Raw genomic sequence first — 461373 nt, 5'->3', positions numbered from 1 at the left:
CGCACCGGCCTGGTCTCGGACCTCGTGGCCGCGAAGGTCAGCGGGAACTGACCTCGCGGCCCGGCAGGTCACCGCAGGTCAGCCTCAAGCCGACCGGTTCACTGGCAGCTGACCGCCGTGGGCTTGACCACGTACACGATGCGGTGAGCTACGTCCGGAGGCGGGCCGTCCAGCTTCATGCCGTACCGCTGCGCGAGCTGCGCGAAGAACTCGCCGGACGAGTCGTCGTCGATCCGCACCACCTCGCCGGGGACTGTCCTAAAGATTGTGTATGCCCCGGTGTGACCCGGATGGCATGAGACGTGGTCTCTGCCGGGAAGGATCTCTGGGCTGGTCAAACTGGTCCTGGAAGGCGCCCTGGAGGCCGAGATGACCGAGCATCTCGGCTACGAGAAAGGCGATGCGGCCGGCGCGGGATCAGGTAACTCCCGCAACGGCACCTCCCGTAAGACGGTGCTGACCGACGTGGGGCCGGTCACTCACGGACGGTGGCCGACGGTTACCGGGAACAGCTCATTGGAGACGAAGAGTGCGCTCGTTACCTTTCGTCAGCGCGGGCGCGGATCCCTTCATTCGAACAGTATCCGGTTCCGTCTCGCTTCAGGCATAGCAGCCCCAGCAGTCGACCGAAATCATCGACCACCGCCAGCCGACGTCGCGCCTCGAATCTCATCGCTGTTGCAGCAGCATCAAGTGGGTACGACGCCCGCACCGTTCTGCCGACGAGAGTTCCGAAATCCGTGACGGCCGCGGAATCGGAGGCGGCTTCGGGGATGTCCGGTCGCTCGATCGTCGTTATGAGCCGTCCGTCCGAGTTGACGACCAGGGCCATATGGACGTGATCGTCGCTGAAAAGAGCTCGGAGGTCGTCCACCCTGGAGAGCGGTCCCAAGGTCTTGGGACAGGTGACCATGACATCCGCAACACGATTCCGCACAGCGGATCCATAGGTCATGAATCTGCCCGTGCCGCTGCTCATTACAGGTACCTGTCTTTCATCTTCGATTCCTCACCTCACGGTATTGGCGCCGTCAGCGCGGGCGCGGAAACCGTCGGCGGAGAGCAGGACCACGTATGATCATCCGCCGCTGATCGGTGGCAGCACGGCGATCTCGTCGCCGGCCTCGCATGGGGCGCCGTGCATCTCGTCGTACAGCATCTCCCCATTGAGCCACACCCGTGAGTTCGCCAGCACGTGGGCGAACCCGCCGCCGTAGCGTCGGCGTGCCTCGTCGAGCACCTCGCCGAGCGTGCTGCCGGGAATCACGTCGCGCGCTCGGCCTGCCGCTTCCCGCGCGGCGGCGAACAACAGCATTGTGGGCATGAGCCAATCTCCCCTTCGTTCCAGGTCACCCGCCGATGTAAGACATCTCCACCCGATCGCCGCGTGATGGTGTGCGGCGTCCGCGCAACTCCGAATAGCGGTCCTCCCGGGCGCCCCAGAGTGCGCGGATGGCGGAGCGCAGTTCCTCGTCGGAGGCGCCCGCTCGCAGCAACGCCCGCAGGTCGGTCCCGCCGGAGGAGAACAGGCAGGTGTGCACCTTCCCTTCGGCGGACAGCCGGGCTCGCGTGCAGTCCCCGCAGAACGGCCGCGTCACCGAGCCGATGACACCGATCTCCCCGGCGCCGTCCCGGAAGCGGTAGCGGGTGGCCACCTCGCCGACGTCGGTCGCACCGAGCGGTTCGAGCGGGTAACGGTCGTCGATCAGGCGCACGATCTCGGCGGCGGGCAGCACCTCGCCGAGCTGCCACTCGTTCGTGGCTCCTACGTCCATATACTCGATGAAGCGCAGGATGTGGCCGCTGCCCCGGAATCGCTCGACCATCGGCAGCACGCACCCGTCGTTGACTCCTCGCTTCACCACCATGTTCACCTTGACGGGGGTGAGGCCGGCGCGTGTGGCGGCGTCGATCCCGTCGAGGACCCGGCGCACCGGAACCGCGGTGTCGGCGAGTGCCCGGAACACGGCGTCGTCGAGCGCGTCCAGGCTCACCGTCACCCGGCGCAGCCCGGCCTCCGCGAGGCGTTTCGCGAATGCCGGCAGCAGCAGCCCGTTGGTCGTCATCGCGAGATCGAGCCCGGGTACCGCGGCGAGCAGCGCCACGAGGTCCACGACGCCGCGTCGCAGCAGCGGCTCGCCCCCGGTGAGCCGGATCTTGCGCACGCCGAGGGAGGCGAACACCCGTGCCAGGCGCGCGATCTCGTCGAAGGTCAGCAGGTCGGCGGGGTCGAGGTAATGGTGCCCCGGGCCGAAATGCTCGCGCGGCATGCAGTACCGGCATCGGAGGTTGCACCGGTCGGTGATGGAGATCCGCAGGTCGCGAAGGTGACGGTACCGGCGGTCGGCGACGGGCGTCATCATCATGCCGCCGGTTCCGGGTTCCGGGCGAGGCACCAGCGGTGCGCCGCGGCGGTGACGTCGTCGATCTGGTTCCCGGTCGCCACCCAGCCGCTCGTGCCGTCCCCGCCGTATTCGCGTTTCCATACCGGAAGGGAGTCCTTGAGGACGTCGATGCAGAAGCGGGCCACGGTGAACGCCTCGCCGCGGTGGGGTGCGGAGACCACGACCAGGACGCTCGCCTCGGTGACCGGCACCGGCCCGATGCGGTGGAACAACGCCACACGCCCGAGGGCGGGCCACCGGTCCCGGGCGGCTTGGGCGATCTGGCGGAGTCGCGGCTCCACGTGCCGGTCGAACGCCTCGTAGTCGATCCCGACGATCCCGGTGTGGTGCCCCGCGAGGTCGTCGTTGTTGTCGCGCACCGTGCCGGTGAAGGTGACGACCGCGCCGCAGTGCGGCACGGTCGCCCACTCGATCGCCTCGGCGACCGGGACGCGGTCCCGGGTCAGGGCCACTCGGACGTCCTCGACCGATTCTTCCGGACAGCGGATCTGATCATTCACGACGGCTATCACGATGCGTTCCCTCGGGTTCTGGATCGGCACTGGCGTTCATCTTCACCGGTCTCGGCCACCCGCACAGGACTCCGCGCGACAGGCTTTTGACCAGCGGCGACGGGAACGCGTAGGTGAAGCGGGATTTTCCGGCTGTTTACATTGCGACAACGATCCGCCTATGGACAGGGCCGAGTATTTCGCCGAGGAGGATTCCTCCGACGCCGGGTGGACACAGAACACGATCGAGGTAGGGCCATGACAGCGGCGGGGTCGAACGAGGAGAACACCAGCAGACGTGAGGTCTGGCGGGACCTGCTTCGGGACCATTTCGTCAGCCTCGACGTGGACGTCGAACGGGACTGCGGCATGTTCGACGGTGCCGTACGCAGCGACTTCCTCGGCCACCTCCGGGTATCGGGGGTTCGCTCGGTGGACCAGGACATCATCCGCACAAAGGAACTGCTGCGGCGCGACCGCGATCGCTACCTCCAGGTCTGCCTGGTCCGCCGGGGTGAGGCGCGTGCCGCGCAGGACGGGCACGACGCGACGCTTCGGCCCGGCGACTTCGTCATCTACGAGACAGAACGGCCCTTCCACTGGTGGCTTCGTTCGGGCGTCTCCTCCCCCTACTGGGACTGCGCCGTCTTCACCTGGCCCCGCGACACGATCCAGCTCAGCGACAGCGAGTCGGCCTCGCTCACCTGCCGGGCTCTGGACGGCGGCAGCGGCATCACCGGGGTGCTGAGCAGGATGCTGACCGACCTGCTCGTCGCGAAACCGACCGTCAGCGAGGGCGGCGCCGTCCGGATCGCCGATGAGATCGGCGACCTGGTGGCGACCATCGCGACCGAGGCACATGGGCCCGGCGCCGGCATCGACCGGCACGCAGGCCTGCTGCGGCGGATCGACACCTACATCGAAGAGCATCTCGGCGATCCGGAACTGTCCCCGGAACGCGTCGCGCAGGCGCACTTCGTGTCAACGCGCCAGCTCCAGCGGATGTTCGCCCGCCGGGGACAGACGGTGTCCCAAGTGATCCGGCGCCAGCGACTGGAGCGGTGCCGACGTGACCTGCTGACCCGCCGGGGAGGCGAAGCCAAACTCACCGAGATCTGCGTCCGCTGGGGGTTCACCGATCTCGCCGTGTTCAGCCGGGCGTTCCGCGAGGTCTACGGCACGTCGCCCACCGCCTACCGCGCTCATGCCCGGGCGTAAGGGCTGTCACTGGCCAGCTGCGCCATCGCTGGAGTGCCCCGGCACCGTGCCCAGCGCGGGATCGATCATGGGGACGAGGTTGTTCACCGCGAGTGCGGCCTCGCCGAAACCGACTGAGATCAGCGCGACCTTGGCGTCGTAGTCGGCGATGTCGCCTGCGGCGTACACGCGCGGCCGGCTCGTGCGCATGCTCCGGTCGACCGCGATGTGCCGCCCCCGCATCTCAAGCCCCCACCTGGCGAGCGGGCCGAGGTTCGCGGCGAAGCCGAGCGCGGCCACCACCGCGTCCGCCCGCAGGCTCTCGGTCGCCCCGGTCTCGAGGTCGCGCAACTCCACCTGTTCGACGCGGGTGTCGCCGCTGATCCGGTGCACCTCGTGCGGAGTGTACAGCCGCACGGACGAGGCGCGCAGCAGCCGGACGCTGTGCTCGTGCGCGCGGAACCGGGGCCGGCGGTGGACGAGCGAGACCGTGCGGGCGAGCGGTTCGAGCGCCAGCGCCCAGTCCACCGCTGAGTCCCCGCCACCGACGACCACCACATCGGCGCCGGTGAGTTCGGCCGGCTTCGGTACGAAGTAGCGCAGGCCACGGTTCTCGTACTCGGAGCCTGTAGGCAGCGGGCGCGGCGTGAAGCTGCCGATCCCGCCGGTGACCAGCACTGCTTTCGCCGTTACCACCGTGCCCCGGTGGGTGGTGACGGCGATGCCGCCCGCCGTGTCCTCAAGGGTCTGCGCGGTGTGCCCGAGCAGGTACCGGGGCTTCGCCTGCGACGCCTGCTCGACCAGGGCGTCGACGAGGTCCTGCGCCTTCACGGCGGGGAATCCGGCGACGTCGTAGACCTTCTTCTCGGGATACAGCGCCGCCATCTGGCCACCGGGCCGGCCGAGAGCGTCGATGACCGTGACCGACATGCCCCGGAACCCGGCGTAGTAGGCCGCGTAGAGACCAACCGGCCCGGCGCCGACGATCAGCAGGTCGCTGTCGTACGCGTCGCCGGCGTACGTGTCCGCACCGGAACCGGTCTTGTGCTCAGCCCTCACCGGTGCCACGCCTTTCCCGCAGCAGGGGGTGGTCCACGCCGACCGGGCCGCGCGAGGACGCACCACCGGCCGCATCCTCGTGCTCTTCGAAGAACTCGACAGCGGCCGCGGTGAACGGGGCCAGGTCCACGGGGATCCGGTGTTCCCAGTGGATCGCGTCGCTCGGGCAGGCGGGCATGCACTTCCCGCAGTCGACGCATTCGTCGGGGTGGATGTACATCATCCGGTCCCCCTGGTAGATGCAGTCCACCGGGCATTCCTCGACGCAGGCCTGGTCGAGGATGTCCACGCAGGCGTCGGTCACGACGTAAGCCATGGGTCAGGCCTTCTCTATCTGGACGAGTGTGTCGGAGAACGTGGGCGCGTTGCCCAGGTCGGCGAAGGCGGTGGGATTCAGGGACGCCATCGTGGACAGCGACTTCGTGTGCATGCGCCAGCCGCCGTACGCCGACACGGCGACGCCCGCCAGGACGGACTTGTCCGCCTTCGCCTTCACCACGAACGAGCCGCGGTCGTTGAACACCCGCACGTCGTCGCCGGTGGCGATGCCGCGCTCGGCGGCGTCGTCGGGGTGGATGAGGACGGTGGGCTCCCCTTGCACGCGCCGGTGCAGCGGCAGGTTGGCGCTGCTGGAGTTCAGGTAGGCGTGCGCCTTCGGGGTGATGAGGCTGAGCGGGTGCCGTTCGGCCAGTTCGGGATTGGTGCGCGCCGACTCGCGAGGCGGTACGTAGTGCGGCAGCGGATCGACCGGGGTGCCCGGCTGGTGGTCGTTGGAGCCCTGCCGGAACAGCGGCACCACGAAGTTCCCGACGGCTTCCGCGATGGAGGACTTGAGCTCCACCTTGCCGGACGGGGTGGGGAAGTCGCCCTCCGCGTACGGTGCGTACTGGTCGGCGGGCGGCACGCTCAGCCGCTGCCAGCCCTTCTCCTTCAGCGACTCGACGGTGATGCCCTGCATGGCGGGCGCCGACCAGTCGAACGCCTCGGCGATCATCTCGTCGTCCGTACGCCGGAACACCGGCTCGGTGAAGCCCATCCGTGCCGCCAGCCGCCGGAACATCTCCGTGTTGGGCACCGCTTCGCCGAGCGGCTCGATCGAGCGGTGGTTGTAAGTGACGTAGAGGTGGCCCCAGGAGAACATGATGTCGTCCTGCTCCAGCTGGGTGGTGGCGGGCAGCACGATGTCGGCGAACTGGGCAGTGTCGGTCATGAACTGCTCACTGACGACGGTGAACAGGTCCTCCCGCATCAGGCCCTCGATCAGCTTGTCCTGATCGGGGCAGACGACCACGGGGTTGGAGTTGTAGACCATCAGCGACTTGATCGGCGGGTCCAGTTCGAGGCCACCCGTGAGCGCCTGCCCCAGCAGATACTGGTTCACGATCCGCTTGCCGGGCTGGAGCATGTCCGGACGCATCATCGCGCCCCAGTTGACCGGGAACGCCCACAACGGCAGCTGCAGAATCCCGCCACCGGGGTTGCGCCACGCACCGACCAGCGCGGGCAGACAGGCCAGCGTCCGCACCGCTTGGCCACCGCCGGCATGCCGCTCCACCGCCACCCCGATACGGATCACCGACGGCTGCGCGGAGGCGTAGCCACGGGCGAGCCGGCGGATGTCCTCGGCGGGGATCCCGGTCTCCTCCGCTGCCCATTCGGGGGTGTACTGCTGCACCCGGTCGACCAGTTCCCCGTAACCCACCGTGTAGCGGGCGATGTAGTCGTCGTCGGTCAGGCCCTCGTTGATGATCACGTGCATCATCGCCAGCGCCAGCGCGCCGTCGGTGCCCGGCCGGATCGGGATGTGCCAGTCTGCGGCCCTCGCGGTACGGGTCTTCACCGGGTCCACCACGACCACGGTGGCGCCCCGCTTACGGGCTTCGGCGATGAACGGCCACAGGTGCAGGTTGGTGCTCATCACGTTGCAGGCCCAGATCAGGATGAACTTCGAGTGGACCAGGCTCTCCGGATCCACTCCGGCGCAGTCGCCGATCGTCATCGTGTAGGCCGTGCACGCACCGGAGTCGCAGTAGGTGCGCTCGGCGACAGTGGCGCCAAGCCTGGCGAAGAACGGATCGCCGACGTTGAGCCCATTCAGGATTCCCTGAGTGCCCAGGTAGCTGCACGGCATGATGGCCTCGGGCCCGAACTCCGCGGAGATCGCCCGGAACCGGTCCGCGATCTCGCCCAGCGCCTGATCCCAGGTGATCCGCTCGAACCGACCGCTGCCCTTCGGCCCCGTACGCCGCATCGGGTACAGCACACGGTCCGGGCTGTACACCCGGTCCAGGTAGTTGTCGACCTTCACACACAAGCCACCGCGAGTGTACGGATGCTCCCGGTCACCGGTCACGCTCACGGCCTTGCCGTCCGTGACGGTGATCCTCATCGCGCAGGTATCGGGGCAGTCGTGCGGACACGCACCCCGCACCTCGACAGTACCGGTCGCTGCTGTTGCGCTCATCTGTCTTCCCCTCGGATCGCGTCTGTCTCGATCGTCGAAGTTCCGGCAGCCGGCGGGTAGGCAACAGGCGACAGGCTCTTGACCAAGCGCGACAGACCCGGGTCACGCGTCTGTGCGCCGACGGTCCGTCCGCGGGCGGCGTCGCCACGCCTGGCCCGGGCCGTGGTTCCCGAGGTGTCCAGTCACCGGCCTGACGAAACCGAGACCGTCCTCGTCGCCTTCGTCGCGCCCCCGTCGTTCCCGGCCGCGGCCACGACGAGAGTGGCGGGGTGCCGCATCGTAAGGGCCTCGATCGCGGCCTCGATGGCGATCGGCCCGGTTGTCTCGTCGCTTGAGCAGACAAGGGACAGGTTGACCAGATCCGGCGCGTCCTGGGCGTCCGCAAGGCGGAAGAGTGCCTCGGCGACGGAGAAATCAGTGCCTACGCCGTCGCTGTCCAGCACCTTGATCGCCTGCACATGGCAGGAGGGAGCGATTTGCCGGACGATACCGGCCACGAAGGTTCCGTGTCCCGCAGCTTCGTCGAGGAATCCGTCAGGGGCGGGAACGGCGTCCAGCAGGTCGCAGTTGCCGTCCGCCGTGTGGTCGACCTCAATACCGTCGAGCCATCCGTGCGACGCTCCGACCGATTCGGGAGCAATGCCCGTGTCGATCACGGCCACCCGTACACCGGCGCCCCGAGGGTCATCGACCGGCCGGTCGCCGGGCATGGCTGTCGTGGGGAGCGCCAGGCCCAGCCCGCTCCCGCCCTTGCCGACGGCGGCGACTGCGGTGACGTAGTTGGGGGCGGCGCTGACGCCCAGGCCACGGAGCGCATCGCAGGCACCGAGGATCTCGGCCATACCTGCCGTCGGGCGCATCAGCCGGACGACCGACCCCGCGGTCCCGATGTGGGTGAACCCGCGCCTGCGCAGGAGGCGGGCAGCCTCCTCACGGCCCTCTCCGGCGACCAGCAGTTCGCCTGCGGCGGCAAGCCCGTTCGTGTCGGGGTCTGTCCGGTGGAGTGCCACGCGTGTGGCGCTGCGACCGGACTCGTCCGCGAACAGCGCGCGCCGAGCGAGCAGGCCGCCCACAACATGCTCTCGAAGGCCGAGTTTGCCGGTGACAGACTCCAGTTCGCCCGCTTGGCGAGCGCCCGCGGCCGCGTCACATCGCAGGTGCACCAGCTGGGGCGCACGCGACAAGGCATTCATCATGACTGTTTCCCTTCATGTTGACGTGCACTGGGTAAAGCTCTGATCGGCCCGGCCGGTCACGGCCCATGGATGCGCAGGACGGCGGCCACAGCGTTCGGCCGACGTGGGCCGCGAAGGCGGGGCGGATCCACCAGCCCGCGACCGTTCCGCGTTGCGCATCGGGCCATGCCCACCATGCGACAAGGACCTTGCCGCAACCTTGCCAAGACCTGGGTCCACTGGTCGGGCGGCCGTTCGAACGGACCCGCACGCGGCCGCGGGGACGGCATGGAGTGGGAACGCCTGCTTCGTTGAGGACAGCCGAGGCGACACCGTATGTCCGCGGCCATGGGCAATCTCGTGTTGATCACGGGGCGGCAAGATCTTCGCCCTCAGCCCAAGTGGCGGTGGAGGAAGTCCGCAGTCGCCTGGCCCGCCTGTCCGACAAAGGGGCTGACGTCATACAGGTCGATGTGCTGCTCGCAGTCGAGCCAGGAGATCTCCTTGTGCCCGGCAGCCCGCTGATACATCGCTCTCGCAAGCTCCGGAGAACAGTAGTCGTCCACCTTTCCGTGCACGACCAGCAAGGGAGTGGCACCGAGCAATTCGGCCGCGCTCAGCGCGTCGAAGGTCATCAACGAGTACAGCGAGCCCCGGGTGACCTGGTTCCTCCAGTGCGGCGAGGCCCCACGCTCGGTGCCGTAATACGCGTACGGCTCCTGTCCCGGCATCGCCGCCTCCCCGCCCCTCGGTGCCACGGCGGGCAGTGGTTCGTAGTATCGGTCCAGGAACGTGCTCAGGGCGGAGCGGTAGGCGTCGATGCCCATTTTTCCGGCGAACCACGCCGGGCTGTTGTACGCTCCGGCGATTCCGGCCACTGCCCGCACCCGGGGATCCATGGCTGCCACCCTGACCGCGTAGCCGGCGCCCAGGCAGATTCCGACCAGGGCGATCCGGTCTCCGGCCACCTCCGTACGGTCGGCCAGTACCCGTACGGCGCCTCGCAGATCCGCCAGTTTGCCCTGGCTGTCCTCGTGGCCGTGGCGGCCCGGGCTTTCTCCGAATCCTCGGTGGTCGAAGGCCAGGGTCGCGAAGCCGGACCGAGTGAGCAGCTGCGCATAGAGGCCGGTGACCTGCTCCTTCACTCCGGTGAACGGTCCGGTGAGAGCTACCGCGGGAAACGGTCCCGGCCCGTCCGGCAGCCGCAGGTCGCCGACCAGCTCCAGACCGTCCCCAAGCCCGTCCGCGGTGAAGGTGATCCGCTCCAGGGATGTCATGGTCCGGCCTTCTCTGCCAGTTCCCGGGCGACCGCGTCGGCGCCGAGCCCGACCATCCAGGGCAACGCCGCCTGTGGCAGGAAAGCCGCCATCACCGCGGTGAGTTCGGTCTTCTGCTCGTCTGTCAGGGAGGGACGGCCGTCGGATATACGGAGCACTGCCTCGCGGTACATCAGCAGGTATTGGCGCTGGGCGGACAGCAGCCTTGTGTCGGCGGGGGAGCCGTGTCCGGGGTAGAGCGGCACCCCGGCCAGCTCCCGCTCCAGCCGGTCGAGCAGCGCCAGCCACAGCCCCGTATGGCCATCGGCGGTGTATGAGTGCATCAGATCGCCGAAAGCGAGGTCGCCGATGAAGGCGGCGCGCTTGGTTCCGGACTCGACCATCAGGTAGGAGTCGGCGTGGCTCTCTCCCGCACCCAGCTCGTGGAGGGTGACCCGCAGCCCGCCGAGTTCCACGGAGCAGCCGTCGCCCAGTGTCCGTTCCGGAACCCGGTAGCGGTCCGGCCATTCCTGGCCGTACACCGGCTGCCACTGCTCCCGCTTGGGTTCCGCGATTTCCGCGATGGTCTTGGCAACGGCGGTGGCCGCGTAGACGGGAACGTCGTCGCCGACCACATACGGCAGACCGTTGAAGTGGTCGGGATGGGCATGGGTGACGAATGCGGCGAGAACCGGGCCGCGCAGCGCGGCGGCGCGTTTGCCAATGGCCCGGGCGTCGGAAACCCGCAGCCCGGAGTCGATCAGTACGACACCGTCCGGAGTCTGCAGCACATAGGCGTTGGCAAAGATTCCGGACTCGTCCGCGGTGTACGTGTGAATGGCAGGATCGGTCATGACTCGAAGCTAGAACCGCATGAGATCCCGGGAAAGAAGGCACTTGGAAGTGCCTTTCCGTGGAAGGAGCCGTCACCGTCATGGCCCTGGTCATTCCCGATGTGCTCGAACCCACCTGCCTGACGAGGCAGGCCCTGGAGCGTCTTGGCAGCAAGTGGCGCGTTCTGCTGATCTACGCTCTGCTCGCCGGGCCGCAGCGACACGCCCAGCTGCGTCGGCGGCTGCCCGGTATCACTCAGAAAATGCTGACCGAGACACTGCGCGGTATGGCCGAGGACGGGCTGGTGGAGCGACGAGTCCTCAAGCAGGACCCACCTGCGCACGTGGAGTACGCCCTCACCGAGCTCGGCAAGACACTCCAGGAGCCTCTGGCCGCCATTTGCGACTGGGCCACAGCCCAGACCGGCTCATCACCACCGCCCGCGTGACACCGGCCGGCATCTCGCAAGCCGACCTTCTTCGTGTCGCTGCAGTGGCTACTTCCGCGCCCCGGCAATGCCCAGGTCGGCAGAACTCACGGGCATCGCGGTAGATCGTCGCGTGCACATCGATCTGGGGGCATCGGCGCCCTCACCACGAGCGAGCACACGGGCGCCAACCGCAAGATCCCAAACAGTGTCAGATCTCGGCGACATCGCTCACCGTCACCATCGCAGTCAGCGACGATCAGCTTGCCGGCGGAAGCCATGGCTCAGGCCCGCGAAGGCGTCGACCTCGCTGATCAGGGTACGACGGGCGAGTCGGCGATCCGGCGGTACTCCGCCTCGGCCAATGCCGCCAGACCGTGGGCACCGCGCGTCCCGCACAGGGACTGTGCCTGTGCGAGCTGGGCCAGGGCTTCGGTCCTGTGCTCGGGCGACACGGCCAGCGCGATACCGGCCTTGATGCGCGCGATTGCTTCGTAGAGCGGCATACGGCAGGCGCTGAACACCTCAGCGGCCTCCTGTGCAAACCGCGCCGCAACTGCGGTGTCCTGCCGGGCGAAATGGAGCTCTGCGCGGGAGAGCGCGATGAAGGCCCGCTGGTGGTGCGGTCCGTCAGGACCGTCCGCTACCGCCGCCCGGTCTGCCCATGAGCCGGCGGCGGCGAGATCGTCCTTGGCCAGCTCCGCGCTGGTCAGCAGCCCGAACCACAGAGTGCGCATTGAAGCTTCGAACCTGACCAGGTCAGGGCCGCCGCCTGCGCGGGTGACCGTGCGGACGCAGCCGTCCGGGTCACCGTTGAAGAGCATGGCCTGACCGAGAATCCCGAGCGCCACCGACCTGACCGGTGCGGGCTCGGAATCATCGACTGTGTGCAGGGAGATCATCAGCTTCTCGAAGATGGAACTGGCTGTTGCGTAGTCTCCTTGCCACAGACGAGTCGCGCCAAGCACGGCGGAGGCAAACCAGGATGCCTCTTCGCTGCCGACGAAAGAAGCGGCTTCCAGCGCCTCCTCAGCGCATCTGCTCGCGTCGTCCAAGCGTCCGAGGAGCAGGTTGGCGTGCGCAGATGCGGCGAACAGGTCGCTCAGCAACAGGCTGTTGCCAGTACGGCGGGACAATTCGAGTCCCTGGTCCAGATGCTGAAGGGCCGAGTCGTAGCGACCCTGCCTGCGCGGCGATGCGGAGGTCACCGTGTCCGGGATCGCCCCCGCCGCCCGCGTCGACCGCACCTTCCTCTATTGCCACCGTGACTTGCTCGAACGCGTCCACGCCGCGGCAACGACCCCTGTCATGCTGGGGAGAACGCGGCCGTGAGCGGTTGTGGCCAGGGTTTGCGGTTGACCGTTGACCACTTCCTCAGTTGGTTGCTGACCGCCCGGAAGGGATGGAGGTCAGGCGAGCGACGCCCGTCGCAGCCTCAAGTTCTTCTCTCAGCTGCCGGTTCTCCAAGGTGATCCGCTGGATGTGGCAGGCGGCAGTGTCGCCATCGTGACATAGGTGCGGACCAGGAGGACTTCGGTGGCCTGAAACGCCACGTCTTGCCTCGCCGCACTCGCTGGCGATGACTCTTTTTCAGGTCACGCGCTGTCGGCGGGCAGCGCCGGGTAGTCGGTGTAGCCGCGGTGGTCGCCGCCGTAAAAGGTAGCCGCGTCGGGGGTGTTGTAGGGGCCGTCGGCTGCGAGGCGGGCGGGCAGGTCCGGGTTGGCCAGGAACAGCGCGCCGAAGGCGATGATGTCCGCGGTGCCGTCCTCGATGTGGGCGAGAGCGCCGGGGCCGGTGGTCTCGGGGTGGGTGAAGGGGTTGAGGATGAACGCCGTCGGCCAGTCCTTGCGCAGCCGGGCGGTCAGGACGCGGTCCGGGCTCTCGACCAGGTGCAGGTAGGCGAGGTCCAGCCGGGCGAGACCGGCGATCAGGGTGGCGTAGGTCTCCAGCACGTCCGCCGGGTCGGTCTCGGCGATGTCGTTGTAGGGGTTGCCGGGAGAGATACGGAAGCCGGTCCGGTGGCCGCCGATCGCCTCCGCGACGGCCGTGGCGACCTCGATACCGAAGCGGACCCGGTCCGCGGCGCCACCTCCCCAGTTGTCGGTGCGCAGATTGGTGTTGGGGGCGAGGAACTGGTGGATCAGGTAGCCGTTCGCCCCGTGGATCTCCACGCCGTCGAAACCGGCGGCGATCGCGTTGCGCGCGGCGTCGGCGTAGTCGGCGATCGTCTGGGTGATGTCGTCCTGGTCCAGTTCCTTCGGCGTGACGTAGTCCTGGGGGCCCTGGTAGGTGAACACCTGGCCCGCCGCCGCGACGGAGGAGGGGGCGACGGGGATGAGTCCCTCGGGCAGCAGGCTGGGGTGGCTGATCCGGCCGGTGTGCATCAGCTGCGCGAAGATCGTGCCGCCCTGGGCATGGACGGCGTCGGTCACCTTCCGCCAGGCGTCGACCTGTTGGGCGGAGTGCAGGCCCGGAGTGTTGGTGTAGCCCTGGCCGCCCACCGACGGCTGTATGCCCTCGGTGATGATCAGGCCGGCGCTCGCACGCTGGGCGTAATAGGTCGCCATCAGCTCCGTCGCCGTGGCTGCGGGAGCGTCGGCGCGGCTGCGGGTCATCGGCGCCATCGCGATGCGGTTGGTCAGCGTCTTGCCGCCCAGGTCGATCGGGTCGAACGCGGTAGTCATGGCAGCTTCCTTCGAAGAATGGGTCGGGTGAAAGAGACAGGCGGCAGCATGGGCCTGGCGGGTGTCAGGGAACCGGGACCTCAGCAGTCCTCATTTCGGCTGGGCAGAGGCACTTTCTGCGTAGCCGATCACCAGTCGGGCAGCCTGCTTCGGGAGAGCGCGGGCCTAGGTGTATTGATCACGAGCGTTGTTGACACGTGTCGTGCTTGATCAAAGGTGAAGACCTCCGGTGTGGTGGAGCTGTCTAGGACCGCACCACACCGGAGGTCTTCGTGTCCCACCGTAATGCCCGGCTGACCGTTCACGGCAGGCGACTGCTGGTCGAGCGTGTCACCTCGGGCCGGCCCGTCGCCCACGTGGCCGCTGAGATGGGTGTCTCCCGCGCCACCGCCCACAAATGGGTCCGCCGGTGGCGGGCCGAGGGCGAGCCGGGCCTGCACGACCGGCCCAGCAGTCCCCGCACGACCCCGCACCGCACCCCGGCCGCGACCGAGCAGGACGTCTGCCGTCTGCGCCGCGAGCGCAAGCTCGGCCCGGCCCGCATCGGCCCGATCCTGGGCCTGCCCGCCTCGACCGTGCACCGCATCCTGACCCGCCACGGCCTGCACCGCCTGGCCTTCCTGGACCGCCCCACCGGCCAGGTCATCCGCCGCTACGAACGCGACCGCCCCGGCGAGCTCATCCACGTGGACGTGAAGAAACTCGGACGGATCCCCGACGGCGGCGGCCACAAAACACTCGGCCGCCAGGCCTCCCGCGCCACCAAGACCGGCGTCGGCTTCGACTACGTCCACTCCGCCGTCGACGACCACACCCGCCTGGCCTACAGCGAGATCCACCCCGACGAGAAAGCCGCCACCTGCGCCGACTTCCTCCGCCGGGCCGCCGCCTTCTTCACCACCTGCGGCATCCACCGCATCGAACGCGTGCTGACCGACAACGCCTGGTCCTACCGCAAAAGCACCCAATGGAAGCAGGCCCTCACCGACCTGGACGCGACCGGCAAACTCACCCGCGCCTACCGGCCCCAGACCAACGGCAAAGTCGAACGCTTCAACCGCACCCTGCTCGACGAATGGGCCTACCTACAGCCCTACACCAGCAACGACCAGCGCACAGCCGCCCTGACAGACTTCCTCCACAGCTACAACCACCATCGCAGCCACACCGCACTCAAAGGCCAGCCCCCGATCAGCCGCGTCAACAACCCTGCGGGTCAATACACCTAGGGCCTGTCCGGTCGATCTTGCCCGGGTCCGCGACGGCCTTGAGGTGGCTGAACGTCTCGAGGGAATACCGGCCGTGGTACCGGCCCATGCCGCTTTCGCCGACGCCACCGAAAGGCAGGCCGGGCATGAGCAGTTGCATCACCGGCTGGCCCCAGGCGACGCCGCCGGAGGAAGTCTCGTTCACGAGGCGCGACTTGGTGACCTCGGACGTGGTGAAGGCGTAGAGGGCGAGTGGCTTGTCGCGTTCGTTGATGAAGGCGATGGCGGCATCGAGGTCTTCGACTTCGACTACGGGGAGGATCGGACCGAAGATCTCCTCCTGCATGACCGGCGATGCAAAGTCGACATCGGTGAGCACGGTCGGTGCGATGAACAGGTCGTCGCGGTCGTGCTGGCCTCCCACCGCCGCCCGGCCGGAGTCCAGCAGGCGAGTGAGCCGGTCGAAGTGCCGCTCGTTGATGATCCGGCCGAAGTCGGCTGAGGTCTGCGGGGTGGAGCCGAACTGGGCGTCGACCGCCGCGCGGAGGGCGGGGACCAGTGCGGCGGCGGTGGCAGGATCGGCCAGAACGTAGTCGGGGGCTATGCACTGCTGCCCCGCGTTGCCGAACTTGGCGCCGACCAGCCGCTTGGCGGTCTCGTCCACGTCGGTGTCGGGTGCCACGAAGACCGGTGACTTGCCTCCGAGTTCGAGCGTGACGGGGGTGAGGTTCTTGGCGGCTGCGGCCATGACGATCCGGCCGACGGTGCCATTGCCGGTGTAGAAGATCTGGTCGAAACGCTGTGCCAGGAGGGCCGTGGTCTCCTCGGCGCCCCCTTCGACGACGGTGAGCACGTCGGCGTCGAAGTACTGTCGCAGGAGGCGTGAAGCCACTGCCGATGTGTGCACCGAGATCTCGCTCGGTTTGGCCACCACGGTGTTTCCGGCGGCCAGGGCGCCGATGACGGGGTCGATGAGAAGGTGCAGCGGGAAATTCCAGGGAGCGATCACCAGGACGACCCCGAGCGGGTCGTACGTGGTGTATGCCGTTGTCGTGGGACCGAAGTGGGCGGGAACCTCCACCGGGCGAGGCTGAAGCCAGCTCTCGAGATTCGCCAGCGTCTCGTCGATGTCGGCGACGGTGAAGTCGATCTCCTGCATCTTGGCCTCGGTGGCGTTCTTCCTCAGATCCGCCCAGAGCGCTTCGAGCAGCTCCTGCTCGTTTTCAACCAGCAGTGCCCGCAGCCGCTGCAGCTGGTTGACGCGCCAGTCCAGTCCGCGGGTGACGCCGGTGTTGAACGTCGCACGAAGGCGGCCGACCACCTCCGCGGCCGTTTCGCTCTGGCGCGTCCTCGACTCATTGGCTGTTGTTGCGGTCATGGGGGTGTACTCCGTTCTTGATGCACGCCACGCCGTCAAAGGCGTTGGCCTGCCGTGGTACCGGTGATGTGTTAGGTGACGGATGACGGCTTGTGCTTCAACGACCCCTGGAATCCGCCTCATCCGCCGGGGCCCTCACTCGCGCGACCGGTCTCAGATGGTTGCGGTGTCGATCACGAACCGGTACCGCACGTCACTCGCCAGCACCCGCTCGTATGCCTCGTTGATCTCGGAGGCGGCGATCCGCTCGATCTCCGCGCCGATCGCGTGCTCGGCGCAGAAGTCCAGCATCTCCTGCGTCTCGGGGATGCCGCCGATCATCGAACCGGCGAGGATCTTGTTGCCACCGATGAGGGAGAACGGATGGAAGGCGACGGGCTCCTCCGGGACGCCCACGTTCACCAGGGCGCCGCCCGTCCGGAGCAGACTGAGGTACGCGCCGAAGCCCAGTGGCGCCGACACCGTGGAGACGATCAGGTCGAAGGAGCCCGCGAGCTCCTCGAACGTCTTCGGGTCACTGGTCGCGTAATAGTGGTCGGCGCCCAGCTTCAGGCCGTCGTCCTTCTTGCGCAGCGACTGGGAGAGGACAGTGACCTCCGCGCCGAGCGCGTGCGCGATCTTGACGCCCACGTGGCCGAGACCGCCCAGACCGACCACAGCGACCTTCTTGCCGGGGCCCGCGCCCCACTGCTTGAGCGGCGCGTACGTGGTGATGCCCGCGCACAGCAGCGGCGCGGCGACGTCCAGGGACAGCCCGTCGGGGATACGGACGACGAAGTTCTCGTCGACGACGACGTGCGTGGCGTAGCCGCCGTAGGTGGGCTCTCCGTCACGACCGATGCCGTTGTACGTCTGGACAGCCCCCCGTACACAGTGCTGTTCCTGGCCGGCCTTGCAGTTGTCGCACTCGCGGCAGGAGTCGACCAGGCAGCCGACGCCCACGCGGTCGCCGGCCTTGTACTTGGTCACCCCGGGGCCGACCTCGGAGACGACGCCCGCGATCTCGTGGCCCGGGACCATCGGGAAGATCGCCTCACCCCAGCCCTCGCGGACCTGGTGGATGTCCGAGTGGCAGATGCCCGCGAACTTGATGTCGATCAGCACATCGAACTCGCGGACCGCGCGGCGCTCGATGGTGGTGCGCTCCAAGGGAGCCTTGGCGGCGGGGGCAGCGTACGCAGCAACAGTGGTCATGCCGATGGTTCTCCCAGCTGAGGTTCCCTGCCCGGCTGCCTTCCGGCCGGGCACAGTGGCCAGCGTCCCGGACGGGCCGGCATCCACCCAGGCCACGGCTCTGTGTACGTCCGCTGTGCCTACCACTGGCTGGGTCAGGCTGGTGTGCGTCCGACCGTGGATACTCGAGGCATGGACGAATACCCCGAACCGGTGCACGAGCCCGCCGCCAGCGCGCTGGACCCGCGTGCCGAGCTCAGCGAGTTCCTGCGCACCCGGCGGGCCCGGCTGAAGCCGGAGGACGTGGGGCTGCGGGGCTTCGGCCGGCACCGGCGGGTGCCGGGGCTGCGCCGCGAGGAGCTGGCGCAGCTGGCCGGGGTGTCCGTGGCGTACTACACGCGGCTGGAACAGGGCAACGGGCGGAACGTGTCGGCAGAGGTCCTCGACGCCATCGCCCGCGCGCTCAGGCTGAGCGACGCCGAGCACGCCCACCTCACGCACCTGGCGAAGCCGAAGCAGCAGAAGAGGAAGCCGGCCGTCCGCGCCCCGCAGGTGCGGGGCCCCCTGCGGACGCTGCTGGACACCATGGACGGCGTCCCGGCGATCCTCGTGGGGCGGCGCTCGGACATCCTCGCCTGGAACAGGATGGCCGCGGCGGTCTTCGGCGACTGGGCCGAGCTGCCCACGCAGGAACAGAACTGGGCACGGCTGGTGTTCCTGAGGCCTGAGTACCGCGACCTGTTCGTGGACTGGGAGCACAAAGCGAACGACGTCGTCTCTCAGCTGCGCATGGACGCCGGCTCCCATCCGGAGGACCCCCGGCTGTCCGCTCTGGTGGGCGAACTCTCCGTGAAGAGCGAGGAGTTCCGGCGGCTGTGGGCCACCCACGACGTCAAGGAGAAGTGCCACGGCATCCAGCGCCTGCACCACCCGCTCGTCGGCGAACTCGACCTCCGCCTCGAGTCGTTCCACCAGGCCGACGACCACGAACAGATGCTGGTGACGTACCACGCCGAGCCCAACTCCCCGTCCGCGGAGGCACTACGACTGCTGGCCAGCTGGGGCACCGACGCGACAAGGGCGGGAGCCGGGATGCCGCCGGCACGCACGGCTTGATGAACTTCCCTTGATCATCAGTGGTTGGCTGCGCGCCACGCCCAGCGTCCTTTCGCACGCCAGACGCCTCCGGGGGCGGTGTCAGCACTCCGAGCCGCTTGCCGGTGCGGTAGTTGATCCCGACGATCCGGCACGCTTCGTAGCCGGTCAGGCCCTGGTCCATGAGCCGGAAGTATTCCTCCCGCTCACGGACCAGCTGCCTACGGCCTTGGGCCACCGTCCGCACCCTGCGGATCTCGAACTCCATCGCACCCCTTGAACTGGGGTGTTGCGACGACTCCTGGAACCCAAAGGCCTACCGGACGGGGCCATAACACGGCCGGACCATTCCGCGGCCCGCGCCAACTTGCGGTTACCGCGTTGCGGTGGCCAGTGCCGCGCGGATGGCGTCCTCACCGACCGGCTGGCCCTTCTCGTTCGAGTACGGCCCGTAGGGGGTCCCCCACACCGGCGTGCCCGTCGCCTGCCGCCAGGTATCGGCCAGCGGTCCCGCGTCCACGACGCTGTACCCGATGGATTCGATGAATTCGGTCACCGCCGCCTTCGCCGGCGCGGAGTCCCCGGCGATCGGCAGGTACGAGCGGTCGGCCGCCCCCGCCGGGCGGGCGAGTGACAGCAGGTGCTTGAAGAAGATGTTGTTGAACGCTTTCACGAGCATGGCGTCCGGGATGTACCGCAGAAGCAGCTCGCTTGAGGTGAGCGACTTGCTGTCGAGCTCGGGGATATGCCCGTCACGCTCGGGGCCGTAGTTGCACGTGTCGATGACCGTCTTCCCGGCCAGTGGTACGGCGGGCAAGTTGGGGAAGGCCTTGACCGGCACCGTGACCACGACGATGTCACCGGCCGCCGCGGCCTCCCCGCTCGTCGCCGCGGACGCCCGCGGCCCCAGTTCCGCGGCCGTGTCCGCGAGCGTTTCGGGACCGCGCGAGTTGCTGAGCACGACCTGGTGCCCGGCCTCGATGGCGAGCCGCGCGATGGTACTGCCGATGTATCCGCTCCCGATGAATCCCACAGTCGTCATATTCTCAGCGCCCCTCCAGAAGAGCCGAACCCTTGCCACTTGCCGTACTCGTTGCGATTCGGGTCCCTGCCATCAGCTGGCGGAGAAGTAATGGCCGTTGTCCAAATCGGCGAGCAAGCTGGGCTGAGCGGGTTCCCAGCCGAGGGTCCGGCGGGTGATGAGGTTGGACGCCGGGTAGTTCTGCGTGACTATGTTCGCGAGGAACCCGAAGTATCCCGGCACCATCAGTACGTCCGCGGGAACGCTTACGGCGGGCAGGCCCAGACGGCTGCCAATGGCCTCGGCGATCTCGCGGAGCGGGATGGCCCCGTCCCCAACCGCGTGCCAGTATTTGCCGGCCGGCCCCTTGTCCAGTGCCAAGCGGAACAAGGAGGCGACATCGCGGACGTGCACGGCGTTCCACAGGTTCGCGCCGTCTCCGGGGTAGCCGACGAAACCCTTCTCCTTCGCGAGCGCGATCAGCTGCACGAGGAAGCCGGCACGATCGGTCGTGCTGTGCGCGATGTTGGCAATCCGCACGACCGAAGACCGCACTCCCCGCTCGGCGAGGCCGACTACGGCAGTTTCCACGACGTTACGAACCCGCAGAGTGCCTTTGTACTCCTCGCCGCTGGGAAGGGCCGGGTCCTCCTCGGTGGCCGGCCGGCCCAGGTTCCCTGGCGAGCCTATGCTCCCCGCCGCGACCAGCGGCTTTCCGGTTCCCGCCAGTGCCTCGCCGTACGCGAGCATGATCGGGAGCTCCGCGGCGGCCACGGCGTCGATCCCGCCGGAGGGAAGCAGGTCCTGCCTGTGCGCGACGTGGATGACGCCGTCGGAGTCCGCGGCCGCCTCCTTGAGCCCGTCGAGATCCTCGAGGTCGCCGCGACGCACCTTCGCACCGAGCGCGGACACCGCCGCCGCGGCCGTGTCCGACCGGGCCAGGCCGGTGACCTCATGTCCGGCGGTGATGAGCTCGGGGATGATGTACGAACCGGAATGGCCGGTCCCGCCAGTGACGAAAACGCGCATGCTACTGCTCCTTGTGAGAGTAGGTGGAGGGGCTGTTCTCCTCGTGCCGTAGATCGACTGGCGTGATGTGGCGCGAGAAGTGGTGGTGCGGGTGTGCGCTCAGCTGAGAATGGTGATGCCGAGCGAGAAGTTGGTGTGCTTGACGGAGTGGGTGATGAGGCCCAGCTCCAGCAGGCCGACGTTCTCCAGTGCCCGCGCCATTGGCAGCTCCCCGGTGTCCATCGGGCGCAGCCCGAGGCTCTCGATGAACGCCGACACGCGTGCCTTTGCCTGCGCGTCGTCGCCGGCGATGAACACGTCCAATGGGCGACCCTCGGCTGGGCCGGCCGCCAGAACATGTGAGAACAGGGTGTTGAACGCCTTGACGACATGCGCGTCGGCGGGGGCGGCCTTGGCGATCTCCTGCGCGCCGGAACTGCCGTCGGGGGTGACGAAGCCCTGAAAATCGGGGGAGACGGGGTTGGTGATGTCGATGGCGCCCTGTTCGCCGACTGCTCGGCCCCGGGGGCTCAGCCGGTAAATTCGTTGACGCCGAGGGCGAAGTCCCAGTGGCCGACCCCGTTGCCGGCGAGGCCCACCGTGACCACGCCCACTCCTTCCAGCCAGTGCGCCATTTTCAGGCCGCCGACGTCCAGCGGGCGCAGCCCGAGGCTCTCGATGAATGCCGCCACGCCCTCTTTGGCCTGCGCATTGTCGCCAGCGATGAAGACGTTGGGCCTGCCCTTCTCCAGGACATTACGGAAGATGGTGTTGAACGCCTTCACCACGCTGGCGCTGGCCGGGGCCACCTTGGCGACTTCCTGCGCGATCGAGGTCTCCTCGCTGTGGGCCAGTCCGTCGAACGTGGCGTTGAAGGGGTTGCTGATGTCGACGATGACCTTGCCCGCGAGGGCGTCTCCGTACTCGGCGACGACCGGAACGACACCGTCGTACAACAGGGCCGTGATGACGATGTCCCCGGCCGGGACGGCGCCCCACTTGCCCGTCTTCGCGCCGCCGCCCAGAGCCTTGGCCAGGTCATCGGCCTTGGACTGATCGCGTCCCATGACCTCGACGGTGTTGCCGCCCGCCACCGCGAGCGTGCCGATGGTACGGGCCATGTTCCCCGTACCGATGAGGGTGATGCTGCTCATGAGGTGTGCTCTCTTCCTGTTCTCGAAGTGTCGCTCTGTCTCGTACGTGCCGGGTCAGGCGCAGGGCATCGGCCGCGACGTTTCTGTGGTTCAGATGGCGGTGGTGCCGCCGTCGGTGACCAGTTCCAGGCCGTTGACGTAGCTGGAGTCGTCGGAGGCGAGGAACAGGGCCACGGTGGCGATTTCTTCGGGGCGGCCCATCTTTCCGCGGGGGATGAGGGATTCGAATGCGGCCTTGGTTGCCTCGTCGAACAGTTCTTCCTGTTTGGCGGTGGCGACCTGGCCGGGGGTCAGGACGTTGACCCGGATCTTGCGGTCGCGCAGTTCGTTGAGCCAGACGCGGGCCCAGGCCTGCTGGACGGCTTTGCTTCCCGCGTAGAGGCTCCAGCCGGGGAAGGCGCCGAGGGAGGCATTGGATCCGGTCATGAAGATCGAGCCGTTGTCGTTGATCAGCGGCAGTGCCTTCTGCACGGTGAACAGGGTGCCGCGGGCATTGAGCCAGAAGGCGCGGTGGAACTGTTCCTCGGTGATCTCGCCGAGGACGGCGGGTTCGCCCATCCCGGCGCTGGCCCACAGCACGTCGATCGAGCCCTTTTCCCGCTTGACGGTGTCGTACAAGCGGTCCAGGTCGTCCAGTTCGGCCGCGTCACCCTGGACGGCGGTGACGTTGCGGCCGATCAGCTTGACGGCGTCGTCCAGTGCTTCCTGCCGCCGGGCCTGGATGAAGACGTGCGCCCCTTCCTCGACGAACAGTTTGGCGCCGGCCAGTGCCATGCCGGTGGATCCGCCGGTGATCACCGCTACCTTGCCGTCGAGCTTTCCCACGATCACTCCGTTGAATTGATGGGCATCCGAAACCGTGTGCCCATTCTGGGCCTGGTCCCTGCTGTCAAGTTCCGATGTCGAATTCTTGTGCCGAATTCGCTTCGGTCCCAATAGGTACCTATTCAGGTTGCCATTGGCCTGAGTGGGTGTCCAAGACTTCTTTTAGCCGTGGTGATACCCTGAAGGCATCACCGGACCGGGAGGCGCCATGGATCTGGACCTGCGCAAATTGCGTTACTTCGCCGCCGTGGCCGACCAGTTGCACTTCGGCCGCGCCGCCGATGAGCTGCATATCGCGCAGCCGGTGCTCAGCCGGCAGATCCGCGCGCTCGAGCAGGATCTCGGCGCCTCGTTGTTCACCAGGGATCGCCACGGCGTAGCGCTGACCGACGCGGGCCGACAACTGCTGGCCGACACCGGTCCGCTGCTCGCCTCCGCGCACGCGGTCCGCCGCCGGGTGTCCGTGGCAGCCCGTGGCAGCCGGCGGCTGATGGTCGGTTTCCGGGCCGGCATCCCGGTCATCCCGGCGGCGCGGGCGTTCGAGGCCCGGCACCCGGACGTGGTCGTGGACGTGCAGCGGATCGAAGGGGACGACCAGGCCCCGATGCTGCTCGACGGCCGCATCGACGTCGGCTATGTGCGGCTGCCCATCGACGAGACCGGCCTGCGCGTCACCCCGCTGTACACCGAGCCGCGGGTGGCGGTGCTGCCCGCCGGCCACCGGTTGGCCGGCAAGGACGAGGTCACCGAGGCCGACCTGGCCGGCGAACCGCTGGTCTGGCATGCCGACCCGAGCACGCAGCCCACCAGGCGCCCGCACCCCAACGCCGGGTACCTGGTGCGCGGGGTGGACGAGACGCTCGAGCATGTCGCGGCCGGCCGGGGCATCTCGTTCCTGGCCCGTTCGGCGGCCGTGTTCTACTCACATCCGGATGTCATCTATGTGCCCATCCCGGATCTGGCGCCCGACCAGGTGTGCCTCGCGGTGGCGGCATCGCGCACCTCGCCAGTGGTCGATGACTTCATCACCGCGGCTCAGGCGACGGCCGAGATCACGGCAGAATGCGGGAACTATGAAATGTGGCAGCTTGGCAGCGATGCCGTTCCAAAGCACGGTTGAGCAGTCCGCCTGACAACAGCAGGGCCAAAGGGGGCACACGCCCACAGCAATGGCGAAGGCATTGAGCTCGGGGACGGAGGCGATGTTGGCGCACAGTGAGAATCGACATTCTCGCGGCCGCTTCCGGAATGATGAAAATCATGATCTCGTTGAAGTCGTCAAAGGCATTGTCGATCAATTCGGGCGAGACACTTCCACTTGCGGCGGTGGCCGTCGCCAGTCCGGGGGCGGCGGGACTGGCTCGCGATCGGGGGCGATCAGAGGGACGCGGTGGCCCTCGCGCCGAAGGTCCTGGCGGAGGTCGGCCCGGCCTATCCGCCCCTCGGGGAGACCCGGTTAATCAACGGCCTCGCCGCGCAACTGCCGAACCGGGAGGCCGACCACCACTACCTCTGGTGGAGACCGACTCCCGGCCCGGGACGGTGTCCGGGGAGGTCGAGTGGCTGGACGCCGACCCGGCGCTGCGGGTGGGCCCGCTGTTCGACCGCTTCTTTCCCGGCTCCTACGCCAAGCCGGGGGCGAGTGCTCATCGGTGGGCGGGAGTTGCCGCCGAGTCGGACGGCGAGCCACTCGCCGTGGCCGCCGACGCGTGGTCCGCGCGCGGCTGCGGATACCTGGCGGGCGTCGTCACCCACCCCGAGGCCCGCTCGGCCACACCATCCCCGAGCGGGCCGACCAGATCCGCAACCGAACCGACAGTCCGGCCCGTGGACCGCACCAGCTCCACCGCGTCCCGCTTGAACTCCTCCGAATACCGAGCAGCACCCACCTGGACACCTCCTCCTCGGACCCCACGATCCGATCTTCAAGAGATGTCCACAAACGGGGGCAAACCCCAGCGACAGAATCACCCCGGACCGTGACAGCACGGGTCACCCGCCGCCCGACGGCTTACCTCTTCGAAGTCGCGAGCAGCGGAGTGCCCTACCGAAGGATCCGGCGACCGAATCCACAGCCGACCGGTCGATATAGTCGATCATGTATACTGATACACTCCAGCAGGTACATCAGGAGGTGGGGAACATGAGCCGAACCGTCATCGACCTCGACGACGAAGCACTCGAAGCAGCCGCCAGGGAACTCGGCACCACCACCAAACGCGACACCATCAACACCGCACTACGTGAGATCGTCGACCGCAACCGCCGCCTGCGAGCCCTGCACGAACTGCAGGACTTGGCAGAAGACGGCGCACTGGACGTGGAACTCCTCCTCGATAAGCGCAACTACCGAGGCAGGCCCGCCCTGTGAGTGTCGCCGACTACCTCATCGACACTTCCGCTCTGGCGCGCGTCCTCCTGCGCCAGGCCACCGAGGACTGGGAACGGCGCATCGGCGCCGGCCTCGTCGCCCTGTGCGATCTGACCGAGCTGGAACTGCTCTACTCCGCCCGCTCCGCCAAGGACCGCAAGACCGTCCAGGAGCGTCTCGCCCAGTTCGCCTGGTGCCCCATGCCGGAGGGCGTCTACCGCCGCGCCCGCGTCGTTCAGGAACAGCTCACCGCCAAGGGCGAGCACCGCAGCGCCGGACCCGTCGACCTCCTCTTGGCCGCAGGCGCCGAAGAATCGGGCCTGGCCCTGCTGCACTTCGACCGCGACTTCGAAACAATCGCCCGCACCACCGGCCAGCCCGTCCGGATGATCGACCTCAAATAGAGGCACCCTCACCACAGTCCGTAGCCGCTGAGGTACAGCACGGGGGAGCGGCCAGGGGCGAAGGCGACCCACAGGCCCTCGCCCACGGCGGCGGACCTCGACCACCGGCCAGGGCCTGGCCGTCCCCCTGCTCGACATCCACAACAACGTCGACGAGATCGTGCCCGCCGAGCACGGGAGTGTCTTCCGCACCCGTATCAAGGCCGCGGTGACAGCGCGCTGCTCCGGCCGGCGTACGTCAACCGCGCCGGGCGGTCGTTGGGGTGCGACCACGACCACCGCCACGCCACGGGCCTGCGCCAAGGCCCTGCACCTCGACGGCGGAGCCACCTTCATCGACGACAAGCCCGGCCAGGTGGTCGGCGTGAGTGAGGGCATCGCCCGCTAGCGCCGGACCGACTGCCGCCGGATACTTCGGACGCTCGCCGGTGTCCAAGGCGACCTGCGGAACGCACTCGGGCTTCCAGTACAGGTCGATGTGGCTGGCACCGTCGAGGATGAAGAGCTCCTTCGGCTCCTTCGCCCTCCCGATGGCGTCCTGGCTCATGTAAAGCGTGCCGGCCTCGGAGCCGGCGATCAGCGGGAAGCTCCTCATGCACGCCTTGATGCGCCTCGCCGCGCGACTCGACCTGGTCCCCCAGCCTCAGGCGGCCCTGGAGCGCGCTGGGATCTACCAGCAGGTGGTGGAAGTGGACGGCTACCGCGCTATATCGCCTGGCCAGGTCAGCCCGGCCAAACAGGCTCATGAAAGGGCGAGGCTAGCCGGGAGCCGGCCCGCACTCGTCTGCGTTCGCGGCTACCGTGGGCTCCCCAGGCTGGGGCCTTGCCTGAGCGGGCAGGGAAAGGGGCCAGGCCGGTGCATCGGAGGTGTAGGCCTCGGCGTCGAATCGGCTCAGCCGGCGCACGAGCCGCCCGGTGGACCACGGCCAGGCGAAGATGTTCCGCCCGGTGGAGGTGAAGTAGTAGCTGGTGCAGCCGCCCGCGTTGTAGACCGTGGTCGCGAGCGCCTCCTGAACGGCGGTGTTGTGCGCGGCCTGTGCGGCCGACCGAACGTCCAGGGCACGGTGGCCGCTTCGGTCGAGGTGGGCCAAGGCGGCGATGAGGTACGTCAGCTGCGCTTCCAGGACCTTGATCGCGGAGGTGGAGCCGCCGAGCAGGTTGGGCCCCAATAGCAGGAAGAGGTTGGGGAAGCCGCTCGCGGTGGTGCCTAGGTACGCCTGCGGTTCACCGCCCCAGGCTTCGTCGAGTGTCCGGCCGTCCGTGCCGTACAGGGTCTTGGACAGCGGCAGCTCACCGACGCGAAAGCCCGTGGCCTCGATGAGCACGTCGGTCTCGACGGTGGTGCCGTCGGCGCCGACGACCTCGTTGCCGCGTACGGCGGTCACAGCGGTGGGATGCAGTCGGACGTGCGGCTGAGACAGGGCCCGGTAGAAGGTGCTGGACGTCAGAAGGCGCTTGCAGCCCAACTGGTGATCCGGTGTCAGTTGCCGGCGTAGCTGCCGGTCGCGGACCGCGAGCTGCAGGTGAGCGCGGGCGCCCGCCTCGAGGAGGCGGGCGGCCCGAGGGTGGCGGAAGGCGTAGCCAAATCCCTCCTGCAGGGCGTACTGACCGGCGCGCAGAGCGCCGCGCGCACCGGGTACGCGGTCCAGAAGCCCGTTGAACGCCGCCGGTACCGGCACATCGGGCTTGGGCAGCACCCACTGGGCGGTGCGCTGGAAGAGGTTTACGGCCGAAGTCTGGGCTTCGATAGCCGGGACGATCTGGACGGCGGAGGCTCCGCTCCCCACCACGGTCACCCGCCGCCCGGCCAAGTCGACGCTGTGGTCCCACCGGGCGGTATGGAACGTGGGACCGTTGAAGTCCTCGATCCCGGGGACCTCCAGGCGGCGCGGGACGTGCCACGGGCCGGTCGCCAGGACCAGTACCGCCGCACTGTAGGGCCCGTCGCTGGTCTCCAGCAGCCAGCGGCCGGCCGCCCCGTCCCACCGGGCCCCGAGCACCTGCACACGGCAGCGCAGCATGTCATCGAGCCGGTACCGCTCGGCTGTCGCCCGCAGATAGGCCAGGATCTCCCGCTGCCCGGCGAAAACCCTGCTCCAGGCGGCATCCGGGGTGAAGGAGTAGCTGTAGAGCGTAGAAGGCACATCACAGGCACATCCCGGGTAGGTGTTCTCCCTCCAGGTGCCGCCGAGTTGCGTTCCCTTCTCCAGAACGAGCACATCGTTGAATCCGGCTTCGCGAAGCCGGACGGCGGCGCCGATCCCGGAGAACCCCGCTCCGACGACCACGGCCCGCACGGCCCTGACAGTCCGCGCACTCTGGGCCGGGATCACAGCAACGCCCCAGCCGGGCGGCCGGCGCGGAGACCACGGCCCGCGCGCTGTTCTCGCGGAGCCGTTCGGCGGGCGGCGGATCCCGAAGCGAACCCCGCCGCACAGGCTGGCTTGGTTACCCGTCGTGCGGCCCCTGCCATGGCCCGCCCGCCTGGGACGTACAGCCATGGCGAGGTGTCTCGGTCCGGCTCGGTCACAGCGGTCAACGGCAGACCTGCCTGCATCAGTGCCTTCTTTCCCTTGTTCCGGGTAGGTGTCGCCGGTCAGCCGGCCACCCGTGGCGACCGCCGGGTCACCCGGACACCCGTCCACGACGACCACCAGCCCGCCGTGTGGTCGTTCCGCATTGCGTCATCCGCATCCACCCCGCTTCAGCCGAATCCGGCGTGAACGCCTCTTGGATGCAGTTCACGGAAATTGATCGGGGGCTTGAACCCGGGACGCACGGGACCACGGGACGTTCCACCGACGCCACGCACTGCATGATCCCGAACTGCTCACGCCCGCAGCGCACGTAACACTGGCGCCGGATGACGGTGAAGAAACCTCACATGCTGGGGATTTGTTCAGTCCCGGCTGCCTAGAGCATCACTCAAACGAAGCACGAGGCAGGCAGCGCAGGCCAGTCCCGTTGGTGACGTCGGCCCGGGCACGGTTTCGGTCTTTCGACTGGCTCCGGGGAAACGGGCCGGTCCGTATTTCACCTCTGTCCCGTCTCCGTGGCTCACTGACAAATCTCGGTAGGATCTCCTGATCATGGACGTGGTCGCGGACTTGCACGAGCACCACCGGTCCCCCCTGACCCACCTCGGTGAGCTGGGCGCCTCGCCGAGTGTCGGCGGCCGCCGACTTCGAAAGGCGGTGACGGTGACCCATACCGATGAGCTCGGGGCCGTGCCCCGGAGCCGTCAGATGCTGAGCAAGGTTCCCGAAGTCACGCTGTACTTCTGGATCATCAAGACGGGTCTGGCCGTTGCGGGTGCGGGCCTCGGACAGCAGGCTCTCGCAGATCCGCTGCATCCCGGCGGCCGATGCGGCGATGGCCTCATGGGAGGTGCGCTGCTGGGCCGGGGTGCGGGGACGGGCGGTCAGCCAGTCGGTCTCGGCGGTGATGCGGGCCAGTGGGGTGCGCAGTTCGTGGGAGAGCTCGGCGGACTGCTGCTGTTCGTGCCGCAGGACGGCGGCCAGCCGGTCGAGGAGTTCGTCGAGACTGGCGGCGAGCGAGGCCAGCTCGGCGGGGCGGGAGGCGGGGCCGAAGCGTTCGGCCGCCCCGCGCTCGCTCCAGCGGGAGGCCTGGGCGCTCATCTCGGCGACCGGCCGCAGGGCCCGGCCGACGAGCGTACGGGTGACCAGATATATGCCGCCGAGCAGCAGCAGGCCGAGGCCGACGGACCCGGCCAGGGCGGTGTCGGCGGTGCTGCGGTAGGGGTCGAGGCCGACGGAGGCGACGACGGTGCCGACCTGTCTGCCGCCGTACCGGATGGGCAGGGCATACAGCCGCGAGGCGTACGGCTCGCCGGTCCGGGCGAAGGCGCGGCCATGTCCGGCGAGCCTGTCCGCGGCGGAGTGGGCTTCGCCGGGGGCGGTGGTTCCTTCGACCAACCGGCGGCCCTGGTAGATCCAGACGCCGATGTCCAGAGCACGGTCGTCGGCCGGCTCATGGACGACGAGGGCGCCGTCCGGGCGGGCCTCCACGGTGGCCGCCACTGCCGAGGCCCGGGTGCGCAGCAGGCCGTCGGCCTGCTGGCGCAGTTTCACCGCGAGCGCCAGGTTGAAGGCCGCAGTCAGGACCACGACCCCAAAAGCGGTGGTGACCAGGGCGAGCAGCGCGAGCCGGCCGCGCAGGGTGACGGCTCGGAGGAGGCGGGGGAAGCGCGGGAGGTGCCGTTTCATGCGAAGCGGTAGCCCACGCCTCGTACGGTGTCGATGCCGCGCGGGCTGTCCGCGTCGCGCAGCTTGCGCCGCAGCCGGGCCAGGTACTGGTCGAGGGTGTTGTCGCTGACCTGGGCGCCCTCCGGCCAGCCCGCCCGCAGCAGCGCCCGGCGCCGCACCACCGCGCCAGGGGCGGCCATCAGGCAGGCCAGCAGCCGGAACTCGGTGGGCGTCAGCGCGACGGGCACGCCGCGGACCTCCAGGTGGTGCCGGACGGGATCCAGCCGCAGCTCCTCGATCTCGACGGACGGCTCCCGCCCGGCACGGCGCAGGGCCGCACGCACCCGGGCCGCGAGTTCGGCCAGGTGGAAGGGCTTGGCCAGATAGTCGTCGCCGCCGGCGGAGAACCCGGAGAGCCGGTCGGTGATGTTGTCGCGGGCGGTGAGGAAGACCACCGGGGCGTCGATGCCGCAGGCGCGCATCGCCTGGCACACGTCCCGCCCGTCGGAGTCGGGCAGTCCGATGTCCAGGACGACCGCGTCCACCCGGTCGCGCACCGCGCGCAGGGCGCCCGCGCCGTCGGCGGCGGTGAGCACGTCGAAGTGCTCCTCGCGCAGGCCGCGCGCGAGGACGTCGCGGAGTCCGTGGTCGTCCTCGACGACCAGGACGCGGTGGTTGGTCACCCGGCCAGTATCACCGGGTCCACGCGCGGCCCCACACCGTCCGGCCCGGGTGTTCAGGCTGCGTACAGGTTCCGTCCCGGACACTGCCGCCTGCGTTGAAAGGAACGGCAAAGCTGTGGTGAGAGAGGTCAACATGGGGCAAAAACGCCTGGGACGGACGGTGGATCCCGTGCCAGGGTTGCCGACCATGGCGACAGATCAACTCGGGTACGAGAGCCCCTCGGGCAGCGTCCGGCACGCGATGAGCAAGGTGCCGGAGGTCACGGTCTACTTCTGGATCATCAAGGTGCTCACCACGGGCATGGGCGAGACCGCCTCCGACTGGCTGGCCCATCTGCTCGGCCCGGTCCCGGCCGTCGGCCTCGGCGGGCTCGCTCTAGCGGCCTCGCTGGCCGTCCAGCTGTCCGCCCGCCGGTACGTGGCCTGGATCTACTGGACCGCCGTCGTCATGGTCAGCGTCTTCGGCACCATGGCCGCCGACATCCTGCACGTCGGGCTGGGCGTTCCGTACCTGATCTCCACCCCGTTCTTCCTGCTGGCCCTCGGCGTGGTCTTCGCCCTCTGGTACGGATGCGAGAAGACGCTGTCCATCCACAGCATCCACACCACTCGCCGCGAGGTCTTCTACTGGGCCACCGTGCTCGCGACCTTCGCGCTGGGCACCGCGGCCGGGGACCTGACCGCCACCACACTGGGCCTGGGCTATCTCGGCTCGGGCCTCATGTTCGCCGTGGCCATCGCCGTACCGGCGGTTGCCCATCGACGGTTCGGGCTGGGCGCGATCGCGGCCTTCTGGTCCGCGTACGTCGTGACCCGGCCACTGGGCGCGTCGTTCGCCGACTGGATGGCGGTCTCCTCCGACCGCAGGGGCCTGGCATGGGGGCTCGGGCCGGTCACCCTGTACTGGACGATCGCGATCCTGGCCTTCGTCGGCTACCTCGCCGCGACCCGCAAGGACGTCGCGTAGGGACCTCGGCATCCCGGCCCTGCCGGCCCGGTCACAGCACTAGGCGTCCTCCCGGCCCCTGTCCGGCCCCTGGATCTTGGTGTCGAGCCTCAGGACAGCCATCCCGGACGGCCGGCAACAGCCTTGATCCCCTACTCCGCCGCAGGTCAGAGGGGTTGGAGCTCCCTGGAGTGCCGCCGGACTCCAAAGTCATGAGCAGCGGATTCAGTCCGTTCAGGCGAAGTTGACGATCCGACACCTCACGAGGAACGTTTCCGCAGGTCAGGGCCCTGCCGGAGTGGGGCGGGTGGGACTCGAACCCACGACCGACGGATTATGAGTCCTTTGAGGATCTTGGCGGCCGTGGCCGATCATTGCCGATTCACACCGTTCTTGCAGGTCAGACGTGCTGATCTGTGTCAGCCCTGTGCAGTGCTTGTTGGTCTGTTCCTGACCTTGTGGCCCCTCAATGGCCCCTGGGGGTCGATGAGTTAGACGGCTTCTACAGCAACAGCCGCGTCCGCCCAGTCCAGCCAAGGGGATAGAACCCCCGCACAGGGGATTCCCCTTCCACCGCGCAGAGGCTCCGCACCCAGTACGGGCGGAGCCTCTGCTCCCGACGCCGCCAATCGCCGTACGAAACCGGCGAGCGCGCCGTCCAGTTCCCGTACGTCGTTCGCGCTCGCCCCCTTCTGGGGGCCGTAGACGGCGGCCGTGCCCGCCGGCCCGAGCGGCGGGTTGTCCACGTCGGCGGCGAGGACGAGGTCGACTCCCGCGAAAGCGGCGTGGGCCTCGGCGAGGTGGACCGTGCGGAGAGCGGCGAGTCCTGCGCCGCCCGGACCGATCGGTGTGCCGCCCTCCCGGGCAAGCATCGCACCGAGGGACTGCAGCAGGCCGGCGCCGCCGTCGGTGGTGGCGACCCCGCCCAGCGCGAGGACCATCGCGTCCGCCCCGCCCGTCACCGCGAGCACGGCGAGGAGTCGAGCACCGCGAGACAGCTCCAGTTCCAGGTCAGTTGTTACCCGCATCCGGCGCCGCATCAGCGGCCGGACCGGCGCGGAGCATGGCCCTGTAGAGGGCGTCATGCTCGGGTGAGGCGGGCAGGGTGCCGCGGGCGGGGGCCTCGAAGGACTGGATGAACAGGGCGACGACTCGGCGCCAGGCGTCGGGGGCGGCGTCGCCGGTGGCGTTGACGACACCGGCGTTGGCCATGTGCAGCAGCACCAGGTCCGAGGAGTCGAAGTCCTCGCGCAGCCGGCCCGTCGCCTTGGCCCGGCCGGTGAGCTCCACCATGCCCTCGTAGGCCTCGTTGCGGCGCCGCTCCAGGGCCTTGGCCGTGGGGAAGGTCGTGATGAGGACGTCGGCGAAGCCGCTGTCGGCGGCCTGCATCGCGCAGGCGGTCTCGATGTAGCCGACGAACCCGTTCCAGGGGTCGGGGTCCTCCAGGGCGACGGCGACGGCATCGGCGTAGGCGTCCATGCGGTCGATGAAGACGGCGTCGACCAGCTCCTCCTTCGTGGGGAAGCGGCGGAACATGGTGGCGATCCCCACCCCCGCCTCACGGGCCACAGAGGCCATCGAGGCACCCAGACCGTCACGCGCGAACACCTTGCGCGCGGCGACGGTGATCCGCTCCCGGTTGCGCTCGGCGTCGCTGCGCAGGGGCTGGGCGGCGGGGCCGTCGGGATGCTGGGCGGCAGGGGTCATACCGGGGAGTCTAGCAATCGGATTGCCCTATCCATTTTTGGTGGTACGGTGACAGCGGTAAACCGGAGCGGCCTATCCGGATCTTGATATGGATAGATCTATCCGGATGACTTTCTTCCTTCGACCAGCTTTTGGAAAGGATCGCTGTGACCAGCATCGCCATCGTTGGAGCCGGCCCCCAGCTGGGCCTGGCCATCGCCCGTACCTTCGGCTCCCAGGGCTTCGACGTCGCCCTGATCTCCCGTAACCGCGAGAAGCTCGACGGTCTTGTCGGCAAGCTCGCTGCCGACGGCATCGCCGCCGCCGCGTTCCCCGCGGACGTGCTCGACCGCGACGCGCTCGCCCAGGCGCTCAAGGACGCCGCCGCGCGGTTCGGCGGGATCGACGTCCTGGAGTACTCCCCGGTGGGGTCGTTCGGTGTCACAAAGCTGACCGCTCCGGCCGAGACCGAGCCGTCTCATGTGGAGTTCGAGATGAACTTCCAGCTCTACGGAGCCATCGCTGCCACCAAGGCGGTACTGCCGGCGATGCAGGAGACCGGCGCGGGCACCCTGCTCTACACCACCGGCGCCGGCTCGATCTGGCCCGACCCGCGGGTCGCCAACGTCAACGGCGCCGCCGCGGCGCTGCGCAACTGGGCGATGAACCTGCACAAGGAGCTGGACGGTACCGGCATCCAGGCCGCCCACGTCGGCATCGACTCGTCGATCGGCGTCTCCGTCATCCCCGGCGTCGAGGCGGCCAAGCCCGAGCAGATCGCCCCCCTCTACTGGGACCTGCACACCACCAAGCGCGACGAGGCCGAGCTCGTCTTCCGCCTCGACGCCGAGGGCTTCCCACGCGCCTGACACCGCGCCGGCTCCGCTGACTCGGCCCCTCGCCGGACCCCGATCGCGTCGCGGCGCCCCAGCGCCGCGACGCGACTCTGAACCCAGCTCCACGGGGAAGGCCCGTACACCAAGCGTCGGCCGCCTATCGCGGCCAGGACAAGACGGCCGAGAAGGATGCGTTCGTCATCGCCGACCAGGCACGCATGCGCCAGACCTTGGTCACCTGCGGCCTGGCGACGAGATAGCCGTCGACCTGCGCACCCTGCCCGCCCGCCGCCTCGACCTGGTCAACGACCGGACCCGTCAGACCACTCAGATCGGTTCGCACCCGCAGACCGTCCAGCCGGCCGGCGCCGCGAGGCTTCAGTTACTCGGCCAGGTGCTGAGTGCCTGGTCGGCGACGCGGTGCATGTCTTCTCGGCTGGCACCGCCGGCGGCCTGTACGGCGAGGCCCTGCCCGACGGTGTTCACATAGCGGGCGAGGGTTTCCGGGTCGGCGGTGAGTGGCAGGTCACCCTCGGCCTGGGCTTGTTCGAACCGTTTCCGCAGGGCGGCCACTCCGGCCTCGCGGCGTTCGGCCAGGTCGCGGCGGACCGGTTCGCTTTCCGGGCCGGCGGCCAGCGCGGACTGCACCAGCAGGCAGCCGCGCGGGCAGCCGGTCGCGGTGTGGGCGTCCACGGCTCCGTGCAGCATCGCCTCGGCCACCTGCCGGGCGGTAGGCAGCTCAAGAGCCGGGGCCACAAAGGCTCCCGGGCCCTGCACATAGCGGTCGACGGCCTTGCGGAACAGCTCCTCCTTGTTGCCGAAGGCTGCGTAGATGCTGCGCCGGTTGATCCCCATGGCCTCGGTCAGCGCGGCGAGCGAGGCACCCTCGTAACCCTCGGCCCAGAACACCCGCATCGCCACCTCCAGCGCCTCGTCGGTGTCGAAGGACCGGGGCCGTCCCGTGCTGGGCATCGAAGCCTCCTTGAGAAAAGTTCGCCGCCACGGAAGGAATCCCGTGGTTGCTCAGGTTAGTGTCATCATGGATATAGTAACCGAGCGGTTCGGTTCGTAAGTGGAGTGCTGAAGAAATCGGAGACCCCTATGGGCACCCAGCTCGCCCCCGGCACCACCCGGTCCGGCGTACGGCCCCTCGACGGCAAGACCGCCCTGGTCACGGGCGGGTCCCGGGGCATCGGTGCCGGGATCGTGCGCCGTCTGACCGCCGACGGCGCCCAGGTCGCCTTCACCTACGCCAGCGCCAAGGGCCAGGCCGACGCCGTGGCCGAGGCGACGGGCGCCCTGGCCGTGCAGGCGGACAACGCGGACCACGAAGCCGTCAGGGCCGCGGTCAGCCGCACCACGGAGCATTTCGGCGGACTGGACATCCTCGTCAACAACGCCGGCGTCTCCCACGCCGCGCCGATCGAGGACTTCCCGCTGGAGGAGTTCGACCGCTTGATCGCGGTCAACGTCCGGGGCGTGTTCAGCGCCGTGCAGGCCGCCGCTCCCCACCTCGGCCCGGGTGGTCGCATCATCACCATCGGCAGCGTCATCGTCGACCGCGTCCCCTTCCCCGGCGCAACCGTCTACGCCCTGACCAAGGCCGCCGTCGCCGGTCTCACCCGGGGCCTGGCCCGCGAACTCGGTCCGCACGGCATCACCGTCAACAACGTGCAGCCCGGCCCCACCGCTACGGACATGACCCCTGACTCCGGCCCCTACGCGGAATCCCTGAAGCAGCTCATGCCGCTCGACCACTTCGCCGAGCCCGCCGACATCGCCAGCGCCGTCGCCTATCTCGCCGGCCCCGAAGCCCACTTCATCACCGGCACCAGCTGGAACGTCGACGGCGGCATCGCTGTCTGACCGCCCACCTCAGGCGACCGCAATCCACCTGAACATCCCAGTGCTCGCGCTCGGCGCAGAGGTCTCGACCGGCACAGGCCGCCGGCCTCCAGCCGCACCGCCGCGCGCGACGACACCCACCTATGACAAAGGACGTGCCACCAGCATGAACGCTTCCACCAAAGCCTCCACGACCGCCGCAACCGTCGAGTCGGAAGAGCCGCTCAGCCCCGGCTACGACGCGGCGACCAAGGACGACGCCGAGTTCAACAAGCACTTCCGGCACGGCTTCACCACCATCGACGACGTGCAGATGCACTACGTCATCGGCGGCGACGGCCCGCAGGTCATGGTGCTGCTGCACGGCTGGCCGCAGAGCTGGTACGAGTACCGCCAGATCATGCCCTCGCTGCTGCCCGGCCGCACCGTCATCGCCATCGACCTGCCGGGCCTGGGCGACTCGACCGGGAACCCGTCCTCCAGGACCAAGGCGGTCCTGGCCACCTACGTCCACAAGCTGCTCGACCGCCTCGGCCACCGCGAGAACGTACACATCGTCGCCCACGACTTCGGCGTCAGCGTCGCCTACCCACTGGCTGCCCAGTACCGCGAGCAGGTGGCGGGGCTCTTCCTCATGGACTACGGCCTGGTCGGCAAGAACCTGAAGTTCGCCACCATCGAATCGATGTTCTGGCACTTCTCCTTCAACAAGCAGAATCCGCTCGCCGAGGAACTGGTCACCGGCCGGGTCGAGACCTTCCTCACCCACTTCTTCCAGGGCATGAAGACCGCCGGCGAGAACGTGTCCGACGACGAACTGGCCGAGTTCGTCCGGCTGTTCTCCCGCCCCCAGGTCCTGCACGCCGGCTTCGAGCTCTACCGGACCGAGACCCAGGACGAGGCCGACAACACCAAACTCCAGGAAACCCCGCTGACCATCCCGGTCCGCATGATCACCCAGGCCGGCCTCGCCGACATGGTCCTGCCGCCCCTCCAGGACGCCGCCCCCCACGCCACCTCCGCCGACGTCCCCGGCGCCGGACACTTCCTCCTCCACGAAGCACCCGACCGCGTCCTGGCCGAAATCAACGCCTTCTACCCCAACCCCACCCAGTGACCAACCTCGAAAGCCGGCACACCGAGGAGAGAGGAAAGCCCCTGATGAACAGCCAACCCACTTCCGCCCGCGATGTCCCTACTCGCGTATTCGCCGCCTTCGACGCGGGCGATATCGCTGCGCTGGACACCCTGGTCTCGCCTGATCTCATCGACCACAACCTGCCCCCAGGGGCTCCGTCGGCGATCGAGGGGATGAAGGGCATGGTCGCTGCCATGCGCGATGGGTTCACCAACGCTCACCACGAGGTCGTCTACCAGGCCGAGACAGACGACGGCTGGGTCGTCTCCCAGTGGGTGATCACAGCGACCCACACCGGCCCTTGGTTCGGACTGCCCGCGACCGGCCGTGACGTGACCTGCTCCGGCATCGATCTCGCGCGCGTGGTCGACGGCCGGATCGTCGAGATCCGGCACGTCGAGGAACTGCTGCAACTGCAGATGCAGATGCAGCTCACCGACTGAGGCAGCAGCAAAGATGCACCAACGCGGCGTGAGCTGACCAGACAAGGGCCCCCGGCGAAGAGTCGAAGTTGATCGCCCCATAGACCCTTCGCCGGAGGTTCTCATGGCTCACGCTGCCGCACCGTCGGCTCCTGAAGGCCGTCTGACGACATACCAGAGGCGCTCGCTCCATCGACATGGTGCAGAGAAGGATCAAGGCGTGGTCCCGGACACCAACACCGGCAAGAAGCTCGAGGTCCCGGTCAAGCGCATCCTGCAGGGCACAGAGATCGAGCAGGTCGCCGACCGCGGCTCGATCGACGATCCGTCCGCACTCCAGCGGTTCGCCGGGTACCGCGCCGAGCGCGCCCGCAAAGGCCGGGTGGCCGAGGCCCGGCGCTGAGCCCCAGCCATAAAGAGCTGGACCCAAGTATCAGGACGCATGGCCGCGGCGCGCGGCCAAGAGAACCGAGGAGAGAGATGTCGGGCAAAGAACCGGATCCCATGGACTTCAGCGTGGTGAGCACCTTGCTGGCGGCGATCGAGAAGGGCGACATGGACGAGGTGCGCCGCTGCTTCGCGCCCGGCGCGCTCACCTGGCACAACTTCGACGAGATCGAGCAGGACGTCCATGCCATGGCTGCGATGCTCGGTCACCTCTGTGCCCTCTCGACGAGCCGGGCCTATGAAGACCGACGCATCACGACAGTCGGCTCGCAGGCGTTCCTGCAGTACACGCTGACCGCGGTGCTCCACTCCGGAGGCCGGTTCCGGATGCCGGCAATGATGCGGCTGGAGATCGACTCCGACGGGCTCGTGGCACGGATCGAGGAGTACTTCGACTCGCGCGTGCTCGACAGCCTCACCGAAGTCTCGTGACGGCCTCCGCGTTCGGCGAGAAAGCAGAGCGTGCTCCCCGGGGGCCAGAACCTCGCCCGCCTCGCCACCGTCACGCCGAAAGGACGGCCCCACGTCGTTCCCGTCATTGTCGGATTCGACGCCGACTCCGACACCCTGCCGACCATCGAGGCGGGCGCAGGTTAACTACTCAAGGACGCCCCGCGCGACGAGCTCTTCACGGCCGTCCGCGCGGCGGCCGACGGCCGCACCGTTAGCGCAGGACCGCGATCCACGGCCCATGACAGAACTGACTCACCGTCTGCGATGTCCTCACACAGGCATGATCGGCTCATGGTTCGCCGAGGGCCATGTCCACGGCGAGGGGATGCCTGTTCGCAGTGGCAGCCGGATCAGGCCTCCTGCGCGAGCCCCGCTGGCTCACCGGGCGAACAACTTCGGAAATAGGCCGCCGGCGACCCCGCAGGGCCGTTTCCTCTTCGGGCGGTTTCCTTGTCCCCACCCTGCGAACCAGACGTACCGGCAGCCGCGCCGCCCTCTCCGTTGGTTCGGCATTCGACGAATCGCCCCGGAGACACCGTCGGCCTGAACACGGCTGCGCCCTCCCGGCCCCTGTACGGCCCCTGGGGCCTGGCATCGGCCCTGAGGGCAGCCGCCCAGAACGCGAGCGACACCCGCGATCATCTACTCAGCCGCAGGTCAGACGGGTTGGAGCTCCCCTGAGCACCGCCCGACTCCGAACCCACGCGCAGCGGATTCACTCCGTTCAGGCAAAGTTGACGATCCGACACCCAAAAATGAACGTTTCCGCAGGTCACGACCCTGCAAAGGTGGGGCGGGTGGGACTCGAACCCACGACCGACGGATTATGAGTCCTTTGACGATCGTCCGCGATCTTCCCGATCCTTCCTTATCTTTCCCGTTTCTGCAGGTCAGATCCGGTCTTCTATCTTGGTCAGTCCTACTCTTTCCTGATCCCTCCCGGTCCTTCCGGCCACTTGCGGGCCACCGGGGCCACCAACGGGCCACCTTGGCCATTGAATGGCCGTCGATCGGGACGAGCGACGAGCGACGGGGTCACCCCGGAGCGTGACAGCGCAGGTCATCGCCGTCCAGCGGTCTACCTTTTCGAGTCGCGCACAGCGGAGTGCCTTACCGGCGTAAGGCGGTTCCGCCCTGCCCCGCCCACTCCTGGGGCCTTCCGCTGATGCCTCGACCACCCATTCGGACTAATCACGCTCAAAGTCAGGCCGCGTGCTCCGTATGCGTGATATCCCCAGAACTCCCATTACGCGTAGGTCCGTTCTTGCTGACGACACCCGCTGCTCTCGCAACCGCGAGCCGTGAGCGATTCGTCACTGAGTGCGCGAGGTGGGGGCAGGCGGGCCCGGTTGCCGGGCCAAGGGGAAACGGGGCGGGGATGGAACGTAAGCATCTGCTGTACGTGCTGCCGGGGATCGGCGGCAGCGTGCTTGAGCGGCCGGCAGCGGGCAAGAAGCCTGCGAAGACGGTGTGGGACGCGGGGTTCGGCGATATCGCCGGCCTGCTGTCTCGGCCGGGACGGCTGGCGGTGGACGAGCCGCTGAGGGCGACGGGGCTGATCCGCTCGAAGCGGCTGCTGCCCGGCTGGACCGTGGTGCCGGGCTACGAACGCCAGTGGAAGAACCTGCAGGTCCTGCCCGGCGTAACCATGGACATGGGGCATCCCGACCACCGCAACCTGGATGCGAACGTGGTGTTGTTCCCCTACGACTTCCGCCTTGGAGTCGAACATGCCGCCAAGCTCTTGGCAGCCGATGTCCACGAACGACTCAAAGACTGCAGCGAGGCCGAGCAGGCGGGCCGGGTGGTCGTGCTGGCCCATTCGATGGGCGGCCTGGTCGCCCGGTACTGGCTCGGTCCGATGGAGGGCTGGCCGCTGTGCCGGGCCCTGATCACCCTGGGCACCCCGCACCGCGGCGCCCCCAAAGCCCTGCAACTGCTGACCAACGGTGTTCGTGTGGCGGGGATCCGGCTGGACGGAGCGAGCAACCTGCTGCGGCAGTGGCCGTCGGTGGCGGAACTGCTCCCCCGCTACCCAGCGATCTGGGACACCACCACGGACACCGCCCGCTACCCCCACGAACTCCCTCTGCCCGGACTGGGCACCTCGGCGGAGGCGGGCTTCGCGATGCACCAGGAGATCGAAAAAGGCTGGCGGGACATGCCCCGTACAGGAGCAGAGCCGCAGGTGGTACCGCGACTGGGCTGGAGCCACGGCACCGCGGGCTCGGCGATCTGGGACGGCAAGAAGCTGAACGTGAACAAGAGCCTGCCCACATGGCTGGACCTCGAGGGCTGGGAGAACGATCACGGGGACGGCACAGTCCCCGCATTCTCAGCCGTGCCGGTGGAGATGAGCGGACACGACACCTCAGGCTGGCGTGACCGCGACCGGCACGGGCCGATCGTCTCCGCCGACTGGGTCCCCGGCCTGGCACAGGCCTACGAAACCAAGAAGACATCGCTGGCCGCCCGCGGCGACGAACGGCAAGCAGCCCTCGGCCTGGACCTGGACGAACTCCACAGCACAGGCGCACCGGTCCCGCTGCGTGTGCACCTGCGGGGCGACAACCTGCCCGAGGACCTCTCCTCAGCTCCGGCTTCGCTCGCACTGTGGGCGACCATGCGCACGGACGAGAGCTCGGATGCGCCGGTGGCGGAAGTCCGGCTGGACTGGGATGAGACCACAAGCAGCTACGTCACCGAACTCCCCGGCCAACTGCCGGGACTGTACGACATCGAGGTGGCAGTGCAGGCCGTGCCGGGCATCGGTGAACTGGACGCCTCCGACACGGTGGCGGTGGTGGCCCCATGAGCACCTGGCCCCGCTGGTCACTGGACGGCGAGCCCGCCGCGCTCGCCAAGTACGTCCTGCCCGACGAAGTCGCCGCACTGGTGCACCTGCCCGGCCCACCGGCCAACAGCCGCATCGCCCAGACCCAGGCCATCTACGAAGCACTAGCCGCACAAGGAATCACCTACTCCCACGAGCCTCCCTCCGACGAACCGGACCGCCAGGTCATCCGCGATCCCGGCGAAGTCCTGTGGTGCCCCAAGCACGCCACCTGCCTGGACCTCGCCCTCATCATGGCCGGAGCCTGCCTCCACGCCGGCCTGCACCCGATCGTCTTCATCCTCGACCCACCCGAGCCCGACCGCGCCGCCCACGCCCTGCTAGGAGTATGGATCGGCAACCCACGCCCCGGTGGCCCCCAGACGCCAGATGCGGACGTATGGGACACCGCGCCAGAAGGCTGGCTGAACCTCATCCAGCAGGACGTGGACACACCCCCACGGCCGCTGCTGCTGCTCGACCCCGTCGGCATCGCCCACCCACTGCCCAACTCCCCCATCCGCGGTGCCCACGCCCCATTTGCCGAAGCTGTACGCGCGGGCGCCAGATACGCCTCCGGCTGGACTTGGCGCCTGGCCGTCGACATCGGCCGCACCTGGCGCAAGCAGGACACCCACACCCCGGCCGACCGCCCCGAGGACAACCCGCTACGCCCGCCGTATGTGGAACTGGACCCGAACGTCCACCGGCCCCTGCAGGTACTGCGCGCCGAACACGCGGTCGTGCCCTTCCAAGCCCGCGACGAACTGACCATCCTCACCCACTGGTGCCGCACCATCGCCGCCGGGCCCTACACCGGCGTCACCGTCATCCACGGCGCCGGCGGGGCGGGCAAGACCCGCCTCGCCCTGGAACTCGCCCACCAACTGGCCACCCGCGAGGGCTGGTACACCGGCTACCTACGCGAACACGCCACCGGACGGGGCTGGCTGGGCACCGTCATCTCCCCCACCCTCATCGTCCTCGACTACGCCGACGCCCGCACCGCCGACGCCGAGGAACTCCTGGCCATCCTCAAACGCCGCACCGAACGCGGCGCCGCACCCGCCGTCGTCATCATGACCGCACGCGCCATCAACGGCCAATGGCTCACCAACCTCCGCAAAGCCTGGAACCGCGACGGACACCTCTGCCGCGAAAGCACCCCCCTGCACCTGCCACCCGACCACCCCGCCGGCGCCACCATCTTCCGCCGCGCCGCCCAGGCCTTCCACCACGGCCCCGACGACGAACTCGACCTCCAAGCCGCCGACCGCGCCGCACCCACCGACTGGACCACCCTCGATTACATCCTGCTGGCCCTGCTCGCCGCCCGCAGCCCCGACCGACTCCCCACCACACGCGAAGACCTCTACGAAGAAGTCCTCACCCACGAACGCACCTACTGGGCCCAAACCCACAGAAGAATCGCGGGCCTCCCCAAAGACGCGGACGCTCCCCTGGACGTCCTCAACCGTGCCGTAGCCAGCCTCACCCTGCGCGCACCCACCACACGCACAGAAATCCTTGCCGCACTGCGCACCGTGGACGAACTCCGCGACGACGCCCAATGGCGCGAGACCATCCGCACCACCCTGACCACCTGCCTGCAACCCGGCCCCGGCGAACCCCTCGTCCTACGCCCCGACCCCATCGCCGACCACCTCACCCTCCACGAACTCCACGACGACGAGAACCTGCTCGCCGGTATCCTGAACGGCCTCGACGACGAACCTCTCCTGGCCGCCCTGCGCCAGCTCAACCGCGCCGCCACAGCCCAGCCCGCCACCGCCACACACATGCTGACGGACTGGGTCACCGCCAGCACAAACCGGTGGCACCTCGTCCTCCGCATCGCCGCGGAACAAGGCGGCACCGCGCTGGCCGCCCTCGGACAGCTCATCAACAACGCCCCTGCAGTGCCCTGGCTAGACGATCTCTCCGATGCCATCCCCTTCACCGCGCTCGGCCTGCCCGAACTCGGCCTGCAAACCGACCTTCGACGCCTGTCGCTCCTGCGGGCCGATGACACCACCCAACCCGCCACACTCGCGGACCAGCTCCAACGCATCAGCCGCCGCCAATCCGCCACCGGGGACCGGCAGGCAGCCCTGACCTCCATCACCGAAGCCGTCGACCACTACCGCACCCTGGCCCAAGCCAGCCCCGCCGCCTACCTCCCCGACCTCGCCGGCGCCCTGAACAACCTCTCCAATCGACAGAGCGAGACCGGGGACCACCAGGCAGCCCTGACCTCCATCACCGAAGCCGTCGAGATCCTCCGCCCCCTGGCCCAAGCCAGCCCAGCCGCCTACCTCCCCGACCTCGCCACCTCCCTGAACAACCTCTCCAACCGACAGAGCGAGACCGGGGACCACCAGACAGCCCTGACCTCCATCACCGAAGCCGTCGAGATCCGCCGCGCACTGGCCCAAGCCAGCCCCGCCGCCTACCTCCCCAACCTCGCCGGCGCCCTGAACAACCTCTCCGCATGCCAGAGCGAGACCGGGGACCGGCAGGCAGCCCTGACCTCCATCACCGAAGCCGTCGACCACTACCGCGCACTGGCCCAGACCAGCCCTGCCGCCTACCTCCCCAACCTCGCCATGTCCCTGAACAACCTCTCCAACCGACAGAGCGAGACCGGGGACCACCAGGCAGCCCTGACCTCCATCACCGAAGCCGTCGACCACTACCGCGCACTGGCCCAGGCCAACCAGGCCGCCTACCTCCCCGACCTCGCCGCCTCCCTGAACAACCTCTCCCTCTGGCAGAGCGAGACCGGGGACCACCAGGCAGCCCTGACCTCCATCACCGAAGCCGTCGAGATCCGCCGCGCACTGGCCCAAGCCAGCCCAGCCGCCTACCTCCCCGACCTCGCCACCTCCCTGAACAACCTCTCCCTCTGGCAGGGCAAGACCGGGGACCGGCAGGCAGCCCTGACCTCCATCACCGAAGCCGTCGACCACTACCGCACCCTGGCCCAAGCCAGCCCCGCCGCCTACCTCCCCGACCTCGCCACCTCCCTGAACAACCTCTCCGCATGCCAGAGCGAGACCGGGGACCGGCAGGCAGCCCTGACCTCCATCACCGAAGCCGTCGAGATCCGCCGCGCACTGGCCCAAGCCAGCCCCGCCGCCTACCTCCCCGACCTCGCCGGCGCCCTGAACAACCTCTCCGTCTTCCAGGACGAGACCGGGGACCGGCAGGCAGCCCTGACCTCCATCACCGAAGCCGTCGAGATCCGCCGCGCACTGGCCCAAGCCAGCCCCGCCGCCTACCTCCCCGACCTCGCCGCCTCCCTGAACAACCTCTCCCTCTGGCAGGGCAAGACCGGGGACCGGCAGGCAGCCCTGACCTCCATCACCGAAGCCGTCGAGATCCGCCGCGCACTGGCCCAAGCCAGCCCAGCCGCCTACCTCCCCGACCTCGCTGGCGCCCTGAACAACCTCTCCGCATGCCAAAGCAACACCGGGGACCGGCAGGCAGCCCTGACCTCCATCACCGAAGCCGTCGACCACTACCGCACCCTGGCCCAAGCCAGCCCCGCCGCCTACCTCCCCAACCTCGCCACCTCCCTGAACAACCTCTCCAACCGACAGAGCGAGACCGGGGACCACCAGGCAGCCCTGACCTCCATCACCGAAGCCGTCGACCACTACCGCACCCTGGCCCAAGCCAGCCCCGCCGCCTACCTCCCCAACCTCGCCACCTCCCTGAACAACCTCTCCGCATGCCAAAGCAACACCGGGGACCACCAGGCAGCCCTGACCTCCATCACCGAAGCCGTCGACCACTACCGCGCACTGGCCCAAGCCAGCCCAGCCGCCTACCTCCCCGACCTCGCCGGCGCCCTGAACAACCTCTCCGCATGCCAGAGCGAGACCGGGGACCGGCAGGCAGCCCTGACCTCCATCACCGAAGCCGTCGAGATCCTCCGCCCCCTGGCCCAAGCCAGCCCAGCCGCCTACCTCCCCGACCTCGCCATGTCCCTGAACAACCTCTCCAACCGACAGAGCGAGACCGGGGACCACCAGGCAGCCCTGACCTCCATCACCGAAGCCGTCGAGATCCTCCGCCCCCTGGCCCAAGCCAGCCCAGCCGCCTACCTCCCCGACCTCGCCACCTCCCTGAACAACCTCTCCAACCGACAGAGCGAGACCGGGGACCACCAGACAGCCCTGACCTCCATCACCGAAGCCGTCGAGATCCGCCGCGCACTGGCCCAAGCCAGCCCCGCCGCCTACCTCCCCAACCTCGCCGGCGCCCTGAACAACCTCTCCGCATGCCAGAGCGAGACCGGGGACCGGCAGGCAGCCCTGACCTCCATCACCGAAGCCGTCGACCACTACCGCGCACTGGCCCAGACCAGCCCTGCCGCCTACCTCCCCAACCTCGCCATGTCCCTGAACAACCTCTCCAACCGACAGAGCGAGACCGGGGACCACCAGGCAGCCCTGACCTCCATCACCGAAGCCGTCGACCACTACCGCGCACTGGCCCAGGCCAACCAGGCCGCCTACCTCCCCGACCTCGCCGCCTCCCTGAACAACCTCTCCCTCTGGCAGAGCGAGACCGGGGACCACCAGGCAGCCCTGACCTCCATCACCGAAGCCGTCGAGATCCGCCGCGCACTGGCCCAAGCCAGCCCAGCCGCCTACCTCCCCGACCTCGCCACCTCCCTGAACAACCTCTCCCTCTGGCAGGGCAAGACCGGGGACCGGCAGGCAGCCCTGACCTCCATCACCGAAGCCGTCGACCACTACCGCACCCTGGCCCAAGCCAGCCCCGCCGCCTACCTCCCCGACCTCGCCACCTCCCTGAACAACCTCTCCGCATGCCAGAGCGAGACCGGGGACCGGCAGGCAGCCCTGACCTCCATCACCGAAGCCGTCGAGATCCGCCGCGCACTGGCCCAAGCCAGCCCCGCCGCCTACCTCCCCGACCTCGCCGGCGCCCTGAACAACCTCTCCGTCTTCCAGGACGAGACCGGGGACCGGCAGGCAGCCCTGACCTCCATCACCGAAGCCGTCGAGATCCGCCGCGCACTGGCCCAAGCCAGCCCCGCCGCCTACCTCCCCGACCTCGCCGCCTCCCTGAACAACCTCTCCCTCTGGCAGGGCAAGACCGGGGACCGGCAGGCAGCCCTGACCTCCATCACCGAAGCCGTCGAGATCCGCCGCGCACTGGCCCAAGCCAGCCCAGCCGCCTACCTCCCCGACCTCGCTGGCGCCCTGAACAACCTCTCCGCATGCCAAAGCAACACCGGGGACCGGCAGGCAGCCCTGACCTCCATCACCGAAGCCGTCGACCACTACCGCACCCTGGCCCAAGCCAGCCCCGCCGCCTACCTCCCCAACCTCGCCACCTCCCTGAACAACCTCTCCAACCGACAGAGCGAGACCGGGGACCACCAGGCAGCCCTGACCTCCATCACCGAAGCCGTCGACCACTACCGCACCCTGGCCCAAGCCAGCCCCGCCGCCTACCTCCCCAACCTCGCCACCTCCCTGAACAACCTCTCCGCATGCCAAAGCAACACCGGGGACCACCAGGCAGCCCTGACCTCCATCACCGAAGCCGTCGACCACTACCGCGCACTGGCCCAAGCCAGCCCAGCCGCCTACCTCCCCGACCTCGCCGGCGCCCTGAACAACCTCTCCGCATGCCAGAGCGAGACCGGGGACCGGCAGGCAGCCCTGACCTCCATCACCGAAGCCGTCGAGATCCTCCGCCCCCTGGCCCAAGCCAGCCCAGCCGCCTACCTCCCCGACCTCGCCATGTCCCTGAACAACCTCTCCAACCGACAGAGCGAGACCGGGGACCACCAGGCAGCCCTGACCTCCATCACCGAAGCCGTCGAGATCCTCCGCCCCCTGGCCCAAGCCAGCCCAGCCGCCTACCTCCCCGACCTCGCCACCTCCCTGAACAACCTCTCCAACCGACAGAGCGAGACCGGGGACCACCAGACAGCCCTGACCTCCATCACCGAAGCCGTCGACCACTACCGCACCCTGGCCCAAGCCAGCCCCGCCGCCTACCTCCCCAACCTCGCCACCTCCCTGAACAACCTCTCCAACCAGCAGAGCGAGATCGGGGTCGCCTCTGCCGCCTGGGATGAGGCCATCACTGACCTGGGACTCAACTCGCTTACCCAAGCGGAACTCCGCGCCCACTACGCTAGGTACCTCGCCACACACGCTCACGTCGGTCCTGCCGTCGAGCAACTCGTCCATGCTGCTTTGGCCTGTGCTGACGGCGACCCATCGCCCCTGAGACGGGCCCGGCAACAGGTCCGGGGCACCGCAACGAGCCTCGGCATCCAAGATCCACGGCTGCCTGACTGGGCCGTCGACCCCCTGCCCGACGACGTCCTGGCACTTCTCAACCAGTGGGCCCAAGCCGCCGATTGGCTAAGCACGGAAGCATTCCTCCACGCGCATGAAGACCGGCTCCGGCAAGCGGACTTCCGCCATCAACTGCAACTGGCAGCAGCTCTCTTCCCCGAGACCCCGGCCATCGACGACCTCACCGACTTCCTCAGCCAGGTCGACGCCGAGGGCCTTGACACCGTCCTGGACCGTGGACGGCGCGACCACGAAGTACGTCAACTGTTCCACGAGTGGATCGCAACTCCCACCTGGGCGGACTCCAAGCACTTCCTCAATACGCATAGCGGCGAGCTGCGCACGCCCGAAGTCCAGGCACTGCTCACCGGGACAGACGCGCCCACCGCGCGCCTGCATCTCGCCATCCTGCAGCTCACCGGCACGCTCTCCTTCGACCAGGTCTACGAGATCGTCACCGACCGAGACGTCGCGACCGAGCAGGCCTTCACCGCCGTCGACCACGCAGACGTCCCGCTCCTGCATCGCATCCTGAACGCCCACCCGGCCCTGCTCACCGGCATCACCGGGGCGTTCTTCGCCACGGTGTACGCCGTGGCCCGCGGCGATGCCGAGCAGGCCCGCCAACTCGCCCACGCCATCGCCGAGCATGGCACGGACACCCAGCGTCACGCCTACGCAATCCGGCTCCGCGCCCTTGCCCAGCTCGCCCCCGCGCTCCGCGACGCAAGAGAACTTGCCGATCTCATCCACCCCGAAAAGAACCCCTGATCAGCCACGGGGCCGGAGTCGGAACAGCAATGCCAGCGGCTGTCAGGCATCGCAAGACGAGCCTTCGGCAACCGCGGAATCACACTCGTACGCCCACCAGCGCCCGGCCATGAGGCCGGGGGTTCGGTGGGGGCTGGCACAGTGCTTTACGAGTCCCATGCCCGGGACCCATCCAGTGCTCGAAAGGCGCTAACCACCCCCACGAAGACGCGCGTCCTGATCACCACCGACGCCGCATCCGCGCCGCACAGCACACCGCGAGACCGACGGCGACGCCAACCAGAAACCTCTGGCCCCGCACGCCGCAACACCCCTCGTCGCTCCGCCCGGGCGTGGTTGGCATCCGCGCCGAACACCGTCCGACGTGAACGGAGGAGCAGGAGCAGGCACGCTCACCGATCCCAATCTCGAGCTCATCCACTTCCTGATCCCCCGGCTGACTCCCACCCACCTGAGAGGGCCGACGCTGACCGCAATACCCTTCCTTCGCCCTCCGGGCCACTGCCGGGCCACTTGATCTTGGCCAAGGGGGCTAAGACAGAGCTGCCGCGTGACACGTGACCGGCCTACTCGCTTACTCCAGCACAGGTCAGGACGTCGCCAGCGCGGCCAGACGATCCCAAGGACCCCCCAGAACTCAACGCGGCGAGCAGCGGATCACGCACTCCGTATGCGTGATATCTCCAGAACTCCCATTGACGGTGCCGTAGTTGCTGGTGCCGGCCTTGCGGAACTGCAGCTTGACCGCCTGAGCGCCGTAGCTGCGGAAGCGGCACCAGTTACACCGCCACCGTCCACGCCGACGGAACGGCCGGAAGCACCCGCGCCCCCACCGTGGTCAGCACCCAGACGTTCGCCTCAGCCACCACACTGAGCGTGACCATGACCGGCGCGGGCGGACAGGCGATCATCTGGACCCCGGCGAGCTGACCGCCGAGCGAAGCCCCGGCCGGCCCGCGGTGCCCCGCGTACGCACACGCTGTTGGTCTCGCGTGCCGCCTGCTCAGGCGGTGTCGCCGTGGGCGGGAAGGCGGAGAGTGAAGTGGGCGCCGTGCGCGGTAGGAGCGATGGTGAGGGTGCCGTGGTGGGTGCCGGCGATGCGGTGGGCGATGGCCAGGCCGAGGCCGGTGCCGCCGGTGTCACGGGCGCGGGCGTCGTCGAGACGGGTGAAGCGTTCGAAGATCCGCTCGTGGTGCTCGGGGGGTATGCCGGGGCCGTCGTCAAGGACATCGAGGACGGCTTCGTGGCTCTCGGCGTCGCGGGTGAGACGGATGTCGATGGTGCCGGCGGCGTGGCGCTGGGCGTTGTCGAGGAGGTTGCCCAGGACGCGGGAGAGCAGAGCCGGGTGGCCGTGTACGGCGATCGGGCCGGGGTCTGTGTGGAATTCGACGGTGAGGTGGGTCGGGGGGCGCCGGCGGGCGAGTTCCTTGCGGACCAGGTCGGTGAGGTCGATGGGCCGGCCGGGTTGTCGGTCGGCGTGCTCGGCGTCGAGGCGGGCCAGGAGCAGCAGGTCGCCGGTGAGGTCCTGGAGGCGTATGGCGTCGTTGTGGGCGGCGTCGACGACCAGGGGCCAGTCGGCGGTGTCGGGACGGTTCAGGGCGAGTTCAAGTTCGGTGCGCAGACAGGCCAGAGGGGTGCGCAGTTCGTGGGAGGCGTCGGCGACAAACTGGCGCTGCCGGTCGATGACGGACTGCAGCCGGTCCAGCGTGGCGTTCATCGTCGCGGCCAGCCGGGCGATCTCATTGCCGGCTCGTGGGACCGGGACCCTGCGGTCGAGATGGTGTGCGCTGAGCTCGGCGAACTGCACGCGGACGGCCTCGACCGGACGCAGCACCCTGCCGACGGCGAACCAGGTGCCGCCCGCGATCAGGAGGGTGAGCGCACCGGTGCCTCCTGCCAGCCGCCACACCACGGAATTCAACTGTTCCTGCTCGGCCTGCAGCGGAAACGTTCCCACTGTGACGCTGTCGTAAGACGAGGGCTGCATGGGCGTGATGGTCACGTGTCTGATGGGGGCGGGGCCGTCAGCAGCGTCGGTCCACGGGATCAGCGACAGCGAGCCCTGTGACGTCGCCCAGGCGGGCGTCGATGATGCGCGGCTGCGGGCGAGCGTGCAGCCGCCCACTTCCTGCCGGCCGTTGTGCTCCGGCAGATCGGGACGGGGTGTGCAGGCCGGCAGATCACCGTTCACGTGAATCTCGTGGCCCGGTGCGGGGTCCTTGTCGTTGACGAGGATGACCCTGTCCTCCGTGCTCTGACGGGCTTCTCCCAGCAGGGACGATCGAGTCGTCAGGGCGGAGATTACGGCGGCCGCCGTCAGGGGGGTCAGGGCGATCACCGCAGCCATCAGAGTCATCCGCACACGCATGGTGGCGGGCAGCAGGCGGCGGAGCATGGCAAGCAGCCGTTTTCGCTTCATCCCTGTGCCCCTTCGCGGGCGTCCAGCTGGTAGCCGACACCGCGTACGGTACGGATGGTGTGCCGCTGAAACGGAGTGTCGATCTTGCGGCGCAGGGCACTCACATAGACCTCGACGATGTTCACGTCACCGTCGAACCGGTCGTCCCACACGTGCTCCAGCACCTCGCACTTGGAGACCGTCTCCCCGCAGCGCCGGGCCAGGTACTCCAGCACCGCGAACTCCCGCGGGGTCAGCGCCACCGCGGCGGTGCCACGGCGGCAGCGGCGGGTGGCCGGATCGACCTCCAGGTCGCCTATCCGCAGAATCGCGGGCCGTTCGGGCCGGCCACGGCGGATCAGGGCACGCAGCCGCGCGGTGAGGGCGATGAACGAGAAGGGCTTGGTGACGTAGTCGTCCGCGCCGGTGTCCAACCCTTCTGCCTGGTCGTACTCGCCGTCCTTGGCCGTCAGCATCAGCACCGGCGTCCAGATTCCGGCCTCCCGCAGCCGTGCGCACAGCCGGTAGCCGTTCAGACGGGGCAACATCAGGTCCAGCACGATCGTGTCGTAGGCGTTCTCCAGCGCCAGGTCCAGGCCCTGCGCCCCGTCGTACGCCAGGTCGACGGCGTACCCCTCACCTGTCAGGCCCCGGCGCAGCAGCTCTGCCAGCCGCCGGTCGTCCTCGACCACCAGTATCCGCATGCCTTCCAGGATGGCCGCCCGGCCCTGAGGAGAGGCTGAAGACCCTTCAGGAACCTTCAGGCTCCTTACAGCCTTGTCATGTCACCTTCCTTTCACGGCCCACGTCCCAACGGACAGCCCAGCGACGGGCGGGCCGCAGGGGGCACGGGGAGGGGACCGGAGCAGGGGGGAAACCGGCCCCTCCCCGACCCGCGGAAACCACCGACGAGGGGAACTCACATGTACACAGCCTCAATCCGCCGCAGCACGTCCAGGAACGCGGTGGCGCTGGCCCTGGCCGCGGCGCTCCTGGCTCTGATGTCGGTGCTGACAGGCGCCGCGCCGGCACAGGCGGCATCGTGCACCAGCCAGACCGTCTCCAACGTCGACTCCGGCTGGGCCACGGTGGCAGCGGGCGCCAACCTCCAGAAGGCTCCCTACGGCGCGTGCGGCACCGTCACCCACATCTCCGCCAGCACGAAGGTCTGGCTGTGGTGCACGGTGGAGAACGACTACGGCAACCTCTGGGCCTGGGTGCGCATCGACGGCACCCAGACCTACGGCTGGGCCTACTACGGCGACTTCACCGACGGCGACTTCTCCGACACCTCGTACTGGTGCCCAGGAGAACCGTCCTGACCCACGACCGGCCAGCGGTAGGGCCGACTGCGGCCCCCGAAGGGTTCCTCCGGCGCGACGCCGGAGGAACCCCGAATCCGTCGGCACGCCATCGACCGTCGAGGGCCTCAAAACGCCGGACGTGGGCACGACGCGAGTCGCGGGGCCCGATCCCGTCGCCGACCACAGCCGGGTGACCGGAGCCCCCGCTTTCTGCCGGGCTTCGCTGCTTAGTGCGTTGTGGCAAAGGGAGTCCCTGTTCGATGAGCAGGGGCTTCTTCGTGTGCGGGGCGTGATCGCGGAGGGGTAGGGGCAGGCAGCGGACGGCTTGCTGTTGATCGAGGAGGGTGCGATGCCGTCGGTGCGGGGGTTGATGGAACGGCGTGAGGCGCGGGCGAGGCAGGATCTGGAGTCCTGAACGGAGGTTCTGGAGCAGGCTCAGGCGGAGGTGGATGCCGCGCGGGAGCGGGTCGAGCGGGCCCGGGTGGGGCGTGAGGAGCTCGTGTCGGTGCTGGCCGAGGAGAGCCCGGTGAATACGCCGATTTCCGTGCCTTCTGGTGGTGAGGCGGCTGCCGGAGTGGGATCGGGCGGCTTGGGCGCGGGGCATGGCGAGAGGCCGCCGGTGTGGCGGTCGGGCATGGGCGAGGAGGTGCTCAGCGGCCTCTACCGGGAGGTGTTCGCCGCTGCGGGGCCGGTGAACGGGGTGGAGCTGACGCGGGCGGTGGGCCGGGAAGCGGAGATCACGAACGAGGTGGAGAAGATCCGTCACCGTGCCTACGTGCTGGAGAAGCGGGGCTGGCTGGTGCGGGCGGAGGACGGACGGTTCATGCCCGCGCCCGGAGCAGTCGGCCGGGGCGTTTTTCCGGCCAGCGCGGAGCGTCTGCGGCCAGGCGCCGGGACAGCCTGATCACAGCGGCCCACCACACCATCTGGGCGTGGTGGTCGGGGCGGCGTTCGTGGTCGCGGTTGAGGCGGCATGAGCGGGAGAGCCAGCTCAGCGTGCGCTCCACCACCCACCTGCGGGCCAGGACGACAAATCCGCGTTGCCCGTCGGATCGGCGCACGACCTCGATCCGGACTCCGTGACGGGCGAACGCCTTCGCCAGCGCCGGAACATCCCCGTGCACGCTGGGCCGACGTGAACGGAGGAACAGAAGCAGACACGCCTGCCAATCCCTGTATCGCACTCATCGACTGCCCTGATCGACCGACCGGATCCCACCCACTTGAGAGGGTCGACGCGCGACCGCAGCACCCCTCCCGCGCCCCCCGGGCCACTGACGGGCCACTGGATCTTGGTATCGAGCCTTAGGACAGCCATCCCGGAGGCAGGCAGCAACCTTGATCACCTACTGTGCCGCAGGTCAGATGGGTTGGAGCTCCCCCTAGCGCCGCCACACTCCAAAGTCGTGAGCAGCGGATTCAGTCCGTTGGACGGAAGTTGACGATCCAACACCTCACGAGGAACGTTTCCGCAGGTCAGGGCCCTGCCGGAGTGGGGCGGGTGGGACTCGAACCCACGACCGACGGATTATGAGTCCGCTGCTCTAACCGGCTGAGCTACCGCCCCGTACGGCGCGTCGTGCACGCCGTCTGCGCAGCATAGCTGCTCATACGATCTGTCGCCCTCTCGGGTCACAGACGCATCATCTGGTGGACATCGATCACCGGGTGATCGGTTCCACCGGGCAGAAAACCGCATGAAAAAGGACCCCCGCGGGGGTCCTTCTCCGGCTGCTCCCCCGGCTGGACTCGAACCAGCAACCCTCCGGTTAACAGCCGAATGCTCTGCCAATTGAGCTACAGGGGACCGCGCTCCCCCGACTGGACTCGAACCAGTAACCTGCCGGTTAACAGCCGGCTGCTCTGCCAATTGAGCTACAGGGGATTGCTTGGCGTGCACCGAATGCACCCACTCCCGGCCTCCCGGGCGGCGTGTGCTCGCTGCGACACATACATTAGCGCAAGTAGGGGGGTGCTCCGCCAACCGGTATGGCCGTGGTTGTCCTGCGGCTACGGCGGGTAGGCGAGCCATACCGACGGAAGGGTGGAGCCATGCGCTACCGGCTGACGTTCATCGGCGGAGTGGTGGTGGGGTACGTGCTCGGCGCGCGGGCCGGGCGGGAGCGGTACGAGCAGTTGCGCAAGAACGTGCAGAGGGTCGCGCAGAACCCGGCGGTGCGGAACGCCGCGGAGACGGCGGGGCAGACGGGGCGGGGAGTGGCCCTGAAGGCGGTGGACGCGGTGGCGTCGAAGGTGGGGGACAAGCTGCCGCCCCAGGTGGCGGAGCGGGTGCGGCGGCTGCGGAGCAATGGCGGACCGGGCGAGGACGACTGGGGCACGAGCAACACGTAGCAGGAACGGCACCCCGGCACGACGGCCGGAGGACGGCGCAGCCGTGCCGACGCCTGCGAAGCAGTGCGAGGACGGCATCCAGGATCGGGCCGACTGGGGGCACGAGCAACACGTAGCAGGAACCGGCACCCCGGCACCGGCACCCCGGCACGACGGGGCCGGAGGACGGCATCCAGGATCGGGCCGACTGGGGCACGAGCAATACGTAGCGGTGAGGGCGCCCGCGTGCGTTTTTTCGCGGGCTCGGCGGTGTAAGGCATCATTCCCGCATGGCGATAGTGGCGGGTATGGACAGCTCGGGCGCGGGGACCACCGTTGTCGTGTGTGACGGCGAGAGCGGGCAGGTGCTGCGGCAGGGGTATGCGCCGCATCCCGTGGAGGGCGGGGGTGAGGGGACACCGAGCGAGGTGGACCCGCAGGTGTGGCTGTTGTCGCTGGGGGAGGCGGCGAAGGACGGACTGCTGGAGGGGGTCCGGGCGATCGGGGTGTCGGGGCAGCAGCACGGGATGCTGGCGCTGGACGGGGCCGGGGCGCTGGTGAGGCCGGCGTTGTTGTGGAACGACAAGCGGGCGCAGATACAGGCGGCGGATCTGACGGAGGAACTGGGCGGGCCGGGGGGCTGGGCGGAGGCCGTGGGGGCGGTGCCGCAGGCGGCGTATCCGGTGGCGAAGCTGCGGTGGATGGCGCAGCACGAGCCGCAGGCGGCGCAGCGGACGGCGGAGGTCGTGCAGCCGCACGACTGGCTGGTGTGGCAGCTGCTGGGGCGGCCGCAGCGGCGTACGACGGACCGGGGGGACGCGTCGGGCACGGGGTACTGGTCGGCGGCGACGGGGCAGTACCGCACGGACATCGTGCAGCGGGCGCTGGGCCATCAGGTGGGGCTGCCGGAGGTGCTGGGGCCGGCCGAGCCGGCCGGGCAGACGCCGGAAGGGCTGCTGATCTCGGCCGGGACCGGGGACAACATGGCGGCGGCGCTCGGGCTGGGGGTCGGGCCGGGGGACGCGGTGGTGTCGCTGGGCGCCGGCGGGACGATCTTCGCGGTGCACCATGAGGCGCTGAACGACCCGAGCGGCACGATCACGTCGTTCGCGGACGCGACGGGGCGGCATCTGCCGATGGTGCACACCCGTAACGCGGTACGCGCGCTGCGCGGGACGGCCGATCTGCTGGGGACGGACCTGGCGGGGCTGAGCGACCTGGCGGTGAAGTCCACGCCGGGGTCGCACGGGCTCGTACTGCTCCCCTATCTGGAGGGTGAGCGGACCCCCGACCTGCCGCACACAGCCGGGACGCTGGCGGGGCTGCGGCGGGAGAGCATGAAGCCGGAGCATCTTGCGCGTGCGGCGTTCGAGGGAATGCTGTGCGGGCTGGCGGACGCGTTGGACGTCCTGCGCATGCGGGGTGTGGAGGTACGGCGGATCTTCCTGCTGGGCCCGGCGGGCGAGCTGCCGGCGGTGCAGCAGATGGCCCCGGCGCTGCTCGGGGCGCGGATCGTGATCCCGCAGCCGGCGGAGTACGCGGCGCTGGGCGCGGCGCGGCAGGCGGCATGGTCGCTGGGCGCGGTCACGGGGACCGGGACCGGGTCGGCGGAGCAGCCGCCGCAGTGGCAACCCGCCGCGCTGGGCGTGATCGACCCGGGCGGGGACGACGTGGCGATCGGGCAGGCGGTGCGGCAGCAGTACACGGCGGTACGGGACCAGACGCACCCAGGAGCCTTCTCGTACTGAGCGGCGTGCAGAAGGGCGCACTGAAGGCGCACTGAAAGACGTACCGAGAAATCGGGTGCTTTCGGCAACGGTCCGAATATAGGCTCGACCGCTGTGCTGATCCGACTCCTCCGCTCCCACCTGCGCCCGTACAAGCAACCCATCACCGTGCTCGTCCTGCTTCAGCTGGTGCAGACGATCGCGCAGCTCTACCTGCCCACCCTGAACGCCGACATCATCGACAGCGGTGTCGTGAAGGGGGACACGGGCTACATCATGCGGGTCGGCGGCGTCATGATCGCGGTCACCGTTCTTCAGGTGGTCTGCGCCATAGGCGCGGTCTACTACGGCGCCCGGACCGCGATGGCGGTCGGCCGCGACATCCGGGCGTCGGTCTTCGACCGGGTGCAGAGCTTCTCGGCTCGCGAGGTGGGCCAGTTCGGGGCGCCCTCGCTGATCACCCGTACGACCAATGACGTCCAGCAGGTGCAGATGCTGGTGCTGATGACCTTCACGCTGATGGTGTCGGCACCGATCATGTGCGTCGGCGGCATCATCATGGCGCTCGGCCAGGATGTGCCGCTGTCCTCGCTGCTGCTGGGCGTGGTGCCGGTGCTCGGCGTCATCGTGACGCTGCTGGTGCGGCGGCTGCGGCCGCTGTTCCGGACGATGCAGGAGCGGCTGGACACCGTGAACCAGGTGCTGCGGGAGCAGATCACCGGCATCCGGGTGATCCGGGCCTTCGTCAAGGACGACTACGAGCGCGAGCGCTTCGGGCGGGCCAATGCGGAGCTGACGTATTACTCGCTGCGCACCGGGCAGCTGATGGCGCTGATGTTCCCGCTGGTGTTCGCGGTGGTGAACATGTCGAGCGTGGCGGTGATGTGGTTCGGCGCGCAGCGGATCGACAGCGGCGGGATGCAGATAGGCGCGCTGACGGCGTTCCTCAGCTATCTGATGCAGATCCTGATGGCCGTGATGATGGCGACGTTCATGTTCATGATGGTGCCGCGTGCCGAGGTCTGCGCCGAGCGCATCGAGGAGGTGCTCGCGACCGAGTCCAGCGTCGTGCCGCCCGCCTCGCCGGTACGCAAGCTGCTCCGGCACGGCCATCTGGAGCTGCGCGGGGCCGACTTCGCGTACCCCGGGGCGGAGGCGAAGGTGCTGCACGGGGTGGATCTGGTCGCCCGGCCGGGTCAGGTCACGGCGGTGATCGGCTCGACCGGCAGCGGCAAGAGCACCCTGCTGGGGCTGGTGCCCCGGCTCTTCGACGCCACCGGCGGCGAGGTGCTGGTGGACGGGGTGAACGTGAGGGAGCTGGACCCGGCGCTGATGGCCAGGACGGTGGCTCTCGTACCGCAGCGGCCGTATCTGTTCTCCGGGACCGTGGCCTCCAACCTGCGCTACGGCAAGCCGGACGCGACCGACGAGGAGCTGTGGCACGCGCTGGAGGTGGCGCAGGCCAAGGGCTTCGTCGAACAGCTGGAGGACGGGCTGGACGCCCCGATCGCGCAGGGCGGCACCAATGTGTCGGGCGGGCAGCGGCAGCGGCTGGCGATCGCGCGGGCGCTGGTGCGGCAGCCGGAGATCTACCTGTTCGACGACTCCTTCTCGGCGCTGGACTACGCGACCGACGCCGCGCTGCGGCGCGCGCTGGGCCGGGAGACGTCCGAGGCGACCGTGGTGATCGTGGCCCAGCGGGTCAGCACCATCCGTGACGCCGACCGCATCGTCGTCCTCGACGAGGGCCGCGTCGTCGGGACCGGCACCCATCACGAGCTGATGGCCGGCAACGACACCTACCGGGAGATCGTGCTCTCCCAGCTCACCGAGCAGGAGGCGGCATGACCACCACCACCCCCACGCGGCGCGGCCCCGCGCCCGCCGCCGGGCCCATGCGCTTCATGGGCGGCCAGCCCACCGAACGCTCCATGGACTTCAAGGGCTCCGGCAAACGCCTCCTCGGCCTGATGCGTCCCGACCGGCTCTCCCTTTACGGCGTGCTGGTGTGCGCCGCCATCGCCGTCTCGCTCAACGTCATCGCCCCCAAGATCCTCGGCCGGGCGACCGACCTGATCTTCGCCGGGGTCATCGGCCGGTCCATGGACGCCGGCACCACCAAGGCCCAGGCGGTGGCCGCGCTGCGGCAGCAGGGCAACGGCAGCCTCGCCGACGTGCTGTCCGGGGTGGACTTCACCCCGGGCCTGGGCATCGACTTCGGCAAGGTCGGCTCCGTGCTGCTGACCGTGCTGGCGATCTACGCGACGGCGGCCGTCTTCCATGTCGCGCAGGGCCGGCTGGCGACCCGGGCCATCCAGCGGAGCGTCTCCCGGCTGCGTACGGAGGTCGAGGAGAAGCTCGCCCGGCTGCCGCTCTCGTACTTCGACAAGCAGCCGCGCGGTGAGGTGCTGAGCCGGGCGACCAATGACATCGACAACATCGGGCAGACCCTCCAGCAGACCCTGGGCCAGATCGTCTTCTCGCTGCTGTCGATCGTCGGCGTGCTGGGGATGATGTTCTGGATCTCACCGCTGCTGGCACTGATCGCGCTGGTGACCGTGCCGGTGTCGGTGGTCGTCTCCACGGTCATCGGCAAGCGCGCGCAGCCGCAGTTCGTCGCCCAGTGGAAGACCACGGGCAGGCTCAACGCCCACATCGAGGAGATGTACTCCGGCCACTCCCTGATCAAGGTCTTCGGGCGGCAGGAGGAGTCGGCGGAGACGTTCCGCGAGCAGAACGAGGCGCTGTACCGGTCGGGCTTCCGGGCGCAGTTCATCTCCGGGATCATCCAGCCCGCGATGATGTTCGTCGGCAATCTGAACTACGTGCTGGTGGCGGTCGTCGGTGGCCTTCGGGTCGCGAGCGGCTCGCTGTCGATAGGCGACGTGCAGGCCTTCATCCAGTACTCCCGGCAGTTCAGCCAGCCCCTCACCCAGGTCGCCAGCATGTCCAATCTGGTGCAGTCCGGGGTCGCCTCGGCGGAGCGGATCTTCGAGCTGCTCGACGCCGAGGAGCAGAGCGCGGAGCCCGCCGCCCCGGCCCGGCCGGCGGAGCTGACGGGCCGGGTGGGCTTCGAGTCGGTGGCCTTCCGCTACGACCCCGACAAGCCGCTCATCGACGACCTGTCCCTGACCGTCGAGCCCGGGCACACCGTGGCCATCGTGGGGCCGACGGGCGCCGGCAAGACCACCCTGGTCAACCTGCTGATGCGGTTCTACGAGGTCACCGGCGGGCGGATCACGCTCGACGGCACCGACATAGCCGCCATGTCCCGCGAGGAGCTGCGGTCCGGCATCGGCATGGTCCTCCAGGACACCTGGCTCTTCGGCGGCACGATCGCCGAGAACATCGCGTACGGCAGTGAGGGCGCGACCCGGGAGGAGATCGAGGAGGCCGCGCGGGCGGCGCACGCCGACCGTTTCATCCGTACGCTCCCCGACGGCTACGACACCGTCATCGACGACGAGGGCTCGGGCGTCAGCGCCGGCGAGAAGCAGCTCATCACGATCGCGCGGGCCTTCCTGTCCGACCCGGTGATCCTGGTCCTGGACGAGGCCACCAGCTCTGTGGACACCCGTACGGAGGTGCTCATCCAGCGCGCGATGGCCCGGCTGTCGCACGGCCGGACCAGCTTTGTCATCGCGCACCGCCTCTCCACGATCCGCGACGCCGACGTCATCCTGGTGATGGAGAGCGGCACGATCGTGGAACAGGGCACGCACGAGGAGCTGCTCGCGGCTGAGGGCGCCTACGCACGGCTGTACGCCGCGCAGTTCGCGCAGGCGGTGGCCGAGGTCGACTGAGTCGCGGCCCAGGCGCCCGTCGGTCGGTCAGCCCGACCGGCGGGCGCCTTCGGGCCAGACCACCCGCACCGGCATTCCGGCTGCCCGTGCTTCGAGCACCGCGTCCGCCGTGCCGCCGCCCGGGCCCGAGGGCGGGGCGCCGTCCCAGACCGCGATCAGGCGCTCGGCGCGGGCCAGCATCGCGGTGTTCGCCGCCTGGTACGCGGCAGGGCCGGCCGTCTCGTGATCCATCAGGACCACCTCGGCCGCGGCCGCCACCAGCCGGTCGAACACCGGCGCGTCGTCCGGTTTGACCTCCGCCTCGCGGTAGTCGCGCGAGGGCAGGACGACGACCAGGCGGCCGCCGGCGTCGAGGACGGCTTCGGCGAACAGGCTGTCGGCGCCGCGCGCGATGCACGACACTCCGACGAGCCCGCCGTCGCTGTGCCCGGCGAGCAGGCCGCTCAGCGCGTCCCGTACGAGCTCGGTGCTCGCATCGGTCAGGTCCGTGTGTCCGGTCACGGCGTACGTCGTCACGGGATCAGAGTGTAGGCCGGTCGGCCGGTCAGTCGAGATAGCCCCGGAGCTGGTCGGCGAAGGCGTGGTCGCGGAGCTTGTTGAGGGTCTTGGACTCGATCTGGCGGATGCGTTCGCGGGTGACCCCGAAGATGCGGCCGATCTCCTCGAGGGTGCGGGGACGGCCGTCGTCGAGGCCGTAGCGGAGCTGGACGACCTTCCGCTCGCGCTCGCCGAGCGTCGACAGCACGGCCTCCAGGTGCTCGCGCAGCAGGAGGAAGGCGGCGGACTCGACGGGCGAGGTGGCATCGCCGTCCTCGATGAGGTCGCCGAGCGCGACGTCGTCCTCCTCGCCGACCGGCGCGTGGAGGGAGACGGGCTCCTGGGCGAGACGCAGGACTTCGCTGACCCGCTCGGCGGGAAGGTCGAGTTGGGCGCCGACCTCGTCGGTGGAGGGTTCGTAGCCCCGCTCCTGGAGCAGCCGGCGCTGGACGCGCACGACGCGGTTGATCAGCTCGACGACATGGACCGGGACCCGGATGGTGCGGGCCTGGTCGGCCAGCGCCCGGGACATGGCCTGCCGGATCCACCAGGTGGCGTAGGTGGAGAACTTGTAGCCACGGGCGTAGTCGAACTTCTCGACGGCGCGGATGAGGCCGAGATTCCCCTCCTGGACGAGGTCGAGCATGGTCAGGCCACGGCCGACATAGCGCTTGGCGACGGAGACGACGAGCCGGAGGTTGGCCTCGATGAGGCGGCGCTTGGCCATCCGGCCCAGCACGACGAGCCGGTCGAGGTCGACGGCGAGCTGGGAGTCGAGGGTGTCCAGGTCGGGGGTGCCGTTGAGCTTCTCCTCGGCGAAGAGCCCCGCCTCCACCCGGCGGGCCAGGTCCACTTCCTCGACGGCGGTCAGCAGGGGTATCCGCCCTATCTCGCGCAGATACTGGCGGAAGAGATCGGAGGACGGGCCGCTGCTCACCTCTTCGCGGAGCGGCCTCTCCGGCTCATCGGGTTCCGGCTCGGCCTCGGGGTGGACGGCCGGGTGGTTCTGCTCGGGGACCCTCTCCAGCGGGTCTGTGGCGGCGGGCACCTTTGCTTCCGCCTCGGTCGTCAGAATCTGGGTCTGCACAGGCACGGGAGGAACCTCCACGGTGAGCACGGCAGTCACGGACTCGGAGACGCGCGGCAGCGGAACGGTCACAGCGGCGGCCTCGCCGCTGTCCGTCCGGGAATTCGCCGTGAGCGGATCTCCGGTGGCGTCTCCATCGACGCGACTCGGGATTCCGCACTCCGAGGACTCAGGCACCGCAAACCAGTGTGGCCTACGGCACACCCCCGCCACGAGGGGCGTGCGGCGGCTTTTTCAGCGGAAGGTCACAGGCCGCGTACGTCACGTCACAGCACCGGGCGCTCCCGCGAGGTGGAGCATGACGCGGCGCAGCTGCTCGGCGTAGTAGGTCTCGAACTCCGGTGAGCGGGGGTCGAGTCCGGTGAGGCGGGTGACTTCGCCGGGCATGATCAGCGGCGCGGTGACGGCGCCCATCATGACGAGGAGTACGGCCGCGGGGTCGAGGTCGGTGGCGAGTTCGCCGCCGGTCTGGCGGCGGCGGAGCCGGGAGAGGTCCTCCTCGGGGTCCTGGACGGGGCCGGGCGGGGGCTGCTCGGTGCCGTCGGCGGCGAGGGCCCGCCAGAGCATGAGGCGCATGGCGCGGGGGTCGGCGAGACCGGCGTGCAGGTAGCGGGTGATGAGTTCGGCGAGGGGGAGTTCGGGCGGGGCGATCTCGGTCTCGCGGTCGAGCCAGGCCTGCTGGATGGCGCCGTACAGGCCCGCCTTGCCGCCGAAGTAGTAGCTGATCAGCTGCTTGTTGAGGCCGGCGCGGGCGGCGATGTCGGCCACCCGGGCGCCGGCGTAGCCCTTGGCGGAGAACTCCTCCAGCGCGGCGTCGAGCAGCTTGCGGCGGGAGCGTTCGGCGTCGGCCCGGCGCTCGGCGGGGGCGGGGTGCCGACGGGGGCTCCGGTCGGGGCTCCGGTCGGGGTCCGTGGAACTCTGCACGGGAGCAGGTTATCCGGGCGCGCCCCGGTCTCGTCATCTGTATGGTTGATGGCGTCATCCATTTGGTTGAAGTGAGGGGAAGACCATGTTCTTCGTGACCGGATCCACCGGAAACGTGGGCCGCCATGTCGTGGACCTGCTGCTCGCCGAGGGCGCCAAGGTGCGCGCCCTCACCCGCGACCCGCAGGCCGCGGACCTCCCGGCGGGCGCCGAGGTGATCGGCGGCGACCTGAGCCGCCCGGAGTCGCTCGCGCCGGCGCTGGACGGGGTCACGGGCGTGTTCGTGAACCCGGCGGCCGTCGGGGGCGGGACGGGGGCGTTCCTGAAGGTCGCCCGGGAGCGGGGCGTACGGCGGGTGGTGCTGCTCTCCTCGGCGTCGGTGCGGGACGGGGTGGCCGAGCAGGACGGGCCGATCGCCCTACGGCACAAGGCGATCGAGGACGAGGTCGAGGCGTCCGGGCTGGAGTGGACCTCTCTGCGGCCCGGGGAGTTCGCGGCCAATCTGCTCTTCGGCTGGGCCCCGCAGATCCGCGCCGAGGGCGTGGTGCGGGGGACCTACGGCATGGCGGCCATGGCGTCCATCCATGAGCGGGACATCGCCGAGGTCGGCGTACGCGTACTTCTCGACGAGTCCGGCGAGCACGCGGGGGGCCGCTACGAGCTGAGCGGGCCCGAGTCGCTGACGCAGTACGACAAGGCCCGGATCATCGGCGAGGTGACGGGCCGGGCGGTGCGGTTCGAGGAACTGCCGCCGCCGGAAGGGCGGCAGGCGATGATCGAGCAGGGCCTGCCGGCGGACGTGGCCGACGTCCTGCTCGGATATCAGGCCGCCGCCGTGGGCCGGGACGCCCCGGTCTCCCCCGCCGTACGGCGGATCACCGGCCGTCCCGGGCGCACCTTCGCCGAGTGGGTCGCGGACCACGCGGAGGCGTTCGGGGGCCGATGATCACACCCCCTGGCCACTACAGCGCCTTCGCGCCCTGTTCCCGGAGCCGTTGACCGTACTGCTGAAGCGCCCACAGCTCGTTCTGCACGGCCGTGAGCTGCTCGGGATCGCCGTGCGCACCGAGCCGCATCAGGCCCGCGCGGACTTCGTTGACGCGCCGGTCCACGGCCAGGAGGCGTACGCGGACGAGGACTTCGCCGGCGTAGACGTCGGGGGTCTTGTGCATGACGGGCTCGACGGCGAGCTCGGTGATCATGCCGCGGACGGTGTCGTCGGGGGCGATGTCGCGGACCCTGGCCAGGTAGTCGCCGTCGGCGAACTCCGCGCCGCCGGCCTCGGCGATGGTGTGGCGGACGGCGGCGTAGGGCGGGGCGGTGAACTCGTCCTCGCCGTAGGCGTCGAAGGCGGGCGAGACGAGGTCGGGGAACTGGAGGGCGAGTTTGAGGAGCTCGCGCTCGACGCGGTGGGCGGGGCTGCGCAGGTCCAGGCGGGGACCCCGGGGGCCGGCGGGGGCGGCGGGGCCGGAGGGGCGGCCGGGGGCGGTACGGGAGGGGGCGGGGGCGCCGGAGGACTTGCGGTCGCGCTGCCAGCGGGCGAGCTGGCCGACCCGGCGGACGACGAACTGGGAGTCGAGGATGCCGAGCATGCCGGCGAGCTGGACGGCGTACTCGTGCTGGATCGCGGAGTTCTTGATCCCGGCGACGATGGGCGCGCCCGCCTCCAGGGCGGAGGCGCGGCCCTCGGCGGTGTCGAGGTTGTAGCCGGAGACCACGGACCGCAGGGCGAAGGCGAACAGCGGGGTGCGGTTCTCCACGAGGCGGGCCACGGCGGCGTCGCCCTCGGCCAGGCGCAGCTCGCAGGGGTCCATGCCGCCGGGGGTGATGGCGATGGAGGTCTCGGCGGCGAACTTCTGGTCGTCCTCGAAGGCGCGCAGGGCGGCCTTCTGGCCGGCGGCGTCACCGTCGAAGGTGAAGACGACCTCGGCGTTGGCGTTGTCCATCAGCAGACGGCGGAGGATCTTGATGTGGTCGCCCGCGAAGGCGGTGCCGCAGGTCGCGATGGCGGTGGTGATGCCGGCGAGGTGGCAGGCCATGACATCGGTGTAGCCCTCGACGACCACGGCACGGTTCGTCTTCGCGATGTCCTTCTTCGCGAGGTCGATCCCGTACAGGACGTGGGACTTCTTGTAGAGCGGGGTCTCGGGGGTGTTGAGGTACTTCGGGCCCTGGTCGTCCTCGCGCAGCTTGCGCGCGCCGAAGCCGATGACCTCGCCGGTGATGTCGCGGATCGGCCAGATGAGGCGGCCGCGGAAGCGGTCGATCGCGCCCCGGCGGCCCTCGCTCGCCAGGCCCGAGGTGAGCAGCTCGCGGTCGGTGAAGCCCTTGCCGCGCAGGAAGCGGATGAGATGGTCCCAGCCGGCGGGCGCGTAGCCGACGCCGAAGTGCTCGGCGGCGGCCTGGTCGAAGCCGCGCTCGCGCAGGAAGGCACGGCCGATCTCGGCCTCGGCGGTGCCGAGCTGCTCGGCGTAGAACTGGGCGGCGATCTTGTGGGCCTCGACGAGGCGGATCCGCTCGCCCTGCTGGCGGCCGGGGGTGTAGCCGCCCTCGTCGTAGCGCAGGGTGATCCCGGCCACGCCCGCGAGGCGCTCGACGGCCTCGGAGAAGGAGAGGTGGTCGAGCTTCATGACGAAGTCGAGGGTGTCGCCGCCCTCTTGGCAGCCGAAACAGTAGAAAAGCCCCTTGCTGGGACTTACCTGGAAGGACGGGGACTTCTCGTCATGAAAGGGGCACAGGCCCTTGAGGTTGCCGCCGCCCGCGTTCTTGAGCTGCAGGTATTCCGAGACGACGGCATCGATCGGGACCGCGTCCCGGACTGCCTTCACATCTTCGTCTCTGATCCGACCTGCCACGGAAGGATTCTACGGCCGCGCTACGACAACCTTTTACGACAGCCTTTTACGACAACCACTACGACAGCTTCGCCACGAAGACGTAGTGCGCCCCGGCAGGCTCCAGCTGGAACTCCTCGCCGACCGCCGTGAAGCCCTGGTGCTCGTAGAAGCCCCGGGCCGCCACGCGGCCGTTGCACCACACCAGCTCGGCCCCGCGCGCCCGGGCCTCGGCCAGGCCGGCCTGGAGGACGGCGGCGCCGTAGCCCTGGCCGCGTACGGCGTCTGCGCTGGCCATGCCGCGCAGGCGGTGGGCGGGCGCGGCCTCGCCGGGGAGCTGCTCGGGGAAGAAGGTGGCGCAGGCGCAGAGGGTGCCGTCGGGGGCGTAGGCCGCGACGTGGAAGACGCCGGGGTGGCCGTCCTCGACGAAGGCGGCGGTGTTGCGGGGGCGGCCGGGGCGCAGCACGCTCCGGCGCAGCTCGAAGATGTCCTCCAGCGGTACGACGGCAGTTCTCACATGCGCCCCTTCCCGATCACTCCAGGAACGAGGCTAGCGGCACCGACGGATCGGCGAGCAGGTCGGGGTCCACCGTCACGCCGGAGCGGATCAGCTTCTGGATGGTGTCGGTGACATCCCAGACGTTGACGTTCATCCCGGCCAGCACCCGGCCCTCGCTGAGCCAGAAGGCGATGAACTGCCGCTTTCCGACGTCGCCGCGCGCGATGACCTGGTCGTACGCCCCCGGGGCGGCGTGCCCGGAGAACTCCATGCCCAGGTCGTACTGGTCGGTGAAGAAGTACGGGACCCGGTCGTAGGGGAGGTCCTTGCCGAGCATGTTGCGGGCGGCGACGGGACCGCTGTTGAGGGCGTTGGCCCAGTGCTCGACCCGCAACCGGCCGCCGAGCAGCGGGTGTTCGGCGTTGGCGACGTCTCCGGCGGCGAAGATGTCGGGGTCGGAGGTGCGCAGCCGGGAGTCCACGGCGATGCCGCCGCCTGCGGAGCGCTCGGCCATCGCGATGCCGGCGGCCTCGGCGAGGGCGGTGCGGGGGGCGGCGCCGATGGCGGCGAGGACGTCGTGGGCGGGGTGTTCCTCGCCGTCGTCGGTGAGGACGGACATGACCATGCCGTCCTGGCCGGTGATGCAGGTGAGCTTGGCGCCGAAGTGGAAGCGGACGCCATGCTCGCGGTGCAGCTCGGCGAAGACCTCGCCCAGCTCGGGGCCGAGCACGCTGTGCAGCGGGGTCGGCTCGGGCTCGATGACCGTCACCTCGGCGCCGTACCCGCGCGCGGCGGCGGCGACCTCCAGGCCGATCCAGCCCGCGCCCGCGATGACCAGCTGCCCGTTCTCGCGGCCGAGGGAGGCGAGGACGCCCTTGAGCCGCTCGGCATGCGCTAGGCGGCGCAGGTGGTGCACGCCCGCCAGGTCGGTGCCGGGGATGTCCAGGCGGCGGGGCTCGGCGCCGGTGGCGAGCAGCAGCTTGTCGTAGTGCAGAGCGCTGCCGTCGCCGAGGGTGACGGTCTTCGCCTCGCGGTCCAGGCTGACGACGGGCTGGCCGAGGTGCAGCTCGACATCGTGCTCGGCGTACCAGGCGGCGGGCTGGACGAAGACCGAGTCGCGGTCCTCGTTGCCGATCAGGAAGCCCTTGGACAGCGGCGGGCGCTCGTAGGGGTGGTCGCGTTCGTCACCGATCAGTATCACCCGGCCGGTGAAGCCCTCGGATCGCAGCGCCTCGGCGGCTTTGGCCCCCGCGAGCCCCGCCCCGACGATGACGAAGGTCTGGTCTGCGTCCACCACTGTGCGCCTCCCTGGTGTTGGTCGTCCCCCAGTGAGCGTCCCGCACGGCGGGGTCGGCGTGAAGGGTGCCGCGCCGACCGGCTGTTATCGGGTGGTCAGCCTGGCGTGCAGCGCGGTGGCCGACGCGTCCGTCAGCGAGGCGATCTGGTCGATCACCGCGCGCTGCCGGGCCCGGTCGTCGCCCGCCGCGTCGAAGATGCCCGTGAACTGCCGGTCGAGTCCTTCCGGCGCACGCGCAAGCAGCGCTTCCGCCAGCTCCCCGATGACAACCCGCTGCTGCGCACGCCGCCTTTCCTGCGACTCGCGCTGCATGACGTACCGGTCCGCCACCGCCTTCAGTACGGCGCACTCCAGGCGCTGTTCGCGGGGCACCACCAGCTCGGCGCGGTAGCGGGTCAGCCGTCCGGTGCCGTACGCGTCCCGGGTCGCGCGCTCGGCGGCCAGGCAGAAGCGGCCGATGAGCTGCGAGCTGGCGTCCTTCAGGCGGGCCTGGGCGACCGCCGTGCCGTCGTACCGCCTGGGCCACCACTCCTGGGCCAGCAGCCGGTCCAGGGCCTCGGCCAGCTCGTTCTCGTCCGCGCCGTGGGCGTAGCGGGCGGCGGTGACGGCGAAGACCTCACGGCGCTCCGGCCCGGCGAGGAGCTGGTCCGGGTTCAGGTGGCCGGCGTGCAGGCCGTCCTCCACGTCATGGACGGAGTACGCCACATCGTCCGACCAGTCCATGACCTGCGCCTCGAAGCACTGCCGGTAGTCCGGCGCGCCCTTGCGCAGCCAGCCGAACACCGGCAGGTCGTCCTCGTACACCCCGAACTTCGGGCTGCCGGGGCTGACCGGGTGCCCGCCGCGCGGCCAGGGGTACTTGGTGGCGGCGTCCAGCGCGGCCCGGGTGAGGTTGAGGCCGACGCTGATGCCGTCCTGCGAGAAGCGCTTCGGCTCCAGGCGCGTCAGCAGCCGCAGCGACTGCGCGTTCCCCTCGAACCCGCCGCAGCCCTCGGCGACCTCGGCGAGCACCTGCTCCCCGTTGTGCCCGAAGGGCGGGTGCCCGATGTCGTGGGCCAGGCAGGCCGTCTCGACCAGGTCCGGGTCGCAGCCCAGCGCCGCCCCCAGCTCCCGGCCGACCTGCGCGCACTCCAGGCTGTGCGTGAGCCGCGTGCGCGGGCTCGTGTTGACCTCCGGCGAGATGTCCACCGGGTCCACTACCTGCGTCTTCCCGGCCAGCCTGCGCAGGCCGACCGAGTGCAGCATCCTCGCCCTGTCCCGCTGGAACGCGGTCCTGCCTGGGCGCTTGTCCGGCTCCGCCACGTAGCGCTCGATGTCGGCCTCGCGGTACGGGGCACCCTCCGGGTCGTTCACGTTCATGGGCTGACCGTACGCCAGCGCTGCGCATGCGGCGTTCAGGCGGTCGCGAGCTCCGTCCAGGCCGCGTCGCCGGTGACTCCCGCTCTCGCCCGGTCGTAACGGTGCAGCACCAGCCGGGCCATCGCCGCATGCGCACCCAGCGGTGACGCGGCCAGCCAGGGCGCGGCGGCGGCCGTCTGCGTGGCGAAGCGGCCGGGCGAGGCGAAGCAGGACGCGAGGGCGACACGGTGGCGGCCGCGCGCCGCGAGGGCGTTGACCGCGTCCGTCACGGTCGGCCCGCCGGTGGCGAACGCCGGCACCACCGGGATCCCGCCGAGCCGCTGCCGCAGCAGCGCCGCCGTACGGGCGGTGTCCCGTGCCGAGTCCGGGTCCCGTGACCCGGCCGCCGCCAGCACGACCCCCGCCCGGGCGGCCCCGGCTCCGCGCGGCGTACGCCACCCGGCCTCCACGAGCCGCCCGTGCAGCGCCTCCGCCAGCAGCGGATGCGGCCCGAGCGGCCCGGCGATCCGGCCGCGCAGATGCGGGGCCCCGGCCAGGGCCTGCGGGATGTCCTGCTTGACGTGATAGCCACGGCTGAGCAGCAGCGGGACCAGCACCACATCCGTGCCCGCGCGCAGACCGGCCAGCGTGTCGTCCAGGAGCGGCTCATTGAGCTCGATGTGCCCCAGGCGCACCGGCAGGTCCGGGCGCAGCGCCCGGATCCGGTCCAGCAGCTCCCGGACCGTCCGCAGCGCCTCCGGATCACGGCTGCCGTGCGCGACGGCCACCAGCGTGGGCAGCGGGCCCGGCGCCGCGGCGCGCAGGGTCACTCCGGTGAGCTGACTGCTGAGCTGTGCCGTGATCTGGGTCATGAGCTGCGCCGTACTGTCGAAGGGCTCCGGTCCGGGAACTTCCCATGCCGTCATGAAGTGAGTGTGGCGAGCCGGGGTTCCATTGCCGTTGCGCAGAAATGACGAGTGGTTTCCGCCGATTCACACCGCCTTCCGACGGCTGTGAGGACAGGCCCCGGACGGCCCTGGGCGGGCCCTAGACCGGTCTCCGCCAGTCGCCGCTCGTGATGATCCGGCCCGAGGCGTGCAGCCGCCGCTCCTCGACCGGCCCCGCGAGATACACCCACGCCAGGACCGGTTCCCCGTCCTCGGTGCGGGTGCCGCGCGCGACGCGCACGAACAGGCTGTCGGGAGCGTTCGGGACGTACTCCTCCAGGTGGTCGAGGTCGGCGAGCACCTCGTTGTAGAGCTCGGGAAGCGGGTGGACGAGTTCGCCGAGAACCCGCCCCCCGTCGGCGTTGACGGCGTACGGGAATCCCGGGCCGTCGTAGAGGACCGCGCCGCTGAGGACGGCGGGAATGACGATCTTCGTACGGCCCCGGAACATGGCGGCGTGGTTGGCCTCGCCGGCGCGGAGCGTGCCGTAGACGAAGAGAGGCAACTGTGAGTGGACGTGGTCGAGCACGACGGTCATGGAACCGCATCGGAGGCCTGCGCGTCGAGTCGGAAGGGGGATTGATCATCAAAGATTCAAAGAAGTACGGAGAAGTAGGGGTGTGCGGATGAAATTGCGAGCGCCGTGGCGGGCTCCACGGACGCGGCGCGAATGGCGACGTCTGCTGCGCATCCTGGTGCTGGCCTGCGTCCTGGCGCTGCTCCCCGCCACCTGGCTCCAGGCCTCCGCCGCCGCCCGCGTCCGCACCCTCGCCGACGTCCCCGCCGCCCCCGTCGCCGTCGTCTTCGGCGCCGGCCTCTGGAACGGCGAGCCCTCGCCCTACCTCGCGCACCGCCTCGACGCGGCGGCCGAGCTCTACGCCGCCGGCAAGGTCCGCGTCATCCTGGTGACCGGCGACAACAGCCGTAAGGACTACAACGAGCCCGGCGCCATGCTCAGTTACCTGGAGCGGCACGGCGTCCCCGGGGCGCAGGTCGTCCTCGACTACGCCGGCTTCGACACCTGGGACTCCTGCACCCGCGCCAAGCGGATCTTCGGCGTCCACCGCGCCGTTCTCGTCAGCCAGGCCTTCCACATCCGGCGCGCCCTCGCGCTCTGCTCCGCCGCCGGCATCACCTCCTACGGGGTCGGCGTCGACGAAAAGCACGACCTCACCTGGTACTACGGCGGCACCCGCGAGCTCGCCGGAGCCCTCAAGGCCGCCTTCGACGCCGCCTTCACCCCCGACCCCCGCTTCCTGGGCCCCCGCGAGGCGGGCGTCGCCCGAGCGGAGCGGACGGTGCCGCCTGCACCGGGTGCGGTTGCGGTGCCCTCTGCCATGACTGGCGGTTCCGTCCTCAAACGCCGGACGGGCGTCGCAGCGGTGCTGCCTGCACCGGCGCCGTTCCGGTGCCCTCTGCCATGACTGGCGGTTCCGTCCTCAAACGCCGGACGGGCGTCGCAGCGGTGCTGCCTGCACCGGCGCCGTTGCGGTGCCCTCTGCCATGACTGGCGGTTCCGTCCTCAAGCGCCGGACGGGCGTCGCAGCGGTGCTGCCTGCACCGGTGCCGTTGCGGTGCCGTCTGCCATGACTGGCGGTTCCGTCCTCAAGCGCCGGACGGGCTGGGTTGGCCGTGGGGTCGGGGGCGCCTGCCGGGGTCTCTCTCCTCGGCGCTCGCGACTCCGGCACCTTCAGTCCGTGCCCGGGATCCTCGCTCGTCGCCTGCGGGAGAACCCCTCCACCGCCCCCGCCCCGCCCAGGGGAGGTGGGCGGTGCCCCCGGGTCGGCGGCCGGAGGCCGGCGCAGCGGTCCGAAGCAAGCGAAGCGCCCGCGAGGACCGCGCAGGAGAATAGGGGCCCTCGCTCGTCGCCTGCGGGAGAACCCCTCCACCGCCCCCGCCCGGCCGGAAGGGCAATCTTCAGCCCGTCCGGGCCTGAGGACCCGTACCCTCACCGGCCGGTGGCCGCGAGCGGGCCGAAGGGGACGGTGGAGGGATGCGCCCGGAAGCGACGAGCGAGGATCCCGGGCACGAACCGGGCCGACCCAAGTCGCGAGCGCTGAGGACGCAGTCCCGGCAGGCGGCCCCGACCCCACGACAACAGCAGGCGCACACCGGCCAACCCAGCCCGTCCGGCGCTTGAGGACACGCCCGAAGGGCGTTCGGGGGCCCGGGGGCGCAGCCCCCGGCAAGCGGGTGCGCTCACTGCCGGGTCGGCCGCCCGCTGAGGGCCCCGTACCGGGGGCGTAACGCCGCCGCGCGGCGGGCGAAACACGCCGGAAGCACGCTGGTCATATGAGTGAGACCGACACGGCAACGCAGACGCACTGCCCGTACTGCGCCCTGCAATGCGGGATGGGGCTCGCGCGCACCCCGACCCCGAACGGGGCACGCGTCGAGGTCGTGGAGCGGGACTTCCCGGTGAACAGGGGCGCGCTGTGCGGAAAGGGCCGTACAGCGCCCGACGTGCTGTCCGCGGGAGCGCGGTTGGGCGGACCGCTCGTCAGGAACCGGGCCACGGGGAAGCTGGAGGCAGCCGGGTGGGAGGACGCGCTCGACCGGGTGGCGGAGGGGCTCGTGCGCGTGAGGGCGGCGCATGGGCCGGACGCGGTCGGCGTGTTCGGCGGGGGCGGGCTGACGAATGAGAAGGCGTACGCGCTGGGGAAGTTCGCGCGGGTGGTGCTGAGGACGTCGCAGATCGACTACAACGGCCGGTTCTGCATGTCGTCGGCGGCTGCGGCGCACAACAAGGCGTTCGGGCTGGACCGGGGGCTGCCGTTCCCGATGGCGGACATCTCCCGCACGGGGTGCGTGATCCTGGTGGGGTCGAATCTGGCGGAGACGATGCCGCCGGCGCTGCGCTACCTGACGGAGCTGAAGGCGAACGGCGGAAAGCTGATCGTCGTGGACCCGCGCCGGACGCGCACCGCCGAGCAGGCGGACCTGCATCTGCAGCCGAGGCCGGGGACGGACCTGGCGCTGGCGCTGGGGCTGCTGCATCTGGTGGTGGCGCAGGGCCACGTCGACGAGGAGTTCGTGGCGGAGCGTACGAACGGCTGGCCGCAGGCCCGGGCGGCGGCGATGGCGCACTGGCCGGAGATGGTGGAGCGGCTCACGGGCGTACCGGTGCCGGCGCTGCGCGAGGCGGTGCGGCTGTTCTGCGATACGCCGGACGGTACGGGGATGGTGCTGACGGCGCGCGGGCCGGAGCAGCAGGCGAAGGGCACGGACACGGTCGGCGCGTGGATCAACCTGTGCCTGGCCACCGGGCGGGCCGGGCGCCCGCTGTCCGGCTACGGCTGCCTGACCGGCCAGGGCAACGGCCAGGGCGGCCGGGAGCACGGCCAGAAGGCCGACCAGCTGCCGGGCTACCGGAAGCTGGACGACCCGGCCGCGCGGGCGTACGTGGCGGGGGTGTGGGGTGTCCACCCGGATGACCTGCCGGCGCCGGGGCGGAGCGCGTACGAACTGCTGGACGCGCTGGGCGGGGAGGTGAAGGCGCTGCTGCTGATGGGCTCGAACCCGGTGGTGTCGGCGCCGCGCGCCGGGCACATCGAGGGGCGGCTGGCGGCGCTGGACTTCCTGGCGGTGTGCGATGTCGTGCTGTCGGAGACCGCCGCCATGGCCGATGTCGTGCTCCCGGTCACCCAATGGGCGGAGGAGACGGGGACGACCACCAACCTGGAGGGGCGGGTCCTGCTGCGCAGGAAGGCGATCGACCCGCCGGAGGGCGTACGCAGTGACCTGTACGTCCTGAACGGACTTGCCGCCAGGCTCGGTTGGGAGAAGGGCTTCCCGACGGACCCGGAGGAGGTCTTCGACGAGCTGCGCCGCGCGTCGGCGGGCGGGCCGGCGGACTACTCGGGCATCACATACCGCCGGATCGCCGAGGAGGACGGCGTCTTCTGGCCCTGCCCGGACGACAGCCACCCCGGCACGCCCCGGCTGTTCCACGACCGGTTCGCGACCCCCGACGGGCGGGCGCGCTTCGTGCCCGTGATCCACCGTCCCTCGGCCGAGGAGCCGGACGGCGACTACCCGCTCTACCTCACCACCGGCCGGGTCCTCGCCCAGTACCAGTCCGGCGCCCAGACCCGGCGGGTGGCGGAGCTCAACGCGGCCGCGCCGGGCCCCTTCGTCCAGCTCCACCCGCAGCTCGCCGACCGCATCGGCATCGCCGACGGCGACCCCGTGGCGGTGACCTCACGGCGCGGGCGCGCGGTTGCCCCGGCGCAGGTGAGCCGGGCGATCCGGCCGGACACGGTGTTCATGCCGTTCCACTGGCCGGGCGAGGGCCGGGCCAACACCCTGACCAATCCGGCCCTCGACCCGACCTCGCGGATGCCGGAGTTCAAGGTGTGCGCCGTGAGAGTGGAGCGCGCGGACAGCTGATCCGGCTTTCCCTTGTATACGAGTGCGTCATCCCCGAGGCCCTGAAGGGGTCACCCCCACCCCGCCCCTTCCCGAAACCGGGGCTTCGCCTCGGACCCCCGAACGCCCTGCGGGCGTGTCCTCAAACGCCGGACGGGCTGAACTTCCCGTCCGGCCGGGAGGGGACACGCCGGGGTTCTCCCGCAGCGCGACGAGCGAGGATCCCGGGCACAAACAAGACCGACCAGAGTCGCGAGCGCCGAGGAGAGATCCCCGGTGGTGGCACCGACCCCACGCCACACCCAGCCCGTCCGGCGTTTGAGGACGGAACCGACACCCCCTACCGGGGGCACCGAAACCGCACCGGTGCAGGCGGCACCGTCCGCGCGGCCCGTCCGGCGCTTGAGGACGGAACCGGCACCCCTACCGGGGGCACCGAAACCGCACCGGCGCAGGCGGCACCGTCCGCGCGGCCCGTCCGGCGATTGAGGACGGAACCCCCAGCCATGGCCGACGGCACCGCAACGGAACGGCTCACATCCCGCCCCACCCCGCGCTGAGCGCACTGTTCCTTTGGGGAAACGGCAGGGATGCCGCCGGGTAACAGCCACGACGCACGCTCGTATGCATGGACATCGTGGTGATCGGCAGCGGAATGGCAGGGGCGCGCCTCGCGCAGCAGCTCGCGCCGTACAGCAGTGCCGGTTTCACCGTCACGCTGATCGGCGAGGAGCCGCACGCGCCGTACAACCGGGTGCTGCTGGCGGAGGTGCTGGCCGGGCGGTATCCGGCCGACGTGATCACGCTGCCGGGGGCGGAAGACCGTACGGAAGACCGCAAGGGCGGGACGCGCGTCGTGCGCGTCGACCGGGCCGAGCGGGCGGTCGTGTGCGACAACGGGGATGTCGTCCCGTACGACCGCCTCGTGCTGGCCACGGGCTCGAACCCGGTGCTGCCGCCGCTGCGCGGGCTGTTCGCGGAGGGACAGGGAGAGCTCCCCGAGGGGGTGCACGCGTTCCGGACGATGGACGACTGCGCGGCGCTGTCGGAGGCGGTACGCCCCGGCGTGCGGGCCGTGGTGGTGGGCGGCGGGCTGCTCGGGGTGTCGGCGGCACGGGCTCTGGCGGCGCGCGGGGCGCAGGTGGTGATCGCGACGCAGGGCGAGGGCCTGATGGAGCGGCACCTGGACCCTGCCGCCTCGCAGCTGCTGCGTACGCACATTGAGTCGCTGGGCGTCGAGGTGCACACCGAGTGCCGCGTACGCGGCCTGCACACCACCGCCCGGACCGTACAGGCGGTGGAGCTCGCCGACGGCTACCGGCTGGACGCCGAGATCGTCGTGCTGGCCTGCGGGGTGCGGCCCCGGGTCGGGCTGGCGCAGGCCGCCGGGCTGGAGATCGCCAAGGGCATCGTGGTGGACGACGAGCTGCGCACGTCGGACCCGTACATCCACGCCATCGGGGACTGCGCGCAGCACGACGGCGTCGTGTACGGCCTGGCGGGCCCGGCCACCGAACAGGCGGACGTGCTCGCCCGGATCCTGATCGCGCAATACACGCCGCAAAACACCCCGCAAGAAGCGCCGCGCTACCGCGGCACCCGCACGCTCACGCGGCTGACGCTCAACGGCCCGCGGACGATGGACATCGCGACCTTCGGGGACCCGGTCGCCGCCCCCGGCGACGACGTGCTGCGGCTGGCGGACGCCACCCGCGGGGCGTACCGGAAGGTCATCATGCGCGGCGACCGCCTGGTCGGCGGGATTCTGCTGGGCGACCTCGCCAGTGTCGGCGAGCTCGCCCGTACGTGGGAGGGCGACGAGCCGCTGCCTTCCCGAGCCGCACCGCTTCACCTGCTCACTGTCACCGACAACGGAGGCTCTTGATCATGACCACGCCTACGATCGTGCTGGTCGGCCACGGGATGGTCGGCCAGCGATTCCTGGAGGCGCTGGCCGACCGGGGCATCACGAAGGCCTCCCGGGTGGTGGTGCTCTGCGAGGAGCCGCGCCCCGCCTACGACCGGGTCCAGCTCACCTCGTACTTCTCGGGGAAGACCCCGGAGGACCTGTCGATGGTCGAGGCCGGCTTCATGGCCGCGCACGGCATCGAGCTGCATGTCGGCGACCCGGCGGTGGCCGTGGACCGCGAGGCCCGCACCGTGACGGCCCGTTCCGGGCTGACGATCGCGTACGACACGCTGGTGCTGGCCACCGGCTCGTACCCCTTCGTGCCGCCGGTGCCGGGCAAGGACGCGGGCGGCTGCTTCGTCTACCGCACCATCGAGGACCTCCTCGCCATCGAGGAGTACGCGATGACCTCGCGCGTCGGCGCGGTGGTCGGCGGCGGGCTGCTGGGGCTGGAGGCGGCGGGCGCGCTCAAGGGCCTGGGCCTGGAGACCCACGTCGTGGAGTTCGCGCCGCGGCTGATGCCGGTCCAGGTGGACGAGGGCGGCGGGGCGGCGCTGCGCCGCACGATCGAGGACATGGGCGTGACGGTCCACGCGGGTGTGGGCACGCAGGAGATCACGGCCGCCGAGGACGGCTCGGTCGCGGCGATGAAGCTCTCCGACGGCTCGGTGCTGGACACCGACCTCGTGGTCTTCTCGGCGGGCGTACGGCCCCGGGACCAGCTCGCGCGGGAGTGCGGGCTGCCGGTGGGCGAGCGCGGCGGCATCGTGGTCGACGAGCAGTGCCGCACGAGCGACGACGCGGTGTACGCGATCGGCGAGTGCGCGCTGGCCTCGGACGGCCGGGTGTACGGCCTGGTCGCTCCCGGCTACGAGATGGCCGAGACGGTGGCGAAGGCGATCGCGGGGCAGGAAGGTTCCTTCACCGGCGCCGACCTCTCCACCAAGCTCAAGCTGCTCGGTGTGGACGTGGCCTCGTTCGGCGACGCGCACGGAACGGCCGAGGGCTGCCTCGACATCGTATACAGCGACACCCGCTCCGGCGTGTACAAGAAGCTGGTCGTCTCCCCCGACGGCGTCCTGCTCGGCGGCATCCTCGTCGGCGACGCCGACTCCTACGGCATGCTCCGCCCCCTCACCGGCTCCGTGCCGCCCGTCTCCCCCGAGCAGCTCGTCCTCCCGGCCGGCGCCGGCGGCCCCGTCACCCTCGGGCCCTCCTCGCTTCCCGACGAGGCGGTGATCTGCTCCTGCCACAACGTCACCAAGGGCACGATCCGCTCCGCCGTCACCGAGCACAGCTGCACCACCCTCCCCGAGGTCAAGAAGTGCACCAAGGCGGGCACCGGCTGCGGCAGCTGCGTGAAGGTGCTCGGCCAGCTCGTCACCGCCGAGCTCGAGGCCGGCGGCGTCGTGGTCGACAAGGGCCTGTGCGGCTGCTTCGCCCAGACCCGCCAGGAGCTGTACGAGATCGTGCTGGCCCTGCGCATCACGACCTTCGCCGACCTGCTCGACCGCCACGGCCGCGAGGCCGCCCGCGGCGGCGACGGCTGCGAGATCTGCAAGCCGGCCGTCGCGTCGATCATCGCCTCGCTCGCGCCGACGCTGGGCACCTCCGTGCACGTCCTGGACGGCGAGCAGGCGGCCCTGCAGGACACCAACGACCACTTCCTCGCCAACCTGCAGAAGAACGGCTCCTACTCGATCGTGCCGCGCATCCCCGGCGGCGAGATCACCCCCGAGAAGCTCATAGTCATCGGCGAGGTGGCACGGGACTTCGGCCTCTACACAAAGATCACCGGCGGCCAGCGGATCGACATGTTCGGCGCGCGGGTCGAGCAACTCCCCATGATCTGGACCCGGTTGGTCGACGCCGGCTTCGAGTCCGGCCACGCCTACGGCAAGTCGCTGCGCACGGTGAAGTCCTGCGTCGGCCAGACCTGGTGCCGCTACGGCGTCCAGGACTCCGTCCGGATGGCCATCGACCTGGAGCTGCGCTACCGGGGGCTGCGCTCCCCGCACAAGCTCAAGTCGGCCGTCTCCGGCTGCGCGCGCGAGTGCGCCGAGGCCCAGAGCAAGGACTTCGGCATCATCGCCACCGCCTCCGGCTGGAACCTCTACGTCGGCGGCAACGGCGGCGCCACCCCGCGCCACGCGGACCTGCTGGCGCAGGACCTCAGCGACGCCGAGCTCGTCCGCCTCATCGACCGCTTCCTGATGTTCTACATCCGCACGGCCGACCGCCTCGAGCGCACCTCGGTCTGGCTGGACCGCCTCGACGGCGGCCTGGAGCACGTGCGCGATGTCGTCGTCCACGACTCGCTCGGCATCTGCGACGAGCTGGAGGCCCTGATGGCCGACCATGTCGCCGGCTACCGCGACGAATGGGCCGACACCGTCAACGACCCCGAGCGCCTCGCCCGCTTCGTCTCCTTCGTCAACGCCCCGGACGTTCCGGACCCTTCGGTGAAGTTCGTCCCCGAGCGCGACCAGGTCAAGCCCGACCTCCAGCTCCTCGCCGGCCCCGTCCTCCCGATCCGCACGCTCGAAGGGACCCCCGCCTCATGACCGTCGAACTCCTCGTCGACGAGGCCTGGTTCGCCGTCTGCGACCGCGACCGCCTCCAGCCCGGCCGCGGCGTCGCCGCCCTCCTCCCCGACGGCCGCCAGGCCGCGGTCTTCGCCGACCGCGGGGGACGGCTCTACGCCGTCGAGAACCGCGACCCCTTCACCGGCGCGTACGTCCTCTCCCGGGGGCTGCTCGGATCCACGGCGGACGGGCGGGCGTACGTCGCGTCGCCGCTCCTCAAGCAGCGGTTCGATCTGGAGAGCGGTGCGTGTCTGGACGACGAGGCGGTGTCGGTCACGGCGTTCACCGTACGGGCCCGGTAAGCCGGGGTTCCGGTTCCGTCCTCAAACGCCGGACGGGCCACGCGGACGGTGCCGCCTGCACCGGTGCCGTTTCGGTGCCGTCGGCCGGGGTTGCTGGTTCCGTCCTCAAGCGCCGGACGGGCTGGGTTGGCCGTGGGGTCGGGGGCGCCTGCCGGGGCCTCTCTCCTCGGCGCTCGCGACTCTGGTCGGCCCGGTTGTGCCCGGGATCCTCGCTCGTCGCCTGCGGGAGAACCCCTCCACCGCCCCCGCCCGGCCGGAAGGCAATCTCCAGCCCGTCCGGGGTTGAGGACCTGTACCCCCACCGGCTGGTGGTCGCGTACGGGCCGAAGGGGACGGTGGAGGGATGCGCCCGGAAGCGACGAGCGAGGATCCCGGGCACCAACAAGGCCGACCCGAGTCGCGAGCGCTGAGGACGCAGTCCCGGCAGGCGGCCCCGACCAGACCCGAAAGGGAAGGCGCACACCGGCCGACCCAGCCCGTCCGGCGATTGAGGACACGCCCGAAGGGCGTTCAGGAGTCCGGGGGCAAGCCCCCGGACCCCCACCCGGCCAGCGACGCCGGCGGCGGCGGCGCGCTAACTACACGCCGTCCCGTTCAACTTGAAGTCCGCCGGTGCGGGATTCGAGCCCGACCAGCTCGCGTTGAAGCCGAAGGCCTGCGTGCCGCCCGCCGCGATCGTCGCGTTGTAGGACACGTTGGTCGCGGTCACCGCCGTCCCGGACTGGACGACGGTCGCGTTCCAGGCCTGGGTGACCTTCTGGCCGGAGGGGTAGGTCCAGGTCAGGGACCAGCCGGAGACCGGGGTCGTGCCGGTGTTCTTCACCGTCACGCTCGCCGTGAAGCCGGTGTTCCACTGGTTGACGCCGTACGTCACCGCGCAGCTCGCCGTCGGGACAGGAACGGTGCCGGTCCACCCCAGCGCCTCGGCGACGCCGTAGAAGGCCGGCTTGGGCTGGTAGTTCTCGTCGTAGATGTTGGCCGCGCCCTGGCCGGGGAAGACGCCGGGGACCCAGGAGGTGGCGTCGCCGAGACCCCAGACGGTGACGCCGACGCAGCGGGAGACGGCGAGACAGGCACTGACCACCGACTTGAAGTCGGCCTTCTGCTGGGTGAGCAGGGCGGTCGTGGCGGGGAGGGTCATGCGGACGTCGAGCTCGGTGACGGCGACGTCAAGGCCGAGGTCGGCGAAGCGCTGGAGGTTGGTCTGGACGGTGGTCGGGACGGAGCCGACGATCAGGTGGCCCTGGAAGCCGATGCCGTCGAGCGGAACGCCCTGCGCGAGAAGCGACTTGGCGAGGTTGTACATGCCGTCGGACTTCGAGCCGGTGCCGTCGGTGTTGTAGTCGTTGATGTAGAGCTTGGCGGCGGGGTCGGCGGCGCGCGCGGCGCGCAGCGCGTCGGCTATGTAGGAGGAGCCGAGCTGGTTGTACCAGAGGCTCGCCCGGTACGTGCCGTCCTCGTTGAGTGGCTCGTTGACGACGTCCCACTGGTTGATCTTGCCCTTGAAGTGGGTGACTTCGTCGGTGACGTGCTTGACCAGGAGGGCGTGCAGCTCGTCGTTGGTGAAGGTGCCCGAGGTGAGCCAGCTGGGGAGTTGGCTGTGCCAGACGAGGGTGTGGCCGCGGACCTGCATGCTGTGGGCCTGGGCGAAGCTGACGAGGTTGTCACCACCGGTCCAGTTGTAGGTGCCGCGGGTGGCTTCGACGGATTCCCACTTCATCTCGTTGCCGGGGGTGGCCGAGTTGAACTGGGTGCCTTCGAGGGCCGCGTACGAGCTGATGTTCAGCTCGCTCGCGGTCGCGGCGGAGCCTATGTACCGGCCCTTGGCCGTGGCGAGGTCGCGCAGCACGGGGTCGGCGGCCTGGCTGGGGGCGGCGAGGCCCAGGATGAGCATGGCCGCGCCGGTGACGGCGAGCACGGCTCTGCGTAAGTGACGCAATTGCTCGGTCTTCATTGGGGGGAGCCCTCTTTTCCGGAAGGTTGCCGCAAGGTTTCCGAGGGTGCGCCCGAAACGGTAGAGCCGCGCGGGAGGGTCGTCAACGCCTGTGACAACGCTTTCCGGAGTACGCTCAGCTCGAATTGGGGCTCCCGAAAGATTTCGGTCGGGATCGCACGAGGAGGGGCCAGGGCATGGCACAGGATCAGGCACAGGAAGCGGGACAGAGCAGCAACGGGCGCAAGGTGACGATCACCGCTATCGCGCAGGCCGCAGGCGTGTCCGTGCCGACCGTCTCCCGCGTGGTCAACGGGCGTTCGGACGTGGCGCCGGAGACCCGGGCCAAGGTCGAGGACCTGCTGCGGCAGCACGGCTACCGGCGCCGCACCAGTGCGCCGGGGGACCGGGCGGCGCTGCTGGACCTGGTCTTCAACGACCTGGACAGCCCCTGGGCGGTGGAGATCATCCGGGGGGTGGAGGACGTCGCGCACGCGGCGGGCGTCGGCACGGTCGTGTCGGCGATCCACGGCCGCGCCGGGTCCGCCCGGCAGTGGATGAAGAACCTGCGCGACCGGGCGTCGGACGGCGTGATCCTGGTGACCTCCGTGCTGGAGCCGGTGCTGCACGAGGAGTTGCGCCGGCTCAACGTCCCGATCGTGGTGGTCGACCCGGCCGGCTCACCGACCCTGGAGGCCCCCACCGTCGGGGCGACCAACTGGGCGGGCGGGATGGCCGCGACCGAGCATCTGCTCTCGCTCGGCCACCGCCGGATCGGCTTCATCGCGGGCCCGCCCCGGCTGCTCTGCTCCCGCGCCCGTCTCGACGGCTACCGGGCGGCGCTGGAGGGCGCGGGCATCCCGGTCGACGACGCCCTGATCGTGCCCGGCGACTTCTACCACGCGTCCGGGTCAACGGGCGCGAGTACGCTGCTGGATCTGCCCGAGCCGCCGACCGCGCTCTTCGCCGCCAGCGACCAGATGGCGCTGGGCGCGATCGAGGCGCTGCGCAGACGCGGACTGCGGGTCCCGGAGGACATGAGCGTGGTCGGCTTCGACGATCTCCCCGAAGTGCGCTGGCTGGCCCCGCCGTTGACGACGGTGCGCCAACCGCTCACGGAAATGGGCAAGGTGGCGGCCCGTACGGTGCTGCGGCTGGCGCGCGGCGAGGAACTGGACTCGCCGCGTGTGGAGTTGGCGACGGAACTGGTCGTACGCGCCAGCACGGCGGCCCGCACGTAGGGCGTTTCGGACCGCCGGCCTCCGCTTCTGTCACATCCATTGACACGGACTCGCCACGTCCGTAATTTCCGGCTGGATCGATCCGAGAATTATCGGTGACCTTCCGGAAGGTGCGCGATGCCAGCAATGGGCGACACTCCTCGGTCCAGCTCCCTGTCCCGCCGCAGATTCCTGTCCGCCTCCGCGGCCGCCGGCCTCGCGGCAGGCGCCGCGGGCGCCCTGAGCGCTTGCGGCGGCTCGGACAGCGGCGGGAACTCCTCGGGCAAGACCACCATCGAGTGGTGGAACATCACCACCACCGAGCCCGCCAAGGGAGTCTGGGCCCAGCGCGCCAAGGAGTTCGAGAAGCAGAACCCGGACGTCACGATCAAGATCGTCACGCTGGAGAACGAGGCGTACAAGTCGAAGATGACCGCGCTCACCGCCTCCGGGAAGCTGCCGGACATCTTCCACACCTGGGGCGGCGGCGTCCTCAAACAGCAGATCGACGCCGGACTCGTCGAGGACCTCACCTCCTCCACCGCCTCCTGGCGCGACGCCTACGTACCCGCCTCCCTGGAGGCGTACCAGTTCGACGACAAGACCTACGGCATCCCCTTCGACATCGGCGCCGTCGGCTTCTGGTACAACAAGGCGCTCTTCGCGACCGCCGGCATCACCACCCCGCCCACCACCTGGAGCGGCTATCTCGACGCGGTGCAGAAGCTGAAGTCCAAGGGCATCACCCCCATCGCCCTGGCCGGCAAGGAGAAGTGGCCCGGCATGTACTTCTGGGCGTATCTCGCGATGCGCACGGCCGGGCTGGAGGCGATGCAGAAGGCCGCCACGGAGAACGACTTCACCGGCGAGGGCTTTGTGAAGGCCGGGCAGCACCTCAAGGACCTCGTCGCGCTCCAGCCGTTCCAGCAGGGCTTCCTCGGGGCCGGGTACTCCACGCCCAGCGGGGAGGCGGCGGCGGTCGGCAACGGCAAGGCTGCCATGGAGCTGATGGGCCAGTGGGCGCCGAGCGTGCAGAAGTCCTCGGGCAAGGGGCTGGGCAAGGACCTCGGCTTCTTCTCCTTCCCGGCCGTCGAGGGCGGCGCGGGCGCGCTGACGGAGGTCTTCGGCGGGGGCGGCGGACACGCGCTGCGCAAGGGCGCGCCGAAGGCGGCACTGGACTTCGTGAAGTTCTTCGGCGCCACCGCCTTCGACGAGAAGCTGGTCAAGGAGACCGGCCTGGTGCCGGTCGTCAAGGACGCGGCAGGCGCGCTGACCGACCCCAACCTCAAGCTGGTCTCGGAGGCGCTGAACCAGGCCACCGGCTTCCAGCTCTACCTGGACCAGGCCTACGCCCCGGCCGTCGGACAGGAGGTCAACGACTCCGTCGCCGCGCTGATCGCGGGCAACAAGTCGCCGGAGCAGGTGGCCAGGTCGATCACCCAGGTCGCGAAGAGCGCGTAGATGGGGACCACTTCGGCCGACGTACGCGGTGACACGGACGCGACGCGCAGCGAAGCACGCGAGCCCGGCCCGGGGCCGGGCCGGGCGCCGGGGGGCCCGCACGCCCGCACGCGTCCGCCGGCCCTGCGCCGGATGACGAACTGGCTGACGGCGTTCGCCTTCACCGTGCCCGCGCTCCTGCTCTTCGGCGCACTCGTGCTGCTGCCGATCCTGTTCGCCCTCTACTCCAGCTTCTTCAACTGGGGCGGCTTCGGCTGGCCTTCGGACTTCACCGGGCTCGGCAACTTCAGCAAGCTGGTCAAGGACCCGGTCTTCATCGGCGACCTGTGGCGCGGCTTCCTGCTGATCGCCTTCTCGCTCCTCATCCAGCTGCCGTTCTCGCTGGCGATCGCCGTGATGCTGAACCAGAGGCTGCGCGGCCGCGCCTTCTACCGGATGCTGTTCTTCGCGCCGTACATCCTGTCCGAGGTCATCACCGGCGTGCTGTTCAGCATGATCTTCGCGCCGGGCGACGGCCTCGCCGACAAGATCTTCTCGGAGCTCGGTCTGGAGGCCCTGGGCGGGAAGTGGTTCTCCGATCCGTCCACGGTGCTGCCGACCCTCTTCCTGGCCATGACGTGGAAGTACTTCGGCTTCCACATGATGCTCTACCTCGCCGGGCTGCAGGGCATCCCGGCCGAGCTGCACGAGGCCGCCAAGATCGACGGCGCCGGCCCCTGGGAGCGGTTCCGGTACGTCACCCTGCCGCTGCTCGGGCCGACCATCCGGATCAGCGCCTTCCTGTCCGTCATCTACTCCATCCAGCTGCTCGACATGGTGTGGGTGATCACCGGGGGCGGCCCGGACCACGCCTCCGAGACCATGGCGATCACGATGTTCCAGTACGGCTTCAAGCGCTACCAGGTGGGCTACGCCAGCACCATCAGCGTCGCAATGTTCCTGATCAGCCTGGTCTTCGCCCTCCTCTACCAGCGCTTCGTCATGCGCCGTGACACCGAAGGAGCCCTCACCACCATGCGAGCCCAGCGATGAGGCGGCGCCTCAAGTCCCTCCCGGTGTACGTGATCCTGTGGCTGGTCGGCGCGGTGGTGGTGACACCCCTGCTCTACGCCCTGATCTCCGGCTTCAAGTCCACCGACCAGCTCTCCCGCAACCCCTTCGGGCTGCCCAGCCCCTGGGTGACCGCCAACTTCACCGACATCCTCGGCTCGGGGACCTTCTGGCGGGCCATCGGCAGCAGCATCCTCATCGCGGTGGCGACCACCGTGCTCACCGTGGGGATCGCGGCGCTCGCGGGCTTCGCCTTCGCCCGGTTCGCCTTCCGGGGGCGGGAGCTGTTCTTCACCCTGTTCACGATGGGGCTGATGTTCCCGTTCGCGGTGGCACTGCTGCCGCTGTTCCTGCTGCTGCGCTTCGCGGATCTGCTGGACAACCCGCTCGGCGTGATCCTCCCCCAGGCCGCCTTCGGGCTGCCGCTGACCATCATCATCCTGCGCGGCTTCTTCCGGGAGATCCCCGGCGAGCTGGAGGAGGCGGCCACCCTGGACGGCTGCAGCGCCTTCGGGTTCTTCTGGCGGATCCTCCTGCCGATGGCCCGGCCCGCGCTGGGCACGGTGTCCGTGCTGGCGATCGTCGGCAGCTGGAACAACTTCTTCCTGCCGCTGCTGGTGTTCAACGACGACACCTGGTGGACCATCCCGGTCAGCGTCCAGCAGTTCCAGGGCCAGTACGCCGCCGAGACCGCCCGCATCTTCGCCTATCTCGTCCTCGCCATGGTGCCGGCCCTGGCCTTCTACGCGGTCGCCGAGCGGCAGCTCATCGGGGGCATCACGGTCGGCGCGACGAAGGGCTGACCGCACGGCCGTCCCGCCGTCCCGCCGTCCCCGTTCCCGCCTTTCCCACGTGAGGAGTTCCATGACCACCCCCTGGCAGGACACCGCCCTACCGGCCGAGGTCCGTGCGGGCGATCTGCTCTCCCGGATGACCCTGGAGGAGAAGACCGCCCAGCTCTACTCCGTCTGGCCCGGCTCGGAGGCTGCAGGCGCGGACAGCGCAGACGGCACTTCCGGCGCCGACGTGGCCCCGCTGCAGCACGAGGTCAACCGGCCCACCGACCTCGACGCCCTCCTGCCGCACGGCCTCGGCCAGCTCACCCGCCCCTTCGGCACCGCCCCCGTCGACCCGGCGCGGGGCGCGGCCGAGCTGGCCGGCACGCAGGCCCGTATCGCCGCCGCGAACCGCTTCGGGATCCCGGCGCTCGCCCACGAGGAGTGCCTCACCGGCTTCACCGCCTGGCAGGCCACCATCTTCCCGACCCCGCTCGCCTGGGGCGCCTCCTTCGACCCGGCCCTGGTCGGCCGGGCGGCCGAGCTGATCGGCGGCTCGATGCGCGCGGTCGGCATCCACCAGGCGCTGTCCCCGGTGCTGGACGTCGTGCGCGACGCGCGCTGGGGCCGCACCGAGGAGTCCATCGGCGAGGACCCGTACCTGGTCGCCACCATCGGCACGGCGTACGTACGCGGGCTGGAGGCGGCCGGCATCATCGCGACGCTCAAGCACTTCGCTGGCTACTCCGCCTCGCGCGGCGCCCGCAACCACGCGCCCGTGTCCATCGGCCCGCGCGAACTGGCCGACGTCATCCTCCCGCCCTTCGAAATGGCCCTGCGCGACGGCGGCGCCCGGTCCGTCATGGCCTCCTACACCGACACCGACGGCATCCCGGCGCACGCCGACCCCGGGCTGCTGACCGAACTGCTCCGCGACACCTGGGGGTTCACCGGCACCGTCGTCTCCGACTACTTCGGCGTCTCCTTCATCGAGCTGGCCCACGACCTGGCCACCGGCCCGGCCGGTGCGGCGGCGCTCGCGCTGGCGGCCGGGGTGGATGTGGAGCTGCCAGGGGTGCGCTGCTTCGGCAGCCCGCTGCTGGAGGCCGTACGGGCCGGCGAGATCCCGGAGGCGCTGGTGGACCGGGCGGCGCTGCGGGTGCTGACGCAGAAGGCGGAGCTGGGACTGCTGGACGGCGTGCTGCCCGAGCCGCCCTCGTCGGTGAACCTGAATCCGCCCGAAATGCGGGAGGTGGCAAGGCAGTTGGCGGAGGAGTCGGTGGTGCTGCTGGCCAATCCCGGCACCGCCCTGCCACTGTCCCCCACGGCCCGCATCGCGGTCGTCGGCCCGCTGGGCGACGACCCTGCGGCGATGCTGGGCTGCTACACCTTCCCGCGCCATGTCGGCATCGAGCATCCCGAGCTGCCGATGGGCGTCGACGTACCGACCCTGCTCGCCGCGCTGCGCGCCGAGCTGCCGGACGCGGAGTTCGCCCACGCCCCCGGCTGCGCGGTGACCGGGCCCGCGCAGCCGGACGAGCTCGCCGAGGCGGTGGCGGTGGCCACCGGGGCGGATGTCTGCGTGGCCGTCGTCGGCGACCGCTCGGGGCTGTTCGGCCGGGGCACCTCGGGCGAGGGCTGCGACGCGGCCGACCTGGCGCTGCCCGGCGGCCAGGGCGAGCTGCTGGACGCGCTGCTCGCGACCGGGAAGCCGGTCGTCCTGGTGCTGCTGGCCGGCCGCCCGTATGCGCTGGGCCGCTGGGCCGACCGGTGCGCCGCCGTCGTCCAGGGCTTCTTCCCCGGCCAGGAGGGCGGCCCCGCGCTGGCCGGGGTGCTGAGCGGGCGCGTCAACCCGTCCGGGCGGCTGCCGGTCAGCGTCCCGTACGGGCCCGGGGCGCAGCCCTGGACGTACCTGGCGCCGCCGCTCGGCCACCGGGGGGAGGCCAGCACGATCGACCCGACCCCGGTGTTCCCCTTCGGCCATGGGCTGTCGTACACCTCCTTCGCCTGGGAGGCCCCGGCTCTGGACGCCCCGGCCATCCCCACCGACGGCGAGACCACGCTCCGTCTGACCGTCCGCAACACCGGTCCCCTCCCCGGCACCGAGGTCGTCCAGCTCTACCTCCACGACCCCCTCGCCCGCGTCACCCGTCCCGTCTCCCGCCTCATCGGCTACGCGCGCGTCCCCCTGGATCCCGGTGCCTGCGCCGAGGTCCGCTTCACCTTCCACGCCGACCTGGCCTCGTACACGCTTCGGGCCGGGCAGCGGATCGTCGAGCCGGGCGCGCTGGAGCTGCGCCTCGCGGCCTCCGGCGGCGAGGCGGGCGCACGCCACGCCCTCCCGCTGACGCTGACCGGGCAGGAGCGCACGGTGGACCACCGGCGACGGCTGGTGTGCGAGGTGAACGTCAAGTAGGCACTGGTCAACGCCCTGGGGATGCGCACCGTCCGGCTTGCGGTAATGCTGAGAAGAGCGTTATACCGCAGCAAGGAGGACATTCATGTCCATGCTGGACAAGATCAAGGCCAAGCTCAAGGGCCACGAGGACAAGACCGGCCAGGGCATCGACAAGGCCGGTGACATGGTCGACGACAAGACCGGCAACAAGTACCAGAGCCAGGTCGACACGGGCCAGGACAAGCTGAAGGACGAGTTCGGCCGGGACCGCCCCCAGTCCTGACGTCCGGCACCCCCCATATGCGCCGACCCCGGCACGGGCCCGATCCCGCGCCGGGGCTGACGCATGATCCCGGAGCGCCTTCGTCCGGACAGGTCCTAAGCTCCTACGCATGAGCTGGACCGCGCAGGACATCCCAGACCAGACCGGCCGCACCGCCATCGTCACCGGCGCCAACAGCGGCATCGGCTACGTCACCGCCCGCGAGCTCGCCCGGCGCGGCGCCCGCGTGCTGCTGGCCTGCCGCAGCGAGCAGCGCGGCAAGGAGGCCGTGGAGCGGCTCCACCGGGAGATACCCAGCGCCCGCGTCGGCTACCGGCACCTGGACCTGGCCGATCTGTCCTCCGTACGCGCCTTCGCCAAGGGCTACGACGACGGCGGCGCCGGTGGCAGCGCCCTCGACCTGCTGATCAACAACGCGGGCGTCATGGCCCTGCCGCGCAGCGCCACGGCCGACGGCTTCGAGACCCAGTTCGGCGTCAACCACCTCGGCCACTTCGCCCTCACCGGCCTGCTCCTCCCCCGGCTTCTGGCCACCCCCGGCTCCCGCGTGATCAGCGTCTCCAGCGGCATGCACGCCCTCGCCGACATCGACCTCGGCGACCTCAACAGCGAGCGCGCCTACCGCCGCTGGATCGCGTACGGCCGCTCCAAGAGCGCCAACCTGCTCTTCATCCACGAGCTCTCCCGCCGCCTCGCCGCCCTCGGCGCCGCTCACCCGGTCGCAGCCTCCGCCCACCCCGGCTACGCCGCCACCAACCTCCAGACCGCCGGCCCCCGCCTCTCCGGCCGCCCGCTCTCCGCCCGCGCCATGGCCCTCGGCAACCGCCTCTTCGCCCAGTCCCCCGACTCCGGCGCCCTCCCCACCCTCTACGCGGCCACCGCGCCCGGCGTCGCCCCCGACTCCTTCACCGGCCCGCGCGTACTGAGCTGGCGCGGCTCCCCGGCTCCGTCATGGCGCGCGTCGCGGACACTGGACGACCGCACGGGGGAGCTGCTGTGGGCGGCCTCGGAGCAGCTGACGGGGGTCTCGTACGAGGGGCTGCCGCGCTAGGGGTGTCCCTCTGGTCCGTTACGCACTTATTGCACAAAGGATCTTCATCAGCCCCCCACCCGGTTCATATGATGCGAACATCAACAGGCCCGGCCCGGGGGCGACTTCGGCGGGCCTCTTATGTTCCCGTGGGGGATTCACATGCGTATACGCGTTGCGGCCGCCGCTCTGTCCGGCGCCGTCGTTCTGTCCGCGCTCGCCCTTCCCGCAGCCGCCCAGGCGTCGGAGCGTCAGGCTGCGTCGACGAAGCTCAGCACCTTCGCCCCGAAGACCGTTCATCCGAACGATTCGCTGGGCAACACCAAGTTCACGGACGCGGTCATCAACGGCGGCAAGGCCATCGTCCTCGGCACCACCGCCAAGAGATCCGTCACCGTCACGTACACCGCCTCGAACGAGAGCGGCATCGCCCTCACCGAGGCCTTTCTGTGGCAGGGCACCGACAGCTCGAACACGGACGACATCACCGGCTCCCTGGGGACGGACGACGACCCCAGCTGCACGGAGTCGACGACCGACATCGGCGTCTACAGCTGCAAGGCCGTCTTCAACATCAACCCCGCCGTCGACTTCAAGGACAACGGCGTGGCCGGGACCTGGAAGCTGTTCCTGGGCGCCTGGGACCTGTACGCGAACGCCGGCTACGACGACAACGTCGCCACCACCGCGATCAAGAAGTTCTCCACGCTGACCGCCAACGCCACGCCCGAGCCGGTGAAGAAGGGCAAGACCATCACGGTCACGGGCAAACTCGCCCGCGCGGACTGGTCGACCGGCAAGTACGCGGGCTACGGGTCCCAGTCCGCGAAGCTGCAGTTCCGCAAGAAGGGCAGCAGCACCTACACCACCCTCAAGACAGTCAGGACCAGCAGCACCGGCGCCCTGAAGACCACCACCAAGGCCACGGTCGACGGTTACTACCGCTACGTCTTCGCGGGCACCCCCACCACCGCCGCCTCGACGGCACCCGGCGACTTCGTCGACGTCAAGTAAGCGGTCCGCACGTCAGCGCCGGGTCGCCGTCCATCACGGCGATCCGGCGCCACACCATTTCCCTGGGTGTCGACAGTAAGAGGCAGAAAGCTGTGAATCTCCCTCAGCAATGCCAAAGTGTCGACAGGGTTGGGCTTCTGCGGGAAGCTCGAATTCGCCCCTCCGGCATCTCCGCACCCAGGAGGACTCCCCCATGCTCAGCAGAAGGAAGCTCATCGCCCTGTCCGGCGCCGCCCTGGCCCCCCGCGCCTCGGCCGCGACCGCCTCGACCACGGTCGCGGGCCAGACCCTCGTCCCCGTTCCGGCCAACCCCTCGTTCGTCTTCGCTGCCGACACCTCCAACAACGCCGGCGCGGGCGAGGCCTCCGCCATCGCCTCCGCCTACTGGCTCGGCGCGTACCAGGTCACCAACGCCCAATGGCAGACCTACCTCGACGACACCGGCCTCTCCGCCCCCAACTACTGGGACGGCGACACCTATCCCTCCGACCGGGCCGACCACCCCGTCCTCTACATCTCCGCCGACCAGGTCGACGCCTACTGCGCCTGGCTCACCGCCCAGTCCGACGGCTGGACCTTCCGCCTCCCCACCGAAGCCGAGTGGGAGAACGCCGCCCGCGGCCCCGACTCCCTCGCCTACCCCTGGGGCGACGACACCGGCACGACGTACGCCGACGGCGTCCTCACCAGCAACTACAACTTCAACGCCGTCTGCGCCGCCTACTACCTCGCCGACTACGGCGACACCATCGCCACCTACACCGACCGCCAGTCCACCCTCTACGGCCAGAGCTTCACCATCTCCGAAATCCTCTCCATCTCCTCCACGGCCGCCCTCACCGGCTGGCTCACCTTCGCCACCCACACCGGCTTCTGCTTCACCGACGTCTACCAGGCCTGCGTGGACGCCGGCGGCCACACCACCCCCGTCGGCTCCTACCCCACCGGCGTCAGCGCGTACGGCGCCCACGACATGGCCGGCAACGCCTTCGAATGGACCTCCAGCCTGGTCACCGCCACCATCGGCGGCGAGGCCGGCACCCTCTGCAACTCCGTACGCGGCGGCTCCTGGTACGCCAGCGCCCGCAGCGGCGGCACCGGCTACCGCGGCGAGGGCCGCGACGGCTCCGGCGGCTACCCGACCATCGGCTTCAGGATCGCGGCCGACCAGGGGTGACGCCGGACCCGGCCGCGCGTGGGTGCAGCGCGGCGGTCGAGCGGCCGGCCAGGAGCAGAAGCAGCTCGCCGAAGAGGGAGTCGCCCCAGCCGAACCAGGGCCGGGTGAAGGTGCCGGGGTCGTCCACGTGGAAGCTCTCGTGGATGGCTCCGGTGCCCGCGTCCGTACGCAGCAGGAGCTCGGCGAGCCGGACCTGCTCGGCCGGGTCGCCGCTGGTGAGCGCCTGCATGGTGAGGGAGAGCGGCCAGACGTGGCCGGGCGGGGTGTGCGGGCTGCCGATGCCGGAGGCGTGGCGGCCGGTGTAGTGGAAGGGGTTGGCGTCGCTGAGCACCAGCTCGCGGGTGCGGAGGTAGAGCGGGTCGCCGGGCCCGCACCAGCCGAGGTAGGGCAGTGAGAGCAGGCTGGGGATGTTGGCGTCGTCCATCAGGAGGTGGCCGCCGAGGCCGTCGACCTCGTACGCGTACACCCGGTCCCCGTCGTATTCGGCGACCCCGTGGGCGAGCACGCCCGCACCGATCTCGGCCGACAGCGCGGCGGCGTCGGCGGCAAGGCCGTCCAGCCCGGCGGCCGCGGCCAGTTCGGCCAGGCCCGCGAGCGACACAGCGGCCAGCGCGTTGGCCGGAACCAGGTAGCCGTAGTGGCACCGGTCGTCGCTGGGGCGGAAGCCCGACCAGGTCATTCCGGTGGGCGCGGACAGCGCGCCCCGGCCGCCGCGCGGCAGGGTGTCGTAGGAGAACTCCCCGCCCATGCGCCGGAATTCGTACGAGGAGCAGGCCTCATGGTCCTGCTCGACGCGCCACAGGGCGATGATCGTCCGGGCGGCGGTCGCGAAGCGGTCGTCGGCCGTGATGTGGTCGAGCCGGCCGGTGGCCCGCCACAGCCCGTACGCGAGCTGGAGCGGCGCGCAGAGCGAGTCGACCTCGTACTTGCGCTCCCAGACCAGCGGCCCGGGGGCCGGTTCGTCCAGATGCCCGGCGCCGGAGCCGTCGGGGGCGGCGTTGAAGGCGTTGGCGTAGGGGTCGGCGATGACGTAGCGCAGCTGGCGGCGCAGGACGCCGGTGAGCGCGGCGGCCACCGCCGGGTCAGCGGCGGCGAGGAGGTAGGGCCGGACCTGGGCGGTGCTGTCGCGCAGCCACATGGCGGGGATGTCGCCGGTGACGACGAAGACTTCACCGTCCGGGGTCGGCCGCATGGCCTGCCGCCAGGTGTCGGTGAGCAGCCGCGCAAAGCGGTCGGCGGCGCGCGGGTCGAGGGAGCGCAGCTCCCGGTGCACGTCGGCGCGCAGCGCGCGCAGGCCCTCGGGCAGTTCGGTCACTTGCGGCTCTCCCGATGAAAGACAACGTTGTTCCGAAACAACGTTGTCCGGACGATACGTAGCGGCAGGGAAGCGCGCAAGACCTTGCAAACTCTCTGTTCCAATCCATTGACAACGTTGTTTCACGGAGGTTTGCTAACCGGCACACACCAACCTTCGTGCCCCTGTGGAGTGATGCCGGACATGCGAACGCCCACCATGCGGGAAGTCGCCGCCCTGGCCGGGGTGTCGATCAAGACCGTCTCGCGCTTCGTCAACGGCGACGAGACGGTCTCCGCGGCGATCGCCGACCGGGTCCGCGCGGCCATAGACGAGACCGGCTACCGCCGCAACGACCTGGCCCGGAGCCTGCGCCCCGGGCAGCGCAGCACCACCCTGGCCCTGCTGGTCGGCGACCTGACCAACCCCTTCTACGGATCCATCGCCAACGGCGTCATGGGCGTGGCCCGCGCCAACGGCCACAACGTCGTCCTCGCCAGTTCCGACGAGGATCCCGAGGCCGAGCGCCGGGGCATCGACGACCTGCTCGGCCAGCGGGTCGCCGGCCTGCTGATCGTCCCCGGCGCGATGGACTACGGCTACCTCGGCCGCGAGGTGGCCCAGGGCACCCCGGTGGTCTTCATCGACCGGCCCGCCCTGGGCCTGGACGCCGACACCGTGCTGCTGGACAACCACGGCGGCGCCCGCAAGGCCACCGAGCACCTGATCGCCGCCGGCCACCGCCGCATCGGCGTCCTGGTGGCCGCCAGCTACCACACCACCGGCCGCCGCCTCGACGGCTACCTGGAGGCGATCCGTACCGCCTACGGGGCCGACGCCGTGGATGAAGCCCTGGTCGCCCGCCTCGAACACGGCACCCCCGGCGAGGCCGAGCAGGCCACCGCCGAACTGCTCGCGCTGCCCCCGGACCGGCGGCCCACCGCGCTGTTCACCACCACCAACTTCCTCACCCACGGCGCGCTGCGGGCCATGCGCCGGCTCGGCGTCTCCGTCGGCCCCGGCTTCGCCCTGGTCGGCTTCGACGACTTCCCGTTGGCCGACCTGCTCCCCGTCCCCGTCACCGTCGTGTCCGGCGACGCGGCCGAGATGGGCCGGGAGGCCGCCCGACTGCTGCTGGCCCGGATCGCGGGCCAGAGCGGACCGCCCCGCCGGGTCGAGCTCGGCACCGTACTGACCCCCCGTGGAAGCGGAGAGCAAAAGCCATGACCACAGCCCCCACCGGCCCCGGCGCCGGCCCCGGCACCGAGATACGCACCCCCGTGCTGGAGCTGGCCGGCATCGTCAAGAGCTACGGCCAGGTGCAGGCGCTGCGCGGCGCCGCGCTCACCGTGTACCCGGGCGAGGTGGTCGCCCTGGTCGGCGACAACGGCGCCGGCAAGAGCACCACCGTCAAGGTCATATCCGGGGTCGTCCAGCCCGATGCGGGCGAGATCCGGGTCGACGGGCAGCCGGTCACCATCCCCGACCCCGTCGCCGCCCGCCGCCTCGGCATTGAGACCGTCTACCAGGACCTGGCCCTGGCCCCCGATCTCGACCCCGCCGAGAACCTCTTCCTCGGCCGCGAGATCGTCCGCCCCGGCCTGCTCGGCAAGCTCGGCTTCCTCGACCGCCGCGCCATGCGCGCCAAGGCCGACGAGGCGTTCGGCTCCCTCGGCGTCGGCATCCAGGACACCTCCGCCCAGGTCGTCACCATGTCCGGCGGCCAGCGCCAGGGCATCGCGGTCGGCCGGGCGGTGAACTGGGCGGACCGGGTGCTCCTGATGGACGAGCCGACGGCCGCGCTGGGCGTCGTACAGACCGAGCGGGTCGGGCAGCTGATCCAGCGGGTCCGCGCCTCGGGCGTCGCCGTGGTATTGATCAGCCACAACCTGCCCTTCGTCTTCGAGTACGCGGACCGGATCGAGGTCCTGCGGCTCGGACAGCGGGTCGCCCGGCTCGCCGGCCCCACCGCGACCAGCGAGAACGTACTCGGCGCCATGACCGGCGCGCTCACCTTCGAGGACAGCTCCGAGACGGCCGAGGTCCAGTCATGACGCCCACCACCGAAGTGAAGCCCCCGGCGCAGCAGCCCGCCGCCCCCGACGCGTTGAAGTCCGTGCTGCGCAGGCTGCGCGGCACCAGAAGCCTGGCGCTGGTGGTGCTGCTCGCCCTGGTCGCCTTCTTCGGGGCCCTGTACCCGGACAACTTCCTGACCGCCTACAACCTGCGCAGCGTCTCCGTCGAGGCCGCCGGCTACTGCGTCATGGCGATCGGGATGACCTTCGTGATGACCACCGGCGGTATCGACCTGTCGGTCGGCTCGGTACTCATCTTCTCCGGCGTCATCGGCGTCAAGGTCATGTCGGCCCTGGGCGGCGGCGGCCCGGTGACCCTGCTGGCCGGGCTGGTCGCCACGATGGCCACCGGCCTCGCCTGGGGCGTGCTCAACGGCCTGCTGGTCACCAAGGCCAAGCTCCCGCCGCTGATCGCGACCCTGGCCACGCTGTCCGCCGCCGGCGGCGGGGCGCTGGTCCTCACCAACGGTCTCGACCTGCGTGGCGTCCCGGACTCCCTGGTGAGCAGCCTCGGCTTCGGGCGCTTCGCCGGCATCCCGTACACGGTCTGGCTGGCCATCGGCCTCACCCTCCTCGGCGCCGTAGTCCTCGCCCTGACCCGCTTCGGCACCTACACCCGCGTCATCGGCTCCAACGTCGAGGCCGCCCGCCGGGCCGGCATCGCCGTCGACCGCCACCTGATCAAGGTGTACGCGCTGTGCGGGCTGCTCTCCGGCATCGCCGCGTACGTCAACCTGGCCCGCTTCTCCACCACCACCGTCGGCGGCCACACCGGCGACAACCTCCAGGCCATCGTCGCCACCGTCCTCGGCGGCACCAGCCTCTTCGGCGGCGTCGGCAGCGTCCTGGGCACCGCCTTCGGCTCCCTCATCCCCGCCGTCCTCAGCAACGGGCTGGTCATCATCGGCCTCCAGCCCTTCTGGCAGCAGGTCGCGGTCGGCGCGGTCCTCGCCGGTGTCGTCTACGTCGACCACATCAACCGCAGGCGCCGCACGCTTCGCTGACGTCTCGTCAACTCACTTCAGTCCGCCCCGCCCCTCGCATCAACGGAGCTGCACCCATGAACACCAACGCCGCCCTCCCCCTCAGAACCGCCGCCATCGCCACCGCCGTCCTGCTCGGCGCCACCGCCTGCGGGTCCTCAGGTGCCTCCTCCAGCACCTCGAAGCCCAAGATCACCGTCATCCTGGGCACGGCGTCCGACTCCTTCTACAACACCCTCGGCTGCGGCGCGAAGGCCGAGGGCAAGAAGCTCGGCGCCACCGTCGACGTTCAGGGCGCGACCACCTTCGACCCAGCCACCCAGACCCCGATCCTCACCAGCACCGTGGCCAAGAACCCCAACGCCATCGTGATCGCGCCGACCGACTCCAAGGCTCTCGGCACCCCCCTGAAGCAGGCCGGCCAGTCCGGCATCAAGATCGTGACCGCCGACACCGGCCTCGACGACACCAGTTTCATCTCCTCCGCCGTCTCCTCCAACAACGTCGAGGGCGGCGCCGAAGCGGCCCGTACCCTCGCCGAACTCGTCGGCGAGAAGGGCAAGGTCGTCATCATCGGCGGCACCCCCGGTGTCACCACCGCCGACCAGCGCATCAAGGGCTTCGAGACCGAGATCAAGAAGCACCCCGGCATCACCTTCCTCGGCGTCCAGCCCTCCACCCCCAGCGGCGGCGTCGTCGAGGCCGCCCGCCTCACCGCCGCCTCCCTCTCAAAGAACCCCGACCTCGCCGGCGTCTTCTCCATCAGCACCCCCGCCAGCGACGGCGCCAACAACGCCATCAAGGACGCCGGCAAGTCCGGTCAGATCAAGGTCGTCGGCTTCGACGCCGGACCCGCCCAGGTGACCCAGCTCAAGAAGGGCACCGTCCAGGCCCTCATCGCCCAGAAGGCCGAGGACATCGGCGCCCAGGCCGTCCAGCAGGCCGTCAACGCCGTCCAGGGCAAGAAGGTCACCAAGTCCATCGGCACCTCCTTCGTCTCCATAACCGCCGCCAACCTCAAGGACCCCGCCATCAGCAAGTACGTCTACCGCTCCACCTGCTGACCCCCGTCGCCGCAGGGCGGCGCGCCGAGCGGCGCGCCGCCCAGACAGGCTCTAGGGCTTGGGCGACGAGGTCGCCGACCCGATCGAGCCCGCCGCGCCGGTCTGATCCAGCAGATCGAGCTCGGCGATGAAGACCGCGTTCGCCTGGCCCGCGAGCTGCCGTACGAGCGTGTTCTGCGTCGTCGCCCGGACGCTCGCCACACTCATCAGGCTCTGCCCGTCCATCGCCCGCAGGATCATGGCCAGTTTCCGGTCGAAGTCCTCCCCCGACGCCGCCGAAAGGATCGCCACGAACCCATCCGCCTGCGGCGCCGCCCGCTCCGGCAGCGTAATCCCCAGCTGAGCGGCAACCGTCTTGCACAACGCGTCGAGCGCCGAGTGACCGTCCATCAGACGCCGCCCCACCGTCCGGTACGCCGCCGTGGACCCCTTGGCCAGCGCCAACTGCCCCGCCGGGTACTCCCACAGCCCCGCCAGCCGCACCTGCACCACGAAGTCCCGGTCCGCCTGGGTCATCGGCCCGAACGCCGTCGCCACCGTCGGCGCGCCCCCGGAAGCCGCCGCGAACTGCAACCCCTTCACCGCCGGAAAGACGAGCGACGCGATCGTCAAGGCCATCGCGCCCGCCAGCAGCGCGTTCGCCGGCGTATACCGACCGCCGAACCGCATCCGCCTCGTCCGCCTCATCCGCGTCTTCTCCTCCACCCCCCGAACGTCCCCGCCCATCATTACTCGTTCGTATGGTCGCACAGGGCCTGCTGCGTCCCGACGTCGCGAGCGCTGGGCTCCATGGAGTGGGAGCTATGGCCTGTCGGGTTGTCGGACTGCTGGAATGAGCACGAACTCGCTGCTCGCCGTCGTGTCGCCGGGCCGCTGGAGTTCACGTCCTTTCGCCTTTTCCCGGATTTCGTACCAGATATGACCGCCTCTGGATCAAGGGCCATATCCGACCCGCCCGACTGTTAAATTCCCCACACCGGGCCGCGAAGTCAAGGGGGGTCTCGTGGGGGAAGAAAGCGCGAAAGCGAACGAAAGTTCCCTGTTGGGCCTGGACGGGTCCGCAGGGGGAGCACACTGATGCCCATTCACGGGACGATAGGCACCGTGCAGTACGTGATGGATCTCATCGGGATCCTGGCGTTCTCCCTGTCCGGCGCCTTCCTCGGCGTACGAAAAGACTTCGATGTCTTCGGAGTTGTGATCCTGGCCGAGGCAACCGGCCTTGGCGGCGGCCTTTTTCGGGACACCGTCATAGGGGTCCAACCTGTGGCGTTCAGTGACGTGGGCTATTTCAGCACACCGATCGTCGGCGGCCTCATCGTCTTCCTCAGCGCCGGACTGCAGCGCCACGAAAGGGCGTTCGACGTCTTCGACGCCGGCGCGCTCGGGCTGTTCAGCGTGACCGGGACGACCAAAGCCTTCGCGTACGGCCTCAACACGCCCGCTTCCGTCACCCTCGGTATAGCGACCGCCGTGGGCGGCGGGGTGATCAGCTACCTGCTCGCCATGGAGCTTCCTCCCCTGCTGCGCGCCAACCGCGACCTGTACGTCCTGCCGGCGCTGCTGGGCGCGGGCGCGGTCGGGGTCCTGCACCACTTCCAGGTACTCAACGTCTGGACCGCCCCCGCCGCCGCGGTCGGCGCCTTCGGCCTGCGCATGATGGCCCTGCGCCGCAGTTGGCGCACGCCGCGGTCGCGCTTCTGGCACAACCCGTTCGCGGGCATGCGGCACGTACCGCACCACGAACCGAAGGCTCCGGAGCGGGACCTCACCGCCCTCAACGGAACGGAGACCACGGCGGTCACCCCCCTTCCGCCGTACGTTGAATCACCCTCGGCGTGATGCCGCATGAAAGAAAGCGGGGGCGGCGCCTCCGCACAAGGCGCCGCCCCCGGTGAGGGTGAGGAGATGGTCTTTACGTGCCGGCGTCAGCGGCTGTCGCTGCCCGCCTTGTTGAGCGCCGCCGCCCGTCCCGCCTCGAGGCGCGCGACCGGGATGCGGAAGGGCGAGCAGGAGACGTAGTCCAGGCCGACCTCGTGGAAGAAGTGGACGGACTCGGGGTCGCCGCCGTGCTCGCCGCAGACGCCGAGCTTGAGGTCGGGGCGGGTGGCGCGGCCGGCCTCGCAGGCGGAGCGGACGAGGGCGCCGACGCCGTCGCGGTCGATGGTTTCGAAGGGAGAGACGCCGAAGATGCCCTTCTCCAAGTAGGCGGTGAAGAAGCTCGCTTCGACGTCGTCGCGGGAGAAGCCCCAGACCGTCTGGGTGAGGTCGTTCGTGCCGAAGGAGAAGAACTCCGCGGCCTCGGCGATCTGACCGGCCGTGAGGGCAGCGCGCGGGAGCTCGATCATGGTGCCGAGGGTGAGCTTGAGGTCGGTGCCGGTGGCGGCCTGGACCTCGGCGATGACGGTTTCGGCCTCGTCGCGGACGATTTCGAGCTCTTGGACGGTGCCGACGAGCGGGATCATGATCTCGGGGCGGGGGTCGCCCTTGGCGTTTTTGCGGTGGGCGGCGGCTTCGGCGATGGCGCGGACCTGCATGGCGAAGAGGCCGGGAATGACGAGGCCGAGGCGCACACCCCGAAGGCCGAGCATGGGGTTCTGCTCGTGGAGCTTGTGGACGGCCTGCAGCAGGCGCAGGTCGTTCTCGTTGGCGTCGCGGCGGGATTCGGCGAGGGCGACGCGTACCGAGAGCTCGGTGATGTCGGGGAGGAACTCGTGGAGGGGCGGGTCGAGGAGCCGTACGGTCACCGGGAGGCCGTCCATCGATTCGAACAGCTCGATGAAGTCGGCCTTCTGGAGCGGGAGTAGGGCGCCGAGGGCCTCCTCGCGCTCGGTGTCCGTGTCGGCGAGGATGAGGCGCTCGACGAGTTCGCGGCGCTCCCCGAGGAACATGTGCTCGGTGCGGCAGAGGCCGATGCCCTGGGCGCCGAAGCGGCGTGCGCGGTTGGCGTCCTCGGCGTTGTCGGCGTTGGCGCGCACGCGCAGGCGGCGTACGCGGTCGGCGTAGGCCATGATGCGGTGGACGGCGGCGACGAGTTCGTCGGCGTCGTCGGCACCGGCGTGCATGCGGCCCTCGAAGTACTCGACGACGGGGGACGGGACGACGGGGACCTCGCCGAGGTAGACCTTGCCGGTGGAGCCGTCGATGGAGACGAGGTCGCCCTCTTCGACGACGATGCCGCCGGGGGCGGTCATGCGGCGGCGCTTGGTGTCGACTTCGAGCTCTTCGGCGCCGCAGACGCAGGTCTTGCCCATGCCGCGGGCGACGACGGCGGCGTGGGAGGTCTTGCCGCCGCGCGAGGTGAGGATGCCCTCGGAGGCGATCATGCCGTCGAGGTCGTCGGGGTTGGTCTCGCGGCGGATGAGGATGACCTTCTCGCCGGAGCGGGACCACTTGACGGCGGTGTACGAGTCGAAGACCGCCTTGCCGACCGCCGCGCCCGGGGAGGCGGCGATGCCCCAGCCGATGCGCTCGCTCTTCGCGTCCTCCGAGAACCGGGGGAACATCAGCTGGGCGAGCTGCGCGCCGTTGACGCGCTGCAGCGCCTCGGCCTCGTCGATCAGGCCCTGGTCGACCAGCTGGGTGGCGATGCGGAAGGCGGCGGCCGCCGTGCGCTTGCCGACCCGGGTCTGGAGCATCCAGAGCTTGCCGCGCTCGATGGTGAACTCGATGTCGCACAGGTCCTTGTAGTGCGTTTCGAGGGTCTCCATGATCTGCATGAGCTGGTTGTACGAGGAGGCGTCGAGGCCTTCCAGGTCCGCCAGCGGAACGGTGTTGCGGATGCCCGCCACGACGTCCTCGCCCTGCGCGTTCTGGAGGTAGTCGCCGTAGACGCCCTGGTGGCCGCTGGCGGGGTCGCGGGTGAAGGCGACGCCGGTGCCGGAGTCGGGGCCGAGGTTGCCGAAGACCATGGAACAGACGTTGACCGCGGTGCCGAGGTCGCCGGGGATGCGCTCCTGGCGGCGGTAGAGCTTGGCGCGGTCGGTGTTCCACGAGTCGAAGACGGCCCGTACGGCGAGGTCCATCTGCTCGCGCGGGTCCTGCGGGAACTCGCGGCCTGCCTGCTTGGCGACGATGGCCTTGAAGTCGTCGACGAGGCCGTGCAGGTCCTCCGCGCCCAGGTCGAGGTCGCTGGTCGCGCCCTTGGCGCGCTTGGCCTCGTCCAGGGCCTCCTCGAACAGCTCGCCGTCCACGCCCAGGACGGTCTTGCCGAACATCTGGATGAGACGGCGGTAGGAGTCCCACGCGAACCGCTCGTCGCCCGCCTGGGCGGCGAGCCCGGCCACGGACTCGTCGGACAGTCCGATGTTCAGGACGGTGTCCATCATGCCCGGCATGGAGAATTTCGCGCCGGATCGCACGGACACCAGCAGCGGGTCGTCCGGCTGGCCGAGCCGCTTGCCCATGTGCTGCTCAAGGGCGTCGAGGTGCGCACTCACCTCGTCGCGCAGCTCCGACGGCTCGGCGCCGGAGTCCAGGTAGACCTTGCACGCCTCGGTGGTGATGGTGAAGCCCGGAGGGACGGGCAGACCGAGGTTGGTCATCTCGGCGAGGTTCGCCCCCTTGCCGCCGAGCAGGTCCTTGAGGTCCTTGTTGCCCTCAGTGAAGTCGTAGACGAACTTGCTGGTTACGTTTCGTTCCGACACGGGACTGCTCTCCTCGCGACCGGGTTGCCCTGACTGGCGGGGAGCGTACCCATCTCGAAGGCGCTGGAGAACGTCCATCACCACGTCACATGGGCGTAACCACCCATCCGCCGAGCGATCGAAAGTGATCACAGGGTTTCTCTGATACCACCCATTCCTTCACTTCCCGAACACATGATCGCGATACGTAACCGAAAGCAGGGACGGCGACTACGCTTCGCGGTCGTTTTCTCGATCAAGTGGCGACGACAACGATGGCACTGAGTGCCACGCTTTGGAGAGGTGTGGTGGCACTCGCGGTGCTCATCTGAGCGAACCCCTTATCAGTCGTGGCGAGAATCACGCCTCCAGTCTCACTCTCCGGACGATCACGTGGACGTGGCCGATTGTTTTGTCGTGTCGCGGCATGGGCTGCTGTCATAGGAGCTGTGACCGACACCGCTGTGACCGACTCAGAGCGGCTCCGCGCCGCCGCCTCCTCTGTCCTGCTCGGCAACTGGGCCGGCGGCTCCACCGTCCCCTCGCGCACCCTGTACCCGCACCAGTGGAGCTGGGACTCCGCGTTCATCGCGATCGGGCTGCGACATCTGTCCCCGCGCCGCGCCCGCCGCGAGCTGGAGACCCTCTTCTCCGCCCAGTGGCTGTCGGACGGACGCGTCCCGCACATCGTCTTCAACGACTCCGTGCCGGCCGACGCCTACTTCCCCGGCCCGGACTTCTGGCAGGTCGGCGTCCCCGGCGAGGCCGGGCTCACCGGCACCTCCGGCATCGTCCAGCCGCCCGTCCACGCCCTCGCCGCGTGGGAGGTCCACCGCACCGACCCCGAGGGCTCCTTCGGGCTCGGCTTCCTGCGCCGCCTCTACCCCCGCCTCGTCCAGTGGCACGACTACCTGCGCGTCCACCGCGACCTCGGCGGCCACGGCCTCGCCTCGATCGTCCACCCCTGGGAGTCCGGCTGGGACAACAGCCCCTGCTGGGACGCCCCCCTGGCCCGCATCACCCCCGCCGACCCCACGACGTACGTACGCCGCGACCTGGCCCACTCCGACGCCGCCGACCGCCCGACCGACCTCGACTACGGGCGCTACGTACGGCTGTGCACGGACTACCGCGAGGCGGACTACGACGACACCCGCATCGAGCACGCCTTCGCCGTCGAGGACCCCTGCTTCAACGCCCTGCTCGCCGTCTCCGAGCACGCCCTCGCCGACATCGCCGAGGCCGTCGGCGCCGACCCCGCCCCGCACCGCGAACGGGCCGGGCAGCTCACGTCGGCGCTCATCGACCGCCTCTACGACCCCGAATCGGGGATCTTCCGCTGCCGCGACCTGCGCGCGAACGGCAGCGACAGCGCACTGATCGACGAGCTCAGCGCCTCCGGCCTGATCCCCCTCGTCATCCCCGGCCTCCCCGACGACATCGTGCGCACCCTCCTGAGCACCGCCTCCGGCGACCGCTTCGGACTCGGCCGCGTCCATCTGCTCCCCAGCTACGACCTCCTCTCCCCCGCTTTCGACCCGGCCCGCTACTGGCGCGGCCCGTCCTGGTTCAACATCGCCTGGCTCTTCCACCGGGGCCTGCGGCAGTACGGCGCCGAGGCCGACGCCAAGCAGCTCCGGGAGGGGCTGCTGGACGCGGCAGGGCGCTCCGGCTTCGCCGAGTACGTCGACCCGCACACGGGAGAGGGGCGCGGCATCCGCAGCTTCAGCTGGACGGCGGCGACGACGCTGGACCTGATCGGGGACAGGGGCTGACCGGAGCACTGCACCAGCATTTCGTTCAACAATCCTATTGACGCCCGATCTGACGAAACGTTAGCCTCGACGAGCCGGCCATCGCGACAGCGGAAGGGGCGACACGTGCGAGGGTTACCGTCACAGCGCAAGGGGCGGGCCGCCCGGTGGAACACACTCGCCCTGGTCGGCCTGCTTCTGCTCGCCGGGTGCGGCGGGGAGGGCACGTCCGGCGGCCCGGCCCTTTCCGCGCAGCGGGGTTCGGCGGGCTCGTCCCCGGCCGCCAGCGCGTCCGCTTCCGCGTCCGCCGCCGGCTGCGACGTGCTGGCCAGCCCCCATCCGATGAATCCGCTGCCCGCGGCGGGCGCCGCGATGCCCTCGGGATCGACCATGGCCCGCATCCAGCGCCGGGGACGGCTGATCGCGGGCGTCGACCAGAACAGCTACCTCTGGGGCTACCGCGACCCGGGGACCGGGGACCTGAAGGGCTTCGACATCGATCTCGTCCATGAGATGGCCCGCGCGCTGTTCGGCGACCCGGACCGGGTGGAGTTCCGCACCCTCAACTCCGCCCAGCGCCTCACCGCCGCGGCCGACGGCACCGTCGACCTGGTCGCGCACTCGGTGACCATCACCTGCGAGCGCAAGCAGCAGGTGGCCTTCAGCGCCGACTACTTCCACGACGGCCAGCGGGTGCTGGTCAATCGTGGCTCGACCGCCCGCAGCCTCGCCGCCCTCGCCGGGCGCAAGGTCTGCGCGGCGAAGGACACCACCTCGATCGCCACTCTGGCGGCGGCCCGGCCGAAGGTCGTCCCCGTCGGGGTGAGCGACTGGACCGACTGCCTGGTCCAGCTCCAGCTCGGCGAGGTCGACGCGGTCTCCACCACGGAGCACATCCTTCAGGGGCTGCAGGCGCAGGACCCCGAGACCATGATCGTCGGGCCGGCCTTCACCTTCGAGCCCCACGGCATCATCACGGCCAAGCGCAACACCGATCTGGTCCGGTTCGTCAACGCCGTCCTGGACCGGCTGCGGACCGACGGCACCTGGGAGCGTATCTACGCCCGCTGGATGGGCCGCTTCGGCCCGGTGCCGAAACCCCCCACGCCCCGGTACGCGGGCTGACCAGGGCCCGCCGGACAGGCCCTGCCTAGCCGCCGGACGTGTCGAGCTCGGCGTCCGCGCCCGCGACCGCGCAGTCGTACGGGTCGTCGAGCCAGCCGTCCGGCAGGACGACCCGCTTGCCGGGGGCCGTGCGGCCCCGGGGGCCCTCGGCGCCGTCGGGCCAGGTCTGGTCGAGGTGGAGGCCGGCCAGGTGCTCGTCGAGCTCGGCGAGGGAGGAGGCCATGGCGAGCTTGCGCCGCATCTCGGAGCCGACGGAGAAGCCCTTGGTGTACCAGGCGACGTGCTTGCGGAAGTCGATGACGCCCCGCTCCTCGTCCTCCAGCCACTCCCCCAGCAGTTCGGCGTGCCTGCGCATGACGCCCGCGACCTCGCGCAGCGACGGCGTGGCCTGCTTGCGCGTGCCGGATTCGGCGGCCGTTTCGTCGAAGGCCGCCACCAGGTCGCCGAACAGCCACGGCCGCCCCAGGCAGCCACGGCCCACCACGACACCGTCGCAGCCGGTCTCGCGCATCATGCGCAGGGCGTCCTCCGCGCACCAGATGTCGCCGTTGCCCAGCACGGGGATCTCCGTGACCGCCTCCTTCAGGCGGGCGATGGCCTCCCAGTCGGCGTTGCCGCCGTAGTGCTGGGCGGCGGTCCGGCCGTGCAGGGCGACCGCGGTGACGCCCTCCTCGACGGCGATCCGGCCGGCGTCGAGGTAGGTCAGGTGGTCGTCGTCGATGCCCTTGCGCATCTTGATGGTGACCGGCAGCGCACCGGCGTTCCCGACCGCCTCGCGCAGGATGGACCGCAGCAGGTTCCGCTTGTACGGCAGGGCCGAGCCGCCGCCCTTGCGCGTCACCTTCGGCACCGGGCAGCCGAAGTTGAGGTCGATGTGGTCGGCCAGATCCTCGTCCACGATCATGCGCACGGCGGCTCCGACGGTGACCGGGTCGACTCCGTACAGCTGGATCGAGCGCGGCTTCTCGGTGCCGTCGAAGTGGATCAGGTGCATGGTCTTCTCGTTGCGCGCGACCAGCGCCCGGGTGGTGATCATCTCGCTGACGAACAGTCCCTGGCCGCCGCTGAACTCCCGGCAGAGGGTCCGGAAGGGCGCGTTCGTGATCCCGGCCATCGGGGCCAGGACAACCGGCGGCCACACGGAGTGCGGGCCGATCTGGAGGGGCGTGGCGGGGGCGGTCGTCATGGGGACCATTCTCCCGTATGCACGGGAGTGGTTTAGGTGTACGGTAAAACCGTTACACACGTACAACTAACTCCGACTGGTCCGAGGTCAGCGCCCATGCCCGAACCGAGCCCCCGGCGGCGGATGCTCATCCTGGCGATCTGCTGCATGAGCCTGCTGATCGTCAGTCTCGACACCACCATCCTCAATGTGGCGCTCCCCGCCATCCGCAGCGACCTGGGCACCTCCGTCTCCGGCCTGCAGTGGACGATCGACGCCTACACCGTCGTCCTGGCCTCACTGCTGATGGTGGCCGGCTCCACGGCCGACCGGATCGGCCGCCGCCGCGTCTTCCAGTACGGGCTGGTGGTCTTCACGGTGGCCTCCGTGCTGTGCAGCCTGGCGCCCGACCTGCGGTGGCTGATCGTCTTCCGGATGCTCCAGGCCGTCGGCGGCTCGATGCTCAACCCCGTCGCCATGTCGATCATCACCAACACCTTCACCGAGCCCCGTGAGCGCGCCCGCGCCATCGGCGTCTGGGGCGGGGTCGTCGGGATCAGCATGGCCGCCGGGCCCATCATCGGCGGCGCCCTCGTGGAGTACGCGAACTGGCGCGCGGTCTTCTGGATCAACGTCCCGGTCGGCGTGGCCGCCCTGGTGCTGACCGCGCTGTTCGTCCCGGAATCCCGCGCCCCGAAGGCCCGCCGGATGGACCCCGTGGGCCAGCTGCTCGTGATCGCGCTGCTCGGCTCCCTCACGTACGCGATCATCGAGGCCCCGGAGGCGGGCTGGACCTCGCCGCTGATCCTGGCCTGCGTGGCGGTCGCGGTGGTGGCCCTGGCCGGGCTGCTGACGTACGAGCGCCGTCGCCGGGAGCCCCTGATCGAGCTGCGCTTCTTCCGTAGCGCGCCCTTCAGCGGCGCGACGGTGATAGCGGTGAGCGCCTTCGCCGCGCTGGGCGGCTTCCTCTTCCTCAACACCCTCTACCTGCAGGACGACCGCGGCATGTCCGCCCTCGACGCGGGCCTGCACCTGCTGCCGATGGCCGCCATGGCCCTGGTCTGCGCCCCGCTGTCCGGACGACTGGTCGGCACCCGGGGCCCGCGCCTGTCGCTGGTCCTCGCGGGCGCGACCATGACCGCCAGCGGACTGATCTTCACGGCGATGGACGCCGCCTCCTCCGACGCGCTCCTGTACACGGCGTACGTCCTCTTCGGCATCGGCTTCGGCTTCGTCAACGCCCCCGTCACCAACACGGCCGTCTCCGGCATGCCCCGCGCCCAGGCCGGCGTCGCCGCCGCCGTCGCCTCCACCAGCCGCCAGATCGGCCAGTCCCTGGGCGTCGCCGTCATGGGCGCCCTCATCGCCGCCGGCCTCCACACCGCGGCCTGGGGCGTCATCGTGGGCTGCGGCGCCGTCGTTCTCCTCGTCGGCCTCCTCACCACCGGGCGCTGGGCGACGGGCACGGCGGAGCGGACCGCCTCGCTGCTGACCGGACCGGCGGCCCCGAAAGCCGTGGTGACGACCACCCCATGACCGACCCCGCCGACTCCGCCGACCCCACCCGCATCTGGTCCGCCATGCGAGCACTCGTCCTCGACAACGACCGCCGCCGCGAGGTCTGCGACGCCCTCGGGATGAGCTTCTTCCGCATCAAGGCCCTCCGGCGGATCGCCGCCTCCCCCGTCAAGCTCGGCGACCTCGCCACCGACCTGATGACCGACCGCCCGTACACCACGCTGGTCGTGGACGATCTGGCCAGGCGCGGGCTCGTGGAACGCACCCCTCACCCCACGGACCGCCGCTCCAAGATCGTGACGGCCACGCCCGCGGGCGCCGCGGCGGCCAAGGAGGCCGAACGCATCCTCGGCACCCCGCCGGCGGCCCTGCGGGAGCTGCCCGAGGCCGATCTCGCCGTCCTGCAGCGGGTCATGTCGCTGTTGGAGCAGTAATTCGGAGGCCACTGTCAGACCCTCGCGTTACGGTCTGTCACATGACGAAGACTCAGCAGCCCTCGCCCGCCGAGGCGCGCAGCCGCGAGGAGCTCGCCGGGCTGACCCAACGCGGTGCCCGGCCCAAGTACCTGTTCTTCTGGGGCCACCGTCCCCAGCGCGACGGCGCCATCGGCCAGGGCAGCCTGAGCCAGTGGTGGCCCTCCCCCTTCACGGTGGACGGCGTCACGTATCCCACCGCCGAGCACTGGATGATGGCCGGCAAGGCCCGCCTCTTCGGCGACGACGCGGCCCTGACCCGCATCCTCGGCGCCCCCAGCCCAGGCGCCGCCAAGAAGTTCGGCCGGCAGGTGCGCGGCTTCGACGAGGACACATGGATACGCCACCGCTGGGACCTGGTCGTCAGCGGCAACGTCGCCAAGTTCGGCCAGGACACCGCCCTGCGCGAGTACCTGCTCGGCACCGGCTCGCGGGTGCTCGTCGAGGCCAGCCCGCTCGACCGTGTCTGGGGCATCGGCCTCGCCGCCGATGACGAGCGCACCGCGGACCCGGCGAGCTGGCGCGGGCTGAATCTGCTCGGCTTCGCCCTGATGGAGGCCCGGGAGCGGCTGCGCGCGTGGCGGTAGGCGTCAGGCAGACAGGGGGACCGCGTCGCGGGCCAGCGCGATCTCGTAGAGCCGGTCGAGCCGCTCGCGGGTGACGTCGTCCGCGGGGGTGTAGGTGGTCAGCCGGGGACCCTGGCGGGGGCCGAGCCAGAGGCTGGTGTGGACGAAGGACATCAGGCCGACGTGGGGGTTGAGGAAGCGCTTGACGCGGTTCTCGGGTTCGAGGACCTCGTGGCGGTCCCAGAACTCGCAGAACTCGGGAGAGGCGAGCTGGAGGCGCTTCACGAGGGCCTTCCAGCCGGGCTCGGCGAGGTGTTCGGCCATGGCGGAGCGGAATTTGCCGACGATCAGGCGGGCGGACTCCTCCCAGTCGGGGAGGGCTTCGCGCCAGAGGGGGTGGGTGAGGATCAGCCACATGATGTTGCGGTCCTCGAAGGGGAGGGCATCGAGGTCGTCGACAAGGCGGCCGTAGGTGCGGTTGTGGGCGATGACGTCGGTGCGGCTGTTGGCGACGGCGGCGGGGAGGGGTTCGAGGCGCTCCAGCACTTCGCGGATCGGGTCGGACATGCCGGGGCAGGAGGCGAAGGGGGTGGGGTCGGGGACGCCCGCGAGGAGGAAGAGGTGGGCGCGCTCGTGGGGGTCGAGGAGCAGGGCGCGGCCGATGGCGTCGGCGACCTGGGCCGAGACCTGGATGTCGCGGGCCTGTTCGAGCCAGGTGTACCAGGTGACACCGACGGCGGCGAGGGTGGCGACCTCTTCGCGGCGCAGGCCCGGGGTGCGCCGGCGGCGGCCGGGCGGCAGGCCGACCTGCTCGGGGGAGATGCGTTCGCGGCGGCTGCGGAGGAAGTGGGCGAGCTCTTGCCGGGCCGCGGCGGTGGTGGTCATGACTCCAGGGTGGCGGACGACCTCTGGGGGTTCAAGGCATTAGCAGGTGGTTCTTATACCTGGATAAACGCTCTCTGGTACCACCTTGGGAACAGGGCCACTGTAGTGGTCGTGACCGAATCGATTGAACAGACCGCCGGCCTTCGTTCCCGTGCCCGGGTACTGCCCGAGGTGACCCGTATCCCTGTCACACCCATCACGCCTGCCACGCCTTCGCCCCCGGCGGCCTCTCCCCCGACGCTGTCCGCCCTCGGGCTCTTCACCGTGCTGCTCGGGGCCGCGCTGCCACTCATCGACTTCTTCATCGTCAATGTCGCGCTGCCGACCATCTCCGCCGACCTCCACGCCTCCCCGGCCGTCCTGGAACTGGTGGTCGCCGGTTACGGGGTCGCGTACGCCGTCCTGCTGGTGCTCGGCGGGCGACTGGGCGACATGTTCGGACGGCGCCGGCTGTTCCTCGCCGGGATGGCCGCGTTCGGAGTGACCTCGCTGGCCTGCGGGCTGGCGCCGAGCGCGTGGGCGCTGGTCGGGGCACGGGTGGCGCAGGGCGCGGCGGCGGCGCTGATGATGCCGCAGGTGCTGGCGACGATCCACTCCTCGACCAGCGGCCGGCGGCACGCCAGGGCGATCAGCCTCTTCGGCGCCACGGCCGGCCTGTCGATGGTGGCGGGCCAGATCCTGGGCGGGGTGCTGGTGGCCGCCGACATCGCCGGGACGGACTGGCGGGCGGTGTTCCTGGTCAATGTGCCGGTCGCGGTGGCCGGGCTGGTGCTCACGGCGCGTACGGTGCCCGAGACGCGGTCCGCGAATCCGGCGCCGGTCGACGGCCCGGGGACCGTACTGCTCGCGGTGTCGCTGCTGACGCTGCTGGCCCCGCTGACGGAGGGCCGGGCGGCGGGCTGGCCGCTGTGGACCTGGGTGTCGCTGACGGCCTTCCCGTTCGCGGCCGCCGCCTTCTACCTGGTCGAGCGGCGCGCGGACCGGGCCGGGCGGACGCCGCTGGTGCCGCCGAGCCTGTTCGAGCTGCCGGGGATGCGGCGGGCGCTGCCGATGGTGCTGCCGTTCGGTACCGGCTTCGGCGGCTTCATGTTCGTGGTCGCGGTCGCGATGCAGGAGGGCCTGCGCTACGGGCCGGTGAGGGCGGGCCTGGCGCTCACCCCGCTCGCGGTGGCGTTCTTCGTGGCCTCGCTGGCAGGGCCGCGCCTGGTCAGCCGGTACGGCAGCCGCGTCGTCACGGCGGGCGGCGTCATGCAGGGCGTGGGCCTGGCCCTGCTCGCCTTCACCGTGGCCCGGGACTGGTCCGGGCTGTCCACGCTGGACCTGGCGCCCGCCCTGGCCCTGGCCGGATTCGGGCAGGGGCTGCAGCTGCCGCTGCTCATGCGGTTCGTGCTGACCGGCGTGCCGGCCGAGCGGGCCGGGGTCGGCAGTGGCGTCATGGTCACCACCCAGCAGACGTCGCTGGCACTGGGCGTGGCCACGCTCGGCACGCTCTTCCTCTCCCTCGCGCCCTCGCACGGGATGCGGGACGCGCTGGTGGCAGTGCTGCTGGTGCAGGTGACGGGGGTCGTGATCACGACGCTGATGAGCCTTCGCCTGAGGGCGATGGACCAGCGCCTGTCGTAGACGGCGGCCCGACAGGTCACAGCGCATGGACTGACAGATATTGAAATCTGTCAGTCCATGTGTCACTCTTGCGAGTGTCACCACCCCTCGGACATCTGCAAGAGGAGCTGTTCACCGTGCTGAACCCCGACCGCACCCTCGGCACCACCGGCCCCGCCGTCGCCGCCCTCGGACTGGGCTGCATGGGCATGTCCGCCCTCTACGGCGACGCCGACCGGGCCGAGTCCATCGCCACCATCCACGCGGCCCTCGACGCCGGCATCGCCCTCCTGGACACCGGCGACTTCTACGCCATGGGCCACAACGAACTCCTCATCGGCGAGGCCCTGCGCGCGGCCACCCCCGCCAACCGCGAAAAGGCGCTCACCAGCGTCAAGTTCGGCGCCCTGCGCGGTCCCGCCGGCGAGTGGTCCGGCTACGACGGCCGCCCGGCGGCGGTTAAGAACTTCGCCGCGTACTCGCTCCAGCGGCTCGGCCTCGACCACATCGACGTCTACCGGATCGCCCGCGTAGACCCCGACGTCCCGATCGAGGAGACCGTCGGCGCGATCGCCGGGCTGGTGGAGGCGGGATACGTACGCCACATCGGCCTCAGCGAGGTCGGCGCCGACACCATCCGGCGGGCGGCCGCCGTCGCCCCGATCGCCGACCTGCAGATCGAGTACTCGCTCATCTCGCGCGGCATCGAGGACGACATCCTGCCGACCGTCCGGGAGCTGGGCATCGGCATCACGGCCTACGGGGTGCTGTCGCGGGGGCTGATCAGCGGGCACTTCACCCGCGACCGGCAGCTCGCCGCGAACGACTTCCGGTCGATGAGCCCCCGCTTCCAGGGCGACAACCTGGACCGGAACCTGGACCTCGTCGATGCCCTGCGGAAGATCGCGGAGCAGAAGGGCGTCTCCGTGGCCCAGATCGCGATCGCCTGGGTGCTGGCCCAGGGCGAGGACATCGTGCCGCTCATCGGCGCCCGTACCCGCCAGCGGCTCGACGAGGCGATCGGCGCCGTGGACGTCGTCCTCGACGCGGCCGACCTGGCGGCCGTCGAGCAGGCCGTCCCCAACGGCGCCGCCGCGGGCGAGCGCTACCCGGCGGCCCAGATGGCCCACCTGGACAGCGAGCGCCGCTGAGGCCTCCGTCCCTGGGGTCCCGGGACCCGGGGGACACTTGGATCAGCCACCCGCACCGAAAGGCCCCCACCCCATGCCACCCGAGACGCTCACCGCCGACCGCATCCTCGAAGCGACCGAGGACGTGCTGCGCCGCTACGGCCCCGCCAAGGCCACCGTGGTGGACGTCGCGCGCGTGCTGGGCGTCAGCCACGGCAGCGTGTACCGGCACTTCCGTACGAAGGCGGCGCTGCGCGAAGCGGTGACGCAGCGGTGGCTGGACCGGTCCCACGCGACGATGAAGTCGATCGCGGAGGGCCCCGGCCGCACCCCGGCACGGCTGCGGGCCTGGCTGTCGGAGCTGTTCGCCGCGAAGCGGCGGAAGGCGGGCGACGACCCCGAGCTCTTCGCTACGTTCATGGCGCTGGCGCACGAGAACAGCGATGTCGTCGACCGGCACATCGCGACCATGGTCGGGCAGATCGCCGCGATCCTTCGCGACGGCATCGCCGCGGGCGAGTTCGCCCCCACCGGCATCCCGGCCACGGCCCAGGCCGTCTGGGACGCGTCCCTGCGCTTCCACGACCCCGCACACGCGGCGGACTGGTCACGGCCCGGCATCGACGACGAGTTCAACGCGGTGTGCGACCTGATCCTGCGAGGTCTGGCAGCCTGATCCTCAATCGCCGGACGGGCTGAATTCAGCCCGTCCGGCGATTGAGGACACCGCACTAGCAGCCCAGCAGACGGCTGCCCAGGTACGACTGGACCTGGTCCAGGGAGACGCGCTCCTGCTTCATCGTGTCGCGCTCGCGCACGGTCACCGCGTTGTCGTCGAGGGTGTCGAAGTCCACCGTCACGCAGAACGGCGTGCCGATCTCGTCCTGGCGGCGGTAGCGGCGGCCGATCGCGCCCGCGTCGTCGAAGTCGATGTTCCAGTTGCGGCGCAGGTCGGCCGCGAGGCCCTTCGCCTTGGGCGAGAGCTGCGGGTTACGGGACAGCGGCAGCACCGCGACCTTCACCGGGGCCAGGCGCGGGTCGAGGCGCATGACGGTGCGCTTCTCCATGACGCCCTTGGCGTTGGGGGCCTCGTCCTCGTTGTACGCGTCGAGCATGAAGGCGAGCATCGCTCGGTTCAGGCCCGCCGCGGGCTCGATGACGTACGGGAAGTACCGCTCCCCCGCCTCCTGGTCGAAGTACGACAGGTCGGTGCCGGAGGCCTCGCTGTGCGCCTTGAGGTCGAAGTCGGTGCGGTTGGCGATGCCTTCGAGCTCGGAGAACTCGGTGCCGCCGAAGTTGAAGCGGTACTCGATGTCGACCGTGCGCTTGGAGTAGTGGGAGAGCTTCTCCTTGGCGTGCTCGTACCAGCGGATGTTCTCCTCGCGGATGCCGAGGTCGCGGTACCAGTCCCAGCGCTGCTGCATCCAGTACTCGTGCCAGGTCTCGTCCTCGCCGGGCTTGACGAAGAACTCCATCTCCATCTGCTCGAACTCGCGCGTACGGAAGATGAAGTTGCCCGGAGTGATCTCGTTGCGGAAGGACTTGCCGGTCTGGGCGATGCCGAACGGCGGCTTCTTGCGCGAGGTCTGCTGGACGGTGGCGAAGTTGATGAAGATGCCCTGGGCGGTCTCGGGCCGCAGGTAGGCGGTGCCGGAGACGTCCTGGGTGACACCGAGGGTGGTCTTCAGCAGGCCGGAGAACTCCTTCGGCTCGGTGAAGGTGCCCTTGTTGCCGCAGTGCGGGCAGTTGATGTCGGCAAGGCCGTTGGCCGGGAGACGGCCGTGCTTGGCCTCGTACGCCTCTTCCAGGTGGTCGGCGCGGAAGCGCTTGTGACAGGAGGTGCACTCGGTGAGCGGGTCGGTGAAGGTGGCGACATGGCCGGACGCCTCCCAGACCTCGCGGGCGAGGATCACGGAGGAGTCGACTCCGACGACGTCGTCGCGCGAGGTGACCATGGAGCGCCACCACTGACGCTTGATGTTCTCCTTGAGCTCGACGCCGAGCGGCCCGTAGTCCCAGGCGGCGCGCTGACCGCCGTAGATCTCGCTGCAGGGGAATACGAAGCCACGGCGCTTGCTCAGGCTGACGATGGTGTCGATCTTGTCGGCGGCCACGTTGCTCTCTTCAGTACGACGAAGTCGATGGATCCCCCCAGATTACCGGCGGGTGAGGGTGCCGTATCAAATCGGTTCCTGAGGGAAGCCCGACGACCAGGGCAATTGACAATCGTTTCCAAGTTTGTTGAAAATGGGTGTCATGAACATAGGTCGCCGCCTCATACCCCTCACCGCCGTCGCCGGGCTGGTCGCACTGTCCGCCTGCTCCGCCAACGCCAGTGGCAGCGTGAGCAGCGGCGGCAAGCTCAAGGTCACCGCGTCCTTCTACCCGCTGCAGTACCTGGCCGAGCAGATCGGCGGCAGCCACGTCAGCGTCACCGAGCTGACCAAGCCCGGCGTCGAGCCGCACGACCTGGAGCTCACCCCCCGGCAGGTCGGCGCGCTGGGCGAGTCCGATGTGATCGTCTACCTCAAGGGACTGCAGCCCGCCGTGGACGAGGCGATAGCGCAGTCCGGCGTCAAGTACACCGCCGACGCCGCCGCCCTCACCACCCTCGAGGACCACGGCACCGAGGTCGACGGCAAGCACCACACCACCGGCGACAACGACACCGGCTCCACCACCGAGGAGGACGCCGGCGCCGACCCGCACATCTGGCTGGACCCCGTGAAGTACGCCGAGGTCGCCAAGGGCGTCGAGAAGACCCTGGCCAAGGCCGACCCGGACCACGCGGCCGCGTACGCGAAGAACCTCAGGACCCTGACCGGCAAGCTGGACACGCTGAACACCGAGTTCGCGGACGGGCTGAAGAACCGCACCACGGACACCTTCATCACCACCCACGCCGCCTTCGGCTACCTCGCCGAGCGCTACGGGCTGATCGAGGAGGCCATCAGCGGCATCGACCCGGAGAGCGAGCCGAGCGCCGCCCGGATGAAGGCGCTGCACGAACTCGCGCAGAAGAAGAAGATCACAACGGTCTTCTTCGAGACCCTGGTCAGCGACAAGACCGCCAAGACCCTGGCGGGCGACCTCAATCTGAAGACTGATGTACTCGACCCGATCGAGGGCATCACGTCCAAGTCCAAGGGCACCGACTACCTCGAGGTCCAGCGGGCCAACCTCAAGGCCCTGCAGAAGGCACTGGGAGCGAACTAGATGACGGAGGCGGCCACCATGGTCATGGAGCCTGTCATATCCCTGCGACGGGCGACGGCATCGCTCGGCTCGCGGCCCGTGCTGCGCGGCATCGACCTGACGGTGGGGCGCGGCGAGGTCGTCGCGCTGCTCGGGGCCAACGGCTCCGGCAAGTCGACCGCCGTGCGCGCCGTCGTCGGCCAGGTGCCGCTGTCCGGCGGGGAGCTGGAGCTGTTCGGGACGCCGCTGCGGCGCTTCCGGGACTGGGCGCGGATCGGCTACGTACCGCAGCGCACCACGGCCGCCTCCGGGGTCCCCGCCACCGTCCGCGAGGTCGTCTCCGCCGGGCGGCTGGCCCGCACCAGGCTGGGGTTCGCGCGCAAGGGGGACCGCGCCGCGGTGGACCGGGCACTGGACCTGGTCGGCATGGGCGACCGGGCCCGCGACTCGGTCAACGCGCTGTCCGGCGGCCAGCACCAGCGGGTGCTGATCGCCCGCGCGCTCGCCGCGCAGCCCGAACTACTGATCATGGACGAGCCGATGGCCGGCGTCGACCTCGCCAGCCAGGGCGTACTGGCCGGCACCCTGCGCGAACAGGTCGCCGCCGGCACCACCGTGCTCCTCGTGCTCCACGAACTCGGCCCCCTGGAGCCGCTGATCGACCGCGCCGTCGTCCTGCGCGACGGCTGCGTCGTCCACGACGGCCCGCCCCCGCAGGCCGTCGGCCAGCACGCGCTGCCCGGCCACGACCATGTGCATCCGCACGCGCCGCATGCGGACATAGCCGCGACGGGACTGCTGACCTGACATGGACCTCCTCACCTACGCCTTCATGCAGCGGGCCCTGCTCGCCGCCGTCCTGGTCGGCATCACCGCCCCCGCCATCGGCATCTACCTCGTCCAGCGCCGCCAGGCCCTGATGGGCGACGGCATCGGCCATGTCGCCCTCACCGGCGTCGGCGCCGGCTTCCTGCTGGGCACCAACCCGGTCTGGATGGCCACCGCCGTCTCCGTCGTCGGCGCCGTGGTCATGGAGCTCATCCGCTGGTACGGCAAGACCCGCGGCGACCTCGCCCTCGCGATGCTCTTCTACGGCGGCATGGCGGGCGGCGTGATGCTGATGAGCCTCGCCCCCAACGGCTCCAACGCCAACCTCACGACCTACCTCTTCGGCTCCATCACCACCGTCTCGCCGAGCGACGTCACCGCGATCTGCGTGCTCGCCGGCTTTGTGGTGCTGGTCACCTTCGGCCTGCGCAGGCAGCTCTTCGCCGTCTGCCAGGACGAGGAGTTCGCCCGCGTCACCGGCCTGCCGGTGCGGGCCCTGAACCTGCTGGTCGCAGTCACCGCCGCGGTCACCGTCACGGTCGCGATGCGGGTCGTCGGGCTGCTGCTGGTCAGCGCCCTGATGGTGGTCCCGGTGGCCGCCGCGCAGCAGCTCACCCGCAGTTTCGTGATGACCATGTCGGTGGCCGTCGCCATCGGCGTCACCGTCGCCCTGTCGGGCACCGTCACCTCGTACTACGTCGACGTCCCGTCCGGCGCGAGCATCGTGCTGCTGGCGATCGCCGTCTTCATCCTCTTCACCGCGCTCGCCACACCTTTGGCCAGAAAACGCGCCCGCCAGGCCGCCGCGGCCGAGGAACGGTGCACCCTGGAGGTACCCGACGTACGCGTATGACGACTCCGGGGGTGCGGGCTGGCACAATGGCCTGTCGGACAGGGATACGGGACGACCGAGAAGGAGGCACCGGTGACGACCGCCAAGCAGTCCCCAGTGCGTGGCCGATCGACCCGGCAGCGGGCGGCCGTGGCCGCGGCGCTCGACGAGGTGGACGAGTTCCGCAGCGCCCAGGACCTGCACGACCTGCTCAAGCACCGCGGTGACGCGGTCGGCCTCACCACCGTCTACCGCACCCTGCAGTCCCTCGCCGACGCCGGCGAGGTGGACGTCCTGCGCACCGGCGACGGCGAGTCCGTCTACCGCCGCTGCTCCAGCGGTCACCACCACCACCTGGTCTGCCGCATCTGCGGCAAGGCCGTCGAGGTCGAGGGCCCCGCCGTCGAGAAGTGGGCCGACGCGATCGCCGCCGACCACGGCTTCGTCGATGTCGCGCACACCGTGGAGATCTTCGGCACGTGCGCGGAGTGCGCGGCGGCGGCGTCGTCGGCGTCGGCGTCGGCGACCGCTGGCTGAGCTAGCTCTCCGTCTGCCCCTGGCCCTGCTCCGGCACCTCGTTCGCCACCTCGTTGGGCAGCGCGCCGCCGAACCGGCGGTCCCGGGACGCGTACTCCAGGCAGGCCCGCCACAGGTCGCGGCGGTCGAAGTCCGGCCAGAGCACGTCCTGGAAGACCATCTCGGCGTAAGCGGACTGCCAGATCAGGAAGTTGGACGTGCGCTGCTCGCCGGAGGGCCGGATGAACAGGTCCACGTCCGGCATGTCCGGGTGGTACATGTACTTCGCGAGCGTCTTCTCGTTGACCTTGTCGGGGTCGAGGCGGCCGTGCTTTATGTCCTGCGCCATCGCGGCCGCCGCGTCGGCGATCTCCGCGCGGCCGCCGTAGTTCACGCACATGTAGAGCGTCATGGCGTCGTTGCGGCGGGTCTGCTCCTCCGCGACCTGCAGCTCGTTGACGACGCTCTTCCACAGCTTCGGCATCCGCCCGCACCAGCGGATACGGATGCCCATGGCGTCCATCTCGTCGCGGCGGCGGCGGATCACGTCCCGGTTGAAGCCCATCAGGAAGCGCACCTCGTCCGGCGACCGCTTCCAGTTCTCCGTCGAGAAGGCGTACAGCGACAGGTTCTTGACCCCGAGCTCCAGGCAGCCCTTCAGCACGTCCAGGACGACGGTCTCGCCCACCTTGTGCCCCTCGGTGCGCGGCAGTCCGCGCTCCTTCGCCCAGCGCCCGTTGCCGTCCATCACGATCGCGACGTGCTGCGGCACCAGCTCACCTGGGATCTTCGGAGGCTTCGCGCCGGACGGGTGCGGGTCGGGGGCCCGGTACTCGCGTCGGGAACGGGTCAGAATCCCGCGTACTGCCATGCGCGTGCCTCTCCTACGTTCTCTCTACGTCTTCTACTTCTGCTTCTGGTTCTACTTCTCGACGAACCTGAGCGAGCGCAGCCCACGTTCCAGATGCCACTGCAGATACGCCGCCACCAGCCCACTGCCCTCCCGGCAGTGGCGTGGCTCGCACGCGTCCGCCGTCTCCCAGTCGCCGCCGAGCAGCGCGCCCAGGAGTCCCAGCGCCTCCTGTGAGGGTACGACGCTTCCGGCCGGGCGGCACTCGCCGCATACGACTCCTCCCGCCCCGACCGAAAAGAACCGGTTCGGTCCCGGCATCCCGCACTTCGCGCAATCGTCGAAGCTCGGCGCGTATCCGTTCACCGCGAGCGAGCGCAGCAGGAACGCGTCCAGGACCAGCCGCGGGTCGTGCGCTCCGTCCGCGAGCGTGCGCAGCCCGCCCACCAGCAGCAGATACTGCTGCACCGCCGGCTCGCCCTCATGGTCCGTGAACCGCTCCGCCGTCTCCAGCATCGCCGTCCCGGCGGTGTAGCGGGCGTAGTCCGTGACGATCTTGCTACCGTACGCCGCGATCGTCTCACCCTGCGTACACAACGGAAGACCCCTGCTGATCAGTTCCCCGCCCCTCGCGAAGAACTGCACATCCACATGCGAGAACGGCTCCAGCCGCGCCCCGAACTTCGACTTCGTGCGCCTGACCCCCCGCGCCACCGCCCGCACCCGCCCATTGCGCCGCGTGAGCAGCGTGATGATCCGGTCCGCCTCACCCAGCTTCTGGGTGCGCAGCACGATGCCGTCGTCGCGGAACAGGCTCATGGCATCCATTGTCCCGTACGCCCCGGCCCGTCACGGCCGTTCCCCCCGACTGCGGGCATTGACGTACGCCGTCCCCTCGCTCAGCCGCTCCGCCGGCGTCGCCATCCGTACGGCCTCCGGCGGCACATCCCACTCCCTCCCGCCCCCGACCGGCCTCAGCTGGACGTACGGCCCCTCGTGGCCCATAACCCGCCCCAGGCGACCACTCCGGGTGTCCACGGCATACGCGCCCACGCGCAGCGTCATTCGCCCGCCTCCGACCGCAGGGCGTGCGTGATCTTCCGGGCGGTCTCGATATTGCAGCGCCCCAGCTCGACCAGCGGGCGCGGATTCACGTCCGCGTACGACGCCGTGTCCAGCCTCAGCGACGGCAGCGTGATCCCGGCCCGGGCGAGCGCTTCGCGCATTTCACCGAGCGCCCTTTCGGCCTCTTCGAGCGCCTTTTTTCTCTGCGTCATTGCCATCCTGCCTTTCGCCGCGAATTTCACCGTTCGCATTCACAGCGTGACGCTCCGGATCTAGCATCGGCAGGGTGACGCGCACTACAGCGACGCGGCAGCGGGTGGGAGGGCGAAGGATTTGGCTACTGGCTATGGCTCGCGTCAGGCGGCTTGGAAGTTCTTCGGCACGGAGCTGAAGCGGCGGCGGGAGGCGGCCGGGCTCACCCAGGAGGCGCTGGGGAGGCAGGTTTTCGTATCGGGCGGGTATATCGGGCAGTTCGAACAGGCCATTCGGAAGCCGCAGTTGGATGTGGCGCAGCGGATTGACGACGCGCCACAAACCGATGGCATTTTCGAACGGATGTGGAAGGAGCTGATCAGCGACTCGCGGTACGCGGAGTATTTCGCGGCTGCGGCGGAGTTGGAGGCGCTCGCGACGAGCATCTGCGAGTTCGCGCCCACGCTGGTGCCTGGGCTGTTGCAAACGGCGGCGTACGCGCGGGCGATCACCACGGCGACCAACCCGTTCGCCCCCGACGAGTACATCGAGGAGAAGGTCTCGGCCCGTATGGACCGCGCCCACCTCCTCAAGGACCCCGCGACGCCCGTCTACTGGGCGATCCTGCATGAACACGTGCTGCGGCTGCCGGTGGGCGGACCGCAGGCCATGGCCGACCAACTCGCCCGCCTCGCGGCCCTGGCGCGCAGCCGCCGCGTGCTTCTCCAGGTGCTCCCGTTCTCGGCCGGTGCGTACGCCCTCCCTACCGGAACCCTGAAGCTCATGGAGTTCGAGGACGCGCCGCCAACCGCCTATACAGAGGCGGTGTTTTCGGGGAATCTGCTGGACGATCCAGCCATGGTGAAGCGGGCACAGGGGGCATACGATCTGCTCAGGGCCGCCGCGCTGTCGCCGGAGGCGTCCCTGGCCCTGATCGAATCGGCGGCGGAGGACCACGGACAATGCGCGAGTACGACCTGAGTACCGCTCAGTGGCACAAGAGCAGCTACAGCGACGGCAACGGCGGCGACTGCCTCGAAGTCGCCGACGGCATCCCCGGCGTCGTCCCCGTCCGCGACAGCAAGGTCCCGTCCGGCCCCGCCCTGGTCTTCGCAGTCACAAGCTGGACGGCCTTCGTGGATGCCATCAAGGACGGCGGCTGAGCTCCATAATCCAGTTGGTCACCCAGGTCCTTCCCCCGTCCAGGGAGAACGCCTGCTCCCAGCGGGCGGACGTCTCGGCGATGTCCGACCAGACGAAGCGGGCCCGGATCTCCTTGCCCGCGTGCGTGTCGTCCCCGTAGAACTCACCCCGGCCGTCGACGAACCGGCCGACGACCGGCGGGAACAGCGTGCCGGTGCGCGTGCTGGACCAGTACAGGGACCACTCGTCCCGCTCGGGGTCGTACAACCGCAGGGTGAGCCCCGTGAAGCCCTTCGTCGGGAACTCGATCTCGTCGAAGCTGGCCCCGCCCTCGAAGTGCCGGGAGGCCCGGCTGACGGCCGGGAACTCCTCCCACGCGCTGGTTGGGTCGAGGAAGTCCGTACGCCACCGGTTGGTGACGTCCCAGGTGCCGGCGAGGAAGTCGAAGCATTTCATGAGCGGTCTCCTGTGGTGCCCTCGGAAAGTGAATCGGCGAGATAGGCGTCGAGGTCGGGGCGGTCGGGGGCGAGCATGTGCCGTACCCACGCGTCGCGTTCGTGGAGGATCGGCGGCAGCTCCCAGACGCAGCCGATGAGTCCCCGGTCCAGCCGGACGAAGTGGGTGGGGTCGTTGTCCGGGCAGCCCAGCACCGGCTGACCGCCCGCGGCTGCCGCGAAGTGCAGGGCGTTGTCCCAGGCCCAGCTGTACGCGTTGAGGTAGGCCCCGTCGTCCCCTCCCCGGTGGAGGACGACGAAGGTGGCCGGCGGCGTGCCGTCCGGGGCGGGGAGGAGGTCGGGGAGGATCGCGTATGCCGCCTTTTCGACCCGGGGATCGATACCGGCCGGGTCCGCGGTGACGTGATAGCGCTTGATGCGGCGGCCACCCACCTCGATGGGGGGCGGCACCCGGAGCAGTTTCTCTGTGAAGGCCATGGCTGGACCGTAGAGCGACTTCACTGACATCTTGTGTCAGTGAAGTCGAGCCGCCTTCTGTCGATCCTTCTGCTGCTCCAGACCAGGGGCCGGATCACCGCCGCCCAGCTCGCCGAAGAGCTGGAGGTGTCGGTCCGGACCGTCTACCGCGACATCGAGTCACTGCATGCGGCGGGCGTGCCGCTCTACGGGGACGCCGGGCACTCCGGCGGCTACCGGTTGCTCGCCGGCTACCGCACCCGCCTCACCGGCCTGAGCGCCGGCGAGGCCGAGGCGCTCTTCCTCTCCGGCATCCCGGGACCCGCCGCCGAACTCGGGCTCGGTCCGGCCCTCGCAGCCGCCCAGCTCAAACTCCGTGCGGCGCTCCCGCCCGAACTGCGCGCGCAGGCAGACCGCATGCGTTCCCGCTTCCACCTCGACGCGCCCGGCTGGTACGCCGAGGACGACGACGTCCCGCACCTGCCGCAGGTCGCGGACGCGGTGTGGCACAGCCGGGTCCTCGACATCCGCTACCGCCGCTGGAAGGAACCGACCCAGGTCGACCGGCGCCTCGAGCCGTACGGCCTGGTACTCAAGGCAGGCCGCTGGTACGTCGTCGCGGGACCGGGGCCGCGCACCTACCGGGTCGACCAGATCCTCGAACTCGCCGTACGGGACGAGGAGTTCCAGCCTCCGCAGGATTTCGACCTGGCCGGCCACTGGCAGCGCTACCAGGCGGACTTCCACGCCCGCCTGCACGAGGGCGAAGCGGTCGTACGTCTCTCCCCGCGAGCCGCCTCCCGCCTCGCCGGAGCCGCCGCCCGGGCCCTGACCGCCACCGCGACCCCCGAGCCGGACGGCTGGACCCGCGCGGTCCTCCCCATCGAATCGCTCGACCACGCCCACGGGGCCTTCCTCGCCCTCGGCGCCGACATCGAGGTCCTCGGACCACCGCAACTGCGTGCCCGCCTCGCCGAGACCTCCCGCGCCCTGGCCGCCCGCTACGCCTCCGGCTGACCGGATGCGGACCGCCGTGCTCGCTCTGAAGCCGGGCTATCGCCGTTGCGGAGGGTTATGCGGACCGGCCGGTACCGCCGATGGCCGGTACCGCCGCGATCGGGGCGGTTGTGCATCTGCCGGCAACCGCCGTCAAGGAGGGCCGGGACCTGTCCTCGATGAGCGGCCTCCTGGCCGACAGCGCCTACCGGCTGCTGCCGGCCTGGCGGCGGGGGTGGTCGGCGGCTAGCTCAGATGCCGGGCACAGCCTCGGCTGGGTCTGCGCACGCCATGACAGTGATCTCGTCGGATTCGTGAACGTCGCGTGGGACGGCGGCGTCCACGCGTTCATCCTGGGATACCGTGGTCGCGGGGAGCTACCGCCACTCCGGGATCGGAGCCGCGCTGGTTGCCGAGGCCGCCCGGCAGGCCCGTACGGCCAATTGCGAATGGCTGCACGTGGTGGCGGTCTCGGAGCCCTTCTGGGACGCCTTGGCCGAGGCAGCATTCCAGCGACGCTTCCACCGCCCGCGCAGCTACCGCCACCCACAGACCAGCAGCGTGGACCACACCCACCGGCTCCTGCCAAATACTCGAAGGCGGTTCGTGACATGCCTGTCAGGGCCGGATCGGTGAGCATCGCGGTCAGGGCCGGGTCGGTCCGGTGTGTCGTTTGCCGGCGCGTCTGGCGCTCGCGGTGGAACGGGAGACAGTGTGTAGTTCCAGTCACCGTGGAAGGTGTTGGGTGTGATCCGAAGGGCGTGGAACTGGGCGGGTGTGACGCTGATGCCGAGGTCGTAGCTGCCTGTGTCCAGTTCGGCCCCGATGGTCAGGCCGGTCTTGGTTGTTGTGGCGGCGATGGTCTCGAGGACGACCTGGTAGCTGGTCAGCGGCCGCCCCCGCCAGTTCGCGGTGATGTGGCAGAACATCCGGTGCTCGATCTTGTTCCACTTCGAAGTACCCGGCGGTAGGTGACAGACCGTGATCTCCAGGCCGCTCTCTCGTGCGAACGTGGCAAGGTTGCTTTTCCAGGTCCAGCGGCGGGGGTCGTTGGAGCCGCCGGAGTCGGCGGTGATCAGGAGCCGGGTGGCATTCGGGTGGTCCGCCCGTCCGTGGTGTTGCCACCAGCGTCGGATGGACTCCACCGCGAACTCGGCGGTGTCGTGGTCGGTGCCGACGTTGACCCATCCGCTGTTGTTGGCAATGTCGTAGATCCCGTAGGGGATCGCCATCGGCTGGTCGTTGGTGGTGAACGTGTGGCAGTCCACCTTGATCGCGTTCTTGCCCGGTCGCCAGGTGCGACCGGGCCGGTCCCGGTTGCCTAGCCATTCCTTGGCCTTGGTGTCGACGCTGATCACCGGCTGGGCATCGTTGAGGAACGCGGCGGCGGTGGCATTCAGGTGGGTGAACTGAGCATCGCGGTCCGGATGGCTGATGCCCTCTGTCAGGCTGTAGCCCAGGGTGTGCAGCTGGTGTCCGACGGTTGAAGCGCTGATCGGGTGGCCCTGTGTGGTGAGGGTCGAGGCCAGGGCCCGTAACGACAGCGTGGTCCACCGCAACGGGGAGACGGGGTCGCCTCGGGTGTGCGGCTCGATCAGCGACTCCAGCGCGGGCAGCAGACCAGGGTCGGTGTCTGTCAGCCGCTTGCGGCCCGCACCTGGAGCCCGGACCCGCAGGGTCGGTGAGGAGTAACCGGCCAACTCGGCCATGCCTCGCGCGATGGTTGCAGTGCTGGTGCCGGAGGCGGCGGCGACCCGGACGATCCCGCCGCGGCCGAGGGCCGTCGCCTCACTGGCCAGGTACAACCGACGGCGACGCTCATCGAAGTGCGGCAGGATCTGATCGAACTTGGCCCGCAGAGCACGAGCGGCAACGCGGCCTGACAGACACGGAGTCATATCTCAGACTCCCACCAACACCCCTCTGCCGAGCACCTATTGAAATACGAGCCCACGGCAAGGTTGACAACTGTCAGATCGGGGTGGCCGGGTACAACTAGCCGACGCAGTGTTCGCCCTTCCAGGGCCAGTTGAAGCTTCCAGGCTTGACCAGGGCGACGTTCCAGTAGGGAAGAGCCGCGCAGGAGTCGATCCACAGCTGGGTCGCCGGGAATGTCCCGGCGGTCTTGCTGTTGAACAGAAGTGGCCCACCGGAGTACTTATAAATCTTGACGTTGTGGTCGGACGCGAGCGTGATGTAGGCCCTGGGCTGAGCCGACGTCACGTGATTCGGTCCGAACTCATCTTTGAGAACACCTTTGTAGTAGATGAGCGCGTTGGCATACTTGCCCATGCAAAGCTTTGCGACAGCCCCGCGCTGTCCAGCAGTGGACACGATGCACTTCCCGACGGTCAGCTTCTGACCGAGGTTCAAGTGGTACTGCCCAGCTGCAGCGTCAGCCTGAGTGGCTGGCGTGAAGATGGATACCCCAAGCAGAATCCCGGCAATCAGAACGCTCCGCATATCTTTGCGAATCCCCACGTCGTCCAATCCTTTAATCCCAAAGATCACTGGACGCGTAACGTACCGGGGCGTTCAGGGCCGCGTCAAGATCGATACATCAGAGGGTTTCGCTCCCCAGGGCCCCGGCGTGTGCCCGGCTCGCCCCGGCTTAGCCTCGATCGTTCATGAGTCCTCGTCGGTTCGCTGATGGGGACTCTGTTCTTGTGCGGTGCGGTCTTTTTCGGAGTCGGGGCAGGTTGACGGTCCGGTTGTCGCCTCGGGCGGGCGCCAGGTTCCACTTCCCGGTGTGGTGGTGCGGGTTGTCGGAATGGATGAAGTTGCTGGTCAGCCAGGGTCCGGCAAGCTCTTGAGCCGGTTGGTTGCCCGGGTGATGACGTCGGTCCAGGGCCATCGGGCGGTGAAGCGGAGCCGGTGGCGACGGCCGGTGTGCACCAGCTGAGCGGCAGCCGAGAACAGCCGGAGGCGAAGGCGCTTGGGTTCCCAGCGGCGGGTGTCTGCGGTCAGGGCGAGCATCGGCATCCAGGCGAGCAGGTCGAGTGCGAGGGAGACGATCTCCAGCCAGATCCGGTTCTGGGCGGTGTCGTGCAGAGGGAGGTTGCGCAGGCCGGTGTCGCGGGCGTTTCGGATGCGGTCCTCGCAGCGGGCCCGTCTGCGGTGACGCAGTTCGAGGTCGGCGAGCTGACCGCCGGTCGTGTTGGTGGCGAAGCAGGTCAGCCGCAGTCCGTCGAGGTCGGTGAAGCGCAACTGGGCGCCGGGGTGCGGTCGTTCCTTGCGGACGATCAGCCGCATCCCCTTGGGCCAGGTGCTCAGGTCGGGCATGTCGGTGATCTCCGCGACCCAGGCGCCGGGCCGCTCGGTGCCGCCCGCGTCGTAGGCCGGTGTCCACGCCTTCTTCGGGATCTTCAGGACGGCCCGGATGTGGTCGCTCGCGGTGTTGGAGCCCGCGTTGCCGGGCCGCAGCAGGGTGGCCACGGGCTCGCCGGAGCCGGTCTGGCCGTGGTCGACGAACGCGACGAGCGGGTGATGGCCGAAGGTCTTCTTCCAGGTCGCGGTGGCGTCCTGCTTCTCGGAGTGCGCGAGCACCAGCACCCCGTCGATATCCACGATCACCGATCCGTCGGCGGCCGGAGCATCGGCCCCGGCCAACTCCCAGACTCGCTGTCGCACTTCGGCGCGGGCCGTGCGGATCGCTGTGAGGGCCTTCGGCCCGGCTGCGGCAAGGGCGTCGACGAGGCGGGAGACCGTCGGGTCGGAGGCCACAGGCCCGAACAATTCCGGCTCGGCCCGCAGCACGGCGACATCGGCCAGGCAATCCCCGCCCAGGGCGGTCGCGAGTGCCATATCCAGCAGGATCTTCCCCGGGTCGTGCACGGCCCGCGGCTTGCGCCACGGCGCCAACGCCGCCGATATCGCGCCGTCCAGACCGGACTTACGGACCGTCTCGACCAGCAGCACTGCCCCGGCCTGCGAGACCACCGAACGGCCACGGCCCTCGACGCGGACACACGGATAAGACCCGATACTCTTCTTCACCTGGGAAGTGCTTCTTTCCTTGCTACGTACAGGACCCTCAGCAAGTCCTATCGTTGCAGGTCAGGAGCACTTCTCGCGTTTTCGATCAGAAGCTGGACGGGCTGTCCGGTGAAAGCGCGAGGTTAGGTAGATGCTTGGCGATGGTCCGGGAGTGGCGCGAGGCCGTCGAAGACGATGGCCAGCATCCGGGCTCGTACGTCCTTGTCGAGGTGTGCGTGTGCGGCGGCGCGTGATGTGGCGATCAGCAAGGCGTAGACCTCGGGCAGTTCGACATCGTCCCGGACGGCGCCGGCGTCCTGGGCATGCCGCAGCAGGGCACCGACGGCTCGGCGCAGTGCGTTCGATGCCTGAACGGCGTCGCCGTCGCTGTCACCGCCGGCCTCGTGCAGAGCCTCGGCGATGGCGATTTTGCTTGCCGCGTCGGCGACGAGGTGACTGAAGAGGCCGAAGAACGCCGTGCCCGGGTCCGTGGCGTGAAGGAGCGTTTCGGCCTGCTCGCGCAGGCGACCGAACCGCCTCACGAGCACAGCCTCCAGCAGCGCCGCTTTGGTGGGGAAGTGGCGGAAGACCGTGGCGATGCCGACGTTGGCCAGGCGGGCCACCTCCTCGGTGGATGCCGACTCGCCGCCCTTGCCGAAGACCGTTTCGGCAACGTTGAGGATCCGCTCGCGGTTGTCCCGCGCGTCGGCGCGCAGCGGCAGCCTGCTGCCGGTTTCCCGCCTGTCTGGGGTGTTCATCGTTCCTCGCCCGCGTGTTGCCATCCGGAGTCACCACTCCGCATAATCGGAGTCTACACTTCGGATCGCCTCCGATGAACAGGAGCGTTGCATGGCCCAGCCCCTCAGCCCACGGGAAGTCTTCCTCGCGCTTGTGAACGGCGTCGCGGAGGGCCGGTGGGACGAACTACCCGACCTGTACGCGGACCGGACCCATGTCGTGCACCCGTTCGACCCGCTTCGCGGTGCCGCGCTGCGTACCCGCGACGAACTTCGCGAGCACTTCACGCCGGACGACGCCCGTCCTCGGCTGCACCGTCGAGCGGCCAACATCACGATCCACGAGACGACCGATCCCGAGGTCATCGTCGCCGAGTTCGAGTACCAGGGGACGGTCGCGGATACCGGCGAGCCCTACGCGCTGCCCGGCATCTTCGTGCTTCGTGTGCGCAACGGAGAGATCATCAGCTCCCGCGACTACTTCGACCACGTCACCGGCGCTCGAGTCCGCGGCCAACTCGACGCACTTGTCGCAGCCGTCAGCCATATCGGGTAACGGGCGGCGGGTTGCCGGGGACCGCCTAGGGCGGGTCGAGGTACTGATGGCGGTGGCCGCCGGGGAGCACATGGACGGCGCCGTCGCGGATCTGCCATTCGGCCAGTCCGGTCATCTCGTGGGTGGCCATGAACAGGCCCTGGACCCGATCCCCGTCCTCGTCCGAGGCGGGGAGTCCGGCGATCGCGACGAGCTGGTCGAAGAGCCAGGGGACGCAGGCCTCCCGGATGTCACCGCCGTAGAAGGCGTAGGACGTCCAGTTGAACGGCCGTGCCGGGAAACCCCACCCCCCGGAGTAGCGGTCGTCGTCGTGGCTCTCAATGATCGCCTTGACGGCGGCCAGCTGTTCCCGGTCGCATTCGAGCCATCCACGGATTGCCACATACACGCCCATCCCGGATGCTCACCCCCCTGACCCCCTTGGCTCAGCCTACGGCGCTCCGTAGCAGCCAGCCGCTCGCCGCCAGAAGCAGCGCGGCGGTGGCTGTCGCGAGAAGCGCGCGGAGGGAGCCGCCGGGGCCGGCGGGCCGGTGACGGAGGAGGGGTTCGGGTTCGGTCCACAGGTAGGCGAAGAAACCGAAGCCGGTGAGCAGGCAGATGAGCAGCCATGCCGGGCCGGTGGCGACGCGGTGCCTCGCATCCGTCAGGCAGCGGACGACGACGGCCAGTCCGATGCCGCAGGCGAGGATGCGCAGCCACAGGGAGCCGAGCGCCAGCGGGTAGGCCGACAGGAGGAGAAGGCCGAGGCCGCCCATGCCGCCGGCGGCGTCCTCGGCCTCGAAGCGTACGGTTCCGGCCTGGCGGCCGACCTGGGACTCGAACGCGGCCGGATCACCCCCGTAGGTGAGGCTCCGCTCGGTCAGCGGACCCGCCGACCACCGGGCCCACACGGTCCGGCCGTCGGAGTCGATGCGTACGACGGAGGTGCGGCCCGCGTGCACGTCATCGGACAGCTGTCCCATGCCGGAGGGGAGCGGGAACAGCTCCAGGGTGAAGGCCAGGAACGAGACGACGAGCCCGGCCAGCATCAGCGGCCGGGCGAACCACCAGATCCATTGTTCAGTGCGGATGTGCCCTCACCTGACCGTCCTCGTCGGGAACGGTGAACGTGATCGCGTTCACACCGTCGTTGTCCCGTCCGGGGAACGATCCGAAGTAGACCTCGGAGCAGTCGCCCAGGGTCTGCTCGAACTCGTCCAGCTCGCCGGCGCTCTCGATGAATTCGACCTCCAGGCGGCCCGGTTCCGCGCCGAGGACGCCGACGACGCAGTCGTGCTCCTCCGCCGCGATGCGGAGGATCGCGGCCCGCACCGCGTCGCCGTACCGGCTGCGGGCGATCCGGCCGTCGAAGTAGACGCTCACGCTGCTGCCGGGCAGCAGCCCGGCGAATACGCTCCCGTATTCGCCGGAGTCGCGGCACACGAACCAGTTCGTCCGCCCCGCTCCGAAGGCGACGCGCTCCAGGATCACCGCCTCGGTCCCGGCTGCGTCGATCAACTCGCCGATGTGCACCTGCCGCTCACACCCCACCCTGAAGCCGACGACCAGGCATACGAACATCATCGTTCGCCCCCCGGCCCGGGTCCATGATGGCAGCGGGCATGTCATCCTGTGCCCCATGTCGATCACAGCAACCGTCTTCGTCCTGGCCATCGCCGCACTGCACGCCTACATCCTGGTCATGGAGATGTTCCTCTGGACCACGCCAAGAGTGAGAGCCTCCTTCGGTACGTCTCCCGAGTTCGCCGAGTCCACCAAGGCCCTTGCCGCCAACCAGGGTCTCTACAACGGCTTCCTGGCCGCGGGCCTGGTCTGGGGGGCGGTCGCCGACGACCCGACGGGGTTCGCGGCAAAGGTGTTCTTCCTGGTGTGCGTGGCGGTGGCAGGGGTGTACGGGGCGGCGACGGCGTCGCGACGGATTCTGTTCGTGCAGACGGTGCCGGCGCTGGTGGCGCTGGCCCTGGTGCTAGCCGCCCACTGAGCGCGGGCTCGGTCCGTTGGGGGTGACGAGGCCGGATTCGTAGGCGGCGATGACGAGTTGGGTGCGGTCGCGGACGGCGAGCTTGCCCATGATGCGGCTGACGTGGGTCTTGGTGGTGAGGGGGCTGAGGCCCAGCGCCTCGGCGGCCTCGGTGTTGTTGAGGCCCCGGGCGACGAGGACGAGGACCTGGCGTTCGCGGTCGGAGAGGGTGGCGAGGCGCCCGGGGACGGGGGCGCCGGGGGCGGGGGCGTCGGGGAGGCGGAGGACGCGGGCGATGAGGCGGGCGGTGGGGCCCGGGGAGAGCAGGGCGTCGCCGGCGGCGACGGTGCGGATGGCGTCGAGGAGGTCGGCGGGGCGGGTGTCCTTGACGAGGAAGCCGCTGGCACCGGCCCGGAGTGCGGCGAGAACGTGATCGTCTGTGTCGTAGGTGGTCAGGACGAGGACACGGACGCCGGCCAGGTCATCGTCGGCGGCGATCAGGCGGGTGGCCTCGATGCCGTCGAGATCGGGCATCCGGATGTCCATGACCACGACGTCGGCGCGGGCGCTGCGGGCCAGCCCGACGGCTTCGCGGCCGGTGCCGGCCTGGCCGACGACCGCCATGTCGGGGGCGGACTCGACGAGCATCGCGAAGGCCTCCCGGACCAGGGTCTGGTCGTCGGCGAGCAGTACGCGGATCATGCCGGCCCTCCCGCCAGCGGCAGGACGGCCGCCACCGCGAAGCCGCCTTCCGGGCGCGGCCCGGCGGTGAGGGTGCCGCCGACACTGCGTACGCGCTCGCGCATGCCGACGAGGCCGTAACCGGCGGGCGGGGCCTCGGGCTTGGGCTGTGGCTGGGGAGCCGCCGTCCGCCAGGGGCGCCACCGGGGCTCCTGCTGGTGCGGGGTCACATCGGAACCATCGGGGCCGGGGCACGGGCCGTCGTCCGTGACGGCTATCCGCAGCGCCCCGCCGCCCTCGTCGAGGGCGACCCCGACCCGTACGCGGGTGCCGCCACCGGTGTGCCGTACGGCGTTGGTCAGGGCCTCCTGCACGATCCGGTATGCCGCCGCCCCGATGGCCGGCGGGAGCGCGCTGTCGGTGTCAACAGCCAGCTCCACCCGCGCGCCCGCCGCCTCGGCCGACCTGGCGAGGTCCGCGACCCCGGCCAGGCCGGGCAGGGGGCCGCGCTCGTCGTCGCCGCGCAGTACCTGGAGCGTCGTGCGCAGTTCGGCACGGGCGTCGCGGCAGGTGCCGGCGATGCCGTCCAGCGCGGCGGCGATGGCGGCCCGGTCCAGCCGCTCCGGATCGGCGACCAGCACGTGGGCGGCCACGGAGGTCTGCACACCGATCAGGGTGATGCTGTGGGCGAGCAGGTCGTGCAGGTCCCGCGCGATGCGCAGCCGCTCCTCGGCGACCCGGCGGGCCGCCTCCTCCTCCCGGGTCCGCTCGGCTCGCTCGGCCCGCCCGACGATCGCCGCGAAGTACTCGCGGTGGAGCCGCACCGCCTCCCCGACCAGGGCCATCGCCAGGATCCAGCCGCCGCTGCGCAGCATGTCGGAGGCCGCGTGCTGCTTGGGCGTCACCGACATCACCGTCGTCATGATCCCGATGACCGCCGCCACCGTCGCGTAGGTCCGCAGTGGCGGCCCCGCCACGGCCAGCGAGTACAGGGCCACCAGGCTGGCCGGGATCACAGCCGCGTGCAGGTTGTTCAGCGCGTGGTACGGAGCCACGGCCGCGACCACCACCAGCATCACGGCCATCGGCGCCCGCCGCCTCGCCACCAGCGGCAGCGCGGTGGTGACGAGCAGCGCCCAGCCCAGTGCGTCCGGGCGCGGATCGTCGGCGTCCGCCGGGAGGAGAGCCGCCATGGCGCACTGCAGCGCGAGCACGCCTGCGGCGAGGAGCGCGTCCTGGTGGCGTGGCTGTGGTCGTGGCTGTGATCGTGGCTGTGGCTGCTTCGGCACCGCTCCATCTTCCTTCACGGGTCTCCTCTTACGGGCGCTTACTCAGGCCTCCCGGCCACCAGACCGCCCGCCCCAGCGCCAGGCTCGCCGAGGTCACCAGGTAGGTCCGTACGAGGAAGGTGTCCAGCAGCACGCCCACCGCGATGACGAAGCCCAGCTCGACCAGCCCCACCAGGGGCATGTTCACCAGCACCGAGAAGGTCGCCGCCAGCACCAGCCCCGCCGAGGCGATGACCCCACCCGTCGTGCGCAGCGCGGTCAGGGCCGCGGCGGAGGGCTCGGCCCCGGACAGGGACTCCTCGCGCATGCGGTGCATCAGGAAGATCCCGTAGTCGACGCCGAGCGCGACCAGGAACACAAAGGACAGCAGCGGCAGCCCGGGATCCGTACCGGCGAAGCCGAACAGCGGCCCGAAGACCAGCCCGCCGATGCCCAGCGCCGCGCCCCACACCGCGATGACGGCCACGACCAGCAGCAGCGGGGCGACCAGGCTGCGCAGCAGCGCGATCAGGATCAGCAGCACCGAGGCCAGTACCAGCGGCACCACCACCCACCGGTCGCTGGCGCTGGTGTCCGCCAGGTCCAGCTGCTGGGCGCTGGCCCCTCCCACGTACGCCCCGTAGTCCTGGTCCAGCGCTGCCCGCAGCGCCTGGATGGTGGCCGCCTCGGCCGCCGTCTCCGGCGCCGCTTGCGCCGTCACCGACAGCTCGGTCCAGCCCCCGCCGCTGCGGCCCCGTTCGGCCGCCGCGACGCCTTCTGTGCCCCGGGCCTTCGCCAGCGCCTCGTCCGCCCGCCCCGTGGGGGCGACGACCACGATCGGCTGGGTGCCCTGCTCCGGATAGGCCTCGGCGAGGGTCCGCATCGCCGTCACCGACTCCGGCCGCGCCGTGAAGACGTCCGCGTTGTGCAGGCTCCCCGGCAGATTCAGCGTCCCCAGCGCCAGCGCGCCCAGCAGCACCGCCCCGCCCGCCAGCACCGCGTAGGGCCGGCGCGCCGCCGAGCTGCCCATCGCCGCGAACAGCCCGCGCCTGCGCGGCGGCTCGCTCCCGTACGCCGGGACCAGCGGCCAGAAGACACGGCGGCCCAGCAGCACCAGCAGCGCGGGCAGCAGCGTCGTCATCGCGATCAGCGCGCAGAGCACGCCGACCGCCGCGATCGGACCCATCCCCCGGCTGCTGTTGAGGTCGGCGGCCAGCAGGCACAGCAGCCCGGCCGCCACCGTCCCGGACGAGGCCAGGATCGCGGGGCCGCAGCCACGAAGCGCGGTGCGCATGGCGTCGTACGGATGTGGTATCCGGCGCAGTTCCTCGCGATAGCGGGATACCAGGAGCAGCGCGTAGTCCGTGCCGGCGCCGAAGACCAGGATGGTCATGACGCCCTGGCTCTGGCCGGTGACGGTGATGTCGAAGCCCTTGTGGAGGCCGTACACGGCGGCCATCGCGCCCGCGTCCGCCACTCCCGCGACGACGAGCGGCAGCAGCCACAGCAGCGGGCTGCGGTAGATGACGATCAGCAGCACCGCGACCACCGCGACCGTCGTGTACAGCAGCGGCCCGTCGAGGGACGAATACACCTCCTTCATGTCGGTGTTCAGCGCCCCCGGGCCGCCCACCTCCACCTTCAGACCGCCTCCGCCGGCGGTCGTGTTCCGTACGTCGTCGACGAAGGCGTTCTTGGCGTCGTCGTCCTGGCCGGGCTGGGTGCTCGACACCGCGTACATCAGCGTCGTGCCGTCCTTGGACGGGATGCCCTGCGGCCGCCGGGTGAGTTCGTGGCTCCGGGCGATCTCGGCGGTCTGCGCCGCCGCCCTGCTCCTGTCGGCCGCCGTCAGCCCCGCGTCCCGGTGGTAGACGACGACCAGCTCGGTGGCCTCTCCGCCCGGCAGCGCGTCCTGGATCTTCGCCACCTGCGTCGAGTCCGCGCTCACCGGCAGATAGTCCACCGCCCTGTTCTGCTGTACGTCCGCCAGCTTGCCGGCCAGCGGGCCCGCCAGCGCCAGCACCGCCAGCCACAGCACGAGCACGGCCCAGGGCACGGCGCGTGCCCCTCGGTTCCTGCGTGGTGGCGATGCCGTCGGTACGGCTGTCGCTGTGCTGGTGCCCCCCATGGTCGTTCTCCCTCCGGGCCGGGTGTCTGATGGCTTCCAGACTTCCGGGCCGGTGGCCTGCTTTCGTCAGGCACGAGAGCGAGACGGCGCCTACTGCGTGGGGTGCGGGGCGGGGGCGGTTACTCCCCGGGGAGTACGCCGGCGGCCCAGGGCAAGGCAAAGGAGGAGCGCACCGTCAGGCGCTGCGGCAGGATGAGCGGCTCATACCCGACGACGGAAGGGCACGCCGCATGCAGGAAGCAGGCGAAGGCATACCGGAGTTGACCGCGGAGCTGGTCGTGGACAGCGACCTACCGAAGGAGCCGGTGATCTCCCCGGACGGGCGATGGGTCGCCTACGCAGTCGGCACGATCGGCCGGAAGGAGGAGCTGCCGCTCGGGGCACTGTGGGTGGCCGCCGCCGACGGGAGTTCGCCACCGAGGAAGCTGACGGCCGGTACGGCGTGGGACTGCATGCCGAAGTGGGCGCCGGACTCGGAGTCGCTGTTCTTCGGGTCGGACCGGGCTCGGCGGGGTGCGCCGCCCCAGCTGCACCGGATACGACTCGATGGTGGGGAGGCCGAGGCGCTGCCCACCTGGCCCGGCGCGATCTCGAACTATCTGCCGCTCGCGGACGGCCGGTCGGTGGCCCTGGTGGCCAGGGACGAGCCGACGGAGGAGGACAAGCGCAGAAAGGACGAGCGCGACGACGCGGTGGTGTGGGGCGAGCGGGTGCCCTACGGCCGGCTGCGGCTGCTTGATCTCGGCAGTGGCGAGGTGCGTTTGCTGGACGGGCTGGGCGACCGGCATGTCGTGGAAATGGTGCAGCGGCCGGACAGGGGGCCGCTGGCGGTGCTGAGCTGGGAGTGCCCGGACATCGATCCCGGCGCGTTCACCGCCGAGTTGCACGTGGTCGACCCGGAGACGGGGGCGGTCCAGGGGCTGGGCCGGGCGGCCGGGCCTGATTCGCACGCGATGACCTGGTGGAAGCAGGGCGGTGGTACCTGGCATCTGGCGTATGTGGCGCAGATCCCTCCTGGCCTGGCCAGCGGTACCGCCGTTTTCGACGTGATCGTGTCTCAGGGCGGGGAGCACCGCAACCTGACCACCGGCATGACCGTCTGCCCGGAAGGCCTGGCACAGGTCGCGGACGGTCCGCCGCTGGCGTTGTTCGCCGACGGGCTCGACACGGCGGTCTACCGGCTCGACCCCGGGGAGCTGCGGTTCCGGCGGGTGGCCACCAGGGAGGGCCCCATCGACGCGCTCACCGTGAGCCGCTCGGGTGAGGTGGTCGCCGCGATCGCGGGTGGGACGTACGAGCCGAGGGAGGTCCATGCCGGGCCTCCGGGCGGCCCACTGGTCCGGGTCAGCGACACCAGGCCGCAGGTGCGCCGGATGACGTGGGGAACGCAGGAGCGGCTGTCCTACAAGGCCTCCGACGGGCTGGAGCTCGACGCACTGCTGATCCTGCCGGTCGGCAAGCGCCGGGAGGAGGGCCCGTTCCCGCTCGTGACATACGTGCACGGCGGCCCGTACAGCCGGTACGCGGACGAGCTCCAGCTCTATTCAATACTTTCGGGGCAGTTGCTCGCGGCGGCGGGCTACGCGGTGTTCCTGCCCAACCCGAGGGGTGGTTCGGGCCATGGCCATGACTTCGCAGCGACGGTGGCGGGCGCAATCGGCGGCGACGAGTTGACGGACATCCTGAGCGGGATCGACCTGCTGATCGCGGACGGGGTCGCGGATCCGGATCGGCTCGGGATCGGCGGATGGAGTCACGGCGGTTTCATGACAGCGTGGGCGGTGGGGCAGACCGATCGGTTCAAGGCCGCGCTGATGGGCGCCGGGATCAGTGACTGGGGCATGCTCGCCGCCACCGGTGAATGGGGATCCGTGGAGGCGGATCTCACCGGCAGCGTCGGCTGGGAGGGCGCCGGGCCGCATCCCCACGACCGGGTCAGCCCGGTCTCGTACGCGTCGAAGATCCGTACGCCGGTGCTGATCGTTCACGGCGAGGACGACTCGAACGTTCCGGTGGGCCAGTCGATCTACTTCCACCGTGCCCTCAGCCGGTTCGGGGTCGAGCACGAGTTCGTCGTCTACCCGCGAGAGGGGCACGGGATCCGGGAGCGGAACCATCAGCTCGACATGCTTCGGCGCACGCGGGCGTGGTTCGACCGGTGGCTCTAGGGCCCTAGCCTCCAGGCCCTAGGACGGCGTGCCCGCCGCCGCGTCCAGGAGGCGGTCGACGTCCGCCGGGGTGAGGCCTAGGCAGCGGCCTACGGCGGCGAGGACCTCGCGTTCGGCGGGGAGGTAGGGGCCGTCGGCGAGGGCGATGCGGGCGCCCTGGAGGAGGATGTGCTCGCAGCCCTGGGGGACGAGGTGGCGGGCGAGGGGTTCGAGGGCTTCGTGGAGCTCGATGGAGAGCCAGCTGCCGCAGCCGTCGAGGGCGTCGGCGAGGCCTGCGGGGCCCCAGGCGTCGGCGGCGCCGGGGAAGCGGCCTTCGTCGGCGACGATGGCGGCGAGGAGGCCGAGGAGCTGGTCCTCGGTGCAGTCGGTGAAGCCTGCCGAGCGGACGGCGCCGACGGCGGCGGTGCAGGCGGCTCCGCCGGGGACGCCGGGGGCCCCGCCCGCGGTGAGGACGGCGAGGGCGACGGTGTGGACGGCGTCGCGGAGCATCGCGGAGAAGACGGTGGCGGTGGGGCGTTCGAGGGCCTCGGGGCCGAGGCGGCCGCGGCACATCACGCATTCGACGATCGTGCCGGCGCTGCCGCGCGGCCAGAGCGGGAGGCCGAGCAGGGTGAGCCGGCGGGTGCCGCTGCGACGCCGGTAGCCGCGGTCGCCACCGCAGCCGGGGCAGAAGAAATCCCCGTCGCCCTCGGTGTGCCAGGTCGTACGCACGCCCAGGATGCACAAGCCCTTGATCTGGAGCACCTCGCGCCCTCCGGCCGCCGTTTCATCCCGATTTGTACGGACACGGCTGCGCCTGACGCGTGAGCGCGGATAACGCCTCGGCAACGCTGCCGTGTTTCCGTGATGTTAGCCACATCGATGACGTGCAGTCAGTACCACGTAAGGGGGCAATTCATAAAAAGCACTGGGACCGGCCCGAAAACAGGGCCGGTCCCAGTGCTCGAAGTGAGGAAAACTCAGCGGGTGGCGCGGTTGACCGCCGAGACGACCGCCTTCAGCGAGGCGCGCGTCGTGTTGGGGTCGATGCCGATGCCCCACAGGACCTGGCCGTCGATCGCGCACTCGATGTACGACGCGGCCTGGGCGCTGGCGCCCTCGCTCATGGTGTGCTCGGTGTAGTCCAGCAGCCGGGCGTCGATGCCGACGGCGCTCAGGGCCTCGAAGAAGGCCGAGATGGGGCCGTTGCCGGAGCCGGCGAGAACCGTCTCCTGGCCGTCGACGACCGCCTCGACGGACAGGGTGTCGACGCCGTCCTTGTCGGTGGTGGACTGGCCGGCGCGCAGCTGGATCCGGCCCCACGGGTTCTCGGTGACAGGCAGGTACTCGTCCTGGAAGACGGCCCAGATCTCGCCGGGGGTGATCTCGCCGCCCTCGGCGTCCGTCTTCGCCTGGATGATCTTCGAGAACTCGATCTGCATGCGGCGGGGCAGGTCCAGCTTGTGGTCGTTCTTCAGGACGTACGCGATACCGCCCTTGCCGGACTGCGAGTTGACCCGGATGACGGCCTCGTAGGAGCGCCCGACGTCCTTGGGGTCGATGGGCAGGTACGGCACGGCCCACTCGATCTCGTCCACCGTCTTGCCTGCGGCGGCCGCGTCGGCCTCCATGGCGTCGAAGCCCTTCTTGATGGCGTCCTGGTGGGAGCCGGAGAAGGAGGTGTAGACGAGGTCGCCCACGTAGGGGTGGCGGGCGTGTACTTCCATCTGGTTGCAGTACTCGGCGGTCCGGCGGACCTCGTCGATGTTGGAGAAGTCGATCTGCGGGTCGACGCCCTGGCTGAACAGGTTCATGCCCAGCGTGACCAGGTCCACGTTGCCCGTGCGCTCGCCCTGCCCGAACAGACACCCCTCGATGCGGTCGGCGCCCGCCATCAGCGCCAGCTCGGCGGCTGCCACCGCCGTGCCGCGGTCGTTGTGCGGGTGGACGGACAGGCAGACATGCTCGCGACGCGACAGGTTGCGGGACATCCACTCGAAGCGGTCCGCGTGCGTGGAGGGCGTGGAGCGCTCGACGGTCGCGGGCAGGTTCAGGATGATCTCGCGGCCGGGGGCGGGCTGCCAGACGTCCATCACGCCCTCGCAGACCTCCAGGGCGAAGTCCAGCTCGGTGTCGGTGAAGATCTCGGGGCTGTACTGGTAGCCGAAGACCGTCTCCTCGCCCAGGATCTTCTCGGCGTACTCCATCACCAGCCGCGTGCCGTCCACCGCGATGGCCTTGATCTGCTCCTTCGAGCCCCGGAACACCACCCGGCGGAACGTCGGCGCGGTCGCGTTGTACATGTGGACGGTGGCGCGGGCGGCGCCGCGCAGGGACTCCACGGTGCGCTCGATCAGGTCCTCGCGGGCCTGGGTGAGGACGGAGATCGTCACGTCCTCCGGGATCGCGCCCTCTTCGATGATGGAGCGCACGAAGGCGAAGTCCGTCTCACCGGAGGACGGGAAGCCGACCTCGATCTCCTTGTAGCCCATCTTCACCAGCAGATCGAACATCGCCCGCTTGCGGGCCGGCGACATCGGATCGATCAGCGCCTGGTTGCCGTCCCGCAGGTCGGTGGACAGCCAGCGGGGGGCGACGGTGATCCGGTTGTCCGGCCAGGTGCGGTCCGGGATGTCCACGGCGTCGTACGGCTTGTACTTGTGGACCGGCATCGCGGTCGGCTGCTGGCGTACGGTCGCGGCGGTGATCGGCGTACGGGACATGCTGCTGCTCATGTGCGGGGGCTCCTCAAAGGGTCCGGCTGACGTACGGCCGACGGCTGCGATTGCGCAACACCGAACTCCGCGGGGAGGGGGTCGGCCTCGACTACAGGCCCTCGCCGCGGCAGCTAAGGAGAAGCAGCCCGAAACGCATGATGCGACGACCTTAGCCCAGCCCGGCGGCCTCTCGCAGCCACGGGGCTCTTCTTCTCAGTATGCGGGATCGGGCGGCATGCGCGGAAAAGCGTAGATATTCCCTCATTTTCGTGATCATCCGTGGCAACGGGTGACAGCTCGCTCACTGCGTGCCAGATTGCCGTGTATGACGCACACATCCCACGCTCCTGTCTTCTGCACGATCATTCCGCCACACGTCCTGGACAAGATCGCCCGGAACGAGGACCAGGCACTCGCCGATCCCGCCCGCCGCACCCTGGTCACGGACGCCGCACTGCGCACGCGGCGCCGCGTCGACACCGTCAGCGCGGTCGGTCCGGTGCCTGCGGGGGCGCCATCGGACCTGCCGAACCGCACGGTCCACGACGCCGGGCACCGCACCGACCTGCCGGGCAAGAAGGTCCGCCCCGAAGGCCAGGACCCGGTGAAGGACGTCACCGCCAACCGGGCCTACGACGGCCTCGGCGCGACCTTCGAGCTCTACCTGAAGGCTTTCAACCGCCACTCGATCGACGATTCGGGTCTGCCGCTGATCGCTTCCGTCCACTACGACGAGGGCTACAACAACGCCTTCTGGAACGGCGAGCAGATGGTGTTCGGCGACGGCGACGGCGAGATCTTCAACGACTTCACCATCTCCCTCGACGTCATCGGGCACGAGCTCACCCACGGCGTGACCTACCACACCGCGAACCTGGAGTACTTCGGCCAGTCCGGCGCGCTCAACGAGTCGCTGTCCGATGTCTTCGGGTCGCTGGTCAAGCAGTACGCCCTCCAGCAGACCGCCGACCAGGCCGACTGGCTCATCGGCGCGGGGCTGCTGGCGCCGCGCGTGACGGGCGTCGCGCTCAGGTCCATGAAGGCCCCGGGCACGGCCTACGACGACGACGTCCTCGGGAAGGACCCTCAGCCCGCCACCATGGAGCACTACGTGCGGACCGGCCGCGACAACGGCGGCGTCCACATCAACTCCGGCATCCCCAACCACGCCTTCTACCTCGTCGCCGAGGCGCTCGGCGGCTACGCCTGGGAGAAGGCCGGCCAGATCTGGTACGACACCCTCACCGGAGGCGAGCTGGGCCCCAACGCCGACTTCGCCGACTTCGCCGCCCTCACGGCCGCCTCCGCCCGCGCCCGCTACGGCGACGGCGACGAGTACCGGTCGGTCCTCAAGGCCTGGGGGCAGGTGGGCGTACCCGCCAACGGCAACGGCGCCCGGCAGACGCCGCCGCCGGAAGGCGCGCCGCGCAGTGCGTAACCCCTCGCCCACGGGTAGGCGTATGCCATGCGCATCTCCGTGATCCGCTCCGGCGGCTTCGCCGGAATCGAGCGTCGGGCCGCCCTGGACACCACCGGCCGGCCCGACGCCTTCCATTTGCACGCCCTCGCCCGCGACACCCTCGCCGCGGGCGAGGCGGCGCCCCCACGGGGGGTTCCCGACGGCTTCCAGTACGCGATCACCGTGGACAGCCGGACCGTGCACTGCGCGGACCCGCACCTCACGCAGGCGCAGCGGGAGCTGGTACGGACAGTCCTGAAGGAGGGCGCCTAGGCCCTGGCCTAGAAGCCGAGCTTGCGCAGCTGCTTGGGGTCCCGCTGCCAGTCCTTCGCGACCTTCACATGCAGGTCCAGGAAGACCGGGGTGCCGAGCAGCGCCTCGATGTGCTTGCGCGACTTCGTCCCGACCTCCTTCAGCCGGGCACCCTTCGGGCCGATGATGATGCCCTTCTGGCTCGGCCGCTCGATGTAGATGTTCGCGTGGACGTCGAGCAGCGGCTTGCCCTCGGGGCGCCCCTCGCGGGGGATCATCTCCTCGACGACGACCGCGATGGAGTGCGGCAGCTCGTCCCGTACGCCTTCGAGCGCGGCCTCGCGGATCAGCTCGGCGACCATGACCTGCTCGGGCTCGTCCGTGAGGTCGCCCTCGGGGTAGAGCATCGGGCCCTCGGGGAGCAGGGGGACGAGAAGGTCGGCGAGGAGGGAGACCTGCTTGTCGCCGACGGCCGAGACGGGAATGATCTCGGCCCATTCGATGCCGAGCTCCTTGCCGAGCTGGTCGATGGCGATGAGCTGCTCGGCGAGGGCCTTGGAGTCGACGAGGTCGGTCTTGGTGACGATGGCGACCTTGGGGGTCTTGCGGACCGCGGCCAGCTCCTTGGCGATGTACTTGTCGCCGGGGCCGAGCTTCTGGTCGGCGGGCAGGCAGAAGCCGATGACGTCGACCTCGGCCCAGGTGGCGCGGACGACGTCGTTGAGGCGCTCGCCGAGCAGGGTGCGGGGCTTGTGGAGCCCGGGGGTGTCGACGAGGACGAGCTGGGCGTCCTCCCGGTGCACGATGCCGCGCACGGTGTGGCGGGTGGTCTGCGGCCGGTTGGAGGTGATGGCCACCTTGATGCCGACCAGAGCGTTCGTGAGGGTGGACTTGCCTGCGTTGGGGCGGCCGACGAAGCAGGCGAAGCCCGACCGGTGCGGGGTGGCGGAATCAGTACGAGCGCTCATGGCGTCCATTGTCCCTGATCCGCTCGGCGCGGCCGACCGGGAGCGACACCGGCGGCGCGGGACGGCTGGGCATGCCCATGACGGGATCGTGGGACTTGACCAAGGTCAAGAGTGTTTATGGTGATGGTCAAGCGCCTGGTGAGGCACGGGGTGACCTGCGGGGTTTCCGGTAAAGTGCCGCGCAGCGCTGTGAGTTGAGTCGTTCGACACGGGGGAACGGGTGGCGTGAACTTTCTGAGTGATGCCTGGCATGACGGCGAGCAGCTGGTCGGCGATGTGGTGCAGGTCGGCAAGGACATCGTCATGGCGCCGGCGGAGATCGCGCACTGGGCTCTGGAGAAGATGTTCGGCAGCACGGAGGATCTGGGCCGGATCGCGACCGAACTGGCCGCGCTGGGCAAGCAGATCGAGCAGCTGAGCAAAGAGGTCAACACCGCCGTCGGCCAGGTCGACTGGCACGGTGAGGCGGCCGACGCGTTCCAGGAGCACGCCCAGGGCCGGATCCGGGAGCTCCGGTCCGCCGCGGACGGGCTCGAGACCCTGAGCAAGTCGGTGGAGCGCCTCGGCAACGTGCTCTAGCGGAGACAAACGGGGATTCGGGGACACGGGGATTCGGGGATACGGGGAAAACGCATGGCCAAGGAGCAGTTCGGCGTCCAGCTCGAACATCTCTCCCAGTTGCAGAAGGACTGGCACACCGCGAGCGAGCGCGTCGAGGAAATGTCCCGCAAGCTCGGCGAGGCGCGGGACGCCATCAAGCGGGCGGCCGCGACCGACCTCGGCGCCGCCGCTCTCGTCATGGGCCCGGCTCTCGTGGCCGGCCTGGGCACGGCGTACCAAGTCCTGTCGGACGTACGGGAGATCGCGAGCCAGGCGGACGCCCTGGCCGAGATCCAGGACAAGCTGAAGACGGATCTGGCGGTCGACGCGCAGAAGCTCAAGAGCGTCACGGAGGAGTACGCCGCCGTCGAGCGCAAGAACGACGACGCGATGAAGAAGAAGCAGGACAAGGGCGACTCCACCCCCACCAGCCCCGCGCACACCAGTGGCGGCGGAGGCGGAGGCGGCGGCACGGGCGGCGGAAGCACCGGCGGCGGAAGCAGCAGCCCGACCAGGTCCGACTCCTTCGACGGGCAGGGCGACGGCAAGTGGAAGACGGTGGGTGACTGGGACGCCTGGTCACCGGGCAGGCACCACACGACCCAGGGCGCGGGCGTGATCGACGCCCCCGACACCTCGACGCTTCCCAGCGAGCGCAAGGACATCGTCGACCGCGCCCTGGAGCGCGTCAACCACCGCATCGGCTACAGCCAGTCGGCCACCACCAACGGCTACCGCGACGACTGCTCCGGCTTTGTGTCCGCCGCCTGGGGCCTGGACGGGCCGGGCCTCAACACCTACGGCCTGATGGGCAGTTCGGTCTCCCACCAGATCACCAAGGACGACCTCCAGCCGGGCGACGCCCTGATCGCCGGCGACCACGTGGTGCTCTTCGGCGGCTGGGCCGACTCCTCGCACACCAAGTACATCGCCCTGGAGGACAACGGCTCCCAGGGCACCGTCTCGCACGTCATCCCGTACCCGTACTACTCCGGGGACGCCGCCCACGAACGGTCGATCGGCCAGCCCTACGTGCCGTACCGCCGAAACGGCCTCTAGGGTCTGTCCGGTCGATCTTGACCGGACAGACCCTGGCCACCCCGGACACACCAGAACAGGAAGCCCCCACCACCATGCCCGCACGCCGCCTGCTCGGCGCGGCCGCACTCGCCGCGGCCCTGCTCACCCTCACCTCCTGCCAGGCCGACGACCCGACCGCCGCCGCCTCCTCGCCCGCCGCCGCCTCGTCCGCCTCCCCCACCGCCGCCACCTCGGAGCCGGGCGTCGTCGGCCACTCCATCGACCCCGAGCCGTCCGACGACTGCGGAACCGGCGACGTCCCCGCCGGGCACCAGATGGTGGAGCTGGTCAACCCGCCGGCCCAGTTCATCGTGCAGGCGAAGACCGCGACCTTCAGCTGCGACCCGAACGGCGGCGGCTACGCGGGTACGGGCACGGCCAAGGACTACACCTTCGCCACCGACGTCGTCGCCAAGCTCAACACCGGTGCCACCAGCCTGAGTACGGTCACCTACCCGGAGCTGACCGCCCACGTCCGCGCCTGCCTGAACAACACCGGCGTGAAGTCCCCGTACTCCTGCTCCGGGAACATCTACGACATCGTCCTGTCCCCGTCCGGCACCGTCACCGAGATCAGCGAGGTCTGGCACTCCTGACCTTCCGACCTCCTGGCCCGTGACCCGTCAGCTGCGTTCCAGCAGGGTGGTCGCGCCCTCGGGCGCGAACGCGGCCAGGGCCCGGTCGATACGGGTGAGGGTGTCCGGGGCCAGTTCGACCCGGGCGGCGGCGAGGTTCTCCGCGATGTGGGCGGGGGTACGGCTGCCGGGGATCGGGACGACGTGCTCGTACTGGTGGAGCAGCCACGCCAGGGCCAACTGGCCCGGGGTGAGGCCCAGTTCGGTGGCGATGGCGCGGACGGGAGCGAAGCGGTCGTTGTTCGCCTGCAGATTCCCGTCGCGGAAGCCGGGGATGAAGCGCCGGAAGTCGTCGTCCCCGGCGAGCGACCGGACCGTGCCGGTGAGGAAGCCGCTGCCGAGCGGACTCCAGGCGACGATGCCGACGCCCAGTTCGCGGGCGGTGGCGAACAGTGCGGGGTCGGCCTGGCTCCACATGGACCACTGGACCTGGACGGCGGCCACCGGGTGCACGGCATGCGCGCGGCGCAGCTGCTCGGCGGTGACGTTCGACAGCCCGAAGTGGCGGACGAGGCCGTCCTTGACCAGCTCGGCAACGGCCCCCGCGGTGTCCTCGATAGGGACGGTGGGGTCGGGGAAGTGCACGTAGTAGAGGTCGATGCGGTCGGTGGCGAGGTTGCGAAGCGAGGACTCGGCGTAGCCGCGTACGTAACGGGGCTCGGTGTTGACCCGCAGCTCGCCGAAGTCGTAGGAGACGGGATGGGTGTGGGCCTCGGCGCCCTCGGGGACGGCCAGGCCGAACTTGGTGGCGAGCAGCACGTCGTCGCGGCGGCCGCGCAGGGCCCGGCCGAGGAGGCGCTCGTTGTGGCCGGCGTCGCCGTAGGCGTCAGAGGTGTCGAGATGGGTGGCGCCGGCTTCGAGGGCGGCGTCCAGGGCGGCGAGGGCGCGGTCGTCGTCGATCCCGCCGTACACGCCGGGGGAAAGGACCATGGCGCCGAAGCCGATGGCGGAGCTGGTGAGCGGGCCGAGGGTGCGGGTGGGAATCGCGGTTGTGGTCATGGCGGACAGCCTTCCGCCGGTCACCGGTCCTCGTCCAAGACCCGTTGAGATAACCGTTGGTTATCGTCGGCGGGCACCCACGCCTCGACGAAGTCGCGCAGCACGGCCCGGTGGTCGTCCGGCCGCCAGGCGACGGCCAGTTCGGTCGGCGGCAGGCCGGTGACGGGCAGGGTGGCGATCCCCGGCCGCCGGTAGATCCGGGCGTTCCCGGCCGCGAGCAGCACGATCCCGCTGCCCTCCTCCACGGCGGCGAAGGTCTCCTCCGCGTTGTGGACGACCGCGCCGATCCGTGCCTCCCGCCCACCGCGCTCGTCGAGCGCCAGCCAGTGGTCGCGCAACGGGCCCGCGCTCGCCGGCAGCGCAAGGAACGGTTCGTCCAGCAGCTCGCCGAAGGCCACCTCCTCGCGCGCCGCGAGCCGGTGATCGTCACGCAGCGCCACCCACCGGGGCTCCGCCGCCACAACCCGCGTCCGGAAGTCCTCCTGCCCGGGGATCGGCAGCCACACCAGCGCCACATCAACCCGGCCCTCCGCCAGGCCCGCCGTCGCGTCGTCCCAGTTGATCTGCCGGTACTGCACCCGCCACCCCGGCCGCCGCTCCGCGAAGCGCTCCCGTACGCCCTGCAGCAGACCGCGCCCGATGCTCGTGGACAGCCCGACCGTCAGCACTGCCGCCTCCGCCGCCGCCGCGTCGCTGACCGCGCGCTGCGCCTCGTCCCAGGACCGGATCAGCTCGCCCGCCAGCGGCAGCAGCGCCTTCCCGGCGGCGGTGAGCGCGACCGCCCGCCGGTCGCGGTCGAAGAGCCGGGCGCGCAGGCCCTCCTCCAGGTGCCGGATCTGCTTGCTGAGGGCGGGCTGCGAGACGAAGAGCCGCTCGGCCGCACGGGTGAAGTTCAACTCCTCGGCGACGGCCACGAAGTAGCGGAGGTCGCGCAGATGGGCATCCATCGCTCCTGGCTATCACGGATGCCGCATGCCCGGCCCGTGATTTCCCGGGGCCCGCCGCGACATCCGATAGCTCCTGGTTATGACGCCGGGTCTTGGACGGCACTGCCCCCGCCACCGCACGATCTACTCATCGGCCGAATGCGGCCGACCCCCGTCACCGGCCGGCAGGAGAATCCACGATGGCCGTCTGCCTCGTCACCGGCGCCAACCGCGGCATCGGCCGCGAAGTCTGCCGGCAGCTCGCCGCCCTCGGCCACACCGTCCTGCCCACCGCCCGTACGGCGGGAGCCGCCGAACTCGTCCTCGATGTCACCGACCCGGACAGCGTCCTTCGCGCCGCCGAGGAGGTGCGGCGCCGCCACGGCCGCCTCGACGTCCTGGTCAACAACGCCGCCATCACCTACGACACCTGGCAGCGGGCCGCCACCGCCGACCTCGACGTGGTCCGGCAGGCCGCCGAGACCAACCTCTACGGCCCCTGGCGTACCACTCAGGCCTTCCTCCCGCTCCTGCGGGCGAGCCGCAGCGGGCGGATCGTCAACGTCAGCAGCGAGGCCGCCTCGCTCACCAACATGGGCGGCGGCACCCCCGCCTACACCGCCTCCAAAACCGCCCTCAACGCCCTCACGCGCATGCTCGCCGCCGAGCTCCGACCCGACCACATCCTCGTCAACGCCGTCTGCCCCGGCTGGGTCGCCACCGACATGGGCGGCTCCGGCGGCCGTCCCGTCACCGCCGGCGCAGCCGGCGTCGTCTGGGCCGCCACCCTCCCGGACGACGGCCCCACAGGCGGCTTCTTCCGGGACGGACGCCCGCTGCCGTGGTGAAGGGCCGGCTCCGTCAGCCCGCCGCGACCGTGCCGCGCAGCGCCCCGTCCGGCCCCGCGAGGAGCACCGGCGTGTCCGCCCCTCCGAGGTCCCGCACCGCCGCGCGGTCCGTCTCGGAGACCACGTCGGCCGCCGTGACGACCGCCGCCGCCTCCAGTGACTTCGCGCCGCTGGCCACGGCCATGGCGACGGCCGTCTGCAGTGCGCTGAGCTTCAGCGACTCCAGGGCCACCGTCCCGGCCACGTACGTACGCCCGGTCTCGTCACGTACGGCCGCGCCCTCGGGCACGCCGTTGCGGGCGCGGGCCGAGCGGGCCAGGGTGATGATCTTGCGGTCCTCGGCGGACAGGGCCTCAGCGGGCAGGTCGTCGCTCATGCGATCAGCGTATCCGCAGGCCGCATGGCACGGCGCCGTCCCTCCGGGGAGGTCAGCCACTCCAGCTTCGCGGCCGTGTCGGTGTCGGGCACCGGGTTGTGCAGCACGATCGTGAGGTCCGGGCGGGCCGGTACGCGCAGCTGCGTGCTCTCCAGGAAGAGCGTGCCGGCAACCGGATGCTCCAGCTCCTTCGTCAGCTGGCCGCCCGGCCGCACGTCGGCGCGGGCCCACAGCTCCACGAATTCCTCGCTCAGCGCGGAGACCTCCTCCACGACGGACTGGAAGCCCTCGTCGCGGGGATGGTCGGCCATCGCCGCCCGGAACTGGGCCACGACCCAGGGCGCGGTCAGCTCCCAGCTCCTCGCCCGGGCCCGGTAGACCGAGTCGGTGAAAAAGTTGACCACGCAGTTCTGCGAGATGTCCGGCCGGAAGCCCAGGACCAGGGCCGCCGAGTCGTTGTAGGCGACGCAGTTGGTGTAGACGTCCATGATGTGTGCCGGGAGCGGCATCCAGGCTTCGATCAGCCGCTTCAGGCCGTCGCAGAGATATTCCGCGTCGTAGTCCGACTGCGGCAGCGGCGGGTTGGCCCCGGCCAGTACGTAAAGATGCCTGCGCTCGGCGCCGTTGAGCTTCAGCACGCGCGCCACCGCGTCCAGCACGTGCGGCGAGACGGTGATGTCCCGCCCCTGCTCCAGCCACTGGTACCAGGACACCCCGACACCCGCCAGCACCGCGACCTCCTCGCGGCGCAATCCGGGCGTACGGCGCCGGGCGCCGCCGTCCGGCAGGCCGGCCTCGGCGGGACTGACCCGTGCGCGGCGGGCCATCAGGAACTCACGCAGATCTGATCGACGGGCGTCCAACGTTCCCCCTGGGTGGCTGGTGGTCCGACCACCACCATAAGTACGCACTCCCCAGGTTTGTTCCGGGAGCCCGAGGCTGCTTGCCATGGCGATCGACACCGCTGCCGTCCCGGCAGCCGTCCCCGACAAGTCCGAAAAGCTCAGCACCCGCGCCAAGCTGGTGCTCTTCGTCCTCTGCGCGGCCCAGTTCATGGTCGCGCTCGACTTCTCCATCCTCAACGTCGCCCTGCCGGTCCTCGGCAAGGACCTCGGCATGAGCCAGGCCAACCTCCAGTGGGCGGTGACCGCCTTCGCGCTTCCCTCCGGCGGCTTCCTGCTGCTCTTCGGCCGTATCGCCGACCTCTACGGCCGCCGCAGGCTCTTCCTCGGCGGGCTCGCCCTCTTCACCGCCGCCTCCGTGCTGGCGACGCTGGCCTGGTCCCCGGCGGTCTTCCTGGCCGCCCGCGCCGTCCAGGGGCTGGGCGCGGCCGTGATCGTGCCGACCGGCATGTCCCTGCTCACCACGACCTTCCCCGAGGGCCCGCAGCGCGAACGCGCCCTCGGCATCAGCGGCACGCTGCTCTCGCTCGGCTTCACCATCGGCGTCGTCCTCGGCGGCGGCCTCACCGACGTCCTGGGCTGGCGCTCCACCATGGCCCTGCTCGGCATCGCGGGCGCCGTCGTCCTGGCCGCCGCGCCCGGCCTGCTCGCGGAGTCCCGGCACCCGCAGCGCCCCCGTGTCGACATACCGGGCGCGGTCACCGTCACCGGCGGCCTGCTGGCGCTGATCTACTCCCTCTCCACGGCCGCACAGCGCGGCTTCGGCGGCGCGGACGTGATCGTGACGCTGGTCGGCGGTGTGGGTCTGCTGGTCGCCTTCGTGGTCGTGGAATCCCGTGCGGCCGAGCCGATGGTCTCACTGCGGATGCTCCGCCGTCCGACCGTGGCCTGGGGCAACCTGGCCGGCATCGTCACCTTCTCGATGATGAGCAGCGTCGTCTTCATGACCACCCTCTACCTCCAGGAGCTCCGCGGCCTCTCCTCCTTCCGCACCGGCCTCGTCTTCGGTGTCCAGGGCCTCGCCGCTGCCGTCACCGGCATGACCGCCGCCCGCGTCATCGGCCGCTTCGGCACCCGTACGACCCTCGTCGGCGGCCTCGTCCTCCAGGCCGCCCTCACCGCCCCTCTCGTCCTCCTGGGCACCGGCCCATCCGGCGTCTGGCTCGCCCTGGTCGCCATCACCGCCGGCTGTGTCGGCCACCTCTGGGTGATCGTCTCCTACGGCGTCACCGCCACCTCCGGCCTCCCCGACGACGAACAGGGCCTCGCCACCGGCCTCGTCACCAGCTCCCAGCAGATCGGCATCACCATCGGCATCCCGCTCCTGAGCGCCCTCGCCGCGACGCGGTCCGACCTGCTCTCCGGCATCAAGCTGGCGCTGGGGGTCGACGCGGGCGTGGTGGCGGTGGTGGCGGTGCTGGTCGCGATCGGCCTCAGGTCACGTTCGCGCGGCTGAACAACCCAGCAGGGGAGCATCGCGTTCAGCCGGGCGAAACGGGCGGCCGACGACAGCACTGGACCCGACGGCCGGAGTCAGATGCGCGGGCCCTGCGGCAGGCCCCATTCCTGGCGTGCTTGGCCAGCGACCAGGGGTGGGGGTCTGCCGACCAGCACGGAGGATTGCGACCCTACGGACCAGTACGGCCCGAACCCTCGCCGTCGGCCTCGCGCCCCTGGACCGGCTCGACCAGCACCGCCCCGATCCGGTTGCGCCGTCCCGCGACGGTCTCGGCGGTGAGGCGGAGGCCGAAGGGCCGGTCGGGGTAGGAGGAGTCCTCGGGGAGGGGGAAGACGGCGGAGGCGCCGGGGATGGGGACGCGGCCGAGGGTTTTGGCGAGGAGGCCGCCGACGGTCTCCACGTCCTCGTCGTCGAGGTCGATGCCGTAGAGCTCGCCGAGGTCGCCGAGGTCGAGGCGGGAGGTGACGCGGTAGGAGCCGTCACCGAGGTCCTCGACGGGCGGGAGCTCGGTGTCGTACTCGTCGGTGATCTCGCCGACGATCTCTTCGAGGATGTCCTCGATGGTGACGATGCCGGCGGTGCCGCCGTATTCGTCGACGACGACGGCGACGTGGTTGCGCTGTTGCTGCATTTCGCGGAGCAGGTCGCCCGCGTTCTTGGTGTCGGGGACGAAGGCGGCGGGCCGCATCACCGTGGACACCGGGTCGGTCTCGGACTCGCGGTTGATGTGGACACGGCGGGCGAGATCCTTCAGGTAGACGATGCCGACGACGTCGTCGTCGGACTCGCCCGTCACCGGGATGCGCGAGAAGCCGGACCGCAGGGCGAGGGTCATGGCCTGACGGATGGTCTTGTAGCGCTCGATGGAGACGAGTTCGGTGCGCGGGACCATGACCTCGCGTACGAGGGTCTCGCCGAGCTCGAAGACGGAGTGGACCATGCGGCGCTCGTCGTCCTCGATGAGGGACTCGGACTCGGCGAGGTCGACCAGGGCGCGGAGTTCGGCCTCGCTGGCGAAGGGTCCCTGGCGGAAGCCCTTGCCGGGGGTGACGGCGTTGCCGAGGAGGATCAGCAGTTTGGGGACGGGCCCCATGATGCGGGCGAGCGGGAGGAGTACGTACGCGGCCGCCGTCGCGGTGTTCAGGGGGTGCTGGCGGCCGATGGTGCGGGGGGAGACGCCGACGGCGACGTAGGAGACGAGGACCATGACGCCGATGGCGACGGCGAGGGCCTGCCAGGTGTGGTCGAAGTGGCGGACGCAGACGACGGTGACCAGGACGGCGGCGGCCATTTCGCAGGAGACGCGGACCAGCAGCGCGACGTTGAGGTAGCGGGTCGGGTCGGCGGTGACGGCGAGGAGTTTGTCGCCGCCGCGCCGGCCGCCGCGGACGGCGTTTTCGGCGCGGGGGCGCGAGACGCGGGCGAGGGCCGCTTCGGCGCAGGCGGCGAGCCAGGCGATGACGACCAGCAGTACGGCGTAGACGATCATCAGGGTCAGTGGCTGGTCGTCGGGGCCGGGGACGGGCCGGTGAGGCCGTGTTCGGCGCGCCAGCCGTCGAGGATGGCCTTCTGGAGGCCGAACATCTCGGCCTTTTCGTCGGCTTCCTCGTGGTCGTAGCCGAGGAGGTGGAGGACGCCGTGGACGGTGAGGAGCTGGAGCTCCTCGTCCATGGTGTGCTTGGTGGCGGCGGCGTCACCCTGTTTCTTCGCCACCTCCGGGCACAGCACGATGTCGCCGAGGAGGCCCTGCGGGGGCTCCTCGTCGTCCTTCCCGGGACGGAGTTCGTCCATCGGGAAGGACATGACGTCGGTGGGGCCGGGCTCGTCCATCCACTGGATGTGGAGCTGCTCCATGGCGTCGGCGTCGACGGCGATGATGGAGAGCTCGGAGAGCGGGTGGATGCGCATGTGCTGGATGGCGTAGCGCGCGATGTCGAGCACCGCCTGCTCGTCGAGCTCCCAGCCGGACTCGTTGTTGACGTCGATCGACATGGTTGTTTCGCTGGCTACTTTCGCTGGTCGGCGTTGCCGTTTTGGTCGTCGTAGCGCTCGTAGGCGTCCACGATGCGCCCGACCAGCTTATGGCGTACGACGTCCGAGCTTGTCAGGCGCGAGAAGTGCACGTCCTCGACGCCGTCCAGGATGTGCTGGACCTGGCGCAGACCGCTCTTCGTGCCGCCGCCGGGGAGGTCGATCTGGGTGATGTCACCGGTGATGACGATCTTGGAGTCGAAGCCGAGCCGGGTCAGGAACATCTTCATCTGCTCGGCGCTGGTGTTCTGCGCCTCGTCGAGGATGATGAACGCGTCGTTGAGCGTGCGGCCGCGCATGTACGCCAGCGGGGCGACCTCGATCGTCCCGGCGGCCATCAGGCGCGGGATGGAGTCGGGGTCGATCATGTCGTGCAGCGCGTCGTAGAGCGGGCGCAGGTACGGGTCGATCTTCTCGTAGAGGGTGCCGGGCAGGAAGCCGAGGCGTTCGCCGGCCTCGACGGCGGGGCGGGTGAGGATGATCCGGTTGACCTGCTTGGACTGCAGGGCCTGGACGGCCTTGGCCATGGCGAGGTAGGTCTTGCCGGTGCCGGCGGGGCCGATGCCGAAGACGATGGTGTGCTTGTCGATGGCGTCGACGTAGCGCTTCTGGTTGAGCGTCTTGGGGCGGATGGTGCGGCCCCGGTTGCTCAGAATGTTCTGGGTGAGGACCTCCGACGGGGTCTCCTCGCCGGGCGCCCCGCCGTTCTCGCTCTGCCGGAGCATGGCGATCGAGCGTTCCACTGCGTCCTCCGTCATCGGCTGGCCGGTACGGAGCACCAGCATCATCTCGTCGAAAAGCCTCTGGACCAGGGCGACGTCCGCCCGGTCGCCGGTCGCGCTGATTTCGTTGCCGCGCACATGGATGTCGACCGCCGGGAAGGCACTCTCGATGACGCGCAGGAGCTTGTCCCCAGACCCCAGGACGGTCACCATCGGGTGGCTTGCCGGTACGACGAAGTGAGCGCGCGCCTGCGCTGCTGTGGGTGTCTGAGTCATGGGCCGGCTCTAGGCCTGCTCATCCCGCCTTCTGCTGATCGAATCGCCCGTGAGGCCTTGGGTACCAAGGGTACGACGGTGGTACGACAGTCCCGAGGGGTTTTACGACCTGGGGGCGTTACGCCCCGGCCTGCACGGTCAGCCGGACTGCCGGAAGCCGATCGTCGGCACGGCGCGCCGCAGCGGCCAGCGGCGGGTGCCGGCCGGGAGCAGGTCGTCGAGGAAGGCGTAGCGCCGCAGCGCCGCCCGGTCCTGGTCGTCGTAGGACTTGGCGTGCTGCCACCAGGCGGCGATCTCGATCCAGCCGGGGGCGGAGAGGGAGCCGCCGAATTCCTGGACGGAGAGGGCGGCGGTGAGGCTGGCGAAGGCGAGGCGGTCGGCGAGGGGCCAGTCGGCGAGGGTGCCGGTGAGGAAGCCTGCGACGAAGACGTCGCCGGCGCCGGTGGGGTCGAGGGCGTCCACCGACAGCGCCGGGACCTCCGCGGTCTCGCTGCGCGCCGAATCGACGGCGTAGGCGCCCTCGGGGCCGAGGGTGACGACGGCGAGGGGGACGAGCTCGGCGAGGCGGCGGGCGGCGGCGCGGGGGCAGGAGGTACGGGTGTAGTTCATGGCCTCGGCCGCGTTGGGGAGGAATGCCTCGCAGTGGGCGAGGTCGGCGAGGTCGGCGGGGTCCCAGCGGCCGGAGTCGTCCCAGCCGACGTCGGCGAAGACGCGGCTGCCGTGACGGGCGGCGTTCGCGATCCAGGGCTGGCGGGGGCCGCCGGGGGTGAGGGAGGCGACGCATGCGCGTGCCGGGGGCGGGCACTGGGGGGCGGGCTCTTCGGGGGGCGGGGCCTCGTGGCCGTGGCTGATCATGGTGCGTTCGCCCTCGTAGGCCATGGAGACGGTGACCGGGGAGTGCCAGCCGGGGATCCTGCGGGAGAGGGCGAGGTCGATGCCCTCTCCGTCGGAGAGGCTGTCCCAGCAGTAGTCGCCGTACATGTCGTCGCCGAAGGCGGCCGCGAGTGAGGTGTGCAGGCCGAGGCGGGCAAGTGCGGTGGCCATGTTGGCGATGCCGCCTGGGCTGGAGCCCATCCCCCGCGCCCAGGACTCGGTGCCGCGCACGGGGGCGCTGTCGAGACCGGTGAAGATGATGTCCAGGAAGACCGTCCCGGTCAGATAGACATCGGTCCCCGGGTCACCGGGCGCGCGGACCGCCGCAAGCGGGTCGAGGACCGGGTTGTCGAGGACCTGGTTGTCGAGGACCTGGTTGTCGTGCGCGTCCACCCCATGAGTCCTTTCCTCATCGGCTACAGCCCACTGTGCCAGGAGAATGGGGCAAATGAGGCTCACGATTCTGGGTGGCGGCGGCTTCCGCGTACCGCTCGTGCACCGCGCGCTGCTCACCGACGACGCCGTCACCGAACTGGTGCTGTACGACACCGACCCGCTGCGGGTCCGGGCCGTCGCCGCCGTCCTCGCCCACCAGGCGCAGGGCCACCCCCTGGCGCCGCGTGTGCGGATCGCGCGGGACCTCGACGACGCCCTGCGCAGCGCGGATTTCGTCTTCTCCGCGATCCGGGTGGGCGGGACGGCCGGGCGGGTGCGGGACGAGCGGCTGCCGCTGGCGGAGGGGCTGCTGGGGCAGGAGACGGTGGGCGCGGGAGGGGTGCTGTACGGCCTGCGCACGCTGCCCGTCGCGACGGAGATCGCGGAGCGGGTCGCGGCGGTCGCGCCCGGCGCCTGGGTCATCAACTTCACCAATCCGGCGGGCATGGTCACCGAGGCGATGTCACGTGTGCTCGGCAACCGCGTCATCGGCATCTGCGACTCGCCGGTCGGCCTGGTACGCCGCGCCGCGCGGGCCGCCGGGGCCGATCCGGATGCCGTGACGTACGACTACGTGGGGCTCAACCACCTGGGCTGGCTGCGCCGCCTGACGGATGGCCAGGGCCGCGACCTGCTGCCGGGGCTGCTGGCGGACACCGAGGCGCTCGGCTCCTTCGAGGAGGGCCGGCTGTTCGGGGCGCAGTGGCTGCGGGCGCTGGGTTCGCTGCCCAACGAGTACCTGCACTACTACTACTTCGCGCGGGAGGCGCTGGCGGCCGTACGGGACGCGGCGGCGACGCGCGGGGAGTTCCTGGACCGCCAGCAGGGTGCCTTCTTCGCGGCGGCAGCGGCGGCGGAAGACAGCCCGCAGGCCGCGTACCGGCTGTGGGACCGCACGCGCAGGGAGCGCGAGGAGACCTACATGGCGGAGAACCGGGCCGCCACCGGGGGCTGGGAGCGCGATGCGCACGACCTGGACGGCGGCGGCTACGACCGGGTCGCGCTGGCGCTGATGCGGGCGATCGCGCGGGACGAGCGGACGACGCTGATCCTGAACGTACGGAACGGCTCCGGGAACGGCTCCGCCGTCCCTGCGCTGGACGCCGAAGCGGTCGTCGAAGTGCCCTGCGCGGTGGGCGACTTCGGGGCGAGGCCGCTGCGCGTGGCGCCGCCGGACGAACACCAGGCGGGGCTGATGCTGTCGCTGAAAGCGGTGGAGCGGGCGGCGATCGAAGCGGCCGCCACAGGCTCCCGGGCTGCGGCTTTGCGGGCTCTGGCGCTGCATCCGCTGATCGATTCCGTGGCCGCCGCCGCGCGCGTGCTCGATCACATGGGGATCGCGTAACCGCGCGTTCACATAACGGATGAGCAAAAATGCTTGTCGTGCAGTGTGTGATGCGCGTAGACAAGCTCCCACCTGGTGCGAAACGCAATTTCGCGCGCACCGGCTCTCACGCGCTACTCCAGACCCCACGGCCCGGAAAGGGCCAGATCCGGAGACACATCCCCATGCGGAAGTCCATAAGAGTCGCGAGCATCGCCGCCGCCTGTGCCGTCGCCGGTGCCGCCCTGTACGGCACCGGCGCCGCGAGTGCCCACACCTCGGGTACGAAGACGCACGAGCCCGAGAACATCGCGACGCTCGTCTCGCAGATCGACACCTACTACGGCGGCACGAAGGACAGCGCCGGCGTCTGGTCCGCCTCGCCCGACAGCCTGTACGCCGCCGACGTCGCGCACATCGAGTCGGACGCGAAGAAGGACATCAAGAAGGCCGTCAAGAAGGCCGCGAAGCCGGGCGAGAAGCCCGCCATCGTGCTGGACATCGACGACACCTCTTTGCTGAGCTACGACTTCGAGAAGGCCACCAACTTCACGTACAGCAGCAGCGGGTGGACCAACTACATCAAGACCACCACCCGTCAGGCCGTCTTCGGCATGCCGGAGCTGGTCGCGTACGCCAAGAGCAAGGGCGTCGAGGTCTTCTTCCTGTCCGGCCTGGACGCGTCGCTGCGGTCCTACACCACCGCGAACCTCGACACCGTGGGCTACAAGACGGCGCTCGACACGGACCACGTCTTCCTCAAGGACAAGGTCAACCCGCCGTCCTACCTGAGCAGCTGCGCGACCGCTGCTTCCTGGACCTGCACCACGGTCCAGTACAAGGAAGGCACCCGGAAGTACATCGAGTCCGAGGGCTACAACATCATCGGCAGCTTCGGTGACCAGCAGTCCGACCTGGACGGCGGCTACGCCGACAAGACGTACAAGATCCCGAACCCGACGTACTTCGTCGCGTAAGGGCATTGCCCGAGGGGGGCAGTGACGGGCGGGCCCGGGTTCACCGGGCCCGCCCGCCGTGCGTCGGAAACCCCCTGGGGCCCACGCCCCCGGGGCCCTACGCCTCGTACGCGTCCACCTCGGCGAGAAACGCGTCACGCGCAGGCGCGTCGAGGAAGGCGGCCCGGAAGGAATTGCGGGCGAGGGTGCGCAGGGCGTCGTCGTCCAGTGGTAGGGCGTCGCGTACGGCGTCGAAGTTGTCGCCCGCGTAGCCGCCGAAGTAGGCCGGGTCGTCGGAGTTGACGGTGACCAGGAGCCCGGCCTCCAGCATCGCGGGGAGCGGGTGGTCGGCCATCGTGTCGACGCAGCGCAGCCGGACGTTGGACAGCGGGCACACCGTGAGCGGGACCTGGTCGCGGACCAGCCGTTCGACCAGGGCCGGGTCCTCCATGCAGCGGATGCCGTGGTCGACGCGTTCGACACCGAGGATGTCCAGCGCCTCCAGGATGTACGCGGGCGGGCCCTCCTCCCCCGCGTGCGCGACGCGGCGCAGGCCGGCCTCGGCGGCGGCCGCGTAGACCTCCCGGAACTTCGACGGCGGGTTGCCGACCTCGGCGGAGTCCAGGCCGACGGCCGCGATGCGGCCGAACCAGGGGCGGGCGGCCTCGAAGGTCTCCATGGCGGAGTCGGCGGACTCGTCCCGCAGGAAGCACATGATCAGCCGGGTGCTGATGCCGTGCAGGTCCTCACTGCGGTCCAGTGCCCGGCCCAGGCCCTCGATGACGGTGCCGATAGGCACGCCGCGCGCAGTGTGCGCCTGCGGATCGAAGAAGATCTCGGCGTGCCGTACGCCCTGCTTGGCGGCCCGGGCCAGGTAGGCGTCCGCGAGCAGGGCGAAGTCCTCCTCGGTGCGCAGGACGGCCATCAGGGCGTAGTACAGGTCCAGGAAGGACTGCAGATCGGAGAAGGAGTAGGCCTTGCGCAGCTCTTCGGCCGTCGCGTACGGCAGCTCGACTCCGTTGCGCGCGGCGAGGGCGAAGGCCAGCTCGGGTTCGAGGGTGCCCTCGATGTGCAGGTGCAGCTCGGCCTTGGGAATCCGGTTCGACATAACGGCCAACCGTACAGGTCAGAGCGATTGCCGCCGCTTCGGCACGGGCACCCGGTCGAGGTCCCGCGCGATGGTGAGCTCGCCCTCGAAACCCGCGTCGCGCGCATGCCGCTCAAAGGCCTCCGGGTCGGTGTATCGCTGCGAGAAGTGGGTGAGCACCAGGTGCCGTACGCCCGCCTCGGCGGCCGCCTTCGCGGCCTGGCCCGCCGTCAGGTGGCCGTGTTCGGAGGCCAGTTCCGCGTCGGCGTCGAGGAAGGTCGACTCGATGACGAGCATGTCGGCGCCCTCGGCGAGCTCGTACACTCCGTCGCACAGCCGGGTGTCCATGACGAACGCGAAGCGCTGCCCGGGGCGCGGCTCGCTGACCTGGTCGAGGGTGACACCGTCCACCGAGCCCTCGCGCTGCAGGCGGCCGACGGCCGGTCCGCTGATGCCGTGCGTCTTCAGCCGCTCGGGCAGCATGCGCATGCCGTCCGGTTCGGTGAGCCGGTAGCCGTAGGACTCCACCGGGTGCGACAGCCTGCGCGCCTCCAGCCGGAAGACGGGCGTGTCGGCGAGGACGCCGCCCTCGCCGCTCACCGGCTCCTGGCCGAGCTTCACGGTCTCGCGGTACGCGGTCGCGTAGCGCAGCCGGTCGAAGAAGCGCTGGCCGGAGGCCGGGTAGTGCGCGGCGACCGGGTGCGGGACCCGGTCGAGGTTGATCCGCTGGATCACGCCGGCCAGGCCGAGGCTGTGGTCGCCGTGGAAGTGCGTGACGCACAGCCGGGTCAGGTCGTGCGCGGCCACCCCGGCGCGCAGCATCTGGCGCTGGGTGCCCTCTCCGGGGTCGAAGAGGATGCCCTCGCTGTCCCAGCGCAGGAAGTAGCCGTTGTGGTTGCGGTGCCGGGTCGGGACCTGGCTGGCCGTGCCGAGCACGACCAGTTCACGTGCGGACATCAGTGGTTATCCCGGGGGCCATTCGAGGCCGCGCCCGCCCAGGACGTGCGCATGCGCGTGGAAGACGGTCTGACCGGCGCCGGAGCCCGTGTTGAAGACCACCCGGTAGCCGGTCGCGTCCACCTTGTCCTCCGCCGCGACCTCGCCCGCCTCGCGCAGCACGTCCGCCATCAGCGACGGCTCGGCGGCGGCCAGGCTGGCCGCGTCGGGGTAGTGCGCCTTCGGAATGACCAGGACGTGCGTCGGCGCCTGCGGGTTTATGTCGCGGAACGCGACCGTCGTCTCGGTCTCGCGCACCACCGTCGCGGGGATGCTTCCCTCCACGATCTTGCAGAACAGGCAGTCGGCCTGCGCTTCTCCCGCCACGGGTTCCGCCTCCGGCTAGCGTCTGGTAGGTATACGCGCAGCCTATCCGAGCTGCGCCAGCCAGTCGGCGCCGTACTCGCGGTGGCCCAGCGGAAGCAGATAGCGGCCGTGCGGCACGGCCAGCAGCACCGAGGCCGCCGCCAGGTCCACGGGACGCGCCCCGCCGGGGAACAGCAGCTCCGCCTGCCCGGCCGCGAACTCCCCCGGGAAAGCCGACAGCCGCGCCCACAGCAGCCGTTCCTCGCGCGTGCACAGCTCATGGCTCCAGCCGATCGCCGCGCGCAGCGTGTGGTGCCGCAACGGCTCCGTCGGGCCGTCCGTCAGCAGCGCGAATCTCTCCCCCGGCATGCTCAGCCGCTCCGACAGGCGCTTGCCCGACATATGGCGCAGCCTGCGCGCCGCCAGCTCGATGCTCAGCGGATCGCCGTCCAGGTAGGCGCAGATCCGCACCGCCATGTAGTCCGGCAGCACCGCTCCGTACGCCGCCGCCCGCCGCATCAGCAGCCGTACGCTGCGCTCCGCGCGCAGCGGGCCGAGCCGCACGACGCGCTCGCCCTCGACGCTCAGCGTCCTGCGGCTCGTCGCCAGTATTCGCAGCCCGGGCGCCGCGTCCAGCAGATACTCCGCCAACTCCGCGCACGCGCCGGTCAGATGCTCGCACGTGTCCAGCACGAGCAGCGCGCTGCGGTTCAGCAGCGTCCGCGCCAGCGCCTCCGCCGGCGGCAGATCCGTGTACCGCGCCAGCCCCAGCACCCCCGCCACCGCCTGCGGCAGCATCCCCGGTACCCGGCACTCCGTCAGGTCCAGCCCGAACGCCGGCAGCCCGGCCGACCTCGCCACCTCCCCGGCCAGCCTCGTCTTGCCGACACCGGCCATGCCGGTGATCGTCACCAGGCGGGCGCCGTGCAGCAGCTCCGCGACGTCCGCTGCGGGTTCGTGGTCGAGGATCTCGGGCACGCTCCGAGTCTTCCGGGCCGTACGGGGCCCTGCGGGCGGTCGGCGAAAGATGCGTATACCTAAAGTGGCGGGCGGGTCTTGCTAGGTAGCGCCCACCCTTTGTCCTCAATCGCCGGACGGGCTGAGTTCACGGCAGCGCCGGCGGGGTCTTCGCGGGCCGTTCCGCCAGCGCGTCCAGGGCGACGCGGATCGCGACGTCGAGTTGGGGATCGCGTCCGGCCGCCCAGTCCTGCGGGGTGTGCGGGACCTCGATGTCGGGATCGACGCCGTGGTTCTCGACGTCCCAGCCCATCCCCTCCATCCAGAAGGCGTACTTGGGCTGGGTGACGAGCGTGCCGTCGACGAGGTGGTAGCGGGAGTCGATGCCGATGACGCCGCCCCAGGTCCGGGTGCCGACCACGGGGCCGATGCCCAGGGCCTTGATGGCGGCGTTGACGATGTCGCCGTCGGAGCCGGAGTGCTCGTTGGCGACCGCGACGACGGGGCCGCGCGGGGCGTCCATGGGGTAGCTGAGGGCCGGGAGGCCGCGTGGGAGGTCCCAGCCGACGATGCGGCGGGCCAGCTTCTCGACGACGAGCTGGGACGTATGGCCGCCGCGGTTCTCGCGCACGTCCACGACGAGCCCTTCGCGCGCCACCTCGACCCGCAGGTCGCGGTGGAGCTGGGCCCAGCCGGAGCCGACCATGTCGGGGACGTGCAGATAGCCGAGGCGTCCGGCGGAGTGCTCGTGGACGTAGGCACGGCGGCCGGCGACCCAGTCGTGGTAGCGCAGGGGCTCCTCGTCGGCGACGGGCACGACGACCACATGCCGTACGCCGTCCGGTTCCGTGCCGACGGTCAGCTCGACGGGCTTGCGGGCGGTGCCGATGAGCAGCGGACCGGGGCCGGTTACGGGGTCGACGGGACGGCCGTCGACGGCGAGCAGGGCGTCCCCGGCGCGGACGGCGACGCCGGGGGCGGCGAGCGGGGAGCGGGCGCGGGGGTCGGAGGTCTCGGAGGGCAGGACGCGGTCGACCCGCCAGACGCCCTCCGGGTCACGGGAGAGGTCGGCGCCGAGCAGGCCCTGCCGGTGCAGGGCGTCCCCGTGACCGCCCGGCGGGGTGACGTAGGCGTGCGAGGTGCCGAGCTCGCCGGCGACCTCCCAGAGCAGGTCGACCAGGTCGTCGTGGGTGGCGACGCGGTCCAGGACGGGCCGGTAGCGCTCGGCGACGCCGTCCCAGTCGACGCCGCCCATGTCGGGCCGCCAGAAGTTGTCCCGCATGAGGCGGTGGGCCTCGTCGTACATCTGGCGCCATTCGGCGTGCGGCTGGACGGTGAGGCGGACGCGGGAGAGGTCCACGGTGACGTTGGAGTCCGAATCGTCCTCCGAGGACACGGACTTGTGGTCGGCGGAGGCGACCCGGAGCGTGTGGCCGGCCGTGATCAGAACCTTGTTGCCGTCGCCGCTGACGGCGAAGTCGTCGGCGTCGTCGGCGAGTTCCTCGATACGCAGCTGCTTGAGGTCGTAGCGCTCCAGCGTCGTGGCGGGCGGTTCGGCCTCCGGCGTGGCCCGGGCGGCGCCGAGGACGCCGCGCAGCGGGTGCCGCAGCCACAGGACGCCGTCCTTGGCGGCACGGCAGGTCGAGTAGCGGGCGGCCTCGACCGGGAAGGGCACGATGCGGTCGGCGAGGCCCTCGGCGTCGACCTTGGTGACGGGGGCGGCGTCCTTCTTCGGGGTGTCGCCGTCGGTCTTCTCGGGCTTGTCGTCGGCCCCGGGGTCGACGGGGCGGCCGTGGCGCTGCGGTCCGAAGGGCGAGGGGGTGGTGGCGGCGAGCGTGATGAGGTGCGGGCGGCAGGCGTTGGGGAACGACAGGTCGAAGACGTGCTCGTCGTAGACCGGGTCGAAGGCCCGCTCGGAGAGGAAGGCGAGGTGCTTGCCGTCGGAGGTGAAGGCGGGCGAGGAGTCGTTGAAGCGCAGCGGCGTCGCGTCGACCGTGGTGAGATCGGCCGTTGCGGCCAGCTTCAGATTGCGCAGCGGGGCCGGGCCGGGGTGCGACCAGGCGAGCCACGCCGAGTCCGGTGAGAAGGCGAGCCCGGTGGCATGCCCGTGCTCGCTCGTGGCCACGGTGCGCACCTCGCCCGTCTGCGTGTCGACCAGCAGCACCCGCCCGTCGTGCGAGGCCACCGCGATCCGGTGCCCGTCGGGCGACACCGTAAGGCCCAGTACGCGGCCGAGCCGTCCGGCGGCGAGCTTGCGCGAGGCGCCACCGGTGGCCGGTCCGACCTCCAGCGCGTCCTCGCCCTCCGCGTCCGTCACCCGGACCACCTGCTGGTCGCCCTCGCCCCCGAACACCCTCGGCAGCCTCGTGCGCACCCCCGGCTCGGCCGACAGCGCCCGCGCCGGGCCCCCGCGATGCGTCACCCAGTGCGTCGTCCCCCGCACCTCCACCGCGCTGCCCCGCCCCGTATGGTCCGGGCGCGCCCCGCCGAGGTAGTGCGCCGCCCGGACCGGGTGCGGCTGCAGATCCGTACGCTGCCCGCCGAGGCGCACGGCCACGCGGCGCGGCTCGGCGCCCTCCAGGTCGTCCAGAATCCACAGCTCGCCGACGGAGGCGTACACGACCCGGGTGCCGTCGGTGGCGGCGTGGCGGGCGTAGAAACCGTCAATGGGCGTGTGCCGCCGCAGATCCGTCCCGTCGGCCAGGCTGGAGTACAGCGCCCCCACACCCTCGTGGTCGGACAGGAACCCGATCCGCTCCCCCACCCACACCGGGTACTCGATGTTTCCGCCGAGCCCTTCGTGGAGCCGCTCGAACTCGCCGTCGCCGTCGCGGTCGATCCACAGCTTCCCCGCCGTCCCGCCCCGGTACCGCTTCCACCACGCGGCCTCCCGGTTCATCCCCGCCGACAGCAGCACCACCTGGCCCCCCGGCCCGTACGCAACCGCCCCCACCGGCCCGTACGGCAGCACCCGCCCCGGCCCCCCGTCCAACGGCACCGCGCTCGCCCAGCTCCGCCGCAGGCTTGCCTGCCCGTGGGTGCTGATCGCCACGACCTCCCCGCCGGCCGTCCATCCGCGCACCGAGGTCTTCCAACTCCCCCAGTGCGTCAGCCGCTTCGACGCCCCGCCGTCCACCGGCGCGACATGCACCTCCGGCGCCCCGTCGCGGGTCGACGTCCACGCGATCCACTGCCCGTCCGGCGAGATCCGGGGATGGTCGACGGGCACGTTGTCGGCACTCACGCGCCACGCGCGGCCGCTGCCGTCGAGGGGGGCCGCCCAGATGTCGTCCTCGGCCGTGAAGGTGATCAGGTCGCCGTGGAGGTGGGGGAAGCGGAGATACGCGGGGTGCGAAGGCTGCGTCACGCCGTCACATTAGTCACCCGTCGGGCGCAGTGCGTCATCCAGGTGGGCGATCCCGATCGTGGGGGTAGGTGCGGGAACTTACGCTGAGTCAGCACAAAACCTCCACAAAGAGCATATACCCGACCGAAAGGTCCCTGTCCCCATGCCCATTCGCCCCCACCGCCGCATTGCCTCCGCCCTCCTCGGTGGTCTCATGGCCCTGTCCGTCCCCACCTTGGCCACCGCTCCTGCGCGGGCGGCGACGGGGGACATCACCGAGTTCAGCGCGGGCATCACCGCCGGCAGCGCCCCGACCGATATCGCGTCCGGACCGGACGGAAACCTCTGGTTCACCGAGGTCACCGGCGACCGCATCGGACGCATCACCACAGCGGGCGTCGTCACCGAATTCAGCACCGGCATCACCGCCGGCAGCCAACCAATCGGCATCACCTCGGGACCGGACGGAAATCTCTGGTTCACCGAGTACGGCGGCGACCGCATCGGACGCATCACCACAGCGGGCGTCGTCACCGAATTCAGCACCGGCATCACCGCCGGCAGCCAACCGGTCGGCATCGCCTCGGGACCGGACGGAAACCTCTGGTTCACCGAGTACGGCGGCGACCGCATCGGACGCATCACCACAGCGGGCGTCGTCACCGAATTCAGCACCGGCATCACCGCCGGCAGCCAGCCCAACAACATCACAGCCGGGCCGGATGGCAACCTATGGTTCACCGAGCTCAGCGACCGCATCGGACGCATCACCACAGCCGGCGTCGTCACCGAATTCAGCACCGGCATCACCGCCGGCAGCGAGCCCAGGGACATTACCGCAGGGCCCGATGGGAACCTCTGGTTCACCGAGGAACTCGGCAACCGCATCGGACGCATCACCACGGCCGGCGTCGTCACCGAGTTCGGCGCAGGCATCACCCCTGGCAGCCATCCGAACGGCATCATCACCGGCCCGGACGGAAACCTCTGGTTCGGCGAGGTGACGGGCAACCGCGTCGGCCGGATCACCCCGGCGGGGGTCGTGACGGAGTTCGCCTCCGGGATCAGTCCTGCCAGCGGGCCCCTCCGGGTCGCCGCCGGGCCGGACGGCAACATCTGGTTCACCGAGTACTACGGAAACCGCATCGGCCGCCTCAAGATCGACCAGGCGGACCTCAAGGTCAGGCTCAACGCCCCGCGGCACGCCCGCGTCGGCAGCAAGTACGAGTACGCCCTGACCGTGACCAACCGCGGCCCGGACACGGCCAGGGACGTCACGGTCACCCTCTCCCGCGCACTCGGACTCCCCGTGGTCGGCGTCTCCCCCGCCGCGCACGAACTGACCTGGCACATCGGCTCGCTGGCCCCGGGCAGGCAGCGCACCTTCCACGTCTGGGTGCGGGCCGCCGGGAGGCCACGGACCGTCACCGCGACCGCGCACGTCACCTCGGCCACCTTCGACGCGGTCCCGGCGAACAGCACCGCCACCGCCAGCACCCGGATCACGCAGAAGGACAAGGACTAGCCGGGACTAACCCCAGCGCCCGGTCCGCCCCAGCAGCAGCGCCGTAGCCGCCACGCCCGCCGTGGACGTACGCAGGACGGTCGCCCCCAGCCGGTACGGCTTGGCGCCCGCCGCGGCGAAGGCGTCCAGCTCCTCCGGGGAGACCCCGCCCTCCGGGCCGACGACGAGCACGATCTCGCCGTCGGCCGGGAGGGGGGCGGAGGCCAGTGGCTCGGAGCCCTCCTCGTGGAGCACGGCGGCGAAGGCGGCGCGGCCGAGCAGCGCGGCGACCTGACGGGTGGTCATCAGCTCGTCCACATCGGGGAATCGGAGCCGGCGGGACTGCTTGGCGGCCTCGCGGGCCGTCGACCGCCACTTGGCGAGAGCCTTGGCACCGCGCTCGGCCCGCCACTGGGTGACGCAACGGGCTGCCGCCCAGGGCACGATGGCGTCGATGCCGGTCTCGGTCATCGTCTCGACGGCCAGCTCGCCGCGGTCGCCTTTGGGGAGTGCCTGTACGACGGTGATGCGGGGGCGGGGGGCGGGCTCGCTGCGCAGCGCGGTTACGGCGACCTCGAGGTGGTCCTTGCCCTCGACCGCCGCCACCGTGCCGTAAGCCCCCGTACCGGCGCCGTCGGTGAGGACGATGTCCTCGCCGATGCGCAGGCGGCGTACGGAGACGGCGTGGCGGCCCTCGGCGCCGGACAGGACGATGCGGTCGCCCGCGAGGGCACCCGGCTCGACGATGAAGACGGGGGCCGTCATGACGCGCTCCGGGCAGCCATCGCCTCACGGGCGGCGTCGAGTTCATCGGCCAGCAGGGCGACGAGCTCGCCCGCCGCGACGCTCCGGGCCAGCCGGTGGCCCTGCCCCGCCCACAGGGCCATGGCCTGGGGGTCGCCGGCTGCGGCGGCGGCCCTGCGGAGGGGGGCGGTGAGGTGGTGGATCTGGGGGTAGGCGGCGGGGGCGTACGGACCGTGCTCGCGCATGAAGCGGTTGACGAGGCCGCGGGCGGGCCGGCCGGAGAAGGCGCGGGTGAGCTCGGTGTGGGTGAAGACGGGGTCGGTGATGGCGCGCTTGTGGAGGGCGTTGGCACCGGACTCGGGGCAGACGAGGAAGGCGGTGCCGAGCTGGGCGGCGTCGGCGCCGACGGCGAGGACGGAGGCGATCTGGTCGCCGCGCATGAGGCCGCCGGCGGCGATGACCGGGAGCTGCACGGCGTCGCGGACCTGGGGGACGAGGGCGAGCAGGCCGACGCCCGCGCAGTCCAGCTCGGCGTCGTCGCGGTGGGTGCCCTGGTGGCCGCCGGCCTCTATGCCCTGGACGCAGACGGCGTCGGCACCCGCGCGCTGCGCGGCGAGCGCTTCGGCGGTGGAGGTGACGGTGACGACCGTGAAGGTGCCGACGCGCGCGAGGGCGTCCAGCGTGTCCCGGTCCGGGCAGCCGAAGGTGAAGCTGACCACCGGGACGGGGTTGTCGAGCAGGACCGAGATCTTGGCCTCGTACGCGTCGTCGTTGCCGGAGTCCGGATCGCCGAGCGGGGTGTCGTACCAGGTGGCCTCGCCGGCCAGCTGCTCGGCGTAGACCTCGACGGCGGCGGGATCGGCGGTGATGGGCTGGGGCATGAAGAGGTTCATGCCGAAGGGGTTCGCGGTGAGGCTGCGGACCTGCTTGATCTCCTCGTACATCGCCTCGGGCGTCTTGTACCCGGCGGCGAGGAAGCCGAGGCCGCCGGCCTCGCTGACAGCGGCGGCCAGGCGCGGTGTCGACCCGCCGCCGGCCATGGGGGCCTGGACGACGGGGTACGCGAAGAGGTCGGTCAGCGTAGCCATGAGGCCATCGTTTCATGACCTTGTCCGGGGGTCGCACCGGCCGGTCGGGTGGCCCCCGACCGGCCGCGAAAACCGCTCAGCGACCGTTGAACGCGTCCTTCAGCCGCGAGAAGAGTCCCTGCTGCCCGGGCTGAAACTGACCGAGCGGCCGCTCCTCGCCTCGCAGCTTCGCGAGCCGCCGCAGCAGCTCCTCCTGGTCGGGATCGAGCTTGCTCGGCGTGAGGACCTCGACGTGGACGATGAGGTCGCCGCGCCCGCCGCCCCGCAGGTGGGTGATACCGCGCTGGTGCAGCGGGATCGACTGGCCGGACTGGGTACCGGGCCGGATGTCGACCTCCTCCAGCCCGTCCAGGGTCTCCAGCGGGCACTTCGTGCCGAGGGCCGCCGCTGTCATGGGGAGGGTGACCGTGCAATGCAGGTCGTCGCCGCGCCGCTGGAAGACGGGGTGCGGGAGCTCGCGGATCTCGACGTACAGGTCACCGGCGGGACCGCCGCCGGGGCCGACCTCGCCCTCGCCCGCGAGCTGGATCCTGGTCCCGTTGTCGACGCCGGCCGGGATCTTGACCGTGAGGGTGCGGCGGGACCGGACCCGGCCGTCGCCCGCGCACTCGGGGCAGGGGGTCGGGACGACGGTGCCGAAGCCCTGGCACTGGGGGCAGGGCCGGGAGGTCATGACCTGGCCGAGGAAGGAGCGGGTGACCTGGGAGACCTCGCCACGGCCGCGGCACATGTCGCAGGTCTGCGCGGCGGTGCCGGGGGCGGCGCCCTCGCCCGCGCAGGTGCCGCAGGTGACGGCCGTGTCGACCTGGATGTCCTTCGTCGTGCCGAAGGCCGCCTCGTCGAGCTCGATCTCCAGCCGGATCATGGCGTCCTGGCCGCGCCGGGTGCGCGAGCGCGGGCCGCGCTGCGACTGCTGCCCGAAGAACGCGTCCATGATGTCGCTGAAGTTGCCGAAGCCCGCGCCGAAGCCGCCCGCGCCACCGCCGCCTCCGGCCGCGGACAGCGGGTCGCCGCCGAGGTCGTAGACCTGCTTCTTCTGCGGGTCCGAGAGCACCTCGTAGGCGGCGTTGATCTCCTTGAACCGCTCCTGGGTCTTCGGATCCGGATTCACATCCGGGTGCAGCTCGCGCGCCAGGCGTCGGAACGCCTTCTTGATCTCGTCCGGGCCCGCGTCTCGCCGTACGCCCAGGACGGCGTAGTAGTCCGTCGCCACTTACGACTCCGCCAGGATCTGTCCGACGTAACGTGCCACTGCGCGTACCGCTCCCATCGTTCCGGGGTAGTCCATGCGGGTCGGTCCGACCACGCCGAGTTTTGCGACCGCCTCGTCGCCCGAACCGTAGCCGACCGCGACCACGGATGTGGAGTTGAGGCCCTCGTGGAAGTTCTCATGACCGATTCGCACCGTCATGCCCATGCCTGAATCCTTGGCCTCGCCGAGCAGCTTGAGAAGCACCATCTGCTCCTCCAGCGCCTCGAGGACAGGACGAATGGTCAGGGGGAAATCGTGATTGAAGCGTGTCAGATTCGCGGTGCCGCCGAGCATGACGCGCTCTTCGGTCTCCTCGACCAGCGTCTCCAGCAAGGTCGCCAGGACCAGCGAGACGGCCGGCCGGTCGTCCCGGTCGAAGCTCTCCGGCAGATCCGTCACCAGCGGCGGAACGTCCGCGAACCGGCGCCCCACCACCCGGCTGTTCAGCCGCGCCCGCAGATCCGCCAGCACGGTCTCGCCGACCGGCGCCGGGCAGTCCACCAGCCGCTGCTCGACCCGCCCGGTGTCCGTGATCAGTACGAGCATGATCCGGGCCGGGGCCAGCGCCAGCAGCTCGACATGGCGGACCGTGGAGCGGGTGAGGGACGGATACTGCACCACCGCGACCTGCCGGGTCAGCTGCGCGAGCAGCCGCACGGTGCGGGCCACGACGTCGTCGAGGTCGACGGCGCTGCCCAGGAAGTTCTGGATCGCGCGCCGCTCGGCCGTCGACAGCGGTTTCACGCCCGCCAGTTTGTCGACGAAGAGCCGGTAGCCCTTGTCCGTGGGGACCCGGCCCGCGCTGGTGTGGGGCTGGTGGATATAGCCCTCTTCCTCCAGCACCGCCATGTCGTTGCGGACCGTCGCGGGCGAGACTCCGAGGCTGTGCCGCTCGGTCAGCGCCTTGGAGCCCACGGGCTCCTCGGTGCCCACATAGTCCTGGACGATGGCGCGCAGCACTTCGAGCCGCCGTTCACTGAGCATCAGCGCACACCTCCAGTCAGACGCGGGTCCCGTGGCACCATTGGCACTTTGGCACTCGTGTCGGATGAGTGCCAGCTTCCCCGCAGCCAGTGTACGGCGCGGTAGCAAGACCTCGGCAAGGGTGGCCCGATACGGTCGGCCGCATGGACGTGGCTGACGTGTCTGAGGTGCCTGACGTGCCTGATGGGTGGGAGCGGCTCGCCCCCGGGGTGTTCCGGCGCAGGCTCCCCTTCCTGGACGTGACCGTCGGCGTCGTGGTCGGCGAGGACGGCGTCCTCATGATCGACACCGGCTCGACCCTCGCCGAGGGCGCGGAGCTGCGCGAGCGGATCACCGGTCCCGGAGGGCTCACCGGTGGCCGTCCGGTCACCGACATCGTCCTCACCCACGGCCACTTCGACCACGTCTTCGGCGCGGCCGCCTTCCCCTCCGGCGAGGTCCAGGTCTACGGCGAGATGACCCTCGACACCTACCTGGAGCGCGAACGCCTCGCCCTGCGCGGCGACGCCGTCAAACACGGCGCCGACCCCCGCGCCGCCGCCCAGGCCGCCGACGCCCTCGTCCGCCCCGCCAACCTCATCGACCAGCGCTACGAACTCGACCTCGGCGGCGACCGCCAGGTCCTTCTCGTCCACCCCGGCGACGGCCACACCACTCACGACCTGGTCGTCATCGTGCCCGGCAACCCGGTCGTGGTCTTCTGCGGCGACCTCGTCGAGGAGTCCGGCGCCCCCCAGGCCGGGCCCGACGCCGCCCCCGGTGACTGGCCGGGGACCCTGGACGAGCTCCTGCGGCTGGGCGGCGAGGACGCGGTCTACGTACCGGGCCACGGCGCCGTCGTCGACGCGGGCTTCGTGCGCGCGCAGCGGGACGCGCTCCGTTTGCGTTCCTAGGGTCCTGGATACGATCTGGCGCATGCGCAGCCGACAGTACGGGCCCGATCTCACCCCGCCCTGACTGCATCCCCCGGGGGATAACCCCCGGACCCCCAGCAGAGAGCACCTCACCGCGGACAAGAATGGCACCCATGCGCAGCCGACAGTACGGGCCCGATCTCACCCCGCCCTGGAAGAAATCTCAGGCAGCCCCCGAGGTGGCCGCCGAGCCGGACCTCGTCGTCGAAGAGGCCGCCACCGGCTTCTGCGGCGCCGTCGTCCGCTGCGAGAAGTCGGCCGAAGGCCTCACCGTCACCCTTGAGGACCGCTTCGGCAAGCACCGCGTCTTCCCCATGGCCCCGCGCGGCTTCCTCCTGGACGGCCAGGTCGTCACCCTCGTCCGGCCGTCCGCCGCCACGGCAGGCCCCCGCACCCCGGCCCGTACGGCCTCCGGCTCGATCGCCGTCCCCGGCGCCCGCGCGCGGGTCGCCCGCGCCGGGCGCATCTACGTCGAAGGGCGGCACGACGCCGAGCTCGTCGAGCGCGTGTGGGGCGACGACCTGCGCATCGAGGGCGTCGTCGTGGAGTACCTGGAGGGCATCGACGACCTCCCCGCGATCGTCGCCGAATTCGCCCCCGGGCCGGACGCGCGGCTGGGCGTGCTGGTGGACCACCTCGTGCCGGGCAGCAAGGAGTCGCGGATCGCGGCCGCCGTGTCCAGCGAGCACGCGCTGATCGTGGGCCATCCCTACATCGACGTCTGGGAGGCGGTGAAGCCGTCCTCCGTGGGAATCACGGCGTGGCCGTCCGTCCCGCGCGGGCAGGACTGGAAGACGGGCGTGTGCCGGGCACTGGGCTGGCCGGAGAACACGGGGGCCGCGTGGCAGCGGATTCTGGGGTCCGTGCGCAGCTACAAGGACCTGGAGCCGGAGCTCCTGGGGCGGGTGGAGGAGCTCATCGACTTCGTCACGGCGTCGGCTTGACGTCCGGACGGGGCCGTCAGTCGACCAGGTCCCGGACCACTGCGTCCGCCAGCAGCCGCCCGCGCAGGGTGAGGACGGCCCGTCCGTCGGCGTAAGGACCGGCCTCCAGGAGGCCGTCCCTTACCGCCTGGCCGGCGGCGGCCGCACCGGCGGGGGCGAGGATGTCCAGGGGGCAGCCGTCCAGGAGCCTCAGCTCCAGGAGGATGCGCTCGACGCGCCGGTCCTCCGCGGAGAGGAGCTCGCGCCCGGCGCCGGGGGTACGGCCTTCCGACAGGGCCTGGGCGTACGCGCCGGGGTGCTTGACGTTCCACCAGCGGACGCCGCCGACGTGGCTGTGGGCGCCGGGACCGGCGCCCCACCAGTCGGCGCCGGTCCAGTAGAGCTCGTTGTGGCGGCATCGCGCCGCTGCGGAGGTGGCCCAGTTGGAGACCTCGTACCAGTCGAAGCCGGCGGCGGCGAAGCGCTCGTCGGCGATGAGATAGCGGTCCGCGTGGACGTCGTCATCCGTCATGGGGATCTCGCCGCGACGGATGCGCCGGGCGAGCTGCGTGCCCTCCTCGACGATCAGGGCGTACGCCGAGACGTGGTCCGGCCCGGCGCCGATCGCGGCGTCCAGGGAGGCCCGCCAGTCGTCGTCGGACTCTCCGGGAGTGCCGTAGATCAGGTCCAGGTTGACGTGCTCGAAGCCCGCCGCGCGTGCCTCGCCGACGCAGGCTTCGGGGCGGCCGGGGGTGTGGTTGCGGTCCAGGATCTTGAGCACGTGCTGCTTGGCGCTCTGCATGCCGAAGGAGATCCGGTTGAAACCGCCCTTGCGCAGGGCGGACAGATAGGCCGGGTCGACGGACTCCGGATTCGCCTCGGTGGTGATCTCGGCACCGGCCGCGAGCCCGAATTCGTCGCGGATCGCGGCCAGCATGCGCACGAGGTCACCGGCGGCGAGCAGGGTGGGGGTGCCGCCGCCGACGAAGACGGTCTCGACCGGCCGGGGGTCGTCCCCGAGCACCTTCCTGGCGAGCCGGATCTCCTCGATCAGGGTGTCGGCGTAGTTGTCACGGGAGGCCAGGGCCCCGCCGCTGCCCCGCAGCTCGCTCGCGGTGTAGGTGTTGAAGTCGCAGTAGCCGCACCGCGTCGCACAGTAGGGGACGTGCAGGTAGAACCCCAGGGGGCGGTCCGCCGCGCCGGCGAGCGCGCCGGGGGGCAGCGCGCCGTTGTCGGGCAGGGGCTCGCCGTCAGGCAGTACGGAAGGCATGTCCCCCATTGTCCGCCATCGGCCAGGCGAGCTACGCCTACTGTGCCTGCAGCACCAGCAGCGCCAGGTCGTCGTCCGGCGGAGCCGGGTCGTACTCGTGCACCGCCCGCCGGATCCGTTCCGCCACCGCGCCCGCGCCGAGCCCGGCACAGGAGGCGAGGGTGGCGGCGAGGCCGTCGTCGTCGTCGAACTGGCGGTTGCCGTTGCGGCGCTCGGTGATGCCGTCGGTGACGCAGAGCAGGGTGTCGCCGGGCGAGAGGTCGAAGGACTCGCTGAGGTACTCGGCGTCGTCGGTGATCCCGAGCAGTATCTGCGGGGCGGCGACGGGCCGTACCGTGCCGCCGGCGGCGGAGAGCACGAGCGGCAGCGGGTGGCCGGCGCTGGCGAGGGTGCAGCGGGCGCCGCGCCCGGTGGCGTACGGCACGATCTCGCCGTACAGCAGGGACAGGAAGCGGGGTGGCTCACCGCTCACCGCGCTTGCGCATGCGGCCTCGTCGGCGAGGGCACGGTTGAGGCGGTCCAGGACCTCCGCGACGCCGAAGCCCTCGCGGGCGAGCAGGCGCATGACGGGCCGGGCGAGGCCGGTGACGGCGGCGGCTTCGGGGCCGCTGCCCTGGACGTCGCCGAGGGCGAAGCACCAGCGGCCGTCACCGGCGGGGAAGAGGTCGTAGAAGTCGCCGCCGACGACGTCGGCGCCGGTCGGCTCGTAGACGATGGCGGTCTCCATGCCGGGGATGGCGGCGATGGAGGCTGGCAGCAGGCCGCGCTGCAGGACGTGGCTGATCATGGCCTGGCGGGCGTACTGCCGGGCGGTGCCGATGGCGAGGGCGACCCGGCGGGCGAAGTCCTCGATGAGGCCGATGACCTCGTCGGGGATGCGCATGAGGCCCGTACGGCCGAGCAGCAGCGTGCCGTGGCTGCGGCCGCCGACGATGAGGGGGCAGGCCAGGGCGGCACCCCCGGGGTCGAAGGTCTCGGCGGCAACGGGCCAGGGCCAGGGCATGGCGCCTGCCCGGACGGCGGCGGGGGGCGGGTCCTTCTCCAGGACCATGCGCAGGCCGTCGATGCGGTTTTCGGACAGGTGCCAGACGCGGGCGAGGCGCGGCTCGGCGTTCTCCGGGCCCCCGGGGTTGAGCCAGACCGCGCACCAGTCGGCGAGCCGGGGGACGAGGAGCTGTCCGGCGAGCGAGGCGACCATGTCCTCGTCGAGCTGTCCGGCGAGCAGGTCGGAGGCCTCGGCGAGGAAGGACAGCGAGCCCCGGCTGATCCAGTCGGTGTCGTAGCGCCGGGAACCGCGCATCGGGGCGGGCGCCAGGATCTCCGCCGCGCGCAGGTCGCGCTGGAGTACGCGGTCGCTCTCGGCGAGGTCCGGGGACGGGAACGGCTCCCCGGACGGATCGAGGCCCGCGTCGATGACGAGCCGGCACCAGATGGTCTTGAGGTCGCGGCGGTAGGTGATCCCCCACTCCTCCGAGAACGCGGCGACAAGCTGCAGTCCGCGCCCTCCTTCGCGCCCCTCGCGCTCCATTTCCACCGGGTTGCGGATCACCCGCGCGGGGTGGTGGTCGGAGACCTCGATGACCAGCCCGCACGGCGGCCTGCCGGGCTCCTCGTGCATGTCGAGCCGGCACAGCACCTCGGCCGTCGTGCCCGCGTGGATCACCGCGTTCGTCACCAGCTCGCTCACCAGCAGCACGGCGTCGTCCACCACCCGGTCGCTGATCCCGTCGGCCGGCCACACGTCCTGGGTGGTCCATTCGGCCAGCGCCGCGCGGACGAACTTGCGCGCGGCGCAGGCCGCCAGCTGATTCCCGGGCAGGCTGGTACGGGAAACGAACTCCCGTGGCATGGAAGCTGGCCCCACTGTGCGGCTCCTGAGCAGATCCGGCGTTGCACCCTTGACGGCAGGCCCAGCGTGACAGACTGAGCGGGCTCGTAAGCGCCGAGTCACCGAAGAAGGCCGACATGGCCCTTAAATCGGCCGTTCCCGCTCCTGCTTCCGCCTCTCCTGCGCGAGTACGGTCTGGCCACCGGCCGCAAGGCCGCCTAGGGCCTGTCTTGTGGATATCCGTGGGGAAGGAGCGGCCCGCCGCGCCAGCGGCTGATGTCACTGCGGCGCCTGTGATCGCAAGGCGGAGGAGGGAAGCGACGCGGTGGGGGCACCTCCCAGCGTCCAGCTGGGGGACGTCGTTGACCGACGGCAACGCGGCGAGCGCTGGTGCCAGGGCACGCGACGCCACGGAGATCCACAAGACAGGCCCTACGGCCTACGCCTCCCGCGAGCCCGCGTACATGTCGTCGATCAGCCCCTTGAACTCCCGCTCCACAACGGGCCGCTTCAGCTTGAGGCTGGGCGTCATGTCGCCGTGCTCGACATCCAGGTCGCGCGGCAGCAGCCGGAAGGTCTTGACCTGCTCCCAGCGCTGCAGCCCCGCGTTGACCCGCTTGACGTAGCCGTCGATGAGCTCGCGCGCCTGCTCCGAGCCGACGATGTCCGCGTAGGACTTGCCGTCCAGGCCGTTCTCCTTGGCCCAGCCCAGGATCGTCGGCTCGTCGAGGGCGAGCAGGGCGCTGCAGAAGTTGCGGTCGGCGCCGATGACGAGCACCGCGCTGACGAAGGGACACAGCGCCTTGAACTGGCCCTCGATCTCGGCCGGAGCGACGTACTTGCCGCCCGAGGTCTTGATCAGGTCCTTCTTCCGGTCGGTGATCTTCAGATAGCCGTCGGGGGACAGCTCGCCGATGTCACCGGTGTGGAACCAGCCGTCGGGCTCCAGCGCCTCGGCGGTCTTCTCGGGCAGGCCGTGGTAGCCCTGCATGACGCCGGGGCCGCGCAGCAGCACCTCGCCGTCCTCCGCGATGCGGACCTCGGTGCCGGGGAAGGGCTTGCCGACGGTGCCGGTGCGGTAGGCCGTGTCGGGGTTGAGGAAGCTGGCGGCGCTGGACTCGGTGAGGCCGTAGCCCTCCAGAATGTGGATGCCGGCGCCGGCGAAGAAGTAGCCGATCTCGGGGGCGAGCGCGGCGCCGCCGGAGACGCAGCCGCGCAACCGCCCGCCGAATGCCTCACGGATCTTGGCGTAGACGAGCTTGTCGGCGACCGTGTGCTTGGCCGCGAGCGCGAAGGGCGCGGAGGCGGTACCGGTGCGCCGCTGGTTGTCCTGGGTGACCTTGGCGTACTCGCGGGAGACCTCGGCCGCCCACTTGAAGATCGAGTACTTGGCGCCGCCGCCCGCGCGGGCCTTGGCCGCGACCCCGTTGTAGACCTTCTCGAAGATCCGCGGCACGGAGGCCATGTAGGTGGGCCGTACCACCGGCAGGTGCTCGATGATCTTGTCCACCCGGCCGTCGACCGCCATCTGGTGCCCGACCGTGAGGTGGCCCGCGATCAGCACCTTTCCGAAGACGTGCGCGAGCGGCAGCCACAGGTACTCGACGTCGTCCTCGTTCAGGATGTCGATCGCCTGGATCGCCCGCCCCATGTACGACCAGGAGTCCTGCGCCAGTCGCACACCCTTGGGGCGGCCGGTGGTGCCGGAGGTGTAGATCAGCGTCGCCAGCTGGTCCTTGGTCTGCGCGCCGACCGCCTTCGTGACGGCGTCCGGGTTCTTCTCCAGATACGCCGCTCCGCGCTGCTCCAGCTCCGCCAGCGACAGCACCCAGCCGTCGTCGGCGGCGGTGTCGACGCCGTCGGCGTTGATCAGCACCACATGTGCGAGCTCGGGCAGCTCCGCGCGCCGCTCCTGGGCCTTGGCCAGCTGCGCGGCGTCCTCCGCGATCAGCACCCGGCTGCCGGAGTCGGCCAGGATGAACGCGGTGTCGTCGGCGTTGGTGCTGGGGTAGACGGTCGTGGTGGCCGCGCCCGCACACAGGATGCCCAGGTCGGCCAGGATCCACTCGACCCGCGTCGACGAGGCGATCGCCACCCGCTCCTCGGGCCGTACGCCCAGGTCCATGAGGCCGGCTGCGATGGCGAGGACCCTGGCCGAGGCCTCCGACCAGGTCAGCGTGCGCCACTCGTCCGGCCCGCCCGTGGCGGCCGGCACCGGGTAGCTGTACGCAACGGCGTCGGGCGTCGCCTCGACCCGCTCCAGGAAGAGCGTCGCCACGGAGGGCGGCCGATTCTCGATCAACGTCTGCGTGTCCGTCACGACAACCTCCGGGGCCCGCCTCTTTGCTGGGTTAACTCGCGAGTAACCATCGAGTCGTGATCAGGGTAGAGAAACAGCACCCGCTTTGTAAGGGGCTTCGCCCACCGCGATGCAACCGTGACGAGTGAGGTACGTGGCACCTACACGTAGATACGCCGGCGGGCCCGCACATGGCGCGGCGAGCCCGCCCGCCCGCGCATCAGCCGCCGAGCGGCAGGCCACCGACCATCGGGGTCGTGCCGCCCGTCTTGGAAACGCCGCCCAGCAGCTCGCCGGTCTTGCCCGCAACAACCTTCAGGCCGTCCTTCGCGATCGCGTCCTTGGCACTCAGGAGCTTCGTCGCACCGTCACCGAGCGGCACCGTACCGCTGTCCGCGAACGCGGGCGCCGCGCCTGCCGCGCCCAGCGCGATCATGGAACCGGCGACGATCGCGGCGGCCTTCGTGTACTTCACTTCAATTCCCCTTCCGCAGCGGCGCCCTTCGCCACTGTCACCATGCGTAACGGCGACAGCTGCTCAGCAGAAACCGGAAATGACCGGGTTTTTCACCAATCACCCATATGCCGCAAGGGTCTTCATACTTCTCGCACTTCTCATACGAACGGCTCGGCCCGCACCCGATGCGGTGCGGCCGAGCCGTTCGTATGGCGTTCGTATCGCGTTCGTACGAGAACCGGGAACCGCTACTTCTTCTTGGACGAGCTCTCGTCGCTGGACAGCACCGCGATGAAGGCCTCCTGCGGCACCTCCACGGAGCCGACCATCTTCATCCGCTTCTTGCCTTCCTTCTGCTTCTCCAGCAGCTTCCGCTTACGGGAGATGTCACCGCCGTAGCACTTGGCGAGGACGTCCTTGCGGATCGCGCGGACGGTCTCACGGGCGATGACCCGGGCACCGATCGCCGCCTGGATCGGCACCTCGAAGTTCTGCCGGGGGATGAGCTCGCGCAGCTTGGCGACCAGGCGCACGCCGTACGCGTACGCCGCGTCCTTGTGGGTGATCGCGGAGAAGGCGTCGACCTTGTCGCCGTGCAGCAGGATGTCGACCTTGACCAGCGAGGAGGACTGCTCGCCGGTGGGCTCGTAGTCCAGGGAGGCGTAGCCGCGGGTCTTGGACTTCAGCTGGTCGAAGAAGTCGAAGACGATCTCGGCGAGGGGGAGGGTGTAGCGGATCTCCACCCGGTCCTCGGAGAGGTAGTCCATGCCGAGCAGCGTGCCGCGCCGGGTCTGGCACAGCTCCATGATCGCGCCGATGAACTCGGTGGGCGCCAGGATGGTGGCCTTCACGACCGGCTCGTGGACCTCGTCGATCTTGCCCTCGGGGAATTCACTCGGGTTGGTGACGATGTGCTCGGAGCCGTCCTCCATCGTCACGCGGTAGACCACGTTGGGCGCGGTGGCGATCAGGTCGAGGCCGAACTCGCGCTCCAGGCGCTCCCGGATCACGTCCAGGTGCAGCAGGCCGAGGAAGCCGACGCGGAAGCCGAAGCCGAGGGCGGCGGAGGTCTCGGGCTCGTAGACCAGGGCGGCGTCGTTGAGCTGGAGCTTGTCGAGCGCCTCGCGCAGCTCCGGGTAGTCCGAGCCGTCCAGCGGGTAGAGGCCGGAGAAGACCATCGGCTTGGGGTCCTTGTAGCCGCCCAGCGCCTCGGTCGCGCCCTTGCTGAGGGAGGTGATCGTGTCGCCGACCTTGGACTGCCGGACGTCCTTCACACCGGTGATGATGTAGCCCACCTCGCCGACGCCGACGCCGTCCGCGGGCGTCATCTCCGGGGAGCTGACGCCGATCTCCAGCAGCTCGTGGGTGGCGCCGGTGGACATCATCCGGATCCGCTCGCGCTTGTTGAGCTGGCCGTCCACCACTCGTACGTACGTCACGACACCCCGGTAGGAGTCGTAGACCGAGTCGAAGATCATCGCGCGGGCGGGCGCGTCGGCGACGCCGACCGGGTGCGGCACCGTCTGGACGACCCGGTCGAGCAGCGCCTCGACGCCCAGGCCGGTCTTGGCGGAGACCTTCAGCACGTCGTCCGGGTCGCAGCCGATGAGGTTGGCCAGCTCCTCGGCGAACTTCTCCGGCTGGGCGGCCGGCAGGTCGATCTTGTTGAGCACCGGCACGATGGCGAGGTCGTTCTCCATCGCCAGATAGAGGTTCGCGAGGGTCTGCGCCTCGATGCCCTGGGCGGCGTCCACCAGCAGGACCGTGCCCTCGCAGGCGGCGAGCGAGCGCGAGACCTCGTAGGTGAAGTCCACGTGGCCCGGGGTGTCGATCATGTTGAGGATGTGGGTCTTCCCCGTGCCGTCGCCCGTGGTGGGCGCCCAGGGCAGCCGGACGGCCTGCGACTTGATCGTGATGCCGCGCTCACGCTCGATGTCCATGCGGTCCAGGTACTGGGCGCGCATCTGCCGCGAGTCCACCACACCGGTCAGCTGCAGCATCCGGTCGGCGAGCGTCGACTTGCCGTGGTCGATGTGCGCGATGATGCAGAAGTTGCGGATCAGCGCCGGGTCGGTACGGCTCGGCTCGGGCACATGGGTAGGGGTCGCGGGCACGCAGGGTCCAGTCTGATCGGAACGATACGTATGAGGGTCGGCCTCTATAGTCCCATGCCGCGGGCCCCAGCTCGGTTTGGGCCGCTCGCGGGGCTGCTGGTAGCCTGGAGCACTGTGCCTCGTGCCCTCTGACCCGAGGCGCTCACCAAAGATCCAACCAAGATCCAACGAACCTGAGAAGGCTCTTTTCGTGGCGAACATCAAGTCCCAGATCAAGCGGAACAAGACCAACGAGAAGGCGCGCCTGCGCAACAAGGCCGTCAAGTCCGAGCTCAAGACCGCCATCCGCCGTACCCGCGAGGCCGTGGCCACCGGTGACGTCGAGAAGGCCACCGAGGCTGCCCGTCTGGCCGCCAGGAAGCTCGACAAGGCCGTGAGCAAGGGCGTCATCCACAAGAACCAGGCCGCCAACAAGAAGTCGGCGCTCGCTGGTCAGGTCGCCGGCCTCAGCGCCTGACCTTCCGCTTCACCTGCTTCATCTGCTCTATCTGCTCCATCTGCTTCACGGATCGACCCGCCGGCAACCGGAACAAGCGGCCCCTCTACCGCCCGGACCGGCACCCACAGCAGTTGCGCTGCGCGCGGACGCGTTCGCCACGTGTGCGCAGCGCGCAGAAGGCCCCCGTACCGGTCAACCACCGGAGCGGGGGCCTTCGTTGTTGTGGCCCTTGGTGTGCCCCTTCGTGTGCCCCTTCTTGTGTCGTGGACCCGTAACGATCTGCGTCAATGGGTGCCCCGATGACTATGTGGTGCTTTATCGTCACGTCATGTCCACGCCGCCTGAGCAGCCACAGCCGCCGCTGCAGCCCGAGCCCCAGCAGCCTCCGACGACGCCTGCGATCGCCACGCCTCCGGTCGCGGCCCCTCCGGTCGCCACACCTCCGGTCGCCATGCCTCCGACGGCGTACCCCTACCCCAGCCCGCAATCGCCGGCCGGGTACGGTCCCCCGGCCATCCCTGTCCAGCCGAACCCGTACGCACCCCAGATACCCGGCATGCCGCCGGCCCCGGGCGCGGGCGGCGGAGGCGCCGGCCGCGCCGTGCTCTGGGTCGTGGTCGGCGCGGTGATCGCGTCCGCCTTCTGGGCCGGCGGCGTCTTCATCCTGGGCGGCGACGACAGCCCGACGGCCGACCTGCGTGGCTACACGGCCAAGTCGAACCTCTGCTCCTCCATCGACTACTCCTCCTTCAAGAACGAGTACCCGGAGGACGACGACAGCCCGGTCCACAACGACCTCAAGCAGGACGCCCTCGACCAGAGCTACTGCAGCATCTCCCTGAAGAAGACCGGCTCGTCCTACTCCGACGCCTACTTCTCCGTCGAGGTCGATCTGCACAAGGTCACCGATCCCGGACCCGAGTTCACCGCCCAGTGGGAGAACTACAACGACCGCTACAGCGACTACGACGTCGAGAAGGTCACCGGCTTCGGTGACGAGGCCTACCTCGTCACCGAGGACACCACCAACGGCACCACCAGCGGCTCCCGCGCCGCCACGCTGGCGGTGCGCGACGGCTGGATGACGTACGAGATGAGCTGGAGCGCCTATCTCTCGTCCTACGACGACGACAAGGACCCGCCCCAGGTGGACGAGGTCTCGGACTGGCTCAAGACCGACACCGAGTCGACCCTGGAGAAGCTGAAGGGCTGACGGAGCGCTCCAGGCCCTGTCCGGGCGATCAGGGTCGGACAGGGCCTAACGCGCCCGCGAGGCCCTCGCGATCGCCACGACCGCTTTCTCCAGCGCGTACGCCGGGTCCGCGCCGCCGCCCTTGACGGCGGCGTCGGCCTCGGCGACCGCGCGCAGCGCCACCGACACCCCGTCGCCGGTCCAGCCGCGCATCTGCTGCCGGACGCGGTCGATCTTCCACGGCGGCATCCCCAGCTCCCGCGCCAGCTGGCCCGGGTTCGCCCCGCGCGGCGCGCTCGCCAGCTTCCCGATCGCCCGCACCCCGCTGGCCAGCGCGAACGTGATCCCCGGCAGCGGCTGCCCCACCGCCAGCGCCCAGCGCAGCCGCTCCAGCGCCTCCGCCGTACGCCCGGTCACCGCCAGGTCCGCCACCTCGAAGCCGGTCGCCTCGGCCCGGCCGGTGTAGTACCGGGCCACGACCGCCACGTCGATCGTGCCCTCCACGTCCGCCGCGAGCTGCGCGCACGCGCTCGCCAGCTCCCGTAGATCGCTCCCGATCGAGTCCACCAGCGCCTGGCTCGCCTCCGGCGTCGCGGAGCGCCCCAGCGTCCGGAACTCCCCCCGCACGAACGCCAGCCGGTCCCCCGCCTTCGTCATCTTCGGGCATGCCACCTCCCGCGCCCCCGCCTTGCGGGCCGCGTCCAGCAACGCCTTGCCCTTGGCCCCGCCTGCGTGCAGCAGCACCAGCGTGATCTCCTCGACGGGCGCGTCGAGGTATTTCTTCACATCCTTGATCGTGTCCGCCGACAGGTCCTGCGCGTTCCGCACGATCACGACCTTGCGCTCCGCGAACAGCGACGGGCTCGTCAGCTCCGCCAGCGTCCCCGGCTGCAGCGCGTCCGACGTCAGATCCCGCACATCCGTATCCGCGTCCGCCGCCCGCGCGGCCGCCACCACCTGCTGCACCACGCGGTCGAGCAGCAGATCCTCCTGTCCCACGGCAAGCGTGAGCGGAGCGAGCAGATCATCTTCAGACGCTTTCCTGGCCATCGCCGACCAGCATCCCACGAGCCTCGGACACAATGTCCCGGTGAACCACATCCTCGTACTCCCCGACCGCGATGCGGCGGAGGAAGTCGCCGAAGAAGCCACCGAGCGCTTCACCCTGCCCCGCCTCCCCCAGCTCGTCCGCGACGCCCTCGCCGGCGAGGACGATGCCGAGGACGCCCAGTGGCTCGTCGTCATCGAATACGACGACGATGACGCCACAGAACTGGAGCTGGAAGCGGCGGCGTTGCTCGCCCTCGCCGAGGAGTACGGCGGCTGGGTCGAAGAGGGCTAGGGCCTGTCCAGGCCGTGCATTTTGCGGTAATCGGTGCGGCATGTCGGGAAGAGCGATAGAACTGGCTCCGCGCATCGTGGGCGATCGTCTGGCTTCGTCTGACTTCGTCTGACTTCGTCTGACTTCGGGGGATCTCGATGACCAAATGGCAGGTTGCGGTCTGGCCTCTGACGATCTTCAGCTCCGGGTATGTCGCGCTGCGGCTCTTCTGGAGCTTCGGGGAGCATCCATCAGGACTTCCCGGCCTCTACGTCTTCCGGAGTGCCACGTGGGGTGACGGGCTGCTCCTCCCCCTGCTGGCGCTCTGCCTGCGGGTTCTGACCCTGCGGTTACGAGCAGCCGAGCCGACGCCACCGAGCAGGCGCGGAACCGTCGCCGTCGTGGCCCTGGTGGGCGCCGCTCTCGGCTGCGCAGTGGTCCTGACCTGGTTCCTGGACGACCATCCGGGGCTCAACTGGACGAATCCCAGACCTCATTACTTCGACGCGGCGGGGAAGTACCACGCGGCCTTCCTCGTCCTCGCCAGTGCCGCCTTCGCGGGCCTGGGCGCCGACCTCGCAGTGCACTTGCGCCGCGCGGAGACCGCAGTCGTCAGGAAAGCACTGACCTCGTCGTGGGCATGCGTGGCGCTGGCCTGCATGGCCGGGTACGGATACCTGGGGGTCCTGGACGGAACGAGAGGAAAGGCGACTGCCGGGAGTACGGTCTCACTGACGGTCATGGCCATCGCCGCGGCTGTCGTCATCGCCGCGATGTTCCTCTTCCGCGGCGGTTCGGGGCCGGCGTACGTCAACACGCTCGTCGTCGCCCTGATTCTCACCGTCTTCACGGTGGTCTTCGCTCTCGCCCATCCGCATATGAGTGCCCTCACCTATGCCGCACTGGTCAGCGCCGTCCTCTCGGGACTGGGGCTGACCGCGACGACGGAGCCCGGCAGTCACGTCTCCGCGGTGGAGGCTCTGGGGGTGTGCGGCCTCTTCGGTGCCACGACGGTGTACGTCTCCACCACGCACTCGGACAAGCTCTGGGTGACGGTCGCTGCCGCCTTCCCCGCGACCGCCGGAGCCGTCGCGTTGCGCTGGCTCCGGGCGAACGTCACCCACATGCCCCGCCAGTCACCGGTGACCGGGGAATACGGAATGGCCGCCGGCATCTCCACGTGCCTGCTCCTGTCATCCATGTTCGCCGCCTGGATCAGCGAGCGGGCGGGGGACGAATACATCACCGGCGGATTCATTCTCACGGTCGTCGGCGCGGTTCTGGGTGGCGTCTTCTTCCAGTACTTCAAGTCCGACTTCACCGAGCTCATGCGGATCGAGGGCGATCCGACAGGCCGATCCCAGGGGCAGCAGGCGAGCCCCGCCCAGTCAGAGGCCGCGCAGAGAGTGTGGATCAGGCTCGCCAGTTACAGCCTCGCGGCGTTCTCCGCCATGCTGGTGCTCTCCATCTCCCTGGCTCCGTCGCTGGGATGGCACCCGGGCGGCGCCGGGATCCGATGGAAGGTCGTGTCCAGCGCCGTGGGAATCACCGTCCTGGTGGCGGCCCTGATCGCCAGGACCCTGTCCACCGCCTCCAGGCCGCATCGGGACTGGGCACACAGAGAAGCACCGCCGAGGACCGACACACCGGCCTGGGTTTGCGCCGTCGGCGGCACGCTCGTGTTCGTCGTCGTGGGTACCGGCATAGCCCGCGAGGGCACGTTCAACGGCCTGGCCGTGGTGCAGGCAGTCATGATCGCACTGTTCGCGACGGAGGGCATGCTGGGCAACGGAGCCTGGCTGCATGTCGCGAAGCTGACGCCTGCTTCCCGCTCCGCCGTCGCGGCCGTCGCCCTTGCCGTCGGGGTGACCACCTACTGGTCCTTGACGGGCCTGATCCGGCCGGGCGGTCGCAGTGCCCATGTGGGGCAGTCGCTGTCAGTGTGGTTGTGCTGCGCCGTCCTGGTCTTCGTACTCGTCGTATCCACCACCTCGGCGGTGTACGTGGCCGGCGGGCGGGCTTACTGGACGGACTATCCCCCGGCCAAGAGCGTCGCGCAGGATGCGTTCCTGCTGTCCGTCCTCTGGCTCACTCTCGGCTGGCTTCCGCAAACCGTCCTCACGCACATTCCGGCCTCTGCGCCCGAGCGGTGGGCGGCGGTGGGCACCCTCCTCGCCGGCTTCATGCTCACCTTCTGTCCTCCCTTCCTGTGGACGCTGGAGAACAACGACACGCATGTGTGCAGGCAGCGTCTGAGGCGCGGGGCCAACCGACCTCCCTGGCCGGCCTTCTCCGACTCCTCCTTCACCCGAATCGCCGATCTCAAGCGACGGATATCCGCGTTCTCCGAGTGCGTGACCTCGCACGAGCACGGTGTGGACGGGCAGGAGCCGGTCGCCGACGTCTTTCTGGTGAGGCTCAGCGGGCACACCGCCGCCCAGAACTCGATCGCCCTGCTGCTCGCGCTTGTCTCCCTGGTCGGAGCCGTCGGGATGACAGCCGGTTTCACGGGTGAGAGCGAAGGCGGATGAGCAGCGATGACTTTCGGCGGCGAGCGCGGTCCTACTCAATGACAGGCAAAGCGTTCCCGGTCACCGAAGGAGACGACGTCATGCAGCAGAAGATCACGCCCTTCCTGTGGTTCGACAGCCAGGCCGAGGAGGCGGCGGAGTTCTACACCTCCGTCTTCGACGACTCGCGGATCGTGGATGTGCAGCGGTACGGCGACGCGGGGCCGCTGCCGGCGGGGACGGTCATGACCGTGACGTTCGAGGTGGCGGGACAGCAGTTCATCGCGCTGAACGGCGGGCCGGAGTACAAGTTCACGGAGGCGGTCTCCTTTTCGGTGGACTGCGAGTCCCAGGAGGAAGTGGACAGGTACTGGGCGCGGCTCACCGAGGACGGCGGCGAAGAGGGCCCGTGCGGGTGGCTGAAGGACCGGTTCGGGCTGTCGTGGCAGATCAACCCGAGGAAGCTGGGAGAACTGCTGGGGGATCCGGACCCGGAGAAGTCGCAGCGGGTGATGAAGGCGATGCTGGGGATGAAGAAGATCGACATCCAGGGGCTGCTGGACGCCTACGAGGGGTGAGGGTGAGGGCTAGGACCTCGGCCCTACGACTCGCAGCCGATGTGCGGCCGCTGCCGCGCGGCTAGCGTCCCGTCGTATGACGACTTCCACGGCACGGACACCGCGGCAGCGGCACCACGAGGCATTGCGCCGGCTGGAGCACGACGTCGACGTATGGGTGGCCACGGCGGACGCCGAGGGCGTGCCCTGCATGGTGCCGCTGGCGTTCTGGTGGGACGGGGCGGAGGTCTGGCTGGCGACGCGCGAGACGAATCCGACGGGGCGGAATCTGGGGCCGTCGGGTCCGGGGCGGGCGCGGCTGGCTCTGGGGGACACGCGGGATCTGGTGCTGATCGACGGGACGGCGCGGGTGGTGCGGCGCGAGGACCTACCGGAGGGGGTGGGGGACGCGTTCGCGGCCAAGGCGGAGGGATGGGATCCACGGGAGGACGGGCCGTCGTACGTCTACTACGCGGTGCGCCCGGAGTGGATGCAGGCGTGGGGGACGGTGGCCGAGATGCGGGACCGGGATCTGATGCGGGATGGGGTGTGGCTGCTCTGATTCCGGAGAGGGGCCCGCGCCATGGCGCGGGCCCCTTACTGCTTACCGCTGATCAGAAGACGGAGACACCGGCCTGCGTCAGCTTCCAGTTGTCGGTGAAGAAGACCGTCGGGTCGAGCTCGCCGGCCGCGACCAGGTAGTCGATCAGCAGCTGGCGGATCTCCTGGCCACCGTTGTAGACGATCTCGGCGGACGCGATGTGCGGGTAGCCGCTGCCGCCGGAGGCGCGGTAGTTGTTGACGGCGACGACGAAGACCTGGGTGTCGTCGAGGGCGGCGCCGTTGTACTGCACGTTCTTGATTCGGGAGCCGGCGGCCTGCGCGATGTCGATCTCGTAGGTGAGGCCCAGCGCGACGTCGTAGGTGTAGTCCCAGCGCGTGACGCCGCCGGTGACGCTGTTGGTGAGGGTGGCGGTGTCCACGGCGGTGCCGGCGGGTACCTGGTTGTAGTACGCGGCGGCGAACTCCAGGTAGTCCCTGAGCTGGGCGCCGGTGAGCTTCTTGCCGTAGAGGGTGTTGTCGTAGATGTAGAGACCGGCGACGTCCTTGATGCTGACGTTGCCCGCCGGGATGTCGGCGGTGCGGCTGAAGGGGGCCGCGACCGAGACCACGGGGAGGGCGGCGTCGTCGCCGGACAGGCCGGCCTTGACGGTCTCGGCCTGGACGAAGTTGATGAAGTCGATGATCGCCGTGTCCTTCCAGCACGAGTCGACCGCCGACATCTCCTCGGTGCAGGTGCCGATCGTCTGGTTGACGTACGCCACGACCTTGTCGTGGTCCGCCTTCAGCAGCGCGACGATCTCGGCGTCCTCCTCAACCGTGTTGGCGTTCAGCACACCGGAAGTCACCGAGGTGACCTCCCACTTGCCCTTGCTGAACTCGACCTCGAAGTCGAAGACCGACAGCCGCTTGCCCCAGCAGAAGGGCTCGGACAGGACGACGTTCTTGCCGGTGGTCTCGTTGGCGACCGTGTAGCTCGCGACCTCGACGTGGGTGTGGCCGACCAAGATCGCGTCGATACCCGGGACCTGCGCGGCGACCAGGTTGGAGGCGTTCTCGACGTACGGCAGCGCGTCGCCGTAGGAGGTGGAGCCGTCCAGGCCCGAGTGGTCGGTCAGGAACACCACGTCGGCGCCGAGCGCGCGCACCTTGGGGACGTACTTCGCCGCCTGCTCGACGAGGCCGGGGAAGACCATCTTGCCGGAGACATTGTCCTTGTCCCAGATCGCGATGCCGGGGTTGGTCAGGCCGATGATGCCGACCTTGATCGGCGGGCGGCCGGGCACCTGGATCTGCTTGATGACGTAGGGCGGGAAGGCGGGCTTGAGGGTCTTCGCGTTCAGCGCGTTGGCCCCGAGGAGCGGGAACTTGCACTGCTCCTGGAAGACCCGGAGCAGCGGGATGCCGTAGTTGAACTCGTGGTTGCCCAGCGCCGCCGCGTCGTAGTGCATCGCGTTCATGGCGGCCGCCATCGGGTGGATCGGGCCCGGCTTGCCGTTGGTGCCGGTGATCGGGTCGACCTTGGCGTAGTAGTACGCGAGCGAGGTGCCCTGGATGATGTCGCCGGCGTCCACCAGCAGCGTGCGGTTGCGGCCCTTCGCCTCACGGACCTGCTTGACGAGGGTGAAGACCTTCGCCAGGCCTATGTCGTCGTTCTTGGAGTCCGTGTACTCCTTGTCCGTGAAGTAGTCCCAGTTGAAGACATGGCTGTGCAGGTCCGTCGTGCCCAGGATCGAGAACGAGTACGTCTTCGGGGCGCCGCAGTCCTTGCCCTTGTCCTTGCCCTTCGCCTCGGCGGCGACCGCCTGCGGCGCGGCGACCACGCCGGCCGTACCGGCCAGTGCGACACCCGCACCGGTCGCGGCTGAGCGGTTGATGAAGTCTCTGCGGTTGATGGGCATTACGCCTCCGAGGCCGGGGTTCAAAGCTGTAACGCGCGTAGACTTACACCTCGGGGGCCACCCGCGTAAGGCCTTTTACATTTCCGGCAGGTCAAGAGAGCGCATACGCGGGGCCGTTGACGGTGTCAGCCATGTGAAAGCGATGCGCGTAATGCCTCCCGGTCGCCCGTGACCGCGATCGGCCCGTCCCGGTCCGTGCGCAGCACCGTCGCGCCCTGGGCGCGCAGCGCGTCGACCGTGCGGGGGGAGGGATGGCCGTAGGGGTTGCCGGCGCCGCAGGAGATGAGGGCGAGCCGGGGATGGAGACGGGCCAGGAGGGTGGGATTTTGGTAGGCGGAGCCGTGGTGGGCGACCTTGAGGACGTCGACGCGGGGGAGGTCGGGGACTGCGGTGATCAGGCGCTGCTGGGCGGCGGGTTCGAGGTCGCCGAGGAGCAGGAGGGTGAGGCCGGCGGTGCGGACGAGCAGGGTGACGCTCGCGTCGTTGGGGTCGTCGCCGAGGCCGGCTGAGAGGACCTGCCAGTCCAGGGCGGCGAGGCGGCGGTGTTCGCCGCCGGCGGCGCGGATGAGGGGGATGTGGGCGGCGGCGGCCTGACGGCGTACGAAGGCGGCCTGTCCGGGCGGCTCGTCGAGGGTCGTGGTCTCGATCGCGGCGACCGTGCGGCCGCGCAGGACGCCGGGGAGCCCGTCGACGTGATCGGCGTGGAAGTGGGTGAGGACGAGCAGCGGGATCGTGGTGATCCCGAGCCGGCGCAGGCAGCGGTCGACGGGGGCGGGCTCGGGGCCGGTGTCGATCACGACGGCGGTGCCGGTGCCGTCGCCGGCCGACAGGACGAGGGCGTCGCCCTGGCCGACATCGCAGACGACCATCCGCCAGCCCGGCGGGGGCCAGCCGGTGAGAGCTCGGGGCAGTGGGACGGGGCGCAGGACTGCCAGGAGCAGGAGCAGCGCGGCGACCCCGTACAGCCACGGGTGGCGCGGCAGGCGGCGGCCGAGGAGTACGGCTGTCACGGTGAGCGCCGCGAGCAGGGCCGCGCCCAGCCAGGTGCCGGGCCAGGCGACGGTGGCGCCGGGCAGGGCGGCGCCATGGCGGGCGATGGCCGCGATCCACCCGGCGGGCCAGCCGGCCAGCCAGGCCAGGGCCTTGGCGGCGGGCATCGCGAGGGGCGCCGTCGCGAGAGCGGCGAAGCCGAGCACCGTGGCGGGCGCCACGGCGAGTTCGGCCAGCAGATTGCACGGCACCGCCACAAGGCTGACGTGCGCGGCCAGTACGGCGACGACCGGCGCGCAGACCGCCTGCGCGGAGGCCGCCGCCGCGAGGACCTCCGCGAGGCGGGGCGGCACCCTGCGGCGCTGGAGGGCCTCGCTCCAGCGCGGGGCGAGGAGGAGCAGGGCGCCGGTGGCCAGCACGGAGAGCAGGAAACCGTAACTGCGGGCCAGCCACGGGTCGTAGAGCAGGAGCAGCAGCACGGCGGCGGCCAGGGCGGGGATCAGGGAGCGGCGGCGGCCCGTGCCGATGGCCAGCAGTGTGACCAGTCCGCAGGCGGCGGCCCGCAGCACACTCGGCTCGGGTCGGCACACGATCACGAAGGCGAGCGTCAGGGCCCCGCCAAGCACGGCCGTCGCCCGGAGCGGGATGCCGAACCGGGGTGCCAGACCGCCGCGTTCGGCCAGGATCGCCCGGCCGGGCGGGCCGATCAGCAGTATGAGGATGATCGCCAGGTTGGAGCCGCTGACGGCCGTGAGGTGGAGCAGGTCGGTCGCCTCGAAGGCGTCGTGCAGTTCGGGCGTGACCCGGGAGGTGTCCCCGACCACCAGGCCCGGCAGCAGCGCCCGCGCGTCAGCCGGCAGGCCCTCGGTAGCCGCCCGCAGCCCCGCGCGCAGCCGTCCCGCCGTGCGCTGGGTCGCCGTCGGTTGCCCGGTCACCCTCGGCGGGCCATGGACGGACAGCACAGCGGCCACCCGGTCACCGGGCCGCGCCGGCGGGGCGAGCCGCGCGGTGACGGTGACCTGGGTCGACGGCAGCAACCGCAGCCATGGGCCCACTGGTTGCTGTGCGATGAGCAGGACCGGGGTGCGGACGGCCGTCACCGCTCCCCCGGCCGTGACCCGGATCGCTTCGGCGTCCACGACCACGGCGGCGGGTGCGCGGGCCGCGCCCCGGACCCGGGGGCGGATGGTTCTCGGGTCGCCGGTGATGGTCAACTCCACCGTCGCGCGGGCGTGTTCGGCGGCCAGGCCGGGCACGGGGCCGCGGTGCAGGTCTGCGGCGTGCAGGGCGGCCGCACCGGCGGTCGCGGCGGCGCAGAGCAGTGCGGTTGCCGCGGCCCGGCCGACGGTCGGCCACGGACGCCCACCCGTTACGCCTCCACGGAACGCCTGCCCGCACGCCAGCCAGGTCAGCGCCACCGCCGCCACCGCCGCCGCCACCCCGCATGCCCAGGCCACCGTTCCCCCGGGCGCGGCCAGCGCCCAGGCCGTGGCGGCCCAGGAGGCGAGCGCGGGCGGTACGAGGCGGAGGTCGGGGGGTCCGTCCTGGTGGGGGTTGGAGGCGCCGCGGGGGGACGCGGCGGCGGCGTGGACGGCGGAGCGCGGGGTCGGGGTGGTCATGGGGTGACCAGGGGCTTGAGGTCGGCGAAGCGGTGGTCGCCGATGCCGGTGACTTCGTTGAGCTGGTCGATGGAGGTGAAACCGCCGTGCTGGGTGCGGTAGTCGACGATGTGGCGGGCAAGGACGGGGCCGACGCCGGGCAGCGTTTCCAGCTGTTCCGGGGTGGCGGTGCTCAGGCTGACCGAAGCGCCGGGCCCGGTGCCGGCCATGGGCGGAGCCGGGGCGCCGACGAGGATCTGCTCGCCGTCGGCGACGATCCGGGCGAGGTTCAGTGCGCTGGTGTCGGTGCCCGGCAGGGCGCCGCCGGCCGCTCTGACGGCGTCTGCGACCCGGGATCCGGCAGGCAGCTTGCGCACGCCCGGCCTGCGCACCTTGCCCGCGATGTCCACCAGTACGGCCTTGCCCGCCTTCGCGGCCCCGATGACCGTCGGTGGCCCCGGCGGCGGCCCCGGCGACGGCTGCGGCGAGACTCCCGGCACGGCCACCGTCGCCGGACTGCTCGCCCAGAAGTGGTACGCCGCGAACCCGACGGCCGCGATCAGCAGCACCGCGAGCGCGGCCACCGTCCTCGGCTCCAGGCCGCACCGTACGTACGCCCAGTCCCGCGCTCTGGCCACGCTGGAGGGCGCAACAGACACAGCGGGCTCGGGTTCGGGCTCGGCCACGATCGCGGATGGCGGAGGCCGGTCGAAGAGCGTGGCGGCGCGGGCCCGGACGGTGTCGGCCGCGTCAAGGTGTTTGTGTGCGGTGAGAGTTGCCATGCAATTGACGGTAAGGAAGTTGACACCACAAAGATGATCTTGATCTGAGCCTGTGGATAACTCGCCGGACTCAGTGCGGTGACACGACCACGCCCAGCAGCCCCGGCCCCGTATGCGCACCGATCACCGCGCCGACCTCGCTCAACACCAGCGTGTCGAGCCCGGGAACGCGGCCGCGCAGGCGCTCGGCCAGAGCCGCGGCCCGGTCGGCGGAGGCCAGATGGTGGACGGCGATGTCCACGCGCCGGGTGCCGGCCCGCTCGACGACGATCTCCTCCAGCCGGGCGACGGCCTTGGAGGCCGTACGGACCTTTTCCATCAACTCGATGCGGCCCTCGGAGAGTTGGAGCAACGGCTTGACGGCGAGCGCGGATCCGAGCAGTGCCTGTGCCGCACCGATGCGGCCGCCGCGCCGCAGGTAGTCCAGGGTGTCGACGTAGAAGTACGCGGAGGTGTCCGAGGCCCGCTTCTCGGCGGCCGCGACGATGTCGTCGGAGGAACCGCCCGCCTCCGCCGCCTCCGCCGCGCTCAGTACCGAGAAGCCCAGCGCCATCGCAACCATCGCGGTGTCCACCACCCGCACCGGCACCGGCGCGTCGGCGGCGGCCAGCAGGGCGGCGTCGTAGGTGCCGGAGAACTCGGCGGACAGGTGGAGGGAGACGATCGCCTCCGCGCCGGACTCGGCGGCGGCGCGGTAGGCGGCGGCGAACTCGGCGGGGCCGGGCCGGGAGGTGGTCACCGGCTTTCGTCGCTGCAACGCGCGCGCCACAGCGGGGGCGGAGACCTCGGTGCCCTCTTCGAGCGCCTCGTCGCCGATCACCACCACGAGCGGCACCACGGTGATCCGGTGCCGGGTCAGAGCCTCCTGCGGCAGGTAGGCCGTGGAATCGGTGACGATAGCGACATGGGAGGACATGTGCGGGAGGTTACCCGCGGTTGGGGTCCGAGGACAGTACGGGGTCCTCGCGGATGATCAGCAGATGATCAAGCGAGGCGCTTCGACTCCGGAGCCGGGGCCGCCGCGGGCGCCGGTGCCGGCGCCGCCTGCGTCCAGTGCCGCAGCGCCCCCGCCTCGACGTCGATGTCCCGGCCCAGCGCGGCGAGGTCGTCGTCGGCGAACTGCCGGGCGCGGTCCTGGGCGGCCCAGCGCAGCGAGTCGGCGGAGTGGGTGATCCGCCGCGTCCGCTCCTCCAGTTCGGGGAGCCGGGCGGTGAGCCGCTCGCGGTCGGGCTCGCGCTCCAGCAGCCGCAGTTCCGCGTCCAGTTGCCTGGCGTGGCTGCGGAGCCGGGACAGCAGCCCCACGGCCTCGCTCAGCGAGGGGTCGGACGCGGCTTCGGACTCCAGCGCCTCACGCGTACTGACGATGGACGTGCGCAGCGAGAGACGCAGTTCCGCGAGGCGGCCCGCCGGTCCGGGCTGGGCGATGCTGCGCGCGCGCAGCGTGGTGTCCTCGACCATCCGCCGGGCCTGCAGGCCGGTGCGCTCGACGCCGCGCTTCACGGCCCGTACGGTCCGCACGGTGGCGACGACGCCCACCGTGACGAATGACGCGAAGAGCAGCAGGATCACGGCGACGGCGATTTCCACGACGGCTCCTCTGCTCAGCTCTTCTGCTCAGCTCTGCTGTGCGGCGTGCGTAGGTCCACGGTAAACGCTCGGGGCATGCCAGGGGTTCCGGGAGAACCCCCAACATGCCCCTAAGGGTTACGAACCTTGCGTGACGATGTTGATCCCTACGTGACGATGTTGACCAGCTTCGGCGCGCGCACGATCACCTTGCGCACGGCCGCGTCGCCCAGCGCCGCGACGACCGCCGGGTCACCCAGCGCCAGCGCCTCCAGCTCCGCGTCGGCGATGGCCGGCGGAACCTCCAGCCGGGCCTTGACCTTGCCTTTGATCTGGACGACGCACACCACGGCCTCGTCCTGGACCAGCGCCGGGTCTGCGACGGGGAAGTCGGCGTGCGCCAGGGAGCCGGTGTGGCCCAGCCGCCGCCACAGTTCCTCGGCGATGTGCGGGGCCAGCGGGGCGATCAGCAGCACCAGGGGCTCGGCGATGGAGCGCGGCACCGGGCCGCCCGCCTTGGTCAGGTGGTTGTTCAGCTCGGTGATCTTGGCGATGGCGGTGTTGAAGCGCAGCCCCGCCAGGTCGCCGGTCACCCCGTCGATCGTCTTGTGCAGCGCGCGCAGCGTCGCCTCGTCCGGCTCGACGCCGTCGGCGACCGTCACCTCGCCGGTCGCCTCGTCGACGACATTGCGCCACAGCCGCTGCAGCAGCCGGTACTGGCCGACGACCGCCCGGGTGTCCCACGGCCGGGACACGTCCAGGGGGCCCATCGCCATCTCGTACAGGCGCAGCGTGTCGGCACCGTACTCGGCGCAGATCTCGTCCGGCGTGACGGCGTTCTTCAGCGACTTGCCCATCTTGCCCAGCTCGCGCTTGACCGCCTGGCCCTGCCAGAAGTAGCCGTCCTCCCGCTCCTCGACCTCGGCGGCGGGCACCGGGAAGCCGCGGCTGTCGCGGTAGACGTACGCCTGGATCATGCCCTGGTTGAACAGCTTGTGGAACGGCTCGACCGAGGACACATGCCCCAGGTCGAACAGCACCTTGGACCAGAAGCGCGCGTACAGCAGGTGCAGCACGGCGTGCTCGGCGCCGCCGACGTACAGGTCCACGCCGCCGTGCGGCCGGCCTTCCCGCGGCCCCATCCAGTACTGCTCGATCCCGGGGTCGACCAGCTTCTCGCTGTTGTGCGGGTCCAGGTAGCGCAGCTCGTACCAGCAGGAACCGGCCCAGTTGGGCATGGTGTTGGTCTCGCGGCGGTATGCGCGCACTCCGCGTCCGTCGCCCAGGTCCAGCTCGACGTTGACCCAGTCCTCGTTGCGCGACAGCGGGGTCTCGGGCTCGGTGTTCGCGTCGTCCGGGTCGAAGGTGCGGGGCGAGTAGTCCTCGACCTCGGGCAGTTCCAGGGGCAGCATCGACTCGGGCAGGGCGTGTGCGGTGCCGTCCTCGTCGTAGACGATCGGGAAGGGCTCGCCCCAGTAGCGCTGGCGGCTGAACAGCCAGTCGCGCAGCCGGAAGTTGACGGTGCCCTCGCCGATGCCGCGCTGCTCCAGCCAGGCGATGGTGCGGCGCTTGGCCTCGGCGATCTCCAGGCCGTTCAGGTCCAGGTCGTCGTTGGCGGAGTTGATCGCCGGGCCCTGGCCGGTGTACGCCTCGCCCTCCCAGCCCTGCGGGGGCTGGACGGTCCGGATGACGGGCAGCTCGAAGGCGGCGGCGAACTCCCAGTCGCGCTCGTCCTGGCCGGGGACGGCCATGATCGCGCCGGTGCCGTAGCCCATCAGGACGTAGTCGGCGACGAAGACCGGGATCTTCACCCCGTTCAGCGGGTTTACGGCGTACGCGCCGCTGAAGACGCCGGTTTTGTTCTTGCCCTCGGTCTGCCGCTCGACGTCCGACTTGGAGGAGGCCTGCTTGCGGTACGCCTCGACGGCTTCGGCCGGGGTGGCCGCGCCGCCGGTCCAGGCCTGCTTGGTGCCCTCGGGCCAGGCGGCCGGGACGACGGTGTCGACCAGGGGGTGTTCCGGGGCCAGCACCATGTAGGTGGCGCCGAACAGGGTGTCGGGGCGGGTGGTGAAGACGGTGATCGGCTCGTCGTGGCCGTCCACCGCGAAGTCGACGCGCGCGCCCTCGCTGCGCCCGATCCAGTTGCGCTGCTGCAGCTTGATGGCCTCGGGCCAGTCCAGCGCGTCCAGGTCGGAGATCAGCCGGTCGGCGTAAGCGGTGATGCGCATGTTCCACTGGCGCAGGTTGGCCTTGAAGACCGGGAAGTTGCCGCGCTCGGAGCGGCCGTCGGCGGTGACCTCCTCGTTCGCCAGGACGGTGCCCAGGCCCGGGCACCAGTTGACCGGCGACTGCGAGGCGTACGCCAGCCGGTAGCCGCCCAGCACGGCCTCGCGCTCGGCAGTGCTCAGCGAGGCCCAGTCACGGCCGTCCGGGACCGGGCGGGAGCCGTCGGCGAAGGCGGCGATCAGCTCGGCGATGGGGCGGGCCCGGTCCGCCTGCTCGTCGTACCAGGAGTTGTAGATCTGCAGGAAGATCCACTGGGTCCACTTGTAGTAGTCCGGGTCGATCGTGGCGACGGAGCGCCGCTTGTCGTGGCCCAGCCCCAGCCGCCGCAGCTGGCGGCGCATGTTGTCGATGGCGGCCTCGGTGGAGACCCGGGGGTGGGTGCCGGTGGCGACCGCGTGCTGCTCGGCGGGCAGGCCGAAGGCGTCGAAGCCCAGCGTGTGCAGCACGTTGTGGCCGGTCATGCGCCGGTAGCGGGCGAAGACGTCGGTGGCGATGTAGCCCAGCGGGTGGCCCACGTGCAGTCCCGCGCCCGAGGGGTACGGGAACATGTCCATGACGAAGGCCTTGGGCCTGGCGACCAGCGCCTCGTCCCCGGCCAGGTCGCCGGTGGGGTTCGGGGCGGCGAAGGTCTGGTCCGCCTCCCAGAAGTCCTGCCAGCGGTTCTCGATGTCGGCGGCCAGGGCTGCCGTATAGCGGTGGGGCGCGGCCGTCTCGGCGGCGGAGGTGGTCTCGCTCATCGTCCTCGGTACTCCATCGATGTCATGACGGCCTGCGGCCCGGCCGTACGGCAATCTGCCCGTCTGCCTGCGGAAACGAAAAAGCCCCTCGCTCAGGAGGGGACGCCGCACCGACTTGGATCCTGGTCAGTGCGGCTCGGTAAGCAGAAGGCGTACGGCACGCATGTGGCCAGGTTACCGCAGAGCGGGAAGGGCCCGCACCGAGGATCGCTCCCCGGTGCGGGCCCGCCGTGTCAGTGGCCGTCGGTGACGGTCAGTGACGGTGCTTCTTGCCGTACTTCGCGAACGACTTCAGGTAGCCGCCCGCCGGGCTGCCGACACCCGTGGCGTTGTCGTAGCCGACGACCGCGGCCAGCGAGCTGTCCCGGCCGAGGCTGCGCAGCGACGTGATGGTGCCGTCGGCGGCGTCGAAGCCGTTGGCGTAGTCCACCCGGACCACCGCCATCCGCTTGCCGGCGCCGAGCGGGAAGTCCGTCACGTCGTGGTAGGCCGAGGTGCCGTACTTGTTGTAGATCGACGGGTTGGCGAAGCCGATCGGCACGCCGCCCTGCGCCTGCTGCGCCAGCGCCTGGATGGCCGCGAAGACCGGCGAGGCGAGCGAGGTGCCGCCGATGCGGTACTCGCTGTACTGGATCGAGCCGTCGGGGAAGGTCTGGCTCTGTCCGACCAGGAAGCCGGTCTGCGGGTCACCCACGGCCGAGACGTCCGGGACGACACGCTGCTTGGTCTTACCGCCGTTGGCCAGGGCCAGCGAGTCCGGCACGACACCGCGCTGGTAGAACGGCTGGTCGTAGAGCTTGCTGGTGCCGCCACCGCCGCCGTACGAGTACGTGCCGGGCAGCGAGGCCCAGCTGGTGCCGTCATCGCTCAGCAGGGACTTGGTGGTGCCCCAGCTGGTCTCCCAGTTGTACTTGTTGCCCTTGCTGACGGCCAGCGAGGTGCCGCCGACCGCGGTCACCCACGGGGAGTTGGCGGGGGCGTCGACCTGCTTCGTACCGGTGTTGGCGAGCTCGTCGCCGTTGTCACCGGAGGAGAAGTAGAAGCCGATGCCCTCGACCGCGCCCTGCTGGAAGATCTCGTCGTAGAGCGGCGCCGCGGCGTCGTACTCCTCGGCCTCGCCCCAGGAGTTGGTGACGATGTCGGCGAGCCGGTTGTCGACGATCTTGGTCAGCGAGGCGAGCAGGTCGTCGTCGGTGCAGGAGGCCGCGCCGACGTAGACGATGTCCGACTTCGGGGCGACACCGTGCACGGCCTCGACGTCGAGGGTCTCCTCGCCGTACCAGCCGGCCGCGCCGCACTCGGCGGTGTACTGGTAGTCGCTCGGCAGGACCTGGGTCAGCTGGCCCTTGCTGTAGCCCGCGTCGCCGTTCTTGGCCGCGTAGGTCTTCGCGTCCTTGACGATGTACGGCGAGGCGAAGGCGTCGGTGATGGCGACGGTGACGCCCTTGCCGGTGTTGGAGCTCTTCGCGCCGTAGGCGGCGCGCAGCTGGGTGCCGGTGTAGCCCTTGACCGCGTAGGGCTGCTTGGAGCCGTAGGCGGACGGCAGGCTCTTGGCGATGTTGGAGCCGTAGTACGAGGAGAACGGCCCGGAGTTCTTGAACACGGCCTCCGGCGGGGGCAGCGTCTCGTTGTGCTTGACCAGGTGCGGGGCGTTGTCCAGACCGGTGACGGTGAGGACCGCACCCTTCAGGGCCGCCGGCGCGGAGGCCGTCTTGGAGGGCGCGCGGTACGTCTTGCCGCTCTTGGTGTAGTTGTGCAGCTGGGTGCTGAACGCCTTCTCGGCGGCGGCGACATCGCCGGTCACCGTGACGTAGCGCGCGGTGGTCCCGGTGACCTTCAGCCCGGAGGACTTCAGCCAGGACTTGACCTCGGCCACCTGGGCGGTGGTCGTGCCGAAGCGGACGTTGGCCTGCTTCGCCGTCAGGTACTTGCCGTACAGGGCCGAGCTCGGGTCGGACACGGCCTTCGCGTAGGCCGCCAGACCGTCGGCGTCGCGCCCGGCGAAGTACACCCGGGCGGTGACCTTGTTGGAGTCGGCCGTGGCGCCCTTGTCTGCCTTGGCCGTGGCCCAGGCGGGCTTGGTGCCGGTCAGGGCGTCACGGGAGGACGCGGCGGCGTCGGCGTGGGCAACGGTGGGTATGCCCATGGCCAGGGCGCCGGCGACCATCGGCAGCGTCGCCGCCAAGGCCAGTCCGGTGCGCCGCTTTCTGGTGCGGGAAGAGCTCATGAAACCCCCTGCGAAAGTTCGTCGCGTGCGTCGTCACTCTCGCTGTGAACAGTTCATGCCAGAGGAATGGAATTACCAAGAAAGCACCAAGTGGGGCTCTGGCTAGCACACTTGAGGGAAAACCCTGCACGGACCCTGCGTCCGTCCCGCGTCCCCCACGCGGTCCCCCCGGTCACAGCAGCCTCCCGAACGTACTGACGTTAGCAGTTCGTAATGATCCACATCTCAGGTTGCTGAAAATCCTCACACGCATGGGTGTACACGCATAGCGTCATGCGCATGCGCCCCCTCCCTCAACGCTCCGACTCCCGCCGCGGGAACCCCCCTTCCCCGGCCGGAGGCACCAGCGGCACCACGTCAGAGGCCCTCCGCATGTCCCGTTTCCTCCGCGTCGCCATGACCGGCGGCATCGGCGTCGCCCTGGTCGCCGTGGGTGCCACGGCCAGTGGCCCACTGCTCGCCTTCCTCGACTTCGGCGTCGGCGTGCTCTCCCTGGTCTCGCTCAGCGCGGCCGTCATCTGGGGCCTGGTCTCCACCGACGAGTTCTTCCTCGGTCCCCGCCAGCGGCTCATGACGCAGGGCATTCACCGGGCGCTGGGGGTCGCCGCGGTGTGCTTCCTGATCGTGCACATATCGGTCAAGGTCGCCGAGGGCCACGCCACGATGTTCCAGGTGTTCAGCCCGATCGGCTTCACCGGCCAGGCCTTTCTGGTCGGCCTCGGCAGCCTCGCCGCGTACACGATGATCCTCACCGCCGTAACCGGCGCGATGCGCAGCGCCTTCGCCGAGCGCCGCCACCCGGTGCGCTGGCGGATCCTGCACTGCACCTCGTACATCTCCTGGTGCACGGCCCTGGTGCACGGGCTGAACGCAGGCCGCTCGGCGAAGACCCAGTTCATCGTGATGTACTGCCTCGCCGTGATCGGCGTGGCCATCGCCCTGATCGTCCGCATGCGCGCCACGCGCGGCGAGGCCCTGTTCCCGCTGCGGCCCTCGGCAGCGGGCGTCTCGGCCCCACGCGGCAGTACGGGCACCGGCCGGCGTCGCGCCGGGTCCGTCCCCAACGAGCGGGCGGACGGCATCCCGATGGCGTACACCGAATCGCTCCCTCCGCTGCCCAACTTCCCGCCGGTCGCCCCGCCTCCGGATTCACTTGCCCAGCTTCCGCCGGTCTATGCTCAGCCCCTGGCCGCCGCCGAAGCCACCGCGCAACTGCCGCCCGTTCCCGACCAAGGCGGCTATCCGGACCCCGGATACCAGAACACCGGCTACCAGACGCCCTACTACGAGACGCCTGCCTACGGCACCGAGGTTCCCCCGATGCCCCCGGCCGAGCCGGCCGACGTCAGCGCCGACCGCCTTCAGCCGGTCAACTGGCAGCAGCCGGCCCAGGGCCCGTACTACAACGGAGGACAGCGATGAGCCCGCGCCCCGACAACCTCCCGGCCCTTCGCGGTGCCCGGACCGGCGGCGGAGACGTGCTGCCCGAGGTGCGCGCGGTAGGACTGCCCCGGATCACCGCCGGGTTCGACGAGGTCGAGCGCCTGGACCGCGTCACCCACCTGTCCGTCCACGGCTCCATGCCGTCGGGGATGACCGAGAGCGAACTGGTCGACCTCGCCGAGCTGATGGTCCTGCGCGGCAAGGGCGGCGCCGGCTTCCCCTTCCACAAGAAGCTGCTCGCGGTCGGCAAGAGCGTGAAGCAGCGCGGCATCCGCCCGGTCGTCGTCGTCAACGGCTCCGAGGGCGAGCCCGCCTGCCGCAAGGACGCGACGATCCTGCGGCGCGCGCCGCACCTCATGCTCGACGGCGCCCTGCTGGCCGCCGAGATCATGGGCGCCTCCCAGCTGATCATCGCCGTCACCCGCGACACCAACGAGGCCTCTGTCCGCGACGCCATGGCCGAGCGCGGCCTCGCCGACCGGCGCGGCAAGGCCCTGCGGGCCCGGATCGTACGGATGCCGGAGCGCTTCGTGTCCGGCGAGTCCTCGTCGATCATCTCGGCCGCCAACGGCGGCGCTCCGCTGCCGCCCGGCCGCAAGGTCAGTTCCAGCGAGGCCGGCGTCGACGGCGCGCCCACCCTGTTCTCCAACACCGAGACCTTCACCCAGCTGGCCATCGGCGCCCGGCTCGGCGCCATCCGCTACGGCTCCACCGGCGTGGCCGGCGAGCCCGGCACCGCCATGCTGACCGTCTCCGGCTCGGTCCCGCAGCAGCTGGTCATCGAGACCCCGACCGGCGTCCCCATGTCGTACATCCTGCAGATGGCCGGCGGCTCGGTCGGCCAGGGCGTCCTCGTCGGCGGCTACCACGGCGGCTGGATCGACCCCTCGGTCGCCTCCATGGTCACCATCGCCCGCGAGAGCCTGGAGGCCCACAAGGCCACCCTCGGCGCCGGCGCGCTGCTCCCCCTCGACCCGGGCCTGTGCCCGCTCGGCGAGTCCCTGAAGATAGCCCAGTGGCTCGCCGGCGAGACCGCCGGCCAGTGCGGGCCCTGCAAGCTCGGACTGCCCGCGATGGCCGCCCTCCTCGGCGACGTGCTCAACGGCGGCGGCCAGGCCGCCCTGGAGCAGCTGCGCAAGGTCGCCATGGGCGTCAAGGGACGCGGCGTCTGCAAGCACCCCGACGGCTCCATGCGCTTCGTGCTCTCCTCCATCAGCGCCTTCACCGACGACCTCGCCGCCCATGTCCTCGGCGGCGGCTGCGGACGCCCGGTCAAGGGCGTCATGCCGCTCCTGGGCTCCGAGCCCATCGGCGGCAAGGGCGGCAGCGCCGGCCCCTCCAACCAGAAGCTCGTCGTGGACTGGACCCTCTGCAAGGGCCACGGCCTCTGCGCCGGCATCCTCCCCGAGATCGTCCGCCTCGACGCCAACGGCTACCCCGACATCGCCGGCACCCGCGTCCCCGCCCACCTCACCGGGCAGGCGCAGCGCGCGGTCCGCCGCTGCCCGGCGCTCGCGCTGCGCGTGGAGGAAGCGGGACGGCGCTGACACCGGCCCAACCGCAGCCGTGCCGCAGCCGTGCGGGCGCGCGATCGCTTCGGCGGTGCGCGCCGGCACCGCGGCACCGGCACCGGCATGTCCCGGAATAGCGAAAGGGCCCGGAGGCCGTAATCGGCGTCCAGACCCTGGGTGTTCTGCGAGGTGTGTTCTGCGAGGTGAAGTGGAGCTACGGGGATTCGAACCCCGGACCTCTTGCATGCCATGCAAGCGCTCTACCAACTGAGCTATAGCCCCGCGTGCCGTTCCTCCGGGTCCCCCCGGCGACTCGGCATACATTACGGGCTGGCCGTGGGTTTGGCCAAATCCATTAGAGGGCACCCGGCGGGCAACCGATCCGGGCCCTGTGGTGGTCTGGGTGGTTGACGATACCGTCGGGCGTCAGGGCCGGACAGGCCCAGCCCGCGTCCCCCACCCAGGAGCCTTACGCCGTGACTGCGACGCAGCAGACGCCCTACCCCGCGCGGCGGGCCACGCTGGTCGCGGCGGTGGTGTGCGTGCTCTCGCTGACCGGCTTCTGGCTCGCCCAGCGGGCCGCACATGTCACGATGCTCGACCTGGACGTCTACCGGGCCGAGGGCTGGACGGTGCGCACCGGCGGAGATCTGTACGACATGCGGGCCACGCGCGCCCTGCTGCCGACCACGTATCCGCCCTTCGCCGCAGTGCTGTTCATCCCGCTGACGTGGCTGAGCACCGGCGCGATGCGGGTGGCGGCCAATCTGGTCAACCTCGGGCTGCTGGTGGCGCTGGTCCACCTGTCGCTGCGGCTCATCGGCCACCGCCCGGCGCGGCTGCCGCAGGCGGCGGTGACGCTCGGGGTCGCGGCGGTCGCGGTGTGGTGCGAGCCGGTGTGGACGACGATGCGGTACGGGCAGGTCAACCTGCTGGTGGCGGTGCTCGTGCTGTGGGATCTCACCCGGCGCCCGGGCAACCGCTGGGCCGGGGCCGGGATCGGCATCGCGGCCGGGATCAAACTCACACCGGCGCTCTTCGCGGTCTTCCTGGGAGCGGCGGGGATCGCTCTCGCCGTCCGGCGGCTGCGCAGCGGCGGCACGGGGTGGAATGTCCACCTGCAGCGGGCGATGGTCGCGGGCGTGACGTTCCTCGCCACGGTCGCGCTCACCGCGATAGCCCTGCCGCACGACTCCAGGCGCTTCTGGACCGAGATCATCTTCTCGGCCGACCGCCCCGGCAACGGCGAGGACACCGCCAACCAGTCGCTGCGCGGCGTCGTCGCCAGGGCGCTGCACACCGGCGATCCGGCGAGCGGCTGGCTCCTGCTCACCGCCCTCGTCGCCTGCGCGGGCCTGGTCGTCGCCGTCGCCGCCCTCCTCGCCGGTGACCGCCTGCCGCACGGCCCCGCCTGGGCTGCCGTCTCCTGCGGCGTCACCGCGCTCGTCGTCAGCCCCATCTCCTGGTCCCACCACTGGGTCTGGGCCGTGCCGCTGGTGCTGCTGCTCGCCGCCGAGGCGATACGGCGCCGGGGGCGGCGCCGCCGCTGGACCGTGGCCGCCGCCCTCACCGGGCTCACCTTCTACTCCTTCGCCCTCTGGTACGTCCCCCACGGCACCGGCCACCGTGAGGAACTCCACCAGTCCGTGGGCCAGATGCTGCTCTCCGCGGTCTATCCGGCCGCCGGGGTCGCCTTCCTCGCGGTGGCCGGTGTCGTGACCGCCCGCGCGTGGCTGCGGCGCCCGCCGGTGCGGCCCGTGCCGGTACGGGCCCCTCGCTCAGCCCTGCGGGTCGGGGACGGGCCGTCCGCCTGAGCGGCGCAGGCCGGCCAGCGCCCCCGCCAGTGCCGTGGCCGCGAGTGCGGCCGATGTGACGGCCATCGCGTGCGCGGAGGGGTGGGGGCCGGAGGCGGCCAGGCGGTTGAGGAAGAGCGTGCCGAGGGTGGCCACGCCCAGGAGCATGCCGAGCTGGGTGACGGTGGCGAGGAGCCCGCTGGCGTCGGCCGCGTCCTCGGGGACGACCTTGCCCAGGGCGAGGGTGAGCGTCGGGCTGAATGCCAGGCCGAGGCCGGCGCCCAGACCGGCCAGGGCCACGAGCAGCCCCGCTTCGTGGCGGCCGCCGTCCCGCAGCAGGAGGCCGAGCCCGGCGAGGGAGAGCGCGGCGAGCAGCAGGCCACCGGAGGCCAGCGCACCGTAAGAGCGCTGGGGCAGCCGCCGCCAGTACAGGCCGGCGAGGCCGAAGGTCACGGCTGCGGCGGCGAAGGTGAGCCCGGTGTGCAGGGCGCTCTCGCCGAGGCCGCGCTGCAGGTGCAGGGCGAAGGAGAACAGAAAGCCCGCGTTGACGGCCATGGTCAGCCCGATGACGGTGACGGCGCGCCCCATGCCCGGTGCCCGGAGCACCCGCACCGACACCAGCGGAGCGCCCCCGCGCCGGGCGAGCCGCGCCTCCAGGGCGACGAAGACCACAAAGAGCACCGCGCTCAGCGCTAGGCAGAGCCAGCCCCACAGCGGCCAGCCCTCCTCCTGCCCGAGGACGAGCGGGACGGTCAGCAGGGACACCGCCGCGCCCAGCACGACCAGCCCCGGGAGGTCCAGGCCGCGCCGCCGCTCGGGGGCGCCGGCCACGTCGCGCGGAACGACGCGCGGTGCCAGGACGAGCAGCGCGAGCCCGATCGGCACATTCACCAGGAACACCGGCCGCCAGCCCGTCCCGAAGAGGTCCGCGCTGACGAGCACCCCGCCCAGGGACTGCCCGACCGCCGCACCGGAGGCGAGTACGGCCGAGTACACGCTCAGCGCGCGCACCCGTCCCTCGCCGGTGAAGTTGCGCTGGATGAGGCTCAGCACCTGCGGCACCATGAGCGCCGACCCCGCGCCCTGCGCGAAGCGAAAGCCGATCAACTCCCCCGTGGACTGGGCGAGTCCGCAGGCCAGCGAGGCCGCCGTGAAGAGCGCGATCCCGGTCAGCAGGACCCTGCGGTGGCCCCACAGGTCGCCGATCCTCGCGCCGGTGATCAGGAGTACGGCGTACGCGATGGTGTAGCCCGCGATGACGAGTTGGAGCCCGGCCCCGGAGGCGTGCAGGTCGCCGCCGATCGTGGGCGCGGCGACATTGACGATGAAGACATCGAGCAGGGCCATGAACTGGCCCGTGAGGATGATGCCGAGCAGCAGACCGGCGGGCGGACGCCGCGCGGTCCCGGTGCGCCCGGCGACGGGCGTGCTGAGCGTGGAATGCGTCATGTCCATGAGCCTGCGCCCCGCCCAATACCCGTAACGAGAGCCCCGTGATGCTGGTACTGGCAGCACCTGGCAAGGCCGCCGGACCCACGGCACGATGGTCGCATGCCCGAGCGCCGGAACGAACTCGCCGCCTTCCTGCGCAGCCGCCGCGCCAGGATCACCCCCGAGGACGTCGGCATGCCCCCGGGCCTGCGGCGGCGTACGCCGGGGTTACGGCGCGAGGAGGTCGCGCAGCTGTCCGGGGTCGGGGTCACCTGGTACACGTGGCTGGAGCAGGGCCGCCCGATCAACGCGAGCGTGCAGGTGCTGGACGCTATCGCGCGCACCCTGCGGCTGGACGTGACCGAGCGGCAGCACCTCTACCGGCTGGCGGGCGTGCCGTTCGTCCGGGACGACATCCCGGACGCCGATGTCGTGGGCTGCGAGGTGCAGGGCATCATCGACGCCCTCGACCCGCTGTGCGCGGTGGTCTACAACGCGCGTTACGACGTGCTGGCGTCCAACGCCGGGTACCGGGACCTGTTCCCGGGTGTGCGGTTCGCCGGGCGTAGCGACCGCAACGTACTGCTGCGGCTGTTCTCCGGCCCATCCTGCTGCTCGGCGTTCGTCAACCGTGACGAGGAACTGCCGCGCATGGTCGCGCAGATGCGCACGGCCTACGGGCGGCATGTGGGAGAGCCGGCCTGGGAGTCGTTCATCGAGCGGATGATCCGGACGAGCGCCGAGTTCGCCCAGATGTGGGCGAGCGGGGATGTGGCCCCGCCGGGGCAACGGATCAAGCACATCCAGCACGCGTCGGTCGGCAGCATCAAGATGTCGACCGTCTCGCTGGCGATCGACGGCATGCCCGAGCACCGCATCGTCGTCTATACGCCCGATGATGAGGAGAGCAGGGCCCGGATCGAGCAACTGCGCAGCCTGGAAGACCCGTTGATCGGCTGCTCGGTGCACGCCCGGCCGCTCTCGGAGATCGTCTCCGGAACGCAGATGTCCCGCGCCCTCTGACGAGGGCCCGGGACATGAACTGCGGGCTGTGGAGCTACGGGGATTCGAACCCCGGACCTCTTGCATGCCATGCAAGCGCTCTACCAACTGAGCTATAGCCCCGCTGTTCTCGGGCGTTCCGCCCTGCGAACGAGTAGAAGCTTAGCCGGTCAGGGCTCGATTCCAGAAATCGGGCTCAGTCGTCGTCGCCGAGCACCGGCTCGGGCAGCGAGCCCGCGTTGTGCTCCTGCAGCCGCCAGCCGCGCGCACCCTCGCCGAGCACCGACCAGCAGCAGTTCGACAGGCCGCCGAGGGACTCCCAGGTGTGCGGCTCCAGGCCGATCAGCCGCCCGATGGCGGTGCGGATCGCGCCGCCGTGGCTGACCACGACCAGGGTGCCGCCGTCGGGCAGCTTGTCGGCGGCGTCGAGGACGACCGGGGCGGCCCGGTCGGCGACCTCGGTCTCCAGCTCGCCGCCGCCGCGCCGGACGGGCTCGCCGCGCTTCCAGGCGGCGTACTCCTCACCGAAGCGGGAACTGATCTCGTCGTGGGTCAGGCCCTGCCAGACGCCCGCGTAGGTCTCGCGGAGGCCTTCGTGGTGCGAGACGTCCAGGCCGGTGAGGGCGGACAGCTCGGCGGCGGTGTCGGCGGCGCGCTGCAGGTCGGAGGCGATGACGGCGTCCGGCTTGAGGGCGGCGAGCAGCCGGGCGGCCCGCTTGGCCTGGCCGATTCCGACCTCGGTCAGCGGGATGTCAGTGGTGCCCTGGAAGCGGCCTTCGAGGTTCCACGCGGTCTGGCCGTGCCGCCACAGCACGAGCCGGCGGCCGCGGCCGCGGATTGCCGTGCTCAGCGCAGGTCTCCGTCCTCGTCGGCGGCCGCGAGGGAGCGCGCGTGCTCCTCGCCCTTGCCACGGGTCTCCACCGCGTCCTTGGGCAGCTCGATCTCGGGGCAGTCCTTCCACAGGCGCTCCAGCGCGTAGAAGACCCGCTCCTCGGAGTGCTGGACGTGGACGACGATGTCGATGTAGTCCAGCAGCACCCAGCGGCTGTCACGGTCGCCCTCGCGGCGGACCGGCTTGGTGCCCAGCTCCTTGAGCAGCCGCTCCTCGACCTCGTCGACGATGGCCTTCACCTGGCGGTCGTTGGGCGCCGAGGCGACCAGGAACGCGTCGGTGATGGAGAGGACGTCGCTGACGTCGTAGGCGATGATGTCGTGCGCGAGCTTGTCGGCGGCCGCCTGGGCGGCGGCCTTGATGAGCTCGATGGAGCGGTCCGTGGCGGTCACAGGTGAGGCTTTCCGGTCGGGGACGTGTGTCTCCAAGGGTCTCACGACCCACGGACAGTCTCCGCCCGTTATCCGGCGCCTGTCCCTGCGGCGCCGGTCATCCGGCGCCGCAGGTCAGCTGCCGCTCACCCCTTGTAGTCCTTGCCCAGGACAACCGTGATGTCCGCGTTGGACGCGCCCGTGCCCTTCTTGACCAGCTTGGCGGCCAGGCCGAGGGTCTTGGCGACCTCCTCAGCGTCCGCCTTCCTGGCCGCGTCGGTGTAGATGACCTGCGAGGTCGCCTGCGGCGTGCCCGTCCCGGCGGCTACGTAGGTGTAGCCGGCGTTGACCACGGCGGCCTGGGCCTGGGTGGTGTTCGCCTTGTCGCCGGAGGCGTTCTTGACGCTGATCCTCAGGACACCGTCGGTGCTGCTGTTGGTGATCGTGCCGCCGAGCACGTCCTTGACCACGCTCTGGGTGGCCTTCGCGCTGAGCGTGCCGTCGGTCTGCACCGGGAGGGACTCGGTGGAGTAGGCGCCGGTCTTGGCCTGCTCGGCCAGGGCCGACAGGCTCGCGCCGAGCTCCTTCTCCTTCAGCGAGGGGTCGGGGATGGCGTTGAGGGTCTGGATGGTCTTGACGCCCAGACTGGTGCTGCTGGGGAACTTCTTCAGCAGGGCCTGGATGACCTGCCCGAAGCGGGCGAGCTGCTTGTCCTGTCCCTCGCCACTGGCGCGATAGGTGGCGTACGCGACCGCCGCCTTGCCGTTGAGCTCCTGCTGCTTGCCGGGCTTGACCAGGGTCGTGCCCTTGGACTTCACCATGGCGTCGGTGTCCACGAGGATGTCGCCGAGCGAGTCGACGAGCAGCTCCAGGTACGGGGTGTCGAGCCGCCAGGTGCCCGCGATCCTGGTGCCGAGCAGATTGTCCAGGCCCTCACGGGTGGGGGTGGCGCCGTCGTCGACGACGGACTTGCCCAGGGTGGTGGTGTCGCCGTCGTCGGTGCTGATGGCGAGGGAGTTGGGCAGCAGGACGGTGGTTCCGCGGTCGGTGGTGGAGTTGCTGACCAGCAGCGCGGTCGAGGTCTCGTCGCTGTCGACGGGGCGCAGGTGCAGCACGATCACATCGCGCTTCTGGGCGCCGGTGGCCGTCGTGGTCGCCGTACTGGTGTCGCCGAGCCCGGGGATCCGGCCGGTCTTCCAGAGGTAGCCGACGCCGCCGACCGCCACCAGGGCCAGCACCACGACCAGGGCGACCACGCGCTTGCGGCCGCGCCGCTTGCGCTCGTCGCGCCGCTCGACGCGGGACTCGGTGAACTTCAGCCAGTCGATGACCTCTTCGGACTCCTCGGCGTCCTCGTCGACGAAGGCGAACTGCTCGGTCCGGTAGTCCCGGTCCTGCGGGGCGGCGGGGGCGGGAGCGGGCTTCTCGTACTGCGGCTGCTGCGGCACCTGCTGCTCGTACTGCGGCTGCTGGTACTGCTGGGGCTGCTGCGGCTGCGGGTAGTCCTGGTACTGCGGCTGCTGCGGGATGTAGCCCTGGTACTGCTGCGGCTCGGGCTCGGGGTAGTAGGGCGGCTGCTGCTGGTAGCCCTGCTGCTGTTCGTACGGGTCGTAGCCGTAGCCCTGGCCGTTGCTGTAGTCGGGCTGCTGCTGTCCGTAAGGGTCCTGCTGCTGGGGGTCCTGGGGATACGGCTCCTGCCCGTCGGCGTACTGCCAACGAGGGTGTGCGTCGTTCACGTGGACCCCTCCACCGGTTACCGGTACAGCTTGCGTTTGTCGATATATCGCACGACGCCGTCCGGTACGAGGTACCAGACCGGCTCCCCCTTGGCCACCCGCTCGCGGCAGTCCGTCGAGGAGATGGCCAGCGCCGGGACCTCGACCAGCGAGACCCCGCCTTCCGGGAAGCCGGGGTCGGCCAGCGTGTGCCCGGGACGGGTCACGCCGATGAAGTGCGCCAGCGAGAACAACTCCTCGGCGTCGCGCCAGGAGAAGATCTGGGAGAGCGCGTCGGCGCCCGTTATGAAGAAGAGGTCCGCCTCACCGTGCTCGGCGGCCAGGTCCCGCAGGGTGTCGATGGTGTACGTACGCCCCGGGCGGTCGATGTCGCTCCGGCTCACCGAGAACTGCGGATTGGAGACGGTGGCGATCACCGTCATCAGATACCGGTCCTCGGCCGCCGACACCACCTGGTCGGTCTTCTGCCACGGCTGCCCGGTCGGCACGAAGACCACCTCGTCGAGGTGGAACAGACTCGCGACCTCGCTGGCCGCCACGAGGTGACCGTGATGAATGGGGTCGAATGTGCCACCCATCACGCCGAGCCGCTTCTTCACCGGCGGTTCCTGCTCTCCCATGCGGCCTGAGCCTACTTGGCCAAGCTGTCGGCGCTACCCCGATCAGCGGTCCCGGTTGAAACGTGTGGTGATCCAGAGCAGGAGAAGCAGGACGAAAAAGGCACCGCCACCCGTGAGGACCGGATTGAGGCTCTCGTGCCCGCCTCCGCCGCCCTCGCCTTCTGCGAGAGTGGTCAGGGCGGCGACGGCTGCGTATGAAGTCATGGGCGTCATCGTACGGGCGAGTCCGAAGGAACTTCGAGCAGGCTCCGCGCGTCCTCCATGTGTACCGATTGGCAATCAGGGGGTCTGGCCAATATGTCCGAGTCGAGCGAGACGAACAATCTGCCGGGGCGCAACCGGCGGCGTTTCCCGGGGATCTCATCCCGTGCCTACGAGCACCCGGCCGACCGCTCCGCGCTGGTCGCCCTGCGCAAGCTGACCGGCTTCGACACGGTCTTCAAGGCGCTCAGCGGCCTGCTCCCCGAGCGCAGTCTGCGGCTGCTCTTCCTCTCGGACTCCGTCCGGGTGAGCGACGAGCAGTTCTCGCACCTCAACGACATGCTGCGGGACGCCTGCTACATCCTGGACCTGGAGAAGGTCCCCGCGATGTACGTGACCCAGGACCCGCAGCCCAACGCCATGTGCATCGGCCTGGACGCGCCGCTCATCGTCGTCACCACCGGCCTGGTCGAGCTCCTGGACGAGGAGGAGATGCGGGCCGTGGTCGGCCACGAGGTGGGCCACGCACTGTCCGGCCACGCGGTCTACCGGACGATACTGCTGTTCCTGACCAATCTGGCGGTGCGCATCGCGTGGATCCCACTGGGCAATCTCGCGATCATGGCGATCGTCACCGCGCTGCGCGAATGGTTCCGCAAGTCCGAGCTGTCGGCGGACCGGGCCGGGCTGCTGGTCGGCCAGGACCTGCGGGCGTCGATGCGCGGGCTGATGAAGATCGCCGGCGGCAACCATCTGCACGAGATGAACGTGGACGCGTTCCTGAAGCAGGCCGAGGAGTACGAGGCCGCCGGTGACCTGCGCGATTCCGTGCTGAAGATCCTCAACGTGCTGCCGCGGAGCCACCCCTTCACCACCGTGCGGGCGGCCGAGCTGAAGAAGTGGGAGGCCAGCCGCGACTACCAGCGGATCATGGACGGCCACTACCCGCGACGCAGCGAGGACAAGGACACCTCGGTCACGGACGCCTGGAAGGACTCGGCGAACCACTACGCCCAGACGGTGAAGACCAGCAAGGACCCGCTGATGCGGCTGCTCAACGACATCACGTCGGGAGCCGGGGACGTGGGCGGCAAGCTGCGCGACAGGTTCACCGGCTCGCAGAGCTCGACGCAGACGCAGACGCCGCCCCAGGACTCACCGCCGTCGCCGTCGGAAGGCTCTGAGGACTGACCGCGACATCGGGGGCCAGCACACCGCAGACCGAGGTGATCTGGTGGTCCCGGTCGTACGGGTCGGTCCCGGTCAGCGGCTGGGCCCGCTGGCCGGCCAGCAGCGGCCGGAAGTAGCCCGCCTGATCGGTCGCGCAGGACAGCGGCCCGGCCTCGACCGAGGCCTGCACCAGCTCGACGTGGCGGTCGCGCAGATCGTCGGGGTCGAAGCGCAGCCGCATCTCGCGCCGGACGGTGAAAAGCGAGGGCGTGCTCGCGACCCCGATGGCGTCACGGACCGCGTAGACCAGGGTGTGGTCGGTGACGACCTCCAGGGTGTCGTCGGCGGCCTCGCTCACGGTCATGCTGCCCCGCACCCGCACCTGGTCGTCGGCGAGGGCAATCCGGGCCGGGTCGAAGCGCACCAGCCAGCCGGTGGCCGCGTACCGGCCGTCGTCGGCAGGCTTCTCCAGGCTGCGGTCGAACTGGTCCTGCTGCCCGGGGGTGAGCATATTCCGTACGGTGCGGACATCGCCGCCGGTCAGCGCGCCGGGGTCGATCGTGGAGGCGACCAGGTACTCCTGCGCGATGATCAGCGCCTGCATGACCTGGTCCTCGGTGAAGTGCGAGGTCCGGTGGGCGGCCGGGAAGGTGATGCCCGCGGCGCCGGTGCGGTAGTCGGCGGCCCGGTGCCCGGCGAAGGGCTGGTCGCGGTCGGCGGCGGGAACCGCCCCGGTGGGCGCGAGCGGGATCAGAGTGATCCGCAACTGCCCGGCGACGGGGGTGGCGGGCTGATGGTACGGATTGCGTATGCCCAGGTAGATCGCGGTGCCGAAGGCCATCGCGATCAGGATGACCAGGATCAGGGCCTGCCGGGGGGCGCCGCCCCGGGACCAGAAGCGGCGGTTGCGCACGGCGCGGGCGGTGCCGTCCAGCCGCTCACGGGCCGAGTACTCCTGTATCCGGGCAGCACGAACAAACGATTCGTCGAAGACGACGGATCGGTACTCGTCGTCCCCACCTCCCGGAACGCCCTCGGGGTTCCCCTCAGGTGGGTCTCCAGGACTGCCCATACCACAAGGGTAGGTCGCGGAGCGCTCTTATAAACGCCCTGGTACGAGACAACTTTGCTCGGGTGACTGGCGGTTAGTGGGTCGGACTGACCGCGACCGGCGGCGCGGAGGGCGCACCCACCCGGCCCGTGGGGGACGGCTGGATGTCCGACTGGCGGCCGCCACCGGCACCCCGGTAGACGGCTGCGAACGTCAGTGCGACCACGCCGATACCCATCAGTATGGCCAGCACCCAGGCGACCGTACGGTGCCAGCGGGCGTGCCCCCGGTAGGGGCTGCGCTGGGCGTACAGCTCCTCGTACTCCGCGTCCTCGGGATCCAGCTCCCCGTGGGCCCGGTCGCCGTAGTGCGCGTCCTCGGCGTCATGGCCGCCGGGCTCGTCCTCGATACCGCCGACCCGGGCTGCCCGGGCGGCGGCGAGCAGGCGCTCGGCGTGGCTGGGTTCATGGAAGGCGGCGGCCCGTATGAAGGCCTCGTCGAGCACCACGGACGCGAACTCGTCGTCCGCGCCACCGTGGTCTTCCCCGTCCGGGAACGGACGGCCAGCCCCCACATCGTCCGGCACCCGTCCAGAATAGGGCCCGGGACGCCACTTTGGGCAGGGAATTCAGCTGGGAATCAGCCCCGGATGTGGCCGTCCCCGGTCACGATGTACTTCGTCGAGGTCAGCTCCGGCAGGCCCATCGGGCCGCGTGCGTGCAGCTTCTGCGTGGAGATCCCGATCTCGGCGCCGAAACCGAACTGGCCGCCGTCGGTGAACCGGGTCGAGGCGTTCACGGCGACCGCGGCCGCATCCACCAATTGGGTGAATCGGCGGGCGGCGGGCTGGGAGCTCGTCACGATCGCCTCCGTGTGGCCGGAGGACCACAGCCGGATGTGGCCCACGGCCGCGTCCAGGGAGTCCACGATGCCCGCCGCGATGTCGTAGGACAGGTACTCGGTCTCCCAGTCCTCCGCCGTGGCCGGCACGACCTTCGCCTTCGTCCCGGACTTCTCGGCCAGCGCGAGGACCCGCTCGTCGCCGTGCACGGTCACCCCGGCCTCGGCCAGCGCGTCCAGCGCACGCGGCAGGAACTCCTCGGCGATGTCCTGGTGGACCAGCAGGGTCTCGGCCGCGTTGCACACGCTCGGGCGCTGCGCCTTGGAGTTGATCAGCACCTTCACCGCCATGTCCAGGTCCGCCTGCGCGTCCACGTACACATGGCAGTTGCCGGTGCCCGTCTCGATCACCGGCACCGTCGACTGCTCCACGACCGTCTTGATCAGCGAGGCCCCGCCGCGCGGGATCAGCACGTCCACCATCCCCCGGGCACGCATCAGTTCATGCACCGACTCCCGGCTCTCCCCCGGCACCAACTGCACGGAGTCCGCCGGCAGCCCGGCCCCGCCCACCGCGTCCCGCAGGACGGTGACCAGGGCGTGGTTGGAGTTGTACGCGGACGAAGAGCCGCGCAGCAGCACGGCGTTGCCCGACTTCAGGCACAACGCGGCCGCGTCGACGGTCACATTCGGCCGGGCCTCGTAGATGATCCCCACGACCCCGAGCGGGACGCGGACCTGCCGCAGGTCCAGGCCGTTCGGCAGCGTCGAACCGCGCACGATCTCGCCGACGGGGTCGGGCAGGCCCGCCACGTCCCGTACGTCGTTCGCGATCGCCCGTACGCGCTCCGGGGTGAGCGTCAGCCGGTCGATCACCGTTTCGCTCGTGCCGGCTTCGCGGGCCCGCGCGATGTCCTTCTCGTTCGCCTCGACGATTTCCCTCGTCCGGACCACCAGGGCGTCCGCGATCGCCAGCAGCGCGTCGTCCTTCGCGGACCGCGGCATCGGCGCGAGGTCCGCGGCGGCGGCCCGCGCGCGGTACGCGGCGCGCAGGACCGGGGACTCCGGCCAGGGGGACGGCAGGGATGCGGCGGTGTCGTGGCTGCGGCTGCTCATGCCCATCAGGGTACGGCGGCGGGCGGGGCCGTCGTCACGGCTTTCCACCGGCTGAGACCCGGCCGGCGGCCCCGGGCAGCACCGAGGGGCGGCCCTGGGCTCAGAACGGGTGGACGCCGACCGGGGTGGCCGGGGCGGGGCCGTAGCCCTCGGCGATGCGCTGGTGGTAGGTCTCGCGGTCGATGACCTCCAGGCCGACGATCTCCCAGGGGGGAAGGTTGGCCGTGGAGCGGTGTTCGCCCCACAGGCGCAGGGCGATGGCGGCGGCGTCGTGGAGGTCGCGGGCCTCTTCCCAGTAGCGGATTTCGGCGTGGTCGGCGGCGTAGCGGCTGGTGAGGAGGAAGGGGTGATCGTGGGCGAGCTGTTCGAGGCCGCGGCGGACCTCCGGGAGCGGGGCCTCGGTCCCGGAAACGCTGAGGGTGACATGCCACAGGCGTGGCTGGTGCTGGGGCTGCGCGGACGGGGATGCCGAGACCCCGGCTCCGGTCCCGGTTCCGTCGACACTGACCAGTGCCCGCGGTGCCCCTGGACGCCCTCGTCTCACCGGTGGCCTCCCCTGTCGGCGCTCGCTGCTTCCGCTACCGCATCAAAGTTGACCAGCATGCGGGGGGCCACGGGGCCGTTTTCACCAAGAAGCCACGGATGAGGGCCGTCAGGTGTGCAGGAGTACGAGGTCGTCGCGGTGTACGACCTCACGTTCGTACGCCGGTCCCAGCTCGCGGGCGAGCTCACGCGTGGAGCGGCCGAGCAGCCGCGGCAGCTCGGCGGCGTCGAAGTTGACCAGGCCGCGGGCGACGGCATGCCCGGTGGTGTCCCGCAGTTCGACGGGGTCTCCGGCGGCGAACTGGCCCTCGATGCTCGCGATACCGGCCGGGAGGAGGGACTTGCGGCCCTTCACCACGGCCTGCACCGCGCCGTCGTCGAGGATGAGCGCGCCGAGCGGGGTGGAGGCGTGGGCGAGCCAGAGCAGCCGGTCGGCGGAGCGCTTGCCGGTGCGGGTGAACAGGGTGCCGGTGGGCCGTCCGGCCAGCGCGTCGGCGGCGTGCGTGGCGGAGGTGAGGACGACGGGGATGCCGGCGCCGGTGGCGATCCGGGCGGCCTCGACCTTGGTGACCATGCCGCCGGTGCCGACGCCGGCCTTGCCGGAGCTGCCGATGGAGATGCCGTCCAGGTCGGCGGGACCGGCCACCTCGTCGATGCGCGAGGCGCCGGGGTTGCTGGGGTCGCCGTCGTAGAGCCCGTCCACGTCCGACAGCAGCACCAGCAGGTCGGCGCGTACGAGGTGGGCCACGAGCGCGGCCAGCCGGTCGTTGTCGCCGAAGCGGATCTCGTCCGTGGCGACGGTGTCGTTCTCGTTGACCACCGGCAGCGCGCCCATGGCGAGCAGCTGGTCCAGGGTCCGGTACGCGTTGCGGTAGTGCGCCCGGCGGCTGACGTCGTCGGAGGTGAGCAGCACCTGTCCCGCCCGTACGCCGTAGCGCGCGAAGGACGCCGTGTAGCGGGCCATGAGCAGACCCTGGCCGACGCTGGCGGCGGCCTGCTGGCGGGCGAGGTCGCGGGGGCGATTGGTGAGGCCGAGGGGAGCGAGCCCGGCGGCGATGGCGCCGGAGGAGACCAGGACTATGTCCTTTGCCCCGTTGTCGCGCACCTTGGCCAGGACGTCCACGAGCGCGTCGACCCGGTCCGCGTCCAGCCCGCCGGCGGCTGTCGTCAGTGACGACGAACCGACCTTGACCACGATCCTGCGGGCGTCCACCACGTCCTGCCTCGCGCTTGCCACGTGCGTCCTTTCCTCACCGGTCCTCGCAATCTACGCGAGGCCGGTGAGGCGACGCCTCGGTGTTCCGCCCTACGGACGCCGCAGACCCTCGCGGTACGCCACGCAGTCCGCATAGACCGGGAGCAGGCCCTGGGCCTCCGCCTCGGCCAGCGTCGGCGCCTCCTCGTCCTTCGGGGACAGCAGGGGCTCGATACCGGCCGGCCACTCGATGGCGAGGTCCGGGTCCAGCGGGTGGATGCCGTGCTCGCGCTCGGGGGCGTATCCCTCGGAGCAGAGGTAGACGACCGTGGCGTCGTCCGTCAGCGCGAAGAAGGCGTGACCCAGGCCCTCGGAGAGGTAGACCGCGTGATGGGTCTCGTCGTCGAGCCGGACGGCCTCCCACTGCTTGTACGTCGGCGAGCCGACGCGGATGTCGACGATGACGTCGACGACCGCGCCGCGCACGCACTTGACGTACTTGGCCTGGCTCGGCGGCACATCGGCGAAGTGGATGCCGCGCAGGGTGCCGCGCTTGGAGACCGAGCAGTTGGCCTGGGCGAGGGCGAGGTCGTGGCCCGTCGCCTCGCGGAATCCGGTGCCGCGGAACCACTCGTGGAAGCTGCCCCGGTCATCGGGGAAGACCTTCGGCTCCAGCACCCACGCGCCTTCGATACCCAGCGGTCGCATATCCGTGTTCCTTTACTTCTTGAGGGCCCGGCGGAGCTTGCCCACCGCACGGCGCAGCGTCGACTTGCGAGCCACGACCGGGGGCTTGCCCCGCTCGGGACCCTTGGCGGCCAGCGCCGCCGCGACGGCCGCGACCGGCTTGACGACGAGGGCGCCGCGCTCGGCCTGGAGCGCCAGCGCGAGCGCGGCGGGCTTCTCCTTGCCCGCGGCGGGCAGGATCAGCTCCAGCCGCCACCGGCCGTCGGCCAGCTCGCCCACCGGAAGGTCGGCGGTCAGCTCGGAGCCACCGGCCGGGCGGTCCGCCAGCACGGCGGGCACCGTCGACGTGGGGCTCTCGCCGAGGCCGGTCAGCTTGAGCGTGACGTCGGCCTTGCCCTGGACGTGCAGCGGCAGGGCCGCGGTGAGGCGGGCGGGGTCTCCGGTGACCGTGACCTCGGCCGGGGTCAGCCCGGCGAGGTCGTACGAGAGGCGGTTGGTCTTCTGGCCGACGTCCAGCGAGAGGTTGCCGTGCGGGTCGGTCCAGTACGGCAGCACCAGGCGCTCCGGGGAGCCGACCAGGGCGCCCGTGCGCCCCTGGCGGACGCCGTCGGCGCGCACGGAACCGAGGCGGGTCTCCTTGGTCCAGCCGCAGGAGCTGAGCCGGATGAGCACGTCCCAGATGCCGGAGCCCAGTTCCGCGCCGTTCGCCGCCGTCAGCGGGTCGACCGCGGCGGTGGCCCGCAGGATCTGCCGGAAGAAGCCGTCCCGGCCCTCCACGGCGACCTTCTCGCGAGTCAGCTCGACGGGCTGGAAGAACTCCGCCGCCGTGTCGCGCTCGCGTACGACCAGGTCCACCTTGGACTTGTTCAGCGGGGCGGAGGTGTCCGCGCCCAGCAGCGCGATGGCGTCCAGGCTGGTCTGCGGCAGCGGCGGGGCGAGCAGGCTCTTGTCGCCGTCGCTGTCGTCGTCGGCACGGAAGGTCATGGGCTCGCCGCCCGCGGTGTACTCGGCGGTGAACCCTATCCTCAGCTTGCCGTTCTCCCAGTTCAGGCTCTCCAGGGCGCCGGTGGGCCTGATCCCGGCCTCCCACTGGGCGAACTGCTCGATGTCGCCCAGCCGGTTGGCCGCGATCAGTCCGGCGACGATCTGCTGGGTGGGCTGCAGGCCCGCTGCGACACCGGGCCCGAAGCGCTCGACGACCACCTTGTGGATCTCGTCGAACAGTTCCTGGCGGTAGTCGGCGGGCAGCTTCAGCAGCCGGTTGCCGCGCATCCGCTCGACCATCTCGCTGCGCAGCCAGCGGCGGAAGAGGCGGTCACGCAGCGGGCCGGGCTCGGTGAGCTCCTCGACGACGTCGAGGGCCTCGCGGAGGTTCTTGAAGTAGCCGACCGGGTCGAAGCGCTGGAAGCCCGCGTTGGAGGCGTCGTCCCGCTTGATGTGGTAGTAGCACAGGTAGTCGCTGAGGACGGAGATGTTCCCGGCCCGCAGATAGGCCTCGGTGACGAAGACGTGGTCCTCCAGGCGGCGGCGGCCCTCCATGTAGCGGAGGTTGTGCCGGTCCAGGAATTCCTTGCGGAACATCTTGTGCGGGGTGAGGCTGTCGATCAGCGGGGCGTTCTCGACACTGGCCCGCGGGCGGTTCTTGCGGAACAGCTCGAGCGGGACCGGCCGTCCCTTTCCGGCCATCTTTCCCACGATGACGTCGGCATTGTTCTCGACGCCGTAGTTGTACATACGTTCGAGAGCTTCGTCGCCCAGCCAGTCGTCATTGTCGACGAACTGGATGAACTCGCCCTTGGCGGCGGCGATGCCCGTGTTACGGGGCTTGCCGGACCAGCCGGACGCCTCCTGGTGGATGACGTGCATGTGCGGGTGCTCGGCGGCGAGCCGGTCCAGCCGGGCGGGGGTGCCATCGGTGGAGCCGTCGTTGACGAAGATCGCTTCGTACTCGTTGTCCGGCAGGCTCTGACGCAAAAGGGAGGCGATGCAGTCCTCGATGTACGGGCCCGGGTTGTAGACCGGGATCACCACGCTCACCTTGATGGGCATGTGTCTTCTTCCGCCTCAGTTGCTTGATCGGGACCCGGCTCACCGCACACTCCGGAACTTTGTCCGAGCAAGGCTAGCCGGTGTCCGGCGGGGTCGCGGCACCGGCCGACACCGCCCCAGGCCACAAACCGATCACAAACTTCCGGCGACGGTTTACTGAACAGGGGCGGAATGCACGGCGCGCTCCCCCGCCGGGTGCGCGGTTAGGATGCCTCCCATGAAGGCTCTCGTACTCTCCGGTGGCTCGGGCACCCGCCTGCGTCCGATAACGCACACATCGGCGAAGCAGCTGGTGCCCGTCGCCAACAAGCCCGTCCTGTTCTACGGGCTGGAGGCGATAGCCGACGCCGGTATCACCGATGTCGGGATCATCGTCGGCGACACCGCCGAGGAGATCCGGGAAGCCGTCGGCGACGGCTCCAAGCTCGGGATCAAGGCCACATACATTCCCCAGGACGCCCCGCTGGGCCTGGCGCACGCGGTGCTCATCGCCCGTGACTTCCTCGGCGACGACGACTTCGTGATGTACCTCGGCGACAACTTCATCGTCGGCGGCATCACCGGGCTGGTGGACGAGTTCCGCTCCGAGAAGCCGGACGCGCAGATCCTGCTCACCCGCGTGCCCAACCCGACGTCCTTCGGCGTGGCCGAACTCGACGCGGCGGGCCGGGTGGTGGGCCTGGAGGAGAAGCCCAAGGAGCCCAAGAGCGACCTGGCGCTGGTCGGCGTCTACCTCTTCACCCCCGCGATCCACGAGGCGGTCCGCTCGATCGAGCCGTCCTGGCGCGGCGAGCTTGAGATCACCCACGCCATCCAGTGGCTCATCGACCAGAAGCGGGACGTGCGCTCCACCACGATTTCCGGCTACTGGAAGGACACCGGCAATGTCACCGACATGCTGGAGGTCAACCGGTCCGTCCTGGAGACCGTCGAACCGGTCATAGAAGGTGACGTCGACGACGCCAGCGAGATCATCGGCCGGGTGCGGATCGAGGCCGGCGCGCAGGTGACCGGCAGCCGGATCGTCGGCCCGGCCATCATCGGCCCGGGCACCGTCGTCACGGACTCCTACGTCGGCCCGTTCACCTCGGTCTCCGAGGACTGCCGCATCGAGGACAGCGAGATCGAGTACTCGATCATCCTGCGCGCCTCCTCCATCACCGGGGTGCGCCGCATCGAGGCCTCGCTCATCGGCCGCGATGTCGAGGTCACCCCGGCCCCCCGCAACCCCGCAGCACACCGATTCGTCCTCGGCGACCACAGCAAGGTGCAGATATCCTCATGACGACCAAGATCCTTGTGACCGGCGGCGCCGGTTTCATCGGCTCCCACTACGTCCGTACGGTGCTCGGCCCGCAGGGTCCCGGCGACGTCAGCATCACCGTTCTCGACGCGCTGACGTACGCGGGCAACCCGGCCAACCTCGACGAGGTGCGCTCGCACCCGGGGTTCGCCTTCGTCGAGGGTGACATCTGCGACCCCGGTCTCGTCGCCAAGCTGATGGCCGAGCACGACCAGGTGGTGCACTTCGCCGCCGAGTCGCACGTGGACCGCTCCATCGACGGCGGCGGCGAGTTCGTCCGTACGAATGTGGTCGGCACCCACACGCTGATCAACGCCGCGCACCTGGCCGGCATCAAGACCTTCGTCCACATCTCCACCGACGAGGTCTACGGCTCCATCGACGAGGGCTCCTGGCCCGAGACGGACCCGCTGAAGCCCAACTCCCCGTACTCCGCGGCCAAGGCGTCCAGCGACCTGATCGCGCTGTCCTACCACCGCACCCACGGCCTGGACGTGCGGGTGACCCGCTGCTCCAACAACTACGGGCACCACCACTTCCCCGAGAAGGTCATCCCGCTGTTCGTCACGAACCTGCTGGACGGCAAGAAGGTCCCGCTGTACGGCGACGGCGCCAACGTCCGCGACTGGCTGCACATCGACGACCACGTCCAGGGCATCGAGCTGGTGCGCACCAAGGGCCGGGCCGGCGAGGTCTACAACATCGGCGGCGGCACCGAGCTGTCCAACAAGGAGCTCACCGGCCTGCTGCTGGAAGCCTGCGGCGCCGACTGGGACACCAGCGTCGAATACGTCGAGGACCGCAAGGGCCACGACCGCCGCTACTCGGTGGACTGCACCAAGATCAGCACCGAGCTGGGCTACACGCCCCGCAAGGACTTCGCCACCGGCCTCGCGGAGACCGTCGCCTGGTACCGCGACAACCGCGCCTGGTGGGAGCCGCTGAAGGAGCGCGCCGCGCTCAGCTGACACAGCCTCAGCAAAAGTTTTCGTAACTACGCACAACCCTCTCGGACCATGGCTGGTCTGTTCACCGGAACGCCATCGAAGAGAGGGTTGTCGTATGTCTGCGCACTCCCGCGCCCGAACCCGTTGGGCCCTCTCCGCGCTGACGGCGGCGGCTGCCGCTCTCGGCACCGGCCTGGCCACCGGCGCCCTCTCCCCCACCGTCGCCCGCGCTGCTGGGACGGCCGCGGTGCCCGCACAGCAGGATTTCAACGGCGACGGATACCCGGACCTGGCCGTCGGGGCACCGGGCGGCACGATCGGCGGGCAGGCCAACGCCGGGTACGTGGCGGTGATGTACGGCTCCGCGCACGGGCTGTCCGCCGCGCACCGCACGGTGATCAGCCGCGCCACCGCCGGGATCCCGGGCGCCCCGGCCGCACGCGAGCGCTTCGGGACGCACACCGCCGCCGCGGACCTGAACGGCGACGGGTACACCGACCTGGTCGTCAGCGGGTACGAGCACGGATCGCTGATCGTGTGGGGCGGCACCGGGGGCCTGTCCGGCGGCACCGCCGTCCCCGGCTACTCCAGCTACGCGCAGGCCGGTGACTTCAACGGCGACGGCAAGCCCGACCTGGCCCTGGTCGACACCGGCACAGCGGCCGGCGACGAACCGTACGGCTCCGACGTGGTGGTCTGGAACGGCCCGGTCTCGCGGGCCGGAACCCCCGCCTCGACCGGCGACTTCGACGGCCGGTCCCACCTCTACACCGACGTCAGAGCCACCGCGAGCGGCGACGTGAACGGAGACGGCTACGCCGACCTCGCCCTGGCCGAGTACACCGGCGACGGCGGCTTCGGCACCGAGCTGTACTACGGCGGCCCGGACGGACTGACCGGCCGTGTGGTCCCGATGAGCACCGACGTTGCAGCCGCCGTCGCCATCGGCGACCTGAACCGCGACGGCTACGGCGACCTGGTCGTCGGCGATCCCGGTGCCCAGAAGGTGACCGCCCTCTACGGCTCGGCGAGCGGGATCACCGGCACCTCCCGCCGGAACTCCGTCGGCCAGAACACCCCGGGCGTCCCGGGCGCCACCGAGAGCGGCGACGCCTTCGGCCGGTCGGTGGCGGTCGGGGACGTGAACAAGGACGGCTACCAGGACGTGGCCGTGGGAGTGCCCTCCGAGGACCTGGGCGGCACGCGCGACGCCGGTGACGTCATCGTGCTGCGCGGCAGTGCGAACGGCCTGACGGGCAGCAAGGCGCAGGCCGTCAGCCAGGACACCAAGGGCGTGCCGGGCACCGCCGAGAAGGGTGACCAGTTCGGCTTCGCCGTCCGCCTGCTGGATGTCAACGCCAACGGCTACACCGATCTCGCCGCCTCCGCCTACCGGGAGGACGGCCAGAACGGAGCTGTATGGCTCCTGCGCGGCCGCCCCTCCGGCCTGACCGCCGACGCAGCATTCGTCCTCGGCGGGAAGACGATCGGCGCTCCCTACAAGGGGGCGAACTTCGGCTTCACCCTCGGGTGACGGACACCCTCCCCGCAACCTGCTCGAACCAAATCGAAGGGCACAAGAACTGTGATCGACATGCCATCAGCAAAGGGACAGCCGCGCGGACTCAGCCGGAGGCAGCTCCTGCGGACCGGGGCCCAGATCGCCACTGTCGCGGCGGTCGGCTCGGCGATCCCGCTCACGGCCGCGGGATCGGCGCAGGCAACCGTCGCGTCGTCCAAGCACTTCGTGCTGTCGGGCAGCGGAGGCAACCCGGTGTGGCGGGCCACCCTGCACCAGCCGTACTGGGCCATGCAGTCGTTCGCGTACGACAACGTCAACGACCACATCTACTTCGCGCAGCACAGAGTGGGTGACAGCGCCGGCCACAACGGTGACCTCTGGATATCCAAGACCGACCTCTCGGGCAATGTGCTGGGCGCCATGGCCATCCAGGGGTTCGGCCACGGCTCGTCGATGGGCGTGGAGCCGACCGGCTCCGGCACCGAGCCGTACCTGTGGATAGAAGGCAGCGACTCCGACGACAACGGCGCCGGCGAGAAGCTGTCCCGGTTCCAGTTCACCGACGGCCTGACCCTGGTCTACTCAAGCCCCTCCATCACCATTTACGACCGCACCCCGACCATTTCGAGCTTCGTCAAACTGCCCCGGCCGGCCATCGACCCGTACTCGAACCGGCTGCTCATCCGCTACGCGACCAGCGACACCGCCACCCGGGTGTGGCGCATCGTGGTGTTCGACATGGCCGACGCCGTCGCCGGACGCCTCAGCGACGGCTACCGCCTCGTCGAGCGGGCGATCCCGAACAACAGCGAGCTCGGTCTCACCGATTCCGACCTGTTCCAGGGCATCACCCTGTGCGGGCAGTACGCGTACCTGCTCTACGGTGGCCCGGGCGGCCCCTCCTACATCGTCACGCTCGACCTGAACGACACGGGTGGCTCGTACTACGACAAGTTCGAGACCACCGCCGGCGCGTCCCTGCCCGGGCGGGAGCCCCAGGGCACGGCGATCTGGACGGTCTCGGGGGCACCCCGGCTGGCCTTCGGCTTCTCGTCGAAGACCGAGGGAAGCCCCGACACGTTCGACGCGAGCGTCTTCTACAAGAGCGACTTCGTGAGCTGAGGCCGTAGGCCCCGCACGACCAGGGCCTGCCCGGCGGACCCGGCCAGGGTCCGCCGGGCAGGCCCTAGGATCTGTACAGCGCACGAACGCCAGAGAACGGGAACATGATGAGCGGCAGCTGGTTGGTCACCGGAGCGGGCGGAATGCTGGGCCAGGATCTCCTGGCCCGGCTGGAGAAGGACGGGGAGAAGGCCGTCGGCCTGACCCGCGCGGTCCTGGACATCACCGACCCCGCTTCGGTGCGCGAGGCACTGGACGCGCACCGCCCGTCGGTGGTCGTCAACTGCGCCGCCTGGACCGCCGTGGACGACGCCGAGGCCGACGAGGCCGACGCCCTGCGGATCAACGGCGACGGCCCCCGCATCCTGGCCGAGGCCTGCCAGGAGTACGGCGCGGTGCTGCTCCAGGTTTCCACGGACTACGTCTTCGCGGGCGACGGCACCTCTCCGTACACCGAGGACGCCGCCACCGCCCCGCGCAGCGCGTACGGCCGCACCAAGCTCGCCGGCGAGCAGGCGGTTCTGGCCGTCCTGCCCGACGCCGGGTATGTGGTGCGTACGGCGTGGCTGTACGGGGCGGGGGGCGGTAATTTCGTCCGTACGATGATCAAGCTGGAAGGCATCAAGGACAGCCTCGACGTGGTCGACGACCAGCGGGGCCAGCCCACCTGGACCGCCGACCTCGCCGACCGCCTGGTCCGGCTGGGGCGGGCGGCACTGGCGGGCAGTGCCCCGGCGGGCGTCTACCACGGCACCAGCGGCGGCGAGACGACCTGGTTCGGCTTCACCCAGGAGATCTTCCGGCTGCTCGGCACGGACCCCGCCCGGGTCCGCCCGACCACGAGCGAGGCCTTCGTACGCCCGGCCCCCCGTCCGGCGTACAGCGTCCTCGGCCACGACCGCTGGCGGGCGGCGGGCATCGAGCCCATCCGCGACTGGCGCGAGGCCCTTCGCGAGGCCTTCCCGGCGCTGCTGGCGGCCGAGCGGTCAGCGGGCTGACCTCCGGCGGCGTACGGCGGCCAGCGCCCCCGCGCCGGCCATGACGGCGGCGCCCCCGATCAGGGCGGCCCCGGGCAGCACGGCCGGGGACCCGGTGTCCGCGAGCTGGGGCTCGGTGCCGTCCTCCCCGGACGAGGACGGCTCGGCGCTCGCGCTTGCGGACGCGGACGCAGACGCAGACGCAGACGGGGAGGCCGACGCGGATGCCGAGGATGTCGGGCTCGCCGACGGGGACACCGAGGCCGTCGGGCTCGCCGGGGCGGCCTTCACCGTGAAGTCGCCCTGGTCACCGTCGGAGTTGCCGCACGTCCCGTCGCCGTTGTCCCACGTTCCGGTGTCCATGATGAATCCGGAGCCGCCGGTGGCGGCCGCGGCGGCGCTGACGCGCATGGTCACCGGCGTGGTGGTCCCCGGCGCCACCTCCAGCGAGGTGAACGGCGTCCCCAGCTCCGACGAGATGGGCACGCCTGTCCACTGGCCGCTCGACGGATCCTTGAACTGCAGGACGAAGTCGGAGGCGCGCCCGTCGTACAGCTGGACCGAGACGGACGGTTCGGCGCTCTTGATGGTGAAGTCGCCCCTGTTGCCGACGACCACGGTGAACTCCGCCCAGTCGCCGCCGGCGACCACCGTGAACGGCAGGCCGCTCAGCGACACGTCAAGGCTGTCGTCGTCGAAGACCGTGCACTGTGCCGGTTTGTCGTCGGCGAACGCGGCCGGTGCGGCCGGGAGCAGCATGGCCGCCACAAGCGCCGTGCCTGCGGCGGCGGATCTCAGAACCGTACGAGTTTGCACAACATCCCCCTGAAAGTGCTGGGCCGGTCGAACCTGTCACAGGTTCGACCCGCCCGGGGGCCATTTGGTTGCCCTCGCGCAGGGAGCTGTCCCCAAGCGGTCAGCGCTTCGATCCGCCCGCGGTGGCTCAGGCCGAGTAGCGCTTGCGAAGAATCTTTCGCTTCCGCGTTCCCTCTTCGTTGCGGCCCTTCTGAATGAACGCGAGGTTGTGGTAGAAGGAAACACCGACGATATTCAAGTCGGTGTAGGACGGCTCATAGGGCTCCGTCACAAATTCCTCGTAATTGAGGCCGTCCGCGAGGCGCTTGAGCATCGCCATCGACGTGCCAGGATCATCGACTTCCGCACTTCCGCCCCATTCGGGCCAGTACGACGTCTGGGTGTCCTCCACCACGTAGATTCCGTCGTCCGCGAGCAGCGGAAAAAGGACCTTGAACGTGGCAATGATGTGCTCGGGCACATGACTGCCGTCGTCGATTATGACGTCCAGCCTTCCGGCCTCCTCGACTATGGAGGTCAGCAGGTCGGGGTCCGACTGGTCGCCCTGGAACACGCGGATGCGCGGCTCCTCGACGAATGATTTGTCCTGGATGTCGAGGCCGTATATGTTCCCCCGCGCGAAGAAGTGTTTCCACATACGCAGCGAGGCACCGCCCTGACCGTCTCGGGCATACCCACCGATACCGATCTCAAGCAGATTGATGGGCCTGTCCCGCAGGTGCGCGAAATGCCGCTGATAGTGCGGCGTGTAACGGTGGTCCCCCCACTTGTCCGTCCGGAACCGAATGGCCAACTGGGTCAGGTCATCGGGCTCCGCCGCGTCGGTTCCCACCACTGAGCGGGCGTGATCGGCGCCGCTCACACCGCAGCGCCAACACCGGTCTCCCAGATCTTCCACACGGACGAAGTAGTGCTCATGCGGCGCGTCCATGCCGGTCTTTAAGGATGTCATGGGGGGTAGAATACGCGCCCCGCACCGCCCGCGTAAGGCACTTTCGAAACGACTGCGGCCAGATTTCAGGGGTTTTCCCAACAAGGGCAACGGAGGCAGTTCCTCCGCTTGCAGCAGAGCACGAACCGCGTGATCACGAAGTTTTTTCGCACCTGGTGATCACGCAATAGGATCGCGTCTGCTCATTCCTTCGCCCCGAAAAAATCATTCCACCAGGGAGTTGATCCGCCCGCGCAGCGCGCCGAACGCGGACCGGGAACGCCCCAGGTTGCGAGCCCTTGTCAGGGCGGGCCAGAAGTCGGCACGCAACAGCCGCTCCGGCGCGACCGCGGCCTTGCGGACCAGGATCTCCTCGGGGACGTCCTGCGGGTCGGGCACCACATGTTCCTGGAGAATGCGGTCGTACCCCTCGCTGAGCACCTTGCTGTCCGGGTCGGCGCCGAAGACCAGCACCACGCCGGTCGGGGCGGTGTCCACGGGCACGACGAGCAGGTCGGGGCGGTGCTGCCGCAGGACGGTGGCCACCTTGTAGACGTCACCCGTCCAGGCGTCGGTGTGCCGGTCGCGGGCCGCCTCGTCGATGCTGCGCGGCAGCATGTCGTCCAGCACGATCACGCTGGACCAGCGGGAGCGCTTCTCAACGTTGATGAAGTCGCGCAACGCGTACTCGAAGAGGTGCATGCCGTCGATGAACGACAGCTCCAGAACCGGGTCACCGAACAGGCCCAGCGGGTTCTTGCGGGCGAACGCACGGAACGGGTTGCGGCCGGGACGCAGGTGCAGCAGTGGGTCCTTGCGGGCGAAGAACTCGTCACTGGTCGCCTTGACCAAGTGGACGTCACAGCTGATCTGCGTGACGACCCTGAAGGCCGGGTCGACACCGATCGAAGCCACCCGGGAGAGGGCAAGGCTGCGGCCGTCGTTGACGCCGATCTCCAGATAATTGCGCGGTTTGTACACTTGGTGCAATTGGCGCAGGAAGTCATGACGGTGCACTCGGGAGCTCCCCCTCGTCCGGAAAACCACGATGATCGACGCACACGTACCCAGGCGTCTCTGTGTGAACCCTGTCTCTTCGCTGAGAATACAGAACCGGGCCACCCACAGGGTGGCCCGGTGTCATCTCGTGATGTCGGATCGTGCTGTCAGACCGCTTCGGTACGCGCCGCCGGCTCGCCGGCCAGCCGCTGCCCCGCCAGCCGGGCCTCCGCATTGGCCGCGAGGTCGTTGACGGCGGTGTTGAAGCGCACCAGCGAGCTGGGCTCGTCGGGGCCGAGAAGGTAGTCCTTGAGATCCCCCCGGGCCGCGCGGAGCGGGTCGTGGGCCACATCGGTGACCGCGGTGACGAGCTCGGCGATCCGGGATGCCTTGTTGTCGAGGATCAGGGCGGCGCGGGCGGCGGTGTTCTGCCGCTTGAACTCCGTCTCGCCGAGCTCGGCCGAGTCGGTGATGGCGTACGGCTTACCGGTGGCGATGAAGTCGGAGACCACACTGGAGATGTCCGAGACCATCGCGTCGGCGACATTGAAGCAGTCGTACAGGTGCGGCATCGGTCCGCTGACGGTCCGGTGCTCCCAGGTGCCGAAGGAGCGCCAGTACGCGGCGTTCCACTCGTCGCGCAGCGCGGCCGCCTTCGTGACCCGCTCCGGGTCGGCGGCCGCGTCCCGCGAGGCCTCCGCGTCGTCGGTGGCCTGCGAGCCGGAATCGACGAGCGCCGCCAGGGCGGCCTCGATCCGGGCCAGCTCGGCCCGCGCCGCGCTCTGGTCCGCGGCGCTCGCGGCCGCCGGCTCGGCGAACCGGGGGTCGGCGGCGCGCTCGGCGGCGGCCTTGGCCATCAGGGTGAGGATGCGCTCGTGCGCCCGCTTGGCCTTGGGGTTGACGGTGCCGGTGAAGGGGTGCGGCTTGTAGAGCACCCGGACCGGCGGCTCGGTCTCGACCAGCCGGCGGATGATCTTCTCGCCGGCCAGGATCACCGAGGTGTTGCCCGGCTCGTCCGTCCAGCCCTCCCAGGTGGGCGCGTACAGCACGGTCGGGATCCGGTCGGCCGGGACCTCGCCGGTGCCCGCCTGGATACGGGCCAGCTGGGGCCGGCCGACCTCGACGATGTCCTCGTCCCGCACCCCGACGTCCGCCAGCGCGTAGCGGTCCCGGCCGGCCTTGCCCGCCGTCCACACCTCGTCGTAGGCCTTGCTGAACGGGTTGACGCTGGCGAGCTTGTCGCTGTCGCCGTGGCCGATGAAGACGTGCTTGACGTCGGGCTCGCGCAGCATGTGGATGTTCTTGCCGACATTCGCCGGGTAGAGGGCCACCCGCACCGACGACAGGTCCATGTTCATCAGGTGCACGGCCCCGGGCACGCACAGCACCGGCACGGCGGTGTCCGCGAGCTGCGGCAGGATGAAGCGCTCACGCAGGATGACCAGCGGGCGCCCGTCCAGCTCCGCCATGGTCTCCAGCCACATGTTGACCTGGTACGCCGAGTCCGCCGAGCCGGAGAAGAACAGCACCGTGGTCGGCTTGTAGGCGCGCAGCCACTCGTCGATGAACTCCAGCGCCTTGTCGGTGTTGGCGGGGAGCCGCTTGGGCCCCAGGTAGGGCAGCAGGGCCACGACGTAGAGCGTGGCGAGCAGGAGGGTGACCGCGCCGCCCACGAAACCGTAGACGCTGTTGTCGGTCCCGGCGGAGATCATCAGACCGACCATGGCCGCCAGGTCCAGGTGCAGCATCTTCTCCGCGGCCCGGTTGGTGAGCCGGTACGACGGGGCGTTGGGGATCCACAGCCCGTTCAGGTCGATGTTGCGGGTGGAGAACGGCAGCTTGCGGCGATTGCGGATCAGCGTCAGCAGTGCGCTGTGCGGGGCCTGGAGCGCGTAGAAGGACAGGAAGCAGACAATGGCCGCGAAGTAGAGCGACTTGTCGCCCATGTCGGTGCGCGCCAGGAACAGGATGACAATCAGTTCGCGGGTCAGGACGCGGATGGACAGACCGGCGCGCGCCTTGCTGAGCCGGTTGATCAGATATGTGCCGCGCTGGTGCAGGTACCAGTCGCTGATGTAGCTGACCGCCCCCGCGGTGACGAAGAGCCACATACTCGGGAGCAGGGCCGCGGCCACTATGAGCGGGTAGCTCACCATCAGCAGCAGCGCGGCGGCCAGCTCGGCCCCGGTGTCGACCCGGGCCAGGCGAACGGCTTTGGATATCACGAGGTGCCCACTCCTGGGAATGTGGAATTGGTCCAATGCGGTACGGAGCACAAATTTCACAACCAATGGATCGGGTCCCCGGAAACACCGCACGGTATTCCCAGGGACCCGATACTCACAAGTTAGTAGATATTACTACGATTCCTCACCCTGGGCCAAAACAGCGGCCAGAGCATGCTCGAATCCGGAAGCACCCGCTCCCTTGGTCGGGTCCTGCTGCCGTACGTCGATCACATGGCCGGTCAGGGCCGACAGCAGCACGTCCAGCGAGGTGCGCGCGACCGCCTCGGAGGACAGCAGGCTGCCCGAGGGCTCCTGACCGAAGGCCTTGGTGCGCATGGGCGTCGCCGTACGCTCCGGATTCACGCAGTTGACGCGGATGCCGTCCGCCGCCCACTCGTCGGCGAGCGCCTGGGTGAGGTTGACCATGGCCGCCTTGGTGGAGGAGTACAGGCTGTACTCGGCGCGGCCGCGGGTGTAGCTGCTGGAGGTGTAAAGAAGGAGCTGGCCCTTGGTCTCAACGAGGTACTTGTGCGCCGCGCGGGCGATCTGGACGGGCGCGAGGTAATTCACCCGAAGTGCTTCCTCGATCGTGGCGTTGTCGGTCTCCGCGAGCTTGCCGATGCGCAGCACGCCGGCGGTGTTGACGACGTAGTCGATCCGGCCGGTCTCCGCGTACGCCTTCGACAGCGCGTCGTCCACGTGCTCCGGGTTGTCGACGTGCGTACCGGTCGTGGAGCGGCCCAGCGGGTACACGCTGGCGCCGAACTTCTTGGCCAGCTCGGCGATGTCCGCGCCGATGCCGTACGAGCCGCCGAAGACCACCAGCGTCCGGCCCGCCAGCAGCCGGCCGTAGGCTGCGTCGTCCGCCTGGTCCGGAGCGGTCTGCGAGGCGAGCTGGAACAGCTTGTCGGCGATGAAGACGTCGACCGGCTGGGTGACCTTCATGTTGTACTCGTCGCCGGGCACGACATAGATCGGCACGTCCGGCAGGTACTTCAGGACCACCGAGCAGTCGTCGGTGGCCTGGAAGTTCGGGTCGCCCGCCGCGACCTCGTACGCCCGCCGGATGGTGGACAGCTTGAACGCCTGCGGGGTCTGGCCGCGGCGCAGCCGGGACCGGTCCGGCACGTCCGTGATGAACTCGCCGTCGCCGCCGTGGGTGCGGGTGACGATGATGGTGTCCGCCGACGGGATGGCCACGTCGACCGCCGTGTAGCGCTCCAGCGCGGCCACGCAGTCGCTGATCACACGCTGCGACAGCAGCGGGCGCACCGCGTCGTGGAACAGCACATTGCGGTCCTCGCCCTCGGCGAGGCCCTCGCTCAGCGCGGCGATCGCGCGCTCGGTGGTCTCGTTGCGGGTCGAGCCGCCCTCGATGATCTTGGTGACCTTGGTGAGTCCGGCCTTGGCGACGATCTTCTCGACCTCACCCACATAGCCCGGCGCCATCAGCACGAAGACGTCGTCGATGCCCTCCGCCGCCTCGAAGATCGCGAGCGTATGCTCGATGACCGCCTTGCCGGCGATCTTCAGCAGCTGCTTCGGGATCGAAAGACCGACACGCTGACCCGTACCGCCTGCCAGCACGACGGCGATGGTGCGGGGCTTGGCTATGGGCTCGGACACAGACAGACCTACCTTGCGATGACGAGGGATGGACCGATGGTCGCATTCGGTGTTACCACCTAGCAAGGCGGACACCTCCCGCGCGGAATGTGTCGGCTACCTGCGGTTCACCTTGACCCGACGAGACGGCCACGGGCAAACAGAGGGTGACCGATGTGACGCACTCCACACATCACGGATGTTTTGGTGACTGGATTTCGCGGCTTCCCTGTGAATCACCTACGGGTCGTCCTCGAATTGTCCACCACAGACTCACCGCCCGCCCGCCGCTCACTTACGCCGCAGACCGCGCTTCAGGCGCCGCCGGGTCCGCCGCGCGAGCACCCTGACCAGCTCGCCGGAGGGGACCTCCTGCACGGGCTTGCCCTTCGCGGCGGGCGCCGACTGGCAGGCCTGGGCCGAGAGCACACCGAACAGCGCCTGCGCGGCCGCCTCCGGGGCGATCTGCGGAGCAGACGGCTCATGCTCCGGCCCGGCGGCCGACGGGACCTTGTGCAGCAGCCCGGGATCGCCGACCACCCGCACTTCCAGCTCCCCGATCCGCTCCGCGATCTCGGCGCCGATCCTCGCGGCCGCCTCCACCGCCCACTGCGGTGTCGTCACCTTCGCCTCGCCCGCCGACGGGGTCCGCCCGGTCTTCATCTGTACCACGGCCCCGTACCGGATCAGCCTCGAGTACAGCTGCTCCGGCAGCTCACTGCCGCGGAACGCCACGTTGAAGTGCCGCACCATCTCGATCTCGCCGAGCGTCAGGGACCGGTTCGCTGCATCGGGCACCGGCGCCAGGACCTGCTCCGGCAGCCCCAGCAGCGACTCGAACGACCGCAGGATCATCTCCTGGTCCGAGTCGTCCACCACGATCACCGTCAGATTCTCCGGGCCCACCGCCGCCGTCCACCGCTCGATGAGCCGGTCGTGGCGGTGCCGCCGCCAGAAGCTCGGGTTCGGCTTCTCGTACGGCGCCTTGCGCAGCATGTGGTGGAGCCAGTTCTCGTACCCCATGCGCAGGCCGTTCTGGACGTACTGCTGCCACTGCGACGGCATGATCCTCACCAGCGGCCGCAGCGTCACGACGACGTGCACCCGCTCCCCGCCGAGGTCCTGGATGATCCGGCGGATGGCCTCCTCGCCGGCCTCCGAGAAGAACTCGCTGCTGACCACCGCGGTCCGGTCGCCGGTCGCCTCCACCTGGTCCAGGAGCTTGAGCCAGTGACGCTCGTCGGGCTCCGCGTCCCCCATCATCGACGGCCTCGCCGTCACCGCCAGCGCGGCGTGCATCGGATGCCGGTCGTCTCCCGGAAACTCCACGCCGTGCTCCGCGAGGCGCTCCCTCGCCTCGAACAGCGCGCCCTGGATGGCGGTCGTCCCGGTCTTGTGGGGCCCGATGTGAACGAGCCGGGTGCCCGGGGGCACAGGGGTGATGCGGGGGCCGGAGGTACAGGCGGGGTTGGAGGTTGCGTCGCTCATGGCAAAGGGACGGTAATCCCCAAAACTGAAAACTCGCTGAGAGAACCATGTGACCGACATGGGACCCTCAGCCCGCTGCCCGGACCCCCACCGGGATCCGGGCAGCGTGCCTGAGGGCGTCAGAAGGGCTTGTACTCCTCGAACTCCCGCAGCGCGTCGTCCCGTTCGGCGTCGCGGTCGCGGCGGCGCTGGGCGGCCGGACGCGGGGCGTCGAAGCGGTGGGCTGAACCTCCCCCGGCCACCCTCGCATCGCTCGGCCCAAGGGGGCCTCACAAGCTTCGGGCGACTGCCCGGACTCCGTCCGGGGATCCGGGGCGGGGGTCCGGGCAGCGTGGCCGAGGCGTCAGAAGGGCTTGTACTCCTCGAACTCCCGCAGCGCGTCGTCCCGTTCGGCGTCGCGGTCGCGGCGGCGCTGGGCGGCCGGACGCGGGGCGTCGAAGCGGTGATCCTCGCCTCGGCGGCCGAGCATTTCGGCACCGGCGGCCAGGGAGGGCTCCCAGTCGAAGACGACGGCGTTGTCCTCGGGGCCGATGGCGACCTCGTCGCCCGCCTGGGCGCCGGCCTTGGCGAGGGCCTGCTCGACGCCGAGGCGGTTGAGGCGGTCGGCGAGGTAGCCGACGGCTTCGTCGTTGGCGAAGTCGGTCTGGCGGACCCAGCGTTCGGGCTTCTCGCCGCGGACGCGGTAGGTGCCGTCCTCCTCGGTGACCGTGAAGCCGGCGTCGTCGACGGCCTTGGGCCGGATGACGATACGGGTGGACTCCTCGACGGGCTTCGCCGCGCGGGCGTCGGCGACGACCTTGGCGAGGGCGAAGGACAGCTCCTTCAGGCCGTGATGCGACACGGCGGAGACCTCATAGACGTCGTAGCCGCGGGCTTCGAGCTCGGGGCGGATGATGTCGGCGAGGTCCTGGCCGTCGGGAACGTCGACCTTGTTCAGGACGACGATGCGGGGCCGCTTCTCCAGGCCGCCGCCGTACGCGCGCAGCTCGGCCTCGATGACGTCGAGGTCGGTGGCCGGGTCGCGGTCGGACTCCAGCGTCGCGGTGTCCAGGACGTGGACGAGCACCTCGCAGCGCTCGACGTGCCGCAGGAACTCCAGGCCCAGGCCCTTGCCCTGGCTGGCGCCGGGGATGAGGCCGGGGACGTCGGCGATGGTGTAGACGGTGCCGCCGGCGGTGACCACGCCCAGGTTCGGGACCAGCGTCGTGAACGGGTAGTCCGCGATCTTCGGCTTCGCCGCCGAAAGCACCGAGATCAGCGAGGACTTGCCCGCGCTCGGGTACCCGACCAGCGCCACGTCGGCGACGGTCTTGAGCTCCAGCACGATGTCCCGCGCCTCGCCGGGCACGCCCAGCAGCGCGAAGCCCGGCGCCTTGCGGCGGGCCGAGGCCAGAGCAGCGTTACCGAGGCCGCCGCGGCCGCCCTGGCCGGCGATGAACGTGGTGCCGTGGCCGACGAGGTCGGCCAGCACATTGCCGTCCTTGTCCTGGACGACGGTCCCGTCCGGCACCGGCAGGACCAGGTCCGTACCGTCCTTGCCGGAGCGGTTGCCGCCCTCGCCGGGCTTGCCGTTGGTGGCGCTGCGGTGCGGCTTGTGGTGGTAGTCGAGCAGCGTGGTGATCGACTGGTCCACGACCAGCGTCACATCGCCGCCACGGCCGCCGTTGCCGCCGTCCGGTCCGCCGAGCGGCTTGAACTTCTCCCGGTGTACGGAGGCGCAGCCGTGGCCCCCGTTACCCGCGGCGACGTGCAGTTCGACGCGGTCCACGAAGGTGGTCATGGCAGGGGTTCCTCCAGATACGTACGGGAATTTCACTTGCGTAACGCGCCAAGGGCGGACCTGCTTCCCCAAACGGAGAAGAAGGATCCGCCCTCGGTCTCGCTACAGAGGCTGATTACTCAGCGACGGGAACGATGTTCACAACACGACGACCACGGCTGGTGCCGAACTGGACCGCACCGGCGGCCAGGGCGAACAGGGTGTCGTCCTTGCCACGGCCGACGCTGGCGCCGGGGTGGAAGTGGGTGCCGCGCTGGCGGACGAGAATCTCACCGGCGTTGACGACCTGGCCGCCGAAACGCTTCACGCCGAGAAACTGAGCATTGGAGTCGCGACCGTTCCGGGTGGACGATGCGCCCTTCTTGTGTGCCATCTCTCCTCAGTCCCTTACTTCGCAGCCGTGGGGATACCGGTGATCTTGATCGCCGTGTACTGCTGACGGTGACCCTGACGACGGCGGTAGCCGGTCTTGTTCTTGTACCGAAGAATGTCGATCTTCTGGCCCTTGTGGTGGTCCACGATCTCGGCCGCGACCTTGATACCGGCCAGCACCCACGGGTCGCTGGTGACGGCCTCGCCGTCGACAACGAGCAGGGTCGAGAGCTCGACCGCGTCGCCCACCTTGCCGGTGGAAATCTTGTCAACCTCAACGATGTCGCCGACAGCCACCTTGTGCTGGCGGCCACCGCTGCGCACGATTGCGTACACGCGGATCTACCTCTCGCTCGATACGGGACCCCTGATGCCAGCCACTCGCACAGGCCGAGGCCCGCGACGATCCCGAATGGAGTGAGCGGCCTCTCCGGCTGAGCCGGAGGGAGTTGCTCAGGAGCGTGTGGCGTACTTGACGCACACCGAATGACAAGAGTACGGGCGGGCCCCTGGAGGGTCAAACCGGACCCGCGGAACCGGCCTCCCGGTCCGGCCGTCGAAGGGCCATGACCAAGAGAGTTGGACAGCTCCTCCGCGCCCTCGGGTGCCTCGCCCTGGCCGCCGGCCTCATCTCATGCTCTGCCGCCGCAGAGGTGAGCGCGGGGACCACCGGGGCGACCCCGTCGCCCGGCCAGTCGGTCCCCTTCGACCTCTACACGCACTGCGGGATCGACGAGGCTCTGGTCGGCACAACCTACTTCGAGGCGGAGACCCCCCTCGACGACGGCTCAGGAAACCCGCCGGACGGATGGGACAATCCCTCCCAGCGCGGCACGATGACCTTGACCTCCGACACCCGGGCCGTCTTCTCCGACGACGCGGGACACAAGGTGGCCTTCCGCGCCCGGCCGGGCGCGACCGCCTTCAAGGCCACCTGCCTTTAGGGCCTGCCCGAGCCTGCCCGGCCCCAGTGCGGCCAAGCCGAAGCGGGCCGTTCCTCGCGGCATGCGAGGAACGGCCCGCTTCGGTGTCGGCGTTACGCCATTACGAGGCGTCGGCCTCGGCGGACACCCCGGGCGGGGATGTCTGCTCGGCGGCCGCGGTCTTCTTGGCCGCCGCCTTCTTCGCCGGGGCCTTCTTGGCGACCGTCTTCTTGGCCGCGGTCTTCTTGGCGGCGGCCTTCTTCGCCGGAGCCTTCTTGGCGGCGGCCTTGCGCGGCGCCCGCTTCTTGGGCTCCGCCTCGGGCTCCGCCTGGGGCTCCGCGTCGACCACCTCGGTGGCCGTCTGTACGACCACCACGGCGGCCTCGGCCGACGCGCTCGGCGAACCGGCGGGAGCCGACGCCTTACGGGTGGCACGACGCCGTACGGGCGCCGGAGCGGGCTCGGCGGCGGCCACGGGCTCGGCCACCGGCTCGGGCTCGGCGGGGGCCACCGGCTCGGTCACCGTCGGCACGACGACGACCTCGGCCTCGGCGGCCGGGGGCGCACCCGCCGGAGCCGTGACCTTGCGGGTGGCACGACGCCGGGTACGCGCCGGAGTGGGCTCCGCCACGGGCTCGGCGACCGGTGCCGCCACTTCGGCGGCCAAGGCGGCATCGGCGGCCTGCGGCTCCGTCACCGGGGCGGGCGCCGGAGTGACGACCACGACCTCGGCCTGGGCGGGGGCCTCCGGAGAGCTCACCGGCGCCGTGGCACGGCGCGAGGCGCGACGGCGGCTGCGGCGCCCTGCGGCGGCCTCGGCCTCCGCAGGACTGCCGTACCACTCGTCGTCACCGGCGACGGCGGGCACGAGGTCCGCCTCGGTGACCGCGACGGGCTCGAGCTCGGGCTCCGTGTCGTACTCCAGAACCTCGGCCTCGTGCTCGTGCTCGACGGTCTCCGCGACCTCGACCTCACCGTCGGCGTCGCCGCCGCGGCCGCGCCGCTTGCGCTTGCCGCCACCGCCGACCGTCGTCGCCTGGTCCATGTGGACGATGACGCCACGGCCGTTGCAGTGCACGCAGGTCTCGGAGAAGGACTCCAGCAGCCCCTGCCCGACCCGCTTGCGGGTCATCTGGACCAGACCCAGCGAGGTGACCTCGGCCACCTGGTGCTTGGTGCGGTCCCGGCCCAGGCACTCCAGCAGGCGCCGCATCACCAGGTCGCGGTTGGACTCCAGGACCATGTCGATGAAGTCGATGACGACGATGCCGCCCAGGTCGCGCAGCCGCAGCTGGCGCACGATCTCCTCGGCCGCCTCCAGGTTGTTCCTGGTGACGGTCTCCTCCAGGTTGCCGCCCTGGCCGGTGAACTTGCCGGTGTTGACGTCGACGACGATCATCGCCTCGGTCTTGTCGATCACCAGCGAGCCGCCGCTCGGCAGCCAGACCTTCCGGTCCAGCGCCTTGAGCAGCTGCTCGTCGATCCGGTACGTCGCGAAGACGTCGACGTCGCTGTGCCACTTCGACAGCCGGTCGGTCAGGTCGGGCGCGACATGCGAGACATAGCCGTGGATGGTCTCCCACGCGGTGTCACCGCTGACGATGACCTTGGTGAAGTCCTCGTTGAAGATGTCGCGGACCACCCGGACCGTCATGTCCGGCTCGCCGTACAGCAGCGCCGGGGCGTTGCCGGTCTTCGCCTTCTTCTGGATGTCCTCCCACTGCGCCTGCAGCCGCTCGACATCGCGCGCCAGCTCGTCCTCGCTCGCGCCCTCGGCCGCCGTGCGCACGATCACGCCCGCGTCCTCGGGGACGATCTTCTTGAGGATCGTCTTCAGCCGCGCCCGCTCGGTGTCGGGCAGCTTGCGGCTGATGCCGGTCATCGAGCCCTCGGGCACGTACACCAGGTACCGGCCGGGCAGCGAGACCTGGCTGGTCAGGCGGGCGCCCTTGTGGCCGATGGGGTCCTTGGTGACCTGCACCAGGACCGACTGGCCGGACTTCAGCGCGCTTTCGATGCGGCGCGGCCCGTGGGCCATGCCGAGCGCCTCGAAGTTGACCTCACCGGCGTACAGCACCGCGTTGCGGCCCTTGCCGATGTCGACGAAGGCGGCCTCCATGGACGGCAGTACGTTCTGCACCTTGCCCAGGTAGACGTTGCCGACGTAGCTGGTGGCCTGCTCCTTGTTCACGTAGTGCTCGACGAGGACGTTGTCCTCCAGCACGCCGATCTGCGTACGGTCGCCGGTCTCCCGGACCACCATTACGCGCTCGACGGCCTCACGGCGGGCCAGGAACTCGGCCTCCGTGATGATCGGCACCCGGCGGCGGCCCTGCTCACGGCCCTCGCGGCGGCGCTGCTTCTTGGCCTCCATACGGGTGGAGCCCTTGATGGACGTCACCTCGTCGAAGGCGTTGCCGGTGCCCGTACCTACGGTGCTCTCCGCCTTGGCGGCACGCGGCTCGCGGACCTTGACGACCGTACGCTCCGGGTCGTCGGCCCCCTCGGCACCGCCACCGCTCTCGGCGGCGTCACCGCTACGGCGGCGACGGCGACGCCGACGGCGGCTGCTCACGCTGCCGTGCTCGTCGGCCGCGTCATCCTCGTGCTCTTCGTGCTCGGCGGCGGCTTCCTCGCCGTCCTCGGGCTCCTCGCCCTCCTCGGACTCGGCGGCGGTGCCCTCCTCGCCGTCCACGGCCTCGCCACGGCGGCGACGACGGCCACCACGGCGACGGCGGCGCGACGGACGGCCGTCGGCGTCGTCCTCGGCGCCGTCGTGCTCGTCGGCCTCGATCTCCTCGGCTGCCTCGGGGGCCTCGGGGGCTTCCTCGACCACCTCGTCCCGCGCTGCCGTCACGGCCGGGGAAGGCGCACCCCGGCGCCGACGGCGGCGACGCGAGCCGGTCCCGTACTCCTCGTCCTCGCGCTCCTCGGCCACCTCGGCGGCCTCGGGCTCCGGCGCCACGGCAGGCGCGGCGACCGGCGCCACGGGTGCCTCCGGTGCCTGGAACACCGGCGGCTGGAACACCGCCACCGGCGGCCGTACGACCCGACGCCGACCACGCGCGGGAGCCGCGTCCTGGGCCTCCGGGGCCTCGACCGGCTCTGCTGCCTGCTCCGCCTCGGCGACCTCGACCGTCACGGACGCCACCGGTACGCCGAACGCCTCCGCGACGGCCTCCACGGCCTTCGCCCGCGCCTCTTCGACCGTCGCGCCATAGCCGCGGATCTCGAACGCGTTCTCCACCTCGACGGCCCAGCCATTGCCGTCCCGCACAGCCTTCGCCGGGTACGTCACCGGCTCCACGGCCGCCGCCACCCGCTTCCGGGTGCGGCGGGCCCGCGCGGGGGCCTCCTCCACGGGGGCCTGCACGGCTACCGCCTCTACTACGGGTGCTGCCGCCTCTACGGGTGCTGCCTCAACGGCAACCTGCTCGGCCGCTTCCTTCGGCGCCAGCGCGCCGGGCTTCAGCCGACGCGACCCGTCGTCCCCCGCGAGGAACGACGCCGCCGGCGCCGCAGCGCGCTTGCGCGACGTACGGCGCGGCTTGGGCTCAGCCTTGACCTCGGCCTTCACCTCAGCCTTGGCCTCGGGCTCCTGCGGGACCTCGGCCACCGGCTCCGGGGCGGGCGCCGGAGCGGCCACCTTCCGGGTCGCCCGGCGCCGCGTACGGGCCGGAGCGGCCTCGGCCTCCGCTGCCTCTTCCTGGGCCTGCTGAACCGGGGCCTCCGCTGCCGGAGCCTCCGCCGGAGCTGCCGTCTTCCGGGTGGCCCGGCGACGCGCGGGCGCCGGGGTCTCGGCGGCCTCCACTGCTTCCTCCGCCGCCTTCGGCGCACCCGCCGGAGCGGTCGCCTTACGGGTGGCACGGCGCCGCGCAGGCGCTGCCGGAGCCTCGGCGGGCTCGGATGTCTCGACCGTGGCCGGTATGGCCGGAGCCGTGACGACCTCGCTCACGGTCTCCCCTGCGGCTGCGGCCGGCGGGCTGCCCGCCGGACGGGAAGCCGCCCGTCGACGGCGCGGGGGAGCGGCCGTCGTTTCACTGTCAGGGCCGCCAGTGGCGGCATCGGTGGCGCCGGTCTGCGGCGCCTCGTTGGGCTCGTTCAGTTCGAGCATGCGGGCATTTCTCCCGTCGTGCTCCCGGGCGCAAGCGCCACACGGGAGCTGTCGTATAGCTCGTCGGCGCCGCCCTGACGGGCCGACGAAAGTCTCGTCTGTTAAGTGAGCGCGCTAGGTAAGCGCGCGTCACAGCGACGACAGTCCTACGCGGAATCCTCCGGCACCGTCACGGCGTCGCGATCAGGCGCGAGCGGATCGGTCACCGTGCCGGTCTCCTCGTCGAGCGGCCCCTGCGCCAGCCTGGTCACCGCAGCGGGGACCGGCGGCGCGAGGTCGGCCGTCACACGGAGGCCGGACAGGACGTCGTCGGGTCGCACGGCAGGTGTCAAATGCCGAACAACCAGCCGCAGTATCGCACAAGCACCTGCCACTGGCCTATCGGCACCCTGTTCGAGCGTGCCTTCAGCAGCCGTGACGACCTGTGAATCCGCCGCCCCGACCACTTCCAGCCCGATCACCGCACCGCGCGCGTCGAACGCGCGCATGCCGTTCTTCGTCTTCCGCTCGACCTCAACGGTCTCCGCGGCCAGGAACACCGCGACCGCCTTCTCCGCCTCCGCGGGCTCCACACCGTCCAGGCGCAGCTCCCACACCGAAGCCTGCAACCGCTCGGCCAGCCCCGATGTCCGGGCCTCCACCGCGTCGGTCACATCCAGCCCCGCCGGCAGCGACTCGTCCAGCAGCGCACGAAGCTTCTCCGGATCCCGCACCTCAGCGAGCGCGATCTCCAAGAACTCGGCCTCGCTGCCCACGCCGGTGGGTGCGGCGTTTGCATACGACACCTTCGGATGCGGCGTAAAGCCCGCCGAATACGCCATCGGCACCTCCGCGCGGCGCAGGGCCCGCTCAAAGGCACGCTGAAAATCGCGATGGCTGGTGAACCGGAGGCGGCCCCGCTTCGTATAGCGCAACCGAATGCGCTGCACGGTGGGTGCGGGCGGCGGGCCTTCGGGCTGTCGCTTGCCCAGTGTCGTTCAGTCCCTACGTACGTGTGTCGTCAAGCCGGGCCCCGGATGGGGCCGTCTGTCGTGTTCCAGGTTACTCGGATGCGCTACTGCTGGGCGCGGCTGCGGGCGGCAGCGGCTTCGGAGGGGGCGTTGGCGCGGGTGTAGGCGTCGGCGGCCTGAAGGTAGGCGGTACGGGCCGCGGTGGGGTCGCCGGTGGCCTGGTGGGCGATGGCGAGGTTGTGCAGGGCGTTGCCGGTGTCGTACCAGTTGTCGAACTCCCCGTACAGCTCCAGCGCCGTGCGGTAAGCGGCGATGGCCTCCGCTGCCCGGCCCGCGTACCGCAGGGAGGCACCGAGGCCGTGCCACGCGCTGGCCTCGTGGTTGCGGTTGCCGGTTGCCCGGTGAAGGTCGCGGGACCGGGTGTGGGCGTCGATGGACTCCGCCACCCGGCCCACCTCCCGCAGGGAGACACCGAGGTGGTTCCACGCTGTGGCCTCGTTGTTGCGGTCGCCGGTGGCCTGGTGAAGGTCGCGGGCCCGGGTGTGGGCGTCAATGGCCTCCGCCGCCCGGCCCGCCTCCCGCAGGGAGGCGCCAAGGTTGTTCCACGCCACGGCTTCGCGGTTGCGGTCGCCGGTGGCCTGGAAGAGGTCGCGGGCGCGGGTGTGGGCGTCAATGGCCTCCGCCACATGGCCCGCCTCCCGCAGGGAGGCGCCAAGGTTGTTCCACGCCGTGGCCTCGCGGGGCTGGTCGCCGGTGCGGGCGGCGGCCCGCTGGGCGCACCGGCACACGGTGGTCTGGTCGTCGAAGTACCGCCGCCAGTACAGGTACTCGCGGCTCAGGGCCAGGGCCAGGTCGATGGCGGTGGGGGCGTGGCGGTCATCGTCGGCCCACTGGGCGGCGGCCACCAGATTGGCCCGCTCCGCATCCAACCACTCCAACGCCTCCACCCGGCCCACGAACAGCGCAGGCACCGGTGAACCCGGCAGCCACCGCAGATGATCATCGGCGGCATCCGCCCACCGGTAATAGAACCCCAGCACCCGCCCCCGCGCCGCCTCCGCCTCCCCCGACACCTCCGCCAGCCCAGCCGCATACGCCCGCACCACGTCGTGCAACCGCCACCGCATGCTGCCCGGCTCGGAGGTGGGAACCGGGGTGACGACCCGAGTAGTGGTCAGGAGTTCCAGCAGGGTGAGCGTCTGGTCGGCGGGGAGGTCGGCTATCGCGGCTATGGCGTCGGAGTCGACCTCGGCGGTCGGGGCCAGAGCGAGCAGGCGGAGCAGGCGAGCCGCTTCTGCTGGCAGGCGGTCGTAGGTGACGTCGAGGACAGCGCGAATCCGCAGAGCGTCATCGGGGTCGGCAGCGGCCCGGATCTCATCGGAAAGGGAAGCGATGGAGCGATAGCGGCGCCGGCGGAGCATGGCGGCGACCATCTGGAGGGCGAGCGGGATGTGCCCGCACAGGGCCGCCAGCTCGCACAGGGCCTCCGGCTCGCGGGCCGGGCGGTCGTCGCGGTCGTCGCTGATGTGGAGGGCTCGGGTGATGAGGCCAACGGCGGCATCCGGCGTCAGCGGATCGAGGTCGACGAGACGTGCGTCGAGGTCGACGAGACGGGCACGGGAAGTGACCAGGACGCGGTGACGGTGCGTTCCCGGGAGCAGCGGGGCGACCTGGGCGGGGTCGGAGACGTTGTCGAGGACAAGCAGCATCCGCTCGGCTTGCTGGGCGAGCCGTGTTCGGTAGAGGGCGTACTGCCCAGCCGCCGTCTGAGGCAGTTCGGTGCCGCGTACGCCGAAAACGTCCAGCAGCGCCAGGACCGCCTGGTCGGCGGTAACCGGGTCGGGGTCGTAGCCGCGCAGGTCGACGAAGACCATCCCGCCGGGGAACCAACCGTCGGCGTCGGCCCGGTGGGCCGCGTACAGCGCGAGCGCCGTCTTGCCGATGCCGCCGAGCCCGGACACGGCGCAGATGACGACGGCTATCTCGGTGTCGGGTGCCTCCGGCGCAAGGACGGGCAGCAGCCGGTCCAGGTCCGCGTCACGGCCGGTGAAGCCGGTGGGCGCGGGCGGGAGGGAGGCGGTGGCGATGGGAACCGGGCCGTGGTGGTGCTCGACCTTGCCGATGACCGGGCCGTTGATGGTGGCCCCTGTGCCGACCTCGGTGTGGTCGCCCTCGTACTCCGCCGTGGTCATGGCCTCGCCCCCATTCTGACGCCATGTTAGGGCGGACCGGCACGTCGGTCCCGACCTCCGCCCAGATCGTCTTGCCGGGCCTGCCCCCCGACTCGGCTTGTGGGGACGGGAATTGAGGGGTACCGAATCGACGGGCGGCGCTCGGAGCGGACCGGTCCGCGTACGCGACTCCAAGGACCAGGGTGGGCCCGTGGGCTTCGCCACCGGCCCGGGCGCCGCTGCCCCCAGCTGAGGTCAGTCGGCGGTTCCGGCAGCGACCACCCAACGCATGGGCTGGCCGGTCACGCTCGCGATCATGTCGTAATCGCCGTCGTAGTGCAGGACGGTCACGCCATTGCGCTCGGCCGTGGCGGCGATGACCAGGTCCGAGACCGACAGTGCTTTCCAGTTCCCGGCCGCGATGAGCCGCGTCTGCACATCCAGGGCGCGGTCCCATGCTTCGTCGGGAGTAGGAAGCCACTCGAAGCCCCGCATCTCGTCCCTGATGCGTTCCGCGTCAGCTTTGGACCGGGCGCTGTGCAGGACTTCAAGCTCGACGGCCCCGCACACGGCGAGCAGTCCCGCGTTGTGCAGTGGGTCGACGACCGCGCGTACGGCCGGCTTCGGATAACGGGCGAGGGCGGACTTGTCGATGAGGAAGCGCTCGCTCATGCGGCCCTGTGCGGGTCGCCGACAGTCTCGACCGGGCCGGTCAGATCGGGAAGCCCGCCTTCCGCGAGCCAGCCGAGGAACGATGCCCGCTTGCGCCGCTTGATCGCGTCCTCCAGAGCCGCGTTCACGGTCGCAACCTTCGTCGTCGTACCGAAGATCTCAGCGGCCTCGGCCAGCATCTCGTCATCGATATCTATGACAGTTCGGGCCATCACGTCCTCCTCTGTCCGCAAGCATGGCGACCCGACCAGGATATCAAAATCCGCGATACGCGATATCAAACGCCGAGGCGGATACTTCTCTCGGCGGTGGTCGAGTCTCCTCAAGTGAGCTCCAGGTACAGCGAATTGGTCCATTATGGGTACCTGAACACGGACGGTGGGGCTGACGCGATGGACGGGGCACTGCTGGCGGCGCTCGCCGAGGGCGCGGCGGGGGACGCGGGGCGGCGGGCGCTGGCCGGCTTGGCCGCGGTTCTGGACGACCGCACCGACTCGGCGGCGCTGGCGGAGGCCGCCGCCGACCCCGCGCGGCGGGAGCGGTTACGGGAGTGGGGTGCCGGCCTCCAACGCCTGCTGGGCGACGGCGAGCGGGCGGCCGTGGCGGCGGCCATGGACCGGCACACGGCGGGCAGCGGGGCGGCCTGGTACCGGGGCGATCACGTGGACTTCGGGGGCGGCGTCTTCCTGGGCCCGGTGAACGGCATACAGGTCGTCCTCCCGCCCGCCGGGCCCGCCCCCGTGGCCCTGGACGCACTGCCCGCCCGGGCCACGGGCTTCACGGGCCGGGGCGACGAACTGGCGCGGCTGCTGGACGCCCTGGGCCCGGCGGCGTCCGACCCGGAAGCGGCCGTGCTGGTCGCGGCGGTGTCCGGGCTCGGCGGCATCGGCAAGACCGCGTTGGCGGTGATCGCCGGGCACGAGGCGCGGGCGCGCGGCTGGTTTCCGGGCGGCGCGCTCTTCGTCGACCTGCACGGCTACGACGAGGTGCCGGTGACCGCCGACCTCGCCTTGCAGTCCCTGCTGCGGGCCATGGGCATCCCGCCCGAGCACATCCCGGTGACCGGCGACGAGCGTGCCGCCTTCTACCGAGCCGCCCTCGCCGACCGCGAGCCGACGCTGATCCTCGCCGACAACGCCTCCTCGCCCAGTCAGATCCGCCCCCTCCTCCCGGGCGACGCACGGCACCGCGTCCTGGTCACCTCCCGCGACAAGCTCCCGCAGCTGGGCGCGCGGCTGCTTCCGCTTGGCGTACTCCCAGCTGAGGATGCCTACGCCCTCCTCGACCGCGCCTTGCGCGCCGCCGACCCAGCGGATCACCGCATCCCCGACGACCCGGCCGGGGTGGATCGGCTGACCACGCTGTGCGGTCATCTGCCACTCGCCCTCCAGATCGCGGCTGCCCTGCTCGTCGCCGACCCGGGCATGCCGGTCACCGAGTTGGCGGACGAGCTCGACCTCGACGACGGCGAGCGCAGCGTCCGCGCCACCCTCGACCTCTCGTACCGCGGCCTGCCCGAAGACCAGGCGCGCCTACTGCGGTTGCTCGCGGTGGCCCCCGGCCCAGACGCCGGCAACGACGCCATCGCCGCCCTGGCGGGGGCCGACGCTCCGCCCCTGAAGACCCTGGTGGCCCTGGAACGCGCCCACCTCATCGAGCGCGCCAGCGGCCGTGCGCGGTGGCGGTTGCACGACCTGGTGCGGGCGTACGCGTCCCGGCTGGCGGAGGCGTCGGGGGAGGCCGAGGCGGCGCGTGGGCGGGTGCTGGGGTTCTACTACCGGTGGGCGCAGGCCGCCGACAGTCATCTGCGGTGGCTTCCGGGGTTGCCAGTACCGCCGCTGTTCGCCGGCCGGGGGGAGGCGCTGGAATGGCTGGACGCGGAGCGGGCCAATCTGGTGGCCGCCGCCCAGTGGGCCGACGACGACCGCCACAGCCCCATCGCCGTCGGTCTGGCCCTGTGCCTGAGCGAGTACCTGTACCGGCGGCGGTACTTCGACGACCAGAGCACCGTGTGCCAGTGCGCCCAGCGGGCCGCAGCCCGCACCGGCGACCGCAACAGCGAGGCCCTGGCGTGGACCATCCTCGGCATCGCCGTACAGGAGACGGGCCGGGCGGAGGAGGCCATCGACGCCCACACCCGCGCCCGCCACGTCTTCCAGGCCACCGGCAACCGCAACAGCGAGGCTGCGGCGTGGAACAACCTCGGCCTCGCCCTGCGGAAGGCGGGCCGGGCGGAGGAGGCCATCGACGCCCACACCCGCGCCCGCGACCTCTTCCAGGCCACCAGCGACCGCAACAACGAGGCCGGGGCGTGGAACAACCTCGGCAGCGCCCTACAGGAGGCGGGCCGGACAGCGGAGGAGGCCATCGACGCCCACACCCGCGCCCGCAACCTGCACCAGGCCACCGGTGACCGCAACAACGAGGCCATGGCCTGGTACGGCCTCGGCGCCGCCCTCCGGGAGGCGGGTCGGGCAGCGGAGGCCATCGATGCTTACCGCACGGCGCTGGAGCTGTTCGCGGAGTTCGACAACTGGTACGAGACCGGCAACACACTGCACAACCTCGCCCGCGCCCAACAGGCCACCGGTGACCCCACCGCCGCCCGCACGGCCTGGCTCGAGGCCGCAGACGCCTACACCCGGGCCGGGGACGACGCCAAAGCCGCCGAAGCCCGACGCCACGCAGAAGAGCCGTAGCCCCGCCTACGGCCACACCCGGGCGTGCTCCGCGAAGAACGCAGCCCCGCTGTGCACCGGAATCACGCACACCAAATGCCCGCCCGGCGCCCGCAGCACCCGGCACTCCAGCCACTGCGACACCTCGACTGCCCCCAGCGCCACCAGCCGCGCGGTCTCCGCCTCCACGTCGTCCGTCTCGACGTCGACATGGAAGCGCGGCTCGTCATCCACCGCCTGGACGGCGACCACCAGCCCCGGCACCGCATCCGCGCCCAGCACCGTGAACTGCTCCTCCCCCGGCACCTCCCGGGCGGGCGCGCCCAGGGCCGCCGACCAGAAGGCGGCCGACGCCCGAGCATCCTCCCGGGGCGTGTCGATGAGGACGGCGTACGCGCGGCTGCGATGGGTCATCGCTTCCCCGAGGCCCCGAACAGAGCCCGACGCACATCCGCGCGGACCTGGCGGACGGTCTCGCGGGCCTGAGCCAGGGCCCGCTTGACCGGCCACCACACGCTGTGCCGCAGCCAGCGGCCCGCCGGGCGGACGAGGGTCTGCCACACCCACCGCACCGGCACCACCACGAACACCCGGCCGAGCCAAGCCAGCACCCGCCCGACGGCGCGCGAGATGTACCCCGCGACGCGCCAGGCCCACCGCAGCGCTGCCCAGATTTCACGGCCGACGGGCGCGAGCACGTATCGGTACAGCGCAACGAGCGGCAGCACCAGGAGCACTCGGGCCAGCCACACCAACCCTGTGCCGACCATCCGGAGCGTCCAGGCCAGCGCGCGCCCCAGCGGCGCCAGCACGTACCGCCACAGCGCGATCAGCGGCACCACGACGAGCACCCGCCAGAGCCACGCCAGCCCCACGCCCAGCGTCCGCAGGACCCAGGCGATCCCCCGCCCCAGCGGAGCCAGCACGTACCGCCACAACGCCGCCAACGGCACCACCAGGAGCACCCGGCCCAGCCACGCCAGCCCTGCACCGAGCATCCGCAGTGCCCAGGCCAGGCCGAGTGCCACCGGCACGACGACGTACCGCCAGAGGGCGACCAGCGGCAACACGACCAGCGTCCGCAGCGCCCAGGCGATCCCGCGCCCCACCGGCACGACCACGTACTGCCACAACGCAACCGTCGGCACCACGAACAGCCACCGCAGCAGCCAGGCGAGCGCGCGCCCGACCGGGGCGAGGGCGTAGCGGTTCAGGGCGCGGCCGAGGGCGGTGAGCGCGTCCCAGGCCATGCGCACCGGCAGCAGGATCACCAGCGCGACGATCCGGACCGGCAGCCGTATCGCGGCGGTCAGGCAGCCGTCGCCAGACGGCCTCGCGTCATATTTCTCGTACTTCCCCCGTTCGTGCATGGGGGCACGCTAGTTGATGCCGGTGGGTACCCAATAGCGCAGCTTGCCGTCCAGTTCGTCGGCGAAGCGGCCGCCGCAGGCCTCGATGACCTTCCGGGAGGGGACGTTGCCGGTGTCGCACGTGACGAGCGCAGGGTCGAGCCCCAGCCCGTACGCGTACGGGAGCGCCGCCCGCAGCATCGCCGTGGCGTGGCCGCGACGCCGGGCGCCCGGGCGGACGTCGTAGCCGATGTGGCCGATGAACTGGCCCCAAGGCGCGGTGAGTTCGTGGCGGATGGCGAGGCGGCCGAGAAAGCGGTGGCCGTCGACGTACCAGAGGGTGGTGCACAGGGCGATGGGGTCGGGGGTGAGGGTCCGGACCCGCGAGACGTGCTCGGCGAAGACGACGGGGTCGTGCCAGCGGTCGCCGTATTCGCGGATGGCGAGCCCGATGGAGGAGATCTCGCCGGGGGCGCCGCGCCCTTCCGCACGGAACTCCTCCATGGCGGCGACGTACGAGGCGTGAACGCGGATGTCCGGAGTTATGAGTTCGGGCAATGCGGTCCGACTCCTCTCACTCCCAGTGGGAAACGGTGGACCTGTCGTATGGAAAGCAGGAACCTACAGGCACACTTTGCGTATCGCAGTCCCGTCACCAAGAGGATGATCCACTCATGATTACGCTCACGAAGGAAGACGGCCCGGCGGATCTGGATGGAGTGACCCATCTGTCCATCGGGGTGTCCTGGGATCCCACCGCAGGCAGCAGCGGCGGCTTGATAGGCACGCTCCGCCGCAAGTCCGGCACCGACCTCGACCTGATCGCCATCGCCATGCAGGGCGGGGAGCCCGTGCGCCTGGCGGGCCTCGACTCTCTGGACCCCATGGGCAACAGCGCCATGGTGCACAGCGGCGACAACCAGACCGGGCATGGGGAGGGCGACGACGAGACGGTGGCGGTGGAGTTCGCGAAGATACCGCGCCAGATCACGTCGATCGTGTTCATCGCTGCCGCCTACAAGAAGGGAAGCTCCTTCCAGAAGGCGCGCAACGTCAGCTTCAAGGTCTACGACGGCACTGGGGGCAGCTCGCAGCAGGTCGCTGACATCTGGCCGAGTCTGCTCACCCAGGACAACGGCTGTGCCGTGGCCAAGGCCGTGCGGGTCGGCGACAGTTGGAAGCTTGAGGTGATCAACACAACGGGGAAGATCAAGCAGGGTGACGAGAACGCCCTGATGCGCTTCGCCGTCAGCAAGTAGCAGCAGTACTGCAAAGAGCCCTGTGGCCCGGCGTGCGCGCAAGCGACGCCGGGCCACAGGTTCGCTCAGTGGCTGTGCCCGCTGCCCGCCGGCTGCTTCACCGTCAGCGGGAGGAGCGTCTTGCCCGTCGGGCCGATCTGGATGTCGAGGCCGAGCTGCGGGCAGACGCCGCAGTCGAAGCACGGGGTCCAGCGGCAGTCCTCGACCTCGCCCTCGTCGAGGGCGTCCTGCCAGTCCTCCCAGAGCCAGTCCTTGTCCAGGCCGGAGTCGAGGTGGTCCCAGGGCAGGACCTCTTCGTACGTACGCTCCCGGGTCGTGTACCAGGCGAGGTCGACGCCCTGCTCGGGGAGCGCCTTGTCGGCGCTGCGGCGCCAGCGCTCGTAGGAGAAGTGCTCGCGCCAGCCGTCGAAGCGGCCGCCGTCCTCGTAGACGGCGCGGATGACGGCGCCGACGCGGCGGTCGCCGCGCGAGAGGAGGCCCTCGATGATGCCGGGCTTGCCGTCGTGGTAGCGGTAGCCGATGTTGCGGCCGTACTTGCGGTCGCTGCGGATGGCGTCGCGCAGCTTCTCGAGCCTCGCGTCGGTCTCCTCGACGCCGAGCTGGGGGGCCCACTGGAAGGGGGTGTGGGGCTTGGGGACGAAGCCGCCGATGGAGACCGTGCAGCGGATGTCGTTCTGGCCGGTGACCTCGCGGCCCTTCTGGATGACCTTCTTCGCCATTTCGGCGATCTGGAGGACGTCCTCGTCGGTCTCGGTCGGCAGTCCCGCCATGAAGTAGAGCTTCACCTGGCGCCAGCCGTTGCCGTACGCGGTGGCGACGGTACGGATCAGGTCCTCTTCCGAGACCATCTTGTTGATGACCTTGCGGATCCGCTCCGAGCCGCCCTCGGGGGCGAAGGTCAGGCCCGACCGGCGGCCGTTGCGGGTCAGCTCGTTCGCGAGGTCGATGTTGAAGGCGTCGACGCGGGTGGAGGGGAGGGAGAGGCCGATCTTGTCCTCGGTGTAGCGGTCGGCGAGGCCCTTGGCGACCTCGGCGATCTCGCTGTGGTCGGCGGAGGACAGGGACAGCAGGCCGACCTCCTCGAAGCCGGTGGCCTTGAGTCCCTTCTCGACCATCTCGCCGATGCCGGTGATGGACCGCTCCCGCACGGGGCGGGTGATCATGCCGGCCTGGCAGAAACGGCAGCCGCGCGTACAGCCGCGGAAGATCTCCACGGACATCCGCTCGTGCACGGTCTCCGCGAGGGGGACCAGCGGCTGCTTCGGGTAGGGCCACTCGTCGAGGTCCATGACCGTGTGCTTGGAGACCCGCCACGGCACGCCGCTGCGGTTCGGCACGACGCGGCCGATGCGGCCGTCGGGGAGGTACTCGACGTCGTAGAACTTCGGTACGTACACCCCGCCCGTGCGGGCCAGCCGGAACAGCAGCTCGTCGCGGCCGCCCGGGCGGCCCTCGGCCTTCCAGGCGCGGATGAGGTCGGTGATCTGCAGGACGGCCTGCTCGCCGTCGCCGATGACGGCGGCGTCCAGGAACTCCGCGATCGGCTCGGGGTTGAAGGCGGCGTGGCCGCCGGCCAGCACGATCGGGTCGTCCAGGGTGCGGTCGGCGGCGTTGAGGGGGATGCCGGCGAGGTCGAGCGCGGTGAGCATGTTGGTGTAGCCGAGCTCGGTGGAGAAGCTCAGGCCGAAGACGTCGAACGCCTTCACCGGGCGGTGCGCGTCCACGGTGAACTGCGGGACGGCGTGCTCGCGCATCAGCGCTTCGAGGTCCGGCCACACGCTGTAGGTGCGCTCGGCGAGGACGCCCTCGCGCTCGTTCAGCACCTCGTAGAGGATCATGACGCCCTGGTTGGGCAGCCCCACCTCGTACGCGTCCGGGTACATGAGGGACCAGCGGACGTCGCAGCTGTCCCAGTCCTTGACGGTGGAGTTCAGCTCGCCGCCTACGTACTGGATGGGCTTCTGGACGTGCGGGAGAAGCGCTTCCAGGCGGGGGAAGACCGACTCGACAGGCATCAGAGGTGGTGTCTTTCGTGAGCGGCAGGGGAGTGACCATCCAGCGTAACGCGTTCACACGAACGCTTTCTCCGTCAGCCCGCCAGCTCGCCCCGGTCCGCGTCTCGCCACGCCTTGGGGACGGCGGCCTCCGCCCGCGCCGCGAGGCCGCGCTCGAGCTGCGCCAGCGCGCCGTAGGCGAACGTGTCCTCGCCGACCGCCCGGGCCTCGTCCGCGAGGCGGACGACGGCGTCGCGTGCGATGACGCTGTCCTGGTGCTCGCCGAGGAGCTGCTGGATGCCCTTCATCCGCTTGGTGTGCTTGGCGGCAGGCTTGCCGAGCACCGGCTGGGCGGCCTCGCTGCTGTAGCGGGCGCGCTTGGCGGCCTTACGGGCCTCGTGGAGGGAGAGGTCGCGTTCGTGGCCGGGCTCCAGGGCGAGCGCGGACTCGACGAGACGCCGGAGGCGCCGGTGGTCGCGGCGTACGGTCCGGGTGAGGGCGGCGGCGGCCGGGGCCTTGGCGGCTTCGAGGAGGGGTGGGGCGGTGAGGAGGGCGTCCAGGGTGTCGAGGAGGGCGAAGTAGCGGTCGCCGTTGAGCTCGCGGAGAAGGGTTTTGCGCGCGGTGGCGTGAGAGGCGCCGGGGCCGCCGCGCAGGCGGGTGCGGGCGGGGCCGGGAACGTAGGGGTCGGGGAGCTCGGAGACGCGCTGGGCGAGGCGGTCGGCGAGGACTTCGCGGTCCCGTTCCATACCGAGGACGGCGGCGAGCCATTTCAGCTCGTCACCCACGGGATCGGTGGCGGCGCGGTCGAGCTCGCGGCGGAAGGATTTGAGCGCGCTGCGCAGCCGGCGGGTGGAGACGCGCATCTGGTGGACGGAGTCCGCCTCGTCACGCCGGACGGCGGGGTCGTAGGCGGCGATGGCGTGGACCTGGGCGTGGAGGTAGGCGAGGGCGGCGTCACCGGCGGCGTCGAGCGAGGTGGAGGGCTCGGGGGGCTTGGGGGCGCCGGCGAGCCGGTCGCCCAGGGCGCGGGCGAGCTTCGACGGAGAGGCGGAGCGGCGCAGGCCGGCGGCGGTGAGGCGTTCCTCGACGGCATCGAGCAGATCCGGTTTGCCGCCCGCCAGCAGCTCGACCTCGGTCTCGGTCCAGGAGGGGCCGGGCTCGGCGGTGACGTGGTCGTAGGCGATCTCGGCGAGCGGCGTGCTCTCGGCGTCCAGCAGATGGAGGCGCCGACGGGTGTTGCGCAGCCGTACGACGGGCTCCAGGGCGCGGCCCCGCGTGTGCACCGCGACCTCGGCGGCCAGCTTGCGCGGGACGTCCTTGCCGCCCTTGCCGCCCTTGCCGCCCTTGCCGCCCTGGCCGCCCTGGCCGCCCTGGCCGCCGAGCGGGAGCTGTACCTCAGTGCGGGTGTCGGCCTGCGAGGTCGGGAGCTTGAGGTGCCAGCCGGCGTCGTCGCCGCCGGTGCGGCGGCGCAGCGTGGTGCGGTGGGTGGCGAGGCGCAGGTCGGAGGTGTCGAAGTAGACGGCGTCGAGCTCGGCCGGCTCCAGGGTGCGGACCTCCGCGACGCCGGGCAGCCCGGTGAGGTCGGGTTCGGCAGCCGCTTCGGCAGTCGGTTCAGCAGTCAGGTCGGCGGCTTCGTATTTGCGCTCGGTCTCCCGCACACGCTTTCCCATACATGGAACGTAATCGCCTGTTCCGCCTATCGCAATGGTGCGTTCACCCAGGCCATGACCCCCAGGCCATGGCCTGGCCCGCTCAGGCCGACAGCGGTCTCTGCATGCGCACGGCCTGCAGCAGCCCGACCGCCACCCACACGGCGAACATCGACGATCCTCCGTAGGAGACGAACGGCAGCGGAAGGCCCGCGACCGGCATGATGCCCAGCGTCATGCCGATGTTCTCGAAGGCCTGGAAGGCGAACCAGGCGATGATCCCGGCGGCGATGATCGTGCCGTACAGGTCGGTCGCGTTGCGGGCGATCCGGCAGGCGCGCCACAGCACGACGCCCAGCAGCACGATGATCAGCCCGGCGCCGATGAAGCCCAGCTCCTCCCCCGCCACCGTGAAGACGAAGTCGGTCTGCTGCTCGGGCACGAACTGGCCGGTGGTCTGGCTGCCGTGGAAGAGGCCCTTGCCGAGCAGGCCGCCGGAGCCGATGGCGATACGGGCCTGGTTGGTGTTGTAGCCGACGCCCGCCGGGTCCAGCGCGGGGTTGGCGAAGGCGGCGAAGCGGTCGATCTGGTACTGGTCGAGGACGCCGAGCCGCCAGATCAGCACCGCGCCCCCGGCGCCGGCGGTGATGAGGCCCAGGACCCAGCGGTTGGAGGCGCCGGAGGCCAGCAGCACCCCCAGGACGATGACGGCCATCACCATCACGGACCCGAGGTCGGGCATCAGCATGACGATGGCCATCGGCACGATGGCGAAACCGAGCGCCTGGGCGACCGTGCGGTGGTCGGGGTGGACGCGGTCGCCCGCGTCGACGCGGGCCGCCAGCACCATCGCCATGCTGAGGATGATGGTGAGCTTGGTGAACTCCGACGGCTGCAGCGAGAAGCCGCCGCCGAGCACGATCCAGGCGTGCGCGCCGTTGACCGTGGAGCCGAGCGGGGTGAGCACGGCGAGCACGAGCAGGACCGAGATGCCGTAGAGCACCGGGACGGCGCCGCGCAGGCGGCGGTGGCCGAGCGCGATGGTGGCGGCGGCCAGCGCGATGCCGATGCCGGTGTTCATGAGGTGGCGGATCAGGAAGTAGTACTGGTCGCCGTGGGTGAGCTCGGTGCGGCCGCGGGTCGCGGAGTAGACGAGCAGGGTGCCGATCAGCGACAGCCCGATGGCGCAGCCCAGCAGCACCCAGTCCATCCGGCGCACTATCCCGTCACGGGCCAGCAGCTTGCCGAAGGCGCCGCGCTCGGGGGTGAAGCGGCGGACGGCGTAACTGTTGGAGGTGCTCGCCATCACCAGTACCTCCGGCCCAGCAGGTACTTCTCGCTGCGCTCGGGCGTCAGGGCTGCCAGTGCCACGGTGCCGCCGCCCTGCGAGGGGACGGACGGGAGGTCGTAGGAGGCCTTCTGGGCGGTCGAGGCCGAGGTGACCGTGCCGTCGCCGTTGATCTTCGGCAGCTTGGTGACGGGCTTGGGGAGCAGCGCCTTCTTGTTGTCGATGGAGCCGTCCTCCTGGACGCCGTACATCGCCTCGTAGATCTTGCGCACGGCCGGTCCCGAGCCGCCGGAGCCGGTGCCGCCCTGGGAGATCGTCATTATCACCGCGTAGTCCTTGGTGTACGTGGTGAACCAGGACGTGGTCTGCTTGCCGGCGACCTCGGCGGTGCCGGTCTTGGCGTGCAGGGTGATCTTGTCCTGCGGCCAGCCGCCGAAGCGCCAGGCGGCGGTACCGCTGGTGACGACGCCGGCGAGGGCCTGGTTGATGTACTTCAGGGTCTTCTGGGTGTCGGGCGCCTTGCCGGTGACCTTCGGCTTGATCCTGGTGACCGTCTTGCCGTCGGCGCTGACGATGGCCTTGCCGATGGTGGGCTGGTACAGGGTGCCGCCGTTGGCGATGGCGGAGTAGACGCGGGCCATCTGGATCGGGGTGACGAGGGTGTCGCCCTGGCCGATCGCGTAGTTGACGGAGTCACCGGCGCGCATCACATAGCCGTCGGTGCAGTTCTCGCGGGCGATCTCGCTCGCGTAGTCGTGCTTGTTGCTCTTGGCGACCTTGCACCAGTAGATCTTGTTGGCCTCGTAGTACGCCCGCTTCCACTGACGGTCCGGGATCCGGCCGGTGACCTCGCCGGGCAGGTCGAGGCCGGTGACGGAGCCGAGGCCGAACTGCTTGGCGGTCTTGTAGAACCAGTCCGCGGTCTTCTTCTTCGGCTTCGTGCCGCCGTCCTTGAGCCACTGGTCGTAGGACAGGCCGTAGAAGACCGTGTCGCAGGAGATCTCCAGCGCGTGGGCGAGGGTGATGGAACCGGCGCTCTCGCCCTCGAAGTTCTTGAAGACCCGGCCGCCGATGGTCATCGAGGACGGGCAGGCGTAGCGGCCGTCGATCGAGTAGCCCGCGTTCACCGCCGCCGAGGTGGAGATCGGCTTGAAGGTGGAGCCGGGGGCGGACTGACCCTGTATGGCCCGGTTGAGCAGCGGGTAGTTGGACTTCTTGCTGGTCAGCCGCGCGTAGTCCTTGGCGGAGATGCCGCCGACCCAGGCGTTGTTGTCGTACGTCGGCGCGCTGGCCATCGCGATGACCTGGCCGGTGTGCACGTCCATCACCACGACGGCGCCGGAGTCCGCCTTGTAATAGCTGTTGGTGACCTTGTCCCAGGTCTTGCGGGCGTCCTTGATCGCCTGCTTCAGCTCCTTCTCCGCGACCGCCTGGACCTTGGAGTCGATGCTGGTGACCAGGTTGCTGCCGGCCTGCGCCTTGGTCTCGCCGGCCTTGCCGATCACCCGGCCGAGGTTGTCCACCTGGTAGCGGGTGACGCCGGCCTTGCCGCGCAGGGCGCTGTCGTAGGTCTTCTCCAGGCCGGAGCGGCCGATCTGGTCGGAGCGCTGCAGCGTCTGGCCGGTCTTCTCGGACGCGGTGATCTCGTCGTCGGTGACGGGCGAGAGGTAGCCCAGCACCTGGGCGGCGTTGGCGCCGCTGGGCGAGGGGTAGCGGCGGACGGCGGTGGGCTCGGCCGTTATCCCCGGGAAGTCCTCCCGGCGCTCCATGATCTGCAGCGCCTGCTGGGTCGTCGCCTCGTCGGTGATCGGGATCGGCTGGTACGGCGAGCCGTTCCAGCACGGCTTGGGCGTCTGCGAGTCACACAGCCGCACCTTGTTCCGTACGTCCTCGGGCTTCATGCCCAGCACGGCGGCGAGCCGGGTCAGCACCGCCTTGCCGTCGTCCTTCATCTTCAGCAGGTCGGTGCGGCTGGCGGAGACCACGAGCCGGGTCTCGTTGTCGGCGAGGGCGACGCCCTTGTCGTCCAGTATCGAGCCGCGCACGGCGGGCTGGACGACTTCCTGGACGTTGTTGCTGGCGGCCTGCTCGGTGTACTCGTCACCGTTGCGGATCTGGAGGTACCACAGGCGGCCCCCGAGGGTGAACAGCAAGGACAGCACGATCATCTGCAGGATGATCAGACGGATGGTGACGCGGGGCGTACGGCCGGTCTCCGGGATGTTACTCATGGCCTGCTGCCTCCTCCGGTGCGTTCACCGGGACTCCGCCTCGCGCTGTCGATTCGCTGGGGTACGGCAGGGGTACGGGGGGTCGCCCCCCGGAAGAATGCAGCCTCACAGCCTGCGGCTCCCCTTGGAAACGTTGCTGACCCGGCCGAGGAGGCCGGGGCGCTGGCCGCCGACGCGGGAGATCGCGCCGTAGCCGCCGGCCGGGTCCTCGGTGAGGGGGTCGTTGTCGAGCTTGCGGGCCAGGGCCATGATCCAGGGGACGGTGAAGGGCGCGAGGAGCAGGTCGTAGACGGCGGCGGTGAACAGCAGCTTGCCGAGGCCGACATGCTGGGCGGCGGTGTCGCCGACGAGGGTGCCGACGCCCGCGTAGAGCAGGGTGGCGCCGATGGCGGCGGCGACGACCACGACCATCGGGCCGGCGGCGGAGCGCAACTGGCCGCTGTCCGGCTTGGCCAGGCCCGCGAGGTAGCCGATGACACAGAGCACGAGGGCGTAGCGGCCGGCGGCGTGGTCGGCGGGCGGGGCGAGGTCCGCGAGGAGGCCGGCGCCGAAGCCGACGAGGGCGCCGCCTACGTGGCCGTAGGTGATGGCGAGGCCGAGGACGGTCAGCAGCAGCAGGTCGGGGACGGCGCCGGGCAGTTGGAGCCGGGCCAGGACGCAGACCTGGACGACGAGGGCGACCACGATCAGGGCGCCGGACAGCAGGATCCGGTTCAGGCGCATCAGTTGTTCCCCCCGGTGCCGTTGGTGGTCCCGTCCGACGGTTCGGTGCTGGGTGTGACGGTGACCGTGACCGTCGGCGCCGGGGTCGGCTTCGCGGGCAGGACCGCGTCGCGCGGGTCCTTGCGCGGGGCCTGGACGACGATGCCGACGACATCGAGCTGGGTGAACGCCACGAAGGGCTGGACCTCGATGGTCTTGGTGAGGTTGCCCGACGACGGGGTCACCTTCACGACCTTGCCGACCGGGACGCCCGGCACGAAGGGCTTGTCGGCGGACGAGCCGAAGGTGACCAGCCGGTCGCCGTTGCGCACGTCGGACTTGCCGTTGAGCAGCTGCACCCGCATCGCGCGGTTGCCCTGCCCGGTGGCGAAGCCCAGCTCGGAGGTCTTCTCCAGGCGCGTGCCGACGGTGAAGTCCGGGTCGCACGCGAGCAGCACGGTGGAGGTCGACGGACCCACCGTGGTGACCCGGCCGACCAGTCCGTCGCCGTTGAGGACGGTCATGTCGCGCTCTATGCCGTCGCCGCTGCCCGCGTCGATCGTCACCGTCCAGGAGAAGCCCTGGGCCGCCCCTATGGCGATCACCTGGGCCGCCTTGACCCGGTACTGGCCGGTCGCCGCGGTCTTCAGCAGCTTGTCGAGCTCCTTGGCCCGGGCCCGGGTGGCGTCCTTGCTGCCCAGCTCCTGCTTGAGCTGGGCGTTCTGCCGCTCCAGCTCCGTGAGCTTGTCGCTGCGGTCGCCGGAGTCCCGTACGGCCGCTATGGCGTTGCCCACCGGGTCCACGGCGGAGGCGACCCCGTTCTCGACCGGCCCGAAGACGGCGGCGGCAGCCGACCGGGCGCCGTCCAGCGGCGACGACTCGCCGCCGCGGATGTCCACGGTGATCAGCGCGAACGCGATCGCCACCAGTAGCACCAGCAGAAGCCGGCTCTCACGTGTGTCCCTCACGGGGGCGAGTCCGTGCCTTCCTCGTCAGTCAGCGTGTATGTGCCGGAGATAGAACGATCCGGCGTGCGGATCAGCAGTCGCCAGTCACCCGTACGAGGGATCGTACGGGCCCATCCGGGTCATCTGCGCGGCGCAGCGTCCAGGACCGCCTGCAGCGCCTCGAACTCCTCGACGCACTTGCCCGCGCCCAGCGCGACCGAGTTCAGCGGGTCCTCGGCGATGTGGATCGGCATGCCCGTCTCGTAACGCAGCCGCTCGTCCAGGCCGCGCAGCAGCGCACCGCCGCCGGCCAGCACGATGCCGCGGTCCATGATGTCGCCGGACAGCTCGGGCGGGCACTTGTCGAGCGTGGTCTTCACCGCGTCCACGATCGCGTTGACCGGCTCCTCGATGGCCTTGCGGACCTCGGCGGCGGAGACGACGACGGTCTTGGGCAGGCCGGAGACCAGGTCGCGGCCGCGGATCTCGGTGTGTTCGTCCTTCTTCAGGTCGAACGCCGAGCCGATGGTCAGCTTGATCGATTCGGCGGTGCGCTCACCCAGCAGGAGCGAGTACTCCTTCTTGATGTGCTGGATGATCGCGTTGTCCAGCTCGTCGCCCGCCACCCGGATGGACTGGGCGGTGACGATGCCGCCGAGCGAGATCACCGCGACCTCGGTCGTGCCGCCGCCGATGTCCACCACCATGTTGCCGGTCGCCTCGTGCACCGGGAGCCCGGCGCCGATCGCGGCGGCCATCGGCTCCTCGATGATGTGCACCTGGCGGGCGCCGGCCTGCGTGGAGGCCTCGATCACGGCGCGGCGCTCGACCCCGGTGATACCGGAGGGGACGCAGACGACCACGCGCGGGCGGGCCAGGTAGCGGCGCTTGTGCACCTTGACGATGAAGTGGCGCAGCATGCGCTCGGTGACCTCGAAGTCGGCGATCACGCCGTCCTTGAGGGGGCGCACCGCGACGATGTTGCCGGGGGTCCGGCCGATCATCTTCTTCGCCTCGGAGCCGACCGCGAGGATGCCGCCGGTGTTGGTGTTGATGGCGACCACGGATGGCTCGTTGAGAACGATCCCGCGACCCCTGACGTACACCAGCGTGTTGGCGGTCCCGAGGTCGACAGCCATGTCACGGCCGATGAACGACATGTTGTTCGCCATGAGGATACGTCTGGCCTTCCCGAGCTGGAGCGGTGTGGGGGTGGACGACGGCAGGCGCGAACGCGCGAACGTGCTGCGTCACGTGTTCGGTGTTCGGTCGCCACGGATGCGGAGATTCCATCGTAGTCGCGCCCGCCGGGGCACGGCGTCAGGGTGTCGCCGCCATTGTCATCAGAACACACAGCGGTCCCCCGGTAATGAGGATGCCGTGTCGGCGGAATTGGTTCCCCGTCAGCCCGTGCGTATGCCACCTGGGCGGCCGAAAAAAATCCGACCGCCCATTGAGCTGACCGAGTATCAGGCCTGGCAGGCCTTGGCAGGCGCCGGCTCAGGCCAGACCGGGGTAGAAGATCTTGATCTCGCGCTCGGCGGACTCCTCCGAGTCCGAGGCGTGGATCAGGTTCTCCCGCACGATCGTCCCGAAGTCACCCCGGATGGACCCCGGCGCCGCCGCGATCGGGTCCGTGGGGCCCGCCAGGGCGCGTACGCCCTCGATGACCCGCTCGCCCTCGACGACCAGCACCGCGACCGGGCCGGAGAGCATGAACTCCACCAGCGGCTCGTAGAACGGCCGCCCGACGTGCTCGGCGTAGTGCGTCTCCAGGGTCGCGCGGTCCAGCGTGCGCAGCTCCAGCGCGGCGATCGTCCAGTCGGCCTTGCGCTCGATGCGGCCGATGATCTCGCCGACCAGACCACGGCGGACGGCGTCGGGCTTGAGGATGACCAGGGTGCGCTGACTCACGGTGGGGACTCCATTACGTACGACGGTCACAGCGGGTTAGGCCGCACGATACCGGGCGCATCTGTGCCGGGGGCAGCGCGGGGTCCCGCCAGGGGCGCGGGGAACTGCGCGGGCAACCACCCACGGGGCCGGCCGCGCCACGAAACGGCACCATCCCCGAGGAGCGCCTGTGCGGCGGCGGTGGCCGACCCGCCCTGAGGGGGGCGGTCACGCGGCGACGGCTCAGGCGGCCGTGGCGGCGGCCCTGGCCGCCTTGGCTTCGTCGATCTTGCGGCCGTAGTGGATCGAGGCCCACCACAGGGCGGCGAAGACGGCGCCGAGGAAGAACATCGTCGGCAGGACGAGGCCGCTCGCGACCAGTCCGGCCTGGAGCACCCAGCCGGCGACGAGGCCGCCGCGCCGCTCGATCATGCCGCAGAGCAGTACGCACAGTGCCATCGCGATGCCGCTGACCGCCCACACCGTGCCGGCCGTGAGGCCGGGCTGCTTCATCGCGACGAGACCGGCGAAGCCGATCACGAAGAACTCACCGATCAGAGTGCTCGCGCACAGGGTCCGCATGGTCGCCGCTCGCCTATCGCTTCCGGCCCAGCAGCAGCCGGGCCTCTCCCACAGTGATCACCGAGCCGGTGACCAGCACGCCCGCGCCGGAGTACGCGCCCTCTTCCTCCGCCAGGGTGATCGCGGCCTCCAGCGCGTCGTCCAGGCGCGGCTCGACCTGCACCCGGTCGTCGCCGAAGACCTCGACCGCGATCGCCGCCAGCTCGTCCACGTCCATCGCCCGGAAGGTCGAGTTCTGGGTCACCACGATCTCCGCGAAGACCGGCTCGAAGGCCTCCAGGACCCCGCGTACGTCCTTGTCCGCGCTCGGCCCGACCACCCCGACCAGATGCGTGAAGTCGAACGAGTCCGCCACCGCCGCCGCTGCCGCCCGCGCCCCCGCCGGGTTGTGCGCGGCGTCCAGGACCACGGTCGGGCTCCGGCGTACGATCTCCAGCCGGCCCGGCGAGGTGACCTGCGCGAAGGCCGTGCGGATCGTGTCGATGTCCAGCGTGCGCGCTTGCGACGTACCGATGCCGAAGAACGCCTCGACCGCCGCCAGCGCCACCGCCGCGTTGTGCGCCTGGTGCTCGCCGTGCAGCGGCAGGAACACCTGCTCGTACTCCCCGCCCAGCCCGCGCAGCGTCAGCAGCTGCCCGCCGACCGCCAGCTCACGGTGCGTGACCCCGAACTCCATGCCCTCGCGCGCCACCGTCGCGTCCACCTCGACGGCCTTCTTCAGCAGCACCTGCGCCGCCTCGACCGGCTGCTGGGCGAGGACCACCGTCGCGTCCTTCTTGACGATGCCCGCCTTCTCCACCGCGATCTCGCCGGGCGTCGAGCCCAGCCGGTCCGTATGGTCCAGCGCGATCGGGGTGACGACGGCGACCGTGCCGTCCACCACGTTCGTGGCGTCCCAGCTGCCGCCCATCCCGACCTCGACGACCGCCACGTCCACGGGCGCGTCCGCGAAGGCGGCGTACGCCATCCCGGTCAGCACCTCGAAGAACGACATCCGGTGCTGCTGCTGCCCGTCCACCATCTCCACGTACGGCTTGATGTCCGTGTAGGTCTCGATGAACTTCTCGGGAGCGATCGGCGCCCCGTCCAGGCTGATCCGCTCCGTCACCGACTGCACGTGCGGGCTCGTGTACCGGCCCGTACGCAGCTCGAAGCCGAGCAGCAGCTGCTCGATCATCCGTGCCGTGCTCGTCTTGCCGTTGGTGCCGGTGATGTGGATGGACGGATACGCGCGCTGCGGGTCACCCAGGATGTCCATCAGCGCGGTCATCCGGACGAGCGACGGTTCGAGTTTCGTCTCGCCCCAACGATCCGCCAGCTCTGCCTCCACCGCCCGGAGCGCCTTGTCCACCTCGGGGTCCTTGGGCCGGGCCGGGACACCGTCGTCCTGGGGGGCGGGGCCGCCCGCGCGCAGGGTGCGGCTGCCGGCCTCGATGACGGCGAGGTCGGCCTCGCGGTCGGGCGTGACGTCGGGGGTGACTTCGTCTTCTTCAGAGGTCAGGGCGTCGAAGAGGGAATCGTCATCCCCGGGGCGAGTGCTCACGGGGACCAGTCTACGGAGCGCGGCGGTTCACAGGTCACCGACGATCGCCCGGAGATCGATCTCAACGGGATACGGGAAGTCCGTGCGCAGGATCCCTAGGCGGAATTCGTGGACGACCGGAATGTCGTCGGTTCCTCGTTCCACACGCCAGTAGGCGTCGACGCCCGCTGCCGCGTACATACCCGGCTTCCGGAACCGGTCGTCCGACCGGGAACCGACCGAGACGACCTCCACAGCGAGCACCGTGCTCGCCACTGGCACGCACCCCAGCGTCCGCACATCGAGGCCGGTCCTGTCGAAGATCACGACATCCGGCTTCGGCACATTCAGCTCGTCGACCAGGACACAGCGCTCGCAGTTCGTCCCGTACGGGGCAACCCGGGCGTTCCTGAGAGCGACACCGGGGCTGTGGAAAACCCGTGGGCCCGGACCGATCCGGTCCGGGCCCACACGACGTCACGGCAAGCGTCAGCCCTGCGGCAGGCCCGCCAACTGGGCGGCGATCCGCTCGATGTCGGCCTCGGCGGCCGCCAGCCGGGTACGGATCTTGGCGACGACCGGCTCGGGCGCCTTGCCGAGGAAGGCCTCGTTGCCGAGCTTGGCCTTCGCCTGGGCCTTTTCCTTCTCGGCGGCGGCCAGGTCCTTGGCGAGGCGCTTGCGCTCCGCCTCGACGTCGATCGTGCCCGAGAGGTCGAGCGCGACGGTGACGCCCGCCACCGGCAGGGTGGCGGTGGCGGCGAAGGCCTCGCCCTCCGGCTGGAGCCGGAGGATCTGGCGGACGGCCGCTTCGTGGGCGCCCAGCCCGGTGGTGCCCAGCGCGAGCCGGGCGGGGACCTTCTGGCCGGGCTGGAGGCCCTGGTCGGCGCGGAAGCGGCGGACTTCGGTGATGAGGGACTGGACGGCGGCGATCTCGCGCTCCGCCGCCTGGTCCCGGAAACCGGAATCCGTCGGCCAGTCGGCGATGACGAGGGACTCGCGGCCGGTGAGCGTCGTCCACAGGGTCTCGGTGACGAAGGGGACGACGGGGTGGAGCAGGCGCAGCAGGACGTCCAGGACCTCACCGAGGACGCGGCCGGAGACCTCGGCCGGACGGCCGCCCGCAATGAAGGTGGTCTTGGACAGCTCGACGTACCAGTCGAAGACCTCGTCCCACGCGAAGTGGAAGAGGGCGTCGCTGAGCTTGGCGAACTGGTAGTCCTCGTAGAGCGCGTCGGCCTCGGCGACGGTCGCGTTCAGCCGGGACAGGATCCAGCGGTCGGCCGCCGACATCTCCTCGGCGGGCGGCAGCGGGCCCTCGACGGTCGCGCCGTTCATGAGCGCGAAGCGCGTCGCGTTCCAGATCTTGTTGGTGAAGTTGCGTGAGCCCTGGACCCAGTCCTCGCCGATCGGGACGTCGGTGCCGGGGTTGGCGCCGCGCGCGAGGGTGAAGCGCAGGGCGTCCGAGCCGTACTTGTCCATCCAGTCGAGCGGGTCGACGACATTGCCGAAGGACTTGGACATCTTCTTGCCGCGCTCGTCGCGGACCAGCCCGGTGAGGGCGATGGTGTGGAAGGGCGCGACGCCGTCCATCGCGTACAGGCCGAACATCATCATCCGGGCGACCCAGAAGAAGATGATGTCGTGGCCGGTCAGCAGGACATCGGTCGGGTAGAACTTCTCCAGATCCGGGGTCTGTTCGGGCCAGCCGAGGGTCGAGAACGGCCACAGGCCCGAGGAGAACCAGGTGTCCAGGACATCGGAGTCCTGCGTCCAGCCCTCCCCCGCCGGCGGCTGCTCGTCGGGGCCGACGCAGACGACCTCGCCGTCCGGGCCGTACCAGACGGGGATGCGGTGACCCCACCACAGCTGGCGCGAGATGCACCAGTCGTGCATGTTGTCGACCCACTGGAAGTACCGGCCCGACATCTCCTGCGGGTGGATCCTGACGCGGCCGTCGCGGACCGCGTCACCGGCGGCCTGCGCGAGCGGGCCGACCTTGACCCACCACTGCAGCGACAGCCGGGGCTCGATGATCGTCTTGCAGCGCGAGCAGTGGCCGACCGCGTGGACGTACGGACGCTTCTCCGCGACGATCCGCCCCTGCGAGCGCAGCGCGCCGACGACGGCCGAGCGCGCCTCCAGCCGGTCCATGTCCTGGAAGGGGCCGTGGACGGTGATCCGCGCGTGGTCGTCCATGATCGTCAGCGACGGCAGGTTGTGCCGCTGGCCGATCTCGAAGTCGTTCGGGTCGTGCGCCGGGGTCACCTTGACCGCGCCCGTGCCGAACTCCGGGTCGACGTGCGCGTCCGCGACGACCGGGATCCGGCGGCCGGTCAGCGGCAGTTCGACCTCGGTGCCGATGAGGTGCGCGTACCGCGCGTCGTCCGGGTGGACGGCGACCGCGGTGTCACCGAGCATCGTCTCGGCGCGGGTGGTGGCGACGACGATGGAGTTCTCGCCCTCGCCGTACCGGATGGAGACCAGCTCGCCGTCGCGGTCCTCGTGCTCGACCTCGATGTCCGAGATGGCCGTCAGGCAGCGCGGGCACCAGTTGATGATGCGCTCGGCGCGGTAGATCAGCCTGTCGTCGTACAGCTTCTTGAAGATCGTCTGGACGGCGCGGCTCAGCCCCTCGTCCATCGTGAACCGCTCACGCGACCAGTCCACGCCGTCGCCGAGGCGCCGCATCTGGCCGAGGATCTTGCCGCCGTACTCTTCCTTCCACTGCCAGACGCGCTCGACGAACGCCTCACGCCCCAGGTCGTGGCGGGACTTGCCCTCCTCGGCGAGCTGCTGCTCGACCTTGTTCTGGGTCGCGATTCCGGCGTGGTCCATGCCGGGCAGCCACAGCGCCTCGTAACCCTGCATCCGCTTACGGCGGGTGAGGGCGTCCATCAGCGTGTGCTGGAAGGCATGCCCCAAGTGCAGGCTTCCCGTGACGTTCGGCGGCGGGATGACGATCGTGTACGGCTTCTTCTCGCTCTTCGCGTCCGCCTCGAAGTAACCACGCTCTACCCAGCGCTCGTACAGCTGCCCCTCTACCTCGGCCGGCGCGTACTGGGTCGGCAATTCGGTGGGGCTGGCTGCTGGCTGCTGAGTGTTCTCGGTCACGACGCCAGTCTAAGGGGGCTTGGGGACCCCTTACGAACGCATAATGACGCGATCATGACGGGGCGGACGGGGAGGGGAAGTTCCGATGGCCGAGGGCTCACGAAGACGGAACCTGATACTGGCGGGCGCCTTGCTCGCACTCCTGCTCGCGGGGGCGGGCGCCGGCGCCTTCGCGCTGAGCGGTAGGGACAGCGGCAGAGAGAACGGCGCGGAGAGCGAGAAGTCGCATTACGGGCTGACGGCTCCGAAAAGGCTGGCGGGCGGGTACGTCAGGCATGGCACCGTCCAGTCGACGGCCGTGTCCGTCGTGCCGCCGGACGGCACGACGCCCCAAGGGATCCGCGTCGAGCGCGAAGTGTCGGCGAACTACGAAAACGGCAGCAGCATTCTGGATCTGGACGGCGCCTGGGGTGATGTGTACGACCCCGGGGCGGCCGTCGACGCGACGATGGCGAGGGTGCAGAAGACAGGCATCGACGCTGTCGCCGCGCCCAGGCTGTTCAAGCCGAAGGGCCTGAGCAGCGACGTCGTCGTGAAGTGCGTGGAACTCAAACTGGGCCCGTTTCGCATGCTCGAATGCGCTTGGGCGGACGCCGACACGGTCGGCCGGCTCTCGGTGATGCCGAAAGGGGGATCCACCAGGCTGGAGGATGTCGCCCAACTCACCGCCCGTGTATGGCAGCAGGCTCGGGTCGTGATCAACGGCTGACAACCGGCCGGCGGCACGCGCGGACTCCGTACGGGCCACAACCAGCCGCCATCGCATCCCGGTTCCCGGTGGCGGCAGCGGCCGTTACGAATCCCTCACAGCCCCGCTGTAAGGGCGCCCCAAGGAATCCGCGAGGATGTCTGCGAGACAGCAGTGACACGAGGGGATCTCGCATGAGCTTCAACCAGCCGCCGCCGCAGCCGGGTTACGGCGGCCAGCCTGGCTACGGGGGACAACCCGGCTACCCCCAGCAGCCACCCCAGCCCGGCCCGCCGCAGGCTCAGCCGGCTGCCCCGGGCTACGGCTACCCGCCCCAGCAGGCCCCCGCCGCCGCCCCGGCCCCCGGCTACGGCTATCCCCCGCAACAGGGCTACCCCCAGCAGCCGGGGGCCTACCCGCAGCAGCCCGCCCCCTACGGTGCCCAGCCGTACGGCCAGCAGCCCGGCCAGCCCTCCTGGGGCGCCCCGCCGCCCCCGAGCGGTGGCGGCAAGGGCAAGATCATCGGCATCGTGGCGGGCGCCGTGGTCGCCCTGGCCCTGATCGGCGGCGGGATCGCGGTCTTCGCAAGCGGCAGCGGCAGCAGCGGCGGTGGCTACACGCTGACCGCTCCGGCCACCATCCTGGACGGCAAGTACTCCAAGACGGACGCCGACACGAGCAACACGTCGAACGGCACGTCGGACAGCGGCATCAAGAACGGCAAGGGCTACACCGCCCGCTACAAGGGCGACACCGCCCAGATCTCGATCGGCGGCGGCTACGGGGACGTGTACGACCCCGCCGCGGCCATGACCGCGATGCTCAAGGCCCTCTCGACCTCCGGCGGCGGCGCGGCGACCGACCAGCACCCCTCCGGCTTCGACGGCGACAGCATGAAGTGCGGCACGGTCGGCACGGGCGACGTTGCGATGCCGTACTGCGCCTGGGCGGACGACAGCACCATCGCCTTCGTCGCGTACGCGAACACCGACATCTCCGGCACCAGCTCGAACCCCTCGGTGAGCGAGTGGGCCGAGACCACGGCCAAGATCCGCAACGAGATCCGCGTCGCCAAGTAAGCCCGCGACGTAAGCCCCGCGACAGCGCGAAGGGGGCGCCCGGAGAAGTCCGGGCGCCCCCTTCACATACGTACGCGCTACGCGCTACGCGCTCTTCTGCTCGCCCTTGCCGATGATGCGCGGCTCGCGCGGCACCAGCGTGGGGTTCACGTTCGAGTGAACGACATCCTCGGTGATGACGACCCGGGCGACGTCCTTGCGGGACGGGACCTCGTACATCACGGACATCAGCACCTCCTCCATGATGGCGCGCAGCCCGCGCGCGCCGGTCTGGCGGAGGATGGCCTGGTCGGCGATCGCCTCCAGCGCCGGGCGCTCGAACTCCAGCTCCACGCCGTCGAGTTCGAAGAGCCGCTGGTACTGCTTGACGAGCGCGTTGCGCGGCTCGATGAGGATCTGGAGGAGCGCCTCGCGGTCCAGGTTGTGGACGCTGGTGATGACCGGCAGACGGCCGATGAACTCGGGGATCATGCCGAACTTGACCAGGTCCTCGGGCATGACCTCCTGGAACTGGTCGGAGGCCTGGATCTCGCGCTTGGAGCGGATCGTGGCGCCGAAGCCGATGCCCTTGGCACCCGCGCGGGACTCGATGATCTTCTCCAGCCCGGCGAAGGCGCCGCCGACGATGAAGAGGACATTCGTCGTGTCGATCTGGATGAATTCCTGGTGGGGGTGCTTGCGGCCGCCCTGCGGGGGCACCGAGGCCGTCGTCCCCTCCAGGATCTTCAGCAGGGCCTGCTGGACGCCCTCACCGGACACATCCCGGGTGATCGAAGGATTTTCACTCTTACGGGCGACCTTGTCGATCTCATCGATGTAGATGATCCCGGTCTCGGCCTTCTTGACGTCGTAGTCCGCCGCCTGGATCAGCTTCAGCAGGATGTTCTCGACGTCCTCGCCGACATAGCCCGCCTCGGTCAGTGCCGTGGCGTCCGCGATGGCGAACGGCACGTTCAGCATCCGGGCCAGGGTCTGCGCCAGCAGGGTCTTGCCGGAGCCGGTCGGGCCGAGGAGCAGGATGTTGGACTTGGCGAGTTCGATGCCGTCGTCGTGCCCGCGCCCGCTGTTGTTCTCGCCGGCCTGGACGCGCTTGTAATGGTTGTAGACCGCGACGGAGAGCGCCTTCTTGGCCGGCTCCTGGCCGACGACGTAGCTCTCCAGGAACTCGTAGATCTCGCGCGGCTTGGGAAGGTCTTCCCAGCGCACCTCGGAGGACTCGGCGAGCTCCTCCTCGATGATTTCGTTGCAGAGGTCGATGCACTCGTCGCAGATGTACACACCGGGCCCTGCGATGAGCTTCTTCACCTGCTTCTGGCTCTTTCCGCAGAATGAGCACTTCAGCAGGTCGCCGCCGTCACCGATGCGTGCCACGAGGTGTTTCCCCTTCGCCTGGGTCCCGTCTGCCTCGACGGGTCCTGGTGCTTGCCTATCGACGGTACCTTGCCGGGACCCCCGTACGGGCCCCCCTTGAACCGACTGGGTCGTGAGCTGCGCTACCTCGCGCCTTCCGAGCCGGTCCAAGAGGGGCTTATGCCTGCCTTACGCCTGCCTTGTGCCTAGACCGCCGCGGTGGAGGTCTTGCGGGTGGCGACGATCTGGTCGATCAGACCGTAGGTCAGCGCGTCCTCGGCGGTGAGGATCTTGTCGCGCTCGATGTCGTCCCGGATCTGGTCGATCGGGGTGGTGGAGTGCTTCGCGAGCATCTCCTCCAACTGCGCGCGCATCCGCAGGATCTCGTTCGCGGCGATCTCCAGGTCGGAGACCTGCCCACGGCCGGTCTCGCTGTACGGCTGGTGGATCAGGATGCGGGCGTTCGGCAGCGCCATGCGCTTACCGGGGGTGCCCGCCGCGAGCAGCACGGCGGCGGCGGAGGCGGCCTGGCCCATGCAGACCGTCTGGATGTCCGGCTTCACGAACTGCATCGTGTCGTAGATCGCCGTGAGAGCCGTGAAGGAGCCGCCGGGGCTGTTGATGTAGACCGAGATGTCACGGTCGGGGTCCATCGACTCCAGGCACAGCAGCTGCGCCATGACGTCGTTGGCGGAGGCGTCGTCGATCTGGACGCCGAGGAAGATCACCCGCTCCTCGAAGAGCTTCGCGTACGGGTCGTACTCGCGGATGCCCTGCGAGGTGCGCTCCACGAAACGCGGAACGATGTAGCGGGCCTCGGCCGGCGTCATGCGGTCGTAGAGACTGCCGCCGGGGATGTTGCTGGGGGTCGTGTTCACGTTCACCGTCCTGGGGAAGGGCAGGGGCTGGGAGGCGGGTATGGGGCTGTGGGCGATGCTCAGGCCCCGGTGCCGCCGCCGCCCGGCACATTGGCGGCGTGCGTGATGACGTCGTCGATCAGGCCGTACTCCTTGGCCTTCTCGGTGGAGAACCACCGGTCGCGGTCGGAGTCGCGGGTGATCGCCTCGATGGTCTGGCCGGAGTGCTGAGCGATCAGCTCGGCCATCCGCTTCTTCGTACGCAGCAGCTGCTCCGCGTGGATCTTGATGTCCGAGGCCGAACCGGCCAGGCCGGCCGACGGCTGGTGCATCAGGATGTCGGTGTTCGGCAGCGCGAAGCGCTTGCCGGGGGCGCCGGCGGTCAGCAGGAACTGGCCCATCGAGGCCGCGAGGCCCATCGCGATGGTGACCACGTCGTTCGGGATGAACTGCATGGTGTCGTAGATCGCCATGCCGGCCGTCACCGAACCGCCGGGGCTGTTGATGTAGAGGTAGATGTCCTTGTCCGGGTCAGCGGCAAGGAGGAGGAGCTGCGCGGTGATCTTGTTGGCGATGTCGTCGTCGACCGCCTGGCCGAGGAAAATGATCCGCTCGTTGAGCAGCCGGTTGTAGACCTGGTCGCCGAGGCCACCGAAGGTCGGCTCGCCGGCGGCGGAAGGCATCGGAAGCGTCACGTATCCACCTGCTCGTTGTCGGACGGCCGTCAGCCGTCACAGGGTCTTCTCGTGGGCGGAGCGAAAGCACTCTGCCCCCGTACTTACGGACCCTAACGCGCAGGTGGGGCCCAGCAATCCCCTACGCGGAACTGTTCGCTCTGAGCGCAGGGTGGTGGTACGGGGAAAGGGACGGGCCCGGACGCTTACGCATCCGGGCCCGTCGTGCGTCATGCGTGCGAAGCTCAGGCCTCGGTGGACTCGTCCTCGGCAACGGCCTCAGCGGCCGCCTCGACCGTCTCGCCGGTCTCGTCCTCGTCGTCCTCGAGGTCGACGACCTCGCCGTTGGTGTCGACGACCTTCGCCGCCTCCACGACCACGGCCAGCGCCTTGCCGCGCGCGACCTCACCGACGAGCAGCGGCACCTGGCCGCCCTCGACGACCGCCTGCGCGAACTGGTCCGGGCTCATGCCGGAGGAGGCCGCACGGCGCATGAGGTGCTCGGTGAGCTCCTCCTGGTTGACCGACAGCTTCTCCTTCGACACCAGCTCGTCGAGCACGAACTGGGTCTTGATGCCCTTCTTCGACTGCTCCTCGACCTCCGCGTCGTACTCCTCGCGGGTCTTGCCCTCGCGCTCCAGGAAGCTCTCCCAGGTCAGGCCCATCGGCTCGAACTGGTGGTGCTCCAGGTTGTGCGTACGAGTCTCGATCTCGTCCTTGAGGAGCTTCTCCGGCAGCGGGACCTCGGTGAGCTCCAGGAGGGCGTCGAGCACCTTCTCCTGAGCCTGCGTGGCCTGGTCGTACTGCTTGATCCGCGTCAGTCGCTTCACGCTGTCCGCGCGCAGCTCCTCAAGCGTGTCGAACTCGCTCGCCAGCTGTGCGAAGTCGTCGTCCAGCTCCGGCAGCTCACGCGCCTGCACGGCCGTGACCTCGACCTTGACCGACGCGTCCTGCCCGGCCGCCGAGCCGCCCTTCAGCTCCGACGTGAAGGTCGCCGTACCGCCGGCCTCCAGGCCCGTCACGGCCTCGTCGATCCCGTCGAGCAGCTGGCCCGAGCCGATGGTGTAGCTGACGCCCTTGGCGACGCCGTCCTCCAGCACCTCGCCGTCGACCGAGGCCTCCAGGTCGATCACCACGACATCGCCCTCGGCGGCCGCGCGCTCCACCGGGCTCGTCGACGCGAAGCGCTCACGGAGCTGCTCCAGCGACTTGTCGACGTCCTCGTCCGAGATCTCGATGGCGTCCACCGTGACCTCGATGCCCGTGTAGTCCGGGATCTCGATCGTCGGGCGGATGTCCACCTCGGCGGTGAACTTCAGCTCGTCACCGTCGTTGAACTCGGTGATGTCCACATCCGGCTGACCGAGGACATTCAGCTCACCCTCGTTGACCGCCTCCGTGTAGAACTTCGGCAGCGCGTCATTGATGGCCTCTTCGAGGACCGCGCCACGGCCGAACCGCTGGTCGATGACGCGCGCAGGGATCTTGCCCTTACGGAAGCCCGGCACCGACACCTGCTGGTTGATCTTCTTGTACGCCGCGTCGAGGCTGGGCTTGAGCTCCTCGAAGGGCACCTCGACAGTGAGTCGAACCCGGGTCGGGTTCAGAGTCTCGACGGCGCTCTTCACGGTTGGGTCTCCTTGGGGCTTTACGTTGATGGGGGCTCTCCGGCGCCGATCCCGATCACAATCCCTTGCGATCTCGATCTACCGGTCACACTGTGCGCATGCCGTACACCGGGGGCCGACGACCCATCCTACCGGTACCACGCTCCGGCCCCGGGCCGCGCCGGAGAACAGCCGCAGCTCTTTACCGGCTCACCGGCCCACTGGTCCTGCCGTGGTCCTACTGGTCGGGGTGGCCGGATTCGAACCGACGACCTTCCGCTCCCAAAGCGGACGCGCTACCAAGCTGCGCCACACCCCGTCAGTGCGACACGTAGAGTACATGCCTCCGCACACCCTGGCTGCCATATATCCGCGTCAACGACATCCGGCTCGATCGGCTACGATGCGGTGTGCCAGAATAACTGGCCGTTGCGGGCGTAGCTCAATGGTAGAGCCCTAGTCTTCCAAACTAGCTACGCGGGTTCGATTCCCGTCGCCCGCTCTTGCCACTGAGGCCCAGGCGAGGGGTTCACTCCCCCGCCTGGGCCTTGGTCATTCGGTGGACGAGTCAGGCCCCCGTAAAGCCGGGTGCCGTCGCAGCGATGAGTCTGCGGGCGCCCACACGTCTACTTCCCGACCGGGACAACCAACTCATCGGGAGCAAGGCATGGGCCTCATCCACATCGAGCTGTTCGCAACCCTCGACCTCGTCGGGCAGTCGCCCGGCGGTCCCGACGAGGACCCGGCGGGGTTCCCGTTCGGCGGCTGGCAGGCGCCCCTGCTGGACGAGGTCGAGGGGGCGCAGGTCGGTGCCGCGTACGAGGGCACGGACGCCCTCCTGCTCGGCCGGCGGACGTACGACATCTTCGCCGGCTACTGGCCGCACCAGGAGGGCGGCGAGGACAACGAGATCGCCACGCTCTTCAACAGCGTCCCGAAGTACGTGGCCTCCCGCGGCAGGCCCGACCTCTCGTGGGCCGGGTCCACGCAGCTCGGCCCGGATCTGGCCGGCGCGGTCCGCGAGATCCGTGACCGGCACGAGCACGTGAAGGTCGTCGGGAGCCTGAACCTGGTGCAGACCCTCCTGCGCGAGAAGCTCTTCGACCGTCTCGACCTCTGGGTGCACCCGATCGTGCTCGGCGTCGGGAAGAAGGTGTTCGACGGTGGCGCGGTGCCCACGAACGTCACCCTCCTCGAACCACCGGTAGCCGGTCCGAACGGCACCGTGTACCTGCGCTACGGGCTCGCCGACGGCACGCCCAGGACGGGGGACATGAGCGCACCCGATCGCGGTGCCGAGCGCGACGACGGCTGAAGCCGCCCCGCGCCAGGTGGGCCCGTGTCGTCGGCGGTGAATCCGCCAGGTCGCCGCCGTCACGCAATGGTCCGGCAGCTCAGCCACCACGGGCCTGCCTCAGCGCGAGCCACTTCAGCGTCGTACTCGCTCGCATCAAAGTGAAAGTCCGGCGGCGGAGCCTCCGCGGAGGGAACGTGCCAGTCCGACCACCGCACGACGTCCCCGATTCGCTGCACGACCACGGACAGGAAACCGCAGCAACCACCGGTGCACTCGGGTTCCCCCAACCGCACGCGGCGCTGCTCACTGATCGCCCGCAGCGGACTGGGGCGACCGACCGGCAGCCCATCTGCCGCGAGCGGTCCGCGCCCTCCATCACCAACCGTTTGCTCCACGACGTCCTTCGTGTTGACCCAGAACCGCAGCTGGGCCGCGAAGCGTGGCCCCGGCGGCAGCACCTTGATCTCCAACCGATCGAACATCGGACCACCCTACGGGGGCATGCCGCCGCCCAGGCCTGTTGATCAAGGCAAGTGCGTGGATCGCGATCAGGCGAGCTGACCTGTCAGGCGTCAACCGGGACAGGACACTGACCACGTGGGTCCTGCTATCGGTATCCAGGCCAGGCATTCAGCAGCTTGCGGACGAAGCGGTGCATATGCGGGTCCAAAGAGCTCAGCGGCTCACCCAGTACCCGCTCCGGAGTCAACCACCTGACTGCCGTGAACTCCTCCTCGTTGTAGGAAGTGATGCTCTCCGCATCCGCGTTGAGGACGTACCAGAGCGAGACGTCGGTGTGCTCGCCCTGCCCCTGAGTCCGGGTGACGGTGAGGAACAGGGGCCGTTCTCCGGTGATCGCCCAGGCGACCGCCGGAACGCCAAGCTCCTCGCCGCACTCGCGCACCAGCGCGGTCCACGGGTCCTCTCCCGGCTCGACGTGCCCCCCGGGCGGAAGCCACAGCCCCGCCTTGCGGTGCGCGACGAGCAGCAACTGCCCGCGCTCCTCGTCCAGGACGACGAAGTAGCTCACCAGGTGCATCGCGGGGACATCCGGTTTGCGCGTCCGGTACACCGGCGCACCACTGGCGACCCACTCCGCAGCCGCATTCAGATGAGCCTGCTCCAGCTCGTCCCAAGGCTCGATGCCATCGAACAGGGCCGCCAGCGCGGCGCGAAGACGCCCGTCACGATCGTTGGACCGGCTATGAGACAGGACCATCCGAGCATCCTGCCAGGCAGCCTGATGACCCTGCTCCGGAGCAGATGACATTCTGGAACCGTATTGGTTTCGTCGTTCGCCATGTCGCGCGGCGGCCCTTGCTGCTCGCCGGACTGTTGATGGTTTGACTGTGCGTCTACTCGCCCTCGGACCGGGCCTGGAACCGGTATTCCGTGGGTGAGATCCCGTACGCGGTGCGGAAGGCGCGGGTGAAGTCGGAGGCGCTGCGGATGCCCCAGCGGGCGGCGACGGTGTGGACCGGCGTGGTGTGCATCGCGGGGTTGGCCAGATCGCGGCGGGCGCCCGCCAGCCGCTGACCGCGGATCCAGGCCGCCACCGTCTCGCCCGACCCGTCCTCCTGGAAGAGCCGGTGCAGGTAGCTGAGGGAGATGTGGTGCGCGACGGCGATCACGGGCGGCCGCAGTTCCGGGTCGTGCAGGTTCTGCCGGATGAACGCCCGTATGCGGGTGACCGTGACCCGGCGGTGGGTCTCCGGCGACAGGGCGGCCTCCGCCTCCAGCGCCTGGGCGAGCCACGCGGCCAGCAGGTCGACCAGGACCATGCCCAGGCGCGGCGCGTCGGACGGCTGGAGGAAGCCGGACTGCCGGTCCAGGCCGGTGAGGAACCCCGTCAGCAGGGCGCCCGTTCCCTCCCGCCCCGACAGCCGCTTGCCCAGCAGCTCCCGGACCCGGTCCGGTGACAGGGGCAGCAGCGTCTTGGGGAAGTCCACGCCGACGCCGGTGATGTAGGGGAGGTCCCCGGCGGCCGACGGCCGCACGTCGCAGGACTGCACGTCGTACGGGCGTGAGGTGTCGGTCAGCCACAGATCGTGCGGGCCGTACGTGTCGGACCGCCCCACGTGGTCCAGGCCCAGCCCGCCGCCGAGCACCAGCGTCAGGTGGTATTCCTCGGGATCGGACTGCCGCACCATCCGTGCGTTCCGCCGGAACCGCGTCGGCCGGAGCGCTGTCGGCCACACGCGCACCGGTCCCAGTTCGATCAACCGCTGCTCCGCCCAGAAGTCCGCGGCGTAGTCACTGCTCATGTCGCTGGGCGCGATCGTCCGGCTCATCAGCTGCCGCCAGTACTCGAACCTGTCCCCCACCGGCACGTCCTCGGTCCGGAACGCCGTCCCGATCATCCCGCCCCGACCTCCCCCGCGTCCCCGCACGGGCGGCCCCGTCCGTTCCCGCCCGTGCCGAGAGTACCCGGAACCTCCGCGCGCCCTCCTCGGGAAATGCGGTCGACAGGACGCTGGAGGAGCACGGCATCGACATCCCCGCTCTCGCGGCGAGGAACGGTATCGGCGCGCACGAGATCACCGATGAGTGGCGCGACTGGTGAGTGCGCTTCGACGGTGGTAGCGGGGCGGTTTGCCGGTCTTGAGGTCGCCGCGGTAGATGCCGTGACGCAGCTCGGAGGCGTAGCCGTCGAATTCCGGCAGGCCCATGGCCCTGGCCACGGCGAGTTCGGCTTCGACGTCGTAGGGGACGCGTACGAACTGCAGGGAGAAGGGAGCGGCGGCGGTGGATCCGGGGTGGGGTCGTTCAGCACACGTCGACGACTTCCCGGCCGCGCGGTCCCTTGCCCACGTAGTCGCCGAGGTTGAAGATCCGGTTGATCCCGCGGGCGTCGATGTCGTCGAGTACCGCTTCGAGTGCCGTCAGATTCCCGTGAACGTCCGATATCAGTGTGATGCGTTCGACGTCAGGATGCATGGCGGCATCCTTACATCCGCTGCCGACGCTCCGCGTAGGGGTTGCCGGGCGCTGGGTCGACGCGCCAGAAGCCCAGGGTGCGGGGCTGGAACTGGCGGTGGGAGGGGTTGAGGCCGGTGTGCTTGAGGGTCCAGATCTCGATGGGGAGCCGGGTGTCGTCGACGGCGGGTGATTCGGCGCCGCAGGTGATGCACAGGGCTGAGTAGATGGCCTGTGGGGCGCCTTCGGCGGTCTCCACGCGCAGGGTCCAGTCGGCGGCGCGGATGACTGTTCGCGGGGTCGGGCTCATCGGAACCACCGCCCGGCCGCGTTGGCCTCGGCCACGCGGGCACGGAGTTCGTCGTTGGCGTCTGCCGGGCGGAAGGCCGAAGCCCGCCACTCCTCGCCGCCGGCCGGGGCCCTGAGGGTCACCTGACGGCCGTCCCAGCCGGTGACGACGCCGACGCGGTCGCGGTCGGTGTCCACGGCGAGGGTGCCCAGGGAGGGGGCGTACGGGCCGCCACTGCCCTGACTCGTCATCTCGTGTCGTCGTCTGGTCTGCACGGTGGTTACCTCGCTCGTTGGTCGTCAGTTACGTTCGGTGCACATAGCGTTGCCCTCCGGAGATACCTTTGACAGGAGGCGGGACTCAACAACCGCGATGCAGGAAAGGTGCGTTGCTGGTGGCACATCCCAAGGACCTGGATCCGTACGCATCACCGAGGGCGTTCTACGGGGCGGAGCTGCGCCTCAAGCGGGAGGAGGCCGGGCTGTCGCAGGACAGGCTCGGCGAGCGGCTGTACTGCTCGGGGGCGTACATCGGGCAGTTGGAGGCGGCCACGCGCAGGCCCCAGCTCGACATGGCCAAGCAGCTGGACGAGATCTTCGGGACGGGTGAGCATTTCTCCCGGCTGTGCCGGATGGTGCACAAGGTGTCGCGGCACGCGGAGAAGTTCGAGGCGGCGGCTGAGCTGGAGGCGATGGCGCGGAGCATCTGCGAGTACGCGTCGATGTTCGTGCCGGGGCTGTTGCAGACGGCGGCTTACGCGCGGGCGGTGTTCCGGGCGGCCCAGCCGGTGGCGAGGGCCGAGCGGATCGAGGAACTGATCGCGGCTCGTACGGGCCGCGCCGCGAAGCTGGAGGACCCAACCGAGCCTCTGTTGTGGTTCGTTCTGGACGAGAACGTCATCCGGCGGCCGGTGGGCGGACCGGCTGTCATGCGGGAACAGTTGGGGCGCATCGTGGATCTGGCGCGCCGGGAGCGGGTCATTGTGCAGGTGCTGCCGTTCTCGTGCGGGGTGCCCGCGCTCAACGGGATGACCACGCTCATGGCCTTCGACGACGCCCCGCCGGTGGCATACGCCGAGGGGCCGCAGACGGGCAATCTGATCGAAGATCCGGCTCTCGTCGCCAAGGTCCAACTGTCCTACGATCTCGTCAGGGCCGCCGCGCTCCCACAGAAGGCGTCCCTCGCCCTGATCGAATCGGCGATGGAGGACTTCGCACCATGCGTACCACCGAGCACGACCTGAGCACCACGCCGTGGCGCAAGAGCAGCTACAGCGACGGCGAGGGCGGCAGCTGCGTCGAGGTCGCCGACGGCATCCCCGGCATCGTCCCCGTACGCGACAGCAAGGAGCCCCAAGGCCCCGCTCTGGTTTTCCCCGTTGCCTCCTGGACTGCGTTCGTGGCGGGCGTGAGGGCAGGCCGCATCGCCTGACGGCTGACCGGCTTCAGCCGATCTCCGCGCTTCCCTCGCGGTAGATCTTCGCGGATGCGATCCGGGAGTCGTGCAGCACGTAGAAGGCAGCGATGGGGAAGGATTCCGTCCTCCCGCCGACCGTGAGGGTCTCGGTCATCTGGCAGGCCGCCTGGTCCCCCTGGACGAGCAGGGTGTGCACGGTGAGTTCGGGCAGCAGTCCCGTCATCGCTTCGGAGAAGAGTTCGGCGATTTCGGCGCGGCCTCGGGCAGCGGTCTTTCCGGTGATCCAGAGGGCGGCGTCCGTGAATCCGGACATGAGGGCGTCGAGGTCGCGGGCGTTGAAGGCCTGCACGTGGTTGTGGATCACCGTGGCGGCACTCGTCTCGGTCACCCGCGCAGTGTCGCAGCCGTCTTAAGGTGCACGCCATGGAGATTTGGGTTAACCCCGCATGCTCGAAGTGCCGAGCCGCCGTGAAGCTGCTGGACGAGGAAGGCGCTGCCTACACCGTGCGGCGCTACCTGGAGGATCCGCCCAGCGCCGAGGAGCTGCGGGCGGTGCTGGGGCGGCTGGGGCTGGAGCCGTGGGACATCGTGCGTACGCAGGAGGCCGAGGCGAAGGAGCTGGGGATCAAGGACTGGCCCCGGGAGGCGCGCGAGCGCGAGCGGTGGATCGAGGCGTTGGCGGGGCATCCGCGGCTGATTCAGCGGCCGATCATCACCGCCGAGGACGGGTCGGCGGTGATCGGGCGGAGTGAGGAGGCGGTGCGGGATGCGCTGGGGCGGGGATAGCGGGGGCTAGGCCCTGTCCGGGCGATCATGAACGGCCCCCTTCGCCGCCGCTGTGACATCAGCCGCTGGCGCGGCGGGCGCCCGTGATCGCCCGGACAGGGCCTAGTCGATGGGGAGGCCTTCGGGGGACTTGATGCGCTTCATGATCATCTGGGAGTTGACGTCGCTGACGCCGGGGAGGGCGATGAGCTTGTCCGTCCAGAAGCGCTCGAAGGCTTCGCTGTCGGCGACCGCGATGCGCAGGAGCGAGCCTGGGGCGCCGTAGAGGCGGTAGGCCTCGATGACGTCGGGGATGCGCTGGACCTGGGACTCGAAGGCGGCGACGGAGTCGCGGTCGCGGTGGACCTCGACGGAGGCGAAGACCTCGAAGCCGCGGCCGAGGGCGGTGGGGTCTACGACGGCGCGGTAGCCGCGGATCACGCCGTCCTCTTCCAGTTGGCGGACGCGACGGAGGCAGGGGGACGGGGTGAGGCCGACGCGGGCGGCGAGCTCCTGGTTGGTGAGACGGCCGTCGGCCTGGAGTTCGCGCAAGATTGCTCTGTCGATGGCGTCCATGGTGGCAGTATCCACCACAGGTGGCCGGTCTACGCGCTTAGATTGGCAGCAAATCGCTCGACTTTCCACATATCATTGTTGTATGAGCAAGGGAAGCGTGAAGCGCGTCGTCGTGATCGGCACCGGCGGGACCATAGCCAGCCGCTGGCAGGGCACCGGGTACGCGGCGGAGGCCGCCGGCGACGAGGTGCTCGCGGGGAGCGCGGTGCCCGAGGGCGTGGAGGTGAGCGTCCGGGACCTGTTCACGGTGAACAGCTCGCAGCTGACGACGGCGCACCAGCTGGAGCTGCTGCGCACGGTGCACGAGGTGCTCGCGGACCCGTCGGTGGACGGGGTCGTGGTGACGCACGGCACGGACACCATGGAGGAGTCGGCCTTCCTGCTCGACCTGCACCACCACGACCGCAGGCCGGTCGTGTTCACGGGAGCGCAACTGCCGCTGGACTCGGTGGACGGGGACGCGGCGGGGAATCTGTACGACGCGATGCTGACGGCGGCGACCGGCCGGGACATCGGCGTGGTGATCGCGTTCGGCGGCTTCGTGCACGCCGCCCGGGGCACGCTCAAGGTGCACACGCTGGACCCGCGCGGCGCGTTCGCCGACCCGTCGGGGCGGCCGCTGGGACGGGTGAAGTTCGGGGAGATCGCGTGGGGGCAGCCGCGGGGGCGCGCGGAGGTGCTGCCGGTTCCCGAGACGGCCGTACGCACGCCGCGGGTGGATGTCGTGATGCATCACGTCGACGCGGACCCGGTGCTGTTCGAGGCTGCGCTGGGCGCGGGCGCGCAGGGCATCGTGCTGGTCGGTACGGGGGCGGGCAACGCGACGCCCGAGTTCGTGGCCGCGGTGGAGCGGGCCGTGGCGGCCGGGGTGCTGGTCGCGGTGAGCACGCGGGTGGCGGCAGGGCCGGTGGCGCCGATGTACACCGGCGGCGGAGCGGTGGACCTGGCGGAGGCGGGCGCGGTACTGACGGGGGAGCTGCGGGCCGGGCAGGCCCGGATCGCCGTACTGGCGGCGCTGCTGACGGCTCGTAGCCCTCAGGAGCGCGCCGACGCCCTGCGCCGGATCGTGGAGGCACCCGAGGCATCCGATGTACCCGAGGCGCCCGCCGAGACAGCCGCAGCCGCCTGACGCCGGCTCAGAAGTTGATCGAGTTGATGGAGTCGGCCAGCGAGTTCAGGAACTTGCTGATCGAGGGCGCCATCCCTGTGGAGGCCAGGAAGAAGCCGAACAGGATGGCCACAATGGCCGGCCCGGCCTTCAGTGATTTGCCTCTTATCATGACGATCAGGACGATCGCCAACAACAGCACTACGGACAGTGAGATGGCCACAGCCGATCACATCCTCGGTCGGAACGCCTCAGCGTCGTCCATCGTCCCACCAAGCACTGACACGGTGACCCCCGGGGGGGCATACCGGCAATTGCGGGCCTTCGGGATTGAGTATTTCCCAACCCCTCCCCGAACACACTTAATTGCCTCACCAGTTCCCGGCCGGGGTGGGCGAAATGCCCCCTTCAAGCGCTATATGGGGGAACATTTACCAATCAAACGGACAGCGTGTAGACGCCGCATGCCCGGGTAGCCGAGCTGATATCCCGACTCCCGGGAAGAATCCACGAGGAAGCGCTCGCTCGGTATGGTGCCCCAGACGTTCCCGCCCCCACCCACGACCACCGCGACCACCGCGGACACCGCGAAGACCGCGAAGACCGCGGACACACTCCCCCCTCGCGGGGACGAACGTCCCCCGGGCAGACCGGACGCGGTGAGGCCGACACAGCGTGACGCTTTCTTCGACAACGCCAAGTACCTGGCCATCGTCCTCGTGGCGATGGGTCACTCCTGGGACCTGCTCAAGAGCGACAGCAGAACCATCGAGGGCCTGTACCTCTTCGTCTACGCCTTCCACATGCCGGCCTTCATCGTCATCTCCGGCTACTTCTCCCGGAACTTCGACCTCCGGCCGGACCGCGTCAAGCGGCTGATCACCGGTGTCGCGGTCCCGTACCTCGTCTTCCAGACCGTCTACTCGCTGTTCGACTTGACGGCCGGCGAGGCCCCCAACCCTCCCTTCAGCCTCATCGACCCGCTGTACCTGACCTGGTTCCTTCTCGCGCTCTTCATCTGGCGGCTGACCACCCCGCTCTGGCGGGTCGTACGCCACCCGCTGGCCCTCGCCCTCGTGATCGCCGCGCTCGCCTCGACCTCTCCCGGCATGGGCGGCGCCCTCGACCTGCAGCGCGTCCTGCAGTTCATGCCGTTCTTCGTCCTCGGGCTGCGCATGAAGCCGGAGCACTTCCACGTCATGCGCAGGCGCGCAATCCGGATCCTGTCGGTACCGGTCGTGCTCGGAGCCCTCGCGCTCGCGTACTGGGCGGCCGGGGCCGGCATGGACGCGGGGTGGCTCTACCACCACAGGAGCGCGCAGCAGATCGGTGAGCCGTGGTGGGTCGGCCCGGTCGCAACGGCCGCGCTCTTCGGAGTGTCGGTCCTGCTCACCGTGTGTTTCCTCGCGTGGGTGCCGCAGCGCCGGATGTGGTTCACGGCGCTGGGCGCGGGGACGCTGTACGGCTATCTGCTGCACGGGCTGCTGATCAAGGGCGCGGGCTACGCGGGCTGGTTCGACACGTACGGCTGGCTGCGCAGCGCGCCCGGCGAGGTGGCGGTGACGGTCGCGGCGGCGGCGGTGGTGACGGCGCTGTGCACGGCACCGGTGCGGCGGGTGTTCCGGTGTGTGGTCGAGCCGGGGATGGGGTGGGCGTTCAGGAAGCCGGACGCCCAGCCGGATGCCAGGACGGATGTCAGGCCGGATGCCAGGGCGAACGCCAGAGCGGATGCCAGAGCGGTGGTCAGTCCCGGCACACTATGAGCAGCGCCCGGTCGTCGTTGACGTTCTTCGCGACGGCCTCGATCAACTGCCAGGCCGCGCCCCGGAAGCCGTGGGCCACATAGCGGTCGGCCTCGCCGATGAGCCGGTCGATGCCCTCGGAGAGGTCGCGCCCGGGGGCCTCGACCAGGCCGTCGGTGAAGAGCAGGAGCACGTCGCCGGAGCGCAGGGTGCCCTTCACGCCGTGGAACTCGGCCCCGTCGTAGATGCCCAGCAGCGGGCCCTCGGCGGCCTTCTCCTCCCAGCGGCCGGTGCCGGAGCTGAGCTGGACGCCGGGCAGGTGGCCGGCGGACAGCAGCTCGTAGTCGCCGGACTCCAGGTCCAGGACGAGGTGTACGGAGGTGGCGAAGCCCTCGTCCCAGTTCTGCCGGAGCAGATAGCCGTTGGCGGCCGTGAGGAACGCGTGCGGCGGCAGCGACCCCACTAGGCCGCCGAAAGCGCCGGACAGCAGCAGCGCGCGCGACCCGGCGTCCATGCCCTTGCCGGAGACATCGGTGAGGACGGCCTCCAGGACCCGGCCGCCGGAGGTGCGGGTGGCCACCACGAAGTCGCCGGAGAAGGACTGCCCGCCGGCCGGGCGCAGCGCCATCTCGGCATGCCAGCCCGGCGGCAGCATCGGCAGCCGGCTCTGTACGCGGATGCGTTCGCGCAGGTCGAACAGCATCGTCCCGCCGCCCCGCCACGGCACGCCGACCCGGCTGCGGAACTGCGCGATCAGCAGCCCCGCGAAGGCCACCGCGCTCACCACGAGCACCACGCCCGGCGTGACCGGGCCGAGCCCGTTCACGTACGGGGCGAAGCTGGCCGATTCCACCACCAGGGCGGCCGCCGAGGCCGCGTAGAGGAGGAGCAGGCTGGAAGGGCGCAGGAGCAGGCCGCCGAGCAGGATCGGGAGCACGAGGGTGGTCGGCGGGCACCACACGGGGCTGGCCACGGTGCCCCAGGCGATGGTGGGCACGCTCAGCAGGAGCACGGAGAGGATCAGCCAGTCCGAGCCCTCGCCGCGGAAGTAGTCGACGCCCGTCTTGCGCACGCCGACTCGGGCCCGGTGCAGCGTCCTACGCCACCGGGCCACCGGGCTGTCTCCCGCGGCGCGCTGTGCCATGTTCCGGCGACCCTACCCAGCGATTCGCCGGTGCGTCGATTCGCGGCGGCCGAATTGGCCGGTGAAATACGGTCGCACGGGCGGCGGGCCGGGTGCTAGGGAGGGGTCATGACTGTTGAGTTGAGGGATCTTGAGCCCGAGCAGTGGGAGAGCTGGTTCGACGGGATCGACCGCGCCTTCGGCGGAAGCTTCGTAGACGAGCAGCGGGCGTACTGGAAGGCCGTCAACGAGCCCGAGCGGTCCATAGCCGCCTGGGACGGCGACGCGATCGTCGGCAGCGCCTCGGCCTTCTCCTTCCGGCTGTCGGTGCCGGGTGGCGCACTTGTACCGGCGGCCGGTGTGACCTGCGTGAGCGTCCGGCCCACGCACCGGCGGCGCGGAGTGCTGACCTCCATGATGCGGCGGCAGTTGGACGACGTACGGGAGCGCGGTGAGGCGCTCGCGGTGCTGACCGCCTCCGAGCCGGTGATCTACGGCCGGTTCGGGTACGGGGTGGCCAGCGAGGAAGTAGGGGTCGAGATCGACACGACGCGAGTGCGGCTGGCGCTGCCGGACGGCGTCGACGGCGTACGGCTGCGCCTCGTCGGCCTGGAGGAGGGCCTGGAGGCCTGCGAGGCCGTCTACGGGCAGTTGGTGACCGGCCGCCCCGGGCTGCTCGCCCGCCGGCCGGGCTGGGAGCGCCACGCCCTGGTCGACCCACCGGCCACCCGGAGGGGAGCGAGCGAACGGCAGTGCGTGCTCGCCGAGGTGGACGGGGAGGTGCGGGGGTACGCGCGCTATGCGGTGAAGCCGGAGTGGGGGCCGCGCGGGCCGGACGGCACGGTGATCGTGCGCGATCTCGACGCGCTGGATCCGGTGGTCCGTGCGGCGCTCTGGCGTTATCTGTTCGGGATCGACCTGACCTCGAAGGTCGTTGCCTCCAACCGGCCGGCCGACGATCCGGTGCTGCACCTGGTCTCGGATGTCGGACGGTGCGGGGTGGGCACCCAGGAGGGGCTCTTCGCCCGCCTGGTGAATGTCGGCGCGGCACTGGAGGCACGGACCTACGCGTCGGCGGTGGATGTCGTCCTTGAGGTCGCCGATTCCTTCTGTCCCTGGAACGAGGGGCGGTGGCGGCTCAGCGGCGACCCGAAGGGCGCGGTCTGCGTCCGGACCGCGGACCCGGCGGATCTCGCCCTGTCGGTGCGGGAGTTGGGCTCGGCGTATCTCGGGGGCTTCTCGCTCAGCGCGCTGGCGCGGGCGGGACGGGTCCGCGAACTGCGGGGCGGGGCGCTCGCGGAGGCGGCGGTCGCGTTCCGCAGCGACCTCGCGCCCTGGCTGCCCCACGGGTTCTAGGGCGCAGGCTGGCAGTCTTGGCAGCCGGGGCACCAGAACAGGTTGCGCCCGGCGAGGTCCGCCGTGCGGACCTCGGCGCCGCAGATGTGGCAGGGCATGGCGGCCCGCCGGTAGACGTAGACCTCGCCGCCGTGGTCGTCGACACGGGGGGCGCGGCCCATGGCCTCGGGGGTGTGCTCGGGGCGGACGGTGTCGATGCGGTTGAGGCGGACGCCCTCGCGCATGAGGGCGGCGAGGTCGGCCCAGATGGCGTCCCACTGGGGGCGGGTGAGGTCGCGGCCGGGGCGGTAGGGGTCGATGCCGTGCCGGAAGAGGACTTCGGCCCGGTACACGTTGCCGACGCCGGCGATGACCTTCTGGTCCATCAGGAGGGCGGCGATGGTGGTGCGGCTGCGCGAGATCCGGGCCCAGGCCTTGGCGGGGTCGTTGGAGGGGTCGTCTCCGGGGCGCAGCGGGTCGGGGCCGAGGCGGTCGTGTATGGCCTGCTTCTCGGCGTCGGTGATGAGCTCGCAGGCGGTGGGGCCGCGCAGGTCGACGTAGGAGCCGGGGTTGGCCAGGCGCAGCCGTACGGTGTCGGTGGCCGGCGGGGCCGGGGCGGGGCCGAAGCCGACCTTGCCGAAGAGGCCGAGGTGGATGTGGACCCAGCCGGTGGCGGCGAAGCCGAGGAAGAGGTGCTTGCCGTGGGCTTCGGCCTCGGTGAGCACCTGGCCGTCGATGAGGGCGGCCCCGTCGGAGAACTTGCCCTGCGGGCTGCTCGCGCGCACAGGACGGCCGCCGAACCGTTCGAAATGGTCGGCGGCCAGACGGTGGATCGTATGCCCTTCGGGCACGGTGTCAGCCGTCCTGCCGCGGGTGGTGGGCCGGGATCGGGGGGAGCTCGCCGGTGGTCTCGTAGGCGTCGAGCATCTCGATGCGGCGGGTGTGACGCTCTTCGCCGGAGTACGGCGTGGCGAGGAAGACCTCGACGAACTTGGTCGCCTCGTCCACCGTGTGCATGCGGCCGCCGATGCTGATGACGTTGGCGTTGTTGTGCTGGCGGCCCAGGGAGGCGGTCTCCTCACTCCAGGCGAGCGCGGCGCGGACGCCCTTGACCTTGTTGGCGGCGATGGCCTCGCCGTTGCCGGAGCCGCCGATGACGATGCCGAGGGCGTCGGGGTCGGCGGCGGTGCGCGCGGCGGCGCGGAGGCAGAAGGGCGGGTAGTCGTCCTGGGCGTCGTAGATGTGCGGGCCGCAGTCGACGGCCTCGTGGCCGTTGGCGGTGAGCCAGTCGACGAGGTGGTTCTTGAGTTCGAAGCCGGCATGGTCGGAGCCGAGGTACACGCGCATGGCCAAGAGTCTGACATGGCGGGGCGGGAATCCGGGATCCGGGGGCCGCCGACACCGCCACTGCCTCCGGCGGCGGTCAGAGCGGGGTGAAGGAAGCCGTCACCGAGTCGTAAGTGCGCAGCGCGGCGGTCCGGACCGAGGCGGCGAACCAGATGTTGAGCTGGTACGTCTTGCCACCGGAGGTGAAGCCGAGCTGCCGCGCCCGCATCGGTGTGCCGTTCTCGGTGAAGGTGTACTCCCAGACCACCCCGGGCTTGCCGCGGAACGTGGTCCGTTCGAGGCGGATCTTGCGGTAGTCGGGCACGTCGTGCGAGCCGGCCTCGGCCTGCTGCCATTGGGTCAGCAGATCGCCGCCGCCGGCGAGGGCGTAGGAGGCGGCGATCTCCTGGGTGCCGTCCGGCGAGTGGTAGTGGATGTTCGACGGGCTCTTGGCGGTACGCGTCCAGCTGTCCGGCGGCACCCAGCTGAAGCCGGTCTCATTACGGGTCCCTGCGGCGGGGGCGGACGGGGAGACGGTCGCGGCCGGGGCCGAACTGCTCGCCGGGGGGCGGCTGGTGCCCAGCACCTGGGGTTCACGGGTGCCGGTGTGCCCGGCGGTGAGGACGACGACCGTCGCCGCGACGGCCGCCACGGCGACGCCTGAGACGGCCCCCAGCGCGAGGCGGCGGCGCCGGTTCCGCCGTTCCCGCAGCCAGCCGGGCGGGACGGCGTCCTCGGGTTCGGGCCCGGCCTCGGGCAAGGCCTCCGGGGGGACCGGCACCGGGTCGGCCAGGGGCCGTAGGGCCGCGCACAGCTCGTCGAGGGTGAGGCGGGCTTCGGGGTCCTTGCGCAGCAGCGCGGCGAGGGTGTCGCGCAGGGGGCCGGCCTCGGGCGGGAGCTGGGGCTCTTCGTAGAGGACGGCGTGCAGGGTGGCGAGGGTGGTGGGGCGGGCGAAGGGGGAATGCCCGGCGAGGGCGGCGCAGAGGGTGGCGCCGAGCGACCACAGGTCGGAGGGCGGGCCCTGGCGGCGGCCTTCGACGCGCTCGGGGGCCATGTAGTCCGGGGAGCCGACGAGCATGCCGACCATGGTGAGCGCGGCGGCGTCCTGGATCGCGGCGATGCCGAAGTCGGTGAGGACGACGCGGCCGCCGCTCGCCTCGACCAGTACGTTTCCGGGCTTGATGTCGCGGTGCAGCACTCCGACCGCGTGCACCTCGCGCAGCGCCGCCGCCAGCCCGAGGCCGATGCGGGCGGACTCCGGCGCGGCGACGGGCCCGTCCGCGACGAGGATCTGCTCCAGGGAGCGGCCGTCGACCAGCTCCATGACGATCCACAGCCGGTCGTTCTCCTGCACGACGTCATAGACCCGCACCACGTTCGGGTGGTCGATCCGGGCCGTGGCGCGCGCCTCCCGCATGGCCCGCTCGCGCCGGATCCGGGCGTCCTCGGCCTCCAGGTCGTCGATCCGCATCTCCTTGACCGCGACCGGGCGGTCCAGGACCTCGTCGACCGCCCGCCAGACCCGGCCCATGCCGCCCTGGCCGATCGACCCGCCGAGGCGGTAACGGCCCACGACCAGACGGCCCCGGACCTCACCGCTCGTGTTTCCCACCATTCCCTGTCTCCCCACTACGGGAGGAATTGCCCATGAACCGCACCAATGCCACCACGACCAGGACGGAAGTATTAACTTGCCACCATCACAGCATAGATGGGGCGAATCTTGTGGTACCTCTTCATAGAGCAACAATCAGGGGGAGGTTCAATGCGCCACAGCCATCAGCGAATTCGCATGTATCTGTCAGGGGCCACGGCTGTTCTGTCGCTGCTGCTCACGGCGGCCGCGACGAACACGGCGGCCGCGGCGGATCCGACGCCCGGCAGCAGCCAGGGGGGCTCGCCGGGCCCGAGCACCCCGGCGGACATCAAGGTGAACACCGAACTGCCGTCGCAGATCTCGGTGGACAACAAGACCGAGACCACCACCATCACGGCGAAGATCATCAACAACGGGGACAAGGCCACCCCGGCCATCGTGATGTCGGTCGTCGGCTTCGACGCGCTGAAGGTGACCGGCGTGGAGGGCTGCGCCGAGATCCCGAAGGCGAAGCGCCCCGCACCCTCCAACAGCGGCTACTACTGCCAGATCAGCTCGCTCGCCGCCGGCGCGAGCAAGACGTACAGGATCTCCGCGACCTACGACCTGCAGAGCGCCGGCAAGATCTGCCTGCCCGTCACCCTCGGCACCTCCGAGACCCTGCTCTGGCAGCAGGGCCCGGTCCCCTTCGGCACCACCAAGCCCACTCCCAACGCCCCCGACACCCCGCTGCTGCTGGGCACCAACAACGTGCCCACCGGCCAGGACAGTTCGGTCTCCCCGAGCCCTTCCAGCCTGCCGCAGACCGGCGCCCCCGGCGCCGGGCTGCCGATCGCGCTGGCCGGCGGTCTGCTGCTGCTCGCGGCGGGCGCGGCGGGGATCTGGGCGACGACGCGCAGGCCGCGCCGCCGCCACGAGTGAGTTCTACGGAATGAGCGGGCGGCTGGTCTTCACTCCGCTGTCGACCAGCCGACCGTCAGCCCCGGCGTCCGACGAGCTTCCACGCCGCGGGCAGCGCGCCCATCGCCAGCGCCGCCTTGAGCGCGTCGCCGAGCAGATACGGCGTCAGGCCCAGCGACACCGCCCGGCCGAGCGACAGGTGCGCGGCCGCCGCCAGGTACGGCACTCCGACCGCGTAAATGATCGCGCTGCCGACCACCATCACCCCGGCCATCCGCCACACACCGCGGTCGGCGCCGCGTCGGGCCAGGGCGCCCACGGCGGCCGAGGCGAGCATCATGCCGAGGATGTAGCCGAAGCTCGGCGCACCCCAGCCCGACGAGCCGTCCGCGAACCACGGCATCCCGGCCACGCCCGCCACCGCGTACAGCGCCAGCGCGGCGAACCCTCGCCGGGCGCCCAGCGCGGTGCCGACCAGCAGCGCGGCGAAGGTCTGCCCCGTCACCGGCACCGGCGAGCCGGGCACGGGGACGGACAGCTGCGCGGCCAGGCCGGTCAGGGCCGCCCCGCCGAGGACGAGGGCCGCGTCCCGGACGCGGGAGGCGGGGAGGAGGTCGGCCAGGACGGTGTTCGGGCGTGCGACAGCGGCGGCGGTGCTCAACAGATTCTCCCCAGAGGTCGGGACAGACAGCTTCACAGATAGCTTCGTCGTGAACCTATCCCGCCGACCGGGCACCGATCACTGTCAGCCTGCGACAAAGACGTGATCGCCGCCTTGGCCGGTCCCACACAACCACCAGCCGTGATACGTGATCCCGGTCACGGCGGGCTGTTGATTCCCAACAAGCCCTTACGCGGCCAGCGCCATTGCCGGCTCACCCTTCGCACCGCCCCGTGCGAACACGACCAGCCGCAGCGCCACGAACCGCCCGATCCCCGCCAGCCCCGACGCCCCCAGGTACACCGCCTGCTCCAGCAGCGGCCCGGCCTGCGGGTGCAGGGCGCGCAGCGCCAGCATCGCGCCGGTTGTAAAGACATACGCGACCGCCAGGGTCGCCCCCGACTGCAGGTGCACCCGCCAGCCCGCCCGCCGCCCGCCGCCGAAGGTGAAGCGGCTGTGCAGCTCGGTCGCCAGCAACGTCGAGACCACCGACACCAGGGCGTTGGCCACGGCGAACGGGATCTGCCCGGTCAGCAGCAGCATCGACCCACTGGACAGCAGCCCGACGCCGCCGCCGCAGACGACGAACCGGATGAACGAGGTGAGCGCTGTGGTCTCCATGCGTCCGACAGTGCCGGGGCCCGCTGACAGCACGCCTACCGCGCGCCTACAGCCCGCCTACACGGCGGTCAGCGCGCGGTCAGCGGCCGACCCAGGCGGCTGAGCGCAGCGGCGGCGAAGTCGCCTAATCAAAGATGGGCCCGACGGTGCGGGTCCGCTTGATCTCGTAGAAGCCGGGGATGGAGGCCACCAGCAGCGTGCCGTCCCAGAGCTTCGCCGCCGCCTCGCCCTTGGGGGCGGGGGTGACGACGGGGCCGAAGAAGGCGATCTGCTCGCCGTCGGGGCCGGGGACGGCGATGACGGGGGTGCCGACGTCCTGGCCGACCTTGTCGATGCCCTCCTGGTGGGAGGCGCGGAGCTCGGCGTCGTAGACGTCGGAGGTGGCGAAGTCGGCGAGGTCGGCGGGGAGACCGGCTTCCTCGAGGGCGGCGACGATGGTGTCGTGGTCCTTCTCCAGGCCCTGGTTGTGGAAGCGGGTGCCCAGCGCGGTGTAGAGGCGGCCGAGGACCTCGCTGCCGTGCTTCTGCTCGGCGGCGATGCAGACGCGCACCGGGCCCCAGGCGGTCTTCATCAGGGCGCGGTACTGCTCGGGCATCTCGTCGAGGCGGTCCTCGTTGAGCACGGCGAGGCTCATGACGTGCCAGCGGACCTCGACCGGGCGGACCTTCTCGACCTCCAGCATCCAGCGGGAGGTCATCCAGGCCCAGGGACACAGCGGGTCGAACCAGAAATCCGCGGGCGTCTTCGTCGTGTCGGTCGTCTCGGGCACAGCGTTCTCCTCGGCAAGGGTCGGCTTCAAGGGATGGCTTTTCCCCGAACCTGGGCAACACGGCCGGGGCCCGGACGCATTCCCGTGGGAGGATTCCAGCGTCCACAAGACGAGATGTACGACACAGAGGAGCCCTGCGTGCCCGGCGAGAACCTGACTCGAGACGAGGCCCGCGAGCGGGCCGGACTGCTGTCCGTGGACGGGTACGACGTGGCGCTGGATCTGCGCTCGGCGGTCCGGCCGGAGGAGCGTACCTTCCGGTCTCTGACCACCATCCGCTTCCGGGCCGCGCAGCCGGGTGCGGCCACCTTCGTGGACCTGGTCGCGCCGTCCGTGGAGTCCGTGGTCCTCAACGGGCGGGAGCTGGACCCGGCGGCCGTCTTCGACGGGACGCGGATCGCCCTGGACGGGCTGGCGGAGGCCAACGAGCTGGTCGTCGAGGCGAACTGCGCGTACAGCCGCACCGGCGAGGGCATGCACCGCTTCACCGACCCGGAGGACGGCGAGGTCTACCTCTATACGCAGTACGAGCCGGCCGACGCCCGCCGGGTCTTCGCGAACTTCGAGCAGCCGGACCTCAAGGCGCCGTACCGCTTCACGGTCACGGCCCCGGAGGGCTGGACGGTGTGGAGCAACGGCGCCGAGGAATCCCGTACGGGAGACACCGGCGGCACCTGGCGCTTCGCGGAGACCGAGCCGATCTCGACCTACATCACCTGTGTCGTCGCCGGCCCGTACCACTACGTCACGGACACCTACCGGCGCGACGGCCTGGAGATCCCGCTGGGCGCGCTGTGCCGCAAGGGCCTGGCCAAGCACTTCGACGCGGACGACATCTTCACCGTCACCAAGCAGGGGCTGGACTTCTTCCACGACCACTTCGACTACCCGTACCCCTTCGGGAAGTACGACCAGGCCTTCGTGCCCGAGTACAACCTCGGCGCGATGGAGAACCCGGGCCTGGTGACCTTCCGGGAGGAGTACGTCTTCCGGGGCAAGGTGACGCAGGCCTCGTACGAGGGCCGGGCCAATGTCATCCTGCACGAGATGGCCCACATGTGGTTCGGCGACCTGGTCACCATGCGCTGGTGGGACGACCTGTGGCTGAAGGAGTCCTTCGCGGACTTCATGGGCGCCTTCTCGCTGGTGGAGGCCACCCGATTCCGCGACGGCTGGATCACCTTCGCCAACCGCCGCAAGGCCTGGGCCTACCGGGCCGACCAGCTGCCCTCCACGCACCCGATCACGGCCGACATCCGCGACCTGCAGGACGCCAAGCTCAACTTCGACGGCATCACCTATGCCAAGGGCGCGTCCGTGCTGAAGCAGCTCGTCGCCTACGCCGGCCGGGACGCCTTCCTGGAGGGCGCGCGGCGCTACTTCAAGCGGCACGCGTACGGAAACACCGGGCTCGGCGACCTGCTGTCGGTGCTGGAGGAGACCTCGGGCCGCGACATGGCCACCTGGTCCCGGGCCTGGCTGGAGACGGCCGGGGTCAACACGCTGACACCGGAGGTGTCGTACGACGAGGCCACGGGCCGCGTCCAGGAGCTCGCCGTACGCCAGGAGGGCGGCGAGCTGCGGCCGCACCGGGTCGCCGTCGGCCTTTACCGGCGTGCGCAGGGCGGCGCGCTGGAGCGGTACGCACGTGCCGAGGCGGATGTGGCCGGGCCGCGTACGGTCGTGGCCGAGCTGGCCGGGGCCGAGGCGCCCGACCTGGTGCTGGTCAACGACGAAGACCTGACGTACTGCAAGGCCCGCTTCGACGAGCGGTCGCTGACCACCGTCCTCGGCGGTCTGGGCGATGTCACCGATCCGCTCGCCCGGGCGCTGTGCTGGTCGGCCGTGTGGAACCTGACCCGCGACGCGCTGCTCCCGGCACGCGACTACATCGGGCTGGTCCTGCGCTTCGCCGGGGCCGAGACCGACATCGGCGTACTGCAGTCCCTGCATGCGCAGGCGCACTCCGCCCTCCACCACTACGCCGCGCCAGGTTGGCGTGCGCAGGGCGGCCAGGCGCTCGCCGAAGGCGCCCTGCGCGAGCTGCGCGCCGCCGAGCCGGGCAGCGGGCACCAGCTGGCATGGGCCCGCTTCTTCGCCTCGGCCGCCGAGTCGGAGGCCGACCTGCGCGTGCTGCGCGGACTGTTGGACGGCGCCGAGACCATCGACGAGCTCGAGGTCGACCAGGAGCTGCGCTGGACCTTCCTGGAGGCCCTGACCTCGGCCGGCGCCGCCGACGAGGACGCCGTCGCCGCCGAGCTCGCCCGCGACGACACCGCCTCCGGCAAGCGCCACCAGGTGCGCGCCCTGGCCTCCCGGCCGTCCGCGGCGGTCAAGGCGCAGGCCTGGGCCACGGTCGTGGAGTCCGACGCCCTGTCCAACGCCCTGGTCGAGGCGACCATCGCCGGCTTCGACCAGCCGGGGCAGCGGGAGCTGTTCGCGCCCTACGCGGACAAGTACTTCGCCGTGATCGAGCGGGTCTGGGCCGAGCGGTCGATCGAGATCGGCATGGCCGTCGTGCGCGGGCTCTTCCCGGTCCTCCAGGCCCGCCAGGAGACCCTGGACGCGGCCGACGCGTGGCTCAGCGCGCATGCGCATGCGGCGCCGGCGCTGCGGCGGCTCGTGGCGGAGGCCCGGGACGACCTCGCGCGGGCGCTGCGCGCGCAGGCCGCGGACGCGGCGGCGTAGCGCACCGGCATGACGAAGGGCCCGGGGTGAGCGATCACCCCGGGCCCTTCTCGTAACGCGGTCAGATCAGCCGACGGTTCAGCCGACGACCTTGCTGATCAGGACGCTGCCCGTACCGGCGACCGTGCCGGCGGCGTCGAGCAGGCTGACCTCGCCGAAGAACTGGCGTCCTTCGGGTGCGGCCGCGCCGACCAGCACATCGGCGGAGACGGCGGTGGAGGCGCCGTTGGCCAGGGTGACCGGCGAGGAGCCGACGTTGACCGAGCCGAGGGCGCTGGAGAAGAAGACGTCCTTGTAGTCGTACTCGGTGGTGCCCGCCGGGACGGAGTAGCCGTCCACCGTGATGGTGTACGTACCGGCCGCCGGGTTGGTGAGGCTGACCGCCTCCTCCGAGTCGCCGTCCGCGGACGAGCCGACGACCGTGCCGTTGAGGGACACCGACAGGTCGAGGTCGGCCGAGGTGTCGGAGGTGCTGCCGATCGCCACGTCGAGACGGGAGGCGCCCTCGGGGACGACGACCGTGGTGACCTCGCTCCCGCCGTCCGCGATGGACTTGCGCGAGCTGGCGGCGGAGCCGAGCGGGCCGCCCTGGAGCGAACCGCCGGTGATGGGCGCGAAGTTGTTCTTTACGGTCCAGCTGACCGGGGAGGCCGTGCCGACCGTGGCCTCGTCGACGGTCTGGGTCTCCGGGTCGAAGCTCACGCCGAGCGCGGTCGCGGAGAGCGCGTACGGGTTGGTGAGCAGCGGGGACGTACGGCGCGACTCGACCTCGATCTCCCAGACGCCCGGCAGCGGGTCGGCGTAGGAGCGCAGGGCGGGGTTGCAGCCGTTGGTGGTGGTGTAGTTCGGGTAGCAGAACGTCGTCGTGGTCGTGTCGGCCGGGACGCCGTACGGGGTGATCGCGATGAAGCGGGTCTGGCTGCCCGTCGCGAGGCCGCCGAGCGCGACCTCAAGGGTCTTGGCGCCCTCGGGGACGGTGACGAAGTAGGACTTGGTGCTGTTGCGCTCGACCGAGCTCGCCGCGCTGAACGCGTAGGACGGGGCGGTCTGCGGCTTGGAGACGACGACCGTGGTCATGATCTCGGTGTCGGTGCCCAGCGTCTTCGGGTCGTTGACCTTCAGGACGGCGCTGTGCAGGCCGGCCTCGTACGTCTTGGCCGCGACCTTGACGGTGACCGGGGTGTTCAGCGGCAGCAGGACGTTGCTGGAGCCGGCGAAGCGGAAGGTCCCGTCGTTGTTGTCCCACTCCAGCTCGTGCCATACCGAGCCTGCCGGGCCGGTGGTGCGGGTGATGGTGATGTCGTACGTCTTGCGCTGGCCGGTCTTGAGGCCGCCCTCGCGGTCGTACAGGCCGGTGCCGAAGCCCGGGGTGGCGAGGTACTGGTCAAGGGCGGTGTCGACCGGGGCCTTGACGGTGTACTCGTGGGCGGAGACGCCCTTCTTGATCAGGTGCCAGGCGTTGACGATGTTGATCAGGCCGGAGCCCTCTTCGTACGTCTGGGCGCCGTCGATGTGCGTGGCGGTGCTGGTCAGCGCCGTGCGGAGCTTCGCCGGGGTGAGGTCGATGCCCTTCTGCTTCGCGGCGGACAGCAGCAGCGCCGAGGCGCCGGTGGCCTGCGGGGACGCCATCGAGGTGCCCTGCAGCATGCCGTAGCCGGCCGGGAGGGTGTAGCCGGCCTCGGCGACCGGGGCGCCGGGCTCCCAGGTCGGGATGGTGTTGATGGAGGCACCCGGGGCGGTGATGATCGGGGCGAAGCCGCCGTCCTCACGCGGGCCGCGGGAGGAGAAGGGGAAGAGGTTGTACTTCCGCTTCACGACCGAGCCGTAGTTGGCCGCCCAGGTCTCCTTGGAGACCGAGGCGCCGACGCTGATGACCTTGTCGGCCAGGCCCGGGTCGCCGATGGTGTTGGCACCGGAGCCGCTGTTGCCGGCCGAGATGACCAGCTGGACGCCGTAGGTGTCGATCAGCTGGGTGTAGAGCTGGGCGCGGGCGTTGTTGCCGTCGTTGAGCGCGGGCAGGCCGCCGATGGACATGTTGACGATGTCCACCCCGCGGTTCACGACCAGGTCGATCATGCCCTCGGTCAGCGCGACGTTGGTGCAGCCGCCGGTCCAGGTGCAGGCGCGGGACGACACGATCTTCGCGCCGGGCGCGGCGCCGTTCATCTTGCCGCCGAACAGGCCGTTGGCAGAGGTGATGCCGGCGACGTGGGTGCCGTGCTCGGACTCGATGACGCCGATGTTGACGAAGTCGGCGGTCTTGCCGATGTAGTCGCCGCCGTACGGGTCGAGCTTGACGTCCTTCTTGATCTGGACGACGAAGGGGATCCGCTCGGAGATCTGCGTGGCCGGGTCGTCGGTGCCGAAGTAGCCGATCTGGAAGCCGTCCTTGTACGGCTTCATGGCCTCGTCGTCGGTGAAGTCACCGTTGTCGTTGAGGTCCACGCGTACCGTGCCGGCGGCCGGGTCGTAGAGCACGCCCCAGATGTCGGTGGTGTCGCCGTCGCGGTTGAGGTCACCGGCCATGTCGCCGCCGGTGGTGTAGCTCTCCCGGAAGCGGGTGATCTGGTACGAGCCCGAGGGCGCGGTCCACGTACGGCCGGCGTAGCTGAAGCTGGTGCCGGAGACCGAAGTCAGCATCGGCCGCCAGGTGTTGTCGCTGTCGGTGATCGGGTCGGTCGAGGTGACCCAGTCCACGATCTTGCGCTCACCGGTCGTGGTCTTCTGCAGCGCCGGGTGCGCGAGGTCGACGCCGGAGTCCAGGATGCCGATGGTGACGCCCCGGCCGTCGGCCTTGGGGTTGTCCTTGACGAAGTCCACGGCGCCGGTCTCGAAGGACGGCTGGTAGGGGTTCTTCGCCGGGGTGCTGGCGCTCGGGCCCGAGTACGTCGTCGTGGTGGTGGCCGCCGAGGCCGCCGCCTTCTTGGTCGTGTCGGCCGACGGCGTCGGGTCGTCGATCTGGATCTCCTGCTTGAGATCGATCGCGAGCACCGACGACAGCTTCGTCGCCTTGGCTATCGCCGCGTCCGCCTTGCCGGTGGGCAGGGTCGCGCGGACGTAGCCGAGCTTGTCGTACGTCTGCCCAACCGACGCGCCCGTGACGGTGTCGAGCTGCTTGGCGACCTGCTCGGTGCTGCCCGGGGTGGTCGCGATCATCAGGGTGACGTTCTTGTCACCGTCGGCCTTGGCCTGGACGAGGAGGTCGGCATCGTCCGAACCCAGCTTGTCGGCGGCGGTCTTGGCCGGTACGGCACCGGTGCCGCCGATGCCTCCGCCGCCGCCCGCTGCGTTGGCCAGGGTGGCGGGGCCGGTCGCGGATAGCGCGGCGACGAGGCCCGCCGCGAGCGCTATTCGCGCTACGCGTCTCTTCGCCTGAGTGTGCTGGAGAGTCATGGGCATCCTTGTTCAAGATTTGGGCACCGGTTGACCACACAGGTTGCTGTACGTGACCTGTGTTTGGGGAGTACCTGCGGTGGCGTAAGCGGGACATGACGCGAATCCGCCATATCCGATTCCGGCCCGATAGCGGGCCTCAGGGGCTCCTGCCTGCGGCGATGCCGCGCGCGGACCGGCGGCCGAGGGTTCTCCCGCACTCCGTCCAGTCCGGAATTCGAGGGCAATCCCCCTGGCCGCCCAAGACCGTCGATGAACGGCACATGAGCACGAACCTTCCGGCTGGGGAGAGTTCGGTAAGCACCGTATCCACCGAGATCCATGTCCCGAGATCGGCGTCCGGCGTTCCGTTTCCGTTGCCCGCAAGGTCACTCCGGGTGCCAACCATCCAGGTGAACGACGTCCTTGTACGCCGCACCCGTCTCGGGGGAGCTCCGCATGACTGCGCTCAATCGCCGCAACTTCCTGCTCGCGTCCGGCACCACCGCCGTGACCGCCGGGCTCGGCATCGCGCTTGTGCCCGGTTCGGGTGACGCGAAGGCGTCACCCGCTGCCGCGCAGTCCGCGACGGGGCGCCTGCCGGTCGTACCGGCCGCCCCCTCCACGGCCGGTACGACACTGCGCTCCGTCGCTGCACCGCGCGGCAGCGGAAGTTATCGCCGCCTCGCCGACGGCCCGGGCTGGTCCCGGGTGACCCGGACCGAGCTGGCGCCCGCCAGGAGCGGCCGGGCCGGGCGGCGTACGGCTCTCGCCTGCTTCGTGCAGTTCACGGATCTGCACATCACCGATGTCCAGTCACCGCTGCGCACGGAGTTCTTCCGGGCGGCGAAGCCCGGCGGCTGGCGGCCGCAGGAGGCGCTGACGGTGGCGGGGGCGGCGGCGATGATCGAGCGGGTGAACGCGCTGCGCGGCGGGCCCGCGACGGGTACGCCGATCGCCTTCGCGATGACGACGGGCGACAACACGGACAACAACTCGCAGCTGGAGCTGAAGTGGTTCCTGAAGGTGATGAGCGGCGGCCGGATCACCCCGAACTCCGGTGACGCGAGCGGCTACGAGGGCGTCCAGGACTCCGGGCTCAAGCTCTTCTGGCAGCCGGAATCCACCCTGCGGGACACCGACAAGCAGCACGGCTTCCCGCACCTGGCCGGCTACCTGGCCGCCGCGACCCGCGAGGTCACCAGCCCCGGGCTGAGCGTGCCGTGGTACTCCACCGTCGGCAATCACGACATGCTCTCCAGCGGGGCGTACGCGCACGGCTCGTTCTGGCACGACCTGGCCACCGGCTCCCGCAAGCTGCAGACGATGCCCGCCGCCGAGGCCCAGCGGCTGGTGAAGGTCGTCCAGAGCGGCAAGGACCCGAAGGGCACCGCGGTGCGCGACGCGATCAAGGCCTACGCGGCCAAGGCGCGGACCGTCACCGCGGACGAGCGGCGCGCGCCGTTCACCCCGCACGGCTACCTCGCCGCGCACCTGGACCCGGCGTACAAGGGCGCGGGGCCGGTCGGCCACGGCTACAGCCAGGCGAACCTGGACGAGGACCGGCTGTACTACTCGTTCCGGATCTCCGGCGACGTGGTCGGCATCAGCCTGGACACCACCGACCGGGGCGGCGACTACCGGGGCTCCATCGGCACCGCGCAGCTTCGCTGGCTGGAGAGCACGCTCACCGCCCACGCCGACGAGACGGTGCTGGTCTTCAGCCACCACCCCAGCTGGGGGATGAGCAACCTGGTGCGCGATCCCGCCCGCCCGGGCGAGGTGCGGCACGGCGGCGACGAGCTGGTCGCGGCCCTGCGCAGGCACCGTAATGTCGCGGCCTGGATCAACGGCCACAGCCACCGGAACAAGATCGTGGCGCACGGCAGCTTCTGGGAGGTCTCCACCGCCTCGCACATCGACTTCCCGCAGCTGGCCCGCGTCATCGAGCTCACCGACAACCACGACGGGACGATCTCGCTGATCGCCACCCTCGTGGAGTCCGCCGCCCCGCACCGGACCGACTTCGCCGACCTGTCCCAGACCGGCGTCGCCGCGCTCTACCGCGAGTTCTCCTTCAACGCCCAGGGCGCGGACCCGGCCGATCTCACCGGCGCGGCCGGCGACCGCAACGTCGAGCTCCTGCTGAAGAAGCGCTAAGCGCTGCGCGCGGATTCCGGTGCATAACCTACGGGTCGTGGCGGGCTGTTCGCGCAGTTCCTCGCGCCCCTTGCGGGGCCCGTTGCCCGGCACCCTTGCGCACCGGACTTCGCCGTACCCGCTCAGCCGGGGCATCAGCTCGGCAGTACGACGACATACGCGGCCGGGGTGCGGTCGGAGGAGGCCATCAGGGCCGTCCGCACCACGGCCGCCTGCTGCTCCAGCGACTCGCGCAGCTTCTTCGGGGTGATGTGGACGACGGTGATCCCGAGCCGCTCCAGGTGCTCGCGCTTGCGGGCGTACTCCGACCAGAGCGCGTCCTCTTCCTGGCGCGGGGCGCGGGCGTCGATCTCCACCGCCACGGCGTGTTCGGGCCAGTACGCGTCCACGCCGCCCAGGTGCGGGCCGCCGGGCAGCCGCAGGTCGACGTTCCACACCGGGTCGGGCAGGCCGAAGCAGCGGACCATGTCGTAGAGCCGGCTCTCCGCGATCGCGCGGCTCTCGGCGAGCAGGGTGTCCACCGCCTCGACGACATGCGGCCTGGACAGCAGCCGGGCCTGGCTCAACTCCCGTACGACCGCGGTCGCTTCGCAGTGGCCGCCGCGCACCGCCTCGGTGAGCAGCCGGCGTACGGTCTCCGGGTCGTCCAGCTCCGCGACGGCGTCCGCGAGGGCTCGCGGCACCGGGGCGCAGGGGACTCCGGCGACCTCCTGGGGGTGGGGCAGGACGTGGGCCCGGTGGATCGCCACCTCGCCGGCGCCGCGCAGCCGCCGCCGGCTGGCGACCAGCAGGTCGATGCGGTCCAGGCCGAGCAGCGGGGGGACGGAGGAGAAGCGGTGCAGGGCGAGGGCGGCGAGGCCGGTGATCATCACGTCCCCGCCCTCGCCCTGTCCGTCGGCGTAGAGCAGCGCGGCCTCGATCCGTTCCTCGCTGGTCGGCGGCCCGGCGTGCAGCAGGTACACCTGCGGGAGCAGCAGCTGCCAGGGGCCGTCGGGGCGGCACCGCTCGGCGAGGTCACTGGCGGTGACGCCGTGCTCGCGGAGCTGACGCTCAGTCAACACCCGTCGCCGGTTTCGGGAGAGGTGGTCGAGGGTGCGGGGGCCGGTGCGGGGGCTCGGGGTGTCGAGCGGGAGGTTCTGGTTCATGCCGGGTCAATTCCCTCGCCGGGATCGCCCGCTAACCGCTGTTACGATCCCGTCGACAAACCAGGACACTCCCGTACTAAAGTTCATGTGTTCGGTTGCCGACAGGGGCACTTCACCTATCTGGGTGAAACCCACTGCCGGCTCCCTGCGTCCAAGGGCGGGACGCCCGGGCCTCGGACGACGCCTCCGCACGTCGGGACCACATCGGGGTTGTGCCGGGATCACCCCTTGCGGTGACCGCCGAAGGCGCTCACAGGGGGCTGACAAGCAGGGAAATCCCTCGGGCGGCAGCGCTCCCCCACGTGCGAGGATGAGGGCAAAGACCGACGAAGGAGACGGATACGTGCCTGGCACGAACCTCACTCGTGAGGAGGCGCGGCAGCGCGCGCGCCTGCTCACCGTGGACTCTTACGAGATCGATCTCGACCTGCGCGGAGCACAGGACGGGGGCACGTTCCGGTCGGTGACGACGGTGCGCTTCGACTCCGCCGAGGCCGGGGCCTCGACCTTTATCGACCTGGTCGCGCCCGCCGTGCACGAGGTGGTCCTCAACGGGACCGCCCTCGACCCTGCGGAGGTCTTCGAGGACTCGCGGATCGCGCTGCCCTCGCTGGCCGCCGGACCCAACGAGCTGAAGGTGGTCGCGGACGCCGCGTACACGAACACCGGTGAGGGCCTGCACCGCTTCGTCGACCCGGTCGACAAGCAGGCGTACCTCTACACCCAGTTCGAGGTGCCGGACGCCCGCCGGGTCTTCGCCAGCTTCGAGCAGCCGGACCTGAAGGCGACCTTCACCTTCACCGTGAAGGCCCCGGCCGGCTGGACGGTCGTCTCCAACTCGCCGACCCCGGAGCCGGTCGGCGACGTGTGGAGCTTCGCGACGACCCCGCGCATCTCCACGTACATCACCGCCCTGATCGTCGGCCCGTACCACGCGGTGCACAGCACCTGGGAGGGCGGCGGCCGGACCGTGCCGCTCGCGGTCTACTGTCGCCCCTCCCTTGCCGAGTACCTGGACGCGGACGCGATCTTCGACGTCACGCGGCAGGGCTTCGACTGGTTCCAGGAGAAGTTCGACTACGCGTACCCCTTCGAGAAGTACGACCAGCTCTTCGTCCCGGAGTTCAACGCCGGTGCGATGGAGAACGCGGGCGCGGTGACCATCCGCGACCAGTACGTCTTCCGCTCGAAGGTGACCGACGCCGCGTACCAGGGCCGCGCCGAGACGATCCTGCACGAGCTGGCCCACATGTGGTTCGGCGACCTGGTCACCATGGAGTGGTGGAACGACCTCTGGCTGAACGAGTCGTTCGCCACCTACACCTCCGTCGCCTGCCAGGCGGCCGCGCCCGGCACCAAGTGGCCCGCCGCGTGGACCACCTTCGCCAACAGCGAGAAGACCTGGGCCTACCGGCAGGACCAGCTGCCCTCCACCCACCCGATCATGGCCGAGATCAACGACCTGGACGACGTCCTGGTCAACTTCGACGGCATCACGTACGCCAAGGGCGCGTCGGTGCTGAAGCAGCTGGTCGCCTATGTCGGGCAGGACGAGTTCTTCAAGGGCGTCCAGGCCTACTTCAAGGCCCACGCCTGGGGCAACACCCGCCTCCCCGACCTGCTCGGCGCCCTGGAGGAGACCAGCGGCCGCGACCTGAAGACCTGGTCGAAGGCCTGGCTGGAGACCGCCGGCATCAACATCCTGCGCCCCGAGATCGAGGTGTCGCAGGACGGTCCCGACGGTGTCATCACCGGCTTCGCCGTCCGCCAGGAGGCCCCGGCCCTCCCGGCCGGCGCCAAGGGGCAGGCCGTGCTGCGGCCGCACCGGATCGCGATCGGCCTGTACGAGCTGTCCGATGCCGGCAGCCTGGTCCGCACCAAGCGGGTCGAGCTGGACGTCGACGGCGAGCTGACCGAAGTCCCCGAGCTGACCGGCGAGCGGCGGCCCGCGGTCGTGCTGCTCAACGACGACGACCTGTCGTACGCCAAGGTGCGGCTCGACGAGATCTCGCTGGCGACCGTACGCGGCCACGTCGGCGACTTCACCGAGTCGCTCCCCCGCGCGCTGGTCTGGTCCGCCGCCTGGGACATGACCCGCGACGGCGAACTGGCCACCCGCGACTACCTGGAGCTGGTCCTGGCCGGCATCGCCAAGGAGTCCGACATCGGCGTGGTGCAGTCCCTGCACCGCCAGGTCAAGCTCGCCATCGACCTGTACGCCGACCCGGCCTGGCGGCCCTCCGGCCTCGCCCGCTGGACCGAGGCGACCGAGGAGCACCTGCGCGCCGCCGCCCCCGGCAGCGACCACCAGCTCGCCTGGGCCCGCGCCTTCGCCGCCACGGCCCGTACGCCGGAGCAGCTGGACCTGCTCGCCGGCCTGCTCGACGGCACGCGCACGGTGGACGGCCTGGCCGTCGACACCGAGCTGCGCTGGTCGCTGCTCCAGCGGCTCGCCGCCACCGGCCGCGCCGACGAGGACGCCATCGTGGCCGAGCTCGACCGCGACCCCACGGCCGCCGGCGAGCGGCACGCCGCCACCGCGCGCGCCGCCTTCCCCACGGCCGAGGCCAAGGCCGAGGTCTGGGCGTCGGTCGTCGAGAGCGAGAAGTTCCCGAACGCGGTCCAGGAGGCCGTCATCGCGGGCTTCGTCCAGACCGACCAGCGCGAGCTGATCGCTCCTTACGCCGGGAAGTACTTCGCGGCCCTCAAGGAGGTCTGGGACACCCGCAGCCACGAGATGGCCCAGCAGATCGTGGTCAGCCTCTACCCCTCGCTGACGATCTCCCAGGCCACCCTCGACGCGACCGACACCTGGCTCGCCGAGTCCGACCCGGTCCCGGCCCTGCGGCGGCTCGTCACCGAGTCCCGCGCGGGCGTCGAGCGGGCGCTGCGCGCGCAGGCCGCGGATGCGGCGGCCGGCTGAGCGGTACGGAAAAGGGCCCCTCGGAGCGATCCGAGGGGCCCTTTCTTTCAGCCTGTCCGGCGTTTGAGGACATGCCCCCAGAGGGGGCACCCCCAGGAGGGCGTTCGGGGGTCCGGGGCCGCAGCCGCAGGCCTACGCCTTGCGGGACTTGTCCGTGACGATGACCAGCCCCGCGATGACCGCGAAGAGCACCAGAGGGCACGCGACAAACAGACCGAGCGTCTCGGCGACGCTCAGGCCCTTGCCGGGGTCGTCACCGTCGTCGCGCACCAGCGCGAACGCGGGGGACGTCATGAGCAGCATCAGCATCGTGCCCGCGGCGATCGTGCCGGCACGCAGAGCGTTCTTGTTGGCCTTGTCCACGCTCTCACCGTAGCCAATGCCCACCCGCACCGCGCGCCCGGGGTGGGCCTTACGGGTGGGCGAGCCCCGCCCGCACCTCCTCCGCCAGCGCGTGCAGCCGTGCCGAGGCCGCGAGTTGCTCAAGCGTCACCGGGCGGCCGTCCGCACCGGCGATCGGGAGCCGCCAGTTCGGATACTGGTCCCACGTGCCGGGAAGGTTCTGGGGCCGGCGGTCGCCGACCGCGTCGGGAAGCCAGACGCCGAGCATCCGGGCGGGGGTGGCGGCCAGGAACCGGTGGAGCGCCTTGACGACGGCCTCCTCGTCGCCGGTGCCTTCGGGGAGGAGCCCGAGCCGGCCGAGCACGGCCAGCCACTCGGCCACCTCGACCGCGTCCTCGGCCTGCTCCTGTTCGAGGGGGCGGCCGAGGAGCCCTAGCCGGTGCCGCAGTTCGACATGCTCGCCGGTGAGCCGGGCGGCGGTGCTGGGCAGGTCGTGCGTGGTGACGGTGGCCAGGGACGAGGCCCGCCACTCCTGCGGCGGGAGCGGCCGGCCGCCGCCCGCGTAGTCCCGCTCGAACCACAGCACGGACGTCCCGAGGATCCCGCGGTCCGCGAGCTCCTCCCGTACGCCCGGCTCGACCGTGCCGAGGTCCTCCCCTATGACCACCGCGCCCGCCCGCTGCGCCTCCAGGGCCAGTAGGCCGAGCATCGCCTCGCTGTCGTATCTGACGTACGCGCCCTCCGTCGGCGGCCGCCCCTGCGGGACCCACCACAGCCGGAACAGGCCCATCACATGGTCGATGCGCAGGCCGCCCGCGTGCCGGAGCACCGCCCGCAGGAGGTCGCGGTAGGGGGCGTAGCCGGTCGCGTCGAGGGCGTCGGGGCGCCAGGGCGGGAGGCCCCAGTCCTGGCCGTGCGCGTTGAAGGCGTCCGGGGGCGCGCCGACCGACATGCCGTGCGCGAGGGCGTCCTGCAGGGCCCAGGCGTCCGAGCCGGACGGATGGACGCCGACCGCGAGGTCATGGACGATGCCGACCGCCATGCCGGCGTCCGTCGCGGCGCGCTGCGCGGCGCCGAGCTGGCTGTCGGTCAGCCAGGCGAGCCAGCAGTGGAAGTCGACCTGCTCCAGATTCTCCTGCCGGGCCCGCGCGACCTGCGCGGAACGGGGGTCGCGCAGCCCGGCCGGCCAGCCGTGCCAGTCCGGGCCGTGGATCTGGGCGAGCGTCGACCAGGTGGCGTGGTCGTCCAGCGCCTGGCCCTGCCCGGCCAGGAAGTCGCAGTACGCGGCCCGCCGGCCCGGGCTGAGCGGCACCTTGCGCACCAGCGCGAGCGCTTCGCGCTTCAGCTCCCACACGGCGTCCCGGTCGATCAGCGCTTCCTTCTGCAGCACGGAGTCCCGCAGCACCGACGCCTTCTGCAGCAGGTCCTCGGCCCGCTCCCGCTGCGCGGGCTCCAGATACGCGTACTCCGGGACCTCCTCCACCCGCAGATAGACCGGGTCGGGAAATCTCCGCGACGAGGGCCGGTACGGCGACGGATCCGTCGGCCGCCCCGGCACCGCCACATGAAGCGGGTTGACCTGCAGAAATCCGGCCCCCAGCGTCCGCCCCGACCACGCCGCGAGGTCGGCGAGATCGCCTAGGTCCCCCATGCCCCACGACCGCGTGGACAGCACCGAATACAGCTGCGCCATGAATCCGTAACTGCGCACCGGGGGTCCCGCCAGCCGGCCCGGCGCCACCACGAGCTGGGCGCATGCGGCCCGCCCGTCGGGGCTCTGCGCGCGCAGCGCGTGCCGCCCGACCGGCAGCGCCTGTTCCGGCCGCCAGTCGAACTCCTCGCCGTCCTCGGTCTCCACGCGCAGCGTCGTCCCCTTCGGGACGGCGATCCGCGGTGCCTGACCGGCCCGGACGAAGACACTGCGCGGGAGGAGCCTGCCGTGCGTACGCCGCTCATGCGCAGCGAGCGCTTCGCGTACGGCGGCCGGGGTCGAGGCGTCCACGCCGAGCGCGGCCAGCACCGCGACGACCGTGTCGTCCGGTACGCGGACCACCTTGTCCGGCGCGGGCCGGTAGGTGGTGTCCACGCCGTGCAGCGCCGCCAGCCGTGCGCGTTCGGCCACGGTGTTCTCCGGTGAGGGTTGAGGGTGGGGTGGGGGTGAGGCGGGGTGGGGCGGGTCGGACAGCTCAGCCATACCCAATACGCGCGGAGCCAAGTCCTGCGCCGGTCGCGGCCGCCTCCACCTGCGCGGCGAGCGCCAGCAGCGGACCGTCCGCCGCATGCGCGGCGCCGAGCATCATCCCGACCGGCAGACCGGAGTCGGTCCACTGCACGGGCAGCGAGACCGCGGGCAGTCCCGCGATGTTCCACGGCGCCGTGAACGGCGTGAACGCGAGCTGCGCCGCGAAGTCCGCCTCGGGGTCGGCGTCGTCGCGCAGGGCGCCCACCGGCGCCGGGAGCTGAGCCAGCGTCGGGGTCAGCACCGCGTCGTGCGGCGCCACAGCGGCGGCGTGCTTGCGCCCCACCGCCTGCATGGCCGCCAGCGCCCGCGTGTACTCCAGGCCGCTCACCGACCGCCCCCGCTCCCGCAGCCACCGCGTCAGCGGCATCAGCTCCGCCTCCCGCTCCGGCGGCACGGGCACGCCCGCCGCCATCACCGCCCACACCGGCGTGAACGGATCCCGGTCCCCCGGCTCCAGCGGCTGCGGCACATCGATGACCTCGTGGCCCAGGCCCGCCAGCAGCTCCGACGTCCGCTCGTACGCCGCCAGCACCTCCGGGTGGACCATCACCCCCGCCACGTCCGGGCGCGCCCAGCGCGCGATGCGCATGCGTCCGGGCTCCCGGCGGCTCCACTGCTCGAACGACCGCTCCGGCGGCGGCAGCGAGAACGGATCCCCCGGCGCGGGCACCGCCATCGCGTCCAGCAGCAGCGCCGCGTCCCGCACCGTCCGCGCGATCGGCCCCGACACCGCCAGCCCGTTCCCGTCCCCGTACGGCGCCGGGCTCACCCGCCCCCTGCTCGGCTTCACCCCCACCACCCCGCAACAGCTCGCCGGGATCCTGATCGACCCTCCCCCATCACTCCCCTGCGCCGCCGGCGCCAGCCCCGCCGCCACCGCTGCCGCCGCCCCGCCACTGCTCCCGCCCGCGCCCAGCCTCAGGTCGTACGGCGTCCGGGCCGGTGGTCCCAGGCGGTTCTCCGTGTACGCCGGCAGCCCGAATTCGGGCGTATTGGTCTTGCCCAGCAGCACGCTTCCCGCCCTCTCGCGGAGCAGCGTCACGATGTACGCGTCCTCCTGCGCGACGTGCTCCGCGAACACCACCGACCCGGACGTGAACCGGACTCCCCGCACGGGCGTCAGGTCCTTGACCGGGACCGGCACCCCGAGCAGGGCTGCTTCCTCGCCCTCCATGACGCGCCGCTCCGCCCGGCGGGCCTGCGCCAGCGCCCGTTCCGGCGTCACCGTCAGATACGCCCCCACCGAGTCGTTCAGCCGCTCGATCCGCCGCAGATAGTGCTCCGCGAGCTCAACCGGCGACAGCTCGCGGCGCCGGATGGCTGCCGCCTGCTCGACGAGCGTCAGCTCAAAGGGTTCGGCCACCGGGCCAGGCTACGGCGAATTCAGCCCGTCCGGCGATCGAGGACCGGGGGTCTGGGGGGGCAGTTGCCCGGCTTGTCCCCCGCAGGGGTGACGCGTTGACACCCCCGACAGGAAGTGGTGGGCTAGCGCCACATGACCGGCCGCCGTATGAGATCCGCAGCAGCAAGCACGGCCGCCCTCGTGGCCACCGTCATCGGCGGGACAGTGACGGGCGCGCCCGGCGCGATCGCGGTGTCCTCGGCCGGGAACACGTCCGCCTCCGTGCCGGCGTCTGCCGCGGCAACCCCGTCCGTGTGGCCGAGGCCGCAATCCCTGCATGCGCAAGGCGGATTCACCCCGGTGACGGAAACCGTCACCCTCGTCGCGGGCCCGCAGGCCGACCCGTACGCGCTGGAAGCGATCCGTACCGCGCTTCGCGAGGCCGGCGCCCGCCACATCGTCGAGGCCGCCGCGTCCACCAGCAAGGGCACCACGGTCTACGCGGACGGCCCAGCGGCAGCGGCAACGCTGCGCGCGCTGGGCGCGGCCGGAACCGGCGATCTGCCGGCCGGCGGGTACCGCCTGGCCGTCGGCGGGGAGACGGTCGCGCTGGCGGGCGCGGGGGACGACGGCCTGTTCCATGCCGCGCAGACGCTGCGTCAGCTGGTGACCGCGAAGGGGCTGCCCGGCGTCGTCATCCGGGACTGGCCGGCGACGGCGGTCCGGGGGACCGCGGAGAGCTTCTACGGGGAGCCGTGGAGCCAGAGCCAGCGGTTGGCGCAACTGGACTTCCTGGGTCGCACCAAGCAGAACCAGTACCTGTACGCGCCGGGGGACGACCCGTACCGCCAGGAGCAGTGGCGGGAGCCTTACCCGGCCGCACAGCGCTCGCGGTTCCGTGCGCTCGCGGAGCGGGCAGAGCGCAATCACGTGACGCTGGCGTGGGCGGTGGCACCGGGCCAGGCGATGTGCTTCTCGTCGGAGGACGACCGCAAGGCGCTGCTGCGCAAGATCGACGCGATGTGGGCGCTGGGCATGCGCGCGTTCCAGTTGCAGTTCCAGGACGTGAGCTACAGCGAGTGGCAGTGCGGCGAGGACGCCGACACGTACGGCAGCGGCCCGAAGGCAGCGGCGCATGCGCAGGCGGACGTGGCGAACGCCGTGGCCGAGCACCTGCGCCTGCACCGGCGCCTGCACTTCACGGCACGGTCGTCTGGGCTGTCGATGCTGCCGACCGAGTACTACCAGGACGGCGCCACCGCGTACCGCACCGCTCTCGCCGGAGCGCTGAACGCCGGTGTCCCGGTCGCCTGGACCGGGGTCGGCGTTGTGCCGGAGAAGATCACCGGCACCCAGGTGGCCGGGGCCCTCGCCGCGCTGGGCCATCCGCTGCTCACGCTCGACAACTACCCGGTCAACGACTACGCCGAGGACCGCCTCTTCCTGGGCCCGTACAACGGGCGGGAGCCCGCCGTGGCGCTGGCGACGTCGGGAGTGCTGGCGGCGGCGATGCGGCAGGCTGCCGCGTCGCGGATACCGCTGTTCACGGCGGCGGACTACGCCTGGAATCCGGGCGCGTACGACCCCGCCGGGTCCTGGCAGGCCGCGATCGACGACCTGGCCGGGAAGGACGCCGGCAAGCGGGCCGCGCTGCGCGCGCTCGCGGGCAATGACGCCTCGTCGGCGCTGGGCGGCACGGAATCGGCGTATCTGCGGCCGCTGCTGAAGGATTTCTGGACCGCCTACGACGACGGGACCGCCTCGGGCCTCGACGCTGCCGCCGGCCGCCTGAAGGCCGCGTTCGCGACGATGCAGAGCGCGCCGGAGAGCCTCGACGGACTGGCCGACGGCGCCTTCGGCGCGGAAGTACGGCCCTGGCTGAGCCAGTTGGCGCGGTACGGGGACGCGGGCGGCCGGGCCGTGGACATGCTGCTCGCGCAGCAGCGCGGGGACGGCACGGCCGCGTGGCGGGACCGGCTGGCGGTGGAGCGGGCGCGCAAGCGGATCGCGCGGAGCACGGCGACGGTGGGCGCGGGGGTGCTGGCGCCGTTCCTGGCGAAGGCGCTGGAGACGGCGGACGCGTGGAGCGGGGTGGGCACGGACGGCCGGCAGCCGACGTCGACGCTCGGTTCGGCGCGCTCGACGCAGCTCGCGGCGATGACGGACGGGAAGGACTCGCCGGCCTGGACGAGCGACGCGCCGCCGCAGAAGGACGACGCGTTCGGCGTGGACCTGGGCACGGCGCGGACGGTGCGCGCGGTGCGGGTGACGATGGGCGCGCAGGACCGGCTGCGCGACGCGGTGCTGGAGTACTCGGCGGGCGACGGCTCGGGGTGGCGGCGGGCCGGAGAGTTCCATGACGAGTCGACGGTCACCGCGAGCCTTCCGGCGGGCGCGAAGGCCCGTTACGTACGGCTGCGGTCGGCGGCGGCGCAGGAGAGCGCGGTGTCGGTGCGGGAGTTCGCCGTGACGACTCCGGACGAGGCCGACGACCGGCCGGCCGACACCTCCCCGGCGACGGACGGCGACGTGACGACGGCGTACCGGCCGCAGGGCGGCAGCCTGACGGTCTCCCTGGGCTCGGCCCGGCCGCTGGACGCGGTGACGGTGCTGACGGATCCGGCGGGTGCCGGGAGCGAGCCGGGCTCGGTGGAGGTGCACGTACCCGGCGAGGGCTGGCGGTCGCTCGGGGCGCTGGGCAGCGGCTGGACCGAGCTTCCTGCGCATGCGGCGAAAGCGGACGCCCTGCGCCTGACGTGGAACACGGCTGCGGACGCGCCCCCGGTGCACGAGATCGTGCCCTGGTACGCGGACCGGCCCGCCGCCCGGATGACCCTGGACCGCACCGAGGCCGACGTCGAGGTCGGCGGCGACCCCGCCACCGTCTCCGCCGAGCTGGCCGACGCCTCGCCGGACGCGGCCCGCGTCACCCTCACCGCCGCCGCGCCGGACGGCGTCACCGCGGCCGCCCCCGGCGCCGTGGACCTGCCGCGCGGCGGCACGCTCACCGTGCCGGTGACGGTCGCGGTGCCCGAGGGCAGCGCCCCGGGGACGTACGAGGTGCCGGTCACCCTCACGGTGGACGGCCGCGCGGTGCGGCAGACCGTCACCGTGCACGCCTACCCCCGCACCGGCGGGTCCGACCTGGCCCGCGGTGCGCAGGCCGTCTCCTCGGCCGACGAGAGCGCCGACTTCCCCGCCTCGTCGGTCACCGACGGGGATGCCGCGACCCGCTGGTCCTCCCCCGCCCAGGACGGCGCCTGGGTCCAGGTGCAGCTGGAGCGGCCCGCCGCGATCGGTCGTGTCGACCTGGTCTGGCAGGACGCGTACGCCTCCCGCTACGAGGTGCTGACCTCCGCCGACGGCGTCACCTGGCACACCGCCGCGACCGTCGCCGACGGCGCCCCGGGGGCCCGTACGGTCCACCTGGACGCGCCCGCGGACACCCGCTTTCTGCGCGTGCAGGGAATCGATCGCGGCACCAAGTACGGCTACTCGCTCTACTCCGTCGCGGCGTACACCGTGGCCTCTGGCTGATCCCGATCCCGGTTCCGATCCCGGTTCCCCTGTGGACTTCGCCTCCCGCCCGCCCTACTATTCACTCAGTACATGTACTCAGTGAATAGCGACCGACCCACCCATCGCGGGAAGACGGATACAGACCTTGAGTACCGGACACGTCCTGCTCGGGCTCCTCGCCTCGGAGCCGGGCCACGGCTACGACCTGAAGCGCCGTCACGACGAGCGTTTCCCGCAGGCCCGCCCGCTGGCGTACGGGCAGGTCTACACAACGCTGCAGCGCCTGGTCCGTGACGGCCTCGCCGAGGTCGACGAGACGGAGAGCGAGGGCGGTCCGGAACGGACCACGTACCGCGTCACCGAGGGCGGGAAGCAGGCGCTGCGCAAGTGGCTCTCGGAGGTGGCGCCGCCCGCTCCGGTCACGGCGGCGAACGAGATCTTCTCGAAGCTGGTCGTCGCGATGCTGGCCGGCGAGGCAACCGGGGCCGGCGCCGGAGATCCGGAGGCCTACCTGCGCGCGCAGCGCGCGGCTCACCTCACGCGCATGCGCGAGCTCACCGCGGTGAAGAGCGACCCCGGCGCGTCCCTGTCGGCGGTGCTCTCCGCCGACTTCGCCATCACCCATCTCGATGCCGACCTGCGCTGGATGGAGAACGCCGTCCAGCGCCTCGGCGCCCTGGCCGAGGAGGTCACGTCCCCATGACCCGCAGCACCCCTCTCATCGAGGCCCTCGATCTCACCAAGACGTACGGCGCCACCCAGGCCCTGCGCGGCGCGAGCCTGCGTCTGGACCCGGGCGAGATCCTGGCCGTCACCGGGCCCAGCGGCAGCGGCAAATCCACCCTGCTGCACTGCCTTTCCGGCATCGTCCGGCCGGATTCGGGCTCGGTGCGGTACGGCGGCGAACAGCTGGACCAGGCATCGGAGACCCGGCGCTCGGAGCTGCGGCGCAGCGAGTTCGGCGTCGTCTTCCAGTTCGGGCAGCTCGTCGGCGAGCTGACCGCCCTCGACAACGTGGCGCTCCCCCTGCTGCTGGCCGGCACCTCGCGCAAGGCGGCCCAGGAGGGCGCCGGCGAGTGGCTGGAGCGCTTCGGCGTGCGCGGGCAGGCGGGGCTGCGGCCCGGTGAGATGTCGGGCGGTCAGGCGCAACGGGTGTCGCTGGCCCGGGCCATGGTGACCCGGCCGAAGGCGGTGTTCGCGGACGAGCCGACCGGCGCGCTGGACTCGCTGGCCGGGGAGCAGGTGATGACCGCCCTGGTGCACGCCGCCCGTGAGTCCTCGACCGCCGTCCTGCTGATCACGCACGACGCGCAGGTGGCGGCGTACGCGGACCGCGAGGCGCAGGTCCGGGACGGCGCGGTGGTCAGCGAGACGGGCGCGGAGGTGACCCGGTGACGGGGCTGCGGGCGGACGCGCGCCTGGCCTGGCTCCTGCTGCTGGGCTCACCGCGCAGCGAGCGGTGGCGGCTGGCGCTGACCGGGCTGGGGGCGATGCTCGGCACGGGCCTCGCGCTGGCGGCGACGGTCGTCGCGGTGATCGGTACCCGCTACGGCAGCGGGGTCCCCCGGTACACCAACGACCTCCTCAACGAGTCCGGCCTGCGCCCGGGCGTGATCGCGGCTCTCCTGCTCCTGGTCGTCCCGGTGCTGGCCTTCATCGGCCAGTGCACCCGGATCGGCGCCCTCCAGCGAGAACGGCGACTGGCGGCGCTGCGGCTGGCCGGAGCGACGCCGCGCCAGGTGCGGCGAATCACCGCTCTGGAAACGGGGGTGGTGTGCGGGCTCGGGTCCTTGGCCGGGCTGGCCGGCTTCCTGGCGCTGCGGACCCTGGCAGCAGGCGTACAGGGCCACTCCGGCAACGACATCCCCGGCTACAGCGCACGGCTGACCTGGCCGACCGACGTACCCGTGCCCTGGGCGGCCGCCGTGCCGGTGGCGCTGGCCCTGCCGGTGCTGGCCGCCCTTGAGGCGCGGTTCACACTGCGCAGGGCGGCCGTTGATCCGCTGGGCATCCGCCTGCGCGGGCGGCGTCCACGGGGCCGGTCGGGACGCGTACGGCTGGCGCTGTGGTCCTTGGGGCCGCTGGCGCTGGTCGGGGGAACGGCACTGGTACTGGCGGGCGTCTCGCAGGCCGGCGCGTACGGCGGGGGCGTGGCCCCGTACTGGCTGGCGGCCATCACGCTGTACGCCTTCGGGCTGCTGTACGGGTCCGCCGGACTCGCCCTGATGACCGGCAGGCTCGCCGCCCGCTCCGGCCGCCCGGCGCTGCTGATCGCCGGGGAGCGCTTGCAGGCCGACCCTTGGGCGGCAGCGCGGGCACACGCCGCGCTGATGCTCACCGCCCTGGTCGGGGTCGGCTTCATGGCGATGCGCAGGCTGCAGATCGACTGGATTCGGGAGCACCCGGCCCAGTACGCGAGCGACGCGTCCTTCTACCTCGGGGGCTACGACCTGGCCGGGATCGCGCTGCTGACCGGCCTCACGGTCACCATCAGCGGGCTCGTGGTCGGCACCGTCGAGTCCGTGATGACCCGTCGCCGCACCCTGGCCGCACTGTCCGCCACCGGGACGCCGTTCCGGGTGCTGGGGCGGGCGGTGCTGCTGGAGACCGCGCTGCCGCTGGTACCCGCGATCGCCCTGGCGAGCGGTTGCAGCCTGGCGATCGTTCTCGGCACGCTCCGCCTCGCCGGCGACCGCGGACCGCTCCCCCTCCTCGAACCCCTGCTGACCGCCGCCGCACTGCCGGCCGCCGCCCTCCTGGCCACGGCCGCCTCCCTGCCGCTACTGCGGCGCACCGTCCACCCGGCCGGGCTGCGCTACGAATAGGCAGCTCAGAGCCCCGGACCGACCTCCGCAGGGGGGCGGTCGGCCCGGGGCCCTCATACGCTTCACGCGCCGAGCAACACGAAGGCCCGGATATCAGGCAGATATGCCGTCTATCCGGGCCATGGCATCCTCCGCGCCGAACGGCTGGAGGTATGGCATCCAGCGCGGGTCCCTATGCCCTGTGCCGATGATCCGCCAGGCCAGGCCGGACGGGGGCGCGGGTTGATGGCGCATTCGCCAGCCGAGCTCGGCGACATGCCGGTCGGCTTTGACGTGGTTGCACCTGCGGCATGCCGCGACCACGTTGTCCCACGTGTGCTGGCCTCCCCGGCTGCGCGGGATCACGTGGTCGACGCTGGTTGCGACGGCACCGCAGTACGCGCACTTGCCGCCGTCCCTGGCGAACAGTGCCCGCCGGGTCAGTGGCACAGGGCCGCGAAAGGGGACTCGCACGAATTTCGTGAGTTTGACAACACTGGGCGCGGGGAGCGCCCGGGTCGCGCTGTGCATATAGGCGCCGGATTCCTCGAGGCACACGGCCTTCTTGTTGAGTACGAGGATGAGCGCGCGTCGGAGCGGTACGACGCCGAGGGGCTCGTACGACGCGTTGAGTACCAGGACATGCGGCACGGGTGCCTCCCTTATACGCCGGCGGCGCGTGGCTCGCGCCGGGACGATCTGCCCAACAGTCTCTCCGGAAGCCCGGTCGCAGCGCCACCATCACCGGGTAACGGAGCAGAAGTGTTTTCGACCACACCTGCTACATCCCCTTTATTCCCCCTGTTCGCGCCCGAACATGACAACGGGGCACCAACCATCGCCCGTTAGTGTGGTGAGCCTGCCCTACCGGAGGTACCCCTGCTGTGTCCGCATCCGCGACGACCACCACCACCCTTGACGACGCCCAGACATCCGCGACGAACGCCGCGGACTATGTCAGCCAGAACTGGGCCGACTGGCTCGCGGCTGGGCTGCGCATCCTGCTGATCGTGGTGATCGCGGTGATCCTGAGAATCGCGGTACGGCGGATGATCACCAAGTTCATCGAGCGGATGAACCGGGGCGCGGAGGCCGCCGGCACCACGGCGCTCGGCGGGTTGCTGGTCAACGCGGAGCGGCGCCGGCAGCGCAGCGAGGCGATCGGCTCGGTGCTGCGCAGCGTGGCGTCCTTCGTGATCCTGGGCACGGCGGCGCTGACCGTGCTGTCCGTCCTGCAGATCAATCTGGCCCCGCTGCTGGCCAGCGCGGGTGTCGCCGGTGTCGCGATCGGCTTCGGCGCGCGCAATCTGGTGACGGACTTCCTGTCGGGCGTCTTCATGATCCTTGAGGATCAGTACGGCGTCGGCGACGTCATCGACGCGGGCGTGGCCAGCGGCACCGTGGTCGAGGTCGGCCTGCGGGTCACCAAGCTGCGGGGCGACGAGGGCGAGATCTGGTACATCCGCAATGGCGAGGTCAAGCGGATCGGGAACCTCAGCCAGGGCTGGGCCACCGCCGTGGTGGACGTACAGGTCGGCTACCGCGAGGACCTGGAGCGGGTGCGCGGCGTGATCACCGCGGCCGCGGAGGCCATGGCCAAGACCCAGCCGTGGGACGAGGCCCTGTGGGAGCCGGTCGAGGTGCTGGGCCTTGAGTCCGTGACGGCCGACTCCGTGGTCATCCAGGCCCAGGCCAAGACCATGCCCGGCAAGGCAGCGGCCGTCGCGCGCGAGCTGCGCTGGCGCATCAAGCGGGCCTTCGACGAGGCCGGCATCACCATCACCGGCGGCACGCCCGCCCTGGCGGCGGAGGAGGACGAGGCCGACCCTACGGCCGCTGTCGCCGCTCCGTCCGCGCTGGCCAACCCCGACTCCCCGCAGACGGCCGCCGCCCAGCCGATAGCCGTACAGCGCACCGGGAAGTAGCCCCACGCGTCGCCCCACGTCACGCCGCACGTCACGTCCCACATCACGCCCCGGCACCGATTCGGTGTCGGGGCTTTTATGTACCCCTGGCACCCCTTGACGGCCATGTGACGGGGGATCTACCTTGCCTCTCATCAACAGGAAAGTTTCCTAACTATCCGCGTGATGGGAGGATTGCGTTCATGGCAGCTGGCACCACACCCGGCACCCCGGGCACTCCGCGCGTACTGCGCGCCATGAACGACCGCGCCGCGCTGGATCTCCTCCTCGCGCACGGCCCCCTGTCCCGCACCCGGATCGGCAAGCTGACGGGGCTGTCCAAGCCCACGGCCTCGCAGCTGCTGGCCCGGCTGGAGGCGGCCGGCCTGGTCGTCGCGACGGGCACCACCGCCGGGCGCCCCGGGCCGAACGCCCAGCTGTACGCGGTGAATCCCACCGCGGCGCATGTCGCCGGGCTCGACGTGACCGCCGAGCGGATCCTCGCGGGCGTCGCCGACATCACCGGCACGGTCGTCGGGCAGTTCGAACTGCCGACGCCGGGCCGCAGCCACCGCGCCCAGAGCACCGTCGAGCAGGTCGTCCGGGCCGTCGAGGGCGCCGCCAAGGCCGCCGGGGTGCTCCGGGCCGAGCTGCACCGGATCGTGGTCGGCACGCCGGGCGCCTTCGACCCGAGCACCGGCCGACTGCGCTACGCGAGCCACCTCCCGGGCTGGCACTCCCCCGCGCTGCTCGACGAACTGGCCGCGGCCCTGCCCGTACCGCTGGAGTACGACAACGACGTGAACCTGGCCGCCGTGGCCGAACAGCGGCTCGGCGCGGCCCGGGACCACGAGGACTTCGTCGTGCTGTGGAACGAGGGCGGCATCGGCGCCGCCATCGTCCTCGGCGGGCGGCTGCACCGCGGCTGGACCGGCGGCGCCGGCGAGGTCGGCTTCATGCCGGTGCCGGGGACACCCCTCGTACGGCATGTGGCCAAGGCCAACGCGGGCGGCTTCCAGGAACTGGCCGGCTGCAACGCCGTACTGCGCTTCGCGCGCGAGCTGGGGCTGCCCGAACCCGGGGGCACACTCCCGGACGCCGCCGCCGCGCTGCTGAGCGAGGCCGCCCAGGCCGAGGACGGCCCGTACGCCGAGTTGCTGCACCGCTCCGCGACCGGCCTCGCGGTCGGCCTCGCCTCGCTCGTGACCGTACTCGACCCCGAACTCATCGTCCTGTCCGGCGGAGTGATCGCCGCCGGCGGGGAACGACTCCGTGCCCTGGTCCAGGCGGAGCTCGCCGAACTGGCCGTACCCCGGCCCAAGCTCGTGCTCGGCTCGGTCCAGGAACATCCCGTCCTGTGCGGGGCGCTGCAGAGTGCCCTGGCCACCACCCGCGACGAGGTGTTCGACACCTCCCGCTAGACCCCACTCCCCACCACCAGACCCCTCAGACCCCCCAGATCCCCCAGACCCCACCCGCACACCTCAGCGGACCGGCATTCGTGGCCGGCCCGTAGGCCTCGCACACCCTTCGCACGTCCTTCGCACCCTCTCCACCCGTCCCAGGAGGAAGCGCAGTGTCCGGATCCACCAAGACGACCGCGGTCGCCATCGCGGCAGCGGCCGCCATATCCCTGCTGGCGAGCGCGTGTACGGGCTCCAGCAACAACACGGCCACCGACGACCCGAACAAGGACGTCACGATCACCTTCTGGCACGGCTGGTCCGCGCCCAACGAGGTGAAGGCCATCAACGCCAACATCAAGGCCTTCGAGAAGGTCCACCCCAACATCCACGTCAAGGTCCAGGGCAACATCACCGACGACAAGATCAACCAGGCGCTGCGGGCCGGCGGTTCCGGTGCCCCGGACGTCGTGTCGTCCTTCACCACGGACAACGTGGGCAAGTTCTGCTCGTCCAAGGCCTTCGCCGACCTCACGCCCTTCCTGAAGAAGTCCGGCATCGACCCGGCGAAGACCTTCCCGAAGACGATGCTGGAGTACACCCAGTTCGAGGGCAACCGCTGCGCGCTGCCGCTGCTCGGCGACGCCTACGGCCTGTACTACAACAAGGACGCCTTCAAGGCCGCCGGCATCACCTCGCCGCCCAAGACCATGTCGGAGTTCAAGGCCGACGCGATCAAACTGACCAAGACCAAGGGCGACTCGTACTCCCAACTCGGCTTCATGCCGAACTTCCACGGCTACGAGTCCACCACCACGCACCTCGCCGCCCAGTGGAGCCCGACGTACTTCGACAAGAGCGGCAAGTCCAATGTCGCCACCGACCCGGCCTTCGCCTCGATGTTCAACTGGCATCAGGACATGGTGAAGGCGCTGGGCGGCTTCAAGAAGCTGGAGAAGTACCGGACGACCTTCGGTGACGAGTGGGACGCCAAGAACCCCTTCCAGACCGGCCAGGTGGCCATGGCCATCGACGGCGAGTGGCGGGCCGGCATGGCCGCGGACGCGGGTGTGAAGTTCCAGGTCGGCGTGGCGCCCTTCCCGGTCCCGGACGACCAGGCGGACACGTACGGCAAGGGCTACACCACCGGCACCATCATCGGTGTGGCCAACACCAGCGCCAAGAAGAACGCGGCCTGGGAGCTGGTGAAGTACATGACCACGGACACCGACGCGGTGGTCAGCTTCGCCAACGCCATCCACAACGTCCCGTCCACCTACGCCGCCCTGAAGTCCCCCGATCTCAAGCTCGATGCGGCCTCCAAGACCTTTGTCGAGATCGCCCAGAACCCCAACAGCACCACCACCCCGGCCAGCATCAACGGCGGCACCTACCAGCTGACCCTCCAGGACTTCGGCTACGCCTACGAAGCGGGCAAGCAGAGCGACCTCGCAGCCGGCCTCAAGGGTGTCGACACGCAGGTCGACAAGGACATCGCGCAGGCCAAGTGATGAGCGCCGCGACCGTCCACCCCCTGCTGAAGGCCAAGCGCCGCCGTGCGACGCTCCGCAACCTGGCCTTCCTCTCGCCCTGGCTGATCGGCTTCAGCGTCTTCTTCGCGTATCCGCTGATCTCGACCGTCTACTTCTCCTTCATGAAGTACGACGGCTTCACCTCCCCGACCTGGAACGGCCTCAAGAACTGGTCGTATGTCTTCAACGACTACCCCTTCTTCTGGCCCGCGCTGCGCAACACCCTGTGGCTGGTCCTGGTCATGGTCACCACGCGGGTCGTCTTCGGACTCGGCATCGGCCTGCTGATCACCAAGATCAAGACGGCCCCCGGGCTGTTCCGCACCGCCTTCTACCTGCCCTACCTCGCCCCGCCGGTGGCCGCGACCATGGCCTTCGCCTTCCTGCTCAACCCCGGCACCGGCCCGGTAAACCGCATCCTCGGCGACTTCGGCCTGCCGACCCCGGGCTGGTTCAACGACCCCAGCTGGTCCAAGCCCGCACTGACCCTGCTGGCGCTGTGGGGCATCGGCGATCTGATGGTCATCTTCATGGCCGCGCTGCTCGACGTGCCCAAGGAGCAGTACGAGGCCGCCGAGCTGGACGGGGCCGGGGCGTGGGCCCGCTTCCGGTTTGTGACGCTGCCGAACATCTCGCCGATCGTGATGTTCGCCGTCGTCACCGGCGTGATCCAGACCATGCAGTACTACACACAGCCCCTGGTCGCCGGAAAGGTCGCCAGCGGTGTCATCGGCGGCTCCGGCCAGCAGTTCGAGCCGGGGTATCCGGAGAAGTCCACCCTCACCCTGCCCCAACTCGTCTACAACCTCGGCTTCCAGCGCTTCGACACCGGTTCGGCGTGCGTGATCGCTCTCGTGCTGTTCGCGCTGGCGATGATGTTCACGGCGCTGCTCATGCGCCGTCGCAGCGGCTTCCTGTCGGCGGAGGACTGATCCCATGACCCAGACCCACGCGACTCTCACCTCACCCTCCTCCCCCTCCGCCCCGACCGTCGTCCCGGCGGGCTCGGCCGACGCCAAGCGGGCCGCCACCCGCCGGGCCGCCCTGCAGTGGGTCGCGGTGCACTCGCTCGGCATCGCGGCCGCACTCTTCTTCGTCCTGCCGTTCGTCTTCGTCTTCCTGACGGCCGTCATGACCGACAACCAGGCCCTCACCGGCGACCTGTGGCCCACCACCTGGGCATGGGGCAACTTCGACACCGTCTGGCAGACGCCCGGCTTCCTCACTTGGTGGCGCAACACGCTGCTGTACGCCGGGCTCGGAACCGTCCTCGCCGTCGCCTCCAGCCTGCCGGTCGCCTACGCGCTCGCGAAGTTCCGCTTCCGCGGCCGCAATGTGGCGATGATGCTGGTCATCTCCACGATGATGCTGCCGCCCCAGGTGATCATCGTCCCGATGTATCTGTTCTGGGCCAAGCAGCTCGGGTTGGCGGGCACCCTGTGGCCGCTGATCATCCCGATGGCCTTCGGTGACGCCTTCACCATCTTCCTGCTGCGGCAGTTCCTGCTGACCATCCCCAAGGAGTACACCGACGCGGCCAGGGTCGACGGCTGCGGCGAGCTGCGCACCATGCTGCGGGTCGTGCTGCCGATGGCCAAGCCGGCCATCGCCGCCGTGGCCCTCTTCCAGTTCTTCTACTGCTGGAACGACTACTTCGGCCCGCAGATCTACGCGAGCGAGAACCCGGCCGCCTGGACGCTCAGTTACGGCCTGGAGTCCTTCAAAGGGGCCCACCACACGAACTGGAATCTGACGATGGCCGCGACCGTGCTGGTCATGGCCCCGGTCATCGTCGTCTTCTTCTTCGCGCAGAAAGCCTTCATCGAAGGCGTGACCCTGACAGGAGTCAAGGGATGAGGCAGTCCCCCGAGGGGCGACCCCCCGTACCCCCGCGAAAGAACGGGGCCGTCCGGCGTGACCGGAACCGCTCCACGAGGAGGCCTCAGTGAAACTGGCAGTCGTGGGCGGCGGGTCCACGTACACCCCCGAACTCATCGATGGATTCGCCCGATTGCGGGACAGCCTCCCCGTCGAGGAGCTCGTCCTCATCGACCCCGCCGCCGAGCGCCTCGCGCTCGTCGGCGGGCTCGCCCGGCGGATCTTCGCCAAGCAGGGCCACCCCGGCAAGATCACCACGACCTCGGACCTGGACGCGGGTGTGGCCGGCGCCGACGCCGTGCTGCTGCAACTGCGGATCGGCGGCCAGGCTGCCCGCAACCAGGACGAGACCTGGCCGCTGGAATGCGGCTGCGTCGGCCAGGAGACCACCGGCGCGGGCGGCCTGGCCAAGGCCCTGCGGACCGTGCCGGTCGTGCTGGACATCGCGGAGAGGGTCCGCAGAGCGGCTCCTGACGCATGGATCATCGACTTCACCAATCCGGTAGGGATCGTGACCCGCGCCCTGTTGCAGGCCGGGCATCGTGCGGTCGGGCTGTGCAATGTCGCGATCGGCTTCCAGCGCCGCTTCGCCCGGCTGCTGGACGTCGCGCCCGAGCAGGTCCACCTGGACCACGTGGGCCTGAACCACCTCACCTGGGAGCGCGGCGTTCGCGTGGGCGGCCCGGACGGCGAGGACGTACTGCCCAAGCTGCTGGCCGAGCACGGCGATTCCCTCGCCGACGACCTGCATCTGCCGCGCGCGGTGCTGGACCGGCTGGGCGTCGTGCCCTCGTACTACCTGCGCTACTACTACGCCCACGACGAGGTCGTACGGGAGCTCCGGACGAAGCCGTCCAGGGCCGCCGAAGTCGCGGAGATGGAGCGGGCGCTACTGGAGATGTACGGCGATCCGGCGCTCGACGAGAAGCCGGAGCTGCTGGCCAAGCGCGGCGGCGCCTTCTACTCCGAGGCGGCGGTCGACCTGGCCTCGTCCCTGCTCGGCGACACGGGCGACGTACAGGTGGTGAACACCTACAACAACGGCACCCTCCCCTTCCTCCCCGACGACGCCGTCATCGAGGTCCCCGCCACCGTCGGCGCGGCCGGCACCACGCCACTGCCCGTCCCGCCTCTGGACCCGCTCTACAGCGGACTGATCGCCAATGTCACCGCCTACGAGGACCTGGCGCTGGAGGCCGCGCTGCGCGGCGGCCGCGACCGCGTCTTCAAGGCGCTGCTGTCCCACCCGCTCATCGGCCAGTACGAGTACGCCGAGGCCCTGACGGACCGTCTCATCGCACACAACCGGGAGCACCTCGCGTGGGCCTGACCCGACTGCCCCTGGTCCTCGCTGTCGACGCGGGCAACAGCAAGACCGATGTGGCGATCGTCGCCGCCGACGGGTCGGTGCTCGGCACCGCTCGCGGCGGCGGCTTCCAGCCCCATGTCGTGGGCGCGGACGCCGCGGTCGGGGCCCTGGCCCTCATCGTGGCGGACGCGGTGGCCGCGGCCGGCCTGGACCCGGCGCCCGGCGTGCCGTTCGTCGAACATGTCTCGGCCTGTCTGGCCAACGCCGACCTGCCCACCGAGGAGCGGGATCTCGAACTCGCCGTCAACGCGCGTGGATGGGGCCGCAGCACACAGATCGCCAACGACACCTTCGCCCTGCTCCGCGCGGGTGTGGACGAACCACGCGGGGTCGCCGTGGTCTGCGGGGCGGGCATCAACTGCGCCGGAATGCTGCCGGACGGCCGTACCGCCCGCTTCGCGGCGGTCGGGCGGATCTCCGGTGACTGGGGCGGCGGATACGCCCTCGCGGAGGAGGCCCTGTGGTGGGCGGCCCGCGCCGAGGACGGCCGGGGCGGACCGACCGCCCTTGCCACCGAGCTTCCCCGGTACTTCGGCCTCTCCTCGATGTACGACCTGATCGAGGCACTGCACTTGGAACACATCGCGCCCTCCCGTAAACACGAACTGACCCCTCTGCTCTTCAAGACCGCAGAAGCGGGCGATTCCGTTGCCCGGGCCATCGTCATCCGTCAGGCCGAGGAGATCGTCGCCCTCGCATGCGTCGCGCTGAAGCGGCTGGACCTGCTCGGCGAGAGGGCCGACGTCATCCTGGGCGGCGGGGTCCTCGCCGCCCGGCACCCGCTGCTGATGGACGCCGTGGCCGAGGGCATCACCGCCCGCGCACCCAAGGCCGCCATCGAGGTCGTCACCGCCCCGCCGGTCCTGGGCGCAGCCCTGCTCGGCCTGGACCGCACCGGCGCCGGGCCCGAGGTCCGGTCCCGTCTGCGGGCGCACTACGCGGCCGGGGAACCGAAGTGACGCGCCGAACGTGATGAGTGACAAGGGAGCTGGGCGGCAGGGGCGGCAGGCACGGGGCGTCAACGGGGGCGCAAGATCCACGTATTAGCCATTTGGGCATGCGGATTGTCAGTGCTTGCGACCATACTGCTGGCCAGGAGGTTGGCCCTCGTGTGAGCGGGGATCGATCCAGGGGGAGGGTCAGTGACGCAAACGCAGCAATCCGGGCAGTCCGGAAGCGGCGCGGACGTGATCGCGTCGGCGGCCGGGGCGGACACCGGCCGGCGCCGACCGGCGTGGGCCGGGCAGTTCGGCATGCTGCGCGCGGCCGCGACCACCGAGCCGGGGAGGTTGCGGGTCATCGGGCTGCTGCTGACCTTGCTGGTGGTGGCCTTCGGGGCGGTCACCGCATGGCAGATCACCGACCGCTCGGCGGCCGCCGACGACGTGGTCAACCGCAGTGAGCCGCTCAGTTCCAGGGCCGCCGACATCTACCGGTATCTCGCGGACGCGGACACCACCGCCGCCGGCGGCTTCCTCGCCGGCCGCCAGGACCCGCCCGAGGCGCTCGCGCGCTACCAGCAGGACATCGACTACGCCGCCAAGTACATCGTCGAGGCCGCTGCCAGCTCCGAGGGCTCGGACCGGGCCCGGGCGCAGATCCGGATCCTCAACGAGCAACTCCCGGTCTACACCGGCTGGATCGAGCGGGCCCGGGCCAACAACCGGCTGGGGTACCCGGTGGGCGGCTCGTACCTGCGGCTGGCGAACAAGAAGATGACCACCGAGATCCTGCCCGCCGCCAACAGGCTCTACGGGATAGAGACCGCCCGGCTCGACTCGGACTACTCGGACGCCAAGGCACTGCCCTGGGCCGCCTGGGGCCTCGGCGTGGTGGCCCTGGGCGGCCTGGGCTGGGCGCAGTACCGCAGCTACCGGCGTACGAACCGGGTGTTCAACCAGGGCATGGTGGCGGGCTCGCTGGCGACCGCCGTGGTCCTGCTGTGGCTGGTGGTCGGGCACAGCGTCGCGCGAGCCGGGCTCACCGACTCGTACGAGAACGGCGCGAGGTCGCTGCAGGTGCTCAACAGGGCCCGGATCGAGACACTGCAGGCCCGGGCGAACGAGAATCTGACGCTCGTCGCGCGCGGCAGCGGCAAGGCCTACAACGACAACTACCAGCGGGAGATCCAGGATCTCGCGGGCAAGAAGGCGGACGGCAGGACCGGTCTGCTGGCGCAGGCCCTGGCGATAGCCGACGACGACAAGGGCAGCAAGCCGGTCACCGAGGCCATGAAGGACGCCAAGGTCTGGTACGCCCTCAACGCGACGGCCCGCAAGAACGACGACTCGGGCGACTACCAGGACGCGCTCGCGCAGACCATAGGCGGCGAACTCAAGGACCACACGCAGGCCACCAAGTACACCGCGCTGTGTTTCGACGGGGTCGACGACAATCTGCAGCAGGCCGTGAACCACGAGCACGGGGAGTTCCAGCAGGCCGCGAACGACGGGCGCGGGGCGCTGGGCGGACTGGCGGCGGGCGCCGCGCTGCTCGCGGTGCTCGGCGCCACGGCAGCGCTCATCGGCATCGGGCGCAGGCTCTCGGAGTACCGGTGAGCGACGGCGGAAGGGGAAGGGGGCAGCGGATGAGCGAGCGAAGGAAGCTGCGCGGCTGGGGCGGAGTGGCGGGGATGACCGCCGCATGCGTACTGGCGGTGTCGGCCACGGCGCTGCCACTGCACCACCAGGCGGACACGTCGGCAGGGCGGGCCGGCCAGGCGGCCCGGGACACCCCGCTGACAACCGTCCCCGTCAAGGCCTCGGCCACCGGCGACTGCGACAACGCCCACCCGGAGACCAGCCTCACCCCGTCGTCCGCGAGCGGCCCCGCCGTCGACGCGATCAAGGCAAGAGGCAAGCTGATCGTCGGCGTCGACCAGAACAGCTACCGATGGGGGTACCGCGACCCGAACACCGGCGACATAGTCGGCTTCGACATCGACCTGGTCAAGGCGATAGCCAAGGACATCCTGGGCAACGAGAACGCCGTCCAGTACAAGACCGTGCCGACGAAGAAACGGTTCGAGGCGATCAGGGACGGCCAGGTGGACATGGTGGTGCGCACCGTCACCATCAGCTGCCAGCGGATCAACGACGAGAAGGTCTCCTTCTCCTCCGCCTACTTCAAAGCCGGGCAGCAGCTTCTCGTACCCCTCCAGGGCTCCACCATCAAGGATTTCAACGACACGCTGAAGGGGAAGAAGGTCTGCACGGCCAGTGGTTCGACCGCCGAGATCAAGCTCGACGCCGACCCGCACGGATCGAAGAAGGTCCTCGTCGACAACCAGCTCGACTGTCTGGTGCTGCTCCAACTGGGCCAGGTCGACGCGGCACTGACCGACAACGCGCTGGCCGCCGGACTGGCGGCCCAGGACCCGGCCGTCCATCTGATAGGCAAGCCGGTCACCACCGAGTACTACGGGGTGGCCATGAGCAACAAGTACCCGGACCTGGTGCGCCGGGTCAACAAGGTGCTGGAGGACTATCGCAGTGGCGGCTCCGACAGCGCCTGGCAGAAGGCGTACGGTACCTGGCTGAAAGCGGTGTTCCCCGGTGTCGAGGGGCCGCCCGAGCCTCGCTACGAGGGCTAGACCCGGCACACGCACCACGACCGACGGACAACACGGCTAACGGCGAAACGGAAAGAAGGTGCGATGGCGGTCGCGGGACCATCCGGACCGGCCCTGAGCCGCGAGGAGGTGGACCGTGCGCTCGCACGGCTCGGTGAAGAGCACGAGGCGATCGAGTCCTCCCTTCTCGCCCTCCAGGACCACTCAGGACGCCGCCTCCTGGAAGGCGCCGAACTGACCGGCGCCACCAAGGAGCGGTGGGCCGAGACCGAACAGGCCATCTCCCTGCTCTGGGCGCACTTCGACGCGTACACCGACGCCCTCACCACCGCCCGCACCCTGCGCGGGCGCCGCCGCTGGCCCACCCAGACCGAGCTCAACGAACTGACCCAGCTGCTGCGCGACTCCGGGGTCACCGTGGCCGGCGCCACCGTCCCCGAGGCGGCGCGCGGTCTCACCGGCCCTGCCCGGCTCTCCGAGCAGCTCAGCCTGGAGCAGCTGCTGGCCCGCATGAACGACTGGTATGCCCGGACCATGGAGGTCGTGGCCGCCGCCGACTCCGTCTGGTCGGCACTGCCCGCCCGCATAGACCTGCTCGCCGCCGAGGCTCAGCGGGTGCGCTCGCTCGCCCACTCCGTCGGCGTACGCCCGGGCGCCCACCCGGCCGGCGACGACCTGGAGGAGCTGCTGGACGGGCTCACCGCTCTGCGGCAGCAGGTCGTCTCCGATCCGCTCTCCTTCTGGTCCAAGGACGCCGGCGGACGCGGCGGACGGCCCGACACCTCCCGCTACGACCGCTCCGGGATGGCCCTGGAGGAGATACGCCGCGAGGTCGAGGCCGTCCTGCATGTGCGCGACGACGCGGACCACCGGCTGCTGCGGCTGCGCGATGTGCTGTCGCGCGCGGACCGTACGCTCACCGAGGCGCGCAGCGCGCGCGGCGAGGTGCTCGCCAAGATCGCGGCCTCGGAGGTCCCCGCCGTCAGCGGCGCGTCCGCAGCGCTGCACGAGCAACTGGCCAACGCCGCCGAGTACCGCCGCACCGGCCAGTGGCACCGGCTCTCTCCGCTGCTCGACAGCCTGGAGAGCAGCGCCGACGAAGAACTGCTGCGCGCCCGCGACTCCTTGACCGCCGTCACCGCGCCGCTCGCGGTCCGCGCCGAGCTGCGCGGCCGGCTCGATGCCTACCGGGCCAAGGTCTCCCGGCACGGCATGGCCGAGGACCTGCTGCTCATCGAACGTTACGACCAGGCCCGCCGTCTGCTGTGGAGCGCGCCCTGCGACCTGCGGGCCGCGGAGCACGCGGTGCTGCGCTATCAGCAGGCCGTGGCCGAGACCGTGGTACCGAGGCAGGCCGGGCCTGTCGATCACAAGGGGGATGGACGATGAAGTGCCAGCGGCCGGGCTGCACCGGCACCATCGAGGACGTCGGCAGCGGCGACCTGTACTGCGACACGTGCGGGCTCGCGCCCGTGCCCGCACATGCGGCGGCGTCGGGCGCGACCGGCAGCTCCGGGCGCTCCGGTTCCTCCGGCTCGTCCCCGTCCTCCGGCTCCTCCCGTTCCTCCCGTTCCTCACAGTCCTCGCGCGCCTCACGCCGCTCCGTCTCCGGCCGGCTGTCGCGCTCGCTCAGCGGCAGCTCCAGCGGCCGCTCGGTCTCCGTGCGCAGCTCCCGCTCCGGCAGCAGCGGTCCGACCCGGGGCAAGCTCGGCGCCGGCCTGGTGACGGTGCCGCCGATCCCCCGGCCCGACCCGTCCGCCGCTGTGCTGAAGAACCCCCAGGTCCCGGAGCGCAAGCGCTACTGCAGCAAGAGCGAATGCGGAGCCCCGGTGGGCCGCTCCCGCGGCGAACACCCGGGCCGCACCGAGGGCTTCTGCACCAAGTGCGGCCACCCGTACAGCTTTACGCCCAAGCTGCGGGCCGGCGACGTGGTGCACGGCCAGTACGAGGTCGCGGGCTGCCTCGCGCACGGCGGGCTCGGCTGGATCTACCTGGCGATCGACCGCGCGGTCAGCGACCGCTGGGTGGTGCTGAAGGGCCTGCTCGACACCGGTGACGAGGACGCGCTCGCCGCGGCCGTCTCCGAGCGGCGGTTCCTCGCCGAGATCGTCCACCCCAACATCGTCCGGATCATCAACTTCGTCGAGCACCTGGACCCCAGCAGCGGCACCCTCGACGGCTACATCGTCATGGAGTACGTCGGCGGCAAGTCGCTCAAGGAGATCGCCAACGAACGCCGCACCCCCGACGGCAAGCGCGAGCCGCTTCCGGTCGACCAGGCCATCGCGTACGCCATCGAGGCACTGGAGGCGCTCGGCTATCTGCACAGCCGCAACCTCCTCTACTGCGACTTCAAGGTCGACAACGCCATCCAGACCGAGGACCGGCTGGAGCTCATCGACATGGGCGCGGTGCGGCGGATGGGGGACGTGGACAGCGCGATCTACGGCACGATCGGGTACCAGGCGCCCGAGATCGCCGAGGTCGGCCCGTCCGTGGCCTCCGACCTCTACACCGTCGCGCGCACGCTGGCCGTCCTGACCTTCGACTTCCAGGGCTACACCAACGTCTTCGTCGACAGCCTCCCCGACCCCGACAACATCGAGGTCTTCTCGACGTACGAGTCCTTCTACCGGCTCCTGGTCCGGGCCACGGACCCCGACCCCGACAAGCGGTTCTCCTCCGCGCAGGAGATGGCCGACCAGCTGCTGGGCGTGCTGCGCGAGGTCGTCGCTCTCCAGGACGGCAAGCCACGGCCGGCGCTGTCCACACTGTTCGGGCCCGAACTGCGCGTGGTGGACACCGAGCTCGTCCAGGCGCTGGACGGGGACGCCTCCCTGCTCGGCGCGCGCACGCCGTCCGGGCCGCCGCGCGGCGCGCTGCCTGCGCTGACGGCCGCGGTCCCCACGCGTCTGCCCGCGCCCCGGGTCGCGCACCTGCCGACCGTGCCCGCCAGCGCCTACCCCGTCCCGCAGCCCGGATCCAACAACGGCGGCAGCAACGGCCACGGCAACAGCAGCAGCCAGGCCAAGGCAGCGCCCGCCACCGTACGGCTGAACACGCGGGGCTCCGTGCTGGCGCTGCCTGTACCGCACGTCGACGCGACCGACCCCAATGCCGGGTTCCTCGCGGGCCTGGCGGCGGTCGCGCCCTCGGAGCTGGTGACCGCGCTGCAGACGACGCCGGTGGACTCGGTGGAGAAGCGGCTGCGGGAGCTGCGAGCGCGGCTGGAGATGGACGACGCCGACGGCGCTCAACGCGTCCTGCGCACGCTGGCCGACGACGATCTCGAGGACTGGCGGGTGGTGTGGCACCGGGGCCTGACCGCGCTGTCCAGCGGGGACCACGAGACGGCCGCACTGTCCTTCGACGCGGTCTACGACGCCTTCCCCGGCGAGTCCGCGCCCAAGCTGGCCCTGGGCATCTGCGCCGAAGTGCTGGGCCAGCTGGACAACGCCGCCGAGTACTACCGGCTCGTGTGGACCACCGACCAGAGCTATGTGAGCGCCGCGTTCGGCCTGGCCCGGGTACGGCTGGCGGCGGGCGACCGCACGGGCGCCGTACAGGCCCTGGAGTCGGTGCCCGAGTCGTCGATCCACTTCACGGCGGCACGGGTCGCCGCGATACGCGCCCGGCTGCGCGAGCGATCACCGCAGGAGCCACTCCACGACGACCTGCGCGCGTCGGCCGAGCAGGTCGAGGCGCTGCAGCAGCTCGGCATCGACACGGATCTGCGCGAGCGGCTGTCCGCCGAGGTGCTCGGCACCGCCCTGGACTGGGTGCTCGCCGGGCGGACCGGTGCCCCGTCCGCCACCACGGCGACCTCCCTGCTGGGCGCGGCGTGGGACGAACGCGGCCTGCGCTTCGGCCTGGAGCGCTCGTACCGGGTGCTGGCCCGGCTCGCGCAGCAGGGCAGCACAAGGATCGAACTGGTGGAACGCGCCAACCGCTTCCGCCCCCGGACATGGGTGTGAACGCGATGCCGCAACTGACGGTCTGCCCGGAGTGCGCCGAACCGCTGGACCCCGCCGACAAGTTCTGCGGCGTCTGCGGCGCCGACCTGAAGGCGGCGGCAGCCGTCGGAGGTGACGGCGACGACGGCTACGAACTGGCCCCGCCCCTTGCCGACAGCGGGGGCGGCGACAGCAGCACGCTGGTCTTCGGCCTCGGCACCGTGCAGCTGGGACAGACGAGGATCACCGACCCGCGCGAGGAGCCGCGCGAAACCGCGCCCGCGCATGCGGTGTGTGTGGCCTGCGGCGTCGGTCAGGTCGACGCCGATGGGTACTGCGAGCACTGCGGGCACGCCCAGCCCCGGCCCCGCGACCACCAGGAGCAGGAGCTGGAGGGCGTGGCGGCGGTCAGCGATCGGGGGCTGCGGCACCATCGCAACGAGGACGCCTTCGCGCTGTCCGCGACCTCCCTGCCGGACGGCACGCCCGCAGTCATCGCCGTGGTGTGCGACGGCGTCTCGTCCGCGTACCGCCCCGACGACGCTTCCGCGGCCGCTGCCGCGACCGGATGCGAATCCCTGCTGGCAGCCCTGGAACAGGGCACCGCGCCCGAGGACGCCATGCGCGAGGCGCTCCTCACCGCCGCCCAGGCGGTCACCGACCTCGCCGCCGAGGAGAAGACCAACGGGGCACGCCCGCACCACAACTCGCCCGCCTGCACCTGTGTCAGCACCATCACCTCCGGCAAGACCTTCACCGTCGGCTGGATCGGCGACAGCCGCGCCTACTGGATCCCCGACGACCGCTCCGTCCCCGCCGCCCGCCTCACCGAGGACGACTCCTGGGCCGCCCGGATGGTCGCGATGCGCCTGATGACCGAGGCCGAGGCCTACGCGGACGAGCGCGCCCACGCCATCACCGGCTGGCTGGGGGCGGACGCGGTCGAACTCGACCCGCACACCGCTTCCTTCATGCCGGACGGACCGGGTGTAGTGGTGGTGTGCACCGACGGCCTGTGGAACTACGCCGAATCCGCCGCCGAGTTGGCCTCGGTGGTGCCCGCGGACGCCCGCGCCCGCCCGCTGCACTGCGCGCAGGCGCTGACCGGAATGGCGCTGGACGCCGGCGGCCACGACAACATCACGGTCGCCGTGCTGCCCTTCCCCGTGCAAAAAGCCTGATCCGACGATCGATGATCCGACGAGTCCGATAAGCAGGAGCGAGCAAGCGATGGCCAACTTCTCCAAGTCGAACGTGCCGCAGTTCTCCGTCGATATCTACCAGAACGAGTACCTTCCGGAGGGCGGCCGCGAGGTCAACGGGATAGTCACGGTGACCTCCACCGGCGGCGGCACGACCGGCGGCATGCCGCTGCCGACCCGCTCTGCCGGCCAGGTCCCGGGGACCACCGCGGCCGGGCCCGGCGCCGCCGTCGTCATCATGGTCGACTGCTCCGGGTCGATGGACTACCCGCCGACCAAGATGCGCAACGCGCGCGATGCCACCGCCGCCGCCATCGACACCATCCGCGACGGCGTCGCCTTCGCCGTCGTCGCCGGCACCCACCAGGCCCGCGAGGTCTTCCCGGCCGGTGGCGCCCTGGCGATCGCCGACTCCTCCACCCGCCACCAGGCCAAGCAGGCGCTGCGCAAGCTGAGCGCGGGCGGCGGCACCGCGATCGGCACCTGGCTCAAGGTCGCCGACCGGCTCCTCGCCACCGCCGATGTGTCGATCCGCCACGGCATCCTGCTCACCGACGGCCGCAACGAGCACGAGACGCCCGAGGCGCTCAAGGCCAGTCTCGACGCATGTGCAGGACGCTTCACCTGCGACGCGCGCGGCGTCGGCACCGACTGGGAGGTCAAGGAGCTCACCGGCATCGCCTCCGCGCTGCTCGGCTCGGTCGACATCGTCGCCGACCCGTCGGGCCTGGAAGCGGACTTCCGGCAGATGATGGAGACGGCCATGGGCAAGGAGGTCGCCGACGTCGCCCTGCGCCTGTGGACCCCCCAGGGCGCCGAGATCAACTACGTCAAGCAGGTAGCGCCCACTGTCGAGGACCTGACCTCGCGCCGCACGGACTCCGGCCCTCGTGCCGGCGACTACCCGACGGGCTCCTGGGGCGACGAGTCCCGCGACTACCACATCTCCGTCCAGGTCCCGCCGGCCGGTGTCGGCCAGGAGATGCTGGCGGCCCGTGTCTCCCTCGTGCTCCCACAGCCCGACGGCAGCACCCAGGTGCTGGGCCAGGGCCTCGTACGGGCGGTCTGGACCGACGACATGGCCGCCTCGACCCGGATCAACCCGCAGGTCGCCCACTACACCGGCCAGGCAGAGCTCGCCCAGGTCATCCAGCAGGGCCTGGAGGCCCGCAAGCAGGGCGACATGGACTCCGCCACCGCCAAGCTGGGCCGCGCGGTGCAGCTGGCCAGCGCCTCCGGCAACGAGGACACCGCGAAGCTGCTGGCCAAGGTGGTCGACGTCGTCGATGCCGCGACAGGTACCGTGAGGCTGAAGGCCAGGGTCGCCGACGCGGACGAAATGACGCTGGAGACGCGTTCCACGAAAACGGTGCGCGTCAAGAAATAACCGGCGCGACAATCAGAGGGGCGGAGGGGGAACAGCGATATGTCGACTTGCCCGAACGGTCACCAGTCAGGGACCGACGACTGGTGCGAGGTATGCGGTATGCGCATGGCGCCGCCCCCGCCCACCACCTACGCGCCCCCACCGCCCCCGCCCTACTCCGGCGGCTACGCGAGCGGCTACGACCCGAACGCCTACCAGATGCCGCCCGAGCCGCCAGCCCAGGCCGAGCCCTGTCCCAACTGCGGCACCCCGCGCGAAGGCCTCTCCCAGTTCTGCGAGGAGTGCCGCTACAACTTCGTCACCCACGTCGGCACCGTCTTCGTCCCGCCGCCCCCCGCCGCCCCGCAGTTCCCGCCCTACCAGCGATACGAGTCCCAGCGTTCCCGCCCCTCCCAGATGAACCGCCCCGCCGAACCACTCGCCCCCGAGTCCGTCACCTCCGGCTCCGGCGACTTCCTCCTCCCGCCGCCGGTGGGGCAGTACGAGGCCCCCGAGGCGCCCCCCGCCCAGGCGACCTGGACCGCCGTCATCACCGCCGACCGCGACTACTTCACCGCGATGATGGCCCGCAGCGGCCCCGACGCCCAGGGCCTGTACTTCCCCTCCTACTCCCCCGAACTCCACCTCCCCCTCACCGGCGACCAGATCACCATCGGCCGCCGCCGCCACTCCACCGGCGAATCCCCCGACATCGACCTCTCCCGCGCCCCCGAGGACCCCGGTGTCTCCCACCAGCACGCTCTTCTCGGCCGCCAGCCCGACGGCACCTGGGTCGTCGTCGACCAGGACTCCACCAACGGCACCACCCTCAACGGCGCCGAGGACCCCCTCGACCCGTATGTCCCCGTCCCGTTGAAGGACGGCGACCGGGTCCATGTCGGCGCCTGGACGACGATCACCATCCTGCGGGGCTAGGGCGGACAGGTAGGGCGGACAGGCCTCAGACCTCCCAGGCGTTCGGCCCTTCCGGACGGTCCAGCCAGGTCCACTGGTGGTCCCCGTCGACCGTCATCCCGAAGCGGTCGCGCTGCGGGCGCCCTTCGCGCTGCCACAGGTCGTACGTCTCCTCGGCCAGCGCCCACAGATCGCGCGGGCCGGCGAGGAGGACGGTGCCGTCCCGGGTGGCGCGGGCGGCGGAGCCGTCGGCGGCGGTGATGGCGGCACCACGGCCGCCGAAGGCCCAGCGGATTTCGAGTTCGCCGGCGATGAGGGTGAGAAGGAACCGGAAGAGGTCGTCGTCGAGGACCTGGGGCGGGGTGCTGGTCGTGCGGATGCGTTGTTCGGGGCCGATGGCCTCAGGCGCGGGATGGGCGATGGCGCCGGTGCCGCGCAGGGAGACGAAGTAGGCGGGGGCACGCAGGAAGCGCCCCTGCGCATGACCGGTGTCGGTGACGCGCAGGGCGATGAGGCCGCCGCCGAAGGGGGCGAGGACCAGGCCGTCGGGACGGCACTGGCGGAGCCATTGCGGTGGGATGGAGGGCAGTTCGCAGGTGGCGATGATGCGGTCGTAGGGCGCGCGATGGGCCCAGCCGAGGGAACCGTCACCGGTGACGACGGTGACCGACGCATAGCCGGCGGCGGCGAGGTGCGCGCGGGCGGCGTCGGTGATGGCCCGGTCGAGGTCAACGGTGGTGACCGCCTCCGGGCCGAGGCGGTGGGCGAGGAGGGCGGCGTTGAAACCGGTGCCGGCACCGATCTCCAGAACCGTGTGCCCCTGCCGTATCTCCAGTGCCTCCAGCATCGCGGCCATCAGGGAGGGCTGGCTGCTGGAGGACAGGAGCTCACTTCCGCGTATGTGCGTGACCAGCGGCGTGTCCTCGTACGCCCCCGCCAGCCAGCGCGCGCGGGCACGCGGGTCCGGCGATGCGGCGGACAGCCGCGTGAAGCCGCCGCCGGACGGGCTGGGGCGGTAGTAGAACGGCACGAACAAATGGCGCGGCACGGCTTCGAACGCACCACGCCAGCGCGGGTCGGCGAGGGCTCCGGCGGTGGCGATACGACGGACCAGGCGCGCGCGCAGCGGCACCGCAGCGGCTGCGTACGGGTCGGCCCGATCTGCATCGGTCATACCTCCACTGTGCTCCCCGCAGGACGGCCGTGGCCGTGGTCGCCGGGCCGCGGTCGCCGGACGGGTCCTAGGGCCAGAGCCCTCCGCCGGGGCGTCTGAGAACATGGAGGGGTGACTGAGATCCCGCACGGCACCCTTGAGCAGCAGACGTTCTACGAGGCGGTCGGCGGCGAGCAGACTTTCCGCCGCCTGGTGCACCGCTTCTACGAAGGCGTCGCCCAGGACCCTCTCCTGAAGCCGATGTACCCGGAGGAGGACCTCGGCCCGGCGGAGGAGCGCCTCACGCTCTTCCTCATGCAGTACTGGGGCGGCCCCCGCACCTACAGCGACAACCGGGGCCACCCGCGCCTGCGCATGCGGCACGCGCCCTTCCAGGTGGACCAGGCTGCGCATGACGCGTGGCTGCGCCACATGCGCGACGCGGTCGACGAGCTCGGCCTGCGGCCGGACTACGAGCGGCAGCTGTGGGACTACCTGGTCTACGCGGCCGCGTCGATGGTGAACACGGCCGGCTGAGGCACGTCAGGCCGGTGTGACGCTCAGCCCGAGCCCCGAGGCACGGCGTACCGCGACCGACCCGTAGGGCGTACGCAGCCGGAGCCAGGGCCCGGCGGTGAGCAGGGCGAGGGCGTCGGGGGAGGCTTCGCGCGGCGCCGGCACAGGCATGCGCACCGGCCGCAGGAAGCCCAGGGCGTGGGCGGCGTGGACCGCCCGGAGCGGGAGGCCGGTGGCACCGAGCTGCCGGGACCAGATGTCGTCGGCGATGGCGTCGAGCGCCGCGCGGGTGCGGGCGTCCGGCGCCAACTGCTCCGTGCGGGCGCGGAATTCGGCGACTCCGGCGGCCGCGGCGGCCCGGATGTCGTCGGTGGAGGGCAGGCCCTCGACCCGCTGCCACCCTGCGCGCGGCGGCAGCAGCCCGGCCCAGGCGGGGCCGGTGACGGAGCCGGGGACGGGGACCGTGGCCGACGGCTCCTCGATTCCGTCGAGAAGCTGCCCGGCGGAGACGGTGGCGTCCAGCTCGACGGGCGCCGCGAGCTCCGCCGTACGTATCGCCAGGACCCCGCCGAAGGGCGGCTGGCCGAAGACGGCGAGCACACCGCCGGCGGCCTGGAGCCGCACCGCGGCGGTCTTGTCCCAGCGGAGCAGCCGGGCCAGGAAGGCGGCGATTGCCTCCGCCTCCCCGGCCTCGGCGAGGTGCAGGGCGGTCATGCCGCGACTGCCTCTTCGCCGTCCTGGTACTCCTCCAGGAAGGCGCGCTCCTCGGTCGTGAGCCGGCGCGGGCGCTGCGCCTCGAAGTCGAACGGCACGATCACCGTCGATGCCCGGACGTAGACGTGGTCGGGGTCCTTGTCCTTGACCTCGTAGCTGACGGTGAAGGAGGCCGCGTTGATCTTCGTGACCCACAGCTCGATGTCCACCGGCTCGTGCCGGTGCTTGAGCTGCTGCTTGTAGTCGATCTCATGGCGCGCCACCACGGACCCCTGCTTGAAGTTCTTGTCCGGGCGGAACAGGAAATCGATGCGCGCCTCCTCCAGGTAGCGGAGGAAGACCACATTGTTGATGTGGCCGTACGCGTCCATGTCCGCCCAGCGCAGCGGGCAGCGGTAGATATGCCGCAAGATCAGCCCCGGGTCAGCTTCTTGTAGGTGGCGCGGTGCGGACGGGCCGCGTCCGGGCCGAGCCGCTCGACCTTGTTCTTCTCGTACGACTCGAAGTTGCCCTCGAACCAGAACCACTTGCTCTCGCCCTCGTAGGCGAGGATGTGGGTGGTGACCCGGTCCAGGAACCACCGGTCGTGGGAGATGACCACCGCCGCGCCGGGGAATTCGAGTAGCGCGTTCTCCAGCGAGCCGAGGGTCTCGACGTCGAGGTCGTTGGTCGGTTCGTCGAGGAGCAGCAGGTTGCCGCCCTCCTTGAGGGTGAGCGCGAGGTTGAGGCGGTTGCGCTCACCGCCGGAGAGCACGCCTGCCGGCTTCTGCTGGTCCGGGCCCTTGAAGCCGAACGCGGACACATAGGCCCGGGACGGCATCTCGACCTGGCCGACGTTGATGTAGTCCAGCTCGTCCGACACGACCGCCCAGAGGGTCTTCTTGGGGTCGATGTTGGCGCGGGACTGGTCGACGTAGGAGATCTTGACGGTCTCGCCGACCTTGATCTCGCCGGAGTCGGGGGTCTCCAGGCCCTGGATCATCTTGAACAGCGTGGTCTTGCCGGCGCCGTTGGGGCCGATGATGCCCACGATGCCGTTGCGCGGCAGGGTGAAGGACAGGTCGTCGATGAGGACCTTGTCACCGAAGGCCTTGGAGAGCTTGGTGACCTCGACCACGATCGCACCCAGGCGCGGGCCCGGCGGGATCTGGATCTCCTCGAAGTCCAGCTTCCGCATCTTGTCGGCCTCGGCCGCCATCTCCTCGTAACGGGCGAGGCGGGCCTTGGACTTGACCTGGCGGCCCTTGGCGTTGGAGCGGACCCACTCCAGCTCTTCCTTGAGGCGCTTGGCGCGCTTCGCGTCCTTCTGGCCCTCGACCTTGAGGCGGGAGGCCTTCTTCTCCAGGTAGGTGGAGTAGTTGCCCTCGTAGGGGTGGGCGCGGCCGCGGTCGAGCTCCAGGATCCACTCGGCGACGTTGTCCAGGAAGTACCGGTCGTGGGTCACGGCGACGACGGTGCCGGCGTACTTGGCGAGGTGCTGCTCCAGCCACTGGACGGACTCGGCGTCCAGGTGGTTGGTGGGCTCGTCGAGCAGCAGCAGGTCCGGGGCCTCCAGCAGCAGCTTGCACAGCGCGACGCGGCGCTTCTCACCACCGGAGAGGTTCACCACCGGCCAGTCGCCGGGCGGGCAGCCCAGGGCGTCCATGGCCTGCTCCAGCTGGGCGTCGAGGTCCCAGGCGTTGGAGTGGTCGAGCTGCTCCTGCAGCTTGCCCATCTCGTCGAGGAGCTCGTCGGAGTAGTCGGTCGCCATGAGCTCGGCGATCTCGTTGAACCGGTCGAGCTTGCCCTTGACCTCGGCCACGCCGTCCTGGACGTTCTCCAGCACGGTCTTGGACTCGTCCAGCGGCGGCTCCTGCAGGAGCATGCCGACGCTGTAACCGGGCGAGAGATAAGCCTCACCGTTGGAGGGGTGCTCCAGGCCGGCCATGATCTTGAGCACCGTGGACTTACCGGCGCCGTTCGGTCCCACGACGCCGATCTTGGCGCCGGGCAGGAAGTTCAGGGTGACGTCGTCCAGGATCACCTTGTCGCCGTGCGCCTTGCGCGTCTTGCGCATGGTGTAAATGAACTCAGCCAAGAGAAACCGTCCGGCATTCGATGAGTGGGCAGATAGCAGATACCCCCATCTTGCCGTACGGCCGCCCCCGGGCGGAAACGCGTAAGAGGGCGGCCCCTGTGAGATCCGCCCCCTTACGGCTGGGTCGATGCCGGTCAGTGCCCGCTCACTCCGCGGAGCGGCCCGGCTTCTTCTTGCGCAGGAGGAAGACAGCGCCGCCGCCGATCACGAGCAGGGCGAGCGCGACGCCGGCGATGACCGGGGTGGCACTGCTGGCGCCGGTCTCGGCGAGGTCGCCGCCGGTGGTGGTGACCTCGGAGGTGCCGCCGGCCGAGGCCGTGCTGGGCGAGGAGGAGGGACTGGCGCTGCCGGTGGCGGCGGTCTCGCAGTCCAGGACTCCTTCGAAGGTCTTCGTGAAGTCGTCGGGACCGGTGATGGTGATGCTGTACGCCTGGTCCTCGGCCACCGGCACGGTGATGGTCTCGGACCCGCCGGGCGAGACGGTGTACTCCTTGCCCGCGAGCTGGAAGGTGAAGTCCTCGTCACCCTCGTTGGCCGCGGTCACGCCCACACCGCCCTTGGCGCAGTTCACCTCGGCGGAGACTGCGGGTATCGCGCCCTTCTTCGCCCAGGTGGCGGTTGCCGCCGCGGTGACGGTGCTGTCGCTGGATCCGGCCAGAATCTGGGTCTGGCTGGTGCTGTCGACGGCGGTGAAGGCGCGGCCGACCGGCACCGCGGTGGTCGCCGAGACGCTCAGCGCGGCCGTGCCCTCGGTGCCGGCCGGGACGTCGAAGTACAGCTCCGAGCCGTCTGCGGCGGACGTGACCTCCTTGCCGTCCTTGTCGACCAGCTTGACGCCCGAGGGGGCGCTGGGCGTGAGGCCGACGCTGACGGTGTCCGCGTTGGTGTGCACGGTGACCGGACCGAGCTTCTCGCCGGCCTTGCCGGACACCGCGGTCGGGCTGAGGCTCAGCGACGCCTCGGGCTCTTCGGTGTTCTGGGCGGCCTTCTCCAGGTAGTCGGCCAGCTTCTCGGCGGCCGGGTCGCTCGCGTCGACGTCCACACCGTCGGAGAAGCGCCAGATGGCGACCTGCGTGCCGGCGGCCGCGGTCTGCTCGGTGAGCGTGCCCGAGGCAGCCGTGCCGGCGAGCGCGGCGAGGTCGTTCACCTGCGGATAGGAGTGCTGCAGAATCCAGTTGATCTTCTTGGCATCGGCATTGTCGTGCAGCGACGACGCACTCCACGGCACCTCCTTGTAGGAGGCGTCCTTCTGCGTGTGGTGATTGATGTCGATGCAGTACGTCTGGATGGTCCCGCCACCGTCGACGGACATCTCGAACAGCCCGGCGGAGACCTCACGGTCGCCCGCGTCCTCATGGATGACCGCGTCACCGTACGTCTTGAGCCCGCCCAGAACCGCGGTGGCACCTCCCGCGGTGGGGGTCACATCATCCGCCGCGGCGGACCCGGCACCGGCTATCGCGCCTGCGGCGACCAGACCCGAGGCCAGTATCGCGGCGGCCAGGCGGGCAGCGCTCCGCCTCCGTACGTGGAACATGGATTTCCCCTCCGGGCGAGGCCGGTCAATGGGGGGAGTGCCTCGCCTGCAGCTGTGAACCGTGCGGTACCCAACGAATCCTAGGAAGCTGTTCTGAAGACTCCGTGAGGATTCACACCCCCGCCCTCATTCGAATCGCAATCGTTATCGCCCGAGGTGAATGCACAAGATCCCCGGGGTCGGATTGTCGATAAATCCCTCGAACTCTGTCCGAATTATCCGGACACAGTCACCGGTTGCGGGTATTCCCGGGCGGAATCCCTGACCACCAGTTCCGGCCGACCCTGGGAGACCCGGCGGAAGGCCGAGGTCCCGCGCGACAGATCATGCCCGACGGCAACCGCGTCGATCTCGGCCGTGGTCCACTTCTTGCCTTCCCGCTCCTCCTCGCGCACCCGCAATCTGCCCTGGACCACCAGAGGTTCCCCGACACCCACCGACGCCATCACGTTCTCGGCCAGGCCCCGCCAGGCCCACACCGTGTAGAAACTCGTGTGTCCGTCGGACCAGGCGCCGCTCGCCCGGTCCCAGCGGCGGGCAGTGGTGGCCAGCCGGAACCGGGCCACCGGCACCTCCGCCGGTGTCCTGCGGAATTCGGGCTGGGTGGCGACATTGCCGACGATGGTCACCAGCGTCTCGTTCATTCCGGGTCCTCCCCCATTTCGGGCGCCGATCGTTACGAGAACAATCGTGCACCCGCCCGGGCGGCTTTGGAGAAACCATCTTCAACCTGTGGATAACCCGGGATTACTGGCTGGTTGCGGACAACTCCGTCACCCGGAGGCGGTTGCCGGCCACGACCCCGTACTGTTCCCGCACCTCGCGATAGCGCAGCAGCTCCGCCGCGACCGGCTCCAGCACCCGCGCCCGGCCGCAGTCCGCCGCCGCGTCCCGAAGCCGCCGTTCCGCCGCCTGTCCGTGGCGCCGGGCCGGGCCGCGTGCGGCGATCCGGCCGGCCCGGGCCAGCAGCGGGCCGCCGAGGGCGCCGGTGGCCAGCAGGGCCAGCGGCAGCCACCACGAGAGGGCGACGGCGCCCGACAGGACAGCGCCCGCACACACCAGGCCCGCCGACGCGAGCAGGGCGAGCAGCCACTGCGCGGTGCCGACCGCCGACCACCAGCGGGGCCCGGCATGCGGACCCGGTTCGGCCCGTCCCGCCGCCGCGTCCAGCGCGTCGGGCAGCTTTTCACCGCCGCGCCGGGCTGCGTCGCGTACTGCTTGCGCCCAGGGCGCGGGCAGACCAGCTGCCGCCTCGGCGGCCACGACCCGTACCGCCTCGTCCACCACCGGCCGGGAGGCGACCGGGCCCGTTCCCGTCAGCGCCCCCGACCGGAGCGGGGCCAGGGCCCGCCGGCGGCGCCTGGCCAGCCGCTGCCAGAGCGTGCCGCAGGCCTCCGCCGCCGCCCACGCCCACTGCCGTTCGGCCGCCTGCCCGGCCGCCACCGCGCCCACCGAGGCGGCCAGCCGCCCGGCGAACTCCTCCCGCGCCAGGTCCGTGAGCCCGCAACCGCCGCCCACTGCGGTATCCCGGGCCACGTACACCGGCCGCAGCCGCGCCGCCGTACGGTCCACATCCGCCGCCAGCCGCCGGCTCGCGGCATCGCGCTCGGCGACGACCTGCCCGATCGCGGCCCGCAGGTCCGCCACCCCGTCCCCGGTCAGCGCGGAGACCGCCAGCACGGTCGCCCCCGCCTCGCCGTGCTCGCCGACGGCCAGTCCGTCCTCGTCGAGCAGCCGCCGCAGGTCGTCGAGGACCTGGTCGGCCGCGTCGCCGGGCAGCCGGTCCACCTGGTTGAGGACGATCAGCGTGACATCGGCGTAGCCGGCCAACGGCCGCAGATAGCGCTCGTGCAGCGCGGCGTCCGCGTACTTCTCCGGGTCGAGCACCCAGACCACCACATCCACCAGCTTCAGCAGCCGGTCGACCTGTTCGCGGTGCCCGGCCGCCGCCGAGTCGTGGTCCGGCAGATCGATCAGCACAAGCCCGTCGGACCGGCTGCCGATCTCGCTACCGGCGTCGTCCAGCGCGCTGCGCCGCGCGTAGCGGTCCTTGGCGGCGACGCCGAGCCGGTCGAGCAGCCCGGCCGCGCCCTCGGGGTCCCATGCGCAGGCGACCGGCGCCGAGGTGGTCGGCCTGCGCACGCCGGTTTCCGACAGCTCAAGCCCCGCGAGAGTGTTGAACAGGGTCGACTTGCCGCTCCCGGTCGCCCCGGCCAGCGCCACAACCGTGTGGTCGGGCGAGAGTCTGCGGCGCTGTGCGATGCGGTCGAGCAGTTCGCCGGTCTCGGCGAGCGCGTCCGGGCTGACCCTGGTGCGGGAAAGCCCGAGCAGCTCACCGAGGGCGTCCAGGCGCGCCCCGAGCGCACCGTCCGTCGTGGTCATGCGCGCTCCTTCTGCAGTTTCTGCAGTACCGACAACGTGGCGATCAGCTCCGCCTGCTGCCGTGATGTCACATCGAGGGCGTCCACCGGGCCGAGCCGCCGCTCGCGCTCGCCGCGCAGCAGGCCCTCCACCGTCGCGTCGAGCCCGTCCCTGGCCCGGTCGCGGATTCGCAACGCGGTCTGCGCACCGAGGACTTCCGCCAGCCGCTCGCCCGCAGCGCAGCCCCGGCGGCCGCCGAGCACCGCGGTGGCCAGCAGCGCGGCGGCGTCCTCCGGGTCCACGGTCTCCGCGCCCGGACACAGGTCGTACGAAAGCCTGGTGAGCCCCCGCCGCCACTGGCGGACCGCTTCGCCGACCGCCGTCCCGGACACCTCCCCCGCCTCGGGCAGCGCGATGCCGGCCCGGTCGCGGCGCCAGCCCCGCAGCGTCCGCTCGTCCGCCGCCGCGATCTCCGTACGGAGCAGCGCCGCGAGCCCTTCCGCCAGAGCCGACTGCAGCGCCTCCGGCCCGCAGTCGGGATAGCCGCGCCAGCACGCCAGCGCCTCCCCGGCCAGCGTCGCTCCCTCGCCGACGGCGGCCAGGATCCGCGAGCCCGCCTCGTCGTACGCCTCGTCCACGCACCGCGCCAGGCGCTGCGCGGCCGCGTGCTGTGCGGCCGATGCCCCGGCCAATTCCGGCATGCGCGTGCGCAGCGACTCCAGCACCCCCGCCGCCGTGCGCCGGGCCGCCTGGTGACGTGCCGCCGGGTCCTGCGCGCAGTGCGCGAGCCAGCCGCCGAGCGCGGCGACAGCGGTGTGCGGCAACAGCCCGCCGCCGCCCGCCGACTCGGGGAGTTCGGGCACGGTGAAGCGCGGTACGTCGCCGAGTCCGGCCTTGGCGAGCAGCGCCGCATAGTGCCGGGAGACGTCGTCGGCGATCTGGTGCGGCACTCGGTCCAGGACGGTCGCCAGCGTGACGTCGTACTCCTTTGCGGTGCGCAGCAGATGCCAGGGCAGCGCGTCGGCGTAGCGCGAGGCGGTGGTGACCAGGATCCAGATGTCGGCGGCGCAGATCAGCTCCGCGGCGAGTTCACGATTGCGGGTGACAAGCGAGTCGATGTCGGGGGCGTCGAGCAGCCCCAGCCCGCGCGGCAGTGTCTCGTCCGTCTCCAGCCGCAGCCACAGCCGCCCCTCGTCCCGCTCCCCCTCCTCCGACTCGCCGGCGTCCTCCTCGCACCTGGGGCGCGGCGCCCAGGCGCGCGCGAGCCCCGGCAGGATCCGCGGGTCCGCGAACCACGCCCGGTCCTGCGGATGACAGACCAGCACCGGCGTCCGTGTCGTCGGCCGCAGCACCCCCGCCTCGGTGACCCGCCGTCCGATCAGCGAATTCACCAGCGTCGACTTCCCCGCCCCGGTGGATCCCCCGACCACCGCCAGCAACGGCGCTTCGGGGGCCCGCAACCGGGGCACCAGATAGTCGTCGAGCTGCGCGAGCATCTCCTGTCTCGTCCGCCAGGCGCGAGCGGCTCCCGGGAGCGGGAAGGGGAAACACGCGGCCTCGACACGGTCGCGCAGCGCGGACAGCGCGTCTAGCAGCTCAGGCCGTACGTCCAAGATCGCCACAAGGGGAGAATGCCCCATTTTGGTGGGCTTTTGAAGCCTATTCCGTCCACTTCACGCCTTTCAGCCCGCATGGATGCAGTAAAGGGGACAGAAGAGCAGGATGAGGCACCGGCATAACGAGTACACAACAGCCGTCGTCTGGGGCGCCAAAACCGGTGCGCCATTGACACCTGCCTGCGATTATCAGACCGCTTCACCGAACCTACACATCGTGTTGACCAGGCGAAGCAACCGGCCGCATCCCCGACGCGCCCTATCCTTGTCCCCGGCAAGGTCACGGCCGCGGGCGGCCACGGTCCAGCCCCGGTAGCTCAGTGGATAGAGCAGGTGCCTTCTAAGCACTTGGCCGCAGGTTCGAGTCCTGCCCGGGGCACTCCGCCCGTTGAATCCGGCCCTCCTTCACGGAGGGCTTTTCTCTGTCAGGTGCACTCTAACCAGGGCCGCGTTGCGAGAGCGTAAACGCCCGCGGGGGCGCTCCGAAGGTGCTCAGTCCGCCGGGCGGGCCCACTCCGCCCGTACGGATTCCAGGGCGACCGGCCCGGTGGGCGGGGCGGCGGGAGTGTCGGGCACCGTGCGGGAGAAGCGGGGGGCGGGGGCGGGCTGGGGGACGCCCTCGAGGTCTGTGATGGTGCGGCGATGGGCGTTGTGGGGGTGGGCGGCGACCTCGTCGAAGCGGAGCACGGGGGTGACGCAGGCGTCGGTGCCGGCGAAGACCTCGGTCCAGGCGTCGCGGGGGCGGGAGGCGAAGGCAGCGGCGAGGCGGCGGCGCAGCTCGGGCCAGTCGGCACGGTCGTCGCGGGACGGGAAGCCGGCATCGGTGAGGCCGAGGCCGGCCAGGAGGGCGGCGTAGAACTGCGGCTCGATCGCGCCGACGGCGACGAAGCGGCCGTCGGCGCACTCGTACGTGTCGTAGAACGGGGCACCACCGTCGACGAGGTTGGCGCCGCGCTCGTCGGACCACACGCCCATGCCGCGGAAGCTCCAGGTCATCTGCAGCAGCACGCTGATGCCGTCGGTCATCGCCGCGTCCACGACCTGGCCGCGCCCGGACCGCGCCCGCTCCCACAGTGCCGCCAGCACGCCGGTGACCAGGAACATCGAGCCGCCACCGAAGTCGCCGACCAGGTTCAGGGGCGGAACCGGGGGCTCGCCCGGGCGGCCGATGGCGTGCAGAGCGCCGGTCAGGGAGAGGTAGTTGATGTCGTGACCGGCACGTGGGGCGAGGGGGCCGTCCTGGCCCCAGCCGGTCATCCGGCCGTAGACCAGGCGCGGGTTGCGGGCGAGGCAGTCCTGCGGACCGACGCCCAGCCGCTCGGCGACCCCGGGGCGGAAGCCCTCCAGGAGTACGTCCGCGTGGTCGGCGAGCGCGAGGACGCCCTCCCGGTCCGCGGCGTCCTTGAGGTCGGCGGCGACCGTCCGGCGGCCCCGCAGCATCTGGTCCCTGGTGCGAGGGTTCGCGGGGCGTTCGACCCGTACGACGTCCGCGCCCAGGTCGGCCAGCACCATCGCGGCGTGCGGCGCCGGGCCGAGCCCCGCCAGCTCGACCACGCGCAGTCCGCTCAGCGGTCCTGCCATGCCCTCACCTCCGGATCGGCTCCGGCACGCGGCAGGGGCAGCCGCGTCCGCCCGGTCCCCAGGAATTCCCCGAGCTCCGCAGGAGTGTCCATACCGATCAGTATCGCCGCCCGGGCCTGCGCACGACCCTCACCGGTCGCTTTGGGACGGTGGTCCCGCAACCGTAGACTGCCCGGATGACTGCCGAGCGCGCCCTCGACGTACTGCACCGCGTCTTCGGCTATGACGCCTTCCGCGGCGAGCAGCAGGAGATCATCGATCATGTGGTCTCCGGCGGTGATGCGCTGGTGCTCATGCCGACCGGTGGCGGCAAGTCGCTGTGCTACCAGATCCCGGCCCTCGTACGGGACGGGGTCGGGGTCGTCGTATCGCCGCTGATCGCGCTGATGCAGGACCAGGTGGACGCGCTGCGGGCGCTCGGGGTGCGGGCCGGGTTCCTGAACTCGACGCAGGACATGGACGAGCGGCGGCTGGTGGAGGCCGAGTTCCTCGCCGGTGAGCTGGATCTGCTCTACCTGGCGCCGGAGCGGCTGCGGGTCGAGGCGACGCTACGCCTGCTGGACCGGGGCAAGGTCTCACTGTTCGCGATCGACGAGGCGCACTGCGTCGCACAGTGGGGGCACGACTTCCGGCCGGACTATCTCGCACTGTCCGAGCTGCACGAGCGCTGGCCCGACATCCCGCGCATCGCGCTGACCGCGACCGCCACCGAGGCCACCCACGGGGAGATCGCGGCGCGGCTGAAGTTGCAGGACGCGCGGCACTTCGTCGCCAGCTTCGACCGGCCGAACATCCAGTACCGCATCGCGCCCAAGGACGAGCCCCGGCGGCAGCTGCTGCACCTCCTGCGCAACGAGCACCCCGGCGACGCGGGCATCGTCTACTGTCTGTCGCGCGCATCGGTGGACAAGACCGCCGAGTTCCTGGTGAGCAGCGGCATCGAGGCGGTGCCGTACCACGCGGGGCTCGACGCGCGCACGCGCGCCGCGAACCAGTCACGCTTCCTGCGCGAGGACGGTCTGATCGTCGTCGCCACCATCGCCTTCGGCATGGGCATCGACAAGCCCGACGTGCGCTTCGTCGCCCACCTCGACCTGCCCAAGTCCATCGAGGGCTACTACCAGGAGACCGGCCGCGCCGGCCGTGACGGCCAGCCCTCCACCGCCTGGCTGGCCTACGGGCTCCAGGATGTCGTCCAGCAGCGCAAGATGATCGACACCTCCGACGGCGACGATGCCCACCGGCGCCGCCTCGCCGCCCATCTGGAGGCCATGCTGGCGCTGTGCGAGACCGTGGAGTGCCGGCGGGTGCGCCTCCTCGCGTACTTCGGCCAGGAATCGGGCCCCTGCGGCAACTGCGACACATGCATCACGCCTCCGGAGTCCTGGGACGGCACGGTCCCCGCACAGAAGCTGCTGTCGGCCGTCGTACGGCTGAAGCGCGAGCGCGGCCAGAAGTTCGGGGCCGGGCAGGTCATCGACATCCTGCTGGGGAAGAAGACCGCCAAGGTCATCCAGTTCGACCACGACGCCCTGTCGGTCTTCGGCATCGGCACCGAGCTGCGCGAGGCCGAATGGCGCGGCGTCGTCCGCCAGTTGCTCGCGCAGGGCCTGCTGGCCGTCGAGGGCGACTACGGCACGCTGGTGCTCACCGAAACGTCCGCCGAGGTCCTCGGCGGACGGCACCCGGTCCAGCTGCGCCGCGAGCCCGAGAAGGCCGCACGCGCGGCGAAGGCCGCCAAGGCCTCGAAGCCGGGGAAGTCCGGCAAGGTCCCCGTCGACCTGCCCGAGCAGGCCGTGCCGGTGTTCGAGCTGCTGCGCGCATGGCGGGCGGCCAGCGCGAAGGAGCAGGGCGTGCCCGCGTATGTGATCTTCCACGACGCGACCCTGCGCGAGATCGCGACCGCTCCGCCGACTTCGCTCGACGAGCTCGGCACGGTCAGCGGCGTCGGCGAGAACAAGCTGGCCAAGTACGGACAGCAGATCCTCGACACGCTCGCCGCCGACCGGGAGTAGCCGAGCGGCGACGGCGCTCAGCCCGTCAGTCCCCTGCGCTCCAGCAGCGGCTCGATGCGCGGTGCCCGCCCGCGGAAGGCCGCGAAGGCGGTCAGGGAGTCGACGCTGCCGCCCTTGGAGAGCAGTTCGCGGCGGAAGGTGTCACCGTTCTCCCTGCGCAGGCCGCAGTTCTCCTTGAACCACTCCACCGTGTCGGCGTCCAGCACCTCGCTCCAGATGTAGGAGTAGTAGCCCGCGCTGTAGCCGCCGGCGAAGATGTGCGCGAAGTACGTGGACCGGTAGCGCGGCGGGATCGCGGGCAGCGCCACTCCGGCGTCCTTCAGCGCCGCGGCCTCGAAGGCCTCGGCGTCACCGGGGTCGGCGGCCGCCGGGATGGTGTGCCAGGCCCAGTCCAGCAGGGTCGCGGCCAGGTATTCGACCGTACGGAAGCCCTGGCCGAAGCGCTCGGCGGCCTCCATCCGGGCCACGAGCTCCTGTGGCATCGGCTCGCCGGTCTCGTGGTGGCGGGCGTAGTTGGCCAGGATCTCGGGCCAGACCGCCCACATCTCGTTGACCTGCGAAGGGTATTCGACGAAGTCACGCGGTACGGCGGTGCCGGAGAAGAAGGGGTAGTGGACGTCGGAGAACAGGCCGTGCAGGGCATGGCCGAACTCGTGGAAGAGGGTGTTGACCTCGTCGAAGGTCAGCAGGGTGGGCTCGCCGGGCCCGGGCCGGGCGATGTTGAGGTTGTTGACGACGACGGGGCGCTCACCGAGCAGCGCGGACTGGTCCACCAGGTTGTTCATCCAGGCGCCGCCGCGCTTGGAGGCGCGGGCGTGGAAGTCGCCGAGATAGAGGCCGAGAGGGCTGCCGTCCTCCTCGAAGACCTCGAAGACCCGGACGTCGGGGTGATAGCCGGTCAGGTCGGTGCGCTCGGTGAAGCTCAGCCCGTAGAGCAGCCCGGCGGCGTGGAAGACTCCGTCGGTCAGCACCCGGTCGAGCTCGAAGTACGGGCGCATGGCGGCGGAGTCGATGTCGTACTCGGCCTTGCGGACCTTCTCCGACCAGTACGCCCAGTCCCAGGCGGCGATCTCCTGCTGCCCTGAGGCGGCGGCCAGGGCGGCGGCCTCACGCTCGGCATTGGCAACGGCGGGCGGCACGAGCCGGGCCAGCATCTCAGTGACGGCCTCGGTGGTGACGGCGGTCTGGTCGGCGACGGCATAGGCGGCGTGGCTGTCGTGGCCGAGCAGTGCGGCCCGCTCGGCGCGCAGCCGGGCGAGCTCGACGGCGAGCCCACGGTTGTCGTTGGCGCCGCCGAGGCCACGGCCGAGGGACGCGGCGAGCAGGCGCTCGCGTACGTCCCGGCGCTCCAGCGATGCCAGCTCCTGCTGGTTGGAGAAGTTCTTGAGATTCAGCACGTACTTGCCGTCGTGGCCGAGGGAGCGGCCGTTCTCGGCGGCCGCGGCGACGGCGCCCGGGGAGAGCCCGGCCAGTTCGTCGGCGCTGTCCAGGACGAGCGCGGCGGCCTTCGTACCGGCGAACAGATTCTGCTCGAAGGCGGTGCAAGCGGCGGCGATCCGCGCGTTCAGCTCGCGCAGCCGTTGCCGGCCGGCCTCCGGGAGCCGGGCGCCGGCCCGCTCGAATCGAGTGTGGTAACGCTCCAGCAGCCGCAGGGACTCGGCGTCCAGGCCGAGTTCGTGCCGTGTGTCGTACAGCGCCTCGACGCGGGCGTAGAGCCCGGCGTCGAGATGGATCGCGTCACGGTGCGCGGCGAGCTCGGTGCTGACCTCGGCCTCGATCTCCTGCAGGGCGGCATTGGTGTCCGATGACGCCTGGTTGAAGAAGACGTGCGACACCCGCCGCAGCAGCGCCCCGGTGCGCTCCAGCGCGACGATCGTGTTCTCGTACGTCGGCGGATGCTCGCTCGCCGCCACAGCTGCGACCTCGGCCAGTTGCTCGGCCATGCCCCGGCGGAAGGCCGGACGGTAGTGCTCCTCGCGGATCTCCGCGAAGGGCGGCAGTCCGTACGGAAGGGTGCTCGGGCTGAAGAAGGGGTTCGTCGGCGTCACGGAACGACCCTATGTCGGCGGGCGGAAGCGGTCCTGCGGTTTTGCTCCAGGCGGACTCCGACCTTGCCGAGCCGGCCTTCGAGCGGATCGCACTGAGCAGCGCTTCGGCGATATCAGCGCGATCGTTCGCATAATTTGTCGGTGAAAGGATCGCTACATTTGTCACTGTTACACAGGTTCCGAGTAACAGATGACCAACAGCCCCGTTCAGCCATCAAAGCGTGTCGTTTGTCCCGGCGAAGCTGTCGCTCCGACAGCCGATCCATGGGAGGTACGCGCGATGACCGATCGGTCGTTGTGGTCATACGCCGAGATCGCCGCACACATCAGGGTGCAGGTCGACACCGTGCGCTCCTACCGCAAGCACGGCCATCTGCCTTCTCCGGATGTCGTGGAGGGCGGCAAGCCCTTCTGGTACGCGGACACGATCCGGATGTGGAGTTCCCGGCGGCCGGGCAATCGTGGCCGCCGGGATCCTGACTGACGGTCAGACGGAATTCACGGGCTCGGAGTCCCGTTCCGCTTCGCGGCGCGGGACTTCCGCAGTCTCCCCGCCGCCCTCGCTGAGGCCGAAGCGGTCGTGCAGAGCACGCAGGCGCCGCGGGGCCCACCAGGTGGCCCGGCCGGTCAGCCGCATCACGGCCGGCACCAGCAGGGTGCGCACCACCATGGCGTCCATCAGGACGGCCAGGGCGATGCCGAGGCCGAGCATCTTGGTGTTGGCGATCCGGGAGGTGCCTATCGCCACCATGACGACGGCGAGGATCACGGCGGCGGCGGTGATCAGCCCGCCGGTGCGCCGTACCCCGAAGACCACCGCGCCCTGGTGGTCGCCGGTGCGGTCGTACTCCTCCTTTATCCGGGACAGCAGGAAGACCCCGTAGTCCATCGACAGGCCGAAGGCCACGCAGAACATCAGCACGGGCAGCGTCGTCTCGATGCTTCCGGTGGCGGTGAAGCCGAACAGCCCCGACAGGTGACCGTCCTGGAACACCCAGACCACGGCTCCGAACATCGCCGTGAGACTCAGCGCGTTGAGCAGGACCGCCTGCAGTGGAATCACCACGCTGCCGGTGAGCAGGAACACCAGCAGCAGGGTGACCGCCGCGATCAGGGCTGCCGCCCACGGCAGCCGGTCGCCGATCACGTCCTTGGTGTCCACCAGGACGGCGGCCGTGCCGGTGACCGAGGCACGGAACGGCGTGTCCACCGCCCGTATCTCACCGACCAGCTTCTGGCTGGAGGCATCCACGGCCTCACCCTTCGGCAGCACCGTCAGATAGGCCGCCCCGCCCGACGCCCGGGCTGCCTCAGCCGGCCCGGGTGCGGCCGCCCGGCTGCCCTGGGCGTACTGGCCGGCCGGGCCGTCGACCACGACTACCCCGGGCAGCAGGGAGAGCCGGGCGCTGTAGTCGGCGAGCTGCGCGGCGCCGGGACCGCCTTCAGCGAGGACCGTGATCTCGCCGCCGGGATTGCCGGGGAACTCGTCCCGTATGTGCTGCTGGACGGTGTGCGCCTCGGCCGTCGCGGGCAGCTGCCGGTCGTCGGCCGTGCCGAAGCGCACTTGCAGGAAGGGCAGGCCGAGCAGCACCAGAGCCGCGATGGTGGCGATGGCGAACAGCGGAGCCCGCCGCATCACGAGCCGGGCCAGCCGCGCGTAGCCCGCGCCGGGCTCACGTGTGGCGGACGCAGCGGCCGTCTTCCGGCGCAGCGGCCGCAATGCCTTCCGCAGGTCGAGAGCGTTGACCCGGTGGCCCAGCAGGACCAGGGCAGCGGGCAGGATGACCAGCGCGGCCCCGGCGGCCAGCAGGACCACCGCGATCCCCGCGTAGGCGAAGGACCGCAGGAAGTACTGCGGGAAGAGGAACATCGCAGCGAGCGAGGCGGCGACGGTGAGCGCGGAGAAGAGCACCGTGCGCCCGGCCGTGCGCAGCGTGGCCGCCACGGCGGGCAGCGGCTCGGCCCCCGCCGCCAGCTCCTCGCGGAAGCGCCGCACAATGAACAGGGCGTAGTCGATGGCCAGTCCGAGGCCCAGGGCGGTGGTGAGATTCTGGGCGAAGATCGACACATCGGTGAACTCGGTGATGCCGCGCAACACGGCATTGGTCCCCAGGATGGCCGCGATGCCGACGCCCAGCGGCAGCAGAGCGGCGATCGCGCTGCCGAAGACCATCACCAGCAGTACGAGGGTGACCGGCAGTGCGATCAGCTCGGCGCGCGCCAGATCCTCCTTGATGGTGCTCTGCATCTCGTGCCGGACCTCGGCCAGACCGCCGACCCGCACCTGAACAAGCCCCTGCCGGCCCCGGAATTCGGGCGCGATGCGGTCGAGGGCCTTGGCGACGGCATCGTCGCTGCCGCCTATCCGTGCCGCGATCATCGCCTCGCCCCGGTCCTCGGCCCGCAGCGCGGGGGCCGCCGTGTCCCAGTACGAGGTGACGCCGGTGACGGCCTTGTCGGCGTCCAGCCTGCGGGACAGAGCGCGCCCCTCGGCCGCGACCTCCGGGTCGTCCACGCCGGCTCCGCGGCTGTCGACGAGCAGGATCAGATTGGGCTGCGAGTCGGGGAAATACCGCTGCAGGGCATTGGTGGCGTAGGACGACTGCGAGTCCGGGGCCTCCCAGCCGCCACTGGCCAGCCGGTCCGCGACGCCGCTTCCGGCGACCACCGCGAGGGCGGTGAAGAGCAGTGCGAGCAAGAGGGTGAGCCGCGGCCGGGCCGTGACGACACGGGTCCAGCCGCTTGCCGCGGGCGCGTGATCCGGATGCTCTCGGTTGACATCAGGCATTGCAGAGGTGTCCCCTCCCCCTTGGAACCGCCGTAAACTGGCGAACACGAGTTACCACTCGCATTTCTCAAATATGCGAGCGATCTCTCGCGTTTGTCAACAGTGATTGGGGCTTACACGTGTCCGTGTCCGATGAGCAGAAGCCGCGCCGCCGCCAGGCCCGCGGCGAGCGGCGCGTGGCTCAGCTTCTCGAGGCCGCGGCCGGCGTGTTCTGCAAGGTCGGGTACACAGCAGCGAGCACGAACGCGATCGCCCGCGAGGCAGGCGTCTCGCCCGGCACGCTCTACCAGTTCTTCCCCAACAAGGAAGCCATCGCCATCGAACTGGGCAGCACGCTCCACCACCGCATGCTGGAGGCCCACGGCGAGCTGTTCACCGCCGAGAACGCGGCGCTGCCGCTGGACCGGATGATCGACGTCATCGTCGACCCGTTCGTCGAGTTCAACTGCCAGAACCCGGTCTTCCTCGCCCTGGTCCGGGACAGCGACGTACCCGGTGCGCTCACCAAGGAGCACGACGCGCTGCACATCTCCCTGACCCAACGCGTCAACACGCTGCTCGGCCTGCGCGCACCGGCGCTCTCCCCGGCCGAACGGGCCCGCATCGCGGACATGGTCTTCGGGCTCTTCAAGGCCGGCCTCACCCTCGTACTCGCACGCGAGGACACCGAGCGCGACGCCTACATCGCCGAGCTCAAGAGCGCGCTGTACGGCTATCTCGCCCCACGCGTCGGCACCGAGGCGATGGCCGTCCCTCAGGCGTGACAAGGCCCGCCCCGGCAACAACTGGCGAAACATGACCCGTCAGGTCGGTTGCCCGCTGCCCGCGTTCGCGGCGCTCTTGATGCCGCCGGTGGACGCGGCCGGGGGCGACGGCACCACCGCGCCCGGCACCACAGCGCCCGGCACGACCGCGCCGCCGCCCGCCGCCACCACCAGCTCCGCTCCCTGTGTACTGCGGCCACGCCGCCGGGCGGCCCATTGCACGAGCCCGCCCAGAGCCGCGACCAGCAGCGAGACGCCGAGCCCCAGTCCGACCGCGTACAGCGAATTCGAGGTGGCGAGCCCGCCGAAGTAGCCCAGGCCCACCGAATACGTGGCCCAGACGCCCTCGGCGAGGCCGGCCCCGATGGCGTAGCGGCGGGCCGGATACCGCACGATCCCGGCCGCGAGGCCGCCGAAGAGCCGGCCGCTGGGCAGGAAGCGCACGCCGACGACGAACGGCACGCCATACCGCTGTATCCGTGAACTGGCCCATTCCAGGAGGGCCCGGCGGCGCGGCCGCCGGTAGAGCCGGGTGAGCACCCGGCCGCTGACCGCGCGGCCCATGCGGTGGATCAGCAGGTCACCGGTGAGAGCGCTGCCGGCCACCACCAGCAGGACCAGCGCGATACTGAGCCGCCCCTGGGCGGCCAGCACCCCGCCGGTGACCAGCAGAGCCGCATTGGGCACCAGCGGAGGCGCGGTGGTGGCTGCCAGCACCGCGTACGCCAGCATCACGTGACCGTCCCGCAGATACGCGTCCAGACCGGCCGTGAAGTCGAAGGACGACACAAGATGTGCAACGTCCACGCCGCCACCCCTCTTCCCGGTCTTCCCGGTTCCCCTCCCGGGCGCCCTGCTCAACGCTGACAGGCGCAGGACGGGGCGGGCAATCCGATTTAACAGGGATAGGGGCATTCCCAGGGGATTCCCAAGAAGCCGTCATCCTCAGGGCCCAGGCGCGGCGGCGCGGCTCGTCCCTGGGGAGTACGCCCCCTTCCGGGGAGCGGTCAACGGCCGAGCAGCTCGCCGCCGTTGCACTGCAGGATCTCGCCGGTGATGAAGCCCGCCTCCGGCGAGGCCAGAAAGACCACGGCGGCCGCGACATCGGCCGGGCGGCCCACCCGGCCGATCAGGGTGCGGCCGGCCCGCCGGGTCAACTCCGCGTCATTGAGCCGCGCGCCGAAGAACTCGGTTCCGGCGACCGTGCCGGGAGCGACCACATTGCAGGTCACGCCCTGGGGACCGAGCTGGGCGGCCAGGGAGTGGTTCCAGGCGTGCAGGGCGGCCTTGGAGGCCCCGTACGAGCCACCGCCGTGCATGGCGGCCACCGAGGTGACGGTGATCACCCGGCCGCCCTCGGGAAAGCGGTCGCGGGCGGATTCGGTCACCAGGACGGCGGTCAGCACATTGCGCTCGAAGTCGCCGCGCCAGCGGGCGAGCACCCCGTGCGGTCCGGCGCCGACCGCGAGCTCACGGCTGCCCGCGTTGTTGACCAGGACATCGATACGGCGCGGCAGCCGGTCAAGCACGGCCTCGACATCATCGGGATCGGCGAGATCGCAGGCCACCGGTGTCACATCGAGGTCGTATTTGGTACGTAGTTCTTCGGCCGTGGCCTGGAGCACCTCGCGGCGACGGCCGACGATGGTGACGTGGTCACCCGCCTCCGCGAACCGGGTGGCCACGGCCCGCCCGATGCCTGTCCCACCGCCGGTGACAACGACGTTCCGGCCCACACTCGCGTTCTCCGACATCACTCTCCGCCCCTCAAGGAGGGACAGCACGCTACGGGACGCGGTTCAGGACGCTTCATCGGGGGTCAATATCGGCGGAGAGGCACAGATCACGGTGGCTGGAACGTAACCTTTTGGTCTAGAGGCAGGTCTATCCGAGCGAAGACACCGGGCATCCGGCGGTCTCGGTGAGATGATGAGCGGGTTGTCTTTGGGGGACAGCCCGGTCGCATTGCCGGGACGAAGTGCCCGGAGAGCTTTGAGCGGCCCTCCCGGACGGCTTGGTCCTGTCAAGGCGAACGCACCCAAAGAACGCCCGGTACGGCCCCGTGGGGGGAGCCGCTCCGGGGAACGAGGGCGCCCCGTGTCCAACCCGTGGGGGGATTGGGCGCGGGGCGCTCCTCGTATGTCCGGAGGCGGTTGGCCTCCGCCGCGATTCGGGTCAGCGGCCCTCGACCGGAATGTAGTCGCGGATCTCGACGCCGGTGTAGATCTGGCGCGGGCGGCCGATGCGGGAGCCGGGCTCCTTGATCATCTCGTGCCACTGGGCGATCCAGCCGGGGAGCCGGCCGAGGGCGAAGAGCACGGTGAACATGGTGCTCGGGAAGCCCATGGCCCGGTAGATCAGACCGGTGTAGAAGTCCACGTTCGGGTAGAGGTTGCGCTGGATGAAGTACTCGTCGCTCAGCGCGTGCTCTTCGAGCTTGAGGGCGATGTCCAGCAGTTCGTCGGACTTGCCGAGCGCGGAGAGGACATCGTGCGCGGCCGACTTGATGATCTTCGCGCGGGGGTCGAAGCTCTTGTAGACCCGGTGCCCGAAGCCCATCAGCCGGACGCCGTCCTCCTTGTTCTTCACCTTGCGGATGAAGGAGTCGACATCGCCGCCGGAGGCCTGGATGCCTTCCAGCATCTCCAGGACACTCTGGTTGGCGCCACCGTGCAGGGGCCCCCAGAGGGCGTTGATGCCCGCGGAAATGGAGGCGAACAGGTTGGCCTGCGAGGAGCCGACCAGGCGCACCGTGGAGGTCGAACAGTTCTGCTCGTGGTCCGCGTGCAGGATGAGCAGCTTGTCCAGGGCGTCCACGACGACCGGGTTGAGCTCGTACTCCTCCGCCGGCACGGCGAACGTCATGCGCAGGAAGTTCTCGACGTAGCCGAGGTCGTTGCGCGGGTAGACGAAGGGGTGGCCGATGGACTTCTTGTACGCGTACGCCGCGATCGTCGGAAGCTTGGCGAGCAGCCGGATCGTGGAGAGGTAGCGCTGCTTCTCGTCGAACGGGTTGTGGCTGTCCTGGTAGAAGGTGGACAGCGCGCTGACGACCGAGGACAGCATCGCCATCGGGTGGGCGTCGCGCGGGAAGCCCTGGAAGAACCGTTTGACGTCTTCGTGCAGCAACGTGTGCTGGGTGATGTCGCCGCGGAAGACGGAGAGCTCGTCGACGGTCGGGAGCTCGCCGTTGATCAGCAGATAGGCGGTCTCCAGGAAGCTGCCGCGCTCGGCGAGCTGCTCGATCGGGTAGCCCCGGTACCGCAGGATGCCCTTCTCGCCGTCGAGGTAGGTGATCGCGGACTTGTAGGCCGCGGTGTTGCCGTAACCACTGTCCAGGGTGACCAGACCGGTGTCGGCACGCAGCTTGCCGATGTCGAAGCCGTTGTCGCCGACGGTTCCTTCGATCACCGGGTAGCGGTGCTCGTTGTCCCCGTAATGCACTACTACTGAGTTGTCGCTCACGTCATTCCCTCACCGACGTCGTGGCCTCTTCATCGAGGTTTCGAGGTGCCCTGACTACCCCTACTGTCCCCCATTTGGCACGACCTCGTGCACTCGGGGTCGCCCATAGGGTCGATCGCTGGCACCCAGTGCCTATTTTGCGGCCCCGGACAGCCGATGGTCGAGAGCCGTGAATCGCCGGCCCGCCGAGACCGTGCGGACCGCCTGGCCGATCGCCTTGCGCGAGCCGACCAGTACGACCAGCTGTTTTGCACGTGTGACGGCTGTGTAAAGCAGATTGCGCTGGAGCATCATCCACGCCCCCGTGGTGACGGGGATCACCACCGCCGGGTACTCGCTGCCCTGGGATCGGTGGATGGTCACGGCATAGGCGTGCGCCAGCTCGTCGAGTTCGTCGAAGTCGTACGCAATCTCCTCGTCCTCGTCGGTCAGGACCGTCAGCTTCTGCTCGACGGTGTCCAGCGAGGTGACGACGCCGACAGTGCCGTTGAAAACGCCGTTCGTCCCTTTCTCGTAGTTGTTTCTGATCTGGGTGACCTTGTCGCCCACGCGGAAGGTGCGGCCGCCGAAGCGCCGCTCGGGGAGATCGGGGCGAGCCGGGGTGACGGCCTGCTGGAGGAGTCCGTTGAGGACGCCCGCGCCGGCCGGGCCGCGGTGCATGGGGGCCAGGACCTGGATGTCCCGGCGCGGATCGAGGCCGAACTTCTGCGGGATGCGACGGGCGACGACATCGACGGTGAGCCGGCCGGCTTCCTCGGAATCCTCCTCGGGGAAGAGGAAGAAGTCGGGCAGGCCCTGGGTGACGGGCGAGAGCCCGGAATTGATCCGGTGGGCGTTGGTGACGACGCCGGACTGCTGGGCCTGCCGGAAGATCCGGGTGAGCCGGACCGCCGGGACCGGGCCGCTGTCGGCCAGCAGATCCCGCAGCACCTCACCCGCGCCGACGCTGGGGAGCTGGTCCACATCGCCCACGAAGAGCAGGTGAGCGCCCGGCGGCACCGCCTTGACCAGCTTGTTGGCCAGCAGCAGGTCCAGCATCGAGGCCTCGTCGACCACCACCAGGTCGGCGTCGAGGGGCCGGTCCCGGTCATAGGCGGCGTCCCCGCCGGGCTTGAGCTCCAGCAGCCGGTGCACGGTCGAGGCATCGGCGCCGGTCAGCTCGGCCAGCCGTTTGGCGGCCCGCCCGGTGGGGGCGGCGAGGATCACCTTGGCCTTCTTGGCCTGGGCCAGGGTCACCACCGACTTCACGGTGAAGGACTTGCCGCAGCCCGGCCCGCCGGTGAGGACCGCCACCTTCTCGGTCAGCGCGAGCCGCACGGCCTGCTGCTGCTCGGCCGCCAGATCCGCCCCCGTACGCTCGGCGAGCCAGGCCAGTGCCTTGTCCCACTCGACGTCCCGGAAGGCCGGCATCCGGTCCTCGGGGCCCCGCAGCAGCCGCAGCAGCGAACCGGCCAGGGAGATCTCGGCGCGGTGGAACGGCACCAGGTAGACCGCCCTGATCGGATCGCCGCCCTCCGGATCGGGCACAGCCTCGCGGACGACGCCCTCCTCCTTCGCCAGCTCGTCCAGGCAGTCGATCACCAGCCCCGTGTCGACCTGCAGCAGCTTCACGGCGTCGGCGAGGAGCCGCTCCTCGGGGAGGAAGCAGTTCCCGCTGTCCGTAGCCTGCGAGAGGGCGTACTGGAGCCCGGCCTTGGCCCTTTCCGGGCTGTCGTGCGGTATCCCGACGGCCTGCGCGATCCGGTCGGCGGTGAGGAAGCCGATGCCCCAGACATCGGCGGCCAGCCGGTAGGGCTGGTTCCTGACCACGGAGATCGATCCGTCCCCGTAGTTCTTGTAGATCCGGACCGCGATCGAGGTGGAGACTCCGACGCCCTGCAGGAAGACCATCACCTCCTTGATGGCCTTCTGCTCCTCCCAGGCTGCGCCGATGAGTTTGGTGCGCTTGGGGCCGAGCCCGGGGACCTCTATGAGGCGCTTGGGCTCGCCCTCGATCACTTCCAGGGTGTCGGTGCCGAAGTGCTCCACGATCCGGTCGGCGATCCGGGGTCCGATGCCCTTGATGAGCCCTGAGCCGAGATAGCGGCGGATGCCCTGGATGGTGGCCGGCAGGACGGTTGTGTAGTTCTCCACGGTGAACTGCTTGCCGTACTGCGCGTGGGAGCCCCAACGGCCCTCCATGCGCAGGGATTCGCCCGGCTGGGCACCGAGCAGCGACCCTACGACGGTCAGCAGATCGCCGCCGCCCCGTCCGGTGTCGACGCGGGCCACCGTGTAGCCGTTGTCCTCGTTCGCATAGGTGATCCGCTCCAGGACGCCCTCGACGACGGCCAGCTTGAACTCGCCCTTGGCCTCCCCCTTGAACTCCCCCACGGTCAGGGCCTCCTCCCCGCATCAGCGATCTGCTCCGAAGGTACCGCCGACCGCCGACAATCCGCCCGGCGCCTGTGGATAACTCCGTACGCCGGCCTGGCATCGAAGATTCCGTCTGCCGTCCGGAACCGGACGGTCCGATTCCGGGTCACCCGTCGAGCGCGGGATAGGATCCGGGGCGGTTCAAGGGCAAATGCCCCGCCCGATACCCGCGACCGTAAGGAAGCTTCGATGCACGGCTACGACCTGCTGGTCGTGGGGTCGGCCAACGCCGACCTGGTGATCGGCGTCGACCGCCGTCCGGCGGCCGGCGAGACGGTCCTCGGCACCGACCTGGTCACCCATCCCGGTGGCAAGGGCGCCAACCAGGCCGTCGCCGCCGCCCGCCTCGGCGCGCGCACAGCGCTCCTCGCCCGGGTCGGCGACGATGCGCACGGCAGCCTGCTGTCGGACTCACTGCGGACGGCCGGCGTCGACACGGCCACACTCCTGACCGGCGGCGCACCGACGGGGGTCGCGCTGATCACGGTGGACCCGAGCGGCGACAACAGCATCGTGGTGTCGCCGGGTGCGAACGGAAGGCTGTCGCCGGAGGACGTGCGCGCTGCGGACCGGCTGCTCACGGCCGCCCGGGTCGTGTCGCTGCAGCTGGAGATCCCCCTGCCGACGGTCGTCGCCGTGGTCGAAACCACGCATGCGCGTGTCGTCCTCAACCCGTCGCCGCCCGCACCGCTCCCGGTCGCGGTGCTCGCAGCCTGCGACCCGCTGGTCGTCAACGAGCACGAGGCCCGCTTCCTGCTGGGCGAGGATGCCGGGGAGACCCCGGAGGACTGGGCGTCGGCCCTGCTTGCCCTCGGCCCGCGCTCGGTGGTCGTCACCCTGGGCGCGGCCGGTGCGCTGGTCGCGGATCAGGACGGTGCGGTACGCATTCCCAGCATGCGCGTGCGGGCCGTCGACACGACCGGCGCGGGAGACGCTTTCACCGGCGCCCTGGCGTGGCGGCTCGGCGCCGGCGACGACCTGGAGACCGCCGCGCGCTTCGCGGTGCGGGTCGGGGCCGCCGCCGTCACCAAGGCGGGGGCGCAGGAGTCCTACCCCACCCTGGAAGAGGTGGAGGCGGTGACCGCGTCGGCCCGGTGAGGGTCGTACATCCTTACGGAGGCGGTCGGCGGGCCGAACGGGCGTTTCGCGCGTACCGTCCGGAACATGACCGACCGACCGCTGAAGGACGAGGTGCTGGACGAGCTGGGTGACGACCGGCTCGACGACATCGCCGGGCTGCTCCATGCCGACGCCGACGCCGCGCGGCACGTCGTGAGCGGCTCCGTGGCCTCGCTGACCGGGGTGCTGACCGACGACTCCCTGACACCGGGCGGCACGGCGGAGCTCTGCCAGGCCATCGCGCAGGCGGCCATGGAGCCCGAGCCCCGCTCGGGCGCCGACACGGTCGGGAGCGAGCTGGTCGGCGCGGTCCTGGGGAAGGTGGCCGAGCCTGCGGCGAGGGCGGTGGCGAAGAAACAGGGGCTGCCGGTGGAGGCGGTCGCCGGGGCGCTGGAGATCATCCTCCCCGTGACGGCGACCGTCCTCGCGAGGCGGGCCCGCGCGTAAGCCGCTGGGCAAGGCTGCCGGGCAAGGCGAAAGGGGTCCGGCTGAGCCGGACCCCTTAGGCGTTCCCCTCCCTAATGCGGTGCCCCGAGCCCCCCTCCGGCCACCGCTTTCTCCCCCCAGCATCAGGCCCCTGCGAGCCCCCTCCGGGGCCTGATGACATGTACGACCCATGTGCGCCCAGGAAGGTTGCACACCTCGCCAAAGAAATTTCAGAAATTTCTCAGCACCAGTCCGGAACCGGCTCAAGGGCAGGTCAGGGGCAGGTCAGAGCACGTGCTCGCAGTACCTCTCGGCGATCTCCGCCAGCGCCACGGCACCATCCTTCTCCCACAGGCGCGGGTTGAAGATCTCCACCTCGATGGCCCCGCCGAAACCGGTCGCGTCGACCTGCTCGCGATACCAGCGCAGATCGATGCTGCCGTCGCCGAGCTGGCCGCGGCCGAGCAGCACCCCCTCCGGAAGCGGAGTGATCCAGTCCGCGAGCTGGAAGGACGCGATACGGCCCCCCGCACCCGCCCGGGCGATCAGCTCGGCCACCTGGTCGTCCCACCAGATGTGATACGTGTCCACGACCACGCCGACCTGCTCCGCCGGGAACCGCTCGGCGATGCCCAGCGCCTGCCCGAGCGTGGAGACGACGCAGCGGTCGGACGCGTACATCGGGTGCAGCGGCTCGATCGCCAGCCGTACGCCCCGCTCGCCCGCGTACGGGGCGAGTTCGGCGATGGCGTCCGCCACGCGCTCACGGGCGGCCGCGATGTCGCGGTCACCGGCCGGGAGGCCCCCCGACACCAGGACGAGGGTGTCGGTGCCGAGAGTCGCGGCCTCGTCGATGGCCGTGCGGTTGTCGGCGAGAGCCGCCTCGCGCTCGTCCGGGTCGGAGGCGGTGAAGAAGCCGCCCCGGCACAGCGAGGTCACGGTCAGCCCGGCGTCCCGCACCAGCTTCGCCGCCGCCTCGACCCCGTACTCCTGGACGGGTGCCCGCCACAGGCCGATGCCGGTGATGCCGAGGGCGGTGACGCCCTCCACCAGTTCGGGGATGGAGAGCTGCCTGACCGTCTCCTGGTTGATGCTGAGCCGGCTCAGATCCCGATTGTCAGTGCTCACTGTCACACTCCGTACACAGAAAGAAACTGCCGGACCCGGGACCCGGCGAGTGCCGGATCAGGGAACAGGCCGATCCGGTCGGCCAGTTCGTACGCCCGGGCCAGGTGCGGAAGGGAGCGTGCCGAATGCAGACCGCCGACCATGGTGAAGTGCGACTGGTGGCCGGCCAGCCAGGCCAGGAAGACGACACCGGTCTTGTAATAGCGGGTCGGGGTACCGAACAGGTGGCGGGACAGCTCCACGGTGGGGTCGAGCAGGGCCCGGAAGCCGTCCTTGTCCCCGGTGTCCAGGACCCGCACGGCCTCGGCGGCGACCGGGGCCAGCGGGTCGAAGATGCCGAGCAGGGCGTGGCTGAAGCCCTGCTCGTCGCCCGCGATCAGCTCGGGGTAGTTGAAGTCGTCCCCGGTGTAGCAGCGCACGCCCTTGGGCAGGCGGCGACGCACGTCGATCTCGCGCTGGGCGTCCAGGAGCGACATCTTGATGCCGTCCACCTTGTCCGGGTGGGCCGCTATCACCTCCAGGAACGTGTCGGTCGCCGCGTCCAGGTCCTCGCTGCCCCAGTAACCCGTCAGTGCCGGGTCGAACATCGGGCCCAGCCAGTGCAGGACCACCGGCTCGGCCGACTGGCGCAGCAGATGTCCGTAGACCTCCAGATAGTCCTCCGGCCCCTTGGCCAGCGCCGCCAGGGCGCGCGAGGCCATCAGGATGGCCTGCGAGCCGGACTCCTCGACGACGGCCAGCTGCTCCTCGTACGCGGCCGTGACCTCGGCCAGGGTCGCGGCGGGCCCGGTCAGCTGATCGGTGCCCACGCCGCAGGCGATCCGCCCGCCGACCGCCTTCGCCTCGGCGGACGACCGGCGGATCAGCTCCGCCGCGCCCGCCCAGTCCAGGCCCATGCCGCGCTGCGCGGTGTCCATCGCCTCGGCCACGCCGAGCCCGTTGGCCCACAGATGGCGGCGGAAGGCCAGGGTGGCGTCCCAGTCCACGGCCGCCGGCTCGTCCGGGGCCGTGCGGAACGGGTCGGCGACGACGTGGGCGGCCGAATAGACGATCCGGCTGCGCAGCGGGCCATCGGCTCGGGTGGCCCCGGTGGCGTACGACGCGGGCTCCGTGCGTGGCTCGTACGCGTACAGCTCGCCGTTCTCCAGAGGAAGGAGGATGCTCACAGGCTCAGCTCCGGCACGTCGAGACGGCGGCCCTCGGCCGAGGACTTCAGGCCCAGCTCGGCGAGCTGCACGCCGCGGGCGCCGGCCAGCAGGTCCCAGGTGTAGGGCTCGTCGAGGTAGACGTGGCGCAGGAAGAGCTCCCACTGCGCCTTGAAGCCGTTCTCGAATTCGGCGTTGTCCGGGACTTCCTGCCACTGCTCACGGAATGTCTCCGTCGCCGGGATGTCCGGGTTCCACACCGGCTTCGGCGTCGCCGAACGGTGCTGCACCCGGCAGTTGCGCAGGCCGGCCACGGCTGAGCCGTGCGTGCCGTCGACCTGGAACTCGACGAGCTCGTCGCGGTTGACCCGGACCGCCCAGGAGGAGTTGATCTGGGCGATCGCGCCGCCGTCGAGCTCGAAGATGCCGTAGGCGGCGTCATCGGCCGTCGCGTCGTACGGCTTGCCCTGCTCGTCCCAGCGCTGCGGGATGTGCGTCGCGGTCAGCGCCTGCACGGTGCGGATCCGGCCGAACAGCTCGTTCAGCACGTATTCCCAGTGCGGGAACATATCGACCACGATGCCGCCGCCGTCCTCGGACCGGTAGTTCCAGGACGGCCGCTGGGCCGCCTGCCAGTCGCCCTCGAACACCCAGTATCCGAACTCGCCCCGGATGGAGAGGATCTGCCCGAAGAATCCGCCGTCGATCAGTCGCTTCAGCTTGAGCAGGCCCGGGAGGAAGAGCTTGTCCTGTACGACCCCGTGCTTCACGCCTGCGGCGGTGGCGAGGCGGGCGAGCTCCAGCGCGCCCTCCAGACCGGTGGCCGTCGGCTTCTCCGTGTAGATGTGCTTGCCGGCGGCGATGGCCTTCCGGATCGCCTCCTCACGGGCGGCGGTGACCTGCGCGTCGAAGTAGACATCCACGGTCGGGTCGGCGAGGACCGCGTCCACGTCCGTGGAGACCAGCTCCGGGTCCAGCCCGTGCTTCTCCGCGAGCGCGCGCAGCGCGTACTCCCGGCGGCCCACGAGAATCGGCTCGGGCCACAGCGTCGTGCCGTCACCCAGGTCCAGCCCGCCCTGTTCACGGATCGCGAGGATCGACCGGACGAGGTGCTGGCGGTAGCCCATGCGGCCGGTGACGCCGTTCATGGCGATCCGCACTGTCTTGCGTGTCACGTGGGGTTCCTCTCGATCGACCGGCCCCGGGCCGATAGCAAGCGCTTTCTTACTGCTCAGAGTAACCGGGGTCGAACGAGTTCGACAAGGGTCCATGGCCGTGGGCAAGCGCTTGTGACTGCTACGGCGCATCCAGCGTGTATTCGTCCCTGCGCCCGCACATGCCGTAGCCGTCGCGCCGCGAGGGGCCCGTGACCGCGACGACCGCGGCGGCGAGATGAGCGGGGTCTGCGCCCGCGAGGGCGGCGAGGTGTGCGCCGGTGCGCTGGGCGGCGGCGAGGGGACCCGTGCGCCAGGGTGCCTCCCAGGAAGGGACCTTGGGGGCGACGAGGCGGGCGGCGGCGCGGTGGAATTCGAGCAGCGGCTTGGGGTCGCCATCGGCCAGAGCGGCCCGGAGGACGAGGTAGCCCTCGACGGCCAGGTCACGGCGCCGCCGGGCGGCGGACGCGTCGGCAGGGGGCGCCGCGGCACGCGCGTACGCCTCGGGGTCGGCCAGCAGGTCGGCCGGGAAGGTGAAGACGGCGTCGCCGGCCTCGGGGAGGCCCGAGTTCTCCATGAGGACGGTGACGCGCAGACCGTCGCCCTCGACCATGCGGTGGACGGTGCCAGGGGTGAACCAGACCAGGGAGCCTGCCTCCAGCGGGGTGTCGCGGTACCCCTCGCCGACGGTCAGGGTCTGGACGGAGCCGAGGCCTCCGGTCACGACGTACGCCTCGGTGCAGGCCAGATGCATGTGCGGGCTTCCCCCGCACACCCCGTCGGCCGCTTCCCAGTCGTACGGCCGCAGATGCGACAGACCCACCGCCCCCGGCAGCGGAGGCCGGGGGGTTACCACGGCAGGCCCTTCAGATAGGCCTCCGTGCGTTCCGCGTCCCAGGCGCCGTCGGCGACGACGATCCGGTAGCGGTAGGCGAAGGACTCGCCGGGCGGCAGTTCGAATTCCTCGTGGAAGGCCCAGGAGATGGCGACGGTCGGGGTCGGCTGCTCGCGTACGAACCAGTGGGACTCGTGGATGGCCTCCGCGTTCTCCGGGGCGTGTGCGAAGACGAGCGTGGACGACGCGTCGACCTCGTCGTGGAGCGTGCTGAAGGAGAGCCAGGGCGCCTGGCGCCCCATGGTCTGCGGCTCGCCCGTGAGGCCACCGCCGGCGAGCACCGTGCCGTCGGTGAAGTCACGGGGACCGCGCCAGTGGAGGCCGGTGTAACCCGCCATCTCCCGCCCGGCGGTCGTCGGGCTGCCGAAACGCAAGGGCTCGGTCCTCGCGTTCGTGAGGTGGATGGACCAGTCGAGGACCCAGGCGCCTTCGGCCTGGTCGAACGAGTGCAGGACCAGCTCGCGGCGCTCGTCGGCATAGTGCTCGCCGCTGTTCGCGAGCCAGCTCAGCCGCTCGCCGATGCGCAGGCGGTCACCCTCGGCCTCGATCGCCTCGAAGCCGTCATGCCGCATCGAGCCGATCCGCTCGGGCACCTCCACGTAGCCCTGCTCGGGGGAGAGATAGGAGTTGCCGCCCCAGAAGTTCTGCCCGGACAGGTGACTCGCGGTCATCTGGAGACCCTTGTGCCAGCGGTGGTCGTTGGGCCGGTAGGCCGTGACGGTCCGCCCGGCAAGGGTGCGCAGCGGGTGCGCGTAGGGCTTGCGCGATTCGAAGGCGACGGGATCGGGCCGGTAGACGTACCGCAGGACCTCGACGCCGGCCGCCTCCACCGAGATCTGCTCGCCGTGGATGTGGGTGACACGGATCGGGTCGCTCATGAGGCCTCCTCCGGCTTCGGTTCGAACTGCTTCGGGGCCCACTGCGGGTGCCCCCCGTGCAGGTGGCTGTAGTACGGGTCGCCAGGGCCGATCTCGCCCTTGTGTACCGGCTGCCCGGTGAACGCGGACTTGTAGAGCGCGGCCACGAATTCCAAGCTTGTCCTGCCGTCCAGGCCCGACGCACGCGGCCGGCGGCGCTGCGCCATCGCGTCGAGAAGTTCACCGATCTGGGCGATGTGCGAGCTCGGGACGTCGTTGGCGGGGGTGCGCCAGCGCTCGACGCGGGCGTGGTCGGAGGCGACTGCGCGAGCCGGTGTGTAGCGCCAGTCTCCGTTCCGGTGGCCGTACAGATGTGTCAGCTCGACGGTCGCGTCCGCGCAGTCGATACGGATTCGGCTCACCTCATCCGGTGAGTGGACGCTGTTGACGACGGTGCCGAGGGCGCCGCCCGGGAAGCGGACGGTGGCGACGGAGACGTCCTCGGTCTCCACGTCGTGGACGAGGCGGGCGGCCATCGCCCGCACTTCCTCCCAGTCGCCGAGCAGGTCCAGCATCAGGTCGATCTGGTGGATGCCATGGCCCATGGCGGGCCCGCCGCCCTCGCTGGCCCAGGTGCCGCGCCAGGGGACGGCGTAGTAGGCGGCGTCGCGGTGCCAGGTCGTCTGGCAGTGGACGACGCGGGGGGCGCCGAGCTCACCGGCGGCGAGCAGCTCACGGGCGTGAACGGCGCCCGAGCCGAAGCGGTGCTGGAAGACGATGGCGGCGTACGGTCCCGATTCCGTCCCCTCCGCCGCCATGATCTCGTCGTACTCCTGGAGCGACAGGCACGGCGGCTTCTCGCACAGCACCCAGGCCCCGGCGCGCAGCGCGGCGACCGTCTGATCGCGGTGAAAGGCCGGCGGGGTGCCGATGAGGACGAGGTCCGGGCGCTCCGTGGCGAGCATGGCGTCGAGATCGGTGTAGCCGGTGACGCCGGGACCGGCGGTCTCGCAGAATGTCTTGAGCCGGTCCGTGTCGATGTCGACCGCCGCGACGAGCTCGACGCGGTCGGCATGGACCCGTAGCGCCGGCAGGTGGGAGTCGCTGACGATGGCGCCGGTGCCGACGACGGCGGCACGGATTCGGGGGGCGGGGGCGGCTGGCACGGGCGGCTCCTCGGCCTCGACAGTAAGCGCTTGCACGTAGAGTGACCCTAGGCGTGCCGCGGCCGTCCGACAAGGCCCCGCGTGCAGGCCGCTCCCTGGCCGGGCCCGCGAGGTGAGAGCATGTGCCGCTACGGGCGGAGGGCCCGGGTAGAGATCGACCCGGAGGATCAGAAGCGATGGCAGTGACCCTGGCCGACGTCGCAGCGCGCGCCGGAGTGTCCGCGGCGACCGTGTCGCGCGTACTCAACGGCAACTATCCCGTCGCGGGCAGCACAAAGGAGCGGGTGCTGAGGGCCGTCGAAGACCTGGACTACGTGGTGAACGGGCACGCCCGGGCACTGGCGGCCTCGACCTCCGACCTGGTCGGAGTGCTGGTCAACGACGTGGCCGACCCCTTCTTCGGACTGATCGCCAGCGCCGTACAGGGCGAGATCAGCGAGTCGGACTCCCCCGTCGGCGGCAAGCTCGCCGTGGTCTGCAACACCGGCGGCTCCCCCGAGGCCGAGCTGAACTACCTCACCCTGCTCGAGCGGCAGCGCGCCGCCGGCGTCGTCCTGACCGGCGGCGCGGTGGAGGGCACCGAGCACACCGCGGCCGTCGCCGTCCGGCTGGCCCGGCTCGCCGCCTCCGGTACGCGGATCGTGCTGTGCGGGCGGCCGCCGCTGACACCGCTCGCGGAGGAGGTCATAACAGTGGCCTTCGACAACCGTGGCGGCGCCCAGCGCCTCACCGAGCATCTGCTGGGGCTCGGGCACCGCCGGATCGGATACGTCGCCGGGCCCGCCGAGCGCACCACGACCCGGCACCGGCTCGAAGGGCACCGCGCGGCCCTGGCCGAGGCGGGGCTCGGCGGCTCGCCGGAGCAGCAGGAACGGCTCACCGTCCACGGCTACTACGACCGGTCCTCCGGCTACGACGCCGCGCTGGAGCTGCTGCGGCGCGAGCCCGGGCTCACGGCGGTCGTCGCCGCGAACGACACGGTCGCGCTCGGCGTCTGCGCGGCACTGCGGGACCAGGGGCTGCGGATTCCGGAGGATGTTTCGGTGGCGGGCTTCGATGACCTGCCGTTCAGCGTGGACGCGGTACCGGCGCTCACCACCGTACGGATTCCGCTGCAGGAGGCGGGGGCCCGGGCGGGGCGGCTGGTCATGGGGCGCCAGGCTCCGCCGCCGGGTGGGGTGGCCACGGTCCGCACGGAGCTGATGGTGCGGGCTTCGACGGCGGCGCCGCGTGTCGTCGGCACTGGAGGCGCCGCCTAGGGCTTGCGCCTTCCGCGAGTACCTGGGTCGGACCCTCCGCGCCATTGGCGACCACCGGTTGAGACGATACCTTTGACAGAGTCAAAGGTATCGGGAGGTGGGGCCCGTGCAGGAGATCCGTGAGTTCAACCGCTTCTACACGAACCTGATCGGCGCTCTGGATTACAGCCGCAAGTTGCACACGCCGTACACGCTGACCGAGGCGCGCGTGCTGTACGAGCTCGCACGCAGCAGTGGGATGGACGCCGCCGACCTGCGGACCGAGTTGTCCGTGGACGCGGGCCAGCTGAGCAGGATGCTGGCGAAGTTCGAGGAGCGGGGGCTCGTGAGCCGTACGCAGTCCGCGCAGGACGCGCGGCGGCAGCGGGTCGAGCTGACCGGGGGCGGCCGGGAGACGGCGGCACTGCTGGATGAGCGTGCGCAGGACGCGGTCGCGGTGATGGTGGGTGGGCTGGCGGCCGAGGAACGGCGGCGGCTGACAGAGGCGATGCGTACGGTGCGCGAGGTGCTGGGGGACGCGCGGCGGCCGCAGGCCGAAGTACGCATGCGCAAGCCGCGTCCCGGGGATCTGGGGTGGGTCATACAGCGCAATGCGCAGGTGTACACCACGGAGTTCGGCTGGAACGACGAGTACGAGGCCTTGGTGGCGCGGATCGTGGCGGACTTCGCGGCGGACTTCGACCCGGAGCACGAGGCGGCGTGGATGGCGGAGCTGAACGGCGAGCCGGCCGGGTGGGTGATGTGCGTGAGGGACGGCTCTCCGGAGACGGCCCGTTTGCGGCTGCTACTGGTGGAACCCGGGGCGCGGGGGCACGGGATCGGAAAGCGGCTGGTGGAGGAGTGTGTCGGCTTCGCGCGGGCTGCGGGGTACCGGGAGCTGGTGCTGTGGACGAATGACGTGCTCGTCGCGGCGCGCAGGATCTATCAGGAGGCGGGCTTCGAGCTGGTCAAGGAGGAGCCGCACCACAGTTTCGGGCAGGATCTGATCGGCCAGGACTGGCGGCTCGTGCTGTAGCGTCCGCCGCGTGAAGCTCGCGTTCTCGACTCTCGGCGTACCTGGTCTTCCGGTTCATGACGTGGCGCGGCTCGCCGCCGGCCACGGGTTCCACGGGGTGGAACTGCGGGCGGCGGGCGATGAGGAGCCTGTCCATGTCGGTTTGACGGCTGCTCAGAGGGCGGAGGCAGCCGCCGAGTTCGGCCGTGCCGGGATCGAGGTGACGGGAATCGCGTCGTACGCGAAGGCCGCGGCGCCCGGCGACGACGAGCCGGTGCTGACGGATATCCGTGCGCATGTGGACCTCGCGGCGGATCTGGGGGCTTCGTACGTACGGGTGTTTCCCGGGGCCGGTCCGTCCGCCGGTCCGGAAGCGGATGTCATCGCCGCTCGGCGGCTCGCGGCGGCAGCTCCGTATGCGGCCGAGCGGGGCGTACGGGTGCTGCTGGAGACCCACGACTCGCATGCGGCGGGCGCCGATGTGGCCCGGGTGCTGGGGCTGGTAGGGCATCGGGGGGCGGGCGCGCTGTGGGATGTGATGCATACGTGGCGGGCGGGTGAGCAGCCGGCCGCCACGTACAAGGCACTGGCGCCGTATCTCGGATACGTGCAGGTCAAGGACATCGGGTCGGCCGGGGACACGACGCCGCTGGCGCTGGGGGCCGGGGTGCTGCCGCTGGCGGAGACGGTGGAGGTGCTCAGCCGGGCGGGCTGGGACGGCTGGTTGTGCTGGGAGTACGAGAAGCGCTGGTACGAGGGAGTGCCGGAACTGGCCGGGCTGCTGGGGTCTGGGCGGGAGCATCTGCTGCGGCTGCTGGACGATTCGGCTTGAGCTTCAGCGAGGTGACGGCGACGCCGCCGACGAGGAGGACGGCCGCGCCCCAGCGGAGCGGGCTGACGGTCTCGCCGAGGAAGAGGGCTGCCGAGGACATGCCGAACACGGGGACGAGGAGCGAGAAGGGGGCCACGGCGGAGGCGTCGTAGGTGCGCAGCAGGAACCCCCAGACGCCGAAGCCGAAGACGGTGGTGACCCAGGCGACGTAGACGATGGCGCCGGCGCCGCTCCAGTCGAGCGCGCGCAGGGCGTCGAGGTCCGCGCGCGGGCCCTCGAAGAGGAGGGAGAGGGCGAGCAGGGGCAGCGGGGGGATGAGGCTGACCCAGACCATCCAGCTGAGGGCGTCGGGCGGGGCGGCCTTGCGGGTGAGGACGTTGGACACGCCCCAGAAGGCGGCGGCCGCGATGACCAGCGCGAAGGCGCCGAGCGGGCCCGAGGCGCCTTCGTCGACGGCGGCCAGGGCGATGCCGCCGAAAGCCACGGCCATGCCGATGAGACGGGTGCGGCCGGGGCGTTCGCCCAGGAGGGTGATGGCCAGGAGCGCTGTGAAGACGGCCTGGATCTGCAGGACGAGGGAGGAGAGCCCGGCTGGCATGCCCTGGTTCATGCCGATGAAGAGCAGGCCGAATTTGGCGACGCCGAGGGAGAGTCCGACGAAGACGACCCAGCGAAGGGCGACCTTGGGGCGGGGGACGAAGAAGACAGCCGGCACGGCGGCGACGAGGAAGCGCAGTGCGCAGAAGAGCAGCGGCGGGAAGTGGTCGAGCCCGATGTCGATGACCACGAAGTTGACGCCCCAGAGGGCGGCGACAAGGACGGCGAGGCAGAGGTGGGAAGGGCGCAGGGCGGTCGGCGATCGCATGGGGCCAGCTTCACGGCAGCGTAGTGTTTAGCACCAGCAATGATTTCTGCACTGTTGGATTAACGCCTGCTGAAATGTGGTGATGAACCCGTGCTCGATCTGGCCCGTCTGCGCGCGCTGCACGCCGTGCATGCGCATGGCTCGGTCGGTGCGGCCGCGGCCGCGCTGGGATACACGCCGTCGGCCGTGTCGCAGCAGATCTCCAAACTGGAGCGGGAGACCCGGACCCGGCTGCTGGAACGGCAGGGGCGCGGAGTCGCGCTGACCGACGCCGCGCAGTTGCTGGTCGCCACCGCGCGGCAACTGATGTCGCTGGTGGAGGAGGCCGAGGTGGCGCTGGAGGAGCAGCGCGGCCGGCCTGCCGGACGGCTGACGGTGGCCGCCTTCCCCACGGCGGCGTGCGGGCTGCTGCCCGGGGTGCTGGCCGAACTGACAGCCGCTCACCCCTCCCTGGAGTTGCGGCTGATGGAGGTCGACCCGCATCTGTCGGTGGACCTGGTGGCGCGGGGCGTGGTGGACCTGGCGGTGGCGCACGACTGGGACATCGCACCGCTGCCGGCCCCCGACGGGCTGGAGCGGGCGGTGATCGGTGACGACCGGTGCGATGTGCTGGTGCCGGCCGGGCACCGGCTCGCCGCGCGTGCGGCCGATGGCGGTTCGGTCGCGCGGGAGGACCTCGCCGACGAGCGGTGGATCTGCCAGCCGCCGGGGACGGTGTGCCACGACTGGCTGGTGCGCACGCTGCGCGAGACCGGCACGGAGCCAGATCTGGCGTTTCAGGTGGCGGAGTACCAGACGCAGTTGGCACTCGTCGGCGCCGGGCTCGGGATCGCCCTGGTGCCCAGGCTCGGGCGCGGGCCGCTGCCGGACGGTGTGGTCGTGGTGGCGCTGGAGCCGACGCCGGTGCGCAGGCTGCACGCGCTGTGGCGTACGGGGGCGTCGAGGCGCCCGGCGATCACGGAGGCGGTCCGCGTGTTGCGTGCGCGATGGGAGCCGGAAAAGGCCTGATGGCCGACCATGGACAGATGGCATCGATGGAACCGACTGCGAGCCGTCCCCGTCCAACCGGCATGCTGCTGGTGAGTCTCCGCAGAGCGGTGTCGGTAACGCTGCTGGCTGCGTCGCTGACAACCCTCTCCGCCGCCTGCGGCCGGCAGCAGCCCGCCACCGGTGCGCCCCCCTCCGACAGCGCCGGTGGCGGCCCCACCACTTCGGCCCCGCCTTCCGGATCGTCTTCACCTTCGGCGTCGGCCTCGTCGTCGGCCTCCTCGTCGGCTTCGGCTGTCTTCCGCCTGGTGCATCTGGCCACGACGACCCGCAGCGTGCCCGACGTGCACACCGTGCTCGACAGCGAGGGTGATCTGGCCCGCTTCCCGGGCTACTTCGCGAAATCCGCCCCCGAGATCGCCAAGGCGATCACGGCCAAGGCCTCGAAGACCGACTTCTCGCGCAACGTGCTGGTCGGATGGTCGAGGACCACCGGATGCAGCGCGGCCACTGACGCGGCCCTGTTCATCGACGCGAAGCAGCGCCTGTTCCTCGGGATCCAGCAGCCCCAGCCGCTGCCTGAGTGCTTCGCGGCCAATCATGTCGTCACGGTCTTCGAAGTGCCGCGGACCAGCCTGCCGGACAACCCCCGCTTCGCCCAGGAGACGAACGAGAAGGCCGATCCACCGGGCCCGGGCAGGACCGTGGCCTTCACCAAGCTGGACCGGGTGCCGGACGGGGCAACAACGAACGAACGCGGCACCGATGTCACTCGGACGGGTGAACTGAATGCGTTCCTCTCGCAGTTGTCGCGCAACGGCGCGGCCACCGTGCGCAAGCAGCTCGCCGCGCACCCGGCCCTCCACGGCGAGCGGCGTATCGCCTACATCCTGTCGAGCTGCAGGCCTACGGGGGCGGCTCTGCTGATCAGCCCGGGCCTGACCACGGTCAGCGCGGTACCGACCGGCGACGAGAACATCCGCTGCCTGCGCGCGCAGCATTACGCGGCCGTGATCGCCGTCGCCGGGAGTCTGCTGCCCGCGTGACGCCCTCCCGCCTCGCGCCGTATCCTCACGAAAAGGGTGCGGTGGATCATTTGCACCCGGGGGATGCAAATGGTGTTCACAGGGGGCGGGCATGCGCATTTGTGCGGTTTCCGGACAGATCTTGGGCGCGGCATGGCTGGCCGCCATCCTGCTGGCCGCCTGCACCCCCGCCCCCGGCGGGACCGGCAGCGGTGCCGCAGGGCAGTCGGGCAGCCCGTCGCGGAGTACGGGTGACAGTGTCTTCCTGGCCAAGGGCGAATGCGCGGCAGCCGATCCGGTCGGCGCGTATCGCGAGGTGGACTGCTCCGATCCGGCGGCCACCGCGCGCGTGACGTCCCGGCTGTACGGGCTGCTGCCGCCCTCGCCCACCCCGTCCGCTCTCTCGCGTGCGGGCGACCGGTGCCCGGAGACCACCGACTTCGTTCTCACCGTCTCCGCCGGCCGTCCCCAGGGCTACGCCTGCATGCGCAACCTCGACTCCCCGCATCCGGGCGACCCCGGATCGGGCGGCGGCCCCCGCACGATCACCGGCGACTGCGTATACGCCGCACGCGCAGGCCAGGTCCGCGAGACCGCCTGCGACGGCACGCGCAAGAACAAGCCGCAATACCGGATCACCGCGATCGCTCCGAAGCGGTCCGGCTGCCCGGCCGGGACGGCGCTCTTCGTCAGCCTGGGACCGGCGGGCATGGGGTGCGCCCGCCGGCTGTGACCAGGCTTCAGGAGTCAGGAGTCAGGGCACCAGGCATCGGTCATCGGTCATCAGGCATCAGGCATCAGGCATCAGGCATCAGAAGGGGTGCCGGTCCAGAACCTCGCTGCGCATGTCGAGTTCCGCGTCGTACGCCGCCAGTGGCCTCGCCGTGTCCGGATCGGCCTGTACGGGAGCCGGGGCGACCCCCGCCCACTCCAGCACCTCCGCCGTGGCCAGCGCCCTGTCGTCCGCCGTCAGCTTGGAGATGTTCGCCCCGTGGTTCGCGCCGGGGGCCCACATCACGTACGAGTCCGACGCGCCGCGGCCGAGGTGGAAGGGCTCGGCGCCCCACGGGTCGTTCTGGCCGTAGACGAAGAGCATCTGCCGGGCGTGGTGCCGCACCCAGGTGTCGATGTCGCGCATGGCGGCCGGCTGGAACCTCATCGGGATGGAGCGCGGCACGTAGGAGCGCGGCTGGTAGATGCCCGGGTAGCGCAGCAGGCCGGCCAGGTGCGGGGTGGCGAAGGTGGGCGCGCCCAGCTGGGTGCCCGCCTGGTAGAGGTACGGCGTGTAGTACTCCAGCCCCTGGTCGGTGTAGAAGTCGAAGCCCGAGACGGTGTCGATGAAAGTGTAGAGGTCGTCGGTCGGCGCGGTGGCGGCGGGCACGTCGGCGCACTCCGCCGCCAGGTGGTACTGCCAGAAGGCCCACACCAGGTCCAGGATCACGTTTTCGTAGGCCTTGTCGGCGCTGCCGACGGTGGTGAAGGTGAGGCCGTTGTCGTCGGCGTACTTCTGGTAGCGGGCGACGATCTCGTCGCGGCGTACGAGCGCTTCGCGCTGCACCGCGTCGAGGCGGTCGCGGCAGTCGGCGGTGCCGACCTGCTCGAAGAAGCGGGTGTAGGCCGAGTCCTCGTCGTTCACCACGTCGTTGGGCGCGACGTAGGCGACGGTGCCGTCCATGTCGTGGGGGTAGAAGCGCCGGTAGTAGGTGGCGGTCATGCCGCCCTTGCTTCCGCCGGTGTCGATCCAGTTGCGGTGGTAGACGGCGTCCAGCGCGCGGAAGATGCGGTGCTGGTCGCTGGCCGCCTGCCAGATGTCGAGCTTCGACCAGTCGGCGGGGTCGGGGCGGGAGGGGGTGAAGAAGCGGTACTCCATGGAGACCTGGTTGCCGTCGACGATCTGGGTCGGTTCGCGGCGGGCGGGGGTCGTGGAGAGTCCGTAGCCGGAGGTGTAGAAGACCGTGGGCCGGTCGGCGGACTTGTGCAGCACGGTGATCCGCTGCTGGAAGGTGCCCTTGGAGGGGTGCCGGTGGTCCACCGGCTGTGTGTAGTTCAGTACGAAGAAGCGGTAGCCGTCGACCGGCTTCTCCTCGATCAGGCTCATCCCGGGTATCGCCAGGATCCGTTCCTTGATGTCGGTGCCGGTGGCCGCTGTCGCGGTGGTGGCCCCGCCTCCCGCCATGCCTGTCAGCAGCACCAGTGCCAGCAGCCATCTGAGCGCCTTGCGCATGCACCCTCCCCTGGGTTCACAGGCTTCGCACATGAACCTAGGAGGAGCAAGTCGCCCTCCGCCAGAGCGCGTTCAGGTCAATGCGGGGTACCGGTATGCTCCGGGCGTCTGACAACCGACGTCGGGGGCGCGATGCATCAGGCCGGTAACCACGACCTACCCCTCGTCCCCGGGTATGTACTCGACCGCGTACTCGGCGAAGGCGGCATGGGCCACGTCTACCTGGGCACGTCGCCATCGGGGCGCACGGTCGCGGTGAAGGTGATCCGCGCCGAGGTGGCCGACGACCCGGCCTTCCGCTCCCGCTTCCGGCAGGAGGTCGACGCGGCCCGGCAGGTCAGCGGCGCCTTCACCGCGCCGGTGATCGACGCCGATCCGGACGCCCGGACGCCGTGGATGGTCACGCAGTACATCGCCGGGCCGCCGCTGGACCAGCGGGTCAAGGCCGGGCCGCCGCTGCGGGCGGAGGAGTTGAGGCAGCTGGCGGGCGGGCTCGCCGAGGCGCTGCGGGACATCCACCGGGCGGGGATCGTGCACCGCGACCTCAAGCCGTCCAATGTCCTGCTCGCGGACGACGGGCCGCGGGTCATCGACTTCGGGATCGTACGGGCCGCCGAGCCGCATGTGCGCACCCAGACCGGCATCGTGGTGGGCACCCCGCCCTTCATGTCGCCCGAGCAGATCCGGGCCGCCCGCGACATCGGTCCGGCGAGCGATGTCTTCTCGTTCGGCTCGGTGATGGTCTACGCGGCCTCCGGGCACGCCCCGTTCCCCGCTTCGGATCTGTACACGGTGGCGTACCAGCTGGTCCACGACGAGCCGGACCTGTCCGACGTCCCGGACTGGCTGCGGTCCGTGGTCGTCCGCTGCCTGGCGAAGGACCCGGCCCGCCGTCCCACGGCCGCGGAGCTGCTGACGCTGCTTCCGGCGCGGCCCGAGCCGCCGCAACAGCAGAAGCAGCCGGAGCCAGAGCTGGAGCCGGATCCGGAGCCGCAGTTCGAGCCTCGGCCGCAGCCCCCCTCGTACGTCCCCACCGGCCCGGCCTCGCCCGGCCCCGACACCACCCTGCCCGGTCTGCGCAAGCGCCGTGTCCTGGTCGCCATGGCCGCCGTCGTGGCCACGGCCACGCTCACGAGCGCCATCCTGTACGGGATGCTCCAGGACCAGTCGGGCAGCGCCGCCGGCAAGGGCGGCTCCGGCTCGGGCACGCTGTCCGCCGCCGTGTCGGCCTCCGCCTCCGCGAGCGCGGCGGCCCGGCCGCCGGGGGCAGGGGCCTACGCGGCCACGCAGTCCGGAGGCTCGGCCTACACCTACGCGTACACCGACAGCGCCGACCGCCGGCCCGAGGGGTGGCGGGCCTGGAGCGGCGCCGCGAAGAAGCCGCTCGGCCGGGACAGCACCTGCGTGTACGCGCAAGCCTCGCTGCTGTGCGTGGGAGACGCGACCGTGCGCATCGACGCCGCGACCGGGAAGTCGCTGTGGACCCGCGCCTCGATCACGGCGTACGGGCAGAACTCCCCCGCCGTCGTCGGCGACACAGCCATCGTCAACACCGGGGACGCCATCCGGGGCCTGTCCCTGAAGAGCGGTAAGGACCTGTGGAGTTACCGCACCTCGATCCTCACCCAGCGCCTGACGGCCGACGGCCGCAACGTGTACGTGGCCGAGCACAGCGGCCGCGTGCACGCGGTCGACGCGCGGACCGGCACATGGCGGTGGACCGCCCTGCCGGGCAGCGCCAACACCTCCCAGTACCCGCCGTCGATCCGGTCCTTCGGCGGGAAGGTCTACCTCTTCTCCGGAAAGGACCCCGACGACGGAGGGGGACCGGAGGATCTCCTCACCGTGCTGGACGCCGGGTCCGGAAAGCGTGTCGCCGAATACGGTCTCAAGCCCGGTTGCGTCATGGGGTCGGAGGCACTCCTGACCGAGGGCGGCAGGACGGTCATGTACTGCGTGGTGACGAACAGCGAGGAGACCCGGACCGGGGTGCTCCGGCGGGTGCTCGGCGCCGGGGGCGCGAGCTCCACCACCTGGCTGGGCGGAAGCTGGGGATCGGGGCAGGTCGGCGCCGCCGAGCTGTCGGTGTCGCGGGGCCGCGCCTACCTCGCGGCGAGCGACGGCGCCGACTGGTCGGTCGTCGCGGTCGACACGGCCAAGCGCGCGGAGCTGTGGAGCGCGCCGGTGCCCGGGGCCGAGGCCGTCGACACCCCGCCGATTCACGCCGGGGGCCGGCTCTATCTGGCGTACAACGGCGGCGGTGCCTCCTTTGACGACGCCTCGGGCGACCGGCTCTGGTACCACAAACCGCAGGCGACCAGCACCGATCCCTGGGAGACATCCTCGGACACCGAGCCGCTGGTGGCCGGCGGGGTGATCTTCCTCCCCGAACCGCAGGGCGGCTGGATGAGCCTCGACGCCACCCGGCCGGACAAACCCTAGGCCACCGCCTCGCTGCTCTCGTCCTCCCCGACGAACGCCCGCCACAGCGAGGCGTAACGCCCGTCCCGGGCCAGCAGCTCCTCGTGCGTGCCGTCCTCCACGACGCGGCCGTGGTCGAGGACGACGACGCGGTCGGCGCGTGCGGCCGTGGTCAGGCGGTGGGCCACCACGAGCGTTGTGCGGCGAGCCGCGAGGCGGTCGGCTGCCTGGTTGACCAGGGCCTCGGTGGCAAGGTCGAGGGCGGCGGTGGCCTCGTCGAGGAGCAGGATGTCGGGGTCGACGAGCTCGGCGCGGGCGAGGGCTATCAGCTGCCGCTGGCCGGCGGAGAGGTTGCGCCCGCGGTCGGCGACGGTGTGCAGGTAGCCGCCGTCGAAGGTGGCGATCATGGCGTGCGCGCCGACCGCCCGCGCGGCGGCCTCGACCTCGGCGTCGGTGGCGTCCATCCGCCCGTACGCGATCGCGTCACGCACCGTCCCGGCGAACAGATACGGCTCCTGCGGCACGACGCCGAGCCTGCGCCGGTATCCGGTGGGATCCAGCTCGCGCACGTCGTGGCCGTCGACCAGAACCGCGCCACCGGTGGGGTCGTAGAACCGGGCGACCAGCTTGACCAGCGTGGACTTGCCCGCGCCGGTCTCGCCGACGAAGGCGACGGTCTGCCCGGCGGGTATCCGCAGGTCCACCCCGGACAGGGCCTCCGCGCCGTCCCGCCCGTACCGGAAGCGGACATCGTCGAAGACGATCTCGCCGCGCAGGGAGCCGACCTCGCGGGGATCGGCGGCGGCCGGGATCGCGGTAGGAGTGCGCAGCAGCTCACGTATGCGGCCCATGGAGACCGACGCCTGCTGGTAGCCGTCGAAGACCTGGGAGAGCTGCTGGACGGGCGAGAAGAACAGGTCGATGTAGAGCAGATACGCGACCAGGGCGCCCGCGGTGAGGGTGCCGGCGCCGACCCGGTTGGCGCCGACGATCAGGACGAGGGCGGCGGCCACGCTGGACAGGAGCTGGACGAAGGGGAAGTAGACGGAGATCAGGAACTGGCCGCGCAGGCGGGCCTGCCGGTAGGCGTCGCTGCGCCCTGCGAAGCGCTCCGCGCCGCCCTCCTCGCGGCGGAAGGCCTGCACGATGCGCAGCCCGGCGACGTGCTCCTGCAGGTCGGCGTTGACGACACCGACCCGCTCGCGGGCGAGTTCGTAGGCCTTGACGGACTTGCGCCGGAAGATCCAGGTGGCGGCGAGCAGGACCGGGAGGGTCGCGAAGACCATGAGCGCGAGCTGCAGGTCGATGGCGAGCAGCGCGACGAGGATACCGAAGAAGGTCAGCAGGCTGACGAGCGCGGTGACCAGGCCGGTCTGCAGGAAGGTCGACAGGGCGTCCACGTCGGTGGTCATCCGGGTCATGATGCGGCCGCTCAGCTCGCGCTCGTAGTAGTCGAGTCCGAGCCGGTGCAGGTGCGCGAAGATCTTGACGCGGAGGGTGTAGAGGACGCGCTCACCGGTGCGGCCGGTCAGCCGGGCGGCGCCCCACTGCGCCGCCCACTGGCCGAGGACGATGAGCAGGCCGAGCAGCGAGGCGGCCCAGACCGCGCCGAGCGCGGCCTGGCGGACGCCGGAGTCGATGCCGTGCCGGATCAGGACGGGCAGCAGCAGCCCGGCGAGCGCGTCGGCGGCGACCAGCAGCAGGCTGAACAGCAGGGGGGCGCGGAAGCCGCGCAGCAGGCTGCGCAGTCCGAAGTCGCTGTCGGCGATGCGGGCGGCCGACTCGTCCACGTCCGGCGTGTCGTCGGCCGGCGGCAGTGCGGCGACCTTGGCGAGGAGCTCGGGCGTGGCCGGCATGCCGGCCAGGGCGGCGGCCATCCCGCCGGGTCCGCCGCCGGTGCCGGCGGCCACCGTGGCGCCCGCGCCGGCCCCCGTGCCGCTGGTGGCCTCGTTCCGGTCACGTTGCCACAGCTCTGGCGTGATGCCGCCCTCCGCGGCCGAAGTCTCCGCCTCCGCCTCCGCCTCCGCCTCCCGGAAGGCGACGGCCCCTGCCGGGTCGTGCGCCACGACATCCGCGCCCAGTTCGTCCGGATCGGTGAGCAGCCGCCGGTAGAGCGGGCAGCGGGCCTGAAGCTCCTCATGGGTGCCGACGTCCACCAGCCGCCCCGCCTCCATGACGGCGATGCGGTCCGCCAGGGCGAGCGTGGAGCGGCGGTGGGCGATCAGCAGCGTGGTGCGGCCAGCCATGACCTCGCGCAGCGCGTCATGGATGTCCGCCTCCACCTGTGCGTCGACGGCGGAGGTGGCGTCGTCCAGGAGCAGCAGGCGCGGGTCGGTGAGGATGGCGCGGGCCAGGGCCACGCGCTGCCGCTGGCCGCCGGAGAGTGTGAGGCCCTGCTCGCCGACGACCGTGTCGTACCCGTCCGGCAGGCTGCTGATGAACTCATGGGCCTGCGCATGCCGGGTGGCGGTGAGGATCTGCTCGTCCGTGGCGTCCGGGTGGCCGTACGCGATGTTGGCGCGGACGGTGTCGGAGAAGAGGAAGCTGTCCTCGGGCACCAGCCCTATGGCATCGCGCAGCGAGTCGAAGGTCAGGTCGCGGACATCCTGGCCGCCGACCTTCACCGCGCCGCCAGTGGCGTCGTAGAAGCGCGGCAGCAGCAGCGAGACGGTGGACTTGCCGCTGCCGGAGGCACCGACGACGGCGAGGGTCTCGCCCGGCTCGATGCGCAGGCTGAAATCGTCGAGGACGGGCCTCAGCGGGTCGTAGCCGAAGCTGACATGGTCGAACTCGACCGTCGCCGGGGCATCGCCCGGCAGCTCCCGGCTGCCCTGCGCCAGGGTCGGCTCGGTGTCGATGAGCTCAAGGACCCGCTCGACGCCGGCCCGGGCCTGCTGGCCGACGGTGAGCATCATGGTGAGCATCCGGACCGGGCCGGTGAGCTGGGCGAGGTAGGTGGAGAAGGCGACGAAGGTGCCCAGGCTGATCTGGCCCCGGGTGGCCATCCAGCCGCCCAGCGCCAGCATCCCGACCTGGCCGAGCGCGGGCACTGCCTGCAGTGCGGGGCTGTAGCGGGCGTTCAGCCGTATGGTGCGCAGCCGCCCGGCGAACAGCTTTCCGCTGACGCCCTCCAGCTTCGCCATCTCCTGCTGCTCCTGCCCGAAGCCCTTGACGACGCGGACCCCGGTGACCGACCCCTCCACGATCCCGGCGACGGCGGCGGCCTGGCCCTGCGCGTACCAGGTGGCGGGGAAGAGCCGGTCGCGGCTGCGTCCGGCGAGGAACCACAGGGCGGGGGCGACGGCCAGCGCGACGAGGGTGAGCAGCGGGGACAGCACCAGCATGACGACGAGTGACATCACGAAGAGCAGCAGATTGCCCAGCATGACCGGCCACATCCACAGCAGGCCCTGGATGAGCTGCAGGTCGCTCGTGGCGCGGCCGACGACCTGCCCGGTGTTGAGCTCGTCCTGCCGGGCTCCGTCCAGCCGGGTCAGCGAGCGGAACATGTCGGTGCGCAGGTCGTGCTGCACGTCGAGGGCCAGCCGGCCCCCGTAGAAGCGCCTGACGTACGTCAGCACGTAGACGACCAGGGCGGCGCCGATGAGCGCTATCGCCCAGGGCATCAGCGGGCGGTCGTGCGCGACGATCACGTCATCGATGATCACCTTGGGCACCAGTGGAACCAGGGCCGTCACGGCCATGCCGCCCAGCGACGCCCCGAGCGCCAGCAGCACATTGCGCCGGTACCGCCAGCAGTAGCCGATCAGTCGCCGCAGCCAGCCCTGTTCGCCGTCACCGCTCTTCCCCGCCACCCGGATCCTCCGCTCTGTGTACCGCTCTCCTGCCCGGCCCCCCGCCGGTCTTCGCAGCAATGCAACGCGCTGGCGTGCGGATTTCATCCTGCTGCAACAAAGCTACGGCCCAGGTCTGACAATCGTCGTCCGTCGGTCCTAGGTCCCCGGCACTGCGCGGCGGCGGGACCTGCAGAGGTCGTACGGTCGGCCGCCGTCGGGCCGGCGGTGACGCGGGGCGGACTCGGCCTGAATCGCGTGAAGTTCAGCGGCAGACGCCGAATCGCGGTGTCTACACATGACATGTCCATTTCAGAAACACAACAGACCCGCGCCGTTCATGTGCCGAAACGCGCGCGCGTGCCACTCTACGCGTGTCGACCAATCAACACGCGTAGAACGGACTCCCCCACATGCGCGCTTCGCAGATACGCAGATGGAAAACACTGGCGCTCGGCGTCTCCGCCGTCCTCGTCGGCCTCGCCCTGCCGGCCGCCACCGCGACACCGGCCTCGGCGACCACCACCGCCTACGACGCCACGTACTACAAGAACGCGGTCGGAAAGACCGGCACGACCCTGAAGTCCTCGCTGCACACGATCATCAGCAGCCAGACGAAGCTGTCGTACTCGGCGCTGTGGGACGCGCTGAAGGTCACGGACCAGGACCCGAGCAACAGCAGCAACGTGATCCTGCTGTACTCCGGCATCTCCCGCAGCAAGACGCTCAACGGCGGCGACAGCGGCGACTGGAACCGTGAGCACGTGTGGGCGATCTCGCACGGCGACCTCACCACGTCGACCGGCCCCGGCACGGACCTGCACCACATCCGCCCGGAGGACGTGGCGGTCAACGGCAAGCGCGGCAACCTCGACTTCGACGAGGGCGGCAGCACCTTCACCAACAGCGGTGGCAGCAAGGTCGACTCGGACTCCTTCGAGCCCCGCGACGCCGTCAAGGGCGACGTGGCCCGCATGATCCTCTACATGGCCGTCCGCTACGAAGGCGACGACGGCAAGGCCGACCTGGAGCCCGACGACATCGTCGGCAACGGCAGCAACCCGTACATCGGCAAGCTGTCCGTCCTCAAGCAGTGGAACGACGAGGACCCGCCGGACTCCTTCGAGGAGAACCGCAACAACGTCATCTACAACACGTACCAGCACAACCGGAACCCGTTCATCGACCACCCGGAGTGGGTCGAGGCGATCTGGTAGACCGGCGCGATCTGGTAGACCGGCGCCTCGTCCGGTCAGGCCAGGTGCGTCGGCGCGAACATCCGCAGCACCGCCGGGAGCAGGACCACCGACGGGCCGGGGGTCGCGAGCGCCTTCGCCAGGTCCGCCTCGAGCGTCCCGGGTGTCGTACGGACACCCGGGACGCCGAAGGACTCGGCGAGCGCCACGAAGTCCGGGCGGGCCAGCTCCGTTGCCGTGGCCTGCCCGAAGGCGTCCGTCATGTACTCGCGAAGGATGCCGTAGCCGCCGTCGTCGACGATCAGCCAGGTGACGTCCAGGTCGTACTGCCTGGCCGTGGCCAGTTCGGCGATGGAGTACAGCGCGCCGCCGTCGCCCGACACCGCGAGCACCGGGCGCGTTCGGTCGGCCGCCGCCGCCCCCAGCGCCGCCGGGAAGCCGTAGCCGAGGCCGCCGGCGCCCTGCGCGGAGTGCATGGTGTTGGGACGGCGGGCGTCGAAGGCGGACCATGCCCAGTAGGCCAGGATGGTCATGTCCCAGAAGGAGGGCGCGTCGTCCGGCAGCGCCCTGCGCACGGCGGCCAGCACATCCTGCTCCAGGGTGAGCTCCTGGGCGGCGATCCGCTCGCGGACGAGAGCGAGCACCGCGCGTACGCGCCCGGCAGCCGCCGGATCCGTACGCTCCTCCACCGTCTCCAGCAGCGCGGACAGCGCGAGCCGCGCATCCGCGTGGATGCCGAGCGCCGGGTGGTTGGACTCCAGCTTGCCGAGGTCGGCCTCGATCTGGATGATCCGGCCGCGGGGCTTGAACGTGTGGTAGTTGGAGGACAGTTCGCCCAGACCCGAGCCCACGACCAGGAGTACGTCCGCGTCCTCCAGGAAGTCGGTGATGTGCCGGTCCTCCAGCCAGGACTGGAGCGAGAGCGGATGTTCCCAGGGGAAGGCGCCCTTGCCGCCGAAGGTGGTCACCACCGGGGCGTCCAGTTTCCCGGCCAGCGCGCGCAGCTTGCCGGCGGCGTCGGCGCGTACGACACCGCCGCCGGCGATGATCGCGGGGCGCTGTGCGCCGGACAGCAGGGCGGCGGCGACCGCGGTCAGCTCGGGACGGGGTGCGACCTCGTCCGGAGTCGCGTCGGGTGCCGTCACGACCGGCAGGATCGTTTCGGCGAGCAGCACGTCCTGTGGGATCTCCACCCACACCGGCCCGTGCGGGACGGTGAGCGCCGACTGCCACGCGGCCGCGATGGCCGAGGGGATCTGCGACTGCGTGCGCACGCTGTGCACGGACTTCACAACGCCCTTGAACGAGGCCTGCTGGTCGGCGAGCTCGTGCAGATAGCCGTGCCGCCCGCCGCCCAGAGCCGCCGTGGGGACCTGGCTGCTGATCGCCAGGACGGGGGCACTGGCCGCCGCCGCCTCCTGGAGCGCGGCCAGGGAGGTGAGCGCCCCCGGCCCGGTGGAGAGCAGCAGCGGGGCGGCCTCACCGGTGATCCGGCCGTACGCGTCCGCCGCGAAGCCCGCGTTGTTCTCCACGCGCAGGCCGATGTAGTCCAGCGAGGAGCGGCGCAGCGCGTCGAACACGCCCAGCGCGTGCTGGCCGGGCAGCCCGAAGACAGTGGTCGCGCCGAGCCCCTGGAGGGTCTCCACGACCAGGTCCCCGCCGGTCCGGCCGGGCGGAGGGTTCAGTGCCGCCTCGGTCTGCGCGGCGGTGGGCCGCAGGACCAGGTCGTGGTCGTGGGTCACTTGTTCCGGGCCTCCGCGATCTGGCGGGACATGATCGTCGTCAGCTCGTACGCGGTGTGGGACGCGGCGACCGAGGTGATCTCCGCATGATCGTACGCCGGGGCGACCTCGACGACATCGGCGGAGACCAGGTTGCAGGAGGCCAGCCCGCGCAGGATCTCCAGCAGTTCGCGGGAGGTCAGGCCGCCGGCCTCGGGGGTTCCGGTGCCGGGGGCGTGCGCCGGGTCGAGGACGTCGATGTCGATGGAGATGTAGAGCGGGCGGTCGCCGACGCGCTCACGCAGTTGCTGGGCGACCTCGTCCACACCGCGCCGCATGACATCGGCGGAGGTGACGATGCCGAAGCCCATCTTCTCGTCGTCGGTGAGGTCCTGCTTGCCGTACAGCGGCCCGCGCGTACCGACATGGGAAAGGGCGGAGGTGTCGAGGATGCCCTCCTCGACGGCCCGGCGGAACGGGGTGCCGTGCGTGTACTCGGCGCCGAAGTAGGTGTCCCAGGTGTCCAGGTGCGCGTCGAAGTGCAGCAGTGCGACCGGCCCGTGCTTGCGCGCGACGGATCGCAGCAGCGGCAGGGCGATCGTGTGGTCGCCGCCCAGCGTCATCAGGCGGGCGCCGGTGTCCAGCAGGGCGTCCGCGGCGGCCTGGACGGTCTCCACGGCCTCGTTGATGTCGAACGGATTGGCGGTGATGTCACCGGCATCCGCCACCTGCGCAAGCGCGAAAGGCGAAGCGTCCTGCGCAGGGTTGTACGGGCGCAGCAGGCGGCTCGCCTCTCGGATCGCGTTGCCGCCGAAGCGGGCCCCGGGCCGGTAGGAGACACCGCTGTCGAACGGGACGCCGACCACGGCCACATCGGCGGCGCCGACCTCGTCGAGGCGGGGCAGCCGGGCGAACGTGGCGGGCCCGGCGTACCGCGGGATGCGGGACGAGTCGACGGGGCCGCGCGGCGGTTCGGTGCGGCTCATGATGACTGCCTTCTTTCCTGCGCTTCGTTGCGTTTTGTGACACCAGGCGTTTTGTGACTTTAACCGACCGGAACCGTGGCCTCGGCGGCCGCCTGAGGCGTACGCCCCGCCAGCCGCTCACGCCAGGCCGCGAGCACGGCGGCGTCCGTCGGCTTCGTGGCCAGGCTCACGGCCACGTACGCGACCAGCGAGGCCAGCAGGCCGTAGTAGACCGGCTCGTTGGCGAGGATGCCCTTCCAGGCCATGAGGCCGACGACGGCCGCGCCGCCGGCCACGACCGAGGACAGAGCGCCGGGCGCTGTGCCGCGCTTCCAGAGCAGACCGCCGAGGATCGGCACGAGCAGCCCGCCGACCAGCAGGTTGTAGGCGACGGTGAGCGCCTCGACGACATTGTTCAGCGTGATGGCGATGCAGATGACGGCGATGCCCATGATGAGGATGAACAGGCGGTTGCCGCGCACCTCGTCGTGATCGTCGTCCTTGCGCGTGAACGCGCCGCGCAACCGCGACCAGATGTCGTTGTTCGCGACCGTCGCACACGCGATCAGCGCGCCGGAGGAGGTGGACATGACCGCCGACAGTGCCGCCGCCAGCACCAGCCCGCGCACCCCCACCGGCAGGGCGTCCTTCACGATCGTCGCGAAGGCGTCGTCGGCCGCGCCGAGCTTCGGGTAGAGCACCTTCGCGGCCGTGCCGATGACCGCGCCGGCCAGGGCGTAGGCCAGGCAGTAGACCCCGGCCACGGTGCCGCCGAGCCTGGCGACCCGGTCGCTGCGGGCGGTGAAGACCCGCTGCCAGATGTCCTGCCCGATGAGCATGCCGAAGGTGTAGATCAGAACGTAGGTGAAGATCGTCTGGCCGCCGATGCCGAGCGGTGAGAAGTACTCGGCCGGCAGCCGCGCCTTCATCTGGGAGAAGCCGCCCGCCTTCACCACGGCGATCGGCAGCAGAAGCAGCAGCACGCCGATCGTCTTGACGACGAACTGCACCATGTCGGTGAGCGTGATCGACCACATCCCGCCGAGCGTGGAGTACGCGACCACGATCGCCCCGCCGAGGATGATCGCGAGGGTACGGTCCATGCCGAAGAGCACATCGAAGATCGTGGCGTACGCGATGGTCGAGGTCACCGCGAGCATCAGCGTGTACGCCCACATGACGACGCCGGAGATGACCCCGGCGGAGCCGCCGTAGCGCAGGTCGAGCATCTCGGAGACGGTGTAGACCTTCAGCCGGGCGATGCGCGCGGAGAAGAAGACGCTCAGGGCGAGCAGGCCGAGGCCGATGGTGAAGACCATCCAGGCGCCGGAGAGGCCGTACCGGTAGCCGAGGCCGACGCCGCCGATGGTGGAGGCGCCGCCGAGGACGATCGCGGCCATCGTGCCGGAGTACATGGCGGGGCCGAGGCGGCGGCCCGCGACCAGGAAGTCGCTCTTGGACCTGGCGCGGCGCATGCCCCACCAGCCCATGGCCAGCATGCCGGCCAGGTAGACCACGATCACCGCGTAGTCGACAGCCATGAGTGCCTCCTCCATCCGTTTCGCCGACCATAAAGTTGCCGCCGGGCGGCGCAGAAGCGTACGTTCCATCCACTTTCAGCTGGCAGAGTGGATGGAACGCACATGCCGCAGCCCTCAGAGCCGAGCGGGCCACCTGGGCCGAGCGGGCCGCCGACACCGGCCGTGCCGCTGTCGGCCCTGCTCGCCCGGACCGAACTCGGCCTGCGCAAGGTCGCCGGGCCGGAGGAGGACGTACCCCTCCACTGGGTGCACACCAGCGAGATGGAGGATCCGCTTCCCTATCTGCTGGGCGGCGAGCTGCTGCTCACCGCCGGAGTGCACTTCGAGTCGGCGGCGGGCGCGGGCACCTACCTCGACCGCTATGTGGCCCGTGCCATCGACGGCGGCGCGGCGGCCCTCGGCTTCGGGCTCGCCCCTGTGCACGACGAGACCCCGCGTGCCCTCGTCGCAGCCTGCGAGCGCTACGGGCTGCCTCTGGTCGAGGTCCCGCCCGCCACCCCCTTCACCGCTGTCGCCCGCGCGGTCTGGCAGGCCATGGCCGAGGCCCGGGACCGGGAGCTGCGCCGGGTCACCGAGGCCCAGCAGGCCCTCGCATCGGCCGCCGCCCGCCCCGACCCGGTGCCCGCGGTGCTGCGCAGGCTCGCCCGGAGCACGACCGGCTGGGCAGCCCTGGTCTCGCCGGGCGGCCAGGAGCTCTACGCGGCCGGGCCCGCCCCCGCCACGGAGGTCCGTGAAGGCGTCGGACGGCTGGCCGGGACGGTCCGGCCGGCCCCCGCGTCCGCCACCGACACCGTCGGCGGGATGCAACTGGCGGCGTACGCCCTCGCCGGGGGCGCGCCGGGCGAGCGGCCGGTGCTGGTGGTTGTCACCGGGCATCGCGATCCCGCCGGCCACACCATCGGAGGCGTCGCCGCCGTTCTGCTGTCCCTGCTGACCGGCCCGCACCTGGGGACCGCCGAGGCGGGCCGGTCAGCAGCCCTGGTACGGCTGCTGCTCGGCGCGCCGCCCGAGGAGGCCGTCCCGCTCCTGGGCGGGCGGCCGCTGTGGACCGTGGTGCACGCCCTGCGCAGGGGGCCGTCCGCCGGCCCCCTGGCGGCGGCCGCGCTCGGGACGGCCCTGGGCACGGCGCTGTTCGACGGCCAGGCCGGCACCGCCACTGACACCGGCACCGTAAAACTGCTGCTGCCGGCCGACCGCGAGGTCACGCCCCAGCCGGGCTGGACGCTCGGGGTGAGCGGCCCGGTGGGTGCGGGCGAACTCCCCGCCGGTGATGCGCAGGCGGCAGGAGCGCTGCGCCGGGCCGTCGCCACCCGGTCCGCGCTGGCCCTGCACCGTGGCGGCGACACGGGCGTGGCAGGGCTCGTCTCCCCCGACGAGGCGCGGAAGCACGCCCGGGCCGCGCTCGCGCCCATCATGGACTCGGCCGCGCTCGTGGCCACCCTGCGCACCTGGCTCGAGCTGCACGGCAGCTGGGACCGCACAGCCGTGGCCCTGCAGGTGCACCGCAACACCGTCCGCCAGCGGATCGGCCGGGCGGCGGCGCTGCTGGACATGGATCTGGACGATCCGGACACCCGTATGGAGCTGTGGTTCGCTCTGCGCTGGGTCTGAGCCCCTGGCGGCCGGTGCTGACGGCCCGGCAACAGGTCACGCCTCGGCGTCGATCAGACACCGCCCGCACGCGCGTGCGGAGACACGGGACAATAAGCGCATGTCCTTTGCCACCGCACCGTCCCGCCAGTCGCTCACCGAGCATCTCGTCCGCACGCGCATAGCGGGCGATGTCGCCACCCCCCGCGAGAACAACCTCTCCCACTACCGCAAGCTCGCGCAGGGCGACCGGTACTTCTGGTTCGGGCTCGAACTCGGCGACCGCTGGACGGACGAGCAGGACGTGCTCGCGGTGATGGCGGACCGCTGCGGGGTCGACGACGATCCCGCGAACCGCACGGGGCAGGACACCATCGACCCCGAACTGACCATCGACGCCCTCGACCGCGCGGCAACCCGCCTGCGCAAGGCAGCGGAGGCAGGGCAGCGCGTGCTGTTCGCGACCGGCCACCCGGGCGGACTCCTCGACGTGCACCGAAAGACGGCCGCCGCCATGCGCACAGCGGGCTGCGACATCGTCCGGATACCCGGCGGGCTGACCGCCGACGAGGGCGGCGTCTTCCAGTTCTGCGACGTGGCCATGCTGGAGCGCGGCGCCACGCTCTGGCACACCCACTCCGCCGCCCCCATGGCCGCGATCCTCGACGCCCTCGAAGCCCAGGGGCAGCCGCTGCCGGACCTCGTCGTCGCCGACCACGGCTGGGCGGGCTGCGCGGGCCAGCGCGGCATCGACGCGATCGGCTACGCCGACTGCAACGACCCGGCGCTCTTCATCGGCGAGGCCGAAGGCACGCTCTCGGTGACCATCCCGCTCGACGACCACGTGGTCGACCCGCGCTTCTACGACCCGCTGACGGCGTATCTCCTGGACGCGGCGGGACTTGAGCTGCAGCCCTGAGCCGTCCCGGGGTCCCAGGGCCCCGGGGTCAGGCCGCACAGCGCCTAGTGGCTGCGCGGTACGCGCACGACGCCTTCCTGGATGACGGAGACGGCCAGCCGGCCGTCGCTGGTGTAGATGCGGGCCGTGCCGAGCCCGCGGCCGCCGGAGGCGGAGGGGCTCTGCTGGTCGTAGAGCAGCCATTCGTCGGCGCGGAAGGGCCGGTGGAACCACATGGCGTGGTCGAGGCTCGCACCGACGACGTCGCCGACGGCCCAGCCGCCCCGGCCGTGGGCGAGCAGGACCGAGTCGAGCAGGGTCATGTCCGACACGTAGGTGGCAAGGCAGACATGCAGCAGCGGGTCGTCGGCGAGCTTGCCCCTGGTGCGGAACCAGACCTGGGAGCGCGGCTCGCGCGGCCCCCGACCGGCCGTGAGGTAGGGCGGATCATCGACGTAGCGCAGGTCCACGGCGGCGCGTGACTCAAGGAGCCGGTCCAGCACACCGGGGTCGGGGAACTTGTCGGCATGCGCGGGCAGCAGTTCCTCGGCCGAGGGCAGGGTCTCGGGGTCCGGCGCCGGGGGCATCGGCTCCTGGTGGTCGAGGCCGTCCTCGTACGCCTGGAAGGACGCCGAGAGGTGGAAGATCGGCTGCCCGTGCTGCACCGCCACCACCCGGCGGGTGGTGAAGGAGCGGCCGTCGCGGATCCGGTCGACCTCGTAAACGATCGGCGCGCCCGGGTCGCCGGTGCGCAGGAAGTACGCGTGCAGGGAGTGTGCGGCGCGGTCCTGCGGCACGGTGCGCCCGGCCGCGACCAGTGCCTGGGCGGCGACCTGGCCGCCGAAGACGCGCGGCACGATGGCGGGCAGGCTGGTGCCGCGGAAGATGTCCTGCTCGATCCGCTCCAGGTCGAGCAGATCGAGCAGGGACTGCAGTGCGTCGTTGGTCACGGGTTCCGGGCTCCGGTCACAGACCCAGCGACTTGGCGATGATCGAGCGCATGACCTCGCTGGTGCCGCCGTAGATGCGGTGCACGCGGTTGTCGGCGTACAGGCGGGCGATGGGGTACTCGAGCATGTAGCCGTAGCCGCCGTGCAGCTGCAGGCACTTGTCGATCACCTTGGCGGCGTTCTCGGTGCAGAACAGCTTTGCGCGCGCGGCGTCCGCGGCGGTGAAGTCGCCGGTCTCGTGCGCCTCCAGGGCACGGTCGACGACGGCCTCCATGGCGTCGACGTCGGAGGCGCAGTCGGCGAGCACGAACTTGGTGTTCTGGAACTCGGAGACGGACTTGCCGAAGACCTTGCGGTCGCGGACGTACTGGGTGGCGAAACGGACGGCGGCGTCGGCCTGCGCGTAGGAGCTGACGGCGATGGCCAGGCGCTCGACGGCCAGGTTGTGGGCAAGGTAGGAGAAGCCCTTGCCCTCGTCGCCGAGCAGGTTCTCGACCGGGACCTTGACATCGGTGAAGGACAGCTCGGCGGTGTCCGAGGTGCGCAGGCCGATCTTGTCGAGCTTGCGGCCGACCGCGTAGCCCTCGCTCTTGGTGTCGACGGCCAGGATGGAAAGGCCGGCGCGGCGGTTCTCCGGGGTGGCGGGCGAGGTGCGGCACACGACCAGCACCATGTCGGCGACGACGCCGCCGGTGATGAAGGTCTTGGCGCCGTTGAGGACGTAGTGCGTGCCGTCCTCGGAGAGCTTGGCGTTGGTGGTCATGCCGGCCAGGTCGGAGCCGGTGCCGGGCTCGGTCATGGCGATGGCCGTCATCATCTCGCCGGTGATGAAGGGCGGCAGCCAGCGCTTCTTCTGCTCCTCGTTGGCGAATTCGAGGATGTACGGCAGGACGAGACCGGTGTGCACACCGCTGCTGCCGAAGCTGACGCCGGCCCTGGCGCACTCCTCGGTGACCACGGCGCTGAACTTCCAGCCGGTGACGCCGGCGCCGCCGTACTCCTCCGGGACCTCGATGCCGAATATGCCCAGCTCACCGAGCTTGAGGTAGAAGTCGCGGGGCGGGTAGCCGGCCTGCTCCCACTCGGGGTAGACGGGCACCACCTCGGAGGCGATGAAGTCCCGGATGGTCTCCCGGAACGCCTCGTGGTCCTCGTTGTAAACCGTGCGACGCACTGGGCGCCTCCTCTGCGGTGCGCATGGTGAGCAAGTGAGCAAGCCGAGTAAGCAAGCGCTCAGTAAGTTACTTGCCGGTCGGCCGGAATGTCCAGAGCGGCAAAAGCGCCGAGGGCGAGCCGGTGCAGCACCGCGGCCGTCGCCTCCCGGCCGGGCAGGCCGCCGTGCGGACCCAGGTGCGGGGTGGAGTTCAGCAGCCCGAAGACCGCGTGGACGGCCGCCCGGGTCTCGGGCTCGGGCGCGACCGGGTGCACCTGGCGGACCACCCCGACCCACTGCTCCACGTACTGCCGCTGGAGCTGCCGCACCAGCTTGCGGTCGGAGTCGCGCAGCCGGTCCAGCTCGCGGTCGTGGAGGGTGATCAGCGGACGGTCGTCGAGCGCGAAGTCGATATGGCCCCGGATCAGGGCGTCCAGCGCCTCACCCGGGCCGGCGGCCTCGGCCACCCGCAGCTTCCCGGCAGCCATCAGCCGGCCGCTGATGCCGACCAGGAGCTCGGCGAGCATCGCGTCCTTGCCCGCGAAATGCCGGTAGAGGCCGGGTCCGCTGATGCCCACCGCGGCACCTATCTCGTCCACTCCGACACCGTGGAAGCCCCGCTCGGCGAAGAGTCGAGCGGCCTCCCTGAGGATCTGCTCGCGCCGGTTCGTGGGGGCCTTCGTGGAGGTCATGAAACTAATTCTAGACAACCCCGTTAATGAGCGTTAACGTGGTGGAGAACACGTTAACGATCGCTAACCTGACCGGGGGCCGGGCCATGGAAGCACCCGTGCTGCGAAGCGCAGCCGATCCCACGAGCGACGCGTACCGCGCCAACGCCCAGGCGCACACGGAGCTCACCGCCCGGCTGCGCGACAAGCTCGCGGCCGCCCGGCTCGGCGGCGGTGAGAAGGCCAGAGCCCGGCACACCTCGCGCGGCAAACTGCTGCCCCGTGACCGGGTGGACGGGCTGCTCGACCCCGGCTCGCCCTTCCTGGAGCTGGCCCCGCTGGCCGCCGACGGGATGTACGGGGGCCAGGCCCCGGCCGCCGGAGTGGTGGCCGGCATCGGCCGGGTGTCAGGTCGTGAGGTGGTCGTCGTCGCCAACGACGCGACGGTCAAGGGCGGCACGTACTACCCGATGACCGTCAAGAAGCACCTGCGCGCCCAGGAGATCGCGCTCGACAACCGGCTGCCCTGCGTCTATCTCGTCGACTCCGGTGGCGCCTTCCTGCCCCGGCAGGACGAGGTCTTCCCCGACCGCGACCACTTCGGGCGGATCTTCTACAACCAGGCCACGATGTCGGCCCGCGGTATCCCGCAGATCGCCGCCGTCATGGGCTCCTGCACGGCCGGCGGCGCCTATGTCCCCGCGATGAGCGACGAGGCGGTCATCGTCCGGAACCAGGGCACGATCTTCCTGGGCGGCCCGCCGCTGGTGAAGGCCGCCACCGGCGAGGTGGTGACCGCCGAGGAGCTGGGCGGCGGCGAGGTGCACTCCCGCATCTCCGGGGTCACCGACCACCTGGCCGAGGACGACGCCCACGCCCTGCGAATCGTCCGCAACATCGTCTCCACCCTCCCCGCCCGAGGCCTCCTCCCCTGGTCCGTGGAGCCCGCGGACGCCCCCGCCGTCGACCCGGCCGGGCTCTACGGCGCGGTGCCGGTGGACTCCCGCACCCCGTACGACGTGCGCGAGGTGATCGCCCGGATCACGGACGGGAGCCGCTTCGCCGAGTTCAAGCCCGAGTACGGCACGACGCTGGTCACCGGTTTCGCCCGCGTCCACGGCCATCCGGTCGGCATCATCGCCAACAACGGCATCCTGTTCTCCGAATCGGCCCAGAAGGGCGCCCACTTCATCGAGCTGTGCGACCAGCGGGCCATCCCCTTGCTGTTCCTCCAGAACATCTCGGGCTTCATGGTGGGCCGCCAGTACGAGGCCGGCGGCATCGCCAAGCACGGCGCGAAGATGGTCACAGCCGTCGCCTCGACCCGGGTCCCGAAGCTGACCGTGGTCATCGGCGGCTCGTACGGCGCCGGCAACTACTCGATGTGCGGCCGGGCTTATTCACCGCGCTTCCTGTGGATGTGGCCCAACGCCAAGATCTCCGTCATGGGTGGCGAACAGGCCGCCTCCGTCCTGGCCACGGTCAAGCGCGACCAGCTGGCCGCGAACGGCGAGAAGTGGTCCGAGGAGGCGGAGGAGGAGTTCAAGGCCCCCATCCGCTCCCAGTACGAAGAGCAGGGAAACGCCTACTACGCGACGGCCCGGCTCTGGGACGACGGGGTCATCGACCCTCTGGAGACCCGCCAGGTCCTGGGTCTCGCACTCACCGCGTGCGCCAACGCGCCCATTCCGCAACACGATCCGACGGCGCCAGGCTTCGGCGTCTTCCGGATGTAGGGGGAGGGAAGCCACACCATGTTCGACACCGTCCTGGTGGCCAACCGCGGCGAGATCGCCGTCCGCGTCATCCGCACCCTGCGCAGACTCGGTGTGCGGTCGGTCGCCGTCTTCAGCGACGCCGATGCGGGCACCCGGCATGTCCGGGAGGCCGACACCGCCGTACGCATCGGGCCGGCAGCCGCCGCGGAGAGCTACCTGTCCATCGAGCGGCTGCTGGACGCCGCCGCCCGCAGCGGCGCGCAGGCCGTCCACCCCGGCTATGGCTTCCTCGCCGAGAACGCCTCCTTCGCCCGGGCCTGCGACAACGCCGGGCTGGTCTTCATCGGCCCGCCGGCCGATGCGATCGCGCTCATGGGCGACAAGATCCGCGCCAAGGAGACAGTGCGGGCCGCCGGGGTCCCGGTCGTCCCCGGCAGCAGCGGCAGCGGGCTCGACGACGGCCAGCTGATCGCCGCCGCACGGGAGATCGGCACCCCGGTGCTGCTCAAGCCATCGGCGGGCGGCGGAGGCAAGGGCATGCGACTCGTCCGCGACGAGTCGCTGCTCGCCGAGGAGATCGCCGCGGCCCGGCGCGAGGCACTCGGCTCCTTCGGCGACGACACGCTGCTGGTGGAGCGCTGGATCGACCGCCCCCGCCACATCGAGATCCAGATCCTGGCCGACGGTCACGGCCAGGTGGTCCACCTCGGCGAGCGCGAGTGCTCGCTGCAACGCCGGCACCAGAAGGTCATCGAGGAAGCCCCCTCGGCCCTCCTCGACCCCGGCACCCGGGCAGCCATGGGCGCGGCCGCCGTCCAGGCGGCGCGCAGCTGCGGTTATGTCGGCGCCGGGACGGTCGAGTTCATCGTGCCGGGGAGCGACCCCTCGGCCTACTGCTTCATGGAGATGAACACCCGCCTGCAGGTGGAACACCCCGTCACGGAGTTCATCACCGGCCTGGACCTGGTCGAGTGGCAGCTCCGGGTCGCGGCGGGCGAGCACCTGTCCTTCGGCCAGGAGGACATCGAGCTGACCGGACATGCCGTGGAGGCCCGGATCTGCGCGGAGGTGCCCGCACGGGGCTTCCTGCCGTCGGCGGGGAAGGTGCTGGCCCTGCACGAACCGCAGGGCGAAGGCGTACGGGTCGACTCCGGGCTCACGGCCGGCACCGAGATCGGCACGGCCTACGACCCGATGCTCGCCAAGATCATCGCCCACGGCCCCGACCGGGCCACCGCACTGCGCCGGCTGCGGGCGGCCCTCGCGGGCATGACCGTCCTGGGCCTGGACACCAACACCGGCTTTCTGCGGCGGCTGCTGGCCCATCCGGACGTCGTCGCCGCAGACCTGGACACGGGGCTGATCGAGCGGGAGCTCGCCAGACTGCTGCCCGGTGAGGTCCCCGACGAGGTCTACGGTGCGGCGGCACTGCTGCGGCAGGCCGCGCTTGAGCCTTCCGGCGGCTGGATCGACCCGTTCTCCGTGCCCAGCGGCTTCCGGCTGGGCGGCGAGGCGGCGTGGACCGTGCACCACCTCAGAGTGCCGGGACTCGAGCCCCTCGGAGTCCAGGTCCGCGAAGGCGAGGTGCGCATCGGCGACGCCCCGCCCCTGCAAGCCCGGCTGCTGGCGGCCGAGGACGGCCGGGTGATCCTGGACTGGGGCGGCGTGACGCACACCTTCAGCCACGCCGGGGCGTGGCTCGGCCGGGACGGGGACAGCTGGCAGGTCGCCGACCACGATCCCGTGGAGGCGGCGCTGCGCGGCGGCGCGGGAGCGGGCGGGCTCGACACCCTCGCGGCTCCCATGCCGGGGACGGTGACCGTGGTCAAGGTCGCGAAGGGCGACACGGTCACCGCCGGGCAGAGCCTGCTGGTGGTGGAGGCGATGAAGATGGAGCACGTCATCACCGCCCCGCACGACGGCACGGTCACCGAGATCGATGTGGCACCCGGCAGCACGGTGGCCATGGACCAGGTGCTCGCCGTGGTCACCCCGCACCAGGAGGAGAGGGCGTCATGACCGCCACCGGCCTTCCCATGCGCTCGCCGCTCACCGGCCTTCCGCGAAGCGTCCGCATCCACGAGGTCGGCGCCCGTGACGGGCTGCAGAACGAGAAGGCGACCGTGCCGACCGCCGTCAAGGCGGAGTTCATCCACCGCCTGGCCGGGGCGGGGCTTCGCACGGTCGAGGCGACCAGCTTCGTGCACCCCAAGTGGGTGCCCCAACTGGCCGACGCCGAACAGCTGATGCCGCTGCTGGAGGACCTGTCGGGGGTCCACCTCCCCGTACTCGTGCCGAACGAGCGGGGGCTGGACCGCGCGCTGGCCCTGGGGGTGCGCGAGGTCGCCGTGTTCGGGAGTGCGACGGAGTCGTTCGCGAAGGCCAATCTGAACCGGACGGTCGAGGAGTCGCTGGCGATGTTCGAGCCGGTGGCGGCCAAGGCGCGGGCCGCGGGAGCGAGTGTGCGCGGCTATCTGTCCATGGCCTTCGGGGATCCCTGGGAGGGGCCGGTGCCGGTCGGGCAGGTCGCGGCTGTCGCCCGGCGGCTGTTCGACCTCGGCTGCGACGAGGTGAGCATCAGCGACACGATCGGAGTCGCGACCCCCGGCCATGTCGTGGCGCTGCTCGGCGCGCTGGATGTCCCGCTCGACCGGATCGCCGTGCACTTCCACGACACGTACGGCCAGGCCCTGTCCAACACCCTGGCCGCCCTCCAGCAGGGCGTGAGCATCGTGGACGCCTCGGCAGGCGGCCTCGGCGGCTGCCCGTTCGCCAAGAGCGCCACAGGAAACCTCGCGACCGAAGACCTCCTCTGGATGCTGAACGGCCTCGGCATCGACACCGGGGTCGATCTCACCCGCCTCACCGCCACAAGCGTGTGGATGGCGGAGCAACTGGGCCGACCCAGCCCGTCCCGTACCGTCCGCGCCCTCTCCCACGAGGAGTGAGTCAGCCATGACCACCGCCATGACGCCCTCTGCGGCATCCGCCGCGACCCCCTCCCACCGGCTGCCGGCCGAATACGAGGAACTCCGCCGCACGGTGGAGCAGTTCGCGCACGATGTCATCGCGCCGAAGATCGGCGAGTTCTACGAGCACGACGAGTTCCCGTACGAGATCGTCCGCGAGATGGGCCGGATGGGCCTGTTCGGACTGCCGTTCCCCGAGGAGTACGGCGGGATGGGCGGCGACTACTTCGCGTTCTGTCTGGCCCTGGAGGAGCTGGCCCGGGTGGACTCCTCGATGGCGATCACCCTGGAGGCCGGGGTGGGGCTGGGGGCCATGCCCATCTTCCGCTTCGGCACTGAGGAGCAGAAGCGCGAGTGGCTGCCCCGTCTCACCTCGGGCGAGGCGCTGGGCGCATTCGGGCTCACCGAGCCGGAGTGCGGCTCGGACGCGGGCGGCACCCGCACCACGGCCAGGCTGGACGAGGCGACCGGCGAATGGGTGATCAACGGCACCAAGTGCTTCATCACCAATTCCGGCACCGACATAACGGCCCTGGTCACGGTTACCGCCGTCACCGGCCGCAAGGCTGACGGCCGCCCGGAGATCTCATCGATCATCGTGCCGTCCGGCACCCCCGGGTTCACGGTCTCCAAGAAGTACAGCAAGGTGGGCTGGAACGCCTCGGACACCCGTGAGCTGGCCTTCTCGGACTGCCGGGTCCCGGCGGGCAATTTGGTGGGCGAGGAGGGGCGGGGCTATGCCCAGTTCCTGCGGATCCTGGACGAGGGGCGGATCGCGATCTCGGCGCTGGCCACCGGCCTGGCACAGGGTTGCGTGGACGAGTCGGTGGCGTACGCCAAGGCCAGGCAGGCCTTCGGCCGGCCGATCGGGGCCAACCAGGCGATCCAGTTCAAGCTCGCCGACATGGAGATGCGGGCCCACACCGCCCGCCTGGCCTGGCGGGACGCGGCGTCGCGGCTGCTCTCGGGCGAGCCGTTCAAGAAGGAGGCGGCGCTCGCCAAGCTCTACTCCTCAGAGATCGCGGTCACCAATGCCCGCGAGGCCACCCAGATCCACGGCGGCTACGGCTTCATGAACGAGTACCCGGTGGCCCGGATGTGGCGGGACTCCAAGATCCTGGAGATCGGCGAGGGCACCAGCGAGGTACAGCGCATGCTGATCGCCCGAGAGCTGGGGCTGCCCATGGCCTAGAGGGATGAGGGCATCAGCTCATCACATAATCCACTCATGGCTTAGTTTCCCTCATCGTCTGCCCGATATCGGGCAGGATTCTTGCAAAGCGGGCCCTCCCTCCCGCAGGATCATCCGGTGCTCGAAAGCCGTGCGTCGTATGACGACCTCATTGACCACCTGGTCAGGACCACGCCGCTGCAACGCGGCGAGGCCGCCAGGGTGATCCAGGACGTCCTGGCGTACTTCGACGAGACGGCAGAGGACTTCATCCGGCGCCGCCACCGCGAGCTGCAAGCGAAGGGGCTGGTGAACACGGACATTTTCGACCGGATCACCGCTGAGCTGCCCTATCGCGCGGTGACGCCGCCGGAGTACTCGCTGAGGCAGTTGCGCCGCATCGTCTACGGCTGAGTTACGGACCGAGTCACAGGCTGAGTCACGGCTGAGCACACCATGAACACGATCGGGAGGGACAGCCAAACCCATGTGCGGAATCGTCGGATATATCGGTAGGCGCGATGTGGCCCCACTGCTGCTGGAGGGCCTGGCGCGGCTGGAGTACCGCGGCTACGACTCGGCGGGCATCGCCATCGCCGGGAAGTCCGGGGGCCTGAAGACCGTCAAGGCCAAGGGCCGGGTCCGTGAGCTGGAGGCCCGGGTGCCCAAGCGGTTCGCGGGCACCACGGGCATCGCGCACACGCGCTGGGCCACCCATGGCGCGCCGAGCGACGAGAACGCCCACCCGCACCTGGACGGCGAGGGCAAGGTCGCCGTCGTCCACAACGGCATCATCGACAACGCCACCGCGCTGCGGGCCAAGCTGACCGCCGACGGCGTCGTCTTCCTGTCCGAGACCGACACCGAGGTGCTGACCCACCTCATCGGCCGCTCCCAGGCCGAGACGCTGGAGGACAAGGTCCGCCAGTCGCTCGCCCTGATCGAGGGCACGTACGGGATCGCCGTGCTGCACGCCGACTTCCCGGACCGGATCGTGGTCGCCCGCAACGGCTCCCCGGTGGTGCTGGGCATCGGCGAGAAGGAGATGTTCGTCGCCTCGGACGTCGCCGCGCTGGTCGCGCACACCCGCCAGGTGGTCACGCTCGACGACGGCGAGATGGCCACTCTCAAGGCCGACGACTTCCGTACGTACACCACCGACGGCGCCCGCACCACCGCCTCGCCGACCACCGTGGAGTGGGAGGCCGAGTCGTACGACATGGGCGGCCACGACACGTACATGCACAAGGAGATCACCGAGCAGGTCGAGGCGGTGGACCGCGTGCTGCGCGGGCGGATCGACGACCGCTTCTCCACGGTCCACCTCGGCGGCCTCAACCTGGACGCCCGCGAGGCGCGTGCCGTGCGCCGGGTGAAGATCCTGGGCTGCGGGACCTCGTACCACGCGGGAATGATCGGCGCCGGGCTGATCGAGGAGCTGGCCAGGATCCCCGCGGACGCCGAGCCGGCTTCGGAGTTCCGGTACCGCAATCCGGTGGTGGACCCCGACACGCTCTATGTCGCGGTCTCGCAGTCCGGTGAGACCTATGACGTCCTGGCGGCTGTGCAGGAGCTCAAGCGCAAGGGCGCCCGCGTCCTCGGCGTGGTGAATGTCGTGGGCTCGGCGATCGCCCGCGAGACCGACGGCGGGGTGTACGTCCACGCGGGCCCCGAGGTCTGCGTGGTCTCCACGAAGTGCTTCACCAACACCGTGGTCGCCTTCGCGCTGCTGGCCCTGCACCTCGGCCGGATCCGGGACCTTTCGGTCGCGGACGGCAAGCGGCTGATCGCGGGCCTGCGCAGGCTGCCGGAGCAGATCGCCGAGGTCCTGGGGCAGGAGGCGGAGATCAAGAAGCTCGCCGAGGAGTACGCGGAAGCGAAGTCGATGATGTTCATCGGCCGGGTGCGCGGCTACCCGGTGGCCCTTGAGGCCTCCCTGAAGCTCAAGGAGATCAGCTACATCCACGCCGAGGCGTATCCGGCCTCGGAGCTGAAGCACGGCCCGCTGGCCCTCATCGAGCCCGCCATGCCGACGGTCGCGATCGTGCCGGACGACGACCTGCTGGAGAAGAACCGGGCGGCGCTGGAGGAGATCAAGGCCCGCAGCGGGCCGATCCTGGCCGTCGCGCACAGCGAGCAGGAGCGGGCCGACCACACCATCCTGGTCCCGAAGAACGAGCACGAGCTGGACCCGATCCTGATGGGCATCCCGCTGCAGCTGCTGGCGTACCACACGGCGCTGGCGCTGGGCCGGGACATCGACAAGCCGCGCAACCTCGCGAAGTCCGTCACGGTCGAGTAGCCAAAGGCCAGAGGCAAGAAGGGGGTCCGGAGCCGTCGGCCCCGGACCCCGGACCGTCACGCCGCGTGCCCGCGGTGCGGCACCGCCAGCCGCCAGCCGTCCGACGGCAGGGCCCGCCGGCCCCAGGTGGCGTTGGTCAGCAGCGCCGTGCCGCCGTACCAGGCGACCGCGCCCGCCGCCACGCCGACCCAGCCCGCGGCCTTGCCCAGGCCGGTGTTCGAGGCGAGGGCGGCGATGCCGAAGAGAGCCAGGGAGACGGTCAGCAGCGCGAAGGCGGTCTGCGCCACGCCGCCCAGCTGCCAGGCGGCCACCGTCAGGCTGAGCGCCAGCAGGGCCCACAGCAGGAAGAACAGCCCCGTGACCTCCTTGCCCGCCGACGCCCCGGACGCGGCGCCCCAGGTGAACCAGAAGGCCCCGAGCGAGGCGAACGCGGTGCCCGCGAAGGCACTGCCCCGGTAGAACTCCCACATTCCGGCGACGAATTGGGTGATGCCGCCGACGTAGAGCGCGAGCCGGGCGGCATCGCCGGCCGCCGTGTTGTCGATCGCGCCGGTGCTGAAGAGGCCGAACGCGAGCAGCGTCAGGCCGAGTGCCAGGTATCCCAGAGGCGTTGCTCCGGCTCCTGCGGTGCGTGCCGTGGAGACGTCGTTGTCCACCGCGGACCCCCTTCGTGTACGAGGGAAGAAACTGCGAAACTGCAGGTGGGATACCCTTCACAAAGGCACAAGCAACCCGCCGCGGCGACATTTCAGCCGCTGTGCACCAAATCGTTATGGCACTACGTCGTCATGACGCTACGGAATGACGATCACGGGCCGCTGCGCGCGCCGTGCGAGCCGTCCGGCCACCGAGCCGAAGATCTTGCCGATGATGCCGTGCGTGCCGCCGACCACGATCGCGTCGGCCTCGTACTCCCGGCCGACCTCCTCCAGTTCGTGGCAGATGTCGCCGCCGCGCTCGACCAGGATCCAGGGCACCTCGGACAGATGGTCGGCGCAGGCCAGCTCAAGGCCCAGCACCTCCGTCCGGTGATCCGGGACGTCCACGAAGACCGGCGGCTCGCAACCGGCCCACACGGTGGCCGGGAGCCGGTTGGCGACGTGCACGATGATCAGCGCGGAGCCCGAGCGCCGGGCCATGCCGATGGCGTACGCCAGGGCGCGCTCGCTGGAGACGGAACCGTCGAAGCCGACCACCACTCCGTGGCGGAAGGCGGGGTCGCAGGACGTGCGCAGCTCAGTAGCCGCCTCGGGTACCGACGCCGGGTCGGCGAGCGGCTTTCCTTCGGCGGGCTCAGGGAGCTCGTAACCGGCCATGATGGTTTTCTCGACGAATCGTCGGTGCCCGGGGGCTCCGATGGGCGGACAACAACGTTTGCGGGGGCCGCGGGACCGGCCGATATGACCGGTAAGGGGCTGCCCTTCCCGCTGACTCCAGAGTACGGCGGTCAAGCACCCGTGCACAGATGTGCCGAGTCCTTCACAGCCACGGCTTACCCCGAAGTTTCCAGGAGAATGCCGGAGTCCGGCGCCGAGCGCAACGCGCCCGCGCCAATCGGACAACTCGTCCTTCAGCGCCCTTCCCGGCCTGTCCGCCTCCGGCCATATCCGGAATCGTCCTCAGCGGGCCGAAAAGGGGTGGGGGCGCACAGGCGCATAGGCCACCTCCTGCGTGTGCGCCGGTGCGCTGACCTGGGGCGCGTGCAGGATTGCCGACATTTTTCAGCCAACTTCTCACCGCAGTACGCCCGTTGGGCACACAACCCCTTCACACCGCCCTCACCAGCAGGGACGCCCTCCCAGGGGGCGCACACCCGTTGTGCGCCTGTGCGAGGAGGGCGAGGCACACTTCCCACCAGGCCTGGCGAGTGGAACGCTTCGTGATCGAATGCTTCACGCCAAGTGGTCATGTCGACATACAGCCAGGTGGTGAACTTGCCACTACAGCCCCAGTGACACAGTAGATTCGATCTTGAGGAAGACGCGGGGGAAGTGACAGTGCAGGACCGAGAGGACGAGACGACCGAGGGGGGCTTGAGCTCCATGAACCAGGAGTCCTGGACCGGCACGGCGGCGGACACCCCGTCGATGGCCGGCATGTCGGCCACCACCGCGCCGTCAGCGCCATCGGTGTCCGCTTCGGCAGGTTCGGCAGGTTCGGCAGTGTCCGCCGCGTCGTCACCGTCCTCCCGGTCAGCCCGCAAGCTCTCCGCGCGCCGCCGCCAGGAAGTCGTCGCGGTGCTGCTGTTCAGCGGCGGGCCGATCTTCGAGAGTTCCATCCCGCTGTCGGTGTTCGGCATCGACCGCCAGGACGCCGGCGTGCCCCGCTACCGCCTCCTGGTCGCGGCCGGCGAGGACGGCCCGCTGCGCACCACCGGCGGCCTGGAACTCACCGCTCCGTACGGCCTGGAAGCGCTCTCGCGGGCCGGCACCGTCGTCGTGCCCGCCTGGCGCTCGATCTCCCAGCCGCCGCCCGTGGAGGCCCTGGACGCGCTGCGCAGGGCCCACGAGGAGGGCGCCAGGATCATCGGCCTGTGCACCGGTGCCTTCGTGCTCGCCGCCGCCGGGCTGCTGGACGGCCGCCCGGCCACCACCCACTGGATGTACGCGCCCACCCTCGCCAAGCGCTACCCGTCGGTCCATGTGGACCCGCGCGAGCTCTTCGTCGACGACGGCGACGTCCTGACCTCGGCCGGCACCGCCGCCGGGATCGATCTGTGCCTGCACGTCGTGCGCACCGACCACGGCGCCGAGGCCGCGAACACCCTGGCCCGCCGCCTGGTGGTGTCACCGCGGCGCGGCAGCGACTGGGGCGGTGGCCCGCAGCGCCATCTGGACCGCTCTTTACCGGAGGAAATCGGCGGGGATCCGCTGGCCGAGGTCGTCGCGTGGGCGCTGGAGCACCTCCACGAGCAGTTCGACGTGGAGACCCTCGCCGCGCGCGCCTACATGAGCCGCCGCACCTTCGACCGGCGTTTCCGCACCCTCACCGGGAGCGCTCCCCTGCAGTGGCTGATCACCCAGCGCGTCCTGCAGGCCCAGCGGCTTCTGGAGACCTCCGACTACTCGGTCGACGAGGTCGCCGGACGCTGCGGCTTCCGCTCGCCCGTCGCCCTGCGCGGTCACTTCCGGCGCCAGCTCGGCTCCTCCCCCGCCTCCTACCGGGCCGCCTACCGGGCCCGCCGCCCGCAGGACGAGACCGAGCCGCCGGCCAAGGAACCCCGCACCCCGGATCCCGCCGGCGGCCCGGGAACGGGCCCCGGAAGCGGACCAGGAAACGGCCCCGGAAGCGGCTCCGGCCCGGTGGGCGCGCCGCGCCGCGGCCACGCCACGGCCATGCCGTCGTCCTCCGGGCTGCCCTCCCAGCCGACGCCCGTGAAGTCCGACAACGACACCTTCACCTCGCGCATCCCCGAGCAGCCCGGACGGCTGCGCGGTGACCGAGACGTACGCGGACGCAACGCGGCTATGCCGGGACCGAGGGATCGCCCCGTAGGCTGATACACATGAACGACCGGATGGTGTGGATCGACTGCGAGATGACCGGCCTCTCCCTGGCGCACGACGCCTTGATCGAGGTGGCCGCCCTCGTGACCGACTCGGAGCTGAACATCCTCGGCGAAGGCGTGGACATCGTGATCCGCCCGCCCGCCGAGGCCCTGGAGACCATGCCCGAGGTCGTACGCGACATGCACACCGCCTCCGGCCTCCTGGAGGAGCTCGACGGCGGCGTGACCCTCGAAGAGGCCGAGAAGCTGGTCCTGGCGTACGTACGCGAGCATGTCGCCGAGCCCCGCAAGGCGCCGCTGTGCGGCAACTCCGTCTCCACCGACCGCGGCTTCCTGGCCCGCGACATGCCCGGCCTGGAGCAGCACCTGCACTACCGCATCGTGGACGTCTCCTCCATCAAGGAGCTGTCCCGCCGCTGGTACCCGCGCGCCTACTTCAACAGCCCCGAGAAGAACGGCAACCACCGGGCGCTGGCCGACATCCGCGAGTCCATCGCCGAGCTGCGCTACTACCGCGAGGCCGTCTTCGTCCCCCAGCCCGGCCCCGACACGGACACCGCCCGCACCATCGCCGCGAAGTACGTCCTGCCTGCGCAATAGCCGGCGAACGGCCGCCGGAACCCGCCCGACGGCCACGCCGAAAGGCGGGAGCGAGCACCCCCTCGGACCCTGTACACTTTTTCTCGGCCGGTACGGAGCAGGAAAAAGTGCCGGACATGGTGGGTGTAGCTCAGCTGGTAGAGCACCTGGTTGTGGTCCAGGATGCCGCGGGTTCGAGTCCCGTCACTCACCCTTGATGAAGGGCCCCGGTCGAATCGACCGGGGCCCTTCCGCGTATCACGTGCGGCGCACGACCCGGATCCCGCGCCCCGGGCGCCAGCTCTCGACCACGAGTTCATCGCTGTCGACCCGGACGCGTACGACCTCGGTGAGCTCGACCCGGAACAGGTGGAAGGGCTCCGGCGGCTTGGCGGCGTCCATGTAACCGGCGACGACCGCGGGATCGGTGACCTCGACGGCGCGCCCGCTCACCCGGACATCGCCGCCGTCCATGGAATCGTCCGGGCCGGGGTTGGCGTGGAGCGCGAAGCGGGGATCCCGCCGCAGATCCAGGGCCTTGCGGGAGCCGTCCATCATGCCGAGCCACAGCTCCCCGAGGCGGAAGTCCGCCTCCAGGCCGGTGACCCTCGGGGAGCCGTCCTCCCGCAAGGTCGCGAGGACATGGTGCCGGTACTTCTCGAAGCGGGCCTGAACGGCGCCCGCGAGGTCGGGTTCGGCGGCCCGGAAGGCCGCCCAGCTGGTGGTCATGGGCTCAGCCTGGACCCGATACCCGACACCTTCGGTCGTACTTGGGGGTGTCTGGCGGATATCCGTGGGGAAGGAGCGGGGTCTGGTGCCTGTGATCGCAAGGCGGAGGAGGGAAGCGACGCGGAGCGTCGTTGACCGACGACAACGCGGCGAGCGCTGGTGCCAGGGCACGCGACGCCACGGAGATCCGCCAGACACCCCCTAGTTGCGGCGCTCCTGAGCGGTACGCCAAATGGCGCGCAGGCGGTCGAGCTCGGCCAGTTCGGCCTGCGACCACGTGCGCCGGTCCGCCACGTACTGCCGTATCGCCTCGTTGGCGGCCTCGGCGGACGGGGTGGTTGGGCGTTCTAAAACGGTTGGAGACATGGTGAAGATTCTATTCGGGGGGTCTGACAGAGGCCCCCGGCAAATGCCCCCGGGGGCCGATGTCACACGTGAGGCTCCTCACTACCCGAAACTCAACTCCCGAAACTCCCCGGGGCTCACTCCCCGAAGAGGTCCCCGTACGAGGCCATGGCCAGCGCGATGTCCGCCTGGGCCCAGAACCGGTGGTACGTGAAGCTCGGCGCCGCGCCCCCGTTGAGGTACGACGTGACCTTGGAGTAGGCCGGGTCGTCCTGGTAGAAGGACCGGATGGAGCCGAAGGTGGACGAGGAGTTGATCGCGTCGCCGTTGGGCATGGTCCCGGTCCAGCCGCTCGGCACGTACACCGCGTCGTCGAAGCGGTTGTAGTCCGTACGCGTCTCGGGGACCGCGATGCCCAGGCTGTCCTGGTAGTTGGACCACATGCCGTCCAGCAGGGCCTTGGCCATCGTCTTGGCGGCCGTGGAGCCGGACTTGGCGGCGTAGTAGGACAGGGTCTTGGCGTAGGCGGCCGTGACGCCGACGTCGTTGGTGTAGTCGGCGACCGTGACATGAAGCGAGGCGTTGGCGCCGGGGCTCGACGCGTTCCAGGTGTCGGGCTGGCCGGACCAGGTCAGGGTCGAGGGGATCAGATAGGTCCCGTCGGGGTTGACGGTGGTCTTGGACATGGCCCAGGTGACCCACTTGTCGAGGATGGTCTTGGCGGCGGCGTTGCCGGTCTGCTGGTAGTACTCGGCGACGCGCTCCATGGACCAGGCCTGCATGCCGAACCACTGGTTGGACGGCGGGTCGTGGTACACCGGCGCCACGTCGTAGTACATGCCGTAGAAGGTCGGCGTGCCGCTGGGCGGGGTGCCGTAGTTGCCCTCCCAGCTGTTGGTGGCGCCGCCCGCGATGCCGCCCTCGCTGCTCTGCAGCCAGCGGTAGAACTCCAGCTGCCTGCCGAGGCTGGTCGTCCAGTCGGACTTGCCGGTGGTGGACTTCGGGGCCATCGCGGTGTCGTTGGTCAGGGCGTACGCGGCCATGGGGTTCTGGTAGCCGAAGTGCGCCGCGCTGTCGCCGATCCGCCAGGCCCAGCCGGCCGAGGAGCTGTTGGCGCCGCCCCAGGCGTAGTACCAGGACAGCAGGTAGTGCTCGCTGTCCTTGCCGGTGCCGGCCGCGCAGGTGCTGGGACCCACGCAGTTGCCGATCTTCTTGAAGTACTTGTCGAAGAACGAGTAGCGCAGATAGTCGCCCATCTTCCCGGCCTTGGCGACGGTCGTGGCGACATCGCTGCCCTTGCCCTGGGCCTTGGCCCAGGTGTCGGCCCAGTACGCGGCCTGGATGGCCCGCGCGTCGGCGTCCGGGGCGTCGGTGTACTTCCACTGCTTGGCGTAGCTGGAGTCCTTGATGAACAGGTCCAGATAGCCGTTGGTGCCGCCGTAGGTGAAGTTGTCGCAGGTCGGCTGGGGCACCGTCTCCCACACCGACTCCTGCGAGCCGCGCTGGAAGGTGTTGATGTACGACGGACCCGAGGCGTTCGGCCCGGCCTCGCAGCCGCCGCCCGGGGTGTCCCCGTATCCGTAGGTGTTGTCCACGTCCTGCAGCCAGTGCATGCCGTAGATGTCCGTGGTCCCGTACGCGGAGGACAGCTCGCCCGCGATCGGGTCGGAGCCCACCGGCACACCGCTCTCGATCTGTGACGGGTAGTCGGACGGCAGCGGATGCTCGGCGGCGTACGTCGCGGGCTTGCTCGCGCTGTAGAAGCTGTTCGTCGGCTGGTCGGCGTGGGTGGGGATCATGTACTGCTCCATGGTCGCCCAGGCCGCGTTGAACTTCGTCCAGTCCTGGGTGACCTTGCCGTACATCGCCTGCAGCCAGATCAGATACGAGTACGCCTCCGAGGTGGTCTCGTGCCCGTAGTCCGGGGCCTCGACGATCAGGGTCTCCACCGAGTGGTACGGAATGCCCTCGGGCGAGAAGTAACCGGAGGCCGGAGCGGTGATCTTCCCGTACAGGTCCAGGAATCTGGCCTGGTAGGCGCTGGACGCCGCCAGCTCGGTCACCGTCACATCGGCCTTCAGATAGCCGGTCGCCGTCGCGCTGAACACCGCAGAGCCGGTGCCGGCGGCATCCGCGGTGACGGTCACCGTCTGCGCCGTGGACCAGTTGGACGGTGTGAAGGTCAGGCTGCTCCCGCCCGTCACCGACAGCCCGGTGTTGCCGGAGCTGCGGGCCACGGCCACCGTCACATTCGCGGACGGCTGCGTGGACAGCGCCACCGCGAAAGTGCCGGTCTTGCCCTGCTGGACGGCGACCTGCGCAGGGCTCGCCACCAGGGACGGCCCGGTGGCGACATGGATGCCCACCGGGGTGGACTCCGCCGACGCGCCCAGGCTGTCGTAGGCCTTGGCGTACAGCGAGTAGTCCCCCGCCGTGACGCCGGCCCAGCTGAAGCTGTACGGGGAGGAGGTGTCCGTCCCCAGCAGCGTGGTGTTGCTGTAGAACTCCACCTTGGAGATCGTCGCCCCGTCCGAGGCCGACGCGGTCGCCGCCAGCGGCACCGTGTCCCCCGCCGTGTAGGTGGCCCCGGCGGCGGGGCTGGTCAGCACGGCGACCGGGGCGGCGTGGGCGCCGGTGCAGGTGGTGCCGTTGACGGCGAAGGAGGTGGGCGCGGCATTGGTGCCGCTGTAGCTGAACTGGGCGCCGGTGGTGACGGCGGCGCCGGCCGCGATCGTCTTGTTCCAGTCCAGGCTGGCGACGGTGACGTTCTTCCCGGACTGCGACCAGGTGCCGCTCCAGCCGTTCGTCAGCGTCTGGTTTCCGGTGTAGGCGTAGGCGAGGGACCAGCCGGAGATGGCGTCGGTGCCCCGGTTGGTGATGGTGAGACTCGCGGTGAAGCCGGAGCCCCAGTCATTGGTCGTGTAGTCGACGCTGCACTGCACGGTCGCGGCCTGTGCGGGGGTCCCGCCCCCGGCGGTCGTGGTGGCGAGGGGCAGCGCGAGCGCGGCGACCCCCACCAGTAACAGTCTTCTCGGTCGTCCTGCGGGCATGCGGAATCTCCTCGGCGGCTCGTGCCGGATGTGTGAGACCTGAGAGATGCTCTGAACCAGTGGGAGCGCTCCCAAGCGTCGAGCAGGACTGACGACTCGTCAAGACCTGAAACAAAGAGCCCACTTCGTCCACAAGTCCTGAACTCCCGTCAGCGCTCTATCCTCGTCCGCCACTTGGCGCTATGGTCTGCCGCGAACCAGTGGGAGCGCGCCCATGATTACCCCCCACCCCTGAGGAGTCGCACATGCGACGACCACCGCGCACCACAGCCCTCGCCTCGGCCGCCGTCCTCGTCCTCGCCGGCGGCGTGGCCCTGCTCCCCTCCGTCACCGCCTCCGCCGCGACCGCCTGCGCCGTCGGCTACTCGGTGACGAGCCAGTGGAGCACCGGATTCCAAGGCAACGTTGTCATCACCAACAACAGCGCCGCGACCAGCACCTGGACCCTCACCTTCGACTTCCCCGGCACCCAGAAGGTCACCCAGGGCTGGAGCGGCAAGTGGTCGCAGTCCGGCGCGAGCGTGACGGTCGTCAACGAGAGCTGGAACGGCGCGATCGCCACCGGCGGCAGCGTCACGGCCGGGTTCCTGGCCGACTGGTCGGGCTCGAATCCGGCACCGACCGCCTTCAAGCTCAACGGCGTCGCCTGCAACACCGACTCGTCACCGTCGCCCACCACAACACCCACCACAACACCGACGACCACGCCCACGGCGACGCCGACGACCACCACCCCCGCCACCGCCGCGCCCAAGCTCCACGTCTCCGGCAACAAGATCGTTGACGCGTCCGGCGCCGAGCACCTCCTCCACGGGGTGAACCGTTCCGGCACCGAGTTCATGTGCGTGCAGGGCTACGGCATCTTCGACGGCACCGTGGACGACGCCGCCATCGCCGCCATGCTCACCTGGAACATCGACACCGTCCGCATCCCCCTCAACGAGGAGTGCTGGCTCGGCCTGTCCAACATCAACAGCGCCTACCGCGGCACCGCCTACATCGACGCGATCAAGGACTACGCGACCCGCCTCGAAGCGCACGGCATCACGCCCGTCCTCGAACTCCACTGGAGCCACGGCCAGTACACCGGCAACTCCGCCGGCTGCTCGGACCTCTACGCCTCCTGCCAGAAGCCGATGCCCGACACCGAGTACACGCCGTCCTTCTGGACCTCGGTCGCCAACACCTTCAAGTCCGACCAGTCCGTGGTCTTCGACCTCTTCAACGAGCCCTATCCCGACCGCGCCACCTCCACCCTCACCCAGGCCTGGACCTGCTGGCGCGACGGCGGCACCTGCCCCGGCATCGGCTACTCCGTGGCAGGCATGCAGACCCTGGTCAACGCGGTGCGCGGCACCGGCGCGCAGAACGTGATCCTCCTGGGCGGCCTCGCCTACTCCAACGACCTCGGCCAGTGGCTCGCGTACAAGCCCACCGACTCCACGGGGAACCTCGCCGCCGCCGTCCACGTCTACAACTTCAACACATGCGGCTCCAGCTCCTGCTGGGACAGCACCCTCGCCCCCGTCCTCGCCCAGGTCCCCCTGGTCGCGGGCGAGATCGGCGAGAACACGTGCGGGCACGCCTTCATCGACCAGTTCATGGCCTGGCTGGACGCCCATGACTCGTCGTATCTCGGCTGGACCTGGAACACGTGGGACTGCTCCTCGGGGCCGTCGCTCATCAGCGCGTACGACGGTACGGCCACGGCGTACGGCGCCGGGCTGAAGGCACACCTGCTCTCGCTGGGCTGAGCGACTTCGGCGGCCCTACGGCTGCCGACGGTCACAACCCGCCGGCAGCCGGACGGCCCCCGTACCCCGCCCCTACGCCGACTCCCTGCGCACCAGCTCCGTCGCGAGCACCACATGCCGCCGCGTGACGGTCCGCGCCGCGATCTCCTCCAGCAGCACCCGCGCCATCGTCCGCCCCATCTCCTCCGTCGGCTGCCGCACCGACGTCAGCTGCGGATCGGTGTGCCGGCAGATCGCCGAGTCCTCGAAGCCCACCAGCGCCACGTCGTCCGGCACTCGCCGCCCCGCTTCCCGCAGCACCTGCAGCGCACCGCCGGCCATGACGTCGGACGCCGCGAAGACCGCGTCCACATCGGGCCGCCGGGCCAGCAGCGCCCGCATCGCGGCCCGCGCGCCCTCCTCGGTGAAGTCGGCGCGGCCGACGAGCGCCTCGTCGAACCCGGCCCCGGCCGCCTCGACGGCCTGCCGGTAGCCGTCGAGACGGCAGCGGGCGACGTACATGTCGGCGGGGCCGGTGATCGTCGCGACGGCGCGACGGCCGAGCCCGAGCAGATGCGCGACAGCGGACCGGGCACCGCCCACGTTGTCGGCGTCGACATACGAAACGGACTCCAGATCGGACCGCCGCCCGTTCAGGACGGCGGGCATCTCCAGCTGCTCCAGCAGATCGGGCAGCGGATCGTCCTCGTGCACGGAGACGAGCAGCACGCCGTCCACGCGGTGCGCGCTCAGGTACTGGGCGAAGCGCTGACGCTCCTTGGGCGTCCGTATGAGTGTCAGCAGCAGCTGCATGTCGGTATCGGCCAGTTCCGCGCCCACTCCCCGGATGATGTCGGAGAAGTACGGCTCCGCGAAGAGCCTCGTCTCCGGCTCGGGGATGACCAGCGCGATCGCGTCCGTCCGGTTCCCGGCCAGCGCGCGCGCAGCCCGGTTCGGTACGTATCCCAGCTCGGCGATGGCGGCCTCGACGGCCGTCTTCGCCCGGTCGCTCACCCTCGGCGACCCGTTGATCACGCGGGACACGGTGCCGCGGCCGACGCCGGCCCGTGCGGCGACCTCCTCCAGGGTCGGCCTACCGCTGTGCCGTCCGCTCACCGCCATGGCGGCCTCCCAATCACAAAGCCCCTCATGTGGCCCCCCATGTGGAACCCAAGTGGAACTGAAGTGGCTCCCGTCGCCCCCGGAAGCGGAAGCAATGGGTCATCAATCACGACGTGGTAACTGCGCCAACTTAGAGCGTCGCCTCCCTTGACACCCCACCGGGGAACCGCGACTCTTCAAGACATCACGCATGGGAGCGCTCCCACAGTACCCAACGCATACAGATCCCGCACTCTCCATCACGTACACGGACGTACCCGGAGGACCGAGAAATGGGCACGACAAGGAAGTCGTTCCGGCCACGTGGCCGGACCGCCGCAGTGGCTCTGGCGGCAATCGCCGCGATGGGGGCGAGCCTGCTCGCCGGATGTTCCAGCGACAGCGACACCGCCAGCCCGGGGGCATCGGGCAGCGGAAGCGGCAACGGCGGGGGCAAGACGACACTCACCGTCGGCACCTTCGGCGTCTTCGGCTACAAGCAGGCCGGGCTGTACGACGAGTACCAGAAGCTGCATCCGAACATCACGATCAAGGAAAACGTGATCGAGCGGAACGACACGTACTACCCCCAGCTGCTGACCCACCTCGCGGCCGGCAGCGGCCTGAGCGACATCCAGGCCATAGAGGTCGGCAACATCAACGAGGTCGTGACGACCCAGGCGGCGAAGTTCGAGGACCTCTCGAAGGCGCCCGGCGTGACGAAGTCGAACTTCCTCGACTGGAAGTGGGCGCAGGCGACGACCGCCGACAACAAGACCATCGGCCTCGGCACCGACATCGGCCCGATGGCGATCTGCTACCGCACGGACCTGTTCAAGAAGGCCGGGCTGCCGACCGACCGCACGAAGGTCGGCGCGCTGTGGGCGGGCGACTGGTCGAAGTACATCGACGCGGGCAAGACGTACAAGAGGAACGCGCCCGCGGGCACGACCTTCACCGACTCGGCGGCCGGCCTCTACCAGGCGGTGAGCAACAGCTACTCCGAGCGCTACTACGACAGCAGCGGCAAGGTCATCTACAAGACCAGCTCCGGTGTGAAGACCGCCTGGAACCTGGCCATGGAGGCGGCGACCGGCGGACTGACCGGCAAGCTGAAGCTCTTCGACAAGGCCTGGGACCAGGCCTTCGCCAACGCGAAGTTCGCCGCCCTGCCGTGCCCGGCCTGGATGCTCGGCTACATCCAGGAGAAGGCCGGCGCCGCCGGCAAGGGCAAGTGGGACGTCGCCGCCGCGCCGAAGTCCGCCAACTGGGGCGGCGCCTTCGTCGGCGTGCCGTCGGCCGGCAAGAACAAGGCCGAGGCGATCAAGCTCGCCGCGTGGCTGACCGCGCCCGAGCAGCAGGCCAAGGTCTTCGCCAAGCAGGCCAGCTTCCCGAGCGCCGTGGGCGCGTACGATCTGCCCGCAGTGAAGGACGCCAAGCACGCCTACTTCAACAACGCCCCGATCGGTGAGATCTTCGCAGCGGCGGCAAAGGGCATCCCGACCCTGGTGATCGGGCCCAAGGACCAGCAGATCTACACGGCCATCACCGATGTCGGCATCCTGCAGGTCGAGCAGCAGGGCAAGACCCCGGCACAGGGCTGGTCTGCCGCCGAAAAGGAAATCGACAACGCACTGGATCAGTGACCCACATGGCTTCGGATCTCACCGCAGCGCCGACCGCGTCCCCCGATAAGGGGGGCGCGGCCCCGCGCGACCACGCAGAGCAGGCCCGCCTGGACCGGGACGGCCGGCGCCGGAAGTGGCGCAGCCGCTTCTACCGCTGGGACGTCAAGGGCAGCCCTTACGCGTTCGTGTCGCCCTTCTTCCTCTTCTTCGCCGCCTTCGGGCTCTTCCCGCTGATCTACACCGCCTGGAACTCCTTCTACCGGGTGGAGCTGACCAACCTCGACGCGCGCGAGTTCGTCGGCTGGCACAACTACACCCGGCTGATCCAGGACGAGTTCTTCTGGAACGCCCTGAAGAACACCTTCACCATCGGCCTGATCTCCACCGTCCCGCAGCTGCTCATGGCACTGGGCCTGGCCCACCTCCTCAACTACAAGCTGCGCGGCTCGACCTTCTTCCGGGTCGCGATGCTCGTCCCGTACGCGACCTCCGTGGCCGCCGCGACACTGGTCTTCACGCTGATGTTCGGCACCGACTACGGCATGATCAACTGGGCGCTGGAGCACATCGGCTTCAGCCACCACATCGACTGGCGGGCCGGCACCTGGTCCTCGCAGATCGCGGTCTCCTCGATCGTGATCTGGCGCTGGACCGGCTACAACACGCTGATCTATCTGGCCGCGATGCAGGCCGTGCCGCCCGATCTGTACGAGTCCGCCGCGCTGGACGGCGCCTCGCGCTGGCAGCAGTTCCGGCACGTCACGGTGCCGATGCTGCGGCCGACGATACTGTTCACGGTCGTGGTCTCGACGATCGGCGCGACCCAGCTCTTCGGCGAGCCCTATCTCTTCGGCGGCACCGGCGGTGAGAAGGGCGGCTCCGCCCACCAGTTCCAGACGCTGGGCCTTTATCTGTACGAGCAGGGCTGGACCAATTACCACCTGGGGCGGGCCTCGGCCATCGCCTGGGCGATGTTCCTGCTTCTGCTGCTGATCGCCGCCGTCAACGGGCTGCTCGCCCGCTGGCTGCGCAAGAGCCAGTGAGGGTCCTCCGTATGGCTGTCATTCCTTCCACCCGACGCGTACGGACCAAGGCCGGCAAGCAGCTGCACGCCGGGCCCTTCGCGTACGGCGTACTGATCCTGTTCACCGCGATCTCGCTCTTCCCCCTCATCTGGACGGCGATCGCCGCCTCCCGCACCAGCGGCCGGCTGTCGCAGACCCCGCCCCCGTTCTGGTTCGGCGGGAATCTGGCCAAGAACCTCGGGACCGCCTGGACCGATGCCAACCTCAGCACGGCGCTGCTCAACTCGGCGATCGTGGCGGGCAGCATCACCATCGGCACGGTGCTGTTCTCGACCATCGCCGGCTTCGCCTTCGCCAAGCTGCGGTTCCGCTTCAAGACCTTCCTGCTGATGCTGGTGATCGCCACGATGATGGTGCCGCCGCAGCTCAGCGTCGTGCCGCTGTTCCTGTGGATCGCCAAGCTGGACTGGACGAACCATCTGCAGGCCGTCGTGCTGCCGACCTTCGTCAGCGCCTTCGGGGTGTTCTTCATGCGGCAGTACCTGGAACAGGCGCTGCCGACCGAGCTGATCGAGGCCGCGCGGGTCGACGGCGCGAGCAGCATGCGGATCGTCTGGCATGTCGTCTTCCCTGTGGCACGGCCCGCGATGGCGGTGCTCGGGATGCTGACCTTCGTCTTCGCCTGGAACGACTTCTTCTGGCCGATCATCGCGCTGACCCAGGAGAATCCGACCGTGCAGGTGGCTCTGACGAGCCTGGCCCAGGGCTATGTCCCGGACGAGGCGGTCGTGATGGCGGGCGCGCTGCTCGGGACGCTGCCGCTGCTGCTGGTGTTCATCGTGTTCGGCAAGCAGATCGTCGGCGGCATCATGCAGGGGGCCGTCAAGGGCTAGGCACAGGCCCTGGCGCCCGACCGAGAACATCTCCCCACACACCTTGCCCACCAGAGGGCTGCACCCTCTGGACCCCCCGTCCCCAAACGCCGGACGGGCTGAAATCGATGGGAGCGCTCCCGTATGACTGCGTCCGACACCCGGCCGGCCACCCCCACCACTGCCGCCACCGGCACCGCCGCCACCAGCCGTCAGTTCCCGCCAGGCTTTCTGTGGGGCGCGGCCACCGCCGCGTACCAGATCGAGGGCGCGGCGGCCGAGGACGGGCGCACCCCGTCGATCTGGGACACGTTCAGCCGTACGCCCGGAAAAGTCTTCGAGGGCCATACGGGAGATGTGGCCGTCGATCACTACCATCGCTTCCGCGACGACGTGCGGCTCATGGCGGACCTCGGACTGAGCGCCTACCGGTTCTCGGTCTCCTGGCCGCGGGTGCAGCCGACCGGGCGCGGCCCGGCCGTGCAGCGGGGCCTGGACTTCTACCGGGCGCTGGTCGACGAGCTGCTGGAGCACGGCATCAAGCCCTCCGTGACGCTCTACCACTGGGACCTCCCGCAGGAGCTGGAGGACGCGGGCGGCTGGCCGCAGCGGGAGACCGCGGAGCGGTTCGGGGAGTACGCGCGGATCGTCGGGGAGGCGCTGGGCGACCGGGTGGAGAGCTGGATCACTCTCAACGAGCCGTGGTGCAGCGCTTTTCTGGGGTACGGGTCCGGGGTGCACGCCCCGGGCCGCACGGAGCCGGTGGCGGCGCTGCGCGCGGCGCACCACCTCAACCTCGCCCACGCCCGGGGCATGGCCGCCCTGCGCGACACCCTGCCGGCCCGGGCACAGCTGGCCGTCACGCTCAACCTCCACCAGATCCGCCCCCTGGCCGACACTCCCGAGGACCGGGACGCGGCACGGCGGATCGACGCGGTCGGCAACCGCGTCTTCACCGGGCCGCTGATCAAGGGCGCGTACCCGCAGGATCTGCTCAAGGACACCGAGCGCCTCACCGACTGGTCCTTCGTACGCGACGGCGACCTCGCGGCCATGGCCCGTCACCCCCTCGATCTGCTCGGCATCAACTACTACTCACCCACAGTGGTATCAGCCGCCACTGACAGTGACCCCGCCAACGCCCGCAACGACGGCCACGGCGCCAGCGACCACTCCCCGTGGCCGGCGGCGGAGGATGTGGCGTTCCACCAGGCCGACGGCCCGCGCACCGCCATGGGCTGGTCCGTCGACGCGACCGGGCTGCACGACCTGCTGCTGCGCTGCACCCGCGACTTCCCCGGCCTGCCGCTGCTGATCACCGAGAACGGCGCGGCCTACGAGGACGCGCCGGGGCCCGACGGCTCGGTCCACGACCCCGAGCGCATCGCCTACCTGCAGAGCCACCTCGACGCAGCGGGCAGGGCGATGGACAACGGCGCCGATCTGCGCGGCTACTTCCTGTGGTCCCTGATGGACAACTACGAGTGGGCGTACGGGTACAGCAAGCGCTTCGGCGCGGTCTACGTCGACTACGAGACCCAGGCCCGCACCCCCAAGTCCAGCGCCCGCTGGTACGCGGAGGTCGCCCGGACGGGTGAACTTCCGGCGGCCGAATAGACGCGGTGCGGCGCGGTGGAACGAGGGTGCCGCCGCGCCGCACCGTCACCAGCGATGTCACCGACGGCAACCGCTCACCACGACCCGCGCAGCAGGAAATCGGCGACCGCCGCCTCCCGCCGGTACGGCCGCAGGCCCCGCGCCGCTCCGTCGAGCATGGAGCGGATCCGGGTGGAGTGCACCCGGCTGCCCAGCAGGTCCAGGACCCGGCCGCCGGCCGCCGCGGCTTCGTCCGGGCGGCCGGCGGCGGCCAGGTCGCCGGTCAGCTGGGCGCCGTAGAGCGCGGTGTTGCGGGCGAAGTGCGGGTCCTGCAGGCCGACGGCGCGGCGGGCCTGCTCGGCGGCCCGGCGGTGGTCGCCGAGGGCGGCCCAGGACTGGGCTTCGAGGCCGGCGAGTTCGGCCTCGCCGAAGAAGGACATCCACTCGGGGTCGGCGTCGCAGGGCCCGCGCCCGAACAGCGACTGGGCGCGGGAAAGGGCCTGTTCGCAGGCCCTGCGGTCACCGAGCCCGGCCCGGCCGCCGGCCTCGCGCAGCGCGAGCAGCGACATCAGCCGGGCCGATCCGAGCCGCCGGGCGGCGTGCTGGGCGGCCTGCGCCGCGCGCACCGCCTCGCGCGGGTGGCCGGCGTCGCGGGCGAGGAAGGCGGCGTTGCAGAAGGCATGCGCCTCCAGGGCCGCGTCGGCGGCCATCCGGGCGGTGGCCAGGGCCTCTGCGTAGTACGAGCGCGCGTCGCCGAAGCGGCCCGAGTCGTGGGCCAGCCAGCCGACGGAGATGGCCAGTTCGCCCGCCCCGGCGTGCAGCCCGTCGGCGACGGACTGGCTGTAGGAGCCCTCGTCCAGCAGCCGGTACGCGGTGCGCAGCGACTGGCCCGCCTGGCGGTACAGGCCGTCGGCGCCGTGCCGGTCGTCGTGCAGCCGGATCCTGCGGACGGCCTCCTCGACTGCGTGCACGTCGCTCGCGCCGACCCTGCGCCCGGACTTCTCGGGGCGCATCGCCACGGTGGTTACCACGGCGGCCGGGCCGCCCGTCATGAACACGCGGCGCAGCACGTCGCTCTCCTCATCGGTGTCGCTGAACTCGTACGCCGGCTGGCCACCGGCACCGCCGCCACGCCGCCCCCGGACCGCCTCACGCGGCTCGAAGCCCAGGTCACCGAGCGTGCGTCCGGGGAACATGTGCCGGAACACCCGCTCGTAGGCGTAGTTGGGGCATCTGATCTCCCCGGACTCCACGCGGCCCACGTACCGTGCGTCGCAGCTGACCTGTTCGCCGATCTCGCGCGCCGCCCGGCGGACGGCGGCGGCGAACTCTCCGGGGGAGAGCACGCCGCGCAGTTGGCGGAAGGCGATATTCGGTGACGGTGACGCCATGGCGGCGAAGGTACCGGCTGTTACCGCGCGATTACCGGGCCATTACCGGGAGTTTGGCTACAAAAGGGAGATATCACCTCGGTTTCGCCATGAAACGCCACCCCTTGCGGCGTTAGGAGGGCGTAGCCGTTGACGGGGCGGCGCGTTGAACAGGGTGCAGCGGGGATGTGGATTTATGCGTGGTCCGGCTCCGAGGAGGATGTGCCGTGTTGGACACCAGCAGGTGGAACACCAGCGGGTTGGACACCAGCAGGTCGAGGTCGGCTCCGGGCGAGGACCGCAGCGCGCCGCCACCCGGTGAACCCGAGCCCTGCGACCTGGTCACCGTCCCCACCCGCCAGGGCCTCGAGGCGGTGGACATCCTGCGCCTGCGCACCGGCGTCGGCCCCGTCCTGCACGACAGCTCGGGCGACAGCCTCGGCTTCCTCGTCCCCCCGGGCACGGCGGACGGCTGGGACCTGCCCGGCTCCGCCTGTACGCAGACCAACGGGCGCGGGCTGTCCCTGGCGGGCGAGCCGCCGGTCGCCGGCACGGGCTGGCTGGTGCCGCCGCGCACCGACACCCCGGTCACCGACCCGGCCGTCCTGCGCGCGGCGCTCGGCGAGGCCGCGCGCACGATCGAGCTGGTCGACGGCCTGTAGGCCCGGACCGGCCGGCCCCGGGGCCCTACGCCCTGGCGACCAGCCGCGCCTTGCGCCCCCGCGCCAGCTTGTGGCCCCGCTTGCCGCCCCCGCCGACCGCCGTACGCCCCCGCAGCGAGAGCCAGACCCGGACCTCTGCGCCGCCGAGGACCGACGGCCCCACCCGCACATCGCCGCCCGTCGACTCGGCGACGCGCCGGACGATGTCCAGCCCCAGCCCCGTGGAGCCGTCGCCGCCGTCGCCCTGGCCTCGCCGCAGCGCCGCGGCCGGATCCGGGATGCCGGGCCCGGCGTCGGAGACCAGGACGATGACCGCGTCCTCGCTGCTGTGGACGTCGACGGCGAAGGCGGCGCCCTCCGGGGTGTGGCGGAAGACGTTGCCGAGCATGGCGTCCAGCGCGGCGGCCAGTTCGGCGCGGGCGACGGGCACCCCGGCGGGGCGTTCGACGCCGGCGGTACGGGCGGTGCGCCCCTGGTCCTCGGCGAGGGCGGACCAGAAGGCCATGCGCTCGCGGATGACCTCGGCGGCGTCGCAGCCGACGCTGCTGAGGGAGGAGGACTGCTGGGCGCGGGCGGTGCGGATGATCTGGTCGACCTCGCGCTCCAGCTGGGCGACGGCGTGGCGGGTCTGCTCGCCCGCCGGGCCGTCGCCGAGGGAGGCGGCGTTGAGGCGCAGCACGGTCAGCGGCGTGCGCAGGCGGTGGGAGAGGTCGGCGGCCAGTTCGCGCTCGTTGGCGAGGAGCTGGTTGACCTGCGCGGCCATCGCGTTGAAGGCGGCTGCCGCCGAGCGCAGTTCGCTGGGGCCGTCCTCGGGGACGCGTACGGCCAGATCGCCCCGGCCCAGGTCGTGGGCGGCGTCGGCCAGCCGTTTCGCGGGGCGGACCATACGGGTGCCGAGGCGGTCGGCGACCGCGACCGAGCCGATGATCAGACCGATGCCGACCGCGCCGAGCACCACCCAGGAGGCGGTCACCCCACGCGTGACGTCCGCGTCGGGGACGTAGACCTCGACGACCGCGACCGAGCCGGAGCTGACGGCGGTGGGCTGGAGCAGGGCGTAGCCGCCGGGTACGGAGACGGTGGAGGCGCGGCCGAGCCGGGACGTGGCGTCCAGCGCGGCCTGGTCGGCGTGCGCCTGGCCGATCGCGACCCCGGCCGCGCTCTCGGTGGCGGGGATGCGCACCGCGATCTGCCCGTCAGCCCCCGCCTGGGTGGAGGCGACGGCCTTCTCGAGTTCGGTGCGGTCCGTGGTGATGGCCAGCGCCGGGCCGATCGCCGCCGCCTGCCGCTCGGCGTTGGTGAAGGCCCGGTCCCGGGCCATCTCCTTCACCACGAGCGCCAGCGGAACGGCGAAGGCCACGACCACCATCGCCGTGACCGCCACGCACACCTTGACCAGCGCCCACCTCATGCCGGCGGCTCCAGTTTCACGCCCACCCCGCGCAGGGTGTGCAGGTAGCGGGGCCGGGCCGCCGTCTCCCCCAGCTTCCTGCGCAGCCAGGACAAGTGGACATCGATCGTCTGGTCGTCCCCGTACGACTGCTGCCACACCTCCGACAGCAGCTCCCGCCGCGCCACCACCACCCCCGGCCGCGCCGCCAGGAAGGACAGCAGGTCGAACTCCCGCCGGGTCAGGTCCAGCGGCGCGCCGTCCAGCGCGGCCTGCCGCCGCTGCACGTCGATCTGCAGCCCGCCGACCCGCAGCACCGCCGTGTCCTCGCGGGCGCGTGAGCGTCGCAACACGGCCGACATCCGCGCGGACAGGTGATCCACGGAGAACGGCTTGATGAGGTAGTCGTCCGCCCCCGCGTTCAGCAGCCGTATGACCTCGGTCTCGTCGTCGCGCGCGGTGGCGATGATCACCGGCACATCGGTGATCCCGCGCAGCATCTTCAGCGCCTCCGCGCCGTCCAGGTCCGGCAGCCCGAGGTCCAGGATCACGACATCGAACCCGACCTGTGCCACCTCGCGCAGCGCCTCCAGCGCCGTCCCCACACTCCGTACGCTGTGCGAGGCCTCCGTGAGGTGACGGATCAGCGCAGATCGTACGAACTGGTCGTCCTCGACCACGAGCACACTTGCCATGGCCCGCACGGTAGCCCATCCGGGTGATCCCGAGCGGGCGTGCGTACGGCACCATAGGCCGAATGCGGAAGGGACTGGCGCACGCCGGCGCGTGGCTGATGGCCACGAGCGCCGCTGTCGCGATGTCGTGGTTCGGCGTACATCATGTGCTGACGGGGACCGCTTACGACCCGCCGCGGGCGCTGCCGATCTCGAACGTGCAGGCATCGCTGACGCCGAGTCCTACGGTGACGAGTTCGGCGCCACAGACGCCCGCACGGACGCCGAAACCGACGCCGACACGGTCGGTTGCGGCATCGGTCTCGGCGTATGCCTCCGCATCCGCGGACAACGTGCACAGCTACAGCAGCCAGGGCGGCCGGGTCGTCCTCAGCCTCGGCAGCAGCTACGCGACGCTTGTCTCGGCCACGCCCAACTCCGGCTGGCGGATGCAGGTCTGGAAGCAGGACGAATGGATCCGCGTCACCTTCACCGCCGGCTCCAACACCGCCGCGTCAACCGTCTTCTGCACGTGGAACGGCCACCCGCCGCAGGTCCAGACGTACGACAACTAGTGCGGTGACCGCACCGGCTCACCGGAACACCGACTCCGGCGGCGCCGGTGACGCCGTCGCCGTCGCGTCCGTGACCGCGGCCGCGCCGCCCGCGAAGTCGGCCAGCCCCCGCCCGTGTTCGACCCGGCCGGGGTGCGGGTCGGTGGCCACCCGCCGGGTCAGCTCGGCCACCGGCAGCTCGCGGTCGGCGGCCACGAGGATCACGTTCCCGAAGCGCCGGCCGCGCAGCACCGCCGGGTCGGCGGCCGCGCACGCGTACGCGAAGGCCGAGCGGACCGTGGCGATCTGCGACCGGAGAAACGCGAGCGGCGCGCCGTCCGCCACGTTCGCCGCGTACAGCCCGTCGGGGCGCAGCGCCTGGCGGACCTCCGCGAGGAATTCCGTGCTGGTGAGATGGGCCGGGGTCCGGGCGCCGCTGAAGACGTCCGCGATGACCAGATCCGCCCAGCCCTGCGGGACCTTCGCCAGCCCGGCGCGGGCGTCCCCGCCCCGCACCTTGATCCGCCAGGTGCGGTCCCAGGGGAGGTGCTCACGGACCAGTTCGACGAGGGCGGTGTCCAGCTCCACGACCTGCTGCGTCGACCGGGGGCGGGTCGCCGCGGCGTAGCGGGCGAGCGTCAGGGCTCCGCCGCCCAGGTGCAGGACGTTGAGCGGGCGGCCGGGCGGTGCGGCCAGGTCGATGACATGGCCGAGCCTGCGCTGGTACGCGAAGTCCAGGTGGGCCGGGTCGTCCAGGTCCACATGGGACTGCGGTGCGCCGTCGATGAGCAGCGACCAGGCGTGTGCCCGTTCCCGGTCCGGGACGAGTTCGGCCGCGCCCCCGCCGACGGTTCGGCGTATCGGTTCGGGGGTGGCGCGTGTGCGGCCGTTCTGTCGCTTGCCCATGCCATCAGTATCCGTGGCCGCCTGGCTCCGCCCATGTCTCAGGGCGCGTCTGGCGGATCTCCGTGGCGTCGCGGCGCCTGGCACCAGCGCTGGCGGCGTTGTCGTCAGTCAACGACGCTCCGCGTCGCTTCCTTCCTCCGCCTTGCCATCGCAGGCACCAGACACCGCTCCTTCCCCACGGAGATCCGCCAGACGCGCCCTAACCCATCCCGATGGGTTGCTTAAGGGCGGCATAAGGACTAGACCACCCGCCCCGAACAGGACGTTTGTCCGAATCGGCCGCGCTAGCGTCCCGCTTCATGAGGAATTCACATCACCGCCGCACCACCAGCCGCAAGGGCAGGCTCGTCGGGGGCATCGTCGCGGGCGCGGTCGTCGCCGGTGGCGGGTTCGCGCTCGCGGGGAGCGCGCAGGCCGCGTCGGTGGGGGCGGCGTACACGAAGAGCAGTGACTGGACGACCGGTTACACGGGCCAGTACGTGATCACGAACACCACGGCGTCGACGCTGTCCGGGTGGACGCTGCAGTTCGACCTGCCGGCGGGCACCACGCTGAGCTCGCTGTGGAACGGGACGTACAGCGTGTCGGGCCGGCACATCACGGTCAAAGCGGAGAGCTGGAACGCCGACATAGCCGCCGGCAAGTCGGTCAGCATCGGCTTTGTGGCCACCGCGTCCGTGAAGGCCGCGGATCCGGTCAACTGCCTGATCAACGACGTGAAGTGCTCGGTGGACAGCAGCCCGTCCCCCACCCCCACCGTGACGGCCACCCCCACACCCACCCCCACCGTGACGGCCACGCCGACCTCCGGCACCGGCACCGCCTCGGGCTTCGCCCCGTACGTCGACACCTCCCTCTACCCCGCCTTCGACCTGGTCGCGACCTCCAAGGCCACCGGCGTGAAGCAGTACAACCTCGCCTTCGTCGTCGACGGCGGGGGCTGCACCCCGAAGTGGGGCGGCGTGACCGACCTGGGAAGCGATGCGGTGGCCGCGCAGATCGGCGCGCTGCGAGCGGCGGGCGGGGACGTACGGGTGTCGTTCGGCGGGGCGGCCGGTTCGGAGCTGGCGACGACGTGTTCGTCCGCGTCGGCGCTGGCCACCGCCTACGGCAAGGTGATCGACGCGTACGGCATCACGAAGGTCGACTTCGACGTGGAGGGCGGCGCGATCGCGAACACCGCCGCCAACACGCTCCGCGCGAAGGCGATCGCCCAGCTCCAGGCGAGCCACAGCGGACTGCAGGTGTCGTACACGCTGCCCGTGATGCCGACCGGCCTGACCGGCGACGGGACCGCTCTGCTGGCCGACGCGAAGGCGAACGGGGTGAGCGTCTCGGCGGTGAACATCATGGCGATGGACTACGGGGCGTCGTTCAGCGGCGACATGGGCGACTACGCGATCTCCGCGGCCACCGCGACGCAGGCGCAGGTGAAGAGCGCGTTCGGGCTGTCGGACTCGGCGGCGTGGAAGGCGGTGGCGGTCACACCGATGATCGGCGTCAATGACACGGCCGTCGAGATCTTCACCGTCAGCGACGCGAGCCAGCTGGTGACGTTCGCGAAGTCGAAGGGCCTCGGCTGGCTGTCGATGTGGTCGGCGGCCCGCGACAAGCAGTGCCCCGGCGGGGCGAAGCCGTCCGCGGACGCGACGTGCAGCTCGATCGTGCAGGACGCCAACGCCTTCTCCAAGGCCTTCGCGGCCCACAACAGCTGACGTCTCAAGCCGGTCGGTCCGGTCAGTCCAGGTGCCCCGTGTCGTTCCAGCGCTCGACGGCCGGGGCACCGTAGGCCCAGCCCAGCACCGACAGGGAGGCCGGTTCCAGGCGGAACAGGCCTCCGGAGGCGGGCGGGAGGGAGAGCCAGCGGGCGGCGAGCATGCGCAGGAAGTGCCCGTGGGCGAAGATCAGGACGTCGCGGTCGGCGGAGCGGGCCCAGTCGACGGCCTCGTCGGCGCGGGAGGCCAGGTCAGCGGGGCTCTCGCCGCCCGGGACGCCGTCGTGCCAGATGTTCCAGTCGGGGCGGGTGGAACGGATCTCCTCGGGCGTGAGGCCTTCGTAGACGCCGTAGTCCCATTCCATGAGGGTGTCCCACTCCTTGGCGCGGCCGCCGAAGCCGGCCAGCGCGCAGGTCTCGCTCGCGCGGACCAGCGGGCTGGTGCGGACCTCGGCGTGCGCCAGCACCCCGTCCCAGGGTGCGCGGGACAGCCGCTCGCCGAGGACGCGGACGGTGGCCCGTCCGGTGTCGGTGAGCGGAATGTCCGTACGGCCGGTGTGTCGGGCGGACACGGACCACTGCGTCTGGCCGTGGCGGACGAGCAGGATACGTGGACGGGAGCGCATGCCTCCATCATCGTCTACCGCCCCAGCAGACCCCTCAGCAGGCCCTTGAGCCCTTGTTCGTACAGTTCGATACCGGCGTCCTGGGCGGCGGTCAGCTCGGGGACGAGGCCGGTCAGCGAGGGATAGCGGTCGGCGGGGACCTCGGCGAGCCGGTCCTGGATCTGGCGGCGTACGCCGGTGTGTTCGGTGTCGCAGCCGCCCAGTTCCGCCTGGCGGCGGCGCACCGCCCACAGCGCGGAGCCGACCGTGTACTGCATGATCACGACCTGGGCACGGGCGGCGTCGGCCGGGGTGAGGCCGGCCTCGAGCAGCAGGCCGAGCTGGCGGTCGATGACCGCGATGGCCTCGTCACCGCGCATGGGGCGGCTGGTGAGCAGCGGGAGGGCGGCGGGGTGCTCACTGAAAAGTCGGTAGACGCTGCGGCACAGCTCGATAATCTGGTCGTGGGGGGCGCGGCCGGCGGGGGCCGGCAGTTCGATCTCGCTGAGCAGGCGGTCGTTCACCGCGTCGTTGATCTCGTCCTTGTTGCGGAAGTGCGAATAGACCGCCATGGTGCCGACGCCGAGTTCGGTGGCGAGGGCGCGCATGGTGAAGGCCTCGGGGCCATCACGGTCGAGCAGGGCCAGGGCGGCGTCGAGGATACGGTCGGGGTTGAGCGTGTTGCGGGGGGTGCGACGCCGTGGGGAGCGGGCCGATTCGGTGACAGTCATGGGGGAGATGTCCGGTCGATACGGGGACAGGGGCGGGGACGGAGCGGTGGGTGGGGCTTGGGGTGGGGGCTTCGGGTGGGGCTTGCTTTGATTCTCCCGCTTCCGGGAGCAACCCGGGGAGTCGGCCGGGCGTCCCTTTTCCAGACAACAGCTGGTCGGCCTCGCCGGAACTTGGGACGAACAGCCACTTTCCCGGAATAACCGGGGCGCTTCACTGGTTCTCTAGCGTACGGCGTACGGTAGAGCCTATGACACCGTCGAGCACCTTCCGATCGGGAAGAACGGGGAGAACGGTCGCATGACGATCACCGCCACCGCGCCTCGCGCCTCCGCATACCGCGGCCGGCTCCGCTGGTGGACCGAGCTGCCGCTGATCGCGGTGGTCTACGGTCTCTACACCGCGGGCCGCCTCTTCGTGCGCGGCGACATCGACACCGCCCTGGGGCACGGCATCGACGTCCTGCATGTCGAACAGGCGCTCGACCTCGATCCCGAGCGGTGGCTGAACACGCTCTTCACCAAGTACGACGCCCTCGGCATCCCCGCGGACTTCTGGTACGCCTCCCTGCACTATCTCGTCACCCCGATCGTGCTCGTCTGGCTGTGGCAGCGCCGCCCGACGGCGTACCGCTTCGCGCGGACCTGGCTCATGATCTCCACCCTCATCGGGCTCATCGGCTTCACCCTCATGCCCACCGCCCCGCCCCGGCTGCTCTCCTCCGGGCACGGCTTCATCGACACGATGGCCCTGTACGGCTCCTACGGCTGGTGGGGCGCCGACGCCAGCGCCCCGCGCGGGCTGGGCGGGCTCACCAACCAGTACGCGGCCATGCCGAGCCTCCACGTGGGCTGGGCACTGTGGTGCGGCATCATGCTCTGGCGGTACGGCCGCAACCCGCTCGTGCGGGCCCTCGGGGTGCTCTACCCGCTGGGCACCGCGCTGGTCGTGATGGGCACCGCCAACCACTACCTCCTCGACGCGGTGGCGGGGGCCGCGGTCATGGCCATCGGCTACGCCCTCGCGCGGCCCGCGCTCCGGCTGGTCGACGACGCGCGCGACGCGGTCCGGCAGCGCCGCGGTGCCGGGTCCCCCGGGTCCGGGTCCGGGTCGGTAGTCGTCGCCACGTCGCGTGACGTCCACCTCGCGGAGCGCGGGGCGGGCCTCGCCCCGCCTCCTTCGCCCAAACGCTGACCGTTGAACCTCCTCTGTCACAGGGGGATGCGACACTTTCGCGGGTGAGCGATACGCGGGATCTTCGGGAGCGTCTGGCCGTGCTGCGCGGGCCGGATGTGGCGCCGCGCGCGATGGACGCGCGGGCGTTGGCGGCGCTGGCGGCGAATCCGGGGTGCCGGCGGCGGGCGTTGATGGATGCGGCCGGGGTGGACAAGGGAGCCCTGGCGCAGGCGCTGGGCAGTCCGGCGCCGTTCGGGCAGTCGCAGTTCGCGTTCGCGCGAGGGCACGCGTTCGAGGCGCGGGTGAAGGCCGAGGGATACGCGGAGCTGCTGCGGCTGCTGCACGCCGAGCAGAGCGAGGCGGCGGTCCCCGACCTGTCCGCGCCGGGCCCGGAGGGCCGCGTGGCGCGCACGCGCATCGCGCTGGAGGAGGCGACGGCGGCCGGGCGGTGGGCGCTGCTGGACCACCCGCTGCTGAAGCTGGACGTGGCGGGCTCGCCGGCGTATCTGGAGCCCGACGCGGTGGCGGTGCGGCCGGACGGGTCGTGGCTGGTGGTGGAGGTCAAGTCCTTCCCGATACTGGACGGTTCCGCCGACTCCGTGAAGGTCGGTGCGGCCGCCCGCCAGGCGGCGGTGTATGTGCTGGCGCTGGAGCGGCTCGGCGTCGGGCAGCCCTCGCACGAGGTTCTGCTCGTCTGCCCGAAGGACTTCTCGAACCTGCCGACGGCCCAGCTGGTCGACGTACGCAAGCAGCTCTCGGTGACCCGGCGCCAGCTGACCCGGCTGACCCGGATCGAGGAGATCGCCGCCGCCCTGCCGGACGGCACGACCTTCGATCCCCGGCAGGCGGACGAGGGCCGGCTCCAGGAGGCCGTGGAGGCGGTCCCGGCGGCGTACGCGCCCGAGTGCCTGGCCACGTGCGAGCTGGCCTTCCACTGCCGGGACCGGGCGCGCGGCTGCGGTGCCGTGGAGACGCTCGGCCGCGGGGTGCGCGGCGAGCTGGGCTCGCTGACGACGGTCGAGCAGGTGCTGGCGGCGGCGCTGGGCGAGGCGGGTGACCCGGCCGATCCGGCGGTGGACGCCCTGCGCCGGGCCGCCGAACTGCGGGCGGAGGCGCTGCAATGTCGCTGATCTCGACGCTGGCCCGGGCCGAGGCCGTCGCGGCCGGCCGGGCGGCCCCGATGGCCACGGTCCGGCACCGGCACCTCGCGCAGCAGCCGATGGTGCTGGTCCCGCTGACCACCGCCGGTGAGGTCGGCGCGCCGCTGGGGGCGCTGGTCGGCACCGTACGGGAGGAGCCGCGGCTGCTGGTCGTGCCGCAGCCGCGCGACCGCGACCTGCGGTTCGCGTTCCTGGCGGAGCTGGCCGGGGTGGTGCTGCCGCACCTGGAGTCCTACGCGGACGAGATCGAGATCGAGCCCGCCACCCGCAACCGCGAGGAGGCCGAGGTCTGTGCCGACGCCCCACAGCTGATCGTGCCGAACGCGGCGGCCGTGGCGTACGTACGGCTGCTGGGCCGCTCCACGCGCTTTCGCCGCACGGCGGAGGAGGACCCTGACACGCCCTTCCCGGTGCCGGCCCGCGTACCGCTGCTCGGGCGGTGGCTGACGCACTACGGGGAGCGGGCCCGCACCCCCGGCTCGTCGCTGCTGCTCGCGATGACCGACCTGCTGACCAGGCACTGGGCGACCGGCCAGAGCAATCTGGAGGACCAGCACCTGGGCGCGCTGCTGGCCTGGATCGACCCGCCGGACGGCATGACCGGCCCGTCGGCCGCCCGCCGGGCCGAGTCCGCGCGCGGGGCGGACGGGCTGCTGCTCTGCCCGCCGGCCGGGCCGGCCACGGACCCGGCGTTCGACAACACCTGGCTCGCCCCCGCCATGAAGCGCTACGACGCGGCGCGGGACGCGGCGGCGGAGCAGGCCGTACGGGAGCTGGTGGCGAGCCAGCTGCGGCCCACCTGGGACGCCGTGTGGCAAGGGCTCGACCTGCTGGGCACGCTGCCGCCGGGCGGGCATGTCGAGGAGCGCTGGAAACGGGACCGCTGGTCCTACACCGGCCACCGGGACCGCGTACGGGCCGGCGAGCCGCCGCAGCCGCGCCGGGACGACGCGATCGCGGCGGCGGCGAAACTCGCCGGGCGCGAGACGGCCCAGGTCCGGCTGGAGGCGGGCGAGGCGCTGGACGATCCGCTGGTGATGGCGGGCCGGCGCCTGGCCGGGGAGGCCTTCGCGGGCGAGGTCGCGGAGGTGGAGATGGCGTACAGCGAGGGGAAGATCCCCAAGCCGCGCCCGCTGGTCACCGTGCTCACCGGCGACCGGCCGCACCTCGACCCCGACGGCAAGCTGTTCCGCGCGCTGCCCGGCGGCAAGACCCAGGGCGGTGTCTTCGCCGGCTGGGCCGGGCCCGGCGCGGCCGTCGTGCGGCTGGTCAACGGCATGGGGCGGGGCAGGGAGCCCGAGCCGGGGTCGGTGCCGGAGAAGGGCGACCGGGTCTGCTGGACGCTCTTCGAGCACGCCCCGCGCGGCGGCGCCGAGCTGCCGGACCCCGAGGACACCCCGTGGACCCACGGCGGCCCGCCCGCCACCGCGGCCCTGGACGGCCCCGACCCCGTGACCCCGGAGGACGTTCTGTGACCACCACCCCCGGGACTTCTGCCGGCGAGGCAGCCTCGACCGCCACCGCACGGATCCTGCACGACACCCTCCACGGCACCGCCCGCGGCGTCGTCGTCGACTCCCCGCCCGGCGCCGGCAAGTCCACGCTCGTCGTGCGCGCCGCCCAGGAGCTGGTCGCGGCGGGCGAGTCCCTGATGGTCGTCGCCCAGACCAACGCCCAGGTCGACGACCTCGCCGACCGGCTCGCCACCGCCGACCCCGGGCTCCCGATCGGGCGCCTGCACGGCAGCGACTCGCCGCCTGACCCGCTGCTGGACGGGCACCCGTCGATCCTGAAGTCGACGAAGGCCGCCGACCTGGCGGGCCAGAAGGTGGTGATCGCCACCGCCGCGAAATGGGCCTACGTCAAGGATGTCGAGCGCTGGCGGCACGCCATCGTCGACGAGGCCTACCAGATGCGGTCCGACTCGTTGCTGCAGGTCGCGGGGCTGTTCGAGCGGGCGCTGTTCGTCGGCGACCCCGGGCAGCTCGACCCCTTCAGCGTGGTCGGCGCCGACCAGTGGGCCGGGCTCAGCTACGACCCCTCCGCGAGCGCCGTCGTCACCCTGCTCGCCCACAACCCCGGCCTCCCGCAGCACCGGCTCCCCGTCTCCTGGCGGCTCCCCGCCTCGGCGGCCCCGCTGATCTCCGACGCCTTCTATCCGTACACCCCCTTCCGCAGCGGCACCGACCACGGCGACCGCCGCCTCACCTTCGGCGTCCCCTCCGACGGCTCCGGCCCCGACCGGGTCCTCGACGAGGCCGCCGCCTCCGGCTGGGGCCTCCTGGAGCTTCCGGCCCGGCACACCCCGCGTACGGATCCGGAGGCGGTACGGGCCATCGCCCTCGTCGTCCGCCGCCTCCTCGACCGCGGCGGCGTCGCCGTCTCCGAACGCGGCACCTCCCCCCTCACCCCCGACCGCATCGCCGTGGGCACAGCCCACCGCGACCAGGCCGCCGCCGTCCGCTCCGCCCTGGCCGGCCTCGGCGTCGGCGGAGTCGCCGTCGACACCGCGAACCGGCTGCAGGGACGGGAGTTCGACGTCACCGTGGTGCTGCACCCGCTGTCCGGGCGGCCCGACGCCACCGCTTTCCACCTGGAGACCGGACGGCTGTGCGTGCTGGCCTCGCGCCACCGGCACGCGTGCGTCGTGGTGTGCCGGGCCGGAGTGGCCGAACTGCTGGACGAGCATCCCTCCACCGAGCCGGTGCAGCTCGGCGTGACGGTGAAGTTCCCGGACGGCTGGGAGGCCAACCACGCCGTGCTCGGGCGGCTGGCGGAGCACCGGGTCCGGTGGTCCGCCAGTGGCTGAGGTTGCCGGACGGCCTACCCCCGAACCGGCCGGACCGGGACAATAGAAGGCGCTTACGAACTGGAGGTACCTACATGACCGTCGAGAAACGACGGCTGAAACCGGCGCAGCTGCTGTTCGAGCCGGCTGCGGCGGTGGAGGACGAAGAGCACTTCTTCAGCCTGGAGCAGTACGACGACCCCGAGCAGCTGCTCGCGCGCTCCACCGAGTTGGCGGTCGCGTTCAGAGCGGCCGCGGACCGCGCCACGGAGTACCAGGCGATAGCGGCAGCGCAGCTCGCGGACCCGAAGCGGTTCGACCGGCTGACGGCGGCGGCGATCGCCGAGCAGGCGGGCTGGACGGAGGACTACGCGAGGCGGATGGTCGAGTTCGGCGAGGATCTCCTGCGGGACGGCGGGACACCGGGCGAGGACACGTAAACGCTCCGCTGGCATATGCGTTCGGGTCAAGATAGCCGCCTCCGAACCGCCGTGCCCGGGATTTGCCCGATTCACAGTGACGACGTGCTCACGCCAGGTAGTCGTAGATGTCATGAGACCCGATTCCGGCCCGCACCCGCGTCACACCGAGTACGTAACCCCCGACGGCGCCGCCTGGCTCGCCTCCGCCAGCGCCTTCCCGCGCAGCGTCCAGGCCCTGTGGTCCGCCCGGCCGACCGCGCCGAGCGTCCTGCCCTGCGGGACCGCCTTCGACGTGGTGAACCTCTCCGTGCTCTTCGGCCGCGTCGTCCTGGAACAACTGTGGTCAGCCGGCACCGGCTCCGGACCCGCCGCCGTACACCGCGGGCGCGTGCTCCTTCTGGTGGCCCCGGGCGTGGCACAACGGCTCCCCTCCCTCCTCGCCTGGGAGGAGTGGGGGAACCGTCCCGTACCGCCCCTGATGTGCCACGGCGCCGGGGACGCGGTGACCATACCCCCGCTGCAGGGCGCCGCCGGGCAGTCGCGCTGGCTCGTCGCCCCGGACTCCCGGCACCCCTGGCTGCCGGGGTCGGACGTGCTGCTGTGGGCCTGCGTACGGGCCGTGCGGGCGGCCGCGGAAACTGATTTTTCTCCCTCCGCGGTCGGATGCTAATCTCTGTCATGTCAGCGAGCGCCGCTAGCTCAACTGGCAGAGCAGCTGACTCTTAATCAGCGGGTTGGGGGTTCAAGTCCCTCGCGGCGCACCACCTGTGACCTGGGCGTTCTTCCCTTCGGAAGAGCGTCCTTCGTCTTTTTCCGGACGGAAGGAGCCGCTGTTGCCGGCCTCACCCGCCTCACCCCAGGACACTCAGGAACGCTGGCGGCTCGTTCGCGGCCATCTGAACCAGCACCGCTACGACCTCACCGAGCTGGCTGTCCAGGAGCCGGCCGAGGGGCAGGTCATCCCCGGGACACGCCTAATCGCCCGTCGCCATTGGATTCCCGAGTCACCGGTCCCGCTGGAGCGAGTACAGCTGAACTGGCAGGGCGACGCTCCGGCCGTACCGATCGACGGCAGCGGGCCCGAGCTGGACGGAACCCGGCCGCTCCGGGACGACGGCACCTCGTACACCTACTACGCCGACGCCGTCGGCGACCTGGCCCGGCCTCGCCTGTTCGAGAACCGTAGCTGCTACCGCCTCCTGGACGTGCGAACCGGCCAGGACGGGCCGACCCTGACCTTTGGCCGAGGACACTACTTCGACGTCATCAACATCTGCGAAGCCGCCGCCCACGAGTTCGCGGCGGCGACGCTCAGCACGTCCGGCGAAGCGGTTCCCCACCCGGACCTGACGCCGTTCCGATCAGCCGTCGGCGATCCGACCGACCTTGCCCGGCGGCCGGTCATGGCGGCCACGAGCACCCTCACCATCCGCCACGACCGCAGGAAGGGGACCGCGGAGTTCGTCCTGCACTGGCGAGACCCCGACAAGGTTGCCAGCGGTGGAGGGTTGTACCAGGTCATGCCTGTCGGCATGTTCCAGTCGTCGCACGACGCGTCCTGGAACGAGGCCAACGACTTCGACCTGTGGCGCTCCATCGCACGGGAACTCAGTGAGGAACTGCTCGGCGACAGCGAGGACTACGGCAGCGCCACCGCACCGATCGACTACGCCGCCTGGCCGCTGATGAAGTCCCTCGACCAGGCTCGGCAGGACGGCACACTCCACGTGTACTGGCTCGGCCTCGGCATGGACCCGCTCACCTTCGTCACCGACATGCTGACCGTCGCCGTCTTCGACTCCGAACTCTTCGACGACACCTTCCGGAAGATCGTCGCCACCAACGACGAGGGCCACCGCGTGCAAATGGAAGACGGCAGCGGTCATGCCGTCGGCATCCCGTTCCGCGCCGACCAGATCGACCGCCTGACCAGGAACGAGCCGATGCAGCCGGCCGGCGCCGCTCTCCTGCGGCTCGCCTGGCAGCACCGTGACGCGCTCTTGCGGATCTAGGCCGCCCCGGGCGGCACGGGCGTGGCCTGGTGGTCCGAGGGCTCGAAGCGGGGAGCCTCCGGCGAACTGCCCGGATGGCGGGGCAGTTCGGCGAGCTTGGTCCCAAGTCCGGGTCAGTGCCGTGCTATCCGCACCGTCCAGCCCCCGGAGACCGGATCCCGGGCCAGTACGTCCACCGTCAGCCCGGCGTCCGGGGCGCGGAAGCGTTCGCCCACGCCGAAGGGCGCGTCGTTGAGGGAGTTGAAGGCGCCGCTGCTGTACCCGCAGGCGCCGCTGCCGGGATGGGCGTCCCGGACCGTCACCGGGCCGTGCCCGGAGCCGACGTCTGTGCGCACTTCGTAGACCAGCACCCCCTCGCGGCAGGCCTCGTCGTCGTTGCCGACGGCCGACCGGGCTTCTATGACGTACGCCCGGGTCGGCCCGAACGGCACGACGGCCGCTTTGCGGCCGCCCGGTGCCTCTATCGGGGTCAGCGTCAATGCGTGGGGGCGCGGCCCGCGTACGCAGGCGATCTGCGCGTCGTCCAGCCAGCCGAGCCGCCACTTGTGCCAGGCGAAGAGATCGCCCTGCAGGCCCCAGTCCAGGGACATGCTGTCCCACTGTCCGGCCAGGCGGTCGGTGCGGGGGAAGTCGTCGGCCGCGTAGAGGTCCGGCAGTCCGAAGGCGTGGCCGTTCTCATGGCTCAGCACCCGCGCGCCGGACTGGTCGCGGCCGTACACGACCGACACCCGGTCCAGGTGCGCGCCCTCGTCCGTCGTGGCGGCGGAGCCCCCGGTCCAGGTGACCGACAGCACGGCCTTGTCCGCGGGCGGGCCCGCGTTCGGCGTGACCAGCACATTGACCAGGTCGTAGCCCCGGAAGTCGATCCCGCGGTCGGCCACCCGCAGGAGGTCGCGCATCATGGCCTGGTGCGCGCGCCAGCCGTAGCCGCGCCCTATCCCGTACGAGGTGAAGGGGCGCGGCATCCGTATGTACCGCATCACCGGCGTCGACTCGTAGCGCAGCCGCCCGTAGCTCGCCCTGGCGAACCACTCGCGCACCGCCGGGAAGAACTCCCCGTACCGCTCGCTCGCCCCGTACGGTGCCCGCGCGTCCGGGAAGTCCACCATCAGTGTCAGCGCGCGCACCACTCCCGTGGCCCGCGCGAACTCCCGTCCGCCCGTCCCCTGTTCACCGAAGCCCTCCGACATCGGCACCCCCGGTACCGCCCGCAGCGCGCAGGGCCGCGAGGCGGGCGGCGGGGCGGGGGCGGGGGCGCCGGTGCCTCCGCTGCCGCTGAGGCCGCCGACGGCGAGCAGCGCGGCGGCCATCAGGCTCAGTGCCTTGAACAGCCGGCTTGTGGGCAGGCCCCCCGGCAGGCTCCCCCTGCTGTTCACGGGCCCTGGCCGTCCGTGACCTTGACGGTCCACGAACCGTCCGCCGCACGCCCGGCCACCGTCACCCGGACCGTACTGCCGTCCTGACCGTCATACGAAAAGCTCTCGCCGACCCCCAGCGGCGCATCCGCCAGCGGCGGGTAGACAGAGGTGGTCGCACAGGCGCCGGTGCCCGGATGCCCGTCGAGCACATCGATCGGCCCGTCCCCCGAGCCGACATCCGCCCGCACCTGGTACAGCAGCACTCCGTGTCTGCAGGCGCGCGCGTCGTTGCCGTCACCACCGCGTACCTCGATGGCCAGCGCCGAGTCGCCGCCCGTCGGGACGACAAGGAGCCTCGCCGCGCCGCCGGGCGCCGCCGAGCCCGCATCGGACGGGCTCAGCTCGTACCAGTGCGCCGCGCCACCGTGGCGTACGCAGCGCACCTGCCCCTTGCCGAGCCACCCGAGCCGCCACTTGTGCCACGCGAAGGGATCGGGCGCGAGCCCGAACTGGCTGCCCATGAGGTCCCAGTCACCGACATGCGTGTCCCAGTCGGCCGTGCTGCCGGCCGGCGGCCGGTAGTAGAGATCGGGCAGATCGAAGGCGTGGCCCGTCTCGTGGGCCAGCACATTGCGGTCCGGCGGGTGGTGCTCGAAGACCGTCACCAGCCGCCGCAGTGACACCCCGTCGGCCCGGATCGGCCTGGCGAGGTTGACGACCTTCGTGGCGTCGGAGTCGACCCCGGGCGCGTCCGGGTCGGCCACCAGATACACGACCTCGTACTTCGCGAAGTCCACCGCCTTGTCCGCCGCGGCGACGGCGTCCCGCAGGTAGCGGCCGCGCTCGGCGTCGGCCCAGTCCCGCCGTATCCCGTACGAGTACGAGGTCCCGGGCATGCGCAGCCACCGGTGCACGGCATGCGCGTGCAGCCGGAACCGCCCGTACGAGGCGCGGGCGAAGAACCGCGAGGTCGCCGGGAAGTGGTCGGCCTCGACGGCGCGGGTGCTCAGCTTCGGCGGCGAGTCCGGGAAGGAGAGGAAGAGCATCACCGCGTCGAGGTCGCCGCGCGGCCGCGGATAGGCCGGGTTCCAGCTGCTGGCGCCCTCGGAGTGGTGTGCCCGCGTACGGACCGGGACGCAGCCCCCGCCGCCCGGTGCGGCGACGGCCGGGCCCATGACGAGGGTCCAGGCGACGACCGCGCCGAAGACGCTCGCAGCGGCCGCGGTGGCCCGCAACGGGTGACTCCGCCGCTGTTCGCGATGCGCACGTTCGGGTAGTCGGGACACCCATATCACGTTGCTATGCTTTGCGGCGGTTTGCCCTGCTGAACTGCTCCGGCCGGGTTACCCTCTGATCACTACAGTGCGTAATGAGTGACGCTTGACGATCAATCGGAATCACTACGGGGGCGAATCCGATCGTACGAAATCTCACGTGCCGAGAATCACCACTACGGCGGTGGCCCGGGGATCGCTCGAGCCTCTATGATCGCCACATTTCCAGCATGAATGGCGCCTTCGGGTGGTCATTCGTTCCCTCGAAGACCAGGTGTGCGAGACGACTGCGATGCGGGAGCCAGCTATGGGCGGACCACCCGAAATGCCGGCGCCGACCGTCACTCACAGTGACTCTCTGACCCCTGATCTGCGCGACCAGTCGGATCAGCGCGACCAACGGGATCAGCGCGACCACCGGGACCAGCGCGACTACCGGGCCGCCTTCGCCATCGCCCGCCTCCCCATGGCCCTGGTCGGCCGCGACGGCCGCGTCCTGGAGGCCAACCGCGCCCTCGGCGCCCTCCTCGGCGCCGACCCGGTCCGCCTCACCGCCCTCGCCGCCGCCGAACTCGTCGGGCTCGACGCCGACGAGCGCCTGCGCGGCGAGTACGCCGACGTCCTCGCCGGGCGCAGCGAGCAACTGCGCTGCACCCGCCCCGTCCGCGCCCGCGACGGCCGCACCCTGCGCGCGGAGGTCACCGTGACTCCCGTGCCCGGCGGCGTCCTGCTCTCCGTGGAAGACCTCGGCGAACGCCACGAACTGCGCGAGCAGCTGCGCCACCTGCGCATGCACGACCCCGTCACCAAACTCCCCAACCGCGCCCTGTTCTTCGAACGCCTCGCCACCGCGCTGGACCGCGCCACCGAGTCCACCGGCCGCGTCGGCCTGTGCTACCTCGACCTCGACGGCTTCAAGGCCATCAACGACACCCTCGGCCACCGCATCGGCGACCGCCTCCTCACCGCCGTCGCCGGCCGCCTCACCGACTGCGCCGCCCGTCTCGGCCGTGGCCACCACCTCGTCGCCCGCCTCGGCGGCGACGAATTCGCCGTCCTCGTCGAGGGATCCACCGGCACCGGCCAGGCCACCTCCCTCGCCGAATCCGTACTGGCCGCGCTGAATCGCCCCTTCGACCTGGCCGGCCATCGCCTGGCCGTCTCCGCGAGCATCGGCGTGGTGGAACGCGAAGCCTCCGGCACCACCGCCACCGGCATCATGCAGGCCGCCGACACCACCCTGTACTGGGCCAAGGCCGACGGCAAAGCCCGCTGGACCCTCTTCGACCCCGAGCGCAACGCCCACCGCATGACCCGTCAGGCCCTCTCCAGCACCCTGCGACAGGCCGTCGAGCGCGGCGAGTTCGTGCTGGAGTACCAGCCCCTGGTCGCCATGGGCAATGGAAGCCTGCGCGGCGTCGAAGCCCTGGTCCGGTGGCAGCATCCGCACTTCGGCCTCCTCGGGCCGAATCGGTTCATCTCTCTCGCCGAGGACAACGGTTCCATCGTCCAGCTCGGCCGCTGGGTCCTTGCCGAATCGTGCCGCCAGGCCCGCCAGTGGCAGAAGGACTACCCCGACGACCCCCTTTTCGTCAGCGTCAACGTCGCCGTCCGCCAGGTCTGGGACTCCGACCTGGTCGCCGACGTTGCCGAAATCCTCGACGACACCGGCCTCCCGCCCGAGCTCCTCCAGCTGGAGCTGACCGAATCAGCCGTCATGGGCTCCGCCGGACGGCCGTTGCAGGCCCTTCACGCCCTCCACGAAATGGGCGTACGCATCGCCATCGACGACTTCGGCACCGGCTACTCGAACCTGGCCTACCTGAGCCGCCTGCCCGTCTCCACCCTGAAACTCGACGGTTCCTTCGTCCACGGCTTCCGCAACGACCAGCACCCCAACCCCGCCGACGAGACAATCGTGGAAGCCCTGGTCCAGCTCGCCCACCGCCTCGGCCTCACCGTCACCGCAGAATGCGTGGAAAACGCCGAGCAGGCGGAACGATTGCGCCGCATCGGCTGCGACACCGGGCAGGGCTGGCTCTACTCCCGTCCGGTCGCGCCGGAACGAATCGCCGAGCTACGAGGCCACCAGACCCCCTGAAAGACCCCTGAACACAGCGAGGGCCCGGCGGAATCCGCCGGGCCCTCGCTGTGTACTTCGATCCATCTTCAGTAGCGGGGACAGGATTTGAACCTGCGACCTCTGGGTTATGAGCCCAGCGAGCTACCGAGCTGCTCCACCCCGCGCCGTTGATGTGAACTGTACGGCACGAACCCGGCTGAGCCGAATCGGTTATCGCGGCGGGTCCTCCCCCACGAGCCCGTCCACGGACTCCCGGATGAGATCGGCGTGCCCGACATGACGCGCGTACTCCTCGATGAGGTCGACCAGAATGCGCCGCAGGCTGGGCGCCCTGCCGTCGGGCCACGTGACCTGGACCGGCTGATCCAGGCCGCCCTCGGCCAGTGCCTGCCGCACATTGGCCCGCGAGCGGGCCACCGTGTCCTGCCAGAGGGCCATGAGCTGCTCCGGGGTGTCCTCGGCGGCGGTACGCCACTCCCAGTCGGGGTCGGAGTCCCAGTCCACCGCCGACCACGCGGGCTGCAGTTCCCGCCCGAACAACCGCCGGGAGAAGTACTCGTCCTCGACGACGGCCAGGTGCTTCAGCAGCCCGCCCAACGTGACCGACGACGCGCCGACCGTCGCCCTCATCCCGGCCGCGTCCAGCCCCCCGCACTTCCAGGCCAGCGTCCTGCGCTGGCGCTCCAGGGAACCCACCAGTGTGTCGGCCTCATCGCCCGCGACCGGCGGCTCCCACGGAATCTGCTCGCTGCTGTTCTCGCTCATGACGGGCACGCTACGGTCCGTTCCGGACGATCCACTGCCGGAATCGGATCGGAAATCAGGTGTTCAGGAACTCAGGTGCTCGTGCCGCATCCGCCACTCCCCGTCGTCGCACCTGATGATCACGTCGGTCCCGCGTCCAGTACGTGGCGTCCTCGGCGATCAGCGGCGCGACCCGGTCGATGTCATGGCTGTTGGTGGCCCGTTCGTACCGCGTCATGAACGCGGTGAGCTCGGCTGTGAGATCTGGCATGGGGAGATCGTCCTGCACCTCGCGGGGCGGAGCGGGTCGTGGGCCGGATGACCGGCTGATCCGGCCCACGAGCGGGCTCAGCCGCAGGCGCCCTGGTCGGACCAGACGCCCCATTCGCCGGTGGTGCCGGGGATCTCGTTGGTGGTCCACCACTTGGCGAGCCAGTTGTGGCCGGCGTAGGAGACCTTGTCGCCGTTGACGTAGATGGCGGAGCTGCTCCAGGCGGTGGCGCAGGTGGTGGTCGTCGCGGTGACGGTGGGCGTGGGGGTGGCGGTCACGGTCGGCGTGGCCGTCGGTGTGGCGGTCGCCGTCGCGGTTGCCGTAGCCGTAGCCGTAGCCGTAGCCGTAGCCGTCGGCGTTGACGTCGAGCCCGAGCAGCTGGACGCGGAGCCGTCCACCGCCGTCGTGATGGAGTTGAGCAGCGTGGTGCCGGTGTCCAGGTCGAGGAGGGAGTACATCATCGCGCCGCCGAGGCCGTGGCAGTGGGCGTAGTCGGCCCGGGCCTGGATGGACCTGGCGTTGAGGCCGGTCCAGAATTCGGTGCCGTTGTAGAAGTAGGAGGCCTTGGCGGTGTCGTCCCAGTAGGTGTAACTGGCGTTGTCGACGAGGCCGGTGAGCTCCTTGTAGTAGGCGACGCCGGGGGTGGCGCTGAGGCTGCGCGCGGGGGCGGCGCCGGTGGCGGTCTGGGCGAGGCCGTGGGTGCTGCCGGCCGGGACGCCGGTCCAGCCGCGGTAGTAGAGCTCGTAGCCCAGGGTGATCTTGGAGGCGGCGAGGCCGCCGGCCGTGTAGGCGTTGACGGCGGCGTCGATGGTGTACTTCGCGTCGGTCGGGTCGGCGGCGGAGGCGTAGAGCGGCGACTGGTGGTAGGTCGGGCCGTCGGTGTCCCAGGCGCCGTTCATGTCGTACGTCATGAGGTTGGCGTAGTCGAGGTAGGAGCCGATCTTGGCGGTCTCGATGTTGGCGATCTTGTCGCCGCCGGAGGGGAGGGCGGCGGTGAGCAGCATCTTGCGGCTGTTGGCGGTGCCGTAGGCGTCGAGCTGCTTCCTGAACTCGGCCAGGAGGAGGGTGAAGTTGGCCTTGTCGGCGGTGCTGTAGTGATTGCCGGTGTGGCCGGCGGCGGAGCCGGGGTACTCCCAGTCGAGGTCGATGCCGTCGAAGAGGCCGGCGGCGGCGCCGGTGCCGCCGAAGCCGTCGGCGACGGGGAGGTTGCCCTTGATGAAGGTGTCGATGCAGGAGGTGACGAACTTGGTGCGGGCGGCGGCGCTGGCGGCGACGTCGGAGAAGTACTTGGAGTAGGTCCAGCCGCCGATGGAGATGTTGATCTTCAGGTTGGGGTACTTGGCCTTGAGTTTCTTCAGCTGGTTGAAGTTGCCGGCCAGCGGCTGGTTCCAGACGTCGGCGACGCCGTCGACGCTGTCGGCGGCGGTGAAGGTCTTGCCGTAGTCGGCGTAGGAGTCGCCCGCGCCGTCACCGGCGCTCCCGTTGGACTCGTCCTGCGAGGCGGCCTTGTTGACGCCTTCGAGACAGGTGAGGTTGGTCGGGTCGATGTTGGCGAAGGAGTAGTTGAGGACGTCGAGCTTGCCCGCGATGCCCCGGGTGTCCAGGTGCTTGGGGTAGAAGGCGTTGCCGTAGACGCTCCACTGGTCGTAGTACGCGATGTTGACGCCGCCGGTGGAGGTGGCGGCGGCCGCCTCGGAGGGGCCGAGACCGGCCAGCCCGGCGAAGGCACCGAGGGCGAGGGCGGCGCTGGTGAGCGCGGCGAGGAGTGGTCGTTTCCTGAGCTGCTCGAAATTCCTGAGCTGCTTGAACTGCACGTGGACCTCCGGGGAGAGGGGCGGCAAGCGGGGGTGGTCTTTGCATGAATAGCGCTGCAGTCATGAGCAGGTCAATGGTCTGAACCAAAGCAGGACTAGACCAATTTCGGGTCTGTCCGCCCCCGCCGGCGATCCGCTCCCGCAGCACAAAGCCGCTCGTCACAGGGGTGACGAGCGGCTTTAGGACTGCCTTAAGGGAACGCGGCACGACACCCCGCCGAACAGGGCTCAACGAACCAGGCGCGGCCGCGAAACGCGGGTTTAACCGGCGGCCACGGCCCCGGCCGTCATCCCGTACGCGTCCGCGATCAGCTCGTAGGAGCGCAGCCGCGCCTGCGGCGTGTGCCCGTTGGCGGTCAGCATCAGCTCGTCCGCACCGGTGCGGCGCGCGAGCGCGTCCAGGCCCTCGCGTACGGCGTCGGAGGTGCCGTGGACGACATTGGCCATCCAGGAGTCCACGAACTCCCGCTCCGCGAGGCCGAATTCGTAGGCCTCCGCCTCCTCGGGGGACGGGATCAGCCCGGGCCGTCCGGTGCGCAGCCGCAGCATCGCGAGGGCGCCGCTGAGGACCTGGCGGCGGGCGTCCTTGTCCTCGTCGGCGGCGAGCGCAGCGACGCCGATCAGCGCGTACGGCTCGGCCAGCACCTCGGAGGGCCGGAAGGACTCGCGGTAGAGGTCGAGCGCCGGGATCGTGTTCGCCGCCGAGAAGTGGTGCGCGAAGGCGAACGGCAGGCCGAGGGTGCCCGCGAGCCGCGCGCTGAAGCCGCTGGAGCCCAGCAGCCAGATCGCCGGGCGGGCCGCGCTCTGCACCCCGCCGGGGACGCTCCCCTGGACGGGGCCCGGCACGGCGTGGATCCGCGCGTACGGGTGCCCTTCCGGGAAGTCGTCGTCCAGGAAGCGCGTCAGCTCCGCGAGCTGCCGGGGGAAGTCGTCCGCGCCCTCGGCCCGGTCGCCCCGCCGCAGCGCGGCCGCCGTCGCCCCGTCCGTACCCGGCGCCCGTCCGAGCCCGAGGTCGATCCGGCCGGGCGCGAACGCCTCCAGCGTGCCGAACTGCTCCGCGATGACCAGCGGTGCGTGGTTCGGGAGCATGACGCCGCCCGAGCCGAGCCGGATCGTCTCCGTGTGCGCGGCGATGTGCGCCAGGATCACGGCCGGCGAGGAGCTGGCGACCCCGGGCATCGAGTGGTGCTCCGCCACCCAGTAACGGCTGAACCCGCGGCTCTCGGCCAGCCTCGCCAGCGCGACGCTCGCGCGCAGCGCGTCGGTCGCGGTGAGTCCGCTGCCGACCTGGGCCAGGTCCAGTACGGACAGAGGGACGGGCGGGGGCTCGGGCAGGGGTGACGGCACGGTTTCGTTGCCCACTGGGGGTTCCTCCTCGGGGTGGTTCTCCTCCAGCGGAAAGGAACCGGAGTACGGCTCCGGTTATTCCCCGGAGCTGGATCCCGGCCCTAGGGCCTGTCCGGGCGATCATGGGCGCCCGCCGCGCCGGCGGCTGATGTCACAGCGGCGTCGTCTGGCGCGGTGCATCGCAAGGCGCCGGAATGCCCGCAGACTGGTTCGTCTGTGGGCTTTTCGGCAACGCCGCGAGGTGCCGCCCGCCGCGCCAGCGGCTGATGTCGCGGCGGCGGCGAAGGGGCCGTTCATGCTCGCCCGGACAGGCCCTAGATGTCCAGCGCGACGTACTTGACCTCCAGGTACTCCTCGATACCCACCCCACCGCCCTCCCGGCCCAGACCGGACTGCTTCACGCCCCCGAAGGGCGCGGCCGGCGTCGAGACCATCCCCTTGTTCAGGCCGACCATCCCGGACTCCAGGGACTCCGCGTACCGCACCGCCCGCCGCAAGTTCTCCGTGAAGACATACGACACGAGCCCGAAGACCGTGTCGTTGGCCATGGCGATCGCCTGGTCGTCGTGCTCGAAGGTGACGATCGGGGCGACGGGCCCGAAGATCTCCTCCTTCAGGAGCCGCGCGTCCGGCGGGACCTCGGCGAGCACCGTCGGCGGGTAGAAGTACCCGGGCCGGTCCGCCAGCGGCGCGCCGCCGACGACGGCCCGGGCGCCGCCCGCCACCGCGTCCCGGACCAGGTCGTCGACCTTGTCGCGTCCGGCGGCGTCGATCAGCGGTCCGACCTGGACGCCGGGCTCGCTCCCCCGCCCGACCACCATCGGGCCGAGCTTCTCGGCGAGGCGGACGGTGAACGCGTCGGCCAGCGACGCGTGGACGTACATGCGGTTGGCGGAGGTGCAGGCCTCCCCCACGTTCCGCATCTTGGCGATCGCGGCGCCCTCGACCGCCTTGTCCAGGTCCGCGTCCTCGCAGACGATCAGCGGTGCGTTGCCGCCCAGTTCCATGGACGTACGCAGGACGTTCGCCGCGCTCTGCTCGATCAAAGCGCGCCCGACCTGCGTGGACCCGGTGAAGGACAGCTTGCGCAGCCGCCCGTCCCGCAGCAGCGGCCCGCACACCTCACCCGGGCGGGTGGTGGTCAGGACGTTCAGGACGCCGTCCGGCAGCCCGGCCTGGCCCATGATCTCGGCCAGGGCGAGCATGGACAGCGGGGTCTGGTGGGCCGGCTTGACGATCATCGTGCAGCCGGCGGCGACCGCCGGGCCGATCTTCCGCGTGCCCATCGCCGTAGGGAAGTTCCAGGGCGTGATGAGCAGCGCGGGCCCGACCGGCTGACGCATGATCCAGATCCGGCCGTTGCCGTCGGGAGCGGTCTTCCAGCCGCCGTCGATCCGGACGGCCTCCTCCGCGAACCAGCGGAAGAACTCGGCGGCGTAGAGGATCTCCCCGCGCGACTCGGCGACCGGCTTGCCCATCTCCAGGGTCATCAGCAGCGCGAGATCGTCCTGCCGCTCCACCAGCAGCTCGTACGCCGCCCGCAGGATCTCCCCGCGCTCGCGCGGCGCCGTCGCCGCCCACTCCGCCGCCGCCCCTGCCGCCGCGTCCATCGCCACGGCGGCGTCCTCGGCCCCCGCGTCCGGCACCGCGCACAGCGCCCGCCCGGTCGAGGGATCCTCGACCTCGTACTCCCGGCCGCCGCTCGCCGGCCGCCATTTCCCGCCGATCAGCAGCCTCTTGGGCACCCGCTCGACGACCAGTTGCTCGCGCTTCACGTCCATGTCGCTCATGGCAGCTCCCTGCCTGTCGCGGACAGTCCCACCGTCCAGATTCGCACGGAAGCCGGACCATGGGTGTGCCATGGGTGTGCCAAGGTGTGCCGGCCGCGTCCGGAGCCTGATCGGAGCCGGAATTTCCCGCCCTGGGCGCTCTGATCAGAATTGGTCCATGACATGGGCATATGCCAGTGTGGTGCGTTCCTGCATATACGCCCGAGGCCCGTCACTTAAGTCTTCAACTCGCTCTACCGGAAACCCCATTCAGGCTATCGTTGATTGCGGCCCTGCTGCCGGGCCCGGCTCGCTGCTGATCGGCGTCCGTGACCAGCAGCTACAGCAAGGACGCAAACGGTCACACCTGTAGGGGGACACCGTGGCGCTTGAGCACCGACAGATCGCGCCGGTCTACGCGGTCCAGTACGCGCTGCGCGTGCTGGAAGCCGTGGACAACCACCGGCACGGCGTATCCGCCGAGCAGCTCGCCCGCGAAATCGGCGTGCCTATCGAGTATCTGACCCAACTCCTGGCCATGCTCAAGCGCGAGCGATATGTGAACGCGCTGCCCGGCGGCGGATACGCCGTCGGTGAGTCACTGGTCCTGCTCGGCAGCGCAAGCCGCGACCGGGCACTCGGCGACAAAATCAAGAATGTGCTGACGGCACTGCGCGACGAGGTCGGCGCGGCGGTCTACTTCAGCCGCTATGACGACGGCGAGGTGCGGATCATCGACTTCGCCGACGGGCCGAACGCACCGAGGGTCAACGAGTGGGTCGACTTCCGCTCCGCCGCCCACGCCAGCGCGGTCGGCAAGTGCCTGCTCACCCAGCTCGACCACAATGCCCGGCGCGACCACCTCTCCCGGCACAAGATCGTGCGGCTCACCTCCCGTACGACCACCAGCGAGCGGGTGCTGCTCACCAAGCTGGAGAGCCAGCCCGCCACCGCCCCGACCCTGGACCTCCAGGAGTACGCGGTCGGCACGGTCTGCGCCGCCATCCCGATCACCATCGGCAAGACCGCCGGCTGCCTGGCGCTCTCCCTGCCGGTCACCGAGGCCCACCGGCTGCGCCCGGCCGCCGACACGCTCAACGAGCGGGCGGCGCCGGTGCTGCTGTCGCTCGCTCTCTGAACGCACGCACACGCACACGAAGAAGGGCCCCTCGCCGAAGCGAGGGGCCCTTCTTCATTCGTACGATCTGTGCGCCGCGAGGGACTTGAACCCCCAACCCGCTGATTAAGAGTCAGCTGCTCTGCCAGTTGAGCTAGCGGCGCTCACCGACAGAGAGGATCCTACCTGACCTGCGGGGGTGCTGGGGACCACGTCCTCGGCGGCATCGCCGAAGGACGCGGGCTCGTCGTCCAGCCAGCCGAGCCGCACCATTTTCACGCCCGCCTGGAAGCGGCTCTCAGCGCCGATCTGCTGCATCAGGTCGGCGACGATGCGGCGGACCGTACGGTCGGACAGGCCGAGCTTGCGGGCGATCGCCTCGTCGGTGAGGCCCGAGGCGAGCAGGCGGACGACCTCGCGGTGCCGGGTGCCGGAGACCGTGGGGCTGCTCTCGTCCGAGACCAGGTCGGAGGAGGTCGCCCAGAAGTACTCGAAGAACTGGCGGAGCACCGCGACCATCGCGGGGCTGCGGATCACCATCGCGGGAGGCGCGGTGTCCGCGTCGTACGGTCCCGCGTCGATGGAGGGGACCACGGCCAGATTGTGGTCCGTGATGATCATCCGCATCGGAAGGGTCGTCGCCGTCCGCACCTGCGCGCCGTCCCGCATCAGATCGTTCAGGTGTTCCCTCACGTGCGGGGCCGCCGCCGACGTGGCGAGGTGGATGGTGCGCATCGCGACCCCTCGCTGGAGCGCCTGGCGGTTGAGCGAGTTGCCCCCTCGGAGCCGCTCCGGGGGCAGCGGCCGGCCGGGAAACATCGACAGGGTCTCGAACTTGGCGCTGCGCGATCCCTCCTCCAGGATCGCGGCGATCTGGGCGGGCTGGACGGCGACCTCGATACGGCCCTCGGCCAGCTGCCGGAAGTGCAGTGGCTGGAAATCGGTAACGACCTGGGCCAACGCGTTGTGCGCACGGTTGACACTGGCCATGAGTTCCTCGGTCGTGCGCCTGCTCGCCTCCAGCATGTGAGCCATCGCCGACGCGGGCGAATGCACGGACCAGCCGCTGCTGACCCCCTCGTACCGTGCCGCCAGACCCAGCCTCATCAAGGTGTCGAGCGCGCCCATCAGCTCTTCGTCGGTCCAGCCGAAACGGGCACGTACGCCTTCGGGGGTCCAGTGGGCGTCACCGAGCGCGAGCGCATACAGTTCCCGGGCCCGCGCACTCACAAGGTCATCGGTCACCGTGCTGACCCCCAATTGCTCTCGTCTACACCCCCGGCCCAGCTCAGGGTAATCGGATCGGCTCGAAGTTTGACCCGTCGGGCCCCAGGCGGTCCCTTGTGTCCGCATAGGGCCATGTCCGTTTCCGGACCACGAAAAACGGGGACCGCAGCCACGATCGTCCGACAGAATTCAGTCAGTCGTACGGTTCCCCCCGAACCGAGCGGCCTACCAGATGGATCGCTTCCCTGCTCACACCCCCGGGACAGGTCACCATGACTTCGATACGCCGCACCGCGCTCCGCGCTCTGGTGGGCGTCGCCGCTGCCCTTCTGCTGGGCTTCGCCGGCGTCGCAGCCACCACCGCTTCCGCGACGCACGCGTCGCCTCAGGCTGCAGCTGAACCGAGTGACTACGTCTGGTAGCAACCCCCAAGGGCTATCTCCCTCCCCCCACGCTGAAGGGCCCGGCATCCTCCCCCCCCTCTTGCCGGGCCCCTCAGCATGCCCTCCTTGGCGGCGCCCCGTCCCCACGACGGGTCGCCGCCAAGCAGGTTTCACGCCTCTTTTTCGAGCACACGCATATCCTGTGCATGACATGTGAACGCCGTCCGGCAGGGCCCGGCGCAAGACGTCTTCGGGCCAGAATCCGCGCCCGGGCCATACGTCCGGCGCCGCGAGGCGTGACCGGACGGGCGACCGGGGTGACCAAAACCACGTCGGCGGCCCTCCGGGGCTCCCGCGACGACAGCCGACCGGCCGCCGCCGGACCGCCAGGACCGGACTCCGCGCAGGTCAGACGGGGTCGCGCCACGCAAATCCAGGGCGGCCGACGACAAGGGGCGGCAGCCTCAGCCGGGGCCGCATAGCCGCCGGGGTGTCATCAGCACCCCCTTCGGCCACGTATGATTGTGGCCGTTGGTGAGCGCCGTTAGCTCAATTGGCAGAGCAGCTGACTCTTAATCAGCGGGTTCGGGGTTCAAGTCCCTGACGGCGCACTTTCAAGGGGCGCCCCTCCTCCGGGAGGGGCGCCTTTGCGTTTTCCGCACACGTGAGAAAATGGGGCGAACGGGACCTGTCTTCTCCAGCGGCCCGCAGGAAAGGCGGGCGGCGGCTACGCTCCCAAGGGCCTGTCCGGCGGGTCTTGCCCGGCAGGAACCACACCGCTTCGGGGGCCTGAAGCGGCAAGGAAGTCAGAAAAGAGACCGGTATGCGGACGCACGACCTCGGGGCCAGGGTCGGCGAGGCAGGACAGGCGGAGCGGGCGCAGCAGTCGGGGCAGGAATCGCACGACGTCGCCGCCGCGCCTGGCGGGCTGCTGGACGTCCTGCGGATCGCCGCGTTCGTGCTGGACGACGGCGGACGGATCACCCTGTGGAGCCCCGAGGCCGAACAGTTGTTCGGTTACGCGGCGGAAGAGGTGCTCGGGCGCAGCGGCGCGATGCTGGTCGCCCAGGAGAACCTCCACCGGGTCGTGGAGCTGTTCGAGCAGGTCACGGCGGGAGAACCGTGGGCGGGGGTGTTCCCGGTCCGGCTCAAGGACGGGTCGACACGGCATCTGGAGTTCCGCAACATGCGGATGGACGATGTCGAGGGCCGGATCTACGCCCTCGGCATGGGCGCCAATGTCAGCACCGTACGCAGCGTGGAGACCGACCTGGCGATCTCCGCGAGCCTGGTCGAGCAGTCGCCGATCGGGGTCGCCGTCTTCGACACCGACCTCAGGCTGGTGCGGGCCAACCGGGCCGAGGAGGAGATCACCGGGATCGCGGCCGCCGACATGCTGGGGCTCAGCGTCAGCGAGATCGCGCCCGGGGTGGACGCCGACGCGGTCGAAAGCGCGCTGCGGCAGGTGCTGGAGACCGGCCGGCCGCTGATCGACCAGCAGCTGATCGGCCGGACCCGGGCGGACCCGGACACCGACCACGCGTGGTCGGTCTCCTTCCACCGCCTGGAGGACCCCAGCGGGCAGATCCTGGGCCTGGCGGCCTCGGCCGTCGACATCTCCGAGCGCGTCCGGCAGACCAACGAGGTGGCCGAGGCCCGCAGCCGCCTCGCGGTGATAGCGGAGGCCGGCACCCGGATCGGCACCACCCTGGACCTGACGCAGACCGCGCTGGAGCTGGCCGACGTGGTCGTCCCGCGGCTCGCCGACATGGCGGCGGTGGACGTCCTGGACTCGGTGATCAACGGCCGCAGCTCCTCCGACTCGGTCATGGCCGCCGACGGCTCCGCCCAGTTCCGCGCCCTGGCCGTCGCCGCGGGCAACGCCGACGACGGCATCAGCGCGGCCGACCCGATCGGCGAGCTCGCCTCGTACGGCCCGACCCGGCTGATCACCAGGAGCGTCCGCGAGGGCAAGCCGGTCCTCGTCCGGCAGGTCGACAGCAGCACGATGCGGCGGATCGCCCGCAACGAGGAGGCCGCCGAGGTGCTGCTCGCCTCCGGCGCGCACTCGTATCTGGCCGCCCCGCTCATCGCCCGCGGCGACGTCCTGGGCACCCTCAGCCTGTTCCGTACGCAGAACCCGCGGCCCTTCAGCGACGAGGACCGCACCCTGGCCTGTGAACTCGCCGCCCGCGCGGCCATCTCGATAGACAACGCCCGCCTCTACGCCGCCGAGCGCGAGACCGCCCTCGCCCTGCAGCGCAGCCTGCTGCCCCAGCAGCCCCCCGAGATCGACGGCATGGAGATCGCCTTCCGCTACCTCCCGGCGGTCAGCGAGGTCGGCGGCGACTGGTTCGACGTGCTCCCGCTCAAGGACGGCAAGGTCGGCCTCATCGTCGGCGACGTCATGGGCAAGGGCGTCCAGGCCGCCGCCATCATGGGCCAGCTGCGCACCGCCACCCGCGCCTTCGCCCAGCTCGGCCTCGCCCCCGACGAGCTGCTGCGGCACCTCGACGACATCCCCGTCACCCTGGGCAGCGAGACCATCGCAACTTGCGTCTACGCGGTCTGCGACCCCCGCACCGGCCACTGCGTCTTCTCCAGCGCCGGCCATCTGCCGCCCGTCCTCATCCCGTCCGACGGCCACGCCCGGCTGCTCGACATCCCCGTCGGCGCCCCGCTCGGCGTCGGCGGCGTCCCCTTCCACACCGTCGAGCACACCCTCGACGAGGGCGCCCTCCTCGCCTTCTTCACCGACGGCCTCGTCGAGGACCGCCGCCGTGACATCGACGTGGGCCTGCGCACCCTCCTCGCCCTCCTGGAGGGCGACCACCGCCCGCTGGAGCAGACCTGCGACCTCGTCCTGGACGCGCTCCACCGCGCCCCGGACGACGACGTGGCACTGCTGCTGGCCCGGCTCAGCCGGACGGGCTAGAAATTCCCTCGGGCCAGGAGCAGCAGGACGGCGTCGTCCGGGAGCGCGCCGCCCGCGTGTCCGACGAGGTCGGCGCAGAGCTTTTCGACCGCCGCCTCCAGATCGTCCGCGGCCCCCACCAGCAGCGCCCCGGCGCGCTCCGCCAGCGGATAGAACTCGCCGCCCGCCGGGCCGCGCGCCTCGATGACGCCGTCCGTGCACAGGACGAGGACAACGCCGGGCCAGTGCAGCAGCTCCACCTCGCCCGGCTCCCGGAACTGCGCGAACAGCGCCGTCGTGAACTCCCCCGTCAGCTCGCTGTCCACATGCCGGCTCACGCTCGCGTCCACCCACTCCGCCACCCGCATCAGCCCGCCCTCGTCATAGGCCGCCTCCCGGAACGAGCCGAGCGCCACCGCCGAGGTCTGGACCGCGTCCAGCCCCTTGCCGCGTACGTCGCCGACCAGGGCCCTTACGCCGTACGGGGTGTCCAGCACCGCGTACAGGTCCCCGCCGATCTGCGCGGCGGGCGCAGCAGGGCTCGCTGGGCGGCCTCGGCGACGGAGTGGCCTGGCGAACAGCCCGACCGCGTCGACCAGGAGCGTGCGCCGCCAGGTGGTGGTGATCGCGGCCAGGGCGGGGGCGAACATAAGAGGATATTCACCGCTGTGGGAACCCTGTGCCCTCCGTCCGGAACCCCGGGCCCCGATTCACCCGTTCTTACCCACGGCTATGAATACGACGATCAGGCGCGCCTCCGTCTTCTGCCTGCTCCTGGTGCTCGCACTGCTGGTGCGCGTCACCTGGGTGCAGGCCGTGGACGCCAAGGCCCTCGCGGACGACAAGCACAACCGGCGGAACATCATCGCGCAGTACGCGAACCCGCTGGGCGACATCATCGTGGCCGGCAAGCCGGTCACCGGCTCCAAGGCCACCACCGGCACCGACATGAAGTACCGGCGGACCTACACCGACGGCCCGCTGTATGCCGCCGTCACCGGCTACAGCTCGCAGCTCCTCGGCGCGACCCAGCTGGAGGGCGCCTACCAGAGCATCCTCGACGGCACCGACAGCCGTCTGAAGTCCGTCAAGAACGCCCTCACCGGCACCGCCTCCGAGGCCGGCGATGTGGTCACGACCATCGACCCCGCTGTCCAGAAGGCCGCGTACTCCGGGCTCGGCTCCAAGAAGGGCGCGGCCGTCGCGATCGACCCGGCGACCGGCGAGATCCTCGCGGTGGTCTCGACGCCCTCCTACGACCCGTCGGCGATCAGCGGCAGCTCGGACGGCGCCGCCTTCACCAAGCTCAAGAACGACAGCGGCAACCCGCTGCTCAACCGGGCGCTGCGCCAGACCTATCCGCCGGGCTCCGCCTACAAGCTGGTCGTCGCGGCCTCCGCGCTGGAGAACGGCCTGTACGACTCGGTGACGGAGAAGACCGACACCCCCTCTCCGTACACCGCCCCCGGCACCAGCACCCCGATCACCAACGAGAACACCGCCGCCCCCTGCGAGAACGCCAGCATCCAGACAGCCCTGCAGTACAGCTGCAACACCGTCTTCGCCAAGATCGCCGTCCAGCTCGGCCAGGCCAAGGTCGCGGCCACCGCCAAGAAGTTCGGCTTCGACACCGGCCGGCTCTACGTCCCGGTCTGGGCCGCCGAGAGCGTCTACCCCACCGGCATGGACCAGCCGCAGACCGCACTGTCCGGCATCGGCCAGTTCAGCGACACCGCCACCCCGCTGCAGATGGCGATGGTCGTCGCGGCGCTCGCGAACGGCGGCGAGCTGGCCACCCCGCACATGGTCTCCAAGGTGACCGACGGCAACGGCAAAACCATCGAGTCCTTCCCGGACGGCGACACCACCCGGGTCGTCAGCAAGGACACCGCCGAGCAGCTCCAGCGGGCCATGGTCAACGTCGTGCAGAACGGCACCGGCACCAACGCTCAGATCCCCGGCGTCGAGGTCGGCGGCAAGACCGGCACAGCCCAGCACGGCGAGAACAACAGCGGCACGCCGTACGCGTGGTTCGTGTCGTACGCCAAGGGCAGCGACGGCAAGGAGGTCGCGGTGGCGGTCGTGGTCGAGCAGTCAGGGGCGGCCCGCTCGGAGGTCAGCGGCAACGGGCTGGCGGCGCCGATCGCCAAGTCGATCATGAAGACGGCGCTCGGATCGAGCTGAATGGGGACGTGACTTCTGGCCTCTCCCCTGGTAGCTGATGAAGGATCAGCTTTCTGGGAAGGAGCCCCGGCATGCCCGCACCCGCACCCGCACCCGCACCCGCATCCGAATCCGCATCCGTACCCGTCTCCCGCCGCACCGCTCTCCGCCTCCTCGGCGGAGCCATCGCCGTAGTGGCCGCAACAGCCGCAACCGCAAGCCCGGCCCGAGCGGCGGACGCCAGACGCGTCAGTCAGCTCCTGGCGAAGCTCACGCTCGACGAGAAGCTCACCTTCCTGCACGGCGCCACCGACCCGGCCCCGCTGGGCCAGGCGGGCTACATCCCCGGCGTGCCGCGCCTGGGAATCCCGCCGCTGCGGCTGTCGGACGGCCCGGCCGGGGTCCGGGTGACGGCGCACGCGACCGCGCTGCCGGCGCCGGCGCTGCTGGCGTCGGCGTTCGACCCTGCGCTGGCCCGCGAATACGGTCGGGTGATCGGCCGGGAGGGCCGGGCGCTCGGGCAGGACGTACTGCTGTCGCCGATGGTGAACCTGATCAGGACCCCGTACGCGGGCCGCAACTTCGAGACGTTCAGCGAGGACCCGCTGCTCGCCTCGGACATGGTCGCGGCGGAGGTCGGGGGCATCCAGAGCGAGGGCCTGATCGCGACCGTGAAGCACTTCGCGATGAACAACCAGGAGTACGAACGCCAGTCGATCGACGTGGTCGTGGACGAGCAGACCATGCACGAGACCGAACTGCGCGGTTTCGAGGCCGCCATCCAGGCCGGCGCCGGAGCGGTCATGGGCGCGTACAACAAGGTCAACGGGACCTTCGCCTGCGAGAACCCGTACCTGCTGACCACCGTGCTGCGCGAGCAGTGGGGGTTCGAGGGCTGGGTGATGACGGACTGGTTCGCCGCTCACAGCACGGCCGCCGCCATCAGGGCCGGGCTGGACATGGAGATGCCCGACGGCACGTACTTCGGGGACGCGCTGAAGAAGGCCGTCACCGACGGCACCGTGCCCGAGGCGCTCGTCGACCGCTCGGTGCGCCGGATCCTGACCGTCATGGACCGCTTCGGGCTGCTCGCGCCCCGGGGCATCCCGCCGCGCCCGGCCCGTGACGCGGCCGCCGGGGCCCGTACGGCGCTGAAGGTGGCCACCCGGGGCGGCGTACTGCTCCGCAACGAGCGGGAGGCGCTGCCGCTGACCGGCGCCGCCGCCCGGAGCGTCGCGGTGATCGGGCCGACGGCGAAGGTGCCGTTCGTGAGCGGGGGCGGCAGCGCGCATGTCGTGCCGGACGCGGCGGCGAGCCCGCTCGACGCGATCCGGGCGAGAGCCGGGAAGGTGACGTACGCACTGGGCGAGGACATCTACGGCCGGGTGTTCTTCGAGCACACGATCCCGGCCGGGACGGGCGGCTACAGCCACGACATCGATGTGAGGGTCCCGCAGGACGACGAGTGGACCTTCCTCATCCACTACACCGGCGCACACCCCGACCGCCCGAAGGTCGTGCTGGACGGCGGGGACGAGCTGTTCCCCCAGGCCCCCGGATACGGGGAGTTCTTCAGCGGCGGGCTGATCTCCACCACGCCCGACGGGCTGAGCGTGCGCCGCAAGGCGATCAGGCTCACCGCCGGTACGCACAGGCTGAGCGTCACCGCCACCGCCGCCCAGACCTTCCGCCTCGCCAGGATCACCAGCGCCTCCCGCGCCGAGGACGTCGCGGCCGCGGCGGACGCGGCCCGGCACGCCCGCACGGCCGTGGTCTTCGCGTACGAGGACGCCACCGAAGGCCTGGACCGCACCACCATCGGGCTTCCCGGCCATCAGGACGCCCTGATCGAGGCGGTGGCCGCCGCCAACCCGCGCACCGTGGTCGTCCTGAACACCTCGTCCTGCTCGGCCATGCCATGGCTCGCGCGCACGGCCGCCGTGCTGCAGATGTACTACCCGGGGCAGGAGGGCGCGGCCGCCACCGCCGCCCTGCTGTTCGGCGAGGCCAATCCCGGGGGCAGGCTCAGCCAGACCTTCCCGGTCAGCGACGGCCGGCATCCCGTCGCGGGCGACCCGCACCGCTATCCGGGCGTTGACGGCGAGGAGCGGTACAGCGAGGGCGTCGACATCGGCTACCGCTGGTACGAGGCGCAGAAGGTGCGCCCGCTCTTCCCCTTCGGGCACGGGCTGTCGTACACCCGCTTCAGCTACTCCCGCCTGACGGCCGAACCCGACGGGCGGCACGGACTGCGCGTCACCTTCACCGTGCGCAACACCGGCCGCCGCACCGGCGACGACGTCCCGCAGATCTACGTCGGCCCCTCCCCCGACCTCACACTCCCCCAGCCTCGCGTCGCCCTGGCCGCATACCGCCGCCTCACCCTCGCCCCCGGGCAGGCCCGCACGGTCACCCTGCGCGTCCCGGCCCGGGTGCTGTCCTCCTGGGACCCGGCCGCCCACGGCTGGGTGCTGGGCACGGGCCGCCGGGCGGTCCATCTCGGGGCGTCGGCAGGCGACTTGAGACTGAGCCGGACAGCCGAGGTGCGCTGAGGGCGCACTGAGGTGCGCTGAGAACCGCACGCTGTCTCAAAGAGTGCATACGCCCGTTTCCATCTGGTTTCGCGCCTTGCGATCAAGAGCAGCGTTACTGGAGTCTGGAGATCAAGGACATGTAACGCCAATCGGAACTATCCGTACATCAGTTGGAATGATCGGATCGAGAGGAGTTCTGCGCAAGGCGTTACCGAGCGGGTGGTGCGGTCGTTGACTGAGACATAGCCAGCCTCATACAACCCACGCACCACTCCACTCACATGTACGTCCCGGGGGTGGGGGCCGCTGTTCCCGGGGACGCCCTGGCCGTAAGAGATACGGCACCCATGCTTCGGGGGGAGCATTCATGACGCCGACACCGACCGGCGCCCAGCAGTACTCCACCACGACCACCCATCCCACCGTTCCCCGGCAGCGGCAGCCCCAGGGCCACTCGGCCGGCCCGGGCCCCCGTTACGACTACGAGCACTACAGCCGCCTGTCCGGCCCGCTGACACAAGCGCCCGACGACCGGCCATATCGAGTCAAATACCGCAGCCTGCTCGCCGACGAGCCGCACCGCATACGCGCGGCCCTGCTCCTGGGCGCCGCGCCCGTGCTCTCGGTGGTGCTACTGGTCTGGCTGATGCAGCCCGCGCACTGGACCCACCGGGGCGGCGCCCCCGGGTGGATGACGGTGTGCGACACGGTGATGCTGGTGTCGATCGGGCTCATCGAGGTCTTCCGGCTGATCAATGTCACCTCCAACGCGCACGCCACGCTCGTCGCCCGCGACCCGATACCGGTGGTCCCGGAGACAGGCACCGCAGTCGCATTCGTGACGACCTTCGTCCCCGGCAAGGAACCTCTCGCCATGGTGCGGGCCACGCTGGAGGCCGCCACCCGGCTCCGGCACCGCGGGCTGCTGCACATATGGCTGCTCGACGAGGGCGACGACCCGGCGGTCAGGGAGCTGTGCGCCCGGCTCGGCGTACGGCACTTCAGCCGCAAGGGCGTGCGGAAGTGGAACCAGGACACGGGCCCCTTCCGGGCCAGGACCAAGCACGGCAACTACAACGCCTGGCTGGACGCGCACGGCGACGACTACGAGTTCTTCGCCTCCGTCGACACCGACCACATACCGCTGCCCAACTTCCTTGAGCGGATGCTGGGTTACTTCCGCGACCCGGACATCGCCTTCGTCGTCGGCCCCCAGGTCTACGGCAACTACGACTCGGCCGTCACCAAGGCCGCCGAGAGCCAGCAGTTCCTCTTCCACGCGCTGATCCAGCGGGCCGGCAACGCCTACGGCGCCCCGATGTTCGTCGGCACCAACAACGCGGTCCGGATCTCCGCTCTCAAGGGCATCGGCGGCCTGTACGACTCGATCACCGAGGACATGGCCACCGGCTTCGAACTGCACCGCCACCGCAACCCCTTCACCGGCCGCAAGTGGCGTTCCGTCTACACCCCGGACGTCCTGGCCGTCGGCGAGGGCCCGACCTCCTGGACCGACTTCTTCACGCAGCAGCTGCGCTGGAGCCGGGGCACGTACGAGACGGTGCTCAAGCAGTTCTGGAAGGCGCCCTTCACCCTGTCCCCCGGCAAGCTCCTCAACTACAGCCTGATGGTCGTCTACTACCCGATGACCGCCGTCAACTGGCTGCTGGGCGGCCTGAGCTGCGCCCTGTTCCTGGGCCTGGGCGCATCAGGGATCCAGATCGACTCCGAGGTCTGGATGATGCTCTACAGCGACGCCGCCGCTCTCCAGATCGGCCTGTACGTCTGGAACCGCAGACACAACGTCAGCCCCCATGAGCCCGAGGGCTCCTCGGGCGCGGCCGGCATGGTGATGTCGGCGCTGTCCGCCCCGATCTACGCCCGCTCGCTGCTCGACGCACTGCTGCGCCGCAAGAGCCGCTTCGTGGTCACCCCCAAGGGCGACTCGGCCAGCCCCGACCGGCTGTTCTCCACCTTCCGTACCCACCTCTTCTGGCTGCTGGTCTTCGGCGGCTCGCTCGCGGCGAGCTTCTTCAACCACCACACGCATGTCGCGATGCGCACCTGGGCGACGCTGGCGCTGGTCATCACGGTCGCGCCGATCGCCGTCTGGTCCCTGTCACTGATCCGGCCGCGAGCCCGAGGAGCCCGAGGGGGCAAGCCGTAGATGACGTACCGACCCAGCCGGCGACTGCGGAAACTGGTCGTCGGAGGAGCCGCCGTGTCCGTGCTCGCCGGGATGAACGCCCCCGCGGTCTTCAGCTACAGCGAGGCGAAGTACCACGACTACAAGATCAACCAGCCGGAGTACAAGGCCGCGTACGGCCACTGGGACCTGCTGGAGGTCCCCGAGCGGTTCCGGATCAACTCCATCCACGCCGCCCTGCTGCACACCGGCAAGGTGCTGCTCATCGCGGGCTCCGGCAACGACGAGAAGAACTTCAAGGCCAAGACCTTCCAGAGCGTCCTGTGGGACCCGGCGAACAACACCTTCAAGGAGATCGACACCCCCAAGGACATGTTCTGCGCCGGCCATGTCCAGCTCCCCAACGGCAATCTGCTGGTCGCCGGCGGCACCGCCCGCTACGAGAAGCTCAAGGGCGATGTGACCAGAGCCGGCGGCGAGATGATCGTCAAGAACGAGGACCCGGACCGGCCCAGGGCCTTTCCCCAGGGGACCGTCTTCGTCAACAACGAGAACGGGAGGCGGTTCCACGCAGACTTCCCGGTCAACGTCCCGCGCGCGAAGAAGACTGTGGACGCCAGGACCGGCAGGGTCACCGTCACCGCCAGCTCGGCCCGGGTCTTCGTCGAGTCCGAGGTCAAGGGCGAGCGCGGCATCGTCAACACCGCCGCCCAGTACGAGATCCAGGGCCTCACCGGCAAGGACCGGGACAACCTCTACGGCCTCGCCACCAAGCTCGGCATGGACAAGAAGGACTTCCAGGGGATCAAGGAGGCCTACGAGTTCGACCCGGTCGCCGAGCGGTACATCACCGTCGACCCGATGAACGAGGCCCGCTGGTACCCGACCCTGGTCACCCTCGCCGACGGCAAGGTGCTGGCCGTGTCCGGGCTGGACGACATCGGCCAGGTCGTCCCCGGCAAGAACGAGATCTTCGACCCGAAGACGCGGAAGTGGACGTACACCAAAACCCGCTACTTCCCGACCTACCCAGCCCTCTTCCTCACCCGGGGCGGCAACATCTTCTACTCCGGCGCCAACGCCGGCTACGGCCCCGCCGACAAGGGCCGCGTCCCCGGCATCTGGGACCTGAGCACCAACACCTTCAAGCCCGTACCCGGCATCAGCGACGCCAAGGACCTCGAAACCGCGGGCTCGGTCCTGCTGGCGCCCGCCCAGGACCAGAAGGTCATGGTCCTGGGCGGCGGCGGGGTCGGCGAGTCGAAGTCCTCCACCAGCCGCACCGCGATCGTCGACCTGACCGCCGCCCACCCGGCGTACACGGCGGGCCCCGACCTGCCCGAGCCCACCCGCTACATCAACAGCGTCCTGCTGCCCGACGACACCGTCCTCACCACCGGCGGCTCCCGGGACTACCGGGGCCGCAGCGCCAGCGACATCCTGAAGGCCCAGATCTACCACCCGGTGTCCAACGCCTTCACCCCGGCCGCCGATCCGGCCGTCGGCCGCGACTACCACTCCGAGGCCCTGCTCCTGCCCGACGGCCGGGTCGCCGTCTTCGGCTCCAACCCGCTCTACGGCGACAAGGACAACACCACTGCCGGGTTCTTCGAGCAGCGCATCGAGATCTACACGCCCCCGTACCTCTACCGCGACTCCAAGCCGGCCCTGTCCGGCGGCCCCTCCCAGGTCGACCGCGGCGGCACCGCGACCTTCCGCACGGAGCACGCCGCCACCATCAGGACGGCCCGGCTGATGCGCCCCAGCGCGGTCACCCACGCGACCGACGTCGAGCAGCGGTCCATCGCCCTGGACATGAGGAAGAACGCCGACGGCTCCATCACCTTCACCGTCCCCAAGGACCCGTCCCTGGTCCCGTCCGGCTGGTACATGCTGGTCGTGACGGATGACGAGGGCACCCCGTCCGAGGCGGTCTGGATCGACGTGCCGTGATTGAGTGGGGTGCATGGTTACGTCTCCCGCCCGCACCCCACTTCGCGTCGGCCTCGTCGGCTACGGCCTGGCCGGCTCGGTCTTCCACGCCCCGCTGATCGCGGCGGCCGACGACCTCGTCCTGGACACCGTCGTCACCTCCAGCCCCGAGCGCCAGGCCCAGGCCCGCGCCGAGCACGACGGCGTACGCGTGGCGGCCGGGCCGGACGAGCTGTGGGCGCGGGCGGACGAGCTCGACCTGATCGTCCTGGCCTCCCCCAACCGCACCCATGTGCCGCTCGCCGAGGCCGCGCTGAAGGCCGGGCTGCCGGTCGTGATCGACAAGCCGATCGCCGGCACCGCCGCCGAGGCTCGCGCGCTCGCGGCCCTGGCGAAGGAGCGGGGCCTGCTGCTGTCCGTCTTCCAGAACCGCCGCTGGGACAACGACTTCCTCACCCTCGCGAGCCTGATCGCCGACGGCGAGCTCGGCACCGTACAGCGCTTCGAGTCCCGCTTCGAGCGCTGGCGCCCCCTGCCCAAGGGCGGCTGGCGCGAGTCCGGCGACCCGCAGGAGATCGGCGGCCTGCTCTACGACCTCGGCAGCCACCTCGTCGACCAGGCCCTGACCCTCTTCGGCCCGGCCGCCACGGTCTACGCCGAGGCCGATGTCCGCCGCCCCGGCGCCGCCGTGGACGACGACACCTTCATCGCCCTCACCCACGCCTCCGGCGTCCGCTCCCACCTGTGGATGAGCGCCACCACCGCCCGCCTCGGCCCCCGCTTCCGCGTCCTGGGCAGCACCGCCGGCTACCTCAAGTACGGCCTCGACCCCCAGGAAGCCGCCCTCCGCGAAGGCCACCGCCCCGGCCCCGGCTGGGGCACCGAACCCGAATCCGCCTGGGGCACCCTCGGCGCCGGGGACACGGCCCGCCCGGTCCCCACGCTCCCGGGCGACTACCCGGCGTACTACCCGGCGGTGGCCCAGGCCCTGCGGGAGGGCTCGGCCCCGCCGGTCACGGCCGAGGAAGCGGCGGCCGCCCTGGACGTCCTGGAGGCGGCCCGCCGGTCGGCGGCGGACGGAAGCACGGTCACCCTGGACCGCCGGCCGACGTAGGCGATCGAGCCAAAGCGGCTGAGCGCAGCGGAGGCGAAATCGCCTCCCAAAAAACCAGCCCAGCCGACGGATCCGCTCCCCCCGGAGGCCGTCGGCCGGGCCCCTCACCCGTGAGCGCGCGGACTGCGGGAGTGGTCCGGCGCCGAGGGAGGCTGGGAAAACTCGATTGGCGGGGGCAGTTGGGCGCGGAAGCGCCGGGAGAAGGTCCGCCGGACAGGCCCTGGCGCTGTTCGTCGGGGATCGGACAGGGGGAGTCGCGAAGAGGCCGCGAGCTTGGCCATGACCGGACCACGTCCCACGTCGTCGGATCTGTCGGACGGTTGTGTCACGCACAGCCGGGGGTCCTGGGCCGCGCCATCTTCAGCGTAGAACAGCGGAACGCGTGACGGTAGGGCGACTTGACGCCACGTCACGGCCGCCGCACTCGGGGCGATGACTCCGGCGGCGATGACGGTTGTCCGAATGACCCCGTTCAGACCTGTGTACACCACCTTCTGACGGTGTGGTATGTCAGGATGAGGATGACCGGTCTCGTCCCGCCATCCAAGGGGGAGTGGATGTACGGCACCAACACCGGCCCGGTGCGCAGGGCGGCCTGCGCCGTCTCAGTGCTCGGCCTGCTCGCCGCGCTGCTCGGCGCCTGCGCCGGCCCGGGGAAGCCGGACGGGGAGGTGACACCCGCCCCATCGGCCTCCGGCTCCATGTCCGGCGCCCCCTTCTGGGTCAACCCGGACTCCGCCGCCGCCCGCCAGGTCAACGTATGGAAGAAGGACGGCCGGGCCGGCGACGCCAGGCTCCTGGAACGCATCGCCTCCGAACCCGTCGCCGAATGGATCGGCATCGACGACCCGGCCGGCCAGGCCCGCGGCTTCACGGAAGCGGCCACCGCCGCCGGGCGCTACGCCCTGCTCGTCGCCTACAACATCCCGCACCGCGACTGCGGTCAGTACTCCAAGGGCGGCGCCGCCGACGGCGACACGTACCGCGCCTGGATCGACAAGGTCGCCTCCGGCATCGGCGACCGCCGGGCCGCGGTGATACTGGAGCCCGACGCCCTCACCCACGTCGTCGACGGGTGCACCCCCGCCGGCTTCCATGAGGAGCGCTACGCGCTGCTCACGTACGCCGTCCGGACCCTGAAGGCCCTCCCCCGCACCCGCGTCTACCTCGACGCCGGCAACGCCGGCTGGGTCCGCGACCCGCGCCAGCTCGTCGCCCCGCTGCAGCGGGGCGGCATCGGGGAGGCGGACGGCTTCGCCCTCAACACGTCGAACTTCTACACGACCGAGGCCAACACCGCGTACGGGCTGGAGCTCTCCCGCGACCTCGGCGGCAAGCACTTCGTCATCGACACCAGCCGCAACGGCCGCGGCCCCCTCACCGGCGGCCACGACGAAGCCTGGTGCAACCCCCCAGGCCGCGCCCTCGGCATTCCCCCCACCACCCGCACCTCCTCCCCCCTCATCGACGCCTACCTCTGGATCAAACGCCCCGGCGACTCCGACGGCCCCTGCAAGGGCGGCCCCGCCGCGGGCACGTGGTGGCCCGAATACGCGCTGGGACTCGCCCGCAACGCCACGTCATAGCCGTGGCATACGGGTGCGATCGCGACCCGCACCGCCGCGTCCCGCCCGGAATCAACCGCATCGCGTGGCACCTTCCGGTCATATGAGATGCCCAATCCTGCTCCTCGCCGCCACCGCCTTCGCCCTGGCAACGCCCGCAGCCCACGCGGCCGACTTCCCGGTCCACGCCCAACTGACCGGCGGCAGCCCGACGTACCACCCCGGGGAAGCGCCGCGCAGCCTCACCGTCCGCCTCAGCAACACCACCCGCACCGCCCGCCGCGACGTGCACGCGGTGATCGTGCTGGTGGACCGGGAGCGGACACTCACGCCCAGGAACGTCAGCCTGCAGTACCGGGACGCGGCAAGCCGCACCTGGCGGGCGGTGTCCCTGACCCACACCGGCAACGACGAGAACGTCGGAGTCGTCGGTGGCGAGGACGGACCGGGCATGGCGCTGGCGCCCCGGCAGAGCGCGGCCGTGGAGCTGAGGCTGCGCTTCGGGCGCGGGACGCGGCCGGTGCATGTGGCTGCGTCGGCGACTGTGATGCAGCGGGAACGCGCGGGGGCGGACGGCGAGTGGGTGGGCCAGTCGGAGCCGTACGAATTCGACATCGTGGTACCGACACCGACACCGACACCGACACCGACACCGGTGCCGGGACTGGGACTGGGACCGGTACCGGGGCCGGGGCCGGCACCAGGACCAGGACTAGGACCGGTGCCGGTACCGGGGCCGGGATCGGCACCCGGCCCGGCACCGGGACGGGGAACATGGCCGGGACCGGGCCCGGGGCCAGGACCCGGGCCGGAGACCGCGAGGCCGCAGGAGGCGCCGGGCGGGGCTCCGGAGCTGGCGGCCACCGGTGGGGAGCGCGCCGCGCTCACCGTGGCCGGGCTCCTGCTCGGCGGCGCAGCCCTGGTCATCGCCGCCCGACGCCACGATTAGGCTAAAGCCGCACCGCCGCGCCACCGCACCGCCAGACAGGAGACCGGCACCATGTCGACACGCAAGCCGATCGAATCGTGGCTCACCGACATGGACGGTGTGCTCATCCATGAGGGCACACCGATCCCGGGCGCGGACGCGTTCCTGAAGCGGCTCAAGGAGTCCGGGAAGCCGTTCCTCGTCCTGACCAACAACTCCATCTACACCCCGCGCGACCTGCACGCCCGCCTGTCGCGCATGGGCCTGGACGTCCCGGTCGCGAACATCTGGACCTCCGCGCTGGCCACCGCCAAGTTCCTGGACGACCAGCGCCCGGGCGGCACCGCGTATGTGATCGGTGAGGCCGGCCTCACCACCGCGCTGCACGACATCGGCTATGTCCTGACCGACGTCGAGCCGGACTACGTCGTGCTGGGCGAGACCCGCACCTACAGCTTCGAGGCGCTGACGAAGGCCATCCGCCTCATCAACGGCGGCGCCCGCTTCATCGCGACCAACCCGGACGAGACCGGGCCCTCGGCGGAGGGCGCGCTGCCGGCCACCGGCTCGGTCGCGGCCCTGATCACCAAGGCGACGGGCAAGGACCCGTACTTCGTCGGCAAGCCGAATCCGCTGATGATGCGGGCCGGGCTGAACGCCATCGGGGTGCACTCCGAGAGCAGCGCGATGATCGGCGACCGGATGGACACCGACGTACTGGCCGGACTCGAAGCCGGGATGGAGACCGTGCTGGTGCTGACGGGGCTCACCGCGGAGGCCGACATAGACCGCCACCCGTTCAGGCCCTCACGGGTCGTCAACTCGATCGCGGATCTCGTGGAGGAGATCTGACGCCGCGCTGACTCGTACGGACCATCCCGGCGTGCGGTGACCCGCCCGGCGACGGACCTTCGACATACCGGGTGATGACGTGAGCCCGGATGACTGGAGGTTGTTCGCCATGGGCTCTGTCCGAATCCCGCTGTACGCCGCCGCCGGGGCGGTGGCACTGTTCTCGCTCTGCGCACCGCCCGCCAGCGCGGCCTATCCCGGGCCGGGCGGCCAGGGCCAGGAGGCCATGACCCTCACCCCGGCCGTCATCTCCGCCGGCGGTGACCTGGACATCCGTACGCAGTCCTGCGGGCGGGCCGTCACCGGCACCGTCAGCTCCACGGCCTTCGTCTCCACGGTCAAGCTCGCCCCGGCGGCGGACGGCGGACTGTTCGCCGAGGCGGTCATCAGCTCCAGCGCGGCCGTCGGGTCCTACCCGGTCTACGTCAACTGCAACGGACTGCCGCGCGCGGCGCAGGGCCAGCTGACGATCGGCGGAGGCGCCGCGGCCGGGGGCGGCGACGGCAAGCAGTGGGGCAGCGGAGGCGCGGGCGGTGGAGGCGCGGGCGGCGAGAAGCAGTGGGGCGGCGGGGGCGGAAACGGCGGGGGCGTAAACGCCGGCGGCGAGAAGCAGTGGGGCGGCGGCGGCACAGGCGGCGTTGGCGGCGGGGACAAGCCCTGGGCCGAGGTGCCGTCCACACCCATCGCACCGGTGCCGGCAGGCGGTGGCGGCACGGCGAAACTGACCGTCAATGACACCGCCGCCGACACCGCCGCCAGGCAGCCGCACGAGGCCGGTGTCCCGGCCGCCGTGGCCGCCGGCGTGCTCGCCGTGGCCGGGGTCGCCGGGCTCGCCCTGCACCGCCGCCGTCGCGGCCGCGACCAGGACTGAGGACCGGCCGCCGTGGCGTCGGTATCGGTAATAGCGTCGGTGATACGAGGTCTGCCAGGTCTGCGAGGCCTCCACGGCCGGGGACGGACCCTCGCGGGCTACGCGGCCACGCTGATCCTGCTCGTCGCCTGGGTCAAGGGCTACGTACACCTCGAAGGCCCGGACTCCGCCGCCTCCGCCCCGTCCGCCGTCACCGCGGCAGCCAACGGCGACGGCGGCAACGGAGGGCGCCCGGCCGCCGTCTACGCCCCGCACCTGCCGCTGCCGTCCGCCCGGCCGGTCCGCGTCGGCATCCCCTCGGTCGGCATCGACGCCCCGGTCGTCGTACGCGGCCTCACCACCGACGGCGCCGTCGAACCCCCGCCGTACGACACCCCCGACGTCGCCGGCTGGTACGGCGCCGGCCCCGCGCCCGGCTCCGAGGGCGCGGCCGTCATCGTCGGCCACGTCGACACCACGACCCGGCCGGCCGTCTTCTACGCCCTCAGCACGGTCGCCCCCGGCGCGCTGGTCAATGTCACCCGCACCGACGGCACCGTCGCCGAATTCACCGTCGAGGCCGTCCAGGTCGTCGACAAGGCCGGCTTCCGCCCCGACCGCGTCTACGGCTCGAACGGCCGCCCCGAGCTCCGCCTCATCACGTGCGGCGGTGTCTTCGACCGCGCGAAGCAGGCATATTCGGCCAATGTCGTGGTCTACGCGGCGCTGACGGGAAGCACTACGCGCTCAGGCCCTACGCGCTCTTGAACACCTGACGCTGCCGCCCGAGCCCGTCGATCTCCAGCTCGACCACATCCCCCGGCCGCAGGAACGGCTTGGGGTCGGGGTGCCCGAGTGCCACGCCCGCCGGGGTGCCGGTGTTGATGACGTCCCCCGGGTACAGGGTCATGAACTGGCTGAGGTAGCGCACGACTTCCGCCACCGGAAAGATCTGGTCGGCGGTGTCGCCGTTCTGCTTCAGCTCGCCGTTGACCCACAGCCGCAGGCCGAGCGCCTGCGGATCGGGCACCTCGTCGGCCGTGACCAGCCAGGGCCCGAGCGGATTGAAGGTCTCGCAGTTCTTGCCCTTGTCCCACTGGCCGCCGCGCTCGATCTGGAACGCGCGCTCGGACACGTCATGCGCGATCGCGTAGCCCGCGACCGCCTCCAGCGCCTCCTCCGCGGACGCCGCGTAGCGCAGCTCCCGCCCGATCACGACCGCCAGCTCGACCTCCCAGTCGGTCTTCTCGCTGCCGCGAGGCACCAGCACGGTGTCCTCGGGCCCGACGACCGTGTCCGGGGCCTTCATGAACAGGATCGGCTCTTTCGGGATCGGCGAGCCGGTCTCCTTGGCGTGGTCGTGGTAGTTGAGCCCGATGCAGACGATCTTCCCGATCCGGCCCAGCGGCGGCCCGACCCGCAGGTCCGCGTCGAGCGCGGGCAGCGTCCCGGCCGCCTCCTCCTCGCGGATGCGCGCGAGGGCGGACTCGTCGGCGAGCAGCGCCCCGTCGATGTCGGTCACCAGGGCCGACAGGTCGCGCAGGACCCCGTCGCGGTCCAGCAGTGCAGGGCGCTCGGCCCCGGCGGCTCCGGCTCGCAGCAGCTTCACAGGACACTCCGTTCATTCATGGTCGGCATCACCCCGACGAGGACGGTCATCGGAGGTCTTGTCAGATCCTCCGAGCCCGGCGTCGCCCGCGCAAGCCCCTGACCACACTCTGGTCACCGTTCTGGTCACCGTTCCGGTCACCGTACCCGCGCCGATGTCAGCCGCCCCCAGACCACCAGCCGGTAGCGGGAGGTGAAGGCGGGCGTGCAGGTCGTGAGCGTGATGTAGTACCCCCGCCCGCTCAGGCGGGCCGAGCGGTGGAAGCTGCTGTACGGCACCGGCGCGACCACGGTGCCGTCCTGGGCGGAGGTCCGGGCCAGGGTCCTCACGACGACGTACGTGAAGCGGGTGGTGGCCGTCTCGACGCTGACGGTGTCGCCGACCCGGAGGCGGTCGAGGTGGCGGAAGGGCTCGCCGTGGGTGTTGCGGTGCCCGGCCACGGCGAAGTTGCCGGCCTGGCCGGGCTGGGCGGTGCGGGGGTAGTGGCCCACGTAGCCGTGGTTGAGGACCTTGGCCTTGGTGATGCCCTCGGCGACGGGGGCGGTGACGCCCAGGCGCGGGATGCGGAGCACGGCGTACCCCTGGGAGGCGGACGCGGTGCGGGTGGGGGCGGATTGATCCGATGTCTCGGCCGCCGACGAGGCCGCGGGGGCGCCGTCACCCGCACCCGCACCCGCCCCGGCCCCCGCGCCCGTGCCCCACGCCTGCTCCAGCTGCTGCACCCGGCGCTGGGCGGAGGTGTGATCCCGCAGGTTCGTCCACCACAGCTGGTGGGCGACCAGCAGCAGGACGACGACACCGAAGGTCACCGCCGCCTCGCCGAGACCCCACAGGGCCCGCCCTGGCCATCTCACCCGGAGCACGATAAATGACGTGCCATCAGATTGCCATGGCGGCTGCCTCCTACCCCGCCACGAGCCGTGACAGCGCGTAGATCGCCAGCCCCGCCAGCGCTCCGACCACCGTGCCGTTGATGCGGATGAACTGCAGGTCCCGCCCGACGTTCGCCTCGATCTTGCGGGTGGTCTGCTCGGCGTCCCAGCCGGCGATGGTGTCCGTGATGAGAGAGGTGATCTCGTCCTGGTAGGTCGTCACGACATACGTGGCCGCGTCCTCCAGCCAGCCGTCCACCTTGCCGGTGAGCGCGGGGTCCTGAGCCATCCGCGCGCCCAGCGAGAGCAGCGAGGCCCGCGCCCGCAGACGCAGCTCGCTGCGCTCGTCGCCGGCCGCGGCGACGACCATGCCGCGCACGGCGCTCCAGGCGGACTCGATGAGGTCCTGGACCTCGCCCCTCGCCAGCAGGTCCTTTTTCAGCCGTTCCACCCGCGCTCGCGTGTCGGGGTCGGACTGCAGCTCGACCGCGAAGTCCCTCAGGAAGCGGTCCACCGCGCCGCGCGCCGGGTGATCGGGCATGTCCCGCATCTCGGCGGTGAAGCGCACCAGCTCCTTGTAGACCCGCTCCCCGACCCTGCGGTCCACGAAGCGCGGCGTCCAGCCGGGGGCGCCGCCCTGGACGGCGTCCATCACCGAATCGCCGTGCTCGACCAGCCAGTCGTGGGCCCGTACGCACACCAGGTCCACCACCCGCCGGTGCCCCTGGTCCGCGACGATCCGCTCCAGCATCTTCCCTATCCCCGGCCCGATCTCCTGCGCCTCCGCCCGCCGCGTGATCGCCTCGCCGACCACCGCCTGCACGTCGGAGTCCCGCAGCACCGTCAGCGCCCCGCGCAGCGCGGCCGCCGCCTGCTCGGTCACCCGGTCCGCGTGGTCCGGCTCCTCCAGCCACCGCCCCAGGCGCGAGCCGATCCCGACGGCCCGCAACCGGGTGCGCACGACGTGCTCGGACAGGAAGTTGTCCCCGACGAAGTCGCCGAGGCTGCGCCCCAGCGCGTCCTTCTTCGTCGGAATGATCGCCGTATGCGGAATCGGCAGCCCCAACGGCCGCCTGAACAGCGCCGTCACCGCGAACCAGTCCGCCATCGCGCCGACCATCCCCGCCTCCGCCGCCGCCGCCACGTAACCGGCCCACGGGCCCGCTCCGGCGGACTCGGCCCACTTCGCGAGGGCGTACACCAGCGTCGCCACCAGCAACAGCCCGGTCGCCAGGACCTTCATGCGGCGTACGCCGCGCCGCTTCTCCAGGTCGGCGGCACTGTACGAAAAGCCACCCGACGACGCCGCCCCAGCCCGTGCCCGGGACGTATCCACTCCGCTCATCGCCGCACCTCCCCCGCCACTGCCGACCCCGTACTTCCCGGGGGTACGGGGGGTGGCCCCCCGGAAGAACACAGCATGCGGCGTACGCCGCGCCGCTTCTCCAGGTCGGCGGCACTGTACGAAAAGCCACCCGACGACGCCGCCCCAGCCCGTGCCCGGGACGTATCCACTCCGCTCATCGCCGCACCTCCCCCGCCACTGCCGACCCCGTACTTCCCGGGGGTACGGGGGGTGGCCCCCCGGAAGAACACAGCATGCGGCGTACGCCGCGCCGCTTCTCCAGGTCGGCGGCACTGTACGAAAAGCCACCCGACGACGCCGCCCCAGCCCGTGCCCGGGACGTATCCACTCCGCTCATCGCCGCCCCGCTTCCAGCCGTGCCCGCTTAACGCGGTGTACGCCGCGTGGTTCGGTCATTTCTGCCGCTCTCATTTCAGGGCGCCCGCTACTCCCGCGTATTCTCCACGCCACACTCACTGATGGAACGAACAACGGGTTCCCGACGTCCGAGGAGACTCATCGCTTGGCCAGATCCACCGGTTACACCCTGCTGGCAGCCCTCGCCGCGCTGGTCGCGCTCGTGTCGATCGCGATCCTCGTCGTGGTGAGCCGCGGTGACACGCCCGCGCGCGTGGCGCCGGCAGGGCAGTCCTCGGCGAGCGGGGCGTGGGTGGGGACGTGGGAGACCGCGGCGGTGGGCGGGGAGCCGGGGACGGCGAAGGGGTATCCGGGGACGTCGATACGCAATGTGGTGCACGCGAGCGTCGGGGGGACGGCGGCGCGGGTTCGGCTGTCGAACACGTTCGGTACACGGCCGCTGTTGATCAGCCATGCCACGGTCGCGGTGGCGGCGAGCGCCGACAGTCCGGTGGCTAAGGCGGACAGCATGCGCGCGCTGACGTTCGCGGGCGGCGCCGAGGCGGTGATACCGGCGGGCGGGAGCGTGGTGAGCGACGCGGC

The 461373-nt window shown here is 70.7% G+C and carries 394 protein-coding genes, 13 tRNA genes and 8 pseudogenes (2 of these 415 running past the window's edge); 186 read left to right on the top strand and 229 right to left on the bottom strand.

The genetic code is table 11. The annotated features are described in order from the left end of the window. On the top strand, positions 1 to 51 hold the end of the coding sequence (locus tag OG607_RS31095) for an isochorismatase family protein (RefSeq protein WP_405730527.1). It extends 1050 nt beyond the left edge of the window; 51 of the gene's 1101 nt are visible here — the last part of the coding sequence; its start codon lies off the left edge, out of view; its stop codon occupies positions 49 to 51. 47 nt (positions 52 to 98) lie between these two features. On the opposite strand, the gene OG607_RS31090 is transcribed toward OG607_RS31095, so the two are convergent. Next, the gene (locus tag OG607_RS31090) at positions 99 to 239 is read right to left on the bottom strand and encodes a hypothetical protein (RefSeq protein WP_405730525.1); all 141 of its coding nucleotides are present in this window, start codon (positions 237 to 239) and stop codon (positions 99 to 101) included. Between the two features lie 76 nt (positions 240 to 315). Between OG607_RS31090 and OG607_RS31085 the strand changes: the two are divergent. Beyond that, positions 316 to 477 (top strand): annotated as a pseudogene (locus OG607_RS31085) (transposase); the annotation flags it as partial. Positions 478 to 538: 61 nt separating this feature from the next. On the opposite strand, the gene OG607_RS31080 reads toward OG607_RS31085, so the two are convergent. The 4 genes from OG607_RS31080 to OG607_RS31065 form a co-directional block, all read right to left on the bottom strand. Beyond that, positions 539 to 979 carry a CBS domain-containing protein gene (locus OG607_RS31080; protein ID WP_405730523.1) on the bottom strand — a complete coding sequence of 147 codons (441 nt, stop codon included), beginning with the start codon at positions 977 to 979 and terminating at the stop codon, positions 539 to 541. Between the two features lie 99 nt (positions 980 to 1078). Then, positions 1079 to 1324 (bottom strand): MoaD/ThiS family protein, encoded by a 246-nt coding sequence (locus OG607_RS31075; RefSeq protein WP_405730521.1) that lies wholly within the window; start codon positions 1322 to 1324, stop codon positions 1079 to 1081. Between the two features lie 25 nt (positions 1325 to 1349). Next, on the bottom strand, positions 1350 to 2366 hold the full coding sequence (moaA, locus tag OG607_RS31070) for a GTP 3',8-cyclase MoaA (protein ID WP_405730519.1): 1017 nt from the start codon (positions 2364 to 2366) through the stop codon (positions 1350 to 1352). After that, complete coding sequence (locus OG607_RS31065; RefSeq protein ID WP_405730517.1) at positions 2363 to 2857, bottom strand: molybdenum cofactor biosynthesis protein MoaE; 495 nt, start codon at positions 2855 to 2857, stop codon at positions 2363 to 2365. The genes moaA and OG607_RS31065 overlap by 4 nt, the downstream gene beginning before the upstream one ends. A gap of 297 nt (positions 2858 to 3154) precedes the next feature. Between OG607_RS31065 and OG607_RS31060 the strand changes: the two genes are divergently transcribed. Then, on the top strand, positions 3155 to 4114 hold the full coding sequence (locus tag OG607_RS31060; RefSeq protein WP_405730515.1) for a helix-turn-helix domain-containing protein: 960 nt from the start codon (positions 3155 to 3157) through the stop codon (positions 4112 to 4114). Positions 4115 to 4120: 6 nt separating this feature from the next. Here OG607_RS31060 and OG607_RS31055 read toward each other — a convergent pair whose 3' ends face one another. The 6 genes from OG607_RS31055 to OG607_RS31030 all read right to left on the bottom strand — a co-directional run bounded on the left by OG607_RS31055 (position 4121) and on the right by OG607_RS31030 (position 10901). Beyond that, positions 4121 to 5152 carry an NAD(P)/FAD-dependent oxidoreductase gene (locus OG607_RS31055; RefSeq protein WP_405730513.1) on the bottom strand — a complete coding sequence of 344 codons (1032 nt, stop codon included), beginning with the start codon at positions 5150 to 5152 and terminating at the stop codon, positions 4121 to 4123. Further along, the gene (gene fdxA / locus OG607_RS31050; RefSeq protein ID WP_405730511.1) at positions 5142 to 5468 is read right to left on the bottom strand and encodes a ferredoxin; all 327 of its coding nucleotides are present in this window, start codon (positions 5466 to 5468) and stop codon (positions 5142 to 5144) included. The genes OG607_RS31055 and fdxA overlap by 11 nt, the downstream gene beginning before the upstream one ends. A gap of 3 nt (positions 5469 to 5471) precedes the next feature. Further along, the gene (locus OG607_RS31045) at positions 5472 to 7616 is read right to left on the bottom strand and encodes a molybdopterin-dependent oxidoreductase (RefSeq protein ID WP_405730509.1); all 2145 of its coding nucleotides are present in this window, start codon (positions 7614 to 7616) and stop codon (positions 5472 to 5474) included. Positions 7617 to 7798: 182 nt separating this feature from the next. Then, positions 7799 to 8689: a S8 family serine peptidase gene (locus tag OG607_RS31040; protein WP_405730507.1), complete on the bottom strand. Its 891-nt coding sequence runs from the start codon at positions 8687 to 8689 to the stop codon at positions 7799 to 7801. Positions 8690 to 9183: 494 nt separating this feature from the next. Continuing rightward, positions 9184 to 10068: an alpha/beta hydrolase gene (locus tag OG607_RS31035; RefSeq protein ID WP_405730505.1), complete on the bottom strand. Its 885-nt coding sequence runs from the start codon at positions 10066 to 10068 to the stop codon at positions 9184 to 9186. After that, a complete protein-coding gene (locus OG607_RS31030; protein ID WP_405730503.1) occupies positions 10065 to 10901 on the bottom strand; it encodes an MBL fold metallo-hydrolase in 837 nt (278 codons plus the stop codon). Before OG607_RS31030 ends, OG607_RS31035 begins: the two co-directional genes overlap by 4 nt. A gap of 80 nt (positions 10902 to 10981) precedes the next feature. On the opposite strand from OG607_RS31030, the gene OG607_RS31025 reads away from it, so the two are divergent. Continuing rightward, a complete protein-coding gene (locus OG607_RS31025; protein ID WP_405730501.1) occupies positions 10982 to 11329 on the top strand; it encodes a winged helix-turn-helix transcriptional regulator in 348 nt (115 codons plus the stop codon). Between the two features lie 293 nt (positions 11330 to 11622). Here the strand turns inward: OG607_RS31025 and OG607_RS31020 are convergent, their stop codons facing one another. Beyond that, entirely contained in the window at positions 11623 to 12516 is an 894-nt protein-coding gene (locus tag OG607_RS31020) for a tetratricopeptide repeat protein (RefSeq protein WP_405730499.1), read from the bottom strand. A 387-nt stretch (positions 12517 to 12903) separates the two neighbouring features. Continuing rightward, a complete protein-coding gene (locus OG607_RS31015; protein WP_405730497.1) occupies positions 12904 to 13992 on the bottom strand; it encodes an alkene reductase in 1089 nt (362 codons plus the stop codon). A gap of 272 nt (positions 13993 to 14264) precedes the next feature. On the opposite strand from OG607_RS31015, the gene OG607_RS31010 reads away from it, so the two are divergent. After that, complete coding sequence (locus tag OG607_RS31010; protein ID WP_405723995.1) at positions 14265 to 15221, top strand: IS481 family transposase; 957 nt, start codon at positions 14265 to 14267, stop codon at positions 15219 to 15221. Here the strand turns inward: OG607_RS31010 and OG607_RS31005 are convergent. Both OG607_RS31005 and OG607_RS31000 read right to left on the bottom strand, forming a co-directional pair. Further along, a complete protein-coding gene (locus tag OG607_RS31005; RefSeq protein ID WP_405730495.1) occupies positions 15193 to 16578 on the bottom strand; it encodes an aldehyde dehydrogenase family protein in 1386 nt (461 codons plus the stop codon). The genes OG607_RS31010 and OG607_RS31005 overlap by 29 nt on opposite strands. A 153-nt stretch (positions 16579 to 16731) precedes the next feature. After that, entirely contained in the window at positions 16732 to 17772 is a 1041-nt protein-coding gene (locus tag OG607_RS31000; protein WP_405730493.1) for an NAD(P)-dependent alcohol dehydrogenase, read from the bottom strand. 171 nt (positions 17773 to 17943) lie between these two features. On the opposite strand from OG607_RS31000, the gene OG607_RS30995 reads away from it, so the two are divergent. Beyond that, a complete protein-coding gene (locus tag OG607_RS30995) occupies positions 17944 to 18867 on the top strand; it encodes a helix-turn-helix domain-containing protein (protein ID WP_405730492.1) in 924 nt (307 codons plus the stop codon). A 352-nt stretch (positions 18868 to 19219) separates the two neighbouring features. Here the strand turns inward: OG607_RS30995 and OG607_RS30990 are convergent, their stop codons facing one another. The 5 genes from OG607_RS30990 to OG607_RS30970 all read right to left on the bottom strand — a co-directional run bounded on the left by OG607_RS30990 (position 19220) and on the right by OG607_RS30970 (position 22854). Beyond that, on the bottom strand, positions 19220 to 19879 hold the full coding sequence (locus OG607_RS30990) for an NADPH-dependent F420 reductase (RefSeq protein WP_405737158.1): 660 nt from the start codon (positions 19877 to 19879) through the stop codon (positions 19220 to 19222). An 81-nt stretch (positions 19880 to 19960) separates the two neighbouring features. After that, entirely contained in the window at positions 19961 to 20896 is a 936-nt protein-coding gene (locus OG607_RS30985) for an SDR family oxidoreductase (RefSeq protein ID WP_405730490.1), read from the bottom strand. A gap of 99 nt (positions 20897 to 20995) precedes the next feature. Beyond that, positions 20996 to 21199, bottom strand: coding sequence for a hypothetical protein (locus OG607_RS30980; RefSeq protein WP_405730488.1), 204 nt, complete (start codon positions 21197 to 21199; stop codon positions 20996 to 20998). Between the two features lie 206 nt (positions 21200 to 21405). Further along, positions 21406 to 22029 carry an NADPH-dependent F420 reductase gene (locus OG607_RS30975; RefSeq protein ID WP_405730487.1) on the bottom strand — a complete coding sequence of 208 codons (624 nt, stop codon included), beginning with the start codon at positions 22027 to 22029 and terminating at the stop codon, positions 21406 to 21408. A 90-nt stretch (positions 22030 to 22119) separates the two neighbouring features. After that, positions 22120 to 22854: an SDR family NAD(P)-dependent oxidoreductase gene (locus tag OG607_RS30970; protein ID WP_203922400.1), complete on the bottom strand. Its 735-nt coding sequence runs from the start codon at positions 22852 to 22854 to the stop codon at positions 22120 to 22122. Positions 22855 to 23062: 208 nt separating this feature from the next. On the opposite strand from OG607_RS30970, the gene OG607_RS30965 reads away from it, so the two are divergent. The 3 genes from OG607_RS30965 to OG607_RS30955 all read left to right on the top strand — a co-directional run bounded on the left by OG607_RS30965 (position 23063) and on the right by OG607_RS30955 (position 25629). Further along, complete coding sequence (locus OG607_RS30965) at positions 23063 to 23974, top strand: LysR family transcriptional regulator (RefSeq protein ID WP_405730484.1); 912 nt, start codon at positions 23063 to 23065, stop codon at positions 23972 to 23974. A 1023-nt stretch (positions 23975 to 24997) separates the two neighbouring features. Continuing rightward, on the top strand, positions 24998 to 25225 hold the full coding sequence (locus OG607_RS30960; RefSeq protein ID WP_405730482.1) for a type II toxin-antitoxin system VapB family antitoxin: 228 nt from the start codon (positions 24998 to 25000) through the stop codon (positions 25223 to 25225). Continuing rightward, positions 25222 to 25629: a PIN domain nuclease gene (locus OG607_RS30955; RefSeq protein WP_405730480.1), complete on the top strand. Its 408-nt coding sequence runs from the start codon at positions 25222 to 25224 to the stop codon at positions 25627 to 25629. Before OG607_RS30960 ends, OG607_RS30955 begins: the two co-directional genes overlap by 4 nt. A 238-nt stretch (positions 25630 to 25867) precedes the next feature. On the opposite strand, the gene OG607_RS30950 is transcribed toward OG607_RS30955, so the two are convergent. From OG607_RS30950 to OG607_RS30935, 4 genes are all read right to left on the bottom strand, one after another. Further along, entirely contained in the window at positions 25868 to 26224 is a 357-nt protein-coding gene (locus OG607_RS30950; protein ID WP_405730478.1) for a hypothetical protein, read from the bottom strand. A gap of 163 nt (positions 26225 to 26387) precedes the next feature. Continuing rightward, positions 26388 to 27926, bottom strand: a complete 1539-nt coding sequence (locus OG607_RS30945; RefSeq protein ID WP_405730476.1) for a flavin-containing monooxygenase — start codon at positions 27924 to 27926, stop codon at positions 26388 to 26390. 624 nt (positions 27927 to 28550) lie between these two features. Further along, positions 28551 to 29855 (bottom strand): histidine kinase dimerization/phospho-acceptor domain-containing protein, encoded by a 1305-nt coding sequence (locus OG607_RS30940; protein WP_405730474.1) that lies wholly within the window; start codon positions 29853 to 29855, stop codon positions 28551 to 28553. Continuing rightward, positions 29852 to 30517: a response regulator transcription factor gene (locus tag OG607_RS30935; RefSeq protein ID WP_405730472.1), complete on the bottom strand. Its 666-nt coding sequence runs from the start codon at positions 30515 to 30517 to the stop codon at positions 29852 to 29854. Before OG607_RS30935 ends, OG607_RS30940 begins: the two co-directional genes overlap by 4 nt. A 187-nt stretch (positions 30518 to 30704) precedes the next feature. On the opposite strand from OG607_RS30935, the gene OG607_RS30930 reads away from it, so the two are divergent. Continuing rightward, positions 30705 to 31484 carry a hypothetical protein gene (locus tag OG607_RS30930; RefSeq protein ID WP_405730470.1) on the top strand — a complete coding sequence of 260 codons (780 nt, stop codon included), beginning with the start codon at positions 30705 to 30707 and terminating at the stop codon, positions 31482 to 31484. Between the two features lie 470 nt (positions 31485 to 31954). Here the strand turns inward: OG607_RS30930 and OG607_RS30925 are convergent, their stop codons facing one another. Continuing rightward, on the bottom strand, positions 31955 to 32491 hold the full coding sequence (locus tag OG607_RS30925; RefSeq protein ID WP_405730468.1) for a glycerate kinase: 537 nt from the start codon (positions 32489 to 32491) through the stop codon (positions 31955 to 31957). Beyond that, entirely contained in the window at positions 32475 to 33170 is a 696-nt protein-coding gene (locus OG607_RS30920; RefSeq protein WP_405730466.1) for a TetR/AcrR family transcriptional regulator, read from the bottom strand. The genes OG607_RS30925 and OG607_RS30920 overlap by 17 nt, the downstream gene beginning before the upstream one ends. A 146-nt stretch (positions 33171 to 33316) precedes the next feature. On the opposite strand from OG607_RS30920, the gene OG607_RS30915 reads away from it, so the two are divergent. Both OG607_RS30915 and OG607_RS30910 read left to right on the top strand, forming a co-directional pair. Then, positions 33317 to 34018: an SDR family NAD(P)-dependent oxidoreductase gene (locus OG607_RS30915; protein ID WP_405730464.1), complete on the top strand. Its 702-nt coding sequence runs from the start codon at positions 33317 to 33319 to the stop codon at positions 34016 to 34018. 95 nt (positions 34019 to 34113) lie between these two features. Then, a pseudogene (locus OG607_RS30910) lies at positions 34114 to 34304 on the top strand (transposase); the annotation flags it as partial. A 59-nt stretch (positions 34305 to 34363) separates the two neighbouring features. Here the strand turns inward: OG607_RS30910 and OG607_RS30905 are convergent. Continuing rightward, the gene (locus OG607_RS30905; RefSeq protein WP_405730462.1) at positions 34364 to 34957 is read right to left on the bottom strand and encodes a TetR/AcrR family transcriptional regulator; all 594 of its coding nucleotides are present in this window, start codon (positions 34955 to 34957) and stop codon (positions 34364 to 34366) included. Between the two features lie 129 nt (positions 34958 to 35086). On the opposite strand from OG607_RS30905, the gene OG607_RS30900 reads away from it, so the two are divergent. The 8 genes and pseudogenes from OG607_RS30900 (at position 35087) to OG607_RS30865 (ending at position 48241) form a co-directional block, all read left to right on the top strand. After that, on the top strand, positions 35087 to 35851 hold the full coding sequence (locus tag OG607_RS30900; protein ID WP_405730460.1) for a 3-oxoacyl-ACP reductase family protein: 765 nt from the start codon (positions 35087 to 35089) through the stop codon (positions 35849 to 35851). A gap of 145 nt (positions 35852 to 35996) precedes the next feature. Further along, the gene (locus OG607_RS30895) at positions 35997 to 36947 is read left to right on the top strand and encodes an alpha/beta fold hydrolase (RefSeq protein WP_405730457.1); all 951 of its coding nucleotides are present in this window, start codon (positions 35997 to 35999) and stop codon (positions 36945 to 36947) included. Beyond that, entirely contained in the window at positions 36944 to 37411 is a 468-nt protein-coding gene (locus OG607_RS30890) for an ester cyclase (RefSeq protein ID WP_405730455.1), read from the top strand. Before OG607_RS30895 ends, OG607_RS30890 begins: the two co-directional genes overlap by 4 nt. Positions 37412 to 37610: 199 nt before the next feature. After that, entirely contained in the window at positions 37611 to 37793 is a 183-nt protein-coding gene (locus tag OG607_RS30885; RefSeq protein ID WP_405730453.1) for a hypothetical protein, read from the top strand. Between the two features lie 101 nt (positions 37794 to 37894). After that, positions 37895 to 38269: a nuclear transport factor 2 family protein gene (locus OG607_RS30880; RefSeq protein ID WP_405730451.1), complete on the top strand. Its 375-nt coding sequence runs from the start codon at positions 37895 to 37897 to the stop codon at positions 38267 to 38269. Between the two features lie 33 nt (positions 38270 to 38302). Further along, a pseudogene (locus OG607_RS30875) lies at positions 38303 to 38503 on the top strand (pyridoxamine 5'-phosphate oxidase family protein); the annotation flags it as partial. A gap of 1165 nt (positions 38504 to 39668) precedes the next feature. Further along, positions 39669 to 41105 (top strand): esterase/lipase family protein, encoded by a 1437-nt coding sequence (locus OG607_RS30870; protein ID WP_405730449.1) that lies wholly within the window; start codon positions 39669 to 39671, stop codon positions 41103 to 41105. Then, positions 41102 to 48241 carry a hypothetical protein gene (locus OG607_RS30865; RefSeq protein ID WP_405730447.1) on the top strand — a complete coding sequence of 2380 codons (7140 nt, stop codon included), beginning with the start codon at positions 41102 to 41104 and terminating at the stop codon, positions 48239 to 48241. Before OG607_RS30870 ends, OG607_RS30865 begins: the two co-directional genes overlap by 4 nt. Positions 48242 to 49244: 1003 nt before the next feature. Here the strand turns inward: OG607_RS30865 and OG607_RS30860 are convergent. Both OG607_RS30860 and OG607_RS30855 read right to left on the bottom strand, forming a co-directional pair. Beyond that, complete coding sequence (locus tag OG607_RS30860; RefSeq protein WP_405730445.1) at positions 49245 to 50660, bottom strand: sensor histidine kinase; 1416 nt, start codon at positions 50658 to 50660, stop codon at positions 49245 to 49247. Next, positions 50657 to 51343, bottom strand: coding sequence for a response regulator transcription factor (locus OG607_RS30855; RefSeq protein ID WP_405730443.1), 687 nt, complete (start codon positions 51341 to 51343; stop codon positions 50657 to 50659). The genes OG607_RS30860 and OG607_RS30855 overlap by 4 nt, the downstream gene beginning before the upstream one ends. Before the next feature lie 219 nt (positions 51344 to 51562). On the opposite strand from OG607_RS30855, the gene OG607_RS30850 reads away from it, so the two are divergent. Both OG607_RS30850 and OG607_RS30845 read left to right on the top strand, forming a co-directional pair. Further along, a complete protein-coding gene (locus tag OG607_RS30850; protein ID WP_405730441.1) occupies positions 51563 to 51961 on the top strand; it encodes a hypothetical protein in 399 nt (132 codons plus the stop codon). A 481-nt stretch (positions 51962 to 52442) separates the two neighbouring features. Beyond that, positions 52443 to 52847, top strand: a complete 405-nt coding sequence (locus tag OG607_RS30845) for a hypothetical protein (protein ID WP_405737515.1) — start codon at positions 52443 to 52445, stop codon at positions 52845 to 52847. Here the strand turns inward: OG607_RS30845 and OG607_RS30840 are convergent. The 4 genes from OG607_RS30840 to OG607_RS30825 all read right to left on the bottom strand — a co-directional run bounded on the left by OG607_RS30840 (position 52765) and on the right by OG607_RS30825 (position 53828). After that, the gene (locus OG607_RS30840; RefSeq protein ID WP_405730439.1) at positions 52765 to 53067 is read right to left on the bottom strand and encodes a transposase; all 303 of its coding nucleotides are present in this window, start codon (positions 53065 to 53067) and stop codon (positions 52765 to 52767) included. The two genes, OG607_RS30845 and OG607_RS30840, sit on opposite strands and share 83 nt — an antisense overlap. A gap of 369 nt (positions 53068 to 53436) precedes the next feature. Then, positions 53437 to 53510: transfer RNA gene (locus tag OG607_RS30835), tRNA-Ile, on the bottom strand. Between the two features lie 167 nt (positions 53511 to 53677). Beyond that, a tRNA-Asn gene (locus tag OG607_RS30830) sits at positions 53678 to 53750 on the bottom strand. Positions 53751 to 53755: 5 nt separating this feature from the next. Beyond that, positions 53756 to 53828: transfer RNA gene (locus OG607_RS30825), tRNA-Asn, on the bottom strand. A gap of 167 nt (positions 53829 to 53995) precedes the next feature. On the opposite strand from OG607_RS30825, the gene OG607_RS30820 reads away from it, so the two are divergent. The 4 genes from OG607_RS30820 (at position 53996) to OG607_RS30805 (ending at position 59804) form a co-directional block, all read left to right on the top strand. Continuing rightward, entirely contained in the window at positions 53996 to 54295 is a 300-nt protein-coding gene (locus OG607_RS30820; protein WP_405730437.1) for a YtxH domain-containing protein, read from the top strand. Between the two features lie 269 nt (positions 54296 to 54564). Continuing rightward, the gene (locus OG607_RS30815) at positions 54565 to 56022 is read left to right on the top strand and encodes an FGGY family carbohydrate kinase (RefSeq protein ID WP_405730435.1); all 1458 of its coding nucleotides are present in this window, start codon (positions 54565 to 54567) and stop codon (positions 56020 to 56022) included. Positions 56023 to 56115: 93 nt separating this feature from the next. After that, positions 56116 to 57849 carry an ABC transporter ATP-binding protein gene (locus OG607_RS30810; RefSeq protein ID WP_405730433.1) on the top strand — a complete coding sequence of 578 codons (1734 nt, stop codon included), beginning with the start codon at positions 56116 to 56118 and terminating at the stop codon, positions 57847 to 57849. A gap of 47 nt (positions 57850 to 57896) precedes the next feature. Further along, a complete protein-coding gene (locus tag OG607_RS30805) occupies positions 57897 to 59804 on the top strand; it encodes an ABC transporter ATP-binding protein (protein ID WP_405737155.1) in 1908 nt (635 codons plus the stop codon). Positions 59805 to 59831: 27 nt separating this feature from the next. On the opposite strand, the gene OG607_RS30800 is transcribed toward OG607_RS30805, so the two are convergent. The 3 genes from OG607_RS30800 to OG607_RS30790 all read right to left on the bottom strand — a co-directional run bounded on the left by OG607_RS30800 (position 59832) and on the right by OG607_RS30790 (position 62352). After that, positions 59832 to 60320 carry a hypothetical protein gene (locus OG607_RS30800; RefSeq protein ID WP_405730431.1) on the bottom strand — a complete coding sequence of 163 codons (489 nt, stop codon included), beginning with the start codon at positions 60318 to 60320 and terminating at the stop codon, positions 59832 to 59834. A gap of 28 nt (positions 60321 to 60348) precedes the next feature. Beyond that, the gene (locus OG607_RS30795; RefSeq protein WP_405730429.1) at positions 60349 to 61605 is read right to left on the bottom strand and encodes an RNA polymerase sigma factor; all 1257 of its coding nucleotides are present in this window, start codon (positions 61603 to 61605) and stop codon (positions 60349 to 60351) included. Between the two features lie 84 nt (positions 61606 to 61689). Then, the gene (locus OG607_RS30790; protein ID WP_405730427.1) at positions 61690 to 62352 is read right to left on the bottom strand and encodes a TetR/AcrR family transcriptional regulator; all 663 of its coding nucleotides are present in this window, start codon (positions 62350 to 62352) and stop codon (positions 61690 to 61692) included. An 85-nt stretch (positions 62353 to 62437) separates the two neighbouring features. On the opposite strand from OG607_RS30790, the gene OG607_RS30785 reads away from it, so the two are divergent. Beyond that, positions 62438 to 63298: an NAD(P)H-binding protein gene (locus OG607_RS30785; protein WP_405730425.1), complete on the top strand. Its 861-nt coding sequence runs from the start codon at positions 62438 to 62440 to the stop codon at positions 63296 to 63298. A gap of 16 nt (positions 63299 to 63314) precedes the next feature. On the opposite strand, the gene dnaG is transcribed toward OG607_RS30785, so the two are convergent. The 6 genes from dnaG to OG607_RS30755 form a co-directional block, all read right to left on the bottom strand. Next, positions 63315 to 65207 carry a DNA primase gene (dnaG, locus tag OG607_RS30780; protein ID WP_405730423.1) on the bottom strand — a complete coding sequence of 631 codons (1893 nt, stop codon included), beginning with the start codon at positions 65205 to 65207 and terminating at the stop codon, positions 63315 to 63317. Positions 65208 to 65265: 58 nt separating this feature from the next. Further along, positions 65266 to 65703, bottom strand: coding sequence for a GNAT family N-acetyltransferase (locus OG607_RS30775; protein ID WP_405730421.1), 438 nt, complete (start codon positions 65701 to 65703; stop codon positions 65266 to 65268). A gap of 16 nt (positions 65704 to 65719) precedes the next feature. After that, complete coding sequence (locus tag OG607_RS30770) at positions 65720 to 66982, bottom strand: NAD(P)/FAD-dependent oxidoreductase (RefSeq protein WP_405730419.1); 1263 nt, start codon at positions 66980 to 66982, stop codon at positions 65720 to 65722. A gap of 84 nt (positions 66983 to 67066) precedes the next feature. Next, positions 67067 to 68341: a deoxyguanosinetriphosphate triphosphohydrolase gene (locus OG607_RS30765; RefSeq protein WP_405730417.1), complete on the bottom strand. Its 1275-nt coding sequence runs from the start codon at positions 68339 to 68341 to the stop codon at positions 67067 to 67069. Between the two features lie 35 nt (positions 68342 to 68376). Next, a complete protein-coding gene (locus OG607_RS30760; protein ID WP_405730415.1) occupies positions 68377 to 69246 on the bottom strand; it encodes a sirohydrochlorin chelatase in 870 nt (289 codons plus the stop codon). 121 nt (positions 69247 to 69367) lie between these two features. Then, entirely contained in the window at positions 69368 to 69805 is a 438-nt protein-coding gene (locus OG607_RS30755; protein WP_405730413.1) for a gamma-glutamylcyclotransferase family protein, read from the bottom strand. An 88-nt stretch (positions 69806 to 69893) separates the two neighbouring features. On the opposite strand from OG607_RS30755, the pseudogene OG607_RS30750 reads away from it, so the two are divergent. The 5 genes and pseudogenes from OG607_RS30750 to nirD all read left to right on the top strand — a co-directional run. Further along, a pseudogene (locus tag OG607_RS30750) lies at positions 69894 to 70556 on the top strand (vancomycin high temperature exclusion protein); the annotation flags it as partial. A gap of 1003 nt (positions 70557 to 71559) precedes the next feature. After that, positions 71560 to 73656: a molybdopterin oxidoreductase family protein gene (locus OG607_RS30745; RefSeq protein WP_405730411.1), complete on the top strand. Its 2097-nt coding sequence runs from the start codon at positions 71560 to 71562 to the stop codon at positions 73654 to 73656. 607 nt (positions 73657 to 74263) lie between these two features. Continuing rightward, positions 74264 to 75520, top strand: a complete 1257-nt coding sequence (locus OG607_RS30740; RefSeq protein WP_405730409.1) for an NAD(P)/FAD-dependent oxidoreductase — start codon at positions 74264 to 74266, stop codon at positions 75518 to 75520. 2 nt (positions 75521 to 75522) lie between these two features. Beyond that, entirely contained in the window at positions 75523 to 78108 is a 2586-nt protein-coding gene (nirB, locus tag OG607_RS30735; protein ID WP_405730407.1) for a nitrite reductase large subunit NirB, read from the top strand. Then, positions 78105 to 78431: a nitrite reductase small subunit NirD gene (gene nirD, locus OG607_RS30730; RefSeq protein WP_405730405.1), complete on the top strand. Its 327-nt coding sequence runs from the start codon at positions 78105 to 78107 to the stop codon at positions 78429 to 78431. The genes nirB and nirD overlap by 4 nt, the downstream gene beginning before the upstream one ends. Positions 78432 to 79005: 574 nt before the next feature. On the opposite strand, the gene OG607_RS30725 is transcribed toward nirD, so the two are convergent. After that, positions 79006 to 80385, bottom strand: a complete 1380-nt coding sequence (locus OG607_RS30725) for an endo-1,4-beta-xylanase (protein ID WP_405730403.1) — start codon at positions 80383 to 80385, stop codon at positions 79006 to 79008. 176 nt (positions 80386 to 80561) lie between these two features. Here OG607_RS30725 and OG607_RS30720 point away from each other — a divergent pair, with 176 nt between their 5' ends. From OG607_RS30720 to OG607_RS30680, 9 genes are all read left to right on the top strand, one after another. Continuing rightward, positions 80562 to 81605, top strand: a complete 1044-nt coding sequence (locus OG607_RS30720; RefSeq protein WP_405730401.1) for a LacI family DNA-binding transcriptional regulator — start codon at positions 80562 to 80564, stop codon at positions 81603 to 81605. A 126-nt stretch (positions 81606 to 81731) separates the two neighbouring features. After that, complete coding sequence (locus tag OG607_RS30715; RefSeq protein ID WP_405730399.1) at positions 81732 to 83045, top strand: extracellular solute-binding protein; 1314 nt, start codon at positions 81732 to 81734, stop codon at positions 83043 to 83045. Beyond that, positions 83046 to 84077, top strand: a complete 1032-nt coding sequence (locus OG607_RS30710; RefSeq protein ID WP_405730397.1) for a carbohydrate ABC transporter permease — start codon at positions 83046 to 83048, stop codon at positions 84075 to 84077. Beyond that, positions 84074 to 84898, top strand: a complete 825-nt coding sequence (locus OG607_RS30705) for a carbohydrate ABC transporter permease (protein WP_405730395.1) — start codon at positions 84074 to 84076, stop codon at positions 84896 to 84898. Before OG607_RS30710 ends, OG607_RS30705 begins: the two co-directional genes overlap by 4 nt. A gap of 61 nt (positions 84899 to 84959) precedes the next feature. Then, positions 84960 to 87287, top strand: coding sequence for a glycoside hydrolase family 3 N-terminal domain-containing protein (locus OG607_RS30700; RefSeq protein WP_405730393.1), 2328 nt, complete (start codon positions 84960 to 84962; stop codon positions 87285 to 87287). 85 nt (positions 87288 to 87372) lie between these two features. Then, the gene (locus OG607_RS30695; protein WP_405730392.1) at positions 87373 to 87552 is read left to right on the top strand and encodes an antitoxin; all 180 of its coding nucleotides are present in this window, start codon (positions 87373 to 87375) and stop codon (positions 87550 to 87552) included. A 109-nt stretch (positions 87553 to 87661) separates the two neighbouring features. After that, positions 87662 to 88603, top strand: coding sequence for an oxidoreductase (locus tag OG607_RS30690; RefSeq protein WP_405730391.1), 942 nt, complete (start codon positions 87662 to 87664; stop codon positions 88601 to 88603). 141 nt (positions 88604 to 88744) lie between these two features. Then, on the top strand, positions 88745 to 89596 hold the full coding sequence (locus OG607_RS30685) for a hypothetical protein (protein ID WP_405730389.1): 852 nt from the start codon (positions 88745 to 88747) through the stop codon (positions 89594 to 89596). Between the two features lie 193 nt (positions 89597 to 89789). Then, positions 89790 to 90773, top strand: coding sequence for a formylglycine-generating enzyme family protein (locus tag OG607_RS30680; RefSeq protein ID WP_405730387.1), 984 nt, complete (start codon positions 89790 to 89792; stop codon positions 90771 to 90773). Here OG607_RS30680 and OG607_RS30675 read toward each other — a convergent pair. Further along, the gene (locus OG607_RS30675) at positions 90748 to 92088 is read right to left on the bottom strand and encodes a glycoside hydrolase family 125 protein (RefSeq protein WP_405730386.1); all 1341 of its coding nucleotides are present in this window, start codon (positions 92086 to 92088) and stop codon (positions 90748 to 90750) included. The genes OG607_RS30680 and OG607_RS30675 overlap by 26 nt on opposite strands. Positions 92089 to 92271: 183 nt before the next feature. On the opposite strand from OG607_RS30675, the gene OG607_RS30670 reads away from it, so the two are divergent. Genes OG607_RS30670 through OG607_RS30655 form a run of 4 tightly spaced genes read left to right on the top strand, consistent with a single transcriptional unit; the run spans position 92272 to position 96189 of the window. Then, complete coding sequence (locus OG607_RS30670) at positions 92272 to 93294, top strand: LacI family DNA-binding transcriptional regulator (protein WP_405730384.1); 1023 nt, start codon at positions 92272 to 92274, stop codon at positions 93292 to 93294. After that, the gene (locus OG607_RS30665; protein ID WP_405730382.1) at positions 93291 to 94121 is read left to right on the top strand and encodes an ATP-binding cassette domain-containing protein; all 831 of its coding nucleotides are present in this window, start codon (positions 93291 to 93293) and stop codon (positions 94119 to 94121) included. The genes OG607_RS30670 and OG607_RS30665 overlap by 4 nt, the downstream gene beginning before the upstream one ends. Then, positions 94118 to 95146 (top strand): ABC transporter permease, encoded by a 1029-nt coding sequence (locus OG607_RS30660; protein ID WP_405730380.1) that lies wholly within the window; start codon positions 94118 to 94120, stop codon positions 95144 to 95146. The genes OG607_RS30665 and OG607_RS30660 overlap by 4 nt, the downstream gene beginning before the upstream one ends. A 56-nt stretch (positions 95147 to 95202) precedes the next feature. Beyond that, positions 95203 to 96189 (top strand): ABC transporter substrate-binding protein, encoded by a 987-nt coding sequence (locus OG607_RS30655; RefSeq protein WP_405730378.1) that lies wholly within the window; start codon positions 95203 to 95205, stop codon positions 96187 to 96189. 51 nt (positions 96190 to 96240) lie between these two features. On the opposite strand, the gene OG607_RS30650 is transcribed toward OG607_RS30655, so the two are convergent. Then, positions 96241 to 96894: a DUF4142 domain-containing protein gene (locus OG607_RS30650; RefSeq protein WP_405730376.1), complete on the bottom strand. Its 654-nt coding sequence runs from the start codon at positions 96892 to 96894 to the stop codon at positions 96241 to 96243. A 372-nt stretch (positions 96895 to 97266) separates the two neighbouring features. Between OG607_RS30650 and OG607_RS30645 the strand changes: the two genes are divergently transcribed. Next, positions 97267 to 98031: a trimeric intracellular cation channel family protein gene (locus OG607_RS30645; RefSeq protein WP_405730374.1), complete on the top strand. Its 765-nt coding sequence runs from the start codon at positions 97267 to 97269 to the stop codon at positions 98029 to 98031. An 86-nt stretch (positions 98032 to 98117) separates the two neighbouring features. On the opposite strand, the gene ppdK is transcribed toward OG607_RS30645, so the two are convergent. Then, positions 98118 to 100913, bottom strand: coding sequence for a pyruvate, phosphate dikinase (gene ppdK, locus OG607_RS30640; protein ID WP_405730373.1), 2796 nt, complete (start codon positions 100911 to 100913; stop codon positions 98118 to 98120). Between the two features lie 350 nt (positions 100914 to 101263). Between ppdK and OG607_RS30635 the strand changes: the two genes are divergently transcribed. Together OG607_RS30635 and OG607_RS30630 are read left to right on the top strand one after the other, a co-directional pair. Continuing rightward, positions 101264 to 102589 carry an MGH1-like glycoside hydrolase domain-containing protein gene (locus OG607_RS30635; protein ID WP_405730371.1) on the top strand — a complete coding sequence of 442 codons (1326 nt, stop codon included), beginning with the start codon at positions 101264 to 101266 and terminating at the stop codon, positions 102587 to 102589. Positions 102590 to 102694: 105 nt separating this feature from the next. Continuing rightward, positions 102695 to 103693, top strand: a complete 999-nt coding sequence (locus tag OG607_RS30630) for a glutamate ABC transporter substrate-binding protein (RefSeq protein WP_405730369.1) — start codon at positions 102695 to 102697, stop codon at positions 103691 to 103693. A gap of 25 nt (positions 103694 to 103718) precedes the next feature. Here OG607_RS30630 and dusB read toward each other — a convergent pair whose 3' ends face one another. After that, a complete protein-coding gene (gene dusB / locus OG607_RS30625) occupies positions 103719 to 104888 on the bottom strand; it encodes a tRNA dihydrouridine synthase DusB (protein WP_405730367.1) in 1170 nt (389 codons plus the stop codon). Between the two features lie 87 nt (positions 104889 to 104975). Here dusB and OG607_RS30620 point away from each other — a divergent pair, with 87 nt between their 5' ends. From OG607_RS30620 to OG607_RS30610, 3 genes are read left to right on the top strand one after another with little or no spacing between them, the layout of a single operon-like run. Next, entirely contained in the window at positions 104976 to 106394 is a 1419-nt protein-coding gene (locus OG607_RS30620) for an MFS transporter (protein WP_405730365.1), read from the top strand. Further along, the gene (locus tag OG607_RS30615) at positions 106391 to 106810 is read left to right on the top strand and encodes a MarR family winged helix-turn-helix transcriptional regulator (protein ID WP_405730363.1); all 420 of its coding nucleotides are present in this window, start codon (positions 106391 to 106393) and stop codon (positions 106808 to 106810) included. The genes OG607_RS30620 and OG607_RS30615 overlap by 4 nt, the downstream gene beginning before the upstream one ends. A 41-nt stretch (positions 106811 to 106851) precedes the next feature. Further along, positions 106852 to 107436 carry an NADAR family protein gene (locus OG607_RS30610; protein ID WP_405730361.1) on the top strand — a complete coding sequence of 195 codons (585 nt, stop codon included), beginning with the start codon at positions 106852 to 106854 and terminating at the stop codon, positions 107434 to 107436. Positions 107437 to 107439: 3 nt separating this feature from the next. On the opposite strand, the gene OG607_RS30605 is transcribed toward OG607_RS30610, so the two are convergent. Continuing rightward, positions 107440 to 108300, bottom strand: a complete 861-nt coding sequence (locus OG607_RS30605) for a helix-turn-helix transcriptional regulator (protein WP_405730359.1) — start codon at positions 108298 to 108300, stop codon at positions 107440 to 107442. 180 nt (positions 108301 to 108480) lie between these two features. Here OG607_RS30605 and OG607_RS30600 point away from each other — a divergent pair, with 180 nt between their 5' ends. The 3 genes from OG607_RS30600 (at position 108481) to OG607_RS30590 (ending at position 111708) form a co-directional block, all read left to right on the top strand. Further along, positions 108481 to 109923 (top strand): MFS transporter, encoded by a 1443-nt coding sequence (locus OG607_RS30600; RefSeq protein ID WP_405737152.1) that lies wholly within the window; start codon positions 108481 to 108483, stop codon positions 109921 to 109923. Positions 109924 to 110039: 116 nt separating this feature from the next. Next, positions 110040 to 111053: an aldo/keto reductase gene (locus OG607_RS30595; RefSeq protein ID WP_405730357.1), complete on the top strand. Its 1014-nt coding sequence runs from the start codon at positions 110040 to 110042 to the stop codon at positions 111051 to 111053. Positions 111054 to 111126: 73 nt separating this feature from the next. Then, positions 111127 to 111708 carry a TetR family transcriptional regulator gene (locus OG607_RS30590; RefSeq protein WP_405730355.1) on the top strand — a complete coding sequence of 194 codons (582 nt, stop codon included), beginning with the start codon at positions 111127 to 111129 and terminating at the stop codon, positions 111706 to 111708. Positions 111709 to 111763: 55 nt separating this feature from the next. On the opposite strand, the gene OG607_RS30585 is transcribed toward OG607_RS30590, so the two are convergent. Beyond that, positions 111764 to 113146 (bottom strand): glycine--tRNA ligase, encoded by a 1383-nt coding sequence (locus OG607_RS30585; protein WP_405730353.1) that lies wholly within the window; start codon positions 113144 to 113146, stop codon positions 111764 to 111766. Positions 113147 to 113288: 142 nt separating this feature from the next. On the opposite strand from OG607_RS30585, the gene OG607_RS30580 reads away from it, so the two are divergent. The 4 genes from OG607_RS30580 (at position 113289) to OG607_RS30565 (ending at position 116424) form a co-directional block, all read left to right on the top strand. Next, positions 113289 to 114248 carry a metal ABC transporter substrate-binding protein gene (locus OG607_RS30580; protein ID WP_405730351.1) on the top strand — a complete coding sequence of 320 codons (960 nt, stop codon included), beginning with the start codon at positions 113289 to 113291 and terminating at the stop codon, positions 114246 to 114248. After that, complete coding sequence (locus OG607_RS30575) at positions 114249 to 115034, top strand: metal ABC transporter ATP-binding protein (protein ID WP_405730349.1); 786 nt, start codon at positions 114249 to 114251, stop codon at positions 115032 to 115034. Position 115035: 1 nt separating this feature from the next. After that, positions 115036 to 115908 (top strand): metal ABC transporter permease, encoded by an 873-nt coding sequence (locus OG607_RS30570; RefSeq protein ID WP_405730347.1) that lies wholly within the window; start codon positions 115036 to 115038, stop codon positions 115906 to 115908. Positions 115909 to 115980: 72 nt separating this feature from the next. Continuing rightward, the gene (locus OG607_RS30565) at positions 115981 to 116424 is read left to right on the top strand and encodes a Fur family transcriptional regulator (protein ID WP_405730345.1); all 444 of its coding nucleotides are present in this window, start codon (positions 115981 to 115983) and stop codon (positions 116422 to 116424) included. Between the two features lies 1 nt (position 116425). Here OG607_RS30565 and OG607_RS30560 read toward each other — a convergent pair whose 3' ends face one another. From OG607_RS30560 to OG607_RS30545, 4 genes are read right to left on the bottom strand one after another with little or no spacing between them, the layout of a single operon-like run. Then, a complete protein-coding gene (locus OG607_RS30560) occupies positions 116426 to 117274 on the bottom strand; it encodes an isoprenyl transferase (protein WP_405730343.1) in 849 nt (282 codons plus the stop codon). Positions 117275 to 117325: 51 nt separating this feature from the next. Next, on the bottom strand, positions 117326 to 118072 hold the full coding sequence (gene recO / locus OG607_RS30555; protein ID WP_405730341.1) for a DNA repair protein RecO: 747 nt from the start codon (positions 118070 to 118072) through the stop codon (positions 117326 to 117328). Positions 118073 to 118102: 30 nt separating this feature from the next. After that, positions 118103 to 118318 carry a hypothetical protein gene (locus OG607_RS30550; RefSeq protein WP_405730339.1) on the bottom strand — a complete coding sequence of 72 codons (216 nt, stop codon included), beginning with the start codon at positions 118316 to 118318 and terminating at the stop codon, positions 118103 to 118105. Continuing rightward, entirely contained in the window at positions 118315 to 118530 is a 216-nt protein-coding gene (locus OG607_RS30545) for a hypothetical protein (protein ID WP_405730338.1), read from the bottom strand. Before OG607_RS30545 ends, OG607_RS30550 begins: the two co-directional genes overlap by 4 nt. Positions 118531 to 118651: 121 nt before the next feature. On the opposite strand from OG607_RS30545, the gene OG607_RS30540 reads away from it, so the two are divergent. Next, the gene (locus tag OG607_RS30540) at positions 118652 to 119491 is read left to right on the top strand and encodes a helix-turn-helix transcriptional regulator (RefSeq protein ID WP_405730336.1); all 840 of its coding nucleotides are present in this window, start codon (positions 118652 to 118654) and stop codon (positions 119489 to 119491) included. Then, positions 119473 to 119673, top strand: coding sequence for a DUF397 domain-containing protein (locus OG607_RS30535; protein WP_405730334.1), 201 nt, complete (start codon positions 119473 to 119475; stop codon positions 119671 to 119673). Before OG607_RS30540 ends, OG607_RS30535 begins: the two co-directional genes overlap by 19 nt. On the opposite strand, the gene OG607_RS30530 is transcribed toward OG607_RS30535, so the two are convergent. Further along, positions 119657 to 120109: a hypothetical protein gene (locus tag OG607_RS30530; protein ID WP_405730332.1), complete on the bottom strand. Its 453-nt coding sequence runs from the start codon at positions 120107 to 120109 to the stop codon at positions 119657 to 119659. The two genes, OG607_RS30535 and OG607_RS30530, sit on opposite strands and share 17 nt — an antisense overlap. Next, on the bottom strand, positions 120106 to 120585 hold the full coding sequence (locus OG607_RS30525) for a hypothetical protein (protein ID WP_405730330.1): 480 nt from the start codon (positions 120583 to 120585) through the stop codon (positions 120106 to 120108). Before OG607_RS30525 ends, OG607_RS30530 begins: the two co-directional genes overlap by 4 nt. A 39-nt stretch (positions 120586 to 120624) precedes the next feature. On the opposite strand from OG607_RS30525, the gene OG607_RS30520 reads away from it, so the two are divergent. Next, positions 120625 to 121581 (top strand): helix-turn-helix transcriptional regulator, encoded by a 957-nt coding sequence (locus OG607_RS30520; protein WP_405730329.1) that lies wholly within the window; start codon positions 120625 to 120627, stop codon positions 121579 to 121581. 242 nt (positions 121582 to 121823) lie between these two features. Further along, positions 121824 to 122022, top strand: a pseudogene (locus OG607_RS30515) (GNAT family N-acetyltransferase); the annotation flags it as partial. A 123-nt stretch (positions 122023 to 122145) separates the two neighbouring features. Here OG607_RS30515 and OG607_RS30510 read toward each other — a convergent pair. The 4 genes and pseudogenes from OG607_RS30510 to OG607_RS30495 all read right to left on the bottom strand — a co-directional run. Beyond that, a pseudogene (locus OG607_RS30510) lies at positions 122146 to 123458 on the bottom strand (ISAzo13 family transposase); the annotation flags it as partial. Positions 123459 to 123555: 97 nt separating this feature from the next. Next, positions 123556 to 124041, bottom strand: a complete 486-nt coding sequence (locus OG607_RS30505) for a hypothetical protein (protein ID WP_405730327.1) — start codon at positions 124039 to 124041, stop codon at positions 123556 to 123558. Between the two features lie 306 nt (positions 124042 to 124347). Continuing rightward, positions 124348 to 125556, bottom strand: a complete 1209-nt coding sequence (locus tag OG607_RS30500) for a transposase (RefSeq protein ID WP_405730326.1) — start codon at positions 125554 to 125556, stop codon at positions 124348 to 124350. A gap of 122 nt (positions 125557 to 125678) precedes the next feature. After that, positions 125679 to 126293 (bottom strand): TetR/AcrR family transcriptional regulator, encoded by a 615-nt coding sequence (locus tag OG607_RS30495; protein ID WP_405730324.1) that lies wholly within the window; start codon positions 126291 to 126293, stop codon positions 125679 to 125681. A 91-nt stretch (positions 126294 to 126384) separates the two neighbouring features. On the opposite strand from OG607_RS30495, the gene OG607_RS30490 reads away from it, so the two are divergent. Next, a complete protein-coding gene (locus OG607_RS30490; protein WP_405730322.1) occupies positions 126385 to 126828 on the top strand; it encodes a nuclear transport factor 2 family protein in 444 nt (147 codons plus the stop codon). A 25-nt stretch (positions 126829 to 126853) separates the two neighbouring features. On the opposite strand, the gene OG607_RS30485 is transcribed toward OG607_RS30490, so the two are convergent. The 3 genes from OG607_RS30485 to OG607_RS30475 are packed head-to-tail and all read right to left on the bottom strand — an operon-like array spanning position 126854 to position 128391. Further along, a complete protein-coding gene (locus OG607_RS30485; RefSeq protein WP_405730320.1) occupies positions 126854 to 127210 on the bottom strand; it encodes a hypothetical protein in 357 nt (118 codons plus the stop codon). A gap of 43 nt (positions 127211 to 127253) precedes the next feature. Then, positions 127254 to 127856 carry a hypothetical protein gene (locus tag OG607_RS30480; protein ID WP_405730318.1) on the bottom strand — a complete coding sequence of 201 codons (603 nt, stop codon included), beginning with the start codon at positions 127854 to 127856 and terminating at the stop codon, positions 127254 to 127256. Positions 127857 to 127887: 31 nt separating this feature from the next. Beyond that, positions 127888 to 128391: a hypothetical protein gene (locus tag OG607_RS30475; protein WP_405730316.1), complete on the bottom strand. Its 504-nt coding sequence runs from the start codon at positions 128389 to 128391 to the stop codon at positions 127888 to 127890. 55 nt (positions 128392 to 128446) lie between these two features. On the opposite strand from OG607_RS30475, the gene OG607_RS30470 reads away from it, so the two are divergent. Next, positions 128447 to 128809, top strand: coding sequence for a DUF1304 domain-containing protein (locus tag OG607_RS30470; RefSeq protein WP_405730314.1), 363 nt, complete (start codon positions 128447 to 128449; stop codon positions 128807 to 128809). Here OG607_RS30470 and OG607_RS30465 read toward each other — a convergent pair. From OG607_RS30465 to OG607_RS30455, 3 genes are all read right to left on the bottom strand, one after another. Continuing rightward, positions 128795 to 129490, bottom strand: coding sequence for a response regulator (locus tag OG607_RS30465; protein WP_405730312.1), 696 nt, complete (start codon positions 129488 to 129490; stop codon positions 128795 to 128797). The two genes, OG607_RS30470 and OG607_RS30465, sit on opposite strands and share 15 nt — an antisense overlap. Then, positions 129487 to 130662, bottom strand: a complete 1176-nt coding sequence (locus tag OG607_RS30460) for a sensor histidine kinase (protein ID WP_405737149.1) — start codon at positions 130660 to 130662, stop codon at positions 129487 to 129489. The genes OG607_RS30465 and OG607_RS30460 overlap by 4 nt, the downstream gene beginning before the upstream one ends. Before the next feature lie 124 nt (positions 130663 to 130786). After that, positions 130787 to 132865, bottom strand: coding sequence for an MMPL family transporter (locus OG607_RS30455; RefSeq protein ID WP_405730310.1), 2079 nt, complete (start codon positions 132863 to 132865; stop codon positions 130787 to 130789). A 230-nt stretch (positions 132866 to 133095) separates the two neighbouring features. Here OG607_RS30455 and OG607_RS30450 point away from each other — a divergent pair, with 230 nt between their 5' ends. Beyond that, positions 133096 to 135033 carry a S9 family peptidase gene (locus OG607_RS30450; RefSeq protein ID WP_405730308.1) on the top strand — a complete coding sequence of 646 codons (1938 nt, stop codon included), beginning with the start codon at positions 133096 to 133098 and terminating at the stop codon, positions 135031 to 135033. A gap of 18 nt (positions 135034 to 135051) precedes the next feature. Here the strand turns inward: OG607_RS30450 and OG607_RS30445 are convergent, their stop codons facing one another. Then, positions 135052 to 135777: a TerB family tellurite resistance protein gene (locus tag OG607_RS30445; RefSeq protein WP_405730306.1), complete on the bottom strand. Its 726-nt coding sequence runs from the start codon at positions 135775 to 135777 to the stop codon at positions 135052 to 135054. A gap of 215 nt (positions 135778 to 135992) precedes the next feature. Then, positions 135993 to 137747 carry a 2-isopropylmalate synthase gene (gene leuA, locus OG607_RS30440; RefSeq protein ID WP_405730304.1) on the bottom strand — a complete coding sequence of 585 codons (1755 nt, stop codon included), beginning with the start codon at positions 137745 to 137747 and terminating at the stop codon, positions 135993 to 135995. Between the two features lie 307 nt (positions 137748 to 138054). On the opposite strand from leuA, the gene OG607_RS30435 reads away from it, so the two are divergent. Next, positions 138055 to 139167 carry a M4 family metallopeptidase gene (locus OG607_RS30435; protein ID WP_405730302.1) on the top strand — a complete coding sequence of 371 codons (1113 nt, stop codon included), beginning with the start codon at positions 138055 to 138057 and terminating at the stop codon, positions 139165 to 139167. A gap of 27 nt (positions 139168 to 139194) precedes the next feature. Next, entirely contained in the window at positions 139195 to 139461 is a 267-nt protein-coding gene (locus OG607_RS30430; RefSeq protein ID WP_405730300.1) for a protealysin inhibitor emfourin, read from the top strand. Positions 139462 to 139469: 8 nt separating this feature from the next. Here the strand turns inward: OG607_RS30430 and era are convergent, their stop codons facing one another. Beyond that, on the bottom strand, positions 139470 to 140408 hold the full coding sequence (gene era / locus OG607_RS30425; protein WP_405730298.1) for a GTPase Era: 939 nt from the start codon (positions 140406 to 140408) through the stop codon (positions 139470 to 139472). Further along, on the bottom strand, positions 140392 to 140517 hold the full coding sequence (locus OG607_RS30420) for a hypothetical protein (protein WP_405730296.1): 126 nt from the start codon (positions 140515 to 140517) through the stop codon (positions 140392 to 140394). The genes era and OG607_RS30420 overlap by 17 nt, the downstream gene beginning before the upstream one ends. 116 nt (positions 140518 to 140633) lie before the next feature. Between OG607_RS30420 and OG607_RS30415 the strand changes: the two genes are divergently transcribed. Genes OG607_RS30415 through OG607_RS30405 form a run of 3 tightly spaced genes read left to right on the top strand, consistent with a single transcriptional unit; the run spans position 140634 to position 142684 of the window. Next, positions 140634 to 140987 (top strand): WXG100 family type VII secretion target, encoded by a 354-nt coding sequence (locus OG607_RS30415; RefSeq protein ID WP_405730294.1) that lies wholly within the window; start codon positions 140634 to 140636, stop codon positions 140985 to 140987. Between the two features lie 54 nt (positions 140988 to 141041). Beyond that, on the top strand, positions 141042 to 142067 hold the full coding sequence (locus tag OG607_RS30410) for a hypothetical protein (RefSeq protein ID WP_405730292.1): 1026 nt from the start codon (positions 141042 to 141044) through the stop codon (positions 142065 to 142067). A gap of 17 nt (positions 142068 to 142084) precedes the next feature. Next, a complete protein-coding gene (locus tag OG607_RS30405; RefSeq protein ID WP_405730291.1) occupies positions 142085 to 142684 on the top strand; it encodes a hypothetical protein in 600 nt (199 codons plus the stop codon). Between the two features lie 27 nt (positions 142685 to 142711). On the opposite strand, the gene OG607_RS30400 is transcribed toward OG607_RS30405, so the two are convergent. Together OG607_RS30400 and OG607_RS30395 are read right to left on the bottom strand one after the other, a co-directional pair. Then, positions 142712 to 143722 (bottom strand): aldo/keto reductase, encoded by a 1011-nt coding sequence (locus OG607_RS30400; protein ID WP_405730289.1) that lies wholly within the window; start codon positions 143720 to 143722, stop codon positions 142712 to 142714. Between the two features lie 20 nt (positions 143723 to 143742). After that, a complete protein-coding gene (locus OG607_RS30395) occupies positions 143743 to 144669 on the bottom strand; it encodes a LysR family transcriptional regulator (RefSeq protein ID WP_405730287.1) in 927 nt (308 codons plus the stop codon). Between the two features lie 179 nt (positions 144670 to 144848). On the opposite strand from OG607_RS30395, the gene OG607_RS30390 reads away from it, so the two are divergent. Beyond that, complete coding sequence (locus tag OG607_RS30390; RefSeq protein WP_405730285.1) at positions 144849 to 145496, top strand: SDR family NAD(P)-dependent oxidoreductase; 648 nt, start codon at positions 144849 to 144851, stop codon at positions 145494 to 145496. Between the two features lie 13 nt (positions 145497 to 145509). Here the strand turns inward: OG607_RS30390 and OG607_RS30385 are convergent, their stop codons facing one another. Continuing rightward, positions 145510 to 145872, bottom strand: coding sequence for a cytidine deaminase (locus tag OG607_RS30385; protein WP_405730283.1), 363 nt, complete (start codon positions 145870 to 145872; stop codon positions 145510 to 145512). Continuing rightward, the gene (locus tag OG607_RS30380) at positions 145869 to 146699 is read right to left on the bottom strand and encodes a helix-turn-helix transcriptional regulator (protein WP_405730281.1); all 831 of its coding nucleotides are present in this window, start codon (positions 146697 to 146699) and stop codon (positions 145869 to 145871) included. Before OG607_RS30380 ends, OG607_RS30385 begins: the two co-directional genes overlap by 4 nt. 121 nt (positions 146700 to 146820) lie before the next feature. On the opposite strand from OG607_RS30380, the gene OG607_RS30375 reads away from it, so the two are divergent. After that, positions 146821 to 148230, top strand: coding sequence for an MFS transporter (locus tag OG607_RS30375; protein ID WP_405730279.1), 1410 nt, complete (start codon positions 146821 to 146823; stop codon positions 148228 to 148230). A gap of 172 nt (positions 148231 to 148402) precedes the next feature. Here the strand turns inward: OG607_RS30375 and OG607_RS30370 are convergent, their stop codons facing one another. The 4 genes from OG607_RS30370 to OG607_RS30355 all read right to left on the bottom strand — a co-directional run bounded on the left by OG607_RS30370 (position 148403) and on the right by OG607_RS30355 (position 152528). Next, a complete protein-coding gene (locus OG607_RS30370) occupies positions 148403 to 149722 on the bottom strand; it encodes a hemolysin family protein (RefSeq protein ID WP_405730277.1) in 1320 nt (439 codons plus the stop codon). Positions 149723 to 149727: 5 nt separating this feature from the next. Then, positions 149728 to 150225: an rRNA maturation RNase YbeY gene (gene ybeY, locus OG607_RS30365; protein ID WP_405730275.1), complete on the bottom strand. Its 498-nt coding sequence runs from the start codon at positions 150223 to 150225 to the stop codon at positions 149728 to 149730. A gap of 14 nt (positions 150226 to 150239) precedes the next feature. After that, complete coding sequence (locus OG607_RS30360) at positions 150240 to 151262, bottom strand: PhoH family protein (RefSeq protein WP_405730273.1); 1023 nt, start codon at positions 151260 to 151262, stop codon at positions 150240 to 150242. A gap of 138 nt (positions 151263 to 151400) precedes the next feature. Further along, on the bottom strand, positions 151401 to 152528 hold the full coding sequence (locus OG607_RS30355) for a carbohydrate kinase family protein (RefSeq protein ID WP_405730271.1): 1128 nt from the start codon (positions 152526 to 152528) through the stop codon (positions 151401 to 151403). Positions 152529 to 152583: 55 nt separating this feature from the next. Between OG607_RS30355 and OG607_RS30350 the strand changes: the two genes are divergently transcribed. Then, on the top strand, positions 152584 to 153915 hold the full coding sequence (locus OG607_RS30350) for a 6-phospho-beta-glucosidase (protein ID WP_405730269.1): 1332 nt from the start codon (positions 152584 to 152586) through the stop codon (positions 153913 to 153915). 164 nt (positions 153916 to 154079) lie between these two features. Continuing rightward, complete coding sequence (locus OG607_RS30345; RefSeq protein WP_405730267.1) at positions 154080 to 154871, top strand: HAD family acid phosphatase; 792 nt, start codon at positions 154080 to 154082, stop codon at positions 154869 to 154871. Between the two features lie 97 nt (positions 154872 to 154968). Here the strand turns inward: OG607_RS30345 and OG607_RS30340 are convergent, their stop codons facing one another. From OG607_RS30340 to OG607_RS30320, 5 genes are all read right to left on the bottom strand, one after another. After that, a complete protein-coding gene (locus OG607_RS30340; RefSeq protein WP_405730265.1) occupies positions 154969 to 155958 on the bottom strand; it encodes an adenosine deaminase in 990 nt (329 codons plus the stop codon). An 18-nt stretch (positions 155959 to 155976) separates the two neighbouring features. Then, complete coding sequence (locus tag OG607_RS30335) at positions 155977 to 156894, bottom strand: ribonuclease Z (protein ID WP_405730263.1); 918 nt, start codon at positions 156892 to 156894, stop codon at positions 155977 to 155979. 6 nt (positions 156895 to 156900) lie between these two features. After that, positions 156901 to 157260, bottom strand: coding sequence for a histidine triad nucleotide-binding protein (locus tag OG607_RS30330; RefSeq protein WP_405730261.1), 360 nt, complete (start codon positions 157258 to 157260; stop codon positions 156901 to 156903). A gap of 42 nt (positions 157261 to 157302) precedes the next feature. Continuing rightward, a complete protein-coding gene (locus tag OG607_RS30325; protein ID WP_405730259.1) occupies positions 157303 to 158217 on the bottom strand; it encodes an ATP-binding protein in 915 nt (304 codons plus the stop codon). A gap of 127 nt (positions 158218 to 158344) precedes the next feature. Continuing rightward, positions 158345 to 161563 carry a S41 family peptidase gene (locus OG607_RS30320; RefSeq protein WP_405730257.1) on the bottom strand — a complete coding sequence of 1073 codons (3219 nt, stop codon included), beginning with the start codon at positions 161561 to 161563 and terminating at the stop codon, positions 158345 to 158347. Positions 161564 to 161705: 142 nt separating this feature from the next. Between OG607_RS30320 and OG607_RS30315 the strand changes: the two genes are divergently transcribed. Then, positions 161706 to 163067, top strand: coding sequence for a hypothetical protein (locus OG607_RS30315; RefSeq protein ID WP_405730255.1), 1362 nt, complete (start codon positions 161706 to 161708; stop codon positions 163065 to 163067). A 6-nt stretch (positions 163068 to 163073) separates the two neighbouring features. Here OG607_RS30315 and OG607_RS30310 read toward each other — a convergent pair whose 3' ends face one another. From OG607_RS30310 to hrcA, 4 genes are all read right to left on the bottom strand, one after another. Beyond that, positions 163074 to 163811, bottom strand: coding sequence for a 16S rRNA (uracil(1498)-N(3))-methyltransferase (locus OG607_RS30310; protein WP_405730253.1), 738 nt, complete (start codon positions 163809 to 163811; stop codon positions 163074 to 163076). Further along, complete coding sequence (locus tag OG607_RS30305; RefSeq protein ID WP_405730251.1) at positions 163808 to 164878, bottom strand: nitronate monooxygenase; 1071 nt, start codon at positions 164876 to 164878, stop codon at positions 163808 to 163810. The genes OG607_RS30310 and OG607_RS30305 overlap by 4 nt, the downstream gene beginning before the upstream one ends. A 76-nt stretch (positions 164879 to 164954) precedes the next feature. After that, the gene (gene dnaJ / locus OG607_RS30300; protein WP_405730249.1) at positions 164955 to 166091 is read right to left on the bottom strand and encodes a molecular chaperone DnaJ; all 1137 of its coding nucleotides are present in this window, start codon (positions 166089 to 166091) and stop codon (positions 164955 to 164957) included. Further along, complete coding sequence (hrcA, locus tag OG607_RS30295; RefSeq protein ID WP_405730247.1) at positions 166092 to 167114, bottom strand: heat-inducible transcriptional repressor HrcA; 1023 nt, start codon at positions 167112 to 167114, stop codon at positions 166092 to 166094. Positions 167115 to 167257: 143 nt separating this feature from the next. Between hrcA and OG607_RS30290 the strand changes: the two genes are divergently transcribed. Together OG607_RS30290 and OG607_RS30285 are read left to right on the top strand one after the other, a co-directional pair. After that, on the top strand, positions 167258 to 168007 hold the full coding sequence (locus OG607_RS30290; protein ID WP_405730245.1) for an MBL fold metallo-hydrolase: 750 nt from the start codon (positions 167258 to 167260) through the stop codon (positions 168005 to 168007). A gap of 134 nt (positions 168008 to 168141) precedes the next feature. Then, the gene (locus OG607_RS30285) at positions 168142 to 168972 is read left to right on the top strand and encodes a DUF3097 domain-containing protein (RefSeq protein ID WP_405730244.1); all 831 of its coding nucleotides are present in this window, start codon (positions 168142 to 168144) and stop codon (positions 168970 to 168972) included. Positions 168973 to 168988: 16 nt separating this feature from the next. Here OG607_RS30285 and hemW read toward each other — a convergent pair whose 3' ends face one another. The 5 genes from hemW to lepA all read right to left on the bottom strand — a co-directional run bounded on the left by hemW (position 168989) and on the right by lepA (position 176919). Then, positions 168989 to 170221 (bottom strand): radical SAM family heme chaperone HemW, encoded by a 1233-nt coding sequence (gene hemW / locus OG607_RS30280; protein WP_405730242.1) that lies wholly within the window; start codon positions 170219 to 170221, stop codon positions 168989 to 168991. Between the two features lie 37 nt (positions 170222 to 170258). Beyond that, on the bottom strand, positions 170259 to 172070 hold the full coding sequence (locus OG607_RS30275) for a SpoIIE family protein phosphatase (RefSeq protein WP_405730240.1): 1812 nt from the start codon (positions 172068 to 172070) through the stop codon (positions 170259 to 170261). A 418-nt stretch (positions 172071 to 172488) separates the two neighbouring features. Next, on the bottom strand, positions 172489 to 174369 hold the full coding sequence (locus OG607_RS30270) for an AMP-dependent synthetase/ligase (protein ID WP_405730238.1): 1881 nt from the start codon (positions 174367 to 174369) through the stop codon (positions 172489 to 172491). Positions 174370 to 174568: 199 nt separating this feature from the next. Continuing rightward, positions 174569 to 174823, bottom strand: a complete 255-nt coding sequence (locus tag OG607_RS30265; RefSeq protein WP_405730236.1) for a hypothetical protein — start codon at positions 174821 to 174823, stop codon at positions 174569 to 174571. A 230-nt stretch (positions 174824 to 175053) separates the two neighbouring features. Next, positions 175054 to 176919 carry a translation elongation factor 4 gene (lepA, locus tag OG607_RS30260; RefSeq protein WP_405730234.1) on the bottom strand — a complete coding sequence of 622 codons (1866 nt, stop codon included), beginning with the start codon at positions 176917 to 176919 and terminating at the stop codon, positions 175054 to 175056. Positions 176920 to 177109: 190 nt separating this feature from the next. On the opposite strand from lepA, the gene rpsT reads away from it, so the two are divergent. Further along, a complete protein-coding gene (gene rpsT, locus OG607_RS30255) occupies positions 177110 to 177376 on the top strand; it encodes a 30S ribosomal protein S20 (protein WP_405730232.1) in 267 nt (88 codons plus the stop codon). Between the two features lie 310 nt (positions 177377 to 177686). Next, the gene (locus OG607_RS30250) at positions 177687 to 178571 is read left to right on the top strand and encodes a hypothetical protein (RefSeq protein ID WP_405730230.1); all 885 of its coding nucleotides are present in this window, start codon (positions 177687 to 177689) and stop codon (positions 178569 to 178571) included. Between the two features lie 45 nt (positions 178572 to 178616). Here OG607_RS30250 and holA read toward each other — a convergent pair whose 3' ends face one another. After that, complete coding sequence (gene holA / locus OG607_RS30245) at positions 178617 to 179600, bottom strand: DNA polymerase III subunit delta (protein ID WP_405730228.1); 984 nt, start codon at positions 179598 to 179600, stop codon at positions 178617 to 178619. Between the two features lie 40 nt (positions 179601 to 179640). On the opposite strand from holA, the gene OG607_RS30240 reads away from it, so the two are divergent. The 4 genes from OG607_RS30240 (at position 179641) to OG607_RS30225 (ending at position 183500) form a co-directional block, all read left to right on the top strand. Next, positions 179641 to 179892, top strand: a complete 252-nt coding sequence (locus OG607_RS30240; protein ID WP_405730226.1) for a hypothetical protein — start codon at positions 179641 to 179643, stop codon at positions 179890 to 179892. Between the two features lie 137 nt (positions 179893 to 180029). Beyond that, positions 180030 to 182402: a hypothetical protein gene (locus tag OG607_RS30235; protein ID WP_405730224.1), complete on the top strand. Its 2373-nt coding sequence runs from the start codon at positions 180030 to 180032 to the stop codon at positions 182400 to 182402. An 80-nt stretch (positions 182403 to 182482) separates the two neighbouring features. After that, the gene (locus tag OG607_RS30230) at positions 182483 to 182959 is read left to right on the top strand and encodes a VOC family protein (protein ID WP_405730222.1); all 477 of its coding nucleotides are present in this window, start codon (positions 182483 to 182485) and stop codon (positions 182957 to 182959) included. A gap of 76 nt (positions 182960 to 183035) precedes the next feature. Continuing rightward, complete coding sequence (locus OG607_RS30225) at positions 183036 to 183500, top strand: pyridoxamine 5'-phosphate oxidase family protein (protein WP_405730220.1); 465 nt, start codon at positions 183036 to 183038, stop codon at positions 183498 to 183500. A gap of 52 nt (positions 183501 to 183552) precedes the next feature. On the opposite strand, the gene OG607_RS30220 is transcribed toward OG607_RS30225, so the two are convergent. The 7 genes from OG607_RS30220 to OG607_RS30190 form a co-directional block, all read right to left on the bottom strand. Then, entirely contained in the window at positions 183553 to 185400 is a 1848-nt protein-coding gene (locus OG607_RS30220; RefSeq protein ID WP_405730218.1) for a bifunctional metallophosphatase/5'-nucleotidase, read from the bottom strand. A gap of 125 nt (positions 185401 to 185525) precedes the next feature. Continuing rightward, a complete protein-coding gene (locus tag OG607_RS30215) occupies positions 185526 to 188009 on the bottom strand; it encodes a ComEC/Rec2 family competence protein (protein WP_405730216.1) in 2484 nt (827 codons plus the stop codon). After that, complete coding sequence (locus tag OG607_RS30210) at positions 188006 to 188770, bottom strand: helix-hairpin-helix domain-containing protein (protein WP_405730214.1); 765 nt, start codon at positions 188768 to 188770, stop codon at positions 188006 to 188008. The genes OG607_RS30215 and OG607_RS30210 overlap by 4 nt, the downstream gene beginning before the upstream one ends. A gap of 70 nt (positions 188771 to 188840) precedes the next feature. Beyond that, complete coding sequence (locus OG607_RS30205; protein ID WP_405730212.1) at positions 188841 to 189686, bottom strand: DegV family protein; 846 nt, start codon at positions 189684 to 189686, stop codon at positions 188841 to 188843. 68 nt (positions 189687 to 189754) lie between these two features. Next, on the bottom strand, positions 189755 to 190357 hold the full coding sequence (locus tag OG607_RS30200) for a hypothetical protein (protein WP_405730210.1): 603 nt from the start codon (positions 190355 to 190357) through the stop codon (positions 189755 to 189757). 146 nt (positions 190358 to 190503) lie between these two features. Next, a complete protein-coding gene (leuS, locus tag OG607_RS30195) occupies positions 190504 to 193359 on the bottom strand; it encodes a leucine--tRNA ligase (RefSeq protein WP_405730208.1) in 2856 nt (951 codons plus the stop codon). A 253-nt stretch (positions 193360 to 193612) separates the two neighbouring features. Continuing rightward, positions 193613 to 195586, bottom strand: coding sequence for a protease pro-enzyme activation domain-containing protein (locus OG607_RS30190; protein WP_405730206.1), 1974 nt, complete (start codon positions 195584 to 195586; stop codon positions 193613 to 193615). A gap of 372 nt (positions 195587 to 195958) precedes the next feature. Here OG607_RS30190 and OG607_RS30185 point away from each other — a divergent pair, with 372 nt between their 5' ends. Beyond that, positions 195959 to 197008: a hypothetical protein gene (locus OG607_RS30185; RefSeq protein ID WP_405730204.1), complete on the top strand. Its 1050-nt coding sequence runs from the start codon at positions 195959 to 195961 to the stop codon at positions 197006 to 197008. Then, a complete protein-coding gene (locus tag OG607_RS30180; RefSeq protein ID WP_405730202.1) occupies positions 197005 to 198576 on the top strand; it encodes an NADH-ubiquinone oxidoreductase-F iron-sulfur binding region domain-containing protein in 1572 nt (523 codons plus the stop codon). Before OG607_RS30185 ends, OG607_RS30180 begins: the two co-directional genes overlap by 4 nt. Before the next feature lie 173 nt (positions 198577 to 198749). On the opposite strand, the gene OG607_RS30175 is transcribed toward OG607_RS30180, so the two are convergent. Then, a tRNA-Ala gene (locus OG607_RS30175) sits at positions 198750 to 198822 on the bottom strand. A 194-nt stretch (positions 198823 to 199016) separates the two neighbouring features. Here OG607_RS30175 and OG607_RS30170 point away from each other — a divergent pair. Next, a complete protein-coding gene (locus OG607_RS30170; protein WP_405730201.1) occupies positions 199017 to 200354 on the top strand; it encodes a glycosyltransferase 87 family protein in 1338 nt (445 codons plus the stop codon). On the opposite strand, the gene OG607_RS30165 is transcribed toward OG607_RS30170, so the two are convergent. After that, positions 200319 to 201782 carry an MFS transporter gene (locus OG607_RS30165; RefSeq protein ID WP_405730199.1) on the bottom strand — a complete coding sequence of 488 codons (1464 nt, stop codon included), beginning with the start codon at positions 201780 to 201782 and terminating at the stop codon, positions 200319 to 200321. The two genes, OG607_RS30170 and OG607_RS30165, sit on opposite strands and share 36 nt — an antisense overlap. 102 nt (positions 201783 to 201884) lie before the next feature. Here OG607_RS30165 and OG607_RS30160 point away from each other — a divergent pair, with 102 nt between their 5' ends. After that, positions 201885 to 202787, top strand: a complete 903-nt coding sequence (locus OG607_RS30160; protein WP_405730197.1) for a helix-turn-helix transcriptional regulator — start codon at positions 201885 to 201887, stop codon at positions 202785 to 202787. A 29-nt stretch (positions 202788 to 202816) separates the two neighbouring features. Here the strand turns inward: OG607_RS30160 and OG607_RS30155 are convergent. From OG607_RS30155 to OG607_RS30130, 6 genes are all read right to left on the bottom strand, one after another. Then, positions 202817 to 202889 (bottom strand) — tRNA-Ala (locus OG607_RS30155). A gap of 73 nt (positions 202890 to 202962) precedes the next feature. After that, positions 202963 to 203616, bottom strand: coding sequence for a histidine phosphatase family protein (locus OG607_RS30150; protein ID WP_405737147.1), 654 nt, complete (start codon positions 203614 to 203616; stop codon positions 202963 to 202965). Then, entirely contained in the window at positions 203613 to 204050 is a 438-nt protein-coding gene (gene rsfS, locus OG607_RS30145) for a ribosome silencing factor (protein ID WP_405730195.1), read from the bottom strand. Before rsfS ends, OG607_RS30150 begins: the two co-directional genes overlap by 4 nt. A gap of 125 nt (positions 204051 to 204175) precedes the next feature. Beyond that, positions 204176 to 205765: an LCP family protein gene (locus OG607_RS30140; protein ID WP_405730193.1), complete on the bottom strand. Its 1590-nt coding sequence runs from the start codon at positions 205763 to 205765 to the stop codon at positions 204176 to 204178. 17 nt (positions 205766 to 205782) lie between these two features. Next, entirely contained in the window at positions 205783 to 206385 is a 603-nt protein-coding gene (nadD, locus tag OG607_RS30135; RefSeq protein ID WP_329317755.1) for a nicotinate-nucleotide adenylyltransferase, read from the bottom strand. A 42-nt stretch (positions 206386 to 206427) separates the two neighbouring features. After that, positions 206428 to 206589 (bottom strand): hypothetical protein, encoded by a 162-nt coding sequence (locus OG607_RS30130; protein ID WP_329317754.1) that lies wholly within the window; start codon positions 206587 to 206589, stop codon positions 206428 to 206430. Between the two features lie 93 nt (positions 206590 to 206682). Here OG607_RS30130 and OG607_RS30125 point away from each other — a divergent pair, with 93 nt between their 5' ends. Then, positions 206683 to 207777, top strand: a complete 1095-nt coding sequence (locus OG607_RS30125) for a M48 family metallopeptidase (RefSeq protein WP_405730190.1) — start codon at positions 206683 to 206685, stop codon at positions 207775 to 207777. On the opposite strand, the gene OG607_RS30120 is transcribed toward OG607_RS30125, so the two are convergent. From OG607_RS30120 to OG607_RS30090, 7 genes are all read right to left on the bottom strand, one after another. Continuing rightward, the gene (locus OG607_RS30120; protein WP_405730188.1) at positions 207695 to 208828 is read right to left on the bottom strand and encodes a hypothetical protein; all 1134 of its coding nucleotides are present in this window, start codon (positions 208826 to 208828) and stop codon (positions 207695 to 207697) included. The genes OG607_RS30125 and OG607_RS30120 overlap by 83 nt on opposite strands. A gap of 73 nt (positions 208829 to 208901) precedes the next feature. Continuing rightward, complete coding sequence (locus OG607_RS30115) at positions 208902 to 209393, bottom strand: hypothetical protein (protein WP_405730186.1); 492 nt, start codon at positions 209391 to 209393, stop codon at positions 208902 to 208904. A 53-nt stretch (positions 209394 to 209446) separates the two neighbouring features. Continuing rightward, positions 209447 to 210763, bottom strand: a complete 1317-nt coding sequence (locus OG607_RS30110) for a glutamate-5-semialdehyde dehydrogenase (protein WP_405730184.1) — start codon at positions 210761 to 210763, stop codon at positions 209447 to 209449. A gap of 100 nt (positions 210764 to 210863) precedes the next feature. Beyond that, complete coding sequence (locus tag OG607_RS30105) at positions 210864 to 211307, bottom strand: hypothetical protein (protein WP_405730182.1); 444 nt, start codon at positions 211305 to 211307, stop codon at positions 210864 to 210866. Positions 211308 to 211415: 108 nt separating this feature from the next. Beyond that, positions 211416 to 212543 (bottom strand): glutamate 5-kinase, encoded by a 1128-nt coding sequence (gene proB, locus OG607_RS30100; protein WP_405730180.1) that lies wholly within the window; start codon positions 212541 to 212543, stop codon positions 211416 to 211418. Between the two features lie 69 nt (positions 212544 to 212612). Beyond that, the gene (gene rfbC / locus OG607_RS30095) at positions 212613 to 213209 is read right to left on the bottom strand and encodes a dTDP-4-dehydrorhamnose 3,5-epimerase (RefSeq protein ID WP_405730178.1); all 597 of its coding nucleotides are present in this window, start codon (positions 213207 to 213209) and stop codon (positions 212613 to 212615) included. A 12-nt stretch (positions 213210 to 213221) separates the two neighbouring features. Next, positions 213222 to 215237: a glycosyltransferase family 2 protein gene (locus tag OG607_RS30090; protein ID WP_405730176.1), complete on the bottom strand. Its 2016-nt coding sequence runs from the start codon at positions 215235 to 215237 to the stop codon at positions 213222 to 213224. A gap of 217 nt (positions 215238 to 215454) precedes the next feature. Here OG607_RS30090 and OG607_RS30085 point away from each other — a divergent pair, with 217 nt between their 5' ends. The 5 genes from OG607_RS30085 to rfbD all read left to right on the top strand — a co-directional run bounded on the left by OG607_RS30085 (position 215455) and on the right by rfbD (position 221129). After that, positions 215455 to 216522: a glucose-1-phosphate thymidylyltransferase gene (locus OG607_RS30085; RefSeq protein ID WP_405730174.1), complete on the top strand. Its 1068-nt coding sequence runs from the start codon at positions 215455 to 215457 to the stop codon at positions 216520 to 216522. Then, a complete protein-coding gene (gene rfbB, locus OG607_RS30080) occupies positions 216519 to 217508 on the top strand; it encodes a dTDP-glucose 4,6-dehydratase (protein ID WP_405730172.1) in 990 nt (329 codons plus the stop codon). The genes OG607_RS30085 and rfbB overlap by 4 nt, the downstream gene beginning before the upstream one ends. 94 nt (positions 217509 to 217602) lie before the next feature. Next, positions 217603 to 219021: an FG-GAP-like repeat-containing protein gene (locus OG607_RS30075; RefSeq protein ID WP_405730171.1), complete on the top strand. Its 1419-nt coding sequence runs from the start codon at positions 217603 to 217605 to the stop codon at positions 219019 to 219021. A 60-nt stretch (positions 219022 to 219081) separates the two neighbouring features. Continuing rightward, positions 219082 to 220131, top strand: a complete 1050-nt coding sequence (locus OG607_RS30070; RefSeq protein WP_405730169.1) for a hypothetical protein — start codon at positions 219082 to 219084, stop codon at positions 220129 to 220131. A 107-nt stretch (positions 220132 to 220238) separates the two neighbouring features. After that, positions 220239 to 221129, top strand: a complete 891-nt coding sequence (rfbD, locus tag OG607_RS30065) for a dTDP-4-dehydrorhamnose reductase (protein WP_405737145.1) — start codon at positions 220239 to 220241, stop codon at positions 221127 to 221129. Here rfbD and OG607_RS30060 read toward each other — a convergent pair. From OG607_RS30060 to rplU, 10 genes are all read right to left on the bottom strand, one after another. Further along, positions 221118 to 221924 carry a hypothetical protein gene (locus tag OG607_RS30060; RefSeq protein WP_405730167.1) on the bottom strand — a complete coding sequence of 269 codons (807 nt, stop codon included), beginning with the start codon at positions 221922 to 221924 and terminating at the stop codon, positions 221118 to 221120. The two genes, rfbD and OG607_RS30060, sit on opposite strands and share 12 nt — an antisense overlap. Positions 221925 to 222051: 127 nt before the next feature. Continuing rightward, on the bottom strand, positions 222052 to 222876 hold the full coding sequence (locus tag OG607_RS30055) for a hypothetical protein (RefSeq protein ID WP_405730165.1): 825 nt from the start codon (positions 222874 to 222876) through the stop codon (positions 222052 to 222054). 204 nt (positions 222877 to 223080) lie between these two features. Next, complete coding sequence (locus tag OG607_RS30050; protein ID WP_405730163.1) at positions 223081 to 223872, bottom strand: class I SAM-dependent methyltransferase; 792 nt, start codon at positions 223870 to 223872, stop codon at positions 223081 to 223083. 149 nt (positions 223873 to 224021) lie between these two features. After that, the gene (locus tag OG607_RS30045) at positions 224022 to 226079 is read right to left on the bottom strand and encodes a hypothetical protein (protein ID WP_405730161.1); all 2058 of its coding nucleotides are present in this window, start codon (positions 226077 to 226079) and stop codon (positions 224022 to 224024) included. Positions 226080 to 226214: 135 nt separating this feature from the next. After that, positions 226215 to 227708, bottom strand: a complete 1494-nt coding sequence (locus OG607_RS30040) for an SDR family NAD(P)-dependent oxidoreductase (protein WP_405730159.1) — start codon at positions 227706 to 227708, stop codon at positions 226215 to 226217. 270 nt (positions 227709 to 227978) lie between these two features. Next, the gene (locus OG607_RS30035; protein WP_405730157.1) at positions 227979 to 229175 is read right to left on the bottom strand and encodes a hypothetical protein; all 1197 of its coding nucleotides are present in this window, start codon (positions 229173 to 229175) and stop codon (positions 227979 to 227981) included. Between the two features lie 119 nt (positions 229176 to 229294). Beyond that, positions 229295 to 229417, bottom strand: coding sequence for a hypothetical protein (locus tag OG607_RS30030; RefSeq protein WP_405730155.1), 123 nt, complete (start codon positions 229415 to 229417; stop codon positions 229295 to 229297). Between the two features lie 101 nt (positions 229418 to 229518). Further along, positions 229519 to 230955 (bottom strand): GTPase ObgE, encoded by a 1437-nt coding sequence (gene obgE, locus OG607_RS30025; protein ID WP_405730153.1) that lies wholly within the window; start codon positions 230953 to 230955, stop codon positions 229519 to 229521. Between the two features lie 115 nt (positions 230956 to 231070). Continuing rightward, complete coding sequence (gene rpmA / locus OG607_RS30020; protein WP_405730151.1) at positions 231071 to 231328, bottom strand: 50S ribosomal protein L27; 258 nt, start codon at positions 231326 to 231328, stop codon at positions 231071 to 231073. Between the two features lie 14 nt (positions 231329 to 231342). Further along, a complete protein-coding gene (gene rplU / locus OG607_RS30015) occupies positions 231343 to 231663 on the bottom strand; it encodes a 50S ribosomal protein L21 (RefSeq protein ID WP_329317733.1) in 321 nt (106 codons plus the stop codon). 230 nt (positions 231664 to 231893) lie between these two features. Here rplU and OG607_RS30010 point away from each other — a divergent pair, with 230 nt between their 5' ends. Then, entirely contained in the window at positions 231894 to 232271 is a 378-nt protein-coding gene (locus tag OG607_RS30010; protein WP_405730149.1) for a hypothetical protein, read from the top strand. Positions 232272 to 232371: 100 nt separating this feature from the next. Here OG607_RS30010 and OG607_RS30005 read toward each other — a convergent pair whose 3' ends face one another. The 5 genes from OG607_RS30005 to OG607_RS29985 all read right to left on the bottom strand — a co-directional run bounded on the left by OG607_RS30005 (position 232372) and on the right by OG607_RS29985 (position 240369). Further along, on the bottom strand, positions 232372 to 236364 hold the full coding sequence (locus OG607_RS30005) for an Rne/Rng family ribonuclease (protein ID WP_405730147.1): 3993 nt from the start codon (positions 236362 to 236364) through the stop codon (positions 232372 to 232374). Positions 236365 to 236510: 146 nt separating this feature from the next. After that, positions 236511 to 237293 (bottom strand): TIGR03936 family radical SAM-associated protein, encoded by a 783-nt coding sequence (locus tag OG607_RS30000; protein WP_405730145.1) that lies wholly within the window; start codon positions 237291 to 237293, stop codon positions 236511 to 236513. 125 nt (positions 237294 to 237418) lie between these two features. Further along, positions 237419 to 239506 (bottom strand): tetratricopeptide repeat protein, encoded by a 2088-nt coding sequence (locus tag OG607_RS29995; protein WP_405730143.1) that lies wholly within the window; start codon positions 239504 to 239506, stop codon positions 237419 to 237421. A 234-nt stretch (positions 239507 to 239740) separates the two neighbouring features. After that, on the bottom strand, positions 239741 to 240157 hold the full coding sequence (locus tag OG607_RS29990; protein WP_405730142.1) for a PIN domain nuclease: 417 nt from the start codon (positions 240155 to 240157) through the stop codon (positions 239741 to 239743). Continuing rightward, a complete protein-coding gene (locus tag OG607_RS29985) occupies positions 240154 to 240369 on the bottom strand; it encodes a type II toxin-antitoxin system VapB family antitoxin (protein WP_405730140.1) in 216 nt (71 codons plus the stop codon). The genes OG607_RS29990 and OG607_RS29985 overlap by 4 nt, the downstream gene beginning before the upstream one ends. A 180-nt stretch (positions 240370 to 240549) precedes the next feature. Here OG607_RS29985 and OG607_RS29980 point away from each other — a divergent pair, with 180 nt between their 5' ends. Further along, complete coding sequence (locus tag OG607_RS29980) at positions 240550 to 242856, top strand: ATP-binding protein (RefSeq protein WP_405730138.1); 2307 nt, start codon at positions 240550 to 240552, stop codon at positions 242854 to 242856. Between the two features lie 6 nt (positions 242857 to 242862). On the opposite strand, the gene OG607_RS29975 is transcribed toward OG607_RS29980, so the two are convergent. Genes OG607_RS29975 through OG607_RS29965 form a run of 3 tightly spaced genes read right to left on the bottom strand, consistent with a single transcriptional unit; the run spans position 242863 to position 244742 of the window. Next, positions 242863 to 243249: a VOC family protein gene (locus OG607_RS29975; protein ID WP_405730136.1), complete on the bottom strand. Its 387-nt coding sequence runs from the start codon at positions 243247 to 243249 to the stop codon at positions 242863 to 242865. Further along, entirely contained in the window at positions 243246 to 244205 is a 960-nt protein-coding gene (locus tag OG607_RS29970; RefSeq protein ID WP_405730134.1) for a hypothetical protein, read from the bottom strand. The genes OG607_RS29975 and OG607_RS29970 overlap by 4 nt, the downstream gene beginning before the upstream one ends. Before the next feature lie 9 nt (positions 244206 to 244214). Continuing rightward, positions 244215 to 244742 carry a GNAT family N-acetyltransferase gene (locus tag OG607_RS29965; RefSeq protein ID WP_405730132.1) on the bottom strand — a complete coding sequence of 176 codons (528 nt, stop codon included), beginning with the start codon at positions 244740 to 244742 and terminating at the stop codon, positions 244215 to 244217. Positions 244743 to 244858: 116 nt separating this feature from the next. Here OG607_RS29965 and OG607_RS29960 point away from each other — a divergent pair, with 116 nt between their 5' ends. Further along, positions 244859 to 245443 (top strand): TerD family protein, encoded by a 585-nt coding sequence (locus OG607_RS29960; RefSeq protein ID WP_405730130.1) that lies wholly within the window; start codon positions 244859 to 244861, stop codon positions 245441 to 245443. Positions 245444 to 245508: 65 nt separating this feature from the next. Here OG607_RS29960 and OG607_RS29955 read toward each other — a convergent pair whose 3' ends face one another. The 12 genes from OG607_RS29955 to OG607_RS29900 form a co-directional block, all read right to left on the bottom strand. Next, positions 245509 to 247458: a TIGR03960 family B12-binding radical SAM protein gene (locus OG607_RS29955; RefSeq protein WP_405730128.1), complete on the bottom strand. Its 1950-nt coding sequence runs from the start codon at positions 247456 to 247458 to the stop codon at positions 245509 to 245511. A 74-nt stretch (positions 247459 to 247532) separates the two neighbouring features. Next, positions 247533 to 249107 (bottom strand): CHAD domain-containing protein, encoded by a 1575-nt coding sequence (locus OG607_RS29950; RefSeq protein ID WP_405730126.1) that lies wholly within the window; start codon positions 249105 to 249107, stop codon positions 247533 to 247535. Between the two features lie 82 nt (positions 249108 to 249189). Continuing rightward, positions 249190 to 250392: a rod shape-determining protein RodA gene (gene rodA / locus OG607_RS29945; protein WP_405730124.1), complete on the bottom strand. Its 1203-nt coding sequence runs from the start codon at positions 250390 to 250392 to the stop codon at positions 249190 to 249192. After that, entirely contained in the window at positions 250392 to 252605 is a 2214-nt protein-coding gene (gene mrdA / locus OG607_RS29940) for a penicillin-binding protein 2 (protein ID WP_405730122.1), read from the bottom strand. Before mrdA ends, rodA begins: the two co-directional genes overlap by 1 nt. 105 nt (positions 252606 to 252710) lie before the next feature. Next, positions 252711 to 253328 carry a rod shape-determining protein MreD gene (gene mreD, locus OG607_RS29935; RefSeq protein ID WP_405730120.1) on the bottom strand — a complete coding sequence of 206 codons (618 nt, stop codon included), beginning with the start codon at positions 253326 to 253328 and terminating at the stop codon, positions 252711 to 252713. Next, complete coding sequence (gene mreC / locus OG607_RS29930; RefSeq protein ID WP_405730118.1) at positions 253328 to 254275, bottom strand: rod shape-determining protein MreC; 948 nt, start codon at positions 254273 to 254275, stop codon at positions 253328 to 253330. Before mreC ends, mreD begins: the two co-directional genes overlap by 1 nt. Before the next feature lie 119 nt (positions 254276 to 254394). After that, positions 254395 to 255414 carry a rod shape-determining protein gene (locus tag OG607_RS29925; protein ID WP_405737143.1) on the bottom strand — a complete coding sequence of 340 codons (1020 nt, stop codon included), beginning with the start codon at positions 255412 to 255414 and terminating at the stop codon, positions 254395 to 254397. Positions 255415 to 255754: 340 nt separating this feature from the next. Further along, positions 255755 to 256168 (bottom strand): nucleoside-diphosphate kinase, encoded by a 414-nt coding sequence (ndk, locus tag OG607_RS29920; protein ID WP_329317712.1) that lies wholly within the window; start codon positions 256166 to 256168, stop codon positions 255755 to 255757. A 222-nt stretch (positions 256169 to 256390) separates the two neighbouring features. Beyond that, complete coding sequence (locus OG607_RS29915; protein WP_405730116.1) at positions 256391 to 256729, bottom strand: DUF4233 domain-containing protein; 339 nt, start codon at positions 256727 to 256729, stop codon at positions 256391 to 256393. A 13-nt stretch (positions 256730 to 256742) separates the two neighbouring features. Further along, positions 256743 to 258230: a bifunctional folylpolyglutamate synthase/dihydrofolate synthase gene (locus OG607_RS29910; RefSeq protein WP_405737141.1), complete on the bottom strand. Its 1488-nt coding sequence runs from the start codon at positions 258228 to 258230 to the stop codon at positions 256743 to 256745. A gap of 69 nt (positions 258231 to 258299) precedes the next feature. Then, a complete protein-coding gene (locus OG607_RS29905; RefSeq protein WP_405730114.1) occupies positions 258300 to 258722 on the bottom strand; it encodes a Uma2 family endonuclease in 423 nt (140 codons plus the stop codon). A gap of 18 nt (positions 258723 to 258740) precedes the next feature. Beyond that, positions 258741 to 261362 carry a valine--tRNA ligase gene (locus tag OG607_RS29900; RefSeq protein ID WP_405730112.1) on the bottom strand — a complete coding sequence of 874 codons (2622 nt, stop codon included), beginning with the start codon at positions 261360 to 261362 and terminating at the stop codon, positions 258741 to 258743. A gap of 85 nt (positions 261363 to 261447) precedes the next feature. On the opposite strand from OG607_RS29900, the gene OG607_RS29895 reads away from it, so the two are divergent. Both OG607_RS29895 and OG607_RS29890 read left to right on the top strand, forming a co-directional pair. Continuing rightward, positions 261448 to 262071 (top strand): hypothetical protein, encoded by a 624-nt coding sequence (locus OG607_RS29895; protein WP_405730110.1) that lies wholly within the window; start codon positions 261448 to 261450, stop codon positions 262069 to 262071. 173 nt (positions 262072 to 262244) lie between these two features. Then, complete coding sequence (locus OG607_RS29890) at positions 262245 to 263129, top strand: hypothetical protein (protein ID WP_405730108.1); 885 nt, start codon at positions 262245 to 262247, stop codon at positions 263127 to 263129. An 84-nt stretch (positions 263130 to 263213) separates the two neighbouring features. Here the strand turns inward: OG607_RS29890 and clpX are convergent, their stop codons facing one another. The 5 genes from clpX to OG607_RS29865 form a co-directional block, all read right to left on the bottom strand. Beyond that, complete coding sequence (clpX, locus tag OG607_RS29885; RefSeq protein ID WP_329317707.1) at positions 263214 to 264500, bottom strand: ATP-dependent Clp protease ATP-binding subunit ClpX; 1287 nt, start codon at positions 264498 to 264500, stop codon at positions 263214 to 263216. Positions 264501 to 264685: 185 nt separating this feature from the next. After that, the gene (locus tag OG607_RS29880) at positions 264686 to 265309 is read right to left on the bottom strand and encodes an ATP-dependent Clp protease proteolytic subunit (RefSeq protein ID WP_405737139.1); all 624 of its coding nucleotides are present in this window, start codon (positions 265307 to 265309) and stop codon (positions 264686 to 264688) included. 107 nt (positions 265310 to 265416) lie between these two features. Beyond that, complete coding sequence (locus OG607_RS29875) at positions 265417 to 266019, bottom strand: ATP-dependent Clp protease proteolytic subunit (RefSeq protein ID WP_405737136.1); 603 nt, start codon at positions 266017 to 266019, stop codon at positions 265417 to 265419. A 236-nt stretch (positions 266020 to 266255) separates the two neighbouring features. Continuing rightward, on the bottom strand, positions 266256 to 267638 hold the full coding sequence (gene tig, locus OG607_RS29870) for a trigger factor (RefSeq protein ID WP_405730106.1): 1383 nt from the start codon (positions 267636 to 267638) through the stop codon (positions 266256 to 266258). Positions 267639 to 267859: 221 nt separating this feature from the next. Beyond that, positions 267860 to 267936 (bottom strand) — tRNA-Pro (locus tag OG607_RS29865). A gap of 112 nt (positions 267937 to 268048) precedes the next feature. Between OG607_RS29865 and OG607_RS29860 the strand changes: the two genes are divergently transcribed. Beyond that, positions 268049 to 268119, top strand: a tRNA-Gly gene (locus tag OG607_RS29860). Positions 268120 to 268284: 165 nt separating this feature from the next. Then, positions 268285 to 268932: a dihydrofolate reductase family protein gene (locus OG607_RS29855; RefSeq protein ID WP_405730104.1), complete on the top strand. Its 648-nt coding sequence runs from the start codon at positions 268285 to 268287 to the stop codon at positions 268930 to 268932. Between the two features lie 59 nt (positions 268933 to 268991). Here OG607_RS29855 and OG607_RS29850 read toward each other — a convergent pair whose 3' ends face one another. The 7 genes from OG607_RS29850 to OG607_RS29820 all read right to left on the bottom strand — a co-directional run bounded on the left by OG607_RS29850 (position 268992) and on the right by OG607_RS29820 (position 272394). Then, complete coding sequence (locus OG607_RS29850; RefSeq protein ID WP_405730102.1) at positions 268992 to 269396, bottom strand: hypothetical protein; 405 nt, start codon at positions 269394 to 269396, stop codon at positions 268992 to 268994. 125 nt (positions 269397 to 269521) lie between these two features. Further along, positions 269522 to 270184, bottom strand: a complete 663-nt coding sequence (locus tag OG607_RS29845) for an NUDIX hydrolase (RefSeq protein ID WP_405730100.1) — start codon at positions 270182 to 270184, stop codon at positions 269522 to 269524. Positions 270185 to 270269: 85 nt separating this feature from the next. Next, on the bottom strand, positions 270270 to 271274 hold the full coding sequence (locus OG607_RS29840; RefSeq protein ID WP_405730098.1) for a helix-turn-helix transcriptional regulator: 1005 nt from the start codon (positions 271272 to 271274) through the stop codon (positions 270270 to 270272). A gap of 177 nt (positions 271275 to 271451) precedes the next feature. Further along, positions 271452 to 271583, bottom strand: coding sequence for a hypothetical protein (locus OG607_RS29835; protein WP_405730096.1), 132 nt, complete (start codon positions 271581 to 271583; stop codon positions 271452 to 271454). A gap of 97 nt (positions 271584 to 271680) precedes the next feature. After that, a complete protein-coding gene (locus OG607_RS29830) occupies positions 271681 to 271851 on the bottom strand; it encodes a metallophosphoesterase family protein (RefSeq protein WP_405730094.1) in 171 nt (56 codons plus the stop codon). A gap of 10 nt (positions 271852 to 271861) precedes the next feature. After that, positions 271862 to 272140 (bottom strand): hypothetical protein, encoded by a 279-nt coding sequence (locus OG607_RS29825; RefSeq protein WP_405730092.1) that lies wholly within the window; start codon positions 272138 to 272140, stop codon positions 271862 to 271864. Then, on the bottom strand, positions 272137 to 272394 hold the full coding sequence (locus tag OG607_RS29820; protein WP_405730090.1) for a hypothetical protein: 258 nt from the start codon (positions 272392 to 272394) through the stop codon (positions 272137 to 272139). Before OG607_RS29820 ends, OG607_RS29825 begins: the two co-directional genes overlap by 4 nt. 119 nt (positions 272395 to 272513) lie before the next feature. Between OG607_RS29820 and OG607_RS29815 the strand changes: the two genes are divergently transcribed. Then, positions 272514 to 273362 (top strand): Scr1 family TA system antitoxin-like transcriptional regulator, encoded by an 849-nt coding sequence (locus tag OG607_RS29815; protein ID WP_405730088.1) that lies wholly within the window; start codon positions 272514 to 272516, stop codon positions 273360 to 273362. After that, positions 273338 to 273550: a DUF397 domain-containing protein gene (locus OG607_RS29810; protein WP_405730086.1), complete on the top strand. Its 213-nt coding sequence runs from the start codon at positions 273338 to 273340 to the stop codon at positions 273548 to 273550. Before OG607_RS29815 ends, OG607_RS29810 begins: the two co-directional genes overlap by 25 nt. Before the next feature lie 13 nt (positions 273551 to 273563). Here the strand turns inward: OG607_RS29810 and OG607_RS29805 are convergent, their stop codons facing one another. Beyond that, entirely contained in the window at positions 273564 to 273923 is a 360-nt protein-coding gene (locus OG607_RS29805; protein ID WP_405730084.1) for a nuclear transport factor 2 family protein, read from the bottom strand. 35 nt (positions 273924 to 273958) lie between these two features. Between OG607_RS29805 and OG607_RS29800 the strand changes: the two genes are divergently transcribed. Then, on the top strand, positions 273959 to 274321 hold the full coding sequence (locus tag OG607_RS29800) for an arsenate reductase family protein (RefSeq protein WP_405730082.1): 363 nt from the start codon (positions 273959 to 273961) through the stop codon (positions 274319 to 274321). A gap of 102 nt (positions 274322 to 274423) precedes the next feature. Here OG607_RS29800 and OG607_RS29795 read toward each other — a convergent pair whose 3' ends face one another. Further along, positions 274424 to 274876, bottom strand: a complete 453-nt coding sequence (locus OG607_RS29795; protein WP_405730080.1) for an Lrp/AsnC family transcriptional regulator — start codon at positions 274874 to 274876, stop codon at positions 274424 to 274426. 82 nt (positions 274877 to 274958) lie between these two features. Here OG607_RS29795 and OG607_RS29790 point away from each other — a divergent pair, with 82 nt between their 5' ends. Beyond that, positions 274959 to 276005, top strand: coding sequence for an asparaginase (locus OG607_RS29790; RefSeq protein WP_405730078.1), 1047 nt, complete (start codon positions 274959 to 274961; stop codon positions 276003 to 276005). A gap of 7 nt (positions 276006 to 276012) precedes the next feature. Here OG607_RS29790 and OG607_RS29785 read toward each other — a convergent pair whose 3' ends face one another. Then, positions 276013 to 276207 carry a hypothetical protein gene (locus tag OG607_RS29785; protein WP_405730076.1) on the bottom strand — a complete coding sequence of 65 codons (195 nt, stop codon included), beginning with the start codon at positions 276205 to 276207 and terminating at the stop codon, positions 276013 to 276015. A 436-nt stretch (positions 276208 to 276643) separates the two neighbouring features. Here OG607_RS29785 and OG607_RS29780 point away from each other — a divergent pair, with 436 nt between their 5' ends. Then, entirely contained in the window at positions 276644 to 277747 is a 1104-nt protein-coding gene (locus OG607_RS29780) for an acyltransferase family protein (RefSeq protein ID WP_405730074.1), read from the top strand. On the opposite strand, the gene OG607_RS29775 is transcribed toward OG607_RS29780, so the two are convergent. Beyond that, entirely contained in the window at positions 277728 to 278870 is a 1143-nt protein-coding gene (locus OG607_RS29775) for a PP2C family protein-serine/threonine phosphatase (protein ID WP_405730072.1), read from the bottom strand. The genes OG607_RS29780 and OG607_RS29775 overlap by 20 nt on opposite strands. Positions 278871 to 278978: 108 nt before the next feature. Between OG607_RS29775 and OG607_RS29770 the strand changes: the two genes are divergently transcribed. After that, positions 278979 to 280205, top strand: coding sequence for a GNAT family N-acetyltransferase (locus OG607_RS29770; RefSeq protein WP_405730070.1), 1227 nt, complete (start codon positions 278979 to 278981; stop codon positions 280203 to 280205). Here the strand turns inward: OG607_RS29770 and OG607_RS29765 are convergent. The 3 genes from OG607_RS29765 to OG607_RS29755 form a co-directional block, all read right to left on the bottom strand. Continuing rightward, positions 280202 to 281035, bottom strand: a complete 834-nt coding sequence (locus tag OG607_RS29765; protein ID WP_405730068.1) for an Fpg/Nei family DNA glycosylase — start codon at positions 281033 to 281035, stop codon at positions 280202 to 280204. The genes OG607_RS29770 and OG607_RS29765 overlap by 4 nt on opposite strands. Positions 281036 to 281039: 4 nt before the next feature. After that, entirely contained in the window at positions 281040 to 281531 is a 492-nt protein-coding gene (locus OG607_RS29760; protein WP_405730066.1) for a ribose-5-phosphate isomerase, read from the bottom strand. Between the two features lie 76 nt (positions 281532 to 281607). After that, positions 281608 to 283125, bottom strand: a complete 1518-nt coding sequence (locus OG607_RS29755) for a protein kinase domain-containing protein (protein WP_405730064.1) — start codon at positions 283123 to 283125, stop codon at positions 281608 to 281610. 177 nt (positions 283126 to 283302) lie between these two features. Between OG607_RS29755 and OG607_RS29750 the strand changes: the two genes are divergently transcribed. Next, on the top strand, positions 283303 to 284028 hold the full coding sequence (locus OG607_RS29750; RefSeq protein WP_405730062.1) for a hypothetical protein: 726 nt from the start codon (positions 283303 to 283305) through the stop codon (positions 284026 to 284028). Between the two features lie 55 nt (positions 284029 to 284083). Here the strand turns inward: OG607_RS29750 and OG607_RS29745 are convergent, their stop codons facing one another. The 3 genes from OG607_RS29745 to OG607_RS29735 form a co-directional block, all read right to left on the bottom strand. Continuing rightward, the gene (locus OG607_RS29745) at positions 284084 to 284668 is read right to left on the bottom strand and encodes a biotin transporter BioY (RefSeq protein WP_405730060.1); all 585 of its coding nucleotides are present in this window, start codon (positions 284666 to 284668) and stop codon (positions 284084 to 284086) included. A 189-nt stretch (positions 284669 to 284857) separates the two neighbouring features. Next, positions 284858 to 285289, bottom strand: a complete 432-nt coding sequence (locus OG607_RS29740) for a GtrA family protein (RefSeq protein ID WP_405730058.1) — start codon at positions 285287 to 285289, stop codon at positions 284858 to 284860. 124 nt (positions 285290 to 285413) lie between these two features. Beyond that, positions 285414 to 286058, bottom strand: a complete 645-nt coding sequence (locus OG607_RS29735) for a DsbA family protein (protein ID WP_405730056.1) — start codon at positions 286056 to 286058, stop codon at positions 285414 to 285416. Between the two features lie 138 nt (positions 286059 to 286196). On the opposite strand from OG607_RS29735, the gene pepN (OG607_RS29730) reads away from it, so the two are divergent. Then, complete coding sequence (gene pepN, locus OG607_RS29730) at positions 286197 to 288746, top strand: aminopeptidase N (protein WP_405730053.1); 2550 nt, start codon at positions 286197 to 286199, stop codon at positions 288744 to 288746. A gap of 78 nt (positions 288747 to 288824) precedes the next feature. On the opposite strand, the gene OG607_RS29725 is transcribed toward pepN (OG607_RS29730), so the two are convergent. Beyond that, on the bottom strand, positions 288825 to 292139 hold the full coding sequence (locus OG607_RS29725; RefSeq protein WP_405730050.1) for a S8 family serine peptidase: 3315 nt from the start codon (positions 292137 to 292139) through the stop codon (positions 288825 to 288827). Between the two features lie 438 nt (positions 292140 to 292577). Here OG607_RS29725 and OG607_RS29720 point away from each other — a divergent pair, with 438 nt between their 5' ends. Next, positions 292578 to 294278, top strand: a complete 1701-nt coding sequence (locus tag OG607_RS29720) for a TIGR03767 family metallophosphoesterase (RefSeq protein WP_405730047.1) — start codon at positions 292578 to 292580, stop codon at positions 294276 to 294278. Between the two features lie 134 nt (positions 294279 to 294412). Here OG607_RS29720 and OG607_RS29715 read toward each other — a convergent pair whose 3' ends face one another. Further along, a complete protein-coding gene (locus OG607_RS29715; RefSeq protein WP_405730044.1) occupies positions 294413 to 295423 on the bottom strand; it encodes a hypothetical protein in 1011 nt (336 codons plus the stop codon). A 343-nt stretch (positions 295424 to 295766) separates the two neighbouring features. On the opposite strand from OG607_RS29715, the gene pepN (OG607_RS29710) reads away from it, so the two are divergent. Beyond that, the gene (gene pepN, locus OG607_RS29710; protein WP_405730041.1) at positions 295767 to 298346 is read left to right on the top strand and encodes an aminopeptidase N; all 2580 of its coding nucleotides are present in this window, start codon (positions 295767 to 295769) and stop codon (positions 298344 to 298346) included. A gap of 132 nt (positions 298347 to 298478) precedes the next feature. Here the strand turns inward: pepN (OG607_RS29710) and OG607_RS29705 are convergent, their stop codons facing one another. From OG607_RS29705 to OG607_RS29695, 3 genes are read right to left on the bottom strand one after another with little or no spacing between them, the layout of a single operon-like run. Continuing rightward, positions 298479 to 298709, bottom strand: a complete 231-nt coding sequence (locus OG607_RS29705) for a hypothetical protein (protein WP_405737513.1) — start codon at positions 298707 to 298709, stop codon at positions 298479 to 298481. A gap of 49 nt (positions 298710 to 298758) precedes the next feature. Continuing rightward, positions 298759 to 300882 carry a 4-alpha-glucanotransferase gene (gene malQ, locus OG607_RS29700; RefSeq protein WP_405730038.1) on the bottom strand — a complete coding sequence of 708 codons (2124 nt, stop codon included), beginning with the start codon at positions 300880 to 300882 and terminating at the stop codon, positions 298759 to 298761. After that, on the bottom strand, positions 300875 to 302293 hold the full coding sequence (locus tag OG607_RS29695) for an amidase (protein WP_405730035.1): 1419 nt from the start codon (positions 302291 to 302293) through the stop codon (positions 300875 to 300877). The genes malQ and OG607_RS29695 overlap by 8 nt, the downstream gene beginning before the upstream one ends. Before the next feature lie 147 nt (positions 302294 to 302440). Here OG607_RS29695 and OG607_RS29690 point away from each other — a divergent pair, with 147 nt between their 5' ends. The 4 genes from OG607_RS29690 to OG607_RS29675 all read left to right on the top strand — a co-directional run bounded on the left by OG607_RS29690 (position 302441) and on the right by OG607_RS29675 (position 308616). Then, on the top strand, positions 302441 to 305809 hold the full coding sequence (locus OG607_RS29690; protein ID WP_405730033.1) for a beta-N-acetylglucosaminidase domain-containing protein: 3369 nt from the start codon (positions 302441 to 302443) through the stop codon (positions 305807 to 305809). Between the two features lie 127 nt (positions 305810 to 305936). After that, positions 305937 to 306494, top strand: a complete 558-nt coding sequence (locus tag OG607_RS29685) for a PadR family transcriptional regulator (protein ID WP_405730030.1) — start codon at positions 305937 to 305939, stop codon at positions 306492 to 306494. Continuing rightward, on the top strand, positions 306491 to 307186 hold the full coding sequence (locus OG607_RS29680) for an ABC transporter ATP-binding protein (protein WP_405730028.1): 696 nt from the start codon (positions 306491 to 306493) through the stop codon (positions 307184 to 307186). The genes OG607_RS29685 and OG607_RS29680 overlap by 4 nt, the downstream gene beginning before the upstream one ends. Further along, complete coding sequence (locus OG607_RS29675; protein WP_405730025.1) at positions 307183 to 308616, top strand: FtsX-like permease family protein; 1434 nt, start codon at positions 307183 to 307185, stop codon at positions 308614 to 308616. Before OG607_RS29680 ends, OG607_RS29675 begins: the two co-directional genes overlap by 4 nt. A gap of 93 nt (positions 308617 to 308709) precedes the next feature. Here the strand turns inward: OG607_RS29675 and OG607_RS29670 are convergent, their stop codons facing one another. Beyond that, complete coding sequence (locus tag OG607_RS29670; RefSeq protein WP_329317674.1) at positions 308710 to 309246, bottom strand: HNH endonuclease; 537 nt, start codon at positions 309244 to 309246, stop codon at positions 308710 to 308712. 233 nt (positions 309247 to 309479) lie between these two features. Here OG607_RS29670 and OG607_RS29665 point away from each other — a divergent pair, with 233 nt between their 5' ends. The 14 genes from OG607_RS29665 to OG607_RS29600 all read left to right on the top strand — a co-directional run bounded on the left by OG607_RS29665 (position 309480) and on the right by OG607_RS29600 (position 327709). Beyond that, entirely contained in the window at positions 309480 to 310520 is a 1041-nt protein-coding gene (locus OG607_RS29665; protein WP_405730022.1) for a mechanosensitive ion channel family protein, read from the top strand. 182 nt (positions 310521 to 310702) lie between these two features. Beyond that, positions 310703 to 311920 carry an ROK family transcriptional regulator gene (locus OG607_RS29660; RefSeq protein ID WP_405730019.1) on the top strand — a complete coding sequence of 406 codons (1218 nt, stop codon included), beginning with the start codon at positions 310703 to 310705 and terminating at the stop codon, positions 311918 to 311920. A 155-nt stretch (positions 311921 to 312075) separates the two neighbouring features. After that, complete coding sequence (locus tag OG607_RS29655) at positions 312076 to 313413, top strand: ABC transporter substrate-binding protein (RefSeq protein WP_405730016.1); 1338 nt, start codon at positions 312076 to 312078, stop codon at positions 313411 to 313413. Beyond that, positions 313413 to 314366 (top strand): carbohydrate ABC transporter permease, encoded by a 954-nt coding sequence (locus OG607_RS29650; protein WP_405730013.1) that lies wholly within the window; start codon positions 313413 to 313415, stop codon positions 314364 to 314366. Before OG607_RS29655 ends, OG607_RS29650 begins: the two co-directional genes overlap by 1 nt. A 4-nt stretch (positions 314367 to 314370) precedes the next feature. Continuing rightward, positions 314371 to 315291 (top strand): carbohydrate ABC transporter permease, encoded by a 921-nt coding sequence (locus tag OG607_RS29645; protein WP_405730010.1) that lies wholly within the window; start codon positions 314371 to 314373, stop codon positions 315289 to 315291. An 88-nt stretch (positions 315292 to 315379) separates the two neighbouring features. Continuing rightward, positions 315380 to 316642, top strand: coding sequence for a 6-phospho-beta-glucosidase (locus tag OG607_RS29640; protein ID WP_405730007.1), 1263 nt, complete (start codon positions 315380 to 315382; stop codon positions 316640 to 316642). After that, positions 316633 to 317640: an N-acetylglucosamine kinase gene (locus OG607_RS29635; RefSeq protein ID WP_405730004.1), complete on the top strand. Its 1008-nt coding sequence runs from the start codon at positions 316633 to 316635 to the stop codon at positions 317638 to 317640. Before OG607_RS29640 ends, OG607_RS29635 begins: the two co-directional genes overlap by 10 nt. A gap of 183 nt (positions 317641 to 317823) precedes the next feature. Next, positions 317824 to 319239, top strand: coding sequence for a hypothetical protein (locus OG607_RS29630; protein ID WP_405730001.1), 1416 nt, complete (start codon positions 317824 to 317826; stop codon positions 319237 to 319239). A gap of 29 nt (positions 319240 to 319268) precedes the next feature. Next, complete coding sequence (locus tag OG607_RS29625) at positions 319269 to 320273, top strand: glutamate ABC transporter substrate-binding protein (protein WP_405729998.1); 1005 nt, start codon at positions 319269 to 319271, stop codon at positions 320271 to 320273. 63 nt (positions 320274 to 320336) lie between these two features. Then, the gene (locus tag OG607_RS29620) at positions 320337 to 321641 is read left to right on the top strand and encodes a hypothetical protein (protein WP_405729995.1); all 1305 of its coding nucleotides are present in this window, start codon (positions 320337 to 320339) and stop codon (positions 321639 to 321641) included. After that, positions 321638 to 324226 carry a tetratricopeptide repeat protein gene (locus tag OG607_RS29615; RefSeq protein WP_405729992.1) on the top strand — a complete coding sequence of 863 codons (2589 nt, stop codon included), beginning with the start codon at positions 321638 to 321640 and terminating at the stop codon, positions 324224 to 324226. The genes OG607_RS29620 and OG607_RS29615 overlap by 4 nt, the downstream gene beginning before the upstream one ends. 5 nt (positions 324227 to 324231) lie before the next feature. Further along, positions 324232 to 325386, top strand: coding sequence for a protein phosphatase 2C domain-containing protein (locus OG607_RS29610; RefSeq protein ID WP_405729989.1), 1155 nt, complete (start codon positions 324232 to 324234; stop codon positions 325384 to 325386). Between the two features lie 49 nt (positions 325387 to 325435). Next, a complete protein-coding gene (locus OG607_RS29605; RefSeq protein WP_405729987.1) occupies positions 325436 to 326794 on the top strand; it encodes a vWA domain-containing protein in 1359 nt (452 codons plus the stop codon). 39 nt (positions 326795 to 326833) lie between these two features. Then, positions 326834 to 327709, top strand: a complete 876-nt coding sequence (locus tag OG607_RS29600; RefSeq protein ID WP_405729984.1) for an FHA domain-containing protein — start codon at positions 326834 to 326836, stop codon at positions 327707 to 327709. A 25-nt stretch (positions 327710 to 327734) separates the two neighbouring features. Here OG607_RS29600 and OG607_RS29595 read toward each other — a convergent pair whose 3' ends face one another. Next, entirely contained in the window at positions 327735 to 328862 is a 1128-nt protein-coding gene (locus tag OG607_RS29595; protein WP_405729981.1) for a methyltransferase domain-containing protein, read from the bottom strand. 111 nt (positions 328863 to 328973) lie between these two features. Here OG607_RS29595 and OG607_RS29590 point away from each other — a divergent pair, with 111 nt between their 5' ends. After that, positions 328974 to 329378, top strand: coding sequence for a globin (locus tag OG607_RS29590; protein WP_405729978.1), 405 nt, complete (start codon positions 328974 to 328976; stop codon positions 329376 to 329378). A 6-nt stretch (positions 329379 to 329384) separates the two neighbouring features. Here the strand turns inward: OG607_RS29590 and OG607_RS29585 are convergent, their stop codons facing one another. The 7 genes from OG607_RS29585 to OG607_RS29555 form a co-directional block, all read right to left on the bottom strand. Then, entirely contained in the window at positions 329385 to 330071 is a 687-nt protein-coding gene (locus OG607_RS29585; protein WP_405729975.1) for a hypothetical protein, read from the bottom strand. Then, positions 330068 to 330481, bottom strand: a complete 414-nt coding sequence (locus OG607_RS29580) for an acyl-CoA thioesterase (RefSeq protein ID WP_405729972.1) — start codon at positions 330479 to 330481, stop codon at positions 330068 to 330070. Before OG607_RS29580 ends, OG607_RS29585 begins: the two co-directional genes overlap by 4 nt. Positions 330482 to 330483: 2 nt before the next feature. Beyond that, entirely contained in the window at positions 330484 to 332148 is a 1665-nt protein-coding gene (ettA, locus tag OG607_RS29575) for an energy-dependent translational throttle protein EttA (RefSeq protein ID WP_405729969.1), read from the bottom strand. A gap of 145 nt (positions 332149 to 332293) precedes the next feature. Further along, a complete protein-coding gene (locus OG607_RS29570; protein WP_405729966.1) occupies positions 332294 to 333685 on the bottom strand; it encodes a Cys-Gln thioester bond-forming surface protein in 1392 nt (463 codons plus the stop codon). 215 nt (positions 333686 to 333900) lie between these two features. Then, on the bottom strand, positions 333901 to 334329 hold the full coding sequence (gene ssb, locus OG607_RS29565; RefSeq protein WP_405729963.1) for a single-stranded DNA-binding protein: 429 nt from the start codon (positions 334327 to 334329) through the stop codon (positions 333901 to 333903). Between the two features lie 103 nt (positions 334330 to 334432). Next, positions 334433 to 336067, bottom strand: coding sequence for a GTPase (locus OG607_RS29560; protein ID WP_405729960.1), 1635 nt, complete (start codon positions 336065 to 336067; stop codon positions 334433 to 334435). Continuing rightward, entirely contained in the window at positions 336064 to 337668 is a 1605-nt protein-coding gene (locus tag OG607_RS29555) for a dynamin family protein (RefSeq protein WP_405729957.1), read from the bottom strand. Before OG607_RS29555 ends, OG607_RS29560 begins: the two co-directional genes overlap by 4 nt. Before the next feature lie 300 nt (positions 337669 to 337968). Here OG607_RS29555 and OG607_RS29550 point away from each other — a divergent pair. Next, a tRNA-Arg gene (locus OG607_RS29550) sits at positions 337969 to 338041 on the top strand. A 113-nt stretch (positions 338042 to 338154) separates the two neighbouring features. On the opposite strand, the gene OG607_RS29545 is transcribed toward OG607_RS29550, so the two are convergent. Further along, on the bottom strand, positions 338155 to 339243 hold the full coding sequence (locus OG607_RS29545; protein WP_405729954.1) for a CaiB/BaiF CoA transferase family protein: 1089 nt from the start codon (positions 339241 to 339243) through the stop codon (positions 338155 to 338157). A gap of 176 nt (positions 339244 to 339419) precedes the next feature. On the opposite strand from OG607_RS29545, the gene recQ reads away from it, so the two are divergent. Continuing rightward, positions 339420 to 341258, top strand: coding sequence for a DNA helicase RecQ (gene recQ / locus OG607_RS29540; protein ID WP_405729951.1), 1839 nt, complete (start codon positions 339420 to 339422; stop codon positions 341256 to 341258). A gap of 17 nt (positions 341259 to 341275) precedes the next feature. Here the strand turns inward: recQ and OG607_RS29535 are convergent, their stop codons facing one another. Further along, positions 341276 to 343306: a M3 family metallopeptidase gene (locus tag OG607_RS29535; protein ID WP_405729948.1), complete on the bottom strand. Its 2031-nt coding sequence runs from the start codon at positions 343304 to 343306 to the stop codon at positions 341276 to 341278. A gap of 280 nt (positions 343307 to 343586) precedes the next feature. Here OG607_RS29535 and OG607_RS29530 point away from each other — a divergent pair, with 280 nt between their 5' ends. Next, complete coding sequence (locus OG607_RS29530) at positions 343587 to 343790, top strand: MarR family transcriptional regulator (RefSeq protein ID WP_329317647.1); 204 nt, start codon at positions 343587 to 343589, stop codon at positions 343788 to 343790. Between the two features lie 3 nt (positions 343791 to 343793). Here OG607_RS29530 and OG607_RS29525 read toward each other — a convergent pair whose 3' ends face one another. Beyond that, positions 343794 to 346094, bottom strand: a complete 2301-nt coding sequence (locus OG607_RS29525; protein ID WP_405729945.1) for an MMPL family transporter — start codon at positions 346092 to 346094, stop codon at positions 343794 to 343796. Positions 346095 to 346219: 125 nt separating this feature from the next. On the opposite strand from OG607_RS29525, the gene OG607_RS29520 reads away from it, so the two are divergent. After that, the gene (locus OG607_RS29520; RefSeq protein ID WP_405729943.1) at positions 346220 to 346858 is read left to right on the top strand and encodes a TetR/AcrR family transcriptional regulator; all 639 of its coding nucleotides are present in this window, start codon (positions 346220 to 346222) and stop codon (positions 346856 to 346858) included. A 39-nt stretch (positions 346859 to 346897) separates the two neighbouring features. Here OG607_RS29520 and OG607_RS29515 read toward each other — a convergent pair whose 3' ends face one another. The 4 genes from OG607_RS29515 to OG607_RS29500 all read right to left on the bottom strand — a co-directional run bounded on the left by OG607_RS29515 (position 346898) and on the right by OG607_RS29500 (position 352696). Continuing rightward, positions 346898 to 347665 carry a DedA family protein gene (locus tag OG607_RS29515; protein WP_405729940.1) on the bottom strand — a complete coding sequence of 256 codons (768 nt, stop codon included), beginning with the start codon at positions 347663 to 347665 and terminating at the stop codon, positions 346898 to 346900. A 200-nt stretch (positions 347666 to 347865) separates the two neighbouring features. Then, complete coding sequence (locus OG607_RS29510) at positions 347866 to 348612, bottom strand: SDR family oxidoreductase (protein WP_329317643.1); 747 nt, start codon at positions 348610 to 348612, stop codon at positions 347866 to 347868. Between the two features lie 421 nt (positions 348613 to 349033). Continuing rightward, positions 349034 to 350323, bottom strand: coding sequence for a citrate synthase (locus tag OG607_RS29505; protein WP_329317642.1), 1290 nt, complete (start codon positions 350321 to 350323; stop codon positions 349034 to 349036). A 132-nt stretch (positions 350324 to 350455) separates the two neighbouring features. Then, on the bottom strand, positions 350456 to 352696 hold the full coding sequence (locus OG607_RS29500; RefSeq protein WP_405729936.1) for an ATP-dependent RecD-like DNA helicase: 2241 nt from the start codon (positions 352694 to 352696) through the stop codon (positions 350456 to 350458). A gap of 231 nt (positions 352697 to 352927) precedes the next feature. Here OG607_RS29500 and OG607_RS29495 point away from each other — a divergent pair, with 231 nt between their 5' ends. Together OG607_RS29495 and OG607_RS29490 are read left to right on the top strand one after the other, a co-directional pair. After that, positions 352928 to 353836, top strand: coding sequence for a ribokinase (locus tag OG607_RS29495; protein ID WP_405729933.1), 909 nt, complete (start codon positions 352928 to 352930; stop codon positions 353834 to 353836). Positions 353837 to 353902: 66 nt separating this feature from the next. Then, on the top strand, positions 353903 to 354304 hold the full coding sequence (locus OG607_RS29490; protein WP_405729930.1) for a DUF937 domain-containing protein: 402 nt from the start codon (positions 353903 to 353905) through the stop codon (positions 354302 to 354304). 264 nt (positions 354305 to 354568) lie between these two features. Here OG607_RS29490 and OG607_RS29485 read toward each other — a convergent pair whose 3' ends face one another. The 6 genes from OG607_RS29485 to OG607_RS29460 all read right to left on the bottom strand — a co-directional run bounded on the left by OG607_RS29485 (position 354569) and on the right by OG607_RS29460 (position 360628). Further along, positions 354569 to 355411 carry a sugar phosphate isomerase/epimerase family protein gene (locus tag OG607_RS29485; RefSeq protein WP_405729927.1) on the bottom strand — a complete coding sequence of 281 codons (843 nt, stop codon included), beginning with the start codon at positions 355409 to 355411 and terminating at the stop codon, positions 354569 to 354571. A 2-nt stretch (positions 355412 to 355413) separates the two neighbouring features. Then, positions 355414 to 356577 (bottom strand): dihydrodipicolinate synthase family protein, encoded by a 1164-nt coding sequence (locus OG607_RS29480; RefSeq protein WP_405729924.1) that lies wholly within the window; start codon positions 356575 to 356577, stop codon positions 355414 to 355416. Next, a complete protein-coding gene (locus OG607_RS29475) occupies positions 356574 to 357731 on the bottom strand; it encodes a Gfo/Idh/MocA family protein (protein WP_405729921.1) in 1158 nt (385 codons plus the stop codon). Before OG607_RS29475 ends, OG607_RS29480 begins: the two co-directional genes overlap by 4 nt. 121 nt (positions 357732 to 357852) lie before the next feature. Then, complete coding sequence (locus OG607_RS29470; RefSeq protein WP_405729918.1) at positions 357853 to 358533, bottom strand: cupin domain-containing protein; 681 nt, start codon at positions 358531 to 358533, stop codon at positions 357853 to 357855. Between the two features lie 26 nt (positions 358534 to 358559). Next, a complete protein-coding gene (locus OG607_RS29465) occupies positions 358560 to 359483 on the bottom strand; it encodes a PmoA family protein (RefSeq protein WP_405729915.1) in 924 nt (307 codons plus the stop codon). After that, positions 359480 to 360628 (bottom strand): Gfo/Idh/MocA family protein, encoded by a 1149-nt coding sequence (locus OG607_RS29460; RefSeq protein WP_405729912.1) that lies wholly within the window; start codon positions 360626 to 360628, stop codon positions 359480 to 359482. The genes OG607_RS29465 and OG607_RS29460 overlap by 4 nt, the downstream gene beginning before the upstream one ends. 176 nt (positions 360629 to 360804) lie before the next feature. Between OG607_RS29460 and OG607_RS29455 the strand changes: the two genes are divergently transcribed. The 3 genes and pseudogenes from OG607_RS29455 to OG607_RS29445 form a co-directional block, all read left to right on the top strand. Next, on the top strand, positions 360805 to 361887 hold the full coding sequence (locus tag OG607_RS29455) for a LacI family DNA-binding transcriptional regulator (RefSeq protein WP_405729909.1): 1083 nt from the start codon (positions 360805 to 360807) through the stop codon (positions 361885 to 361887). Between the two features lie 106 nt (positions 361888 to 361993). Continuing rightward, positions 361994 to 362902 carry a GNAT family N-acetyltransferase gene (locus tag OG607_RS29450; RefSeq protein ID WP_405729906.1) on the top strand — a complete coding sequence of 303 codons (909 nt, stop codon included), beginning with the start codon at positions 361994 to 361996 and terminating at the stop codon, positions 362900 to 362902. Positions 362903 to 362912: 10 nt separating this feature from the next. Continuing rightward, a pseudogene (locus OG607_RS29445) lies at positions 362913 to 363590 on the top strand (sugar phosphate isomerase/epimerase family protein); the annotation flags it as partial. On the opposite strand, the gene OG607_RS29440 reads toward OG607_RS29445, so the two are convergent. Next, positions 363580 to 364560, bottom strand: a complete 981-nt coding sequence (locus OG607_RS29440; protein ID WP_405737134.1) for an EamA family transporter — start codon at positions 364558 to 364560, stop codon at positions 363580 to 363582. The pseudogene OG607_RS29445 and the gene OG607_RS29440 sit on opposite strands and share 11 nt — an antisense overlap. 108 nt (positions 364561 to 364668) lie before the next feature. On the opposite strand from OG607_RS29440, the gene OG607_RS29435 reads away from it, so the two are divergent. From OG607_RS29435 to OG607_RS29425, 3 genes are all read left to right on the top strand, one after another. After that, on the top strand, positions 364669 to 365586 hold the full coding sequence (locus OG607_RS29435; RefSeq protein WP_405729903.1) for a LysR family transcriptional regulator: 918 nt from the start codon (positions 364669 to 364671) through the stop codon (positions 365584 to 365586). A gap of 71 nt (positions 365587 to 365657) precedes the next feature. Further along, entirely contained in the window at positions 365658 to 366611 is a 954-nt protein-coding gene (locus OG607_RS29430) for a hypothetical protein (RefSeq protein ID WP_405729900.1), read from the top strand. A gap of 91 nt (positions 366612 to 366702) precedes the next feature. Beyond that, positions 366703 to 367323, top strand: coding sequence for a hypothetical protein (locus OG607_RS29425; protein ID WP_405729897.1), 621 nt, complete (start codon positions 366703 to 366705; stop codon positions 367321 to 367323). A 78-nt stretch (positions 367324 to 367401) separates the two neighbouring features. On the opposite strand, the gene OG607_RS29420 is transcribed toward OG607_RS29425, so the two are convergent. Continuing rightward, positions 367402 to 368814, bottom strand: a complete 1413-nt coding sequence (locus OG607_RS29420; protein WP_405729894.1) for a S28 family serine protease — start codon at positions 368812 to 368814, stop codon at positions 367402 to 367404. 132 nt (positions 368815 to 368946) lie between these two features. Between OG607_RS29420 and OG607_RS29415 the strand changes: the two genes are divergently transcribed. After that, on the top strand, positions 368947 to 371256 hold the full coding sequence (locus OG607_RS29415; protein WP_405729891.1) for a protein kinase domain-containing protein: 2310 nt from the start codon (positions 368947 to 368949) through the stop codon (positions 371254 to 371256). Here OG607_RS29415 and OG607_RS29410 read toward each other — a convergent pair. Continuing rightward, positions 371253 to 375050 carry an ABC transporter ATP-binding protein gene (locus OG607_RS29410; RefSeq protein ID WP_405729888.1) on the bottom strand — a complete coding sequence of 1266 codons (3798 nt, stop codon included), beginning with the start codon at positions 375048 to 375050 and terminating at the stop codon, positions 371253 to 371255. The genes OG607_RS29415 and OG607_RS29410 overlap by 4 nt on opposite strands. Positions 375051 to 375442: 392 nt before the next feature. Here OG607_RS29410 and OG607_RS29405 point away from each other — a divergent pair, with 392 nt between their 5' ends. Beyond that, the gene (locus OG607_RS29405; RefSeq protein ID WP_405729885.1) at positions 375443 to 376246 is read left to right on the top strand and encodes an endonuclease I family protein; all 804 of its coding nucleotides are present in this window, start codon (positions 375443 to 375445) and stop codon (positions 376244 to 376246) included. 35 nt (positions 376247 to 376281) lie between these two features. Here OG607_RS29405 and OG607_RS29400 read toward each other — a convergent pair whose 3' ends face one another. From OG607_RS29400 to OG607_RS29390, 3 genes are read right to left on the bottom strand one after another with little or no spacing between them, the layout of a single operon-like run. Next, a complete protein-coding gene (locus tag OG607_RS29400) occupies positions 376282 to 377967 on the bottom strand; it encodes a thiamine pyrophosphate-binding protein (protein WP_405729882.1) in 1686 nt (561 codons plus the stop codon). Continuing rightward, positions 377964 to 378932, bottom strand: coding sequence for an agmatinase (gene speB / locus OG607_RS29395; RefSeq protein WP_405729879.1), 969 nt, complete (start codon positions 378930 to 378932; stop codon positions 377964 to 377966). The genes OG607_RS29400 and speB overlap by 4 nt, the downstream gene beginning before the upstream one ends. A 59-nt stretch (positions 378933 to 378991) precedes the next feature. Further along, positions 378992 to 380452, bottom strand: coding sequence for a sodium:solute symporter (locus OG607_RS29390; protein WP_405729876.1), 1461 nt, complete (start codon positions 380450 to 380452; stop codon positions 378992 to 378994). Positions 380453 to 380554: 102 nt separating this feature from the next. On the opposite strand from OG607_RS29390, the gene OG607_RS29385 reads away from it, so the two are divergent. Both OG607_RS29385 and OG607_RS29380 read left to right on the top strand, forming a co-directional pair. Continuing rightward, positions 380555 to 382063, top strand: coding sequence for a helix-turn-helix domain-containing protein (locus OG607_RS29385; protein WP_405729874.1), 1509 nt, complete (start codon positions 380555 to 380557; stop codon positions 382061 to 382063). Positions 382064 to 382163: 100 nt separating this feature from the next. Beyond that, positions 382164 to 382961 (top strand): phosphatase, encoded by a 798-nt coding sequence (locus OG607_RS29380; RefSeq protein WP_405729871.1) that lies wholly within the window; start codon positions 382164 to 382166, stop codon positions 382959 to 382961. Between the two features lie 44 nt (positions 382962 to 383005). On the opposite strand, the gene OG607_RS29375 is transcribed toward OG607_RS29380, so the two are convergent. The 3 genes from OG607_RS29375 to OG607_RS29365 are packed head-to-tail and all read right to left on the bottom strand — an operon-like array spanning position 383006 to position 385735. Further along, complete coding sequence (locus OG607_RS29375) at positions 383006 to 383890, bottom strand: acyl-CoA thioesterase (RefSeq protein ID WP_405729868.1); 885 nt, start codon at positions 383888 to 383890, stop codon at positions 383006 to 383008. Between the two features lie 16 nt (positions 383891 to 383906). Further along, positions 383907 to 385064: an acyl-CoA dehydrogenase family protein gene (locus tag OG607_RS29370; RefSeq protein WP_405729866.1), complete on the bottom strand. Its 1158-nt coding sequence runs from the start codon at positions 385062 to 385064 to the stop codon at positions 383907 to 383909. 59 nt (positions 385065 to 385123) lie between these two features. Beyond that, entirely contained in the window at positions 385124 to 385735 is a 612-nt protein-coding gene (locus OG607_RS29365; protein ID WP_405729863.1) for a TetR/AcrR family transcriptional regulator, read from the bottom strand. Positions 385736 to 385821: 86 nt separating this feature from the next. On the opposite strand from OG607_RS29365, the gene OG607_RS29360 reads away from it, so the two are divergent. The 6 genes from OG607_RS29360 to glmS all read left to right on the top strand — a co-directional run bounded on the left by OG607_RS29360 (position 385822) and on the right by glmS (position 393874). Then, entirely contained in the window at positions 385822 to 387450 is a 1629-nt protein-coding gene (locus OG607_RS29360) for a carboxyl transferase domain-containing protein (RefSeq protein ID WP_405729860.1), read from the top strand. Positions 387451 to 387468: 18 nt separating this feature from the next. Continuing rightward, positions 387469 to 389451: an acetyl/propionyl/methylcrotonyl-CoA carboxylase subunit alpha gene (locus OG607_RS29355; protein ID WP_405729857.1), complete on the top strand. Its 1983-nt coding sequence runs from the start codon at positions 387469 to 387471 to the stop codon at positions 389449 to 389451. Continuing rightward, complete coding sequence (locus OG607_RS29350; protein ID WP_405729854.1) at positions 389448 to 390380, top strand: hydroxymethylglutaryl-CoA lyase; 933 nt, start codon at positions 389448 to 389450, stop codon at positions 390378 to 390380. The genes OG607_RS29355 and OG607_RS29350 overlap by 4 nt, the downstream gene beginning before the upstream one ends. Before the next feature lie 7 nt (positions 390381 to 390387). After that, positions 390388 to 391593, top strand: a complete 1206-nt coding sequence (locus OG607_RS29345) for an acyl-CoA dehydrogenase family protein (protein WP_405729851.1) — start codon at positions 390388 to 390390, stop codon at positions 391591 to 391593. Positions 391594 to 391710: 117 nt separating this feature from the next. Next, positions 391711 to 391986: a hypothetical protein gene (locus tag OG607_RS29340; protein WP_405729848.1), complete on the top strand. Its 276-nt coding sequence runs from the start codon at positions 391711 to 391713 to the stop codon at positions 391984 to 391986. A gap of 73 nt (positions 391987 to 392059) precedes the next feature. Then, on the top strand, positions 392060 to 393874 hold the full coding sequence (gene glmS / locus OG607_RS29335) for a glutamine--fructose-6-phosphate transaminase (isomerizing) (protein ID WP_405729845.1): 1815 nt from the start codon (positions 392060 to 392062) through the stop codon (positions 393872 to 393874). Between the two features lie 56 nt (positions 393875 to 393930). On the opposite strand, the gene OG607_RS29330 is transcribed toward glmS, so the two are convergent. Further along, positions 393931 to 394530: an acetate uptake transporter gene (locus OG607_RS29330; protein ID WP_405729842.1), complete on the bottom strand. Its 600-nt coding sequence runs from the start codon at positions 394528 to 394530 to the stop codon at positions 393931 to 393933. A 138-nt stretch (positions 394531 to 394668) separates the two neighbouring features. Beyond that, the gene (locus OG607_RS29325; RefSeq protein WP_405729839.1) at positions 394669 to 395190 is read right to left on the bottom strand and encodes a universal stress protein; all 522 of its coding nucleotides are present in this window, start codon (positions 395188 to 395190) and stop codon (positions 394669 to 394671) included. An 846-nt stretch (positions 395191 to 396036) separates the two neighbouring features. Between OG607_RS29325 and OG607_RS29320 the strand changes: the two genes are divergently transcribed. From OG607_RS29320 to OG607_RS29310, 3 genes are all read left to right on the top strand, one after another. After that, positions 396037 to 397374, top strand: coding sequence for a helix-turn-helix domain-containing protein (locus tag OG607_RS29320; RefSeq protein WP_405737131.1), 1338 nt, complete (start codon positions 396037 to 396039; stop codon positions 397372 to 397374). A gap of 5 nt (positions 397375 to 397379) precedes the next feature. Further along, positions 397380 to 397982: an oligoribonuclease gene (gene orn, locus OG607_RS29315; RefSeq protein WP_405729836.1), complete on the top strand. Its 603-nt coding sequence runs from the start codon at positions 397380 to 397382 to the stop codon at positions 397980 to 397982. Positions 397983 to 398101: 119 nt separating this feature from the next. Then, a tRNA-His gene (locus OG607_RS29310) sits at positions 398102 to 398174 on the top strand. 45 nt (positions 398175 to 398219) lie between these two features. Here OG607_RS29310 and OG607_RS29305 read toward each other — a convergent pair. From OG607_RS29305 to OG607_RS29295, 3 genes are all read right to left on the bottom strand, one after another. Then, positions 398220 to 398690 (bottom strand): pyridoxamine 5'-phosphate oxidase family protein, encoded by a 471-nt coding sequence (locus OG607_RS29305; protein WP_405729833.1) that lies wholly within the window; start codon positions 398688 to 398690, stop codon positions 398220 to 398222. 201 nt (positions 398691 to 398891) lie between these two features. Next, a complete protein-coding gene (locus tag OG607_RS29300; RefSeq protein WP_329317605.1) occupies positions 398892 to 399056 on the bottom strand; it encodes a hypothetical protein in 165 nt (54 codons plus the stop codon). 116 nt (positions 399057 to 399172) lie between these two features. Beyond that, positions 399173 to 402085, bottom strand: coding sequence for a glycoside hydrolase family 48 protein (locus OG607_RS29295; protein ID WP_405729830.1), 2913 nt, complete (start codon positions 402083 to 402085; stop codon positions 399173 to 399175). A 245-nt stretch (positions 402086 to 402330) separates the two neighbouring features. On the opposite strand from OG607_RS29295, the gene OG607_RS29290 reads away from it, so the two are divergent. After that, positions 402331 to 403839 (top strand): cellulose binding domain-containing protein, encoded by a 1509-nt coding sequence (locus OG607_RS29290; protein WP_405729827.1) that lies wholly within the window; start codon positions 402331 to 402333, stop codon positions 403837 to 403839. A gap of 72 nt (positions 403840 to 403911) precedes the next feature. Here OG607_RS29290 and OG607_RS29285 read toward each other — a convergent pair whose 3' ends face one another. Next, positions 403912 to 404940, bottom strand: coding sequence for a LacI family DNA-binding transcriptional regulator (locus tag OG607_RS29285; protein ID WP_405729824.1), 1029 nt, complete (start codon positions 404938 to 404940; stop codon positions 403912 to 403914). A gap of 272 nt (positions 404941 to 405212) precedes the next feature. On the opposite strand from OG607_RS29285, the gene OG607_RS29280 reads away from it, so the two are divergent. The 4 genes from OG607_RS29280 (at position 405213) to OG607_RS29265 (ending at position 410061) form a co-directional block, all read left to right on the top strand. Then, positions 405213 to 406565: an extracellular solute-binding protein gene (locus OG607_RS29280; protein WP_405729821.1), complete on the top strand. Its 1353-nt coding sequence runs from the start codon at positions 405213 to 405215 to the stop codon at positions 406563 to 406565. Between the two features lie 5 nt (positions 406566 to 406570). Continuing rightward, positions 406571 to 407590: a carbohydrate ABC transporter permease gene (locus OG607_RS29275; RefSeq protein WP_405729818.1), complete on the top strand. Its 1020-nt coding sequence runs from the start codon at positions 406571 to 406573 to the stop codon at positions 407588 to 407590. Between the two features lie 11 nt (positions 407591 to 407601). Continuing rightward, on the top strand, positions 407602 to 408465 hold the full coding sequence (locus OG607_RS29270; protein ID WP_405729815.1) for a carbohydrate ABC transporter permease: 864 nt from the start codon (positions 407602 to 407604) through the stop codon (positions 408463 to 408465). A gap of 123 nt (positions 408466 to 408588) precedes the next feature. Then, entirely contained in the window at positions 408589 to 410061 is a 1473-nt protein-coding gene (locus OG607_RS29265) for a glycoside hydrolase family 1 protein (protein WP_405729812.1), read from the top strand. A gap of 74 nt (positions 410062 to 410135) precedes the next feature. On the opposite strand, the gene OG607_RS29260 is transcribed toward OG607_RS29265, so the two are convergent. After that, a complete protein-coding gene (locus OG607_RS29260) occupies positions 410136 to 411431 on the bottom strand; it encodes a tetratricopeptide repeat protein (RefSeq protein ID WP_405729809.1) in 1296 nt (431 codons plus the stop codon). 206 nt (positions 411432 to 411637) lie between these two features. Between OG607_RS29260 and OG607_RS29255 the strand changes: the two genes are divergently transcribed. Further along, the gene (locus tag OG607_RS29255) at positions 411638 to 412072 is read left to right on the top strand and encodes a hypothetical protein (RefSeq protein WP_405729806.1); all 435 of its coding nucleotides are present in this window, start codon (positions 411638 to 411640) and stop codon (positions 412070 to 412072) included. A gap of 25 nt (positions 412073 to 412097) precedes the next feature. Here the strand turns inward: OG607_RS29255 and OG607_RS29250 are convergent, their stop codons facing one another. Further along, positions 412098 to 413483, bottom strand: coding sequence for a sensor histidine kinase (locus OG607_RS29250; protein ID WP_405729803.1), 1386 nt, complete (start codon positions 413481 to 413483; stop codon positions 412098 to 412100). After that, the gene (locus tag OG607_RS29245) at positions 413480 to 414157 is read right to left on the bottom strand and encodes a response regulator transcription factor (protein ID WP_329317595.1); all 678 of its coding nucleotides are present in this window, start codon (positions 414155 to 414157) and stop codon (positions 413480 to 413482) included. The genes OG607_RS29250 and OG607_RS29245 overlap by 4 nt, the downstream gene beginning before the upstream one ends. A gap of 62 nt (positions 414158 to 414219) precedes the next feature. Between OG607_RS29245 and OG607_RS29240 the strand changes: the two genes are divergently transcribed. Further along, a complete protein-coding gene (locus OG607_RS29240) occupies positions 414220 to 414711 on the top strand; it encodes a hypothetical protein (protein ID WP_405729800.1) in 492 nt (163 codons plus the stop codon). A gap of 18 nt (positions 414712 to 414729) precedes the next feature. Here OG607_RS29240 and OG607_RS29235 read toward each other — a convergent pair whose 3' ends face one another. Then, positions 414730 to 415596: a spermidine synthase gene (locus OG607_RS29235; protein ID WP_405729797.1), complete on the bottom strand. Its 867-nt coding sequence runs from the start codon at positions 415594 to 415596 to the stop codon at positions 414730 to 414732. A 299-nt stretch (positions 415597 to 415895) separates the two neighbouring features. Between OG607_RS29235 and OG607_RS29230 the strand changes: the two genes are divergently transcribed. Beyond that, on the top strand, positions 415896 to 417311 hold the full coding sequence (locus OG607_RS29230) for a cellulose binding domain-containing protein (RefSeq protein WP_405729794.1): 1416 nt from the start codon (positions 415896 to 415898) through the stop codon (positions 417309 to 417311). A gap of 22 nt (positions 417312 to 417333) precedes the next feature. On the opposite strand, the gene OG607_RS29225 is transcribed toward OG607_RS29230, so the two are convergent. Together OG607_RS29225 and OG607_RS29220 are read right to left on the bottom strand one after the other, a co-directional pair. Then, a complete protein-coding gene (locus tag OG607_RS29225; protein ID WP_405729791.1) occupies positions 417334 to 417936 on the bottom strand; it encodes a histidine phosphatase family protein in 603 nt (200 codons plus the stop codon). Between the two features lie 14 nt (positions 417937 to 417950). Then, a complete protein-coding gene (locus OG607_RS29220) occupies positions 417951 to 418646 on the bottom strand; it encodes a TetR/AcrR family transcriptional regulator (protein WP_405729788.1) in 696 nt (231 codons plus the stop codon). A 298-nt stretch (positions 418647 to 418944) separates the two neighbouring features. Between OG607_RS29220 and OG607_RS29215 the strand changes: the two genes are divergently transcribed. The 8 genes and pseudogenes from OG607_RS29215 to OG607_RS29180 all read left to right on the top strand — a co-directional run bounded on the left by OG607_RS29215 (position 418945) and on the right by OG607_RS29180 (position 426202). Further along, complete coding sequence (locus tag OG607_RS29215; protein WP_405729785.1) at positions 418945 to 419838, top strand: phosphatase PAP2 family protein; 894 nt, start codon at positions 418945 to 418947, stop codon at positions 419836 to 419838. A 44-nt stretch (positions 419839 to 419882) separates the two neighbouring features. Next, positions 419883 to 420950, top strand: a complete 1068-nt coding sequence (locus OG607_RS29210; protein ID WP_405729782.1) for a hypothetical protein — start codon at positions 419883 to 419885, stop codon at positions 420948 to 420950. Further along, complete coding sequence (locus OG607_RS29205; protein ID WP_405729779.1) at positions 420941 to 422455, top strand: hypothetical protein; 1515 nt, start codon at positions 420941 to 420943, stop codon at positions 422453 to 422455. The genes OG607_RS29210 and OG607_RS29205 overlap by 10 nt, the downstream gene beginning before the upstream one ends. Then, complete coding sequence (locus OG607_RS29200; protein WP_405729776.1) at positions 422452 to 423789, top strand: AAA family ATPase; 1338 nt, start codon at positions 422452 to 422454, stop codon at positions 423787 to 423789. The genes OG607_RS29205 and OG607_RS29200 overlap by 4 nt, the downstream gene beginning before the upstream one ends. Before the next feature lie 74 nt (positions 423790 to 423863). Beyond that, positions 423864 to 424208 carry a hypothetical protein gene (locus OG607_RS29195; RefSeq protein WP_405729773.1) on the top strand — a complete coding sequence of 115 codons (345 nt, stop codon included), beginning with the start codon at positions 423864 to 423866 and terminating at the stop codon, positions 424206 to 424208. Between the two features lie 112 nt (positions 424209 to 424320). Then, positions 424321 to 424888 (top strand): annotated as a pseudogene (locus OG607_RS29190) (bifunctional DNA primase/polymerase). Continuing rightward, positions 424879 to 424954: transfer RNA gene (locus OG607_RS29185), tRNA-Lys, on the top strand. The pseudogene OG607_RS29190 and the gene OG607_RS29185 overlap by 10 nt, the downstream one beginning before the upstream one ends. Positions 424955 to 425023: 69 nt before the next feature. Further along, a complete protein-coding gene (locus OG607_RS29180) occupies positions 425024 to 426202 on the top strand; it encodes an XRE family transcriptional regulator (protein ID WP_405729770.1) in 1179 nt (392 codons plus the stop codon). A 113-nt stretch (positions 426203 to 426315) separates the two neighbouring features. Here the strand turns inward: OG607_RS29180 and OG607_RS29175 are convergent, their stop codons facing one another. After that, positions 426316 to 427578, bottom strand: a complete 1263-nt coding sequence (locus OG607_RS29175) for a M6 family metalloprotease domain-containing protein (RefSeq protein WP_405729767.1) — start codon at positions 427576 to 427578, stop codon at positions 426316 to 426318. Then, positions 427575 to 428795 (bottom strand): M6 family metalloprotease domain-containing protein, encoded by a 1221-nt coding sequence (locus tag OG607_RS29170; RefSeq protein WP_405729764.1) that lies wholly within the window; start codon positions 428793 to 428795, stop codon positions 427575 to 427577. The genes OG607_RS29175 and OG607_RS29170 overlap by 4 nt, the downstream gene beginning before the upstream one ends. Before the next feature lie 346 nt (positions 428796 to 429141). On the opposite strand from OG607_RS29170, the gene OG607_RS29165 reads away from it, so the two are divergent. Beyond that, a complete protein-coding gene (locus OG607_RS29165; protein WP_405729761.1) occupies positions 429142 to 430935 on the top strand; it encodes a putative bifunctional diguanylate cyclase/phosphodiesterase in 1794 nt (597 codons plus the stop codon). 72 nt (positions 430936 to 431007) lie between these two features. On the opposite strand, the gene OG607_RS29160 is transcribed toward OG607_RS29165, so the two are convergent. The 6 genes from OG607_RS29160 to OG607_RS29135 form a co-directional block, all read right to left on the bottom strand. Continuing rightward, positions 431008 to 431081 (bottom strand) — tRNA-Met (locus tag OG607_RS29160). A 46-nt stretch (positions 431082 to 431127) separates the two neighbouring features. After that, a complete protein-coding gene (locus OG607_RS29155) occupies positions 431128 to 431682 on the bottom strand; it encodes a DinB family protein (RefSeq protein ID WP_405729758.1) in 555 nt (184 codons plus the stop codon). 55 nt (positions 431683 to 431737) lie between these two features. After that, on the bottom strand, positions 431738 to 431932 hold the full coding sequence (locus OG607_RS29150) for a hypothetical protein (RefSeq protein ID WP_405729755.1): 195 nt from the start codon (positions 431930 to 431932) through the stop codon (positions 431738 to 431740). Between the two features lie 77 nt (positions 431933 to 432009). Further along, entirely contained in the window at positions 432010 to 433746 is a 1737-nt protein-coding gene (locus OG607_RS29145; RefSeq protein ID WP_405729752.1) for a glycosyl hydrolase family 18 protein, read from the bottom strand. Positions 433747 to 434007: 261 nt separating this feature from the next. After that, positions 434008 to 435108: an LLM class flavin-dependent oxidoreductase gene (locus OG607_RS29140; RefSeq protein ID WP_405729749.1), complete on the bottom strand. Its 1101-nt coding sequence runs from the start codon at positions 435106 to 435108 to the stop codon at positions 434008 to 434010. 299 nt (positions 435109 to 435407) lie between these two features. Further along, entirely contained in the window at positions 435408 to 436883 is a 1476-nt protein-coding gene (locus OG607_RS29135; RefSeq protein ID WP_405729746.1) for an NAD-dependent succinate-semialdehyde dehydrogenase, read from the bottom strand. 361 nt (positions 436884 to 437244) lie between these two features. Here OG607_RS29135 and OG607_RS29130 point away from each other — a divergent pair, with 361 nt between their 5' ends. After that, the gene (locus OG607_RS29130) at positions 437245 to 438000 is read left to right on the top strand and encodes an IclR family transcriptional regulator (RefSeq protein ID WP_405729743.1); all 756 of its coding nucleotides are present in this window, start codon (positions 437245 to 437247) and stop codon (positions 437998 to 438000) included. A 70-nt stretch (positions 438001 to 438070) separates the two neighbouring features. Here OG607_RS29130 and OG607_RS29125 read toward each other — a convergent pair. Together OG607_RS29125 and OG607_RS29120 are read right to left on the bottom strand one after the other, a co-directional pair. Beyond that, positions 438071 to 438143, bottom strand: a tRNA-Lys gene (locus OG607_RS29125). Then, positions 438106 to 438498, bottom strand: coding sequence for a LuxR C-terminal-related transcriptional regulator (locus OG607_RS29120; protein ID WP_405737128.1), 393 nt, complete (start codon positions 438496 to 438498; stop codon positions 438106 to 438108). The genes OG607_RS29125 and OG607_RS29120 overlap by 38 nt, the downstream gene beginning before the upstream one ends. Here OG607_RS29120 and OG607_RS29115 point away from each other — a divergent pair. The 3 genes from OG607_RS29115 (at position 438407) to OG607_RS29105 (ending at position 442524) form a co-directional block, all read left to right on the top strand. Continuing rightward, the gene (locus OG607_RS29115) at positions 438407 to 439009 is read left to right on the top strand and encodes a hypothetical protein (protein WP_405729741.1); all 603 of its coding nucleotides are present in this window, start codon (positions 438407 to 438409) and stop codon (positions 439007 to 439009) included. The genes OG607_RS29120 and OG607_RS29115 overlap by 92 nt on opposite strands. A 1118-nt stretch (positions 439010 to 440127) precedes the next feature. Further along, positions 440128 to 440200: transfer RNA gene (locus tag OG607_RS29110), tRNA-Lys, on the top strand. Between the two features lie 212 nt (positions 440201 to 440412). Beyond that, positions 440413 to 442524, top strand: coding sequence for a SpoIIE family protein phosphatase (locus OG607_RS29105; protein WP_405729738.1), 2112 nt, complete (start codon positions 440413 to 440415; stop codon positions 442522 to 442524). Here the strand turns inward: OG607_RS29105 and OG607_RS29100 are convergent. After that, the gene (locus tag OG607_RS29100) at positions 442521 to 443153 is read right to left on the bottom strand and encodes a PP2C family protein-serine/threonine phosphatase (protein WP_405729735.1); all 633 of its coding nucleotides are present in this window, start codon (positions 443151 to 443153) and stop codon (positions 442521 to 442523) included. The two genes, OG607_RS29105 and OG607_RS29100, sit on opposite strands and share 4 nt — an antisense overlap. Positions 443154 to 443235: 82 nt before the next feature. Between OG607_RS29100 and OG607_RS29095 the strand changes: the two genes are divergently transcribed. From OG607_RS29095 to OG607_RS29050, 10 genes are all read left to right on the top strand, one after another. Beyond that, positions 443236 to 444687: a peptidoglycan D,D-transpeptidase FtsI family protein gene (locus OG607_RS29095; protein WP_405729732.1), complete on the top strand. Its 1452-nt coding sequence runs from the start codon at positions 443236 to 443238 to the stop codon at positions 444685 to 444687. Between the two features lie 71 nt (positions 444688 to 444758). Then, positions 444759 to 447218, top strand: coding sequence for a beta-glucosidase (locus OG607_RS29090; RefSeq protein WP_405729729.1), 2460 nt, complete (start codon positions 444759 to 444761; stop codon positions 447216 to 447218). Between the two features lie 349 nt (positions 447219 to 447567). Beyond that, entirely contained in the window at positions 447568 to 449367 is a 1800-nt protein-coding gene (locus tag OG607_RS29085) for a glycosyltransferase family 2 protein (RefSeq protein ID WP_405729726.1), read from the top strand. Further along, on the top strand, positions 449368 to 451299 hold the full coding sequence (locus OG607_RS29080; RefSeq protein WP_405729723.1) for a galactose oxidase-like domain-containing protein: 1932 nt from the start codon (positions 449368 to 449370) through the stop codon (positions 451297 to 451299). It begins immediately after the preceding gene. Between the two features lie 13 nt (positions 451300 to 451312). Then, complete coding sequence (locus OG607_RS29075; RefSeq protein WP_405729720.1) at positions 451313 to 452392, top strand: Gfo/Idh/MocA family oxidoreductase; 1080 nt, start codon at positions 451313 to 451315, stop codon at positions 452390 to 452392. A 557-nt stretch (positions 452393 to 452949) separates the two neighbouring features. Continuing rightward, entirely contained in the window at positions 452950 to 453978 is a 1029-nt protein-coding gene (locus tag OG607_RS29070) for a glycoside hydrolase family 6 protein (protein WP_405737125.1), read from the top strand. Positions 453979 to 454060: 82 nt separating this feature from the next. Then, positions 454061 to 454906, top strand: a complete 846-nt coding sequence (locus OG607_RS29065; RefSeq protein ID WP_405729717.1) for a hypothetical protein — start codon at positions 454061 to 454063, stop codon at positions 454904 to 454906. A 51-nt stretch (positions 454907 to 454957) separates the two neighbouring features. Continuing rightward, entirely contained in the window at positions 454958 to 455737 is a 780-nt protein-coding gene (locus OG607_RS29060) for an HAD-IIA family hydrolase (protein WP_405729714.1), read from the top strand. A 109-nt stretch (positions 455738 to 455846) separates the two neighbouring features. Then, positions 455847 to 456608: a hypothetical protein gene (locus OG607_RS29055; RefSeq protein WP_405729711.1), complete on the top strand. Its 762-nt coding sequence runs from the start codon at positions 455847 to 455849 to the stop codon at positions 456606 to 456608. Positions 456609 to 456647: 39 nt separating this feature from the next. Further along, entirely contained in the window at positions 456648 to 457355 is a 708-nt protein-coding gene (locus OG607_RS29050) for a class F sortase (RefSeq protein ID WP_405729708.1), read from the top strand. Here OG607_RS29050 and OG607_RS29045 read toward each other — a convergent pair. From OG607_RS29045 to OG607_RS29030, 4 genes are all read right to left on the bottom strand, one after another. Continuing rightward, on the bottom strand, positions 457342 to 458196 hold the full coding sequence (locus OG607_RS29045; RefSeq protein ID WP_405729705.1) for a fumarylacetoacetate hydrolase family protein: 855 nt from the start codon (positions 458194 to 458196) through the stop codon (positions 457342 to 457344). The two genes, OG607_RS29050 and OG607_RS29045, sit on opposite strands and share 14 nt — an antisense overlap. Positions 458197 to 458333: 137 nt before the next feature. Continuing rightward, a complete protein-coding gene (locus tag OG607_RS29040; protein WP_405729702.1) occupies positions 458334 to 459050 on the bottom strand; it encodes a class E sortase in 717 nt (238 codons plus the stop codon). Positions 459051 to 459099: 49 nt separating this feature from the next. Continuing rightward, a complete protein-coding gene (locus OG607_RS29035; RefSeq protein ID WP_405729699.1) occupies positions 459100 to 460413 on the bottom strand; it encodes a DUF445 domain-containing protein in 1314 nt (437 codons plus the stop codon). Positions 460414 to 460953: 540 nt separating this feature from the next. Next, complete coding sequence (locus OG607_RS29030; RefSeq protein WP_405729696.1) at positions 460954 to 461301, bottom strand: hypothetical protein; 348 nt, start codon at positions 461299 to 461301, stop codon at positions 460954 to 460956. Here OG607_RS29030 and OG607_RS29025 point away from each other — a divergent pair. Beyond that, positions 461300 to 461373, top strand: the 5' end (the start) of a protein-coding gene (locus OG607_RS29025; RefSeq protein ID WP_405729693.1) for a GDSL-type esterase/lipase family protein. The gene runs 844 nt beyond the window's last position; 74 of the gene's 918 nt are visible here — the first part of the coding sequence; the start codon lies at positions 461300 to 461302; its stop codon lies off the right edge, out of view. The two genes, OG607_RS29030 and OG607_RS29025, sit on opposite strands and share 2 nt — an antisense overlap.

Source organism: Streptomyces sp. NBC_01537 (genome assembly GCF_045040445.1).
GTDB lineage: Bacteria > Actinomycetota > Actinomycetes > Streptomycetales > Streptomycetaceae > Actinacidiphila.
Note: the sequence above shows the minus strand (reverse complement) of the source record. Positions and strands in the feature narration are given on the sequence as shown.

Excerpts from the sequence above, each read along its gene's own strand:
- OG607_RS31080 (WP_405730523.1), bottom strand. The coding sequence starts at position 979 with ATGAGCAGCGGCACGGGCAGATTCATGACCTATGGATCCGCTGTGCGG.
- OG607_RS31075 (WP_405730521.1), bottom strand. The coding sequence starts at position 1,324 with ATGCCCACAATGCTGTTGTTCGCCGCCGCGCGGGAAGCGGCAGGCCGA.
- moaA (WP_405730519.1), bottom strand. The coding sequence starts at position 2,366 with ATGATGATGACGCCCGTCGCCGACCGCCGGTACCGTCACCTTCGCGAC.
- OG607_RS31060 (WP_405730515.1), top strand. The coding sequence starts at position 3,155 with ATGACAGCGGCGGGGTCGAACGAGGAGAACACCAGCAGACGTGAGGTC.
- fdxA (WP_405730511.1), bottom strand. The coding sequence starts at position 5,468 with ATGGCTTACGTCGTGACCGACGCCTGCGTGGACATCCTCGACCAGGCC.
- OG607_RS31045 (WP_405730509.1), bottom strand. The coding sequence starts at position 7,616 with ATGAGCGCAACAGCAGCGACCGGTACTGTCGAGGTGCGGGGTGCGTGT.
- OG607_RS31035 (WP_405730505.1), bottom strand. The coding sequence starts at position 10,068 with ATGACATCCCTGGAGCGGATCACCTTCACCGCGGACGGGCTTGGGGAC.
- OG607_RS31030 (WP_405730503.1), bottom strand. The coding sequence starts at position 10,901 with ATGACCGATCCTGCCATTCACACGTACACCGCGGACGAGTCCGGAATC.
- OG607_RS31025 (WP_405730501.1), top strand. The coding sequence starts at position 10,982 with ATGGCCCTGGTCATTCCCGATGTGCTCGAACCCACCTGCCTGACGAGG.
- OG607_RS31015 (WP_405730497.1), bottom strand. The coding sequence starts at position 13,992 with ATGACTACCGCGTTCGACCCGATCGACCTGGGCGGCAAGACGCTGACC.
- OG607_RS31005 (WP_405730495.1), bottom strand. The coding sequence starts at position 16,578 with ATGACCGCAACAACAGCCAATGAGTCGAGGACGCGCCAGAGCGAAACG.
- OG607_RS31000 (WP_405730493.1), bottom strand. The coding sequence starts at position 17,772 with ATGACCACTGTTGCTGCGTACGCTGCCCCCGCCGCCAAGGCTCCCTTG.
- OG607_RS30995 (WP_405730492.1), top strand. The coding sequence starts at position 17,944 with ATGGACGAATACCCCGAACCGGTGCACGAGCCCGCCGCCAGCGCGCTG.
- OG607_RS30985 (WP_405730490.1), bottom strand. The coding sequence starts at position 20,896 with ATGCGCGTTTTCGTCACTGGCGGGACCGGCCATTCCGGTTCGTACATC.
- OG607_RS30975 (WP_405730487.1), bottom strand. The coding sequence starts at position 22,029 with ATGAGCAGCATCACCCTCATCGGTACGGGGAACATGGCCCGTACCATC.
- OG607_RS30965 (WP_405730484.1), top strand. The coding sequence starts at position 23,063 with ATGGATCTGGACCTGCGCAAATTGCGTTACTTCGCCGCCGTGGCCGAC.
- OG607_RS30960 (WP_405730482.1), top strand. The coding sequence starts at position 24,998 with ATGAGCCGAACCGTCATCGACCTCGACGACGAAGCACTCGAAGCAGCC.
- OG607_RS30950 (WP_405730478.1), bottom strand. The coding sequence starts at position 26,224 with ATGAGGAGCTTCCCGCTGATCGCCGGCTCCGAGGCCGGCACGCTTTAC.
- OG607_RS30940 (WP_405730474.1), bottom strand. The coding sequence starts at position 29,855 with ATGAAACGGCACCTCCCGCGCTTCCCCCGCCTCCTCCGAGCCGTCACC.
- OG607_RS30930 (WP_405730470.1), top strand. The coding sequence starts at position 30,705 with ATGGCGACAGATCAACTCGGGTACGAGAGCCCCTCGGGCAGCGTCCGG.
- OG607_RS30925 (WP_405730468.1), bottom strand. The coding sequence starts at position 32,491 with ATGCGGGTAACAACTGACCTGGAACTGGAGCTGTCTCGCGGTGCTCGA.
- OG607_RS30920 (WP_405730466.1), bottom strand. The coding sequence starts at position 33,170 with ATGACCCCTGCCGCCCAGCATCCCGACGGCCCCGCCGCCCAGCCCCTG.
- OG607_RS30905 (WP_405730462.1), bottom strand. The coding sequence starts at position 34,957 with ATGCCCAGCACGGGACGGCCCCGGTCCTTCGACACCGACGAGGCGCTG.
- OG607_RS30900 (WP_405730460.1), top strand. The coding sequence starts at position 35,087 with ATGGGCACCCAGCTCGCCCCCGGCACCACCCGGTCCGGCGTACGGCCC.
- OG607_RS30895 (WP_405730457.1), top strand. The coding sequence starts at position 35,997 with ATGAACGCTTCCACCAAAGCCTCCACGACCGCCGCAACCGTCGAGTCG.
- OG607_RS30880 (WP_405730451.1), top strand. The coding sequence starts at position 37,895 with ATGGACTTCAGCGTGGTGAGCACCTTGCTGGCGGCGATCGAGAAGGGC.
- OG607_RS30870 (WP_405730449.1), top strand. The coding sequence starts at position 39,669 with ATGGAACGTAAGCATCTGCTGTACGTGCTGCCGGGGATCGGCGGCAGC.
- OG607_RS30865 (WP_405730447.1), top strand. The coding sequence starts at position 41,102 with ATGAGCACCTGGCCCCGCTGGTCACTGGACGGCGAGCCCGCCGCGCTC.
- OG607_RS30860 (WP_405730445.1), bottom strand. The coding sequence starts at position 50,660 with ATGAAGCGAAAACGGCTGCTTGCCATGCTCCGCCGCCTGCTGCCCGCC.
- OG607_RS30855 (WP_405730443.1), bottom strand. The coding sequence starts at position 51,343 with ATGCGGATACTGGTGGTCGAGGACGACCGGCGGCTGGCAGAGCTGCTG.
- OG607_RS30850 (WP_405730441.1), top strand. The coding sequence starts at position 51,563 with ATGTACACAGCCTCAATCCGCCGCAGCACGTCCAGGAACGCGGTGGCG.
- OG607_RS30820 (WP_405730437.1), top strand. The coding sequence starts at position 53,996 with ATGCGCTACCGGCTGACGTTCATCGGCGGAGTGGTGGTGGGGTACGTG.
- OG607_RS30815 (WP_405730435.1), top strand. The coding sequence starts at position 54,565 with ATGGCGATAGTGGCGGGTATGGACAGCTCGGGCGCGGGGACCACCGTT.
- OG607_RS30805 (WP_405737155.1), top strand. The coding sequence starts at position 57,897 with ATGCGCTTCATGGGCGGCCAGCCCACCGAACGCTCCATGGACTTCAAG.
- OG607_RS30785 (WP_405730425.1), top strand. The coding sequence starts at position 62,438 with ATGTTCTTCGTGACCGGATCCACCGGAAACGTGGGCCGCCATGTCGTG.
- OG607_RS30765 (WP_405730417.1), bottom strand. The coding sequence starts at position 68,341 with ATGAACGTGAACGACCCGGAGGGTGCCCCGTACCGCGAGGCCGACATC.
- OG607_RS30760 (WP_405730415.1), bottom strand. The coding sequence starts at position 69,246 with ATGACGGCATGGGAAGTTCCCGGACCGGAGCCCTTCGACAGTACGGCG.
- OG607_RS30755 (WP_405730413.1), bottom strand. The coding sequence starts at position 69,805 with ATGACCGTCGTGCTCGACCACGTCCACTCACAGTTGCCTCTCTTCGTC.
- OG607_RS30745 (WP_405730411.1), top strand. The coding sequence starts at position 71,560 with ATGAGTGAGACCGACACGGCAACGCAGACGCACTGCCCGTACTGCGCC.
- OG607_RS30740 (WP_405730409.1), top strand. The coding sequence starts at position 74,264 with ATGGACATCGTGGTGATCGGCAGCGGAATGGCAGGGGCGCGCCTCGCG.
- nirB (WP_405730407.1), top strand. The coding sequence starts at position 75,523 with ATGACCACGCCTACGATCGTGCTGGTCGGCCACGGGATGGTCGGCCAG.
- nirD (WP_405730405.1), top strand. The coding sequence starts at position 78,105 with ATGACCGTCGAACTCCTCGTCGACGAGGCCTGGTTCGCCGTCTGCGAC.
- OG607_RS30725 (WP_405730403.1), bottom strand. The coding sequence starts at position 80,385 with ATGAAGACCGAGCAATTGCGTCACTTACGCAGAGCCGTGCTCGCCGTC.
- OG607_RS30720 (WP_405730401.1), top strand. The coding sequence starts at position 80,562 with ATGGCACAGGATCAGGCACAGGAAGCGGGACAGAGCAGCAACGGGCGC.
- OG607_RS30715 (WP_405730399.1), top strand. The coding sequence starts at position 81,732 with ATGGGCGACACTCCTCGGTCCAGCTCCCTGTCCCGCCGCAGATTCCTG.
- OG607_RS30710 (WP_405730397.1), top strand. The coding sequence starts at position 83,046 with ATGGGGACCACTTCGGCCGACGTACGCGGTGACACGGACGCGACGCGC.
- OG607_RS30705 (WP_405730395.1), top strand. The coding sequence starts at position 84,074 with ATGAGGCGGCGCCTCAAGTCCCTCCCGGTGTACGTGATCCTGTGGCTG.
- OG607_RS30700 (WP_405730393.1), top strand. The coding sequence starts at position 84,960 with ATGACCACCCCCTGGCAGGACACCGCCCTACCGGCCGAGGTCCGTGCG.
- OG607_RS30695 (WP_405730392.1), top strand. The coding sequence starts at position 87,373 with ATGTCCATGCTGGACAAGATCAAGGCCAAGCTCAAGGGCCACGAGGAC.
- OG607_RS30690 (WP_405730391.1), top strand. The coding sequence starts at position 87,662 with ATGAGCTGGACCGCGCAGGACATCCCAGACCAGACCGGCCGCACCGCC.
- OG607_RS30685 (WP_405730389.1), top strand. The coding sequence starts at position 88,745 with ATGCGTATACGCGTTGCGGCCGCCGCTCTGTCCGGCGCCGTCGTTCTG.
- OG607_RS30680 (WP_405730387.1), top strand. The coding sequence starts at position 89,790 with ATGCTCAGCAGAAGGAAGCTCATCGCCCTGTCCGGCGCCGCCCTGGCC.
- OG607_RS30670 (WP_405730384.1), top strand. The coding sequence starts at position 92,272 with ATGCGAACGCCCACCATGCGGGAAGTCGCCGCCCTGGCCGGGGTGTCG.
- OG607_RS30665 (WP_405730382.1), top strand. The coding sequence starts at position 93,291 with ATGACCACAGCCCCCACCGGCCCCGGCGCCGGCCCCGGCACCGAGATA.
- OG607_RS30660 (WP_405730380.1), top strand. The coding sequence starts at position 94,118 with ATGACGCCCACCACCGAAGTGAAGCCCCCGGCGCAGCAGCCCGCCGCC.
- OG607_RS30655 (WP_405730378.1), top strand. The coding sequence starts at position 95,203 with ATGAACACCAACGCCGCCCTCCCCCTCAGAACCGCCGCCATCGCCACC.
- OG607_RS30645 (WP_405730374.1), top strand. The coding sequence starts at position 97,267 with ATGCCCATTCACGGGACGATAGGCACCGTGCAGTACGTGATGGATCTC.
- ppdK (WP_405730373.1), bottom strand. The coding sequence starts at position 100,913 with ATGGACGTTCTCCAGCGCCTTCGAGATGGGTACGCTCCCCGCCAGTCA.
- dusB (WP_405730367.1), bottom strand. The coding sequence starts at position 104,888 with ATGGTCCCCATGACGACCGCCCCCGCCACGCCCCTCCAGATCGGCCCG.
- OG607_RS30620 (WP_405730365.1), top strand. The coding sequence starts at position 104,976 with ATGCCCGAACCGAGCCCCCGGCGGCGGATGCTCATCCTGGCGATCTGC.
- OG607_RS30615 (WP_405730363.1), top strand. The coding sequence starts at position 106,391 with ATGACCGACCCCGCCGACTCCGCCGACCCCACCCGCATCTGGTCCGCC.
- OG607_RS30610 (WP_405730361.1), top strand. The coding sequence starts at position 106,852 with ATGACGAAGACTCAGCAGCCCTCGCCCGCCGAGGCGCGCAGCCGCGAG.
- OG607_RS30605 (WP_405730359.1), bottom strand. The coding sequence starts at position 108,300 with ATGACCACCACCGCCGCGGCCCGGCAAGAGCTCGCCCACTTCCTCCGC.
- OG607_RS30590 (WP_405730355.1), top strand. The coding sequence starts at position 111,127 with ATGCCACCCGAGACGCTCACCGCCGACCGCATCCTCGAAGCGACCGAG.
- OG607_RS30580 (WP_405730351.1), top strand. The coding sequence starts at position 113,289 with ATGAACATAGGTCGCCGCCTCATACCCCTCACCGCCGTCGCCGGGCTG.
- OG607_RS30575 (WP_405730349.1), top strand. The coding sequence starts at position 114,249 with ATGACGGAGGCGGCCACCATGGTCATGGAGCCTGTCATATCCCTGCGA.
- OG607_RS30570 (WP_405730347.1), top strand. The coding sequence starts at position 115,036 with ATGGACCTCCTCACCTACGCCTTCATGCAGCGGGCCCTGCTCGCCGCC.
- OG607_RS30560 (WP_405730343.1), bottom strand. The coding sequence starts at position 117,274 with ATGGCAGTACGCGGGATTCTGACCCGTTCCCGACGCGAGTACCGGGCC.
- recO (WP_405730341.1), bottom strand. The coding sequence starts at position 118,072 with ATGAGCCTGTTCCGCGACGACGGCATCGTGCTGCGCACCCAGAAGCTG.
- OG607_RS30550 (WP_405730339.1), bottom strand. The coding sequence starts at position 118,318 with ATGACGCTGCGCGTGGGCGCGTATGCCGTGGACACCCGGAGTGGTCGC.
- OG607_RS30545 (WP_405730338.1), bottom strand. The coding sequence starts at position 118,530 with ATGACGCAGAGAAAAAAGGCGCTCGAAGAGGCCGAAAGGGCGCTCGGT.
- OG607_RS30535 (WP_405730334.1), top strand. The coding sequence starts at position 119,473 with ATGCGCGAGTACGACCTGAGTACCGCTCAGTGGCACAAGAGCAGCTAC.
- OG607_RS30530 (WP_405730332.1), bottom strand. The coding sequence starts at position 120,109 with ATGAAATGCTTCGACTTCCTCGCCGGCACCTGGGACGTCACCAACCGG.
- OG607_RS30525 (WP_405730330.1), bottom strand. The coding sequence starts at position 120,585 with ATGGCCTTCACAGAGAAACTGCTCCGGGTGCCGCCCCCCATCGAGGTG.
- OG607_RS30495 (WP_405730324.1), bottom strand. The coding sequence starts at position 126,293 with ATGAACACCCCAGACAGGCGGGAAACCGGCAGCAGGCTGCCGCTGCGC.
- OG607_RS30490 (WP_405730322.1), top strand. The coding sequence starts at position 126,385 with ATGGCCCAGCCCCTCAGCCCACGGGAAGTCTTCCTCGCGCTTGTGAAC.
- OG607_RS30480 (WP_405730318.1), bottom strand. The coding sequence starts at position 127,856 with ATGCTGGCCGGGCTCGTCGTCTCGTTCCTGGCCTTCACCCTGGAGCTG.
- OG607_RS30475 (WP_405730316.1), bottom strand. The coding sequence starts at position 128,391 with ATGATGTTCGTATGCCTGGTCGTCGGCTTCAGGGTGGGGTGTGAGCGG.
- OG607_RS30470 (WP_405730314.1), top strand. The coding sequence starts at position 128,447 with ATGTCGATCACAGCAACCGTCTTCGTCCTGGCCATCGCCGCACTGCAC.
- OG607_RS30465 (WP_405730312.1), bottom strand. The coding sequence starts at position 129,490 with ATGATCCGCGTACTGCTCGCCGACGACCAGACCCTGGTCCGGGAGGCC.
- OG607_RS30460 (WP_405737149.1), bottom strand. The coding sequence starts at position 130,662 with ATGGCGGCTCTCCTCCCGGCGGACGCCGACGATCCGCGCCCGGACGCA.
- OG607_RS30455 (WP_405730310.1), bottom strand. The coding sequence starts at position 132,865 with ATGGGGGGCACCAGCACAGCGACAGCCGTACCGACGGCATCGCCACCA.
- OG607_RS30450 (WP_405730308.1), top strand. The coding sequence starts at position 133,096 with ATGCAGGAAGCAGGCGAAGGCATACCGGAGTTGACCGCGGAGCTGGTC.
- leuA (WP_405730304.1), bottom strand. The coding sequence starts at position 137,747 with ATGAGCAGCAGCATGTCCCGTACGCCGATCACCGCCGCGACCGTACGC.
- OG607_RS30435 (WP_405730302.1), top strand. The coding sequence starts at position 138,055 with ATGACGCACACATCCCACGCTCCTGTCTTCTGCACGATCATTCCGCCA.
- OG607_RS30430 (WP_405730300.1), top strand. The coding sequence starts at position 139,195 with ATGCGCATCTCCGTGATCCGCTCCGGCGGCTTCGCCGGAATCGAGCGT.
- era (WP_405730298.1), bottom strand. The coding sequence starts at position 140,408 with ATGAGCGCTCGTACTGATTCCGCCACCCCGCACCGGTCGGGCTTCGCC.
- OG607_RS30410 (WP_405730292.1), top strand. The coding sequence starts at position 141,042 with ATGGCCAAGGAGCAGTTCGGCGTCCAGCTCGAACATCTCTCCCAGTTG.
- OG607_RS30400 (WP_405730289.1), bottom strand. The coding sequence starts at position 143,722 with ATGACCACAACCGCGATTCCCACCCGCACCCTCGGCCCGCTCACCAGC.
- OG607_RS30395 (WP_405730287.1), bottom strand. The coding sequence starts at position 144,669 with ATGGATGCCCATCTGCGCGACCTCCGCTACTTCGTGGCCGTCGCCGAG.
- OG607_RS30390 (WP_405730285.1), top strand. The coding sequence starts at position 144,849 with ATGGCCGTCTGCCTCGTCACCGGCGCCAACCGCGGCATCGGCCGCGAA.
- OG607_RS30385 (WP_405730283.1), bottom strand. The coding sequence starts at position 145,872 with ATGAGCGACGACCTGCCCGCTGAGGCCCTGTCCGCCGAGGACCGCAAG.
- OG607_RS30380 (WP_405730281.1), bottom strand. The coding sequence starts at position 146,699 with ATGGCCCGCCGCGCACGGGTCAGTCCCGCCGAGGCCGGCCTGCCGGAC.
- OG607_RS30375 (WP_405730279.1), top strand. The coding sequence starts at position 146,821 with ATGGCGATCGACACCGCTGCCGTCCCGGCAGCCGTCCCCGACAAGTCC.
- OG607_RS30370 (WP_405730277.1), bottom strand. The coding sequence starts at position 149,722 with ATGATCGTCTACGCCGTACTGCTGGTCGTCATCGCCTGGCTCGCCGCC.
- ybeY (WP_405730275.1), bottom strand. The coding sequence starts at position 150,225 with ATGTCGATCGACGTCAACAACGAGTCCGGCTGGGAGCTCGACGAGCAG.
- OG607_RS30360 (WP_405730273.1), bottom strand. The coding sequence starts at position 151,262 with ATGACTCAGACACCCACAGCAGCGCAGGCGCGCGCTCACTTCGTCGTA.
- OG607_RS30350 (WP_405730269.1), top strand. The coding sequence starts at position 152,584 with ATGAGGCTCACGATTCTGGGTGGCGGCGGCTTCCGCGTACCGCTCGTG.
- OG607_RS30345 (WP_405730267.1), top strand. The coding sequence starts at position 154,080 with ATGCGGAAGTCCATAAGAGTCGCGAGCATCGCCGCCGCCTGTGCCGTC.
- OG607_RS30340 (WP_405730265.1), bottom strand. The coding sequence starts at position 155,958 with ATGTCGAACCGGATTCCCAAGGCCGAGCTGCACCTGCACATCGAGGGC.
- OG607_RS30335 (WP_405730263.1), bottom strand. The coding sequence starts at position 156,894 with ATGTCCGCACGTGAACTGGTCGTGCTCGGCACGGCCAGCCAGGTCCCG.
- OG607_RS30315 (WP_405730255.1), top strand. The coding sequence starts at position 161,706 with ATGCCCATTCGCCCCCACCGCCGCATTGCCTCCGCCCTCCTCGGTGGT.
- OG607_RS30310 (WP_405730253.1), bottom strand. The coding sequence starts at position 163,811 with ATGACGGCCCCCGTCTTCATCGTCGAGCCGGGTGCCCTCGCGGGCGAC.
- OG607_RS30305 (WP_405730251.1), bottom strand. The coding sequence starts at position 164,878 with ATGGCTACGCTGACCGACCTCTTCGCGTACCCCGTCGTCCAGGCCCCC.
- hrcA (WP_405730247.1), bottom strand. The coding sequence starts at position 167,114 with ATGCTCAGTGAACGGCGGCTCGAAGTGCTGCGCGCCATCGTCCAGGAC.
- OG607_RS30290 (WP_405730245.1), top strand. The coding sequence starts at position 167,258 with ATGGACGTGGCTGACGTGTCTGAGGTGCCTGACGTGCCTGATGGGTGG.
- OG607_RS30285 (WP_405730244.1), top strand. The coding sequence starts at position 168,142 with ATGCGCAGCCGACAGTACGGGCCCGATCTCACCCCGCCCTGGAAGAAA.
- hemW (WP_405730242.1), bottom strand. The coding sequence starts at position 170,221 with ATGCCTTCCGTACTGCCTGACGGCGAGCCCCTGCCCGACAACGGCGCG.
- OG607_RS30275 (WP_405730240.1), bottom strand. The coding sequence starts at position 172,070 with ATGCCACGGGAGTTCGTTTCCCGTACCAGCCTGCCCGGGAATCAGCTG.
- OG607_RS30250 (WP_405730230.1), top strand. The coding sequence starts at position 177,687 with ATGTCCACGCCGCCTGAGCAGCCACAGCCGCCGCTGCAGCCCGAGCCC.
- holA (WP_405730228.1), bottom strand. The coding sequence starts at position 179,600 with ATGGCCAGGAAAGCGTCTGAAGATGATCTGCTCGCTCCGCTCACGCTT.
- OG607_RS30235 (WP_405730224.1), top strand. The coding sequence starts at position 180,030 with ATGACCAAATGGCAGGTTGCGGTCTGGCCTCTGACGATCTTCAGCTCC.
- OG607_RS30230 (WP_405730222.1), top strand. The coding sequence starts at position 182,483 with ATGCAGCAGAAGATCACGCCCTTCCTGTGGTTCGACAGCCAGGCCGAG.
- OG607_RS30225 (WP_405730220.1), top strand. The coding sequence starts at position 183,036 with ATGACGACTTCCACGGCACGGACACCGCGGCAGCGGCACCACGAGGCA.
- OG607_RS30220 (WP_405730218.1), bottom strand. The coding sequence starts at position 185,400 with ATGCCCATCAACCGCAGAGACTTCATCAACCGCTCAGCCGCGACCGGT.
- OG607_RS30215 (WP_405730216.1), bottom strand. The coding sequence starts at position 188,009 with ATGACCACCCCGACCCCGCGCTCCGCCGTCCACGCCGCCGCCGCGTCC.
- OG607_RS30210 (WP_405730214.1), bottom strand. The coding sequence starts at position 188,770 with ATGGCAACTCTCACCGCACACAAACACCTTGACGCGGCCGACACCGTC.
- OG607_RS30205 (WP_405730212.1), bottom strand. The coding sequence starts at position 189,686 with ATGTCCTCCCATGTCGCTATCGTCACCGATTCCACGGCCTACCTGCCG.
- leuS (WP_405730208.1), bottom strand. The coding sequence starts at position 193,359 with ATGAGCGAGACCACCTCCGCCGCCGAGACGGCCGCGCCCCACCGCTAT.
- OG607_RS30190 (WP_405730206.1), bottom strand. The coding sequence starts at position 195,586 with ATGAGCTCTTCCCGCACCAGAAAGCGGCGCACCGGACTGGCCTTGGCG.
- OG607_RS30185 (WP_405730204.1), top strand. The coding sequence starts at position 195,959 with ATGTCCCGTTTCCTCCGCGTCGCCATGACCGGCGGCATCGGCGTCGCC.
- OG607_RS30180 (WP_405730202.1), top strand. The coding sequence starts at position 197,005 with ATGAGCCCGCGCCCCGACAACCTCCCGGCCCTTCGCGGTGCCCGGACC.
- OG607_RS30165 (WP_405730199.1), bottom strand. The coding sequence starts at position 201,782 with ATGACGCATTCCACGCTCAGCACGCCCGTCGCCGGGCGCACCGGGACC.
- OG607_RS30160 (WP_405730197.1), top strand. The coding sequence starts at position 201,885 with ATGCCCGAGCGCCGGAACGAACTCGCCGCCTTCCTGCGCAGCCGCCGC.
- nadD (WP_329317755.1), bottom strand. The coding sequence starts at position 206,385 with ATGGGAGAGCAGGAACCGCCGGTGAAGAAGCGGCTCGGCGTGATGGGT.
- OG607_RS30130 (WP_329317754.1), bottom strand. The coding sequence starts at position 206,589 with ATGACTTCATACGCAGCCGTCGCCGCCCTGACCACTCTCGCAGAAGGC.
- OG607_RS30125 (WP_405730190.1), top strand. The coding sequence starts at position 206,683 with ATGTCCGAGTCGAGCGAGACGAACAATCTGCCGGGGCGCAACCGGCGG.
- OG607_RS30120 (WP_405730188.1), bottom strand. The coding sequence starts at position 208,828 with ATGGGCAGTCCTGGAGACCCACCTGAGGGGAACCCCGAGGGCGTTCCG.
- OG607_RS30110 (WP_405730184.1), bottom strand. The coding sequence starts at position 210,763 with ATGAGCAGCCGCAGCCACGACACCGCCGCATCCCTGCCGTCCCCCTGG.
- rfbC (WP_405730178.1), bottom strand. The coding sequence starts at position 213,209 with ATGCGACCGCTGGGTATCGAAGGCGCGTGGGTGCTGGAGCCGAAGGTC.
- OG607_RS30090 (WP_405730176.1), bottom strand. The coding sequence starts at position 215,237 with ATGCCCATCAAGGTGAGCGTGGTGATCCCGGTCTACAACCCGGGCCCG.
- OG607_RS30085 (WP_405730174.1), top strand. The coding sequence starts at position 215,455 with ATGAAGGCTCTCGTACTCTCCGGTGGCTCGGGCACCCGCCTGCGTCCG.
- rfbB (WP_405730172.1), top strand. The coding sequence starts at position 216,519 with ATGACGACCAAGATCCTTGTGACCGGCGGCGCCGGTTTCATCGGCTCC.
- OG607_RS30075 (WP_405730171.1), top strand. The coding sequence starts at position 217,603 with ATGTCTGCGCACTCCCGCGCCCGAACCCGTTGGGCCCTCTCCGCGCTG.
- OG607_RS30070 (WP_405730169.1), top strand. The coding sequence starts at position 219,082 with ATGCCATCAGCAAAGGGACAGCCGCGCGGACTCAGCCGGAGGCAGCTC.
- rfbD (WP_405737145.1), top strand. The coding sequence starts at position 220,239 with ATGAGCGGCAGCTGGTTGGTCACCGGAGCGGGCGGAATGCTGGGCCAG.
- OG607_RS30055 (WP_405730165.1), bottom strand. The coding sequence starts at position 222,876 with ATGACATCCTTAAAGACCGGCATGGACGCGCCGCATGAGCACTACTTC.
- OG607_RS30035 (WP_405730157.1), bottom strand. The coding sequence starts at position 229,175 with ATGAGCGACGCAACCTCCAACCCCGCCTGTACCTCCGGCCCCCGCATC.
- obgE (WP_405730153.1), bottom strand. The coding sequence starts at position 230,955 with ATGACCACCTTCGTGGACCGCGTCGAACTGCACGTCGCCGCGGGTAAC.
- rpmA (WP_405730151.1), bottom strand. The coding sequence starts at position 231,328 with ATGGCACACAAGAAGGGCGCATCGTCCACCCGGAACGGTCGCGACTCC.
- OG607_RS30010 (WP_405730149.1), top strand. The coding sequence starts at position 231,894 with ATGACCAAGAGAGTTGGACAGCTCCTCCGCGCCCTCGGGTGCCTCGCC.
- OG607_RS30005 (WP_405730147.1), bottom strand. The coding sequence starts at position 236,364 with ATGCTCGAACTGAACGAGCCCAACGAGGCGCCGCAGACCGGCGCCACC.
- OG607_RS29995 (WP_405730143.1), bottom strand. The coding sequence starts at position 239,506 with ATGACCACGGCGGAGTACGAGGGCGACCACACCGAGGTCGGCACAGGG.
- OG607_RS29990 (WP_405730142.1), bottom strand. The coding sequence starts at position 240,157 with ATGAGCGAGCGCTTCCTCATCGACAAGTCCGCCCTCGCCCGTTATCCG.
- OG607_RS29985 (WP_405730140.1), bottom strand. The coding sequence starts at position 240,369 with ATGGCCCGAACTGTCATAGATATCGATGACGAGATGCTGGCCGAGGCC.
- OG607_RS29980 (WP_405730138.1), top strand. The coding sequence starts at position 240,550 with ATGGACGGGGCACTGCTGGCGGCGCTCGCCGAGGGCGCGGCGGGGGAC.
- OG607_RS29975 (WP_405730136.1), bottom strand. The coding sequence starts at position 243,249 with ATGACCCATCGCAGCCGCGCGTACGCCGTCCTCATCGACACGCCCCGG.
- OG607_RS29970 (WP_405730134.1), bottom strand. The coding sequence starts at position 244,205 with ATGCACGAACGGGGGAAGTACGAGAAATATGACGCGAGGCCGTCTGGC.
- OG607_RS29960 (WP_405730130.1), top strand. The coding sequence starts at position 244,859 with ATGATTACGCTCACGAAGGAAGACGGCCCGGCGGATCTGGATGGAGTG.
- OG607_RS29955 (WP_405730128.1), bottom strand. The coding sequence starts at position 247,458 with ATGCCTGTCGAGTCGGTCTTCCCCCGCCTGGAAGCGCTTCTCCCGCAC.
- OG607_RS29950 (WP_405730126.1), bottom strand. The coding sequence starts at position 249,107 with ATGGGAAAGCGTGTGCGGGAGACCGAGCGCAAATACGAAGCCGCCGAC.
- rodA (WP_405730124.1), bottom strand. The coding sequence starts at position 250,392 with ATGGCGAGCACCTCCAACAGTTACGCCGTCCGCCGCTTCACCCCCGAG.
- mrdA (WP_405730122.1), bottom strand. The coding sequence starts at position 252,605 with ATGAGTAACATCCCGGAGACCGGCCGTACGCCCCGCGTCACCATCCGT.
- mreD (WP_405730120.1), bottom strand. The coding sequence starts at position 253,328 with ATGCGCCTGAACCGGATCCTGCTGTCCGGCGCCCTGATCGTGGTCGCC.
- OG607_RS29925 (WP_405737143.1), bottom strand. The coding sequence starts at position 255,414 with ATGTCGTTCATCGGCCGTGACATGGCTGTCGACCTCGGGACCGCCAAC.
- OG607_RS29915 (WP_405730116.1), bottom strand. The coding sequence starts at position 256,729 with ATGCGGACCCTGTGCGCGAGCACTCTGATCGGTGAGTTCTTCGTGATC.
- OG607_RS29895 (WP_405730110.1), top strand. The coding sequence starts at position 261,448 with ATGGCCGAGGGCTCACGAAGACGGAACCTGATACTGGCGGGCGCCTTG.
- OG607_RS29890 (WP_405730108.1), top strand. The coding sequence starts at position 262,245 with ATGAGCTTCAACCAGCCGCCGCCGCAGCCGGGTTACGGCGGCCAGCCT.
- OG607_RS29880 (WP_405737139.1), bottom strand. The coding sequence starts at position 265,309 with ATGACGCCGGCCGAGGCCCGCTACATCGTTCCGCGTTTCGTGGAGCGC.
- OG607_RS29875 (WP_405737136.1), bottom strand. The coding sequence starts at position 266,019 with ATGCCTTCCGCCGCCGGCGAGCCGACCTTCGGTGGCCTCGGCGACCAG.
- OG607_RS29855 (WP_405730104.1), top strand. The coding sequence starts at position 268,285 with ATGGGCCTCATCCACATCGAGCTGTTCGCAACCCTCGACCTCGTCGGG.
- OG607_RS29850 (WP_405730102.1), bottom strand. The coding sequence starts at position 269,396 with ATGTTCGATCGGTTGGAGATCAAGGTGCTGCCGCCGGGGCCACGCTTC.
- OG607_RS29845 (WP_405730100.1), bottom strand. The coding sequence starts at position 270,184 with ATGTCATCTGCTCCGGAGCAGGGTCATCAGGCTGCCTGGCAGGATGCT.
- OG607_RS29840 (WP_405730098.1), bottom strand. The coding sequence starts at position 271,274 with ATGATCGGGACGGCGTTCCGGACCGAGGACGTGCCGGTGGGGGACAGG.
- OG607_RS29835 (WP_405730096.1), bottom strand. The coding sequence starts at position 271,583 with ATGGGCCTGCCGGAATTCGACGGCTACGCCTCCGAGCTGCGTCACGGC.
- OG607_RS29830 (WP_405730094.1), bottom strand. The coding sequence starts at position 271,851 with ATGCATCCTGACGTCGAACGCATCACACTGATATCGGACGTTCACGGG.
- OG607_RS29825 (WP_405730092.1), bottom strand. The coding sequence starts at position 272,140 with ATGAGCCCGACCCCGCGAACAGTCATCCGCGCCGCCGACTGGACCCTG.
- OG607_RS29810 (WP_405730086.1), top strand. The coding sequence starts at position 273,338 with ATGCGTACCACCGAGCACGACCTGAGCACCACGCCGTGGCGCAAGAGC.
- OG607_RS29800 (WP_405730082.1), top strand. The coding sequence starts at position 273,959 with ATGGAGATTTGGGTTAACCCCGCATGCTCGAAGTGCCGAGCCGCCGTG.
- OG607_RS29795 (WP_405730080.1), bottom strand. The coding sequence starts at position 274,876 with ATGGACGCCATCGACAGAGCAATCTTGCGCGAACTCCAGGCCGACGGC.
- OG607_RS29790 (WP_405730078.1), top strand. The coding sequence starts at position 274,959 with ATGAGCAAGGGAAGCGTGAAGCGCGTCGTCGTGATCGGCACCGGCGGG.
- OG607_RS29775 (WP_405730072.1), bottom strand. The coding sequence starts at position 278,870 with ATGGCACAGCGCGCCGCGGGAGACAGCCCGGTGGCCCGGTGGCGTAGG.
- OG607_RS29770 (WP_405730070.1), top strand. The coding sequence starts at position 278,979 with ATGACTGTTGAGTTGAGGGATCTTGAGCCCGAGCAGTGGGAGAGCTGG.
- OG607_RS29760 (WP_405730066.1), bottom strand. The coding sequence starts at position 281,531 with ATGCGCGTGTACCTCGGCTCCGACCATGCCGGCTTCGAACTCAAGAAC.
- OG607_RS29755 (WP_405730064.1), bottom strand. The coding sequence starts at position 283,125 with ATGGTGGGAAACACGAGCGGTGAGGTCCGGGGCCGTCTGGTCGTGGGC.
- OG607_RS29750 (WP_405730062.1), top strand. The coding sequence starts at position 283,303 with ATGTATCTGTCAGGGGCCACGGCTGTTCTGTCGCTGCTGCTCACGGCG.
- OG607_RS29740 (WP_405730058.1), bottom strand. The coding sequence starts at position 285,289 with ATGGAGACCACAGCGCTCACCTCGTTCATCCGGTTCGTCGTCTGCGGC.
- OG607_RS29725 (WP_405730050.1), bottom strand. The coding sequence starts at position 292,139 with ATGACTCTCCAGCACACTCAGGCGAAGAGACGCGTAGCGCGAATAGCG.
- OG607_RS29720 (WP_405730047.1), top strand. The coding sequence starts at position 292,578 with ATGACTGCGCTCAATCGCCGCAACTTCCTGCTCGCGTCCGGCACCACC.
- OG607_RS29715 (WP_405730044.1), bottom strand. The coding sequence starts at position 295,423 with ATGAACCAGAACCTCCCGCTCGACACCCCGAGCCCCCGCACCGGCCCC.
- malQ (WP_405730038.1), bottom strand. The coding sequence starts at position 300,882 with ATGGCTGAGCTGTCCGACCCGCCCCACCCCGCCTCACCCCCACCCCAC.
- OG607_RS29690 (WP_405730033.1), top strand. The coding sequence starts at position 302,441 with ATGAGATCCGCAGCAGCAAGCACGGCCGCCCTCGTGGCCACCGTCATC.
- OG607_RS29680 (WP_405730028.1), top strand. The coding sequence starts at position 306,491 with ATGACCCGCAGCACCCCTCTCATCGAGGCCCTCGATCTCACCAAGACG.
- OG607_RS29660 (WP_405730019.1), top strand. The coding sequence starts at position 310,703 with ATGGCAGCTGGCACCACACCCGGCACCCCGGGCACTCCGCGCGTACTG.
- OG607_RS29650 (WP_405730013.1), top strand. The coding sequence starts at position 313,413 with ATGAGCGCCGCGACCGTCCACCCCCTGCTGAAGGCCAAGCGCCGCCGT.
- OG607_RS29645 (WP_405730010.1), top strand. The coding sequence starts at position 314,371 with ATGACCCAGACCCACGCGACTCTCACCTCACCCTCCTCCCCCTCCGCC.
- OG607_RS29625 (WP_405729998.1), top strand. The coding sequence starts at position 319,269 with ATGAGCGAGCGAAGGAAGCTGCGCGGCTGGGGCGGAGTGGCGGGGATG.
- OG607_RS29620 (WP_405729995.1), top strand. The coding sequence starts at position 320,337 with ATGGCGGTCGCGGGACCATCCGGACCGGCCCTGAGCCGCGAGGAGGTG.
- OG607_RS29615 (WP_405729992.1), top strand. The coding sequence starts at position 321,638 with ATGAAGTGCCAGCGGCCGGGCTGCACCGGCACCATCGAGGACGTCGGC.
- OG607_RS29610 (WP_405729989.1), top strand. The coding sequence starts at position 324,232 with ATGCCGCAACTGACGGTCTGCCCGGAGTGCGCCGAACCGCTGGACCCC.
- OG607_RS29605 (WP_405729987.1), top strand. The coding sequence starts at position 325,436 with ATGGCCAACTTCTCCAAGTCGAACGTGCCGCAGTTCTCCGTCGATATC.
- OG607_RS29600 (WP_405729984.1), top strand. The coding sequence starts at position 326,834 with ATGTCGACTTGCCCGAACGGTCACCAGTCAGGGACCGACGACTGGTGC.
- OG607_RS29595 (WP_405729981.1), bottom strand. The coding sequence starts at position 328,862 with ATGACCGATGCAGATCGGGCCGACCCGTACGCAGCCGCTGCGGTGCCG.
- OG607_RS29585 (WP_405729975.1), bottom strand. The coding sequence starts at position 330,071 with ATGACCGCCCTGCACCTCGCCGAGGCCGGGGAGGCGGAGGCAATCGCC.
- OG607_RS29570 (WP_405729966.1), bottom strand. The coding sequence starts at position 333,685 with ATGTTCCACGTACGGAGGCGGAGCGCTGCCCGCCTGGCCGCCGCGATA.
- ssb (WP_405729963.1), bottom strand. The coding sequence starts at position 334,329 with ATGAACGAGACGCTGGTGACCATCGTCGGCAATGTCGCCACCCAGCCC.
- OG607_RS29560 (WP_405729960.1), bottom strand. The coding sequence starts at position 336,067 with ATGACCACGACGGACGGTGCGCTCGGGGCGCGCCTGGACGCCCTCGGT.
- OG607_RS29545 (WP_405729954.1), bottom strand. The coding sequence starts at position 339,243 with ATGGCAGGACCGCTGAGCGGACTGCGCGTGGTCGAGCTGGCGGGGCTC.
- recQ (WP_405729951.1), top strand. The coding sequence starts at position 339,420 with ATGACTGCCGAGCGCGCCCTCGACGTACTGCACCGCGTCTTCGGCTAT.
- OG607_RS29530 (WP_329317647.1), top strand. The coding sequence starts at position 343,587 with ATGACCGATCGGTCGTTGTGGTCATACGCCGAGATCGCCGCACACATC.
- OG607_RS29525 (WP_405729945.1), bottom strand. The coding sequence starts at position 346,094 with ATGCCTGATGTCAACCGAGAGCATCCGGATCACGCGCCCGCGGCAAGC.
- OG607_RS29510 (WP_329317643.1), bottom strand. The coding sequence starts at position 348,612 with ATGTCGGAGAACGCGAGTGTGGGCCGGAACGTCGTTGTCACCGGCGGT.
- OG607_RS29495 (WP_405729933.1), top strand. The coding sequence starts at position 352,928 with ATGCACGGCTACGACCTGCTGGTCGTGGGGTCGGCCAACGCCGACCTG.
- OG607_RS29490 (WP_405729930.1), top strand. The coding sequence starts at position 353,903 with ATGACCGACCGACCGCTGAAGGACGAGGTGCTGGACGAGCTGGGTGAC.
- OG607_RS29465 (WP_405729915.1), bottom strand. The coding sequence starts at position 359,483 with ATGAGCGACCCGATCCGTGTCACCCACATCCACGGCGAGCAGATCTCG.
- OG607_RS29455 (WP_405729909.1), top strand. The coding sequence starts at position 360,805 with ATGGCAGTGACCCTGGCCGACGTCGCAGCGCGCGCCGGAGTGTCCGCG.
- OG607_RS29425 (WP_405729897.1), top strand. The coding sequence starts at position 366,703 with ATGCGCATTTGTGCGGTTTCCGGACAGATCTTGGGCGCGGCATGGCTG.
- OG607_RS29420 (WP_405729894.1), bottom strand. The coding sequence starts at position 368,814 with ATGCGCAAGGCGCTCAGATGGCTGCTGGCACTGGTGCTGCTGACAGGC.
- OG607_RS29415 (WP_405729891.1), top strand. The coding sequence starts at position 368,947 with ATGCATCAGGCCGGTAACCACGACCTACCCCTCGTCCCCGGGTATGTA.
- OG607_RS29405 (WP_405729885.1), top strand. The coding sequence starts at position 375,443 with ATGCGCGCTTCGCAGATACGCAGATGGAAAACACTGGCGCTCGGCGTC.
- speB (WP_405729879.1), bottom strand. The coding sequence starts at position 378,932 with ATGAGCCGCACCGAACCGCCGCGCGGCCCCGTCGACTCGTCCCGCATC.
- OG607_RS29390 (WP_405729876.1), bottom strand. The coding sequence starts at position 380,452 with ATGGCTGTCGACTACGCGGTGATCGTGGTCTACCTGGCCGGCATGCTG.
- OG607_RS29385 (WP_405729874.1), top strand. The coding sequence starts at position 380,555 with ATGCCGCAGCCCTCAGAGCCGAGCGGGCCACCTGGGCCGAGCGGGCCG.
- OG607_RS29380 (WP_405729871.1), top strand. The coding sequence starts at position 382,164 with ATGTCCTTTGCCACCGCACCGTCCCGCCAGTCGCTCACCGAGCATCTC.
- OG607_RS29365 (WP_405729863.1), bottom strand. The coding sequence starts at position 385,735 with ATGACCTCCACGAAGGCCCCCACGAACCGGCGCGAGCAGATCCTCAGG.
- OG607_RS29360 (WP_405729860.1), top strand. The coding sequence starts at position 385,822 with ATGGAAGCACCCGTGCTGCGAAGCGCAGCCGATCCCACGAGCGACGCG.
- OG607_RS29355 (WP_405729857.1), top strand. The coding sequence starts at position 387,469 with ATGTTCGACACCGTCCTGGTGGCCAACCGCGGCGAGATCGCCGTCCGC.
- OG607_RS29350 (WP_405729854.1), top strand. The coding sequence starts at position 389,448 with ATGACCGCCACCGGCCTTCCCATGCGCTCGCCGCTCACCGGCCTTCCG.
- OG607_RS29345 (WP_405729851.1), top strand. The coding sequence starts at position 390,388 with ATGACCACCGCCATGACGCCCTCTGCGGCATCCGCCGCGACCCCCTCC.
- glmS (WP_405729845.1), top strand. The coding sequence starts at position 392,060 with ATGTGCGGAATCGTCGGATATATCGGTAGGCGCGATGTGGCCCCACTG.
- OG607_RS29325 (WP_405729839.1), bottom strand. The coding sequence starts at position 395,190 with ATGGCCGGTTACGAGCTCCCTGAGCCCGCCGAAGGAAAGCCGCTCGCC.
- orn (WP_405729836.1), top strand. The coding sequence starts at position 397,380 with ATGAACGACCGGATGGTGTGGATCGACTGCGAGATGACCGGCCTCTCC.
- OG607_RS29305 (WP_405729833.1), bottom strand. The coding sequence starts at position 398,690 with ATGACCACCAGCTGGGCGGCCTTCCGGGCCGCCGAACCCGACCTCGCG.
- OG607_RS29300 (WP_329317605.1), bottom strand. The coding sequence starts at position 399,056 with ATGTCTCCAACCGTTTTAGAACGCCCAACCACCCCGTCCGCCGAGGCC.
- OG607_RS29295 (WP_405729830.1), bottom strand. The coding sequence starts at position 402,085 with ATGCCCGCAGGACGACCGAGAAGACTGTTACTGGTGGGGGTCGCCGCG.
- OG607_RS29290 (WP_405729827.1), top strand. The coding sequence starts at position 402,331 with ATGCGACGACCACCGCGCACCACAGCCCTCGCCTCGGCCGCCGTCCTC.
- OG607_RS29285 (WP_405729824.1), bottom strand. The coding sequence starts at position 404,940 with ATGGCGGTGAGCGGACGGCACAGCGGTAGGCCGACCCTGGAGGAGGTC.
- OG607_RS29280 (WP_405729821.1), top strand. The coding sequence starts at position 405,213 with ATGGGCACGACAAGGAAGTCGTTCCGGCCACGTGGCCGGACCGCCGCA.
- OG607_RS29275 (WP_405729818.1), top strand. The coding sequence starts at position 406,571 with ATGGCTTCGGATCTCACCGCAGCGCCGACCGCGTCCCCCGATAAGGGG.
- OG607_RS29270 (WP_405729815.1), top strand. The coding sequence starts at position 407,602 with ATGGCTGTCATTCCTTCCACCCGACGCGTACGGACCAAGGCCGGCAAG.
- OG607_RS29265 (WP_405729812.1), top strand. The coding sequence starts at position 408,589 with ATGACTGCGTCCGACACCCGGCCGGCCACCCCCACCACTGCCGCCACC.
- OG607_RS29260 (WP_405729809.1), bottom strand. The coding sequence starts at position 411,431 with ATGGCGTCACCGTCACCGAATATCGCCTTCCGCCAACTGCGCGGCGTG.
- OG607_RS29250 (WP_405729803.1), bottom strand. The coding sequence starts at position 413,483 with ATGAGGTGGGCGCTGGTCAAGGTGTGCGTGGCGGTCACGGCGATGGTG.
- OG607_RS29245 (WP_329317595.1), bottom strand. The coding sequence starts at position 414,157 with ATGGCAAGTGTGCTCGTGGTCGAGGACGACCAGTTCGTACGATCTGCG.
- OG607_RS29240 (WP_405729800.1), top strand. The coding sequence starts at position 414,220 with ATGCGGAAGGGACTGGCGCACGCCGGCGCGTGGCTGATGGCCACGAGC.
- OG607_RS29235 (WP_405729797.1), bottom strand. The coding sequence starts at position 415,596 with ATGGGCAAGCGACAGAACGGCCGCACACGCGCCACCCCCGAACCGATA.
- OG607_RS29230 (WP_405729794.1), top strand. The coding sequence starts at position 415,896 with ATGAGGAATTCACATCACCGCCGCACCACCAGCCGCAAGGGCAGGCTC.
- OG607_RS29225 (WP_405729791.1), bottom strand. The coding sequence starts at position 417,936 with ATGCGCTCCCGTCCACGTATCCTGCTCGTCCGCCACGGCCAGACGCAG.
- OG607_RS29220 (WP_405729788.1), bottom strand. The coding sequence starts at position 418,646 with ATGACTGTCACCGAATCGGCCCGCTCCCCACGGCGTCGCACCCCCCGC.
- OG607_RS29215 (WP_405729785.1), top strand. The coding sequence starts at position 418,945 with ATGACGATCACCGCCACCGCGCCTCGCGCCTCCGCATACCGCGGCCGG.
- OG607_RS29205 (WP_405729779.1), top strand. The coding sequence starts at position 420,941 with ATGTCGCTGATCTCGACGCTGGCCCGGGCCGAGGCCGTCGCGGCCGGC.
- OG607_RS29195 (WP_405729773.1), top strand. The coding sequence starts at position 423,864 with ATGACCGTCGAGAAACGACGGCTGAAACCGGCGCAGCTGCTGTTCGAG.
- OG607_RS29165 (WP_405729761.1), top strand. The coding sequence starts at position 429,142 with ATGGGCGGACCACCCGAAATGCCGGCGCCGACCGTCACTCACAGTGAC.
- OG607_RS29155 (WP_405729758.1), bottom strand. The coding sequence starts at position 431,682 with ATGAGCGAGAACAGCAGCGAGCAGATTCCGTGGGAGCCGCCGGTCGCG.
- OG607_RS29150 (WP_405729755.1), bottom strand. The coding sequence starts at position 431,932 with ATGCCAGATCTCACAGCCGAGCTCACCGCGTTCATGACGCGGTACGAA.
- OG607_RS29135 (WP_405729746.1), bottom strand. The coding sequence starts at position 436,883 with ATGAGCGACATGGACGTGAAGCGCGAGCAACTGGTCGTCGAGCGGGTG.
- OG607_RS29120 (WP_405737128.1), bottom strand. The coding sequence starts at position 438,498 with ATGGTCGCGGTGCTCCGCCAGTTCTTCGAGTACTTCTGGGCGACCTCC.
- OG607_RS29105 (WP_405729738.1), top strand. The coding sequence starts at position 440,413 with ATGCGGACGCACGACCTCGGGGCCAGGGTCGGCGAGGCAGGACAGGCG.
- OG607_RS29100 (WP_405729735.1), bottom strand. The coding sequence starts at position 443,153 with ATGTTCGCCCCCGCCCTGGCCGCGATCACCACCACCTGGCGGCGCACG.
- OG607_RS29095 (WP_405729732.1), top strand. The coding sequence starts at position 443,236 with ATGAATACGACGATCAGGCGCGCCTCCGTCTTCTGCCTGCTCCTGGTG.
- OG607_RS29090 (WP_405729729.1), top strand. The coding sequence starts at position 444,759 with ATGCCCGCACCCGCACCCGCACCCGCACCCGCATCCGAATCCGCATCC.
- OG607_RS29085 (WP_405729726.1), top strand. The coding sequence starts at position 447,568 with ATGACGCCGACACCGACCGGCGCCCAGCAGTACTCCACCACGACCACC.
- OG607_RS29080 (WP_405729723.1), top strand. The coding sequence starts at position 449,368 with ATGACGTACCGACCCAGCCGGCGACTGCGGAAACTGGTCGTCGGAGGA.
- OG607_RS29075 (WP_405729720.1), top strand. The coding sequence starts at position 451,313 with ATGGTTACGTCTCCCGCCCGCACCCCACTTCGCGTCGGCCTCGTCGGC.
- OG607_RS29070 (WP_405737125.1), top strand. The coding sequence starts at position 452,950 with ATGTACGGCACCAACACCGGCCCGGTGCGCAGGGCGGCCTGCGCCGTC.
- OG607_RS29065 (WP_405729717.1), top strand. The coding sequence starts at position 454,061 with ATGAGATGCCCAATCCTGCTCCTCGCCGCCACCGCCTTCGCCCTGGCA.
- OG607_RS29060 (WP_405729714.1), top strand. The coding sequence starts at position 454,958 with ATGTCGACACGCAAGCCGATCGAATCGTGGCTCACCGACATGGACGGT.
- OG607_RS29055 (WP_405729711.1), top strand. The coding sequence starts at position 455,847 with ATGGGCTCTGTCCGAATCCCGCTGTACGCCGCCGCCGGGGCGGTGGCA.
- OG607_RS29035 (WP_405729699.1), bottom strand. The coding sequence starts at position 460,413 with ATGAGCGGAGTGGATACGTCCCGGGCACGGGCTGGGGCGGCGTCGTCG.
- OG607_RS29030 (WP_405729696.1), bottom strand. The coding sequence starts at position 461,301 with ATGCTGTCCGCCTTAGCCACCGGACTGTCGGCGCTCGCCGCCACCGCG.